Origin of the sequence: Sphingomonas sp. KR3-1, from assembly GCF_040049295.1 — a bacterium.
In the GTDB taxonomy this organism is placed as follows: domain Bacteria; phylum Pseudomonadota; class Alphaproteobacteria; order Sphingomonadales; family Sphingomonadaceae; genus Sphingomonas.
Window position 1 is genome coordinate 2118722 of sequence record NZ_JBDZDQ010000001.1, and the last position, 366102, is coordinate 2484823.

At 68.1% G+C, this 366102-nt stretch carries 366 protein-coding genes, 3 tRNA genes and 1 pseudogene (1 of these 370 running past the window's edge); 199 read left to right on the forward strand and 171 right to left on the reverse strand.

Annotated elements, in window-relative coordinates:
• The 8 genes from ABLE38_RS10395 to ABLE38_RS10430 all read left to right on the forward strand — a co-directional run.
• Positions 1-168, forward strand: the 3' portion of a protein-coding gene (locus ABLE38_RS10395; protein ID WP_348974073.1) for a DUF1272 domain-containing protein. The gene continues 57 nt to the left of window position 1, outside the view; the window shows 168 of its 225 coding nt (coding positions 58-225); its start codon lies off the left edge, out of view; the stop codon is at positions 166-168.
• 5 nt (positions 169-173) lie between these two features.
• Positions 174-1331 (forward strand): bifunctional hydroxymethylpyrimidine kinase/phosphomethylpyrimidine kinase, encoded by a 1158-nt coding sequence (gene thiD / locus ABLE38_RS10400; protein ID WP_348974487.1) that lies wholly within the window; start codon positions 174-176, stop codon positions 1329-1331.
• Complete coding sequence (locus tag ABLE38_RS10405; protein ID WP_348974074.1) at positions 1324-1953, forward strand: ribonuclease HII; 630 nt, start codon at positions 1324-1326, stop codon at positions 1951-1953. Before thiD ends, ABLE38_RS10405 begins: the two co-directional genes overlap by 8 nt.
• Complete coding sequence (locus ABLE38_RS10410; protein ID WP_348974075.1) at positions 1950-2351, forward strand: hypothetical protein; 402 nt, start codon at positions 1950-1952, stop codon at positions 2349-2351. The genes ABLE38_RS10405 and ABLE38_RS10410 overlap by 4 nt, the downstream gene beginning before the upstream one ends.
• 91 nt (positions 2352-2442) lie before the next feature.
• Complete coding sequence (locus ABLE38_RS10415) at positions 2443-4137, forward strand: SPASM domain-containing protein (protein ID WP_348974076.1); 1695 nt, start codon at positions 2443-2445, stop codon at positions 4135-4137.
• 196 nt (positions 4138-4333) lie between these two features.
• Positions 4334-5461, forward strand: coding sequence for a site-specific DNA-methyltransferase (locus ABLE38_RS10420; protein ID WP_348974077.1), 1128 nt, complete (start codon positions 4334-4336; stop codon positions 5459-5461).
• A 267-nt stretch (positions 5462-5728) separates the two neighbouring features.
• Positions 5729-6817: a dihydropteroate synthase gene (folP, locus tag ABLE38_RS10425; RefSeq protein ID WP_348974078.1), complete on the forward strand. Its 1089-nt coding sequence runs from the start codon at positions 5729-5731 to the stop codon at positions 6815-6817.
• Between the two features lie 48 nt (positions 6818-6865).
• Positions 6866-7297, forward strand: a complete 432-nt coding sequence (locus ABLE38_RS10430; protein WP_348974079.1) for a hypothetical protein — start codon at positions 6866-6868, stop codon at positions 7295-7297.
• Positions 7298-7302: 5 nt separating this feature from the next.
• Here ABLE38_RS10430 and ABLE38_RS10435 read toward each other — a convergent pair whose 3' ends face one another.
• Positions 7303-8052 carry a LytTR family DNA-binding domain-containing protein gene (locus ABLE38_RS10435; RefSeq protein WP_348974080.1) on the reverse strand — a complete coding sequence of 250 codons (750 nt, stop codon included), beginning with the start codon at positions 8050-8052 and terminating at the stop codon, positions 7303-7305.
• 147 nt (positions 8053-8199) lie between these two features.
• On the opposite strand from ABLE38_RS10435, the gene ABLE38_RS10440 reads away from it, so the two are divergent.
• A complete protein-coding gene (locus tag ABLE38_RS10440) occupies positions 8200-8718 on the forward strand; it encodes a DUF2306 domain-containing protein (protein ID WP_348974081.1) in 519 nt (172 codons plus the stop codon).
• A gap of 4 nt (positions 8719-8722) precedes the next feature.
• Here ABLE38_RS10440 and ABLE38_RS10445 read toward each other — a convergent pair whose 3' ends face one another.
• Positions 8723-9148: a DUF1772 domain-containing protein gene (locus tag ABLE38_RS10445; RefSeq protein WP_348974082.1), complete on the reverse strand. Its 426-nt coding sequence runs from the start codon at positions 9146-9148 to the stop codon at positions 8723-8725.
• 37 nt (positions 9149-9185) lie between these two features.
• A complete protein-coding gene (locus tag ABLE38_RS10450; RefSeq protein WP_348974083.1) occupies positions 9186-10613 on the reverse strand; it encodes a sigma-54 dependent transcriptional regulator in 1428 nt (475 codons plus the stop codon).
• A 152-nt stretch (positions 10614-10765) separates the two neighbouring features.
• Between ABLE38_RS10450 and ABLE38_RS10455 the strand changes: the two genes are divergently transcribed.
• The 8 genes from ABLE38_RS10455 to ABLE38_RS10490 all read left to right on the forward strand — a co-directional run bounded on the left by ABLE38_RS10455 (position 10766) and on the right by ABLE38_RS10490 (position 16424).
• Positions 10766-10906 carry an aa3-type cytochrome c oxidase subunit IV gene (locus ABLE38_RS10455; RefSeq protein ID WP_348974084.1) on the forward strand — a complete coding sequence of 47 codons (141 nt, stop codon included), beginning with the start codon at positions 10766-10768 and terminating at the stop codon, positions 10904-10906.
• Positions 10903-12021 carry an NAD(P) transhydrogenase subunit alpha gene (locus ABLE38_RS10460; RefSeq protein ID WP_348974085.1) on the forward strand — a complete coding sequence of 373 codons (1119 nt, stop codon included), beginning with the start codon at positions 10903-10905 and terminating at the stop codon, positions 12019-12021. The genes ABLE38_RS10455 and ABLE38_RS10460 overlap by 4 nt, the downstream gene beginning before the upstream one ends.
• Positions 12022-12077: 56 nt before the next feature.
• Positions 12078-12473 (forward strand): DUF559 domain-containing protein, encoded by a 396-nt coding sequence (locus tag ABLE38_RS10465; RefSeq protein ID WP_348974086.1) that lies wholly within the window; start codon positions 12078-12080, stop codon positions 12471-12473.
• A gap of 3 nt (positions 12474-12476) precedes the next feature.
• On the forward strand, positions 12477-12755 hold the full coding sequence (locus ABLE38_RS10470) for an NAD(P) transhydrogenase subunit alpha (protein ID WP_086127554.1): 279 nt from the start codon (positions 12477-12479) through the stop codon (positions 12753-12755).
• Positions 12756-12759: 4 nt separating this feature from the next.
• Positions 12760-14235, forward strand: a complete 1476-nt coding sequence (locus ABLE38_RS10475; protein ID WP_348974087.1) for an NAD(P)(+) transhydrogenase (Re/Si-specific) subunit beta — start codon at positions 12760-12762, stop codon at positions 14233-14235.
• A 33-nt stretch (positions 14236-14268) separates the two neighbouring features.
• On the forward strand, positions 14269-15204 hold the full coding sequence (locus tag ABLE38_RS10480) for a hypothetical protein (protein WP_348974088.1): 936 nt from the start codon (positions 14269-14271) through the stop codon (positions 15202-15204).
• Between the two features lie 128 nt (positions 15205-15332).
• The gene (locus ABLE38_RS10485; RefSeq protein WP_348974089.1) at positions 15333-16295 is read left to right on the forward strand and encodes a hypothetical protein; all 963 of its coding nucleotides are present in this window, start codon (positions 15333-15335) and stop codon (positions 16293-16295) included.
• A gap of 53 nt (positions 16296-16348) precedes the next feature.
• Positions 16349-16424, forward strand: a tRNA-Val gene (locus ABLE38_RS10490).
• A gap of 9 nt (positions 16425-16433) precedes the next feature.
• Here ABLE38_RS10490 and ABLE38_RS10495 read toward each other — a convergent pair.
• From ABLE38_RS10495 to ABLE38_RS10510, 4 genes are all read right to left on the reverse strand, one after another.
• On the reverse strand, positions 16434-17741 hold the full coding sequence (locus ABLE38_RS10495; protein WP_348974090.1) for a hemolysin family protein: 1308 nt from the start codon (positions 17739-17741) through the stop codon (positions 16434-16436).
• 72 nt (positions 17742-17813) lie between these two features.
• Positions 17814-18245 (reverse strand): nucleoside deaminase, encoded by a 432-nt coding sequence (locus tag ABLE38_RS10500; RefSeq protein ID WP_348974488.1) that lies wholly within the window; start codon positions 18243-18245, stop codon positions 17814-17816.
• Between the two features lie 66 nt (positions 18246-18311).
• Positions 18312-18509 (reverse strand): YqaE/Pmp3 family membrane protein, encoded by a 198-nt coding sequence (locus ABLE38_RS10505; RefSeq protein ID WP_348974091.1) that lies wholly within the window; start codon positions 18507-18509, stop codon positions 18312-18314.
• The gene (locus ABLE38_RS10510) at positions 18509-18805 is read right to left on the reverse strand and encodes a hypothetical protein (RefSeq protein ID WP_348974092.1); all 297 of its coding nucleotides are present in this window, start codon (positions 18803-18805) and stop codon (positions 18509-18511) included. Before ABLE38_RS10510 ends, ABLE38_RS10505 begins: the two co-directional genes overlap by 1 nt.
• A gap of 174 nt (positions 18806-18979) precedes the next feature.
• On the opposite strand from ABLE38_RS10510, the gene rpmB reads away from it, so the two are divergent.
• Together rpmB and ABLE38_RS10520 are read left to right on the forward strand one after the other, a co-directional pair.
• Positions 18980-19276: a 50S ribosomal protein L28 gene (rpmB, locus tag ABLE38_RS10515; RefSeq protein ID WP_348974093.1), complete on the forward strand. Its 297-nt coding sequence runs from the start codon at positions 18980-18982 to the stop codon at positions 19274-19276.
• A 241-nt stretch (positions 19277-19517) separates the two neighbouring features.
• Positions 19518-19874 (forward strand): hypothetical protein, encoded by a 357-nt coding sequence (locus ABLE38_RS10520; protein ID WP_348974094.1) that lies wholly within the window; start codon positions 19518-19520, stop codon positions 19872-19874.
• A 3-nt stretch (positions 19875-19877) separates the two neighbouring features.
• Here ABLE38_RS10520 and ABLE38_RS10525 read toward each other — a convergent pair whose 3' ends face one another.
• The 4 genes from ABLE38_RS10525 to ABLE38_RS10540 all read right to left on the reverse strand — a co-directional run bounded on the left by ABLE38_RS10525 (position 19878) and on the right by ABLE38_RS10540 (position 25078).
• Positions 19878-20876, reverse strand: coding sequence for an esterase-like activity of phytase family protein (locus ABLE38_RS10525; RefSeq protein ID WP_348974095.1), 999 nt, complete (start codon positions 20874-20876; stop codon positions 19878-19880).
• 185 nt (positions 20877-21061) lie between these two features.
• Entirely contained in the window at positions 21062-21784 is a 723-nt protein-coding gene (phbB, locus tag ABLE38_RS10530) for an acetoacetyl-CoA reductase (protein ID WP_348974096.1), read from the reverse strand.
• Positions 21785-21818: 34 nt separating this feature from the next.
• Complete coding sequence (gene hemH, locus ABLE38_RS10535) at positions 21819-22841, reverse strand: ferrochelatase (protein ID WP_348974097.1); 1023 nt, start codon at positions 22839-22841, stop codon at positions 21819-21821.
• Entirely contained in the window at positions 22838-25078 is a 2241-nt protein-coding gene (locus tag ABLE38_RS10540; protein WP_348974098.1) for a molybdopterin cofactor-binding domain-containing protein, read from the reverse strand. Before ABLE38_RS10540 ends, hemH begins: the two co-directional genes overlap by 4 nt.
• A gap of 243 nt (positions 25079-25321) precedes the next feature.
• Here ABLE38_RS10540 and lgt point away from each other — a divergent pair, with 243 nt between their 5' ends.
• From lgt to ABLE38_RS10565, 5 genes are all read left to right on the forward strand, one after another.
• On the forward strand, positions 25322-26191 hold the full coding sequence (lgt, locus tag ABLE38_RS10545) for a prolipoprotein diacylglyceryl transferase (protein WP_348974099.1): 870 nt from the start codon (positions 25322-25324) through the stop codon (positions 26189-26191).
• Between the two features lie 104 nt (positions 26192-26295).
• Positions 26296-27285: an SAM-dependent methyltransferase gene (locus ABLE38_RS10550; protein ID WP_348974100.1), complete on the forward strand. Its 990-nt coding sequence runs from the start codon at positions 26296-26298 to the stop codon at positions 27283-27285.
• Positions 27285-27788, forward strand: a complete 504-nt coding sequence (locus ABLE38_RS10555; protein ID WP_348974101.1) for a GNAT family N-acetyltransferase — start codon at positions 27285-27287, stop codon at positions 27786-27788. Before ABLE38_RS10550 ends, ABLE38_RS10555 begins: the two co-directional genes overlap by 1 nt.
• Positions 27785-28552 carry a peptidoglycan editing factor PgeF gene (gene pgeF / locus ABLE38_RS10560; protein WP_348974102.1) on the forward strand — a complete coding sequence of 256 codons (768 nt, stop codon included), beginning with the start codon at positions 27785-27787 and terminating at the stop codon, positions 28550-28552. The genes ABLE38_RS10555 and pgeF overlap by 4 nt, the downstream gene beginning before the upstream one ends.
• A gap of 301 nt (positions 28553-28853) precedes the next feature.
• Positions 28854-30164, forward strand: coding sequence for a cystathionine gamma-synthase family protein (locus ABLE38_RS10565; RefSeq protein WP_348974103.1), 1311 nt, complete (start codon positions 28854-28856; stop codon positions 30162-30164).
• Here ABLE38_RS10565 and ABLE38_RS10570 read toward each other — a convergent pair.
• From ABLE38_RS10570 to ABLE38_RS10580, 3 genes are all read right to left on the reverse strand, one after another.
• Positions 30161-31171 (reverse strand): SGNH/GDSL hydrolase family protein, encoded by a 1011-nt coding sequence (locus ABLE38_RS10570; RefSeq protein ID WP_348974104.1) that lies wholly within the window; start codon positions 31169-31171, stop codon positions 30161-30163. The genes ABLE38_RS10565 and ABLE38_RS10570 overlap by 4 nt on opposite strands.
• Before the next feature lie 32 nt (positions 31172-31203).
• Positions 31204-32100, reverse strand: coding sequence for an iron-containing redox enzyme family protein (locus ABLE38_RS10575; RefSeq protein ID WP_348974105.1), 897 nt, complete (start codon positions 32098-32100; stop codon positions 31204-31206).
• An 83-nt stretch (positions 32101-32183) separates the two neighbouring features.
• Positions 32184-33749, reverse strand: coding sequence for an MFS transporter (locus tag ABLE38_RS10580; protein ID WP_348974106.1), 1566 nt, complete (start codon positions 33747-33749; stop codon positions 32184-32186).
• Between the two features lie 94 nt (positions 33750-33843).
• Between ABLE38_RS10580 and ABLE38_RS10585 the strand changes: the two genes are divergently transcribed.
• Positions 33844-36240 carry a GH92 family glycosyl hydrolase gene (locus ABLE38_RS10585; RefSeq protein ID WP_348974107.1) on the forward strand — a complete coding sequence of 799 codons (2397 nt, stop codon included), beginning with the start codon at positions 33844-33846 and terminating at the stop codon, positions 36238-36240.
• Here the strand turns inward: ABLE38_RS10585 and ABLE38_RS10590 are convergent.
• A complete protein-coding gene (locus tag ABLE38_RS10590) occupies positions 36237-37139 on the reverse strand; it encodes a LysR family transcriptional regulator (protein WP_348974108.1) in 903 nt (300 codons plus the stop codon). The two genes, ABLE38_RS10585 and ABLE38_RS10590, sit on opposite strands and share 4 nt — an antisense overlap.
• Before the next feature lie 97 nt (positions 37140-37236).
• Here ABLE38_RS10590 and ABLE38_RS10595 point away from each other — a divergent pair, with 97 nt between their 5' ends.
• Positions 37237-38058, forward strand: coding sequence for an oxidoreductase (locus tag ABLE38_RS10595; RefSeq protein WP_348974109.1), 822 nt, complete (start codon positions 37237-37239; stop codon positions 38056-38058).
• A 4-nt stretch (positions 38059-38062) separates the two neighbouring features.
• Here ABLE38_RS10595 and murA read toward each other — a convergent pair whose 3' ends face one another.
• Positions 38063-39346 carry a UDP-N-acetylglucosamine 1-carboxyvinyltransferase gene (gene murA, locus ABLE38_RS10600; protein WP_348974110.1) on the reverse strand — a complete coding sequence of 428 codons (1284 nt, stop codon included), beginning with the start codon at positions 39344-39346 and terminating at the stop codon, positions 38063-38065.
• 150 nt (positions 39347-39496) lie between these two features.
• Here murA and ABLE38_RS10605 point away from each other — a divergent pair, with 150 nt between their 5' ends.
• Entirely contained in the window at positions 39497-40204 is a 708-nt protein-coding gene (locus tag ABLE38_RS10605; RefSeq protein ID WP_348974111.1) for a Crp/Fnr family transcriptional regulator, read from the forward strand.
• A 292-nt stretch (positions 40205-40496) separates the two neighbouring features.
• Here ABLE38_RS10605 and clpS read toward each other — a convergent pair whose 3' ends face one another.
• From clpS to phaC, 3 genes are all read right to left on the reverse strand, one after another.
• On the reverse strand, positions 40497-40829 hold the full coding sequence (clpS, locus tag ABLE38_RS10610) for an ATP-dependent Clp protease adapter ClpS (RefSeq protein WP_348974489.1): 333 nt from the start codon (positions 40827-40829) through the stop codon (positions 40497-40499).
• A gap of 178 nt (positions 40830-41007) precedes the next feature.
• Positions 41008-41754, reverse strand: a complete 747-nt coding sequence (phaP, locus tag ABLE38_RS10615) for a TIGR01841 family phasin (RefSeq protein WP_348974112.1) — start codon at positions 41752-41754, stop codon at positions 41008-41010.
• Between the two features lie 119 nt (positions 41755-41873).
• Positions 41874-43631: a class I poly(R)-hydroxyalkanoic acid synthase gene (gene phaC, locus ABLE38_RS10620; RefSeq protein WP_348974113.1), complete on the reverse strand. Its 1758-nt coding sequence runs from the start codon at positions 43629-43631 to the stop codon at positions 41874-41876.
• 128 nt (positions 43632-43759) lie between these two features.
• Between phaC and ABLE38_RS10625 the strand changes: the two genes are divergently transcribed.
• The 3 genes from ABLE38_RS10625 to ABLE38_RS10635 are packed head-to-tail and all read left to right on the forward strand — an operon-like array spanning position 43760 to position 46209.
• The gene (locus ABLE38_RS10625) at positions 43760-44965 is read left to right on the forward strand and encodes an LL-diaminopimelate aminotransferase (RefSeq protein ID WP_348974114.1); all 1206 of its coding nucleotides are present in this window, start codon (positions 43760-43762) and stop codon (positions 44963-44965) included.
• A gap of 9 nt (positions 44966-44974) precedes the next feature.
• A complete protein-coding gene (locus ABLE38_RS10630; RefSeq protein ID WP_348974115.1) occupies positions 44975-45754 on the forward strand; it encodes a sulfite exporter TauE/SafE family protein in 780 nt (259 codons plus the stop codon).
• 35 nt (positions 45755-45789) lie between these two features.
• Positions 45790-46209 carry a thioesterase family protein gene (locus ABLE38_RS10635; RefSeq protein WP_348974116.1) on the forward strand — a complete coding sequence of 140 codons (420 nt, stop codon included), beginning with the start codon at positions 45790-45792 and terminating at the stop codon, positions 46207-46209.
• Positions 46210-46273: 64 nt separating this feature from the next.
• On the opposite strand, the gene ABLE38_RS10640 is transcribed toward ABLE38_RS10635, so the two are convergent.
• Together ABLE38_RS10640 and ABLE38_RS10645 are read right to left on the reverse strand one after the other, a co-directional pair.
• Positions 46274-46654 carry an endonuclease domain-containing protein gene (locus ABLE38_RS10640; RefSeq protein ID WP_348974117.1) on the reverse strand — a complete coding sequence of 127 codons (381 nt, stop codon included), beginning with the start codon at positions 46652-46654 and terminating at the stop codon, positions 46274-46276.
• A 57-nt stretch (positions 46655-46711) separates the two neighbouring features.
• The gene (locus ABLE38_RS10645) at positions 46712-47209 is read right to left on the reverse strand and encodes a helix-turn-helix domain-containing protein (protein ID WP_348974118.1); all 498 of its coding nucleotides are present in this window, start codon (positions 47207-47209) and stop codon (positions 46712-46714) included.
• 152 nt (positions 47210-47361) lie between these two features.
• Here ABLE38_RS10645 and ABLE38_RS10650 point away from each other — a divergent pair, with 152 nt between their 5' ends.
• The 3 genes from ABLE38_RS10650 to ABLE38_RS10660 all read left to right on the forward strand — a co-directional run bounded on the left by ABLE38_RS10650 (position 47362) and on the right by ABLE38_RS10660 (position 51610).
• Positions 47362-47673, forward strand: coding sequence for a hypothetical protein (locus ABLE38_RS10650; protein ID WP_348974119.1), 312 nt, complete (start codon positions 47362-47364; stop codon positions 47671-47673).
• 115 nt (positions 47674-47788) lie between these two features.
• On the forward strand, positions 47789-49879 hold the full coding sequence (locus ABLE38_RS10655) for a bifunctional (p)ppGpp synthetase/guanosine-3',5'-bis(diphosphate) 3'-pyrophosphohydrolase (RefSeq protein WP_348974120.1): 2091 nt from the start codon (positions 47789-47791) through the stop codon (positions 49877-49879).
• Positions 49880-50197: 318 nt separating this feature from the next.
• Positions 50198-51610, forward strand: a complete 1413-nt coding sequence (locus ABLE38_RS10660) for a hypothetical protein (protein WP_348974121.1) — start codon at positions 50198-50200, stop codon at positions 51608-51610.
• A 105-nt stretch (positions 51611-51715) separates the two neighbouring features.
• Here the strand turns inward: ABLE38_RS10660 and ABLE38_RS10665 are convergent, their stop codons facing one another.
• Together ABLE38_RS10665 and ABLE38_RS10670 are read right to left on the reverse strand one after the other, a co-directional pair.
• Complete coding sequence (locus tag ABLE38_RS10665; RefSeq protein ID WP_348974122.1) at positions 51716-52669, reverse strand: DUF6607 family protein; 954 nt, start codon at positions 52667-52669, stop codon at positions 51716-51718.
• Between the two features lie 21 nt (positions 52670-52690).
• The gene (locus ABLE38_RS10670) at positions 52691-54865 is read right to left on the reverse strand and encodes a TonB-dependent hemoglobin/transferrin/lactoferrin family receptor (protein WP_348974123.1); all 2175 of its coding nucleotides are present in this window, start codon (positions 54863-54865) and stop codon (positions 52691-52693) included.
• 304 nt (positions 54866-55169) lie between these two features.
• Between ABLE38_RS10670 and ABLE38_RS10675 the strand changes: the two genes are divergently transcribed.
• The 4 genes from ABLE38_RS10675 to ABLE38_RS10690 are packed head-to-tail and all read left to right on the forward strand — an operon-like array spanning position 55170 to position 58041.
• Positions 55170-56135: an acyl-CoA thioester hydrolase/BAAT C-terminal domain-containing protein gene (locus tag ABLE38_RS10675; protein WP_348974124.1), complete on the forward strand. Its 966-nt coding sequence runs from the start codon at positions 55170-55172 to the stop codon at positions 56133-56135.
• On the forward strand, positions 56132-56680 hold the full coding sequence (locus ABLE38_RS10680; RefSeq protein ID WP_348974125.1) for a hypothetical protein: 549 nt from the start codon (positions 56132-56134) through the stop codon (positions 56678-56680). Before ABLE38_RS10675 ends, ABLE38_RS10680 begins: the two co-directional genes overlap by 4 nt.
• Positions 56677-56976 (forward strand): transcriptional regulator, encoded by a 300-nt coding sequence (locus tag ABLE38_RS10685; protein WP_348974126.1) that lies wholly within the window; start codon positions 56677-56679, stop codon positions 56974-56976. Before ABLE38_RS10680 ends, ABLE38_RS10685 begins: the two co-directional genes overlap by 4 nt.
• 45 nt (positions 56977-57021) lie before the next feature.
• Entirely contained in the window at positions 57022-58041 is a 1020-nt protein-coding gene (locus tag ABLE38_RS10690; protein WP_348974127.1) for a glycosyltransferase family 2 protein, read from the forward strand.
• 4 nt (positions 58042-58045) lie between these two features.
• On the opposite strand, the gene ABLE38_RS10695 is transcribed toward ABLE38_RS10690, so the two are convergent.
• Together ABLE38_RS10695 and ABLE38_RS10700 are read right to left on the reverse strand one after the other, a co-directional pair.
• Positions 58046-58777 (reverse strand): class I SAM-dependent methyltransferase, encoded by a 732-nt coding sequence (locus ABLE38_RS10695; protein WP_348974128.1) that lies wholly within the window; start codon positions 58775-58777, stop codon positions 58046-58048.
• 1 nt (position 58778) lies between these two features.
• Positions 58779-59165 (reverse strand): GtrA family protein, encoded by a 387-nt coding sequence (locus tag ABLE38_RS10700; protein WP_348974129.1) that lies wholly within the window; start codon positions 59163-59165, stop codon positions 58779-58781.
• 157 nt (positions 59166-59322) lie between these two features.
• Between ABLE38_RS10700 and ABLE38_RS10705 the strand changes: the two genes are divergently transcribed.
• On the forward strand, positions 59323-61185 hold the full coding sequence (locus ABLE38_RS10705; protein WP_348974490.1) for an AcrB/AcrD/AcrF family protein: 1863 nt from the start codon (positions 59323-59325) through the stop codon (positions 61183-61185).
• Positions 61186-61308: 123 nt separating this feature from the next.
• On the opposite strand, the gene ABLE38_RS10710 is transcribed toward ABLE38_RS10705, so the two are convergent.
• From ABLE38_RS10710 to ABLE38_RS10745, 8 genes are all read right to left on the reverse strand, one after another.
• Positions 61309-61950: a MarC family protein gene (locus tag ABLE38_RS10710; RefSeq protein WP_348974130.1), complete on the reverse strand. Its 642-nt coding sequence runs from the start codon at positions 61948-61950 to the stop codon at positions 61309-61311.
• The gene (locus ABLE38_RS10715) at positions 61947-62561 is read right to left on the reverse strand and encodes a hypothetical protein (protein WP_348974131.1); all 615 of its coding nucleotides are present in this window, start codon (positions 62559-62561) and stop codon (positions 61947-61949) included. The genes ABLE38_RS10710 and ABLE38_RS10715 overlap by 4 nt, the downstream gene beginning before the upstream one ends.
• Positions 62558-63433, reverse strand: coding sequence for a bifunctional methylenetetrahydrofolate dehydrogenase/methenyltetrahydrofolate cyclohydrolase FolD (folD, locus tag ABLE38_RS10720; RefSeq protein ID WP_348974132.1), 876 nt, complete (start codon positions 63431-63433; stop codon positions 62558-62560). Before folD ends, ABLE38_RS10715 begins: the two co-directional genes overlap by 4 nt.
• A complete protein-coding gene (locus ABLE38_RS10725) occupies positions 63423-63731 on the reverse strand; it encodes a DUF167 family protein (RefSeq protein ID WP_348974133.1) in 309 nt (102 codons plus the stop codon). The genes folD and ABLE38_RS10725 overlap by 11 nt, the downstream gene beginning before the upstream one ends.
• A gap of 2 nt (positions 63732-63733) precedes the next feature.
• On the reverse strand, positions 63734-64030 hold the full coding sequence (locus ABLE38_RS10730; protein ID WP_348974491.1) for a YggT family protein: 297 nt from the start codon (positions 64028-64030) through the stop codon (positions 63734-63736).
• 89 nt (positions 64031-64119) lie between these two features.
• Positions 64120-64383 carry a hypothetical protein gene (locus ABLE38_RS10735; protein WP_348974134.1) on the reverse strand — a complete coding sequence of 88 codons (264 nt, stop codon included), beginning with the start codon at positions 64381-64383 and terminating at the stop codon, positions 64120-64122.
• Positions 64384-64634: 251 nt separating this feature from the next.
• Positions 64635-65531, reverse strand: a complete 897-nt coding sequence (gene argB / locus ABLE38_RS10740; RefSeq protein ID WP_348974135.1) for an acetylglutamate kinase — start codon at positions 65529-65531, stop codon at positions 64635-64637.
• A gap of 43 nt (positions 65532-65574) precedes the next feature.
• Positions 65575-66564, reverse strand: a complete 990-nt coding sequence (locus tag ABLE38_RS10745) for a DUF1176 domain-containing protein (RefSeq protein WP_348974136.1) — start codon at positions 66562-66564, stop codon at positions 65575-65577.
• A 60-nt stretch (positions 66565-66624) separates the two neighbouring features.
• Between ABLE38_RS10745 and ABLE38_RS10750 the strand changes: the two genes are divergently transcribed.
• Complete coding sequence (locus tag ABLE38_RS10750) at positions 66625-67494, forward strand: 3-hydroxyacyl-CoA dehydrogenase NAD-binding domain-containing protein (protein ID WP_348974492.1); 870 nt, start codon at positions 66625-66627, stop codon at positions 67492-67494.
• A 4-nt stretch (positions 67495-67498) separates the two neighbouring features.
• Here the strand turns inward: ABLE38_RS10750 and ABLE38_RS10755 are convergent, their stop codons facing one another.
• Positions 67499-68389, reverse strand: coding sequence for a PilZ domain-containing protein (locus ABLE38_RS10755; RefSeq protein ID WP_348974137.1), 891 nt, complete (start codon positions 68387-68389; stop codon positions 67499-67501).
• Between the two features lie 189 nt (positions 68390-68578).
• Complete coding sequence (locus tag ABLE38_RS10760; RefSeq protein WP_348974138.1) at positions 68579-69874, reverse strand: nucleoside transporter C-terminal domain-containing protein; 1296 nt, start codon at positions 69872-69874, stop codon at positions 68579-68581.
• Between the two features lie 332 nt (positions 69875-70206).
• Here ABLE38_RS10760 and ABLE38_RS10765 point away from each other — a divergent pair, with 332 nt between their 5' ends.
• The gene (locus ABLE38_RS10765) at positions 70207-70884 is read left to right on the forward strand and encodes a queuosine precursor transporter (protein ID WP_348974139.1); all 678 of its coding nucleotides are present in this window, start codon (positions 70207-70209) and stop codon (positions 70882-70884) included.
• 149 nt (positions 70885-71033) lie between these two features.
• On the opposite strand, the gene egtD is transcribed toward ABLE38_RS10765, so the two are convergent.
• From egtD to ABLE38_RS10795, 6 genes are all read right to left on the reverse strand, one after another.
• Positions 71034-72011 carry an L-histidine N(alpha)-methyltransferase gene (gene egtD, locus ABLE38_RS10770; protein WP_348974140.1) on the reverse strand — a complete coding sequence of 326 codons (978 nt, stop codon included), beginning with the start codon at positions 72009-72011 and terminating at the stop codon, positions 71034-71036.
• 130 nt (positions 72012-72141) lie between these two features.
• The gene (gene egtB / locus ABLE38_RS10775; RefSeq protein ID WP_348974141.1) at positions 72142-73434 is read right to left on the reverse strand and encodes an ergothioneine biosynthesis protein EgtB; all 1293 of its coding nucleotides are present in this window, start codon (positions 73432-73434) and stop codon (positions 72142-72144) included.
• A 137-nt stretch (positions 73435-73571) separates the two neighbouring features.
• A complete protein-coding gene (locus ABLE38_RS10780) occupies positions 73572-74117 on the reverse strand; it encodes a cob(I)yrinic acid a,c-diamide adenosyltransferase (protein WP_348974142.1) in 546 nt (181 codons plus the stop codon).
• A 189-nt stretch (positions 74118-74306) separates the two neighbouring features.
• Positions 74307-74939 (reverse strand): LysE family translocator, encoded by a 633-nt coding sequence (locus ABLE38_RS10785; RefSeq protein ID WP_348974143.1) that lies wholly within the window; start codon positions 74937-74939, stop codon positions 74307-74309.
• Between the two features lie 31 nt (positions 74940-74970).
• Positions 74971-75204, reverse strand: coding sequence for a twin transmembrane helix small protein (locus tag ABLE38_RS10790; RefSeq protein ID WP_348974144.1), 234 nt, complete (start codon positions 75202-75204; stop codon positions 74971-74973).
• Positions 75205-75213: 9 nt separating this feature from the next.
• On the reverse strand, positions 75214-76191 hold the full coding sequence (locus ABLE38_RS10795; RefSeq protein ID WP_348974145.1) for a glutamyl-Q tRNA(Asp) synthetase: 978 nt from the start codon (positions 76189-76191) through the stop codon (positions 75214-75216).
• Between the two features lie 98 nt (positions 76192-76289).
• Between ABLE38_RS10795 and ABLE38_RS10800 the strand changes: the two genes are divergently transcribed.
• The 5 genes from ABLE38_RS10800 to ABLE38_RS10820 all read left to right on the forward strand — a co-directional run bounded on the left by ABLE38_RS10800 (position 76290) and on the right by ABLE38_RS10820 (position 83271).
• Positions 76290-76856 (forward strand): HNH endonuclease, encoded by a 567-nt coding sequence (locus tag ABLE38_RS10800; RefSeq protein ID WP_348974146.1) that lies wholly within the window; start codon positions 76290-76292, stop codon positions 76854-76856.
• 184 nt (positions 76857-77040) lie between these two features.
• On the forward strand, positions 77041-78627 hold the full coding sequence (locus ABLE38_RS10805) for a serine hydrolase (RefSeq protein WP_348974147.1): 1587 nt from the start codon (positions 77041-77043) through the stop codon (positions 78625-78627).
• Positions 78628-78696: 69 nt separating this feature from the next.
• Positions 78697-80994, forward strand: coding sequence for a transglycosylase domain-containing protein (locus tag ABLE38_RS10810; RefSeq protein WP_348974148.1), 2298 nt, complete (start codon positions 78697-78699; stop codon positions 80992-80994).
• 202 nt (positions 80995-81196) lie between these two features.
• On the forward strand, positions 81197-82198 hold the full coding sequence (locus ABLE38_RS10815) for a beta-eliminating lyase-related protein (RefSeq protein WP_348974149.1): 1002 nt from the start codon (positions 81197-81199) through the stop codon (positions 82196-82198).
• Positions 82199-82356: 158 nt separating this feature from the next.
• Positions 82357-83271, forward strand: coding sequence for an EamA family transporter (locus ABLE38_RS10820; protein WP_348974150.1), 915 nt, complete (start codon positions 82357-82359; stop codon positions 83269-83271).
• Here the strand turns inward: ABLE38_RS10820 and ABLE38_RS10825 are convergent.
• From ABLE38_RS10825 to ABLE38_RS10840, 4 genes are all read right to left on the reverse strand, one after another.
• Entirely contained in the window at positions 83181-83996 is an 816-nt protein-coding gene (locus tag ABLE38_RS10825) for an NAD(P)-dependent oxidoreductase (protein ID WP_348974151.1), read from the reverse strand. The genes ABLE38_RS10820 and ABLE38_RS10825 overlap by 91 nt on opposite strands.
• Positions 83997-84144: 148 nt before the next feature.
• Positions 84145-85761 carry a M28 family metallopeptidase gene (locus tag ABLE38_RS10830; RefSeq protein WP_348974152.1) on the reverse strand — a complete coding sequence of 539 codons (1617 nt, stop codon included), beginning with the start codon at positions 85759-85761 and terminating at the stop codon, positions 84145-84147.
• The gene (locus ABLE38_RS10835; protein ID WP_348974153.1) at positions 85758-87344 is read right to left on the reverse strand and encodes a M20/M25/M40 family metallo-hydrolase; all 1587 of its coding nucleotides are present in this window, start codon (positions 87342-87344) and stop codon (positions 85758-85760) included. The genes ABLE38_RS10830 and ABLE38_RS10835 overlap by 4 nt, the downstream gene beginning before the upstream one ends.
• A gap of 1 nt (position 87345) precedes the next feature.
• The gene (locus ABLE38_RS10840; protein WP_348974154.1) at positions 87346-89028 is read right to left on the reverse strand and encodes a M28 family metallopeptidase; all 1683 of its coding nucleotides are present in this window, start codon (positions 89026-89028) and stop codon (positions 87346-87348) included.
• A 118-nt stretch (positions 89029-89146) separates the two neighbouring features.
• Here ABLE38_RS10840 and pepN point away from each other — a divergent pair, with 118 nt between their 5' ends.
• Positions 89147-91735, forward strand: coding sequence for an aminopeptidase N (gene pepN, locus ABLE38_RS10845; RefSeq protein WP_348974155.1), 2589 nt, complete (start codon positions 89147-89149; stop codon positions 91733-91735).
• A gap of 214 nt (positions 91736-91949) precedes the next feature.
• Entirely contained in the window at positions 91950-92429 is a 480-nt protein-coding gene (locus tag ABLE38_RS10850) for a methylated-DNA--[protein]-cysteine S-methyltransferase (protein WP_348974156.1), read from the forward strand.
• 40 nt (positions 92430-92469) lie between these two features.
• Here the strand turns inward: ABLE38_RS10850 and ABLE38_RS10855 are convergent, their stop codons facing one another.
• Entirely contained in the window at positions 92470-94089 is a 1620-nt protein-coding gene (locus ABLE38_RS10855) for an alkaline phosphatase D family protein (RefSeq protein WP_348974157.1), read from the reverse strand.
• A 163-nt stretch (positions 94090-94252) separates the two neighbouring features.
• Between ABLE38_RS10855 and ABLE38_RS10860 the strand changes: the two genes are divergently transcribed.
• Positions 94253-95803 carry a hypothetical protein gene (locus ABLE38_RS10860; RefSeq protein WP_348974158.1) on the forward strand — a complete coding sequence of 517 codons (1551 nt, stop codon included), beginning with the start codon at positions 94253-94255 and terminating at the stop codon, positions 95801-95803.
• Here the strand turns inward: ABLE38_RS10860 and ABLE38_RS10865 are convergent.
• Genes ABLE38_RS10865 through ABLE38_RS10875 form a run of 3 tightly spaced genes read right to left on the reverse strand, consistent with a single transcriptional unit; the run spans position 95740 to position 98401 of the window.
• Positions 95740-96939 carry a glycosyltransferase gene (locus tag ABLE38_RS10865; RefSeq protein WP_348974159.1) on the reverse strand — a complete coding sequence of 400 codons (1200 nt, stop codon included), beginning with the start codon at positions 96937-96939 and terminating at the stop codon, positions 95740-95742. The two genes, ABLE38_RS10860 and ABLE38_RS10865, sit on opposite strands and share 64 nt — an antisense overlap.
• A gap of 14 nt (positions 96940-96953) precedes the next feature.
• A complete protein-coding gene (locus ABLE38_RS10870; protein ID WP_348974160.1) occupies positions 96954-97472 on the reverse strand; it encodes a DUF2141 domain-containing protein in 519 nt (172 codons plus the stop codon).
• Entirely contained in the window at positions 97469-98401 is a 933-nt protein-coding gene (locus ABLE38_RS10875; RefSeq protein ID WP_348974161.1) for a hypothetical protein, read from the reverse strand. The genes ABLE38_RS10870 and ABLE38_RS10875 overlap by 4 nt, the downstream gene beginning before the upstream one ends.
• A 192-nt stretch (positions 98402-98593) precedes the next feature.
• Between ABLE38_RS10875 and ABLE38_RS10880 the strand changes: the two genes are divergently transcribed.
• Positions 98594-99688: a glycosyltransferase gene (locus ABLE38_RS10880; RefSeq protein ID WP_348974162.1), complete on the forward strand. Its 1095-nt coding sequence runs from the start codon at positions 98594-98596 to the stop codon at positions 99686-99688.
• Positions 99689-99700: 12 nt separating this feature from the next.
• On the opposite strand, the gene ABLE38_RS10885 is transcribed toward ABLE38_RS10880, so the two are convergent.
• From ABLE38_RS10885 to pyrE, 7 genes are all read right to left on the reverse strand, one after another.
• Positions 99701-101737: a TonB-dependent receptor gene (locus tag ABLE38_RS10885; RefSeq protein WP_348974493.1), complete on the reverse strand. Its 2037-nt coding sequence runs from the start codon at positions 101735-101737 to the stop codon at positions 99701-99703.
• A gap of 137 nt (positions 101738-101874) precedes the next feature.
• Positions 101875-102495 (reverse strand): maleylacetoacetate isomerase, encoded by a 621-nt coding sequence (maiA, locus tag ABLE38_RS10890; RefSeq protein ID WP_348974163.1) that lies wholly within the window; start codon positions 102493-102495, stop codon positions 101875-101877.
• Positions 102492-103658 carry an AI-2E family transporter gene (locus ABLE38_RS10895; protein ID WP_348974164.1) on the reverse strand — a complete coding sequence of 389 codons (1167 nt, stop codon included), beginning with the start codon at positions 103656-103658 and terminating at the stop codon, positions 102492-102494. The genes maiA and ABLE38_RS10895 overlap by 4 nt, the downstream gene beginning before the upstream one ends.
• On the reverse strand, positions 103655-104524 hold the full coding sequence (gene lepB, locus ABLE38_RS10900) for a signal peptidase I (RefSeq protein ID WP_348974165.1): 870 nt from the start codon (positions 104522-104524) through the stop codon (positions 103655-103657). Before lepB ends, ABLE38_RS10895 begins: the two co-directional genes overlap by 4 nt.
• Positions 104524-104928: a holo-ACP synthase gene (gene acpS / locus ABLE38_RS10905; RefSeq protein WP_348974166.1), complete on the reverse strand. Its 405-nt coding sequence runs from the start codon at positions 104926-104928 to the stop codon at positions 104524-104526. The genes lepB and acpS overlap by 1 nt, the downstream gene beginning before the upstream one ends.
• Positions 104929-105082: 154 nt before the next feature.
• The gene (locus tag ABLE38_RS10910; RefSeq protein ID WP_348974167.1) at positions 105083-105811 is read right to left on the reverse strand and encodes a pyridoxine 5'-phosphate synthase; all 729 of its coding nucleotides are present in this window, start codon (positions 105809-105811) and stop codon (positions 105083-105085) included.
• Between the two features lie 13 nt (positions 105812-105824).
• A complete protein-coding gene (pyrE, locus tag ABLE38_RS10915) occupies positions 105825-106409 on the reverse strand; it encodes an orotate phosphoribosyltransferase (RefSeq protein WP_348974168.1) in 585 nt (194 codons plus the stop codon).
• A gap of 172 nt (positions 106410-106581) precedes the next feature.
• On the opposite strand from pyrE, the gene coxB reads away from it, so the two are divergent.
• Both coxB and ctaD read left to right on the forward strand, forming a co-directional pair.
• Positions 106582-107655, forward strand: a complete 1074-nt coding sequence (gene coxB / locus ABLE38_RS10920; RefSeq protein ID WP_348974169.1) for a cytochrome c oxidase subunit II — start codon at positions 106582-106584, stop codon at positions 107653-107655.
• 1 nt (position 107656) lies between these two features.
• Positions 107657-109327, forward strand: coding sequence for a cytochrome c oxidase subunit I (ctaD, locus tag ABLE38_RS10925; protein ID WP_348974170.1), 1671 nt, complete (start codon positions 107657-107659; stop codon positions 109325-109327).
• A gap of 79 nt (positions 109328-109406) precedes the next feature.
• Here the strand turns inward: ctaD and ABLE38_RS10930 are convergent, their stop codons facing one another.
• A complete protein-coding gene (locus tag ABLE38_RS10930) occupies positions 109407-109727 on the reverse strand; it encodes a hypothetical protein (protein WP_348974171.1) in 321 nt (106 codons plus the stop codon).
• Between the two features lie 100 nt (positions 109728-109827).
• Here ABLE38_RS10930 and ABLE38_RS10935 point away from each other — a divergent pair, with 100 nt between their 5' ends.
• From ABLE38_RS10935 to ABLE38_RS10970, 8 genes are all read left to right on the forward strand, one after another.
• Complete coding sequence (locus tag ABLE38_RS10935; RefSeq protein WP_348974172.1) at positions 109828-110730, forward strand: heme o synthase; 903 nt, start codon at positions 109828-109830, stop codon at positions 110728-110730.
• On the forward strand, positions 110727-110894 hold the full coding sequence (locus tag ABLE38_RS10940; RefSeq protein ID WP_348974173.1) for a hypothetical protein: 168 nt from the start codon (positions 110727-110729) through the stop codon (positions 110892-110894). Before ABLE38_RS10935 ends, ABLE38_RS10940 begins: the two co-directional genes overlap by 4 nt.
• Positions 110891-111454 carry a cytochrome c oxidase assembly protein gene (locus ABLE38_RS10945; protein WP_348974174.1) on the forward strand — a complete coding sequence of 188 codons (564 nt, stop codon included), beginning with the start codon at positions 110891-110893 and terminating at the stop codon, positions 111452-111454. The genes ABLE38_RS10940 and ABLE38_RS10945 overlap by 4 nt, the downstream gene beginning before the upstream one ends.
• An 86-nt stretch (positions 111455-111540) precedes the next feature.
• The gene (locus ABLE38_RS10950; RefSeq protein ID WP_348974175.1) at positions 111541-112425 is read left to right on the forward strand and encodes a cytochrome c oxidase subunit 3; all 885 of its coding nucleotides are present in this window, start codon (positions 111541-111543) and stop codon (positions 112423-112425) included.
• Between the two features lie 68 nt (positions 112426-112493).
• Positions 112494-113117: an SURF1 family protein gene (locus ABLE38_RS10955; protein ID WP_348974176.1), complete on the forward strand. Its 624-nt coding sequence runs from the start codon at positions 112494-112496 to the stop codon at positions 113115-113117.
• Between the two features lie 49 nt (positions 113118-113166).
• Positions 113167-114558 carry a threonine synthase gene (thrC, locus tag ABLE38_RS10960; protein ID WP_348974177.1) on the forward strand — a complete coding sequence of 464 codons (1392 nt, stop codon included), beginning with the start codon at positions 113167-113169 and terminating at the stop codon, positions 114556-114558.
• 176 nt (positions 114559-114734) lie between these two features.
• The gene (locus tag ABLE38_RS10965; protein ID WP_348974178.1) at positions 114735-115607 is read left to right on the forward strand and encodes a class I SAM-dependent methyltransferase; all 873 of its coding nucleotides are present in this window, start codon (positions 114735-114737) and stop codon (positions 115605-115607) included.
• Entirely contained in the window at positions 115607-115903 is a 297-nt protein-coding gene (locus ABLE38_RS10970; RefSeq protein ID WP_348974179.1) for a hypothetical protein, read from the forward strand. Before ABLE38_RS10965 ends, ABLE38_RS10970 begins: the two co-directional genes overlap by 1 nt.
• A gap of 311 nt (positions 115904-116214) precedes the next feature.
• On the opposite strand, the gene ABLE38_RS10975 is transcribed toward ABLE38_RS10970, so the two are convergent.
• Genes ABLE38_RS10975 through ABLE38_RS10985 form a run of 3 tightly spaced genes read right to left on the reverse strand, consistent with a single transcriptional unit; the run spans position 116215 to position 117805 of the window.
• Complete coding sequence (locus tag ABLE38_RS10975) at positions 116215-116853, reverse strand: heme exporter protein CcmB (RefSeq protein ID WP_348974180.1); 639 nt, start codon at positions 116851-116853, stop codon at positions 116215-116217.
• On the reverse strand, positions 116850-117416 hold the full coding sequence (gene ccmA, locus ABLE38_RS10980) for a heme ABC exporter ATP-binding protein CcmA (RefSeq protein WP_348974181.1): 567 nt from the start codon (positions 117414-117416) through the stop codon (positions 116850-116852). The genes ABLE38_RS10975 and ccmA overlap by 4 nt, the downstream gene beginning before the upstream one ends.
• A complete protein-coding gene (locus ABLE38_RS10985; RefSeq protein WP_348974182.1) occupies positions 117413-117805 on the reverse strand; it encodes a metallopeptidase family protein in 393 nt (130 codons plus the stop codon). The genes ccmA and ABLE38_RS10985 overlap by 4 nt, the downstream gene beginning before the upstream one ends.
• A 41-nt stretch (positions 117806-117846) precedes the next feature.
• Here ABLE38_RS10985 and ABLE38_RS10990 point away from each other — a divergent pair.
• Positions 117847-118140: pseudogene (locus ABLE38_RS10990) on the forward strand (4a-hydroxytetrahydrobiopterin dehydratase); the annotation flags it as partial.
• Here ABLE38_RS10990 and ABLE38_RS10995 read toward each other — a convergent pair.
• The gene (locus ABLE38_RS10995; protein ID WP_348974183.1) at positions 118141-118920 is read right to left on the reverse strand and encodes an SDR family oxidoreductase; all 780 of its coding nucleotides are present in this window, start codon (positions 118918-118920) and stop codon (positions 118141-118143) included.
• 53 nt (positions 118921-118973) lie between these two features.
• On the opposite strand from ABLE38_RS10995, the gene ABLE38_RS11000 reads away from it, so the two are divergent.
• From ABLE38_RS11000 to ABLE38_RS11015, 4 genes are read left to right on the forward strand one after another with little or no spacing between them, the layout of a single operon-like run.
• A complete protein-coding gene (locus ABLE38_RS11000) occupies positions 118974-119741 on the forward strand; it encodes an ATP-binding cassette domain-containing protein (RefSeq protein WP_348974184.1) in 768 nt (255 codons plus the stop codon).
• Positions 119738-121249 carry an ABC transporter permease/substrate-binding protein gene (locus ABLE38_RS11005; protein ID WP_348974185.1) on the forward strand — a complete coding sequence of 504 codons (1512 nt, stop codon included), beginning with the start codon at positions 119738-119740 and terminating at the stop codon, positions 121247-121249. The genes ABLE38_RS11000 and ABLE38_RS11005 overlap by 4 nt, the downstream gene beginning before the upstream one ends.
• Before the next feature lie 43 nt (positions 121250-121292).
• Entirely contained in the window at positions 121293-123752 is a 2460-nt protein-coding gene (locus tag ABLE38_RS11010) for a glycoside hydrolase family 3 N-terminal domain-containing protein (protein WP_348974186.1), read from the forward strand.
• Entirely contained in the window at positions 123749-124798 is a 1050-nt protein-coding gene (locus tag ABLE38_RS11015) for an aldose epimerase family protein (protein ID WP_348974187.1), read from the forward strand. Before ABLE38_RS11010 ends, ABLE38_RS11015 begins: the two co-directional genes overlap by 4 nt.
• 57 nt (positions 124799-124855) lie before the next feature.
• Here the strand turns inward: ABLE38_RS11015 and ABLE38_RS11020 are convergent, their stop codons facing one another.
• The 3 genes from ABLE38_RS11020 to ABLE38_RS11030 form a co-directional block, all read right to left on the reverse strand.
• Positions 124856-126427: an aldehyde dehydrogenase (NADP(+)) gene (locus tag ABLE38_RS11020; RefSeq protein WP_348974188.1), complete on the reverse strand. Its 1572-nt coding sequence runs from the start codon at positions 126425-126427 to the stop codon at positions 124856-124858.
• 133 nt (positions 126428-126560) lie between these two features.
• Entirely contained in the window at positions 126561-127265 is a 705-nt protein-coding gene (locus ABLE38_RS11025; protein ID WP_348974189.1) for a FadR/GntR family transcriptional regulator, read from the reverse strand.
• Between the two features lie 233 nt (positions 127266-127498).
• Positions 127499-127588, reverse strand: a tRNA-Ser gene (locus tag ABLE38_RS11030).
• Positions 127589-127759: 171 nt separating this feature from the next.
• Between ABLE38_RS11030 and ABLE38_RS11035 the strand changes: the two genes are divergently transcribed.
• The 17 genes from ABLE38_RS11035 (at position 127760) to ABLE38_RS11115 (ending at position 138163) form a co-directional block, all read left to right on the forward strand.
• Positions 127760-128512: a DUF1134 domain-containing protein gene (locus ABLE38_RS11035; protein ID WP_348974494.1), complete on the forward strand. Its 753-nt coding sequence runs from the start codon at positions 127760-127762 to the stop codon at positions 128510-128512.
• 13 nt (positions 128513-128525) lie between these two features.
• Complete coding sequence (locus ABLE38_RS11040) at positions 128526-128750, forward strand: hypothetical protein (RefSeq protein WP_348974190.1); 225 nt, start codon at positions 128526-128528, stop codon at positions 128748-128750.
• 133 nt (positions 128751-128883) lie between these two features.
• Complete coding sequence (locus tag ABLE38_RS11045; protein ID WP_348974191.1) at positions 128884-129342, forward strand: hypothetical protein; 459 nt, start codon at positions 128884-128886, stop codon at positions 129340-129342.
• A gap of 19 nt (positions 129343-129361) precedes the next feature.
• A complete protein-coding gene (locus tag ABLE38_RS11050; RefSeq protein WP_348974495.1) occupies positions 129362-130639 on the forward strand; it encodes a terminase family protein in 1278 nt (425 codons plus the stop codon).
• Between the two features lie 249 nt (positions 130640-130888).
• Positions 130889-131197, forward strand: a complete 309-nt coding sequence (locus tag ABLE38_RS11055) for a hypothetical protein (protein ID WP_348974192.1) — start codon at positions 130889-130891, stop codon at positions 131195-131197.
• Between the two features lie 127 nt (positions 131198-131324).
• Positions 131325-132497, forward strand: a complete 1173-nt coding sequence (locus tag ABLE38_RS11060) for a phage portal protein (protein WP_348974193.1) — start codon at positions 131325-131327, stop codon at positions 132495-132497.
• A 52-nt stretch (positions 132498-132549) separates the two neighbouring features.
• On the forward strand, positions 132550-132858 hold the full coding sequence (locus ABLE38_RS11065) for a DUF6127 family protein (RefSeq protein ID WP_348974194.1): 309 nt from the start codon (positions 132550-132552) through the stop codon (positions 132856-132858).
• A complete protein-coding gene (locus ABLE38_RS11070; RefSeq protein WP_348974496.1) occupies positions 132858-133247 on the forward strand; it encodes an HK97 family phage prohead protease in 390 nt (129 codons plus the stop codon). Before ABLE38_RS11065 ends, ABLE38_RS11070 begins: the two co-directional genes overlap by 1 nt.
• Positions 133248-133337: 90 nt before the next feature.
• Positions 133338-134390 (forward strand): phage major capsid protein, encoded by a 1053-nt coding sequence (locus ABLE38_RS11075; RefSeq protein WP_348974195.1) that lies wholly within the window; start codon positions 133338-133340, stop codon positions 134388-134390.
• 58 nt (positions 134391-134448) lie between these two features.
• Positions 134449-134931, forward strand: a complete 483-nt coding sequence (locus ABLE38_RS11080; protein ID WP_348974196.1) for a head-tail connector protein — start codon at positions 134449-134451, stop codon at positions 134929-134931.
• On the forward strand, positions 134928-135071 hold the full coding sequence (locus ABLE38_RS11085; RefSeq protein WP_348974197.1) for a hypothetical protein: 144 nt from the start codon (positions 134928-134930) through the stop codon (positions 135069-135071). Before ABLE38_RS11080 ends, ABLE38_RS11085 begins: the two co-directional genes overlap by 4 nt.
• Positions 135068-135457 carry a DUF3168 domain-containing protein gene (locus ABLE38_RS11090; protein WP_348974198.1) on the forward strand — a complete coding sequence of 130 codons (390 nt, stop codon included), beginning with the start codon at positions 135068-135070 and terminating at the stop codon, positions 135455-135457. Before ABLE38_RS11085 ends, ABLE38_RS11090 begins: the two co-directional genes overlap by 4 nt.
• A gap of 12 nt (positions 135458-135469) precedes the next feature.
• Positions 135470-135877 (forward strand): phage major tail protein, TP901-1 family, encoded by a 408-nt coding sequence (locus ABLE38_RS11095; RefSeq protein WP_348974199.1) that lies wholly within the window; start codon positions 135470-135472, stop codon positions 135875-135877.
• On the forward strand, positions 135874-136185 hold the full coding sequence (locus ABLE38_RS11100) for a gene transfer agent family protein (RefSeq protein WP_348974200.1): 312 nt from the start codon (positions 135874-135876) through the stop codon (positions 136183-136185). The genes ABLE38_RS11095 and ABLE38_RS11100 overlap by 4 nt, the downstream gene beginning before the upstream one ends.
• Positions 136182-136376, forward strand: a complete 195-nt coding sequence (locus tag ABLE38_RS11105; protein ID WP_348974201.1) for a phage tail assembly chaperone — start codon at positions 136182-136184, stop codon at positions 136374-136376. The genes ABLE38_RS11100 and ABLE38_RS11105 overlap by 4 nt, the downstream gene beginning before the upstream one ends.
• The gene (locus ABLE38_RS11110; RefSeq protein WP_348974202.1) at positions 136369-136956 is read left to right on the forward strand and encodes a tail tape measure protein; all 588 of its coding nucleotides are present in this window, start codon (positions 136369-136371) and stop codon (positions 136954-136956) included. The genes ABLE38_RS11105 and ABLE38_RS11110 overlap by 8 nt, the downstream gene beginning before the upstream one ends.
• Positions 136957-137041: 85 nt before the next feature.
• Positions 137042-138163, forward strand: coding sequence for a hypothetical protein (locus tag ABLE38_RS11115; protein WP_348974203.1), 1122 nt, complete (start codon positions 137042-137044; stop codon positions 138161-138163).
• Positions 138164-138543: 380 nt separating this feature from the next.
• Here the strand turns inward: ABLE38_RS11115 and ABLE38_RS11120 are convergent, their stop codons facing one another.
• A complete protein-coding gene (locus ABLE38_RS11120) occupies positions 138544-138852 on the reverse strand; it encodes a hypothetical protein (RefSeq protein ID WP_348974204.1) in 309 nt (102 codons plus the stop codon).
• Positions 138853-138936: 84 nt separating this feature from the next.
• Here ABLE38_RS11120 and ABLE38_RS11125 point away from each other — a divergent pair, with 84 nt between their 5' ends.
• The 8 genes from ABLE38_RS11125 (at position 138937) to ABLE38_RS11160 (ending at position 147310) form a co-directional block, all read left to right on the forward strand.
• Entirely contained in the window at positions 138937-141159 is a 2223-nt protein-coding gene (locus tag ABLE38_RS11125) for a DUF2460 domain-containing protein (protein ID WP_348974205.1), read from the forward strand.
• On the forward strand, positions 141156-141959 hold the full coding sequence (locus ABLE38_RS11130; RefSeq protein WP_348974206.1) for a DUF2163 domain-containing protein: 804 nt from the start codon (positions 141156-141158) through the stop codon (positions 141957-141959). Before ABLE38_RS11125 ends, ABLE38_RS11130 begins: the two co-directional genes overlap by 4 nt.
• Entirely contained in the window at positions 141956-142336 is a 381-nt protein-coding gene (locus ABLE38_RS11135; RefSeq protein WP_348974207.1) for a peptidoglycan endopeptidase, read from the forward strand. The genes ABLE38_RS11130 and ABLE38_RS11135 overlap by 4 nt, the downstream gene beginning before the upstream one ends.
• 2 nt (positions 142337-142338) lie before the next feature.
• Positions 142339-144477, forward strand: a complete 2139-nt coding sequence (locus ABLE38_RS11140; RefSeq protein ID WP_348974208.1) for a phage tail protein — start codon at positions 142339-142341, stop codon at positions 144475-144477.
• A gap of 11 nt (positions 144478-144488) precedes the next feature.
• The gene (locus ABLE38_RS11145; protein WP_348974209.1) at positions 144489-144995 is read left to right on the forward strand and encodes a DUF2793 domain-containing protein; all 507 of its coding nucleotides are present in this window, start codon (positions 144489-144491) and stop codon (positions 144993-144995) included.
• 101 nt (positions 144996-145096) lie between these two features.
• Positions 145097-146233, forward strand: a complete 1137-nt coding sequence (locus ABLE38_RS11150; protein ID WP_348974210.1) for an OmpA family protein — start codon at positions 145097-145099, stop codon at positions 146231-146233.
• 274 nt (positions 146234-146507) lie between these two features.
• The gene (locus ABLE38_RS11155) at positions 146508-146687 is read left to right on the forward strand and encodes a hypothetical protein (RefSeq protein WP_348974211.1); all 180 of its coding nucleotides are present in this window, start codon (positions 146508-146510) and stop codon (positions 146685-146687) included.
• The gene (locus ABLE38_RS11160; RefSeq protein WP_348974212.1) at positions 146684-147310 is read left to right on the forward strand and encodes a hypothetical protein; all 627 of its coding nucleotides are present in this window, start codon (positions 146684-146686) and stop codon (positions 147308-147310) included. Before ABLE38_RS11155 ends, ABLE38_RS11160 begins: the two co-directional genes overlap by 4 nt.
• Before the next feature lie 9 nt (positions 147311-147319).
• Here ABLE38_RS11160 and ABLE38_RS11165 read toward each other — a convergent pair whose 3' ends face one another.
• Positions 147320-148054 (reverse strand): folate-binding protein, encoded by a 735-nt coding sequence (locus ABLE38_RS11165; protein ID WP_348974213.1) that lies wholly within the window; start codon positions 148052-148054, stop codon positions 147320-147322.
• A gap of 46 nt (positions 148055-148100) precedes the next feature.
• On the opposite strand from ABLE38_RS11165, the gene ABLE38_RS11170 reads away from it, so the two are divergent.
• Together ABLE38_RS11170 and ABLE38_RS11175 are read left to right on the forward strand one after the other, a co-directional pair.
• Positions 148101-149423, forward strand: a complete 1323-nt coding sequence (locus ABLE38_RS11170) for a dihydroorotase (protein WP_348974214.1) — start codon at positions 148101-148103, stop codon at positions 149421-149423.
• A complete protein-coding gene (locus tag ABLE38_RS11175; RefSeq protein ID WP_348974215.1) occupies positions 149420-149884 on the forward strand; it encodes an SRPBCC family protein in 465 nt (154 codons plus the stop codon). Before ABLE38_RS11170 ends, ABLE38_RS11175 begins: the two co-directional genes overlap by 4 nt.
• Before the next feature lie 10 nt (positions 149885-149894).
• Here ABLE38_RS11175 and dapF read toward each other — a convergent pair whose 3' ends face one another.
• The 3 genes from dapF to ABLE38_RS11190 all read right to left on the reverse strand — a co-directional run bounded on the left by dapF (position 149895) and on the right by ABLE38_RS11190 (position 152215).
• Positions 149895-150830, reverse strand: a complete 936-nt coding sequence (gene dapF, locus ABLE38_RS11180) for a diaminopimelate epimerase (RefSeq protein WP_348974216.1) — start codon at positions 150828-150830, stop codon at positions 149895-149897.
• Positions 150831-150862: 32 nt separating this feature from the next.
• The gene (locus tag ABLE38_RS11185) at positions 150863-151537 is read right to left on the reverse strand and encodes a glutathione S-transferase family protein (protein ID WP_348974217.1); all 675 of its coding nucleotides are present in this window, start codon (positions 151535-151537) and stop codon (positions 150863-150865) included.
• 231 nt (positions 151538-151768) lie between these two features.
• Positions 151769-152215: a DUF6456 domain-containing protein gene (locus ABLE38_RS11190; RefSeq protein ID WP_348974218.1), complete on the reverse strand. Its 447-nt coding sequence runs from the start codon at positions 152213-152215 to the stop codon at positions 151769-151771.
• Positions 152216-152309: 94 nt separating this feature from the next.
• Here ABLE38_RS11190 and ABLE38_RS11195 point away from each other — a divergent pair, with 94 nt between their 5' ends.
• Both ABLE38_RS11195 and ABLE38_RS11200 read left to right on the forward strand, forming a co-directional pair.
• Positions 152310-152873 (forward strand): helix-turn-helix transcriptional regulator, encoded by a 564-nt coding sequence (locus ABLE38_RS11195; protein ID WP_348974219.1) that lies wholly within the window; start codon positions 152310-152312, stop codon positions 152871-152873.
• Positions 152874-152946: 73 nt separating this feature from the next.
• Entirely contained in the window at positions 152947-153315 is a 369-nt protein-coding gene (locus ABLE38_RS11200; protein ID WP_348974220.1) for a hypothetical protein, read from the forward strand.
• Between the two features lie 40 nt (positions 153316-153355).
• Here ABLE38_RS11200 and ABLE38_RS11205 read toward each other — a convergent pair whose 3' ends face one another.
• Together ABLE38_RS11205 and ABLE38_RS11210 are read right to left on the reverse strand one after the other, a co-directional pair.
• Positions 153356-154129 (reverse strand): helix-hairpin-helix domain-containing protein, encoded by a 774-nt coding sequence (locus ABLE38_RS11205; RefSeq protein ID WP_348974221.1) that lies wholly within the window; start codon positions 154127-154129, stop codon positions 153356-153358.
• Between the two features lie 72 nt (positions 154130-154201).
• Positions 154202-155992, reverse strand: coding sequence for a von Willebrand factor type A domain-containing protein (locus tag ABLE38_RS11210; RefSeq protein ID WP_348974222.1), 1791 nt, complete (start codon positions 155990-155992; stop codon positions 154202-154204).
• 220 nt (positions 155993-156212) lie between these two features.
• Here ABLE38_RS11210 and ABLE38_RS11215 point away from each other — a divergent pair, with 220 nt between their 5' ends.
• On the forward strand, positions 156213-157478 hold the full coding sequence (locus tag ABLE38_RS11215; RefSeq protein WP_348974223.1) for an HD-GYP domain-containing protein: 1266 nt from the start codon (positions 156213-156215) through the stop codon (positions 157476-157478).
• Here the strand turns inward: ABLE38_RS11215 and purD are convergent.
• Positions 157475-158737, reverse strand: a complete 1263-nt coding sequence (gene purD / locus ABLE38_RS11220) for a phosphoribosylamine--glycine ligase (protein ID WP_348974224.1) — start codon at positions 158735-158737, stop codon at positions 157475-157477. The two genes, ABLE38_RS11215 and purD, sit on opposite strands and share 4 nt — an antisense overlap.
• Here purD and xseA point away from each other — a divergent pair.
• The 4 genes from xseA to ABLE38_RS11240 all read left to right on the forward strand — a co-directional run bounded on the left by xseA (position 158736) and on the right by ABLE38_RS11240 (position 164434).
• The gene (gene xseA / locus ABLE38_RS11225; protein WP_348974225.1) at positions 158736-160112 is read left to right on the forward strand and encodes an exodeoxyribonuclease VII large subunit; all 1377 of its coding nucleotides are present in this window, start codon (positions 158736-158738) and stop codon (positions 160110-160112) included. The two genes, purD and xseA, sit on opposite strands and share 2 nt — an antisense overlap.
• Positions 160113-160140: 28 nt before the next feature.
• On the forward strand, positions 160141-160341 hold the full coding sequence (locus tag ABLE38_RS11230) for a DUF2093 domain-containing protein (protein ID WP_348974497.1): 201 nt from the start codon (positions 160141-160143) through the stop codon (positions 160339-160341).
• Positions 160341-161240 (forward strand): M23 family metallopeptidase, encoded by a 900-nt coding sequence (locus ABLE38_RS11235; RefSeq protein ID WP_348974226.1) that lies wholly within the window; start codon positions 160341-160343, stop codon positions 161238-161240. Before ABLE38_RS11230 ends, ABLE38_RS11235 begins: the two co-directional genes overlap by 1 nt.
• 266 nt (positions 161241-161506) lie before the next feature.
• Positions 161507-164434, forward strand: coding sequence for a TonB-dependent receptor (locus ABLE38_RS11240; protein ID WP_348974227.1), 2928 nt, complete (start codon positions 161507-161509; stop codon positions 164432-164434).
• An 80-nt stretch (positions 164435-164514) separates the two neighbouring features.
• On the opposite strand, the gene clpB is transcribed toward ABLE38_RS11240, so the two are convergent.
• The gene (gene clpB / locus ABLE38_RS11245; protein WP_348974228.1) at positions 164515-167094 is read right to left on the reverse strand and encodes an ATP-dependent chaperone ClpB; all 2580 of its coding nucleotides are present in this window, start codon (positions 167092-167094) and stop codon (positions 164515-164517) included.
• Between the two features lie 264 nt (positions 167095-167358).
• Between clpB and ABLE38_RS11250 the strand changes: the two genes are divergently transcribed.
• A complete protein-coding gene (locus ABLE38_RS11250; protein ID WP_348974229.1) occupies positions 167359-169710 on the forward strand; it encodes a TonB-dependent receptor in 2352 nt (783 codons plus the stop codon).
• A gap of 195 nt (positions 169711-169905) precedes the next feature.
• Here the strand turns inward: ABLE38_RS11250 and ABLE38_RS11255 are convergent, their stop codons facing one another.
• A complete protein-coding gene (locus ABLE38_RS11255) occupies positions 169906-171588 on the reverse strand; it encodes a M20/M25/M40 family metallo-hydrolase (protein ID WP_348974230.1) in 1683 nt (560 codons plus the stop codon).
• 123 nt (positions 171589-171711) lie between these two features.
• On the opposite strand from ABLE38_RS11255, the gene ABLE38_RS11260 reads away from it, so the two are divergent.
• The 3 genes from ABLE38_RS11260 (at position 171712) to ABLE38_RS11270 (ending at position 176222) form a co-directional block, all read left to right on the forward strand.
• Entirely contained in the window at positions 171712-174579 is a 2868-nt protein-coding gene (locus ABLE38_RS11260) for a pitrilysin family protein (RefSeq protein ID WP_348974231.1), read from the forward strand.
• Between the two features lie 14 nt (positions 174580-174593).
• Positions 174594-174893, forward strand: coding sequence for a hypothetical protein (locus ABLE38_RS11265; RefSeq protein WP_348974232.1), 300 nt, complete (start codon positions 174594-174596; stop codon positions 174891-174893).
• 396 nt (positions 174894-175289) lie between these two features.
• On the forward strand, positions 175290-176222 hold the full coding sequence (locus ABLE38_RS11270; RefSeq protein ID WP_348974233.1) for a DUF808 domain-containing protein: 933 nt from the start codon (positions 175290-175292) through the stop codon (positions 176220-176222).
• Positions 176223-176226: 4 nt separating this feature from the next.
• Here ABLE38_RS11270 and ABLE38_RS11275 read toward each other — a convergent pair whose 3' ends face one another.
• From ABLE38_RS11275 to gpmA, 4 genes are all read right to left on the reverse strand, one after another.
• Positions 176227-176682 (reverse strand): hypothetical protein, encoded by a 456-nt coding sequence (locus tag ABLE38_RS11275; protein ID WP_348974234.1) that lies wholly within the window; start codon positions 176680-176682, stop codon positions 176227-176229.
• A gap of 39 nt (positions 176683-176721) precedes the next feature.
• Entirely contained in the window at positions 176722-177798 is a 1077-nt protein-coding gene (locus ABLE38_RS11280; RefSeq protein ID WP_348974235.1) for a 5-(carboxyamino)imidazole ribonucleotide synthase, read from the reverse strand.
• Positions 177795-178250 carry a 5-(carboxyamino)imidazole ribonucleotide mutase gene (purE, locus tag ABLE38_RS11285; RefSeq protein WP_348974498.1) on the reverse strand — a complete coding sequence of 152 codons (456 nt, stop codon included), beginning with the start codon at positions 178248-178250 and terminating at the stop codon, positions 177795-177797. Before purE ends, ABLE38_RS11280 begins: the two co-directional genes overlap by 4 nt.
• 243 nt (positions 178251-178493) lie before the next feature.
• Positions 178494-179180, reverse strand: a complete 687-nt coding sequence (gene gpmA / locus ABLE38_RS11290) for a 2,3-diphosphoglycerate-dependent phosphoglycerate mutase (RefSeq protein ID WP_348974236.1) — start codon at positions 179178-179180, stop codon at positions 178494-178496.
• A gap of 68 nt (positions 179181-179248) precedes the next feature.
• Here gpmA and ABLE38_RS11295 point away from each other — a divergent pair, with 68 nt between their 5' ends.
• Both ABLE38_RS11295 and ABLE38_RS11300 read left to right on the forward strand, forming a co-directional pair.
• On the forward strand, positions 179249-179971 hold the full coding sequence (locus ABLE38_RS11295; protein ID WP_348974237.1) for a dienelactone hydrolase family protein: 723 nt from the start codon (positions 179249-179251) through the stop codon (positions 179969-179971).
• 177 nt (positions 179972-180148) lie between these two features.
• Positions 180149-181147 (forward strand): sigma-70 family RNA polymerase sigma factor, encoded by a 999-nt coding sequence (locus ABLE38_RS11300; protein WP_348974238.1) that lies wholly within the window; start codon positions 180149-180151, stop codon positions 181145-181147.
• A 19-nt stretch (positions 181148-181166) separates the two neighbouring features.
• Here the strand turns inward: ABLE38_RS11300 and ABLE38_RS11305 are convergent, their stop codons facing one another.
• From ABLE38_RS11305 to ABLE38_RS11315, 3 genes are read right to left on the reverse strand one after another with little or no spacing between them, the layout of a single operon-like run.
• Positions 181167-181622: a GNAT family N-acetyltransferase gene (locus ABLE38_RS11305; protein WP_348974239.1), complete on the reverse strand. Its 456-nt coding sequence runs from the start codon at positions 181620-181622 to the stop codon at positions 181167-181169.
• Between the two features lie 29 nt (positions 181623-181651).
• On the reverse strand, positions 181652-182770 hold the full coding sequence (locus tag ABLE38_RS11310) for a M14-type cytosolic carboxypeptidase (RefSeq protein ID WP_348974240.1): 1119 nt from the start codon (positions 182768-182770) through the stop codon (positions 181652-181654).
• Entirely contained in the window at positions 182767-183366 is a 600-nt protein-coding gene (locus tag ABLE38_RS11315; RefSeq protein WP_348974241.1) for a DUF4136 domain-containing protein, read from the reverse strand. Before ABLE38_RS11315 ends, ABLE38_RS11310 begins: the two co-directional genes overlap by 4 nt.
• 174 nt (positions 183367-183540) lie before the next feature.
• Between ABLE38_RS11315 and ykgO the strand changes: the two genes are divergently transcribed.
• Positions 183541-183666, forward strand: a complete 126-nt coding sequence (ykgO, locus tag ABLE38_RS11320; RefSeq protein ID WP_086130464.1) for a type B 50S ribosomal protein L36 — start codon at positions 183541-183543, stop codon at positions 183664-183666.
• An 8-nt stretch (positions 183667-183674) separates the two neighbouring features.
• The gene (locus ABLE38_RS11325) at positions 183675-184286 is read left to right on the forward strand and encodes an HAD family phosphatase (protein WP_348974242.1); all 612 of its coding nucleotides are present in this window, start codon (positions 183675-183677) and stop codon (positions 184284-184286) included.
• 139 nt (positions 184287-184425) lie between these two features.
• Here ABLE38_RS11325 and pyk read toward each other — a convergent pair whose 3' ends face one another.
• Positions 184426-185904: a pyruvate kinase gene (pyk, locus tag ABLE38_RS11330; RefSeq protein WP_348974243.1), complete on the reverse strand. Its 1479-nt coding sequence runs from the start codon at positions 185902-185904 to the stop codon at positions 184426-184428.
• A 74-nt stretch (positions 185905-185978) separates the two neighbouring features.
• Here pyk and ABLE38_RS11335 point away from each other — a divergent pair, with 74 nt between their 5' ends.
• Positions 185979-186353: a DUF1244 domain-containing protein gene (locus ABLE38_RS11335; RefSeq protein ID WP_348974244.1), complete on the forward strand. Its 375-nt coding sequence runs from the start codon at positions 185979-185981 to the stop codon at positions 186351-186353.
• Here ABLE38_RS11335 and ABLE38_RS11340 read toward each other — a convergent pair.
• Positions 186334-187089, reverse strand: a complete 756-nt coding sequence (locus tag ABLE38_RS11340) for an SGNH/GDSL hydrolase family protein (protein WP_348974245.1) — start codon at positions 187087-187089, stop codon at positions 186334-186336. The genes ABLE38_RS11335 and ABLE38_RS11340 overlap by 20 nt on opposite strands.
• Before the next feature lie 100 nt (positions 187090-187189).
• Here ABLE38_RS11340 and ABLE38_RS11345 point away from each other — a divergent pair, with 100 nt between their 5' ends.
• The 4 genes from ABLE38_RS11345 to ruvC all read left to right on the forward strand — a co-directional run bounded on the left by ABLE38_RS11345 (position 187190) and on the right by ruvC (position 189327).
• Positions 187190-187429, forward strand: a complete 240-nt coding sequence (locus tag ABLE38_RS11345) for a DUF2312 domain-containing protein (RefSeq protein WP_348974246.1) — start codon at positions 187190-187192, stop codon at positions 187427-187429.
• 86 nt (positions 187430-187515) lie between these two features.
• Complete coding sequence (locus tag ABLE38_RS11350; RefSeq protein WP_348974247.1) at positions 187516-188259, forward strand: YebC/PmpR family DNA-binding transcriptional regulator; 744 nt, start codon at positions 187516-187518, stop codon at positions 188257-188259.
• 145 nt (positions 188260-188404) lie between these two features.
• The gene (locus ABLE38_RS11355; RefSeq protein ID WP_348974248.1) at positions 188405-188842 is read left to right on the forward strand and encodes an endonuclease domain-containing protein; all 438 of its coding nucleotides are present in this window, start codon (positions 188405-188407) and stop codon (positions 188840-188842) included.
• On the forward strand, positions 188839-189327 hold the full coding sequence (gene ruvC, locus ABLE38_RS11360) for a crossover junction endodeoxyribonuclease RuvC (RefSeq protein WP_348974249.1): 489 nt from the start codon (positions 188839-188841) through the stop codon (positions 189325-189327). The genes ABLE38_RS11355 and ruvC overlap by 4 nt, the downstream gene beginning before the upstream one ends.
• Here ruvC and ABLE38_RS11365 read toward each other — a convergent pair.
• Together ABLE38_RS11365 and ABLE38_RS11370 are read right to left on the reverse strand one after the other, a co-directional pair.
• The gene (locus ABLE38_RS11365) at positions 189324-189770 is read right to left on the reverse strand and encodes a hypothetical protein (protein WP_348974250.1); all 447 of its coding nucleotides are present in this window, start codon (positions 189768-189770) and stop codon (positions 189324-189326) included. The two genes, ruvC and ABLE38_RS11365, sit on opposite strands and share 4 nt — an antisense overlap.
• Before the next feature lie 58 nt (positions 189771-189828).
• Positions 189829-190248, reverse strand: coding sequence for a hypothetical protein (locus ABLE38_RS11370; protein WP_348974251.1), 420 nt, complete (start codon positions 190246-190248; stop codon positions 189829-189831).
• 236 nt (positions 190249-190484) lie between these two features.
• Between ABLE38_RS11370 and ruvA the strand changes: the two genes are divergently transcribed.
• Together ruvA and ABLE38_RS11380 are read left to right on the forward strand one after the other, a co-directional pair.
• Complete coding sequence (gene ruvA / locus ABLE38_RS11375) at positions 190485-191081, forward strand: Holliday junction branch migration protein RuvA (protein ID WP_348974252.1); 597 nt, start codon at positions 190485-190487, stop codon at positions 191079-191081.
• Positions 191078-191473 (forward strand): GFA family protein, encoded by a 396-nt coding sequence (locus ABLE38_RS11380; RefSeq protein WP_348974253.1) that lies wholly within the window; start codon positions 191078-191080, stop codon positions 191471-191473. Before ruvA ends, ABLE38_RS11380 begins: the two co-directional genes overlap by 4 nt.
• A 7-nt stretch (positions 191474-191480) precedes the next feature.
• On the opposite strand, the gene ABLE38_RS11385 is transcribed toward ABLE38_RS11380, so the two are convergent.
• Positions 191481-192386 (reverse strand): 2-hydroxyacid dehydrogenase, encoded by a 906-nt coding sequence (locus tag ABLE38_RS11385; RefSeq protein ID WP_348974254.1) that lies wholly within the window; start codon positions 192384-192386, stop codon positions 191481-191483.
• A gap of 45 nt (positions 192387-192431) precedes the next feature.
• Here ABLE38_RS11385 and ABLE38_RS11390 point away from each other — a divergent pair, with 45 nt between their 5' ends.
• The 3 genes from ABLE38_RS11390 to ruvB are packed head-to-tail and all read left to right on the forward strand — an operon-like array spanning position 192432 to position 194439.
• Positions 192432-192986 carry a DUF4337 domain-containing protein gene (locus ABLE38_RS11390; protein WP_348974255.1) on the forward strand — a complete coding sequence of 185 codons (555 nt, stop codon included), beginning with the start codon at positions 192432-192434 and terminating at the stop codon, positions 192984-192986.
• 35 nt (positions 192987-193021) lie between these two features.
• The gene (locus tag ABLE38_RS11395; RefSeq protein WP_348974256.1) at positions 193022-193420 is read left to right on the forward strand and encodes a hypothetical protein; all 399 of its coding nucleotides are present in this window, start codon (positions 193022-193024) and stop codon (positions 193418-193420) included.
• On the forward strand, positions 193417-194439 hold the full coding sequence (gene ruvB, locus ABLE38_RS11400) for a Holliday junction branch migration DNA helicase RuvB (protein WP_348974257.1): 1023 nt from the start codon (positions 193417-193419) through the stop codon (positions 194437-194439). Before ABLE38_RS11395 ends, ruvB begins: the two co-directional genes overlap by 4 nt.
• A 9-nt stretch (positions 194440-194448) precedes the next feature.
• Here ruvB and ABLE38_RS11405 read toward each other — a convergent pair whose 3' ends face one another.
• The 5 genes from ABLE38_RS11405 to ABLE38_RS11425 are packed head-to-tail and all read right to left on the reverse strand — an operon-like array spanning position 194449 to position 197712.
• On the reverse strand, positions 194449-195897 hold the full coding sequence (locus tag ABLE38_RS11405; RefSeq protein ID WP_348974258.1) for a hypothetical protein: 1449 nt from the start codon (positions 195895-195897) through the stop codon (positions 194449-194451).
• A complete protein-coding gene (locus tag ABLE38_RS11410; protein WP_348974259.1) occupies positions 195894-196628 on the reverse strand; it encodes an ABC transporter ATP-binding protein in 735 nt (244 codons plus the stop codon). Before ABLE38_RS11410 ends, ABLE38_RS11405 begins: the two co-directional genes overlap by 4 nt.
• A 22-nt stretch (positions 196629-196650) precedes the next feature.
• On the reverse strand, positions 196651-197064 hold the full coding sequence (locus ABLE38_RS11415) for a hypothetical protein (RefSeq protein WP_348974260.1): 414 nt from the start codon (positions 197062-197064) through the stop codon (positions 196651-196653).
• Entirely contained in the window at positions 197064-197276 is a 213-nt protein-coding gene (locus ABLE38_RS11420) for a helix-turn-helix transcriptional regulator (RefSeq protein ID WP_348974261.1), read from the reverse strand. Before ABLE38_RS11420 ends, ABLE38_RS11415 begins: the two co-directional genes overlap by 1 nt.
• A complete protein-coding gene (locus tag ABLE38_RS11425) occupies positions 197269-197712 on the reverse strand; it encodes a hypothetical protein (RefSeq protein WP_348974262.1) in 444 nt (147 codons plus the stop codon). Before ABLE38_RS11425 ends, ABLE38_RS11420 begins: the two co-directional genes overlap by 8 nt.
• Positions 197713-197822: 110 nt before the next feature.
• Between ABLE38_RS11425 and ABLE38_RS11430 the strand changes: the two genes are divergently transcribed.
• The 11 genes from ABLE38_RS11430 to ABLE38_RS11480 all read left to right on the forward strand — a co-directional run bounded on the left by ABLE38_RS11430 (position 197823) and on the right by ABLE38_RS11480 (position 205130).
• A complete protein-coding gene (locus ABLE38_RS11430; RefSeq protein ID WP_348974263.1) occupies positions 197823-198269 on the forward strand; it encodes a YbgC/FadM family acyl-CoA thioesterase in 447 nt (148 codons plus the stop codon).
• 7 nt (positions 198270-198276) lie between these two features.
• A complete protein-coding gene (gene tolQ / locus ABLE38_RS11435) occupies positions 198277-198966 on the forward strand; it encodes a protein TolQ (protein ID WP_348974264.1) in 690 nt (229 codons plus the stop codon).
• Positions 198967-198970: 4 nt separating this feature from the next.
• Positions 198971-199414, forward strand: a complete 444-nt coding sequence (gene tolR / locus ABLE38_RS11440; protein ID WP_348974265.1) for a protein TolR — start codon at positions 198971-198973, stop codon at positions 199412-199414.
• Positions 199411-200205, forward strand: a complete 795-nt coding sequence (locus tag ABLE38_RS11445) for a TonB C-terminal domain-containing protein (RefSeq protein WP_348974266.1) — start codon at positions 199411-199413, stop codon at positions 200203-200205. The genes tolR and ABLE38_RS11445 overlap by 4 nt, the downstream gene beginning before the upstream one ends.
• Positions 200206-200207: 2 nt before the next feature.
• Entirely contained in the window at positions 200208-201575 is a 1368-nt protein-coding gene (gene tolB, locus ABLE38_RS11450; protein WP_348974267.1) for a Tol-Pal system beta propeller repeat protein TolB, read from the forward strand.
• A gap of 70 nt (positions 201576-201645) precedes the next feature.
• Complete coding sequence (pal, locus tag ABLE38_RS11455; RefSeq protein ID WP_348974268.1) at positions 201646-202158, forward strand: peptidoglycan-associated lipoprotein Pal; 513 nt, start codon at positions 201646-201648, stop codon at positions 202156-202158.
• 254 nt (positions 202159-202412) lie between these two features.
• Positions 202413-203318 carry an SPFH domain-containing protein gene (locus ABLE38_RS11460; protein ID WP_348974269.1) on the forward strand — a complete coding sequence of 302 codons (906 nt, stop codon included), beginning with the start codon at positions 202413-202415 and terminating at the stop codon, positions 203316-203318.
• Positions 203319-203328: 10 nt separating this feature from the next.
• Positions 203329-203544 (forward strand): toxin-antitoxin system HicB family antitoxin, encoded by a 216-nt coding sequence (locus tag ABLE38_RS11465; RefSeq protein WP_348974270.1) that lies wholly within the window; start codon positions 203329-203331, stop codon positions 203542-203544.
• Positions 203541-203810, forward strand: coding sequence for a hypothetical protein (locus ABLE38_RS11470; protein ID WP_348974271.1), 270 nt, complete (start codon positions 203541-203543; stop codon positions 203808-203810). The genes ABLE38_RS11465 and ABLE38_RS11470 overlap by 4 nt, the downstream gene beginning before the upstream one ends.
• A 97-nt stretch (positions 203811-203907) precedes the next feature.
• Positions 203908-204168 carry a hypothetical protein gene (locus tag ABLE38_RS11475; RefSeq protein WP_348974272.1) on the forward strand — a complete coding sequence of 87 codons (261 nt, stop codon included), beginning with the start codon at positions 203908-203910 and terminating at the stop codon, positions 204166-204168.
• A complete protein-coding gene (locus ABLE38_RS11480; protein ID WP_348974273.1) occupies positions 204168-205130 on the forward strand; it encodes an alpha/beta fold hydrolase in 963 nt (320 codons plus the stop codon). The genes ABLE38_RS11475 and ABLE38_RS11480 overlap by 1 nt, the downstream gene beginning before the upstream one ends.
• A gap of 10 nt (positions 205131-205140) precedes the next feature.
• On the opposite strand, the gene ABLE38_RS11485 is transcribed toward ABLE38_RS11480, so the two are convergent.
• Together ABLE38_RS11485 and ABLE38_RS11490 are read right to left on the reverse strand one after the other, a co-directional pair.
• Entirely contained in the window at positions 205141-205977 is an 837-nt protein-coding gene (locus ABLE38_RS11485; protein WP_348974274.1) for a S1/P1 nuclease, read from the reverse strand.
• Complete coding sequence (locus ABLE38_RS11490) at positions 205977-207188, reverse strand: acyltransferase family protein (protein ID WP_348974275.1); 1212 nt, start codon at positions 207186-207188, stop codon at positions 205977-205979. Before ABLE38_RS11490 ends, ABLE38_RS11485 begins: the two co-directional genes overlap by 1 nt.
• A gap of 141 nt (positions 207189-207329) precedes the next feature.
• Between ABLE38_RS11490 and ispG the strand changes: the two genes are divergently transcribed.
• Genes ispG through ABLE38_RS11520 form a run of 6 tightly spaced genes read left to right on the forward strand, consistent with a single transcriptional unit; the run spans position 207330 to position 210786 of the window.
• Positions 207330-208454, forward strand: a complete 1125-nt coding sequence (gene ispG / locus ABLE38_RS11495; protein WP_348974276.1) for a flavodoxin-dependent (E)-4-hydroxy-3-methylbut-2-enyl-diphosphate synthase — start codon at positions 207330-207332, stop codon at positions 208452-208454.
• A 1-nt stretch (position 208455) separates the two neighbouring features.
• The gene (locus ABLE38_RS11500; RefSeq protein ID WP_348974277.1) at positions 208456-208707 is read left to right on the forward strand and encodes a hypothetical protein; all 252 of its coding nucleotides are present in this window, start codon (positions 208456-208458) and stop codon (positions 208705-208707) included.
• A 31-nt stretch (positions 208708-208738) separates the two neighbouring features.
• Entirely contained in the window at positions 208739-209629 is an 891-nt protein-coding gene (locus tag ABLE38_RS11505) for a DMT family transporter (protein ID WP_348974278.1), read from the forward strand.
• Positions 209626-210105, forward strand: a complete 480-nt coding sequence (locus ABLE38_RS11510; RefSeq protein ID WP_348974279.1) for a GNAT family N-acetyltransferase — start codon at positions 209626-209628, stop codon at positions 210103-210105. Before ABLE38_RS11505 ends, ABLE38_RS11510 begins: the two co-directional genes overlap by 4 nt.
• The gene (locus tag ABLE38_RS11515) at positions 210105-210422 is read left to right on the forward strand and encodes a multidrug efflux SMR transporter (protein ID WP_348974280.1); all 318 of its coding nucleotides are present in this window, start codon (positions 210105-210107) and stop codon (positions 210420-210422) included. The genes ABLE38_RS11510 and ABLE38_RS11515 overlap by 1 nt, the downstream gene beginning before the upstream one ends.
• Before the next feature lies 1 nt (position 210423).
• Positions 210424-210786: a TfoX/Sxy family protein gene (locus ABLE38_RS11520; RefSeq protein WP_348974281.1), complete on the forward strand. Its 363-nt coding sequence runs from the start codon at positions 210424-210426 to the stop codon at positions 210784-210786.
• Positions 210787-210936: 150 nt separating this feature from the next.
• Here the strand turns inward: ABLE38_RS11520 and ABLE38_RS11525 are convergent, their stop codons facing one another.
• The 3 genes from ABLE38_RS11525 to ABLE38_RS11535 form a co-directional block, all read right to left on the reverse strand.
• Positions 210937-211590, reverse strand: a complete 654-nt coding sequence (locus ABLE38_RS11525) for a DUF1345 domain-containing protein (RefSeq protein WP_348974282.1) — start codon at positions 211588-211590, stop codon at positions 210937-210939.
• A 146-nt stretch (positions 211591-211736) separates the two neighbouring features.
• On the reverse strand, positions 211737-212279 hold the full coding sequence (gene ppa, locus ABLE38_RS11530; protein WP_348974283.1) for an inorganic diphosphatase: 543 nt from the start codon (positions 212277-212279) through the stop codon (positions 211737-211739).
• A gap of 40 nt (positions 212280-212319) precedes the next feature.
• Positions 212320-214230: a collagenase gene (locus tag ABLE38_RS11535; protein WP_348974284.1), complete on the reverse strand. Its 1911-nt coding sequence runs from the start codon at positions 214228-214230 to the stop codon at positions 212320-212322.
• A 128-nt stretch (positions 214231-214358) separates the two neighbouring features.
• Here ABLE38_RS11535 and ABLE38_RS11540 point away from each other — a divergent pair, with 128 nt between their 5' ends.
• Complete coding sequence (locus ABLE38_RS11540; RefSeq protein WP_348974285.1) at positions 214359-215660, forward strand: DUF1295 domain-containing protein; 1302 nt, start codon at positions 214359-214361, stop codon at positions 215658-215660.
• Positions 215661-215806: 146 nt separating this feature from the next.
• Here ABLE38_RS11540 and ABLE38_RS11545 read toward each other — a convergent pair whose 3' ends face one another.
• From ABLE38_RS11545 to ABLE38_RS11555, 3 genes are all read right to left on the reverse strand, one after another.
• Positions 215807-216547, reverse strand: coding sequence for a 16S rRNA (uracil(1498)-N(3))-methyltransferase (locus tag ABLE38_RS11545; RefSeq protein WP_348974286.1), 741 nt, complete (start codon positions 216545-216547; stop codon positions 215807-215809).
• Positions 216548-216589: 42 nt separating this feature from the next.
• Positions 216590-217315: a hypothetical protein gene (locus ABLE38_RS11550; RefSeq protein WP_348974287.1), complete on the reverse strand. Its 726-nt coding sequence runs from the start codon at positions 217313-217315 to the stop codon at positions 216590-216592.
• A gap of 106 nt (positions 217316-217421) precedes the next feature.
• Positions 217422-218021, reverse strand: coding sequence for a hypothetical protein (locus ABLE38_RS11555; protein ID WP_348974288.1), 600 nt, complete (start codon positions 218019-218021; stop codon positions 217422-217424).
• A gap of 134 nt (positions 218022-218155) precedes the next feature.
• Between ABLE38_RS11555 and ubiA the strand changes: the two genes are divergently transcribed.
• The 4 genes from ubiA (at position 218156) to ABLE38_RS11575 (ending at position 222015) form a co-directional block, all read left to right on the forward strand.
• Positions 218156-219070, forward strand: a complete 915-nt coding sequence (gene ubiA, locus ABLE38_RS11560) for a 4-hydroxybenzoate octaprenyltransferase (protein WP_348974289.1) — start codon at positions 218156-218158, stop codon at positions 219068-219070.
• Between the two features lie 31 nt (positions 219071-219101).
• Positions 219102-220448, forward strand: a complete 1347-nt coding sequence (locus tag ABLE38_RS11565) for a metallopeptidase TldD-related protein (RefSeq protein ID WP_348974290.1) — start codon at positions 219102-219104, stop codon at positions 220446-220448.
• Positions 220441-221223 carry a 3'(2'),5'-bisphosphate nucleotidase CysQ gene (locus tag ABLE38_RS11570; RefSeq protein ID WP_348974291.1) on the forward strand — a complete coding sequence of 261 codons (783 nt, stop codon included), beginning with the start codon at positions 220441-220443 and terminating at the stop codon, positions 221221-221223. The genes ABLE38_RS11565 and ABLE38_RS11570 overlap by 8 nt, the downstream gene beginning before the upstream one ends.
• Before the next feature lie 114 nt (positions 221224-221337).
• Positions 221338-222015: a PAS domain-containing protein gene (locus ABLE38_RS11575; protein WP_348974499.1), complete on the forward strand. Its 678-nt coding sequence runs from the start codon at positions 221338-221340 to the stop codon at positions 222013-222015.
• Positions 222016-222018: 3 nt separating this feature from the next.
• Here ABLE38_RS11575 and ABLE38_RS11580 read toward each other — a convergent pair whose 3' ends face one another.
• Positions 222019-222822, reverse strand: coding sequence for a methyltransferase domain-containing protein (locus ABLE38_RS11580; protein WP_348974292.1), 804 nt, complete (start codon positions 222820-222822; stop codon positions 222019-222021).
• Between the two features lie 83 nt (positions 222823-222905).
• Between ABLE38_RS11580 and ABLE38_RS11585 the strand changes: the two genes are divergently transcribed.
• The gene (locus tag ABLE38_RS11585) at positions 222906-223328 is read left to right on the forward strand and encodes an Rrf2 family transcriptional regulator (protein ID WP_348974293.1); all 423 of its coding nucleotides are present in this window, start codon (positions 222906-222908) and stop codon (positions 223326-223328) included.
• Here the strand turns inward: ABLE38_RS11585 and ABLE38_RS11590 are convergent.
• The 4 genes from ABLE38_RS11590 to ABLE38_RS11605 all read right to left on the reverse strand — a co-directional run bounded on the left by ABLE38_RS11590 (position 223325) and on the right by ABLE38_RS11605 (position 226300).
• On the reverse strand, positions 223325-224035 hold the full coding sequence (locus ABLE38_RS11590) for a hypothetical protein (protein ID WP_348974294.1): 711 nt from the start codon (positions 224033-224035) through the stop codon (positions 223325-223327). The genes ABLE38_RS11585 and ABLE38_RS11590 overlap by 4 nt on opposite strands.
• Positions 224036-224039: 4 nt before the next feature.
• Positions 224040-225239: a toxic anion resistance protein gene (locus ABLE38_RS11595; protein WP_348974295.1), complete on the reverse strand. Its 1200-nt coding sequence runs from the start codon at positions 225237-225239 to the stop codon at positions 224040-224042.
• A 108-nt stretch (positions 225240-225347) separates the two neighbouring features.
• Positions 225348-225692: a hypothetical protein gene (locus ABLE38_RS11600; protein WP_348974296.1), complete on the reverse strand. Its 345-nt coding sequence runs from the start codon at positions 225690-225692 to the stop codon at positions 225348-225350.
• Positions 225693-225727: 35 nt separating this feature from the next.
• On the reverse strand, positions 225728-226300 hold the full coding sequence (locus ABLE38_RS11605) for an NAD(P)H-dependent oxidoreductase (RefSeq protein WP_348974297.1): 573 nt from the start codon (positions 226298-226300) through the stop codon (positions 225728-225730).
• Positions 226301-226612: 312 nt separating this feature from the next.
• On the opposite strand from ABLE38_RS11605, the gene typA reads away from it, so the two are divergent.
• The 3 genes from typA (at position 226613) to ABLE38_RS11620 (ending at position 230142) form a co-directional block, all read left to right on the forward strand.
• Positions 226613-228454 (forward strand): translational GTPase TypA, encoded by a 1842-nt coding sequence (gene typA, locus ABLE38_RS11610; protein ID WP_348974298.1) that lies wholly within the window; start codon positions 226613-226615, stop codon positions 228452-228454.
• 195 nt (positions 228455-228649) lie between these two features.
• Positions 228650-229213: a hypothetical protein gene (locus ABLE38_RS11615; protein ID WP_348974299.1), complete on the forward strand. Its 564-nt coding sequence runs from the start codon at positions 228650-228652 to the stop codon at positions 229211-229213.
• A gap of 56 nt (positions 229214-229269) precedes the next feature.
• Complete coding sequence (locus tag ABLE38_RS11620) at positions 229270-230142, forward strand: rhamnogalacturonan acetylesterase (RefSeq protein ID WP_348974300.1); 873 nt, start codon at positions 229270-229272, stop codon at positions 230140-230142.
• Between the two features lie 225 nt (positions 230143-230367).
• Here ABLE38_RS11620 and ABLE38_RS11625 read toward each other — a convergent pair whose 3' ends face one another.
• Positions 230368-230766, reverse strand: a complete 399-nt coding sequence (locus ABLE38_RS11625) for an EVE domain-containing protein (RefSeq protein WP_348974301.1) — start codon at positions 230764-230766, stop codon at positions 230368-230370.
• 142 nt (positions 230767-230908) lie between these two features.
• On the opposite strand from ABLE38_RS11625, the gene ABLE38_RS11630 reads away from it, so the two are divergent.
• The 3 genes from ABLE38_RS11630 to ABLE38_RS11640 are packed head-to-tail and all read left to right on the forward strand — an operon-like array spanning position 230909 to position 233269.
• Entirely contained in the window at positions 230909-231277 is a 369-nt protein-coding gene (locus ABLE38_RS11630) for a hypothetical protein (protein ID WP_348974302.1), read from the forward strand.
• 52 nt (positions 231278-231329) lie between these two features.
• Positions 231330-232979 (forward strand): FAD-dependent oxidoreductase, encoded by a 1650-nt coding sequence (locus tag ABLE38_RS11635; protein WP_348974303.1) that lies wholly within the window; start codon positions 231330-231332, stop codon positions 232977-232979.
• Positions 232980-232996: 17 nt separating this feature from the next.
• A complete protein-coding gene (locus ABLE38_RS11640; RefSeq protein ID WP_348974304.1) occupies positions 232997-233269 on the forward strand; it encodes a DUF3297 family protein in 273 nt (90 codons plus the stop codon).
• A gap of 241 nt (positions 233270-233510) precedes the next feature.
• Here the strand turns inward: ABLE38_RS11640 and ABLE38_RS11645 are convergent, their stop codons facing one another.
• The 5 genes from ABLE38_RS11645 to ABLE38_RS11665 form a co-directional block, all read right to left on the reverse strand.
• Positions 233511-234275: an isocitrate lyase/phosphoenolpyruvate mutase family protein gene (locus ABLE38_RS11645; RefSeq protein WP_348974305.1), complete on the reverse strand. Its 765-nt coding sequence runs from the start codon at positions 234273-234275 to the stop codon at positions 233511-233513.
• Positions 234276-234468: 193 nt separating this feature from the next.
• Entirely contained in the window at positions 234469-236025 is a 1557-nt protein-coding gene (locus ABLE38_RS11650) for a methyl-accepting chemotaxis protein (protein WP_348974306.1), read from the reverse strand.
• A 2-nt stretch (positions 236026-236027) separates the two neighbouring features.
• The gene (locus tag ABLE38_RS11655; protein WP_348974307.1) at positions 236028-236363 is read right to left on the reverse strand and encodes a hypothetical protein; all 336 of its coding nucleotides are present in this window, start codon (positions 236361-236363) and stop codon (positions 236028-236030) included.
• A gap of 138 nt (positions 236364-236501) precedes the next feature.
• Entirely contained in the window at positions 236502-237308 is an 807-nt protein-coding gene (locus ABLE38_RS11660; RefSeq protein WP_348974308.1) for a LytTR family DNA-binding domain-containing protein, read from the reverse strand.
• Positions 237305-238345 (reverse strand): sensor histidine kinase, encoded by a 1041-nt coding sequence (locus tag ABLE38_RS11665; protein WP_348974500.1) that lies wholly within the window; start codon positions 238343-238345, stop codon positions 237305-237307. The genes ABLE38_RS11660 and ABLE38_RS11665 overlap by 4 nt, the downstream gene beginning before the upstream one ends.
• 194 nt (positions 238346-238539) lie before the next feature.
• On the opposite strand from ABLE38_RS11665, the gene ABLE38_RS11670 reads away from it, so the two are divergent.
• Positions 238540-239130 carry an HD domain-containing protein gene (locus ABLE38_RS11670; RefSeq protein WP_348974309.1) on the forward strand — a complete coding sequence of 197 codons (591 nt, stop codon included), beginning with the start codon at positions 238540-238542 and terminating at the stop codon, positions 239128-239130.
• Between the two features lie 74 nt (positions 239131-239204).
• Here ABLE38_RS11670 and ABLE38_RS11675 read toward each other — a convergent pair whose 3' ends face one another.
• Together ABLE38_RS11675 and ligA are read right to left on the reverse strand one after the other, a co-directional pair.
• Positions 239205-241910 carry a TonB-dependent receptor gene (locus tag ABLE38_RS11675; protein WP_348974310.1) on the reverse strand — a complete coding sequence of 902 codons (2706 nt, stop codon included), beginning with the start codon at positions 241908-241910 and terminating at the stop codon, positions 239205-239207.
• A 170-nt stretch (positions 241911-242080) separates the two neighbouring features.
• A complete protein-coding gene (ligA, locus tag ABLE38_RS11680) occupies positions 242081-244210 on the reverse strand; it encodes an NAD-dependent DNA ligase LigA (protein WP_348974311.1) in 2130 nt (709 codons plus the stop codon).
• 57 nt (positions 244211-244267) lie between these two features.
• On the opposite strand from ligA, the gene ABLE38_RS11685 reads away from it, so the two are divergent.
• The 4 genes from ABLE38_RS11685 to ABLE38_RS11700 all read left to right on the forward strand — a co-directional run bounded on the left by ABLE38_RS11685 (position 244268) and on the right by ABLE38_RS11700 (position 246957).
• On the forward strand, positions 244268-244729 hold the full coding sequence (locus ABLE38_RS11685) for an SAM-dependent methyltransferase (RefSeq protein WP_348974312.1): 462 nt from the start codon (positions 244268-244270) through the stop codon (positions 244727-244729).
• Positions 244726-245886, forward strand: a complete 1161-nt coding sequence (locus ABLE38_RS11690; protein WP_348974313.1) for an MBL fold metallo-hydrolase — start codon at positions 244726-244728, stop codon at positions 245884-245886. Before ABLE38_RS11685 ends, ABLE38_RS11690 begins: the two co-directional genes overlap by 4 nt.
• Positions 245887-245943: 57 nt before the next feature.
• Positions 245944-246375, forward strand: a complete 432-nt coding sequence (locus ABLE38_RS11695; RefSeq protein WP_348974314.1) for a hypothetical protein — start codon at positions 245944-245946, stop codon at positions 246373-246375.
• Positions 246376-246495: 120 nt separating this feature from the next.
• Positions 246496-246957: a hypothetical protein gene (locus ABLE38_RS11700; protein ID WP_348974315.1), complete on the forward strand. Its 462-nt coding sequence runs from the start codon at positions 246496-246498 to the stop codon at positions 246955-246957.
• On the opposite strand, the gene ABLE38_RS11705 is transcribed toward ABLE38_RS11700, so the two are convergent.
• Positions 246958-247518: a DUF3617 family protein gene (locus ABLE38_RS11705; RefSeq protein WP_348974316.1), complete on the reverse strand. Its 561-nt coding sequence runs from the start codon at positions 247516-247518 to the stop codon at positions 246958-246960.
• Positions 247518-248093 (reverse strand): DUF3617 family protein, encoded by a 576-nt coding sequence (locus tag ABLE38_RS11710; RefSeq protein WP_348974317.1) that lies wholly within the window; start codon positions 248091-248093, stop codon positions 247518-247520. The genes ABLE38_RS11705 and ABLE38_RS11710 overlap by 1 nt, the downstream gene beginning before the upstream one ends.
• Before the next feature lie 185 nt (positions 248094-248278).
• Here ABLE38_RS11710 and ABLE38_RS11715 point away from each other — a divergent pair, with 185 nt between their 5' ends.
• The 6 genes from ABLE38_RS11715 (at position 248279) to ABLE38_RS11740 (ending at position 253552) form a co-directional block, all read left to right on the forward strand.
• Positions 248279-249307 carry a DNA/RNA non-specific endonuclease gene (locus ABLE38_RS11715; protein ID WP_348974318.1) on the forward strand — a complete coding sequence of 343 codons (1029 nt, stop codon included), beginning with the start codon at positions 248279-248281 and terminating at the stop codon, positions 249305-249307.
• Positions 249304-249708 carry a hypothetical protein gene (locus ABLE38_RS11720; RefSeq protein WP_348974319.1) on the forward strand — a complete coding sequence of 135 codons (405 nt, stop codon included), beginning with the start codon at positions 249304-249306 and terminating at the stop codon, positions 249706-249708. Before ABLE38_RS11715 ends, ABLE38_RS11720 begins: the two co-directional genes overlap by 4 nt.
• 47 nt (positions 249709-249755) lie before the next feature.
• On the forward strand, positions 249756-251942 hold the full coding sequence (gene uvrB / locus ABLE38_RS11725; RefSeq protein ID WP_348974320.1) for an excinuclease ABC subunit UvrB: 2187 nt from the start codon (positions 249756-249758) through the stop codon (positions 251940-251942).
• A 72-nt stretch (positions 251943-252014) separates the two neighbouring features.
• Positions 252015-252740 carry a hypothetical protein gene (locus ABLE38_RS11730; protein ID WP_348974321.1) on the forward strand — a complete coding sequence of 242 codons (726 nt, stop codon included), beginning with the start codon at positions 252015-252017 and terminating at the stop codon, positions 252738-252740.
• A gap of 80 nt (positions 252741-252820) precedes the next feature.
• On the forward strand, positions 252821-253360 hold the full coding sequence (locus ABLE38_RS11735; protein ID WP_348974322.1) for a hypothetical protein: 540 nt from the start codon (positions 252821-252823) through the stop codon (positions 253358-253360).
• 42 nt (positions 253361-253402) lie between these two features.
• Positions 253403-253552 (forward strand): hypothetical protein, encoded by a 150-nt coding sequence (locus ABLE38_RS11740; RefSeq protein ID WP_348974323.1) that lies wholly within the window; start codon positions 253403-253405, stop codon positions 253550-253552.
• A 516-nt stretch (positions 253553-254068) separates the two neighbouring features.
• On the opposite strand, the gene ABLE38_RS11745 is transcribed toward ABLE38_RS11740, so the two are convergent.
• The 4 genes from ABLE38_RS11745 to mutS all read right to left on the reverse strand — a co-directional run bounded on the left by ABLE38_RS11745 (position 254069) and on the right by mutS (position 259701).
• The gene (locus ABLE38_RS11745) at positions 254069-255655 is read right to left on the reverse strand and encodes an FAD-binding protein (protein WP_348974324.1); all 1587 of its coding nucleotides are present in this window, start codon (positions 255653-255655) and stop codon (positions 254069-254071) included.
• A gap of 91 nt (positions 255656-255746) precedes the next feature.
• Entirely contained in the window at positions 255747-256721 is a 975-nt protein-coding gene (locus ABLE38_RS11750; protein WP_348974325.1) for a hypothetical protein, read from the reverse strand.
• 179 nt (positions 256722-256900) lie between these two features.
• On the reverse strand, positions 256901-257125 hold the full coding sequence (locus tag ABLE38_RS11755; protein WP_348974326.1) for a hypothetical protein: 225 nt from the start codon (positions 257123-257125) through the stop codon (positions 256901-256903).
• Complete coding sequence (gene mutS, locus ABLE38_RS11760) at positions 257122-259701, reverse strand: DNA mismatch repair protein MutS (RefSeq protein ID WP_348974501.1); 2580 nt, start codon at positions 259699-259701, stop codon at positions 257122-257124. Before mutS ends, ABLE38_RS11755 begins: the two co-directional genes overlap by 4 nt.
• Before the next feature lie 124 nt (positions 259702-259825).
• Between mutS and ABLE38_RS11765 the strand changes: the two genes are divergently transcribed.
• From ABLE38_RS11765 to ABLE38_RS11780, 4 genes are all read left to right on the forward strand, one after another.
• Positions 259826-262081 carry an NADP-dependent malic enzyme gene (locus tag ABLE38_RS11765; protein ID WP_348974327.1) on the forward strand — a complete coding sequence of 752 codons (2256 nt, stop codon included), beginning with the start codon at positions 259826-259828 and terminating at the stop codon, positions 262079-262081.
• 77 nt (positions 262082-262158) lie between these two features.
• The gene (locus tag ABLE38_RS11770) at positions 262159-262533 is read left to right on the forward strand and encodes a BlaI/MecI/CopY family transcriptional regulator (RefSeq protein WP_348974328.1); all 375 of its coding nucleotides are present in this window, start codon (positions 262159-262161) and stop codon (positions 262531-262533) included.
• Positions 262530-264041 (forward strand): M56 family metallopeptidase, encoded by a 1512-nt coding sequence (locus ABLE38_RS11775; RefSeq protein ID WP_348974329.1) that lies wholly within the window; start codon positions 262530-262532, stop codon positions 264039-264041. Before ABLE38_RS11770 ends, ABLE38_RS11775 begins: the two co-directional genes overlap by 4 nt.
• An 86-nt stretch (positions 264042-264127) precedes the next feature.
• The gene (locus tag ABLE38_RS11780; RefSeq protein WP_348974330.1) at positions 264128-264421 is read left to right on the forward strand and encodes a UrcA family protein; all 294 of its coding nucleotides are present in this window, start codon (positions 264128-264130) and stop codon (positions 264419-264421) included.
• Here ABLE38_RS11780 and ABLE38_RS11785 read toward each other — a convergent pair.
• A complete protein-coding gene (locus tag ABLE38_RS11785; protein ID WP_348974331.1) occupies positions 264418-265206 on the reverse strand; it encodes an SDR family oxidoreductase in 789 nt (262 codons plus the stop codon). The genes ABLE38_RS11780 and ABLE38_RS11785 overlap by 4 nt on opposite strands.
• 112 nt (positions 265207-265318) lie before the next feature.
• Entirely contained in the window at positions 265319-266464 is a 1146-nt protein-coding gene (locus tag ABLE38_RS11790) for an acyl-CoA dehydrogenase family protein (RefSeq protein WP_348974332.1), read from the reverse strand.
• Between the two features lie 141 nt (positions 266465-266605).
• Here ABLE38_RS11790 and ABLE38_RS11795 point away from each other — a divergent pair, with 141 nt between their 5' ends.
• Positions 266606-268072, forward strand: coding sequence for an MFS transporter (locus tag ABLE38_RS11795; protein WP_348974333.1), 1467 nt, complete (start codon positions 266606-266608; stop codon positions 268070-268072).
• A 41-nt stretch (positions 268073-268113) separates the two neighbouring features.
• Here ABLE38_RS11795 and ABLE38_RS11800 read toward each other — a convergent pair whose 3' ends face one another.
• Both ABLE38_RS11800 and aceA read right to left on the reverse strand, forming a co-directional pair.
• On the reverse strand, positions 268114-268266 hold the full coding sequence (locus tag ABLE38_RS11800; RefSeq protein WP_180147184.1) for a hypothetical protein: 153 nt from the start codon (positions 268264-268266) through the stop codon (positions 268114-268116).
• Between the two features lie 15 nt (positions 268267-268281).
• Positions 268282-269565: an isocitrate lyase gene (gene aceA / locus ABLE38_RS11805; protein WP_348974334.1), complete on the reverse strand. Its 1284-nt coding sequence runs from the start codon at positions 269563-269565 to the stop codon at positions 268282-268284.
• A 371-nt stretch (positions 269566-269936) separates the two neighbouring features.
• On the opposite strand from aceA, the gene ABLE38_RS11810 reads away from it, so the two are divergent.
• The 3 genes from ABLE38_RS11810 to ABLE38_RS11820 all read left to right on the forward strand — a co-directional run bounded on the left by ABLE38_RS11810 (position 269937) and on the right by ABLE38_RS11820 (position 274448).
• Complete coding sequence (locus ABLE38_RS11810) at positions 269937-271310, forward strand: short-chain fatty acyl-CoA regulator family protein (RefSeq protein ID WP_348974335.1); 1374 nt, start codon at positions 269937-269939, stop codon at positions 271308-271310.
• 218 nt (positions 271311-271528) lie between these two features.
• Complete coding sequence (locus ABLE38_RS11815; protein ID WP_348974336.1) at positions 271529-272800, forward strand: aerolysin family beta-barrel pore-forming toxin; 1272 nt, start codon at positions 271529-271531, stop codon at positions 272798-272800.
• Between the two features lie 94 nt (positions 272801-272894).
• The gene (locus ABLE38_RS11820) at positions 272895-274448 is read left to right on the forward strand and encodes a hypothetical protein (RefSeq protein WP_348974337.1); all 1554 of its coding nucleotides are present in this window, start codon (positions 272895-272897) and stop codon (positions 274446-274448) included.
• A gap of 69 nt (positions 274449-274517) precedes the next feature.
• On the opposite strand, the gene ABLE38_RS11825 is transcribed toward ABLE38_RS11820, so the two are convergent.
• The 3 genes from ABLE38_RS11825 to ABLE38_RS11835 form a co-directional block, all read right to left on the reverse strand.
• Positions 274518-277499, reverse strand: a complete 2982-nt coding sequence (locus ABLE38_RS11825) for a TonB-dependent receptor (protein ID WP_348974338.1) — start codon at positions 277497-277499, stop codon at positions 274518-274520.
• Between the two features lie 368 nt (positions 277500-277867).
• A complete protein-coding gene (locus ABLE38_RS11830; RefSeq protein ID WP_348974339.1) occupies positions 277868-280270 on the reverse strand; it encodes a TonB-dependent receptor in 2403 nt (800 codons plus the stop codon).
• A gap of 112 nt (positions 280271-280382) precedes the next feature.
• Positions 280383-281069, reverse strand: coding sequence for a YafY family protein (locus tag ABLE38_RS11835; RefSeq protein WP_348974340.1), 687 nt, complete (start codon positions 281067-281069; stop codon positions 280383-280385).
• A 179-nt stretch (positions 281070-281248) separates the two neighbouring features.
• Here ABLE38_RS11835 and ABLE38_RS11840 point away from each other — a divergent pair, with 179 nt between their 5' ends.
• From ABLE38_RS11840 to ABLE38_RS11850, 3 genes are all read left to right on the forward strand, one after another.
• On the forward strand, positions 281249-281656 hold the full coding sequence (locus ABLE38_RS11840; RefSeq protein ID WP_348974341.1) for a GFA family protein: 408 nt from the start codon (positions 281249-281251) through the stop codon (positions 281654-281656).
• 90 nt (positions 281657-281746) lie between these two features.
• On the forward strand, positions 281747-282886 hold the full coding sequence (locus tag ABLE38_RS11845; RefSeq protein WP_348974342.1) for a serine hydrolase domain-containing protein: 1140 nt from the start codon (positions 281747-281749) through the stop codon (positions 282884-282886).
• Positions 282887-283012: 126 nt separating this feature from the next.
• Complete coding sequence (locus tag ABLE38_RS11850) at positions 283013-283840, forward strand: hypothetical protein (protein WP_348974343.1); 828 nt, start codon at positions 283013-283015, stop codon at positions 283838-283840.
• A gap of 10 nt (positions 283841-283850) precedes the next feature.
• Here the strand turns inward: ABLE38_RS11850 and ABLE38_RS11855 are convergent, their stop codons facing one another.
• Genes ABLE38_RS11855 through ABLE38_RS11865 form a run of 3 tightly spaced genes read right to left on the reverse strand, consistent with a single transcriptional unit; the run spans position 283851 to position 285207 of the window.
• Complete coding sequence (locus ABLE38_RS11855) at positions 283851-284798, reverse strand: aldo/keto reductase (RefSeq protein WP_348974344.1); 948 nt, start codon at positions 284796-284798, stop codon at positions 283851-283853.
• Positions 284795-284953, reverse strand: coding sequence for a hypothetical protein (locus ABLE38_RS11860; RefSeq protein ID WP_348974345.1), 159 nt, complete (start codon positions 284951-284953; stop codon positions 284795-284797). The genes ABLE38_RS11855 and ABLE38_RS11860 overlap by 4 nt, the downstream gene beginning before the upstream one ends.
• Positions 284953-285207, reverse strand: coding sequence for a hypothetical protein (locus ABLE38_RS11865; RefSeq protein WP_180147228.1), 255 nt, complete (start codon positions 285205-285207; stop codon positions 284953-284955). Before ABLE38_RS11865 ends, ABLE38_RS11860 begins: the two co-directional genes overlap by 1 nt.
• 119 nt (positions 285208-285326) lie before the next feature.
• On the opposite strand from ABLE38_RS11865, the gene ABLE38_RS11870 reads away from it, so the two are divergent.
• The 4 genes from ABLE38_RS11870 to metH all read left to right on the forward strand — a co-directional run bounded on the left by ABLE38_RS11870 (position 285327) and on the right by metH (position 291114).
• Entirely contained in the window at positions 285327-286280 is a 954-nt protein-coding gene (locus tag ABLE38_RS11870) for a metalloregulator ArsR/SmtB family transcription factor (protein ID WP_348974346.1), read from the forward strand.
• The gene (gene metF, locus ABLE38_RS11875; protein WP_348974347.1) at positions 286277-287179 is read left to right on the forward strand and encodes a methylenetetrahydrofolate reductase; all 903 of its coding nucleotides are present in this window, start codon (positions 286277-286279) and stop codon (positions 287177-287179) included. Before ABLE38_RS11870 ends, metF begins: the two co-directional genes overlap by 4 nt.
• Before the next feature lie 151 nt (positions 287180-287330).
• Positions 287331-288377, forward strand: coding sequence for a homocysteine S-methyltransferase family protein (locus ABLE38_RS11880; RefSeq protein WP_348974348.1), 1047 nt, complete (start codon positions 287331-287333; stop codon positions 288375-288377).
• Between the two features lie 136 nt (positions 288378-288513).
• The gene (gene metH / locus ABLE38_RS11885; RefSeq protein WP_348974349.1) at positions 288514-291114 is read left to right on the forward strand and encodes a methionine synthase; all 2601 of its coding nucleotides are present in this window, start codon (positions 288514-288516) and stop codon (positions 291112-291114) included.
• Positions 291115-291135: 21 nt separating this feature from the next.
• Here the strand turns inward: metH and ABLE38_RS11890 are convergent, their stop codons facing one another.
• Positions 291136-291435, reverse strand: a complete 300-nt coding sequence (locus ABLE38_RS11890; RefSeq protein WP_348974350.1) for a hypothetical protein — start codon at positions 291433-291435, stop codon at positions 291136-291138.
• A 188-nt stretch (positions 291436-291623) separates the two neighbouring features.
• On the opposite strand from ABLE38_RS11890, the gene ABLE38_RS11895 reads away from it, so the two are divergent.
• Together ABLE38_RS11895 and ABLE38_RS11900 are read left to right on the forward strand one after the other, a co-directional pair.
• Entirely contained in the window at positions 291624-292886 is a 1263-nt protein-coding gene (locus ABLE38_RS11895; protein ID WP_348974351.1) for a divalent metal cation transporter, read from the forward strand.
• Positions 292887-292930: 44 nt separating this feature from the next.
• Positions 292931-293383 carry a hypothetical protein gene (locus ABLE38_RS11900; RefSeq protein WP_348974352.1) on the forward strand — a complete coding sequence of 151 codons (453 nt, stop codon included), beginning with the start codon at positions 292931-292933 and terminating at the stop codon, positions 293381-293383.
• On the opposite strand, the gene ABLE38_RS11905 is transcribed toward ABLE38_RS11900, so the two are convergent.
• Complete coding sequence (locus ABLE38_RS11905) at positions 293361-294770, reverse strand: transglutaminase-like domain-containing protein (RefSeq protein WP_348974353.1); 1410 nt, start codon at positions 294768-294770, stop codon at positions 293361-293363. The two genes, ABLE38_RS11900 and ABLE38_RS11905, sit on opposite strands and share 23 nt — an antisense overlap.
• A 66-nt stretch (positions 294771-294836) precedes the next feature.
• Here ABLE38_RS11905 and ABLE38_RS11910 point away from each other — a divergent pair, with 66 nt between their 5' ends.
• Together ABLE38_RS11910 and ABLE38_RS11915 are read left to right on the forward strand one after the other, a co-directional pair.
• A complete protein-coding gene (locus ABLE38_RS11910; protein WP_348974354.1) occupies positions 294837-296432 on the forward strand; it encodes an MFS transporter in 1596 nt (531 codons plus the stop codon).
• A gap of 63 nt (positions 296433-296495) precedes the next feature.
• Positions 296496-297512: an alanine racemase gene (locus tag ABLE38_RS11915; protein WP_348974355.1), complete on the forward strand. Its 1017-nt coding sequence runs from the start codon at positions 296496-296498 to the stop codon at positions 297510-297512.
• A gap of 3 nt (positions 297513-297515) precedes the next feature.
• Here the strand turns inward: ABLE38_RS11915 and ABLE38_RS11920 are convergent, their stop codons facing one another.
• From ABLE38_RS11920 to ABLE38_RS11935, 4 genes are all read right to left on the reverse strand, one after another.
• Positions 297516-298493: a 2OG-Fe(II) oxygenase gene (locus ABLE38_RS11920; protein WP_348974356.1), complete on the reverse strand. Its 978-nt coding sequence runs from the start codon at positions 298491-298493 to the stop codon at positions 297516-297518.
• An 84-nt stretch (positions 298494-298577) separates the two neighbouring features.
• The gene (locus tag ABLE38_RS11925) at positions 298578-301784 is read right to left on the reverse strand and encodes a TonB-dependent receptor (RefSeq protein ID WP_348974357.1); all 3207 of its coding nucleotides are present in this window, start codon (positions 301782-301784) and stop codon (positions 298578-298580) included.
• Positions 301785-302026: 242 nt separating this feature from the next.
• Positions 302027-303208 (reverse strand): acetyl-CoA C-acetyltransferase, encoded by a 1182-nt coding sequence (locus ABLE38_RS11930; RefSeq protein WP_348974358.1) that lies wholly within the window; start codon positions 303206-303208, stop codon positions 302027-302029.
• Positions 303209-303247: 39 nt separating this feature from the next.
• Positions 303248-304261: an alpha/beta fold hydrolase gene (locus ABLE38_RS11935; protein WP_348974502.1), complete on the reverse strand. Its 1014-nt coding sequence runs from the start codon at positions 304259-304261 to the stop codon at positions 303248-303250.
• Positions 304262-304331: 70 nt separating this feature from the next.
• Here ABLE38_RS11935 and phaR point away from each other — a divergent pair, with 70 nt between their 5' ends.
• Positions 304332-304901, forward strand: coding sequence for a polyhydroxyalkanoate synthesis repressor PhaR (phaR, locus tag ABLE38_RS11940; RefSeq protein WP_348974359.1), 570 nt, complete (start codon positions 304332-304334; stop codon positions 304899-304901).
• A gap of 12 nt (positions 304902-304913) precedes the next feature.
• Positions 304914-305699 carry an SLATT domain-containing protein gene (locus ABLE38_RS11945; protein WP_348974360.1) on the forward strand — a complete coding sequence of 262 codons (786 nt, stop codon included), beginning with the start codon at positions 304914-304916 and terminating at the stop codon, positions 305697-305699.
• Here ABLE38_RS11945 and ABLE38_RS11950 read toward each other — a convergent pair.
• Together ABLE38_RS11950 and ABLE38_RS11955 are read right to left on the reverse strand one after the other, a co-directional pair.
• On the reverse strand, positions 305683-306738 hold the full coding sequence (locus tag ABLE38_RS11950; protein ID WP_348974361.1) for a methyl-accepting chemotaxis protein: 1056 nt from the start codon (positions 306736-306738) through the stop codon (positions 305683-305685). The two genes, ABLE38_RS11945 and ABLE38_RS11950, sit on opposite strands and share 17 nt — an antisense overlap.
• A 65-nt stretch (positions 306739-306803) precedes the next feature.
• Positions 306804-307625 (reverse strand): methyltransferase, encoded by an 822-nt coding sequence (locus ABLE38_RS11955; RefSeq protein WP_348974362.1) that lies wholly within the window; start codon positions 307623-307625, stop codon positions 306804-306806.
• A 51-nt stretch (positions 307626-307676) separates the two neighbouring features.
• On the opposite strand from ABLE38_RS11955, the gene ABLE38_RS11960 reads away from it, so the two are divergent.
• Both ABLE38_RS11960 and ABLE38_RS11965 read left to right on the forward strand, forming a co-directional pair.
• Positions 307677-307865 carry a hypothetical protein gene (locus ABLE38_RS11960; RefSeq protein WP_348974363.1) on the forward strand — a complete coding sequence of 63 codons (189 nt, stop codon included), beginning with the start codon at positions 307677-307679 and terminating at the stop codon, positions 307863-307865.
• A gap of 33 nt (positions 307866-307898) precedes the next feature.
• Positions 307899-308462 (forward strand): Imm42 family immunity protein, encoded by a 564-nt coding sequence (locus tag ABLE38_RS11965; RefSeq protein ID WP_348974364.1) that lies wholly within the window; start codon positions 307899-307901, stop codon positions 308460-308462.
• Here the strand turns inward: ABLE38_RS11965 and ABLE38_RS11970 are convergent.
• Both ABLE38_RS11970 and ABLE38_RS11975 read right to left on the reverse strand, forming a co-directional pair.
• Complete coding sequence (locus ABLE38_RS11970) at positions 308459-309607, reverse strand: aspartyl protease family protein (protein WP_348974365.1); 1149 nt, start codon at positions 309605-309607, stop codon at positions 308459-308461. The genes ABLE38_RS11965 and ABLE38_RS11970 overlap by 4 nt on opposite strands.
• A gap of 25 nt (positions 309608-309632) precedes the next feature.
• Positions 309633-311192: an ATPase, T2SS/T4P/T4SS family gene (locus ABLE38_RS11975; RefSeq protein WP_348974366.1), complete on the reverse strand. Its 1560-nt coding sequence runs from the start codon at positions 311190-311192 to the stop codon at positions 309633-309635.
• 172 nt (positions 311193-311364) lie between these two features.
• Between ABLE38_RS11975 and ABLE38_RS11980 the strand changes: the two genes are divergently transcribed.
• A complete protein-coding gene (locus ABLE38_RS11980) occupies positions 311365-311829 on the forward strand; it encodes a DUF6265 family protein (RefSeq protein ID WP_348974367.1) in 465 nt (154 codons plus the stop codon).
• Between the two features lie 24 nt (positions 311830-311853).
• On the opposite strand, the gene ABLE38_RS11985 is transcribed toward ABLE38_RS11980, so the two are convergent.
• The 8 genes from ABLE38_RS11985 to ABLE38_RS12020 form a co-directional block, all read right to left on the reverse strand.
• Positions 311854-312477 carry a hypothetical protein gene (locus tag ABLE38_RS11985; RefSeq protein WP_348974368.1) on the reverse strand — a complete coding sequence of 208 codons (624 nt, stop codon included), beginning with the start codon at positions 312475-312477 and terminating at the stop codon, positions 311854-311856.
• A gap of 4 nt (positions 312478-312481) precedes the next feature.
• Positions 312482-312736 carry an ATP synthase F1 subunit epsilon gene (locus tag ABLE38_RS11990; protein ID WP_348974369.1) on the reverse strand — a complete coding sequence of 85 codons (255 nt, stop codon included), beginning with the start codon at positions 312734-312736 and terminating at the stop codon, positions 312482-312484.
• Between the two features lie 9 nt (positions 312737-312745).
• Positions 312746-313405 carry a hypothetical protein gene (locus ABLE38_RS11995; RefSeq protein WP_348974370.1) on the reverse strand — a complete coding sequence of 220 codons (660 nt, stop codon included), beginning with the start codon at positions 313403-313405 and terminating at the stop codon, positions 312746-312748.
• Positions 313402-314931, reverse strand: a complete 1530-nt coding sequence (gene atpD, locus ABLE38_RS12000) for a F0F1 ATP synthase subunit beta (RefSeq protein WP_348974371.1) — start codon at positions 314929-314931, stop codon at positions 313402-313404. The genes ABLE38_RS11995 and atpD overlap by 4 nt, the downstream gene beginning before the upstream one ends.
• 1 nt (position 314932) lies before the next feature.
• Positions 314933-315574, reverse strand: coding sequence for a hypothetical protein (locus ABLE38_RS12005; protein WP_348974372.1), 642 nt, complete (start codon positions 315572-315574; stop codon positions 314933-314935).
• Positions 315574-316509 carry a F0F1 ATP synthase subunit gamma gene (locus tag ABLE38_RS12010; RefSeq protein WP_348974373.1) on the reverse strand — a complete coding sequence of 312 codons (936 nt, stop codon included), beginning with the start codon at positions 316507-316509 and terminating at the stop codon, positions 315574-315576. The genes ABLE38_RS12005 and ABLE38_RS12010 overlap by 1 nt, the downstream gene beginning before the upstream one ends.
• A 107-nt stretch (positions 316510-316616) precedes the next feature.
• The gene (gene atpA / locus ABLE38_RS12015; RefSeq protein ID WP_348974374.1) at positions 316617-318146 is read right to left on the reverse strand and encodes a F0F1 ATP synthase subunit alpha; all 1530 of its coding nucleotides are present in this window, start codon (positions 318144-318146) and stop codon (positions 316617-316619) included.
• Positions 318147-318156: 10 nt separating this feature from the next.
• Positions 318157-318711: a F0F1 ATP synthase subunit delta gene (locus ABLE38_RS12020; RefSeq protein ID WP_348974375.1), complete on the reverse strand. Its 555-nt coding sequence runs from the start codon at positions 318709-318711 to the stop codon at positions 318157-318159.
• 234 nt (positions 318712-318945) lie between these two features.
• Between ABLE38_RS12020 and ABLE38_RS12025 the strand changes: the two genes are divergently transcribed.
• Positions 318946-319848 (forward strand): hypothetical protein, encoded by a 903-nt coding sequence (locus ABLE38_RS12025; RefSeq protein ID WP_348974376.1) that lies wholly within the window; start codon positions 318946-318948, stop codon positions 319846-319848.
• 59 nt (positions 319849-319907) lie between these two features.
• Here ABLE38_RS12025 and ABLE38_RS12030 read toward each other — a convergent pair whose 3' ends face one another.
• Both ABLE38_RS12030 and ABLE38_RS12035 read right to left on the reverse strand, forming a co-directional pair.
• Positions 319908-321443: a DEAD/DEAH box helicase gene (locus ABLE38_RS12030; protein WP_348974377.1), complete on the reverse strand. Its 1536-nt coding sequence runs from the start codon at positions 321441-321443 to the stop codon at positions 319908-319910.
• Between the two features lie 206 nt (positions 321444-321649).
• Positions 321650-322228: a hypothetical protein gene (locus tag ABLE38_RS12035; RefSeq protein ID WP_348974378.1), complete on the reverse strand. Its 579-nt coding sequence runs from the start codon at positions 322226-322228 to the stop codon at positions 321650-321652.
• A gap of 213 nt (positions 322229-322441) precedes the next feature.
• On the opposite strand from ABLE38_RS12035, the gene ABLE38_RS12040 reads away from it, so the two are divergent.
• Entirely contained in the window at positions 322442-322873 is a 432-nt protein-coding gene (locus ABLE38_RS12040; RefSeq protein WP_348974379.1) for a PilZ domain-containing protein, read from the forward strand.
• On the opposite strand, the gene ABLE38_RS12045 is transcribed toward ABLE38_RS12040, so the two are convergent.
• Both ABLE38_RS12045 and ABLE38_RS12050 read right to left on the reverse strand, forming a co-directional pair.
• On the reverse strand, positions 322848-324467 hold the full coding sequence (locus ABLE38_RS12045) for a glycoside hydrolase family 43 protein (RefSeq protein WP_348974380.1): 1620 nt from the start codon (positions 324465-324467) through the stop codon (positions 322848-322850). The two genes, ABLE38_RS12040 and ABLE38_RS12045, sit on opposite strands and share 26 nt — an antisense overlap.
• Positions 324464-325714, reverse strand: coding sequence for an MFS transporter (locus tag ABLE38_RS12050; protein WP_348974381.1), 1251 nt, complete (start codon positions 325712-325714; stop codon positions 324464-324466). The genes ABLE38_RS12045 and ABLE38_RS12050 overlap by 4 nt, the downstream gene beginning before the upstream one ends.
• A gap of 247 nt (positions 325715-325961) precedes the next feature.
• Here ABLE38_RS12050 and ada point away from each other — a divergent pair, with 247 nt between their 5' ends.
• Complete coding sequence (gene ada / locus ABLE38_RS12055; RefSeq protein WP_348974382.1) at positions 325962-326999, forward strand: bifunctional DNA-binding transcriptional regulator/O6-methylguanine-DNA methyltransferase Ada; 1038 nt, start codon at positions 325962-325964, stop codon at positions 326997-326999.
• Positions 326996-327463, forward strand: a complete 468-nt coding sequence (locus ABLE38_RS12060) for a DUF1203 domain-containing protein (RefSeq protein WP_348974383.1) — start codon at positions 326996-326998, stop codon at positions 327461-327463. Before ada ends, ABLE38_RS12060 begins: the two co-directional genes overlap by 4 nt.
• A 134-nt stretch (positions 327464-327597) precedes the next feature.
• Here the strand turns inward: ABLE38_RS12060 and ABLE38_RS12065 are convergent, their stop codons facing one another.
• The 3 genes from ABLE38_RS12065 to ABLE38_RS12075 form a co-directional block, all read right to left on the reverse strand.
• Positions 327598-329121: a trypsin-like peptidase domain-containing protein gene (locus ABLE38_RS12065; RefSeq protein WP_348974384.1), complete on the reverse strand. Its 1524-nt coding sequence runs from the start codon at positions 329119-329121 to the stop codon at positions 327598-327600.
• Between the two features lie 119 nt (positions 329122-329240).
• Positions 329241-330767, reverse strand: a complete 1527-nt coding sequence (locus ABLE38_RS12070) for a hypothetical protein (RefSeq protein ID WP_348974385.1) — start codon at positions 330765-330767, stop codon at positions 329241-329243.
• Between the two features lie 73 nt (positions 330768-330840).
• On the reverse strand, positions 330841-333009 hold the full coding sequence (locus tag ABLE38_RS12075; protein ID WP_348974386.1) for a primosomal protein N': 2169 nt from the start codon (positions 333007-333009) through the stop codon (positions 330841-330843).
• Between the two features lie 94 nt (positions 333010-333103).
• Here ABLE38_RS12075 and ABLE38_RS12080 point away from each other — a divergent pair, with 94 nt between their 5' ends.
• From ABLE38_RS12080 to ABLE38_RS12090, 3 genes are read left to right on the forward strand one after another with little or no spacing between them, the layout of a single operon-like run.
• A complete protein-coding gene (locus ABLE38_RS12080) occupies positions 333104-333652 on the forward strand; it encodes a hypothetical protein (RefSeq protein ID WP_348974387.1) in 549 nt (182 codons plus the stop codon).
• Positions 333653-333654: 2 nt separating this feature from the next.
• Entirely contained in the window at positions 333655-333948 is a 294-nt protein-coding gene (locus ABLE38_RS12085; protein ID WP_348974388.1) for a hypothetical protein, read from the forward strand.
• 28 nt (positions 333949-333976) lie between these two features.
• Positions 333977-334411, forward strand: a complete 435-nt coding sequence (locus tag ABLE38_RS12090; RefSeq protein ID WP_348974389.1) for a hypothetical protein — start codon at positions 333977-333979, stop codon at positions 334409-334411.
• A 217-nt stretch (positions 334412-334628) separates the two neighbouring features.
• Here the strand turns inward: ABLE38_RS12090 and ABLE38_RS12095 are convergent, their stop codons facing one another.
• The gene (locus tag ABLE38_RS12095; RefSeq protein ID WP_348974390.1) at positions 334629-334886 is read right to left on the reverse strand and encodes a hypothetical protein; all 258 of its coding nucleotides are present in this window, start codon (positions 334884-334886) and stop codon (positions 334629-334631) included.
• A gap of 210 nt (positions 334887-335096) precedes the next feature.
• On the opposite strand from ABLE38_RS12095, the gene ABLE38_RS12100 reads away from it, so the two are divergent.
• The 4 genes from ABLE38_RS12100 (at position 335097) to ABLE38_RS12115 (ending at position 337753) form a co-directional block, all read left to right on the forward strand.
• A complete protein-coding gene (locus ABLE38_RS12100) occupies positions 335097-335498 on the forward strand; it encodes a hypothetical protein (protein ID WP_348974391.1) in 402 nt (133 codons plus the stop codon).
• 10 nt (positions 335499-335508) lie between these two features.
• The gene (fsa, locus tag ABLE38_RS12105) at positions 335509-336165 is read left to right on the forward strand and encodes a fructose-6-phosphate aldolase (RefSeq protein WP_348974392.1); all 657 of its coding nucleotides are present in this window, start codon (positions 335509-335511) and stop codon (positions 336163-336165) included.
• Between the two features lie 170 nt (positions 336166-336335).
• Entirely contained in the window at positions 336336-337229 is an 894-nt protein-coding gene (locus ABLE38_RS12110) for a tyrosine recombinase XerC (protein ID WP_348974393.1), read from the forward strand.
• Between the two features lie 44 nt (positions 337230-337273).
• Positions 337274-337753, forward strand: coding sequence for a GAF domain-containing protein (locus tag ABLE38_RS12115; RefSeq protein ID WP_348974394.1), 480 nt, complete (start codon positions 337274-337276; stop codon positions 337751-337753).
• Here ABLE38_RS12115 and ABLE38_RS12120 read toward each other — a convergent pair.
• The 3 genes from ABLE38_RS12120 to ABLE38_RS12130 all read right to left on the reverse strand — a co-directional run bounded on the left by ABLE38_RS12120 (position 337731) and on the right by ABLE38_RS12130 (position 339856).
• Positions 337731-338315, reverse strand: a complete 585-nt coding sequence (locus ABLE38_RS12120; protein ID WP_348974395.1) for a DedA family protein — start codon at positions 338313-338315, stop codon at positions 337731-337733. The two genes, ABLE38_RS12115 and ABLE38_RS12120, sit on opposite strands and share 23 nt — an antisense overlap.
• A 162-nt stretch (positions 338316-338477) precedes the next feature.
• The gene (gene gshB / locus ABLE38_RS12125; protein WP_348974396.1) at positions 338478-339434 is read right to left on the reverse strand and encodes a glutathione synthase; all 957 of its coding nucleotides are present in this window, start codon (positions 339432-339434) and stop codon (positions 338478-338480) included.
• 44 nt (positions 339435-339478) lie between these two features.
• The gene (locus tag ABLE38_RS12130; RefSeq protein ID WP_348974397.1) at positions 339479-339856 is read right to left on the reverse strand and encodes a YraN family protein; all 378 of its coding nucleotides are present in this window, start codon (positions 339854-339856) and stop codon (positions 339479-339481) included.
• A gap of 78 nt (positions 339857-339934) precedes the next feature.
• Between ABLE38_RS12130 and ABLE38_RS12135 the strand changes: the two genes are divergently transcribed.
• Positions 339935-340114 carry a hypothetical protein gene (locus tag ABLE38_RS12135; RefSeq protein WP_348974398.1) on the forward strand — a complete coding sequence of 60 codons (180 nt, stop codon included), beginning with the start codon at positions 339935-339937 and terminating at the stop codon, positions 340112-340114.
• Positions 340115-340454: 340 nt separating this feature from the next.
• Here ABLE38_RS12135 and rsmI read toward each other — a convergent pair whose 3' ends face one another.
• Entirely contained in the window at positions 340455-341288 is an 834-nt protein-coding gene (gene rsmI / locus ABLE38_RS12140; RefSeq protein WP_348974399.1) for a 16S rRNA (cytidine(1402)-2'-O)-methyltransferase, read from the reverse strand.
• A 12-nt stretch (positions 341289-341300) separates the two neighbouring features.
• Here rsmI and ABLE38_RS12145 point away from each other — a divergent pair, with 12 nt between their 5' ends.
• Entirely contained in the window at positions 341301-342497 is a 1197-nt protein-coding gene (locus ABLE38_RS12145; protein ID WP_348974400.1) for a penicillin-binding protein activator, read from the forward strand.
• 135 nt (positions 342498-342632) lie between these two features.
• Here ABLE38_RS12145 and hemW read toward each other — a convergent pair whose 3' ends face one another.
• The 5 genes from hemW to ABLE38_RS12170 all read right to left on the reverse strand — a co-directional run bounded on the left by hemW (position 342633) and on the right by ABLE38_RS12170 (position 349365).
• Positions 342633-343763, reverse strand: a complete 1131-nt coding sequence (gene hemW, locus ABLE38_RS12150; protein ID WP_348974401.1) for a radical SAM family heme chaperone HemW — start codon at positions 343761-343763, stop codon at positions 342633-342635.
• A gap of 93 nt (positions 343764-343856) precedes the next feature.
• On the reverse strand, positions 343857-345242 hold the full coding sequence (locus ABLE38_RS12155; RefSeq protein WP_348974402.1) for a TIGR02594 family protein: 1386 nt from the start codon (positions 345240-345242) through the stop codon (positions 343857-343859).
• Positions 345243-345345: 103 nt separating this feature from the next.
• Positions 345346-347106 (reverse strand): pYEATS domain-containing protein, encoded by a 1761-nt coding sequence (locus tag ABLE38_RS12160; protein ID WP_348974403.1) that lies wholly within the window; start codon positions 347104-347106, stop codon positions 345346-345348.
• A complete protein-coding gene (locus tag ABLE38_RS12165; RefSeq protein ID WP_348974404.1) occupies positions 347103-348281 on the reverse strand; it encodes a hypothetical protein in 1179 nt (392 codons plus the stop codon). The genes ABLE38_RS12160 and ABLE38_RS12165 overlap by 4 nt, the downstream gene beginning before the upstream one ends.
• A 4-nt stretch (positions 348282-348285) precedes the next feature.
• On the reverse strand, positions 348286-349365 hold the full coding sequence (locus tag ABLE38_RS12170) for a hypothetical protein (protein WP_348974405.1): 1080 nt from the start codon (positions 349363-349365) through the stop codon (positions 348286-348288).
• Between the two features lie 241 nt (positions 349366-349606).
• On the opposite strand from ABLE38_RS12170, the gene ABLE38_RS12175 reads away from it, so the two are divergent.
• Entirely contained in the window at positions 349607-350731 is a 1125-nt protein-coding gene (locus tag ABLE38_RS12175) for a hypothetical protein (RefSeq protein ID WP_348974406.1), read from the forward strand.
• 37 nt (positions 350732-350768) lie between these two features.
• On the opposite strand, the gene ABLE38_RS12180 is transcribed toward ABLE38_RS12175, so the two are convergent.
• From ABLE38_RS12180 to ABLE38_RS12205, 6 genes are all read right to left on the reverse strand, one after another.
• Positions 350769-350842: transfer RNA gene (locus ABLE38_RS12180), tRNA-Gly, on the reverse strand.
• Positions 350843-350879: 37 nt separating this feature from the next.
• Complete coding sequence (locus ABLE38_RS12185) at positions 350880-351296, reverse strand: RidA family protein (protein ID WP_348974407.1); 417 nt, start codon at positions 351294-351296, stop codon at positions 350880-350882.
• The gene (locus ABLE38_RS12190) at positions 351293-352075 is read right to left on the reverse strand and encodes an enoyl-CoA hydratase-related protein (protein ID WP_348974408.1); all 783 of its coding nucleotides are present in this window, start codon (positions 352073-352075) and stop codon (positions 351293-351295) included. The genes ABLE38_RS12185 and ABLE38_RS12190 overlap by 4 nt, the downstream gene beginning before the upstream one ends.
• A gap of 321 nt (positions 352076-352396) precedes the next feature.
• Positions 352397-353818 carry an efflux transporter outer membrane subunit gene (locus tag ABLE38_RS12195; RefSeq protein ID WP_348974409.1) on the reverse strand — a complete coding sequence of 474 codons (1422 nt, stop codon included), beginning with the start codon at positions 353816-353818 and terminating at the stop codon, positions 352397-352399.
• Positions 353815-357012, reverse strand: a complete 3198-nt coding sequence (locus ABLE38_RS12200; protein ID WP_348974410.1) for an efflux RND transporter permease subunit — start codon at positions 357010-357012, stop codon at positions 353815-353817. Before ABLE38_RS12200 ends, ABLE38_RS12195 begins: the two co-directional genes overlap by 4 nt.
• 5 nt (positions 357013-357017) lie before the next feature.
• Positions 357018-358169, reverse strand: a complete 1152-nt coding sequence (locus ABLE38_RS12205) for an efflux RND transporter periplasmic adaptor subunit (protein WP_348974503.1) — start codon at positions 358167-358169, stop codon at positions 357018-357020.
• A 300-nt stretch (positions 358170-358469) separates the two neighbouring features.
• On the opposite strand from ABLE38_RS12205, the gene hisS reads away from it, so the two are divergent.
• From hisS to ABLE38_RS12225, 4 genes are all read left to right on the forward strand, one after another.
• Positions 358470-359759 (forward strand): histidine--tRNA ligase, encoded by a 1290-nt coding sequence (gene hisS / locus ABLE38_RS12210; RefSeq protein ID WP_348974411.1) that lies wholly within the window; start codon positions 358470-358472, stop codon positions 359757-359759.
• On the forward strand, positions 359756-360826 hold the full coding sequence (gene prfA / locus ABLE38_RS12215) for a peptide chain release factor 1 (protein ID WP_348974412.1): 1071 nt from the start codon (positions 359756-359758) through the stop codon (positions 360824-360826). Before hisS ends, prfA begins: the two co-directional genes overlap by 4 nt.
• 406 nt (positions 360827-361232) lie before the next feature.
• Positions 361233-362096: a peptide chain release factor N(5)-glutamine methyltransferase gene (gene prmC / locus ABLE38_RS12220; RefSeq protein ID WP_348974413.1), complete on the forward strand. Its 864-nt coding sequence runs from the start codon at positions 361233-361235 to the stop codon at positions 362094-362096.
• Positions 362097-362367: 271 nt separating this feature from the next.
• Positions 362368-363159 (forward strand): DUF4167 domain-containing protein, encoded by a 792-nt coding sequence (locus tag ABLE38_RS12225; protein WP_348974414.1) that lies wholly within the window; start codon positions 362368-362370, stop codon positions 363157-363159.
• 54 nt (positions 363160-363213) lie between these two features.
• Here ABLE38_RS12225 and ABLE38_RS12230 read toward each other — a convergent pair whose 3' ends face one another.
• Positions 363214-363528, reverse strand: a complete 315-nt coding sequence (locus tag ABLE38_RS12230; RefSeq protein WP_348974415.1) for a hypothetical protein — start codon at positions 363526-363528, stop codon at positions 363214-363216.
• A gap of 64 nt (positions 363529-363592) precedes the next feature.
• On the opposite strand from ABLE38_RS12230, the gene ABLE38_RS12235 reads away from it, so the two are divergent.
• A complete protein-coding gene (locus tag ABLE38_RS12235) occupies positions 363593-364021 on the forward strand; it encodes a CBS domain-containing protein (RefSeq protein WP_348974416.1) in 429 nt (142 codons plus the stop codon).
• A gap of 6 nt (positions 364022-364027) precedes the next feature.
• On the opposite strand, the gene ABLE38_RS12240 is transcribed toward ABLE38_RS12235, so the two are convergent.
• Positions 364028-365506, reverse strand: coding sequence for a lipopolysaccharide biosynthesis protein (locus tag ABLE38_RS12240; RefSeq protein WP_348974417.1), 1479 nt, complete (start codon positions 365504-365506; stop codon positions 364028-364030).
• Between the last annotated feature and the right edge of the window lie 596 nt (positions 365507-366102).

A 366102-nucleotide genomic window follows, 5' to 3' on the forward strand; every position in this document is an offset into this window, starting at 1 on the left:
GGCGGCGCGTTCATCTGCTCGTTCGAATGCACCTACTGCGCCGACTGCGCCGATGCCCTCGACGAACGCTGCCCCAATTGCGGCGGCGAGCTGCTCGATCGCCCGGCACGCGTCGGCAAGGCGCTGGCGAACAACCCGGCGAGCACGGAGCGCCGGTTCAAGGGATGACCGACATGACCGCGCGCATCCTCATCATCGCGGGTTCGGACTCCGGCGGCGGCGCCGGCATCCAGGCGGACATCAAGACCGTCACCATGCTCGGCGGCCATGCGATGACCGCGATCACGGCGATCACTGCGCAGAACACGCTCGGCGTCAGCGGCGTCCACCCGGTGCCGACCGAGATGGTGCTCGCGCAGATCGATGCGTGCGTCACCGATATCGGCGTCGATGCGGTCAAGATCGGCATGATCGGTTCGGCGCGCACGGCGGTCGCGGTGGCGGAGAAGCTGGCCGAGCTGCCCGGCATCCCGGTGGTGTTCGATCCGGTGATGGTCGCCTCGAGCGGCGCGACGCTCGCCGATGACGCGACGATCGGCGCCTTCCGCCAATTGATGGACCGCGCCACCGTGGTCACGCCCAATTTGCCCGAGCTGGCGGCGCTCGGCGGCGATGCGGCGGCCCTGGTCGCGGCGCACCGCTGCGCGGTGCTGGTCAAGGGCGGGCATGCCGAAGGCGCAGTGGTCACCGATCGGCTGTGGTCCGCCGATCCCGAGGATCCGCCCGAGATCGAGTGGAGCAGCCCGCGCATCGACACCGATTCGACGCACGGCACCGGCTGCACGCTCGCCACCGCGATCGCCTGCGGGCTCGCGGTCGAGTGGGATCTGCCCGAGGCGGTGCGCCGCGCCCGCCGCTTCGTCCGGCTGGCGATGCGCGAGGCGCCGGGGCTGGGGCGCGGGCACGGCCCGATGGGGCACCAGGCGGTGCGGCTCGACCTCAACATGAGCTTCTTCGAGCCGATGCTGAACCAGGTGACCGTCCCCGCCACCGACCTTGCCGCGAGCGAGCGCTTCTACCGGCTGCTCGGCATGCGCCAGGTCGTCCGCGCGTCCCCGCGCTATGCCCGGTTCGAGACCGAGGGCGGCGCCACCTTCTCGATCGCCACCGATCCCGGCTACACCGCGCCGGTCGTCTATCTCGAATGCGGCGATCTCGACGTCACCGTCGCCTATCTCCAGCAGCAGGGCGTGCTGTTCGAGCAGGAGCCCAGGGACGAGACCTGGGGCTGGCGCGAGGCGCGGCTGCGCGATCCGGCGGGCAATGCGGTTCGTCTCTATCAGGCTGGCGAGATGCGCCGCTATCCGCCATGGCGGGTCGGTGATGCCTGATCTCAAGTTCGAGCGGAAATACGGGAAGCTGCACGGCGGGCCGGTGGCGGGGGTGGACGAGGCCGGGCGCGGCCCGCTCGCCGGGCCGGTGGTCGCGGCCGCGGTGATACTCGATCCCAAGTGCATCCCCGAGGGCATCGACGATTCCAAGGCGCTCACCGCGCCCAAGCGCGAGCGGCTCTCCGCCGCGATCCTCGGCTGCGCCAAGGTCGGCATCGGCATCGCCTCGGTTGAGGAGATCGACCAGCTCAACATCTTCTGGGCGACGATGCTGGCGATGACGCGCGCGGTCGCCGCGCTCGAGTTCGCCCCCGCCTTCGTGCTGGTCGACGGCAATCGCTGCCCGGACTGGGCGCACCGGAGCCACGCCGTGGTCGGCGGCGACGCGCTCTGCCTGTCGATCGCCGCCGCCTCGATCGTCGCCAAGCATCACCGCGACGCGATGATGATCGCGCTCGATGCGCTCCACCCCGGCTATGGCTGGGCGAGCAACAAGGGCTATGGCGCCAGGATCCACCAGGAGGCGCTGCGCACGCTCGGCCCGACGCCGCACCACCGCAAGAGCTTCGCCCCCGTCGCGCAGGCGCATTTCGATTTCGGCCCGCAGATCGCCGCCGAATGAAGGCTGCCCTCGCGGTGTCGCTCCTCGCGGCGCTTACGGCCTGCACCGATAGCGCGACCGGCGAAGGCGGAGGGTGTGGCGGGCCGCCGACAGGCTGGCACAGCCCGAGCGACGGGATTGGCGACCTCAGACCCTTCGATACCGTGCGCGTGCGTGGAGATGGGGTCATGGCCTGGAACGGCGAGCCAGTTCCCGCCGCGATGCTAGAGGACAATCTGCGTCGTACCGCCACGGAGGCTCCCACCCCGATGGTCCTGTTTTCATTCGAGGCTGGGGCCCAGTGCCCGGCGGTCCGCAGTGCGCGCCGCATTCTGCGCGCCTCCGCGGTGTGCAGGGCTGGATTATGTGGCGAGGGTACCGGCTGGCGCCACTATGCCGGCGGCAAGATCGTCTTCTGACGCCGTCACCCGGCAAAAATTGCCGCCTTCGCCGCCGCGGCGGTCGCGCGCCTCCTAAAATGGTGAACAAAGCCATTTCCGGAGCGCGCCCATGTCCTATCTGCCCAATGCCGACGAGCAGGGGTTCGTCCCCGATGCCGGGCCGGCCGTCGCGGATCCGATGGCGAGCCGCTTCTTCCCGGTGCTCTCCAGCCTGGTCGACCGGCTGGGCGACGGGCTCGATCATCCCGACGTCTGGCCGCTGCTCGCCGATGCGGCCGGCAACGACGATGTCGTCGAGCTGCGCGACCTGATCGAGATCCTCGAGCCCGGCCAGGCCGCGCCGGTCTCCAAGATCCTCAACCTGCTCGGCGGCATGCTCCATGCGCTGTCGGTCAACCGCGAGCGCGGGCTCGCCTTCCTTGCCGCCATGGCGGCGCAGCACGCGCATTGCCCGCAGATCGCCGGCGCGATCTTCTTCGTCGAGCGCCACGGCACCGCGAAGTCGGCCGACCTCTCGAGCCGCTTCTGCGACGCGCCCTTCGTCAAGTTCGAGACGCTGATGGACGGCACCGTCGCGCCGTGCTGCTCGATCTGGACGCAGCAGCGGCTCGGCCAGCTCGACGGCAGCACCGCCGACCAGATCTGGAACAGCGACGCCGCCCAGGCGATGCGCGCCAGCATCCTCGACGGCTCCTATCGCTTCTGCAACAAGCAGCGCTGCACCTTCATCAACGAGGATGCGCTGCCGCTGCGCGACGACGTCACCGATCCGGCGATGCGCGCGGTGATCGATGGCGGCATCACCGAGATGGCGCAGGGCCCGCGCTGGCTGTTCCTCGCGCACGACGTGACCTGCAACCTCGCCTGTCCGTCGTGCCGCGACGGCATCCTGGCGGCGGACGAGGCGCAGGAGCTGCGCTTCGACAAGATCGAGCAGCAGGTGTTCCGCCCGATGCTCGAGGGAGAGGGCAAGGGCGTGCTGATCTCGCTCTCGGGCCAAGGCGATCCCTGGTCGAGCCCGCATTACCGCTCGATCCTGCGCTACATGGCCGATCACGAACTCGACGTGGAGCTCGAGCTGCACACCAACGCGCTGCTGATGGGCGAGGGGCGCTGGGCGCAATATGCCGGGCTCGATCGCTACCGCGCGATGGTCAACGTCTCGATCGATGCCTGCACGCCCTGGGTCTATGAGCATGTCCGCCGCCCGGGAAAATGGGACAAGCTCCACGCCAACCTGCAGTTCATCGCCGCCAAGCGCGCGCGCGGCGAGTTCCGCGAGTTCCATCTCAACGCCACCGTCCAGCTCGACAATTTCCACGAGATGCCGGCGCTGATGCGCCTGGCGCAGGACCTCGGCGCCGACACGATGCGGCTCTACATGATCCAGAACACCGGCGGGCATCTCGCGCCGCAATTCGCGCGCTGCAATGTCGGCGATCCGGCGCATCCGCTGCACCAGGCCTTTCTCGAGACGCTGCGTGACCCGATCCTCGGCAGCGGAATCGCGCATCTCTACGACGTCGCGAGCTGGCGCACCCGCGCGCTCGAGGCCGAGCTGCCGTCCGATTCGCTCCGCGCCGATTTCTCCCGCGAGGCGCTCGGCGACGCGATTCGCGCGGCGGGCAGCGACGCCCAGCGCCGCGCCGCGCTGTGCGTCGCCGGCCGAATCAGGTTTCCCGAGGATCACAGCCTGCTCCAGATGGAGGCGCAGGCGCTCTACGAGCTCGGCTTCAACCGCCAGGCGCGCTACCGGCTGAACGAAAGCGTTGCGCTGGGCGGGGAGGCGATCGCGCTCGGCTGAGCCGGGCGACTATGAGTCTTTTTCGCCACACCCCATATCTTGTGCCTGTGGATAAGTCTCCGACTCAGCATGTGGATAAGTTTCCGACCCGTTCCACAAGTTAACGGAATCGCAGGCTTTTTCGTTAACCAATCTCTGCTTGACGGAAGGTCGTTCCACGACAGAAACCGCCTCTCCAACAAGGGGAAAGAGGTTAATGGGGGTTCTCGAGAAGGGCAGGCTGAAGCCGGCAACGGTACGCAGCTGGGTAGACGTGCTGCCGTACGATACGATCCTGCAGCAGGATTGCATCGAGGCGATGCGCGCGCTGCCGGCCAAGTCGATCGACTGCATCTTCGCCGATCCACCTTACAATCTCCAGCTCGGCGGCGACCTCAATCGTCCGGACGGCAGCGCCGTCGACGCGGTCACCGATGACTGGGACAAGTTCGACAGCCTGGCCGCCTATGACGCGTTCACGCGCGAATGGCTGGCCGAGGCGCGCCGCATCCTCAAGGACGACGGCACGATCTGGGTGATCGGCAGCTATCACAACATCTTCAAGGTCGGCTCGGCGATCCAGGACCTCGGCTTCTGGATCCTCAACGACATCATCTGGCGCAAGGCCAACCCGATGCCCAATTTCAAGGGCACGCGCTTCACCAACGCGCATGAGACGCTGATCTGGGCGAGCACCGGCGAGAAGGCGAAATACACCTTCAACTATCGCTCGATGAAGACGCTCAACGACGAGATCCAGATGCGCTCGGATTGGGAATTCCCGATCTGCGGCGGCCAGGAGCGGCTCAAGAAGGGCGGCACCAAGGTCCACCCGACGCAGAAGCCAGAGGCGCTGCTCTACCGTATCATGCTCGCCTGCACCAAGCCGGGCGACGTCGTGCTCGACCCGTTCTTCGGCACCGGCACCACCGGCGCGGTCGCCAAGCGGCTCGGCCGGCGCTGGATCGGCATCGAGCGCGAGAGCGCCTATGTCGAGGCGGCGCAGGAGCGCATCGAGGCGGCGCTGCCGCTCGACGAATCGGCGCTGAAGACGATGCAGGCGCCCAAGAGCCAGCCGCGCGTCGCCTTCGGCCAGCTGGTCGAGAATGGTTATCTCAAGCCCGGTACCGTGCTGACCGACGGCAAGCGCCGCTGGAAGGCGACGGTCGGCGCCGACGGCTCGCTGAGCTGCGAGGGCCAGGCCGGCTCGATCCACAAGCTCGGCGCGACGCTGCAGAACGCGCCGTCGTGCAATGGCTGGACCTTCTGGAACTACGAAGCCGCCGACGGCCTCAAGCCGATCGACGCGCTGCGGCAGAATTACCTGCTGGCGACGCAGCCGTAATGGAACCTGAGCCCTCCCCCTCGGGGGGAGGGGTTTGGGGTGGGGCAGTGTCTCACCGAGACCTTCGCCCGCGGACAGCCCCCACCCCAACCCCTCCCCTGAAGGGGAGGGGTTATGCACTTTCCGCTTCCAATGTAGGATTTCGTCTGAGACGGTTTCCCGCATGGCCAGCCGCTCTCTCCGTACCCCGTCGCCGCGCACCCGCCTTGCCGCGGCAGGAAGTCTCGTGCGCGTGAATGTCGCGGCTTTTGTGACTTTCCGCGCCATATGACCCTCGATCTTCCCCGCACCGCGCGGCTCTATCTCCGCCCCGTCCAGCTCGCCGATTCGCCGGTGAACCGCGACGGCGAACTCGTCCGCCTTGCCGGCGGGCTCAGCTGGTGCTCGGCGTTCGAGCTGATCGCCCGCGACGGCGGCAAGCGCGTCTTCCTGCGCACCATTCCCGTCGCCGACCTACCCGACGATCCGCGCATCGCCGCGCTGCTCCAGCGCATCACCGGCCCCCGTGCGCCGCTCCGCCTCGGCGCGCGGGTGGTGCGGCTCGACCAGCCCCAGGTGATGGCGATCCTCAACCGCACGCCGGACAGCTTCTCCGATGCCGGCACGCATATGGACGATGTCGATGCGGCGGCGAGCGCGGGCGTCGACATGGCGGTGGCGGGCGCGGCGATCCTCGATATCGGCGGCGAGTCGACGCGGCCGGGCGCGGCCGAGGTCTGGGAAGGCGAGGAGATCGAGCGCACCGTGCCCGTGATCCGCAAGCTCGCGGCCGGGGGTGCGGCGATCTCGATCGACACGCGCCGCGCTTCGGTGATGAGCGCCGCGCTCGCCGCGGGCGCGCACATCGTCAACGATGTCGCGGCGCTGCTCTACGATCCGCGCGCGCTCGAAGTGGTGGTGCAGGCGGGCTGCCCGGTGGTGCTGATGCATTCGCCCGAGCCGCAAAAGGGCCCGCATGGCGGCGAGGGTTACGCCGACGTGCTGCTCGACGTCTATGACTGGCTCGAGGCGCGCGTCGACGCGGTCGCCGCCGCGGGGGTCGATCGCGGCAAGATCCTGGTCGATCCGGGCATCGGCTTCGGCAAGACGCTGCAGGACAATCTCGCGCTGATCAACGGGCTCGCGCTGTTCCACGGGATCGGCTGCGGGTTGCTGCTCGGCGCCAGCCGCAAGCGGATGATCGGCGCGCTCTCCAACGAGGCGCCGGCAGACCAGCGGCTCGGCGGCAGCCTCGCGCTTGCGCTCAAGGGCGCCGATGCCGGGGCCCAGCTGATCCGGGTGCACGACGTCGCCGAGACGGTGCAGGCGCTTCGCGTGTGGCGCGGCCTGCGCGATGCGGCGCTCATCGCAGGCTAAGGAACCGCCCTGCAAACCGGGCCGTTCGCAGGTTTGAAGGAGATTTCGATGCGTGCTCTCGTCCTCACTGCCCTGCTGGCCCTGTCGGCGCCTGCCCTTGCCCAGGAGCCGGGCCCGCAGGATGCGCGCGACACGGTGAGTGCCTATTATGCCGCGATCGAGCGCGGCGACTTCCGCACTGCCTATGGCCTGTGGGATCGCGGCGGCCAGGCGAGCGGCAAGAGCTATGCGAGCTTCCGCCAGGGCTTCGCCGCCACGGCGCACAGCCGGGTCGAGACGCGCACGCCGCGCAACGGCGATGCCGGGATGAGCCAGCGCTGGATCGAGGTGCCGGTCGATGTCTACGCCACGCTCAAGAACGGCAAGCGCCAGCATTTCCGCGGCGCGTACACGCTCCACCGCGTCGTTGCCGGGGTGAGCAGCAACCCGGCCGACAGCAACTGGCATTTGTCCAAGGCGAAGCTGGTGGCGGTCCGCTAGGAACCCTAGAGCCAGCCGGCGGCTTCCAGCGGCGCGATCTGGGCGCGCGCGACCGGCGCTTCGATCCCGCCGGCCAGCTGGAGCCGGACATTGCGGCCGTCGCGCCGCGCGCCCTGCACCGCCGCGCGCGCCACCCACCAGCTGCGGTGGACCAGCGCGCCGGGCATGCCGTCGAGCTCGGCGACGGCGTCGCGCATGCGCATCAGCAGGAGGGTCGAGCCCTGGGGGGTGTGGACGCGGACATAATGGTCCTCCATCTCGAGCGCGATCGGCGCGGCGCGCAGATGCGCCGGCAGTCGCTCGACCAGCCGCGGCAGACCGGGTTCGCCGGGCTCGGCCGCCGGTGTTGGCGGGGCGACGCGGCGCTGCTGGACGAACCAGAACAGGGCGCAGACCAGCGCGCCGAGGATGAGGACGTTGAAATACTGCGCCAGCGCCTGGTCCAGCGTCGGCCAGCTCGGCCGGTGCCAGGCGAAATTGGCGATCCAGGTCACTGCCGTCATCGGCACGGTGACGATCAGGCAGGCCACGGCCCAGAGCGCCGGCTCGGGGAATTCAAGCCTCGGGGCAAGCGCGCGGGCGGCGACCATGGCGGGGAAATAGAGGAAATAGCCGGCATAGCTCATCGCCAGCCAGTAGATCAGCCGGAGCCCGAAACTGGCCTCGAAGCTGCCGAACGGCCCGACCAGCGCCAGCACGATCCCCACGCCGAAGATGATCGCGCAGCCGATCAGGATTCGCCGTGCACTGCCCAAAAGTCCCTCCCGTTCGCGCTTCGCCAAATGGCAGCGCCTCGGGCGCCGCGCCCGCCGGCGAAGCGAAATGCCTGCCCACGTAGCCGCGATTGCGGGCGTTTCGCCAGCCGGCAATCTGCCCCTGCCAATAAAGGTGGGAGGCAGGAAATGGCCGTTATCGCTCAGCAAGAAGTCGCAATCGATCTGCCGCGGATGGCGAAGGGCGCGCTGCTCTTCGGCGCCACCCTGCTTGCCGGCGCCACGACGATCGCGGTCGCCCGGGCGCTGACCGGCATGACGCCGTCGACCTATGAGGCCAGGCAGGCCGCGATCCTGATCCACCTCGCCAGCGTGTTGCCGGCGATCCCGCTCGGGCTGTGGGTGCTGCTGGCCCGCAAGGGCGATGCGCGGCACAAGCGGCTCGGCCGGATCTGGGCGGTGCTGATGCTGACCGCGGCAACCTTGGCGATCTTCATCCGCACGATCAACCACGGCCAGTTCAGCTGGATCCACCTGTTCGTGCCGGTGGTGTTCCTGGCGCTGTTCCGCGCCATCCGCGCCGCGCGCCGGGGCAACATCGCCCAGCACAAGCGGCTGCTCTGGACGCTCTATTCGGCCGGGCTGCTGCTGCCGGGGATGTTCGCCTTCCTCCCCGGCCGGCTGCTCTGGCACTGGCTGATGCTGTGAAGGCTCAGGGCAGGATGCCGCGGGCGATCAGCCCGGTGGCGATCAGCCCGAGCGCGACGCGGACGAGGTGGAGCTTGCCCCACCGGCTCAGCAGCGCCCGCGTCTCGGCGCTGCCCTGGGCGGCGGCCTTGAGCTTGGTGTTGACGCCCCAGACGGCGGCAAAGGTGTAGGGGATGTTGAGCAGCAGGACCACGCCGCCGGCGAGCCAGAACCAGTTGCTCTGGTAGCGCCACCAGGCCAGCGCGCCGAGCACGCCGCCGAGGATCGCCAGCGCGACCTGCATGATCGTGCCGCGGGCATAGGCCGGCTTCCACTCGGCCAGCGCCGCGCCGTCGTCGAGCGTCATCCGGGCGGGGTGCTCGGCAAAGGCGACGTAGAAGGCCGCGCCAGCGAACAGCGCGGCGCAGATCAGTGCAGTGAGTGCCAGCATGTCGTCGCGCCTCCCCCTTGGTCGGCGCGACTATAGCTCAGGCGGCGCTCTGGTCGATCCCCAGCTCGCCGAGCTTGCGGTAGAGCGTCGAGCGGCCGATCCCGAGCCGGCGGGCGACCTCGGTCATCCGGCCGCGATAATGGCCGATGGCGAGGCGGATGACATCGGCCTCGATCTCGTCGAGCGCCCGCAGGTTGCCGTCGGGGCGGAACAGCGTGACGCCGCCATTGTTCGCGCCGGCCACCGCCGCGCCGTTGCCGGCCGGGCGGCCGGCGGCGAGCTGGGCGATCTGCGGGAAGTCGGCCCGGGTCAGCCCGTCGCCGTCGCAGAGCACCGCGGCGCGGAACAGCGCGTTCTGGAGCTGGCGGACATTGCCCGGCCAGTCATAGGAGCCGAGCAGCGCCAGCGCATCGTCGGTGATGCCCAGCTCGCGCAGCCCCGGCTGCTCGGCGACGCGGGCCAGCAGGTGGCGGGCGAGCGCCGGGATGTCGCCGGTGCGCTCGCGCAAGGGGGGGATCGTCACCTGGACGACGTTGAGGCGGTAATAGAGGTCCTCGCGGAAGCGCCCGGCCTCCACTTCGGCCTGGAGCGTCTTGTTGGTCGCGGCGATGACGCGGACGTCGACTTCGCGGGCATGGCGCGCGCCGAGCGGCTGGATCTCGCCCGATTGCAGCACGCGCAGCAGCTTGACCTGCGCGTCGAGCGGCATCTCGCCGACTTCGTCGAGGAAGATCGTGCCGCCATCGGCATCGGCGAAGCGGCCGATCTTGCGCTCGAACGCGCCAGTGAAGGCGCCCTTCTCGTGCCCGAACAGCTCGCTCTCGACCAAGTTGGCGGGGATCGCCCCGCAATTGATCGAGACCATGTCCTTCTTGTTGCGTGGGCTAGCGGCGTGCACCGCCTCGGCGACGACTTCCTTGCCGACGCCGCTCTCTCCTTCGATCAGCACGGGCACGCGGGCGCGTGCGGCCTTGGCGGCGATCGCCAGCGCGGCGCGGAACTGCGGGGCGGAGCCGATGATCTCGTCGAACGCCAGCGGCGCGGAAAGCTTCTCGGTGAGCGGGCGCAGCTCGCCCGCAGTCTTGCCGCCTACTGCGGCCTCGAGCGCGGCGAGCAGGCGCTCGGAGGCGAGCGGCTTGACCAGGAAATCGGTCGCGCCGGCGCGCATCGCGGCGACGGCATTGGCGACCGAGCCGTTGGCGGTGAGCATCAGGATCGGCAGCTGCGGGCGGCGGGCGCGCAGCTCGCCGATCAGCGCCGCCGCATCGGCATCGGGCGAGGCGTGGTCGAGGATGACCGCGTCGAGCGCCATCCCGTCGGGCGTGCCGAGCGTGGCGATGCCGGTCTCGGCCTCGCCCGCGAAGATGGTCCGCCAGCCGCGGCGTGCGGCGATGGCCGCGACGAGGCGGCGCTGTGCCGGCTCGTCGTCGATCAGCATCAGGAGGCGCTGGCCGTTGCGCGTCATCGCTTCCGTGTCCCTATTGTCCCGTTTCAGGGCGTCACTCATAGAACGGATGGGTAAAGGCGGGCTTAAGCGTGCCGTAGCGGCACGAGGGTTGAGCGGGTGGAGGCCCGGGGCTAAGGTCCGCGCAAATACCGGCTCAAGGGGAGAGACGAATGGCCGACAGCGCCGATAGCGCCGAACAGATCAAGGCGCACGAGCAGACCTGGATCGGGTTCAAGGCGATGATGATGTGGGGCACCGTGGGTGCCGCGCTGGTTGCGGCCCTCGTCGTCTTCCTGATCTCCGCCAAGTGAAGATCGCGGTACTGAAGGAGACCGCCGCCGGCGAGCGGCGCGTTTCGGCGACTCCGGAAACGGTGAAGAAGTTCGTCGGCCTCGGCGCCACGGTGGCGGTCGAGAGCGGGGCGGGCGAGACCGCGTCGATCGCCGACCAGGCCTATGCCGATGCCGGCGCGACCGTTGGCACCGCCGCCGCGACGCTGCAGGATGCGGACATCGTGCTCGGCGTGCAGGGCCCCGATCCGGCGGCGCTGACGGGGGCCAGGCCCGGCGCCTGGATCGTCGCGGGGCTCAATCCGTTCGGGGAGCGCGCCCGAGTCGATGCCTATGCAAGCGCCGGCTTCGAGGCGCTGGCGATGGAGTTCATGCCGCGCATCACCCGGGCGCAGTCGATGGACATCCTGTCCTCGCAGTCGAACCTCGCCGGCTACAAGGCGGTGCTCGACGCGGCGGCCGAATATGGCCGCGCCTTCCCGATGATGATGACCGCGGCAGGCACCGTCAGCGCCGCCAAGGCCTTCGTGATGGGCGTCGGCGTCGCCGGGCTGCAGGCGATCGCGACCGCGCGCCGCCTCGGCGCCCAGGTCTCGGCGACCGACGTGCGCGCCGCGACCAAGGAGCAGATCCTCTCGCTCGGCGCCAAGCCGATCTTCGTCGAGGCGGTGAAGGGCATCGAGGGCGAAGGCACCGGCGGCTACGCCACCGAGATGAGCGACGAGTACAAGGCGGCGCAGGCCGAGCTCGTCTCTTCGCACATCGCCAAGCAGGATATCGTGATCACCACCGCGCTGATCCCGGGCCGGCCCGCACCGCGCCTGATCAGCGACGCGCAGATCGCCAGCATGAAGCCGGGCAGCGTGATCGTCGATCTCGCGGTCGAGGCGGGCGGCAATGTCGAGGGCGCGGTTGCCGGCGAGGTCGTGACGATCCACGGCGTGAAGATCGTCGGGCACCGGAACGTGCCCTCGCGCCTCGCCGCGGACAGCTCGGCGCTGTTCGCCCGCAACCTGTTCAACTTCCTCTCCGCCTTCTGGGACAAGGAGCAGGGCAAGCCGGTGCTCGACGAGGAGATCGGCAACGCGATCCGCCTGACCCAGGGCGGCAAGGTGGTGCACGAGAGGCTGCTATGATCCTCCCCGGAACGGGGAGGGGGACCGCCGAAGGCGGTGGAGGGGGCTTTCCGCATATGCTGCGCCCGGAAACTGCCCGCGCTCGCCAGCAGCGGCGCGAGATGAGCTATCCCGAAGTGCTGTTGTGGCAGCGGCTGCGCAGCAGGAACTCCGGGCTGCACTTCCGCAACAAGCACGCCATCGGGCCCTATGTCGTCGATTTCTACTATGCACCGCTCCGGCTGGTGATCGAGGTCGATGGCCAGATTCACGCGACTGCTGCGGCGATCGCGCAGGATCGGGAGCGCGACGCGTTCCTCGCGTTGAACCGCTACCGGGTCGTGCGCATCCCGGCCGCCGATATTCTGCGGGACGCGGATGCTGCCGCGGCCTCGATCGTCTCGCTTGTGGCGAGCCCCCTCCACCATCCTTCGGATGGTCCCCCTCCCCGTGCCGGGGAGGATCAGGAGTAAATCATGGACTTCATCTCGATCCTGTCGATCTTCGTGCTGGCGTGCTTCGTCGGCTATTACGTGGTCTGGTCGGTCACGCCGGCGCTGCACACGCCGCTGATGGCGGTGACCAACGCCATTTCCTCGGTGATCATCGTCGGCGCGCTGATCGCCTCGGCTGCATCGGGCGCGGAGATCGCCAAGTGGCTCGGCCTCGTCGCCGTGGCGCTGGCCAGCGTGAACATCTTCGGCGGCTTCGCCGTCACCGAGCGCATGCTCGCCATGTACAAGAAGAAGGGTTGATCCGATGCACGAGGGGGCACCAATCAATCCCTGGGTGGCGCTGGCCTATCTGGTCGCCGGCATCTGCTTCATCCTCGCGCTGCGCGGGCTCTCGAGCCCGGCGAGCAGCCGGCGCGGCAACCGGCTCGGCATGTTCGGCATGGCGATCGCGGTGGTCACCACGCTGCTGACGCACGTTCCGAAGGCGATGGTTCACGTCATGTGCGTCGATTGCACGGTGCGTGCGCGCCTGGGTATCGACTACATCGCCATCGCCGAGATTGCTGGCGCGATCCTGATAGGCGCAGCCATCGGTCTCACCACTGCACGGCGCATTCCGATGACCGCGATGCCGCAGCTCGTCGCCGCCTTCCACTCGCTGGTCGGCCTGGCGGCGGTGCTCGTCGCGGCGGCGGCGTTCCTCAATCCGGCCGCCTTCGGCATCCTGGGTGCCGACGGCGAGATCCTCAGCGTCAGCCGGATCGAGATGGGCCTCGGCATCGCGATCGGCGCGATCACCTTCTCGGGATCGGTGATCGCCTTCCTCAAATTGAACGGCAACATGAGCGGCAAGCCGATCCTGCTGCCCGGCCGCCACGTCATCAACCTGGGCGTGCTCGCCGGCATCCTCGGCCTGATCGCCTATTTCGTCACCGACCAGAGCCCCTGGGTGTTCTGGACCGTCACCGCGCTCAGCTTCGCCATCGGCTTCCTGCTGATCGTGCCGATCGGCGGCGCCGACATGCCGGTGGTCGTCTCGATGCTCAACAGCTATTCGGGTTGGGCCGCGGCGGCGATGGGCTTCACGCTGCACAATTCGGCGATGATCATCACCGGCGCGCTGGTCGGCTCGTCGGGCGCGATCCTCAGCTACATCATGTGCCGCGCGATGAACCGCAGCTTCATCAGCGTGATCGCCGGCGGCTTCGGCGCGGTGGCGGATGCGGGCGGCGGCGGTGCCGCGATCGACCGGCCGTGGAAGCGCGGCTCGGCCGAGGACGCGGCCTTCCTGATGCAGCAGGCCGAGCAGGTCATCATCGTGCCGGGATACGGCATGGCGGTCGCCCAGGCGCAGCACGCGCTGCGCGAAATGGGCGACAAGCTCAAGGAGCACGGCGTCCGCGTGAAATATGCGATCCACCCGGTCGCCGGGCGCATGCCGGGCCATATGAACGTGCTGCTCGCCGAGGCGAACGTGCCCTATGACGAGGTCTTCGAGCTCGAGGACATCAACAGCGAGTTCGCCCAGACCGACGTCGCCTTCGTGATCGGCGCCAACGACGTCACCAACCCCGCCGCCAAGACCGACAAGTCGTCGCCGATCTACGGCATGCCCGTGCTCGATGTCGAAAAGGCCAAAACGGTGCTGTTCATCAAGCGCTCGATGGGCGGCGTGGGCTATGCGGGCGTGGACAACGAGCTATTCTACCGCGACAACACGATGATGCTGCTGGCCGATGCGAAGAAGATGGTCGAGGAGATCGTCAAGAATCTCGACTGAAGCTTCGAGGGGCCGGCGAACTGGGGGGAACATATGGCAAGCGTGGGATCGATCTTGGGTGGTGCGTTCGGGCTGCTGCGTGAGCGGCCCGTGTCGGTGGTGATCTGGGCGGTGACCTACACCGTGGGCTCGATCGTGCTGTCGCTCGGCCTGACGCTGGCGATGTTCGGCGCGATGACACCCGATCCCCAGACCGCGATGCAGCCCGGCGCGATGTTCGGCTCGATGTTCGGCCTGGTCCTGCTCGTCTACCTCGCCATCATGTTCCTCTGGGTCGTGGTGACGACCGCGGCGTTCCGCGCGATGCTGCGGCCCGAGGACGGCGGCTTCGCCTTCATGCGGCTGGGCATGGACGAGCTGCGCATGTTCGGGCTCCTGCTCCTCATCGTGATCGTCGGCGCGCTGGCGATGCTGGTCTGCGAGCTGCTGCTGATGCTCGTGGTGATGATCATCGGGCTGGTGCTCGGGCAGAGCCTCTTCACCGGCATCCTCACCTTCCTGCTCTTCCTCGGCTTCATCGGTGCGGTGATCTGGGTCTATGTGCGCATCTCGCTGCTCATGCCGCTCAGCTTCTATCGCGGCCGGATCTCGGTGGACGGCGCCTGGGCGCTCACCCGCGGCCGGTTCTGGACGCTGTTCGGCGCCTATTTCCTGGTCGCGCTGATCTTCTTCATCGTCGGCGGCGTGTTCCTGTGGAGCATGATGGGCGGCTATGTCGTCGCGATGATGCAGGCGCATGGCGATCCGGCGCAGGTGCAGGCGCTGAGCGAATCGTTCGCCGCCCAGCAATTCGCCACGCCGATCGTCACCCGCATCCTCTACTGGGTGGTCGGCGGCCTGTTCGCCGCCGCCTGGCTGGCGCTTGGGCCGGGCACGATCGCCAGCGCCACGCGCGAGCTTCTCGATGTCGGCGGGGACGACGAAGCTTCGGTATTTGCAGCCGAATCCGACGAATCCTTCGTGGACTGATCCGGAACGGATGGGCAATGAATCCATTGCCCATCCGGGTCGCGCCATAAGCTCCATAATGGAGCGGATCGAGCAATCCGTTTCGGAGGCCGGGCCTCTCCGAAGCATCGAGCGACCTCGCAAAGGTGATGGCGAACCTGTCAGTGGCCCCCTTATCCGGCGATCCCTTCGCGCAGGCGGTCAATGCGCTGTTGATCGCCGGCGCGGCGAGCACCGATGTGATCGATGCGCTCACCGCCGCGGGGATCCGCACGCGGGCGATGGTCGATTGCGCGGGCGCCGCGGCCGAGCTCGATGAACCGCGGCTCGACCTGATCCTGCTCGACGCGCGCAGCGTCGCCGAGGCGGCATGCGTGCCGCTGATCGACCGGCTGGCGGCGCGGGACGGCGCCGACGGCACGGCGCTGGTCGCGATCCTCGCGGCCGGCCAGATCGATCTCGCCGCGCCGCTGCTCGGCCTGCCGGGCACCCAGCTGCTCTGCGATCCCGCGCCGGCGGAGCTGCTCGCCGCGCTGGTGCTCGTCCGTGCCGAGAGCGAGGCGCCGTCGCGGCTGCGGGTGCACGACGTCACCCGTGATTCGGAGGCCACGCGCCTGCGCCGCCTCAACGAGGAAGTCGCGCGCATCGCCGACGCGCTTACCCGCCTCACCCGCGGCGAGCTGGCCGAGGATGAGGCGTTCGAGCGCTATACGGGCCTGCGCGAGCCCGAGATGGGCTATCGCGGGCCGGAGGGGCCGCCGCCGGACATCGACGCGTCGGAAATCCGCGCGGTGATTCGCGCGCGCCGGCTGCGCAGCCAGTATTTCGCGCCGGAGCTGTTCGCCGATCCCGCCTGGGACATGCTGCTCGACTTGTTCGCCGCCAGCCTCGAGCGGCGCCGCGTCTCGGTCTCCAGCCTGTGCATCGCCGCTGCGGTGCCGCCGACCACGGCGCTGCGCTGGATCGGCACGATGCACGACGCCGGGCTGTTCGGCCGCGAGGCGGACCCGGGCGACCGCCGCCGCGCCTATATCGTGCTCAGCGAAAAGGCGCTGCAGGGCATGCGGGGCTATATCGCCGCGCTGCGCCGCGTCGGGCTCAGCCTGGTATAGGGCTTGCCCCGGCGCCCCGGCTTTGGCATCGGGCGCAGACCGGCATCGCGCCCGGGCGCTTAGCTCAGTTGGTAGAGCATCTCGTTTACACCGAGAGGGTCGGCGGTTCGAGCCCGTCAGCGCCCACCATATCCGGCCTCAGCCCTTGGCGCGATCGACCAGCAGCTTGTCGATCTTGCGCCCGTCCATGTCGACGATCTCGAAGCGCCAGCCCTGCTCGACAAAGCTGTCGCCTTCATTGGGCAGGCGCTTGAGCACCGCCAGCGCCAGCCCGGCGACGGTGGCATAGTCGCGGTCCTCGTCGAGATCGAGGCCGAGCCGGTCGGCGAGCAGGTCCGCCGGCATCTGGCCCGAGACGAGCAGCGAGCCGTCCTCGCGCGTCACGATATTGGGATTGTCGCCCGGATCGACGTCCGATGCCAGCTCGCCGGCGATCGCAGCGAGCAGATTGGCGGGCGTGACGATACCTTCGAAATGGCCGTACTCGTCGTGCACCAGCCCCATCGGCACTTCCGCGCGGCGCAGCGCCCCGAGCGCGTCCATCGCATCGACCGTGTCGGGGAGGATCGGCGCCTCGCGCATCAGCTTGCGGAGGTCGAGCGCCTCGCCGCGGAACAGCGCCGCGGCGATATCGCGGGCCTGGACCACGCCGATCACCGTGTCGACCGAGCCCTCGGCCACCGGCAGGCGCGTGTGCGGCGTCAGCAGCAGCGCCTCGCGGATGCCGTCGGCGTCGAGATTGACATCGACCCAGTCGACATCGGTGCGCGGCGTCATCACTTCGCGCACCGGCCGGTCGGCCAGGCGCACCACGCTCGAGATGATCGAGCGCTCATGCTCCTCGATCACGCCTGACTTGCTGGCCTCGGCCACGATCAGGTGGAGCTCCTCCGCCGTGACCCGGTTCTCCGATTCGCGGTTGAGCCCGACCAGGCGGAAGACGAGCGCGCTGGTCGAATCGAGCAGCCAGACGATCGGGGCGGTGGCGCGGCTCAGCCACAGCATCGGCACCGCCATCGCCACGGCGATCGGCTCGGGCGAGCGCAACGCGAACTGCTTGGGCACCAACTCGCCGATGACCAGCGAGAAGAAGGTGGTGACGCCGATCACGATCGCGATCCCCAGCGTGTGCGCCAGCTCTGCGTGCACGCCGAGCAGCTGGATGCGCTGCGCGGTCGGCTCGCCGAGGCTCGCGCCCGAATAGGCGCCCGCGACGATGCCGATCAGCGTGATGCCGATCTGCACGGTGGAGAGGAACTTGCCGGGATCGGCGGCGAGCTGGATCGCGGTGCGCGCGCCGGCACCGCGCTTGCCGAGGCGGGCGATGGCCTCCAGCCGCGCAGTGCGCGACGAGACGATCGCCAGTTCGGACATCGAAAAGAGGGCGTTGAGAACGATCAGCGCGAAGATGATCGCCACGTCTATCCAGGGGAAAGGCGCTAACATGATGTTCGGCCCTCATATCCGCAGGAAGGCCCGCCCGGCAACCGGAGTTGCGTTTGTGCAACGAAAGCGGGGCTAAACGCGCCGTTCGCGGAAGAAATCGCGCAGGATCTCGCCGGCTTCCGCCTCGCCGATGCCGGGATAGAGCTCGGGGCGGTGGTGACAGGTCGGCTGGCTGAAGAATCGCGGCCCATGCTCCACCGCGCCGCCCTTGGGATCGCCTGCGCCATAATAGACGCGGGCGATTCGGGCGTGGCTGATCGCGCCGGCGCACATCGCGCAGGGCTCCAGCGTCACCCACAGGTCGCAATCCTCGAGCCGCTCGCGGCCAAGTGCCTGGGCGGCGGCGCGAATCACCCGCATCTCGGCATGGGCGGTGGGATCGTGGAGCGCGCGCGGGGCATTGGCCGCGCTCGCGATCACTTCTCCCTTGCGGATCAGCACTGCCCCTACCGGCACTTCGCCTGCCGCCGCCGCGGCGCGAGCAGCTTCCAGCGCCAGGCGCATCGGTTCGGGGAGCGGGAACATGAAAGGGAGGTAGCCTGCGCCACCCGCTGCGTCGATGGGGATGGGCTAGGCGGCAGCCGGCTCATGGGGCGTGCCACGCGAATCGCGCAGCACGCTCCACAGCGCGAACGCCGCGCCGGGGAGGAACCCCAGCACGGTCAGTCCGCAGGCAATCCAGAAATCGCGCCCCGGCCCGCGTGCCAGGTATACGCCGAGCGGCGGCAGCAGCACTGCCGCGATCACGGGGCCGGGGGGCGCAGCCATTATTTTGCGGCAGGCGTCGGCGTCGGAGTCGCGCCGGCCTGCTTCACTTCGATCGTGGGCAAGGTCACTGTCGTGTTCTTCATCTCTACCGTCGGGACAGCAACGGTCGTGTTGGTCGATCCGATCCCTACGGTTCCCGTTTCGGCCTTGAATTTGGGCATCTGGCCGCCCTTCGCGTCGAAGGTAATGGTAGGCATGGTAGCGCCCTGCTGCTGTTCGATGCGCAGCATGCCGACCGACATGAGCACCACGACGGCCAGCGCGACAAGACCTATGAGCACGAGAATTCCACGCATCGCTTCATCTCCCCAATTTGAATCGGTTGCGTAATCAACGCCGCATCAACCATGGTGGTTGCGTGGGCACAAGGCGTTTCTTGGGGCGAATCGGTTGACGCCCCGTCCCATTACGGCTATCCGCGCCACCTTTCCGGCCCCAGTTTGCTGAGGCTCAAACCAGGATACCAAGCGATGTCGCGCATTTGCGAGCTGACCGGCAAGGGCCGGCAGGTGGGTAACAACGTTTCCCACGCCAACAACAAGACCAAGCGCACGTTTCTGCCGAACCTGCAGAACGTCACGCTGATCTCGGACGTGCTGGGCCGTAGCGTGCGCCTGCGCGTCTCGACCCACGGCCTGCGTTCGGTCGAGCACAATGGCGGCCTGGACAACTGGCTGCTCAAGACCAGCGAGGACGACCTGTCGCTCCGCGCCCGTCGCCTGAAGCGCGAAGTGCGCAAGGCGTCGACCGAGAAGACCGCGGCCTAACAGCCACGCCGTCGACGGCTCAATGCGAGCCCGTCTTCCCAAGCGGAGGGCGGGCTTTTCGCATGTGTGCCGTCCGGCCAGGGCTGGTGGCTTGCGCGGGATTTCAGATATCGGCTAGCTTAGGTGCATTGATCATGTCCGAAAGGAAGTATCGATGCGTCGTGTCCTGTTGTCCTTGACGTTGCTCGCGGCCGGTCTTGTGTCGGCGCCTGCCTTTGCCCAGATCAATTCAGGCACGCAAATGCGCGACCTCGATCGGCGGATCGAGCCGCGTGACGGCGAGATCTATGCACGCGACTGGCGCACCTATCACAACTATGATTTCGACCGGCTCGAGCGCGGGCAATCGACCTATTTCGCCAACCGCTATTATCGCGACAGCCGCTACTATCAGCCGCGCACGCTGACGGCGGACGACCGCGTCTATCGCGGCAGCGACCGCCGCTATTATTGCCGCCGGGAAGACGGCACCACCGGGCTGATCGCGATTCGCGGCAGCACGCTGGACACGGGGCTGCGCAAGGGCGGCTCGGGCCTGCTCGGAGAGCTTGGCGGGATGGGCGACGCCATCGCCCGGGGCCGGGTGACCTGCCGCTAGGGTTCAGCGCTTCGCGAACTCGATCCGGAACTTGAGCAGCAGCGACCATTCCCAGAATTGCTGGTTGTCGTCCGATGCGATCCACAGGATCGTGTCCTTGCCCTCGCGGGTCACTGCCAGCGCTTCGTAATTGTCGTGGAGCAGCGGCGGGGCGAGCGCCGCGATCTCGATGCCGCGCACCACGGCGCCGGGGCGGATCGCGCGCGGATCGACCAGCGTCAGCCTGGCGGTGAACAGGCCGGACACCGAGAAGCGCCGGTTGAGCACGATCAGCCGTCCGTCGGGCAGCTGCACCGCGTCGCTCGGGTCATAGCGCTCGTCGGGGGGCATGTAGACGAAGCGGATCGGCGTGCTGCCGGGCGCGGTCGGGTCGCCGGGGAACAGCAGCGCCTCGCGCCCGATCCGGCTTCCCTTGGGCCGCGACGTCTCGCTGAGCACGATGAACTGGCCATCGGCCAGGCGCACCATCGATTCGGGCCCGCCATTTTCTGACCAGCCCTGCATTGCCGGCGGGCGCGCGCTGCGTTCGGCGCGCGTCAGGTCCGCGTCATAGCGCCAAATGGCATTGTAGCGCTCGAATCCGACCCATGTCTGCCCCGTCGCGGCATCGGTGGTCAGTGATTCCGAATCGCGGTCCGACTTGAGCCAGCCGGTGCCCGGACCATCGGGCAGGTCGCCAAAGGCAAGCGCGCGCGGCGTCCAGTCGGCGCCCATGCGAAAACGGATGAAATTGCCGCCGTCGCTCAGCAAGGTGAAGCGGTCGCCTTCGACCTGCATCGACGAGAAGCCGCCAAAGGCCAGGTCGGGGCCCTTCAGCCGGATCCCGCCGAGATAAGTGAGCGCGCCGACCCGCGTTCGCGTCGGGTCGTGCCAGTCGATCGGCACGCGCTCGACGGTCATCCGCGGCACCTTGCCCAGCAGGTCGCGCCCGACATGCCCCGAGGAGGGCAGCATCAGGATCAGGAGAAGCGAGAAAAGGGCGGTCGCGACGCGGAACAACATCGCTCTGCTCATAGCGGCTCGGCGGCGAAGGACCAGCGCCGGGAAGATGAACGCCAGATGACCAGCCCGTTCAGAAGAAAATAAAGGGAACTTGGTAGAGTCGGGCGTGTTGTTAGCAGCACAAGTTTACCCTCGCGTAGCGTATCGAGGGCTGAGGGCCGCCCGGTTGGGCGGCCCTCATCGCATCAGTACATGTGCTGGCCGCCGTTGATCGACAGCGTCGATCCGGTGACGAAGCCGGCCTCGTCCGAGCAGAGGAAGGCCACGCCGCGCGCGATCTCGTGCGCCTGGCCCAGCCGGCCGACGGGGATCTTGGCGACGATCTTCTCGAGCACTTCGGGCGGCACCGCGGCGACCATGTCGGTATCGATATAGCCGGGCGCGATCGCATTGACCGTCACGCCGAAGCGCGCGCCTTCCTGCGACAGCGCCTTGGTGAAGCCGTGGATGCCCGACTTGGCGGCGGCATAGTTGACCTGGCCATATTGGCCGGCCTGGCCGTTGATCGAGCCGATATTGACGATCCGGCCCCATTTGCGGTCGCGCATGCCGGGAAACACCGCATGCGCCATGTTGAAGCAGCCGCCCAGGTTGATGCGGATCACGTCTTCCCACATCTCGCGGCTCATCTTGAGGATGGTGCCGTCGCGGGTGATGCCGGCATTGTTGATCACCACGTCGACTGGGCCCAGCTCGGCCTCGACCTTGGCGACGCCTTCGTGGCAGGCGTCGTAATCGCCCACGTCCCATTTGTACGACGCGATGCCGGTGCGATCGGTGAAGGCCTTGGCCTTCTCGTCATTGCCGGCATAATTGGCCGCGACGACCATCCCGGCATCCTGGAGCGCAAGGCTGATCGCCTCGCCGATACCGCGGGTTCCTCCCGTCACGATCGCTACGCGTGCCATCCTCTCTCTCCTCTTTTGTACCGTCGCGAAAACGCTAGGCAGGCTGGGTCCAGCCCGCAAGCTCCTCGCGCAAAATTGTCCGCAGCATCGCGATGCCGCCCTCGCTGTCATTCAGGCAAGGCAGATAGGCGAAATCGGTTCCGCCCGCGGCGTGAAAGCTTTCGCGCCCGCGGATCGCCAGCTCCTCCAGCGTCTCCAGGCAATCGGCCGAGAAGCCGGGCGCGACGATCGCTATCTTCTTGATGCCCCTGGCCGGCAGCGCGGCGAGCGTCGCGTCGGTGGCGGGCTCGAGCCATTTGGCGCGGCCGAAGCGCGACTGGAAGGTGGTGATCAGCTCGCGGTCGCCCAGGGTATCCTTGAGCGCCTCGCCCAGCAGCCGCGCGGTCTTCTGGCAGTGGCAGTGATAGGGGTCGCCGAGCGTCAGCGTCCGCTCGGGCATGCCGTGGAAGCTCGCCAGGATCGCGTCGGGCGCGAAGTCGAGGGCGGCCAGGCTCGCCTCCACCGATGCCTTGAGCGCGGCGATATAGGCGGGATGGTCGTGATAGGGCGGCAGCGTGCGGATCGCCGGCTGCCAGCGCATCTTCGCCAGCGCGGCGAAGGCGGCATCGTTGGCGGTCGCGGTCGTCGCCGCGCAATATTGCGGATAGAGCGGCGCGATCAGGATGCGCTGGCAGCCGCGCGCCTTGAGCACTTCGATGCGCTCGGCGATCGCCGGCTGGCCGTAGCGCATCGCATGATCGACGATCACTTCCGGCCCGAATGCATCCTCGAGCACGGTCGCCTGCGCCCGGGTGATCGCGGCGAGCGGCGATCCGTCCTCGCGCCAGACCTGGCGATAGGCATGCGCCGATTTCTTGGGCCGGGTGCGCAGGATCACCCCGCGCAGGATCGGCTGCCAGATCAGCGGCGGGATCTCCACCACGCGGCGATCGGATAGGAACTCGCCCAGATAGCGCCGCACCGAGGCGGCATCGGGTGCGCTCGGCGTCCCGAGGTTGACCAGCAGCACGCCGATCTTCGCGGGCGGGATCGGCGGGTGCCGCTCGGGCCAGATCATTCGGCGTCCGAGAGCAAGGGCAGCACGCGGAAGCGCACGCCGCTCGCCGATTGCAGCGCATTGGCGATGGCCGGCGCCACCGGCGGCACGGCGAGCTCGCTCACTCCGCCCGGATCGGCGCCGTTGCGCAGGATCTCCACCGTGATGTCGGGCGCGTCGGCCAGGGTCGGCAGGCCGAGCTCGGAAAGCTCGCGCACGTCGGCCACATTCTCAGTGAAGCCGGTCGATCCCGCGATCGCCGCCGCCATGCCGAAGATCAGCCCGCCCTCGATCTGCTGCTTCACCAGGTCCGGATTGACCACCCGCCCGCAATCGACCGCGGCGACCAGCCGCTCGACCACGACCTTGCGCCCGTCGAGCCGCGCCTCGGCCATCACGGCGATATAGGAGCCGCGGAACGCGTGGCAGGCGATGCCCTGGCCGCCGCCCGGCTGCCCGCCCTGCCAGCCGCCCAGCTGCGCCGCGGTCTGCAGGCATCGTGCGAGGCGCGTCTCGCCGCCCAGCATCGCCATGCGGAAGGAGACCGCGTCCTGTTCGGCGACATGCGCCAGCTCGTCGAGGAAGCTCTCGACGAAGAAGCAGGTGTAGCTGTGCGCGCCCGAGCGCCAATAGCCGGTCGGCACCCCGATCGACGCGGGGTGATGGTCCACCGCGTAATTGGGAATGCCATAGACGGGCTGCGCGCCCTCCACTGCGGAAGGATCGCCCTTGCCCGGCAGCGCGAGCGAGGCCTGCACCACCGGATCGCTGCCGAGCAGCCGCGTCGCCAGCTCGCGCCCGGTCTCGGGTGCGGCGATCTTGGCGAGCAGGCCGGTGACCTGGCCGCCCTGGTTGAGCTTGCCGGTCAGGCGTCCGATCGCGGGCGGGCGGTAGCGGTCGTGGCGGAAATCCTCGCCGCGCGGCCAGGTGAGCTGCACCGGCCGGCCGATCTTCTGGGTGAGCAGCGCGGCCTGCGCCGCCACCTCGTGCTCGAGCTTGGCGCCGAACGAGCCGCCGGCCATCGTCGCGTGCACCGTCACCGCGCTCTCGCCGATGCCCGTCGCCCGCGCCGCCGCCGCCCGCGCCAGCCCCGGCGCCTGGGTCGGCAGCCATAGCGAGAGATGGCCGTCGGCGTAATTGGCGGTGCAGGTCATCGGCTCGAGCGCGGCGTGGAGCGCGACGTCGACGCGATATTCGGCGTTGACCACCTTGGCGCCGCGGAAGTCCGCCGCCAGGTCGCCCGCCGCGTGGAGCCGCGCGCCGTCCGCATCGAACGCGGCGTTCAGCGCGTCGGCGATCGAATCATTGTTGATCACGTCCTCGGGCGTCTTGAAGCGCGGGCGCATCGCGTCGATCGCCTTTTCCGCCGCCCAGCCATTGTTGGCGACGGTCGCGACCCACTGGTCGGTCGTCACCACCGCGAGCATGCCCGGCACCTTGTTGGCCGCCGCCCGGTCGAGCTTGACCAGCGCGGTCTCGCCGATCGGGCCCATCCGGATCGAGGCGAACACCATGTTCGGCAGCCGCACGTCGGCGGCGAAGTCGAGGCTGCCGTCGACCTTGGCCGGCGCATCGAGCCGGGGCAAAGGCTGGCCGTAGAGCCGGTTGGTCTCGCCAGTGCGCAGCGGCACGTCGCCCGGCACGCTCTCGTCGGCCGCTTCCGCCGCCAGCGCGCCGAAGCCGAGCTTGGAATTGCCGTGGAACACCTGGCCGCCGGCGGTGTCGCAGCTCTGCCACTCGGTGTTCCAGCGCCGCGCCGCCGCCTTGCACAGCAGCACGCGCGCGGTGGCGCCGGCGTGGCGCAGCTGGTCCTCGAAGCTGCGGATCGAGGTCGAGCAGCCGGTCAGCATCAGCCCGGTGCGCGCGGCATGGGTGCGGCGCAGCTGCTCGGGCAGGCCGCCCAGCGCGAGCTCGAACAATTCCTCGGCGGCGAGCGGATTGGCATAGAGCGGGTTGAGCGGCGCCGGCTCGACTCCGACCAGCTTCCAGTCGGCGCCCAGCTCGTCGGCGATGATCTGGGGCAGCGCGGTGAACACGCCCTGGCCCTCCTCGCATTGCGGCACCGCGACCGAGACATGCCCATCCGCGCCGATCTTCATCCAGGCGCCGAAGATGCTCTCGCCCGGCGCCGCAGTGAGGTTGGGCAGATAGGTGCGCGGCCACACGCCCCAGGCGACCACCAGCCCGACGCCGACGCCGCCGCCAATCAGCAGCGTGCGCCGATCGAGCTTGCGGAGCGTGCCGAAATCGACCTTCATCCCGCTGGCTCTATCCTGCGCGCCCGGGGCTGTCACCCCGCCGGCCAATCCCGACGCCGTCGCTCCGGCCTCGTGCCGGTGTCCGCTGCGCCGCACCGGCTATCCTAGAACCTCTGGCCCGGCGCCTGCCTCCCGGTGGACCCCGGCACACGTCCGGGGTGACGAAATGGGTCATTCGCCGCGAGCCTCTTGGGTTTGCAACGAGCGTGTTCTATCGGGGCCTTACACCCTGGAGGGACATACGTGCTGCTTGCCACCCTAGCCGCCGCCGCGGCCGATCATATCCATTTCGCCGATCTCGGCCTCAACAAGGTCGCGCTCGACCTCGGCTTCTTCCAGGTCAAATGGTATTCGCTGGCCTATATCGCCGGCATCCTGATCGGCTGGTGGTACCTGATCAAGCTGCTGCGCCAGCCCGGCGCGCCGATGGGCCGCCAGCATGCCGACGACCTCGTCTTCTACGCCACGCTCGGGATCATCCTCGGCGGCCGGCTCGGCTACGTCATCTTCTATGCGCCGGAGATGTTCCTCAGTCCGGTGCGCATCCTCATGCTGTGGGACGGCGGCATGTCGTTCCATGGCGGCGTCCTCGGCACCACGCTGGCGATCATCCTGATGTGCCGCCGCCACGGGCTCAACTGGCTGCGCGTCCATGATTATGTCGCCTGCTGCGCGCCCTTCGGCCTGTTCTTCGGCCGCCTCGCCAATTTCGTGAACGGCGAGCTCTGGGGCAAGCCGGCGGACCTGCCCTGGGCGATCGTGTTCCCGCATGCCGGCGACGTGGCGCGCCATCCGAGCCAGCTCTACGAGGCGGGGCTCGAGGGCCTGGTCCTCTTCGCCATCCTGTGGTTCGCCTTCTGGCGCACCAAGGCGCGCTACGCGCCCGGCAAGCTCACCGGCATCTTCCTGCTCGGCTATGGCTGCTTCCGCTTCTTCGTCGAATATTTCCGCGAGCCCGATGCCCAGTTCGGCGGCACCTTCTTCGCCAACGTCATCCATATGGGCCAGGTGCTGTGCCTGCCGATGATCCTGGGCGGCATCTATCTGATCGCGACCGCCAACAAACGCCGCGAGCGCGTCGAGCCGATCGCCGGCGCGGAGAGTGTCGCCTGAGCAGCGACAATCCCCTCGACGCGCCCGCTTCGGAGCGCAGCGCCAACGCCGCCGAACCGCTGCTCGCCGAACGGCTCGCCCGCGCCATCACCCTGGCCGGGCCGATGCCGCTCTCGCAGTTCATGGGCGCCGCCAACGCGCATTATTACGCGACGCGCGACCCGCTCGGCGCGCGCGGCGATTTCACCACCGCGCCCGAAGTCAGCCAGATGTTCGGCGAGCTGATCGGGCTGTGGGTGGCGGACCTGTGGCAGCGCGCCGGCCAGCCGCCCGCGCGCTATGTCGAGCTCGGGCCGGGCCGCGGAACGCTTGCCGCGGACGCGCTGCGGGCGATGGCGAAGGTCGGGCTCGTGCCGCCGGTCGACCTGGTCGAGACCAGCCCGATCCTGCGCGCCGCCCAGGCGAGCCAGGTGCCGAACGCCGAATTCCACCTCGATCTCGTCGGCCTGCCCGAGGATGCGCCGCTGATCTTCGTCGCCAACGAGTTCTTCGATGCGCTGCCGATCCGCCAGCTGATCGCCACGCAGGAAGGCTGGCGCGAGCGGCTGGTCGCCTGCCAGGACACGCTGTTCCTGCCGATCGCCGGCGATCGCAGCTTCGACATGATCATCCCGCGCGCCTTCAAGGATGCCGAGCCCGGTGCGATCCTCGAGACCTCACCCGCCAGCGTCGCGGTGCTGCGCCAGCTCGCCAAGCGGCTCGAGGAGCAGGGCGGTGCCGCGCTGATCCTCGATTATGGCTATTCGGGCCCGGCGATCGGCGACACGCTTCAGGCCGTGAAGGGCCACGAATATGCCAACCCCTTCGATACGCCGGGCGAGGCGGACCTCACCGCGCATGTCGACTTCGCGACGCTGCGCGAGGCGGCGGAAGCCGAGGGGCTGGTCGCCCATGGACCGGTGACGCAGGGTGAGTTCCTCACGCGGCTCGGCATCACCGAGCGCACCGCCAGTCTTTCCCTGGCGTCGCCCGAGCGCGCCGGCCAGCTCGCCACCGATCGCGACCGGCTCGTCGATCCCGAGCAGATGGGCGAGCTGTTCAAGGTGATCGCGTTCACGGCGCCCGGCTGGCCGGTGCCCGCGGGGTTCGAGTGATGCGCTATCGTGACGCCACCCCGGCCGACATCCCGGCGATCGACGCGCTGTTTCGTGCCAGCTTCGTCGCGACTTTCGGCCATCTCTACACGCCGGAGAACCTCGCCGCCTTCCTCGACAAGTTCACGCCTGCGGCCTGGGCCGGGGAATTCGCCGAGCCGGACCTGAAGTTCCGCCTCGCCGAGGACGAAGCGGGCCTGGCCGGCTTCGCCAAGGTGAGCGACCTCACGCTCCCCGCCGAGACGGCTGCGCGCACCTATGAGCTGCGCCAGCTCTATCTCGACGAGCGCGCCAAGGGCAGCGGCGCCGCGCAGATGCTGATCGACTGGGCGCTCGACCAGGGTCGCGCCCGCGGTGCCGAGGAGATGTGGCTCTCGGTCTATATCGACAACCACCGGGCGAAGCGCTTCTACGAAAGGAACGGCTTCGAGGATCAGGGCCCCTATATCTTCATGGTCGGCGACCATGCGGACGAGGACCGGCTGATGCGGTGCAGGCTGTGAACGAAGTCGAGGCCTTCCAGGCCCGCGCGCTGGGCGGTGTCGCGCACGGCTTTCTCGGGCGCCGCGGCGGGGTGTCGATTGGCGACATGGCCAGCCTCAACGTCGGCATGGGCTCCACCGACGATCCCGCGCTGATCGCCGAGAATCGCCGCCGCGCGGTCGGGGCGGTGCTGCCCGGCGCCCAGCTGGTCACGCTCTATCAGGTCCATTCGGCCGATTGCGTCGCAGTGATCGAGCCGTTCGAGCACCGGTTGCGGCCACATGCCGATGCGCTGGTCACCGATCGCCCGGGCCTCGCGCTCGGTATCCTCACCGCCGATTGCGCGCCGGTGCTGTTCGCCGACCGCGAGGCCGGCGTCGTCGGCGCCGCGCATGCCGGCTGGAAGGGCGCGATCGGCGGCGTCACCGATTCGACGCTTGCCGCGATGGAATCGCTCGGTGCCCGGCGCGAGCGGATCGTTGCCGCGGTCGGCCCGTGCATCGCCCGCGCCTCCTACGAAGTCGATGCCGGCTTCCTCGCGCGCTTCGCCGAGGCCGATCCGGAGAATGAGCGCTTCTTCACCGAAGGCCGCCGCGACGATCACTGGCAGTTCGATCTCGAAGCCTATGTCGCGCACCGGCTCGCTTCGGCGGGCCTGCGCACCGTCGAGATGCTCGGGCAGGATACCTATGCCCAGGCCGAGCACTTCTACTCCTATCGGCGCAGCACGCACCGCAAGGAGCCCGATTACGGCCGGCAGATCAGCATTATCGGGCTGACGTAAGGGCGATCCCCGATCGTCACCGCGGCACAAGGCCGGGGTGAAGGGCGGGCGCGCCGAACCGTCGGCACGTCCCTTCCAATGTTGGATTTTCCATGTTTTCCTCGAAAGCATGGGCCATCGACTCGCCGCCATCCCGCCCGCGCCGTTCCGGCGCCACCCCGCGCCGCACCCACAAGGGCGCACTTCCGGCCTCGCGCGCGTGAATGTCGCGGCTTTTGTGACTTTCCGCGGGTTTGGGGCTCCCCAACCCCCACCGAATCGTTACAGTTGATACGAAATAGACCCGTCCCGGAGAGCCAAGATGACCGACGAAACCGAAGCCGAGCTGACCGGCGCCACCCCGCGCCGCCGCCCCAAGGCGAATGTCGACACGGTGGGGACGCGCAAGCTCAAGCCCAGCACGATGATGATGGGGCATGGCTATGACCCGGTGCTCTCCGAAGGCTCGCTGAAGCCGCCGATCTTCCTCACCTCGACCTTCGTCTTTCCCAATGCCGCGGCCGGCAAGCGCCATTTCGAGGGCGTCACCGGCAAGCGTCCGGGTGGCGCCGACGGGCTGGTCTATTCGCGCTTCAACGGCCCGAACCAGGAGATCCTCGAGGATCGCCTGGGCATCTGGGAAGGCGCCGAGGACGCGCTGGCCTTCTCCTCGGGCATGTCGGCGATCGCCACCTTGTTCCTGTCGATGGTCAAGCCGGGCGACACGATCGTCCATTCGGGCCCGCTCTATGCGGCGACCGAGACGCTGATCGCCCGCATCCTCGGCCGCTTCGGCGTCCACTGGCTCGACTTCCCGGCGGGTGCCACGCGCGAGGAGATCGACGCGGTGCTGAGCAAGGCCGCCAGCGGCAATGTCGCGCTGATCTATCTGGAAAGCCCGGCCAACCCGACCAACGCGCTGGTCGATGTCGAGGCCGTCGCCGCCAGCCGCGACGCGATCTTCAAGGGCGCCAACAAGCCGCCGATCGCGATCGACAACACATTCCTCGGGCCGCTCTGGGCCCAGCCGCTCAAGCAGGGCGCGGACATCGTCGTCTATTCGCTGACCAAATATGCCGGCGGCCATTCTGACCTGGTCGCGGGCGGCGTGCTCGGCTCGAAGGAGCACATCAACACGATCCGGCTGATGCGCAACACGATCGGCACGATCTGCGATCCCAACACCGCCTGGATGCTGCTGCGCAGCCTCGAGACGCTCGAGCTGCGCATGAGCCGCGCCGGCGAGAATGCCGTCAAGGTCTGCGAGTTCCTGCGCACGCATCCCAAGGTCGAGCATGTCGGCTATCTCGGCTTCCTCGAGGAAGGCTCGCGCCAGGCCGACATCTACAACCGCCACTGCACCGGCGCCGGCTCGACCTTCTCGCTCTACCTCAAGGGCGGCGAGAAGGAGGCGTTTGCGTTCCTGGATAGCCTCAAGATCGCCAAGCTCGCGGTGTCGCTCGGCGGCACCGAGACGCTCGCCAGCCACCCGGCCGGCATGACGCACCTGTCGGTGCCCGACGCCCGCAAGCAGGCGCTCGGCATCACCGACAATCTCGTCCGCATCTCGATCGGCGTCGAGGATGCCGACGACCTGATCGCCGATTTCGAGGAGGCGCTGAAGGCGGTCTAGCGCCGCGCGATCGCCGCCTGGAGCAGATCGGCCATGGTCCGGTGGTCCTTGAGCGACGGGTGCCAGTTGCAGCCCGTCATCTCGAGCGCCGGCACCTTCACTGCAGTCACCCCGGTTGCCGCGGCGACCGCGGCGACATCGGCGTGGAAATTCTCCGCCCCCATCAGCAGGATGCGGGCTCCCGGATTGCTGCGCTGGCGCGCTTTGACAAAGTCGATGTAGCGGGCCCGATAGTCCGCCCGCAGCGCCGCTTCGTCCGCCCAGGCCTCACCGGGATGGACCGGCGTCGAGAAGTCGTTGGTGCCCAGGTTGATGACGATCACCCCCGGCTTCCAGCCGTCCGCCCTGGCCGGTGCCGGTTCGCCGGGAATGGCGCGGGGGTAGAGCAAGGGCAGGTTCTCGGCCGGGAACTTGCCGGCATAGTTGCGGACCACGCCATAGCCCGAATAGGCGATGACCCGGTAATCGGCGTCCAGCCGCCGCGCCAGCACCGGCCCGAAGGCCAGGCTGGTATCGGTGGTGTCGTGCACCTGCTGCGCCTTGCAGTCGCGGGTCGGCGAGGTGTCGCCATAGCCGACGGTATGCGAGTCGCCGATGAACTCGATTTGCAGCTTCCGGGCCGGGGCCGGCAGCGGCCTGCCATGGGTGGTGAAGCCCAGGAAGCTGCTGCTCCCCGCCTGGCTCTCGGTGATCTTGTCGAGGCGGACGGCGTGCACGCCCGGCTTGAGCCCCGCCACCTTCACCACCGACTCGCCCGGCGTGACGATCGTCTGGAACGGCTTGCCGTCGACGCTGATCCGCAGGAAATCGCTGCCGTTCCTGAGGTGGACGGTGACATCGGTCCCGCGGAACCGCCCCTCGACATAGGCGCCCGGCCAGCCGAAGCGCAGCGCACCCCCCTCGCTCACGAAGCGGCCGCCGGTGTGCACGGCAAGCAGCTTGCCTTCGGGAGCCGGCGCTGCGGACAGGGCGAAGGGCGCGAGCAGCGCGAGGGCAGCGAGTCTCATCGCCGCGAGCCTATCCCCGGCTTGGCGCCGCGTCAGCCCCAGAGATGGTCGCGATAGGCGTCGAAGCAGCGCGCGCCGCAGCGCAGCCGGATCAGCGCGCCCTCGGCCATCGCGGTGGCGCGGCGCGGATCCTCCTCGACCGCCGGGCGGATAGCCTCGCGGTTCCAGTCCTCGCTGTGCTTCACGTCGAGCACCGCGTGCAGTGTGAAATAGCGCGCCTCCTTCGGTGTCAGCCCGACGCGCTTGAGACCCTCGGCGACCAGGCCGGCGCGCCACGGCGCGGTCAGCTCGATCACGCCGAGGGCACCCACCGAGTGCCAGGCATAGCGTCGATTGCTCGCCATCGCGGTCATCGCATTGGCGAGCGCCAGGCTTTCCCACACCGTGTTCTCGATCACCGGCTCGACTTCGAGCGTCTCGACCAGCGCATCGAGCATCGGCCCGTGCATGCCCTTGGCGGTGCCATGGCCCATCTCGTCCCAATAGTTGCGGGCGAGCTCGAGCTTGGGCCGCACCGGCAGCTTGACCTGGGTCATCGCGACGAGGTCGTCGAACCCCGCCTCGCCGGCGGCTTCCTGCTCGAAGAACCATCGAAGCTGGTCCCGGTCGGCTTCTTCGGCCAGCCAGGGAAAGAGCGGGTCGCCTTCGCCGGGGCCGGTGCCCTTCAGCCCTTCGAACCAGGCGATGAAGCCCTCGACATCGGTCGGTGCCTGCGCCGCCTCGTCCGCAACCTCGGCGCGCAATTCCTCCAGGAAATCGCCCTCGAGCCGCTGCATCCTGACGTCGCGCTCATAGGTCTTCTGCCAGTCGGCGCTGGGGAATCCGGGCGCCAGCCGTTCGCGGTTCCAGTGCGCCAATCCGCGCTGGAAGCTGTCCTTCAGAAATTGCGAGCCGAGGTCGTTCGCGAAATCGCGCGGGCGGGTTGCCATGTCTTTGAATCTCTCCTGGGATGCCGTGAAAAACCGGCAGACGGGGACTCAAGTTCCGGCAACTAACTTGGATCAGGCAATTTTCATCGCACCAGCGGCGCGTCCATGGCTTCGTCGAGCTGGCGCAGATCGCCGCCGCGCGTCTCCCGGCCGAACCAGGCGACGAGCGCCAGCGCGGCCACCATCGGCACCATGATCGCGCCCGCGAGCACGCCGATCGAGGGCACCAGCTTGGCGATGAACAGCGCCTGCGCGATCACCCCGCCCGCCTTGGTGCACGCCGCCACCCAGCCCGTCGCCCGGCCGCGCACCCGCAGCGGAAAGCTCTCGGCCGTGTAAGGCAGGAGGATCGCGATGATCCCATTGATCCCGATGATCAGCAGCGCCACCGGCAGCACCGGGCTGCCCCCGCCGAACAGCTCCATCCGCAGCACCCCGCCCAGGCCCAGCAGGGTCACCGCGATCGAGGCGCCGAGCGCCCATTTGGTGCTCCACAGGCTGTAGAGCAGCGCGCCGACGAAGATGGTGGGGAAGGCGATCAGCGCGCTTTCGGCGAGCAGCCGGCTCGCCACTTCCATCGAATAGCCTTCGCTGACGAAATGGTTGGGCAGCCACAGCAGCAGTCCGAAATTGATCAGCCCCCAGGTGATGCCGGTGAGCGAAAGCGCCGCCAGCTTGCCATAGAGGTGAATGCCCTTGAGCGCGCCCTTGCCCGGGCTCGCCGTCGCAGGCGCGGGGGCCTTGCGCGCCACCGCGCCGAACCGCGCCATCACGGCCTGCGCCTCGACCAGGCGGCCGCGGGCGAGCAGGAACTTGGCGCTCTCCGGGATCAGCGCGCCGAGCAGCACCAGCGTCAGCCCGGTCGGCAGGTTGAGCAGCCAGAGGATGCGCCAGCTATAGTCGGGCACCAGCAGCGTCGAGGCGCCGCTCGCCACGAAATAGCCGCCGCCCGCGCCCAGCCCGCCGACCAGCACCAGGCTCCAGCCGCGGTGCCGGTTGGGCATCATCTCGGCGAGCAGCGCATAGGTGACCGGCAGCATGCCGCCGGCGGCGGCGCCCATCATGAAGCACATGCCGATGTTCCAGGCGAGGCTGGGCATCGCGCCGCAGATCGAAGTGCCGACGAACATCACTGCCGAGAGCAGGATCGTCGCCTTGCGCCCATAGATGTCGGCGAGCACGCCCCACACCACCGATCCGGTGACCGTGCCGATCAGCGCGAAGAAGGGGACGAGGCTCACCGTCTCCTTGGGCACCATATATTCGCCGACCATGCCGGGCACGGTGAAGCCCAGCGAGGCCGGCTTCATCGTGTCGATGACCAGTGCGACGACGAGCACTGCCATCAGCCGCCAATGCGCCGGCCCGAGCGGCGCATCCTCGGGCGCGGCGACTTCGATGCCCGCTCCGGCGGCGCGCTGCGCGGCGATCCCGCGCGGGAGCAGGCCGTACGCCGCGATCAGGCAGCCGCCGATGATCAGCCCCATTCCGCCGACCATGTCCCAGCCCATCGGCATGCCGGCGAGCATGAAATGCATGCTGCGCCCCATCAGGAACATCGGGATGTGGAGCAGCACGCCCGCGGTCACCATCGCGCAGCCGAGCGCAAAGGCCCAGACTGCCTGCCGATCGGATAGACTGTTCTGCATCGCCGCTCCCCTTGGCCGCACAGCGTCGCACGAAGCGGCCGGGGAGGAAAGCGGCGCTGGCGCGGGCCGGCGCGCCATGCTCTAACCTCGCCTCATGCTCGCCCCGTTCCGCACCGGCCTTGCCGCGCTCGCCGCCCTGTCGCTCACCACCGCGCCGATCGCCGCGGCGCAAACCGGCAACCCGCCGATCGCGGCGCAAGCGGGCAGGCCGCCGGTCGCCGCCCGGCAGGGCGAGGCGGTGCCGCCGCCCTGGTTCGACGCGCCGCGGATCGGCACCGGCGGCGAGGGCCATACCTTTCCGGGCGCCGTGGCGCCGTTCGGCATGATCCAGCTCAGCCCGGATACCGATACCGGCTGCAAGATCCGCGAATGCTACAGCCACGCCGCCGGCTACCGCTATGAGGACCCGACCATCCAGGGCTTCTCGATGACCCATTTCTCGGGCGCGGGGCATTCGGATCTGGGCGATTTCCTTATGATGCCGGTGGCGGGCGACGCGGTGCCGCTCGAGCCCGGCGACCCGAAGCAGCCGGGCTCGGGCTATCGCTCGCGCTTCAGCCATGATCGCGAGCTGGCGACCCCTGGCTATTATCGGGTGATGCTCGACGATCCCGGCATCCTGGCCGAGATGACCGCGGGCACCCGCGTCGGCGTCCAGCGCTACAGCTATCCCGCGGGCAAGGCCGCGCATCTCGTGCTCGACCTGCGCAGCTCGCTCTACAATTATCCGGGCAAGACGCTCTGGTCCTCGGTGCGCCTGCGCGCCGACGGCACGATCACCGGCGCACGCGAGACGCGCGGCTGGGCGCCGGCGCGCAAGCTGTTCTTCGCGATCCGTCCGTCCGCGCCGCTTACCGGCCATGCCTTCCTCAACAAGGAAGAGAAGGTGGAGTACAGGGGCTTCCAGGGCCCCAGCCGCGGCGCCGACGATACCGCGCAGCTCGCCGGCCGCGCGCTGGTGGCGCAGCTCGATTTCGGCGCGCTCGACAAGCCGCTGGAAGTGAAGGTCGCGATCTCCTCGGTCGACGAGGATGGCGCGATCGCCAATCTCGACAGCGAGCCCGGCGGCTTCAAGGAAGTCCATGCCAGATCGACCACGGCCTGGTCCGATGCCCTGGGCGCGATCCGGGCCGAGGGCAGCCCGGCGATGGTCAAGACGTTCTACGGCGCGCTCTACCACAGCATGATCGCGCCCAGCGTCTTCTCCGACGCCGACGGCCGCTGGCGGGGTCCGGACGATCAGGTCCACGCCGCCAAGGGCTTCACCTTCCACTCGACCTTTTCGCTATGGGACACGTTCCGCGCCGAGCATCCCCTGCTCCTGCTCACCCAGAGCGAGAAGAAGAACGCGGACTTCGTCAATTCGCTGATCGCCAGCCAGCAGGTCAGCCCGTTCGGCATCCTGCCAGTCTGGCAGTTCCAGGGGCGCGAGACCTGGACGATGATCGGCTATCACGCCGTGCCGGTGATCGCCGACGCGTACCTCAAGGGCATTCGCGGCTTCGATCCGGATGCGGCGCTCGACGCCGCGGTGAAGAGCGCGACCTATGGCCCCTATGGCGGCCTCGATCACTATATGAAGCTCGGCTACGTCCCGATCGACAAGGAGCCGGAAGCCGCCTCCAAGACGGTCGAATATGCCTATGACGACTGGACCATCGCGCGCATGGCACGGGCGATGGGCAAGCCGGACGTCGCCGCCGCCTTCGACAAGCGTGCCGGCAACTGGCGCAACAGCTTCGACGCGAAGACCGGCTTCCTGCGCGCCCGCAAGTCCGATGGCAGCTACCGCATGCCGTTCGATCCCACCGCGATCAACTATGGCTCGGACTATACCGAGGGCAATGCCTGGCAATATTCCTGGTTCGTGCCGCAGGACCAGGCCGGCATGTTCGCGCTGCTCGGCGGCGACGCCGCGGCGGTCAGGAAGCTCGACGCGATGTTCGACTTCGACAATTCCAAGCTCGACTACAGCCATGCCGAGGACATTGCCGGGCTGATCGGCCAGTACATCCATGGCAACGAGCCGAGCCACCACGTCGCCTATCTCTACAGCTATGCCGGCCAGCCCTGGCGTACCCAGGAGCGCCTGAAGCAGATCGTCGAGAGCCAGTACAAGCCGACCCCGGACGGCCTCTCGGGCAATGACGATCTCGGCCAGATGTCGGCTTGGCTCGTCTTCACCTCGCTGGGCTTCTACCCAGTCGCGCCGGGCTCCAACCAATATGTCATCGGCCGGCCGTTCCTCGACCGCGCGACGCTGGCCCTGCCAAACGGCAAGCGCTTCACGATCGTCGCGGATGGGCTGTCGGACGCGAACAAATATATCGGCAAGGTCATGCTGAACGGCAAGCCGCTGGCGCGCGGCTATCTGGAGCATCGCGAGATCGTCGCCGGCGGCGAGCTCCGCTTCACGATGCAGGCGACGCCCAACAAGAGCTGGGCGGCGGACAAGGCGGCGCGGCCCTATTCGATGAGCACCGCGCGCTAGGCCCCGCGCCGCACCGCGTCGATGAAGGCGCGCACCGCCGGCGCCATGTGGCGCTGTTGCGGGTAGCAGAGATAGTGGCCCGGGAACGGCGCTGACCATTGCTCGAGCAGCGGCACCAGCCGCCCGGCCTCGATATGACCGCGCACCTTGGGCTCGATCGCGAAGGCGATGCCGACGCCCTGCAGCGCGGCGTCGATGCATGCCTGCTTGTCGTCGAGGATCAGCGGTCCGTCGACGGCGACCTGGAACCAGCCATTTTCCCAGAACTCCCAATGATAGGGCGTCGCCTCGCCCGGCCAGCGCCAGCGGATGCAGCGATGGCGCAGCAGCGCGCGCGGATGCTCGGGTGCGCCATGCGCCGCGACATAGTCGGGCGTCGCCACGGCGAGCTGGCGCATCTCCTTGCCGAGCGCCAGCGCGACCATGTCGCGCTCGACCAGCTCGCCGATGCGGATCGCCACGTCATAGCCGCCCGCCACCATGTCGATCACGGTATCGTCGAGCGAGATGTCGAGCACGACTTCGGGATAGTCCCGCGCAAAGCGGGCGAGGATCGGCTGCACGTGCAGCTCGCCCGCGAAGCGCGAGGCGTGGATGCGGACGCGCCCGGCGACCCCTTCCCGACCGGCGCGTGCCTGCTGCATCGCCTCGCCGAGCTCGGCCAGCGCAGGTTCGATGCGCGCGAGCAGCGCGGCACCTGCCTCGGTGAGCGAGACGCTGCGTGTCGTGCGGTTGAGCAGCCGCGCGCCGAGCCGCTCCTCGAGCCCGCGGACCAACTGGCTCAGCGCCGAGGGCGAGACGCCCAGCGCGGTGGCGGCGCGGCTGAAGCTCAGCAGCTGCGCGACCGCAACGAAGCCGCGAAGCTGCTGATAGTCGGCGGACAATAGAGTCGATTCCATCGGCACTGTTTAGCAGCGCTAACAAGTGCATGGCAAAATGCGGTTATTATCCTCGCCGCAGCAAGTGCCCATCTCCTGCCGCGAAGGAGATCACAGTATGAAGACCTGGTTCATCACCGGCATCTCGCGCGGGCTCGGCCTGGCGCTGGCACAGGCGGCGCTGGCGCGCGGCGACACCGTCATCGGCACCGCGCGCGGGGAGGCGCCCGCGTTCGCGCCCGGTACCGGCACGCTCCACGTGCTGCCGCTCGACATGACCGATGCCGAAGCGATCGGATCGACGGTCGCGCAGGCGTTCGCGCTGGCGGGGCGGATCGATGTGATCGTCAACAATGCCGGCTATGGCCTGCTCGGCGCGATCGAGCAGGCGAGCGATGCCGATGTCGCCCGGCTGTTCGACGTCGATCTGTTCGGGCCCTTCCGCCTGATCCGCGCGGCGCTGCCGCATCTGCGCGCGCAGGGGAGCGGGCATATCGTCAACATCACCTCGATCGCCGGCCGGGCGCCGGGCGCCGGCTCGGGCCTCTATGCCGCCGCCAAATATGCGCTCGAAGGCCTGTCGGCAGCGCTCGCCCAGGAAGTCGCGCCGCTCGGCGTGCATGTCACCGCCGTGGCGCCCGGCGCATTCCGCACCGATTTCCTGTCGGACCATTCGATCCGCAAGAGCGGCGCGGACGATGCCTATGCCGCGTCGGTCGGGCGCTCCTCGGCGGCATTCGGGTCGATGGCGGGCAGGCAGCTCGGCGATCCCCGCCACGCCGCCGCAGCGATCCTCGCGCTCGCCGATTCGTCCAACCCGCCGCTCCACCTGCTGCTCGGCAGCGACGCGCTGCGCCGCGCCCGCGAGAAGCTCGATGCGGTGATCGACGAGATCGATCGCTGGGAGAATGTCACCCGCAGCACCGATTTCGCCGCGTGACGGCTCAGCCGTCGCCGACGCGCTCGATATCGGCGCCTACGGCCTGCAGCTTCTCCTCGAGCCGCTCATAGCCGCGGTCGAGGTGATAGACGCGCTGCACCTGGGTCTCGCCCTCGGCGACCAGGCCGGCGAGGATCAGGCTCATCGAGGCGCGCAGGTCGGTCGCCATCACCGGCGCGCCGACGAGCTTGGAAGGACCGTGCACCACCGCGGTGCGTCCGCGCACGTCGATATGCGCGCCCATGCGAGCCAGCTCGGGCACGTGCATGTAGCGGTTCTCGAAGATCGTCTCGGTGAACACGCTGGCGCCCTCGGCGACCAGCTGCATCGCCATGAACTGCGCCTGCATGTCGGTGGCGAAGCCCGGGAAGGGTGCGGTCGACAGCGTCAGCGGCTTGAGCGGGCCATTGGCGGCGACGCGGATGCCGGCCTTGGTCTCCTCGACGGTCACGCCGGCCTGGATCAGCGCGTCGAGCGTCGCGCGCATGTCGTCCGCCACCGCGCCGACCAGCTCGACATCGCCGCCGGTGATCGCCGCGGCGCAGGCATAGCTGCCCGCCTCGATCCGGTCGGGCATCACGGCATAGGTCGCGCCGTGCAGGCGGTCGACGCCCTCGATCTCCAGCCGTTCGGTGCCGATGCCGTGGATGTGCGCGCCCATCGCGACGAGCAGGTTGCACAGGTCGACGATCTCGGGCTCGCGTGCGGCATTGTCGAGCACGGTCGTGCCTCGGGCCGTGGCCGCCGCCATCAGCGCATTCTCGGTCGCGCCGACCGAGACGACCGGGAAGCTGTAGCGCCCGCCCGCGATGCGTCCGCCGGGCGCGGTCGCCTTCACATAGCCTGCGGCCAGTTCAATCTCGGCGCCCATCGCCTCGAGCGCCTTCAGGTGCAGGTCGATCGGGCGGTTGCCGATCGCGCAGCCGCCGGGCAGCGACACGGTCGCCTCGCCGGCGCGGCCGAGCAGCGGCCCGAGCACCAGGATCGAGGCGCGCATCTTGCGGACGATGTCATAGGGGGCGACCGTCGAGCTCAGCTTGCCTGCGCGCACCGTCATCACCCGGCCGAAATCGGTCGGCCGCGTGCCTTCGATCGCAGTGGAGGCGCCGAGCTCGTTGAGAAGGTGCCCGAAGCTGTCAACATCGGCCAGGCGGGGCAGGTTGCGCAGCGTCAGCGGCTCGTCGGTGAGCAGCGCGCAGGGCATCAGCGTGAGGGCGGCGTTCTTGGCCCCCGAAACGGGGATCTTGCCGGAAAGGCGGTTGCCGCCGCGAATGAGAATACGGTCCATGCCGGGCTTCTAATGCCTCTCCCGCCACGCGCAAGACCGGTGCGAAAGTGTCTGGCTTGATCGACTTTAATGCATTGATTCAATTGCACTGCTTTGCATCGACAAGTGGGGGGAAGCCATCGCGTGTCCGGCAGTTGCTTTGCGGAAAGGTTGAGCGAACTGATCGACCTGACTTCGGTCGAACAGAATGCGCTCGAAAAATTGGAGGAACGCCAGCGGCACGTGCGCCGCGGGGCGGTGTTGCAGCGCGAGAATGAGGGCTGCAACGAGCTCTACATCCTGCGCAAGGGCATGATGATGAGCTATGTGCTGCTCGATGACGGCAGCCGGCAGATCCTGCGCTTCCTCTTCCCGGGCGACATGCTCGGCGTCTCCAGCGCGGTCTATCAGGAAGCGACCGAGACGTTGGCGGCGCTGTCCGACTGCGTGGTCTGCCCGTTCGATCGCGCCGCGCTCTCCGATCTGATGCTCGCGCATCCGCGGCTCGCGGCGATGGTGCTGGTCCATTCGCAGATCGAGCGGGTGGCGCTCACCGATCGCCTCGCCGCGCTCGGCCGTACCAGCGCCAAGGCGCGCGTCGCCGCGTTGCTGATCGAGCTGCGCAATCGCCTGCGCGCCACTGACAAGGGCCTCACCAATGCGTTCACGCTGGGGCTGACGCAGGAGGAAGTGGGCGACGCGACCGGACTGACCGCGGTGCACGTCAACCGCATGCTGCGCCAGCTCGAGGAAGAGGGGCTGATCGCGCGCGAGGCGGGCCGCGTGACGCTGCGCGACGAGCGCGCGCTCGCCCGCGCGGCGAACTACGTCAACCGCTATGAAGGGCTCGATCTCAGCTGGCTTCCCAAGGCGAGCTGAGCGGCGCTTCGTTCCGACGATTTTCGAAGAGAGGCGGGCCGGACGTCTGCGGTGACAAGTCGCGCCGTCCGGCCCAGTGTTCCTACCCAAACCCCCCGGTTCCAGGAACTGCGGGCGTTTTACCGGCTCGGCGGGAGGCTGTGGCGCCCGGAAAAGCGCCTACTCGGGATCGTACGGAGGCAGGAGCGTAACGAAAATGCGTCATCCCGGCGCAGGCCGGGATCTCAGGCGATGGCGCGGGACAGGAGCCTCACGCGATCCCGGCTTGCGCCGGGATGACGGGCTTGGGCGCTCACGCCTTCTCCAGCGTGCACTGCAGCGGGTGCTGGTTCTGCTGCGCGAACTCGATCACCTGCGCCACCTTGGTCTCGGCGACCTCGTAGCTGAACACGCCGCACACGCCCACGCCGCGCTGGTGAACGTGGAGCATCACGCGCGTCGCCTCTTCCATGTTCATCCGGAAGAAGCGCTGCAGGCAGAGCACGACGAACTCCATCGGCGTATAGTCGTCGTTGAGCATCAGCACGCGGTAGGGCGTGGGCTTCTTGGTGCGCGTGCGGGTGCGCGTGGCAAGGCCGATGTTCGGGCCATTGCCGCGATCGTCGTCATTGCCGTCCTCGGCCATGCGGATATCGAATTTCACGGGATCAATCACGCTGCGGAAAATATGGGTTCGCATCGCCAAGGGCAAGGCCGGGGTTGTTGCGTAAACCCCGATTGCGACCCGACAAAAGGAAAGGGCGGCGCTCCGCGAGGAGGCGCCGCCCTGATCTTGTGCTTCCGAAAGGCCGGAAGCGACGCGCTTACGCGGCGGTCTTCACCTTCTCGGCGGCGACGGCAACGCGGTTCGAGATCGGCTGCGCAGCGTCGCTGGCGAGCTTGATCAGCGCCTCGGTGTTCTTCGAAGCCTCGGCAACGTACGAGTCGAACGAGGTGCGGAAGAAATCGCTCTGCAGCTTGAAGAAGTCCGCCGGCGACTTGACCGACGAGAAGCTCTTCAGCGCGGCAGTCGCGGTCTCGAAGCTCTTGCGGCTATATTCGGCGGCATCCTGGCCCAGGCCTTCGAAGCCCTTGGCGGCGATGCGGCCGGACTCGACCAGCGCCTCGACATTGCCCTTGGCGAAGTCATTGGCTTCTTCGACCAGCTTGGTCGACTTCTCGACGGCGGCCTTGGTGCGGTCGTTCCACTCGGCGAACAGAGCCTGGGCCTTGCCGGTGGCGTTCTCGATCGTGCTCATCTTGACACTTTCCTTCACTGCCGGCGCGGCGACGATCTCTTCGACGGCTTCCGCGGCGGTGGTTGCGGTTTCCGCGACGGCCTCGACAATCGGCGCGCTCACGGTCTGGACGGTTTCGGTCACTTCCTGCGTTGCTGCCGCAAGGACAGGTGCCGGCTCGGCAACGGGCGCTTCGACGATCGTCTCGGCGGCCTTTACCGGCGCGGGCTTCTCAGCCTTGGGCGCAGCAAGTTTCGGCGCGGGCTTGGCGCGCGCCGCAGGCTTCGGAGCGGCGGGCTTGCCCGTGCCGGTCTTCGGTCCCTTGGTGGCCATTGATATGCCTTCCCTAAAGCTATTGCTGCGATGCAGCATGTAGGCTTTCCTGCACTGCGATGCAAGTGGATTTTGTGCACTGCACAAAACCCGATTACCCTAGGGAATAAGCTGATTTATCAACGCATCCGGACATAGCTGCCGGGTGCATCCTCGAGGGGCTTGAGCTTGCCCTTGCCGGGGATGCGGGCGCCCTTGGCCGGCACTTTTGCTGCATCGATTCCGTCGATCCAGCCGATCCAGTCCGGCCACCAGCTGCCCTTGGTTTCCCTGGCGCCGGCGACGAATTCGGCGAGCGATCCCGCCTTCTTCTCGTTGGTCCAATATTGGTATTTCTGCGCCGAGGGCGGGTTGACCACACCGGCGATATGCCCCGATCCGGCGAGCACGAACCGGAGCGGGCCCGTGAAATAGTCGGTGATCTTCCAGACGCTCTCGGCCGGCGCGATATGGTCCTCGCGCCCAGCCTGGACATAGGTGGGCGTCGTCACGCTGGAGAGGTCCAGCGGGGTGCCGTTGATCGCCAGCGCGCCGGCCTGCACCAGCTTGTTGTCGCGGTAGAGGTCGGTCAGGTAGCTCATGTGCCAGCGCGCCGGCAGGTTGGTCACGTCCGAGTTCCAGTGGAGCAGGTCGAACGGAGCATAGTCCTTGCCCATCAGGTAATTGTTGGTGACGTAGCTCCAGATCAGGTCGCGTCCGCGCAGCAGGTTGAACGTCGCTGCCATGTAGCGCCCGTCGAGGAAGCCCTCGGTGCCCAGGCTCCGGATCATCGCCAGCTGCTCGTCGTCGACGAACATGCTGAGCTCGCCGGCCTCGGAGAAATCGACCTGCGCGGTGAAGAAGGTCGCGCTCTTCACCTTCTCGGGTGTCCCGCGCGCGTGCAGCACCGCCAGCGTCGCGGCGAGCGTGGTGCCGGCCACACAATAGCCGATCGCGTGCACGCCCTCGACGCCGAGCAGCGCGCGCACCGTGTCGATCGCATCGATCTGGCCGTCCTCGACGAAATCGTCCCACACCACGTCCTTCATCGTCGCATCGGCGGATTTCCACGAGACGACGAACACGGTCAGCCCTTGCTCCACCGCCCAGCGGATGAAGCTCTTCTCGGGGTTGAGGTCGAGGATGTAGAAGCGGTTGATCCAGGGCGGGAAGATGAGCAGCGGCGTCGCGTACACTTCCGTCGCGCCCTCGGCCGGGGCGTACTGGATCAGCTCGTACAGCGGCGTCCGCTTGACGACCTTGCCCGGCGTCATCGCCAGGTTGCGGCCGAGCTCGTACACGCCTTCGGCGGTCTGGGTCATCTGGCCCTTGGCCAGGTCGCCCATCATGTTCTGCAGGCCCTTGAGCAGGCTCTCGCCCTTGGTCTCGACGATCTTCTCGAGCACTTCGGGGTTGGTCGCGGGGAAGTTGGTCGGGCTCACGGCGTCGAGGAAGCCCTTGGTCGCGAAGCGGACCTGCTCCTTCTGCTTGGGATCGATGCCCTCCATCGCGTCGACGCCGCGCAGCATGTGATCGGCGATCACCAGATAGCTTTGCCGCAGGAAGTCGAACACCGGCTCCTCGCGCCATTGCGGCGCCTTGAAGCGCTTGTCGCGTGCCTGCTCGGCGCTTTCCTCGAAAGGCTCGGCATGCTGGGGATCGAGGAAGCGCTGCCACAGCTTCATCGTGTCGGCCCAGAAATCGGTGCTCGCCTTCACGGCCGCGCCGGGATCGAACATCGCCGGAAAGGAGGGGGCGCCGAAGGGCGTGGCGGCGGGCAGCTGCTCCATCAGGTCGAAGCCCTGCTCGAGCATCATCTGCTGCGCACGGCCGAGCACCCAGGTCCAATGCTGCAGGTCCTGCAGGTCGGGAATTGATGGGTTGGTCGTTTCGGCCATGCTCATCCTCTTCAAGCGCCGCTTTAGCGCACCACAGGCAAGACGTCATTCCCGCAAGCGCGAACATGGCGTAGGAGCATGGCACGGCACAAGATCGTGTCGCGCTCCAACCCCTGAGAGATGAGGAAATGTCCGAAGAATTCTACCGCATGAAGCGTCTGCCCCCGTACGTCATCGCCGAAGTGAATGCGATGCGGGCAGCGGCGCGTGCGGCAGGAGAGGACATCATCGACCTCGGCATGGGCAATCCGGACCTGCCGCCGCCGCCCCACGTGATCGAAAAGCTGGTCGAGGTCGCGCAGAAGCCCGATGCGCATGGCTATTCCCAGTCCAAGGGCATTCCCGGCCTGCGCCGCGCCCAGGCGAATTATTATGCCCGCCGCTTCGGCGTCGACATCGATCCCGAGACCGAAGTCGTGGTGACGATGGGCTCGAAGGAAGGCCTTGCCAGCCTCGCCACCGCGATCACCGCGCCGGGCGACGTCGTGCTGGCGCCCAACCCGAGCTACCCGATCCATACCTTCGGCTTCATCCTCGCCGGCGCGACGATCCGCGCGGTGCCGACCACGCCGGACGAGCATTATTTCGAGAGCCTCGAGCGCGCGATCGACTTCACCGTGCCGCGCCCGTCGATCCTGGTGGTCAACTATCCGTCGAACCCGACGGCCGAGACGGTCGACCTCGCTTTCTACGAGCGTCTCGTCGCTTGGGCGAAGGAGAACAAGGTCTGGATCATCTCCGACCTCGCCTATTCGGAGCTCTATTTCGACGGCAAGCCGACCGTCTCGATCCTGCAGGTCAAGGGCGCCAAGGACGTCGCGATCGAGTTCACTTCGCTCTCCAAGACCTATTCGATGGCCGGCTGGCGGATGGGCTTCGCAGTCGGCAACAAGACGCTGATCGCGGCGATGACGCGGGTGAAGTCGTATCTCGACTACGGCGCCTTCACCCCGATCCAGGCCGCCGCCTGCGCCGCATTGAACGGCCCGCAGGACATCGTCGAGGCCAACCGCCAGCTCTATCACAAGCGCCGCGACGTGCTGGTCGAGAGCTTTGCCCGCGCCGGCTGGGAGATCCCGTCGCCGCCCGCCAGCATGTTTGCCTGGGCGCCGCTGCCGCCCGCGCTCGCGCACCTCGGCAGCCTTGAGTTTTCCAAGCAGCTGCTCACCCATGCCAAGGTCGCAGTCGCGCCCGGCGTCGGCTACGGCGAGAATGGCGAGGGCTTTGTCCGCATCGCGATGGTCGAGAACGAGCAGCGCCTGCGCCAGGCCGCGCGCAACGTGAAGCAATATCTCAAGTCGATGGGCGTCAACACTGCGGCAAAGGCGGGCTGAGCCGCGCCCGTGCCGCATATCGATCCGCTCTATTCGCTGGCCGGCGTGCTGGTCGGCCTGCTCGTCGGGCTGACCGGCGTCGGCGGCGGCTCGCTGATGACGCCGCTGTTGGTGCTTGCCTTCGGCTTCCATCCGGCGACCGCGGTCGGCACCGACCTGCTCTACGCCTCCGCCACCAAGACCGCGGGCACCGCGGTGCATGGCTGGCGCGGGTCGGTCGACTGGCGCGTGGTGCGGCGGCTGGCGACCGGCAGCGTGCCGGCGACGATCGCGACGCTCGGCTGGCTCGCCTGGACGCATGGCAAGCCCGGGGCCTCGGCCCAGCTGATCTCGCTGATCCTCGGCGTCACGCTGATCCTCACCGCGATCGCCATCCTGTTCCGCGCTCGCATCGTCGCGGCGCTCGGCCCGCGCTTCGCCGATGTCGAGCCGGGGCGGATCGGCTGGGCCACGGTGCTGCTCGGCGCGGTGCTCGGCACGCTCGTCTCGCTCACCTCGGTAGGAGCCGGCGCGCTCGGCATGACCGCGCTGCTCGTCCTCTATCCCAAGGCGCCGGTCGCCCGGCTGGTCGGGTCGGACATCGCCCATGCCGTGCCGCTCACCTTCATCGCCGGCCTCGGCCATTGGGTGCTGGGCTCGGTCGACCTGAACCTGTTGCTCGCCCTGCTGCTGGGCTCGGTCCCCGGCATCGTGATCGGCAGCCTGATCGCCACGCGCGTGTCGGACAAGGTGCTGGTCCCGATCCTCGCGACCGTGCTGGCGATCGTCGGCGCGCGGCTGCTGTTCTAGTTGACGCGCGCGGACCGCCGCGCCAACCGGACGCCATGCGCCCCGGCTTCCCCTTCTCCACTCGCTTCCGCGTCCGCTATTCCGAGATCGACGGGCAGAAGATCGTCTTCAACTCGCGCTATCTCGAATATGCCGACGTCACGCTCAGCGAGTTCTGGCGCTGGGCCGCGCTGGACGATATCGGCCCGGACTGGCTCGACGCCGAGTTCAACGTCGTCCGCGCGGGCGTGGACTATAAGAAGCCGTTCGTGTTCGACGACATGGTCGAGGGGTTCGCCCGGGTCGAGCGCGTCGGCAATTCGAGCATGACGATGCGCATCGACCTCTGCCACGCGGAGACCGGCGAACTGCACACCGAGATCGAGATGGTCAGCGTCCATGTCGACCTGGCGACGCGCAAGTCGAAGCCGATCCCGGAGAATGTGCGGGAGCGGTTGGAGGGGCTGGGCGGCTGACCTTCAATCCTCCCCCGCCAGGGGGAGGTGGCATGCGCAGCATGACGGAGGGGGCGGTAAGCAATCAGCTCGCGATCGATTCCCGCCGCGCCGTCGCAATCGCCATGATCTGCCGCACCACGCCTTCCAGATCGGTCAGGACCGCCTCCGCCGGATAGCGCAACACCCGTACGCCTTGATCGGAAAGCCAGGTATCCCGAACCGCATCGCGCTCCGGCCGATCCCCGCGCGCATGGGCTTCCCCGTCAACCTCAATCGCCAGCCGGGCGCGTGCACAGTAGAAATCGAGAACATATCTTCCGGCCGGATGCTGCCTGCGGAAGTGCAGTCCGCGCTCGTTGCGACGCAGCGCAAGCCAAAGGCCGATTTCAGGAGGCGTCATTTGCTGGCGAAGGCGTTTCGCATTTCGCCGGCTATCGGCCGCACCATCTAGGCGCATCGCCATCCTCCCCCTCCGTCGCCTTCGGCGCCACCTCCCCCTGGCGGGGGAGGATAAAGAGGATCACTCCGCCGCCTTCACCTCGACCGCATCCTCGCCCGCCACATCCTCCGGCAGCGCCCAGAGCAGGTCGCCCTTGCCCAGCACGCGCCCATCATGGCTCAGCACCTGCACCGCCTGGATCGGTCGCCCGTCGCGCGCGTCGACCAGTACCGGATAGGCCGGTACGCCGGTCTCCCAGCGCTCGCCCCATTGGCGCAGCGAGATCATCACCGGCAGCAGCGCATAGCCCTTGTCGGTCAGGCGATATTCGATCTTGCGGCGATCGTCGGCGCAGGGCTGGCGGGCGAGGATGCCCTTGTCGACCAGCCGGGCGAGCCGGTTCGCCAGGATGTTGCGCGCGATTCCCAGCTCGGACTGGAACTCCTCGAAGTGATGCAAGCCGTTGAACGAGCCGCGCAGAATCAGGAACGACCAGCGCTCGCCCATCGCTTCCAGCGCCGCCGGCAGGCTGCAATCGTTCGCCAGTTGGCGCAGCGTTTCTCGAATGGCACCACCCATGACTTGTCACCTTATCCCAAAAGCCGACGCTACGGAATGGCGTAACTTCTTGCATTGCAGCAATAGTTTCTGGTTGCAACTTACCTTGATGTCAATTAAACAATGAGTCGCAGCGCGAGTTGCACGTTTTCAGATCCCCAGGAGGATTTCCCATGACCCGCTTTTTCGCCGCAGCGGCTGCGGCCACGCTGGCCTTCGTCCCCGCCGCCGGCATCGCGCAGGGTACCCCGAATGGCTATGCCGCCACCCCGGTGACTGCGCCTGCCAAGGCCAGCTTCGTCACCCGTTCGACGCTGTGGAAGTGCAATGCCGGCACCTGCATCGCCCCGGCGAACGGCAGCACCCGTGACGCCATCGCCTGCGAGCTGGTTGCTCGCGAAGTCGGCAAGCTCTCGGCCTTCCGCGCCAACGGCGCCGATTTCGACGCCGCCGCGCTCGAGAAGTGCAACACCAAGGCCCACTGAGCCGTATGGCGCCAGCGCCACACCAGCCAGTAAAGCAATTGGAGCGCGGTCCGGAAAACCCGGATCGCGCTCTATTTTATTGCAAAGCAACAGCGCCGGGGCCCATCTAGGTCCCGTGCTGCGCCAATATGAACTTGTTGACCGGGTCCTGAGCTACGACCCCGATGCCGATGAAGCGATGCTCAACCGCGCCTATGTCTTCTCGGTCAACGCGCATGGCAGCCAGAAGCGCGCGAGCGGCGATCCCTATTTCAGCCACCCGATCGAAGTGGCCGGCATCCTCACCGACCTCCACCTCGATGACGAGACGATCGTCACCGCGATCCTCCACGACACGGTGGAAGACACGGTCGCAACGCCCGAGGACATCCAGCGCCTGTTCGGCGACAATGTCGCGCGCATGGTCGACGGCGTCACCAAGCTCTCCAAGATCGAGGCGCAGACCGAGAGCGAGCGCGCCGCCGAGAATCTCCGCAAGTTCCTGCTCGCCATGTCGGACGATGTCCGCGTGCTGCTCGTCAAGCTGGCCGACCGGCTGCACAACATGCGCACGCTGGTCCACATCAAGAACCCGGACAAGCGCAAGCGCATCGCCCGCGAGACGATGGAGATCTACGCGCCGCTCGCCGAGCGGATCGGCATGTACGAGTTCATGAAGGAGATGCAGAGCCTCGCCTTCAAGGAACTCGAGCCCGAAGCCTATGAATCGATCAACCGCCGGCTCGACAGCCTCAAGGTCGAGGGCGAGGACCGCATCGCCAAGATCGCCTCGGGCCTGAAGCTGCTATTGTCGCGCGGCGGCATCGATGCCGAGATCACCGGCCGCGAGAAGCATCCCTATTCGATCTGGAAGAAGATGTCGGAGCGGCACGTGTCGCTCGAGCAGCTTTCGGACATCATGGCCTTCCGCGCGATCGTCGACACCGAGGAGGAGTGCTACCGCGCGCTCGGCGTGATCCACCGCCGCTGGCCGATGGTGCCGGGCCGGTTCAAGGACTACATCTCGACGCCGAAGCGCAACGGCTATCGCTCGCTCCACACCAGCATCATCCATGCCGGCGACACGCGTATCGAGATCCAGATCCGCACGCGCGACATGCACGCCCAGGCCGAGTTCGGCCTTGCCGCGCACTGGGCGTACAAGCAGAGCAACGTCCGCCCCGATACCCAGGTCAGCTGGATCAAGGACCTCATCGAGATCCTGGAGCATGCCGAGAGCCCCGAGGAGCTGCTCGAGCATACCCGCATGGCGATGTACCAGGACCGGATCTTCGCCTTCACGCCCAAGGGCGAGCTGATCCAGCTGCCCAAGGGCGCAACGCCGATCGATTTCGCCTATGCGGTCCATTCGAACCTGGGCGACCAGGCGGTGGGCGCCAAGGTCAATGGCCGCGTCGTGCCGCTGCGCACCGAGATCGAGCAGGGCGATCAGGTCCAGATCCTCCGTTCCAAGGCGCAGGAGCCCCAGGCCAACTGGCTGAACTTCGCGATCACCGGCAAGGCGCGCGCCGCGATCCGCCGCCATATCCGCCACAAGGAGCGCGAGGAGACGATCGCGCTCGGCCGCAAGCTCTATGACGAGATCGTGCTGCGCCTGCCGACGCCGCCGGGCGAAAGCGCGCTCAAGGATGCGCTCAAGCGCCTCAAGCTCCAGGACGATGCCGCGCTGATGGAGGCGATCGCCCGCCGCCAGTTCACCGATGGCCAGGTGATGGAAGCGCTGATGCCCGGCTCGACCGAGGGGGAGGACGCGCATGACCTGCCGCCGCAGCAGCACGCGATCGAGATCAAGGGGCTCACCCCGGGCATGGCGTTCCATTTCTCGCCCGATTGCCGTCCGGTGCCGGGGGACCGCATCGTCGGCATCCGCCGGCCCGGCGAGCCGATCGAAGTCCACCGCATCGATTGCCCGAGCCTGGCCGACACCACCGAGGAGGACTGGGTCGATCTCAGCTGGGGCGACAAGGCGGAGGGCGGCATCGCCCAGATCGAGATCACGCTGAAGAACGAGCCCGGCGCGCTCGGCGCGATCGCCACGCTGATCGGCCAGCACAAGGCCAACATCCTCGGCCTGCGGATGGATAATCGCGACACGACCTTCCACACCAACACGATGGACCTGGAAGTGCGCAATGCGGCGCATCTGGTGCGGTTGCTCGCGGCGTTGCGGGCGGCGGATGCAGTGAGTTCGGCGGAGCGGCTCTAGGCGCGCCGGTAGCTCGCCGCGCACTATCTAAGTACTCGGAAACGGCAGGTCTCCTGTCGCGCGAGCACTAGGCGCCGCGCGCTGCGCAAAGCCGCGCTGTGGTCATTAAATAAAACAACTTCATTATTAAGATTGATCTATATGATAAATTAGATCAGTCATTGCGCGGGCGGCATGAGCGCGCGCGGCCGGCAAGAGCCGGCGCATCCGCAGTGGTGCCCGCCAACAAGCGAAGAAGGCGATGAGGGCAGTGGCCTGTGCCGCACCGGGTTTCATCGACCGCAGTTGGAGCATGCAAAACAAGACGAGGAGAGAGATGTGAAAAGCCAGTATATCTATGGCCTTGCGCTGCTGTCGGCGGCTGCGGCCGGCGCGACCGCGTGGCAGGCCGGCAGCCAGCAGGCGCAGGAAGGTGGGGCGGTGCGGGTCCCGCTCGCCATGCAGGCCGGATCGGCGCCTGCCGCCGGCCCGTCGGTCCAGACCCTCGACGTCGTCGCGACCGATTACCAGGCGGTCGCCAAGACCTTCCTTACCAAGGTCCACAACGCTTTCATCAAGACCAGCGCCACGCCCAATTCGGACGTGATGATGTACGCCAACGTCCTCAACTACCAGGCGGGGTCGGACAGCTACGCCAAGGGCAGCGATGTCGCCTATCTGTGGACCGAGGACAATATGGTCCGCGCGCTCTATTGGGGCGCCCGCCTCGATTCGGCGACCTACAAGCCGTTGCTGCTCACCGCCGTCGACCAGCTCGACTGGTACTGGAACCCGAACTGCGCCGGCAGCGCCCCGGGCGCCACCCCCGGCGGCTATGGCGTGCGCCACGGCCAGCCCTGTTATTATGACGACAATGCGCTGCTCGGCGGCAACATGCTCAACGTCTATCTTGACGTGTCGCTCACCCAGTCAGTGTCGGACAACGCCTTCCAGGCGCTGAACTATGTCGACAACAACCAGAACAGCCATAACGGCGTGTCGCAGAAGCCGGGCGATCCCGACTGGTCCTCGGCCTTCTACATGAGCCCGGTCACCCGCGTCGGCGCGGCTTATGCCCGCTGGTCGGCGCGCTTCCCGAACAAGCCGATCGCGCCCACGCGCCTCACCTGGGCGACCGACATGTTCAACCAGGTCAACCTCACCAGCATGGACCTGCTCGCGCCCTCGGGCCTGTTCCGCGGCGGCGCCACCTGCACCACGGCGGGCCAGCCCTTTGTCTGCGATTCGGGCAATTCGGGCGTGCTCGCCGGCAATTCCACCGGTGTCGCCGCGCTGGCGCTGGCAATCCACAAGAACAACCCGAGCGAGACCGCCAAGCTCGCCTATGCCCAGACGCTGATGAACACCGTGCTGGCCCATAGCGCCTGGTTCCCCAGCGGCGGCGGCATCAAGCAGAACGCGCCGACCGGCGGCTATGCGACGATCGACCTGCTCTGCCAGATCTACCTGCAGGACGGCAATGTCGCCTGGTACAATGCCGCCAAGGGGCTGGTCGACTTCCTGATCACCTCGAACAAGGATCGCTATGGCTGGTATGCCAATGGCGTGCCGGGCGACGGCGATACCGGCGAGACCGATGACGACCCCAGTGCCGTCGCTGGCACCTGGGCGGAGGTCCGCACCGGCGCCACGCGCCCGGCGGACGACAAGACGCGGCTGATCACCCAGGCCGCAGCGGCCGCGGCGCTCGCCGAATTCGCCTATATCGACCGGGTGAAGAACGGCGGCTGAGCCCCGCTCGGCATAAAAAGGGGGCGAACCGGACGGGCTTGGGATCCGTCCGGCTCGCCCCCAGCCCGCTCCGACCAAGGAAAGCGGGCCTTCCCGAGGGGGAAACTAGTTCGCCGCCCTGGTCGCCTGGTCCATCAGCGCCTTGGCCGCCTTGATCCCGTCGGCCTCGCTGGTCTTGCCCTGCTGGATCTCGTCGGCGATCTCGAGCACGCGCCCGGCGATCACCGTGCCGTGATCGGCTTCCTCGGTGATGCGGATGCCGCCCTTTGCCGCTGCGATCCGATCCCATTCGGCGCGGATCGCGGCCCAATATCCCTTGGTCGCGGCCCAATAGTCGTCCGCCGCCTTCACGTCGAAGCCGCTGAACCGGGTGTAGCTGTTGAGCACATATTCCTGGACGACCGGCGTGTCGGTGCCGTCCATCTTCAGATTGTCCTGCCAGTGGATCCAGCCCGCCGGCGAGAGCGCGTGGCGGTTGACCCCCAGATAGCGGTCGTAGACGGGCCCGCGCACCGCGTCGCGCCGGGCGAGCGGCCGCCAGCTGCGGTTCGATTCCCAGCGGCGGATGCCGCCGACCTCGCTCCACTTGCCCCAGCCGCCATAGCGTGGGCTGTCATCGACCTGGTAGACCGTCTGCGACCACACGCCCTTGCGCTCGGCGGCGGGCACCTCGGCCCAGGTCCAGGCATCGCGGTCCGCATAGACCAGCACCCGGGCCGGCTCATATTGCCAGTCCTGGCGCCAGTGCTTGATCACCATCTTCTTGCCGTCGCCCATGTCGACCACCAGGAGATGCTGCAGCCGGATCGTCCGGCCAGTGTCCTCGATCACCCGCACGACTTCGTCGCCGCCGGAGATCTTGGCCGGGATCGGGGTATAGTCGGCGCGCCAGGCGGTGCTCTCCTGCATGTCGAACCTGACCTTGAAGGTGCCGGCCATGCCGAGGATGTCGGCGCGGTCGGCCTCGAAGCCGGATTTCACCGCGGCCGCCGGTGCCGCCTGGGCGAGTGCGGGCATGGGGGCCAGCAGCGCCAGCGCGATCGGGAATAGAAGCTTCATGATCCTGTTCCTCGGAAGCGGTCAGAAACGATAGCTGATCGAGGCCGAGGCGTTGCGGCCCGGCTGGGTATAGGCATCCTTGACGGTCGAGGTGTCGGCCAGGCCGCGCACGTCGTTCCACCAGGCGTATTTCGCGTCGAACAGGTTGAACACGCCGGCGCGCAGCGTCAGCCCTTCGGTCACCCGGAAGAAGGCAGTGGCGTCTAGGATGGTGAAGGCGCCCGGGCGGAAGCAGGCGCCGCTGCACACGCCGGTGGTCGCCTCCAGCGCCTTCTGCGCGCTGTGCGTCGCGGTGACGTCGCCGCCGAAGCGCCCGTCCTTGTCGCGATAGCCCAGGCCGATCACCACCTTGAGCGGATCGACGGTCGAGAGCGGCAGCCGCGAGCCGTCGGGCTCGATCTGGTCGCCCTGGGCATAGGCGATCGCCAGCGTGCCGGTCAGGCCGTTGGCTGCCTGCGCCACGAAGCGCGCTTCGGCACCCTTCACCTTCACCTTGTCGATGTTGATGAACTGGTAGATCGCCGGATCGGCGGGGGTGAAGCCGCCGCTGGTCACTTCCTGCGAGATGAAGTCGTCGTAATTGGCGATGAAGCCGGTCACGTCGAGGCTCACCGGCCCGCTGTTCAGGCGGAAGCCGCCTTCCCAGCTCTCGCTGGTCTCGGGGCGCAGGTTCGGGTTGGGTTGCGAGGTATAGCCGAAGGCGAGGTTGGAGAAGAACTGGTTCACCTGGCTCGGCTCGGGCGCCTTGAAGCCCTGGGCATAATTGGCGAACAGCCGCACCGCGTCGCCCAGCCGCACCACCGCGCCGAGCTTGGGCGAGACGCGCGATCCGGACTGCGCCGCGCCGGCAAAGGCCGGGAGCAGCGGGTCCTTTTCGGGCGACAGGTCATAGGCGTCGAAGCGCAGCGCCGGGTAGAGCGTCACCGGCCCGAGCGTGATCTCGTCGGCCACGAAAGCGCCGGCCAGCGTGTAGTTGGTCTCGGGGAAGGCACGAGTCGGGAAGGTCTCGCCCGCCGGCGGCACCACGCCGTCGCGCAGCCCTTCCTGGTGCGTCTTGCTGATGTCGCCGCCGAACACCACGCGGTGCGCCGCCGCCCCCGTCTCGAAGCGCATGCCGACTTCGGCCGACGCGCCGAGCACGCGGTTCTCGAAGGTGTTGAGCCGCTCGCGATCGGCGGCGGGCGTGCGGTCCTCATCGGTGAACTGGCGGTTCTCGCCGTCCTGCCAATAGGCGCTCAGCCGCGCATGATCGAACAGCCCGGTGCCGGTCCAGAACCAGTCGCCGGCGATGCGCCCGCGCCTGGTGGTGTCGCGCGCCTGGAGCAGGTCCACGGTCGAGCTCAGCCCGGTCAGCACGTTGGTGAAGACCCGACTATCCTGATATTCGCCGGTGATGCGGAAGCGGTTCGAGGCGTCGGGCTCGTAGACCAGCCGGCCCAACACCGCGTTGCTGTGGCCGTCCTGCGGATTGGGCTCGGTGCGCGCCGCGCCGCTGCCGCCCACGATGCCCTGGTTGTCGAGCTCGTGGAAGTCGCGGCGCGTATAGGAGAGCATCGCGGAGAGGTCGCCGAAGCGCGCCGCGGCGATGCCGGTCTCGGCGAACTCGTTGTCGGCCGAGCTGTAGGAGGCGCGGGCCAGCCCCGCATAGTCCTTGCCGCGCAGGATGTCCGAAGGGTCGCTGGTGGTGAAGCTGATCGCGCCGGCGAGCCCGTCGCTGCCGTACAGCGCCGAGGCCGGGCCGCGCAGGATCTCGACCGACTTGACCAGACCGACATCGACATAGTCGCGCCCGGCGGACTGCGCGCCGAAGGTGAAGCCGTCGGGCACGCGCACGCCGTCCACCTGGATCAGCACGCGGTTGCCGCCGATGCCGCGGACGATGAAGCCTTCATTGCCCGCACGCCCGGTGACGCCGAGCGCCGCGCCGAAGCGCGTCGGGCCACGCGGCACGCTGATGCCGGGCTCGTAGCGCACCAGGTCCTTGATGTCGGTGACCAGTTGGTCGGCCATCTTCCTGTCGTCGATGACGCTGACCGTAGCGGGCACGTCCTTGACGTCGGTCGGGATGCGGGTCGCGGTGACGGTGATCGTCGAGCCCGGCTCGCCGGGCTTCTGGTCCTGCTTGTCCTGCGCCAGCGCCGGCATTCCCGCTGCCAGCGCCCAAAGGCTGATCCCCACCCCAATCATCCGACGCATGCCCTGAAGTCCTTTATGCTAATGCAAGTGATTCGCAATCGCGGATTAGGCCTCGGACCCGAGCAGCGTCAACCCCGTAACGAAGGGAAGGGCTGGCTTGCTGGCGGCGAACGACATGCTCTCTTGCCCGTCATCCCCGCGAAGGCGGGGATCCGGGGTTAGTCGAGCATCGCCTTGTGACTCTGGATTCCCGCCTCCGCGGGGATGACGAATTTGATGTGGTTGACGGGTCTACCGAGCCAGCTTGACTTACTCTGCACTGCAGAGTTAATACTCTGCCACACAGAGTAAAGGACTCGCTCCGATGAAGACCCTTGCCGCCTTCGCCGCCCTCAGTCTGCTCCCCCTCGCCGCGCCGGCCGTTGCGCAACAGGCGCCTGCCGCGCCGCAGGCCACGCCCGGGCTCCAGGGCGTGCCCGTCCATGACGACGGCCTGGTCGCCACCTGGTATCCGCCGGCGAGCGGCAAGCGCGGACCCGCGATCCTGGTGCTCGGCGGCTCCGAAGGCGGGGAGGGGGTCAGCAAGGCGCTCGGTCGCAAGTTCGCCGAGGCCGGCTATGGCGTGCTCGCGCTCGCCTATTTCCGCACGCCCGGCCTGCCCGAGCAGCTCCAGGAGATCCGCCTCGAATATTTCCGCGCCGCCACCGACTGGCTGGCGCGCCAGCCGCTCGTCGATGCGAAGAAGATCGGAATCTGGGGCGCCTCCAAGGGCGGCGAGGCAGTGCTGCTGATCGCGTCGCACGATCCGCGCTTCCATGCCGTCGTCGCCGCGGTGCCCAGCTCGGTGGTGTGGCAGGGCATCAACTACACGAATTTCATGGACAACAAGTCGAGCTTCAGCCTGGATGGCAAGCCGATGGCCTATGTTCCCTATGACAACAGCACCGGCTTCAAGAGCGTGCTCGATCTCTATCAGCGCAGCCTGGCCAAGGCCGCGGCCTATCCCGATGCGGTGATCCCGGTCGAGCGGATCGCCGGCCCGGTGCTGCTGATCTCGGGAGCGGACGATGCAATGTGGCCCTCGGGTCCGATGTCGAAGCAGGTGATCGAGCGGCTCGATGCGAAGCACTTCCGTTTCGCGCACCGCCAGCTCGATTATCCGAACGCCGGCCATTCGATTGCCTTCCCCGATGCGCCGACCAAGCCGACCGGCGACACGCCGATGATGCAAATGGGCGGCACCGACGCAGGCAACGCCGCCGCACGCATTGACGCCTGGAAGCAGACGCTCGCCTTCTTCGCCGACACGCTGGGAGCCCCCGCCAAGTGACCGAGATCCGCCCCGAGGACGCCGCAGCGGCGCTGCGCTCGATCGACAGTGCCCGGCAGCACGGGGCGGCGCTGCGCCGCTATGCCGGCACCGCCAGCACGGTGATGGTCTGGGGCGTGATCTGGCTGGTGTGCAACCTGCTCAGCCAGTTCTTCCCCTGGGGGCCGAAGAGCTGGCTGATCGGCACCCCGCTCGGCGTGCTATGGTCGATCCTCCATCCGCTGCCGCGCCGCGAAGGCGCGGGGATCGACCTGCGCGCATCGCTGTCGATCTTCGCCGGCTTCGGCATCCTGTGGCTGATGATGCTGATCGCCCGCCCGCAGCTCGACGCCCGTAGCGTCAACGCGCTGATCTCGCTGCTCGTCGCGCTCGCCTATCTGATCACCGGCATCTGGGCGGGGATGCGGCTGGCGCTGGTCGGGACGGCGCTGGTGCTGGCGGTCTGCCTCGGTTGGTTCGTCTTCCCGGCCTGGCTGTTCCTCTGGGTCGGGATCGGCGGTGGCGGCGCACTGATCCTCGGCGGCATGTGGCTGCGCCGCGCATGACGCTGCCCAACGAGATCATCCACCAGACCACAAGGCTGCGCATCCTCGCCGCGCTCGACGCCGAGCCCAAGGGCACACAGCTCGAATTCGCGCGGCTCAAGGCAATCTCCCAGGCGACCGACGGCAATCTCGGCGCGCATCTCGCGACGCTGGAGAAGGCCGGATATATCGCGATCGAGAAGCAGCCGGTGGGCAAGCGCACCCGCACGCTCGTCTCGATCACCGCGGAGGGCCGCCGCGCCTTTGCCGAGCATCTGATCTTCCTGCGGGACATCGTCGATCGCGCGGGGGGATAACGCCCGTCTCGACGGCGGCGCGTCACCTCGCTAGAGCGTCCGGTCATGCAAAAGCGTCCGCAACTTTCCGTCGTCATCCCCTGCTACAATGAAGAGGCATGCCTCGAGGCGCTGCACGGCCGCGTCTCCGGCGCCGCACGCGCCGCGGTGGGCGACGATTACGAGATCGTGCTGATCAACGACGGCTCGCGCGACAGGAGCTGGGAAGTGATGCAGCGCATCTCGGCCAGCGATCCCAAGCTGATCGCGATCAACCTGTCGCGCAACCACGGCCACCAGCTCGCGCTCACCGCCGGGCTGGACCTGTGCGCGGGCGAGGAGATCCTGATCATCGACGCCGATCTGCAGGATCCGCCCGAGCTGCTGACCGACATGCGCGCCGCGATGCGCTCGCAGGGCGCCGACGTCGTCTATGCGGTGCGCCGCAAGCGCGATGGCGAGACGATTTTCAAGAAGATCACCGCTGCCTTCTTCTACCGCATGCTCGATCGGATCACCGACACGCCGATCCCGCTCGACACCGGCGACTTCCGCCTGATGACGAGGCGGGCGCTCGACGCGTTCCTGTCGCTGCCCGAGCAGGCACGCTTCATCCGCGGCATGGTCGCCTGGGTCGGCTTCAAGCAGGTGCCCTTCCCCTATGACCGCCACGAGCGGCTGGCCGGCGAGAGCAAATATCCGCTCGGCAAGATGATTCGCTTCGCGCTCGACGCGATCACCGGCTTCTCGACCGCGCCCTTGCGCTTCGCCAGCCATGTCGGCCTGTTGCTCACCGCCGCCTCGGCGCTGCTGGTGCTCTACATCGTCGCCGGCTTCCTGATGGGCGCCGCGATCCCGGGCTGGACCTCGCTGATGCTCGTCGTGGTCGTGCTCGGCGCGGTGCAGATGTTCGTGCTCGGCATGATCGGCGAATATCTCGGCCGGCTCTATGTCGAATCGAAGCGCCGCCCGCTTTACATCGTGGCGGACGTCGCCGGCCCGGTGCAGGGCCACGCGTCGCTCGGCTATCGCTATGCCGATTCGGGCGAAGTCAGCGTCTCGCCGGTGACGCCGCGCGAGAGCTGACCGCTCAGCCCTTCGGCTGCGCCAGCACGATGATCGACAGGCCCGGCGGCATCGGCAGCCGGCCGAGCAAATGCCGCTCCACCCCGAACACCGCTTCGAAGGCGGTGTTGAGCGCCTTGGGCGGGGGCGAATCGTCGCTGTCGTCCTTGCCGGTCAGCTTGCCGAGCAGCCGCGCCGCCACGGCGACCGGAAACAGCAGCGAGTTGAACCAGCGCAGCTTCTGCCAGCCGAGCCCCGCCTTTTGCAGCGCGGCGATCAGCGTGCCCTTGGAATAGCGGCGCTTGTGGTGGTTCACCACGTCGTGCGCGCTCCACATCCATTGGTGCGCCGGCACGGTGATCAGGATCTTGCCGCCGGGCTTGAGCACGCGCGCGATCGCCTTCAGCGCCGCGACATCGTCCTCGACATGCTCGATCACGTCGAGCACCGCGACCATGTCGTAGCTGGCGTCCGCCACGCCGGCGAGCTCGGGCAGCGGCGAAGAGCCGACCTGCTTGCCCAGCCGCTCGCTGGCCTTGGCGGCGGCGGTCTCGTCGATCTCGATCGCGTCGATCTCGCCGAACTGGGCGAGCATGGGCAGGTTGTGGCCGGTGCCGCAGCCGATCTCGAGGATGCGCGCGCCCTCGGGCACCGCGCCATAGCGCTTGAGATAGTCCGAAAGGATCTCGCGGCGCGCGCGATACCACCAGTGGGTGGTGTCATGCGCGGCCATGCGCTCGTAGACGATGCGGTCCATCTTATTTGAATACCAGAAAGCGGTTGAGCGCGAAGGTGACGATCGGCGTGACGAAGATCACCGGGATCAGCGGCACCCAGGTCGGCTCGTGGAGCGGCCCGGTGCACAGCCAGGTGAAGAAGGCATTCATCGCCAGGCCGACCGACTGGACCGCGACGAACTTCGACTGGGTGCCCATGCCGCCATCGGCGTCATGCCCCTTGAAGCTCCAGCGGCTGTGGAAGACATAGCCGAACACGACCGCGACCAGGAACCCGGCCACCGAGGCGAGCACCGGCGGAATCGCATAAGTGGCGAGCGGCCAGTAGACGACCGAATAGACGAAGGTCGACGCCAGGCCGACGATGCCGAAGCGCACCAGCTGCCCGAGCATCCCGTTCGTCCACATCGCTTCAAATCGCTTGAGTACAGCCGTCACTATCGCTTGCCCAGGAACCGAAGGCGGCCCTAATGCCTGCATTGATGCGAGGGAAGCGATTTTGAAGCTGGATGCACCGGGCGGGTTCCGCCTCGACCAGGAGCTGGACCGTCACTGGCTGCGCTGGATGGCCCTGTTCTGGCTGATCGTCACTGCCTGGTTCCTCTTTGACCGCCAGGGCAACATCTACTGGCTGATGCTCGGCGATACCGACGACAATATGCGCCTGATGCAGGTGCGCGCCTGGATGGCGGGGCAGGGCTGGTACGATCTCCGGCAATATCGCCTCGATCCCGCGCTCGGCGGCTTCGACATCCACTGGTCGCGCCTGGTCGACTTGCCGATCGCCGGGCTGATCCTCGCCTTCAAGCCGTTCGTCGGCCCGGTGATCGCGGAGAAGTGGGCATGCGGCCTGGCGCCGCTGCTGCCGCTGGCGCTCGCCATGGCCGGGCTGTCGCTCGCCGTGCGCCGGCTGGTCGCGCCCTGGGCCTGGCCGGTCGCGCTGGTCGTGCTGATGGGCTGCACCTCGACCATGTCGATGTACGCGCCCGAGCGCATCGACCATCATGGCTGGCAGCTCGCCTTCCTCGCGCTCACCGTCGCCGGCCTTGCCGACCCGAGGCGCGCGCGGGGCGGCGCCACCGTCGGGATCTCCAGCGCGCTCTCGCTCACCATCGGGCTCGAGATGCTGCCCTATTGCGCGATGGCCGGCGCGATCATCGCGCTGCGCTGGATCTGGGACCGCGAGGACGTCCACCGCATGCAGGTCTATGGCCTGACGCTCGGCGGCGGCTCGGCGCTCGGCTTCGCGCTGTTCGCCTCGAACGCGAATCAAGTATTGCGCTGCGACGCGCTGACGCCGGTCTGGCTGAGCGTGATGATCGCGGCGGGCGCGCTGCTGTTCGGCCTGTCGCTGCTCAACCCCGCCAATCGCTGGGTCCGCCTCGGCCTCGCCGCGCTGGCGGGCGCGCTGATCGTCGTCGGCTTCGCGGCACTCTTCCCGCAATGCCTCGGCCGCCCCGAGCAAGTCTCGGACGAGCTCGCCAACACCTGGCTCAACAATGTCCGCGAGGCTCGGCCGATCTACAAGCACGCCTTCAAGACCGCCTTCCCGATGGCGGTGCTGCCGGTGATCGGCGTGCTCGGCGCGCTGTTCGCCACCTGGCGCGCGCGGCGCAGCGACAAGCTGGTCGGCTGGGCGGCGGTTGCGCTGTTCACGCTCTTCGCCAGCGCGATGCTGCTCTGGCAGGTCCGCGCGGCCCCGGCGGCGCAGCTGCTCGCGGTGCCCGGCTCGGTCGCGCTGCTGGTCGTCGCGGTGCCCTGGTTCCTGGGCATCCGCGAGCCCTTCGCGCGCTGGATCGGCGCGGTGCCCGCGCGCATCCTCGGCATCTTCCTGCGCATCTTCGGCACGGTCGGCGCCTTCCTGCTGCTCTCCGGGCTCTGGGCCGGGCTCGCCATCCCCTTCCTGCCGGCGGGCAGCAACAGCGCGCCCGCCAAGCCGGGCAAGCCCGCCCCGCCGGACAAGGTCACCGCCGCCAACAATGCCTGCGCGCGGATGAGCAACCTGCGCGTGCTCAACGACTTGCCCGCCGCCACGCTGTTCACCCATGTCGACCTTGGGCCGCGGCTGATCACCGTGACGCACCACAGCGCGATCGCCGGCCCCTATCACCGCAACGGCCGCGCGATTCTCGACGTGCACCACGCCTTCACCTGGGCGACGCCGAACTTCCGCCCGATCGCGGCCGCGCATCATGCGCAATATCTGCTGATCTGCCCGGACATGTCCGAGACGACGCTCTACCGCGCCCGCGGGCCGAACGGCTTCTACGCGCAGTTGATCAAGGGCCAGGTGCCGGCCTGGCTCGAGCCGGTGACCCTGCGTGAGGTCCAGCCGGGCAAGCCGCTGCCGTTCAAGCTGTGGCGCATCCGCTATGACCTGCCGGATGTGCCGGTGAAGGTCGAGGCGGCGGCGAAGCCTGCGAAATAGCTTTCCCCGGCGAAGGCCGGGCCCCAGACCAATCAGTGCGCGGCGAAGACGCGCCAGGGCGCGTGACTTTCGAGGACGGGCCCCGGCCTTCGCCGGGGTAAGAAGTATTGCCCGTGGCGGACGTCAGTGTCCCGCCACCGCCCGCCCGGCGACCAGCGCCGCGCTGATCCCGTCGATCACGAACTGCACCGCGAGCGCGCCGAGCAGCACGCCGAGCAGCCGCGACACCACCGCCTCGATCTTGGCGCCGACCACGCGCATCAGCGGCCCCGCCGCGAGCAGCGCCAGCAGCGTCAGCAGCAGGATCGCGGCCATTGCCCCGAGCACCACGACGGTGCGCTCGATCCCGTTGTTCTGCGACATCAGCAGCATCGTCGAGGCGATCGAACCGGGGCCTGCGATCATCGGCATCGCCATCGGGAAGATCGAGATGTCGGCCGGCTCGCTCGCCTTCACCTTCTCGGCCCGGTCCTCGCGCCGTTCGGTGCGCTTCTCGAACACCATCTCGAGCGCGATCAGGAACAGCATGATGCCGCCGGCGATCTTGAACGCGTTGAGGCTGATGCCGAGCGCGCGCAGCAGCGCCTCGCCGAACAGCGCGAAGCCGAACAGGATGCACGCTGCGACCAGCACCGCGCGCACCGCCATCGCCCGGCGATGCGTCGCGCTGGTGCCGGCGGTCAGCCCGGCGAAGATCGGCGCGCAGCCCGGCGGATCGATCACCACGAAGAAGGTGATGAAAGTGGAGACGAACAGCTCTATCATTGGGCGGGCGCCGCGATCTTGTCGTTCAGCACCGGCGCGGCTTGCTTGCCGTTCCAGACCATGACCTCGAAGGTGCGTGCGCCGTCAGGTGTCACTTGCCAGTGCCAGGCGATCGTTCCGTCAGGCGATTCACCGTCGCCGACCTTCGCGTCGGCCGGTGCGGAAGTCGAGGAGACGATCGCCTCCATCGGCGCGCAGGACGCACGCTTGGTCACGGGCTCGGCCGGCTGCGGCCGTGCCGCCGTCAGCGCGTCGCCGCCATCGACGATCCACTTCCAGCTGCCATCCGCTTCCTTGCGCCACACGGTGCTGAAATAGCCAACCGTCCCGTCGGGCAGCTTCCACCCGCCGGTATTCACCGCCAGCTTGCCGTCGCACGAGACATAGCTCTTGGTCGGCCACCACCCCACCGACCTGGGCGGATCCTTGCGATCCTTGAGCCAGTCCTGCGCCTTCACCGGCTGCGGCACGAACATCGTCGCATCGCTCGCGGCGAACGCGCGGAACGCCGTCCACTGCCCCTTGGCCTGCGCCGCCGCGTTGAACGCGCGCTCGGCATCCACCGCGCTCTGCGGCGCTGCCGCCTGCAGGACCAGGGCAGCCAGGATCATATCGTTCCCTTCTCCAGCGGAATGCCGGCATTGCGGTGCGCGGCGACCAGCGTGTTGCGCAGCAGGCAGGCGATCGTCATCGGGCCGACGCCGCCCGGCACCGGGGTGATCGCGCCGGCCACGCTCGCCGCGCTGTCGAAATCGACGTCGCCGACCAGCCCGTCATCGGTGCGGTTGATGCCGACGTCGATCACCGTCGCGCCCTGCTTCAGCCACTCGCCCTTGACGAAATGCGCGCGGCCCACCGCCGCGACGACGATATCGGCATGCTTCAGATAATGCGGCAGGTTGCGCGTGCGCGAATGCACCAGCGTCACCGTCGCGCTGGCGCGGGTGAGCAGCGCCGCCATCGGCTTGCCGACGATGTTCGAGCGGCCGATCACCACCGCGTCGAGCCCCGAGAGATCGCCGAGTCGGTCCTCGAGCAGCATCAGGCAGCCGAGCGGAGTGCAGGGCACGAAGCCGTCGAGCCCGGTGGCGAGGCGCCCGGCATTGACCGGGTGGAAGCCGTCGACGTCCTTGTCCGGGTCGATCCGGGTGAGCACTGCCTGCTCGTCGATATGCCGGGGGAGCGGCAGCTGGACGAGGATGCCGTCCACTTCCGGATCATTATTGAGCTTGTCGACCAGCGCGATCAGCGTCGCCTGCGTGGTGTCGGCGCCGAGCTTGTGCTCGAAGCTCTCCATGCCCGCCTCGCGCGTCATCTTGCCCTTGGAGCGGACATAGACCGCGGACGCCGGATCCTCGCCGACCAGCACCACCGCGAGCCCGGGCGCGCGGCCCGTGGCCTGCTGGAAAGCGGGAACCAGTTCGCCCACGCGGGCACGCAGCCCTGCGGCGAAAGCCTTGCCATCGATGATCTCAGCCGTCATGCGCCCCGCCATAGAGCCTGTGCGCGATCTCTGCCAGCGCTGCGGAATCGCCTTCGATACGAAGCCGTTTCAACCGGGCGGTATCGCCCGCGATCAGCGCCACCGAACGCCTGGGCACGCCGAAGGCGGCGGCGACCAGCGGCACCAATGCCGCATTGGCGGCGCCTTCCACCGGCGGTGCGGCGAGCCGGGCGGCGAAATGGTCCGCGGTGCCGGCGGCAAAGGCCTCGCGCGACGCGCGCGGCGTCACGCGGACGGCGATCTCGATCCCGTCCGCGCGTTCCCGCCAGGCCGGCACGCTCAGTAGGTCGCGGCGGCGAGCTGGGCGCTGATCGTCGGCAGCACGAAATGGGTGATCACGTAGATGATCAGCAGCGCGACCAGCGGGCTCAGGTCGAGCGCGCCGAAATCGGGCATGATCTTGCGGATCGGGCGATAGATCGGCCGGGTGATCGCCTCGAGCGCGTTCCACACCGCGCGCACATATTCGTTGAACAGGTTGATCACGTTGAAGCCGATCAGCCAGGTCATGATCGCATGGATCAGGATGATCATGCTCAGCACCCAGAGCAGGAAGCCGATGATGTCGACGATCATGAGGAGGAAGGGGATCAATGCGCTCTCCGAGGGTTCTTGGACCCGAGATTAGGGAATGCAGTGCCCGGCAACAAGCCCGGCGCCTGAAGCTACACCAATCCTTGCGGCGGATCGCCGGGCAGATGGCCCGAACGCATCACCGCCATCGCCTCGACGATCCGCCGCGCCAGGCCGGTCGCCTCGTCCTGGTGGCGATATTCCAGCGCGACCAGCGCCTGCTCGAGGATCGAATCGACCTCGCCAATCCCCAGCGTACCCTTCTTCTCGAGCGCGTCGATCAGTGTCTTCACCAGCGTGAGCGCGCTGAGTGCCAGCGCCCTGCTCTCCGCTTCATAATGTCCGGGCTCGTGCATTTCGTCCTCCTCACTCGTGCCTTGGCGCGCCGGGCGGCTTGCAATGTAGGATTTCGCCTGCTGGGCTCGTGCGGCTCGGTCCTGGCCGCGCCGCTCCTTGAGAATGTTGGAAATATAGGATCCCGCGCCCGCAAGGAAGTTGCGAGATGCGGCGCGTTCGCGGGAATAGAGTCAACCCAAGCGCCGCGGAAACCGGCTCTTGGCGTGTGCTTCGTGGACTTTGCCGAGTCGCGAAGCCCGGCGCTGTTGGATCAGGCGTGGACGAGCGTGCCTGCGCCGCGCCGCGTGAAGATCTCGAGCAGCATCGCATGCGGGATGCGCCCGTCGAGGATCACTGCCGCGTCGACACCCTGCTCGACGGCGTGAACGCAGGTATCGACCTTGGGGATCATCCCGCCCTTGATCGTGCCGTCGGCCTTGAGCTCGGCGATCTTGGCCGGGTTGAGGTCGGTCACCAGCGCGCCCGACTTGTCGAGCACCCCGGCGACGTCGGTCAGCAGGAAGAAGCGCGAGGCGCCGCTCGCCGCCGCGATCGCGCCGGCCATGGTATCGGCGTTGATGTTGTAGGTGTGGCCGTCCGCGCCCAGCGCGATCGGCGCGACCACGGGAATGAAGTCCTGCGCCGCCAGCGAATGCAGGATCGCCGGGTTCACGCCCACCGGCTCGCCGACAAAGCCCAGGTCGACATGGCGCTCGATGCCCTGGAGCGGATCGGCCGCGCGCCCGGTCACCTTCTCGGCGGTGACCAGCCCGGCGTCCTTGCCGGAGATGCCCACGGCCCGGCCGCCCGCCGCGCCGATCCAGCTGACGATCTCCTTGTTGATCGATCCGGCCAGGACCATCTCGGCGATTTTCGCGGTCTCGGCGTCGGTGACGCGCAGGCCGCCGACGAAGCTCGATTCGACGCCCAGCCGCTTGAGCATCGCGCCGATCTGCGGACCCCCGCCATGGACGACGATCGGATTGATGCCCACCGCCTTGAGCAGCACCACGTCCTCGGCGAAGTCGCGCTGCAGCTCGGGATCGCCCATCGCGTGGCCGCCATATTTCACCACGAAGGTCGCGCCGGCGTAGCGCTGCAGATAGGGCAGCGCCTCGGTGAGCGTTTCGGCCTTGGCAAGCAGCGCGGGATCGGGGGCGTTGGTCATGTCGGCCCCATAGGGCCGGTGGCCCGCTCCCGCAACTTTCGCCTCAGCGAAACACTGCGGTGGCGCGGAAGGTGGTCAGCCAGTTGGTCGAGCCGCGGCATTCGCTCATCGCGCGCGCTTCGGTCAGGCGGAAGCGGGTGCCGTCCCAGACATAGGTCTGCGCCTCGCCGCAATCGCCGATGCCGCGCCCCTTGTCGTAGGTCGCCAGCTCGCCCTTGTCGAAGCTCGCATTGACCAGCATTCCGTCATTGCCGTCGTCGAACCGGGCGCGGACCGCCTTGCCACCCGCGAGCACGAAGGCGACGGTGCTGAAATTATAGGCGCCGGCGCCGCACGGGATCAGCGCCAGCGTCTTGCCGCCGCCCAGCGCATGGGTCTCGACATCGGGCACGGTCTCGGCGCCGTCATAGAGCCCGTCGCAGTCGCTCTGCTTCTCGAGGGCAGCGCGCATCGCCTTGGGGACGCTGGCGGCGGTGCCCGAGGGGCGGATCGCAGCGATCTTCTCGGGCGCGGCTGCCGCGGGCACCGTTCCGGCGGGCCTGGTACCCTTGGCCACCGCCGCCGTCACCGTGCCGGCGCGGCCCTGATTGGCGTCGATATGGCGCAGCGATGCAGAGGAGCCGGCGAGCGAGATGCGCGCGGCGACACCGCTGCCGTCGAGGAGCGCGAGTTGCTTGCCGTTGGGCATGGCGGCGGCGATCTTCGCGGCGTCCGCACCCTTGAAGGTCACGTTTTCCGCGTCCGCGGCGCCGGTGGCGATCACGGCATCGTCGATCTTGAGCACAGCCTTGCCGCTCAGCTTGCGCGGTGCCCAGACTTCGACGGTGAAGCCGCCCGCCGGGCCGGCATCGCGGCTGAGCGACATGCCGGCGTCCCAGGCCGAATCGTCCTCGGGCACTGGCTGGTCGCCCGGCTGGAGCGAGGTCATCTCGCAGCCGTGCAGATTGTCGCAGGCGACCACCCAGTCGCCATAGAGTTTCTCGGGGCCGTCTTGTGCGGCCTGGGCGACGAGAAGGAAGGCGAGCAGCAGCATGCGGCAAGCCTAGCCGATCCGAATCCGAATCGATAGGAGCGGCGCAAAGGAGATGGCGTGATGAAGACGGCTGGCGTGATCGGTGCGGGGCAGATGGGTGCGGGGATTGCGCAGGTTTCGGCCCAGGCGGGCTACGCCGTGCTGCTTTCGGACGTCGACCAGGCGCGTGCCGAGGCGGGCAAGGCGGGCATCGCCAAGCAGCTGGCCCGCGCGGTCGAGAAGGAGAAGATCGCCGCCGCCGACGCCGAAGCGGCGCTCGGCCGCATCACCTGCGTCGGCGGCACCGATGCGTTTGCGCCCTGCGACCTGGTGATCGAGGCGGCGACCGAGCGGGAAGCGATCAAGCGCCAGATCTTCGAGAGCGTCGGCAAGGTGCTCGGCGCCGACGCGATCCTGGCGAGCAACACCTCGTCGATCCCGATCACTCGCCTGGCCCAGGCCGCGCCGGATCCCGCTCGCTTCGTCGGGGTGCACTTCTTCAATCCGGTGCCGGTGATGGGCCTGATCGAGCTGATCCGCGGCCTTGCCACGTCGGACGCCACGGTGGCTACGGTCGAGAAATTCGGCCAGTCGCTCGGCAAGCGCATCGTCCACGCCAATGATGCGCCCGGCTTCATCGTCAACCGGGTGCTGATGCCGATGCTCAACGAGGCCTGCTTCGCGCTGGGCGAGGGCGTGGCGACGATCCCGGACATCGACGCCGCTTGCCAGCTCGGCCTCAACCATCCGATGGGGCCGTTCACGCTGGCCGACTTCATCGGGCTCGATACCTGCCTCGAGATCACCCGCGTGCTGTTCGAGGGCACCGGCGATCCCAAGTTCCGCCCCGCGCCGTTGCTGGTGAAATATGTCGAGGCCGGCTGGTATGGCCGCAAGACCAAGCGCGGCTTCTACGACTATACCGGCGCCGAGCCCGTGCCGACGCGCTGAGGGGTCAGACCTTGGCCGCCAGCTCCGCCTGGCGGTCGAGCGCCCATTTGGCGAGCGTGTCGAACGGAATGGCGGTGAGGAAGGCGATGCCCGCCCGGCCGTCGCGCACCCAGCGCACCACGCCGCGATGCGGATCGAGCCCGCGGACGCTGACGGTGACGTCGTCGCCTTCGCGAAGGAAGTCTGCCTCGATCTTCACCCCGCCCTGCGACACGTCGACGAGCGGGACGTTCACCCGCATGCCCTCGGCGACCAGGCCTACCGGGCAGGCGACGCGCAGCCGCGGCATCCGCTGGGTGAGGCCCGGGTCGCCATGGATGGGCGCGTGGAGCACTTCGAGCACGTCGATCTTCTCGTCGAACTGGACGCCGACCATGCCGTCCGCCGCCCAGGCGATGCGGCCCGCGATGTGGTTGCCCGAGCGGATCTCCACCGTCACCGGCTCGTCGGGCGGCAAGCTGGTATGGAGCTTGCCCATCAGCCCGCCCGGCGAGATGTTGCGGATCAGGCACAGCGCCTCATAGTCGCTCCAGCGCAGCATCGCGGAGCGGTAGACCGAGATCTTCGAACGATCGTCGCTGCGGCGTTCCATAGTCGGCACTTCGGGCTGGAAGGAGATTTCGGTGCGGATGTCGTCCTCCGACGGTTCGTTTTTGGTGACCCGCCGCAGATATGCGTCCGTCTCGTTTCCCGGGCGTTTCGAAGGAGCGACCAGGCGCGGCAAATGTGCGGCGCGCCGGGTGGCGGGCGACCGGTCGGCGGCACCGACCGGCTGGAAGGCGAGGGCGAGGCACTCCTGCACGCGGCAGAGCGCTTCCTCGCCGGGGGTCGGCGGCGGTCGTCGCAGGATGCGAAGCGGACGAGCGTCCGGTCCGGTGGCGATGAAATTGGTCACGCGTCACTCCGGTTGCTGAACCTGGAGAACGCACATCTGCCCCGCTGGTACGAAGCTGGATGGCGCGCGACCCGCTCTCCATCTGATGGTGATTGTTATAGCAGGTCCGGCGCGCCCCCCGGCGCAGCGTCGGTCCAGCCGATTTGAACCGATTCTATCCGCGCCGCGTATCCAAAAAGTTAACGCGGCTCAGGGCAGCAACAATCCCGCCAGCGCCGCGCTCATCAGGTTCGCCAGGCTGCCGGCGAGCAGCGCGCGCAGGCCGAGCCTGGCGATCATCGGCCGCTGGTTGGGCGCGAGGCTGCCGGTCGCCGCCATCTGGATCGCGATCGAGCTGAAATTGGCAAAGCCACACAGCGCGAAGGTGATGATCGCGCGGGTGCGCGGCGCGAGGTCCGCCATGCCGCCCAGCTGGATGAACGCGACGAACTCGTTGAGCACGACCTTGGTGCCGAACAGTCCGCCGGCCGCCGTCGCCTCGTGCCAGGAGATGCCGAGCAGGTACATCACCGGCGCGAAGATCGTGCCGATGATCTTCTGGAAGCTGAGATCCTGGAGGAACCCGGCCCAGGCGGCATGACCGCTCAGCTCGTAAACCCAGTTGCCGGCACCGGCGAGCAGCCCGTTGGCGAGCGCGACCAGCGCGACAAAGGCGAGGACCATCGCGCCGACGGCGACGGCGATCTTCACGCCGGTCGACGCGCCCGACGCGGCGGCCATGATCAGATTGGCGGCGCGCTCTTCCTCGACATCATGCTCGGCGATCTTGATCGCCTCGTCCTCGGCATCGTCGCCGAGCGGCAGCTCGCCCTGCTTCGCCGGTGTGTCGGGCATGATGATCTTGGCCATCAGCAGGCCGCCCGGCGCGGCCATGAACGAGGCGGCGAGCAGGTGCGGCAGCGCGCTCGGGCCGAGCAGGCTGGCATAGGCGGCGAGGATCGTGCCGGCGACGCCCGACATGCCGACGGTCATCACCGCGAACAGCTGCGGCGGGGTGAGCCGCGCGAGATAGGGACGGATGACGAGCGGCGATTCGCTCTGGCCGACGAAGATGTTCGCGGCCGCGCAGAGCGATTCGACCTTGGTGGTGCCGACGACCTTCTCGATCGTGCCGCCGATCCAGCGGATCACGAACTGCATGATGCCGAGGTGATAGAGGATCGAGACGAGCGCGGCGAAGAAGATGATCACCGGCAGCGCCGCGATCGCGAAGCTGTTGCCGCCGAGCTCGGGCTTGGCGAGCGGGCCGAACAGGAAGCTGGTGCCCGCGCCGGCATAGCCGAGCAGCGCCGAGACGCCGTTCGACAGGCCGTGCAGCGCCGCCTGGCCCCAGCTCGTGCGCAGCACCAGCGCAGCGATTCCCGCCTGGAGGACGAAGGCCGCGCCGACGACGCGCAGATTGATCGCACGCTTGTTCGACGAGAACAGGAAGGCGATCGCCAGGATCGCAACCACGCCGAAGATGCCGATCGGAAACTGATTCAACTGCCCATACCCCCAAGGCAAACGCCCAAGCCTCTCAGCATACACGCTCGAAACCGCAAGGCCAGAGGCAGCCGACTCCGTTCCCCGCAGAAGCCCCGCGCGGCGGAAAGTCACAAAGGCCCCGACGTCTCGCGCACGATCGCCCGCCCACGCACGCGCGGGCGAACGCTTCGCGGGCCCGACCGGCAGGGACAGCCGGGCAGGGGATGGCAGGACAGGGTTTCGCGAAGCTTCAAGGGCGCTATAGAACAAATGAAGAACAATGTCAAGCCGGAATTGCCCTGGCCGGGCGCAGGGCTTGCAGCACGGGCATTTCTCGCTAGCGTCCGCGGATGGACACCATTCGCATCCCGCGTTCGCTCTTTTTCCTGTCGATCTTCTATGGCGGCATGGTCTGCATTGCCGGCGTGCTCGGCAACAAGCAGGTCGCGCTCGGGCCGATCTCCGAGATCGGCACCTGGGTGGGCGTCGGCCCGCTCGCCGTCGAAGCCGGCATCTTCGCCTTCCTGCTGCTCGTCTCGGTCTCGAGCGCCGTCGCCGAGCTGCACGGGCCCGACACGGCGCGCCGGCTGGTGCTGTTCGGCTTCGTGCCGCTGGTTACCTCGGTGCTGCTCTCCTTCCTCGTGCTGCAGCTGCCGGCCTCGCCGAGCATGGCGCCGGACCGGCTCCAGGCCTTCGACCTGATGATGAGCGGCACGCCGCGCATCTGGCTGGGCGGCATCATCGCCTATGGCATCTCGCAGATCCTCAATGTCACCATCTTCTCGGCGCTGAAGAGCGGCGGCGGGCGACTGCTGTGGCTGCGCGCCGCGATCTCCTCGGTGCTCAGCCAGATCGCCGACACGCTGATCTTCGTCACCGTCGCCTTTTACGGCGTGTTCCCGATCGGCGAGCTGCTGGTCGGCCAGATGCTGAGCAAGGTGGTGCTGAGCATCGTGCTGGTGCCGGCGGCGATCTACCTGTTCGTCGCGCTGGGCCGGGCACTGGACGGGCGGCGCGGACTGAATTGAACTGTCTCTTAATCCTCTCCCGGAGGGAGAGGGGGACCGCCGCCGAAGGCGGTGGGGGAGAGGGAACGCCACGGGCTGTGTCGCTTGCGGCAAGCCCCCTCCACCAGCTTGCTGGTCCCCCTCCCCCTCCGGGGGAGGATTTTTTTGGGTTAGGGCGCCACTCTTAGCGGCTGGGCTTCGCAGAGGATCAGGGCGAACCAGTCATTCTCGTCGGTCCATTCGCGGATCGGGGTCCAGCCGCCGGCGCGCAGCAGCATGCGGGCGCCGTTGCGGCCATACTTGTGGCTGTTCTCGGTGTGGATCGTCTCGCCGGCCGCCATCTCGAAGCTGCGCCCGTCGACGATGAACTCCATGTCGCGCACCGCCTCGAGATGCATCTCGATCCGCGCGGCATCGTCGTTCCAGACCGCGACGTGGCGGAACGCCTCGACCGGGATCGAGCCGTCGAGCTCGCGGTTGATCCGCTCGAGCAGGTTGAGGTTGAACGCCGCGGTGATGCCCTGGGCATCGTCATAGGCGGGCACGAGTATGTCGGGTGACTTGACCCGGTCCATCCCGATCAGCAGCCGCGCGCCCTCGCCCAGCCAGTCGCGCATCGCCCGCAGCAGGTTGACCGCGTGGAAGGCCTGCATGTTGCCGATCGTCGAGCCGGGGAAGAAGCCGAGCTTGGGCATGCCGGCCACCTGCTCGGGCAGCGGCACCGGGCGGAGGAAATTGGCCTCGACCGGATAGACCGGCAGCCCCGGAAAGGCCTGGCCGAGCTCGGCGGCGGACTGGCGGAGGAAATCGCCGGAGATGTCGATCGGCACATAGGCGGCGGGATCGATGGCGCCGAGCAGCAGCGGCGTCTTGACCGAGGAGCCCGAGCCGAACTCGACCACCGCCGCGCCGCGGGCGGCCAGCGCGCCGAGCTCGGGGCCGGTCCGGCGGAGCAGTTCGGTCTCGGTGCGGGTGGGGTAATATTCGGGGAGCTGGGTGATCTCCTCGAACAGCTCGGAGCCGCGGCGATCGTAGAACCAGCGGGCGGGGATGGCGCGGGGCCGCGCGGCGAGGCCGCTCAGCACATCGGCGCGGAAATGCGGATCGGCAAGGCTGGCCTGGCCGTCTTCGAGTTCCTGTTTCAGCATGCTTGGCCGGCCTTTCTGAGAGCTTCGTCATCCCGGCGAAAGCCGGGAGCCAGAGCCCCAAACGACATCGCCTGTGGCTCCTGGGCCCCGGCTTTCGCCGGGGTGAGGGAAAAGGGGGTGACGAAGGGGGTCATAGATCCTTCGCCAGGCGCACGCCGGTGAATTGCCAGCGCTGGTGCGGATAGAAGAAGTTGCGGTAGCTGGCCCGGCTGTGGCCCCGCGGCGTGGCGCAGGAGCTGCCGCGCAGCACGAACTGCCCGCTCATGAACTTGCCGTTATATTCGCCGACCGCGCCCTCGGCCGCCTTGAAGCCGGGATAGGGGCGGAAGGCGCTGCCGGTCCATTCCCAGACATCGCCGAAGAAGGCCGGGCCCTCCGCCGAGGGCCGCGGCTCGACCGGGCCGGCGGCGTCGAGCTGGTTGCCGCCATTCGCGTCGAAGGCTGCAGCGGCGGCTTCCCATTCGAACTCGGTGGGCAGGCGCGCGCCGGCCCAGCTGGCATAGGCATCGGCTTCGAACAGGCTGACATGGGTGACCGCCGCGGCGGGATCGACCGGGCGGCGGCCGTCGAGCCCGAAGCGCGTCCAGGCGCCGCGCTCCTGGCGCCAGTAGAGCGGCGCCTCGATCCCCTCGGACCGCACCCAGGCCCAGCCGTCCGACAGCCAGTGGCGCGGCTCCCGGTAGCCGCCATCGGCAATGAAGGCCGCCCATTCGCCATTGGTGACGGTGCGGTCGGCGATGGCATGCGGGGTGAGCAGCGCCTGGTGGCGGGGGCCTTCGCAGTCGAAGAAGAAGCCGTCGTTCAACCGATTGGTTGAGCGATTCGTTGAATCGGTTGACTCGCCAACGTGCACGAGCCCCGTCGCTCCCGTGATCCAGCCGATCGGGCCGGGCATCGCGACGGGGACCTTGGGCGCGCCCTGCCATACCGCCGGCTCGAGCGGGTTGACCGAGAAATGGTGGAGGATGTCGGTGAGGAGGAGCTCCTGGTGCTGCTCCTCATGGTTGCAGCCGAGCAGGACGAGGCTGCGGGCGGCGTCGGGCAGGTCGGGCAGCGCATCGACCAGCGCGGCGGTGACATGCGCGCGATAGGCGAGGATCTCGGCCAGGCTGGGGCGCGCGAGCATGCCGCGGCGCGCGCGCGCATGGCGCTGGCCCTCGGCCTCGTAATAGCTGTTGAACAGGAACGGCCAGCGCTCGTCGAACCGCGCATAGTCCGGGACATGGTCGCGCAGTACGAAGGTCTCGAAGAACCAGGTGGTGTGGGCGAGGTGCCATTTCGCCGGCGAGGCGTCGTCCATCGACTGGATCGTGGCATCGGCATCGGAGAGCGGGCGGACCAGCGCTTCGCTGAGCGCGCGGGTGCGCGCGAAGGTCGCGGCAAGCGCGCTGGAAGCCGGAGCGGATCCCGTTTCCGTTCGCATTATGTTCTCCTAGCCCCGCGCGCGATCGCCGTCAACCGAGGAGATATAGGTGTCCGAAATGCCCCCGGTAGACGTGAAACGCCAAGGCGGCCGCATTGTTCAGCGCATGCGCGAACAAGCGAGCGAAAACAGCGGGTTCAGCGCGAGGCGCCGGGGACCCAGAGCACGTCGCCTGCTTCGTTCTGGTTCACCGCGCGGGCGGCGACGAACAGCAGGTCGGACAGGCGGTTGAGATAGGCGAGCGGTTGCGGGCCGGCCCCGGCGGCGACCGCCATGCGCTCGGCCCGGCGGGTGACGGCGCGGGCGAGATGGAGCTGCGGCGCGCCGGGGGCGCCGGCCGGGAGCACGAAGCTGGTCAGCGGCTCGAGCGCCGAGTTGATATGGTCGATCCGCTCCTCGAGCCAGGCGACCTGGGGCGCGGTGATGCGCAGCGCGCCCTCGATCCCCTCGGGCGTGGCGAGATCGGCGCCGAGGTCGAACAGGTCGTTCTGGATATGCGCGAGCATGCCGCCGAAGGCGTGCGGCCCGAGCGTCGCGCGCGCGACGCCGATCGCGCAGTTCGCCTCGTCGACATCGCCGATCGCGGCCATCAGGGGGCTCGCCTTGGAGACGCGCGAGCCGTCGACCAGGCCGGTGGTGCCGTTGTCGCCGGTGCGGGTGTAGATCTTGTTGAGCTTGACCATGGTGCGGGGACTCTACGCTTGCGAGGCTGGCTACTCAAATCCTCCCCGAGCTTGTCTCGGGGAGGGGGACCATTCGCGCAGCGAATGGTGGAGGGGCCGGCGCGGGTGCGCCGGTGCCCGGCGCGCCCCTCCACCACCGGCTGCGCCGGCGGTCCCCCTCCCCCAGCAAGCTGGGGGAGGAATTGGCGATCAGGCGTGGCGCGAGCGCAGGAGGAGCAGGCCGAAGCCGATGAAGATCGTGCCGGTCAGCCGGTTGAACCCCTTCTTGAGCGCGGGCTTGGCCAGGTGCCGGGCGAGGCCGCGGCCGCCCAGCGCATAGACCATGTACCAGAAGCATTCGATCACCGCGAAGGTGAGCACGAGGATCGCGAATTGCGGCGGCTTGGGCGCGGCGGCGCTGACGAATTGCGGGAAGAAGGCGGCGGCGAAGAGCAGGGCCTTGGGATTGGAGATGCTGATCGCATAGCCGGCGCGGAACAGCTGGGCGGGGGTGAGGCGCCGGTCGAGCGCCTGGTCGTCGCCCGGGTCGAGCGGGGTGGGGTCGGCGCGCCAGGCCTTGATGCCGAGCCAGACGAGATAGGCGGTGCCGAGCCAGCGCAGCACTTCGAACGCGCCGGGGATGGCAAGCAGCAGCGCGGTGAGCCCGGCGGCGGAGGCCGCGAGGATCGTCACCAGCCCGGCCAGGCAGCCCGCCATTGCCAGCACCGTGCGCCGCACGCCGAAATCGACGCTGCGCGACAGGATGTGGAGCATGTTGGGGCCGGGGGTTCCCGAGAGCAGGAACACGGCGGCGACGAACAGCCACCAGGTCTGGAGCGTCATTGCGGGTGCCTTGGCGGGAGCGCGGGAGGGCTCAGCCCTTGGCCGAGACCATCACCAGGATGAGCGCGATGATGCCGATCGCGATCGCCTGGAACAGGATGCGCTGCTGCATCAGCTTTTGCGACTTGAGCGCGCGCGGGCTGGGCCCGTCGCCCTGGCTCTCCAGCTCCTGGCTGGTGGTGCCCGCCATGTTTACCAGCCCTTTGATCAGGATGAACAGCGTGGCGCCCATGGCAGCGAGCAGGAGGAAGGCGAGGAAGATCATGCGCCGACCCTAAACCTGCGCGGGCGCGATGCCAACCGGCAGTTGTCCTGCGCGCAACTGGGCGGCGAGCGCGGGTCCGTCGGCACCGGCGAGGCGCATCGCCTCGAGGCTGGGCGCGCCGTGGCGCTTGGCGAGGCGCTGGCCGTCGGGGCCGAGGAGGAGCGGGTGGTGGCGATAGTCGGGCGTCGGCAGGCCGAGCAGCGCCTGGAGCAGCCGGTGGACATGGGTGGCGGCGAACAGGTCGACGCCGCGGACGACATGGCTGATGCCCTGCGCGGCGTCGTCGATAGTGACGGCGAGGTGGTAGCTGGCGGGTGCGTCCTTGCGGGCGAGGACGACGTCGCCGGCGGAGGCGGGATCGGCGCGGACGCGGCCGGCGAAGGCGTCGTGCCAGGACAATAATTCCTCCCCGAGCTTGCCTCGGGGAGGGGGACCGCCGGCGAAGCCGGTGGTGCAGGGGCGCGGCGGTTCACCGCCGCGTGCCGCGGCGGCCCCTCCACCATCGCTTCGCGATGGTCCCCCTCCCCCAGCGAGCTGGGGGAGGAATTGGATGGCCCGCGCCACATCCAGCCGCCAGCAATGCGGCTTGCTCGGGTCCGGCGCGGCGAGCCCGCGGCAGGTGCCCGGATAGAGCGCGCCCTCGGGGCCGTGCGGGGCCGAGGCGCTGGCGGCAATGTCGGCGCGGGTGCAGAAACAGGGGTAGAGCAGGCCCATCGCACGCAGGCGGGCGAGCGCATCCTCGTACAGGCCGAGGCGCTGCGACTGGAAGGTCACCGGCCCGTCCCAGGCGAGGCCCAGCCATTCGAGATCGCGCAGGATCGCCGCGACATGCTCGGGGCGCGAGCGGGTGCCGTCGATATCCTCGATGCGCAAAGTGAAGGTGCCCCCGGCCGCCCGGGCGAAGTCGTGCGCCTGGATCGCGGACCAGGCATGGCCGAGGTGGAGGCGCCCCGTCGGGCTCGGCGCAAATCTCGTGTGGACAACCATCAGAACGGCCCTTGACCGCGAGTCGCGGGATATGGTGTCATCACTGCGTCACTCTTCTCGGCGAGATGCGTGCCACCACGATTTGGGCGAGGGAGCGCATGTATCATCCCGATCTGATCCGACATCCGGACGGCTGCCCTGCCCTTGTGCTCAACGCCGATTACACCCCGCTCAGTTACTATCCGCTGAGCGTGTGGCCCTGGCAGACGGCGGTCAAGGCGCTGTTCCTCGACCGGGTGGACGTCGTCTCCTATTACGAACGCGAAGTGCGAAGTCCCAGCGCGAGGCTGAAGCTTCCTTCGGTCATCGCGCTCAAACAATATGTCAAACCTTCGCAATTCCCCGCCTTCACGCGCTTCAACCTGTTCCTTCGCGACAAATTCTCCTGCCAATATTGCGGGACGCATCGCGACCTCACCTTCGACCATGTCATTCCCCGTGCCCAGGGCGGACGCACCACCTGGGAGAATGTCGCCACTGCCTGCGCGCCGTGCAACCTCAAGAAGGGCGGGCGCACCCCCCAGCAAGCCGCGATGCCGCTCCACATCCAGCCGATCCGGCCGACGAGCTGGCACCTGCAGGAGCATGGCAAGCGCTTCCCGCCCAATTATCTCCACGAAACCTGGCGCGACTGGCTCTACTGGGACGTCGAGCTGCTGGCGTAGGCGGCCGGGTACCCTCTTCCCCGTCACCCCGGACTTGTTCCGGGGGCCACCAAGCCGCGCGCGATGCCGGTAGAACCGCTTGCCCTTGACTTGCCTCCCGGTGAGCCCCGGCACAAGGCCGGGGTGACGATCGGGATTGGCGGCGCTAGCTTCCCCGTAACGACCTGATTCTCGGGGAACAAGCATGAGCGGTTTCACCATCGACCGGCGCACGGCGCTGGCTCTCTCGCTGGGCGGCGCCTCCGCGCTGGCCTTTCCGCGGCTCGCCTTCGCCGCCGAGCTCGACGAAGCCGCGATCGATGCGATCGTGACGCCGTTCCTGACCGCGTTCGAGACGCCGGGGCTGGCGGTGGCGATCGTGCGGCCGGGGGCGCCGGCGTTCGTCAAGGGCTATGGCGTGCGCACGCTCGGCAAGCCCGCGCCGGTCGACGTCCACACCCGCTTCGGCATCGCCTCGCATTCCAAGGCCTTCACCGCCGCCGCGCTGGCGCTGCTCGTCGACGGCGGCAAGCTCGGCTGGGAAGACCCGGTGGTGAAGCACCTGCCCGAATTCCGCATGTCCGATCCCGCGATCACCCAGATGATGACGGTGCGCGACCTGCTGGTGCATCGCTCGGGGCTGCCCCTGGGCGCCGGCGACCTGATGTTCTTCCCGGCCGGCAGCCATGTCGCCGCCGATGCGCTCAAGGCGCTGCCCTATCTCAAGCCCGCGCGCGGCTTCCGGGCGGGCTATGACTATGACAACATCCTCTACATCGTCGCCGGGCTGCTGATCGAGCGCGTCTCGGGCATGCCCTGGACGCAGTTCATCGCGACGCGGCTGTTCGCGCCGCTCGGGATGGACGATGCGGTGGCGTCGCGCAGCCTGCTCAAGACCGACAATGTCGCCGGTCGGCACGCGCGGCTGGGGCCGCCGGTGCGCGGCATCGGCAAGCTCGAGGTCGTGCAGCCCGACGAAGGCCCGATGGTCGACGCCGCGGGCGGGATCAATGCGAGCATCAGCGACATGGCCAAGTGGCTGCAGGCGCAGCTGGCGCAGGGCGCGCTGCCGGGCGGCAAGCAGCTCTGGTCGAAGGACCAGGCGCGCGAGATGTGGAAGCCGCAGACGATCACCGCATCGAGCGACGGGCCGAGCGCGGACAATCCGGCGCGGCCGATCCTCCAGGCCTATGCGCTCGGCTGGTTCGTGCAGGATTATCGCGGGCTCAGGATGATCCAGCACAGCGGCGGGCTTTCGGGGCAGGTGACCTACACCGGATTGCTGCCGGGGCGCGGGATCGGCGTGTCGGTGCTGAGCAATGTCGAGGAGCCGGTCTCCTCGGCGATCCGCAACGCGATCCTCGACCGGCTGATCGACGCGCCGGCGTTCGACTGGGTCGGCAGCTATCGCACGCGGATGAAGGCGGGCGCCGACGACGCGCTGGCCAGCGTAGAGGGCGGGGTCGACAAGGCGCCGGCGGGCACGCCGTCGCTGCCGCTCGCCGCCTATGCCGGGCGCTACCGCGATCCCTGGTACGGCGATGTCGTGGTCAGCGAGAAGGGCGGCAAGCTGTGGATCGACTTCACCCCGACGCCGGTGTTCAAGAGCGTGCTCGATCCCTGGGGGCCGGACGCGTTCCGCACGCGCTTCGCCAAGGATGCCGGCGAGGACGCGGTGGTGCGCTTCGAGGTGAAGGGCGGCAAGGTGGCGGGGATGACGATGAAGCCGCTCTCGCCGCTCGCCGACTTCAGCTACGACTATCAGCACCTCGCCTTCGTGCCGGTGCCGTAATCAACTGTATTATTGTAGTAATACAGATGCTGCGCTAGAAGGACGCCATGCGAGCGGCAGAATCGACTCATGGCTGACGGCGGCGATCCAAAGAACGTCCGCTTTCCGCTGCGCCGGTCGAGCGACGATTTCGAAACGACACCAGCGCCGGCGCCGAAGCCCGAGCCGCGCGCGTGGCGGCCGCCCTCGATCGATGCGCTGGGCGAGGCGCTGCGCAAGGTAAGGCCGCAAAAGCAGGAGCCGCTCGAGCTTTCGGGAGGGATGCCGCCGCCCGAGTTCGCGCCGCGCCGGGCCGCACCCCCGCCGCCCGCGCCGCCGCCACCGCCGATCCAGCCGGGCCATGGCGAGCCGCTGCCCGCCGGCGGCTACACCAGCAACGTGCCGGTGGTGCTCAGGAAGCGGAACTGGCTGCGCTATTTCAGCTGGGCGATTGCCGGCTTCATCCTGCTGTTCATCCTCGCGGTCGGCTGGCTGGCGCTGACCGCGCCGCTCTCCAAGTCGCTGCAGCCGCCGGCGCCGCCCTCGATCACGTTGCTGTCGGCCGAGGGCAAGCCGATCGCGCGGCGCGGCGCGGTGATCGCCGAGCCGGTCGACGCGACCAAATTGCCCAAGCATGTCCGCGACGCGTTCGTCGGGATCGAGGACCGGCGCTTCTACAGCCATTGGGGCGTCGATCCGCGCGGCATCATGCGCGCCTTCGTCCACAATGTCAGCTCGAGCGGCGGGTCGCAGGGCGGCAGCACGATCACCCAGCAGCTCGCCAAGAACGCCTTTCTCAACTCGCAGCGCACCTTCGGGCGCAAGGCGCAGGAAGTGCTGATCGCCTTCTGGCTGGAAGCCTGGCTGAGCAAGGAGGAGATCCTCTCGCGCTATCTCTCCAACGTCTATTTCGGCGACAATGTGTACGGCCTGCGCGCAGCGGCGCGGCACTATTTCAGCACCGAGCCCGAGGATCTGTCGCTGAGCCAGGCGACGCTGCTGGCGGGGCTGGTGCAGGCGCCGAGCCGGCTGGCGCCGACGGGCAATTTGAAGGGCGCGCGCGAGCGGCAGAAGCTGGTGATCGGCGCGATGGTCGATGCCGGGCTGATCAGCAAGGCGCGCGGCGACGCGATCCGCCCGGCGGTGCTCCATGTCAGCAAGTCGAGCGAGGACCTGCCCAACGGCACCTATTTCGCCGACTGGGTGCTGCCCCAGGCGCGCGACCGCGCGGGCGGCGTCGGCACCGAGCAGACGGTGGAGACGACGCTCGAGCTGAGCGCGCAGCAGGCCGCCGAGCGCGCGGTGCGCAGCGCCGGGCTCAAGAAGTCGCAGATCGCGATCGTCGCGATGCATCCCGACGGCCGGGTGGTCGCGATGGTCGGCGGCAAGAGCTATGGCGAGAGCCCGTTCAACCGCGCCACCCAGGCGCGGCGCCAGCCGGGATCGACCTTCAAGCTGTTCGTCTATCTCGCGGCGCTGCGCGCGGGGATGACGCCGGACACGATGGTCGACGACACGCCGGTGCAGATCGGCGACTGGAAGCCCGAGAATTCGCATGGCAGCTATGCCGGGCGGATCACGCTGCGCCAGGCCTTTGCCAAATCGTCCAATGTCGTAGCGGCCCGGCTGACCCAGAAGGTCGGCGTGCGCGCAGTGACCCAGGCGGCGCGCGACCTCGGCATCTCGACGCCGATCGGCGACGACGCCTCGATCGCGCTCGGCACCTCGACCGTGTCGCTGCTCGAGCTGACCGCGGCCTATGCGGCGGTGGCGAACGGCTCCTATCCGGTGCGGCCGCAGGGGCTTTCCGACGACGAGGCGGCGAGCGACTGGCTGGCGAAGCGGCTGGGCGCGCCCGAGCGGTTCAACGGGCGCCAGCTCGACGATCTGCGCAGCCTGCTCGGCACCGTGGTGGAGGACGGCACCGGGCGCGGCGCGGCGCTGCCGATCCCGACCTATGGCAAGACCGGCACGACGCAGGACAATCGCGACGCGCTGTTCATCGGCTATGCGGGCGGGATCGTCTGCGGCGTGTGGCTGGGCAATGACGACAATTCGCCCAATCCGGGCCTGTCGGGCAGCGGATTGCCGGCACGGGTGTGGCGCGACTTCATGACCCGCGCGCTCGACCTGCACATCCCGCCGCCCGAGCCGACGGTGGAGCCCGACGGCAATGACGTGACGCTCGACGACGTGATCAACGGCGTCGGCGACTTCATCCAGGGCAGCGGCATCGAGACGCAGGTCGTGCCGCAGGGCGTCGATCCCGACGAGCAGGGCGAAGCGCCGGTCGACCGGCCGGGCGACCGCCGCCAGCGCCGCGAGCAGGCGCCCGACGGGCCGGTCGATCGCTTCCGGCCGGATGACCGGCGCGGCGAGGAGCGGTGAACATTTAAATCCTCCCCCAGCTTGTCTGGGGGAGGGGGACCGCCGCCGAAGGCGGTGGTGGAGGGGCGCGCCGGGCTACCGGCGCGATGCGCCGGCCCCTCCACCATTGCTTCGCAATGGTCCCCCTCCCCGAGGCAAGCTCGGGGAGGATTTTAAGGTGACATGTTGACGCCGCCAGCGCCCCCCAGCATGGACCTTCCCCATGCGCTTCTTCTCCGACAACGCCGCCGCCGTCTGCCCCGAAGTGCTCGCTGCGCTGGGCAAGGTGAACCAGCTCGACACTGCCTATGACGGCGACCGATGGTCGAAGTCGCTCGACGGCGCCTTCTCGGACCTGTTCGGCACCGAGGTGCGCGCGTTGTGGGTGCCGACCGGCACTGCGGCGAACAGCCTGGCGCTGGCCGCGCTCTGCCCGCCCTATGGCGGCGTGGTCTGCCACCGCGACGCGCACATCAATGTCGACGAATGCGGCGCGCCCGAATTCTACACGCACGGCGCCAAGCTGCTGGCCGGCGAGGGCGCAGGCTCGAAGCTGACGCCGGACGCGATCCGCGCGGTGATCGATCCGATCCGCCCCGACGTCCACCAGGTCCAGCCGCACGCGATCTCGATCACCAATGCCACCGAATATGGGCTGGCCTATACGCCCGACGAAGTCGCGGCGATCGGGGCGCTGGCGAAGGAGCGCAAGCTCGGTCTGCATATGGACGGCGCGCGCTTCGCCAACGCTGTCGCGCATCTTGGCTGCCATCCGGGCGAGGTGACCTGGCGCGCGGGCGTCGATGCGCTGAGCTTCGGCTTCGTCAAGAATGGCGGGATGAGCGCCGAGATGCTGGTGTTCTTCAAGCCCGAGCTCGCCGAGGCGACGCTGTATCGCCGCAAGCGCGCCGGGCTGCTCTTCTCCAAGGGGCGCTATCTCGCCGCGCAGGTGCTGGCGATGCTCGAGGGCGATCTGTGGCTCCGCAACGGCCGCGCGGCCAATGCCGGCGCGGCGCTGCTCGCCCGGGCGGCGGGGGACCGGCTGGTGCATGCCGTGGAGGCCAATGAAGTGTTCCTCAAGGTGAGCGCCGCGGAAGCCGCGTCGCTGCGCGCGCTCGGCTTCGACTTCTACGACTGGGGCGTCGGCGAGGCGCGGCTGGTGATCAGCTGGGACCAGGCCGAGGACGCGATCCGGCCGCTGGCGGAGGCGATCGCGGGGTTGTGAGGGGGATGCCATCCATGATCCTCCCCGGGACGGGGAGGGGGACCGCCGCCGAAGGCGGTGGTGGAGGGGGCTCTCCTCATCGGATTCGCGTGCGGCACTCCCCCTCCACCACGCCGCTTCGCGCCGTGGTCCCCCTCCCCGTCCCGGGGAGGATCTAGATGGCCGAACCCGCCCCCCAGTCCACCCGCCTGACCGTCCTCGTCCCCTTCGCGATCGTCACGTTGATCTGGGGATCGACCTGGATCGTGATCCGCGACCAGCTCTCGGTGGTGCCGCCGAGCTGGTCGGTCACCTATCGCTTCACCGTCGCCGGGGCGACGATGCTGGCCTGGGCGATGCTGCGCGGCGACGGGCTCCGGCTCGACCTGCGCGGGCTGCGCTTCGCGGTGCTGCTCGGGCTGGCGCAGTTCGTGCTCAACTTCAACTTCGTCTACCGCGCCGAGCAGCACATCACCTCGGGCGTGGTCGCGGTGGTCTATGCGCTGCTGCTGGTGCCCAATGCCGTGCTGGCGCGCGCCTTTCTCGGCCAGAAGATGGGGCGGCAGCTGGTCCTGGGATCGGCGATCGCGATGGCCGGCGTGGCGCTGCTGTTCGTCCATGAGGCGCGGCTGAGCCCGGTCGGGCCGCACGCGGCGCTGCTCGGGATCGGCATCGCGCTGGCCGGGGTGATGAGCGCCTCGGTCGCCAACGTCATGCAGGCGACGCAGACGGCCAAGGCCTATCCGATGGCGACGACGCTCGGCTGGGCGATGCTGTGCGGGGCGGCGATCGATGCGGCATTCGCCTTCGCCACGGTCGGCGCGCCGGTGTTCGATCCGCGGCCGAGCTATGGGCTGGGCATCCTCTATCTCGGGGTGCTGGGATCGGCGGTGACGTTCAGCATCTATTTCCAGCTGATCCGCACGATCGGGCCGGCCAAGGCCGCCTATACCAGCGTGCTGATCCCGGTGATCGCGATGCTCTTCTCGACGCTGTTCGAAGGCTATCGCTGGTCGGTGCTGGCGGGTGCCGGCGCGGTGCTGGTGGTCGCCGGGCTGGTGGTGGCGCTCAAGGCGCGCAGGCCGAACCGGTAATCGGGGTAGCGCGGGCGCCAGCCGAGCACCCGCTTCGCCTTGCCGTTCGCGACGCGGCGGTTCTCGGCATAGAAGGCGCGGGCCTGGGGGCTGAGATCGGCCTGGTCGAGCGCGACCAGCGGCGGGACCGGCAGGCCCAATAGCGCGCAGCCATGGGCGATGACGTCGCGCTGCGCGGCGGGCAGGTCGTCGGCGAGGTTGTAGGCGCCGGGCGGACCGTCGAACCCGGCGACAATCCCTTCGACAATGTCGTCGACATGGACGCGGCTGAACACCTGGCCGGGCAGCTCGATGCGCGTCGCGGCGCCGACGCGGATGCGGTCGAGCGGCGAGCGGCCGGGGCCGTAGATGCCGGGCAGGCGGAAGACGCGCGCGCTCGGCAGCGCCAGCCAGGCGGCGTCGGCCTGCGCGCGGGCGGTGCGGCGGCCGGTGCCCGTGGCGGCGGTCTCGTCGACCCAGGCGCCGCCGGTGTCGCCATAGACCCCGGTCGAGGAGAGATAGCCGAGCCACGCGCCCGAGGCGGCGAGCTCGGGGGCGTAGGCCGCGAGCACGGGGTCGCCGGTTTCGCCGGGCGGGACGGTGGAGAGGATGTGGGTGGCGTTGGCGATGTCGGACTTGCGGCCGGCGAAGGTGTCGCGGGTGACGGTGGCGATGTCGGCCCGGCCCGCGAGCCGCGCGATCAGGCGAGCGGCGGTGTAGCCGGGGCCGAAGATCAGGAGGCGCATGACTCAATTCCTCTCCCGGAGGGAGAGGGGGACCGCGACGCGCAGCGTCGTGGTGGAGAGGGAAAGCCGCAGGCGGTGTCGTGTGGGGCAGGCCCCCTCCACCATGCTGCGCATGGTCCCCCTCCCCCTCCGGGGGAGGATTGATGCGCTACTCCGCCCCATGGCCTCCGAACTGCACCCCGAAGAAATCGCCCTTGTTCCAGCGCGGGCGCTCGGGGCCGTCGGTGAGCGCGCGGGCGACGGCGTAGTTCACGCGCATGTATTTCGCGGCCGAATCCCAGTCGAAGGGCAGGTCGATCTGGTCCGAGGGCTTGTGGTAATTGTCGGCGAGGAACTTCTTCTGCGCCTCGGCGCCGGCGCCGCCCGGGCCGGTATCGAGCGAGACCGCGGGGATGCCGGCCTTGACGAAGCTGTAATGGTCCGAGCGGACGAAGAACATCTCCTCGGGCGCGGGATCGGGGACGACCTTCAGCCCCTCGCCCGCCGCCGCCTGCGCGATCACCGGGCCGAGGCTGGAGCGCTCGCCGCCCAATGCGACGAGGTCCTCGAGCCGGTAGGTGAGGATCGGCATGTCCATGTTGACGTCGGCGACGAGCTTGTTCTTCGCCACCGGCGGATAATGCGCGAAATAGTCGGAGCCGATCAGCCCCTTCTCCTCCGCCGCAAGCGCGACGAACAACATCGAGCGCTTCGGCTTCTCGCCCGAGGCGACGAACTTGCGCGCGACCTCGAGCATCGTCGAGACGCCGATCGCATTGTCCATCGCGCCGTTATAGATGCGGTCGCCGTTCACCGCGTCGCCCACGCCGACATGATCGAGATGCGCGGAAAGCACGACATACTCGCCCTTGAGCAACGGATCGGTGCCGGGGATCATGCCGACGACGTTGCGGGTGGCGAGCGTCACCAGCCGCGTCTTGCTGGCGACCTTGAGCGTGCCGGGCAGCGCGCCGGTGGGCACGCGGCTGCCCTTGCGCTGGGCGATCAGCACGTCCGACCATTTGACCTTGGCGCCCTGGAACAGCTTGTCGGCGCCGGCCGAGCCGACATAGCCGACCGGCGGCGCGCCCGCCGCGGTGGCGAAGACGGTGCCGTCGGGCTGCGCCCAGCCGTCGCGCGGATAGTCGTAATAGGCGGCGATCGCCTCGAACGGGATCTGCTCGCGCTGCGCCAGCGATTCGAGCATGATCACCGCGACCGCGCCCTTCTTCTGCGCGATCAGCGCCTTCTGCTCGTCGTCGCCGAAATGCGCCTCGACCGCGTTGGGCAGCCCCTTGGGCACGCCGGGGAGGATCGCGACGATCTTCCCCTTCACGTCGAGCCCCTTGTAGTCGTCGCGCTTGCCCTCGGGATAGACGATCCCGTAGCCGGCGAAGACCATGCCGCCCTCGGCATGGAAATCGGGCGTGGCGGGGGCGGGGGTGTTGATGAAATCGATGCCGAACTGGAGCGGGATCTCGGTGCTGCCGCGCACCAGCGTCCACTTGGCCTTCTCCGCCGGCTTGTAGTTGACCAGCCGGAAGGGCTGGAACCAGCTGCCGTTCGCGCCGGGCTCGAGCCCGAGGCGGAGCATCTCCGCCGCTACATATTCCGCCGCCACGTCATAGTCGCGCGTCCCCGCCTCGCGCCCGCGCAGGGCATCGGAGGCGAGGAACTGGACATGCGCCTTGAGCGCCGCCTGCTCGGGCGGGAGCGGCGCCGTCTGGGCTTGGGCCAGCGGCGCGGCGAGCAGCGCGGCCGCGGCGAGAAGGCGGCGAAGGGTCACTTGGCTGCAGGACCCTGGGCCATCGGCCCCTTGTACAGCGTGCCGAAGAAGTCGCCCTTGTTCCACACCGGCTTGTCCTCGGCATCGGCGATGGCGCGCGCGATCGCATAGTTGAGGGTGACGAAGCGCAGGCCCTGCTTCCAGTCGATCAGCTCGACCTGGTCGGAGGGCTGATGGTAATGCTTGTCGAGGAATTCCTTGGTCGCCGCCGCACCCGGGCCGCCTGGCCCGAGATCGAGCGAGACCGCGGGGATGCCCGCCTTGACGAAGCTGTAATGGTCCGAGCGGACGAACGAGGCTTCCTCGGGCGTGGGATCGGGGACGAGCTTGACGCCCTGCTCCGCCGCCGCCGCCTCGACCAGCGTGCCGACCGTGCTGCGATCGGCGCCGTACGCGACGAGATCGACGAAGTCATAGGTCAGGATCGGCATGTCGAGATTGACGTCGGCGACGATCGAGCCCTTGGGCACGGTGGGGTTGGCGGCGAAATATTCGGAGCCGACCAGGCCCTTTTCCTCCGCCGTCACCGCGACGAACAGGATCGAGCGGCGCGGCGCCTTGCCCGATGCCTGGAAGCGCCGGGCGACCTCGAGCATCGAGGCGGTGCCGACGGCATTGTCCATCGCGCCGTTGTAGATGGTGTCGCCCTTCGCATCGGGCCGGCCGACGCCGACATGATCGAGATGCGCGGAGATCACGACATATTCGCCCGCCTTGTCGGTGCCCGGCAGCATGCCGGCGACATTGTTGCTGGTGAGCGTGCGGATCGCGGTGTTGGCGGTGCCGGTGGCGACCACACCCAGGGCTCCGGTCGGCAGCTTCCTGTCCGCCTTGTCGGCAGCGAGCACCGCGTCCCACTGGATCTTCGCGCCGGCGAACAGCTTGGCGGCGCCGTCGAACCCGAGATAGGTGAAGGGCGGGGCGCCGGCGCCGGCATCGGAGCCCTGCCAGGTCATCGCCTCGCTCTGCGCGAAGCCGACGCTGGCTGCGAACGGGAAGATCGCGTGGCGGGCATTGCCCTCGATCAGGATCACGCCGACCGCGCCGTGCAGCGCCGCGGTGCGCGCCTGGATATCGGGCTGGCTGAGATGCGCGCGCACGTCGCTGGGCGCCGAATGCGGCGAATCGCGCAGCACCGCGACGATCGCGCCCTTGGTCTTGAGCCCCTTATACTCCTCCTCGCTGCCATAGCCGGCGAAGACCACCGGGCCCGAGACCGCGACCTTGGGGTTCGACGGCACCGCGCGCGCGACATAGTCCTTGCCCCAGACCAGCGGTGTCTCGACGCCGTTCCGGGTGAGCGAGAGCGTGCCGTGATCGGCCGACTTGTAGGCGACCAGCGGCACCGGCTGGAGCCAGCTGCCGTTGACGCCGGCGGGCTTCAACCCGGCGGCGAGCATCTGCGCGGCGACATATTGCTCGGCGATGGTCAGCTCGGGGCTGCCGGTGTCACGGCCCTTCATCGCATCGGAGGCGAGGAACTGGACATGCGCCTTGAGCGCGGCTGCGTCCTGGCTGAGGTCCTGGGCGAAGGCGGGCGTGGCGGCGAGCAGGGTCGCCGCGAGGAGGAGTGCGCGCTTCATCTTACTTGGCTCCCGGGCCGTTATAGGTGAGGCCGAAGAAATCGCCCTTGTTCCAGACCGGCTTCTGGTCGCCATCGGCGATCTCGCGGGCGATCCGGTAGTTCACATCGACGAAGCGCACGCCCGATTCCCAGTCGATCGCCGGCAGCTGGCCGACCTCGTCCGAGGGCTGGTGATAATGGTTCTTCATGAAGTCATCGATCGCCGCGCGGCCCGGGCCGCCGGCACCCGGCCACAGGAAGACCGAGGGCACGCCCTTGCGGACGAAATTATAGTGGTCCGAGCGGACGAAGATGTTCTCGCCGGGCAGCGGATCGTCCGACAGCGGCACGCCGATCGCCTTGCCGGCGCGCTCGACGATCGGGCCGAGCGTCGAGTGGCTGGCGCCGTACACGACGATGTCCTGGAACTTGTAGGTGATGATCGGCATGTCGAGATTGACGTCCGCCACGATCGCCTCGGCGGGCACGGTCGGGTGGTTGGCGAAATAGTCCGATCCGATCAGGCCCTTCTCCTCGGCGGTGACCGCGAGGAACAGGATGGTGCGGCGCGGCTTGGTGCCGGCGGTCTTGAAGCGCTTGGCCTCCTCGATCAGCGAGGCGATGCCGACCGCATCGTCGAGCGCGCCATTGTTGATCGTGTCGCCGGTCTTGTCCGGACGGCCGACGCCGATGTGATCGAGATGCGCCGAGAGGACGACGATTTCCTTGGCGAGCACCGGGTCGCTGCCCGGGATGATGCCGGCGACATTGTAGCTCTGCACCGGAGTGAGCGCGGTCTTGGCGGCGACGGTGACGGTGACCGGCAGCGCCTCGGCCTTGAACACCGCGTCGGGCGCCTCGGCGGCCTTGGCGATATCGGCCCATTTCTGCTTCGCGCCGGCGAACAGCTTCTCGGCGCCGGCGAGGCTGACCGTGCCGGCAGCCGGGGTGCCCGGCGCGGCGATATGGCCGGTGCCGTCCGGATTGCCCCAGGTGAAGCGCGGGCGCGTCACGGCATTGGCGTAGAAGCTGAACGGGCGCTGCTTCGAGGTGCGCGGCGATTCGAGCGTGATCGTGGCGACCGCGCCGTGCCTGGCGGCGATCTCCGACTTGGCGGCGGGATTGGAGAAGTGCGCGCTCACCTCGCCCGGGAAGCTCTCGGGCGCGCCGCCGAAATAGGCGACGATCTTCCCCTTCACATTGACGCCCTTATAGTCGTCGCGCCCCTGGCCGACGATGCCGTAGCCGACGAACACCACCGGCGCGGTGACGGTGTAATTGGGCGTCTCGGGATTGGCCGAGGAGACGAAGTCCTTGCCGAATTCGAGCGCGACCGGGGCAGCGCCCTTGCGGGTGATCGCCATCGTGCCGGGGCCGTCGAGCTTGGCGCTGACCAGCGGCACGCTCTGCAGATAGCCGCCGTCGTCGCCGGCAGGCTTGAGGCCCGCGGCATAGAATTGCGACGCGACATATTGCGCGGCGATGTTGAACTCCGGGCTGCCGGCCTCGCGACCGCGCATCGCGTCCGAGGCGAGGAACATCACATGGCTCTTGAGCGCGGCCTGGTCGGCGGGGAGCGGCGCGGTGACGACGGCGTTGCGCTCGGCGGCGGTCGGCGTGGGGGCGGGCGCGGGGGCCGTCTGGGCGTGCGCGGGCAGCGCCAGCATCAGCGCGAGGGCGAGCGGCGTGGTGGTGCGGAGCATGGGGGAAACCTCTTGGGGGAATTCGGGTTATCGCTTCGGTAGCACGGCTTGGCGCAGGCGCAAGCCGGCAGATTTTCAAGGTGGCGGGCCGCGCGCTTGCCCCTATATCCGAGGCATCATGGCAGACGCTCTCAACGCACCGCAGACTCCGCACATCACACGCCGCGAGGACTATCGCGCGCCCGACTGGATGATCCCCGAGATCGCGCTCGATTTCGCGCTCGACCCGGCGGCGACGAAGGTGCGCGCGACGCTGAAAGTGGAGCGCAACGGCGCGCATGACCGCCCGCTCGTGCTGAACGGCGACGGGCTCGCGGCCGAGAGCGTGACGGTGGACGGTGCCGAGGCGCAGGGCTGGCGGATGGACGGGCCGGACCTGGTCATCCCGCTCACCGGCGATGCGCACGAGATCGAGACGGTGGTGACGATCGCGCCGGAGCGCAACACGCAGCTCCAGGGGCTCTATGCCAGCTCGGGCATGCTCTGCACCCAGTGCGAGGCCGAGGGCTTTCGCCGCATCACCTTCTTCCCCGACCGGCCCGACGTGCTCTCCAAGTACAAGGTGCGGATGAGCGGCGACAAGGCGCGCTTCCCGGTGTTGCTGGCGAACGGCGATCCGATCGCGCAGGGCGAGGGCGAGGACGGCACGCACTGGGCCGAGTGGCACGATCCGTTCCTCAAGCCGAGCTACCTGTTCGCGCTGGTCGCGGGCGATCTGGTCGCCAACCGCGGCACCTTCACCACGATGAGCGGGCGCGGCGTCGATCTCGGCATCTGGGTGCGCGCGGGCGATCTGCCCAAGACCGATCATGCGCTGCACGCGCTCAAGCTGTCGATGGCGTGGGACGAGACCGTCTATGGCCGCGAGTACGACCTCGACGTGTTCAACATCGTCGCGGTGGACGACTTCAACTTCGGCGCGATGGAGAACAAGGGGCTGAACGTCTTCAACAGCCGCTACATCCTTGCCGACCCCGATACCGCCACCGATTATGATTACGACGCGATCGCCGCGGTGGTCGCGCACGAATATTTCCACAACTGGTCGGGCAACCGCGTGACCTGCCGCGACTGGTTCCAGCTGAGCCTGAAGGAAGGCTTCACCGTCTTCCGCGACCAGAGCTTCTCGGGCGACCAGGGCAGCAAGGCGGTCAAGCGGATCGAGGATGTGCGCGGCCTGCGCGCGAGCCAGTTCCCCGAGGATGCCGGCCCGCTCGCCCATCCGGTGCGCCCCGACGAATATATCGAGATCTCGAACTTCTACACGGCGACGATCTACAACAAGGGCGCCGAAGTGATCCGGATGATGTCGACCATCCTCGGCCCGCAGAAATTCCGCGCCGCGACCGACCTCTATTTCGACCGGTTCGACGGCACCGCCGCGACCTGCGAGGATTTCGTCCAGTGCATGGAGGAAGCCGGCGGGGTGGACCTGACGCAGTTCCGCCGCTGGTACAGCCAGGCGGGCACGCCGCGCGTCACGGCCAACCTCAGCCAGGAGGGCGGCCGCGCCCGCCTCAAGCTCGCGCAGACCGTGCCGCCGACGCCGGGCCAGCCGGTCAAGGAGCCGATGGTGCTGCCGCTCAAGCTCAAGCTGTTCGGCAGCTATACCGGGCGGCCGATGTGCGAGGAGCAGCTGGTGCTGCTCAAGGACGCCGCGCAGGAAATGCTGTTCGAGAACCTGTCCGAGCCGCCGGTGCTCTCGATCAACCGCGGCTTCTCGTCGCCGGTGATCGTCGAGACCAACCGCACCGCGAAGGACCTCGCCTTCCTCTCGGCGCATGACGACGATCCCTTCGCCCGCTACGAGGCGATGCAGCAGCTGATGCTCGACACGCTCGTCGCCGCGGTGGCGAGCGGCAAGGGCGACCACGCCGCGGTGATCGAGGCGGTGCGCGGCACGCTGGGCGACGCGGCGCTCGACAAGGCGTTCGTCGCCGAGGCGGTGCTGCTCCCGTCGGACAGCTTTGTCGGCGACCAGATGGGCGTGGTCGATCCCGACGCGATCTTCGCCGCACGCGAAGCCCTGCGCGCGGAGCTGGGCAAGGCGCTCGAGACCGAATGGCGCGCGGCCTATGACGGCGCGCAGGCCAATCGCTTCGAATATTCGCCGGCGGCCAAGGGCGCGCGGCGGCTCAAGAACGTTGCGCTCGGCTATATCGCGGCGAGCGGGGCCGGCGATGCCGCTGCGCTCGCCTTCGACCAGTTCGAGGCGGCGGACAACATGACCGATCGCCAGGGCGCGCTGAGCACGCTGGTCAACGGCGCCTCGGACAAGCGCGAGGCGGCGCTGGCGGCCTTTTACGCGCGCTACCAGGGCAATGCGCTGGTGCTCGACAAATGGTTCCAGACCCAGGCGCTGTCGTCGCGCGACGATGCGGCGCAGGCGGTGGAGAAGCTGGCGGCGCACAAGGACTTCACGCTCGCCAATCCGAACCGCGCGCGTGCGCTGATCGGCGCGTTCAGCGTCAACCAGCGCGCGTTCCACGATGCGTCGGGCCGCGGCTATCGCTTCGTCGCCGACCAGTTGATCGCGCTGGACCGCCTCAATCCGCAGACCGCCGCCAAGCTGGTGCCGCCGCTCGGCCGGTGGAAGCGCTTCGACGCGGGCCGCGCGGCCAAGATGCGCGCCGAGCTCGAGCGGATCGTCGCGACGCCGGGGCTGAGCAAGGACATGTTCGAGCAGGCCAGCAAGTCGCTGGATTAATTCCTTAATCCTCTCCCGGAGGGAGAGGGGGACCGCCGCCGAAGGCGGTGGTGGAGAGGGAATGCGGCAGGCGGCGCCGCTCGTGGCAGGCCCCCTCCACCGCTTCGCGGTCCCCCTCCCCCTCCGGGGGAGGATTTGGTTTGGCTTTGATCGCAAGGCGCAGGAAGTAGCAGGGGGGCGATCGGCCCATATCGGCAGGGTAAGGAGAACCACCATGACCCTGTCGACCAAGACTTGTCCCTCGCCCGTCGGCGCCCTCACGCTCGTGGCCAGTGAGAAAGGCCTTGTCGCGATCCTGTGGGAGAAGGATTCGCCCGACCGCGTGAAGCTCGGCGACGTCGCCGAGGACGCGGATCATCCGATCCTGGCGCAGGCCGAGGCGCAGCTCGGCGAGTATTTTGCCGGCACGCGAACCCGCTTCGACCTGCCGCTCGATTTCCGCGGCACCGATTTCCAGAAGTCGGTCTGGGCCGAGCTGCTCGCCATCCCGTTCGGCGAGACGCGGTCCTATGGCGAGATCGCGATGAAGCTCGGCCGCCCCAAGGCCTCGCGCGCGGTGGGCGCCGCCAATGGCCGCAACCCGATCTCGATCGTCGCGCCGTGCCACCGGGTGATCGGATCGACAGGCAAGCTCACCGGCTTTGCCGGCGGGCTCGAGGCCAAGGCGTATCTGCTGGGGCTGGAGCGGGGCTGACTTACAAGCCCCTCCCCCTTGGGGGAGGGGCTTTACAGAGTTATGCCATCACGTTCCGGCCGCGCGTCACCACCGCGGTGTGGCCCACGCTGGCCCTGGTGGTGCGCTGGGTGATCGTGTCCATCATCACCCAGTCGTTGCTCGCCTTTTCGGGAGTGAGCGTCAGCGCCATATAGCCGCGGCGGCTGGTGTCGCACCATTTCAGCTCGGGGTTGGTCGCGACCAGCGCGGCGGCGATCACCTTGGGATCGGTGCCGGTGCTGCCCTCATAGCCCGGCGAGGTGACGCTGTGCCCGGCGAACTCGACGCCGGCGGGCTTGCCGTCCTGGCCCAGGTCGAACGCCCAAGCATTGTGGCTGTCGCCGCAGAGCACGAGCAGGTTGGCGCCCGCCGCCTGGGCGGACTTGAGGAAGCGCGCACGCGCCGCCGGGAAGCCGCCCCAATTGTCGAGGTCCGCCGGGATGCCGAGCTTGCTCGCCATCACCCCGGCGCGGACATAGGCCTGGGCGTTGGGCAGCGCATCGGGCTTGATCCAGTCGAGCGCCTGCTCGGGCATGCGCTGCTTGCCCATGATCGTGCCGAAGCCGACCACCTGCCACTTCTGGCCTGCGCGCACCGACTTCCTGAGCGCATGGCCGAGCCACGCCTCCTGCTCGGTGCCTAGCATCGTGCGCGCCGGATCCTGGAGCTCGCCGTCGCGGAACGCGATCAGCGCCTTTTGCGCATCGGCTGACTTGAGCAGCGGGCCGAGCTCGGGCTCGTCGCTGCGATAGAGGAGGCGGCTCTCGGTGCGGAACAGCGTGGCGAGGCCGCCGATGTCGTAGCTGCCCCACGGTGTTTCGGAGACCGGCATCCATTCCTTGAAGGCCTGGAGCGCGGCCGCCTTGCGGTCGTTCCAGTCGGCCTCGCCCGGCTGGTTGTTCTGCGCGCTCATCTCGCGGCTGTTGTTGGCCGATTCGTGATCGTCCATCTGGATGAGCATTGGCTTCAATCGGTGCAGCTCCTGCAGGTCCGGGTCGCTGCGATAGCTGCCATAGCGCAGGCGGTAGTCCGCCAGGTGGATCATCTCGGTCGCCGGCTCGGGCCAGCGACCATCGACCGCGCCGCCGGCGGGCGCATAGCCGCCCTTGGCATATTCGTAGAGATAGTCGCCGAGATGGACCCACAGGTCGATGTCCGGGCGCGTCGCGGCATGGCCATAGGCGTTGAAATAGCCATAGGGCATGTTCGAGCAGGAGAAGATCGCGATGCCGAACCGGGCGGTGTTGCCGCTCGGCAGCGTCCTGGTCTGGCCGGTGGGCGAGAAGCTGCCGTCGGGCGCCACGAAGCGATAGAAATAGCGCGTGCCCGGCTCGAGATTCTCGACGGTGATCTTGACGGTGTGATCGCGCCATGGCCCGGTGATCTGCTCGCCGCCCGAGACGATCTTCGCGAAATCCGCCGTCCTCGAGATCTCGGCCTTCACCTTCACCGGGCCGCCGCTGGCCGGGACGTAGCGCGTCCACAGCAGCATCGTGTCCGGCCCCGGCTCGCCGCTGGCGACCGAATGGGTGAAGCCGCGGGCCAGCGCCTGGGCTAAGGCGAAACCCGGAATGGCGAGCGCGCCAAGGCCCAGCGTACCGGTGAGCAGGAGCGAGCGGCGATCGAGGCGCAGTGTCATTTTGAAGCGTTCCCAAGCTATTTCACCGCAAGGCTTGCCGCCCGCTCGTGTCGAGTTCGTGACAGCATGCGCGGCGGACGCTAAGCACGCGTCCAGTCGCACGCAACAAGGCCGTAACCAACCAGATGCCGCATCACCTTCCGCCCGGGGCTTCGCGCTCCTGATGGCAAGCAAGTCCGAAGTGCTGGGGAGCCGGACGACTCGCCTGACCGACCTTACCGCGACGATCGCCGCGCTGCCGCGCTGGTCGATCCTGCTGTTCGCCGCGATTGCGGTGCGTGCGCTGACCTTTGGCAATCCCGTCGTCCATGTCGATGAGGAGTTCTACTTCGTCACCGCGCAGCAGATGCTGCACGGCGCGGTGCCGTTCGTCGACGTGTGGGACCGCAAGCCCGTGGGGCTGTTCCTGATCTACCTGCTGCCCGCAGCATTCGGCGTGCCGGCGGGGATCTGGGTGTACCAGGCGATGGCGCTCGCCGCGGTGGTCGGCACCGCGCTGCTGATCGCGCGGCTCGCCGAAAAGGCGGGCTGGGGAAGCGGCTCCCTGGTCTCGGCGCTGCTCTATCTCTTCATGATCAACTTCGCCGATGGCCAGGGCGGCCAGGCGCCGGTGTTCTACAACCTGCTGATGGCCTGGGCCTTCCTGCTCGTCGTGCCCAGGCCCGGGGACGAGAGCGGCGACCGCCGCCGGATCCATCGCGGCACGCTCGCGATGCTGATCGTCGGCGTGGCGATGCAGGTGAAATATTCGGTGGTGTTCGAGGCGATGTTCCTCGGCCTGTGGCTGATGTGGCGCGAGATCAAGCTCGGCACCAGCATGGCGCATGTGATCCGACGCGGCTGCCTGTGGGCTTCGGCGGTGTGGCTGCCGACCTTCATCGCCTGGGCGACCTTCATCCTGATCGGGCACGGCGATGCCTGGTTCTATGCCAATTTCGGCTCGATCGTCGATCGGCTGAGCGATCCGCCCGCGGTGCTGCTGCGCGCCTTCCTGAAGATCGCGCTCATCCTCGGCGTGCTGCTGATCGTCTCCGGCCTGTCGCGCCACGTGCCGGTGAAGGACGAGAGCGAGCATCCGGTGCGCGCGCTGCTGTTCGGCTGGCTGATCGCCGCGGTGATCGGGCTGCTCGTTTTCGGCAGCTGGTTCAACCACTATGCGCTGCCGGTGCTGGTGCCCGCCAGCCTGTGCTGCGCCGGCTATCTCGGCGGCACTGCGTTCGGCCGGAAATGGCTGGCCCCGGCGATGCTGCTCGCGGCCTGTTTCGGCGGCGAATATACCGCGTGGAGCGCCAAGTGGCACCGCGGCAATGCCGACCAGCTCGAGGCGCTGGCCGACGGCATCGGCCATGGCAGCGGCTGCATGTACATCTATTCGGGTAATGCGATCCTCTACAGCTACACCCAGCGCTGCGCGCTGACGCCGTGGATCTTCCCCAGCCACTTGTCGCGCGAGCGCGAGAATGGGGCGCTGGGGGTCGACCAGCTCGAGGAGATCAACCGCATCTTCGCGCAGCGGCCGGAGATCGTGGTGATGCGCCCGACCTATTTCGGCGAGCGCATGGCCGCGCACCGACTGGCGGTGCAGCGGATGGCAGCGATGGGCTATCGCCTGCGCGGGCGCTGGCCGCTCGGCGACCTGCTCATCTCGGTCTACGAGCTGCCGGCGGCCCGCAATGCCGCGCCGCCGCGCTTGGCTTCCAGCAAGCCCTCATAATAGGCCATCAGCTCGGCGGCGTGATCGGCGTCGCTGCGGACCTTGCCCGCGGCGACGCGGGCGGCGTTGCGCAGCAGGGTCGGCTCGCGGGTGAACATGCGGCGGATCGCGTCGGCCGCCGAATAGGCGTCGCGCGCGCGATAGGTCTCGGCGAACAGCGGATCGGCGATCTCGGCGAACCCGCCCTCGTCGGGCCCGATCAGCGGCAGGCCCGAGGCGAGCGCTTCGGAGGCGACCAGTCCGAACGGCTCGGCATCGGAGCCGTGGATCAGCGCATCGCAGCTCGCCATGATCCGCGAGAAGCGGACCCGGTCATAGACGGGCCGGAAGATCTTGATGTGCGGGCTGCCGGCGATGCGCTGCTCGAGCTGGCGGCGCTGCGGCCCGTCGCCGATCAGCATCAGGCCGACGGGCAGGTCGTTCGCCGCCGCCTCGACCGCGTCGATCACCAGCGGCCAGCGCTTTTCCTTGTGATGCCGCCCCAGGCCGAGCAGCAGATGCCCCTCGGGCGGCAGGCCGAGCTGCGCCAGCAGCGCCACGCGCAGCTTCTCGTCGCGCAGTTCGGGCGAGAACCATTGCCGCTCGATGCCCAGCGGCATCGACGCATCGACATGCATGCCGCGGCGGCGGAAGCGCTTGGCGAGCGCCGGCCCGTTGGTGACGAAAGCGTCGTAATGCCGCAGGAAGCGGTTCATGTAGCGCGTGTACCAGTCGAACGCCTGCTCGACCTGGATCGGCGTCGCGACGCTGTCGAGCCAGCGCTGCGGATAGGCGCCGATCTGGTCGCCATGCGCGAAGAACACCTTCACGGCGTCTCCCTGCCACTGCGCCACTGTCCAGGCCGGGCGCCAGGGCGAGCTGGTCTCGACGATGTCGGGCTTGAGCTCGTCGAGCAGCGCCCAGATCGGCTCGTCGAGCACGAAGATGCCGTAGTTGCGATCGAGGATCAGCGGCGGCGCCTTGAGCCAGATGATCCGGCCGCCACCCGGCCGCTCCTCCACGCTCGTCTCGAGCGCGGGGGCGATCACGGTCAGCTCATGGCCCATATCGGCCATGATCCCCATCTTGCGATCGAGATAGGTGCGCACCCCGCCGCCGGTGGGCGAGTAGAACTCGTTGACGTCGACGATGCGCATGGCGCGCGCTCCCCTCAGTCCTCGAGCGGCCCGAAGCCGCCCAGGCCGCGCAGATATTGGGCCTTGATCGTGATCTGTCCACCACCCGGGCCGACATTGACCAGCGCCTGGCGCACCTTGGGCCGGCTGCGGCCGAGCTTCTGGTTGCTCGGGAAGCCGGCGCCGTCCTCCCAGAAGTTGAACTTGTTCTTGCCGTCGCGGTCATGCGTGAACAGCACCGCCCAGGTGCCGGGGCTGGGTGCGCGGATGCACAGGCGCACCGGGCCGGAGGCGGGCACGGTCGCCCAGATCCGGCGGAACGGCTTGTTCTCGCGCTTGAGCGAGGTGTCGTCGCGCAGGAAGTCCTGCTCGTTGGGCGGATAGAGTTCGAGCTTCAGCCGGCCGATCCGGTCCTTGAGCCCGGTGACGTTGACATAGAGCGACACGCCGGCGCGGGTGGCGCAATTGCCGTCGACGGGATCCTGCTGGGCGGCGGCGGGGTTCGCCACGAAGGCGAGCGCGGCGGCGGTGCCGATGATGAGCGGACGGATCATGGCTGCTTGTTCCTCGTGAGCAGGGCCTGGACGCTGAAGACCCCAATCAGCGCGACGTGGGTGAGAAGAGTGAGGCCGGCGATCAGCGCCATCAGCTCGGACATCGCCGAGCCCTGGCCGATCACCACCCCGGTGATCGCGGCGAAGGCGGCTTCCTTGCTCGGCACCAGCGGCAGGCGCCAGACAAGCAGGCGGCCCGCGGCCATCATCAGCCACACGCCGATCGAGACGCCCGGCATCGCCAGGTGCCAGGCGATCGAGACGAGCAGCGAGCCGGTGACGATGCGGACGCAGTGGACCAGGAACACCCACCACAGCTCGCGCCGCGGCAGCGAGAAGACGCGCTTCGAGAAGATCAGGAACGGCACCGACATCAGCACCAGCACGCCGACCGAGCCGATCACCGCCAGCTTGTAGTGCGGCGGCACCAGCCCGAGATAGAGCGGCAGGCCGACGAGCATCATGATCAGCGTGATCGCGTTGCCGGCGATCGCCGAGAGGATCATCACGTCCTTCACCGCGCCGAACGGAGCGGCGACCATCTGGGTGCGCTGGCGCGCCCAGGCATAGAAATAGGCCTCGCCCGAATAGCCGAACAGCACTTCGTTCGAGATGCGCTTCTTGTGGAGCGCGGCCAGCCCGGCGAGCGGGATGTGCCACAGGCGCTTGAAGATGACATAGTCGAAGGTCGGCGGGCCGACATAATAGAGCGCGAAGACGATGTAGAAGAGCGGGTTGGTCGGCACGTTGCGGTACAGGCCGGCAAGCCCCGAGCCGAACAGCTCGCGGCCGAGCGCCACGATCATCAGCAGGGTCAGCGCACCGCCGACGATCGCCGGCCAGCGGCGCTTGATCTTCTCGACGGGTTCGAGACCCGCAAGGTCGGGCGCGCCCGGCAGGGGGACGGCTTCGACAACGCTCGTGTTCACCGAAGCCTCCAGACTTGGTTCGTTCACTGATTCAGTTTCCGCGGCCCGGAGATTCGGGCAGATTCAGCACTTTACCTGCGTCTTGCGGCGGTCAGCCCCCCAGATCACGCCAACGCGAAAATGGCTGGTGGCAGCAGAATGCGGTTTATTGCGGGGGCGATTTGGGCTTAAGAGTGGCAATCCGCAAGGCCTATGTTGCACCGCACCCATATCAAAACCGCACAACACATCCTCACCTATGCCCAGCGTCTGCAGGGCGGTGGGGTGGAGCGCGCGATGCTGCGCATGGCCGCCGGATGGCTGGGCGGAGGGCGGCGCGTGACGCTGGTGCTGGGCAGCCGCGAGGGGCCGCTGGCTGCCGAGATCCCAGAGGGGATCGAACTGATCGAGCTCGGCGATGCGCGTTATTCGGCGCTGCTCGGCCTCGCGACGCAGATGCGCGAGGTGCGCCCTGATCTGATCTTCTGCGCGGGCAATCATTATAGCGGCGTGGCGGCGGTGACGCGGTTGCGGCTGGGGAGGAACTGCCCGCCGATCGTTGCCAAGGTCTCCAACGCGCTGGTCCGCCCCGAGCTCTCGCCGGGCGCGGCCTGGCGCTACCGGCGCTGGCTGCGGCTGCATCCGTGGTTCCTCGACCAGGTCGTCGCGATGACGCCGGCGATGGCGGCCGAGGCAGTGGCCGAGATGGGCATGCCGGCCGAGCGGGTCAGCGTGATCGCCAATCCGCCCGCCGCGGCGATCGCCGGCGCGGCGCCGGTGGCGGTGCCCGACGGGCGCTACCTGATCGGCGTCGGCCGGCTCGAGCCGCAGAAGCGCTGGGACCGGCTGCTGGCGGCGCTGCCGCGGCTGGCCGACCCGGAGATCAAGCTGCTGCTGCTCGGCGAGGGCAGCGCGCGCGGCGCGCTCGAGGCGCAGGTCGCGGCGCTCGGACTCGGCGCGCGCGTGACGATGCCCGGCCATGCCGGCGATCCGCTGCCGGCATTGCGCGCCGCCGCGGTGGCGGTGCTGACCTCGGACTATGAAGGCGTGCCCGGCGTGCTGCGCGAGGCGCTGTCGGTAGGGACGCCGGTGGTCTCGACCGAATCGAGCGTGGCGGTGCGCGAGATCGTCCACGCCCCCGAACTGGGGACGGTGATCGGCCGCGAGGATGCCGACGGGCTGGTCGCCGCGCTCGACCAGTGGCTGGCACCGGACGCGGTGCGGCCCGCGCCGGTGGCGGCGGCGGGCGATCCGATCGCGGAATATCTCGCGCTGTTCGACCGGGTGGTCAGTACCCATCGCCAATAGCCGGATGACGATCTAGAGCCGCAACCTCGCCCCCAGCCACAGCGTCCGCGGCATCGCGCGCTCGATCACGCCGGGGCCGCTGACTCCTGCCTGCACTTCGGCATCGAAGATATTCTCCGCCCGGGCCTGCAGCGCCAGGCCGCGGGTGATCGGCAGCGCAGCGGTGGCGTCGAGCGTGAAGGCGCCCTTCAAGGTCCGCATATTCTGGTCGTCCTCGAATTGCGGCCCGGCATAGCGCGCGGTGAGCGAGGCGCCGGCATCGGCGTGCGCCCAGCCGAGCGTCGCGCTGGCCTGGTGCCTGGCGGTCTGGGCCGGGCGCAGGCCGTCGAGCGACGCGGCCGCGCCCGACGCGGAGACGCGCGAATCGGTAAAGGCGTAGGACGCAGCGAGGCTGAGGTCGCCCGCGGTCCAACGGCTGTCGAACTCGACACCCTTGGCGGTCACCGCGTCGATATTCTGGCGCTGGCGATAGAATCCCGCCGCCGAGACCACGCCGACGCCGGGGAAGGTGCCCGGCCCCTGTGCGATCGTGACGTTGACGATCGCATCGGTCAGCCGGTTCCAATAGCCGGTGGCGCGAAAGGTGAGGCTCGGGGTTGGGCGCCAGTCCGCGCCGATCTCGGCGCCGCTCAATCGCTCGGGATCGAGCGCGGCGTTGGCGGCGGTGGCGTCGGCGCCGACGCGGAAGGGACGGTAGAGCTCGTTGAGCGTCGGCAGGCGCCAGCCGCGATAGGCCGCGGTGCGCAGCGTCACCGTGCCAAGCCGGTAGGCGGCGCCGGCGCGGCCGGTGGCTTCCCAGCCGTGGCGGTCGGGGAAGCGGCTGTCGGTCAGCGTCGCGCCACCGGCGAGCGGGGCCTCGAGCAGCGCGCCGTTGGTGATGTCCCAATGGTCGAGCCGGCCGCCGGCACTGAGCGTCAGCGGGCCGCTCTCGTAGCTGGCATCGGCGAACCCGCCGAGCGTCAGGCTCTCGCCGCCGGCGACGCGGCGGCGGGTCGGGGCGCCGGCGACATAGGTGAACAGCTCCTCGGTGCGGCCTGAGACGCGGCGCAGGTCGCTGCCCAGGCGCAGCGTAACGCCGCCGCCGATGGGCGGCGCGATCTCGAGCCGCGCGCCGATGCCGGTGGCGGGCACGGCGTACTGGTTGAGCGTCGGGGTGACGGTGGTGCGCGTATCGTTGATGCTGGCGAAGCCCGAGGCGAAGCCGCGCGTCTGCAGATAGGCGAGCGCCGACCAGCCCCAGGCGCTGCGGCCGACCAGGCGCAGGCTCGCATCGGCGCCTTCGCTCTTCACCCGGGTGAAGTCGACGCCGCGGTCGCGGTGATCGGTGAAGGCGGAGAGATTGGCCTGGAGCTCGGTGTTGCCGCCGAGATCGGTGACGGCGCGCAGCGCGACGGCGGCCTGTTCGTAGGGCGCGGGGCGATCGACGGGGCCGCGGTCGCCCGCGACGATCGGGGTGAAGCCGTCTCCGCGCGCATATTGGCCGGCCAGGGTGACGAAGCCGCGGCCGAGAGTGGCGGCGCCGACGCCGGACAGGTCGACGCTGTCGCGGCTGCCATAGAGCGCGTCGAGGGCGAGGCTGCCGAGCTGCGCCGGGCTGCCGCTCTCCAGCTCGATCGTGCCGGCGAGCGCGCCCGGCCCGGCATAGCCGCTGCCGCCGCCGCGAGTGATCCGGGCTCCGGCGAGGCGGGCGGGGAGATAGGCGGGGAAGGCGACCCAGCCGCCGAACGGATCGGCCTGGGGCACGCCGTCGAGCAGCAGCAGCGCGCGGCTCGAGGCATTGCCGCCGAGCCCGCGCAGCGTGATCCCCTGCGAGGTGGGATGGGCCGAGCGCGAATCGGAGCGGCGGAACTGGGCGAGCCCGGCTGCATCGCGCAGCGCGTCTTCCAGCCGGCCGCTGGCGGTGCCGGCAATGCGGTCGCGGTCGATCGTCACCACGTCATAGGCCGCATCTCCGGGCGGTGCCTCGAGCCCGCGGCCGGTGACGACGATCTCGTTGGGGTCGCGCTGGCCGTCCTGATCCTGCGCGAAGGCGGGAAGAGGAAGCAGGATGGCGGCCGCCCAAATAAGGCCCCTCCCCTTCAGCGGAGGGGTTTGGGGTGGGGCGAGAGTCTCACCAAGACCGAAGCTCGCGGACAGCCCCCACCCCAACCCCTCCCCTGAAGGGGAGGGGCTTAGAAGGGGCAGCCTCACTTGGGCGCCACGGCGTCTGGATGGGCGGCGGCGAAGGCGGGCAGCGCGGTGCAGGCGGCGTCGATCGCGACCAGCCGCGGATAGGCGTCGAGCGGGGTGTCGAAACGGCGGGCGTTGTACATCTGGGGCACCAGGAAGAGGTCTGCGATGCCGGGGGCATCGCCGCCGAGGAAGGGAGCATCCCCGGCCATCGCCTCCAACGCGGCAAAGCCTTCCGCGATCCAGTGGTGCGTCCAGTCGTTCCGCCCGGCCTCGTCGACGCCCATGTCCTTGAGGCGGCGCATCACGCGCAGGTTGTTGAGCGGATGGATGTCCGCTGCGACGACCAGCGCGCGGGCGATCGCGGCGGCGCGGGCGTGCGCGTCGGTCGGGATCAGCCGCGGCTCGGGATAGCGCGAATCGAGCCATTCGACGATCGCGAGGCTCTGGGTAAGCACTCCCTCGCCGGTGTCGAGCGCGGGCACCAGGCCCTGCGGGTTGCGGGCGAGATGCTCTGGCGAGCGCTGCTGGTTCTCGAGCAGCATCACGTCGCGCCGTTCATAGGCGAGGCCCTTCAGGTTGAGCGCGATGCGCACCCGATAGGCGGCCGAGGAGCGGAAATAGTCGTAGAGGATCATGGCTGGGCGCCGGGCGGCATCTCGACGGGGACGATGTCGACATCCTCGTGGGTCTTGCGGTGGCGGATGCGCCAGCTCAGCCGCGGGCTCGGCTCGGTGGAGGCACGGGCGGCGCGCTCGGCCTCGCTCTCCAGCGCGACCTTGATCATCGCCACGATCGGATCGGCAAGCGCCAGCCCGAGCACGCCGAACAGCGTGGAGGCGAGGATCTGCGAGGAGAGCGTGAGCGCTGGCGGCATGTCCACCGTCCGCCTCGCGACCATCGGGATCACGACATAGCCGTCGAAATTCTGCACGGCGAAATAGATGATGATCGCCCAGATGCCGGTGTCGTTGCCCGCGCTGAAGCCGACGGTGACCATCATCACGCCCGAGATGAAGGCGCCGATATTGGGGATGAAGGCGAGCACGCCGGTGATGATGCCCAGTAGCAGCGCCATCGGCACGCCGACCAGCCACAGGAAGAAGGCGGTGACCACGCCTTCGAAGAGCATGCCGAACAGGCGGCCGGCGAGCAGGCGGCGCATCGTCGTCGCCATCCGGCCGATGGTGACGGCGAACTGGTCGCGCGCATCGCGCGGGATCATCCATTGCAGCCCGCGCTCGTAGATGCGCGGCTCGAGCGCCACGAACAGCCCGATGATGACGATCATCAGCAGCGACGAGACCGCGCCGAACACCGATCCCACCGCAGAGGTGAGCTTGCCGACGCTGCCCACTGCCTGCTGGACGAGCCCGGCCAGGTCCGATCGGCCGGGCATCAGCCCGAGATCGGAGACCCATTGCGCGACCTTGTTGGCCTGGACCTCGAGCGTGGTGCGCAGCTGCTCGGCCTGGGCGGAGATCTGCACGCCGGTCAGGTAGAAGATGCCGCCGAAGAAGGCGATCACCAGCAGAATGACTATGACGATCCGGATCGTCCGCGGGATCGGCAGGATCCGCCCGAGCAGGCGCGCGCCGCCATCGAGCATCGAGGCGAAGACGAGCCCGCCGAAGATGATCAGCAGCGGCTGGATCAGCAGGACGACGAGCGCCACCGCGATCGCCATGCCGAACCAGACGCTCGCCTTTTTCAGCTCGGCGCGCACCACGGGATCGCGCAGCTCGTTGGGGCCGGGCTCCTGGACGACATGGACATTGTCGGAGGCGAGCGGATCGCTCATTGGCTGTCCCGTGCTGGATGGAGCGAGGTGCCGGCGCGGCCGGGGCGGAAGGAGCGCGGCCAGGTCAGCGGGTTCCAGCTCGCGCTGCCGTCGAGGCTGAAGGTGATGAACTCGGCGCGCCCGCCGATATTCTCCCAGGGCACCGGGCCGCCGAGCCCGTTCTGGCTGAGCGGGAAGCGGCTGTCGGCCGAATTGTCGCGATTGTCGCCCATCAGGAACACGCGGTCCCTGGGCACGCGGATCTCGGGATAATTGTCGCCGCGCCCGGGGCGGAAGCCGAGGTCGATCGTATCGTAGGAGCGGCCGTTGGGCAGCGTCTCGCGGAAGATCGGCAGGCGGCAATATTGCTTGCCGTCGCGGGTGACGAGCGCATCGGGATAATGGTCGGCGTCGCAGCGGGTATTGGCGTCGACCGGGATGTAGCGGTCCTCCATCGCGCGGCGCGGGATCGCCTTGCCGTTCAGATAGACGATGCCGCCGCGCACGCCGATCGTATCGCCGGGCAGGCCGATCACGCGCTTGATATAGTCGGTGTTGGTGCCCGGCGGGGTGACGATTACCACGTCGCCGCGCTCGGGCAGGCGGCCAAGGATGCGGCCCTGCAGATGCGGCAGCACGTGGAAGGTGGGCGTGACCCAGCTATAGCCATAGGGATATTTGGTGACGACCAGCCGATCGCCGACCTGCAGCCCGGGCAGCATCGATTCGCTGGGGATGAAGAAGGGCTTGGCGATCAGGCTGTGGAAGCCGAGCACCGCGACCACGAGCCACAGGATGCCGCGCGCCTCCGCCCACCAGTCGGTGCGCGGGCGGTCCGTCGACTCCTCGTAGGTTTCGTGTCCGAGTGCCAACTCGTCCGCCGCCATCAATCTTCCTTCACCGCCTCGATCATCACCATGGCGAACGCCCAGGGAAGATCGTCCGTCAGCGTCAGATGCACCTTCGCGACGTGACCCGCGGGGGTGATGGCGTCAAGCCTCGCCTTCGCGCCGCCGGTGAGTGCCAGAGTAGGTGCCCCGGACGGCGCATTGACGACGCCGATGTCCTTCATGAACACGCCGCGCCTGAACCCGGTTCCCACCGCCTTGGAGAAGGCTTCCTTGGCGGCGAAGCGCTTGGCGAGCGTGGCGGCATAATTGTGCGGGCGGCGCCGGGCCTTGGCGAGCTCGAGATCGGTGAACACGCGCTGCTCGAAGCGTGTCCCGAAACGGTCCAGCGAGTTCTGGATCCGATCGATATTGCAGAGGTCGGAGCCGAGGCCGAGGATCATGACAAAGATCCTCCCCGGCACGGGGAGGGGGACCATTCGCGCGGCGAATGGTGGAGGGGGGGCGCCGCGTGCGAAGCCGAGGTGAAGAGCCCCCTCCACCACCAGCTACGCTGGCGGTCCCCCTCCCCGTGCCGGGGAGGATCGAACGCGCCCATCACCGTGCCGCGTCCATCAGCGCGCGCATGCGCTGGATCACTGGGGCGAGGCCGTCGAAGATCGCCTCGCCGATCAGGAAATGGCCGATGTTCAACTCCATGATCTGCGGGATCGCCGCGATCGGAATGACATTGTCGAAGGTCAGGCCATGCCCGGCATGCGGCTCGAGCCCGGCCTTCACCGCCAGCGCGGCGGCGTCGGCGATGCGGCGCAGCTCGGCCTCGCGTTCGCCCTCGGCCAGCTCGCAATAGCGCCCGGTGTGGAGCTCGACGACGGGCGCGCCGAGGCGCAGCGCCGCGTCGATCTGGCGCGCGTCGGGCTCGATGAACAGCGACACGCGGCTGCCATTGGCGCGCAGCTGCTCGACCATCGGCGCGAGGTGGTTATGCAGCCCGGCGGCGTCGAGCCCGCCCTCGGTGGTGCGCTCCTCGCGCTTCTCGGGGACGATGCACACCGCGTGCGGGCGGTGCCGGAGCGCGATCGCCAGCATTTCCTGCGTCGCCGCCATCTCGAGGTTGAGCGGGACGGTCAATTGGTCGACCAGCCGGGCGATGTCGTCGTCGGTGATGTGGCGGCGATCCTCGCGCAGATGCGCGGTGATGCCGTCGGCACCCGCCTCGACTGCGCGCAGCGCGGCGCGCACCGGATCGGGATAGCCCGAGCCGCGCGCGTTGCGCACGGTGGCGACGTGATCGATGTTGACCCCGAGGCGGAGCTTGCCGGTCACCTTTGGCGCCTCCTTATGCCGTGATCGCCCGGCTGCCCGGCTTGATCGCGGGGATCGCGGCGAGCTCGGGGGGCAGCTGGTCGGCCGGATAGGCGGGCACGTCCATCTTGAGCAGCGAGACGAGCGGCACGCCGACGTCCGCCGTGCCGTTCGAGCGATCGACGATGCAGGCCGCGCCGAGCAGGTTGCCCGGATGCTTGCGGATCGCGGCGATGCATTCGCGCGACGAAAGCCCGGTGGTGACGATGTCCTCGACCATCACGATGCGGGCGCCTTCGGGGATCTCGAAGCCGCGGCGCAGCTGGAATTCGCCCTCCTCGCGCTCGACGAACACGGCCTTGCAGCCGAGCGCGCGCGCCGTTTCATAACCCGGAATGATCCCGCCGATTGCCGGCGACACCACCATGTCGACCTCCCCGAACGACTCGCGGATCAGCTTTCCTAGTGCACTGCACACACGCTCGGTGCGGGCAGGGTCCTCAAAGATTCGCATCTTTTGCAGGAAGATAGGAGAGCGCAGGCCCGAAGAGAGAATAAAATGGCCTTCGAGCAACGCACCTGCAGCACGAAACTCATCCAGAACTGCGTTGCCTTCCAATGCTCGCTCCAATCATCGCCGGGACTTGGATTTCCCTTAGGACCAGCTCCCAGCCGCCGCAACGGGCGATCAAAAAGGGTTGAGAATGGATGCACGGCTCGTATACGCCAGTTGCACTGGGGGTAATCCTTTCCCAGCCCGGGGCTCTTGCGGAACAGGGTGAAGATAGACGATGCGCATGCTTGGGTTGACTTCGATCCTCCTGGCGGCGGGGATGGCGTTCGCCACGCCCGCTTCGGCCCAGGAGCCAGCGAACATTGCGGCGCCTGCCGCCACTAGCGCCGCTCCGGCGCCGGCCGCGACGCCGGCAGTCGCCGATCCCACGCTCGATGCCACGGGCAAGCCGTTGACCAAGGCGGCGCCCGGCATCGGCCAGCCGACCGCCGATGCGTGGTGGCTGCAGCCGCAGGTGACGCCGAATGGGCGCGAGGCGCACAAGTTCCACAACATGATCCTGGTGCCGCTGATCACCGCGATCTCGGTGTTCGTGCTGATCCTGCTGCTCTGGGTGATCTTCCGCTATCGCCGCGCCGCCAATCCGGTGCCGTCCAAGACCAGCCACAACACCGCGATCGAAGTGGTGTGGACGCTGGTGCCGGTGCTGATCCTGGTCGCGATCGCGGTCCCCTCGATCCAGCTGCTCGCCGCGCAGTTCAAGCCGGCGCCCAAGGATGCCATCACGCTGAAGGCGATCGGCAACCAGTGGTTCTGGAGCTACGAATATCCGGACAATGGCGGCATCCAGCTGACCGCCAACATGCTCAAGGAGCAGAGCCAGGTCCCGGCCGGCCAGCGCTACCGCACCGATGCCGACGGCCCGCGCCTGCTCGCGACCGACACGCGCGTCGTGCTGCCGGTCGGCGTGCCGATCCGCCTGATCACCACCGCGCAGGACGTGATCCACAGCTGGGCGGTCCCCGCCTTCTGGATCAAGCTCGACGCGGTGCCGGGCAAGCTCAACGAGACCAGCTTCGTCATCGAGAAGCCGGGCCTCTATTTCGGCCAGTGCTCCGAACTGTGCGGCGCGCGCCACGCCTATATGCCGATCGCGGTGGAAGCCGTGTCGCCGGCCGAGTTCGCCGTGTGGGTGAAGTCGAAGGGCGGCACGATGCCGAGCGCGGCAGCCGCCGCTCCGGCCGCCGCCGAGGGCAACAGCGCTGCGCCGGCCGCCACCAACGACTCCGCGCCGGCCGACGAGGTCGCCGCGATCAACAATGCCGCTGCCGGCAAGAGCACGGGCCACTGAAATGACCGATATCGCCCTCCAAGCGCATGATCACGATCATGCCCATGATCATCACGATGCCGATCACAAGCCGGGCTTCTTCGCCCGCTGGTTCATGTCGACGAACCACAAGGACATCGGCACCCTCTACCTGATCTTCGCGATCGTCGCCGGCATCATCGGCGGCGGCATCTCGGGCCTGATGCGCGCCGAGCTGATGCATCCGGGGATCCAGTATCTGCCGACCTGGCTGGGCATGCTGCACGGCGGCGAGCATAGCTTCGACGACGCGATGCACTTCTGGAACGTGCTGATCACCGCGCACGGCCTGATCATGGTGTTCTTCATGGTCATGCCGGCGATGATCGGCGGCTTCGGCAACTGGTTCGTGCCGATCATGATCGGTGCGCCGGACATGGCGTTCCCGCGGATGAACAACATCTCGTTCTGGCTGCTGATCCCGGCCTTCCTGCTGCTCCTCGCCTCGCCGTTCGTCGGCATCGGCGCGGGCACGGGCTGGACGGTCTATGCCCCGCTCTCCACCTATGGCGAGCCCGGACCGTCGGTCGACATGGCGATCCTGTCGCTCCACTTGGCCGGCGCCAGCTCGATCCTGGGCGCGATCAACTTCATCACCACCATCTTCAACATGCGCGCCCCGGGCATGACCCTGCACAAGATGCCGCTGTTCGTGTGGTCGGTGCTGATCACTGCCTTCCTGCTGCTGCTGGCGCTGCCGGTGCTCGCCGCGGCGATCACCATGCTGCTGACCGACCGCAACTTCGGCACCGCCTTCTACGATCCGCAGTACGGCGGCGATCCGATCCTCTACCAGCACCTGTTCTGGTTCTTCGGTCACCCCGAAGTGTACATCATGATCCTGCCGGGCTTCGGCATCGTCAGCCAGATCATCGCCACGTTCAGCCGCAAGCCGGTGTTCGGCTATCTCGGCATGGCGTACGCGATGGTCGCGATCGGCCTGGTCGGCTTCGTCGTGTGGGCGCACCACATGTTCACCACCGGCATGTCGGTGACGATCAAGATGTACTTCACCGCGGCGACCATGGTGATCGCGGTGCCGACCGGCGTGAAGATCTTCTCGTGGATCGCCACGATGTGGGGCGGCTCGATCAGCTTCAAGACTCCGATGGTCTGGGCGATCGGCTTCATCTTCATGTTCACCGTCGGCGGCGTGACCGGCGTCGTCCTCGCGAACGGTGGCGTCGACGACTATATGCAGGACACCTATTACGTCGTCGCGCACTTCCACTATGTGCTGTCGCTCGGCGCGGTGTTCTCGCTGTTCGCCGGCTTCTACTACTGGTTCCCGAAGATGTCGGGCCGGATGTACAACGAGCTGCTCGGCCAGCTGCACTTCTGGGTGTTCTTCATCGGCGTGAACGTGATGTTCTTCCCGATGCACTTCCTCGGCCTGCAGGGCATGCCGCGCCGCTATCCCGATTATCCCGATGCCTATGCGCATTGGAACATGGTCGCGACCGTGGGCTACATGATCATGGCCTCGTCGATGGCGATCTTCTTCGTCAACGTCATCATGTCGCTGCTCGCCGGCAAGAAGGCTGAGGGCAACCCGTGGGGCGAAGGCGCGACGACGCTGGAATGGACGCTGTCCAGCCCGCCGCCTTTCCACCAGTTCGAGACGCTGCCGGTCATCGAGGACGGGCATCACTGAGCTGGGCCTGACAGGCTGAATAACGAAGCGCCCCGGGAGGAAACTTCCGGGGCGTTTTCGTTTGGGCGGCATGCGGTCCTCAGGCGTTGCGAAAGAGCAGCGCGATCAGCACGGCGGCGGCTGCGAGCATGCCGCCGCCGGTAGCCGCCATCTCCCAGCGCTGCTGATCAAGGCCGACGAAGAGATTGGCCGTGCCCCAGATCAGCAGCGGCAAGGCGAGCGCGCCGATTGCGGCGAGCATGCCGGCGCGCAGCTCCGACAGCATCTGCCAGATCTGGGCGATATCCCTGCGCATCGAATAGCTGGCGAAGCCGCTTCGCCAAATCACCAGGCCAACGATGGAGGCGAAGCCAAACACCGCCGAGACGGCAAGCAGGGTGTAGAAAAACAATTCGCGCATGGGCTGCCTCCCCGAGGACAGAAGCTATCTCGCCCCTGAGCCTGTGGCAAAGCGTCCACTTCCCCCGGCGCGCCCGCGCGACTATAGCCCCTGCACGATCATGAGCACCACCGCAGCCGCCGTAACCCTGCCCGCCGAATGGCGCGATTTCCTGGCGCTGACCAAGCCGCGGGTGATGACGCTCGTCGTCTTCACCGGGCTGTGCGGTATGCTGGCTGCGCCGGTGCCGATCCACCCGGTGCTCGGCTTCACCGCGATCCTGTGCATCGCGCTCGGCGCGGGCGCGGCGGGGGCGCTCAACCAATGGTACGAGGCCGATCTCGACGCCAAGATGAAGCGCACGCAGAAGCGGCCGCTGCCGGCCGGGCGGATGGACAAGCAGTCGGCGCTGCATTTCGGCGTCGGGCTGGCCTGTTTCAGCCTCGCCCTGATGTATTTCGCGATCAACCTGGTCGCGACGCTGATCCTCGCCGCGTCGATCCTGTTCTACGTCTTCGTCTACACGATCTGGCTCAAGCGCCGGACGCCGCAGAACATCGTGATCGGCGGCGCGGCGGGCGCCTTCCCGCCGATGATCGGCTGGGCGGCGGCGACGGGCGACGTGACCACGCTGCCGATCCTGCTGTTCGGGCTGATCTTCCTGTGGACGCCGCCGCATTTCTGGGCGCTCGCGCTGTTCGTGAAGACCGATTACGCCAATGCCGGGGTGCCGATGCTGCCGGTGGTGGCGGGCGAGCGCTCCACCCGCATCCAGATCGGGCTCTACACGCTGCCGATGATCGTCTGCGCCGCCGCGCCCTGGCCGCTCGGGCTGGCGGGGCCGATCTACGGGATTGTCGCCGCAGTGCTCTCCGGCCTGTTCCTCGCCATGGCGGTGCAGGTGGCGATCCGCCGCTCGGAGCCCGACGACAACATGGCGCCCGAGAAGCGGCTGTTCAAATTCTCGATCCTCTATCTCTTCATTGTGTTCGGCGCGCTTGTCGTCGACAGGTGGTTCGCATGACCGATGACTTGATCCAGGCGCCGCCGCCGGCCGCCGACGAAACCGAAGTGATCCGCGCCCGCCAGCGCAGCCGCGCCACCGTGATGGCGGTGCTGCTCGGGCTGTTCGTCGTGCTCGTCTTCGCCATCTCGATCGTGAAGATCCAGCTGGGCCACGGGGGATGATCCGCATCGATCGCAACCTCAGGGTGGCGATCCTCGCCGGCATCGGCGTGTGCTCGATGACCGGGCTCGGCTTCGCCGCCGTGCCGCTCTACCGGATGTTCTGCGAATCGACCGGCCTCAACGGCACCACCGGCCGCGGCACCGGTGCGCCCGGCGCGGTCGGCGAGCGCAAGGTGACGGTGGCGTTCGACACCAATGTCGGCAAGGGCATCCCCTGGAAGTTCCAGCCCGAGCGCCGCGCCGACACGATCGACATCGGCGGGCGCGACATGGCGTTCTTCACCGCCACCAACACTGCCGACCACGAGACCAGCGGCACCGCGACCTTCAACGTCACGCCGGTGTTCGTCGGCAAGTATTTCAAGAAGATCCAGTGCTTCTGCTTCACCGAGCAGACGCTGAAGCCGGGCGAGACGGTGCGCATGCCGGTGATCTTCTATGTCGATCCCGAGATCCTGAAGGATCCCGATGCGCGCGACGTGCAGGAGATCACACTGTCCTACACCTTCTACCCGGCCGAATCGCCGGCGGTGAAGGAGGCGGCGGCCAAGGCGCATTGAAGCCGGAACCACGCGCGCGCGAGGATTGTTGCGGGATGCGATTTCGCACCGTAAAGCTTGCTGCAAAATAGGAGCAGGGAAGTTCGATGGCCGGGGCAAAGAATCACCAGTACCACATCCTTCCACCCAGCATCTGGCCGCTGTTCGGCGCCTTTTCGGCGCTGGTGCTCGCTTCGGGCGGCATCATGGTGATGCACAAATATCCGAGCGCCTATCTGGTCTTCTTCGCCGGCGTCGCGCTGGTGGCGATCACGATGTTCGGCTGGTGGAGCAAGGTGATCCAGGAAGCGCATGCCGGCGATCACACGCCGATCGTGCAGCTCCACCTGCGCTACGGCATGATCCTGTTCATCGCCTCGGAGGTGATGTTCTTCGTCGGCTGGTTCTGGGCCTGGTTCGATTTCTCGCTCTTCCCCTCGCACGTCGAGGCGGTTGGCGGGCAGTGGCCGCCCAAGGGCATGGAAGTGCTCGACGCGTGGAAGTTCCCGCTGCTCAACACGCTGATCCTGCTCTGCTCGGGCTGCACCGTGACCTGGGCGCACCACGCGCTGATCCACAATGAGCGCGGCGGCGCGCTGAAGGGGCTGTGGGGCCTCATCGGCGTCGGCGAGAATGACAGCCTGAAGAAGGGCCTGTGGTGCACGATCATCCTGGGCCTGACCTTCAGCTGCTTCCAGGCCTATGAGTATAGCGAGGCGCCGTTCCCGTTCGCGGCGGCGTCGACCGGCGGCTCGAGCTATGGCGGCGCCTTCTTCATGGCGACCGGTTTCCACGGCTTCCACGTGATCATCGGCACGATCTTCCTGATCGTGAACCTGGTCCGCGCCTACAAGGGCGACTTCACTCCGAAGCAGCATTTCGGCTTCGAGGCGGCCGCCTGGTACTGGCACTTCGTCGACGTGGTGTGGCTGTTCCTCTTCGCCTCCATCTATGTCTGGGGCGGCTGGGGCGCGCCGGTCCACGCCGGCTGAGCGCGGACGGACGACATTTTTCGGGGGAGGCGGGCCGGGCTCGCCTCCCCCTTTGCTTTTGAGGGCCCATGCCGCGCTTTCCCCTGATCCCCACGCTCGTCGTCGGCCTCGCCATCGCGGCGATGATCGGGCTCGGCATCTGGCAGCTCCAGCGCCGCGGCGAGAAGCTGGCGGCGCTCCAGCTCTATGCGGCGAACCTCGGCAAGCCGGAAATGGCCTTTCCGCGCCTGCCGGTGGGGGATGACAATCTCTTCCGCCGCGCCGATGCCTATTGCCTCCGCGTGATCGGCTGGCAGAGCCAGGGCGGGCGCTCGGTCAAGGGCACCAACGGCTATCGCCACCTTGCCCAGTGCAGCACCGGCGCGGAAGGCCCGGTGCTGCTGGTCGACATGGGCGTCGCGCCCGATCCCAAGGTCCAGCCCGCCTGGAAGGGCGGAAAGGTGACCGGCACGATCACCCACGCCCCCGATCATCGCCCGCTGCTCGCCGGCCTGTTCGACAGCGCGCCCAAGCATCTGATGCTGATCTCGGAAGCCGCGGCGCCCGGGCTGGAGCCGACCGCCAGGCCCGACCTGTCGAGCGTGCCCAACAATCATCTCTCCTATGCGGTGCAGTGGTTCCTGTTCGCGCTCGTCGCGGCGGTGATCTACGTGCTGGCGCTCAAGCTGCGCCAGAAGCCGAAGGCCGCCTAAAGTTCGGCTTTCTTGCCCCGCGGGTCCGCGCCCGCTAGGCCCCGCCCTCATGCGATACCAGAGCACCCGAGGCAGTGCGCCACTGCTTGGCTTCCGTGACGTGACGCTTGCCGGGCTGGCGAGCGACGGCGGATTGTACGTCCCGACCAGCTGGCCCAGCTTCAGTCGCGAGGACATCGAAGCGCTGAAGGGCCTCTCCTATGTCGAGACCGCGGTGCGCGTGATGGCGCCGTTCACCGGCGAGGACCTGAGCGAAGCGGAGCTGCGCGACCTGTGCACCCAGGCCTATGGCCGCTTCTCGCAGGCCGCGGTGACGCCGCTGGTCCAGCTCGACCATCGCCACTTCCTGCTCGAGCTGTTCCACGGCCCGACGCTGGCCTTCAAGGACGTCGCGCTCCAGCTGCTCGGCCTGCTGTTCGAGAAGTTCCTGACCGGCAGCAGCGAGCCGCTGACCATCGTCGGCGCGACCTCGGGCGACACCGGCAGCGCCGCGATCGACGCAGTCGCCGGGCGGCACGGCGTCGACATCTTCATGCTCCACCCCAAGGGCCGCGTGTCCGACGTGCAGCGCCGCCAGATGACCACGGTGCTGGCGCCCAACGTCCACAACATCGCGATCGAAGGCAGCTTCGACGATGCCCAGGCGATGGTGAAGGCGCTGTTCAACGACGCGGCCTTCTCCGGCCGTTTCCGCCTCAGCGCGGTCAACTCGATCAACTGGGCGCGGCTGATGGCGCAGGTGGTCTATTATTTCTACGCTGCGGTCCGCCTCGGCGCGCCGGCGCAGAAGGTTGCCTTCGCAGTGCCGACGGGCAATTTCGGCGATGTCTTCGCCGGCTATGTCGCAGCGAAGATGGGGCTGCCGATCGAGCGGCTGGTGGTGGCCACCAACGTCAACGATATCCTCCACCGCGCGCTGTCGAACGGCGATTATTCGGCGGGCACCGTGACGCCAACCGCGGCGCCGAGCATGGACATCCAGGTCAGCTCGAATTTCGAGCGGCTGCTCGCCGATCTCGCCGGCGGCAGCGTCGCCGAGCAGATGGCGGGGTTCGAATCGACCAAGGCGATGCGCCTCACCAATGCCCAGCAGCAGGGCGCCGCGCAGATCTTCGCCAGCGACCGGATCACTCCCGACGAGATGAACGAGACGATGCGCTGGGCCTCGGCCGAGGCCGCGCAGGTGATCGATCCGCACACCGCGATCGGCCTCGCCGCCGCGCGCCGCGCCGACCTCCCCGCCGATGTGCCGGTGGTGACGCTGGCGACCGCGCACCCGGCCAAGTTCGCCGACGCCGTCGAGCGCGCCACCGGCATGCGCCCGGCGCTGCCCGCGCGGGTGGGCGACCTGTTCGACCGGCAGGAGCGCTACGACGTGCTGCCGGGCACGCTCGATGCGGTGCGCGACTACATCGCCGGTATCGCCAAGCCGCGCTCCTAAATCCTCCCCCAGAGGGGGAGGGGGACCAGCCGCAGGCTGGTGGAGGGGGCTTGCCACAAGCGACACCGCCTGCCGCATTCCCTCTCCACCACCGGCTGCGCCGGCGGTCCCCCTCTCCCTCCGGGAGAGGAATTGGGAGGGATGACGGCGGTGGGGCGGAGCTCTAAGAGACCTCGATGGACCTCATCACTCTCACCGGCGAGCCCTGGGCCGATTACGGGCTGGTCGACAGCGGCCATGGCCGCAAGCTCGAGCGCTACGGCAAATATCGCTTCATTCGCCCCGAGCCCCAGGCGATGTGGGCGCCCGCGTCCGAGACCTGGGACGCGCATGGCGAGTTCGTGCCCGGCGCGGACGAGGATGGCGGCGGGCGCTGGAACTTCACCAAGCCGGTGCCGAAGGAAGGCTGGCCGCTCGCTTGGGAGGAAGTGCGCTTCACCGCGCAGAACACGCCCTTTCGCCATCTCGCCTTCTTCCCCGACATGTCGCCGGTCTGGCACTGGATGCGGTCGCAGATCGCCGGGATGGACGCGCCCGAATGCATGAACCTGTTCGGGTACACGGGCGTCGGCTCGCTCGCGCTGGCCGCCAAGGGCGCCAAGGTCACGCATGTCGATGCCTCGAAGAAATCGGTCGCCGAGGGCAAGGCCAATGCCGCGCTGTCGGGCATGGAAGACCTGCCGATCCGCTGGATGATCGACGATGCTGCGAAGTTCACCGCGCGCGAGGTGCGGCGCGGGCGGCGCTATGACGGGATCATCCTCGATCCGCCGAAATGGGGCCGCGGGCCGAACGGCGAAGTGTGGAAGCTCGAGGAAGGGCTGCCCGGGCTGATCGCCGAGGCCACCCAGCTGCTCGACCAGGATTCGCGCTTCCTGTTCCTCACCGTCTATGCCGTGCGCATGTCGGCGCTGGCGATCGGCGAGTTGCTGCGCCAGCATGTCGGGCACCTCGGCGGCAAGGTGGAATGCGGCGAGCTGGCGGTGCGCGAGGAAGCGCGCGGGCTCGAGCTGCCGACCGCGATCTTCGCGCGGTGGAGCCGCGGCTGATGGGTCTCTCGGTATTCCTGGCGACCGCGGTTGCGGACACGGTCGAAGGGCGCCGCCCGGGCGGGCGCCATGCGATGCTGATCTATGTCTCCGCCGAGAGCTTCGAGGAGGCCCAGGCCAAGGCCGCCGGCGTCGCGCTCGGCACCGGCTGGATGCTGGTGCGGCTGGAGAAGGGCATGGAAGTCGCCGATCCGGTGGCGAACGACGATCCCGTGCTGCGCGCCGCCGCCGCGGATGCGCTGGCGGAAGGCTCGGCGATGGTCATCTATGGCGACGAGCTGCCGCCCGAGGCGTGACCCTCCTGTTTCCCGGCGAAAGCCGAGGCCCAGGGCTTCTCTATCGTCTCGCTTGTGATCCTGGACCCCGGCTTTCGCCGGGGAACGGCAGGGCTTGCAATGTAGGATTTCGCCTGCTGCACTCACGGAGCCGGCCTCACCGCCCGGCCGCTCTTTGGCTTGTTGGAAAGATAGGATCACGCGCCCGCAAGAATGTTGCGAGATAGCGCGCGTTTGCGGGAACTGTGTCAACATAAGCGCCGCGAAAACGCGTCCTTGGCGTGAACTTCGCGGACTTTGCCGAGTCGTCGCGCGCTGCGTTGTAGGAGCCGCTAGTTCCGCCCCATCCGCATCGCCGCGCCCGCCACGAACGGACAACCGGCGACCAGCAACAGGCTCACCGCGCCGAGCAGCTTGAGCGCGCCGGGCTCGCCCGCGGTGGCACCGAAGATCAGCAGCGGCACCGCGAAGGGCAGCATCACAAGCCCGGCCAGCGCCCCGGCGCCGCGCAGCCCCGCGACCAGCGCGGCGGTGGCGACACCCAGCGCCGCCAGGCCGGGCGTGCCGATCAGCAGCGCGAGCAGCAGCGGCGCCAGCGCCTCGCCGGGCAGCTGGAGCAGGCCCGCGGCGATCATCGTCGCCGCGAGCAGGGCGGGCGCGAAGCCGAGCCAGTGGCCGGCGATCTTGGCGGCGGCGATGCCGGCGTCGGGTAGCCGACGCACTGCGAGCTGGTCGAGTATCCCGCGCTCGAGATCAGGCGTCACCAGCCGCTCGACCGGGAGCAGCGCCGCAAGCAGCGCCGCTGCCCAGATCACCCCCGGCGCGATGCGGGCGAGCAGCCTGCCGTCCGGCCCGACCGCGAAGGGGAAGAGGATCGCGACGAGCAGGAAGAACACGACAGGCAGCGCCACGCCACCGGTGCTCCAGGCGCGGCGCAACTCGCGCCAGACGATCGCGGCATAGGCGCTCACAGCGCCACCGTGCGCGCATCGGGGAGGGCAATCGGTTGATGCGTCGCCACCAGCGCGATGCCGCCGCCGGAGCGGTGCCCGGCGATCAGCACTTCGAGCCGCGCGACCGAGGCGGCGTCGAGGCCGTTTGCCGGTTCGTCGAGCAGCCAGATCGCGGCGCCGCTTGCCACCACTCGCGCCAGCGCGGCGCGGCGGCGCTGGCCGGTCGAGAGCATGCGGACCGGCACCTGCGCCAGCGGGGCGAGGTCGAGCGCGGCGAGCGCGTCGGGCACGCGCTCGCCCCGTCCGTCCAGCTGCGCCCAGAAGCGCAGGGCGGCGGCGAGCGGCAGCTCGGGATCGAGCGCGGGCGCCTCGGCCATCAGCGCGCGGGCGCCGTCGCAGGCCACGCTGCCGGCAGCCGGCGCGAGCAGCCCGGCGGCGATGCGGATCAGGCTCGACTTGCCGACGCCGTTCGGGCCGGTGACCAGCGCCGCCTCGCCGGCCGCGAGCGCCAGGTCGAGCCCCTCGAACAGCAGCCGTCCGCCGCGCAGGCACGCGACGCCGCGCAGGGCCAGGCTGGTCACTCCGCGCTGTCCTCCAGCGCGTGCATGTCGTCGTCGGAGAGCCCGAAATGATGCCCGACCTCGTGCACCACGACATGGGTGATCAGCGCCTCGAGCTTGACGCCGGTGTGCACCCATTCGTCGAGCAGCGGCCGGCGATAGAGGTGGATCTCGTCGGGCATCGAGACGCCGTCCCAGGCCGATTTCTCGCCCACCGGCCGGCCGCGATAGAGGCCGGTCAGGTCGAACGGATCCTCGATGCCCATCGCGTCCAGCGTCTCGTCATCGGCGAAATCCTCGACCACCAGCACGATGTCGGCGAGGTAGTTCTGGAACGGCGCGGGGATGCGCGCCAGTGCGGCGCGGGCGAGGCGTTCGATCGCTGCGGCGTCTGGGGCTTGCCCGGTCATGCCCACCGGCATAGTCCGGGTGGCAGAGCTACGGCAAGGAGGCAGGGATGGTGGCGCGGTTGACGGACGGACTTCGCGAGGAATCGCTCGCGGCCTTGCCCGCCTGGACCTGGGAGCCGAACCGCGATGCGATCACGCGCCGCTTCGAGTTCAAGGACTTCAACCAAGCCTTCGGCTTCATGACCCGCGTCGCGCTGATCGCCGAGAAGGCCGATCATCACCCCGAATGGTCGAACGTGTGGAACAAGGTCGATATTCTGCTGACCACGCACGATGCCGGCGGCCTCTCCACCCGCGACATCCAGATGGCGCAGGCGATCGAGGGCTTGCTCTGACTATTTGAACGCCCGGCCCTGGAGCTTGCGCAGCGTGCCGGGCAGCCAGCGCTGCATGAACCACAGCCGGTGCGCGGTCTTGCCGACGCGGGTGTGCACGTCGCGGCGGATGTCGAGCATGTGGCGGACGGTCTTCACCACTTCCTCGACCGGGGTGATCTCCAGCCCCGCGGCGCGCACCGATTCGCGCACGTTGCGGTTCGAATCCTGGGTGACATGGTCGAGCAGGGGCGTGTCGATGAAGCTCGGCATCAGCGAGCCGACATAGATGCCCTCGCGCTTCCATTCGGCGTTCAGCGATTCGGCAAAGCCGCGCATCGCGAACTTGCCGGCGCTGTAGACCGACATGCCGGCATTGCCCGAGATGCCCGCCGCCGAGCTGGTGATGATCATCGCCGAACCCGGAGTCGCCTTGAGCAGGTCGTGCGCGGCGCGCGCGCCATAGACGGCGCCGTTGATGTTGATCGACAGCCCGCGCTCGACATCCTCGTCGGACATGGTCTCGAGCTGGCCGCCCACGGCGACGCCGGCATTGTTGAACAGGAAATCGAGCCGGCCGCCGCTCTTGCCCGCAAAGGCGGCAAGCGCCTCCCTCCAGGCATCGCGGTCGCGCACGTCCATCTGATAGGTCTCGGCTGCGGGAATGGCGGCCTTCGCCTCGGCGAGCGCCTTGGCGTTGATATCGGCGAGCCCGACCAGCCAGCCGTCCGCGGCCAGGCTCCTGGCGACTGCGAGCCCGATGCCCGATCCGCCGCCGGTGATGAATGCCGCCTTGGCCATTCGGCCTCTCCCTGTTTTGACCTTTGCGACTTCATCCCGCACAAACGCATGCGATGCCAGAGCAAAGCCGCTCCGTTACCTTCAAAAATGTCAGCAAGGTCTGGCCGGGGGGCATCAAGGCCGTCGACGGGGTGTCGCTGGAAGTCGCCGCGGGCAGCTTTGTCGCGCTGGTTGGCGCCTCGGGATCGGGCAAGTCGACGCTGCTCAAGATGGTCAACCGGCTGATCGATCCGAGCGAAGGCGAAGTGCTGGTCGGCGGCGCGCCGGTGGGCGCCGGGCCTGCGCCCGAACTGCGGCGCCGGATCGGCTATGTCTTCCAGAATGTCGGACTGTTCCCGCACATGCGCGTCGGCGAGAATGTCGCGATCGGGCTGAAGCTGGCAGGCGAGAAGGATAGCGCCAGGCGGGTCGCTGAGTTGCTCGAGCTCGTCGAGCTTTCGCCCGAGATGGCGGCGCGGATGCCCGATGCGCTGTCCGGCGGGCAGCGCCAGCGGGTGGGCGTGGCGCGGGCGCTCGCGACGGGGCCGGGGATCCTGCTGATGGACGAGCCGTTCGGCGCGCTCGATCCGGTGACGCGCGACGGCCTGGGCAGGGCGATCCGCGCGCTGCACGACCGGATGGGGCTGACCACCATCCTGGTGACGCACGACATGGCCGAGGCGCTGCTGCTCGCGGACCGAGTGCTGGTGATGGAGCAGGGCCGGATCGTCGCCGATGCGACGCCGCGCGACCTGCTCGCCGGAAAGGGCGGCGCGGCGGCGGACGCGCTGGTCGCGGTGCCGCGTGACCAGGCGCACCGGCTGGCGGCGCTCGAGAAATGAGCGCGCTCGACCGAGTGCCCGAGCTGCTTGCCCAGCATCTGCTGCTCGCCTTCGCCGCGCTGCTGCTCGGCCTGGTGATCGCGCTGCCGCTCGCGGTATTCTCGGCGCGCAACCGGGTGGTGGGTCGGATAGCGCTGGGCTTTGCCAGCCTGGTGCAGACGATCCCGAGCCTGGCGCTGCTCGCGCTTTTCTACCCGATCCTGCTCTCGCTTTCCGGGCTCGGCGTGCCCGCGCTCGGCTTCCTGCCGTCGCTGCTGGCGCTGTCGCTCTACGCGCTGCTGCCGATCCTCAGGAACGGAGTGACCGGGCTCGCGACGATCGATCCCGCGGTGATCGAGGCGGCGGACGGGGTGGGGATGACTGCATGGCAGAAGCTGCACCTGGTCGAGGCGCCGCTGGTGCTGCCGGTGCTGATGGCCGGCATCCGCACCGCCGCGGTGTGGACGATCGGCGCGGCGACGCTCTCCACCACCGTCGGCCAGCCGAGCCTGGGCGACCTGATCTTTGCGGGGCTGCAGACGCAGAACTGGTCTCTGGTGCTGACCGGTTGCGTCGCTGCGGCCGCGTTGGCGCTGGCGGTGGACGGGCTGCTCGGGCTGGCCGAGCACGGCATCGCCAGGCGGAAGCCGGTGCTGGTCTGGACAAGCCTCGGCGCCTTGCTGGTCGCGCTCGCCGTCGCCTTGGTCCCGGCGCTGCCCTCGGCGCGCGGCACGGTCACCATCGGCGCGAAGGGCTTTTCCGAGCAATATATCCTCGCCCGGCTGATCGGGCATCGGCTGGAAGCTGCGGGCTACACGGTCCGCTACCGCGAGGGACTCGGCTCGGCGGTGGCGTTCAGCGCACTCTCGGGCGGTGATATCGATGTCTATGTCGATTATTCGGGCACGATCTGGACCAACCAGATGCAGCGCCGCGACGTGCCGCCGCGCGACGCGATCGTCGCCGGCGTGGCGCAATGGGCCCGCGACCGGCACAAGGTGACGCTGCTCGGTTCGCTCGGCTTCGAGAATGCCTATGCCTTCGCGATGCGCGGTGACGACGCGAAGAAGCGCGGCATCACCAGCATCGCCGACCTGGCGCCGATCGCGGGCAGCCTCAACCTCGCCACCGATGTCGAGTTTCTCGAGCGCCCCGAATGGGCGGCGGTGAAGAAGGCGTACGGCCTGAGCTTCAGGTCCGCGCATCCCTACCAGCCGACTTTCATGTACCGCGCGCTCGCCAGCGGCGCGGCGGACGTGATCCCGGCCTTCTCCTCGGACGGGCGGATCGCGGCGGACCGGCTGACGGTGCTCGCCGACCCCAAGGGCGCGATCCCTGGCTATGACGCGATCCTGCTGCTCGCCCCGCGCCGCGCCAATGACCTGCGCTTCCAGGCGGCGCTCAAGCCGCTGATCGGTGCGATCGACGTTGGCCGGATGCGCGAGGCCAACTACCTGGTGGACCGGGACAGTAACAAGGCAAGTCCCGAACAGGCCGCACGCTGGCTGGAGCGTGGACTCGCGCGATGAACTTCTGTTATCGCTACCAACAGATATAAAAGAGGAGAGTGAAATGCGGGCTGGCCTGAAGCTGTTGCTGTCGACCACCATGTTCTGCGTCGCATCGCCGGCTCTTGCGCAGCATGCGCCGACAGCGCTGTCGGATTCGGCCGTAGCGCATCCGGAAAAATGGCCGACCGCCGGCTCGCAGGGCCTGATCGATCCGGCGACCGAGAAGTTCGTCACCGATCTGATGGCGCAGATGACGCTGGAGGAGAAGGTCGGCCAGATGATCCAGGCCGATATCGGCGCGATCAAGCCCCAGGAACTGCGCCAATATCCGCTCGGCTCGATCCTCGCGGGAGGCAGCTCACCGCCGCTGGGCGCGCCCGATCGCTCGCCGCAAATGCCCTGGGTCGAGACTGCCCGCGCCTTCCGCACGGTGGCGATGGAGCCGCGCGGCAAGCACGCGCCGATCCCGCTGCTCTTCGGCATCGACGCAGTGCACGGCAACAGCAATGTCATCGGCGCGACGATCTTCCCGCACAATATTGGCCTGGGCGCGATGCACGATCCGGCGCTGATGCGCCGCATCGGCAAGGCGACCGCCGAGGAAACCGCCGCGACAGGGCCCGAATGGGCGTTCGGCCCGACGCTAACCGTGCCGCAGGACGAGCGCTGGGGTCGCGCCTATGAGGGTTATTCGGAGGATCCCGCGTTGGTCCGCTCCTATGCCGGCGAGATGGTGCGCGGGCTCCAAGGCGAGCCGGGCACCACGGACCGGATCCAGAAGGGCTATGTCGCGGCATCGGCCAAGCATTTCCTCGGCGATGGCGGGACGTTCGAAGGCGTCGACCAGGGCGATGCGCGGATTGGCGAGGACGAACTGATCCGGATCCACGCCCAGGGCTATGTTCCCGCGATCGAAGCGGGCACGCTCACCGTGATGGCGAGCTTCTCGAGCTGGAACGGCGTGAAGATGCACGGCAACAAGTCGCTGCTCACCGATGTGCTCAAGGGCCGGATGGGCTTCCAGGGCTTTGTCGTCGGCGACTGGAACGGGCATGGCCAGGTGCCCGGCTGCACCACCACCGATTGCGCGGCGACCTTCAATGCCGGGCTCGACATGGCGATGGCACCCGATGGCTGGAAGGGCCTGTTCGAGAGCACCGTAGCGCATGTGAAGGACGGCACGCTGCCGATGGCCCGCGTCGACGACGCCGTGCGCCGCATCCTGCGGGTGAAGGCGAAGCTCGGCCTGTTCGATCCGGCGCGCCCGCTCGAGGGCAAGGCTGGCGTGCTGGGCAGCCCCGAGCACCGCGCGATCGCGCGCGAGGCGGTGGCGAAATCGCTGGTGCTGCTCAAGAATCAGGGCGTGCTGCCGATCAAGGCCTCTGCAAACGTGCTTGTCGCGGGGCCGGGGGCGGACTCGATGGGGCAGCAGACCGGCGGCTGGACGCTGAGTTGGCAGGGCGACGGCAATGCCAATAGCGACTTCCCGAACGGCCAGACGATCTATTCGGGCATCGCCGAGGCCGTGAAGGCCGGCGGCGGCATTGCGACGCTCTCTGCGGACGGCAGCTTCTCGGCCAGGCCCGATGTCGCGATCGTCGTGTTCGGCGAGCAGCCCTATGCCGAGATGCGCGGCGATATCCACACGCTCGAGTTCCAGCCGGGCGACAAGCAGGCGCTGGCGCTGCTCAAAAAGCTGAAGGCCGCTGGCGTGCCCACCGTCTCGGTTTTCCTCTCGGGCCGTCCGCTCTGGGTAAACCCCGAGATCAACGCATCCGATGCATTCGTCGCTGCCTGGCTGCCGGGCAGCGAGGGCGCGGGCGTGGCCGATGTGCTGATCGGGGACAAGGCCGGCAAGCCGCGCAAGGACTTCACCGGCGCGCTTTCGTTCAGCTGGCCCAAGACGGCGGGCCAGTTCACCCTCAACAAGGGCGAGGCGGGCTATGATCCGCTGTTCGCACTCGGCTACGGCCTAAGCTACGCCAGGCCCGGCAAGGTCGGCGCGCTCAGCGAAGTTGCGGGATTCGATGCCTCGGCGATGAACACCAGCGTCTATTTCGCAAAGGGCGTTGCCGCCGCGCCGTTCAGCTTTGCGACCGACAGCAAGGTGGCGCGCGCGCCGATCGACGGGCCGCAGACGCAGGAAGGCGCGCAGCAGCTCAGCTGGCCTGCCGGACCGGCGACGGTGCGGATCGGTGGCAAGCCGATCGACCTCAGCCGCGAATCGAATGGCGACCTGTCGCTGGCGATCACCTATCGCCTCGATCGTGCGGCGACGGGACCGGTGACGCTCGGCATGGGCGAGGGCCATGGGCTCGACGCGACCAGCCTGTTCACCGGCGAGACCGGAAAATGGCGCACGGTGAACATCCTGCTCAAATGCTATCAGGACAAGGGCGCGGCGATGACCGCAATCTCTGCGCCGCTGGTGATTAGCGCTTCCGGGCCGCTGGTGTTCAGCCTGTCCGACGCGCGGATCGTCTCCGATCCGGCCAACTCGATCTGCCCCGGCGCCAAGTGACGGACGGCGGCGGCGGGCCGATCGAGACGGTCGCGATCGCCCGCGGCCCCTATCGCGCCGAGCTGATCACGCTCGGCGCGGCGCTGCGCGTGCTGCAGGTGCCGGATCACCGGGGCCATATCGCGAATGTGGTGCTCGGCTTCGCCGATCTCGAAGACTATCGCGGGCCGCCGCGCTTCTATGGCGCGGTGACCGGGCGCTATGCCAACCGGATCGGCGGCGCGCGTTTCACGCTCGATGGGGTCGAGCACATGCTCGCGGCGAATGACGGGGCGAACAGCCTGCATTCCGGGCCGCTCGGGCTCGACCAGCAGCCCTGGGATGTGGTGGCGCTGAGCGACGCATCGGTCACCTTCCGCCATGTCAGCCCGGCCGGGCATAACGGCTTTCCGGGCACGCTGACGGTGGAGGCGCGCTATACGATTGACGAGGACGGCCTCGCCATCCGGCTGACCGCGACCACCGACGCGCCGACGGTGGTGAACCTCACCAGCCACGCCTATTTCAACCTGGCCGGGGAGGCGAGCGGGGCGACGATCCTCGAGCATGTGCTGCGTATTCCGGCGAGCCGCATTACCCCCGTCGATGGTCAGCTGATCCCGACGGGAGTCTTTGCAGATCTCGCGGATACGCCCTTTGACCTTCGCAGCGCGCGGCGGATCGGCGCGGCGATCGACTCGGAGGACGCGCAGCTCCGCATCGGTCAGGGCTATGACCATAATTTCGTGATCGACGGCGCGGACGGTACGTTGCGCGCTGTGGCGACGCTGTTCGATCCGGCATCGGGCCGCGTGCTCGATCTCCATTCGAGCGAGCCGGGGCTGCAGCTCTATTCGGGCAATCATCTTGCCGGCGGCGCGCCGGGCACGAGCGGGCGGGTGTACAATGCACGTGACGGGCTGTGCCTCGAGCCGCAGAAATTCCCGGACAGCCCGAACCAGCCGGGCTTCCCTTCGGCGCGGCTCGATCCGGGTCAGGTCTATCGCCACGACATCGCTTTCCGGTTTCGGACGGCGGAAGGGGTGGACGAGGCTTTCGCGAGCTGAAAAGGAAAGACCGGGCACTACGCCCGGCCTTTCCTCAGTTTCGTCTGGCTTCGCGCGTTACAGCACAACCTTGCCATCGACGCGGCGCGGGATGCCGGCATCGCCGTCGCGCAGATCTGCCGGGAGCAGCGCTGCCGGCAGGTCCTGATAGGCGACCGGGCGCAGGAACCGGTCGATCGCGAGCGTGCCGACCGAGGTGCTGCGGCCATCCGCGGTCGACGGATAGGGCCCGCCATGGACCTGCGCGTCGGTCACTTCGACGCCGGTCGGCCAGCCATTGGCCAGGATGCGGCCGGCGAGGCGCTCGAGGATCGGCAGCAGCTTCTCTGCGACGTCGGTATCGGCATCGTCGAGGTGCAGCGTCGCGGTGAGCTGGCCCTCGAGCAGCGACACGACCTTGAGCAGCTCCTCGACGTTCGCGCAGCGCACCAGCAGCGACGCGGCGCCGAACACTTCCTCGGCATGGCTCGGATCGGCGATGAAGTCTGCGCCGGTCATCTCGAACAGCGCCGCGCGGCCGCAGCTGGCCGAACCTTCCTGGCCCTGCGCGACCTGTTTCAGGCCAGGTGCCGAGGCCCAGCGGGCGACGCCGCTCTCATAGGCCTTGAGAATACCGGGGGTGAGCATGGTCTGCGCGGCCGCGCCAGAAACCGCCTCGGTGGCGGCGGCGAGGAAGCGGTCGAGCGCCGGGCTTTCCAGCGCGAGGACCAAGCCGGGATTGGTGCAGAACTGGCCGGCGCCCATGGTCAGCGAGCCGATATAGGCCTTGCCCAGCGCCTCTGCGCGCGCTTCGAGCGCGGCGGGGAGCAGAAACACCGGGTTGATGCTGCTCATCTCGGCATAGACGGGGATCGGCACCGGGCGGCTCGCGGCGAGCTTCATCAGTGCCGTGCCGCCGCCGCGCGAGCCGGTGAAGCCGACTGCCTTGACGATGGGGTGGCTGACCAGCGCCGAGCCGACTTCGTTGCCCGCGCCGTTGATCAACGAGAACACGCCTTCGGGCATGCCGGTCTTGGCGACCGCGCGCTGGATCGCGCCGGCGACGAGCTCCGACGTGCCGGGATGCGCCGAATGGCCCTTCACGATCACCGGGCAGCCCGCGGCCAGCGCCGAGGCGGTGTCGCCGCCTGCCACCGAGAAGGCGAGCGGGAAGTTCGAGGCGCCGAAGACGACGACCGGGCCCAGCGGAATCATGCGCAGGCGCAGGTCCGGCTTGGGGGCGGGCTGGCGATCGGGGATCGCGTGGTCGATGCGCGCACGCAGATATTCGCCGAGGCGCAGCTCCTTGGCGAACAGGCGCAGCTGGCCCGAGGTGCGGCCGCGTTCGCCGGTGAGGCGGGCATGCGGCAGGCCGCTTTCCTGCATCGCGCGCTCGGTGAGCGTCTCGCCCAGCGCGTCGATCTCGTCCGCGATCGCTTCGAGGAAGGCGGCCCGCTGTTCGCGCGGCAGGCCGGAATAGATCGGGAAGGCGGCTTCGGCGGCAGCGGTTGCAGCCTCGACATCATCCTTGGTCGCCATGCTGAAGCTCGGTTCCAGCGGCGTGCCGGTCGAGGCAGCGACGGCCTGGAAGCCGGGACCGTCGCGGCGGACGCGCTTCGATGCAATGAACAATTCGCCGGTCAGCGCCATGCCTGCTCTCCTGTGTCGCGGTGTAAAGTTAGCGGTAACATTGCCCGAGGGGCACTTAGGCAGCGCCATAGCAAATTGCAATCGGGCGCGCCCTTGAAGTTGCGGTTCGCAGTGATCGAAACCGCGTTGCGGTTCAGCAGGAGATCCGGCGGCGCTGGGTCTCGCCCGAGGCGGGCCTGCGCGCTTCCATCGTATCCTGGTAACCGCGCTCGACGAGTCGGGCCATCGCATCATGGGCGCGTTCGGCATCCTGCGCCTCGATCGCCTCGAGCACCGCGAGGTGGACCGGCAGCGCGTCATGCGGCGCGGGGAGATGCTGCTGCTTGAACGCGGTGGTCAGCTCGATCGCCGCAGCCACGCCGCTGGTCAGCGAGATGATGAAATCGTTGCCCGAAGCCTCGAGCAGCGCCGAGTGGAACGATTCGTCGCAGCAGCGGCCCTCTTCCGAATCGAAGCCGTGCTTGCCGACGCCAGCCAGGCCCTGCTGCATGCGGGCAAGCTGCTCGGGCGAGCGGCGTTGCGCGGCGAGGCGGGCAGCGTCGGGCTCGACGATGCGGCGTAGCTCGAACAGGCTCTCGATCAATGCGTCATCGGGTTCGCCGGCAAAAATCCAGCTCAGCACGTCGGGATCGAGCAGATGCCATTCGCGGCGCGGACTGACCTGCGTGCCGATCTTGGGGCGCGAATGGACCAGGCCCTTGGCGGCGAGGATCCGGATCGCTTCGCGATAGGCGGTGCGGGAAACCTTGAACTGCTCGCTCGCGGCGATTTCGCCCTCGAGTATCTCGCCGGGGCCGACTTCGCCCGAGACTATGCGGATGCCGAGCGTACGCGCCACCGTGCCATGGAGGCGCAGCGAGCGGGGCCGCGGTTTGCGCGTGCGGGGCTTTTTCTCTGTGCGCGGGATCGACGCTTGGGGCTGCCTGCTGGGCATGGCCCTGCCTAAGCGCTTTGGCTGCCACTGCCAAGCCTGCGCGAATCGCAGGAGGGACAGGAATTTTTAGGCGTGCAAAACCGCCGATTGGCGAGGCGGCTCGCTGAAATAGCAGTTATATAAGCGAGTTAGCGAGGTGGCGGAGACGGAGGGATTCGAACCCTCGATACGGTTTCCCGTATGACGCTTTAGCAAAGCGTTGGTTTCAGCCACTCACCCACGTCTCCGGATCACGGCTAGAGGGAAGGCCCTATAGCAGGGGTTTCGGAGCAATCAACGCCCAGCTTGACGCGAAATCGACTCAATTTGCCGCTCGTTCATTGCCGGGACAGTCGCGGCGCCTATAGACGGGCTATCTGCTGGGCTGGGGTATTTCGACGATGCGCGTGCGTGATCTGATGCTGGTAGCGGCCGCGGCCGCGCTCGGAATGGGTGCGCTGCCCGCCGCGGCGCAGCAGCAGATGACCACCGTCGACCCCAACACGGCGATCGATTCGGACCTCAACACGCCCCCGCCGGCGCAGGACCCCTATGCCGCCCCCGCACGGCCGCAGGACCAGCCCCAGGACCAGCCGCAGAACGTCCCGCCCGCGCAGCCCTACCCCGCGCAACAGGCCCCCGCCGGCCAGCCGCCCTACAACCCCAATCTCAGCCCGCGCCAGCAGGCCACCACCTACCAGCGCGACGAGCTGGTCGGCGCCGCCGAGGGCGTGTTCGGCAAGGGCGCCTCGGGCCTCGCCAAGCTCATCGAGGACATCCTCAAGGACCAGGGCCAGCCCAACGGCTATATCGCCGGCAGCGAAGCCTCGGGCGCGATCGGCGTCGGACTGCGCTACGGCTCCGGCATGCTGTTCCACAAGGTCGAGGGCGAGCGGAAGGTCTACTGGACCGGCCCGTCGATCGGCTTCGACCTGGGCGGCGACGCCAACAAGGTGTTCGTGCTGGTCTACAACCTCTACGACAGCCAGGAGCTCTACAAGCGCTTCCCGCAGGGCGAGGGCCATGCCTATTTCGTCGGCGGCCTCTCGGCATCGTACCTGCGCCGCGGCGACGTCGTGCTGATCCCGGTGCGCCTCGGCGTCGGCTGGCGGCTCGGCGTCAACGCCGGCTACATGAAGTTCAGCGAAAAGAAGAAGTGGATGCCATTCTGAGCGGCGTGACCGGATGACGACGACGGAGTTCGTCGGGCTGGCGCTGATCGGCGTGGCGGCATTCCATCTGGTCCCGGCGATCGCGACCGGCACGATCCCGAGCAACTGGCCCGTCCGGCCGCTCACCGGCGAAGCCAAGCCGACGCAATATCGGATCACCTTCGGCGTGTTCGCCGTGGCGGGCCTGCTGGGCATCGCACTGCTGCTGGCAAGCCTCGCGCATCGGCTGCTTGACTAGACAACGAACCATATAGGCACTTTCTGCTTGACATCGTCACGCTGATGTGGCACAAGTAGAGCACGCTGAAGAATTGCGAGTCGGGCCGGGGCGGCAACGCCTTCCGGCCCTTTTTCTTGTCGGGAGAGGAGCCGTGAAGAGGGAACAGCAGCGCCGGGTGCGCTGGAACAAGGTGCGGCGTGCCGCCTTTCTCGATCACCTGGCGGGCACCTGCAACGTGACCGAGGCGGCGGCGCTGGCGGGGATGTCCTCGCCGCACGTCTATCATCTGCGGCGAACCGACGAGCGCTTTGCCGAGGAATGGCACAAGGCGCTGCTCGTCGGGTACCAGATGCTCGAGACCGAGCTGCTCGGCCATGTGCTGGCAGGCGGCGGCGACACGATCGAGCGCGTGGACGGCCGCAAGGTCGACGTCGACAAGGCGATGCGGCTGCTCGCCCTGCACCGCAACAGCATGAACGGCAAATGGAAGGGCGCCCCGGCGACGCTCAAGCGCGCGCGGCCCGAGGATACCGATGCGGCGATCCTCAAGAAGCTGGCGATGATGGACCGGGCCCGGGCGCGCGCGGCGGAGGAGAAGGGTGCCCAGTAACGCGGCGCTCGAGGCGCTGATGGCCTGCCCGCCCGCGGAGCGCGCCAAGGCGCTCCGCAGTTTGAGCGAGCCGCAGAAGCGCGAGTTCGGCGAGCGCTGGTGGCAATGGGCGCATGCGGGCCAGTTCGAGCCGGAGGGCGACTGGCAGATCTGGCTGATCCGCGCGGGGCGCGGCTTCGGCAAGACCCGCGCCGGCGCCGAATGGGTGCATGCGCGGGCGCGCGCGCACCCCGATGCGCGGATCGCGCTGGTCGGCGCCACCGTCGACGATGTCCGCCGCGTGATGATCGAGGGGACGAGCGGGCTGCTGGCGGCGGCGCGGCGCGACGAGGCCCTGACCTGGCTGCGCAGCGCCGGCGAGCTGGTGTTCCCGAGCGGCGCGCGGGCGCAGATCTTCTCGGCCGCGGTGCCCGACGGGCTGCGCGGCCCCGAGCACCAGTTCGCCTGGTGCGACGAGCTGGCGAAATGGGGCGGCGGCGGCGAGGCGGCATGGGACAATCTGATGCTCGGCATGCGGCTGGGCGACGCGCCGCAGATCCTGGTGACGACGACGCCGCGCCCGGTGAAGCTGATGCGCAAGATCATGGCGCTGCCCGGCGTCCGCGAGACCTGCGGGCAGACCGCCGGCAATCCGTGGCTGCCCGCGAGCTTCGTCGAGGCGATGACCGCGAATTATGGCGGCACCCGGCTGGGCCGCCAGGAGCTGGGCGGCGAGATGATCGACGAGGTGCAGGGGGCATTGTGGACGCGTGCGCTGATCGAGGCGTGCCGGATCGGTGAGGTGCCCGAGCTGGGCCGCATCGTGATCGGGGTCGATCCGCCGGCGGGCGTCGGCGGTGATGCCTGCGGGATCGTCGCGGCGGCGCTGGGGCGCGACGGCAAGGGCTATGTGCTCGAGGATGCCAGCGTGCAGGGCGCGACTCCCGAGGGCTGGGCCCGCGCGGTCGCCGCATGCGCCGCGCGCCACGGCGCCGACCGGGTGGTGGCGGAGAAGAACCAGGGCGGCGCGATGGTGAAGAGCGTGCTGCTCGGCGCCGACACCGGCCTGCCGGTGCGGCTGGTCCATGCCAGCCACGGCAAGGCGGCGCGCGCCGAGCCGGTGAGCCTGCTCTACGAGGCGGGCAAGGTCCGCCACGCCGGCACCTTCCCCGCGCTCGAGGACGAGCTGTGCGGGCTGGTGCTCGGCGGCGGCTATGAGGGGCCGGGCCGCTCGCCGGACCGCGCGGACGCGCTGGTCTGGGCGCTGACCGAGCTGATGCTGCGGCCGCGGGGGAAGGCGGCGGTGCGGGGATTGTGAGGGAGTGTATCGAGGGGATAGCCCGTTCTTCGTCATCCGCGCCTTCGCGGGGATGACGGGAGGTCGGCGATAGGCATCCTGATGCCCCTCCCTAGAAGGAAGGGGCCAGGGGCGGGTTAGTGCCGGGCGAGGCTCGATGCCTCGGCCGGCACTTCTGCCGAGACTGCATTGCAGACGCGCTGACGCGCGCACCCACCCCCCGACCCCTCCCTTCCAGGGAGGGGAGTTTTAGAGGACGGGAGAACTGAAATGACGGGACCGATCTGGGCCCGGCAGGCGATCGCGCTTGCCGGGGTGCTGGGCTTGGGCGGCTGCGCGATCGGCGGGGCGGCGCTGGTCGAGGCGGGGAGCGTGGCGCTGGTGGCGCGCTTCGATGCCGATGGCGACGGGGCGCTCGATGCCGGGGAAGTGGCGGCGCTGGTTGCCGCTGCCGTGCCGGGCAAGGGCGCCGAGCTGGAGGCGCTGCGGGCCGGCGTCGCGGCGGGATATTGGACGCGCGATTGCAACCGCGACGGGCGGCTGACGCGCGCGGAGCTGGCCCAAGCAAAGTGCGGGTGATGCACGCCTTTTCCCCGGCGAAGGCCGGGGCCCAGCCTTGAGGTTTCTACGCTGAGTCCGGGCCCCGGCCTTCGCCGGGGAAAAGCTCTGTCGAACGGCGAACGTCCGAAAAAATCGGGAGAAGGGCATGAAATGGTTCGGGCGGAAGTCCGCGCGCGAAGGCGCGCGGCCGGCCTTGTCGCGGGCGGGAAGCCTGGCCGGCAGCGCGGGCGAATGGCCGCGCAGCTATGAGGCGCAGGTGCGCGAGGCCTATTGCCACAATCCGGTGGCGCAGCGCGCGGTGAAGCTGGTCGCCGAGGGCGCGGGCAGCGCCGGGCTGAAGGCGAGCGATCCGGCGCTGCTCGCGCTGGTGACCGCGCGCAGCGGCGGGCAGCCGCTGCTCGAGACGCTGGCGGCGCAATTGCTGCTGCACGGCAATTGCTATGCGCAGATCCTGAGCGACGATGCCGGCACGGTGCGCGCGCTCTATGCGCTCAGGCCCGAGCGGGTGACCGTCGAGCCCGATGCACGGGGCTGGCCGGTCGCGTACCGCTACAAGGTCGGCGAGACGGTCGCGCGGCTGGCGGCGGAGGATGCGGCGGGGCGCCCGGCGGTGGTGCATGTCCGCGCCTTCTCGCCGATCGACGACCATTATGGGCTGGGCTGCCTGGGCGCGGCGGCGGGGCCGGTGGCGATCCACAATGCCGCGGCGCGCTGGAACAAGGCGCTGCTCGACAACGCCGCCAGGCCCTCGGGCGCGCTGGTCCATGACCCGGGCGACGGCAGCGTGCTGGCGCCCGACCAGTTCGCGCGGCTCAAGGCGGAAATGGAGGCAGGGTTCGCCGGCGCGGCCAATGCCGGGCGGCCGATGCTGCTCGAGGGCGGGCTCAAATGGCAGGCGATGAGCCTGACGCCGGCGGACATGGACTTCGTCGGGCTCAAGGCCGCGGCGGCGCGCGAGATCGCGCTGGCCTTCGGCGTGCCGGCGATGCTGCTCGGGCTGCCGGGGGATGCGGCCTATGCCAATTACCGCGAGGCCAATCGCGCGCTGTGGCGGCTGGCGATCCTGCCGCTCGCCGACAAGATATTGAGCGCGCTGGCCGAAGGGCTGGCGGGCTGGTTTCCGGACGCGTCGCTCGCGGTCGATCTCGACCGGGTGACGGCGCTGGCCGAGGACCGCGAGCGGCTGTGGGCGCAGGTCAATGCGGCCGGCTTCCTGAGCGATGACGAGAAACGCGAAATGCTGGGTGTGCGCCTTGATGGTCCGCCTTCGGCGGATGGCGGCACCAGTCCGCTCCCCGACCCCGCCTCCCCGACATGATGCCGATGGGAGGCGGGGTGGGGGAGCGGGCCGGCACCGAAAGGAATCGAGAATGAGTAACAGTGACATGCTCGCGCAGCTTATCGCGCAGGCGGAAACCAAGGGCGCCGAGCTGGTGACGCTGCGCGCGATCGCCGAGGAGGCGGGGCAGCTGAGCGCGCAGCGCGCGCTGGCGCGGCTCGGGCTCGAGGATGCCGGCGCGGCCAAGGACATGGCCGAGCTGCGCGAGCTGCTGGGGGCGTGGCGCGACGCCAAGCGCTCGGCGCTCAAGGCGGCGTTCCAATGGGTGGGGCGGATGACGGCGGCGCTGGTGCTGGTCGGGCTGGCGGTGAAGCTGGGCTTTCCCGGGTGGCTCAAGTGATCCTTCGACAAGCCCAGGACGGGGCGGTCCGCTTCGCAGGCTATGCCGCGGTGTTCGACGCAGTCGATCGCGGCGGCGATGTCGTGCGGCGCGGGGCCTTTGTCGGCGCCGGCAAGGTGCCGCTGCTCTGGCAGCACCAGGGCAAGCCGGTCGGCGAGATCGAGACGATCGGCGAGGATGCGCGCGGGCTGCGCGTGATCGGGCGGGTGGATGCGCCGGGGCTGGCCGAACGGCTGCGCGCGGGCGCGGTGACCGGGCTGAGCTTCGGCTACCGCGTGAAGGCGGCGCGGCGCGGCAGCGTGCGCGAGATCACCGCGCTCGACCTGGTCGAGGTCAGCCTGGTGGCGAGCCCGATGCAGCCGCTGGCGCGGGTGCACGCGCTGGACTGACGGCTTTTGGCTTTGGCGATTCTGGACCCGGCGGGCTTCCCGTCCGGGCTTTTTGACGTGCCCATTTTTTGACAGGGACGGGAGACGAGGATGATCGAAGTGAAGGCAGATGCGCTCGAGGCGAGCTTCGAGGCAGTGGAACGCAGCGGCCTGCCGCCCGAGCGGCCGATGCTGGAGGGCGCGCGTCCGGTATCCGGGGCGGCGTTCGAGAATTTCCTGCGTTCGGGCGGCGGGATCGAGGCCAAGGCGATCAGCGGGACGAGCGACGCCGCGGGCGGCTATGCGGTGCCCGACGAGCTCGACGCGCGGATCGACGCGACGCTGAAGAGCGTGTCGCCGATCCGCGGCATCGCCAGCGTGGTGACGGTGGGGTCGAGCGGCTATCGCAAGCTGGTGGCGAGCGGCGGCTTCGAGAGCGGCTGGGCGGCGGAGACCGCGGCGCGCGACGAGACCGACACGCCGGTGTTCAACGAAGTCGCGCCGCCGATGGGCGACCTCTATGCCAATCCGGCGGCGAGCCAGGCGATGCTCGACGATGCCGGCTTCGACGTCGAGACCTGGCTGAGCGACGAGATCGCGCGCGAGTTCGCGGCGGCGGAGGGGGCGGCGTTCGTCGGGGGCAACGGAGTCAACAAGCCCAAGGGGTTCCTGTCGGCGCCCAATGCGGCGACGGGCGACGGGGCGCGGCCGTTCGGCACGCTGCAGTACATCGTCAGCGGCGCGGTGGGGGCGTTCGCGGCGAACCCCGAGGAGAAGCTGATCGACCTGGTCCAGGCGCTGCGCGCGCCCTATCGCCAGGGGGCGAGCTGGGTGATGAACTCGGCGACGCTCGCCAGGGTGCGCAAGTTCAAGACGAGCGACGGCGCGCTGCTGTGGCAGCCGGGGCTGGCGGCGGGGCAGCCGGCGACGCTGCTGGGCTATCCGGTGGTCGAGGCCGAGGACATGCCCGACATCGCGGCGAACAGCCTGTCGATCGCGTTCGGCAACTTCCAGGCGGGCTATCTGATCGCCGAGCGCGGGGAGACGCAGATCCTGCGCGATCCCTACAGCAACAAGCCGTTCGTCCATTTCTACGCGACCAAGCGCGTCGGCGGGATGGTGAGCAATTCGGAGGCGATCAAGCTGCTCAAGTTCGCGGCCTGATCGACTTCGGGGGCCGTTCGGGGAGGGCGGCCCCAACTCTTTTCATGCGGAGGGCGACATGGAGTTTCCGCCTTTTCCGGGCGCGGCGATCGAGGCCGCGCGCGAGGCCGTGAAGGCGCATCTGCGCATCGCGGGGGACGGCGAGGATGCGCTGATCGAGGGGCTGGCGGCGAGCGCGCTGGCGCTGGCCGAGCGGTTCACCGGGAGCGCGCTGATCGCGCGGGATTTCGTCGAGACGGTCGAGAGCAAGGGTCGCTGGACGGCGCTGACCGCGGCGCCGGTGCAGTCGATCGACGCGGGGATCGACGTGGTGATCGACATCGACGCCCAGGGCATGGGCTGGGTGCGCGCGCGGGGGCGGGTGACCGTCGACTATCGCGCGGGGGCGGCGGCGGGCTGGGGCGAGCTGCCGCCGCCGATCGCGACGGGCGTGGTGCTGCTCGTCGCGCATCTGTTCGACCACCGCGAGGCCGGCGCGGCGCCGCCGGCGGCGGTGAGCGCGCTGTGGCGGCCGTGGCGCCGCACGCGGCTCGCGGCATGAGGGACGTGATACGGCGCGTCGCCGATGCGGTGCGCGCGGTGGTGCCCGATGCGCGGGTCGAGGAGCGCGCCGACGGCGTGGTGATCGAGGGGCGGGGTCTGCGCGAACGGCTGCGCTGGATCGGAGGGCTGCTCAGATGAGCGTGCAGGAAGTGCTGCAGGCGGCGCTGGTCGAGGCGCTGGCCGGGCTCGCGGTGACCGCGGTGTTCGACGCGCCGCCGGTGCGCGCCGCGCGCCCATATGCGCTGGTCGAGGAGGCGTGGCTGGCGGACTGGGGCACCAAGGACATGGCCGGGCGCGAGGGGCGGTTCGCCGTCACCCTGTTCGACGCAGGCGAGCGGCCGGCGCGGCTGCGTGCGCTCTGCGGCGAGGTCGAGGCGGCGATCGAGGCGATGCCGCGGGCGATCGGCGAGGGCTGGGCGATCGCCAGCCTGGTGCTGCTGCGCAGCCGCATCGCCCGCGAGGGCGAGGGCCGCTGGACGGCGACGAGCGAATTTCGCGTGCGGATGCTCCGCAGCGAGCTTTGAGGAGAGAGCGAGATGGCAGCGGAAAAGGGCAGCGCGTTCCTGCTCAAGGTGGGGAACGGCGCGGCGCCGGTGGTGTACGCCACCGTGGCGGGGCTGCGAACGACGCAGATGAGCGTCAATGGCGAGATGGTGGCGATCACCACCAAGGACTCCGGCGGCTGGCGCGAGCTGCTGTCGGGGGCGGGGGTGCGCTCGGTGAGCGTCTCCGGCGCCGGCGTGTTCACCGGATCGGCGGCGGAGGCGCGGCTGAAGAGCAACGCGCTCGCCGGCGTGCTCGACGACTACCGGCTGAGCTTCGAGAGCGGCGAGACGGTGACCGGGCGCTTCCTGGTCACGCGGCTCGACTATGCCGGCGATTTCAACGGCGAGCGCAGCTACACGCTGAGCCTGGAGAGCTCCGGCCCGGTGGTGTCGGCATGAGCGGCGCGGCGAACCCGGAACGGGGCGAGGCGGCGCTGGTGCTGGACGGCATCCCGCATGTGCTGCGGCCGAGCTTCGAGGCGCTGGTGGCGGCGGAGGCCGAGCTGGGCCCGCTGTTCGCGCTGGTCGAGCGCGCCGCATCCGGCAAGCTCGGCATCGCGGAGATCGCCGCGCTGTTCTGGCATTGCCTGAAGGAGGCGCCGGCGCTCGACCGGGCGGCGTTCGGCGAGGCGCTGGTCGCGGCCGGGCTCAAGGCGATCACCCCGGCGCTGCGCGTGCTGATCGGGCAGATCCTGGCCGGGCGATGATCCTGTTCGCCGACAATGCGCGGCGGCTGGCCGGCGCGGCGGGCGTGATGTTCGGCTGGGCGCCCGGCGCCTTCTGGGCGGCGACCCCGGCCGAGCTCGGCGCGCTGCTCGACGCGATCCGCGGCGAGGCGGAACTGCCGCCCGACGCGGACACCTTCGCAAGGCTCAAGGAGCAATTTCCCGATGGATGAGGAAGAGATCGAGCGGCTGGTGGTGAGCGTGCGCGCCGATACGCGCGCCTTTGCCCGCGATGTCGAGGAGATGCGCCAGGGGCTGGAAGGGCCGCTGGGCGCCGGTGCCGAGCGCGCCGGACGGGCGATCGAGAATGCACTGCTGCGCGCGGTGCGCACCGGCAAGTTCGGCTTCGACGACCTGAAGCGCGTCGCATTGAGCGCGCTGGACGAGATCGCGCGATCGGCGCTGCGCGACGGAATCGCTTCGTTCGGCGGCGGCGGTGGTGGGGGCGGATCGGGCAGCGGCGGCCTGCTCGCCTCGCTGAGCAGCCTGGCGCTGTCGCTGTTCGGATCGCCCGGCCGCGCGACCGGCGGCCCGGTGAGCCCCGGGCGCCCCTATATGGTGGGCGAGCGCGGGCCCGAGCTGTTCGTGCCGACGAGCGCGGGCAGCGTGGCGGCACCGGTTGCCGGCGGCGCGCGCGAGGTACGCGTGGCGATCACGGTGAACGCCGCGGCGGACACCGCGCCGCGGGCGCTGGCGCAATCGAGCCGGCAGGTGGCGCGGGCAGTGAAAGCGGCGCTGGTGGCGGTGGAGTGAGGCCATCTGCGGCGATTGCGCCAGAGTGGTTCAGAAAGTCGGACCCAGCCGTTGTGCAGCCGGAACAACTATGCACGGTGTCGGCATGAGCAAGGAAAAGAAAGACAGCGATACCGAAAGCGCACGCGACTGGTTTCGGCGGTCTCGTGCGCCGATTACCCGCGCGCATGTCTTGTGGTTGCTGATGGGCATCGGCGGCTTCCTTCTCGGCACCGTCGTGCAACTGATGCCGGCGCGATACCCGGAGCTGACGCACCTGCTGGAACAATGTGACAAGCTGCCCGATGCTTGTCGCGCGGCGGTGCTTGCCTTCGACGTTCAAGGGCATAGGGAAAGCGCGCTTACGTATCCGACGATTTTCGGTGACCTGCTTCGCTCGCTAAGTGCGGCGGTAGTCATCTCGATCCTGATCACCCTGACGGTTGAATCGCGCAGCCGGAGGGAATTCGACGAGCTGCTGACGGCAAAGACCCGCGAACTCGGGATGAGCGTGTTCCACGGGATGTTCAACCGCGATCATCCCGTGGCGCTGCTGGATGCAGTCAAGCAGCAGATCCTCGAACGCTCCCTGATCCGCGACCATCTGGATGTGAGCTACACGTTCAGCGAAGTCGAAGCGGAGCCGGCGCCGGGTTACCCGAAAGAGAAGTTCATAAAGGTGGACGTGTTGCTTTCGTCCGAGACGACCAACGTCTCGACATTGCATGGCGATGCCGGGCGGGCGGATGCGCCGCTGGCTATGCTGCTCCCCAATCCGCAGATTCCGGATCTGAAGCAGCTGGTCCGCGTCCACCGCTTCGTCGTGAACGGTACGGACGTGCCCAAAGAGGCGTTGGAGACGGCGAACGACCAGCTGCAGGCCGCCCTGGCCGACGATGGCAACATCCAGGGCCGCGCGAGCTTCGGCGACCGTTCCATCGAGCCCGGGGAGTCCGTTGCCATCAGCGCGAGCTACACGATGGTCAAGGAGCTGGAGGACACCGAGGTGTTCCGCTCGCTCCAGATATGCCGATCCCTGTCGCTCACGGTGGTTGATAACACTGCCTTGAACCTCCACATACAGGCTCGAGGTATCCATCCGGGTACGTTGACCCAGATCAGCACAGGCAACTCGACGAAGCAGTGGCGAATTTCGAATATCGTGTTGCCGCAGCAGGGCATTATGCTCTTCTGGAAGCGCCAGCGCACGGCTAACGGGAAGAAGTAACCACTTTTTTTCGCGTTTTTGCTTTGTGGAACGGGTCAATCCCGCTAAGGGTTGATTAATGGGCCGGCGGTATCATCGGCCCAGTAAAGGAGACGATCATGACCGTGTTTTCCATCTGCCGTGGTGACGGCGGGTCTGCGTTCTAGACCGTCTCCCATCGGAAAAGCAGAGCGGCGTCGAACCTTAGCGGTTCGGCGCCGCTCTGCTTTTCCGGCCTGGTCATCTTGGCGGGGCGTAGCGCCGGCTGCCTGATCCAGGGACCAATACGGCTCGATTTGTCGGCTGATTTCGGCAGCCTCGGTACCGCCCTGCCTCAACCTCGAAGATCAACATCGCCCGTTGGCGCTTCGATGCACGCCGCAGGCAGATCGAGCGCGCGATCATCGGCCCGGCACGAACGCGGCGACGATGAAGGACAGCACGGCGATGAAGGCCAGCATCCTGACCAGATCCATCCTTCGAACGAGCGGGCCGATTTCCGGATCCTGCCGCAGAGGATGGAACGCCCTGGCGCCGGAGCCCCGGCCAGGGCGGGTGCGCGTGATTTTTTCGACCGCGGGAAAGGACAGCGGATGCCGTGCCGTCGCCAGCGCACGGATACGCTCGCTCAGCCGGACGACCACCAACCAGCAGATCATGAACCCTATCAGGGAGATGATTCCCCCGATCGACAGCGTGCCGGAGTGCATGCCGGCGGTGTGTCGGCACCCGCGCCAATTGTAAAATGCCGGCACCGCCGGTGCCGCCGGGATCACGAATTCAGGAGGATCAACATGGGCTGGTGGCTTGCCGATGCGCGCCGCGGGCAGGCCGAAGGCGTGCTCTCGCGCTTCGATCCCGCGTTCTGGACGGTCAATTTCCCGCGGCCGATGATGGCGGCGGTGACCACGACGGCGCCCGATGCGCTGCGGGTGGATGCGGTCTTCTATCGCCAGGACGATCTGGCCGGGCTGATCTGGGACGCCGAGGACCGGCACGATCATGCGCTGCTGCACTACGAGACCGCGCGCGATTTCCGCACCTGCCGGCTCGACTTTCGCTGGCGCTCGGCGGGGGTGAAGCCGCTCGATGCAGTCAACGGCCCGGTGCTGACGATCGAGGGACGCGATGCCGCGGGCATGCCGCGCGCCTGGTATGTGCGGCTGTGGAACTATGCCGAGGGGACGGCCGAGGACGCGCGGGTGTCGATCGACTTCGCGACGGTGCAGGGCGGCTTCCTGCTGCCGGACGAGGCGGATCCGGTGTGGGCGGGCGATGTCGACCGGATGTTCGTGTCGCTGGTCGCGCCGGACTATAGCGGCGCCGATGCCGATCTCGCGGCGCCGGCCGAGGGCTGGGTCGCGCTCAGCGAGATCGCCTGCACGGGATCGGGCTCGGTGCTGGCGGTGGGCGACGTGATCGTCCCCGAGCACGGGCTGCGCATCGCCAACGGCTATGACGACAACTACCACCTGACGCCCGAGCGGCTGCTGCGCAACATCGTCCAGCTCGGCTGGCGCGGGCCGCTGCTCCATTATGTCGGGATGAGCCATTATTTCCGGCTCGAGGCGCATTCGGGTGGCCACTATGTCGGCCTGGGCGCGACCGCGCTGAACGTCGCGTGCCGGGCCTGGCACGCCGATCTCGCGCGGCGCGCCAAGGCGCTGGACTATGACCTGATCCTGTCGCTTTCCTATGAGCTGCTCGACCAGCATGTCTGGGGCGACTGGAAGCAGCGCGCGGCAGACGGATCGCCGGCGCTGACCGGCTGGGATCCGCCCTCGACGCTGCTCTCGCCCGCGCAGGACGGGGCGATGGCCTATCTGCGCGCGGTGGCGCGCGAATTCGCCGGGATCGCCCGCGATGCCGGGCACCGCGTGCGCTTCCAGATCGGCGAGCCCTGGTGGTGGACCCTGCCCGACGGCGGCCTGTGCATCCACGATGCCGCGGCCGAGGCGGCGCTGGCGGGGGCGGGCGATGTGCCGGCGGCGGCGGGGGCGCTGCTCGCGGGGTCGACGCTGGCGCTGCGCGATGCGGTGCGGGCGGTGGATGCGGAGGCGCAGGTGCTGCTGCTCGTCTATGCGCCGACCGCGCTGGCGAGCCCGGCGGCGAACCTGCCGGTCGGCTGGGCGGCGCCGGCCTTCGATGTGCTCCAGCTCGAGGATTATGCCTGGGCGGCGGCGGGCCAGGATGCGGCGAGCGCGCGCGGGATCGCGGCGATCGAGGCGCGGCTCGGCTATCCGGCGGCGGACCAGCAGTATCTCGCCGGCTTCGTGCTGAGGCCCGAGGATCGTCGGCAATGGGCCCATGTCGAGGCGGCGGCGATGCGGGCACGGCGGCGCGGGGTGGCGCAGGTCTTCGTCTGGGCGCTGCCCCAGATACTGCGCGACGGCTTCGTGCATTTCGAGGTTCGAAATTCGGGGGAGGAAGCGATGGACGCGTTCGATGACGTGCTGTTCCCGATCGCGCTGGGGCGCGAGGCGGAAGTGGCGCCGGAGGTCTCGACATCGATCGTGACCAGTGCGGGCGGGCAGGAGAAGCGCAACGCCGAATGGGCCGAGGCGCGGACCAGCTATGATGTCGGCCCCGGCATCCGCTCCGAGGCGGACATTGCCGAGCTGCTCGGCTTCTTTCGGGCGCGGATGGGGCCGGCGCGGGGCTTCCGGCTGTGCGACCCGTTCGACTGCGTCGCGATCGACGAATGGATCGGGGTGGGCGACGGCAGCACGGCAAGCTTCCAGCTGGTGCGGCGCTATGGCGAGGTGGTGCGGCGGATCACCCGGCCGGTCGCCGCGACGGTGCAGGTCACGATCGACGGGGCGGGGACCGAGGATTTCACGCTGGGCGAAGGCGGGGTGGTGACGCTCGGGCTGGCGCCGGCGGCGGACGCGATCGTCTGTGCGAGCTTCGGGTTCGACGTGCCGGTGCGCTTCGCCGAGGACCGGCTGCGGGTGAGCCGCGCGACCTTCCTGGCCGGGGCGCTCGCCTCGGTGCCGCTGGTCGAGATCCGCGAATGAGCTGGCTGGAGGGGGAGCTCACGACGCTGGCGCTGTGCTGGCGGATCGAGCGGCGCGACGGCGTGACGATCGGGCTGACCGCGCATGACCGGGATATCGTCTGGGACGGGCTGGTCCACCACGCGGCGCCGGGGATGCTGCCGAGCGCGATCACGCGCGGGGCGGGGCTCGATCCGGCGAGCATGGACGTGACCGGCGCGCTGACCAGCGCGGCGATCGGCGAGGCGGACCTGCTTGCCGGCCGCTGGGACGGCGCGCGGGTGGCGATCTTCGCGTGCGACTGGACCGATCCGGGGTCGCAGGTGGCGCTGGGCGAGGGGACGATCGGCGCGGTCGAGACCAGGAGCGGCATGCTCACCGCCGAGCTGCGCGGGGCGATGGCGGCACTCGAGCGGCCGGTGGTCGAGGCGACCTCGCCCGAATGCCGTGCCGATCTGGGCGACAAGCGCTGCCGGGTGGCGATGGCGGGGCGGCGGCGGTTCGCGGTGGTGACGGCGATCGCCGATACGCTGCTGACGCTCGATGCCGCCGAGCCCGCGGCCAATTGCTACGGCCAGGGGCGGCTGCGCTGGATCGGCGGGGCGAATTCGGGGCTGGAGGGGGCGATCCTCAGCTCCGACGGCGCGACCGTGACGCTGCGCCGGCCGCCGCCGGTCGATGCGCCGGGACGGGTGCTGCTGATCGAGGGCTGCGACCGGACGCTGGCGACCTGTGCGGGCCGCTTCGGCAACGCGCTCAATTTTCGCGGGGAGCCCTATCTGCCGGGGATCGACCTGCTGACCCGCTATCCGGGCGGATGAGCGCGGCGGTGGTCGCCCGGGCGCGGGCGGCGATCGGGGTGCGCTTCCGGGCGCGGGGGCGCACGCTGGAGGGCGGGCTCGACTGTGTCGGGCTGGCGGGATGGGCGCACGGCGTGGCGGTGCCTGGCGGCTATGCGATGCGCAGCCTCGATATCGCGCGGGTGCGCGTCGCGGCGGAAGCCGCGGGGCTGGCCGCGGGCGAGGGGCGGCGCGCGGGCGACCTGGTGCTGCTCGCGAGCGGGCCCGGGCAGCTGCATCTCGGCATCGATAGCGGCAGCGGGCTGATCCATGCGGACGCGATGCTGCGCCGCGTGGTCGAGCGGCCCGATCCGCTGCCCTGGCCGGTGATCGGCCGCTGGCGACGAAGGGAGGAGTAAAAATGGCAACCGTGGTGCTCACCGTGGCCGGCGGGATCGTGGGCGGCCCGGTGGGCGCGGCGATCGGCTCGATGGTCGGCAACTATATCGACCATAATATCCTGTTCAAACCCAAGGGGCGCGAAGGGCCGCGGCTCAGCGACCTCAAGCTGCAGACCTCGTCCTACGGCACGCAGATCCCCAAGCTGTTCGGCACGATGCGCGTCGCGGGATCGGTGATCTGGGCGACCGACCTGGCCGAGCACCGCACGCGCGAATCGGGCGGCAAGGGCCAGGCGAGCACGACGACCTACAGCTACAGCGCGAGCCTGGCGGTGGCGCTTTCGGCGCGGCCGATCCTGGGCGTCGGGCGGATCTGGGCGGACGGGCAGCTGCTGCGCGGCGCGGCGGGGGATTTCAAGGCGCGCACCGGCTTCCGGCTGTACCTCGGCAGCGAGGACCAGCCGGCCGACCCGCTGATCGTGGCGGCGGAGGGAGCAGGGCAGGCGCCGGCGCATCGCGGCATCGCCTATGCGGTGTTCGAGGACCTCGAACTGGGCCCCTGGGGCAATAGAATCCCATCGCTGACCTTCGAAGTGGAGGCCGATGCCGCGCCGGTGGCGGCGGGCGATATCGCCCTGGCGCTGGGGGCGGTGGCGCAGAGCGATGCCAGCGTCGCGCTGGCGGGGTTCGCGGCGCAGGGATCGAGCCTGGCGGCCGTCGCCGGCGCGCTGGCCGATGCGGCGGGCGGCTGGTTCGGCGAGGGGCCGGCACTGCGCTGCGGCGCGGGCGAGGCGGTTGTAGTCGCCGACGCAGGCACCGGCGGGCAAGGCCGCGCCAACCGGGCGATCGCGGCGGCGACCGGCGTGCCGCAGACGCTGACGCTCAGCCACTACGACCCGGCGCGCGACTATCAGATCGGCGTGCAGCGCGCCGGGCGCCAGGGCGTCGGGCTGCGCGAGGCACAGATCGAGCTGCCCGCGGCAATCGACGCCGGCGCGGCGCGAACGCTGGCGGAGGCGGCGCTGCTGCGCGCCGATACCGAGCGGATGCGGCAGACGGTGGCGCTGGGCTGGGACGCGCTTGCGATCCAGCCGGGCGCGCGCGTCCGGATCGCGGGAACGCCGGGCGTCTGGCGCGTCGATGCCTGGAAGCTCGAAAACATGACGGTGACGTTCGATTGCGTGGCGCTGGCGCGCGAAGTCGCGCCGATCGCGGCCAGCAGCGGCCGCGCGCGCGCCGCCGACGACACTGCGATCGGGCGCACGCTGGTGCACGCCTTCGAGCTGCCGCCGATCGACGACAGCGCCTCGACGCTGCCGCGGCTCGCGGTGGCGGCGGCGGGCACCGCGCCGGGCTGGCGCCGCGCGGCATTGCTGCTCAGCACCGACAATGGCGCCGCCTGGCAGGGTATCGGCGGCACCCGTGGCGTCGCGGTGCTCGGCACGGTGACTGTGCCGCCCGGCTCGGCTTCACCCTGGATCGAGGATCGCAGGAACAGCGTGGAGATCGTGCTCGCGCACGCTGCAATGCAGCTCGACCCTGCCGATATCGCCGCGCGCGACCGCGGGGCCAACCTGGCAATGCTTGGCGACGAGCTGATCCAGTTCGCGGATGCACAATCGCTCGGCGGGGCGCGCTGGCGGCTGTCCGGACTATGGCGCGGGCGGCGCGGAACCGAGCGCTTCATCGGCAGCCAGCAGCCCGGCGATCGTTTCGTGCTGGTCGACGCCGACGCATTGCTGCTGGTGGATCTGCCCGCCGCTTCGATCGGAGGCGTCGCGCAGGTGCTGGCCGAAGGAGCCGGCGATGCCGGGGCAGCCGCCGAGGCGCAGGCGGCGCTCAGCGGGATATCGCTGCTCCCGCTCGCGCCGGTGCACGTCAATGCGAGACCGCTTCCCGATGGCGGCGTGCAAGTGCGATGGATTCGCCGCAGCCGCTCCGACTGGGATTGGCGCGATGCCGTCGATGTCGCGCCCGAGCCGGGCGGGGAGCGCTATCGAATCGCGGTCTTGCCGGAAGCCGGCTCCGGCTGGACGGCGGATACGGCAGCGGCGGAGGCCACGCTGAGTGCCGCGATCCGCTCGGGCCCGCTCGGGATCGCGGTGCGCCAGCTCGGCGCCGCCGGCCTGTCACCCGCCGCAACGCTGATGCTGGAGTGAAGGGAAGACGCATGATCGAGACGACCGACCGATTCGCCCTGCCGCTGCTTGCCGCCGGGCAGGCGCAGAAGGAAATGCACCATAACGAAGCGATCCTTCGGCTCGACCTGCTGACCCAGGCCGCGGCCGAGGCAGCCGGCATCGACGTGCCGCCCGAGGATCCCGAGCTCGGCCAATGCTGGATCATCGGCGATGCGCCCGAAGGCGAGTGGACCGGCCACGCCCGGGAAGTCGCCGGCTGGACCGAAGGGGGATGGCGGTTCCTTGTGCCGCGCGAAGGCATGCGCCTGTGGCTCGGCGAGGCGACCGGATTCGCACTTTTCGCAAGCGGCGGCTGGCGCAGTGGCGAACTGCATGGACGGGTGCTGGTGGACGGCGATCAGATTATCGGTCCGCGCGGTGCCGCGATTGCGGAACCTGTTGGCGGCACGGTGGTTGATGCGGAAGCGAGAGCCGCAATTTCTGCGGTGCTCGTTGCCATGCGCGTGCATGGTCTGATCGAACACGGCGGACTGTGACGTTCATGCAACAGTGCCCGGATTTGTGCGCTTGCGCAGAAACTTTCGTTTCGGTACTGAGTTTTTTGCTGTCCGTAGTGACAACTTGAAAGGGGATTATGATGCGGAAGCTTGCCGTTACTCTGGCACTTGCGACCACCGCGCTGAGCACGCCCGCCCTCGCCCGCGATGACGCGTGGTATGTGGGTGTCGAAGGCGGCGCCATGCTGGTCGAAGACATCAAGTTCGACGTTGGTACCGCCACGCAGGCGGTGAACGTTGATCACAACAAGGGCGGTTGGGATGCTGACGCCGTGGTCGGTTACGACTTCGGTCCGTTCCGTGCGGAAGCCGAGGTTGGCTATCGCCAGTCGTCGGTGACCAGCCTGACCACTGCAGTCTCGCTGCCGTACCGCAATGCGGCCGGCCTGGCGCTGAATGCTCCGGCTCGCCCGTATGACTATGCCGGTGGCCGTTCGTCGGCGCTGAGCTTCATGGTCAACGGCCTGCTCGACTTCGGTGACGACAATGGCGTTCAGGGCTTTGTCGGCGGCGGCGTCGGCGTTGCGCGCGTCAAGGAAAAGATCGCGCTGAACACCTTCTCGGACACCGTGGACGATTCGGACACGGTCTTCGCATGGCAGGCGATTGCGGGCATTCGTGCGCCGCTGTCGGACTCGGTCGACGTCTCGCTGAAGTATCGCTTCTTCAACGCCGACAATGTGAAGCTGACCGACATCTCGGGTCGTCAGTGGGAAGGTCGTTACCGCTCGCACTCGATCATGGGCGGCCTGATCTTCAACTTCGGTGCACCGGCGCCGGCTCCCACGCCGACCCCGACCCCCGAGGTCACCCCGACCCCGACCTGGACGCCGACTCCGGAGCCGACTCCGACGCCGACCGTCGTCTGCACCCCGGGACCGTACATCGTGTTCTTCGACTGGGATAAGTCGGACATCACGCCGGAAGCCGCGAGCATCCTCGACAACGCCATCAGCAACTATCAGAACTGCGGTAACGCGCAGGTGATGCTTGCCGGCCACGCCGACCGCTCGGGCTCGGCCAGCTACAACGTTGGCCTCTCGCAGCGTCGTGCCGACTCGGTGAAGGCTTACCTGACCTCGCGTGGCATCGGTGCCGGTGCGATCTCGACCGAAGCCTTCGGTGAGAGCAAGCCGCGCGTCGAAACCGCCGACGGTGTTCGCGAGCTGCAGAACCGCCGCGTGGAAGTCACCTACGGTCCGGGTTCGGGCTACTAAGCCAGACCCGTCCGGAAGGACTGAGAATTGGGGAGGTCGGGAAACCGGCCTCCCTTTTTCTTTGCGGGCGCAGTCTGGTTTGCGTCGCCAAAGCTACCGGGTTGCATTTCGGCTCACCGGATCGCCGGCTGAGATTGATGCCGTACGCGCGCGGCGATGCATTGCATCGCTTGGGATTCTGCTGCATCCAGGCAACGTACTCGTTAAAGCGTATTGTTTTGCAGCCGTTGGATGTTGCGTGCGTTATAATAGTATGTCGGCAAGGATGGCATCGATGACCCATGCGCAGCGAAATGCGGAGATTCTCAGGCTTCTTGAGGAGCAGACGAATCGCGGGCTTAAGTCCAAGGCTGCAGCACGTGCGACTCTGATCCGCGAAGGCATCTACACCGAGAAGGGCAAGCTCAGCGCCGAATTCGGCGGCAAGCGCAAAAAGGCTGCCGTCGCCGCTTGAGCCGGCTCGCTACGTCATTTGTATTGGGATATCATGGGTGCGACCATGAAACCGCTATTGAGGCGGTCAGCGGCGATATTTCGCTGCTTCAGAGCAAACGCGACTATGATTGGCTCGGGCCAGGCGCTTATTTCTGGGAATCAGACCCAACACGCGCTTTCGAGTGGGCGCAGTGGAAAGTCGAACGCGGCGAATATGCACGCCCTGCTGTTGTCGGGGCAGTTATCGACCTTCGGCACTGCCTGGACCTTGTGTCACGCGAGGATCTTCGCCTCGTAGAGGCCGCCTATACATCGTTTCAGCGACTGCAAGAGCGCGCTGGACTGCCGATGCCGGAAAACAAGAGCGTGAAAGGCCAGCCCGACGCGGATCGCGTGTTACGATACCTGGATTGCGCAGTCTTGCGCCACCTGCACAGCATCCTCGACGACCAGCCGCCGGAGGCGCGACTTATTGAACCGTTCGACACGGTGCGGGGCATGTTCACCGAGGGCGGGCATCTCTATCCTGGGAGCGGGATCAGCAAGAAAAGCCACGTACAGATTGCGGTGCGCAATGACGATTGCATCAAGGGGCTCTTTCATCCGCGTCAGCCCTCGGGCCCACATGTGGCGGTGCGCTGACCGGCCATCTCATTCGACTGCCGACCCCAGCCACTCCGGAATCAGCGCATCGCCCAGCGCCTCGACGCGGCGGAGCTCCACCATCAGGCCGAGTTCCGGATAGCTCGCACGGGTGCGCTCGCCCGCTTCGCCGAGCGGCGCGACCACCAGCCGGCGGTTGACCTTGGCGCGATAATGCATGCGCGCCGTGTTCTCCTGGCCGACATAACAGCCCTTGGCGAAACTGACTCCATTCAGTTCGGCAGCGTTGCATTCAAGCCACAGCGTCTTGTCCTGGCCCAGCTCCTCGACGCCTTCGGTGACGCCCAGACGCAGGCGATGCTCCCGCCATCCGGTTGCCGCTTCGCCTGACGCGAGGCCGAGCCAGCGATGGCCGAGCGCGGCGAGGCGCGGGTCGGGCACGCCCTGCGCGGACTCGCGCGCCCAGTGCACGCCGCCTTCCGCCGGCTCGATCGTGATTGCGCGCCGCAGCCGGTAGATGCCCAGCCGCCGCGCCAGCGCCTCCCGCTGCGCCGCCTCGCACTCGACCAGGATTGCGTCGCCTTCCGCCCAGAGCAGAAAATCGAACAGCGCCTTGCCCTGCGGGGTGAGCAGCGCGGCCCATTGCGGCGTATCGGGCGCGACGGTCGCCATGTCCTGCGTCACCAGCCCCTGCAGGAAGCCGCGGACATCGTCGCCGGCGATGCGGATCAGGGCGCGGTCGTCCAGCCAGGTGCCGGAAACGCCAATACTGGTATCGGTCATTCCGAACAGGTAGGGGGTGGGCGGGGGCGACGGAAGAGGCGCGAACATGAATGTCGATCTGAAGCTCAAGGGCGGGCGCGTGCATCTGCCCTCCGGTCCGGTGGAAGCCGATATCGGCGTGTCGAACGGCCGCATCGTCGCGATCGGCGGGGTGCTGGATGCGGGCGAGACGATCGACTGCACCGGGCTCGACGTGCTGCCCGGGGTGATCGACAGCCAGGTGCATTTCCGCGAGCCGGGGCTCGAGGCCAAGGAAGACCTGGAGAGCGGCGCGCGCGCGGCGGTGCTCGGCGGTGTCACCGCGGTGTTCGAGATGCCCAACACCAAGCCCAATACCGATTCGGCCGAGGCGGTGCAGGACAAGCTCGCGCGCGCCAAGGACCGGATGTGGTGCGACCACGCCTTTTATGTCGGCGCGACCAACAACAATGCCGAGCATCTCGCCGAGCTCGAGCGGCTGCCGGGCACCGCGGGCATCAAGATCTTCATGGGCGCCTCGACCGGCGACCTGCTCGTCTCCGACGATGCCAATCTTGCACGCGTGCTCGCCTCGGGCCATCGCCGCGTCGCGATCCATGCCGAGGACGAGTTCCGCATGCAGGATCGCCTCGGCGAGCGCGTGCCCGGCGACCCCTCGAGCCATCCGGTGTGGCGCGACGACGAGAGCGCGATGCTGGCGACGCGACGCATCCTTGGCCTGGCGCGCGCGGCGCGGCGGCGCATCCATGTCCTCCATGTGACGACGCCGGCGGAACTCGAGCTGCTCGGCCAGAACAAGGACATCGCTACCTGCGAAGTCACCCCGCAACACCTGACGCTGGCGGGCGAAGAGGCCTATCCGACGATCGGCACCTTCGCGCAGATGAACCCGCCGATCCGCTCGGGCGCGCACCGCGCCGGGCTGTGGCACTGGCTCAACCAGGGCGTGCCCGATGTGCTCGGCTCGGATCACGCGCCGCATACGCGCGAGGAAAAGGCAAAGCCCTATCCCGACAGCCCCAGCGGCATGCCCGGCGTGCAGACGCTGCTGCCGCTGATGCTCAACCATGTCGCCGAGGGGCGGACGACGCTGCAGCGCGTGATCGACCTGACCAGCGCGGGGCCGCAGCGGATCTTCGGCATCGTCGGCAAGGGCCGCATCGCCGTCGGCTATGACGCGGATTTCACCGTGGTCGACCTGAAGGCGCGCTGGACGGTGGAGGAGAGCTGGCTCGCCTCGCGCTGCGGCTGGTCGCCGTTCACCGACATGCAGCTCACCGGCAAGCCCGTCGGCACGATCGTACGCGGCAACCGGGTGATGTGGGAGGCCGAGCTCGCCAACCGGGCGGTCGGCCAGCCGATCCGCTTCGAGGCGGTCGAGTTCGGGTGAGGACGGTCTCGCGTACCGATCGTGCTTCGCGGCTGATCAAGGCGCCGGCCAGCCGTGTCTATCGCGCCTTCATCGATCCCGAGGCGCTGATACGCTGGTTGCCCCCCGAGGGGATGACCGGCGAGATGCTGGCGTTCGATGCGCGGCCGGGCGGCGGCTACCGGATGGCGCTCCATTATGCCGACGACACCCCGGGCAAGACCGGCGAGCATAGCGATGTCGTCGAGACGCGCTTCGTCGCGCTCAACCCGGGCAGGGGCATCGTCCAGACGGCGGTGTTCGAGTCGGAGGATCCGGCCTTTGCCGGCACGATGCGGATGAGCTGGAGCCTGGAGCCGGCCGAGGGCGGCACCCGCGTCGCGATCACCTGCGAGGACGTGCCCCAGGGCATCCGCAAGCAGGATCATCTGGCCGGGCTGAAGTCGTCGCTCGCCAATCTCGCGGCGTTCGTCGGCGGGTAGGGCGGGACAGTCAGGCCGGTATCGCGGCGGCCCAGGCGGCGGCTTCGTCCTCGCGCCGGGCATGGACCAGCGGCGGCTCGGCGGTCGCCGCGGCCGGATCGACCTCGATCGTCGCGTCGTAGAGGAAGGTCGCGTTGCCGTGGAGGGTGACCATCCCTGCGGCATCGGCCTCGCCGATCACCAGCCCGCCCCTGTTGAATACCTTCATCGCGGTGCCGAAGGGGATGCGCCCGGTGCGGCCGGCGGCATAGACCGAGGAGGCCATCGCGCTGCCGCAACTGTCGGTCAGGCCGACGCCGCGCTCATAGGTGCGCACGAACAGGTCCTTGCCGCGCAGCTCGACGAAGGAGACGTTCGCGCGCGCCGGGATCAGCGCCGGTCCCGCTTCGCACCAGTCGCCGAGCGCGACCAGCTCGGCTTCGTCGACCTTGTCCACGAACGTCACCAGATGCGGGTTGGGGATCGCGACCGCGGTGAAGCTGCGCGTGCTCGGCAGGCCCGGGATCGGTTCGTCGATCACCTTCTCGGCGGCAACGCGCAGCCCGACATCGCCGGTGCGCGTCGAGGCCGGGCCGGCGGTCTCGCGGATCGTCACCACGCCGGGCGCCAGCGGCGCGGCGCGCGCCACCTCGGCGCCGCTCGTCTTCAGCCGCACCCGCGCCGTATCGATCCCGAGCAGCTCGAACCCCAGCCGTGCGACGCAGCGCAGCCCGTTGAGGCAGGTCTCGGCTTCCGAACCGTCCGAATTGAACATGCGCATGCCGAATGCGTGCGTCTCGTTGCCGGCGGTGAGCAGCAACAGCCCGTCGCCGCCCACCGGCCCGTCGCGGTCGGCGAGTGCGCGCGCAACGCCCGCCCAGTCCGCATCGGACAGGTCGAGCGCACGCGCATCGATCAGCGGGAAGTCGTTCCCCGAGCCATGGCACTTGATGAAGGCGAGCCGCATGCCGCCCCTCTAGGGCTCCCGCGGCCCGCTGGCTAGCCGGCGACTGCCTCGCGCGGCACCGGGCCGCCCATCGCATCGACCATCGCCTTGTCGCGGGTGATGATCGCCGCGAAGCTCGGTCGCGCATGCATTTTCGCCACCCAGTCGGCGAGCCGCGGATAGGTGGCGGGATCCACCGTCACGCCGATGCAGCCGAGCGTCGCGAGCGGGCTCGCCACGGCGATGTCGGCCAGCGTCAGCCGGTCATCGACCAGGAAACCGCTCTCCGGGATGGCGCCTTCCAGATAGGCCAGGATCGGCGGCATCAGGTCCCGCTCGGCGGCGTCGGCGGCGGCATGGTCGCACTCCATCTTGAGCACGCGCGGGCGCACGAAGCGCTGCCCGAAGATCGCGCCGCCCGCAGCCATCATCAGCGTGTCCGCGAGCTCGTCGAACCAGATCGTCCGTGCCCGGGCGCGCGGCTCGGCGGGGATCAGGCTCGGCTCGGGATATTTGGCATCGAGATAGGCGACGATCGCCGAGCTGTCCGAGATCAGGAAGTCGCCATCCTTGAACCCGGGCATCTTGCCGAACGGGCTGGCAGCCATGAATTCCGGCCCGCCGCGGCCCATGCCGGCAGCCTGCAATTCCAGCTCCAGCCCTTTTTCGGCGCCGAACACCATGACCTTGCGCACATAGGGCGAAAGCGTCGAACCAAACACGATCATGCCAACCTCTCCTCGGCTTTGGCATAGGCTATCCGATCGGTTGCAATGAGCAACCGGCTTCTGCGCGGCAGGTGCGTTCCCTGGCGTGGAGGTTTCCCGCGCCGGACGCTGCTGCGGCCTTTTATCGTGCTGCGGCGCACCTCCATTCTGGATCAAGACGCACCCGGTGTCGAATCGCGGATGACCCGTTTTGGCGGAGACAGGGTGAAGGCGGGCTTTACCAGCGCTGCTTCATTTCAACCCGTAAAAGTCCGCGACCCGGTCGAGCGCGAAGCACAGCACCAGCTTGCCTGCCCGGCTCGGCCAGCCCAGCGCCTTTTCCGCCGGGCCCAGCCCCTCGCCGGCGCAGACCACGCGCCACAATATGTCGGTCAGGCCCGGCCCGGCCGCCGCCGTCGCCCCGTCGAAGCGGCGCCGCGCCGCGAGCTGCGCGAGCGTCGGGTCGAGCCGCTCGGGCGCAGTGCCGCGCGCCACCGGCATCGCATCCCAGCGCATCGTCACTCGCGGCCCGAGCGCCGCCATCTCATAGTCGGCGCGCAGCCGCTCGCCCGCCTCGAGCTGGCGCAGGCTGACATGGCCCCGCGCCGCCAGCCAGGCCATCGGCGATTCGGCCTGGTTCACCGTGACGCGGCGCCGCGCGCCGCGCTCTTCAATCGTCCGTTCGATCAGCTCACGCATCATCGATCTCCTTTTGTTCCGATTCGCAAGCCTTGCCATGAGGGCACGATTGTAGGAAAGGAGGAAACCGATTTGGTTATTGAAGGTGCGATCGATGATCACTGCCATCCGCGAGGTGCGCCGCGCCAAGGGGCTGACGCTCGAGGAAGTGGCCGCGCGCTGCGAGCCGCCCACCACCGCGCAGACGATCGGCCGGCTCGAGATGGGCACGCGCACGGTTTCGGTCGGCTGGCTCAACCGGATCGCCGCCGCGCTCGGCGTCGACTCGGCCGATCTGGTGAAGCTGCCCGAGCGGCCGGAGATTCCCGTGGCGGCGCTGCTCGACGGCAGCGGAGCGCAGGCCCCACGCAGGACTGCCACGGTGGTGCCGCCGCACGCCGAGCCCGGGCTGGTCGCACTCGCCGTAACGGCCGGGATCGGCGACTATCGCGCCGGGGACGAGATCTGGTGCCGCACCCTCGCGTCCGAAGGCTATGCGGGGGCGCTCAACCGCGACGTGCTGGTGCCGCGCCCGGCTGGGCGCTTCCTGTTCGGACGGCTGATCGGGCGCGAGGGCGACCGGCTGCACCTGCTTCCGCTCGGTGCCGGCGCGCGCCAGCAGGTCGTGGCCGATCCGCCCTGGATCGCGGTGGCGATCCGCCTCGTCCGCGCGCTCTGAAACCCCTTCTGAATCACCTTGCGGAGCGCCGCGGACAGGCGCACTCTCCGGTCAAAAGCAGGAGGGGTACAGCATGCTGAAACTGGGGCTGGCGGCGGCTGCCGCACTCGTGATCGCGGCACCCGCGATGGCGGACGATTGGGATTTCGTGCTGATCAACAGCAGCGGCAAGGCGATCAAGACGGTCGAGATCGCGCCGACGGGCACCACCACCTGGCAGCCCAACAAGGTCGATCCCGAATTCAAGAAGGAAGACACGGTGGTGAAGCCCGGCGGGCGGATGACCGTGCATTTCGACAAGGGCAGCGGCTGCAAGTACGACGTGAAGCTCAACTTCGCCGACAACAGCAACGCGGTTTGGACGGCGATCAACGTCTGCGACAATTCGTTCGTCACGGTGAAGTACAGCGCGGCCGGCGCACCGGTCTTCACGGCGAACTGACCGCGTGCGGGCCGGGCGCCCGGCGCCCGGCCTCACCGCGCTAGAGCTTCCCGAACACCGCCTCGAATCCGGCGATGTCATGCTTCGCCAGGAAGCCTGCCTGCTCGATCCAGCGGTCGCGGTGGATGCGGCCCTGGAAATCGCCGAGCTTGGCGTCGAGCGCATCGGCCTCTTCGGGGGTCAGTGCCGCCAGCTGGGCGAAGCTGGTGATCCCCACGCTGTTGAGCTTCTCGGCAAGGCGCGGGCCGACGCCCTTCATCCGGGTGAGCTCGTCCGTTGCGGGCGCTGCCGGTGCGGGCGCTACGGGCGCTGGTTCGACGTGCGCCGGCTCGGCGAGGTCCGAAGCCAGCGAAGCGGGCGACGCATCTAGCGGCGCGGCAGCGGCGATCGGCTCATCGGCAAGCGGTTCGGGCGCCGGGGCTTCCTCCACGGTCGGTGCGGGCGGCATCGGTGCGATCTCGGCGATGGGTGCCGCAACCGGCTGCGGCGCGGGTTCGGCAACCGGCACAGGAGCCGGCGCTTCGGCCACGGGCTCGGGAGCGGGGGCCTCGACCGGCGCCGGCGGTGCGATCACCGGCTCGGCAAGCGGTGGAGGCGCGGGCGCGACGGGCGGGGTGATCGAGCGCGCGGGCGGCTCGGCGAACTGCTCCTCGTTATACTCCTCGATTTCCTCGCGCGCATCGCGGCGGCGGGCGGCAAGGCGGGCGCCCCACCACAGGATCAGCAGCGCGAAGACGATTCCCGCCGCGATCAGCGCGAACGGGAGCGTCAGCCAGATTGGCGCACCGTGAAAGAGCGGTCCGGTGGTATTCATCTGCGCCTGTCCCCGTCATGCAGTTGGCGATTCCCGGCAACTGCATAACGTGGTGCGGCGCAGCGCGACAAGCTAATCGCTCGACCCCTTGGCCGAGTGTCCCGAATCGGCAAGCTTCACCAGGCGCCCGAACTCGCTGCGCCAGTAATTGTCGGAGGCAGGCGCCAGCGCGCCGATCTGCCGGTAGCTGTAGCTGCCCAGGTACTTGTCGCCGCGCAGATGCTGGCCGAACGCGGCGACCGAGGTGACGAAGGCCATGTCCCCGCGCGGCGCAGTGGCGCTCTGCATCAGGCTCGCCGGCACCGCGCGCTCGATCAGCTTCGAGGTCTCGCTGCCCGGCGTCTTGTAGCGCAGCTTGACGAAAGCCATCTCGCCGCCCGCGTTCGCCGGAGCCGCGGGCCTGTTGGCAACGTAGCGCCGGTCGGGTGTCCAGCCCGCCGCATTGGCCGGCACGACCTCGTAGAGCGCGGTCACCTGATGCCCGGCGCCGATATCGCCGGCGTCGACCGTGTCGTTGTTGAAATCCTCCTCGGCCAGCGCGCGGTTCTCATAGCCGATCAGGCGGTACTGCTTGACCTGCGCCGGGTTGAACTCGACCTGGACCTTCACGTCCTTGGCGATCGTGAACAGCGTGGCGGAGAGCTCGTCGTCGAGCACCTTGGTCGCCTCCATCGCACTGTCGATATAGGCATAGTTGCCGTTGCCGACATCGGCGATGCGCTCCATCATCGCGTCGTTGTAATTGCCCTCGCCGAAACCGAGCGTGGTCAGCGTGATGCCGTCGTCGCGGTTCTTCCTGACCAGCGCCTCCAGCGCCTTGTTGTCGCTGATCCCGACGTTGAAGTCGCCGTCGGTGGCGAGGAAGATGCGGTTGATCCCGCCCTGCAGATAGTTGGCGCGCGCCACCGAATAGGCGAGCTTGATGCCGTCGCCGCCCGCGGTCGAACCGCCGGCCGAGAGGCAGTCGAGCGCCGCCTTCACATATTCCTTGCTGCTGGTCGGCTCGAGCACCACGCCGGCCGCGCCGGCATAGACGACGATCGACACGCGGTCGCGGGGCGTCAGCCGGTCGGCGAGCTGGGTCAGCGCCTTCTTGACCAGCGGCAGCTTGTCCTCGTCCTCCATCGATCCCGAGACGTCGACCAGGAACACCAGGTTCGCCGGCGGCCGGCCCTTGGCGTCGACGTCATAGCCGCGCAGCCCGATGCGCAGCAGCCGCGTCTCGGCGTTCCACGGCGTCGTCGCCACGTCGGTGGTCACGCTGAACGGCACGTCGCGCGAGGTCGGGCGCGGATAGTCGTAGCGGAAATAGTTGATCATCTCCTCGGTGCGCACCGCGCTCGCCGGCACGTCCTGGCCGCGGGTCAGGAAGCGGCGGACATTGGCATAGGCGCCGGTGTCGACATCGACCGAGAAGGTGGAGACGGGCTGCTGCGCGACCGACTGGATCGACGCGACTTCCTTGCCGTCATAGCGCTCGGTGTTGCCCGGCGCGCCATAGGGTGCAGTGCGGCTGCCGGTGACCTGCACGCCGGCGACGCGGCTGAGCGCCTGCGCGCTCGGTTGGCTGGGAAGCGCACCGATATCCTGCGCGGCGATCCCGTCGACGACGACCGGGGCGGGGGGCGCCGGCGGTGCCGGCATCGGCATCGGCTCGGGCGTCGGCATCATGATCGGCGAGGGCGTCGTCGCATAGACCGGCGCGGGGTGGCGGCGATGGCGGTCCTGCCCCGGCTGCACGCAGCGCACCGGCGAGCGCCGGTCCTGCGGTGCGGCGACCGGCCCGGCCTTGGGCAGGGGCGGCGGCGCGGCGGAGGTGGTGAGCAGGGCGGAACAACCGATCAGCAAGGCGGCACGCGACATGGCAACTCTCCCCTTCAGAGTGCGGCGCGCGAGTCGCTGCGCGCCTCTTCTCCCGTTGTTGCGCTCCCGAGATGAGCGCCAGATGAATGAATGATATATTATATCGAAACATAAAAAAGCGGAAAATACGTAGGTCGATCGTCACGAAGCGTTCGGAGCTTCCTAAGCAGCATGAAACGGTGCCGAATCTAGACCTTTGGCGGGGAGCTGCGAGAACGAGTTGCTGAAGCGAATTCCGCCAGGACAAGTGAAGCTTGGGATGTTCATCCATGGGTTCGAGGGCTCGTGGCTGACGCATCCCTTCTGGCGTTCGCGGTTCCTGCTCGAGCGCGCTTCCGATCTGGCGCTGCTCCATGCGAGCGAAGTGCCCGCGGTGATCATCGATGTCTCGCGCGGCCTCGCGCCCGATGCGCCCGCCGAGACCGCGCCGCACCCCGTTGCCATCCGCGCGCCCGTCTCCGCGGAGCACCCCACGCCCGATGCGGCGCCGTCGCCCTGGACGGCCGAGGGCTCGCCCGATGCCCAGAAGGCGGATCGCGAGGCCGCCCGCCGCACGATCGCCGAGGCGCGGCTCGTCGTTCAGGGAATCTACGAGAATGCCGGCAAGGGCCTGCCGATCGACGCAGACGAGGCCGGTCCGGTCGTCGCCGAGATCGCCGACTGCGTCGCGCGCAACCCGGCGATGTTCATCGACATGGCGCGGCTCAAGTCGAAGGACGAATATACCTATCTCCACTCGGTGTCGGTCTGCGGACTGATGGTCAACCTGGCGCGCGAGATCGGGCTCGACGAAGCGAAGGTGCGCGCGATGGGGCTGGCCGGCCTGCTCCACGATGTCGGCAAGATGAGCGTGCCCGCCGAGGTGCTCAACAAGCCCGGCCGGCTGAACGAGGACGAGTTCGCGCTGATCCGGCAGCATCCCGAGAACGGGCATGTGATGCTCTATGGCGGCAAGGGCGTGAACCAGGAGGCGCTCGATGTCTGCCTGATGCATCACGAGAAGATGGACGGCACCGGCTATCCCTTCGGGCTGGAGGGCAGGGCGATCAGCCTGGCGGCACGGATGGGCGCGATCTGCGACGTCTATGACGCGCTCACCTCGGACCGGATCTACAAGGAGCGCTGGACGCCGCTGCGCGCGGTGACCGAGATGCACAGCTGGACCGGCCATTTCGATCCCGCGCTGCTCTTCGCCTTCTGCCACAGCATCGGCGTCGCGCCGACGGGGATGCTGGTGCGGTTGCGCTCGGGCCGGCTCGGCGTGGTCCTGCCCGACGGCACGCACGGCACGCGCAGCAAGATCCGCGCCTTCCACTCGATCCAGACGCACCGCTCGGTTCCGCTCGAGGACCTGTTCAAGGGCGTGAGCGACGTGGTGACCGGCTTCGAGAACCCCGCCGATTGGGGCTTCACCCAATGGGACGCGGCGGTGCGCAAGCTGATCGAGGGGCATCCGGTGGCGCCGGACGCGCCGGCCCGCCACTAGCCCTCGCGGGCGACCTCGCGCCAGCCGATGTCGCGGCGGCAAAAGCCGGTCGGGAAGTCGATCGCATCCACCGCCTCGTACGCGGCGGCCTGCGCCGCGCGCACCGTATCGCCCAGCGCCGTCACGTTGAGCACGCGCCCGCCGCTCGACACCAGCGTGTCGCCGTCCATCCGCGTGCCTGCATGGAACACCTTGGCGCCGGTCGCCTCGGCCGCATCGATGCCGCGGATCGCGCCGCCGGTCTCGGGCGTGCCGGGATAGCCGTTGGCGGCCATCACCACGGTGAGCGCGGTCTTGTCCGCGAACACCGGCGCCGGCTGGCTCGCCAGCTCGCCCTTCGCCACGGCGAGCATCAGCGCGAGCAGGTCGCCCTCGAAGCGCAGCATCAGCACCTGGCATTCGGGATCGCCGAAGCGCGCGTTGTACTCGATCAGCTTGGGGCCGGCCGGCGTCAGCATCAGCCCGGCATAGAGCACGCCCGAATAGGGGGCGCCCATCCGCGCCAGCGCCTCGATCGTCGGGCGGACGATCTCGTCGATCGCCTGGGCCTCGAGTTCGGGGGTGAGCACCGGCGCGGGGCTATAGGCGCCCATGCCGCCGGTATTGGGCCCGGTATCGCCGTCGCCGACGCGCTTGTGGTCCTGCGCCGATCCGAACGCGACGAACGCCTCGCCATCGGTCAGCACGAACAGGCTGGCTTCCTCGCCCTCGAGGAATTCCTCGATCACCACGCTCGCGCCGGGCTCGGCGAAGATCGCGCGCACCGCGCCCTCGGCCTCCTCATGGGTGAAGGCGACGGTGACGCCCTTGCCTGCGGCCAGGCCATCGGCCTTGATCACCACCGGCAGCCCGAAATCCTCGAGGCTGGCGAGCGCGCCGTCGCGGCTCTCGCAGCGCACATAGCCCGCGGTCGGGATCTTCTCGCGCGCGCACAGGTCCTTGGTGAAGCCCTTCGATCCTTCGAGCTGGGCCGGCAGCTTGTTCGGCCCGAACACGGCGATACCCATGGTGCGGAGGTTGTCGCCCAGCCCGGCGACCAGCGGCGCTTCGGGCCCGATCACGACGAAGCCGATCGAGTGGCGCAGGCAGAAATCGATGATCGCGCGGTGGTCGCCCACGGCGATGTCCACGATTTCGGCATGCTCGGCTATTCCCGGATTGCCCGGCGCGGCGTAGAGCCGTTCGAGCAGCGGCGATTGTGCGAGCTTCCATGCCAGAGCATGTTCGCGGCCGCCCGAGCCAAGCAATAGGACATTCATGAGCGACCCCTTCTCCGATACGCCAGCGCGGCTCGTAGCCGAGCCGGTGCCGGGCGACAACGCACCGGCGCTGTCGGTCAGCGAATTATCGCTGGCGCTCAAGCGCATGGTCGAGGGCGAGTTCGGCCATGTCCGCCTGCGCGGCGAGATCTCGGGTTGGAAGCGCGCGGCATCGGGCCATGCCTATCTGGCGCTTAAGGACGCCGACGCGGTGATCGACGGGGTGATCTGGCGCGGTGCCGCCAGTGCGATCCCGTTCGCGCCGCAGGACGGGCTGGAGGTGATCGTCACCGGCAAGCTGACCATCTATCCGGGCCGCAGCAAATATCAGATCGTCATCGAGCGGATGGAACTCGCCGGCGAAGGCGCGCTGATGGCGCTGTTCGAGAAATTGAAGGCCAAGCTGGCCGGCGAAGGCCTGTTCGATCGCGAGCGCAAGCAACCCTTGCCCTATATGCCGCGCACGATCGGCGTGATCACCTCGCCCACCGGCGCGGTGATCCGCGACATTCTCCACCGCCTCGCCGATCGCTTCCCGAGCCATGTGCTGGTCTGGCCGGTCAAGGTGCAGGGCGACGGAGCGGCGCAGGAAGTGGCGAACGCGATCCGCGGCTTCGACGCACTGGGGGAGGGCAGCGCGGTGCCGCGCCCCGACCTGCTGATCGTCGCGCGCGGCGGCGGCTCGATCGAGGATCTCTGGGCGTTCAACGAGGAAGCCGTGGTCCGCGCCGTTGCCGCCTGCCGCATCCCGGTGATCTCCGCCGTCGGCCACGAGACCGATACGAGTCTCTGCGACTATGCCGCCGACCTGCGCGCGCCGACCCCCACTGCCGCCGCCGAGATCGCGGTGCCCGTGCTGGCGGACGTGCGCCACACCGTCGCGACGCTCGCGCACCGCACCGAGCGCTGCGTGCGCCGCTATCATGAGCGCGCCGGCGAGCGGCTGGCGGCGCTGGTCCGCGTGCTGCCCAGGCGCGACGCGCTGCTCGGCCCCCAGCGCCAGAAGATGGACGATCTCGGCGGCCGGCTCGATCGCGCGCTCGAACGCCGCGTCACGCTCGCGCGCGGCGTGCTCGATCGCTCTGCCGGTGCGCTGCGCCCGGCGATGCTCGACCAGCGCCTCGCTTCCGCGCGCCAGAAGCTCGACGGGATCGGCCGCCACCTCGATCTCGTCCACCCCAACCGTCCGCTCGAAAAGGGCTATGCCTGGGTCGAGGCGCGCGGGACGAAGAAGGTGATCGGCACCGCCGAGGCGGCGCGCGCCGCGGGTGCCGTGACGCTCCACTTCATCGACGGCGCGGTCGATGCCCGCCTTGAGCGCCCGGCCGGCAAATCCTATGATGCGCCCAAGCCCGAACAGCCCAGCCTGTTATGAGGAAGTCCATGTCGAGGATGCCGCGCCCATGCTGATGTCGAACCCCGTCGCCCGCGCCGCGCGCCTGCATTTCATGGCGAACGGCTTCCGCGTGCTGACGCCCGGCGATCATGTCGTCTGCGCGGTCACCGGCGAGAAGGTGCCGCTCGAGCGGCTGCGCTACTGGAGCGTCGCGCGGCAGGAGCCCTATGCCTCCGCCGAGGTCGCCATGCAGGCGATGCGCGGCTGATGGGACTCGCTGCCCGGCTGCCCGCCTCGATCCTCGGCTTCCTCCTGCTCGCCAGCCCGTTGCTGCCCGCTGCCGCGCCCACGCTGGCGCCGGCGCAGGCGGCGCCGATCCCCACCGCCCCCAACGTCGCCGGCCCCTTCCTCTTCCAGGGCCAGTTCATCCAGGGCGGCGCGGTGATCGGCACCGCGCCCAAGGGCACGAGCATGCTCGTGCTCGACGGCGAGTCCGTGCCGCTCACCTCCGATCGGCGCTTCCTGATCGCCTTCGATCGCGATCACGGCCCCGCGGCGACGCTGGTCGCCACGCTCGACAACGGCACCCAGGCCCGCCAGCAACTGGTGATCGCCCCGCGTGCCTGGGACATCTCCCGGCTCGACACGCTGCCCAAATATCCGGTGCCGCGCCCCGAGTTCGATCGCCTGCGCCCCGCCGAGCTCGCCCAGATCAATGCTGCGCGGAAATTGCAGACTGATGCGGCAGGTTGGCGGCAGATGCCGTTTTTCTGGCCGGTTGTCGGGCGGATTTCCACGCTTTTCGGCTCGCAGCGCATCTATCGCGGCGAGCCCGGATCCTATCATTCGGGGATCGACATCGCCCGGCCCAGCGGCACGGTGGTGCTGGCGCCGGCGGACGGGGTGGTGATCCTCGCCGCGGCCCGGCCCTTCACGCTCGAGGGCAATCTGCTGATGATCGATCACGGCATGGGATTGAACAGCGCTTTCATGCACTTGTCGCGGATCGACGTGAAGCTCGGAGAGCATGTGCGGCGCGGCCAGCCGATCGGCGCGGTGGGCATGACCGGGCGCGCGACCGGGCCGCATCTGCACTGGAGTCTCAAGTGGCGCGACGCGCGGATCGATCCGTTGCTCGTCGCGGGGTCGATGCCGGTTGCCGATTGAGGCGCAAATGTGTCGCGCTGCAACATAAAGAAACAGGAATAGTCGCTGCCACGCAATAAAATGCGTGCCGATGTGGCATTTTCGCTACAGTGAGTTTGAAAGCGCGCGCAGCATCCGGATCGCAGTTTACAGCGCAAATGCTGCGGCCCACGATCCCCCCAAGCTTTGCTGCCATGATACGTGAGTTGCACACGAATGGGCAGGGAAGCGGGGAGACAACCCGGTAGCGTGCGAAAGTAACGCTTCCGGAACAATGAGGGATCACCATGAAGAACACGCAGATCAACCTGCGCGGAGGCACTGCGGTGTCCGCGCTGGTTTTGGCGGGTATGCTTTTCGCCACTCCGGCTATGGCGCAGGATACCACGTCCGGCACTGCCGCAACGCCGTCCACCCCGGCTACCACCGATCAGCAGACCTCCGACGATTCGAACTCGATCGTCGTCACCGGCTCGCTGTTCCGCCGCACCGACACCGAGACCACCTCGCCGGTCACCGTGCTGAGCAGCGAAGACCTGCAGAGCAAGGGCATCACCAACACCGCCGATGCGATCCGCTCGATCTCGGCGGACAATTCGGGCTCGATCCCGACCGCGTTCGCCGCGGGCTTCGGCTCGGGCTCGGCCGCCGTCTCGCTGCGCGGCCTGACGGTCAACTCGACGCTGGTGCTGATCGACGGCATCCGCACCACCAACTATCCCTATGCCGATGACGGCCAGCGCGCGTTCGTCGACCTCAACTCGATCCAGCGCTCGACGATCGACCGCATCGAAGTCCTGAAGGACGGCGCCTCGTCGACCTATGGCGCGGACGCGATCGGCGGCGTGGTCAACATCATCACGCGCAAGGAAATCAAGGGCATCGAAGGCACCGCCGAAGGCGGCGTCTCGCGCTACGGCGATGGCGGCGAGCAGCGCCTCAGCCTCACCGCCGGCTTCGGCGACCTCGCCGAGAAGGGCTTCAACTTCTACGTCAGCGGCGAGTACGAGCATGACTCGCTGATCTCGGTCGCCGACCGCGGCTTCCCCTACAACACCGAGGACCTGTCCTCGATCGGCGGCGACAACCTGAACTTCGGCTCGCCGCTGTTCGGTGCGTTCGGCGGCCGCAACGCGGGCATCACCGCAGTCGTCCGTCCGGCGCGCGAGACCACCGCGGGCAACATCTTCTCGGGCCAGTACATCCCCGATCCGGCGACCGGCGCCGATCAGCTGCCCTTCGCCACGCGCATCCTGAGCCCGAACGGCCAGTGCACGGGCACGCAGATCACGCACACCGACGGCACCGGCAGCTATTGCGAGTGGAACTACGCGCCGTACAACACGATCCAGCCCGAGCAGACCCGCTACGGCGGCACCGCGAAGCTGACCGCGAACATCGGCAGCAACGCGCAGGCCTACCTGACCGGCACCTATTACTACAGCAAGGTCTTCTCGACCGCGAACTCGTTCACCGCGCGCCAGCGCAACCCGATCAACACGACCAACATCGTGCTGCCGGCGCTGCTCTCCAACGGCTCGGTCAACCCGTACAACCCCTATGCCGTCGCCGGCTGCGTCGAAGCGGTGACCTGCGTCGATGCGCAGCTTGCCTATAATTTCGGCGACATCCCGAACACCGCGACGACGATCAACAAGCTCTATCGCATCGCGGGCGGCATCAACGGCTCGTTCGGTGACGGCTGGACCTATTCGTTCGACGCGACCTACGCGAAGAGCGACCTGGACGGCATCAACCAGGGCTATATCAACATCGCGGGCCTCGAGAACGCGATCAACAACGGCACCTACAACTTCCTCAACCCCTCGCTGAACACCCAGGCGGTGCGCGATCAGGTTTCGCCGATGGCGGAGACCAAGGCCAATTCGAGCCTGTTGATGGCGCAGGGCGTGGTCACCAAGGATCTGTTCCAGCTTCCGGGCGGCGCGCTGCAGCTCGGCGTCGGCGGGTCGATCCGTCGCGAGACGCTCGACAATCCGAATGCCAATGCCAACCAGGCGTTCCTCGGCCTCAACGCGGTCACCGCGTCGGGCAAGCGGACGATCACGGCGGCCTTCTTCGAGTTCAATGCACCGATCCTGAAGAGCCTCGAGATCAACGGTTCGGGCCGCTACGATCACTATTCGGAAGGGTTCAACAACTTCTCGCCGAAGGTCGGCATCAAGTTCAAGCCGATCCCGCAGCTGGCAGTCCGCGGTACCTATTCGCGCGGCTTCCGTGCGCCGAGCTTCGCCGAGTCGTTCAACGGCGCGGTGATCGGCTACACCAGCGCGACCCCGCCGGCGGATGTCGTCGCCGAGCATGGCAACAACGCCTATGTCCAGTCCTACTCGCTGGGCTTCAACAGCGCGTCGAACCCGAACCTGAAGCCTGAAAAGTCGCGCAGCTTCACCGCCGGTGCGATCTTCGAGCCGGTCCGCTGGCTGAGCTTCACGGTCGACTATTACAACATCAAGAAGACCGACGTGATCGCCGGCGGCCCGCTCGCGGGCGAAGCCATCGACGATTACTACAGCGGCACCCCGCTGCCGGCGGGCTATTCGGTCGTCCTCGACGATCCGGATCCGCAGCACCCGACGGCGCGCCGCAAGGTGCTGATCGTGAACTCGCCTTATGCCAACGCGTCGGCGCTGCTCACCTCGGGCCTCGATGTCTCGGCCACCGCGAAGTTCAACATCTCGCCGGGCTTCAAGTGGACGAGCTCGGTCGAGGCGACCGAGATCTTCGAGTACAACTTCAAGCCGTCCGACACCTCGCCCTATGATCACTATGTCGGCACCCAGGCGCCGTACGTGACCTCATCGGGTGCGGGCACGCCGCGCTGGCGCGGTAACTGGTCGAACAGCTTCGAGATCGGCGATCTCACGCTCACCGGCACGGCCTATTACACCAGCGGCTACAAGTCGGTGGCGGAAGACCAGGTCGGCCACGGCGCGACGACCTGCGCCGACAACCTCTATGGCGGCAGCGATCCGAACTTCGGCTGCTACGCCAAGCACTTCATCACGTTCGACCTGGTCGGCCAGTACAAGGTCAACAGCCAGTTCACTTTCTACGCGAACGTGATCAACCTGTTCGATGCCAGCGCGCCGCTCAACCCGGCCAACTATGCCGGCATCAACTACAACCCGACCTACACCCAGCCGGGCATCGTCGGTCGCTTCTTCCGCGCGGGCGCGAACTTCAAGTTCTAAGCCCTGCGGAGACGCAAACGAAAAGGGGCGGCCTTCCTCCGGGAAGGCCGCCCTTCTTCTTGTCCGCGCCCTGAAGCGGGTCAGGCCACCGTGAGCGCCAGCGCGCCGTCGCCTTCGTCGATCTTCACCGTCGACCCGTCCTTCACCGCACCGCGCAGGATCAGGTCCGCCAGCGGATCCTGGAGGTAACGCTGCACCGCGCGTTTCAGCGGCCGCGCGCCATAGACCGGGTCATAGCCCACCCGGCCCAGCCAGGCGCGCGCGGCGTCGGTCAGGTCGAGCTGGATCTTGCGGTCCTTCAGCAGCTTGGACACGCGGCCGACCTGGATGTCGACGATCGGCGCCATGTGCTCCGCGGCCAGCCGGTGGAACAGGATGATCTCGTCGAGCCGGTTGAGGAATTCCGGGCGGAAATGCGCGCGGACGATTTCCATCACCTGCGGCTCGACGCTGTCGACGCTCTGCCCCTCGCCGAGATTGGTGAGGAACTGGCTGCCCAGGTTCGAGGTCAGGATCACGATCGTGTTCGAGAAGTCGACCGTGCGCCCCTGGCCATCGGTAAGACGGCCATCGTCGAGCACCTGGAGCAGCACGTTGAACACGTCGCCATGCGCCTTCTCGACTTCGTCGAACAGCACGACCTGATAGGGCCGCCGCCGCACCGCCTCGGTCAGCACGCCGCCTTCCTCATAGCCGACATAACCGGGAGGGGCGCCGAGCAGCCGCGCGACCGAGTGCTTCTCCATGAACTCGCTCATGTCGATGCGCACCATCGCGTTGGAATCGTCGAACAGGAACTCGGCCAGCGCCTTGGTCAGCTCGGTCTTGCCGACGCCGGTCGGTCCCAGGAACAGGAACGAGCCCAGCGGCCGGTTCGGATCCTGCAGGCCCGCGCGCGAACGCCGCACCGCGGTCGACACGGCCTTCACTGCATCGGCCTGGCCGATCACCCGCTTGCCGAGCACTTCTTCCATGGCGAGCAGCTTCTCGCGCTCGCCCTCGAGCATCTTGTCGACCGGAATGCCCGTCCAGCGCGCGACCACCGCGGCGATGTCCTCGCTGGTCACTTCCTCGCGCAGCATCGCGCCCTTGGTGGTCGACTGCGCTTCTTCCAGCTGCTTGGTCAGCGCCGGGATCGTGCCGTAGCTGAGCTCGCTCATCTTCGCGAGGTCGCCGCCGCGCTGCGCCTGTTCGAGCTCGATCTTGGCCGCTTCCAGCTGCTCCTTGAGCCTGGATTCGCCCGCGATCTTGTCCTTCTCCGCCTGCCAGCGGCCGGTCAGTTCGGCGGACTGCTGCTCGAGATTGGCGAGGTCCTCTTCTAGGTTCGCCAGCCGGTCGCGCGAAGCTTCGTCGGTTTCTTTCTTCAGCGCCTCGCGCTCGATCTTGAGCTGGATGATGCGGCGATCGAGATTCTCGATCTCCTCGGGCTTGGACTCGACCTCCATGCGGATGCGCGAGGCCGCCTCGTCCATCAGGTCGATCGCCTTGTCGGGCAGGAAGCGGTCGGTGATGTAGCGGTTGGAGAGCGTCGCCGCCGAAACCAGCGCGGCATCGGTGATGCGCACGCCGTGGTGCAGCTCGTACTTCTCCTTCAGCCCGCGCAGGATCGAGATCGTGTCCTCGACCGTCGGCTCGCCGACGAACACCGGCTGGAACCGCCGCTGCAGCGCCGGGTCCTTCTCGACGTATTTGCGATACTCGTCGAGCGTCGTCGCGCCGATGCAGTGGAGCTCGCCGCGCGCCAGCGCGGGCTTGAGCAGGTTGCCGGCGTCCATCGCGCCCTCGGTCTTCCCGGCGCCGATCAGCTGGTGCATCTCGTCGATGAACAGGATGATGTCGCCTTCGCCGGCCTTCACTTCGTCGAGCACGCCCTTGAGCCGCTCCTCGAACTCGCCGCGATATTTCGCGCCGGCGATCAGCGAGCCCATGTCGAGCGACATCAAGGTACGGTTCTTGAGATTGTCGGGCACGTCGCCATTGGCGATGCGCAGCGCCAGCCCTTCCGCGATCGCGGTCTTGCCGACGCCGGGCTCGCCGATCAGCACCGGATTGTTCTTGGTGCGCCGCGCCAGGATCTGGATCGTGCGGCGGATCTCTTCGTCGCGGCCGATCACCGGATCGAGCTTGCCGGCCCGCGCCGCCTCGGTCAGGTCGCGCGCGAACTTCTTGAGCGCGTCATACCGGTCCTCGGCGCCGGCGGTGTCGGCGGTGCGCCCGCCGCGCAGCTGGTTGATCGCCGCGTTGAGCGCCTCGGGCTTGGCGCCCGCCGCCTGCAGCGCCTTGCCCGCCGCGGTGTTGAGGCTGAGTGCCAGCGCGACGAGCAGCCGCTCGACAGCGACGAAGCTGTCGCCCGCCTTGCCCGCGATCTGCTCGGCCTGGTCGAGCACGCGCACCGTGTCGTTGTCGAGCCCCGGCGTCTGCTGCGCGCCGCCGCCCGAGACGGCGGGAATCTTCGACAGCGCCAGGTCGGTCTCGCTCAGCGCGCGCTTGGCATCGCCGCCCGCCTTCTGGATCAGGCCGCTTGCCATGCCCTGCTCGTCTTCGAGCAGCGCCTTCAGGATATGCTCGGGCGAAATCCGCTGATGGCTCATCCGGATCGCGACGGTCTGCGCCGACTGGAGGAAACCCTTGGCGCGGTCGGTGAATTTCTCGAGGTTCATGCTCGTCCCTGTTGCTTCTTGTCCGCGAGATAGTGTTGCAATAAAGCAACACAAGGGGCGGGTGTCACGCTTTCCCGCCAAATGTAGTGCCGCGCGCGGCCGCGCCAAGCGGCACATTCCCCGCCAATCGTTGCGTGTCCGCAACCTGTAACGTCAGGGTCGCGCAACTGCCATCGCCGCTACGCGATGCTGCAACGCACAAATCCTAGCGCCTGCCGGGTCCGGGCATGATGCCCGTGCGAAATCCCTGGGGGAACAGGCCCAATGCGCACGCTTTCCATTCTGCTCGCCGGCACCTCGCTGCTGGCCTCCGGCACCGCCTTTGCGCAGGACGCGCAGTCGGTCGCCCCGGTTCCTGCCGCCGACGAAGGTTCGGACCAGACGCAGATCGTCGTGATCGGCCGCGGCGAGACCCGCCAGGTCCAGCAGCTTTCCGCCAACGACATCGCCGAGCTCGCCGCCGGCACCAGCCCCTTGAAGGCGATCGAGAAGCTGCCCAGCGTCAACTTCACTGCCGCCGATCCCTTCGGCGCCTATGAATGGGCCGAGCGCATCTCGATCCGCGGCTTCAACCAGAACCAGCTCGGCTTCACGCTCGACGGCATCCCGCTCGGCGACGCGTCGTACGGCAACGTCAACGGCCTCCACATCAGCCGCGCGATCACCAGCGAGAATGTCGGCGAAGTCCGCGTCTCGCAGGGCGCCGGCGCGATCGGCACCCAGGCGACCAACAATCTCGGCGGCACGCTGGAATTCTTCTCGCGCGATCCCTCGGACAAGTTCGGCGTCCATGCCGAGGGCACCTATGGCAGCGAGAACACCAAGCGCATCTTCGGCCGCATCGAGACCGGCGACATCGGCGGCGGCGTCAAGGCCTATGCGTCCTACGTCTATTCGGATCTCGACAAGTGGAAGGGCTGGGGCTCGCAGCGCACCAACCAGGCCAATGCCAAGCTGGTGGCGCCGGTCGCCAACGGCGTCCGCCTCGTCGGCACGCTCAGCTACTCGGATCGCCGCGAGAACGACTATCAGGACCTGTCGCTCGGCATGATCGCCCGGCTGGGCTACAAGTGGGACAACATCTCGAACGACTATGCGCTGGCGGTGCGCGTCGCCGATGTCGCCAACAATATCGACAATGTGAACAACACCACCGGCGCGCCGGGTGCCGACGGCCTGTCGGACATCACCGGCCTGCCGCCGAGCAATGCCGCCGCGGGCAAGGTCTTCCCGGCGCCGATCGCGAGCGTGGACGATGCCTATTACGACGCCGCGGGCCTGCGCCGCGACTGGCTGGGTTCGTTCGGGGTCGAGGGCGATACCGGCGCGATCCGCTTCGCGCTCAAGGGCTATTACCACAACAACCACGGCCAGGGCCTGTGGTACACGCCGTACGTCCCAAGCCCGGGCGCCGGCGCCTCGCCGATCTCGATCCGCACCACCGAGTATGACATCGATCGCAAGGGCGTGTTCGGCCACGCGACCGGCAAGCTCGGCGAGCATAACGAGCTGACCGTCGGCGGCTGGTACGAGAAGAACGACTTCCAGCAGGCCCGCCGCTTCTACGCGCTGTCGAGCCGCACCACGGTGACGCGCGACAGCCTCGATTTCCAGGCCGATCCCTTCGCCACCCAGTGGGACTATGACTACACCACCGACACCTTCCAGTATTACGTCCAGGACAAGCTGAGCTTCGGCGGCCTCACGCTGAACCTTGGCTGGAAGGGCTTCAGCGTGAAGAACGCGGCCGATCCCAACGTCGCCGGCAGCCTTGCCTCGGGTGAGATCAAGGTGACCGACTGGTTCCAGCCGACCGCGGGCTTCAACTATCGCCTGGGCGGCGGTGCCGAGCTGTTCGGCGGCTTCAGCCAGGTGACCCGCGCCTTTGTCGCCTCGGCGACCACCGGCCCGTTCGCCACCACCCAGGCCGGCTTCAACGCGCTGCTCTCGGGCGCGACCAAGCTCAAGCCGGAGCAGTCGGACACCTATGAGCTCGGCGGCCGCCTGCACTCGGGCCCGTTCACCGGCTCGCTGGCGGGCTATTACGTCAACTTCCGCAACCGCCTGCTCGGCGTGACGACCGGCGCCGGCATCGTCGGCAATCCGGTCACGCTGCAGAATGTCGGCGACGTCCGCTCGCTCGGCTTCGAAGCGACCGGCGATCTGCGCCTGGGCAGCGGCTTCGGCGCCTTCGTGTCGTACAGCTACAATGACTCGACCTATCGCGACGACGTCCGCAACGCCGCCGGCACGCTGCTCGCCGCGACCAAGGGCAAGACCGCGGTCGATGCCCCCAAGCACCTGCTCAAGGGCGAGCTGACCTATGACATGGGCGGCTTCAACGCGCGGCTCGGCGCCAACTACATGAGCCGTCGCTACTTCACCTACACCAACGACCAGTCGGTCGACGGCCGGGTGCTGGTCGATGCCACGCTCGGCTACAAGTTCGATCTCGGTGACCACGCGCTTGAGATCCAGGCCAATGCGACCAACCTGTTCGACAAGAAGTACATCTCGACGATCGGCACCAACGGCTTCGGCAATTCTGGCGATAACCAGACGCTGATGGTCGGCGCGCCGCAGCAGTTCTTCGTGACGCTGAAGGCCGGGTTCTAAGGCTTCCCTCTCCCGGACAGCACAGGGAGGGAAGGGAAAGGCCGGGGCGCGAGCTCCGGCCTTTTCCGTTGGCGGCGCGGTTGCTAGCTGGCGGCCAAGGAGAAAGGCATGCTGCTGGCGTTGGTGCTGTTGGCGCAAGCCATCGGCTTTGTCGGCAACGAAGCAATATCGCGCCGACACGTCCTGAACGGGTCGCTATTGCTTCGGTGCCGGCGCAGGCGCGACCTTGATCGTCAGTGCCGGGGCAGGGGCCGGTGCCGGCGCGCCGGCCGGGCGCGGCGCCTTGGGCGCATCCTTGGCGAAGCGCAGGCCGAAGCTGTTGCCTTCGTACCAGCGCGGTTCCTGGTCGGCATCGGCGATCTCGCGCGCGATCAGATAGTTGATCTTGGCGAACTTGGCCCCCGCCTGCCAGTCGAAGGGCTGCTTCAGATCGTCCGAGACCTTGTGGTAGTTGGTCGCCAGGAAGTCGCGGAACGCCTTCTCGCCGCCATTCTTGAAGCCGGTGACGAGGAACACCGAGGGCACGCCCGCCTTGACGAAGCTGTAATGGTCCGAGCGCAGGAACAGCTGCTCCTCGGGCATCGGGTCGGGCGACAGCGTCACGCCCATCTTCGCCGCCGCGCGCGCGACGATCGGCCCCAGCGTCGAATGCTCGGCGCCGAACGCGACGACGTCCTGGAAGTCGTAGAGCAGGATCGGCATGTCGAGATTGACGTCCGCCACCACCTTGCCGCTGCCCGTGACCGGATAGCGCGCCAGGAATTCGGAGCCGATCAGCCCGTCCTCCTCGGCGGTCAGCGCGACGAACAGGATCGATCGCCGCGGCCGCTTGCCGCTCTGGGTGAAGGCGCGTGCCGCCTCGAGCATGCTCGCCACGCCCGCGGCATTGTCCATCGCGCCGTTGAAGATCTTGTCCTCGCCGTCCGCGCCCGGATCGGTGCCGAGATGGTCGAGATGCGCGGAGAGCACGACATATTCATTGGCGAGCTTGGGGTCCGATCCCGGCAGCACGCCGATCACATTCTCGCTCTTCTTCAGCGTGACGATGCTGGTCCGCTCCAGCGTCACCTTCTGCTTGAGCGCGAAGCTGCCCGGCATCGATCCCGGCGTGGTCGTTGCGGTGTAGAGTTGCGCCGCGCTCATCGGCGCGCCCTTGAACAGCGCGTCGGCGGCGCCGCCCTTCACATAGGCGCCGATCTTGAGCCCGGGATTCTCACCCTTGGGAAAGCCGTCCGGGCTCAGCCAGTTGGTCTGCGGCATCTGGAAGTAATTGACCGCCTGTGCCCAGGGGAAGGCGCCCTTCAGATCGGCCGGGGTGATCAGGTAGAGCATGCCCAGCGCGCCGTGCTTGCCGGCCACCGCAGCCCTGTCTAGCTTGCCGGGCAGCGTGTTCGGCGGCGTGGCGAGCAGCGTGACGACGAACTTGCCGGTCACGTCGAGCCCGGCATAGTCCTCGTCGCGGCCATAGCCGACGAACACCGCGTCGGCGCTGAGCGTCTGGGTGGTGTCGCCATAGACCGGGCTCGGCCCGAGCAGCACATCGGCGCCGGCCGGGTATTTCCGGGTGCCGATGGTGACCGAGGGCGGCTTGGCGGCGTCGAGCAGATATTCGGCGATGTTCACCGGCTGGTACCAGCCCTGGCTGCCGCCTGGCTTGAAGCCCATCGCATCGAAGCGGCTGGAGACGTAGCGCGCTGCGATCTCGAAGCCCTCGGTGCCGTTGTCGCGCCCGCCGAGCAAGTCGTCGGCGAGGAACTCGACCGTCGCGCGCACTTCGTTCGGGCTGAATACGGGTTCGCCCGGTGCCGCACTCTGCGCCAGGGCCGCCACCGGCGCGAGACAAAGCGAAAGTGCGAGCAGAAGCGGCGTGCGGCGCATGGAATGTCCCCGAAATGGCCCAGTTTTCCGCAGGCTAGAGCAATTGGTATCGCGCGCAACTGACTTGCGGAGGTCATACACCGCGTTATGCTCCGGCCATCACGCCATTCGGGGAATCACGAGATGAAATCGTTCATGATGCTTTGCGGCGCGGCCAGCTGCGCGCTTGCCATCGGTGCTGCGGCGCCCGCGCTGGCGCAGCAGGCGCCCGCCACTGCCGCCGCACCCGTGCCGACCGCCAAGCCGGTGCCCGTCGCCGAGCTCGTGAAGCGCGTCGACATCCCGTACGAGGCGTTCACGCTCAAGAACGGCCTGCGCGTGCTGGTCCATACCGATCGCAAGGCGCCGATCGTCGCGGTCTCGACCTGGTACGATGTCGGCTCGAAGCACGAGCCCGCCGGCAAGACCGGCTTCGCGCACCTGTTCGAGCATCTGATGTTCAACGGCTCGGAAAACGCGCCCGGCGATTTCTTCGAGCCGCTCAAGCAGGTCGGCGCCACCGATTTCAACGGCACCACCAGCTTCGACCGCACCAATTATTTCGAGACCGTGCCCCGCCCGGCGCTGGAGCGCGCGCTGTTCCTCGAGAGCGACCGCATGGGCTATCTCACCGGTGCGATCACGCAGGACGTGCTCGACGAGCAGCGCGGCGTCGTCCAGAACGAGAAGCGCCAGGGCGACAACCAGCCCTATGGCCTGGTCTATTACACGATCCTCGAGCAGCTGCTCGGCAGCACGCCCTATGGCCATAACGTCATCGGCTCGATGGCCGATCTCGACAAGGCGAGCCTCGACGACGTCAAGAACTGGTTCCGCTCGCACTACGGCCCGAACAACGCGATCCTCGTCCTCGCCGGCGATATCGACGCGGCGACGGCCAAGCCGCTCGTCGAGAAGTATTTCGGTGGCATCCCGGCCGGCCCGAAGAGCGTGCTGCCCAAGGTGACGATCCCCACGCTGCCGGCCGCCAAGACGGTGACGATCAAGGACAGCGTCGCCGCCACGCTGATCGTGCGCAGCTGGGCAGTGCCGGGCCTCAACGACAAGGACGCGACTCCGCTCGACGTCTTCGCCTCGGTGCTCGGCGGCCTCGCCAGCTCGCGGCTCGACAATGCGCTGATCCGCAAGGAAAAGACCGCCGTGCAGGTCTCGGCCGGCATCCAGTCGATGGCGCAGATCGGCATCTTCTCGATCCAGGCGGTGGTCAAGCCGGGCACCGATCCGGCGATCGTCTCCAAGCAGCTCGACGACGTGCTCGCCGATCTGCTCAAGAACGGCCCGACCGCGGACGAAGTGACGCGCGTCGCCACCACCAAGGTCTCGGGCCGCATCTCGGGTCTCGAATCGGTCGGCGGCTTCGGCGGCAAGGCCGTCGCACTTGCCTCGGGCGAGCTCTACTCGGGCGATCCGCTGTTCTTCAAGAAGGAGCTGGAAGCGACCGCCAAGGTCACGCCGGCGCAGGTGACGGCAGCCGCCAACAAGTGGCTCAACCGCCCGGCGCTCACCGTGATGGTCGTCCCGGGCCAGCGCGACGCCTATCAGGAAGCGACTCCGGTCGCCAAGGCGCCGGCGGAAGGTCCCAAGGCCGAGCCGGTCAAGGGCACCCGCGGCGCGCTGCCGGCGGTCGCCCCCATCGGCGACCTCGTCTTCCCGAAGGTCGAGCGCACGCGGCTCTCGAACGGGATCGAGCTGGTCTATGCCAATCGCACCGCCGTGCCGGTCACCCAGGTGTCGATGAGCTTCGATGCCGGTGTCGCCGCCGATCCCTCGGCCAAACTCGGCACCCAGCGGCTGACGCTGGGCATGATGGACGAAGGCACCACCAGCCTCGATTCGACGGCCTTTGCCGAAGCGCGCGAGCGTCTCGGCGCGAACATCGATTCGGGCAGCTCGGCCGATCGCACCTATCTCAGCGTCGATGCGCCGAGCCCGAACCTCGCCGGCGCGCTCGATCTGTTCGCCGATGTCGTCGAGCACCCGGCCTTCGCCCCGGCCGAGCTGGAGCGCGTCCGCGGCCAGACGCTCGCCGGCATCGCGCAGGAGCTGACCAGCCCGCAGGCGCTGTCCAGTCGCATGGTCCCGCGCGTGCTTTACGGCGCCGGCAGCCCCTATGCGAAGCTCGGCGCCGGCTCGGGCGATCCGGCCGTGGTCAAGACGATCACCCGCGACGATCTCGTCGCCTGGCACAAGGCATGGATCCGGCCGGACAAGGCCAAGATCTTCGTGGTCAGCGATCGTCCGCTCGCCGAGATCAAGGCCGCGCTCGAGGCGCGCTTCGGCGGCTGGAAGGGCGAGGGTGCCGCCGGCACCAAGAGCTTCGCCGTCGCCGCCCAGTCGGCCACGCCGAAGATCTACCTGATCGATCGCCCCAATTCGCCCCAGTCGCTGATCGTCGCGGCGCAGATCACCCCGGTCGATCCCTTCTCGGACACGCTGGCGGTGGCCACCGCCAACCAGGCGCTCGGCTCGGGCTTCCTCTCGCGGATCAACATGGATCTGCGCGAGGCGAAGCACTGGTCCTATGGCGCGGGCGGCGGCTATAATTTCATGGAGCACACCGTGCCCTACACGATCAGCGCCCCGGTCCAGGCCGACAAGACCGGCGACTCGATCAAGGCGATCCAGCAGCAGGTGAAGGACTTCCTCACCACCCGCGGCGTCACCAACGAGGAGCTGACTCGCGAGGTCAACGGCTCGACTCGCGAGCTGCCCGGCAAGTACGAAACTTCCGACGCCGTGCTGAATGCGATGCAGCAGAACGACATCCGGCGCCGGCCGGACGATTATTACAGCACCATCGCGCAAAAATATCGCGCGCTCACCGTACCCCAGCTTGACGCTGCGGCACGCGCGGCTCTCGACCCGAACAAGTTCGTTTTCGTGGTCGTCGGCGACGCCGCGAAGGTCCGGCCGCAGCTTGACAGCATCGGCCTGCCCGTCGAGGTGGTCCCCGCAGCGTCGCTGGCGAGCACCTCGCCCGCGGCCAACTAATCAGGAGAGTTCTCATGGCGAATGTGGACGGCAGCTGGAACACGGTCGTGAAGTCGCCGCTGGGTGACCAGGAAGCGGTGTTCACCGTGGCGAGCAACGGCGACACCTTCACCGGCACCTTTGCCGGCGCGATGGGCAATGCCGAAGCCAAGGACGGCAAGGTCAGCGGCGACACGCTGACCTGGTCGATGGACGTCTCGGTCCCCATGCCGATGACGCTGACCGGCGAAGCGACGGTGGACGGCGACACGCTCACCGGCACCGTGACGGCAGGTGCCTTCGGCGCCTTCCCGCTCACCGGCACGCGCGCCTAAGCACGCAGCCGACAGGCTAACGAAGCGCCCGTCCCGCACTGCGCGGGGCGGGCGCTTTGCGTTTGGGCAAAGCCTTTAGCCCCTCCCCCGAGGGGGAGGGGCTAAACGTTAGAAAAGCGCGGAAGCGAGGCGGGTCTGGGGTGAGTCCCGCCCCGCTTCCGCAAGGCACGGCGCCGGCGGGAAACGGCGCCGCACCTTCCGAGACCGGCCCGCCGCGAGAGCAGCCAGAGCAGTCGGTGAACCGGTCGCAGCACGGCGTCACCGGAGCCGACGTCCAGCGTCTCGCATGCCGCGCAGCAGCGGTGATGGGGCGGGCGAGGAGAAACCGTGCAGATGGGGCTGTTGCCGCGCCGTTGCTCCGCTATGGCGTGAACCACAGTTCATAAAGGGGATTACATGGCGGGCGGTCTGGTTGCGTTGCTGGATGATGTCGCCGCGCTCGCCAAGCTGGCGGCGGCCTCGCTCGACGATGTCGCGGGTGCCGCGGGCCGCGCCGGCGCCAAGGCCGCGGGCGTGGTGATCGACGATACCGCGGTCACGCCGCGCTACGTCGTCGGGCTCACGCCCGATCGCGAACTGCCGATCATCTGGAAGATCACGCTCGGCTCGCTGCGCAACAAGCTGCTCTTCATCCTGCCGATCGCGCTGTTGCTCAGCGCCTTCGCGCCCTGGGCGGTCACTCCGATCCTGATGCTCGGCGGCTCCTATCTCTGCTTCGAGGCGGTCGAGAAGATCGTCGAGGCGCTCACCGGCCATCATGCCGAGGAGGAGATCGCCGAGATCGACACCCCGGTCGAGCTCGAGAAGCGCCAGGTCACCGGCGCGATTCGCACCGATTTCATCCTCTCGGCCGAGATCATGGCGATAGCACTGGCCGAGCTGCCCGGCGTCTCGCTGGCGATGCGCGCCGCGGCGCTGGCGGCCGTGGCGGTAGCGATCACCATCGGCGTCTACGGCGTCGTCGCGCTGATCGTGAAGATGGACGATATCGGCCTGCACCTGAGCAAGAAGCCTTCCGCCGGCACGCGGCGGCTCGGGCTCGGGCTGGTCCATGCGATGCCGGTACTGCTCCAGGCGCTGTCGCATATCGGCGTGGCGGCGATGGTCTGGGTCGGCGGCGGCATCCTGCTGCACGGGCTCGAGGCGTTCGGCCTCGGCGCGATCCCGCACTTCGTCCACCATCTCGGCGAGCAGGCGGCGCACGCCGTGCCGGTGGCGGGCGGCTTGGTCGAATGGCTGGTCGGCGCGATCGGCTCGGCGATCCTGGGGTTCATCGTCGGCGGCGTTATCGTCGGCGCGTTCCACCTGGTGCCGAAGAAGACGCACTGAGCCGCTAGGGGCAGCGCGCCGCGCGCCTGAGCTGGATGTTGTCGGCGCCGATCTTCGCTTCGCGTTGGTCGTCCCGCGTCTCGACCACGGCCTTGCCGGCAAAGGTTGCGGGGATGCTGCCGTTTGCGTCGTGTATCTCTTTGCGATGTACGGGTGCCACCAGCTCGATCAGCACGAGCGCCTGCAGGTCGCGCATATGCGCGCGCCCGATCCAGGTCACGCCCTGGCTGGCCTCGCCTTCGAAACTGCCATTGGGCGTGAGGCTCGAGCCGGCCTTGATCCGCCAGCCCTCGGGGATGCGGCATACTGCCTTAAACCGCACGCCCCAGGTCTCGATCGCAAAGGCGCTGATCCGTTCGTCCGGCCCCAGTGGGATCGAGACCGAAGCGAGATAGGTGACCGGATGATCGCGCTCGATCGGCGCGGTGAGCAGCAATGCAGGCAGGAGCAGCGGGAGCATCGCCCGACTATCCGCCGGGGCTATGCATTTCGCAACGGCTCAGCCGCGCTTCACTCGCGTCACATGCCCCATTTTGCGCCCCGGCCGGGCATCGCCCTTGCCGTAGAGGTGAAGGTGCACGCCCGGCTCGGCGAGCAGCTCGGCCCAGCGGTCCGCCTGGTCGCCGATCAAATTCTCCATCTCGACCTGCGTGCCGGTCAGCGAAGTCGAGCCGAGCGGCAGGCCGCAGATCGCGCGGATATGGTTCTCGAACTGCGAGCACTCGGCGCCTTCGATCGTCCAGTGCCCCGAATTGTGCACGCGCGGCGCCATCTCGTTGAACACCGGGCCGTCCTCGGTCGCGAAGAACTCGAGCGTCAGCACGCCGACATGGCCGAGCGCTTCGGCGACGCGGCCGGCCAGCGCCGCCGCCTCGGTCCAGTGGCGCGCGATCTCGGCGGGGGCGGGCAGGCTCGACTTGTCGAGGATGCCGTCCTTGTGCTCGTTCCAGGGCGGCGGATAGCTCGCCAGGCCGCCATCGACCCCGCGCACCGTGATGATCGAGAATTCGTGGCTGAACGTCACGAAGCCTTCGAGGATCGCCGGCCGCTCGCCGATCTCTTCCCAGGCGCTCGCCGCTTCCGCCGCGTCGCGGATCCGCACCTGGCCCTTGCCGTCATAGCCCAGCCGCAGCGTCTTCAGGATCGACGGCGCGCCGATCTCGGCGATCGCGGCATCGAGCTGCTCGCGCGTCTCGACCAGCGCCCAGGGCGCGGTCTTGCCGCCCAGCGCCGCGACGAACGCCTTCTCGCGCGCCCGGTCCTGCGCGATCGACAGGCTCTGCGCGCCGGGGCGCACCGGCACCTTGCCGGCGAGGAACTCGACCGGCCCGATCGCGATATTCTCGAACTCATAGGTCACGACGTCGCACTGCGATGCCATCTCATCGAGGACGATGCGGCTGTGATAGTCGGCGCGGGTGTAGCTGGAGGCGGTCTGCGCGGCGACGCTCTCTTCGTCGGGCGCCAGCACGTGCGTGCGGTAGCCGAGCTGGGCCGCGGCCACCGCGAGCATACGGCCGAGCTGGCCGCCGCCCAAAATGCCGATCGTCGATCCGGGAGGAAGCGCGCCGCTCATTCGGGGTCGGTCGCCACGCCGTCGGTCTGCGCCGCGCGCCACGCCTGGAGGCGCTCGCTCAAGGCTTCGTCCGAAATTGCCAGGATCGCGGCGGCGAGCAGCCCGGCATTGATCGCGCCCGCCTTGCCGATCGCCAGCGTGCCGACGGGAATGCCGCCGGGCATCTGGGCAATCGAGAGCAGGCTGTCCATGCCCTTCAGCGCCTTGGACTCCACCGGCACGCCGAGCACCGGCAGATGCGTCATCGAAGCGGCCATGCCCGGCAGGTGCGCCGCGCCGCCGGCCCCGGCGATCACCACCTTGAGCCCGCGCTTCGCTGCGCCGGTTGCGTAATCATAGAGCCGCTGCGGAGTGCGATGCGCGCTGACCACCTTGGTCTCGTGCGCCACGCCAAGCTGGTCCAGGACCTTGGCGGCATGGTGCATCGTCTCCCAATCGGAGGTGCTGCCCATGATGATGCCGACCAGAGGTGCCACGTATCGCCCCGCGCTGTTGGAAGCGCGGTTCCTAGAGAGGCAGGGCGGGGAGGGCAACGGTCTTGTAAAATCCTCCCCCAGCTTGCTGGGGGAGGGGGACCGCCGCCGAAGGCGGTGGGGGAGGGGCGCGCCGGGCACCGGCGCACCCGCGCCTGCCCCTCCACCATTCGCTATGCGAATGGTCCCCCTCCCCGAGGCAAGCTCGGGGAGGAATTGGCGTTACCGCTCGCTCAGATAATAGCGATCCAGCGCGTTCAGCTGGTCGTCCAGCTCATAGACGATCGGCTGGCCGGTCGGGATCTCCAGGCTGACGATCTCGTCATCGGGAATCCCCGAGAGGTGCTTGACCAGCGCGCGCAGCGAATTGCCGTGCGCCGCGATCAGCACGCGCTTGCCGGCCTTGAGCTCCGGCGCGATCGTCGCTTCCCAATAGGGCAGCACGCGCGCGATCGTGTCCTTGAGCGATTCGGTCTGCGGGATCGCCACGCCGTGATAGCGCTCGTCCTTGGCGAGGTCCCAGGGCGAGCCTTCCTCGGGGAGCGGCGGCGGCACGTCGAAGCTGCGGCGCCAGATCTTCACCTGCTCGTCACCGTGCAGCGCCGCGGTCTCGGCCTTGTTGAGCCCGGTCAGCCCGCCATAATGCCGCTCGTTCAATTTCCAGCTCTTCTCCTCGGGCAGCCACAGCCGGCCCATCGATTCGAGCGCCAGGTGCAGCGTCTTGATCGCGCGGCTCTGGAAGCTGGTGAAGCACAGGTCGAAGTCGAGCCCCTTGTCCTTCATCAGCGTGCCCGCGTCGCGCGCTTCCTGCACGCCCTGCTCGGTGAGGTCGACGTCCCACCAGCCGGTGAAGCGGTTCTCGAGGTTCCAGGCCGACTGGCCGTGGCGGATCAGGACGAGCGTGGGCATGTGAACTCCTTGCAACCGGGCGGTGCCGTCCTTAGCGGGATGAGCGGCGGGGACAAGGAGAAGCGCGCATGGCGATCGTTCGGCAGACTCTGGTGTATCAAGGCCCCGGCGGCCCGTTCGAAGGCGTGATCGCCTATGAGGACGAAGTGACGACGCTGCGCCCCGGCGTGCTCGTCCTGCCCAATGTGCTGGGGCAGAAGGAAGCCGACAACGTCCATGCCGAGAACCTCGCCAAGCTCGGCTATGTCGCGCTCGCCGCAGACATCTATGGCCAGGGTAAGCGCACCCAGCACGGCCCCGATGCCGGCGTCTACATGACCGAGCTCAACGCCGACCGTCCGCTGCTGCGCGATCGGCTGGCGGCGTCGCTCGACGCGCTCAAGGGCTTCGACCGAGTCGACCCCGCCAGGGTCGCTGCGATCGGCTTCTGCTTCGGCGGCAAATGCGTGCTCGACATGGCGCGCGCCGGGCTGCCGATCCTCGGCGGCGTCTCGTTCCACGGCGTCTATGACCGCCCCGACTATGCCAATGCCGATCCGATCGCGGCCAAGCTGCTTGTCTGCCATGGCTGGGAAGATCCGATCGCCCCGCCCGAAAAGACCGTCGCGCTCGCGCAGGAGCTGACCGAATCGGGCGCCGACTGGCAGATCCACGCCTATGGCCATGCCGGCCACGCCTTCACCGACCAGGACCGCAAGACTTCCACCATTCCGGGGGTAGTCTACGAGCCCAAGGCGGACCGCCGCAGCTGGCAGGCGATGACCAATTTCCTCGAGGAGGTCTTCGCCTGAGGGGGACGGGCGATTCGTCCGAACAAGGTTAACGAATCGTCACCCCACCAGCCCCGGATTCATCCGTAAGGTGCGACTACCATAAGGGTCAGCGCCGAATATTCGTGGTCCTCGGCCCGGTTCATAAACCCCTCACGACAGCAGCCGGGTGGCTGCAGAAGCAGGGGATTGCAGACCATGTCGAAGACCACGATCGCGCTCGAAGCCGCCGTTGCCATCGTTATCGAGAACACGCCGAAGGATGCGCCGCAGACCAACCGCCAGCGCGTCAACGTCGATCGTGCCTTCGCTCAGATCCTCAAGCTCATCGCCCCGCGCATCCGCCACTTCGCCCGCCAGTACGGCCTCACGGCGCACTGGGAAGATGCCGAGCAGGTCTGCGCCATCGCCGTGCACCGCGCGATCGAGGGCTACGACCCGACCAAGGCGCAGTTCACCACTTTCGTGAACTGGCAGATCCGCGGCGAGCTGCAGAGCCTGCGCTTCCGCCTGATGACCGACCAGCGCTCGTCGGCGAAGAAGGTCGCCGCCACCACGGTCTCGCTCTCCGCCCTGGTCACCTCGCCGGACGGCGACGAGATGTCGCCGGAAGCGATGATCGAGGACGAATATGCCCTGGGCCGCACCGAGGCCGGCGCGTCCGACTATCTCGCCGAGGGTGCTGTCTCGCAGCTCATCGACGCCTATGTCGACCAGCTCCGCAAGGTCGGCATCGAGGCGCTTCGCCGCCGCCCGCGCAACAAGGACGCCGCGCCGCGCCAGGCCGGCCCGCGCTTCAAGACGATCGACCCGGTCGAGCTCGAGAAGCTCGAGGCCAAGCTGGAGCGTGATCGCGAGATCGTCGAGCGCCGCATCTTCGAGACCGCCACGCTCGACGAGATCTCGCACGACACCGGCGTCACCAAGGAGCGCATCCGCCAGATCACCAAGCAGGCGACCAAGCTGCTGACCGAAATCGCCGGCGAACAGCCGCGCTTCGAAGTGATGGCCGACGATGCCCGCCGCGCGATGCCGCCGGCGCGCCCGCGTCGCCCCGCCGCCGCCAAGCCGGCCGTGTCGCTGCTCCCGGATCCCAACGCCCTGCACAACCGCCTCTCGCACATCGAGGCGATCGAAGCCGAGACCCGCGCCTATATCGTGCCGGCCCAGCCGGTGCTGCACGCGACGATGCACTGATCGTCGGACGCGGGAAGGCTCAGAGCACCCGCGACATGAACCGGCTGAACGGGTCTGCGCGATAGTCGCCGAACGGCCCGCAATCCGTGAAACCGAACTGGCGGTACAGCGCATGGGCGGGTTCGAAGCTCGGACCCGATCCCGTCTCCAGGCTCACCCGCTTGTAGCCGCGCGACCGCGCCGTCGATAGCACGTGCCCGACCAGCGCCGCCCCGGTGCCCCGGCGCAGATGCTCCGAAGCGGTGCGCATCGACTTGATCTCGCCATGCTCCGGATCGAGCTGGCGCAGCGCTCCGCAGCCGAGCAGGTCCTCGCCGTCCCACACGGTCCAGAAGGTCACATCATCTGCGGCAAGGCCGGAGAGGTCGAGGAAATGGGTGCTGTCCTTCGGCGAATTGGCCAGCATACCGGCAAAATGCTGCTCGAGCAGCGACCGGACCCGACCATCGTCGAGCCCGCCCTCGCGGATTTCCATCTTCGACCCCCCTTTGTTGTTTTCTTCTCTCAGATCTCGTCGATAAATCCTGCCAAAGTCTCGAGGCACGAATGGGCGAGCGTCTTGCAGCGCGCCGGCGACCAGGCGAACTCGGCGTCCGCATTGGCCTCGTGATCCTTGAACGGCATCTCCAGCGTCATCGAGACCGCGCCGAAGCGCTCGGCGAGTTGGTTGGTCGACATCGACAGGTTCGCCTGGCCCGGCGCCGACTTCTCATAGCCCAGGTCGAGCTGGAAGTCGGGCGTCGCCTTGGCGAGGCGGCGGACATATTCGTAGAATTTCTCGCCATGTTCGTCGGTCCACGACGCGATGCCCTCATATCCCGCGAGGAAATTGGCCGGGATCGCCTCGTCGCCGTGAATGTCCATCGCGAAGTCGCAGCCGGTCTCGTCCATCGCCGCCTTGACGAGGAACACCTCGGGGCTCTTCTCCATCGTCGGCGCATGCCATTCGCGGTTGAGGTTGATCCCCGCCGCATTGGTGCGCAGATGGCCGCGGCGCGAGCCGTCCGGGTTCATGTTCGGCACGATGTGGAACACGGCCTTCTCGCGCAGCGCGAGCGCGGTCTGGTTGGTCGGATCGGTGAGGAACTCGAGCGCGCCTTCCATCCACCATTCGGCCATCGTCTCGCCGGGATGCTGGCGGGCATAGAGCCACACGGTCTTGGGGCCGGTGCCGAGCGTCAGCAGGTCCATCGGCTGGCCGTCGAGCGTCTTGCCGAGCTCGCGGTGGGTCACGCCCGGCATCAGCGCCATGGTGCTGACCAGGTCGTGGTGCCGCTCCATCGAATAGGGCGCGAAATAGGCGAACCAGGCAAGATCGGTGTCGAACGTCTTGCTGAAGGTCAGCACGCCGTCGGCATAGCTGGTCTCGGCGGTGCGCCACGCCTCGCGGTCGGTCGACCAGCGCGCCTTGTAGCCCGGCCAGCCGAACGCATAGGCGGCCCCGCCCGCATTGGTGATGCGGAAGGTCAGCGTGCGCCCCTTCGCGCCGGCGACGCGGAAGTGGAACCATTGGTAGAAGTCGGACAGGTGATCGGTGACGATCTCGAGGTCGACGCGGTCGCCCTCGATGCCGAGGACGCGGATGTTGCCGGAATCGAAGCCGGAGTTGATCTGGATGCTCATTTCACCGTGATAGTGATGCCGGACTCGCCGGGGAAGTCCTTGAACAGCGCCTTTGCCATGCGCGGCGCGGCGATGCTCGGCTGATCGGGGTCGGTGCCGCCCACGCTGTCGCTCTGCGCGCGGCCTTCCCACACCGTGGTATTGTCGCTGCGGCGGCGCAGCTGGACCCACAGCTCGCTGGTGTAGAGCGTGCGCACCTTGCCGCCGATGCCGAAGCTGACATCGCCGCCCACGCCGACGCCGCCCCTGCGGCCGCCGCTATAGCTGCCGCCGCCGACGCCGATGGAGACGGGCGGCGGCTCCTTGAAGGCGCCCTTGCTCGTCCGGCGGAACGCGACCGCGGCGATATAGCCCGACGGCGTGTTGCTCACCGACTGGACATAGCCCAGCCGCTCCAGCTCGGCGCGCACCGCATCCGAATAGGCCTGGTATTCGGGCCCGAACGAATCGGTGTTCGCCATCGGCTCGATCGCTACCGTTGTGCGCTCCAGCGGCGCGCCCAGGTGATAGCGCGTGACGTCGATCGGCTGGGGGCGATAGGTGGGCGCGCACGCCCCCAGGGCGACGAGCAGGGCGATGCTGAGCGGCTTCTTCACGCGAGGAACTCCTGTTTCGCGAACGGAACGTCTCTGTCTGCCTTCCAACACGGAGTCCGTCGAGTGGTTCCGCAGGATTGGCTCCGGGGACAGACTCTGGGTTGACTTGGGAGGCATCGGCCACTAGGCGAGCCCCTCTTTTCCGGCATTCCCTATTTGAGAAGCGAATCGGTCATGAAGATCGTGAATTCATTGAAGTCGCTCAAGGATCGGCATCGCGACAACCGCGTGATCCGTCGTCGTGGGCGCATCTACGTCATCAACAAGACCCAGAAGCGGTTCAAGGCCCGCCAGGGCTGATCCTGCGCGTGCAGGCGCCGTCGGCCGTCATTTTCGACGTCGGCAACGTCCTCTACGACTGGAATCCGCGGTACTTGTACGAGCGCCTGATCGGTGACGATCGGGCGCTCGACGCGTTTCTGGGCGAAGTCGCCACCAAGGCGTGGCATTTCCAGCACGATGCCGGCCGGCCCTTTGCCGAGACCTCGGCCGAGCTCGCTGCCGCACACCCCGAGTTCGCCGACATGATCGCGCTCTGGGGCCCGCGCTTCGACGAGCAGATCCCGCATGCGCTGCCGGGCATGCCCCAGCTGGTCGCCGATCTCGACGAATCCGGCGTGCCGCTGTTCGCTATCACCAATTTCTCGGGCGAGTTCTGGCCGCCCTTCCGCAACCGCGAATCGGCGCTGTTCGATCGCTTCCGCGATGTCGTCGTCTCGGGCGACGAGAAGCTGGTGAAGCCCGATCCCGCGATCTACGCGCTGGCGCTTGCCCGATTCGGGCTGGAAGGCCCCGACGCAGTGTTCGTCGACGATCGCGAGGACAATGTCGCCGCCGCGAAGGATGCGGGGCTGCGCGGGCTGCTTTTCACCGATGCGGACAAGCTGCGCACGGATTTGCAGGCGCTCGGGCTGCTCTGATTACTTCGTCACCCCGGCCTTGTGCCGGGGGCCACCGCGCGGCGAATGCAGCGGTAAGAGGCTCGAAATACCGGACGCGCGATACCGTGGACCCCGGCACAAGGCCGGGGTGACGGTTAGAATTGCACCCGCAGCTGCATCAAATCGCGTCCGGGCCTTCCTTGCCCGGGTGGTTCTTCAGCTCGTCGCCCACCAGCGTCACCACGTGCAGCACGTTGGTCGAGCCCGGCGTCTTGAACGGCACGCCGGCGCACAGCACCACGCGGTCGCCCGAAGCGGCGATGTTGTGGCGCAGCGCCATCCGCTTCGACTTGGCGACCATCTCCTCGAACGAATCGACGTCGCGGGTGTGCACCGCGTGCACGCCCCACAGCAGGCCGAGCCGGCGCGCGGTCTCGATATGCGGGGTCAGCACCAGGATCGGCACTGCCGGCCGCTCGCGCGCGATGCGGCGCGCGGTCGAGCCCGAGCTGGTGAAGCAGGCGATGCCCGAGGCCGAAACCGTCTTGGCGATGTTCTTAGCCGCCTCGGCCAGCGCGTCGGCGGTGGTCGGATCGGGGCGCGTCACGGTGAAGTGGACGCGGTCGCCATGCGCGGGGTCGCGCTCCACGGCATCCGCGATCGAGTTCATCATCGCCACCGATTCGATCGGCCACTTGCCCGCGGCGCTCTCGGCCGAAAGCATGATCGCATCGGCACCGTCATAGACCGCGGTGGCGACGTCCGAGACTTCGGCGCGCGTCGGCGACGGCGTCTCGATCATCGATTCGAGCATCTGGGTGGCGACGATCACCGGGCGGCCCATGCGGCGCGCCGTCTCGACGATGCGCTTCTGCAGCGGCGGCACCGTCTGTGGCGGCAGCTCGACGCCCAGATCGCCGCGCGCGACCATCACGCCGTCGCACTGCTCGACGATTTCGTCGAGCCGGGCGATTGCCGAGGGCTTCTCGATCTTGGCGAGTAGCGCCGCCTTGCCGCCGATCAGCCGGCGCGCCTCCATCAGGTCCTCGGGGCGCTGCACGAAGCTCAGCGCGATCCAGTCCGCGCCCTGCTCGACCGCGAAGGCCAGGTCGCTGCGGTCCTTCTCGGTCAGCGCGGCCATCGGCAGCACCATGTCGGGCACGTTCAGGCCCTTGTTGTTCGACAGCGTGCCGCCGACCTCGACGATCGTCGTCATCCGGTCGGGCGCGACCGAAACGAGACGCAGCACCAGCTTGCCGTCGTCGAGCAGCAGCCGCGCGCCTTCGTGCGCCGCCTCGAAGATCTCGCGGTGGGGCAGTTCGACGCGGGTCGAATCGCCCGGGGTCTTGTCGCGGTCGAGGATGAACTCATGGCCGGTGACCAGCTGCACCTTGCCGTCGGCGAACTTGCCGACGCGCAGCTTCGGCCCTTGCAGGTCGGCCAGGATCGTGGTCGGCCGGCCGTATTTCTTCTCCATGCCGCGAATCGCTTCGAACAGCGGCACCTTCGATGCCTGGTCGCCATGGCTCATGTTGATGCGGAACGCGTCGGCGCCCGCTTCATAGAGCTTGGCGATCATCTCGGGCGTGGCGCTCGCCGGGCCGAGCGTGGCGAGGATGCGCACCTTGCGCGTGCGGGGGCTGATGGCCTTCGTCATTTGTCTTATCCTCGGCTTGTGCCCCGGTGCCTCTAGCCTCATATCCCAGAGGATCAACCGTGGAGGTGTGATAAATGGACGATCTCGATAAGCTGGATGACGCTGCAGCAGCCAAGGCGTTCCGCAGCCTCGTCCGCCATCTCCGCAAACGCACCGACGCGCAGAACATCGACCTGATGGGCCTTGCGGGCTTTTGCCGCAACTGCCTGGCCGACTGGATCGTCGAGGCCGACCCCACGCTCGACCGCGAAGAAGCGCGGCGGATCATCTACGACATGCCCTTCTCGCAGTGGAAGGAGAAGCACCAGGCCGAGGCGACGCCCGAGCAGATCACCCGCATGGAGCAGAGCCTCGCGCGCAACCACACGATCAACGACGAGCTGGACGACGAGCTCGACGACAGCTTCCCGGCGAGCGACCCGCCGTCGATCACCCAGCCGGGGGGGTGAGGATCGCGGGCGCGGGCTTTGCCTTCAGCGCCTTCGCCACTGCCTTGCGCCAGATGTCATAGCCCGCCCGCGTCATGTGCAGTCCGTCCTCGCGGAACAGCTCGGGGCGCGGCTTGCCGTCCGGCCCCAGCATCGCCGGCACGATATCGACATAGGTCAGCGCCGGATCGGTCGCGACATAGCCCAGCACCAGCGCATTGGTCGCGCGGATCTGCTCGATCAGCTTCCAGCGCGACAGGCTCGGCTTGATCGAGATGAACAGGATGCGCGTCCGGGGCAGCTTGGCGTGCACCTTGCTCACCAGCATCTGGAAATCGCCGGCCACCTGCTCGGGGCTGTGCCCGGCCTCCAGGTCATTGTCGCCGGCGTAGAAGACGATCGTCTTCGGCGCGTAGGGGATCACGATCCGGTCGAGATAGCGCACGCTGTCCGGGATGGTCGAGCCACCGAAGCCGCGGTTGAGCACCTTCATCCCCGGAAAGTCGTGCGCGACATCGGTCCACATCCGGATGCTCGAGCTGCCGAGGAACAGCACGCCGCCCTTGGCCGGGTGCGCCAGCGCGTCGCGCGCCTCGAACGCGGCGATCTCGGCGGCGAAGGGCTGCTTCTCGATCGGGGCCGGGGTGCGGGCCGGCACCCGCATCGTCGGCGGCAGCTGCACCGGCGGACGATTCTGGGCCTGGGCGGCGAGCGGAAGGGTCAGGGCGGCGAGGAGCAGCGGGAATCGGCGAAACATCGCGCCGAAATAGTCGCAGCGCCCGCGCGTCGCAATTGAGTCTTGAGCGCAGGCCTCGGCTTCTCTAATCGCCCCGCTTCAATCTTCAGGAGCCATTTGCATGTCCGACTCGATTTCCGCCGAACAGCTGCGCCTCTTCATCGAGCGCATCGAGCGGCTCGAGGAAGAGAAGAAGGGCATCGCCGACGACATCAAGGATGTCTACGCCGAGGCCAAGTCGACCGGCTTCGACGTGAAGACGATGCGCTCGATCGTGCGCCTGCGGAAGATGGAGAAGCACCACCGCGACGAGGCGGAAATGCTGCTCGAGACCTACAAGCAGGCACTCGGCCTGGGCTGATCCGGGGCTGATCCGAATGCCGGGGGGCATTGCGCCCCCCGCAATGGCTGGCCTACAGACGCGCACCAGTTTCAGACGAGAGCGCAATGGCAGGCCATTCCAAATTCAAGAACATCATGCACCGCAAGGGCGCGCAGGATAAGAAGCGCTCGGGCATGTTCTCCAAGCTCAGCCGCGAAATCACCGTCGCGGCGAAGATGGGCTTGCCCGATCCCGACATGAACCCGCGCCTGCGCGCCGCGATCAACGCGGCCAAGGCGCAGTCGATGCCCAAGGACAATATCCAGCGCGCCGTCGACAAGGCGAGCAAGGGCGACACCGAGAATTACGAAGAGATCCGCTACGAGGGCTTCGGCCCGGCCGGCGTGTCGCTGATCATCGAGGCGCTGACCGACAACCGCAACCGCACCGCGACGAACGTGCGCACCGCGGTCTCCAAGAACGGCGGCAATCTCGGCGCGAGCGGCTCGGTCAGCCACGGCTTCGACCGGATGGGCCTGATCAACTATCCCGCCAAGGCCGGCGACGCCGAGAAGGTGTTCGAAGCCGCGCTCGAAGCCGGCGCCGAGGACGTGACCAGCACCGAGGAAGGCCACGAGATCTGGACCGCGCAGGGCGACCTCCACGAAGTCGCCAAGGCATTGGAGCCGGTGCTCGGCGAGGCCGAAGGCGCCAAGCTCGCCTGGCGCCCGCAGACCATGGTCGAAGTCGGCGAGGAAGATGCCGCCAAGCTGTTCAAGCTGATCGACGCGCTCGACGACGACGACGACGTCCAGACCGTCTGGGGCAATTACGAAGTCTCGGACGAGGTCATGGAGAAGCTGGGCTGAGCCAGTAAAGAACCCTCCCCCTCGGGAGTTGCAGGTCGATCATGCCCCCGGCATGATCTGAGCGATGCGGGGCATCGGTCACCTGCAACTGGGTTGGGGTGGGGCAGTGCCGACAGAGAAAGAGCTTCTCGAAAGAGCCCATCAAATGCGCCGCACCCCGACCGAATTTGAGGTGCGAGTCTGGCGCCACCTCTCCAATTCGCAGCTCGGACACAAATTCCGCCGCCGGCATGTGATCTTCCCGTACATCTGCGACTTCTTCTGCCCGTCGAAAGGGTTGGTCGTGGAGATCGACGGCGACACCCACGACGCACCATATGACGAACGCCGTGACGCACGGCTCGTCGCCAAGGGATTCGAGACGCTGCGTTTCACCAATCACGAGGTTTGGGGCAATCTGGGTGGAATCGTCTTGACGATCGCAAGCGCACTCCGGGCTCGGCCGGATCGCTGGTCCGGCATGCCCCACCCCAACCCCTCCCCCGAGGGGGAGGGGCTAAGCGCGCCTCAATCCAAGCCCCTCCCCTTCAGGGGAGGGGTTGGGGTGGGGCCTATCCCGAATCCCGAAGGCCCGACGAAATGATCATCCTCGGCCTCGATCCCGGCCTCGGCACCACCGGCTGGGGGCTGATCCGTGCCGAGGGCAACCGCCTGTCGCACCTCGCCAACGGCAAGCTGAAGACCGACACCAAGGCACCGCTGCCGCGCCGGCTCGCGCACCTGGATAGCATGCTCGCCGCGCTGATCGCCGATCATGCGCCACAGGCCGCCGCGGTCGAGGAGGTGTTCGTCAATTCCAACGCCCAGTCGACGCTCAAGCTGGGCCAGGCACGCGGCGTGGTGCTGTGCGCCGCAGCGCGCACCGGCATCGATGTCGGCGAATACAAGCCGAGCACGGTCAAGAAATCGGTCGTCGGCGTCGGCAATGCCGAGAAGGAGCAGGTCCATGCGATGGTCTCGCGGCTGCTCCCCGGCGTGAAGATCGACGGGCCCGACGCTGCCGACGCGCTCGCGGTGGCGATCTGCCACGCGCACCATCTCGCCAGCGCGCGGCTGGGGCTGCGCTAGGCGGCGAGCGCGAACGCCCTTCCGTCCTCGTCGTCGTTGGCAGCCGCGCGTTCCACCGGCCGCGTCCGCCGGGCCCGCTTCGCGCGCTGCCCCAGCGGCAGCCGCGCCGCGATCCAGTGCCGCACCGCGCCGAGCCTGAGCGTCGATGCCGCCATCAGCCCCACCGCGATCGCATCGACCAGCGCACTGACCTCGAACATCGAGATCCAGCCGGCGAGCTCGGGCATCGCCATGGTGAACAGCCTGAGGCCGTCCTCCTCGAGGAACCAGAAGCACAGCAGCCCGAGCACGCCGAGCAGCGTCCAGGTGATCACCGCGCCGCGATGGATCCGCGCCAGCCGCGCCGCCGGCCACTCGACCAGCATGCGGCGCAGCAGCCGCCCTGTCGGCGTGCCCCCGGCGAGCAGCAGCGCGAACCACAATCCCAGAAGTGCCACGAGCATCGATCGTCCCCCATTCCCTTGCAGGGCAGATGGGAAGGCCGCGCGGCTTGCGCCAGAGCTATTCGAAGATCGCCGCCGCCTCGCCGGTGTCGAACTGCCCGCGACGCAGCGCCAGCGCGCCCCGCAGGCCGGTGATCAGGCCGATGAGCAGCACAGTGTCGATGATGATCACGGGAATGCTGAACGTGGCGATCTTCGGCAGCAGATCGATCAGGAGCAGCAGCGCGGCGACCGATCCCCACACCAGCCCGCGCCCCGCGCGCAGGCGGAAGCCCGCCGCCAGGAAAACCACCAGCTCGACGACCACCGGGCCCAGGACGAGCGCCGTCGCCGCCGGGCTCGACGTCCCGAACGCGACCAGCAGCATCGCCAGGCCAAAGGCCGTCAGCGCCGCCGCCACGAAGCCGGCATAGCCGCCCAGCTGCGCCGCACCCATCGCACCGTCCTCGGTGGTCAGGTCCACATTCCAGAACGCCATATCGATTTCCCCCTTCTTGCCGCCCCCAGGCCAGCCCCGGCGAGGCTAGCACAGGATCGCGCGCTGTCGATGGCCCGGCGTTTTCGCTTTCCTACATCGGCATGTTCCGCTTATGTACCAGGCGTGACTCTGCGCTCTTCCCGCCCGCCGATCCTGCGTCTCCCGCGCACGTGGGGAGATTCAAGCGATTCAACATTTTCGTTCAACCGCACGGTTGAATGTCGGGAGCAACGGGCATGATCGCGCACCTGAAGGGCCGGCTCGCGGCGACCGGCATCGATCATGTCGTGATCGACGTGAACGGCGTCGGCTATCTCGCCGGCGCCTCGGCGCGGACGATCACTGCGCTCGGCGCGCTCGGCGAGGCCGTCACGCTGCATACGGAGATGCTGGTCAGCGAGGATTCGATCCGGCTGATGGGCTTCGCCACGGCGAGCGAGCGGGACTGGTTCAAGCTCCTCACCAGCGTGCAGGGCGTCGGCGCCAAGGTGGCGCTGGCGATCCTTTCGATCCTCTCGCCCGACGAAGTGCAGACCGCGGTCGCCCGCGCCGATTCGGCGATGATTGCCCGCGCCAATGGCGTCGGCCCCAAGCTCGCCCAGCGCATCGTCAACGAGTTGAAGGACAAGGCCGGCGGCGTGGCGCTCGGCGCTCCCGGCTCCGGTGCGGCGCCCGTCGGCGGCGCGGCGCAGGACGCGGTCTCGGCGATGCTCAACCTCGGCTTCAAGCCGGCCGAGGCATCGAGCGCCGTGGGCGCCGCCGCCGACGAGCTGGGCAGCGGCGCGACGCTCGACGCGCTGGTGCGCCTCGCACTGCGCAAGGCGGCGAAGTGACGCGCACCGCCAGCTGCCGCTGCGGCCAGCTCCAGGCCGCCTGCGCGGGCGAGCCCGTCCGCGTCTCGGTCTGCCACTGCCTCGAGTGCAAGCGGCGCAGCGGCTCGGCCTTTGCCGCGCAGGCGCGCTTCCCGGTGGAGCGCGTGACCTTTACCGGCAATTCGACGCGCTGGGACTATACCGGAGAGAGCGGCGACTCGGCCGAATTCCATTTCTGCCCGGTCTGCGGGAGCCAGGTCTGGTATCGCAGCGCCGGGCTGCCCGATCTGATCGCCATCCCCATCGGCGCCTTTGCCGATCCCGCGTTCCCGCCGCCCGTCTATTCGGTGTACGAGGAGCGCAAGCATGGCTGGGTGGAGATCACCAGCGACGGGACCGAGCATTTTGCCTGAGCGCGGCTCAGCGCAGCGGCGTCACCAGCGGCCGGCCGGCGAAATGCGCGTCGAGATTGGCGAGCACCAGCTCGCGCATCGCGGTGCGCCCCTCCTCGGTGGCGCTGCCCTGGTGCGGCGCGAGCACCACCTGGTCCATCGCCTTGAGCGCCTCGGGCACCTGCGGCTCCTCGGCGAACACGTCGAGCCCGGCGCCGGCGACGCGGCCCTCGGCCAGCGCGGCGATCAGCGCGTCCTGGTCTACCAGGCTGCCGCGGGCGATGTTGATCAGCACGCCGTCGGTGCCGAGCCGCTCCAGGACCGCGGCATCGACGATGCGGTCGGTCTCCGCCCCGCCCGGCGCCGCCAGGATCAGCACGTCGCTCGCATCGGCCAGCGCGGCGATCTCGGGCACGAAGGTCCAGGGCACCGGCTTCTCGGTGCGGGCGCTGTAGAGCAGTTCGCTGGCAAAGGGCGCGGCCCGCAGCGCGATGGCGTGGCCGATCTGGCCGAGCCCGAAAATGCCGATCCGGCGCCCGCTGGCCCGCCGGCCGAGCGGCGCGGCCCAGCCGCCGCGGCGCACGAGCGCATCGTTGGCGGCGATGCGGCGCTGCACCGCCAGCATCAGCGCGATCGCCTGGTCGGCGACGTCCTCGGTCAGCACGCCGGGCGTCGTGGTCACGCGCACGCCGCGTGCCTCGAGCGCCGCCAGGTCGAGCCGGTCATGCCCGACGCCGTGGATCGCCACGATCTCGAGCGCCGGCAGCTGGTCGAGCAGCGCGCGGCCCACCTTCGCCATCCCGCCGCCGACCACGGCGCGGATGCCGGGCATCGGCGCCTCGTGCAGCGTGAAGCGCTCGGCCAGCGCCATGCGCAGCGGGGCGGGGATATTGGTTACGATCAGCAGGTCGGGGCGCAGGTCGGGGCTTGGCATGATGTCGCCCTAGCTCCGCCGCCACGGGCAGGATAGGGCAGGGCCATGGAAATCGAAGTCAGCGCCGAAGCAAAGGACAAGTCGCTCAACCGCAAGGTGGCGATCACCGTGGTCGTGCTTTCGGTGTTCATGGGGCTGTGCGGGATCAAGGACGGCAACATCGTCCAGAACATGCAGGCGGCCCAGTCGGCCTCGGTCGACAAGTGGAACGAATATCAGGCGACCAAGACCAAGCAGCATGTCGCCGAGGCGAGCCGCCTCCAGATCGCCGCGCTCGCCGATCCCAAGCGCGCCGCCCCGGTGCTCGCCACGCTCGACGCCGACATCGCCAAGTACAAGGCCGAGGCGCCTCGCCTCGCCGCCGATGCCAGGGCGCAGAGCGACCAATATGATGCGCTCAACGTCCATGACGACCAGTTCGACGCGAGCGACGCGGCGGTCTCCACCGCCATCTCGATCGCAGCGGTGGCGGCGCTGGCGGAAAGCGCCTGGCTGCTCTGGGCCGCCTGGGGCTTCGGCGCCTTCGGGCTGTTCATGGGGCTGTGCGGGTTCCTGGGCTGGGGCTTCCATCCGGCATTGCTGAGCGGGTTGCTGGGGTGACGGCGCCCCTTCGATTGGCTCTGAAAGGAATTGGGATGCGGAAGCTCCTGTCGTTCGCGATGGTTTCCGCGGCGCCATTATTCTGTCTCTGGGTGCAGCCGGCCTTTGCCTGCCGCACCGCGATCCAGACCGCTTATGTCTTCTTGAACGAGGCGCCCGCCTTCGTTCCGGAGGGACAGGTGTTGCTCCGCGTGAAGGTCGACATTGGCGATGGAGCATGGAAGCCGGTCACGGCACAAGTTCTTGAACCGGGCCGGCGGCGATGGAAGTTTGATACGGTGATCATCGATCCAGGCATGCGGTCGTCGTGCAGCCAGTGGGGCGAGTCAAAAAGGGTGGTGTATGTCGTCGGCGCGCTGCAGCTCGACGAGAAGGGCGTCTACACGCTTCGCGCGACGCAGATGGTGAAGAGAGGCATGTGGGTCGACCAATGACCGATTCCGATCGCCTCCTTTCCTCGGCCCGCCGGATCGACGATGTCGACGCCGCGCTGCGCCCCAAGTCGCTCGACGAGTTCGTCGGCCAGCGGGCAGCGCGGGAGAATCTGCGCGTGTTCATCGATGCCGCCAAGCAGCGCGGCGACGCGCTTGACCATGTCCTGTTCTTCGGCCCTCCCGGGCTCGGCAAGACCACGCTTGCCCAGATCATCGCCCGTGAGATGGGCGTCGGCTTCCGCAGCACCTCAGGCCCGGTGATCGCCAAGTCGGGCGACCTCGCGGCGCTGCTCACCAATCTCGAGGACGGCGACGTGCTGTTCATCGACGAGATCCATCGGCTGAATCCCGCGGTCGAGGAAGTGCTCTACCCGGCGATGGAGGATCGCGCGCTCGACCTGATGATCGGCGAAGGGCCCTCGGCGCGCAGCGTCCGGATCGACCTGCCGCGCTTCACCCTGGTCGGCGCCACCACGCGCCAGGGCCTGCTCACCCAGCCGCTGCGGGACCGTTTCGGCATCCCCGTCCGCCTCAATTTCTACGCGGTCGACGAGCTTGAGCGCGTCGTCACCCGCGCCGCCGCGCTGCTCGACCTGCACGTCGCACCGGACGGTGCGCACGAGATCGCCAAGCGCTCGCGCGGCACCCCGCGCATCGCCGGCCGCCTGCTGCGCCGGGTGCGCGACTTTGCCAATGTGCTCGGCGAGGAGACGGTGCATGCCCGGGTAGCCGACCAGTCGCTGACGCGGCTCGAGGTGGATGCGCTCGGCCTCGATGCGATGGACCGGCGCTACCTCACGATGATCGCCGATATCTACAAGGGCGGCCCGGTCGGCGTCGAGACGCTCGCCGCCGGGCTCAGCGAGCCGCGCGACACGATAGAGGAAGTGATCGAGCCCTATCTCATCCAGATCGGCATGATCGCCCGCACGGCCCGGGGCCGCTGCCTCAACGCTGCGGGCTGGAAGCATCTCGGCCTCAATCCGCCCGCCGGCGGGCAGGACGGGCTGTTCGACTAGCGAATTCGATTAGAGGAAATAGACGATCACGCCGGTAACCAGGCCCAGCGCCACGGTGATGATGAATTCGAACAGGCCGAGCAGGAACGAGCCCTGGTTGCGCCGGCGCTGGAAGGAAGCGCGCGGCGCCGGCTTGGCATAGGCGACCACCAGGTGCCCGGTCAGCGCCCCGGCCACGCCGGTCATCACCAGCGTGACGATGGCGCCGGGGATGGTCTCCAGCGCGATGCCGATGGGGAGCAGGATGGCGACCGGCGTGGCGAGGAGCAGGGCGGCGAACAGCTTGGCGTTGTTCACGTCGTCCTTCTCGACCGGGGCGATGGCGATCAGGTCGGGCGTGTCTTCGGCCGAGACCGCGAGCCAGGCGAGGCTCGGCACGAGCTGGCCGGCCACCGCGACGCTGAAAAAGGCGAGCGAGGCGGCGAGCGGGACATCGTCGGTATGGCGCAGTGCCATGATCAGGACCGGCGCCAGGTAGATCAGGCGGGTGAGGATATGGAAGACGAGCGCGGGGTCCCGGGCGAGCAGCCGCCATTCCTTGGCGAGGATCGCGGCGAACAGGCTGCGGTGGAAATGCCCGCCGATGCTGCTGCTCCGCGCCTTGCGGGTGCGCGACAGCCGCATGCCCCCGGCCTGGTAGCTGCGCAGGAACAGGGTGCGCATCAGCAGCCCGGTGAGCGCGAAGACGAGGATGCCGGTGCCGAGCAGCAGCGCCACCGCCAGCGGCTCGCCGAACGCGGCGCGACCGGGCAGCGACAGCGGGCCGTGCGTGCCCAGTTGCTGCTCGACGAAGCGCTCGAACAGCCGGGCAATCCCGCTGCGGCGGTTGCCCTCGGCGTCGTGGTTGAGCTGCGAGACGAGAAAGATCGCGCCGCCGCTCACCGCGCCGAGGATCTGGCCCAGCGTGCGCGCCGCCCGCGGGCCGGCGATGCGGGCAAGGAACAGCGTCAGCGCCAGTCCGAGGCAGGAGGCGAACAGGCCCAGCGCGATCACCAGCGCCGGCAGGCCGAGCAGCTCGGGATGGCCATAAAGCGCCATCGGCAGGATCGGCGGCACCACGAGCAGCAGGAAGGTCAGCACCACCCCGCCGGCGATCCCGGCGAGCTTGGCCGAGACCACGGCGCGCGGGTCGAGCGGTGCGGAGAAGAGCAGGTCGAGGTCGCCGGTCTCGTAGATCGTTGCCTGGCTGGCGAGCAGCGCCTGGGTGAGCATCAGCGTGAACGCCACCAGGGAGCCGAACAGCACGACGACATAGGCCATGGGATCGGCGACGATCGGCTCGTCGTGCAGCAGGATCGCCGCCGTCACGCCGATGCCGACATAGATGAGGAGCAACAGCCAGCGGAGGATGCGCAGCGCCAGCGTGCGCTCGCGCATCGCCAGGCGGATGCGCAACTCGTGGAGCGTCAGCCAGGCGGTGCCGCCGGGCCGCAGCCGTCGCATCGCCCAGCCGATCATGCCGGGCTGGTCAGCCGGATAAAGGCGTCCTCGAGCGTCATGTCGTCCGATCCGGCCTGGTCGCGCAGCTCGTCGAGCGTGCCTTCGACGAGCAGCTTGCCGCCGGCGATGATGCCGATCCGGTCGGCCAGCCGCTCGGCGACCTCGAGGATGTGCGTGGTGACGATCACCGTCTTGCCCTGGTCGACCGCGGCGCGCAGCGCGTCCTTCACGGCGCGGGCCATGGCGGCGTCGAGCCCGGTCAGCGGCTCATCGAGGATCAGCAGGCGCGGATCGTGGATCAGCGCGCCGGCCAGCGCGACCTTCTGCTTCATGCCCCGCGAGAATCCCTCGCAGCGCGTGTCGCGCACCTCCCACAGTTCGAGCCATTTGAGCAGCCGCTCGGCCTCGGGCGCCGCCTGGTCGGGCGGAATGCGCCACAGCCCGGCGACGAAGCCGAGATATTCGGCCGGAGTCAGCTTGTCGTAGAGCATCGGATCGTCGGGCAGCCAGGCAGTGACTGCCTTTGCCCCGATCGGGTCGCGCCGCGTGTCGATCCCGTAGATCGCGATGTCGCCGCGATCGGGCTCGGTCAGCCCGGCGACCATGCGCAGCGTCGTCGTCTTGCCCGCGCCGTTGGGGCCGAGCAGCGCATAGAGCTGGCCGGCACCCACGGTGAGGTCGAGCCCGGTGATCACGGGCTTGTCGAACGATTTGTGAAGATCGGCGATGCGGAGCGCGGGCGGGTTCATCCGGCCCAGCCTAGCGGCGGCTTCACTGCCATTCCAGCACTGCGTAGCGTGCCATCGCCACCGAAAGCGCCGATGCGGTGACAATGCGGACCGCGCCGGCCGGATCGAGGGCGGAATGGGGTGCGACGAGCAGCACCACGGCACCCGCCAGCAGCGCGGCGAAGAATCCCCAGCCCAGCGCCTTGCTCCGGTTCGCGGTGGCGAGCTCGTCGTTGAGCAGCGCGCGCATCCGGCGGTTGAGCGCCAGTCCGCCGCCGGTCGCCAGCACCAGCGACCAGCCGGCCATCAGCAGGATCCAGCCCAGCCCCTCGGACGTGGCCGAGGTGTCGGTGGTGCGCAGGAACGCGGCGACGGCGACCACCACCGCGCCGATCGCGAGCAATAGCGCGCGGCTGCGCGCGGCACGTTCGGCCCTATGGATGAGATCGGCCTGCATCAGTCACTCCCTTCGAGCGAGAATATCTCCTCCACCCCGCAGCCCAGCGCACGCGCCAGCTTGAGGGCGAGAATGGTCGACGGCACGAACACGCCATTCTCGACCGTGTTGATCGTCTTGCGGCTGACGCCCACGGCCTCGGCGAGCGCGGCCTGGGTCAGGTCGCGTTCGCCGCGCAGGTCGCGCAGCCGGTTGGCCAGGCCTTCAGCCATCCTTGAGCGCCCGCCGCTCGAGCGTGCCGAAGCGGAGCAAGGCGAGGGCGATGGCGAAGGTGATCACCAGTCGCACGCCTTCGCGCACCGTGATCGTGTCGAAGAAGCTGAGCACATAGACGGCAAAGGCGGTGCCGAGCGCACCCCAGAAGCCCAGCGCCATCGCGCGGCGGCGGTGATCGATCGTCGTCTCGTCGTTGAGCACCGCGCGCATCCGGGCGCCGCGCAGCAGCCCGCCGCCCCAGGCGAGGAAGAACAGCAGCGCGATCGCCCAGACGATCCAGGCCGAGAGGTGAAGCGTCTCCGGCCGGTTGAGCGGCAGCTCGTCGCGGAAACTGCCCGCCTGGGCGGCAACGAAAACCAGCGCCATCACGGTCGCCGCGCGTGCCCGTCCCCAGGCGGCGCGCTCTGCAATATCGGCATTTCCCTTCGTCATCCGAGTCCCTTTCGTGTAACTCATGGGTTACATGTAACCTTTGGGTTACACGAGTCAAGAGGGCTTGTGAGGGGTTTCCCCGGGGGGCTTGGCAGGTTAGGTGCCCCGGCATGGACGTGACCTTTGCCCCTGGCCGCTTCGAGGGCCTCGAGCATCATTTCGTCCTGCGTGTCTATTTCGAGGACACCGACCTGAGCGGCGTGGTCTATCACGCCAATTATCTGCGGTTCATGGAGCGGGCCCGCTCGGATATGTTGGCGCTTGCCGGCATCGACCAGCGCGCCGCGCACGAAGCCGGCGAGGGCGCCTATGCGCTCCGCGAGGCGAACCTTCGCTACCGGGCGCCCGCGCGCCTGGGCGACCAACTGGTGGTGGTCAGCCGGCTGGTCCGGCTGCGCCCCGCCGCGGTGGATATTCATCAACGAGTCATGCGCGACGTTACCATAGTGGCCGAAGCGGAGATCGAGGCGGTATTCGTCGCCCCCTCCGGTCGTCCGCGCCGCCAGCCGGCGGAATGGATGGAGCGGTTCGCGCCGCTGGTCTTCAAGGGGAACTGAACCGATCATGGAATTCATCAGCACCGACGCCGCAACCATGTCGCCGATCGGCCTGTTCCTGCAGGCGGACTGGGTGGTGCGCGCCGTGATGATCGGCCTGCTGCTCGCCTCGCTATGGACCTGGGCGATCATCCTCTCCTTCGGCTTCAAGGTAAGCTCGGTGAGGAAGGCGATCGACAAGTTCGAGGCGGACTATCGCGAGGCGGACGATATCGACGAGTTCCATCGCCGCGTCGCCGGCCGCGACCAGCCGATCGCGCGCGTGTTCGCTGCCGGCGTCACCGAATGGCGCCGCTCGACCAGCGGCAAGGCGATCGACCGCGAAGGCACGCGCGAGCGCCTCGCCACCGCGATGGGCGCCACCGTCGCGCAGGAAGTCGATCGGCTAGCCGATCGGCTCAACTTCCTCGCCACCGTCGGCGCGGTCGCGCCGTTCGTTGGCCTGTTCGGCACGGTGTGGGGCATCATGCGCAGCTTCACCGGCATCGCCAAGGAGCAGAGCGCCTCGCTCGCCGTGGTCGCGCCGGGCATGGCAGAGGCGCTGTTCGCCACCGCGATCGGCCTGTTCGCCGCCATCCCCGCGGTGATCGCGTACAATCGCTATTCGCACCAGGTGAACCGCGTCGAGGCCCGGCTCAACCGCTTCGCCGACGGGTTCCACGCGACGCTGAGCCGCCGCCTGGAGATGGAGGCCTAAGCCGGTGGCGATGCATCTCCCCTCCAGCAAGGGCCGCGGCCGCCGCGCGCCGATGGCCGAGATCAACGTCACGCCGCTGGTCGACGTGATGCTCGTGCTGCTGATCATCTTCATGGTCACCGCGCCGCTGCTCACCGCAGGGGTTCCGGTGAACCTGCCCGAGAGCCGCGCCAAGCCGGTCGACCAGGACCAGAAGCCCGTCCAGATCTCGATCGACGACAAGGGCCAGATCTTCATCGACGACGTGCAGACCTCCGATGCCGAGCTGTCGACCAAGCTCGAGGAGATCGCCGGCCGCGCGCCGGGTCCGGATGGCAAGCCCGCGCCCGTGTTCCTGCGCGCCGACCAGGGCCTGGGCTATGGCAAGGTCATGAAGGTGATGGGCGAACTCAACCATGCCGGGCTCAACCGCGTCTCGCTGATCACCGACGCGAGCAGCAAGCCGTGATCGACAAGGGCGAGGGAACTGGACTGACGGTGGCGGTGCTGGGGCATGTCGCCCTGTTCGGCCTGCTGTCGGTCGGCTTCCTCGCCACGCCCAATCCGTTGAAGCTCAAGCCCACGCCTATCGAGGTCGCGCTGGTCGATCAGGTCGCGCTGGAAAGCACGTCGCCGGCGCCGACGAGCGAGATGCCCGCCGCCAAGCTGTCGCCGGTCGAGGCGCCGGTAGAGCCCGAGCCCGCGCCGCCCGAGCCGGCGCCCAATCCCCAGCCGATCGCCAAGCCGCAGCCGGCCCAGCCCAAGCCGGCGCCGGCCCCCGATGCGGCGAAGCCTGCACCCAGGACGCCGCCCAAGGCTGCACCCGCCCAGGCGCCCGCGCGCGCCTCCGCCCGCCCGGTCGCGCCTACCGGCCGGCTCGACGGCCTGCTCGCCGGCATCAACGACAAGCCGAGCCCGAGCAAGTCGGTCGCGCCGCCGGCCGCCAATGTCGGCCCGCAGGTTCAGGCGGCGCTCAAGGCCGAGATCCTTCGTCAGATTCGCCCGCACTGGGCCCCGCCCAGCGGAGCGGACTCGGACAAGCTGCGCACCACGGTGACGGTGCGTCTCAACGAGGATGGCTCGCTCGCCAGCGACCCTCGGGTCACGCAAACGGGCCTCACCGACAGCAACCGCGCCCAGGCCGATCTCGCCCGCGAGCGCGCCATCCGCGCGGTAAAGCTCGCCGCCCCCTTCAAGCTTCCGCCGCAATTCTACAGCGCGTGGAAAGTCATAGCCCCGGTTTTGTACGAGGACCTGTGAAGATGAAATTTGCCCATCTGACCATCGCGGCCCTGCTGGCGAGCACCGCCGCCACCGCGGCGCAGGCGCAGGAGGTGCCGCCGCCCGCCCAGCAGCCGGCGCAGGACCAGGACACGCCGCTCAGCGTCGACGTGACCAACACCGCCGCGAAGGACCTCGTCATCGCCATCCCGGCGATGCCCACCTCGCAGTCGGTCGATACCCCGGCCGGCCCGACCGACCAGCTCGGCGCCAAGCTCGCCCAGGTGGTCGAGGACGATCTGCGCGGCACCGGCCTGTTCAAGACCACCGGCCCCAGCGCCAATCGCGCAGTCGCCTACAGCGAAGTCACTGCGCCCAACTATTCCAGCTGGAACGGCAATCAGGCGATCATCCAGGGCTATGTTCGCGCGAACGGCAATGGCTCGCTGACCGTCGGCTGCTATCTCTACGACGTGCTGCTGCAGAGCGAGCTGGTCCGCCAGGGCTTCGTCGTCTCGCCGGCCGACTGGCGCCGCGCCGCGCACAAATGCGCCGACGCGGTCTATTCCAAGCTCACCGGCGAGGGACCCTATTTCGACAGCCAGGTCGTCTATGTCGCGGAGACCGGCCCCAAGAACAAGCGCCGCAAGCAGCTGGCGATCATGGACCAGGACGGCGCCAACCACCGCTTCCTGACCAACGGCCAGTCGATCGTGCTTACCCCGCGGATGAGCCCCAAGCAGAACGCGATCGTGTACATGAGCTACACGAACCGCAAGCCGGCCATCTACGTCTACGACATGGCCGCTCGCTCGAACCGGCTGCTCGTCTCGAACGTCAGCCTCAGCTTCGCGCCGCGCTTCTCGCCCGATGGCCGCACCGTGCTGTTCTCGATGGCGCAGGGCGGCAACACCGATGTCTACCGCGTCGCCACCGCGGGCGGCGATCCGCAGCGGCTGACCAGCTCGCCGGGCATCGATACCGGCGGCAGCTATTCGCCCGATGGCTCGAAGATCGTCTTCGAAAGCGATCGCAGCGGCACCCAGCAGATCTATGTGATGAACGCCGATGGCTCGAACCAGCACCGGATCAGCTTCGGCGGCGGCCGCTATGCCACGCCGGTGTGGAGCCCGCGCGGCGACCTGATCGCCTTCACCCGCACCGGCGGCGGCGCCTTCCGGATCGGCGTGATGAACCCCGGCGGCAGCGGCGAGAAGCTGCTGACCAACAGCTGGGGCGACGAGGCGCCGAGCTGGTCGCCCAATGGCCGCGTGCTGATGTTCTTCCGTTCGGCCCAGGGTTCGGGCCGGCCGGACCTGTGGTCGGTGGATCTCACCGGCACCAATGCGCGGCGCATTCCCACGCCGCTTGACGGGTCGGATCCCAGCTGGGGACCGATTCGCCCCTGAAACGTTACCGCATTTGTGATAGGGCCCGGGCAAGCGGGTTCGATGCGCTGAGAATGGAGGAGAAAAGACCATGTCCAAGATCACGACTGGCCTGGTGCTCGGCATCGCGCTGATCGCCACCGCGGGGTGCACCAAGAAGCGCGACGCCAACACGATTCCGCCCGCGCCGTCGGAGACCGGCCCCAGCAATGCCGGCGAGGGCGACAGCGACACGGTCGCGGCGCCGCTCAACGAGCAGTTCCGCCGCGAAGTCGCCAGCGACACGGTCCATTTCTCGTTCGACCAGTATGACATCGACCCTGAGGCGCGCGCGATCCTGGACAGCCAGGCGCAGTGGCTGACCAGCCACCCCAACACGCGCATCACGATCGAGGGGCATTGCGACGAGCGAGGCACTCGCGAATACAACCTCGCGCTCGGCGATCGCCGCGCCAATGCCGCGAAGAACTATCTCGCCTCGCGCGGCATCTCGCCGGCGCGGATCACCACGATCAGCTACGGCAAGGAGCGCCCGATCGCGCTCGGCTCGGACGACGCCAGCTGGGCGCAGAACCGCCGCGCGGTGACCATCGTCATCAGCTGAACGGAATCTCCCTCTCCCCTTGTGGAGAAGGAAGGGGCCCGCTCGCGAAGCGAGTGGAAAGGGTGAGGGAGACTTGGCTCCGTTCACCCGATTCCCCTTCACCCTTCCGCCGACTTCGTCGGCTCCCTCCCTCTCCCACAAGGGGAGAGGGAGATCAGAAAGGCCGCCGGGGCAACTCCGGCGGCCTTTTCGATTCCACTTGCCGGCACTCCCGAATCGATATAAATACGATATCATAATTTCGGGAGGTAATGATGACTGACGTCCGTACCGCCGCTCCGGCGCTGCGCCAGAGCAGCGAGAAGTCCGCGAGCACTGCGAGCGGCTATGGCATGCTCCTCGTGTTGCTGGTCGCGTTCGCCGCGACGGGCGCTGCGCTCACCCAGATCGACCGCATGGCCGACTGGATCGTGATTTCCTGGCTGCTGCTTTCGATCCTGGTCGAGCTGTTCGTGCTGTGCGGTTTCTATCTGCTCCAGCCCAACCAGGCCGTGGTGGTCACGCTGTTCGGCGATTACCAGGGCACCGATCGCACCAGCGGCCTGCGCTGGGCCTGGCCGTGGCTGATCAAGAAGAAGGTTTCGGTGCGCGCCAACAACATCATCTCCGACAAGATCAAGGTCAACGATTTGCGCGGCAACCCGATCGAGATGGCGGCGCAGGTGGTGTGGCGCGTGACCGACAGCGCCCAGGCGCTGTTCGACGTCGACGATTACAAGGCGTTCGTCATGGTCCAGATCGAAGCCGCCGTCCGCACGATCGGCTCGCGCTATCCCTATGACGATTTCGAGCATCAGGAAGTCACGTTGCGCGGCAACCACGACCAGGTCGGCGCCGAGCTGCGCGACGAGCTGATCGCCCGGCTGCGCGTCGCCGGCATCACCGTCGACGAGTGCGGCTTCACCCATCTCGCCTATGCACAGGAGATCGCCGGCGCGATGCTCCGCCGCCAGCAGGCCCAGGCGGTGGTCGCCGCGCGCCAGACGCTGGTCGAGGGTGCGGTCGGCATGGTCGAGATGGCGCTCGACCAGCTCTCGGCCAAGAATGTCGTCGAGCTCGACGACGAGCGGCGCGCTGCGATGGTGTCGAACCTGATGGTGGTGCTGTGCGGCGAGCGCGATACCCAGCCGGTCGTCAATGCAGGCTCGCTGTACCAGTAAGGCGAAGTCCGTGTCCCAGCCGCCCCAGAAGAAAGCCTTCCCGCTCCGCCTCGATCCCGCGCTCTATGCGGCGATCGAGCGGGCGGCGGCGAGCGACCTGCGCAGCGTCAACGCCCAGGTCGAGTGCCTGTTGCGCGAGGCGCTGGGACGGCGCGGGGTCAAGCTGGCCGATCCGGTCAAGCCCAAGCGGGGCCGCCCGCCCAAGGTGAAAGAGGAGGAAGCATGATCCGCCCGCAACGTGCCGATGCCTGGTTCGTCCGCATCCGCCGCGGCGCCAAGTACAATATCACGCCCTGCACGCGGGAAGGCTGGGCCGTGACGGTTGCCTATGTGCTGGCCACGCTAGCGCTCACGCCGGTCATCCTCACGCCCACCCCGATCCATGTCGCGGTCTGGCTGATCCTCTTCCTGGCCGCGACCGCCCTGTTCCTCGTCATAGCCTGGCGCACCTCGTCGCCCGCGGCGGACGACAGCGAGAAAGGAAACCGCTGATGTTCCTTCCCATGAAAGTCAGCCGCGAACGGCTTCCCATCGTCCTCGGCGTGGGCCTGGTCGCGCTGCTCGCCGGCATCGCAGTGGCGCTGTTCCAATGATCGGCAACGCCTTCCGCGTCCGCCCCGGCTACTGGTTCCGCCCCAAGCGCTTCGGCTTCGGCGCAGTGCCGGTCACCTGGCAGGGCTGGCTGGTCACCCTGGCCTTTGCCGGCCTTGCCGCGATCCTCGCCAATTTCGCCACGCATCGCGGCCCGGCCTGGCTGGTGTTGCTCGTGCCGCTGACGATCGCCTTCCTCTGGCTCGTCGTCGTCAAGACCGATGGCGACTGGCAGTTCCGCTGGGGCGGGGACGATTGATGCGCCGCATGCTGCTCGCGCTGGCGCTGCTCGGCACGCCCCCTGCCGCGCTCGCCCGGGACGCCGGGGCGGGCACCGAGATCACCGCGCCCGGGCCGCAGGGCAACCTGGCCGGCACGCTGCTCGATCCCGATCCCAGGGCGCCGCTGGTCCTGATCGTGCCCGGGTCCGGGCCCACCGACCGCGACGGCAATAATCGCTTCGGCGTCGCCGGCGGCCCCTATCGCCAGCTGGCCGAAGGCCTGGCCAGGCACGGCGTCGCCACGCTCCGCATCGACAAGCGCGGCATGTTCGACAGCCGCAGCGCGGTCGCCGACGGCAATCGCGTGACGATCGCCGACTATGCGGCGGACGTCCGCACCTGGATCGATGCTGCGCGCAAGCGGACCGGCCGCGCCTGTGTCTGGCTGCTCGGGCACAGCGAGGGCGGGCTGGTCGTGCTCGCCGGCGCGCAGCAGCCCGCGGGCGTGTGCGGCGTGGTGCTGGTCAGCGCCGCTGGCCGGCCACTCGCCGTGATCATGCGCGAGCAGGTCCGCGCCAATCCGGCCAATGCGCCGCTGCTCGATCCCCTGCTGTCGCTCATCGCCACGCTGGAAAGCGGCAAGCATGCCGATACCGCGTCGATGCCGGCGCCGCTGCCGCTGCTCTTCCCGGACAGCGTGCAGGACTTCATGATCGATCAGTTCCGCTACGATCCGCCCCGGCTGGCCGCCAGCCTGACGGTGCCGCTGCTTGTCACCCAGGGCGACCGGGACGTGCAGATCAATCCGGGCGACGCGCGCGCGCTTGCCGGCGCGAGGCCGGGCGCGACGCTGGTGGTGGTGCCGGGCATGACGCATGTGCTGCGCATCGCCGCCGCCGATGGCCGCCAAGCGAGCATCGCGACCTATTCGGATGCGTCGCTGCCCGTCGCGCCGGCGCTGGTCGATGCCATTGCCGGGTTCGTCACCGCCAGGCGTTAGGCCAGCGCCCTCAGGCCAGCGCCTCGTCGAGCAGGCGGGCGAGGCGCAGCCCGCCCTTGATCACCTGGGTGCGGGCCTCGGGCACCCACTTGACGATCATCTCCTCGGTGATCGCGACGCGCCCCGTGATCGGCTTGCACGGATCGCCGCCGTTCAGGTCGGCATAGATGCCGCGGGCCAGGTCCCAGCTGTCCTTGCCCCAGTCGGTGACGGTGCCGCCGCCCAGGCTGGCGCGATCGGCGCGGCTATAGGCGCGCACGATGTTCGGCCCGGTGGTGATCGCGCGCTCGGCGAGCAGTCCGTCCCACACCGAGTGGAGGTTCAGCCGGTCGGTAGTGTAGATGCCATAGCTCACCAGCGCCTTGTTGCCGCCGGCATCGCCGTCATGCTCGGCGCCGTGCAGCGGCTGGCCGATATCGCCGACGAAATGGACGAGGAAGAGCAGCGCCTTCACCCGCTCGACCTGCGGCGCCTTGCGGTCCTTCAGCGTCTTCACGTCGCGCTCGATCTGGGCGGAGACGCAATTGCCATCCTTGCAGTCGGCGGTAACGTCGAACGGCTTGCAGATATCGGCGTCCTGGTAGTGCCAGACCGAGGCATAGCGCCAGTCGGCACCCAGCTTCTTGATGCAATCGGCCCAGACCGCAGCCTCCTCGATCGTCGCCGCCGGGCAGCCTTCGGTCTTGAGCAGGTCCGTGTGGTGGAGCAGCTGGGTGATCTTGGCACGCGTGGCGGGGGTGATGTTGCGCCAGGCGATCGCCGCCACGGTCTGATGGCCATATTCCCAATAGGCATTGGCGGGCGCGGCGAACCCGAACAGGGCCGCGAGGATCACGAGAAAGCGCATCAGACTACTCCAGAAGCAGGCTCGGCCTCCCTAGCAGGTGTTTTGCGCTTCGCCAGCGGGTTCAGGCCGATCAGCGGCCGCAGCCAGCCGATCCGCCGTCCGACCAGATAGGTCGCTGCGCACACCGCAGCGGTGCCGCCCAGCAACAGCGCGAACTCGGCGGGCGCGTTCAGCCCGAGCGGCAGCGAATACCAGGCGATCAGCACGATCGCGGGATGGTGGACGATGTAGAAGGGGAACACCGCCTCGGCGAGCGGCGTGCGCCAGGGGTGGTCGCGATTCCACTGCGTCTCGGCGAGCTGGAACAGCGCCAGGATCATCCCCCAGGCCATGGCGGTGCGCGCGGCGCGGTCGAGCGCCATAACGGCGTGCGGGGGCACCTGCGTTCCCGGCCACCGGATCTCGACGATCACGATCACCGCGCCGGCCAGCATCGTCATCGCCGCCGCGGGCTTCCAGCACCGCGCGACTGCCGTCCAGAGCTGCGGCGCACCGGCGAGTGCGAAACCGAACAGGAAGATCGGCGCATATTGCGAGTGCCCGCCCCAGTCGCGCAGCAGCCCCTGCCGCTCGGGCGCGACGAACAGCATCGCCAGCCGCAGCGCCGCCAGCAGCGCCACTGGCGCCCAGAGCAGCCGATGGCCCTGCGCGAGCCAGGCCGCAGCGCGGCCGATCGCGCGCACCGCCTTGCCGCGGTCCAGCGCCAGCACCCCGGCGAGCAGCAGCGTATAGGCGGCGAGATAGGCGACGAACCACAGATGCTCCCAGCTCGGGAACTCGCGCCCGTAGAATTCGCCCACCCGCCAGTAATCGCGCGCCCAGAAGTGGAGATAGCCATGAGGATAGCCCGTCTCCATCACCCGCACCCACATCTCGAGCGGCACCAGCACCGCCATGCCGAAGGCGAGCGGCACCAGCAGCCGCAGCGCCCGGCGCTTCGCAAAGCCGGTGGGCGCGCGGTCGTAGAGCTTGCGCGAGGCATAGCCCGAGACGGCGAACAGCAGCGGCAGGCGCCAGGGCGTGAGCAGCGCCATCGGCGGGATCAGCCACGCAAAGGCATAGCCGGTCTTGATCACCCAGTCCCAGGGCGAGAAGGCCATGGCGATGTGATAGAGGATCAGCAGCGCGAAGGCGGCGATGCGCAGCCAGTCCATGCCATAGTGGCGCTGGCTGGTCCGGTGGGCGGCAGCGAGGATCGGATCGTGCCGCAAGCAGGGCCTCGGGTTCGGGAACGGCCCGCCAACCTAGTCCGGCTTGCTTAGCATCGCGTAAAGCCGGCCCGGGCATTTCTGCATCAAATCTCGATATCGTCGCGGCTGGCCCCGGCCACGCAAAGCGCCTATATGGCCGCCATGTCCGTACGTCCCTGGCGCGATATCGTCCGGCGGCCCAGCCGTCAGATCATGGTGGGCAATGTCCCCGTTGGCGGCGATGCGCCGGTGACGGTGCAGACCATGACCAACACTGCCACGTCCGATCCCCGCGCGACGATCGACCAGATCCGCCGCTGCGAGGATGCCGGCGTCGACATCATCCGCGTGAGCTGCCCGGACGTCGAATCGACCGCGGCGCTCAAGCAGATCGTCCGCGCCAGCCGCGTGCCGATCGTCGCCGACATCCATTTCCACTACAAGCGCGCGCTCGAAGCCGCCGATGCCGGCGCCGCGTGCCTGCGCATCAACCCGGGCAATATCGGCTCGGCGGAGCGCGTGAACGAGGTCGTCAACGCCGCCAAGGCCAATGGCTGCGCGATCCGCATCGGCGTCAATGCCGGGTCCCTCGAAAAGGACCTGCTCGAGAAATACGGCGAACCCTGCCCCGAGGCGCTGGTCGAATCCGCGCTCGACCATATCAAGCTGCTCCAGGACCGCGACTTCCACGAGTTCAAGGTCGCAGTGAAGGCGTCGGACGTGTTCCTCGCCGTCGCCGCATACCAGCAGCTCGCCGACGCGGTCGATTGCCCGCTGCACCTCGGCATCACCGAGGCGGGCGGTTTCGTCGGCGGCACGGTCAAGTCGGCGATCGGCATCGGCTCGCTGCTCTGGTTCGGCATCGGCGACACGATTCGTGTCTCGCTTTCGGCCGAGCCCGAGGAGGAAGTCCGCGTCGGCTTCGAGATCCTCAAGGCGCTCGGTATCCGCAATCGCGGCGTCCGCGTCGTCAGCTGCCCGAGCTGCGCGCGCCAGGGCTTCGACGTGATCCGCACCGTCCAGGCGCTCGAGGACCGCCTCCAGCATATCCGCACGCCGCTGTCGCTCTCGGTGCTCGGCTGCGTCGTCAACGGCCCCGGCGAGGCGCGCGAGACCGATATCGGGCTCACCGGCGGCGGCAATGGCAAGCACATGGTCTATCTCTCTGGCGTCACCGATCACACCGTGAACGACGCCGACATGCTCGATCACATCGTCAAGCTGGTCGAGGCCAAGGCGGCCGAGATCGAATCGGCCGAAGCCGCCACCGCCGCGGCGGCCGAATAGCGTGCCCAGGCCGCCGATCGTCTCGAAGCGCAAGGCAGAGGCGACCGGCGCCTCCGCGGTCGGCGCCTCGGCCGTCGGCGCGCTCGCGCTCGCGTCGGTGGCGCTTGCCGGCTTCGCGCTCGGCGCCGTCGCGGTGGGAGCGGTGGCGATCGGGCGGTTGCGGATTGGCAAGGCGCGGATCGGCAAGCTGCGCATCGACGAGCTCGAGATCGGCAGGCTGGTCCAGCACGACGAGACCGACACCGACGCGTGACGGCGCCGCCGCGCGCGGCTATGCGCCGTGCATGCGCACCGTCACGCTCGCCCTGCTCGCCGCCTGCGCCGGCATCGCGCTCTATTCGATCATGGACGCCGTGATGAAGGGGCTGAGCCTTGGCATCGGCGCCTATGCCGCGATCTTCTGGCGGCTGGTCGCGGGCGTCATGATCATGACGCCGCTGTTCGTCGCCACCCGCCAGCGCATGCCGAGCGCGCAGGTGCTCGGGATCCACGCGATCCGCAGCGCCGTGATCGCGGTGATGGCGATCGGCTTCTTCTGGGGCATCGCCCGCGTGCCGCTGGCCGAGGCGATCGCGCTCACCTTCATCGCCCCGCTGATCGCGCTCGGCCTCGCCGCCTTGGTCCTGCACGAGAAGATCGGCCCGCGCTCGATCCTCGGCTCGCTGCTCGGGCTGGCGGGCGTGGCGATCATCCTCGCCGGCCAGCTTGGCGCGCCGCACCGGCCCGATTCGGCGCTCGGCATGCTCGCGATCCTCACCTCGGCGGTGTTCTATGCGGTCAACCTCGTCATCGCGCGCCACCAGGCGCAGCATGCCGGGCCGATCGAGATCGCGTTCTTCCAGAACTGGATCATCCTGGCGCTGTTCGCGCTGCCCGCGCCCTGGCTGCTCCAGCTGCCCGCGCCGGGGCAATGGCCGCTGGTCGGCCTTTCCGCGGCGCTCGCGATCGTCTCGCTGATGCTGCTCTCCTGGGCCTATGCCCGGGCCGAGGCGCAGATCCTGCTCACCGTCGAATATACCGCCTTCATCTGGGCGGCGATCATGGGCTGGCTGTTCTTCCGCGAGCCGCTGACCGCGGTGACCGTCGCCGGCACCTTGCTGATCGTCGCCGGATGCTGGATGGCGGCGCGGGGCCAGCCTGCGCCGGCCGAGCATGTGGAGCCTGCCCTGTCATGATCACGATCCGCCCCGCCACCCCCGATGACGTCGCGCTGATCCTCGATCTCGTCCGCGCGCTCGCTTTGTACGAGCGCGAGCCCGATGCAGTGACTGCGACCGAGCCGATGCTGACCAGGGCGCTGTTCGGCGACCGGCCGTTCGCCGAGGCAGTGATCGCGGAGGCCGATGGCGAACCCGTCGGCTTCGCGTTGTTCTTCTTCAACTTCTCGACCTGGACCGGCAAGCCGAGCCTCTATCTTGAAGACCTGTTCGTGCGTCCCGAGGCGCGCGGCAGGGGCGCGGGCAAGGCGTTGCTCCAGCATCTCGCCGGTATCGCGCTCGACCGGGACTGTGGCCGCTTCGAGTGGTCGGTGCTCGACTGGAACACTCCGGCAATCGATTTCTACCGGGCGATGGGCGCCGAGCCGATGGATGAATGGACGATTCAGCGCGTCTCAGGCGATGCCCTGGTCGCGCTGGCGGGGCGCAACTGATGGCCTGGGTGCTCCTCATCCTCGGCGGCCTGTTCGAGGTCGGCTTCACCACCTGTCTTCGCTATGCAGACGGCTTCCGCAACATCCCCTGGACGCTCGGCTTCCTCGTCTCGGTGACGCTGTCGATGGTGCTGCTCGAGCTCGCCGCGCGCACCATCCCGATGGGCACCGCCTATGCGATCTGGACCGGCATCGGCGCGCTCGGCACGGTGATCATCGGCATGCTCTGGTTCGGCGAGCCCTTCACCCTGGTCCGCAGCCTGCTGATCCTCGGGGTCGTCGCCTGCATCGCCGGCCTCAAGCTGACGGCGCACTGAGATGGCGGTGGACGAGGGCCTTGTCGCCTGGGTCACCGAAGCGCTCGAGCCGCTCGGCAGCGTGACGATGCGCAAGATGATGGGCGGCGCGATCCTCTACATGGAGGGCAGGGCCTTCGCGCTGGTCCATGACGGCGAGCTGTGGATCAAGGCCGATGCCGAGAGCAACGCGACCTGGGATGCGGCCGGCCACACCGATCGCTTCACCGTCACCTTCAAGGACGGCAGTGTCGACCAGATGAATTATCGCCGCGCGCCAAGCGACACCTATGACGATGCCGATGCGCTGCGCGAATGGGCAGGGCTGGGGATCGCGGCAGGGCTGAGGGCGCCGAAGAAGAAGCCCAAGGCGAAGAAGAAATAAATTCCTCCCCCAGCTTGTCTGGGGGAGGGGGACCGCGCCCGAAGGGCGTGGTGGAGGGGCGCGGCGGGCACCGCCGCGTTGCGGCGGCCCTCCACCATTCGCTGGCGCGAATGGTCCCCTCCCCGGGCAAGCTCGAGGAGGAATTAAACCCTATCCCCCCAGCACGTTGATCGTGAACGCCAATATCCCCAGGTTGAACACGAACGCCGCCAGGCAATGCCCGGTCACCACGCGGCGCATGCGGCGCTCGTTGATCGTCACGTCGCTGGTCTGGAAGGTCATGCCCAGGCAGATCGCGAAATAGAGGAAGTCCCAGTAGTCGGGCTCGCGCGTGTCCGGGAATTGCAGCCCGCCGGTATCGCCGCCGCCGCGCTTCTCGATGTAGAAGAGATGGGCATAGTGCAGCGCGTAGATCACGTTGCTGAACACCCAGCTCAGGATCAGTGTGGCGACGATCACCGGCGGCGCCCAGGGGTGGTTCTTGGCGTTGCTCATCAGCTCGCTGGCGATCGAGGCGAAAACCGCGATGCCCACCATCACCGTGATCAGCAGCAGCATCGCGCGGTTGCCGTCGTTGCGGCAGGCGCTCTCGCGCATGTTGCTTGCGCGGTGATGGAGCAGCGGGCTCAGCGCGAGCAGGAAGATGATCGCGCCGGCGTCGAACGCGGCCATGATCCCGATGCGCAGGCCGAATGCGGGGATCGCGAACCACGCCGCGATGGCCGTGACCGCGAGGAACAGCAGGAAGCGCGGCGGCGCGATGATGTTGCCGACGCTGCGGATGCGCTGGTGCCTGTGGTTCATCGGCGGACCAGCCAGCAGCGGGCGATCGATCCGGGGAGTGCGAGGGCCAGGAGCATCATCCGCGCATCATGGGCCGATCGCGCGGCGCCGTGAAGAGGGCGATGCGCCGGCCGACGACTGCGCGCAGCCGCCGGCCGGCGGAATGCTCAGGCGGCCTCCTTGGCCTTCTTCGCGGCTTCGATCGCTTCGAGCACGATCCGGCGGGCTTCCTCGGCATCGCCCCACTGGCCGATGCGCACCCACTTCTCGGACTCGAGGTCCTTGTAGTGCTTGAAGAAGTGCTCGATCTGCTGGAGCACGATCGAGGGCAGGTCCTGCCGCTCGCCGATGTCCGAATAGTAAGGGAAGGTGCTGTCGACGGGGACGCAGATCAGCTTCTCGTCGCCGCCGGCCTCGTCCTCGAGCTTGAGCACGCCGATCGGGCGCGCGCGCACGACGCAGCCCGGCACGAAGGGCGAGCGCGCGATGACGAGCGCGTCAAGCGGATCGCCGTCGGGCGACAGCGTGTGCGGCACGAAGCCGTAATTCGCCGGGTAGCGCATCGGCGTGTGCAGGATGCGGTCGACGAACAGCGCGCCGCTCGCCTTGTCGAACTCGTACTTCACCGGCTCACCGCCGACGGGAACCTCGATGATCACATTGAGGCTGTTCGGCGGATCGTCGCCCACCGGAATCAAATCGATACGCACGCTATGCTTTCCTTAAGCTGGGCGGTTGCGCCCCCCAGTTTCACTTCGGCTGGAGGAGCTTATCCAGGCCAGCCTCTCCTTGGCTTATCTTTTCGAGGTGCGGATAGCGCAGGCCATCGTGATAGTCGATGGCAACATCGCGGTAGCGCGAGCCGCGCTTCAGGGTCAGCTTGATCGGCGCCTTGCCGCCCTTGGCGGCCTTCACTGCGTCCTTCAGCTTGTCGCTCGAATAGGCCTCGCCGTTCACCGCGACGATCTCGTCGGCGAGCGTGATGCCCGCGTCGAAGGCCGGGCTGCCCCACATCACGCCAGAGATGCCCTTCATGCCGATCGACAGGCCGAGCGAATAGGAAAGGTCGGTGCCGCCGCCGCGCATCGTGCTCTTGTTGGGGGTGTCGTTGTAGACCAGCTTGTAGCCGCCCCGCTCGAAGCCCTTGAGCGGCGCGCGCTCGGAAACCTGGTTGACCCGCTCGTCGAGGAACTTGTGCCAGTCATAGGGTACGACCTGGTTGAGCGTCGCGACGACGTCGTCGAAATTGTAGGTGACCTCGCCATAATCGCCGTCGCGGCCGCCGAAGAAGATGCGCGCGAAGTCGTCGATCGACTTGGTGCCGCCGGACTTCTCGCGGATCACCGAATCGACGTCCATCCAGATCAGCAGGCCCTCGTTGTAATAGTCCTCGCTGCGCTGCCAACTGGTCCAGCCCTTGGGCGCACGCGCCGTGATCACCGGATCGTTGGTGGTATCGACCATCGGGCGCCATTCGCGGCCCTTGCGCTGGTCCAGGCTGGCGGCGATGCCGGCATAGGCCTCGAGCGTGTCGGCCTTGCTCACCAGGCCCGAACGCGCCTGGAGCACATAGCCCCAGAACTGGGTCTGGCCCTCATAGACCCAGAGCAGGCTGCCGCGCATCGGCGTGCGGAAATCGGGCGTCCACAGGTCGGCGCCGCGGCGATACTTGCCGTCCCAGCTATGCGTATATTCGTGCGGCAGCAGGTTTCGGCTCGTCGTCTTCTCGTCCCACTTGGTGAAGAAGCCCAGGCCCGTGCCGTCCTCGGAGCTGCGATGATGCTCCACGCCGATCCCGCCCAGCTCGTCGCTGATCGAGAACAGGAAGCGGTAATGGTCGTAATGCTCGACGCCGAAGGTCTTCTTGGCCTGGTCGACCAGGTTCTTGAGCGTATCGACCTGCGCCGGCGTCGCCGTCAGCTCCTCGGCCGTGTCGGCATAGGTCTCGACCGAGACGCGGTCGCTCAGCTTGATCTGGCGGTAGTAGCGGCCGGCGAGCACCGGCGAATCCATCAGCACGTCGTAGTTGGTCTTGTCGTAGCTGTAGACATTGCCGTCCACCTTGGCGTCCACCGCCGAGGAAGCGGTCCAGCCGGCGGGATAGGTCACCTTGGCCTGGATCGGGATGCGGCGGGTGAAATAGCCGGCCGGATAGAGGCTCAGCGAGAAGAACTGCACGCTCGCCAGGTTCGGCGTCATCACGATGCGGCCCTGGTCGCCCACCGTCGCCGAGACGAAGTTGAAGCTGACGTCGAGCTTCTTGGCGCCTGCCGGCACGTCGATGTGGAAGGCGAAGACGTCCACGGGATCGCGCTTCCACGGGATCACCTTGCCGTTCGCCTTGATGACGAGGCCGCCCAGCTTCTCGATCTCGCCGCGCGGCCCGTGCTTGCCGGGGATCCACTTCGGATAGAGCAGCACCATGTGCCCGCTCTTCGCGACGGGGATCGTCTCCTTGACGGTGAAGATGCCGCGCAGAGTGTCGGTCGCGTCGATGTCGAGCGTCAGCGTGCCAGGATAGGCGATGTCGCGCGCGTCGGGGATCGTGTTGGGATAGGGCGCGGTCTGCACCGGTGCGGAGTTCTGGGCCCCCGAATTCTGGGCCAGCGCGGGGCCGGAGACGGAAGCGAGCAGGGCAACTGCGGCGAGCGCACGGATCATGGGGGGAAGCGACCTCATCTTTGTCTGAGTTGGCGGGTCATAGGACCCTCCGGGCAGAGGCGTAAAGGCCTGCGCGTATCGGCAATCCTTCACGGGACGCTAACCATTGCGCGCTAGCTGTTTCCGCCATGTATCACGATCCCCAGCTGGCTTCCGGAGCCAAGGCAGATCCGCGCCCGCGCTCGGCGGTGAGCACGGGTGTCGGCATGGCGGGCCTTGCCGGCATGACCCTGTGGACCGTGATCGCCAGCATCTACCGGATCGACGGCCCCTATTCGGCGATGGTCAACGTCTTCGCCTGCGCCATTCCCATGGTCCTCTGGTCGCTGCTCGTCGACAAGGTACATCTGAGCCCGACGACGGGCATCGACTGGTCCTCGCAGCGCAGGCTCAAGGACACGCTCGACATCTCGGTGACCAAGCTCACCGGGCTGTGGCTCACCTGGGGCGGCATCGCGGTGATCTACGCCACCTTCCGCTTCTGGTGGACCGGCCGCTACGCCAATTTCTCCTTCTCGATCTGGTGCATCGAGATGGCCGCGCCGGCGCTGTTCTTGCTCTCCGTCCCCTATGTCCTCTGGCTCGACCGCAAGCTGGTCGAGCCGCGCGACGGCGCCTGGCATCTCGGCGCTTGGCTGATGGGCCTCAAGGAGCCGATCGACCGCAAGGCGATCCAGAACCATCTGCGCAGCTGGGCGGTGAAGGGCTTCTTCCTCGCCTTCATGATCTCGATCGTCCCGCCCAATTTCGGCGAGTTCGTCGGCTGGGACTTCAGCCGCATGCTCGACAGTCCGGCGGTGATCGCCAACTACTGCATCGCCTTCATGTTCGTGATCGACGTGGCCTTCGCCACCGCAGGTTACGTCCTGACGATGCGCCCGCTCGATTCGCACATCCGCACCGCCACGCCCTATGCGGCGGGCTGGACCGCGGCGCTGATCTGCTACCCGCCCTTCGTGCTGATGAACGAAGGCGGCGTGCTCGATTATCACCCCGGCAGCGCCGACTGGACCTATTGGTTCGCCGGCCATTCCTGGATCCTCGGCGCGCTCGGCGCGGTGCTGGTGATCCTCACCGGCATCTATGCCTGGGCGACGATCGCCTTCGGCCTGCGCTTCTCGAACCTCACCCATCGCGGCATCCTCACCCACGGGCCCTATGCCTGGAGCCGTCACCCGGCCTATCTCGCAAAGAACACCTTCTGGTGGCTCTCAGGCCTGCCCTTCCTCGCCACCACGACCTGGCTGGAAGGATTGCGCAACGCCGCGATCATGGCCGTGGTCAGCGGCATCTATTACTGGCGCGCCCGCACCGAGGAACTGCACCTCGGCAGCGATCCGGCCTATCAGGAATACAGCGCCTGGATGGCGCGCAACGCGCCGGTGCCTCGCTTCTTCGCCTGGCTCGGCAGCAAGCTGCGCCCGGCCTGATCGATTAAATCCTCCCCCGGAGGGGGAGGGGGACCAGCGAAGCTGGTGGAGGGGGCTTGCCGCAGGCGGTGCCCCTCGTGGCGTTCCCTCTCCACCACCGCCTTCGGCGGTGGTCCCCCTCTCCCTCCGGGAGAGGATTTAGGGAATCACCAATCCCCCGCGGCCCCCATCCACAAGGTCACCGCCGCCGCGGCCGCCGTCTCCGCCCGCAGGATCCGCGGCCCCAGCGCGATGCCGATCGCCTGGGGATGCGCCTTGATCGCCGCGCGCTCGCTGTCGTCGAATCCGCCCTCGGGCCCGATCAGGATCGCCGCCGGGCCCGGGTGCGCGCGCATCGCCTCCACCGCGGGCACGCCGCCGGTCTCGTCGGCGAAGAACAGCACGCGCTCCGCCGGCCAGTCGCGCAGCAGCGCCGGCAGCTTCACCATCTCGTCGAGCTTCGGCAGCGCGGTCCGCCCGCATTGCTCGGCCGCCTCGATCATGTGCGCGCGCAGCCGGTCGAGGTTGAGCTTGTCGACCACCGCGCGCCGGGTCAGCACCGGCACCAGCCGGTCGACCCCGAGCTCGCACGCCTTCTCGACGACCCAGTCGATCCGCCCCTTCTTGATCGGCGCGGCGCACAGCCACAGGTCGGGCACCGCCTCGCGCTCGCGCAGCCGGTCGGTCACTTCCAGGATCAGGTCGCGCTTGCCGATGGAGCGCGCGACGCCCGCCCATTCGCCGGTGCGGTCGTCGAACAGCTTGACCGCCTCGCCCAGCTTTATCCGCATCACCGCGATCAGGTAATGCGCCTGCGGGCCGTCGATCTTGATCTCGCCGGGCGAGAGTTCGGTCTCGACGAACAGGCGCGGGGCGGATTGGGGCGGCCAGGCGGGCGTAGCGGGCATGGAGCCCGTCTAGCCGCGCCGGCGGGCCCGCGTCACGCGCCTTTACTCGCCCATGCCGCCATCCATGCCGCCGCCGCCCTGGCCCATACCGCCCATGCCGCCACCGCCGCCGCCAAAGCCGCCACCGCCATGCCGGCCGCCGCCTCCACCGCCGCGATGACCGCCACTGCCGCCGCGACCACCCTTGCCGCCGCCCGACCGGAACGACGGCTTCTCCAGCTTGGGCAGCTCGCTCTTCTCGATCTTGCCGTCGCCATTCTTGTCGAGCAGCGCGAAGCGCTTGTCGGCGGCGATGCGGAATTCCTTGGCGTCCACGCCGCGATTGAAGTTGGTGTCGGCTACCGCCACCGGCTCGGGATAGTCGAAATAGCCGAAGCGTGCCGCGCCCTGCGGCACATAGACGGCCTTGCGCGCCGGCGCGTCGCCGCCCTCGCCATCGCCCTCGGTCGATTCGGGCTCCGAGCCCATATAGCTGCCGACCCGGATCATCGGCGCGATCACCGTCTCGTAATATTCCAGGTCGTCGGGATCGATCTCGCCGTCCTTGCCGCGGTCGAGCACCGCGAAGAAGCGTGCCGCATCGGCTTCCATCTCGTCCTGGGTCAGCACCCCGTCATGGTTCTTGTCGGCCTGGTCGAACCAGATATTGGGCGCATCGGGCCCGCGGAACGGCTCGCCCATCGGGCTGATGAAGAAATTGACCGTGTCGTCGGCGAGCGCCGGCGTGGCGAAGGCGGCAAGCGTCAGGCTGGCGAGAAGAAGGCGCATCGTTCGATTCCAGGGTGCAGGGGTGCCCATGCTGCCCGTGCACCCCGATTGTCGCAGAATTATGCCCGATTGTTGCGGGCTTGATCTTTGCGCGCCGGCGAGCGTGTCAGCCGCTCGCGTGGGGATCGGCGAACGTGACCGCGAATGCGTTCGAGCGCTCGACCAGCACATTATGATAGGCGGAAAGCACAGATTTGATCTTCGTCTTGCTGAGCGGCGTCGTGCTGAGGACGCAGGCCCCCGCACAGGGATCGCCTTCGACGGTTATCGTCGCGTAGGTGCCCAGCAGGTGGCCAGACGAAAAGGAAGTGGCAGGCACGCGGAACACCAGTGACATGTCCGCATGGGGATCCGTGCTGATGATGCGGACGCAGAGATGTTCGCCGGAGATACGTACCGATCCCTGCGGATATGCGCGGAGCTTCAGGATGCCTTCCTGCGTCAGCGCCTTGGTTCGGGCGCGAAGCGCGAAGGGAAAGAGCCCGTAAATCTCCAGCTTGCCGCCCTTTGGGAGATTGCCCGGTTCCCAGACGGAAAGATAATAACAATACCACTCGCGCTTCACGCTGAACCAGGTTCGATGCGCGCCCTGTCGGAGCAGGTTTTTTGCAGCAAATGGCAAGATCCGTCCGGCGAAAACGCCGATGACGACAGTTATCACCCAGACGAATATGTCGGTCGGAATGTTATTCCACTGTATCGGCATGTGTCCCCCACCGATTCCCCACCCTAGCAACTACGCCCTGCATGACAACCCGGCGCCTTGGCAAATCGGCCCGGGCTATTTTCCGATTCGTCGCGGGCGCTTGATTTCCGCTCCCATCGCGGGGAGGACGGGGCATGGCCGAAGCGCAGCAGATCGTACCCGATACCGAGCATCGCGGGCTGGTGGGCCTGCTTCCCGCCGCCGCACGACCCTATGCGCTGCTCGCGCGCTTCGATCGCCCGATCGGCTGGTGGCTGCTGTTCTGGCCCGGCGCCTGGGCCGTCGCGCTGTCGGGGGGTGCGGTGGCGCGCTGGGATCTGGTCCTGTGGCTGCTGCTCGGTGCCATCGCGATGCGCGGCGCGGGCTGCGTCTATAACGACGTCGTCGATCGCGACCTCGACCGGCAGGTGGCGCGTACCCGTAGCCGCCCGGTGGCGAGCGGCGCGGTCTCGGTGAAGAGCGCCGCGCTCTGGCTCGCCGCGCTCTGCCTCATCGGGCTGCTGGTCTGGTTCCAGCTCCACTGGCCGGCGCGGCTGGTCGCGCTCGCCAGCATCGCGCCGGTCGCCGCCTATCCCTTCATGAAGCGGATCACCTGGTGGCCCCAGGCCTGGCTCGGGCTGGTCTTCTCCTGGGCGGCGTTGGTTGGTTGGATCGAGATCGGCAGCCAGCCGCTGCTCCCGCTCGCCTTGCTCTATGCCGGCTGCATCGCCTGGGTGATCGGCTATGACACGATCTACGCCGTCCAGGATATCGAGGACGATGCGCTGGTCGGCGTCCGCTCCTCGGCCCGGGCGATGGGCGGCCATGTCCGCGGCGGCGTCGCGCTCTTCTACCTTGCCGCGCTCGGCTGCTGGGCGGCGGCGATCTGGCAGCTCCGCCCCGATCCGCTCGCGCTGGCCGCGCTCGTGCCGATGGCGCTCCACCTGCTCTGGCAGGTCGCCACGCTCGATCCGCGCGACGGCGCCAGCGCGCTTGCCCGCTTCCGCTCGAACCGCAATGCCGGGCTGCTGATGTTCGCCGCGTGCTTCGTTGTCGGCCAGACGCTTTGACGTGGCGCGTCCGCATACCTAAGTCGGCGCGATGCTGACCATTTCCGAAGCCTGTGACCGCGCCGCCGATATCGTCTCGCGCGCCCGCGCCGCCGGCGCCGACGCCGCCGATGCCGTGTTCGCCGCCGACAGCTCGCAATCGGTCTCGGTCCGCATGGGCGCGCTCGAGGATGTCGAGCGTTCGGAGAGCGAGGAGCTCGGCCTGCGCGTGTTCGTCGGCAGCCGCTCGGCCAGCGTCTCCACCTCGGACCTGAGCAGCGCCGCGCTCGACATGCTCGTCGAGCGTGCCGTCGCGATGGCGCGCGAGGCGCCCGAGGACAAATGGGCCGGCCTCGCGCCGCAGGAGCGCCTGCTCCACGGCCAGCCGCCGATGCTCGACCTCGACGACGGCGCCCATGTCGATCCCGCCAGCCTCAAGGCGCTGGCGCTGGTCGCCGAGGAAGCGGCGCGCGGCGTCGCCGGCGTCACCAACAGCGAGGGCGCCAGCGCCGGCGCCTCGCGCTCGGTGATGACGCTCGCCACCTCGCACGGCTTCACCGGCGGCTATGCGCAGACCAGCCACGGCATCTCGGCCAGCGTCCTCGCCGGCAGCGGCGGCGGCATGGAGCGCGACTACGCGCACCACTCCGCTCGCCACGCCTCCGCGCTCGAAGCGCCGGACGCGATCGGCCGCCTCGCCGGCGAGCGTGCGGTGGCGCGGCTCGATCCGGCGAAGATCCCCAGCGGCGCGATGCCGGTGGTGTTCGATCGCCGCGTCTCGGCCGGGCTGATCGGCCATTTCCTCGGCGCGATCGGCGGCGCCGCGATCACCCGCAAGACCAGCTTCCTGCTCGATTCGCTCGGCAAGCAGGTGTTCGCCCGGGGCGTGAGCATCTGCGACGATCCGCACCGCCCGCGCGGCCTGCGCTCGCGTCCGTTCGATGGCGAGGGGCTGCCGGTCCAGCCGGTCACCCTGGTCGATGCCGGCATGCTCGAGACCTGGCTGCTCGACAGTGCCTCGGCCCGCCAATTGGGGCTCGAGCCGACCGGCCATGCCGCGCGCGGCATCGGCGGCGCGCCCGGCGTCGCGCCGTCCAACCTGTTCATGGAAGCGGGGCACATCCCTGCCGAGACGCTGGTCGGCGAGATCGAATACGGCATCCTCGTCACCGAGCTGATCGGCCAGGGCGTCAACGGCGTGACCGGCGATTACAGCCGCGGCGCCGCCGGCTTCCTGATCGAGAAGGGCGAGATCACCCGCCCGGTCTCGGAGATCACCATCGCCTCGAACCTCAAGGACATGTTCCTCAACCTGACCCCGGCGAGCGACCTCGAGTTCCGCTACGGGATCAACGCGCCGACGATCCGTATCGACGGGATGACGATCGCCGGTGCCTGAAGCGGGCCTCGCCTCCCGGGTCGCGGCGATCGCCGCCGAGGCGGGCCGCCTCGCCATGGCGCGGTGGGAAACCGAGTTCAGGCGCTGGGAGAAGGTCCCGGGCAGCCCGGTCTGCGATGTCGATCTCGAGCTCGACGCGCTGCTCCGCCAGCGGCTCGAGGCGCTGCTCCCCGATGCCGGCTGGCTGTCCGAGGAGACCGCCGACAATCGCGATCGCCTGTCCGCGCGGCGGATCTGGGTGGTCGATCCGATCGACGGCACCCGCGACTATCTCCGCCACCGTCCCGGCTGGGCAGTCTCGGTCGCGCTGGTCGAGGATGGCCGGCCGGTGATCGGCGTGCTCGATTCGCCGGCCCGCGGCGAGGCCTGGATCGCCGAGGCGGGCAAGGGCGCCTATCGCAACGGCGTGCGGCTCGCGGTCACGCCGCGCGACCGGCTCGCCGGCGCGCGCGTGCCCGCCGACCAGCTGCCCAAGGTCGATCAGGACCTGACCATGGTCGACAGGCCCAATTCGATCGCGTTGCGCATCGCGATGGTCGCGGCGGGCGAGGCCGATCTGGTCGCCACGATCCGCTGGGGCAATGAATGGGATGTCGCCGCCGCGGTGCTGCTCGGGCGCGAGGCCGGGGCGGCGATCACCGACGCGCTCGGCCATCCGCTCGCCTTCAACACGCCGAGCGGCCAGGCCTTCGGCGTCCTCGCCAGCGCACCGGGCATCCACGCCGCCGCCGTCGAGCGGCTCCGCGACCGTGCCGAAACGGGCGTCAAAACCTAACATACATCAGTTGCAATCTGCGCCAAACGGCGCATCCTGACTATTGGATCAAGATCCTCAAGAAGATCGATCCAACCCGCTAAAGGCGGCAAGGGGGGTGTGGAGTTGGCGAGCGTGACGGGCGCGTTCATCGCGCAGTGCATTACCAATCTCGAGCTTCAGATATTGGAAGCCGATGCGCGCTTCACTGACGCTGTTCAGCGCGACGAGGAAGAACTTCGCGCCTTCAACATTCTGCAGTTAACCCACGAAGAAGATCGCGTCACGAACGCGCGCCACATCGAGAATCTGCAGCTATATCGCGAGCCTTTCGTCATCGTGAAGCGCTATGTCCGCGCCGATGGCTCGGTCTGCTGGGTGCGCAACCATGTCTCGTGCACCAGCAACGGGGCCGGCGGCACCGTGTATCTGGCGACGGTCGAGCTGATCGAGCCGCCGGAGGAGGGCGAGCGCGCGCTGGTCGGCGTCGCCAAACGGATGCTCAAGCGCCGCGAGCTGCGCTGCATCCGCTTCGGAGAGGACATCTTCAGTGAAGTCGCCGCCGATATCCTGATCGACCTGTTCGTCAGCGAGCATATGAGCCGCGACGTCTATGTGTCGAGCGCTTGCCTGGCGAGCCATGTGCCGCCGTCCACCGCGCTTCGCCACCTCGCGCTGCTCGAGGAGCGGGGCCTGGTCGCGCGGGTCGCCGATCCGTTCGACAAGCGGCGCTTCATGCTCGGGCTCACCCCGTGCGGCCGCGACAAGGTGATTGCGCTGCTCGAGGCCGTAAAGCGCACCGAAGCCATCTGAGCGCTACCGCGCCTGGCGCTCGGCCACCGCTATCAGTGCAGTCGACGGGATCGGCAGGATTGCCCGATCCCCGGCCATCCGCCGCACCTCTTCCACCACCGCCGCCTGCTGCGCCGCGGAAAGCGCCACCCAGTCCTGGCTCATCCCGAACAGGGTCTCGGGTCGGTCGAGCGCCTCGACCCGCAGCTCGAAGTCATGCGTCACCGCGTCGATGGCCGGATCGCGAAAGCCCGCATCGACCAGCGCCGCCGCCAGCCATTCGGGATCGCCCAGCGCCACCGCGCCTTCGGGCAGCTTGTTCTTGCCGTCGAGCTTGGGAAACAGCCGCCGCCGGATCTGCGAGAGCAGCAGGAAGGTCGCCGCGCCTTCGCTCTGCCAGGTGGCGAGCACGCCCAGCCCGCCGGGCCGGGTCACCCGCGCCATCTCCACCAGGCCCTTGCGCCAGTCGGGGAACAGGATGACGCCGAACACCGAGAAGACGGCATCGAAGGAGGCATCGGGCAGGTCGAGCGCCTGCCCGTCCATCACCCTGGCCTCGACATTCGCCAGCCCCGCCGCCGCGATCCTCGCGACCATGCCGGCCGAGAAGTCGGTCGCCAGCACCTGCGCGCCGCTGCGGGCCGCGGCCAGCGCCAGCGCACCGGTCCCGGCGGCGACGTCGAGCACGCGCATTGCCGGGGTCAGCGTCACGCGGGCCAGCGCATCCTCGGCGAAGCGCGACGTGAAGGGATGGGCGGTCGCCTCGTAGGTGGCGGCGGCGTCATCCCAATGGCCGGGGATCTCGTGCTTGTTCTCGGTCACTGGCATGCCTTTCACGAATCATGTAACATCATAAGTATCGTGAAATGCGCCGCTTGCCAATCGCGCTTGTCTGCCCGAGGAGTTCCAGCATGCGCAAGGACAGCCGCCTCTCCCGCATGCTCCACGTGCTGCTCCACATGGCACGGCACGACGGGCCGATGACCTCCGAGCATATCGGGGCGATGCTCCAGACCAACCCGGTCGTCGTCCGCCGGACGATGGCCGGGCTGCGCGACGCCGGCTATGTCCGCTCGGAAAAGGGCCATGGCGGGGGCTGGGCGATCGCCGCCGATCTGGAGCAGGTGTCGCTGCTGGATATCCACCGCGCGGTGGGCGGCCCGAGCCTGTTCGCGATCGGCAATGAGCACGCCAGCCCGGCCTGCGCGGTCGAGGCGGCGGTCAATGAAGCGCTGGAGGATGCCCTGCGCGAAGCGGAGGCGCTATTGCTCGCCCGGCTCGGCACGGTCAGCCTGGCCGAGCTCGCCCGCCGCTTCGACGCGCGCTGCGCCTAGCCCTCGTCGCCCTGGTAGCGGATCTGCAGATAGCGCCCGCGCGTCGCCAGCGCGTCGAGGTCGCCCTGCGCCAGCTGCGCGGTCATCTCGGCGATCTCGTCGTCGATCAGCTGCAGCCCCTGCGCCAGCTGCTGGTCCGGGGTCAGCCCGTTGCGCTCCACCCGCCGCAGCGGCTCGGGGACGCGGGCATAGCCCTTGACCAGCTCGGGCAGCTGCTCGCCGACCAGCTTGCGCACTTCCACCGCCGCCGGGCTGTTCTCGTCGAGCGCCGCCAGCTGCGGGCTCAGCGTCTCGAGCTTCACTCCGATCGAATCGACCAGCCCGCGCACCGGCGCGGGCAGGGCGGGGCGCTGCGTCTCGAGCCAGCGCTCGGTGCTGCGCGGCAGTGCCTTGAGCGGGATCTCGGCGAGCTTCTCGACATTCACCGGCGCGCTCGCCGGCATCACCGCGAACACCAGGGTCGCGGCGACCAGCAGCAGCGCGACCAGCATCGCGCCCATCATCCCGAGCGGCGCCACCGCCAGCGCGAAGACGATCGCGCCGATGAGGATCACCCCGTCCGCCGCGGCGATCCGCCCGATCCGGCGGACCACTTCGGCTTCCTTGTGCTGGCGGCTGCGGCCCGACACGGCGAGGTCGGTGCGCGCGCGCGACCGCTCGAGCACGTCGGCCGCGCGCTGGCTTACCCGATCGACATCGGTGGGCATCGGCCTACATCGCCTCCAGCTTGAACGTCTCCGCCCCGCCCGAGACCTGGTTCTGCGCCGCGCCCTCGGCCCGCGCGATATAGCCCTTCGACTTCTCGACTTCGTTCGACAGCGTGTTGACCGTGGTCTTCATGCTGTCGAGCGCCTTCATCTTGAACGTGTCGATCGCATCCATCGTGTCATAGATGTTCTGGAATGCGCGCTGCAGCGTCTCCACCGGGATCGTCGAGTTCGCCGCCTGCTCGTGGATCGCCGCCGACTGGCTCTTGAGCAGCGCGCCGGTCGAATCGATCAGCCCGGCGGTGGTCGAGTTGAGCGCGGTGATCTGGTCGAGCACCAGCTTCTGGTTGGTCAGCGCCTGCGCCACGGTCACCGCGGTGCGCAGCGCCGAAACGGTCGTCGTGGACGCGCGGTCGACGCCCTTCACCAGCTCGACATTGTTCTTCTTGACCAGGTCGAGCGCCAGATAGCCCTGCACCGTCACCGCCATCTGGGTGAGCAAATCCTGGGTGCGCTGGCGGACATAGAAGAGCGCGGTCTCGCGCAGCGCCTTGGCCTTGGCCGGGTCGCTATGGTCGAGCTCGTTGGCCTTGTCCTCGATCTTCGCGTCCATCGCCTTGGACAGATAGATCATCTGCTCGAGCCGCCCCATCGCGGCCCACAAATTGGTCCGCTCGGTATCGATCGCGGCATTGTCCATCAGCAGCTCGTCCTTGCCGTTGCTCAAGGATTTGAGGATGCCGTTGATGTGCGTCTGCGATGATTGGTACTTGCGGAAATACTGCGTCATCCCGCCGCCGAACAGCTTCGAGAGGAAGCCCTGGTTCCCGCCGATCAGCTTGCCGTTCTGGCTGGGATCGAGCTCCTCCACCTTCTTGCGCAGCGCGAGCAGGTCGGCGCCGACGCCGTCATTGCCCATCGCCTTGACCGGCCGGTCGAGGAAGCGGTTGGACTGGCCCGCGGCGTCGCGGATCTCCTTCTGCCCCATCGCCGCGATCGCATCGACGCGCTTGCCGAACTCAGGGCTGTTGACGTCCTGCGCGACGAGGTCGTCGATGAAGCTGTCGACCCGCGCTTCCAGCTCGGTCTTCTTCGTGTCGTCCACCGGCACCAGCCCGGCCGCCTTTTCGGGCGCCACGACCTTCACCGGTTCGGGCGGGGTCAGCACCAGATCCTGTTCGGCAACCACGGGTTCGCTCGCCATTCTCACGTCTCCAAAGCCGTTCGCGCCCAGCATAGGGGCATCGGGACGGCAAACCAACTGTGTCGTTTATGTAATACACCTACGCCGCCCCGCCAAGGGGGCGCCTGGTCAGCGGCTTTGGGTCTTCACTTCGCTCGCGCGGAAGATCTGCTCGCCCTGCTTCAGCGGATGGAGCTGGCAGCCGCTTTCCGGCGCGCTCGATCCCACGCAATATTGCGCGCCGTCCGCCGCGCCCGTCGCTTCGCCGGTACCGCCCTTGGGCGCCGAGATCCGCACCGGCTGGCCGCTGCCGGCGACCAGCACATGGCAGGTGCCGCTGCTCGAATCGCGGCAGGTGAGTATCAGCTTGCCGCTGGCGAAATCGGCATCGAGCACCAGGCTCACCTGCTGCTTCTCGGTCTTGGCCGAGCAGCCGGCGAGCAGTACCAATGCCAGCACCCCAAACTTGTTCATCTGCATCTCCTTTGCAGGCAGCATAGCGCGGCGGTTCAGCCCGCGTCGCGCGCGTTCTTCAGCGCGTTCCCCCACCAGGTCAGCTCGTCATAGAGATGCCCGATCCAGCGCGTGTCCTTGGCGTCGGGCTCGAAGCTGCCGCTCTTCGCCTTTTCCCACACCCCCATGATGTGCACCGAGGCCTCGAGCGGCGCCATCTGCAGCTCGCGCGCCACCATCGTCAGCTGTTCGATCGATCGTGCCCCGCCATTGCCGCCATAGCCGACAAAGGCCACCGGCTTGCGGTTCCATTCGGCATAGACGAAGTCGAGCGCGTTCTTGAGCACTGCCGGGATGCCGTGATTATATTCGGGGCAGATCAGGATGTAGCCGTCCGCGCTCTTCACCCTCTCGGCCCAGCGCAGCTGAAGCGGATCGGTATAGCCGCCCGCCGCCGGCGGCTTGGGAAAGGGGTAGAAGGGCAGGTCCCACTCCTTCAGGTCGACCAGCTCGCACGCGAGCCCGTCGCGCGCCGCTGCCCCCTCGATCACCCAATTGCCGACCGGCTCCGCCATCCGCCCCTCGCGCACGCTGCCCAGGATGACGAGGATCTTCAGCGGTTCGGCCATGTTCTTCCCTTCATGTCGTTTGCGCTGTCCTACACGGCGCATTTGTGGTTCAGAATGGCCGATGCGCGAACTTGCTCCAATCGCCCATTTGGCTGGTCTTGCCGGCGCCGCGCCGCATGCCCATCTTCCGGGGAACGGCCTCGCGCGTGAATGTCGCGGCTTTTGTGACTTTCCGGCTCCTGCGGGCGATGGAGAGTCAAGAGATTCAACATTTTCGCGGTGGGCCGCCTCGCGGCGCGCGGCGAATCACCGGGCTTCCCGCAACGCACAAATTGCTGTACGGGCCCGCCAACTTACTTCCAGGATAGCATCATGAACCTCCGCAACGTGGCGATCATCGCGCACGTCGACCACGGCAAGACCACGCTCGTCGACCAGCTCTTCCGTCAGTCCGGCACCTTCCGCGACAACCAGCGCGTCGAAGAGCGTGCGATGGATTCGAACGACCTCGAAAAGGAGCGCGGCATCACCATCCTGGCGAAGCCGACCTCGGTCGACTGGACCCCGGACGGCGCCAGCGAGTCGATCCGCATCAACATCGTCGATACCCCCGGCCACGCCGATTTCGGCGGCGAGGTGGAGCGCATCCTCTCGATGGTCGACGGCGTGATCCTGCTCGTCGATTCGTCGGAAGGCGCGATGCCGCAGACCAAGTTCGTCACCGGCAAGGCGCTCAAGCTCGGCCTGCGCCCGATCGTGGTCGTCAACAAGGTCGACCGTCCGGACGAGCGCATCCAGGAAGTGCTCGACGAGGTGTTCGACCTGTTCGTGTCGCTCGACGCGACCGATGAGCAGCTCGATTTCCCGGTGCTCTACGCCTCGGGCCGCAACGGCTATGCCAATGAGGATCCGTCGCTGCGCGAAGGCACGCTCAAGCCGCTGTTCCAGAAGATCGTCGATCACGTGCCGCCGCCGGCGCTCGAAGTCGATGCGCCCTTCACCTTCCTGGTGACGCTGCTCGACCGCGACAACTTCCTCGGCCGCATCCTCACCGGCCGCGTCACCTCGGGCTCGGTCAAGGTCAACCAGCCGATCCACGCGCTCGACATGTCGGGCAAGGTCATCGAGACCGGCCGCGCCTCCAAGATCCTGTCGTTCCGCGGCCTCGATCGCGTGCCGGTCGATCAGGCGCAGGCAGGCGACATCATCAGCCTCGCCGGCCTCGCCGTCGCCACCGTGTCGAACACGATCGCCGATACCTCGGTGACCGAGGCGATCCAGGCGCAGCCGATCGATCCGCCGACGCTGTCGATGCGCTTCGCCGTCAACGATTCGCCGATGGCGGGCCGCGAGGGCAGCAAGGTCACCAGCCGCATGATCCGCGACCGTCTCGAGCGCGAAGCCGAGTCGAACGTCGCGATCAAGGTCACCGAGAGCGAGGACAAGGACTCGTTCGAAGTCGCCGGGCGCGGCGAGCTCCAGCTCGGCGTGCTGATCGAGACGATGCGCCGCGAGGGCTTCGAGCTCGGCATCAGCCGTCCGCGCGTGCTGTTCCGTGAGGACGAGAACGGCAAGAAGACCGAGCCGTACGAGACCGTCGTGATCGACGTGGACGAGGAATTCTCGGGCACGGTCGTCGACAAGATGAACCAGCGCAAGGGCGAGATGACGGACATGCGTCCCTCGGGTGGCGGCAAGACCCGTATCACCTTCTCGGCGCCGTCGCGTGGCCTGATCGGCTATCATGGCGAGTTCCTGTCGGACACCCGCGGCACCGGCATCATGAACCGGCTGTTCGAGAAGTACGGCCCCCACAAGGGCAATATCGAAGGCCGCAAGAACGGCGTGCTGATCTCGAACGGCAATGGCGAGGCCCAGAGCTACGCCCTTGGCCCGCTCGAGGAGCGCGGCATCCTGTTCGTCGGGCACGGCGAGGCGCTCTACGAGGGCATGATCGTCGGCGAGAACGCGAAGACGGATGACCTCGAGGTCAATCCGATGAAGGCGAAGCAGCTCACCAACTTCCGCGCCTCGGGCGGCAAGGACGACGCCGTCCGCCTCACCCCGCCGAAGAAGATGACGCTCGAGCAGGCGATCGCCTATATCGACGACGACGAGATGGTCGAAGTCACGCCGACCAAGATCCGCCTGCGCAAGCGCCACCTCGATCCGCACGAGCGCAAGAAGGCCTCGCGCGCCAAGGCCGCGGCATAAGGCCTTCGGACCGATATAATTCCCCGTCATCCCGGCCTTGCGCCGGGATCCCGCTTCTTCTTCGGAAGGGCAGGATGGCGGACCCCGGCGCAAGGCCGGGGTGACGAAGGGAAGATTCTCGGTCTGGGCCTTTCCTACAGGCTGCGATCTGTGATTAGCTCCGCCCGGTCCCCAGGGGATCGGGCGGAGTTTTTTATGCTGTTGATGGTGCTGGCCCTGATCGCCGCGCAGGATGCGCCGGGCACGCAGAACGCGCCCCGGCAGGCCGCGGACGGCAAGCAGAGCTGGTCGATCCTCAACGATCCCTGCGCCAGCGGCCCGCCGCGCAAGCCCGAGGATATCGTGGTGTGCGGCCAGGGCGCCGAGTCGGTCCCCCGCCTGCCGCTGCCGGACGAGCGCGGGCCGCCCGACCGGCCGATGCCGAGCAACCCGGATGTCAGCGGCATCGGCGCGCTCAATGCCTCGGTCGCGCCGTGCGCGACCCGTTCCGAAGGCTGCACCACCGGCATCAACATCCTCGGCATGGGCACCGCGCTGATCCGCGGCGTCGGCATGCTGGCCGATCCGAACAGCTGCTGCGAGGAGCCGGGCGAGGCGACCAATCCGGTCAAGCTGGTCGGCGATGCGATCCACGGCGTCGGGCGCGCGTTCAAGAAGAAGCCCGACAAGAGCGGCCGCGTCGCCATCGCGCTGGACGACCTGCCGCCGCCGGAGCCGGTGCGGCTGCGCGACCTGGAGGTCCGCGTCCCGCTCCCCTGATTGTCATTGGCACCGGTGTCATCTAGCATCCGTTCAAACAATATCGGGAGGGTCGGATGCGCAAGGCGATGATTGGAGGGCTGGCGATGGTGCTGTCGCTCGGGGCAGCCCAGGCACAGACCGCGCCGCAGGCCAATCCGCAGGATCGCCCGCCGGCGGTGCCGATCAAGGCGTCGAAGATCATCCTGGTCGGCGATTCGACCACCCAGGTGCTGTCGGGCTGGGGTGGCAGCTTCTGCGCCACTCATGTGACCTCGTTTGCCGCCTGCGTGAACCTCGCCCGCGGCGGCCGCAGCACCTATAGCTACCGGGCCGAGGGCAGCTGGGACCTGGCGCTGGCCGAGATGAAGACGCCGGGCTTCGTGAAGACCTACGTCCTCATCCAGTTCGGCCACAACGACCAGCCGGGCAAGCCGGGCCGCTCGACCGACCTCGCCACCGAGTTTCCTGCAAACCTGCGGCGCTATGTCCAGGAAGCCCGTGCCGCGGGTGCCGAGCCGGTCTTGCTCACCCCGCTCACCCGCCGCCAGTTCAAGGCGGGCAAGCTCGACCGCGACCTCGATGCCTGGGCCGAGGCGATCCGCAAGGTCGCGGCGGAGCTGCAGGTGCCGCTGGTCGACCTCAACAAGCGCAGCGCCGATGCAGTCGAGGCGCTCGGCCCGTCGATCGCCAACCGCTTTGCCCAGGTGCCGCCGGCCCGCGAAGTCTCCGCGGCGGCGCTCACCGGCACGACGATCGCCAACCCGACCGCCGCTGCCCCGGCGGCAACCGCCCCGCAGAACAACGCCGCGGTCGAGCCGCTCGGCGATGCCAAGCTCGCGTTCGACTATACCCATCTTGGCCCCGTCGGCGCCGATTTCTTCTCGAAGATGGTGGCCGACGAACTGGCGATCGCGGTGCCGAAGATGCGGCCGCTGCTGGTGCCGTGAGCGGCCTTGCAATGTAGGATTTTGCCTGCTTGGCTCGGGCGGCGGGGCGTCTCGTCCGGCCGCTCTTTGCGATGTAGGAAAGATAGGATCAACCGCCCGCAAGGATGTTGCGGAATGCGGCGCCTTGCCGGGAATTGTGTCAACCTAAGGCGCGCGAAAACCCGTCCTTGGCGTGAACTTTGAAGACTTTGGCGAGTCGCCGCGCGACGCGTTGTTGGAGCCGGCCTAGCTGCCCAGCTCGAGGATCACCGCCCATTCGTCGTCGCGCACCGGCGTGACCGAGAGCCGAGACTGGCGCAGCACTTCAAGCTTGGCGAGGCGCGGCTCGGTCTTGAGCGTCTCGAGCGTCACCGGCTTGGCGAGCTTGCGCACCGGCTTGACCGCGACGCTGGCCCATTTGCCGTCGTCGCCGTCGGGCTGCCAGGCGCGGGTGATCTCCATGATCCCGACCGCGGCCTTTTCGGTGTTCGAATGATAGAACAGTGCCTGGTCGCCCGGCTGCATCTCCTTGAGGAAATTGCGCGCGGTGTAGTTGCGCACGCCGTTCCACTCGGTGGCGCCCTCCTTGATCAGGTCGTCCCAGCCATAGACATCGGGTTCGGAGCGGAGGAGCCAGTAGCGCATGGCGGGTCATTAACCGTCTAAACCCCCGCTTAACAACCGATTCCGAACCAGTTCAGCCGCCGCGCGTTATCCCCCCAACCTCAGCGTCACGACACGTCCTCCTCGGACGGCCGCCGGGCGCCAGCAAGTGAGGAGGAAAGTGATGACCAATTTTGCGAAGAAAGCCCTGCTCGGCGCCGTGATGGGTGCCACCGTGCTCACCGCCGCCGCTCCGGCTGCCGAGGCACAGCGCTATCGTGGCGGCTATGGCCATTATGACCATTATCGTGGCCGCGACAACACCGGCACCGCCGTGGTGGCGGGCATCGCCGGCCTCGCCATCGGTGCCGCGATCGCCGGCAACGATCGCCGCTACGACTATGACCGCGGCTATTACCGTCAGCATGGCTACTACCCGACCGACGGCTATTACTACCGCAACGACTATCGTGCCTATCGCGGTTATTGCGAGACCCGCCGGGTGTACGACCCCTATGTCGGCCACCGCGTGCTCGTCCGCTACTGCCGCTAACTAACTCCTTCGAGGGGGTGGCCTCAGGCCGCCCCCTTGATAGGCTGGGCGCATGGGACATGATTCGCGCCTCCAGCCTTCCGATCCTTCCGACCCCTATCGTCGGGAGGCGCAGACCTTCCCCGAGCTTTCGGACGACATGGCCGAGCGCGTCTCGGCGTTCGGCAGCATCGAGGATCTGCCCGAGGGCGGCGCGCTGTTCGAGCGGGGCGACCGCAGCGTCGACTTCTTTCTGATCCTCGACGGTGCCGTCGAAGTGCTCGACATCGACGCCAAGGGCCAGGAATGCATGGTCCACCTCCACGGGCCGCGCCAGTTCACCGGCGAGCTCGACCTGTTCAACGACCGCAAGATCCTGGTCACCGCCCGCGCCCGTCCCGGCACGCGCGTCGTCCGGGTGGGCCGCACCGAGTTCCGCCGGCTGATCGCCGCCGAGCCCGACATCGGCGAAGTGGTGATGCGCGCCTTCATCCTGCGCCGGGTGGGGATGATGCTCCACGGCGAGGCGGGGATCGCCCTGATCGGCCCGGGCCACGGCGCCGACACCGCCCGCATCGAGACCTTCCTGCGCCGCAACGGCGTACCGCATCGCCGCATCGACACCGAGGCGGAGGTGGATGCCGGCGGCTTCCTCGAATGCTTCCACCTGACCCCGGCCGACCTGCCGGTGGTGGTGGTACGCGGCCAGGCGCTGCGCAGCCCGAGCAACGGCCAGGTCGCCGATGCGCTCGGCCTCACCGTCGAATTGGACCAGAGCCATGTCCATGATGTCGCGGTGGTCGGCGGCGGGCCGGCGGGACTGGCTTCGGCGGTCTATGCGGCGTCCGAGGGGCTCGACACCATCGTCATCGAATCGATCGCGCCGGGCGGGCAGGCGGGGACCAGCTCCAAGATCGAGAATTACCTGGGCTTCCCCACCGGCATCTCGGGCCAGGCGCTGGCCGGGCGGGCGCAGGTGCAGGCGCAGAAATTCGGGGCGCGGCTGCTGATCTCGCGCTCGGCGGCGGGGCTCGACTGCAGCCAGGTGCCGTTCACCGTCGAGCTCGACGACGGGACCAAGGTCCAGGCGCGCTCGGTGGTGGTCGCCACCGGTGCGCGCTACCGCAAGCTCGACTTGCCGCGCTATGCCGAGCTGGAGGGCAACGGCATCTATTACGCCGCCACCGCCATGGAAGCGGGACTGTGCGCCAACCAGGAAGTGGTGGTGGTCGGCGGCGGCAATTCGGCGGGGCAGGCGGCGATGTTCCTCTCGAAGAGCGCCGGGCACGTCCATATGCTGGTGCGTGGACCCGGCCTGGCCGAGACGATGTCGCGCTACCTGATCGAGCGGATCGAGGCGTCCGACCGGATCACGCTCCATCCCTTCACCGAAGTGACCGAGCTGGCAGGGGACCGGCACCTGACCGGGCTCAGCTGGACGCATCGCAAGACCGGCGAGGCGCAGGACCGTGAGGTGGGCGCGCTGTTCGTCATGATCGGCGCGGTGCCCTCGACCGACTGGCTCAACGACTGCCTCGAGCTCGATCCTGCCGGCTTCGTGAAGACCGGCAGCGGCGAGACCTTCTTCTGCTCGTCCAAGCCGGGGATCTTCGCGGTCGGCGACGTCCGCTCGGGCTCGGTCAAGCGCGTCGCCTCCGGGGTGGGCGAGGGATCGGTGGTGGTCTCCTCGATCCATCGTTATCTTGAAAGCCAGCGCCAATAGCGGCAAAGGGCTGGCCCATGAGTGATACGCCTCCCGACCGCCTGTCGGTCAACCAGAACAGCCCCTTTTTCCAGCGCGAGCTGCTGGAGCGCGGCATCGGCATCCGCTTCAAGGGCGTCGAGCGCCGCGACGTCGAGGAATATTGCATTTCCGAAGGCTGGATCCGCGCCGCGCTCGGCAACAAGGTCGACCGCAAGGGCAACCCGCTGACCATCAAGCTCACCGGCCCGGTCGAGGCCTGGTTCGAGCGGCCCGCCGAAGGGGCTGCGGACGAGGGCGGCGAGGGCTGATCTTCAACCGGCCGGTTGAACGATTCGTTGAATCCGTTGACTCGCTTTCATGCGTGAGCCGACGCTCAACCAGATGGTTGAACGTTTCGTTGACTAGGGCGCGGCAAGTTCGCGCCTGAGGTCTCGACGGTGAGAAAGAGCCTGCCGCAAGTGGCGGACGGAATCCTACATTTCAAGGGCAGAGCCCTACCTCCAGCCTCGTCATCCCCGCGAAGGCGGGGATGACGGCTGAGAAGAGGGGCTATGCGAACGCCGCGCGTGCCGCATCCTCGAAAGCCTGGAGGGCAGCCATATGGGGGAAGGGGCCGTGGCTGATCCGGGCGACGCCGGTTTCCGCCACTGCTCTTGCCTCGGGGGCGCCGGGGAAGGCCATGAAGTTCACCGGCAGCGGCACTGCCCTCGCCACGCGCTCGAGCAGCGCGAGATCGGCCAGGCCGGGGACGAAGAAGCCGCTGGCGCCGGCATCGGCATAGGCCTTGCCGCGCTCGATCGCCGCATCGGCCATCGCCGCGTCATGCGTGTCGCCCGGGGCGATCAGGAAGATGTCGGTGCGGGCGTTGAGGAAGAAGTCCGGGCCGACGGTCCAGCGGATCGCGGCGATGCGGGCGGACTGGTCCTCGACACTGTGCATCACCCGCGTCGCGGTGCCGTGGCTGGCGACGACCTGGTCTTCGAAATTGCAGCCGATCGCGCCGGTGGCGGCAAGCTTCTCGACATTGGCGGCGACGGCGTCGGGATCGACGGCATAGCCGCCTTCGAAATCGACGCTCACCGGCAGTGCCACCGCAGCGCAGGTCCGCCGGGCATTGGCGAGCGCGAGATCAAGCGGCAGGCCCTCGGCATCGTCGCAGCCATGCGCGGTGGAGACCGAGGCGCTGCCGGTGGCGATCGCCTTCGCCCCGGCACGCTCGGCGACGCGCGCGCTGCCTGCATCCCACACGTTGAACAGGATCAGCGGATCGCCGGGCACGTGGAGCGCGGCAAAGCTCTGGAACTTGGCGGACATCAAACAAAACCCCTCTTGTTCACTTATTGTTCTATAAGGGTAATGACGCTACGGCAAGGGGGCGTGGGCTTCCGCTATTAGCTTCGCCATTCCGCGAAGGCGGGGAATCCAGAGCCAAGCGGAGCCCGCCGGGCAGAGTAACCCGGGATCCCCGCCTTCGCGGGGATGATGGTTTTGTATTTGGGCGCGGCGCCTAGTGCAGCCGGGCACCGGCCGGGGCGTGGCGCGGGGCGTGCGCAGCCACCGTGTCGGCAACCTGGAAGCGCGCGGCGCTGTCGGCCAGCGCCTCGACTTCGTCGCTTAGCTTGCGCGCGGTGGCGGAGGTTTGCTCGACCATCGCGGCGTTCTGGGTGGTGCTCGCTTCCATCGTGCTGACCGCCGAGCTGATCTTGCCGATCGCGGCGGCCTGGGTCTGGTTGTCCTCGGCCATCGCGCCGAGCAGGACATGGACCTGCTCGACATGCTCGGAGATGTTGCCGAGCGCGCCGCCGACCTTCTCGACCGCGCCGACGGCATGGGCGATGTCGCCCTGAGTGACGGTGAGCTGCTCGCGGGCGCGCTTGGCTTCCTCCTCGGCGCGCATCGCAAGCGCGGAGACGAGATCGGCGACCACCGCGAAGCCGCGGCCCGCCTCGCCGGCGCGGCCAGCCTCGACCGCGGCGTTCATCGCCAGCACGCGCGTCTGGAACGCGATCTTGTCGAGCCCCTCGATGACGTCGTCGATGCCGCGGGCGCTGTCGGACACGCGGCCCATCGCGCTGACGACCTCGTCGGCGACGCCCTTGCTGTCACGCACCGTCTCGATCGCCTGGTCGGCGCGGGCGACGATGCCGTCGGCGCTCATCGCGATCGCCTTGAGGCGGTGGTCCATCTGGCCGATCGCCTCGCTGGTCTGCTCGAGCGTGTGCGCGGCATTCTCGGTGCGGCGGGCGAGATCCTCGGACGCGGCAGCGATCTCTGTCGAGGCGGACTGGATCGCCTCGGCGCCCTGGCCGACCGAGCCGATCAGCGTGCTGAGGCTGTCGACGGCGAGCGTGAAATCGGCCTCGAGCGCGGCATAGGCGGCGGGAAGCCGGCCGGCCAGGCCGGTGCGCAGATCGCCCTTGGCGAGCGCGGCGAGGCTTACGCTGACCGTCTCCAGCGTCGCGGTGAGCTCGCGCTCGTGGCGGGCGCGCTCGCTGGCGGTGCGCGTCTCGATCTCGGCGCGCTGGCGGGTGCCGGCGTTGAGCGCATCGATCAGCCCGGTCAGGCGCGAGGTGAGGAAGACGAGCGCACCGGTCTCGGCGATCAGGATCACGGCGTGGAGCAGGATGCGGCCGATGCCGCCGCCATTGAGGAACACCCAGCGCGGCACGAGCATGCCGAGGCCGAGATGGTGGAGCGCGACCACGGTGGCGCCCGCCACGACGGCGCGCCAGTCACACAGCATCGCCGTGGTCGAAAGCGCCGCGAAGAACAGCATGTGGAGATCGACCTGCCAGGGCTGGCCCTGGAAGACGAACAGCATCACCGCCGGCTGCGCGACCATCGTCATCGTGACGGCCATGCGCGCGGTCGCGTCGATGCGGCCGCTGAGCGCCTGCCAGATCGGCCAGGCAGGGAGCGCGAGCGCCAGGAAGGCGGCGAACCCCTCGTTGTTCGTCTCGACGAAGAAGGTACCCGCGACCGTGGCCAGCGCCATCGCGCCCATCAGCGCGGCGAGCAGCTTCATGCCGGCGCGGCGCATCGCATCGAGGGAAAGCTCGGTCATGTTCAGGATTCCGATTGGGGCAGGCCGCAGATGCGCGGGTTGCCGGTGACGAGGATCATGCCGTGGCGAAGCGCGGCGGGGAGCAGGCGGGCGCGGTCACCCGAGACGAAGCGCGATCCGGGGATCGGGCCGAAGCCGGCCAGCGTGGCGCCGGCGCCGAGCGCGGCATCCTCGACGGCGGCGGCGTTGGCGGGGGCGATCGGCACGAGCAGCATCATGCCCTGGGCCGGCGGCGCGATCGCGAGCAGGCCGGGGGCGAGCAGCAGCATCGCCTGCGCGGCGATCGCCAGCGGCAGGCCGCGGCGCCCGGCGCACGGAAGGGCGGAGCTTTGGTCCACCCCTATTTATAGAGGGAATGGGGCGGATTGGGGGAGGTGAGAACGCATGCGAACGCTGTCTCGTCCTCCCACCAACCCCGGGGTGCGTCCAAACTCCCCTCCCTTGCAGGGAGGGGAGAAGGCAGCTTTGGAAGCGCCCTAGTGCACGAAGCGGGCGACCACGTCGCGGTAGGAGCGGCTGACCTTCACCTGGGCGCCCGAATCGAGCACCAGGAAGCATTCGCCATTGGTGTGCGGCTTGACCTGCTTGACCAGGTCGAGATTGACGATGGTCGAGCGGTGGACGCGCTGGAAGCGCCGCGGGTCGAGGCGCTTCTCGAGGTCCTTCATCGTCTCGCGCAGGATCAGCGTGTTGTCGCCGGTGTAGATGCACATGTAATCGCCGGCGGCGTCGATCCGCTCGATCGTATCGACGTCGACGCGGAAGATCTGGCCGCGGTCCTTGATGTTGATCAGCTTCTCGAAGCGGTTCGAAGCGACTTCGCCGTCGCCGGCGGAAGCGGCCATCTCGTCGGCAGTGTCGGGCGCGACTTCGGCGAGCACTTCCTTGAGCTTCTCGACCTCTTCGGCGCCGCGCTTCTCGGTGAGGCGCTGGCGGACGCGGTCGAGCGTGTCGGCGAGGCGCGAGGGCTCGACCGGCTTCATCAGATAATCCATCGCCTGCGCCTCGAAGGCACGGATCGCGTGGTCGCTATAGGCGGTCACGAAGACGAAGAGCGGCGGCTCGATCTCCATCAGCCCCTGGACGACGGAGAAGCCGTCGAAACCGGGCATCTGGATGTCGAGGAAGACGAGATCGGGCTTGTGGGTCTTGATGGCGCGGATCGCTTCGCGCCCGTTGGAGCATTTGTCGATGATCTCGACATCGTCATATTCCTGGAGGCGGAGCTCAAGCCCCTGAATTGCCAGGGGTTCGTCGTCTACCAGGATGGTGCGGATTGTCATGCGGCCTCTCGGTTCGGTTCCTCGATCTGGAACGGTATCTCGATCTCAACGCTGAACCCCTTCCCTGGGTCCGAACGCGTCTCGAATCGATGGTCAGGCCCATAAGCCTGGGCCAACCGCTCCTTGATATTGGCGAGCCCCACGCCAGTTGAAAGGGTCGGCCGCGGCCTGGCTTCGATCAATCCCGGACCCGTATCGGATACGGCGATCTGCACTCGTTCTCCGGCGAGCCGAGCCGAGACGGTGATATCGGCGCCCTCTTCCTGCGGCGTGACGGCATATTTGATCGCATTCTCGACCAGCGGCTGGAGCAGCAGCGAGGGCAGCCGGGCCATGGCGACGCGCTCGTCGATCTCGAAATGGGTGCGCAGCCGCTCGTCGAAGCGCATCTTCTCGATCTCGAGATAGAGCTTGAGCGTCTCTGCCTCCTGCTGGAGCGTGACGTGCGCGGTCGGCTCGTTGGCGAGCGTGTAGCGCAGGAAGGACGACAGGCGGCTCAGCATGATGTTGGCGCGCTCGGTCTGCTTCAGGAGCACCAGCGTCGAGATCGAGTTGAGCGTGTTGAACAGGAAATGCGGGTTGAGCTGGTAGCGCAGCATCGCCAGCTGGGCCTGGCTGGCCTGCATCTCGAGCGCCTGCATCTGGTCGATCTGTTGCTCGACGACGAGATAGAAGTTCACCGCGAAATAGAGCGCGGACCAGCCGGCGAGCACGGTGAAGTTGATGAACACCGTGCCCATCACCAGCGACAGGGTGATGCCGGGCGCGGGACGGTCGCCGACGAAGGAGAAGGTGAAGGCGTCGAGCAGCGCATAGGCCGCGGTGGCGAGGCCGAGCGTCGCCAGCGTCAGCAGGATCGAAGGGACGCGCGGCATCTTGCGATAGGTGCGGTAGAGCGCCGAGAGCAGCAGCGTCAGGCAATAGCCGATGATCGTCTCGGTCAGCCCGGCGATCGCACGCGCGACCGGGTCGGCGCCCGAGACGGAGGAGACGGTGCGCAGCAGGAGGTAGCCGGTCCAGCCGCCGGCCTGGAGCATCCAGAAGGCGCGGTTCTTGTCCTCGAAGAACGGACGCGACAGCGCGGCCGGCGGCTTGGGCTGCTGCACGAGGAAGGGAGAGCTGGGATCGAGGGTAGCCACGCCTTGCCTCTAACACCGCTGACAGGCGGGGGCAAAGAGGGGTAGGCTGAGGATCTGCCGGCGACAGACCGGGACAGGACAGGAGAGCGAGGATGGAGCAGGGCGACGAACGCGCGCAATTCCATGCGATGGCCGAGGGCACGGCCGAGGACTGGGCGATCATCGGCGGGGCGTTCCGCGGCTTCGCCGGCGGGCTGCCCGACCGGGTCCTGACGCATCTCAAGCTGCTCGACGGCGATTTCGGCGGCTTCGCGATCGACCGGCTGCAGCATTCGCTGCAGACCGCGACCCGGGCGCACCGCGACGGGCAGGGCGAGGACTATGTAGTGATGGCGCTGCTCCACGACATCGGCGACACGCTGGGCAGCTACAACCATCCCGAGATCGCGGCCGCGATCCTGCGCCCCTTCGTCAGCGAGGAGCTGCACTGGATCGCCGACAAGCACGGCGCCTTCCAGGGCTATTATTTCTTCCACTATCTCGGGATGGACCGCGACATCCGCGAGAATTTCCGCGGGCATCCGCATTTCGAGGCGTGCGCGGAATTCTGCGAGAAATACGACCAGGCCGCGTTCGACCCGGCTTATGACAGCGCGCCGCTCGCTTTCTTCGAGCCGATGGTCCGGCGGGTGTTCGCGCGGCCGGTCAACAGCATCTACGCGCGCGCCGCCGCGCCGGCCTGAGCGTTCCCCAAATGAAAACCGCCGCCCCGTTTCCGGAGCGGCGGTGTTCCTTGCCGAAGCGGCTGGGGGCTGGCTTAGAAGCCGACCACCAGGGTGCCGCTGACGGTGCGCGGCGAGCCGATATAGGCGTTGCGCACGCTGAAGTTCGACACGTTGCCGCTGAAGCCGGCGACGTAGAGCGTGTCGAACAGGTTGGTGACGTTGACCTGCAGGAAGGTCGAGTCGTTGAGGCCAGCCCAGGTCAGCGGGATACGAGCGTCGAGATCGACGATCGTGTAGGCCGGGGTCCGCGCGCCATAGACCTGGTAGTTGGTGGTCACGCCGTTGAGCGTGTAGCTCTGCAGGACCGGCAGGTTCTGGTCGTTGATGTAACGCGGACCGGTACGCTTGGCCTGCGCACCGAGCTGGACGACGTCGAGGTTGAGCTCGGCGCGGGCACCCACCGTGAAGGTCGGCGCACCGGCTTCGCGCTTGCCGTCGGTCGCGGCATAGATGTTGAGCGCGGTCGGGCTGCAGAAACCGCCAATACCGTTCGAGGTGGTGCCGGCATTGGCCTGCGCGACGGTGCACTCGCCGGTGACGACGTTGTCGCGGATCTTCGACTTCAGGTACGAACCGAAGACGTAGAAGGTCGCCTGACGGACCGGCTGGAAGGCCACGCTGCCATCGAAGCCATACTTATCGACCGTGCCCAGGTTGCGGTAGATCGTCACGTCCAGATCGGGATCATAGGCCGATGCGAGACGGTTGTTGAACCGCGTGTACCAGCCCGAGATCTGCGCCTGGATCTTGCCCGAGCGGTACCGCAGGCCGACGTCGAAGTTGTCCGAAGTCTCGGCCTTCGGCTTGGCGCGCGCATCGCCCGCCGGGAAGGCGAACGAGTTGTACAGGTTGTCGGTGCCCGGAACCTGCAGGCCCTTCGAGTAGCTGCTGTACGCCGACAGCGCCGGGGCGATGTCGAACGTCACGCCTGCGCTGGGCAGGAGCTTGCTGTAGTTGAACTCACGGCTCTGCGGTGCCGCATAGGTCGGGTTCGCGGTGAGGAACGCGGCCTGCATGGCGGGATCGTTGAAGCAGTCGACGAAGCCGATGTTGCTGCCCGATTCCGAGACGCAGAAGTTGTTCAGCTTGCGCTTGAAGAACGGTGCGCGGAGGCCGACGTTGAAGGTCAGCGCGTCGTCGAAGAACTTGCCACGATATTCGCCCGAAACCTGGTCGAGGATCGCGAACGACTTGCGGTTACGCTTCTGGATCGGGTTGCCCGACTTGTCGAGTAGCGGCTCGAGCTTCGGGAACACGTGCAGCGCGTAGCCGTCCTGCTTCAGGATGCCGACTTCACCGGTCTGGCGGTGACGGCCGTAATCGTGCGTGTAGGCGAGACGCAGCGTGTTGTTCTCGTCGAAGTCATAGCGCAGCGACGAGACCAGGATGTAGCGGTTGGTCTCGGTGTGGCTCGGTGCGTAGAGTTCGACGCCGTTCGTGGTCGCGCTGAGCGCGCCGGTCGTGGCGTTGCGGACCGGAGTGTCGAGGATGTCACCGTCGCCGTTCAGATCGATGCCGCCGAAATAGGGCTGGCCACCGATATAGCCGTAGAGCGGGGTGGTGATGGCAGCGTTCGAGCCCGAAGCGGCGCGACCGTAGAAGCCTTCGTTACCCTTGACTGCGCTCGAGCCGCCATTGGCGCGGGTGTACTGGTAGCTCGGGTCGACCGTGAGGACGAGGCCGTCAGCCAGCGTGAAGCGCGAGCTGGCGCGGATGTTCGCCGTGTTCGACGGGTTGTAGCTGTAGTCGTACGCCGTGCCGCAGGTGGTCGGCACGTCGGCGACGCCGGTCTGGGCCACGTCGATGTTGCAGGTGCCCTGGTTGTAGAAGCGCTCGTCGCGGGTCAGCGGGAAGCGGTTCGACGAGGCAGTGCCGACAACGCGCGGAGCCGAGTTCAGCACCTGGTTCGGCGCAGTGCCCGAGACCGTGCGAACGGTCGTGTCGGTGCGCAGGAAGCCCGACGTGAAGTTGCCGTTGCGGTTGATGTTCAGGTGGCCCGAGAGCGAGACGAAGTCGCCGTTGCTGCCGATCGGCTGGTACAGCTTGGCGTTATACTGGCTCTTATCGGTGCCGCTGCCCGGGTTGTACGGGTTCTTGTTCTCGGCATGGCTCGCGGCGATCCACATGCGGGTGCCGAACGAGGTCAGGTTGCCGGTATCGACAACGCCGAAGATGCGCATGAAGTCCCACTCGCCGATCGAGCCCTGGACGCGGACGTGGAAGTCCTCGGTGGGGTTGCGCGAGCGATAGTTGACGGTCGAGCCGGTGGCCGCCGCGGTCGGGCTGTCGACGTCGGTCGAGCCGAGGCTGACGTTGACCTGCTCGATCAGCTCGGGATCGAGCTGCTGGTTCGAATAGATCGCATAGTTGCCCGTGTCGTTCAGCGGAATGCCGTCGAAGGTCTGCGAGATGCGGCTCGAGTCGAAGCCGCGGATGGTCAGCGTGCCGCCCGACGAACCATAGGGATCGTTGTTCTGGAAGCTGACGCCCGGCATCAGGTTGATCGTCTCGTTGATCGACTGGCCGGGAACCTGGCGCTGGATGATCTCGGAGGTCAGGACCTGGCGGGTCTTCGACGTGTCAGGAACTTCCACGCCGCCAACGCCATGCACCTTGGTGCCGGTCACGACGATCGTGGTGTTCTCTTCGGCGTCGATCGTGCCGGTCGACTGCGCGTACGCGGCCCCCGGGATCAGCAGCGCGGCAAAAGCCACGCCCGCAAAAAGCTTGGTGCGCATTAGAGGTGTTTCCCTTTCGGTGTGTGCTTATCGTGTGCACTGAAACGCGGTGCGGTTCACCGTCGTCGCCGCCCATGCGAGTAATTTATGTCGGACCTGTGACAGTCAATCCGAGTCCTGTGGAGTGCAGTGGTTAATCTGCGATTCAGGATTGTTGCGTTGCAAAAAAGTCACGCCGATTTGCCAACGATCTCAAGCCAATCGCCCTCCGAAATCACGCGAATCCCGAGCTCCGCGGCCTTTTTGAGCTTCGAGCCGGCGCCGGGCCCGGCGATCACGATATCGGTCTTCGCGGACACCGATCCCGCGACTCGGGCGCCCAGCGATTCGGCCTGGGCCTTGGCCTCGTCGCGGCTCACCGCCTCCAGCGTGCCGGTGAAAACCAGTGTCTTGCCCGAGACTTCCGATTCGCGGGTTTCGACGATGAACGGCGGCGGCGCGACCTCGCCGAGCAGGTCTTCCCAGACCGCGCGATTGTGCGGCTCGTGGAAGAAATCGGCGAGCGCCTGGCCGACCGCGCCGCCGACATTCTCGACTCCGATCAGCTCGGCGACGGCCTTGTCGAGCCGTGCGCGATGCTTGGTCTCGGTCTCCCCGATCACTGCGGGAGTCGCGTCCCGCAGTGCGATGATCGCGTCGGCGAGCGCCTGGAGCGCCGGCAATGTTGCATAGCGTTTCAACAGGTCTCGCGCGGTGATCGCGCCGATATGGCGGATGCCGAGCCCGAACAGCAGCCGGGCTGCATCGGGCGCGCGCTTGGCCTCGATCGCGGCGAGCAGCGCATCGACCGACCTTTCCTGCCAGCCCTCGCGGCCGAGCAGTTCCTCGCGGTGGGCGGCGAGGCGGAAGATGTCCGCCGGCTCCTTGATCCAGCCGAGATCGAGGAACTCGACCAAAGTCTTCTCGCCCAGCCCCTCGATATCCAGCGCGCCGCGGCTGACGAAATGCTTGAGCCGCTCGAGCCGCTGCGCGCCGCAGATCAGCCCGCCGGTGCAGCGGATATCGACCTCGCCCTCCTCGGCCACCGCTTCGGAATCGCAGATCGGGCAATGGGTCGGGAAGGACCAGGCGGGCCGATCCTCGTCGCGGGTGAGGTTTTCGACGATCTGCGGGATCACGTCGCCGGCGCGCTGGAGGACGACGCGGTCGCCGGGGCGCACGCCGAGCCGGGCGATCTCGTCGGCATTGTGCAGCGTCGCGTTGCGCACGACGACGCCACCGACCGTGACCGGCTCGAGCTTGGCGACGGGCGTGAGCTTGCCGGTGCGGCCGACCTGGATCTCGATGTCGTTGAGCGTCGTCTGGGCGCGCTCGGCGGGGAATTTGTGCGCCAGCCCCCAGCGCGGAAAGCGGCCGACAAAGCCGAGCCGGGTCTGCCAATCAAGCCGGTCGACCTTGTAGACGACGCCGTCGATGTCGAAGGGCAGGTCGGCGCGCACTGCCTCGATCGTCTTGTACTGCGCCAGCGCGGTTTCGAGATCGACGGGGCCGACGAACAGGTCGGAGACCGGGAAGCCCATTGCGCCGATTGCCCGGATCACTTGCGCCTGGGTCTCGCCGGGGAGCGCGGTGGTTTCGCCCCAGCCCCAGGCGAGGAAGCGCAAGGGGCGCGCGGCGGTGACGGCGGCGTCCTTCTGGCGGAGCGAGCCGGCCGCGGCGTTGCGCGGATTGGCGAACTGACGCGCTTCCTTGCCGTTCTCCTCGGCCTCGGCGAGCAGGCGGGCATTCAGGGCCGCGAAATCCGCCTTCGCCATGTACACTTCGCCGCGGACCTCGAAGATCTCGGGCGCACCGGCGATCGTCTGCGGAATGTCGGTGATCGTGCGGGCGTTGGGCGTGACGTCCTCGCCGATCTGGCCGTCGCCGCGGGTGAGCGCCTGGACGAGCGTGCCCTTCTCGTAGCGCAGCGAGCAGGAGAGCCCGTCGATCTTGGGCTCGGCGGTGAGTGCGATCGCCTCGGCGTCGCCCAGGTTGAGGAAGCGGCCGACGCGGCCGAGGAAATCGCGCACGTCCTCGTCGTTGAAGCCATTGTCGAGGCTGAACATCGGCCGGGCATGCGCGACCTTGGCGAGCGCGCCGGCGGGCGCCGCGCCGACCAGCTTCGAAGGCGAATCGGCGCGGACCAGATCGGGGAATGCCGCCTCGATCGCGGTGTTGCGCCGCATCAGCGCGTCATAGTCGGCGTCGCTGATCTCGGGCGCGTCCTCGGCGTGATAGAGCCGATTGTGGTGCGCGATCTCGGCGGCGAGCGTCTCGAGCTCGGCGGCGGCTGCTTCCGGAGTCTGGGGGATCGGATCCATGAAATGGGGCTAGGAGATCGGACCCAGTTCGATCAAGAGGCGAGCGCGGAGGTGATCATGGAATTCACGCTCGAACCGGTTGGCTTTGTACGCGGCGGACGCGCAGAAGTGCGTGACGACGATTGGGACCGCGAGCGGGCGGTGATCGAACTCGATGCGCGCTTCGGGCCGGAGGCTCTGGCCGGGCTCGGCGACTTCAGCCATGCCGAGATCGTCTTCCTGTTCGACAAGGTATCCGAGGCCGGCGTGCAGACCGGTGCGCGCCACCCGCGCGACCGCGCCGACTGGCCGCTGGTCGGCATCTTCGCCCAGCGCGGCAAGAACCGGCCCAATCGGCTGGGCGTGACCGTCTGTGGGGTCGAGCGGGTCGAGGGGACGCGGCTGCACGTGCGCGGGCTCGATGCGATCGACGGCACCCCGGTGCTCGACATCAAGCCGGTGCTGCAGGGCTTCCTGCCGCGCGGCGAGATGCGCGAGCCGGCATGGGCGGGCGAGCTGATGGCGGGCTATTGGGCGTGAGGCGCTGGCTTCGCCGGGCAGGCGCGGCGCTGCTCTGGATCGTGGTGGTCCTGTGCCTGGCCGCGACGATCGCACCCTTCTTCCTCGACCGCGTTTATTATCGCGGGCCGGCGAGCGGCCATTTCGACGGGCGGCGCTTCTTCAATCCGGATGGCGAGGCGCTCGACGTGTCGCCGGCGCGGCGCAACCGGCTGCTGTGGCAGCAGGTGTTCGGCGATCCGACGCGGCCGGCCTGGCCCGACAAGGTGGCGGTGATGCCGGACAAGCCGCCGGCGCGGGTGGACGGCGGGGCGATGCGCGTCACCTGGATCGGGCACGCCACGGTGCTGGTGCAGGCCGACGGCGTCAACATCCTCACCGATCCGGTGTGGAGCGACCGCGCCGGGCCGTTCGGCATCGGGCCGCAGCGCGTCGCCGAGCCGGGGGTGCGCTTCGCCGACCTGCCGAAGATCGACCTCGTCCTCGTCAGCCACAATCACTACGACCATATGGACCTGGCGACGCTGCGCCGGCTGTGGGATCGCGACCGGCCGGCGATCGTCACCTCGCTCGGCAACGACACGGTGATCGGTGGGGCGGGCGTGCCGGCACAGGCGCGCGATTGGGGACAGCGTGTTGTGCTGCGCCCCGGCGTGGCGGTGACGGTCACCCGCAGCCATCATTGGGACAGCCGCTGGTTCACCGATCGCGACCGCGCCTTGTGGTCGAGCTTCGTGGTGACGCTGCCGCACGGCAATTTCTTCTTCGCCGGCGACACGGGGCTGGGCGATGGCAAATGGCCGGCCGAGGCCGCGGCGCTCGGGCCGATCCGCTTCGCTGCGATCCCGATCGGCGCCTTCCGTTTCGACGAGGGGCAGCTCGCCGGCGCCAGCCATATCGGGCCGCAGGGCGCGATCCGGGTGTGGGACGGGCTCGGCCGCCCGTTCGCGCTGCCGGTGCATTGGGGCACCTTCCGCCTGTCGCGCGAGGGCTATGCCACGCCGCCGCAGATGCTGCGCGGCATGCTGCGCTGCGCGGGCGAGGATCCCGCGCGGTTTGCGGCACGGCGGATCGGCGCGGGGTTCGACGTGCCGGCGCTCGGCGCGGTGCCGCCGGCGCCCGACTATGCGGGCCTGGACATTTGCATCCGAAAGGGTCGCTTCGACGCGCTGCGATGACTTTCGCTTTGCCTTGGGCGCGCTAGGCTGCCGGTTCTCAAAAGGGGGAGAATCAGGATGCGCAAGTTCATCATGCTCGCCGTGATCGCGGGAATGGCAACCGCCGCCGCGCCGGTCCAGGATCACAAGGAAGGCAGCGTGCCCAACGAAGCACGCGACATGATGCGCTCGATGGGCGCCGGCCTGAAGGGCAAGAAGCTCAAGGAGGCGATCGTGGAGGCCGAGAAATCGCCGCTCGGGAGCAAGGCGAACCCGGTGCGCGAGAACATGCCCCAGGGGCAGGTCGCCTATCTGCGCAAGCTGCGCTGCGCGGACGGGGCCGCGCCAGGCTTCCATCGGGCGGGCAATGTCGGGTCGGGGCCCTATGGCTTCATCGTCGATCTCTACAAGGTGACCTGCCCGGGCCAGGCGCCGGTCGACGTCTTCATCGACATGTATCATGACGGCGGCGAGAAGCGGCCGGTGCCGGGCTTCGCCATCGCCAACTGAATCGGGCGCCAGCTGAATCGCGCGGCCTCGTTTCAGTTCGGCGCACACCGCTTTCCCAAATGCTTGAAGGGACTCGGGCGCCGGGTTTATCGTTCACCCGGAATCGGGAGGGGTGCCCAAGTGAACGACCGCGCGGCCAGCGCTTCGCGCCGCTATGACACGACGATCGACCGTGCCGGGCTCGCGCTCGGCGCGGGCAGCGCGCTTGCCGGGCTGATCGTGATCGGGCTGCTGCTGCTCGGCGGCAAGCGCGACGCATTGAGCCTGGTCGGCGGCTGGATGATCGGCAGCCTGATTGCCGGGATCGCGATCACCGCGGTGGGCGGCCCGCTCTGGCTGGTGATGCACGTCGCCGGGCTGCGCCGCGCCCGCCATGCCGCGCTGGTCGGCGCGGTCACGGCGCTCGCCATCTTCGTCGGCGCGCAGACCTATGGCTTCGGGCTGTTCGAGATGCCGCCGATGGACAATCGCGCGCTGCTGTTCCGCTGGATCAGCGCGCTCGCCTCGAGCGGCATCCTGGCGCTGTTCGCCGGGGCCACGGCGGTGCTGATGTGGCGCATCGCCTATCGCCGCGAGTCCTAGTTACTGCGCGCATTCCCCGGTGCGGTGGCCGTTGAGCAGCATCGTCATCACCACGCGCTGCGCCGGATCGGCGGGCTTGCGATCGACATCGAGGCGGATGGCGAAGCGCTCCGCCGCATAGCTGCCCGATACCGCGACATCGACGGTGTCGCCCGGCGCATCGCCCTTGCAGTCGAGCGTGCCCTCGAACTTGCCGCCGCCCATGGTCAGGCGCTTGTAGTGGCAGTCGCTGCCCATGATCTCGAAGATCTGCGCGGGCTCGGGCGCGGCGAGGACGGTGCCGCTGTGGCAGACGCTGTCGACCTTCTTCTCTCCCTTGGCCGCGGCGATCTTCGCATCGCGCTCCGGACCGGCGGGCACGCCCGGCAAGTCGAGCGCGGTCAGCTCGATCGAGCGCTCCCATTGCCCCATGCGCATCGGCCCGCCCGGCTTCGCCTTGGCATAGGCGTCCGCGACCTGCGCCGCGCTCACATCGGTCACCGTGAAGCCGTCGCTCGCCTGGCCGGCGCCGGTGAGCAGCACCAGCGCGGCGGCGGCCAGGGGCATGGCACTCGCGCGCATCAGATCTTGCACTCGCCCAGGCGCTTGCCGGTGACGCGCAACGTGACCGAGGATTCCTTCGGCTGGCCGGTCATCGTCTGGCTCTGCTTCATCGTCAGGTCATAGGCATTGGCGTTCTGCGTGCCGGCGATCGACACGCTCGATTTGCCGCCGGGGACGTCGCAGTTCATCACCGCCTCGACCTTGCCGCCGACCGAATAGTATTTGGTGAAGCGGCAGGTCTGCGACATCGCCGGGAATTTGGAGACGTCGAACGGCTTGCTGTCCGCAGCGGTGCGGCAGCCGGTGCGCTTCTGCGGCGGCTTGCCGACCTGGGCCTTGAGCGGGGCGACCTGCGCCTCGGTCGCGCCGCCGGCCTCGAGCCCGATCATCTGCATCGTCTCTTCCCACTGGCCTGCCTTCTGGACGGGCGCCTTGGCCTCGGCGGCGGTCGCCTGCTTGGCGACTTCCTCCATGCTCGCATTGTCGAGCCGGATCTCGCCGGTCTGGCGCGCGCTCTCCTCGGTCGAGGGCCCCTTGTTGCAGGCGGCGAGGGGGAGCAGCAGCGCTCCGGCGGCGAGGATGGTCAGGCGCATGCGGTTTCCCCTGGGGTGTGGCGGTTGCGCCAGCCACACCCGATGTTGCGGGGGAATACAAGCCTCGATCCGCGGCGGCGACGAGGAGCAGGGTGCGGGCGAGCTGACTTTTGAACCAAATGGGTTCTTATTGTTCTTGATATGTTCTAATGGGCTTCCCACTTCTGCGGCAGGGAGATGGGCAGATGGCTTTGAGTCGATCGAATTCTCGAAAAGTCGAAACCGCATTCGCGATCTATCTGCGGACGGGATATCGCGCGGCGCCGGGCGTCGAGCTCAAATTCAATCCCTGGCACGATACTGGGAACGGGCGTTTCACCTTCGTCGGCCAGGGGCGCTATTATCAGAACGGCAGCTATCAGGACCGCGACGCGGAGCGAGGCATCCAGCAGCGCGACCGCGACGCCGGCGCGAAGGACATACACGACGCTTATGGCGGGCGTCGGGTACCGTCGGCGCGGGATCCCTATGTTCCCGACTACGGCGATGCGAGTCCGTGGCATCCGGCGAACTGGAAGGTCTATACAGTCGGACCTGGCGACAGCCTGACCAGCATCGCGCGGATGCGGAAGGGTTTGACCGTCAAGTATCTCGCCGATTTCAATCGCATTCCAATAGGCAAACTACGAATTGGGCAGACGCTCATGCTGCCTACGCAGCGTGCACTCGATGAGGGACGGGATGCACGCAGCAAGTTCATGGCGCTTGCGCTGTACATGGGGACGCACGGCGGACAGATGCCGCCCAATCGCGCGCTGCCATCGGTGGCGGAGCAGATCAGCGCGACATATCGAAAGATTTCAGCGAACGGCTATCTTTATGAGCTGGATTTGGCTGATCGATTTAAGCGTGTGACGGGCACGCTAACTCGGAATAGGGCGCAGGGCCGTTCTCGGAAAGCGCAAGAGCTGGCGGGAGGATCTGATCGGCTACCTAAGGACCATGGCGGCCATGTCATTGCGCGTAGGTTCAACGGCCCCAAAGACTGGTTCAATCATTTTGCCCAAGATGGTTCTTTCAACCAAACGGAATATGCCGCGCTTGAGAGGAGTTGGGATAAGGCGATGGACGCGGGTCACACGGTGCGGATCGATATTCGAGCTAGCTACGAAGGCATATCGCGCAGGCCAAGCTGGATCACCGCCTATTATTGGTTTGATGGGGAACGCCGAGTTCGCAGGTTCCCAAATGTGCGACAGAGGAAAACGCCATGACCAGAAAATCACTAGAGGACTGTCTTCAGGCGATTGGCCAAGCGATATCGGATGAGGTTGATGGCGATCCCGATGGCGCGTTTCTGTACGCAGAAGTAGGGCCGGGTATGGTCTATGATCTTCTGTTTCTAGAGAGAGAGGACTATGTCGAATGCATCGACACCAGTAACGCGCTTTCAGAAGCGCTGCTTGACGCTTGGTATGCGTCTGATCCCCGCAAGGTATGGGCGACTATATCATACGCCGTCGTCGGAAACGCGTTCGACGCTAGTTTCCAATATTCCGATGAACTTGCCCAAGAGGAGGATCCCGAAGACCGAAGCCGCCGGGTATTGAAGGCGAGATACGGCGACAAGCCGATCAAATATCCGCCGCCGCCGTCGGATGCGATGGAGTTGTAGAGCCGGCGCGATTGCTACCGCGCACCCTACTTCCCATATTCCCCGCAATGGCAATTCAGATTCGCACCAGCCTCGAAGAGCCCGAGACCGGGCAGGCCTTCGTTCCGCATCGCCCTCAGCGCCCCGACAAGCTCGAGGGCGGGCGGCCGTTCAAGCTCGTCAGCGAGTATGAGCCTTCGGGCGACCAGCGGTTCGCGATCCCCGAGCTGGTCGAGCAGGCGCGCCAGGGCGAACGCGACCAGGTGCTCCTGGGTGTAACGGGCTCGGGCAAGACCTATACGATGGCCAAGGTGATCGAGACGCTGCAGCGCCCCGCGCTGGTGCTCGCGCCGAACAAGATCCTGGCGGCGCAGCTCTATGGCGAGATGAAGTCGTTCTTCCCGGAGAACGCGGTCGAGTATTTCGTCAGCTACTACGATTATTACCAGCCCGAGGCCTATGTCGCCCGCTCGGACACGTACATCGAGAAGGAAAGCTCGGTGAACGAGGCGATCGACCGGATGCGGCACTCCGCCACGCGCTCGCTGCTCGAGCGCGACGACGTGATCATCGTGGCCTCGGTCTCGTGCCTGTACGGCATCGGCTCGGTCGAAACTTATTCGGCGATGATCTTCGACCTCAAGAAGGGCCAGGTGGTCGACCAGCGCGAGATCATCCGCAAGCTGGTCGCGCTGCAGTACAAGCGCAACGACGCCGCCTTCGGGCGCGGCGCGTTCCGGGTGCGCGGCGACAGCCTGGAGATATTCCCGTCGCACTATGAGGACAGCGCCTGGCGGGTGAGCTTCTTCGGCGACGAGATCGAGGAGATCACCGAGTTCGACCCGCTGACCGGATCGAAGGTGGCGAGCCTCGACTATGTCCGCGTCTTCGCCAACTCGCACTATGTCACGCCCGGGCCCACGATGAAGCAGGCGATGGAAGGCATCCGCCACGAGCTGACCGAGCGGCTGAAGGAACTGGAAGCCGAGGGCAAGCTGCTCGAGCACCAGCGGCTGGAACAGCGGACGAACTTCGACCTGGAGATGATCGCGGCGACCGGCAGCTGCGCGGGCATCGAGAATTACTCGCGCTTCCTGACCGGCAGGCTGCCGGGCGAGCCGCCGCCCACGCTGTTCGAATATCTGCCCGAGAACGCGCTGCTCTTCGTCGACGAGAGCCACCAGACGATCGGCCAGATCAACGGCATGTCGCGCGGGGACCATCGCCGCAAGGTTACGCTGGCCGAATATGGCTTCCGCCTGCCGAGCGCGATCGACAACCGGCCGCTCAGGTTCAACGAGTGGGAGGCGATGCGCCCGCAGACGGTCTATGTCTCGGCGACGCCGGGCGGCTGGGAGATGGAGCAGACCGGCGGCGTGTTCGTCGAGCAGGTGATCCGCCCGACCGGCCTCATCGATCCGCCGGTGGAGATCAAGCCGGTCGAGGAGCAGGTCCAGGACCTGATCGTCGAGTGCAAGAAGACCACGGCGCTGGGCTATCGCACGCTGGTGACGACGCTCACCAAGCGCATGGCCGAGGACCTGACCGAATATATGCACGAGGCGGGCGTGAAGGTCCGCTACATGCACTCGGATACCGAGACGCTGGAGCGCATCGAGCTGATCCGCGATCTCCGCCTGGGGGTCTATGACGTGCTGGTCGGCATCAACCTGCTGCGTGAGGGCCTCGACATCCCCGAGTGCGGGCTGGTCGCGATCCTCGATGCCGACAAGGAAGGCTTTCTGCGCAGCGAGACCTCGCTGATCCAGACGATCGGCCGCGCGGCGCGCAACGTCGAGGGGCGGGTGATCCTCTATGCCGACCGGATGACGGGATCGATGGAGCGCGCGCTCGCCGAGACCGGGCGCCGCCGCGAGAAGCAGGAGGAATATAACCGCGAGCACGGCATCACGCCGGCGACGATCAAGCGCAACATCGGCGATATCATCGCGCATGTGGCGTCGAAGGATCAGGTCACCGTCGAGATCGACGAGGACCGGCCGCACATGGTCGGCCACAATCTGCGCGCCTATATCGAGGAACTCGAGAAGAAGATGCGCGACGCCGCGGCCAACCTCGAGTTCGAGGAAGCCGGGCGGCTGCGCGACGAGATCCGCGCGCTCGAGCAGGAAGAGCTCGGCCTGCCGGCGGGTGAGCACAAGGCGCCGATCATGGGGCGGAGCAATGAAGGCAAGCCGGGCACGCGCAAGACGCGGTACGGGAAGACGCAGAAGAAATGGGGTAGCCGGCGTTAGCCACGAACCCGTTACTGCCCCGGCGATTGCTGTGATACACCGGTCGTCCTGTGGCAATTCCGCGGGGGCAAGATGGCGACATTGGCAGCGCGCAGCGGGTTTCGATTGAACGACGAGCGCCGGTTCTTCGGCGGCATGGCGCTGTTGATGGTGGTGCTCACCTTTATCGGCTTCGCGCCCAGCTACTATCTCTCCGAGGTGTTCGGCGGGCGTCCGCTCTCGCCGGTGCTGCACATCCACGGCGTGGTCTTCACGGCGTGGATGCTGCTGTTCGTCGTGCAGACGGGGCTGGTTTCCGCCGGGCGCAGCGATCTCCACCGCCTGATCGGTCCGGTCGTCGCGGTGCTGGCGGTGGCGATGGTGCCGCTGGGCGTGGCGACGGCGATCCTCGTCAAGCAGGCGATCGCGGCGCATCACCTGCCGCCGTCCGGGCCGCCGTTGATCTTCCCGCTCGGCGCGATCTTCACCTTCGCGGTGCTGACCGCCGCGGGGATCGCGATGCGGGCGAGGTCGGCCTGGCACAAGCGCCTGATGCTGCTCGGCACGATCGCGATCCTGACCACCCCGCTCGCGCGGATCACGAAATTCTCGCACCTGCCGCTGATGCCCGCCTATGGCGGCATCCTGCTTACCGATATCCTGCTGGCGATGCTCGTGGCGTACGACCTGCGCACGCGCGGCAAGCTGCACCCGGCGACGCTGTGGGGCGGCGGATTCTTCCTGCTGACGCAGGTGGCGCGGGTTGTGCTCAACCTGACGCCGGCCTGGCAATCGCTCTCGCACAGCGTGACGGGATAGCGTTCCCTTCGGCGCCGGGAAGCGTCGATCCGCCGTCGCGGCGGTTGAGCCTGCCGGACACTTCCCCCATAAGGCCGGCCATGCGCCGTACCCTGCTCGTCTTCGCCTCCGCGCTTGCCATTGCGGGCTGTTCGGAAACGCCGCACGTCGTGCCGCCGCCGGCACCGCCGCGGCCTGTCCCCACGCCCACGCCGACCCCCGCGCCGGTGGCGACGCCGACGCTGGCCGCCGACTGGCGCGACTGGCCGCTGACTCCTGGCAGCTGGGCATACAGGCAGGACGGGCGCGGATCGGTCGCGCTGTTCGGCGTGGCTGGCGGCGAGGCCGAGCTCATCCTGCGCTGCGATGCCGCGCGCGGGCGCGTGGTGCTGTCGCGCAAGGGCGCGGGCGTGGCGAGCCTGACGCTGCGCACCACCAGCACGCTGCGCCAGCTGCCGGTCCAGCCGCTGCCGAGCGGGACTACTGCCTGGCTCGCCGCGGATCTGGGGCCGCGCGATTCCGCGCTCGACGCGATGGGCTATAGCCGCGGGCGGTTCCTCGTGGAGGGCAATGGGCTGCCGACGCTGGTGGTGCCCGCCTATGCCGAGATCCTGCGCGTCGCCGAGGATTGCCGCGGATAAATCGGGCCCGCTCGCGCATTGATGCGGCGAGAGGAGAAGGCCATGATCCGCAAGCTCAAATCGGGCGAATTCCGGCTCTATTCGCGCAAAGTCGACCCCGATACGCACAAGCGCCGCAACCTGGGCACGTTCGACACGCGCGCGGCAGCCGAGAAGCATGAGCGCGAAGTGCAGTATTTCAAGCGCCACTGAGCCGGCACGGACGGCCTAGCCGGCGGGAATGGTTGCGCTACCGAAAGGGCGCGGCGCCCGGTTTCAGGCCCAGAATTCCAGAATCGCTCATAAAAAGATTTTATACAAGACTTGTTCTGCGACTCGCGGTGATTCAAATAGTTGGCGTGCCCACAACGGCACGTGCTCTTCAACTGGCGAAAGGAGGTGATCCGATGTCTCATGGTTCAGCAATGGGGTCGGTTCAGTTCGTTCGGGAGACGCACCGCTAAGCTTCTGACGCGATCGGAAGCCCTCCGATCGTAAGGCGCCGGGAGGTATTCTCCTCCAATCAACGGCGCCAGTCCGAAGCAAAGCGGTCCGCATGGTCTCCCGGGCTGGAGCTTCCGGCCGCTGACCATGTCGGAGGTCGCCGGGTCGTCGGGAGACGCCCCGGCGACCTCTTTCATTTTGGGCATCTTTCCTTTCCGGCGTCGTGAAACGACGCGCAGTCCCCGCGCAGGCAGGGATCCCACGCACCCAGCAGCAGCACCACCCTCAAGTCACCGGCAGCGATTGCTGGTGGTGGAAGAAGTCCTGCGGGTCCCATTGCTGCTTGATCGCGACCAGGTTGCGCGGGTTGGCGCGGAAATTGTCGAGGAAATACAGCCGCAGCGCCTGGTCGACATTGCCGGTGGCATAGGAGCCCAGCGACAGGTCCGGATAGTTGAAATAGCAGCCATCGACCACGCCATCCGGGTCCAGCGCCGGGTCCGGCACGCCGCCGGTCGCCGCATAGACGAAGGCGTAGAACTCGTCGATCCAGGCGAGATGCGCCTGCGCCTGGGCTTCGTCCGCCGGGGACAGCGGGCCGCCGGGGGGCGAGGCGTTGTTCCAATAGGTCTGGTATTGCAGCTTCATGATCGAGCTGCGCTGCGGCACCGCGGTCGCCGTCGGATCGACGGTGTTGATCGCCCCGCCATAGCTGTCGACCTGGAGCAGGCTCTGCGCCATGTCGCTCGCGTCCAGGCCCGGCGGCACGGTGTTCAGCCATTGATAGATCGTGCTCGCCTGCGCGGGCGGGAAGGCCGCCTTCATATAGGCGGACTTGTACTTGCCGAACTGGTTGGGCCCCGAGCCATTGAGCGTCTGCAGCGCCTCGAGATAGGTGAGATGCTGGATGTCCTCGCTGGCCAGCATCGAGGTCATCAGGCCGGGATGGCCGCCGAGCGGACGGATCAGCGGGCTGGACGGCGCGACCTCGCGCAGGCGGCGCTTGAGCTGCTCGGCCTGGGCGGCGGCGCGGGCGCGGTGCGCGGCCTTGCTGGTGCCCGGCGGCGAGACGCTCTGATAGATCAGCCCGATCTGCCCCGCCGCGACATGGTTGAGCTTGAGCAGGCTGAAGTCGGTCTCCGGCATGTCGCTGACGACCTTCGCGTAGAGCGCGAGCAGCGCCGTGAAGGCGCTTTCGGGCACGTCGCTCCAGTTCCAGGCCAGCGTCCATAGCGAGGCATGGTCGGGCGCGTCGGGCAGGGTGGCGAAATAATAGCGCACGATCACGCCGAAATTGCCGCAGCCCGCGCCGCACAGCGCCCAGAACAGGTCCTGCTCGGCCGGGTCGCTGCTGGCGGCGGAGACGTGGCGCAGCGTCGCGGTGCCACTGCCGGCATCCCAGGTGACGATGTCCACCCCGGTCAGCCAGTCCACCGTCAGCCCGTGCAGCCGCGAGAGCAGGCCATAGCCGCCGCCGGTGATGTGCCCGCCGGCGCCGACCGAATAGCAGGAACCCGCCGGCAGCGTCTTGCCGAAGCCGTTGAGCAGGGTGCGGTAGACGGTCCAGTTCTCGGACCCGGCATCGACGAAATAGCCAAGCTGCGGATCGAGGCCGACCTGGTTGAGCGCCGACATGTCGATCACCGCGCGGGTGGTGTCGTTATAGGCGAAGTCCTCATAGCAATGCCGGCCCGAGACGATCTTGACGTCGGCGCCATAGGCAGCGAGCGCGGCCTGGACGCAGGGGGCGACGTCGTCGAGGCTGGCCGGCACATAGACCGCCGCGAGGTTGGGCGCATACCAGCGCCGATCGAAGCCCTGGCGGTCGCTGGTCATCACCGCGTCGCCGCTACGCGTGGGGAAATCGCTCATCTGGCACCCTCCCGGCGCATCGGCGCGCCCGGGCGGACTATGCCGCGAAATCCGGCGCCAGTCCGAAGGGATGGCGCCGGATCGGGCGTAACTAGGCGCTGCCGGTCAGCAGATTGTAGCAGTCGGTGGCGAAGTCGTCATAGACGCCCGAATAATCGAGCAGCAGGACGTTCGGCTTCTGCACCGCCTGGGTGACGCCCTGGATCGCCGATTGCCCCTTCCACCAGTCCTTGTACGCGGCGGTGAACACCGAATTGAGATGCGACGCGCCGTCCTTGTTCTGGCTTTCGCCATTGGGCGTGGTCACGTTTGAATAGCCGAGGATCGCCTGGCTCACCCAGAACAAGTCCAGGTCGCGGCCGTCCGATCCGGTATCGACCAGATAGTTCTGCTGATCGGCGAGCGTGTCGTCGATCAGCGTGCTCCAGCTGTGGAGCCAGTATTTATAATCCGAGAAGCGATCGCGCAGATATTGGCTCCAGTCGAAATACCAGCCGTCGTTGGTACCCGGGAACGCCTTGTCGTTGATGATCGCGAGCGCGCGCTGGTTCGTTTCGATGCACTTGCCGTAGGTCGGCATGCCGCCAGGAATGTAGAGCAGGTCGTCGTTCGCCGGCACCCCGCCGAAATCGCGCTTGAGGCAGGAAAGGAAATCGGCCGCGTCCTGTTCCGTGAAGCTCTGGTTCCACACCGAGGTGAAGTCCTGGAAGCAGATCAGCACCACTTCTTCCTGGTTCGCGCGCAGGAAGGTGACGATCTCGTCGAACAGATAGGTCGTATTCGGGTCCTTGGTCATCGCGGTATAGGGATTGTCGCGGGATTCGTCGGAGCCGTGATGCGAGAAGAACACGCCATTGTCGACGCGCACGCGGAAATCGAAATAGCGCACGCCGATCGCAAGCTGCTCGGCGATCGAATAATGCTGCGTCTTGCTCTTGACGTTGATGCCGCCATAGGAGCCGGCATCGTGACTTCCCGGGAGCGGGAACTGGCACATCGGAATATCGGCTATCGCCATGTTGCTACCGTAGGCGAGGCTCATCCATCGGGACTTGTCGATGCTCATCCGTTCGATTCCTTGCTGGGGATGGTGCGTTACGGGCGCGCAACGAGCCAATAGCATAGCGGTGTTCGCCGCGGGGGCGGTGCCACCGATCCGGACGGAAAAAACCGGGCGCCAGGGGTGCAGACAGCGTCTGCCCGGCCTTCGCCGCGATGGCGCTTGTGGACGAGACGTCGGAGGGATCAGCCGATGATCGGGTATTTGTCCCGAAGCCGATCGGCGACGCGTTCGACCGCGCTGTTCTCGCCGGCATCGCCGCCGGGAGTGATCGACCAGTTGCAATGCGGGTGGGTCTCGGCGCTGTAGAGCTTCACCGGGCCGATGACGTTGCGCCAGCGCCGGCGGGTGCCGCCGACTTCGCGCAGCAGGATGGCGAGGAACTGGTCGGTGATGTCGTGGACGGTCATGCGCCTTCCGCCGCCAGGCCCTTGAGCCGGTAGAGCATTTCCAGCGCCTCACGCGGGGACAGACTGTCGATGTCGAGCGTGCCGAGCTCGCTGCGCAGCGCATCGACCTGTTCCGCTTCCTCGACCGCCATGGCAGCGAAGAGCGGCAGATCATCGAGCCCGGCGGCGAGCCCGCCGGTGGCGGCGCGGCCCGCCTCGAGCTTGTCGAGCACGGACTTGGCGCGCTTGATCGTGACGGGCGGCAGGCCGGCGAGGCGAGCGACGGCGAGGCCGTAGCTGCGGTCGGCCGGGCCCTGCGCGACTTCATGGAGCAGGACGAGGTCGCCCTTCCATTCGCGGGCGCGGACATGGTGGAGGGTGAGCGCGTCGCAGCGCTCGGCCAGCCGGGTCAGCTCGTGATAGTGGGTGGCGAACAGGCAGCGGCAGCGGTTGTCCTCATGGATCGCCTCGACCACCGCCCAGGCGATGGCGAGGCCGTCATAGGTCGAGGTGCCGCGGCCGACCTCGTCGAGGATCACGAAGCTGCGCGGGGTCGCCTGCGCGAGGATCGCGGCGGTCTCGACCATCTCGACCATGAAGGTCGAGCGGCCGCGCGCGAGATTGTCCGAGGCGCCGACGCGGCTGAACAGGCGATCGACCATGCCGAGCGTGGCACGGGTGGCGGGGACGTAGGAGCCGGCCTGGGCGAGGACGGCGATCAGCGCGTTCTGGCGCAGGAAGGTCGACTTGCCGCCCATGTTGGGGCCGGTGACCAGCCAGAGGCGGCTGGCTTCGGAGAGGTTGCAGTCATTGGCGACGAAGCGGCCGCCGCTCTTCGCCACCGCTTCCTCGACCACCGGATGGCGGCCGCCCTCGATCTCGAAACAGGCATGCTCGACGAGATGCGGGCGGGCCCAGCCACCCTCGGCGGCGCGTTCTGCCAAGCCCGCCGCGACGTCGATCCGGGCGAGCGCATCGGCGGTGCGGGCGATCGGCTCGCGGGCGGAAAGCGCGCGGGCGGTGAGCTCCTCGAGATGCGCGGCCTCGGCGGCGAGCGCGTGGGCACCGGCCTGGGTCACCTTGACCGCGACGTCGTGCAGCTCGGGCGCGTTGAAGCGGACCACGCCGGCGAGCGTCTGGCGGTGGGTGAAGCCGCTATCCTGCGCCATCAGCGGATCGGCGTTCTTCGCCGGCACTTCGATATGATAGCCGAGCACGCCGTTGTGGCGGATCTTGAGCGCGTTGATGCCGGTGCGCGCCTTGTACTCGGCCTCGAGCGCGGCGATGGCGCGGCGGCCGCCGGCGCCGGCATCGCGCAGGTCGTCGAGCGCGGCGTCATAGCCCTCGGCGATATAGCCGCCCTTGTCGGCGTCGACCGGCGGCTCGGGGACGAGCGCGCGGGCAAGCAGGTCGATCAGCGCGCCGTGCCCGCGCATCTGCGGGACGAGGTCGGCGAGCAGCGGCGGAATGCCGGTCGCGTCGAGCCGTTCGGCGAGGCGCCAGGCGCCGTCGAGCCCGTCGCGCAGCTGGCCCATGTCACGCGGGCTGCCGCGCCCGGCGGCGAGGCGGCCGAGCGCGCGGCCGATATCGGGCATCGCCCGCAGCGCGCCGCGCACCATGTCGCGTAGCAGCGCGTCGTCATGGAAATGGGTGACGAGATCGAGCCGCGCCTCGACGCTCGGCCGGTCCATCAAAGGGGCGGCGATGTCGCTGCCGAGCAGGCGCGCGCCGGCGCCGGTGACGGTGCGGTCGACGCTGTCGAGCAGGCTGCCGCGGCGGGTGCCGGCGCTGCTGAGCGTGAGTTCCAGGCTCTCGCGCGTCGCCGCATCGATCGCCATCGCCGCTTCGGTGCGCGAGAGGCGGGGCGGGCGCAGGAAGGGGAGCGCCCCCTTGGCGGTATGCTCGAGATAGGCGGCAAGACCTCCGGCTGCGGCGAGCGCGGCGCGGGAGAACTGGCCGAAGCCGTCGAGCGTGGCGACGCCGAACAGGCGCTTGAGCCGGGCCTCGCCGCTCGCGCTGTCGAAGTCGAGCTTCGGGCGGGTGATCGTGGCGAGCTCGGCGAAGGCCGATCCGTCCGCCACTGCCGTCTCGGCGGGGTTGAGCCGGGCGATCTCGGCGCCGGCGCGGTCGGCGGTGGTCTCGATGATCTCGAAGCGGCCGGTCGAGATGTCGGCGCAGGCGATGGCGACGCTGCCGCCCGCCTCGCCGATCGCGGCGCACCAGTTCGCCGTGCGGCTGTCGAGCAGCGCCTCCTCGGTGAGCGTGCCGGCGGTGACGACGCGGACGATCGCGCGGTTGACCAGCGCCTTGGAGCCCATGCGCTTGCGCGCTTCCTCGGGCGTCTCGGTCTGGTTGGCGATCGCGACGCGGTGGCCGGCCTTGATCAGCCGGGCGAGATAGCCCTCCATCGCGTGGACCGGCACGCCGCACATCGGGATGCGCTCGCCGTCATGCTCGCCGCGCGCGGTCAGCGCGATGTCGAGCACCGCGCTGGCGATCCTGGCGTCGTCGAAGAACAGCTCGAAGAAATCGCCCATGCGATAAAAAAGCAGGCAATCTTCCGCTTCCGCCTTCAGCGCGAGATATTGCGCCATCATCGGAGTGGGGGCAGCGGAGGACATGATCGGGGACGTAGCGGAACCCGATCTGCGATCAACTCCCCGCACCGGGTTTTCTTGGGGACAAGTCGCCTCTAAGGGGTGAGGCGATCAGGAGAGAGAAATGTCCGAGGAATCGAACGTCCAGTTTTCGGAGCGCGAGGCGCTGCTGTACCACTCCGAGGGGCGGCCGGGGAAAATCGAAGTCATCGCCTCCAAGCCGATGGCGACGCAGCGCGACCTGGCGCTGGCCTATTCGCCGGGCGTGGCCGTGCCCGTGCTCGCGATCGCCAAGGATCCGGCGGCGGCCTATGACTATACCGCCAAGGGCAACCTGGTCGCGGTGATCTCCAACGGCACGGCGATCCTGGGCCTGGGCAATCTCGGCGCGCTCGCCTCCAAGCCGGTGATGGAAGGCAAGGCGGTGCTGTTCAAGCGCTTCGCCGATGTCGATTCGATCGATATCGAGCTGAAGACCGAGGACGTCGACCGCTTCATCGACGCGGTCGAGCTGATGGAGCCGAGCTTCGGCGGCATCAACCTGGAGGACATCAAGTCCCCCGAATGCTTCGTGATCGAGCAGACGCTCCGGGAAAAGATGAACATCCCGGTGTTCCATGACGACCAGCACGGCACGGCGATCATCGCCGCCGCGGGCCTGATCAACGCGCTCCACCTGACCGGGCGCGACATCAAGGACACCCGCGTGGTGATGAACGGCGCCGGCGCCGCCGCGATCGCCTGCGCCGAGCTGATCAAGGCGATGGGCCTGCCCAGCCAGAACCTGCTGATGCTCGATCGCACCGGGGTGATCTACCAGGGCCGCGAGGGGATCAACCAGTGGCAGTCGGCGCACGCCGTCGCCACCGAACGCCGCACGCTCGCCGATGCGCTGGAGGGCGCCGACGTGTTCATGGGCCTGTCGGCCGCCGGCGCGCTGCCGGCCGAGCTGCTCAACCACATGGCGCTCAAGCCGATCATCTTCGCGATGGCCAATCCCGATCCCGAGATCACCCCGCCCGAGGCGCGGGCCGCACGGCCGGACGCGATCATCGCCACCGGGCGTTCGGACTATCCGAACCAGGTCAACAACGTGCTCGGCTTCCCGTTCATCTTCCGCGGCGCGCTCGACGTGCGCGCGACGACGATCAACGATGCGATGAAGATCGCCGCGGCGACCGCGCTCGCCGAGCTGGCGCGCCAGCAGGTGCCCGAGGAAGTCGCGGCCGCGTACGGCGTGCAGCACAGCTTCGGCCCCGATTATATCATCCCGGCGCCGTTCGACCCGCGGCTGATGGAGCTGGTGCCCGCCGCCGTCGCCCAGGCGGCGATGGATTCGGGCGTGGCGACCAAGCCGATCACCGACATGGCCGCCTATCGCCAGTCGCTGCGTGCGCGCCTGAACCCGACCACGTCGGTGCTCAGCCTGGCCTATGAGGGCGCGCGCGCCAATCCGAAGCGCGTGATCTTCGCCGAAGCCGAGGAAGAAGTCGTGCTGCGCGCCGCGATCGCGTTCAAGGACGGCGGCTATGGCACGCCGGTGCTGGTCGGGCGCGAATCGGTGCACGAACGGCTGAAGGCGCTCGGCGCCAACCCGGACGAGTTCGAGCTGCACAACAGCGTCAATTCGCCGCTGGTCGATCAGATGGTCGAGTTCCTCTATTGCCGGCTGCAGCGCCGCGGCTATCTGCGCCGCGATTGCGAGCGGATGGTCAACCGCGACCGCAACATCTTCGGCGGCCTGCTGCTCCAGCTCGGCCATGCCGATGCGATGATCACCGGCGTGACGCGCACCTGGGCCGAATCGATGCGCCAGGTGAAGCGCGTGATCGACCACCGCCCGGGCCAGACGCCGTTCGGGATGCACGTGCTGGTCGGCCAGTCGCACACCGTGTTCATCGCCGACACCACGGTGAACGAGCGGCCCAATGCGGAGGAGCTGGCCGACATCGCCGAGGGCGCGGCCACCGTTGCGCGTCGCATGGGGCATGAGCCGCGCGTCGCCTTCCTCAGCTATTCCAACTTCGGCAACCCCGAAGGCCAGTGGCTCGACAATGTCCGGGGCGCGATCAAGGTGCTCGACGGGCGCGCGGTCGAGTTCGAATATGAAGGCGAGATGTCGCCCGACGTCGCGCTCAACCCGCGCCAGCTGGCGAACTATCCGTTCGCGCGGCTCTCGGGCCCGGCGAACGTGCTGATCATGCCGGGGCTCCAGTCGGCCAACATCTCGGCCAAGCTGCTGCGCGAGCTGGGCGGCGACTCGACGATCGGCCCGATGCTGATCGGCATGGAGAAGCCGGTGCAGATCGCGCCGATGACCGCGACGGCGAGCGAGCTGGTGACGCTGGCGGTGCTGGCGGCGGGCGGGATCGCGCGCTGAGTTAGTCACGCAAAACACCTCTTGCCTGCTACATTTGTAGCATGTTACAGATGTAGCAGGTTGGAGGAGATCGAGTCGTGATCGAATCGCTGCCGCGCCGCGAGCGCGATGTATTCGAGGCCTTGTGCAGCCTAGGCGAGGCGACCGCAGCTGCGGTGCGCGGCGCGCTGGCCGATCCGCCGAGCGACTCCGCGGTGCGTACGCTGCTCGGGCGGCTCGAGGCCAAGGGGCTGATCGGGCATCATTCGGTCAACCAGGCCTATGTCTATGCGCCGGTGCCGCAGGCCGATGCAGTGGCCGAGACCGCGCTGCAGCGACTGGTGCAGACCTTCTTCCAGGGATCGGCGGCGCGCGCTGCCACCGCGCTGCTCGGCATGGAACAGGGGCTCAACCCGCAAGAGATCGACGAACTCCAGCGCGCGATCGACAAGGCGCGGGGAGAGGCGAAATGATCGCGCCGCTGCTGATCGAGCTGGGCTGGAAATCGGCGCTGGCCTGTGCGGTGGCGCTGCTCGCCAGCCAGGCCCTGCGGGGCCGGCCCGCCGCCCAGCGCGTGGCGATGCTGCGCGCCGGCATTGCAGCATTGCTGCTGCTTCCCCTGCTGATCCTGACCGTGCCTGCGCTCGAGATCGCGGTGCTGCCTGCCGTGGCGCCGCTGCCGGACCTGCCGCTTGCGGAGATCGCGCCGGCGCCTGCCGTGCCCGAGGCGCCGGAAATCGACTGGCTTGCCCTGGCCTATGCGGCCGGCGCCGGAATCGTGCTGCTGCGCCTCGCCATCGGGCTCGCCATGCTGCATCGCTGGACCCGCCATGCGGTGCCCGCCTCCAACCGCGTGTGGCTGGAGGCGATCGCGCGGGCCGCCGAACCCTTGAAGCGGCCCGTGCGACTACTCGTATCGCCCCGCATTGCCTCGCCGCTGAGCCTCGGGATCGCGCCGGCGACCATATTGATCGGCCCGGAGACCGAGCGCTGCGCCGATCGCGCAGCGGCGGTGATCGCGCATGAGATCGCGCATGTCCGGCGTTTCGACTGGCCGGCGATGCTGGCCGCACGGCTGGCGCTCGCGCTGTTCTGGTTCAACCCGCTCGCCTGGCTGCTCGCCGCCGAGCTGGGGCGCCAGACCGAGCTGGCGGCTGACGAGGATGCGGTTCGCCACGTCGCCCGCGCCGATTATGCGCAGGCGCTGCTTGCGGTGGCCGGCGGCGGTGGCGCGCATGGCGCGTGCGGCATGGCGGTGACGCGGAGCGCCCTGGCGCGGCGGATCCGGCGCGTACTCGACGCCACCCCTGCCAGGCCAGCGAGCGGGCTGCTCTGCACGGCGCTGATCGGCTGCATCCCGCTCGGGATCGCGCCGCTCGCCGCGATGCAGCTGGTGCCGGCGCCTGCGGCACCCATGCCCGCACCGATGCTCAAGACACGCCAGCAAGCGCCGTCGCCTGCGCGCATGCCGGCGCCGGAAGCGCAGGCGGCGCAGGAAGCCGTCGCGGCGCCCAGGCCACGCCGCCTGCCGCTGAAGCGGATGCCCGCTGTCGCCGCCAGGCTCAAGACTCTGCCGGCAACTGCGCCCGAGACTGAGGCATCAGCCGGGTTCGCGCCCCGCTTCGAGGCCAGGATGGCGCGCTGGCGGAAGTCCTTGCGGGTGCCCGATGGCCCGCCAGCGCCGGGCGTCGAAGCGACCGGGCTCCGCCGCGCCAAGGCCAGCCTGGCAGCGCAACCCGCGACAAAGCCGCTGCCAGTGAAGACCGTGTGGAGTGCGGGTCCCGATGCGCGGGCGCAAGAGGCGCAGCGGATGGCGGCGGCGAGCCAGCTGCGCGCCCAGGCGCAGAGCTATCGCAACCAGGCACGGGACGAGAGCCTCTCGCCCGATATCCGCCAGAGCTACGGCAAGGTCGCGGAGTCGCTGCGCGACAATGCCGACCGGCTCGAGCAGCAAGCGAAACAGATGAAGACCGGCTTCTAGGCCGGCCCCAACCCCGATCACCGAACCAAAGCGCGGCTTTCGCGCCACGGGGCCGGCTTGCCCGGCGACCAGAAGGGAGAATGACGATGCGTTCGATCCTGTTCCTGCCCCTGATCCTCGTCGGCGCCTGCGCGGCGCGGGTCCCCGCCTCCGAACCCGCGGTGCGGCTGGCCTATGCCGATCTCGCGATCGACACCGAAGCGGGCCGCGATGCCCTGCGCGATCGCGTCGATGCTGCCGCACGGGACTTTTGCCGCGCGCATGGCAAGGAAGTCACGCCGCAGCTGATCCGCACCGAGACGGGCTATTGCATCGACGCGGTGCGCCAGTCGCTGCTCGACGAGATGCCGGACGCTGTGCGCAGGGCCTGGCGGCGCTAGCCCTCGATACTGCCGCCCAGGCTGGCATTGACCAGGCCGCCGTCGACGGTGAGCGTTTCGCCCACCACATAGTCGCCGGCGCGGCTGGCGAGGTAGATGGCGGCGCCCGCCATGTCCTCGTCCACGCCGATCCGCCCCGAGGGGATGCGCTTGGCGACGCCGTCGCCATGGTCGCGCGCGGCCTTGTTCATGTCGCTGGGGAAGGCGCCGGGGGCGAGCGACGAGACGACGATGCGGTCCTGGATCAGCCGCGCGGCCATGCGGCGGGTGAGGTGGATCAGCGCGGCCTTCGACGCCTGGTAGCTGTACGTCTCCCAGGGATTGACGCGCTGGCCGTCGATCGAGGTGATGTTGATCACCTTGGCCGGGCGCGCTTCGGAGGCTGCGGCCTTGAGCATCGGGTGCAGCGCCTGGGTGAGGAAGAAGGGCGACTTGACGTTGAGGTCCATCACCTTGTCCCAGCCGCTCTCGGGAAATTCGTCGAACGGCACGCCCCAGGCGGCGCCGGCATTGTTGACGAGGATGTCGAGCCTGGGCTCGAGCGCGGCGAGCTTTTCGGCCAGCGCCTTGCAGCCATCGACCGTGGAGATGTCGGCGGGCAGCGCGATGCAATTGGGGCCGAGCGCGGCGGCGGTCTCCTCGCATGCGGCGGCCTTGCGCGACGAGACATAGACCTTGGCGCCCTGGGCGACATAGCCCGCCGCGATCATCCGGCCGATGCCCCGCGAGCCGCCGGTGACCAGGGCGACGCGGCCGTCGAGGCGGAATAGGGTAGTGGTGTCCATTCTAAGCTCCCTCTCTCCGTTTGCGGGGAGAGCGCAGGGGAGAAGGCTCGTTGCGCCCGCTCCTCCATGCCCCTGTCCCCGGCCCTCTCCCCTGAAGGGGAGAGGGAGATTTCTACCCGCCGCGCTTGAGCGTCTCGCGGGCGATGATCAGCTGCTGGATCTGGCTGGTGCCTTCATAGATCCGGAACAGCCGCACGTCGCGGTACAGCCGCTCGATGCCGTAATCGGCGATATAGCCGGCGCCGCCGAAGATCTGCACGGCGCGGTCGGCGACGCGGCCGACCATCTCGCTGGCGAAATACTTCGCTGCGGCGGCTTCCATCGTGGTGTTCTGGCCGGAATCCTTGGCGGCGGCGGTCTCGAGGACGAGCGCGCGGGCGGCGAGCGCCTCGGTCTTGGAATCGGCGAGCATCGCCTGGATCAGCTGGTGCTCGGCGATCGGCTTGCCGAATTGCTTGCGCTCGCTTGCATAGGCGACGCAGTCGGCGATCAGCCGCTCCGCCACGCCGACGCAGACCGCCGAGATGTGCAGCCGGCCCCGGTCGAGCACCTGCATGGCGATCTTGAAGCCCTCGCCCTCGGCGCCGAGGCGGTTGGCGGCGGGGACGGGGGTGTCGTCGAAGATCACGTCGGCGACGCGCGCGCCCTTCTGGCCCATCTTCTTCTCGGGCTCGCCGATGCTGATGCCGGGCAGGTCGCGCGGCACCAAGAAGGCCGAGACGCCGCGGCCGCCGGGCTCGTCGCCGGTGCGGGCCATCACGGTGAACAGCGCGGCCTTGTCGGCATTGGTGATGAAGCGCTTGGTGCCGGTGAGGCGGTAGACCTCGCCATCCCGCACTGCCCGGGTCTGCACCGCGCCGCTGTCGGAGCCGACATCGGGCTCGGTAAGGGCGAAGCTGGTGACGATCTCGCCGCTGGCGATGCGGGGCAGCCACTGCGCCTTCTGCTCGGCGGTGCCGGCCATCACCAGGCCCTGGGAGCCGATGCCGACATTGGTGCCGAAGCTCGAACGGAAGGCCGGCGTGGTGCGGCCGAGCTCGATGGCGACCGTGCACTCCTCGAGCATGGTCAGCCCCAGGCCGCCATAGTCCTCGGCGATCGACAGGCCGAACAGGCCGAGCGCTTTCATCTCCTCGGTCACCACCGAGGGAATCGCATCCTCGGCCTCGACCTCGGCTTCCAGGGGGCGCAGCCGCTCGGCGACGAAGCGGCGGATCGTCTCGATCAGCGTGTCGAAGACTTCGGGGTCGAGTGCCATGTCCTACGTTCCTCAGGTTCGAACCGGGACGCTATACCGCCCGCACGGTGTTGGGCAAGCCATACCCGATGTTCCAATCGGTGGCGGTTGACCCTCGACCCGCGCCACCTATGCTGCACGCCACAAGGGTCGGAGAAGATGATGCAGGGCACGGCAACCAACCACGCGGCAGTGCCCCCGATGCGGCGGATCCGCACGCCGATCATGCTCGCTTACGGCTTCGGCACGGTGGCGTACGGCGTGAAGGACTTCTGCTTCTCGACCTTCCTGCTCTTCTACTTCAACCAGGTGCTCGGGCTGCCCGCCACCGAGGTCGGCTTCGCGATCATGTGCGCGCTGCTGCTCGATGCGGTGGCCGACCCGGCGATCGGCTTCCTGTCGGACCGGACGCGCAGCCGCTGGGGGCGGCGGCATCCCTGGATGTACGCCTCGGCCATCCCGATCGCGCTCGGCTGGGTGCTGCTGTGGAACCCGCCGGCGCTCTCGAATGCGCACCTGCTGCTCTGGGTGTTCGCCCTGTCGGTGGTCGTCCGCACCGCCGTCTCCGCCTATGAAGTGCCGAGCCAGGCACTGACTCCGGAGCTTTCCGCCGACTATGAGGAGCGGACGCGGATCATGGCCTATCGCTTCCTGTTCGGCTGGGCCGGCGGGCTGGCGATGATGATCCTCGCTTATGCCTGGCTGCTCGGCCCCTCGCCGGGCCACCCCAACGGCCAGCTGGTGCGCAGCAACTACCCGGCCTTCGCCGCCGTCAGCGCCGGGATCATGGCGTTCGCCATCCTGACCTCGGCGCTCGGCACGCATGGCGAGATCAACCGGCTGCCCCGTGCCGAGACGCGCCGCCAGTCGCTGGGCGCGCATTTCGGCGAGCTGATCGCCACGGTGAAGAACCGCGCCTTCCTGGTCCTGATGGCGGCGGGGCTCTGCTATTACTGCGCCCAGGGCGTCAGCTTCGCGCTGTCCTCCTACATCTATGCCCATGTCTGGCGCTTCCAGAACCAGGACTTCACGATCATCGCCTTCTCGCTCCTCGTCGGGGCGTTCTTCGCCTTCCTGATCGCGCCGCGGATCTCGCGCCGGCTGGGCAAGCCCCGGGCGGCGATGTGGCTGATGGCGGCGGCGGCCTTCTGGGTGGCGCTCCCCTATGTCCTGCGGCTTGCCGGGCTGTTCCCGGCACCGGGCAACCCGTGGATGCTGCCGTCGCTGTTCGCCATCTACGCCGCCAACGTCACCTGCAGCATCGGGGCGACGATCCTCGGCTCGTCGATGATGGCCGATGTCGTCGAGCAATCGGAGCTGGAGACCGGGCGCCGCAACGAGGGCGTGTTCTTCGCCGGCGCCTTTTTTGTGCAGAAATGCTGCAGCGGCCTGGGCATCTGGGCGACCGGCATGCTGCTCGACCTGGTCGACTTTCCGGCCGCGGCCAAGGTGGGCCAGGTTGCCCCCGCGGCGGTCGACCGGCTGACCATCCTGTTCTCGCTCCTCTACGCCGTGCTCGCCTTCGCCGCGGCGGCGCTCTACCGGGCCTTCCCCTTCGGCAAGGCCGAGCATGAGGCGCGGGTCGCCAGGCTCGCTGCCCGCAACGGCGAAATGCCCGCCGAGGGCTGACCCCTCGGCGGACATCCTTTCCTCCCCAGGAAAGTCGGACCTCAGGCCACGCGGCCGAGGCGGTGATAGAGGTTGGCGTATTTCACGCTCTCGGGCGCGTCCTTCACCTTCTCGAGATGGGTCGCCACCGCGTCGCGGATCAGGCGGAAATCCTCGGTCGAGAAGACGGCGCGGCTACGTTGCGGTTCGGTCATGACGATGGCTCCTTTCTACGCGGCTTCGGTGGTGAACTGGGCGGTTTCGGTGCTCTCGGCGAGCGCGGTGGTGCTGCTCGATCCGCCCGCCAGCGTGGTGGCGATCGCATCGAAATAGCCGGTGCCGACTTCGCGCTGGTGGCGCGTCGCGGTGTAGCCATTGGCCTCGGCGGCGAACTCGGCCTGCTGCAGCTCGGAATAGGCCGCCATGCCGCGATCCTTGTAGCCGCGGGCCAGCTCGAACATGCCGTAGTTGAGCTGGTGGAAGCCGGCGAGCGTGACGAACTGGAACTTATAGCCCATCGCGCCGATCTCGCGCTGGAACTTGGCGATGTCGTCCTTGTCGAGGTTCTTCTCCCAGTTGAAGCTGGGCGAGCAATTGTACGCCAGCATCTTGTTGGGGAACTCGCGCTTGATCGCCTCGGCGAAGCGGCGGGCATCGTCCATGTTGGGCTTCGAGGTTTCCCACCACAGCAGGTCGGCATGCTCGGCGAACGCCAGGCCGCGCTTGATGCAGTGATCGACGCCGGTGCCGTCCTTGAGGCGGAAGAACCCTTCGGGGGTGCGCTCGCCGGTGAGGAACTCGCGGTCGCGCTCGTCGACGTCCGAAGTGATCAGGCGGGCGCTCTCGGCGTCGGTGCGGGCGCAGATCACCGTCGGCACGCCGGCGACGTCGGCGGCAAGGCGCGCAGCATCGAGGTTGCGGATATGCGCCTGGGTGGGGATCAGCACCTTGCCGCCGAGATGGCCGCACTTCTTCTCCGAGGCGAGCTGGTCCTCATAATGCACGCCCGCAGCGCCGGCGGCGATATAGGCCTTCATGATCTCGAAGCAGTTGAGCGGCCCGCCAAAGCCGGCCTCGGCATCGGCGACGATCGGCATGAACCAGTCGCGCTGGGCGCCGCCTTCCATATGCTCGATCTGGTCGGCGCGCTGGAGCGTGGCGTTGATCCGCTTGGCGAGCTCGGGGCCGGCATTGGCGGGGTAGAGCGATTGGTCGGGGTACATCTGGCCGGCGGTGTTGGCGTCCGCCGCGACCTGCCAGCCGGAGAGGTAGATCGCCTTCAATCCGGCGCGGACCATCTGCATCGCCTGGTTGCCGCTGAGGGCGCCGAGCGCGTTGATGTAATCCTCGGTGTTGAGCAGCTCCCAGAGCTTGAGCGCGCCGCGGCGGGCCAGCGTGTGCTCGACGGCGAGCGACCCGCGCAGCCGCTCGACATCCGCCGGCGTGTACGGACGGACAATGCCGTCGAACCGGCCGGTGGGGGCGGGGATCAGGTCTTCGAAGCGGGTCGGCATTGTCATTTCCTTGACTGGATTGCCCGGCTTGTATGGATATTCCTTGACTCGCTTGACGAGGGTCTTTGCAGCTTTGGCAGGGTCACGGTGTAGGCAAGGGTTTTGCTCCGATTGAAAATATGTAAATAATTTACAATGTGGTTCGACTCGACTGAATCGAACATAAGTGGAACATTGCGTGTAGGACAGCCGCACTTTCCCTCTCCCGCTTTTGCGGGAGAGGGACGCCGAGCGTGGCGAGGCAGGGTGAGGGTCAGTGAGGGAGGCAGGCGCGTCGCTCGCTGCCCGCATAGACCCTCACCCTTCCGCCGACTTCGTCGGCTCCCTCCCTCTCCCGCGAAAGCGGGAGAGGGAATGAAGAAGGAAGACAGGTGGCCGAACAGAAGCTTTTCGCGGGGCATGCCGTCCGCCGGCTGCGGCGGACGCTGGCGCTGACCCAGGCGGCGATGGCCGAGGCGCTGGCCGTGTCGGCGAGCTATCTCAACCTGGTCGAGCGCAACCAGCGGCCGGTGTCGGCGACGCTGATGCTGCGGCTCGCCGAGGTGTACGACTTCGATCCGCGCAAGCTTGCCGCGGCCGAGCCCGGCGGCGGCGTCGAGGCGCTGCGGCGGCGGCTGGCCGATCCGCTGTTCGCCGATCTCGAGATCGACCGGCAGCAGATGGAGGAATGGCTGGCGGGGGCGCCGGGCGGGGCGGAGGCGTTCGCGCGCGCCTATGACCGGATCGGCGGCGGACCGGTGGCGGAAGAGGGCGCGGGCGATCCGGCGCGGCAGGTGCGCCGCGAAGTCGAGCGCTGGCGCAACCATTTCGCCGATCTCGACGCGGTGGCCGAAGCGCTGGCCGACGAACTGCGCCAGGCGGCGGGCGATCCCTATGGCGCGATGGCCGAGCGGCTGCGCGTGAAGCATCAATTGTCCGTGCGCATCCTGCCGGCGGACGTGATGCCGGGGCTATTGAAGCGGCTCGATTACCATGCCCGGCAGGTGCAGCTTTCCGAGCTGCTCGACGGCGCGGGACGGACCTTCGCGCTGGCCGAATGGCTGGCGAGCGAGGCGCGCGGCGAGATCGAGGCGCTGGTGCGCGGCGCCGGGCTCGATCGTGCCGGCGAGCGGCTCTATCGCCGGCATCTGGTGAGCTATTTCGCCGCGGCGCTGGTGATGCCCTATGGCCGCTTCCTGCGCGCCTGCGAGCAGAGCGGCTATGAGCTGGAGCTGCTCCAGCGCCGCTTCGGAGCGAGCTTCGAGCAGGTCGCGCATCGGCTGACCACCTTGCAGCGCGTCGGCGCGCGCGGGCTGCCCTTCTTCCTGATCCGCATCGACCGGGCCGGCCAGGTCTCCAAGCGCTTCGCCGGGGCGAGCGGATCGCCGCTGGTCGAGGGGCCGGGGCTGTGCCCGCTGTGGAACCTGACCGAGGCGTTCGGCCGGGCCGACGAAACGCTGGTGCAGCTGGTCGAGACCGAGGATGCGGCGCGCTGGTTCACGCTGTCGCGGGCGCGGACGCCGCAGGGCGCGCGCGGGGTGAAGGCGCGGTTCGCGCTTGGCATCGGGCTGGCGGCGGGCGAGGCCCGGGCGCTGAGCGCGGCGCGCGGAGTCGATCTGGGCGGCGAGGCGGTGCCGGTCGGGCTTGGCTGCCGCGCCTGCACCCGGCCCGATTGCCCGCAGCGAAGCGCGCCGCCGGCCGGCCGCGCGGCGCTGGCCAACGAGCGCGAGAGCGGGGTCACGCCGTTCGGCTTTGCGAGGGATTGAGCGGGGATTTCCTGGCGACCGGCTAGCCTTGGCTCCGGGAATTTGTCTTGCGATCCACGCGCATTGCACGCCGGCCGCTCTCTATTCGCAAGGTTAACGAGAGATTGCACCAATTGCGACCCAGTTCGTAACCCGCGCTTGTTGCGCTGTTCGGAGCGTGTCATCTCATCGCCGTAAGGCAATATTTTTTCGGCGATTTTTATATCCGGGGGGATTACATGGCTACCACTGCGCCTGCCGTAAAGAGCTTCAAGGAACCGTCGCTGGCGATCGATGACGATACGATCAGGCAGGCCGCATCCGATCATGCGCCGCCGGGCAATCCGTTGTTCGCAGATATCACAGCGGGCACGACGATCACCCTGACCGAGATCCAGTTCCGCATTTTCAGAGACGTGTTCCAGAACGTCGCGCTTCTCGCCAACGATCTGGGCTATGGCTGGGTCGGCGGCATCAACGGCGCGAATGTCGGCGACGACTATACCTATGTCCCGCCCGGCACCACCGTCACGGGCAGCGGCGGCTATACCATTACCGGCCCGGCCTATATGCCCAATCTTCATGCGGAGGGCAACAATCCGGCAGGCGATGGCTATGACGGCGACATGCGCACGTCGATCGAGTTCATCGACGTCACCGTGATCAGCAAGGATAGCAGCGCGGGCGAGCCAGTCATCACCACCGATACCGCGCCTTCGCAGATCACGACCTATGAGGTCGACAATCTCGCCGGCGGCACCCCGGTGGAAACCATCTTCACCAACACCGTCTTCTCGCAGAGCCAGATCGGCGCCGCGCTGAGCCAGGACTGGTCGGAATCCTTCCACCTCGATTTCAGCTCGACCCAGACGTTCAGTGCCGGCGGCGGGATGTTCCCCAAGGCATCGCTGTCCATCACCGAGAGCGTCGGCGGCTCCAAGACCGATGGCGGCTCGCGCCAGAGCACAAACAGCGCGACGAGCGGCGTCACCGACGAGCACAGCTTCTCCCACGCCACGCCGGCGGGCACGGCGGGGAAATATGAGATCGTCGCCACCAAGGGCATGGTGGTGCTGCCGTTCAGCGCCAACTCGCAGCTTGCCTTCGGGATCAAGATCCACGGATTCCTTCGCTGGGGCGGCGGTCAGCGCTTCGTCGGCGGCACCAATTACCACAATGATTTCAGCGGCAGTGGCGATCGGCCGATCGTCGACGCCATCTTCGGCGGCAAGGATAGCGCCGGCAACTTCGCCCACTTTTCCGAGGTATTGAAGGAGCAGATCGAAGAGGACGCGGCGCCCTGGGCGTGGAACGAGCTTTTCGCGCAGGATCGTGGAGGCGCGCAAGCTTCGCCTCCGCACGGGGTCGCCGGATCGCTGGGCCGCACCAACGAGCTGATCCGCAAGGGCGATACCGACACCGTGTTCCCGGCCTGTGGCGCTATGACCCAAATCACGCGCAACGATGTGAAGTTCCGGGTGATCAGCGAGGACGCGCCGATCCCCTCCTGAGGCCGGCTACCGCGGCGCTGCCCGGCGGGCGGCGCCGCGCGCTTCCCACGTCCCTGCCCTTTCATGCCCGCCCCAGGCGCTGGAGCTCCATTCCATGGCAACAAAACCCGCGTTCTTGCTGCGGCAAGGCACCCAGGCGATCGTCAACCATGTCCTCCAGACCGGATCGATCCAGGGGGTGTTCAGCACGAAGACGGCGATCATCCGCCCGGTTTTCCTGAAACCGACGCTGCGGCCCGAAACGGTGGACGCCGGGCGCGCGATCGTGCGCGACTATTTTAGCGCGGTGCAGGCCGTCGCGAAAAATTTCGGATATACCCAGGCATCGAACGAAACGATCATCTCGTGCGTGGGTGAGTTCGGGAACAACGGCTACAATGACGGCGATACGTTCAAGGCCGATTCGTCCCATCCGCTCGACGTGGAAGTACACGCCGCGATGGCGGACGAACTGATCAACCAGCAGCAGGCGTGGCGACTTAAGGACCTGCCCACGCACATCATGTTCACTGCGCCCAATGCCGTGAAGCTCACCCTGCCTGATGGTGATGGGAAGGACGTGATCCAGATCACGGCATTCGCATCGTGCAGTGCCGACAAGGGCAAGATCTTTGCTTATGGGAAGCGCAGGTTTTCCGACAAGGATGGGTTCGACACGCTGGACGCGGACGGAAACAAGACCATCGCCGACGGTACGGCATTCGCGCCCGATACCGGGCCGATGCGGTTGCTCTTCCCCACGGGCCAGGGCGTGCAGATCAGTATCGATACGGTCATCTGCCTCGACTATAGCGCCTATGCCAAGAAGCCCGGTGTCGAGCCCGGGCAGATCGGGGCCGATCTGATCGTCATGCAAAGCCGTGGCGCGCTCGTCGGCGAGATCGATACGGCGTCTCCCGAGCTGCGCGATCGTTGCATCATTTCGAATGACAGCGGCCACACGGCCGACAATTTACCCGAGGAAGGCGGCTCCGTTGTGGATCCGGATGCCCCGATAGCGACCCCGGCCCCGACTGGGGTCTGGGAGGTGATGAAGGATGGGGGCCGCCCCGCCCGATTCGCCGATATGGTCATCACACGTGCATCGGGCCTGCTCGACATGCTCGACGGCCTGTTGGGCGCGGTGTGCGCGACCTCGCTGACGGACATGGCAAAGGCGCTGGCCGACAAGACGATCGTTGAGAGGAAGCTCTTGACCTCCATACGCTACGAAAAAGCGGATGGATCTTCGGAGCGCCTGCTCATTGGCGGGCCGATCAATGTGGGCCTGCTGACCGACGCGCGGATCACCGAGGTGGCGCAGAACTGTCGAGACGGCAAGGCGTTCATCGCCGGTGTCACCCCGGAGGCGATCGATGCCGCGAGCGATGCCGATGCCGCGCTCGGCCTGGGCATGCTCGCGCCGGGTGCCTCGATGTCGGGGCTCGACGGGAGTTCCGGGTCGGGCACCGGTTCCGATCCGCACCCGATCTCGCCGTCCGACCGGCCTGGGGGTGTGCCCGATCCCAACCACGACCATCCCGGCACGGTCGATCCGGTGCCGGTGGAACCGGTGCCGCATGGCGGCGGCGTGCCCGACGTGCCGCACGATATTCCCCACGGCCCCGACGTTCCGGGGCGCGATCCCATCCACGGCGGCCCCGACTGAGGGCGTGCCAAGAAAAAGGGGCGGGAGACCTGCGCCTCCCGCCCCCGATTTTCAGGCCTGAACCCGCGATCAGAAGCGCGCGGTGACGTTCAGGTAGAAGGTGCGGCCGGTATAGTCGTAGCCCGAATAGAGCGGCGAGTTGCCGGTCAGGCTGTAGACGCCCGAGGTGATCGTCGGCGGGGCCGTGTCGAACAGGTTCCGCACGCCGGCGGTGAGCTCATACTTGCCGATGTCGTACTGGATCGAGGCATTGTGCAGGAAATAGTCCGGCGTGCCGAGATAGTAGTTGTCGAGCAAGGTGGTGAGCGTCGCCTGGTCGACCACGCCGTCGCTGCCGGTCGCCTGATAGGTGGCGACGCGCTTGTTCGACGAGCCGGCGATCCAGTCGAGGCCATAGTGCAGGGTGACGGCGTGGATCCGGTAGCTCGCGTTGAACGACCCGCTCCAGTCGGGCGACAGGATCGTGCCGTTCGAATCGATCAGCGCCTCGTCGGCGAACAGGCGCGAGGACTGCTCGGTGTACTTGGTCACCATGCCGTCGAGCGTCAGCCCGCCGCCGAACAGCTCGTGCTGGTAGCGCAGGTTGAACTCCCAGCCCTTCCGCTTGTCGGTCGAGATGTTGATGTAGTTGTCGAGCACCGTAACGGCGTTGTTCGAATCGCGATCGACGAAGCGGCAATAGCCGCCATTGGGATCGTAGTTCGCCGCATTGTAGCACAGGCCGAGCAGCGCGGCGGCGCCGAGGCGCGAGACTTCGTTGTCGACCTCGATGTTGAAGTAATCGACCGAGGCCGAGAGCTTGCCGAGCCCGAACGGCAGCGTCGGGTTCACCACCACGCCGGCCGAGAAGTTCTTCGACGTCTCGGCCTTGAGCCCGGTCGAGGCGCCGCCCGCGGTGAGCACGGTCACGCCGTTGGTCTGGGTGAAGTTCGCCGGCAGGCCCGCCGCGGCGCAATTGGCCTTGAGGATCGCGCTCGAGCTCGCGGCGTAATTGTCGCACGGATCATAGGAGCTCGAATAGAAGCCGCTGGTCGCGCCGAGATACTGCTCGAACAGCGCCGGGGCGCGGTACGACGTGCCATAGCTGGCGCGGAAGCCGACATTCTTGATCGGCTCGTAGTTGACCGAGCCCTTGTAGGTCCACTGGCCGCCATAGGAGCGGTAATGGGTGTAGCGGCCCGACCCGTCAAAGCTCAGCGACTTGATGAACGGCAGGTCGGCGAGGACCGGCAGATAGAGCTCGCCATAGGCTTCCCAGACCTCGTCGGTGCCGACCGTGGGGGTGGCGGCGGTGAGGTTGTACATGTCGCCCGCGGCGCTTGCTGCGCCCGGCTGGTCGTTCAGGCTGTCATGGCGATATTCGAGGCCGAGCGCCGCCTTGGCGCTGCCGCCGGGCAGCTTGAACAGCGAGCCGTTGACGTTGAACGAGCCGGTGATCTCGTCGAAATGCGTGCGGCCGATCACGTCGTCGGTGATGAAGTCGCGATACGCCTGCGAGAGGTTGCCGCCGATCGAGGCGGCGTTGATCGCCGGGGCGGCGACGCAGCCGTTCGACGGATCGACGCAGCTGAAGCTGCCATCGGCGTTCTGGACGACGTTGAGCGACTGGGCGAGCTTGCTGGTGCGGAAGGTCTCGGTGTCGTAGCGCGCGCGCATCCACGAATAGGAGCCGTATGCGTCGTAGCGCCAGTCGCCGACGCCGAGATTGCCGCGCAGGCCGCCGGCGGCGCGATAGGTGTAGACGTCCTGGCTGTTGTCGGTGAGGCCATAGCCGATGAACGAGCGCGCCGCGACGGTCTGGCCGTTCGAGATGTCGGTCGCGGCGGAGTAGACGCCGTTGCGGAAGATCGTCGGCACCAGCGGGCTGCCGGTGGCGTAATCGAGCGTCAGCTGGCGATAGAGGCGGTTCGACGACTGGCGACGGTTGCCGAGCGCCTCGACATAGATCTGCGCGTCGCCGAGCGCGTGCAGGTCGTAGCTGCCGGTGAGGAAGCCGGTGAGCGTGCTGAGCGGGGTGACCACTTCCTCGCCGAGCATCGCCGGATCGAAGGTGGTGCGGGTATAATAGCCGACGCCTTCATAGCCGGGCGTGCCGCCGGTCGCGGCCGCGTTGGGACGCAGGCGGTTGAAGGTCGCGGCGGTCTCGCCGGGCGCTGCCTGGGCCGCGCGGGTGGGGACGCCGAGCGTGTTGATCGTCAGGCCGCCATTGTCGAGCGTCCAGCAGCCGGGCTGGCCGGTGGCGGGATCGATATAGTCGCCCGAGCCCATCGCGGTGCCTTCGCCGCTCAGATAGCCGCCGATCGGGCACTTGCCGAGCTTGCTGTCGCCCAGCGTGATGCGGCTGCGGTTGTAATAGTCGACCGAGCCGATCAGCCGCCAGCGATCGCCATGCGCGCCGAACGAGGCGGAGAGGCGGTTGGCGGTGCCGTCGCCGATGCCGGGCACGTTGGTCTGCGCCTCGAGCACGATGCCCTTGAGGTCTTCGTCGGTGAGGATGTTGATCACGCCCGCGACTGCGTCCGAGCCGTAGATCGACGAGGCGCCGGCCTTGAGCACTTCGATGCGCTTCACGATCGCATCGGGAATCGAGTTCAGGTCGACCGAGCCGACCGAGCCGCGCGTGCCGGCGGGCGACAGGCGGCGGCCGTTGAGCAGGACGAGCGTGCGCGTCGCGCCGAGGCCGCGCAGGCCGACCGTGTTCACGCCGGTGCCGCCGTCGACGACATAGCCGCCATAGTAGTTGTTGATCTGCGACGAGCCCTGGGTGACCGAGGCGCTCTGCAGCGCATCCGAGACCGAGCTGAAGCCGGCGGCGGTCATCTCGTCACGGGTGATGACGGTGAGCGGCTCGGCCGAGGAGAAATTGTCGCGGCGGATCAGCGAGCCGGTGACGACGATCGTCTCGCCGGCGCCCTCGTCGCTGGCGGTGGGGGCAGGCGTGGCCTGATCCGAATTGGTCGTCTGCGCGTGCGCCAGCGGCGCGGTCGCGAAGGCCAGTGCCAGCGCCGACAAAGCGGTGCTGGCACGCAAAGTAAGTTGCGTCCCGTTCATTGTTTTTCCTCGCTCTTCCGGCCGACAGGTCGGTCGGCCGGGGGTCTGCGAACGCTGCCTGCTGCATGTGCTAAGTCACGCTGGGCGGCGCCCTGTCGCAAGGCGTGCGGCGAGGTTGGGCGGCTGTAAATCCGGCGAAACGCAATCGAAACAAGAATTTACGGGCGCTGTATTATTAATGCAACGTTTGTTGCGCCGTGTCGCGGCGCATTACGATTTGTGCGGATGCTGCGCAAAATTGTTGCGGCGCGTGAACGATCGGAAACGTTTCGGACCGATCCGGCGCGGGCCCGATTCCGGGTGATTCGTGCGCCAATGCAAAAGGCCGGAGCTTGCGCCCCGGCCCTTCACGTTGGCGGTGCCGATCCTCAGAAACCGACGCTGAGCGTGCCGAACACCTGGCGCGGGGCCGAGGCGTGGAACACCAGCACGTCGCCGGCGACTGCGTTCGAATCGCCATTGGCGACCACGCCGGAGTCGCTCGGCGCGAACACGCTGTTGTCGAAGTTCGCGGCGTAGCGCTTGTTGGTGAGGTTGGTGACGTTGAGCGACAGCTTGGCGTTCTTGACGAAGCCGAGCGTGCCGAAATCATAGCCCATGCCGAAGTCGAAGGTGGTGACCGGGGCGAAGCTCTGATCGTTGGTGTAGGTATAGTAGCGGCGGCCGGTATACTTGCCCTGGAGCGAGGCCGAGAAACCGGCCTGCTTCACGCTGAGCACGCTGGCGAGCATCGTCTTGGGCGTATCGACCTGCTGCTTGCCCGCGGTAGGCAGCACCGCGGTGGTGGTGCCCAGGCTCCACACCAGGTTCTGGTCATAGGTGGTCTTGTTGAGCGAGGCCGAATTGTACCAGTTCAGCCACGAGGTCGGCTTCCAGAGGATGCCGAGCTCGGCGCCGTCGCTGGTGACGCTGCCGGCATTGTGGAAGCTGTTGCCGCAGCCGGGGTTCTGCTGCTGGTTGGTCGGGCACGGGTTGTACTGCAGCAGGCGGTGGTCGAACTTGACGTGATAGCCGCTCAGCGAGACCTGGAGCGGGCCGCTGACATAGCGATAGCCGCCCTCGAGGCTCTTCGAGGTCTCGGGCTTCAATGTCGCGCCCTGCTGGTTCCAGACCGTCTGGGTGACCGACTGCGGCCCGAGCTTGAAGCCACCCTGATACATGGCCATGTTCTCGGCATAGCTCGCATAGAGCTCATGGCCCTGCGCGACCTGCCAGTGGATGCCGACTTCCGGCAGGAAATTGTCCTTGGCGGTGAGCGCGCCGGTGGCGAACTGGGTGGTCGCCGGCGGCGCTGCCTTGGCGATGCCGCGCAGCGCATAGGCGTTCGACTTGGAATAGGTGCTCTTGAAGCCGAAATCGATGCTCAGCGCGTCGTCGAACAGCTTCACCGTGTCCTGCACGTAGAATTGCTGCGTCTTCCACTTGGTCTGCTGGACCCACTGGGCGGTATCCGGCTGGCCCTCGAGGAACTGGCCGAGATCGAACGGGCCGGTGACGTGCGTCCAGATGTAGCGCGCGGCGCTGCTGGTGTTCTGCTCGACCCACAGGCCCGCTTCGAAGCGGTTGAAGCCGACATCCCAGCGCACGCTGCCGACCACGCCGGTGCGGTCGATCGTGTAGCGCGTGTCGCGGATCTGGACGGGAAGGTCGTCCGCGGTCGAGGTCGTGCCCTGGTTGGACAGGCCGGCGATCCAGTTGTTGCCGGCGCCCTTGTCATTGTGGTGATAGACCTGGGTGTGGACGCTGAGCGACTTGGTCAGGTCGAAATCGCCCGACAGGTAGAACAGATTGTCGTTGCGCAGGATCTGGCCGTTGGTGAAGGTCACGTCGGCATTCTTCTGCGGCGCAGGCGCCGCGGCGCAGGCGATCGGCGTGGTCGTCACCGTGCAGGCGGCGACGCCGAGATAGCGCTGCCAGTTCGGCGCATAGCCGCCCCAATCCCAGCCGAGGCGGTTCAGCATGTCCTTCGACAGATAGGCGTCGTCGGCCTGGTTGGTGCGCGAGAGGTCGGCAAAGGCGGTGATCTTGATGCCGTCCGCCTTGTACTGGACCTTGGCATTGAGCTGCTTGCCGGTCGACTTGTTCCAGGCCGGCTGGTTCACGAACAGGTCCTGCTGGCTGTACTGGCCCGAGACATAGGCCGAGAAGCCGCCATGCTCGCCGGTGTCGAGGCGGACGAAGGTGCGCAGGCTGTCTTCGCTGCCGACAGTCTGGCTGACCGACAGGCCGAGATCCTTCTTCGGATCGCTCGACACATAGGTGAGCGCGCCGCCCAGGTTGCTGGTCGAGGGGATGCCGAGGCCGGCGATGCCGGTGGCGAGATCGGCGCGGCCGAGATTCTCGGAGATCAGCGCGCGGCTGATCGTGAGGCCGTTGTAATTGTTGTAGGCGCCATCGCCGAGCGGCATGCCGTCGAGCGTGTAGCCGAGGTGCGTGGTGCTGAAGCCGCGGACCTGGAGCGAGAGCGACTGCTCGTTGACGCCGAGCGCGTCGATCGACTGCGCCATCACGCCAGGCAGGAAGTTGAGCGCCTTCTGCACGCTGGTGCCCGGCGGCAGCGTCTCGAGATTGGCGGGGACCAGAGTCGAGACCGAGCGGGTCTGGCCGCTGCCGATGACGACGATGTTGCTGCTGGCGTCGCTGTTGTCGCTGTCGTCGGCGGCGACGGCGGTGCTGTCCTGCGCATAGGCGGCGACAGGCGTCAGCGCGGCCGAGGCGAGCAGAACGGCGAATGCATGGCGGCGCAGCCCGCGGCGCGAAAGATCGGTCATTGGTTTTCCCTTCCCCAACGGCCGGCTGGCCGCTCCCAGTGGCGCGGCTAGGGTGGGATCGCGACAGGACCGTTACGGCAAGGCTACGGTTTGATGACGTTGCCCTAAAGCCTCACTCGCGGGTGAGGATCGTGCTGAGCCAGCGCGTGCGCAGCTGCGCGGGGCTGCCGGGGATAGCGGCATCGAGGAACGCGGCTGCGGTGATGCGGTCGAGCCGGAAGGTGCGGAAATCGCCGCGCAGCTCGCACCAGGCGAGCAGGACGCGCGTGGCATCGGCATAGCCGATCATCAGCGGCCAGACGGTGCGCTGCGTGGCGCGGCCCTGTTCGTCGGCATAGTCGAGGTGCAGCTTGCGGCCCGCGCGGATCCAGGCGCGCAGCTCGGCCGCGTCGATGCCGTCCTTCGGGCGATCCCAGACCGGCACCGCGCGCATCGCCGGGTTGCCGAGGAACGGGCGCATCTCCTCGGGCAGCACCGCGGCGATCTTGGCGAGTAGGTCCTGCGCAGCGCGGGCAAGGCTCTCATCGGCATGGCCCGCCACCCAGGTGGCGCCGAGCGCAACCGCATCGATCTCGTCGGCGGTGAGCATCAGCGGCGGCAGGTCGAACCCGCTTTCGAGGACATAGCCGATCCCCGCCTCGCCGCGGATCGGCACGCGCTGGCCGATCAGCGCGGCGATGTCGCGATAGACCGAGCGCTTCGAGGTCTCGAGCTCGGCGGCGATCGCGTCGGCGGTGACCGGGCGGTTCGCGCGGCGAAGGATCTGGACGATCTGGAAGAGGCGGTCGGCCTTGCGCATTTTTCGTTCCTTGGCGGCACCAGCCCGCTCCCCCACCCGGCCTCCCATAAGATACTGCCGCTGGGAGGCCGGGTGGGGGAGCGGGCCGGCACCGCAATCATAGTGCCACGCTGCTGACACCATGCTGGCAGCAGCGTGGCAGTAGGTCGAGCCCCGCAACCGACAAGGGGAAACGGGACATGACGACGAAGACCTACAAGGGCAGCTGCCATTGCGGCGCGGTGACGTTCGAGGCGGACGTGGATCTCGCGGCGGGCACGAGCAAGTGCAACTGCTCCTATTGCCGCAAGCACCGCAACTGGGGGGCGCTGCTCAAGCCCGACCAGTTCCGCCTGCTCTCGGGCCGGGACGCGCTGGGCGACTATCAGTTCGGCACCAGGCAGGGCCATCACCGCTTCTGCGTCTATTGCGGGATCGCGCCGTTTGGCGACGGCCATGTCGAGCAGATCGGCGGCGCCTTCGTCTCGGTGCAGCTGATGTGCCTGGACGACGTGCCGCTCGCCGAGCTCGAGGCGGCGCCGGTCCGCTATGCCGACGGGCTGCACGATGCCTGGTGGCAGGAGCCGGCGGAGAAGGCGATCCTGTAGGAGCCGCCCTATACTCGCCTGTTCGGGGCCGGTTTTCATTGCCCTGTCAAAGCGATCGTGCAGGATGCTCGCAAAGCGGGGAGATGGCGCATGCGGCGGGCGGTTCGATTCGGGTTGGCAGGGTTGCTGGCGCTGGGCATGGCGGCGCCGGCGGTGGCGCAGGAGCGCGACATCGATGCCGCGGTCAAGGCGGCGATGGCCGAGACCGGCGCGAAGGGCGTCGCGGTTGCGCTGATCGACAAGGGGCAGGTCGTCTCGGTACGCACCTATGGCGCGCGCAACGAGAAGGGCGACCCGCTCACCGCCGACACGATCATGTATGGCGCGTCGCTGACCAAGGCCGTGTTCGGCTATCTGGTCACGCAGCTAGCCTCCGAGAAGAAGCTCGACCTCGACAAGCCGATCGCGGGGATGCTCGCCAAGCCGTTGCCCGACTATGGCAATATCGATGCCTATGGGAATTGGGGCGACCTTGCCGGCGATGCGCGCTGGCAGAAGATCACGCCGCGCCACGTGCTCAACCACGCGACCGGCTTTGCCAATTTCTCCTTCCTCGAGCCCGACAAGAAGCTGCGCTTCCACTTCGATCCGGGCAGCGACTTCGCCTATTCGGGCGAGGGCATCTCGCTGCTCCAGTTCGGGGTGGAGCAGGGGCTGGGCCTGAGCGTGGAGAAGGAGCTGCAGCGCCGCTTCTTCCAGCCGCTCGGCATGACGCGGACCAGCCTGATCTGGCAGGACAGCTTCGGCACCAACCTGGCGGACGGCTGGGACGAGGCCGGCAAGCCCGAGCCGCATGACGATCGCAGCCGGGTGCGCGCGGCGGGATCGATGGACACGACGATCCACGACCTCGCGGCGATGACTGCGGCGATGGTGCGCGGCTATGGCCTGCCGCCGAAATGGCGCGGCGAATATGTGCGCGGCACCCAGGCGATCCGCAGCAAGACGCAGTTCCCGACCTTCGGCAATCCGGCCGGGCCGGGCGAGGGGACCACGGCCAAGGCGGCGCTGGGCGTGATCGCCTTTACCGGGCCGCAGGGGCCGGGCTGGTTCAAGGGCGGGCACAACGACGTGACGGGCAACACGCTGGTGTGCCTCGAGCGCGGGCAGCGCTGCGTGCTGATCCTGGGCAATGACGTGCGGATCGAGAAGGCATTTCCCCGCCTGGTGAAGGCGGCGCTGGGGGAAACGGGCGTGCCGTACCGCTGGGAATATGGCTTCAAGGACTAGGCGCGCCGGCACGAAAGTGCTGGCAAGATCATTTCGGTGGAAACTCCGATAGCCAGCGGCCGATGCCATGAAGTATTCGAGTCCCGAATCCGGGGGTTCCAGCTTCATTGCAGGTGGAGGGACGTTATGTCTGGCTATGACGACGATTCATACTTCCAGCCGCCGAACACCAACAATCCGAACGCGACGCCTTATTGTCCCAATGGCGATCCGTTCATCACCTTTGCCGGCCGGCAATGGTGGATCAACTATCACTGGACGCAGGCGCAGGGCACCTATGTCTGGGAGCCGTTCAAGTCGATCTTCGACCCGACGCTAGTCGAGCATGGCCCTGACGGGATCCGGCTGCAGATCCAGCCCAACCAGGACCCGAGCCAGGCGTGGCGGACCTCTGAAGTCGTGCTGATGGACAAGCTCGGCTACGGCAAATACCTCGTCACCGCGCGCGCCGATGGCGGATCCTTCTCGGACCTCGATCCCCATGCGATCTTCGGGGCGTTCCTCTACCAATATTCCGAGGCGCCGCCGAGCAACGGGCCGAACATCCACCGCGAGATCGACTTCCTGGAAGTGCTGCGCAGCGGCGGGGGCAACGCGCAATTCACGCTGCAGCCCTATGACTCGGTCGTCCCACCGCCGGTGCATTTCTTCCAGATGCCGCCCGGGACTGAGGTCATCACGATCATCAACAACTGGTATGTCGATCCGGGCTTCAAGATCATCGCGGACTATTCGTGTTACGCCGGCGACTGGTCGCTCGAAAATCCGCCGCCCGAAGAAAAGCTGATCGCGAAATGGTATCCGGCGCTGGACCCGAGCTTCGCGCCGCTGATCCCCGATCACACCGACAGCAGCTGCGAGCGCCTGCACCTCAACCTGTGGCTGATGCACGGTGAGGCGCCCGGCGGGCCGCAATCGGTGACCGTGACGCGGTTCGAGTTCCAGCCGGCCTAGCTGCCGGAGGTCAGGCCCCGGCGTTGGTGAGCGTCTCGAGCTGGGCGGGGCTGAGCGCCACGTTCCAGCTGCCGACCAGCTCCTCGACTTGCACGACGCTGGTCGCGCTGGCGATCGGTGCGGTCACGCCCGGCTGCGCCGCCAGCCATGCAAGCGCGATCTGGGCGAGCGTAGCGCCGGTCTCCTCGGCGACCTGGTCCATTGCGACGAGCATCGCCGGGCCCTTGCCCTCCATGAACGCCGTCATCCGGCCGCCGCGAACGCTCTTTCCGAGGTCCGCTTCCGAGCGGTACTTGCCCGTCAGATAGCCCGAGGCGAGTCCGTAGAAGGGCACGCAGCCGATATTATACTCGACGCAGAGGTCCTGGAGCTCGCCTTCATATTTGTGGCGGCTGAGCAGGTGATATTCGTTCTGGAGCGCGCGGAAATGGGGCAGGCCCTCGCGCGTGGCGATGTCGAGCGCGGACTTGAGCCGCAGCGCGTGGAAGTTGGAGGCGCCGATCGCCTGGACCTTGCCGGCCTTGATCAGCGCATCGAACGCCGCGAGGACGTCTTCCTGCGGCACGTCCTCATCGTCCTGGTGGGCGAAATAGAGATCGATCGTCTCGACGCCGAGGCGCTTGAGGCTGGCATCGCAGGCGGCGGCGATGCGCGCGGGGGCGAGCTTGGTGCCGCCCTCGCCATCGAGCATGCCGACCTTGGTGGCGATCTTGACCTGGCCGCGCTTGCCCGACTGCTGGAGCCATTCGCCGATGATCGCCTCGGACTCGCCGCCCTGGTGGCCGGGGACCCAGGCCGAATAGACATCGGCAGTGTCGATCAGCGTGCCGCCGGCCGCGGCGAACGCGTCGAGCACGGCGAAGCTGGTCGCCTTGTCCGCGGTCCAGCCGAAGACGTTGCCGCCGAGGATCAGGGGCGGCGTCTGGATGCCGCTGGTGCCGAGGTCGCGAAGAGTCATTGGTCGGTCCCGTTGCTGGCATTGACGTCGATCGCGGCAGCGGCCGCATCGAGCTGGCGGGATTCGCTGGCGCTCAGCCCGCCCTTGGTGTCATCGGTGCCGCCCCGCCCGCAGGCGGCGAGCGCGAGCAGCAGGAGGAGCGGCGCGGCGCGCATCAATCGGTGTCCCCGTCGCCCGAGCCCTGATCGGCGGCGGCATTGCCCACCGGCACGGCCTGGTCGTAATTGCTTTCGGCGGCACCGAAGGCGGCATTCTCGGCGGCATTCACGTCGCTGACTGCCTCGCCCATCGTGTTGCTGTCGCCCGCGACCGATTCATTGGCTTCGGCCGCTTCGTTCTTCGCCTTGTTGCCGCAGGCCGAGAGGCCGAGCAGCGCGACCGCCGCGAGCGGGAGGAAGATCTTGCGCATGGCTGCGTCCCTTTTGCCTTGGAGTGCTCGCGGGCAGGGCTAACCGGGCACCGACTCGCGCGCAAGGCGCATGCGCTCCGTTGACCTCATATAAAGATATCTTTATATCTATATTCCGTATGCAGCAGGCCCTCGCCATCTTTCGTGCCCTTGCCGATTCGACGCGGCTACGCATCCTTGCGCTCGTCCGCTCGATGGAGCTGAGCGTGGGCGAGCTGGCGCAGGTGCTCGGGCAGAGCCAGCCGCGCGTCAGCCGCCATGTGAAGATCCTGTGCGACGCCGGGCTGCTCGAGCGGCGCAAGGAAGGCAGCTGGGTGTTCGTCGGGCTTGGCGCGCCGGCGACGGTGGACCCGATGCTCGGCGCGCTCGATGCCTGGGACGAGGCGGATCACTGGATGATCGCCGACCAGGCGCGGCTGGCGGCGGTGCGCGCCGACCGGGCGAGCGCGGCGGCGGACTGGTTCGAGAGCAATGCCGGCGAATGGGATGCGATCCGGTCGCTCCATGTTGCGGAGAGCGAAGTCGAGGCGGCGATGTCGCGGGTGCTGGGCGATGCGCGCGTGGGCTGCCTGGTCGATATCGGCACCGGCACCGGGCGGATGCTCGAGCTGTTCGCGCCGCATGCCGAGCGGGCGCTGGGCATCGACCGGTCGAGCGAGATGCTGCGGCTTGCCCGCGCCAAGCTTTCGGAGCAGGGGCTGGCCAATGCCGAGCTGCGCCAGGCGGACCTCTATGCGCTGCCGCTGCAGGATGGCGGGGCGGACCTGGCGATCCTGCACCATGTGCTCCACTTCGCGCAGCAGCCCGGCGCGGCGATCGGCGAGGCGACGCGGGTGCTCGGCGATGGCGGGCGGCTGCTGATCGCCGACTTCGCGCCGCACGAGCGCGAGGAGCTTCGGCAGAAGGACGCGCATACGCGCCTCGGCTTCTCCGACGAGCAGGTGCTCGGCTGGTTCGAGGCGCATGGGCTCGCGCCCGTCCAGGTGGAGACGCTGGAGGGCGGCGAGTTGACGGTGAAATTATGGCTCGGCCGCAAGACCGGCCAGGGGATACAGAAGGTGAAGGCCGCATGACTATTCTTGACCCGCTGGCGGCGCCGCTCTTCGCGGACGTGGCGGGCGATATCGACGTGAGCTTCGAGTTCTTCCCGCCCAAGACGGAGAAGATGGAGGAGACGCTGTGGGAGTCGATCGAGACGCTCAGCCCGCTCGATCCGCGCTTCGTCTCGGTCACCTATGGCGCCGGTGGCACCACCCGCGAGCGCACCCACAACACGGTGGCGCGGATCGCGCGCGAGACGCGCATCCCGGCGGCGGCGCACCTCACCTGCGTCGAGGCGACCAAGGACGAGATCGACCAGGTCGCGCGCGACTATTGGGACGCGGGCGTGCGCCACATCGTGGCGCTGCGCGGCGATCCGCCGCGCGCGGGCGAGAAGTACAGCACGCATCCGGGCGGCTATGAGAATGCCGCGGACCTGGTGGCGGGGCTGAGGAAGCTCCACCCCTTCGAGATCTCGGTCGCGGCCTATCCCGAATGCCATCCGGATTCGCCGGACCAGATGGCCGATCTCGACAATCTCAAGCGCAAGATCGATGCCGGCGCGACGCGCGCGATCACCCAGTTCTTCTTCGAGGCGGAGACCTTCTTCCGCTTTCGCGACGATGCCGCCAAGGCCGGGATCACCGCCGAGATCGTGCCCGGGATCATGCCGGTGATGAGCTTCGCCAGCGTGGTGAAGATGTCTAAGATGTGCGGGACGGACGTGCCCGGCTGGATGGAGCGGCTGTTCGAGGGGCTCGACGAGCGCCCGGCCGCGCGCCAGCTGGTCGCGGCGACGCTGGCGGCGGAGCTTTCGCGCAAGCTCTATGCCGGCGGCGTGCGGCAGTTCCACTTCTACACGCTCAACCGCGCCGAGCTGAGCTACGCGATCTGCCATCTGCTGGGCGTTCGGCCGAAGGTGACGGCCTGATTTCGATCCTCCCCGGAACGGGGAGGGGGACCGCGACGCGAAGCGGCGTGGTGGAGGGGGCCCTCCACCAGCGGAAAGCCAAGAGGAGGGCCCCCTCCACCATGCTTCGCATGGTCCCCCTCCCCGTTCCGGGGAGGATCAAGGAAGTACGATGACACCACGCGAGAAACTGCTGGCCGAGGCTGCCAAGCGCATCCTGATCACCGACGGCGCGTTCGGCACCGAGATCCAGAACTGGAAGCTCGACGAGGCTGCCTATGCCGGCGACCTCGGCCTTTCGCACGACCAGAAGGGCAACAACGACATCCTCGCGCTGACCAAGCCCGAGGTGCCGGCGAGCATCCACCGTGCCTATTTCGAGGCGGGGGCGGACATTGCCGAGACCAACACCTTCTCGGCCAACCGCATCAGCCAGGCCGATTACGGCGCCGAGCATCTGGTGCGCGAGATCAATGTCGAGAGCGCCAAGCTGGCGCGGTCGATCGCCGACGAGTTCGAGGCCAGGGATGGCCGGCCGCGCTTCGTCGCCGGCGCGCTGGGGCCGACCAACAAGACGCTGTCGCTGAGCCCCGACGTCAACGATCCCGGCTATCGCGAGATCGACTTCGACTATCTCAAGGACGTGTACCGCGAGCAGATCGACGCGCTGGTCGAGGGCGGGATCGATTTCGTGCTGATCGAGACGGTGTTCGACACGCTCAACGCCAAGGCGGGGATCATGGCGGCGATCGAGGCGGGCAACGACCTCGGCCGCGACCTGCCGATCATGCTGTCGATGACGCTGACCGACTTGTCCGGCCGCAATCTTTCGGGGCATACCGTCGAGGCCTTCTGGCACGCGGTGCGCCATGCCCGGCCGGTGACGATCGGGCTCAACTGCTCGTTCGGCGCCGAGCAGCTGCGCCCGCATGTGAAGACGCTGAGCGGCATCTGCGACACGCTGATCATGGTCTATCCCAATGCCGGCCTGCCCAACGAGCTCGGCGCCTATGACGAGCTGCCGGCGACGACCGCCGGGCTGGTCAAGGAATGGGCCGATGCCGGCCAGGTCAATGTGCTCGGCGGCTGCTGCGGCTCGACCCCGGCGCACATCAAGGCGATCGCGGACGCGGTGGCGGGCTTGCCGGCGCGGCCGATCCCGGTGCCGGAAGTGCGCACGCGGCTGGCCGGGCTCGAGCCGTTCACGATGGCGGCGTAAAGCCCTCTCCCCTCCGGGGAGAGGGTTGGGTGAGGGGCCAGAACTGTGCCGCTCTCCCGACGTAGCGACTGAGACACACTGCCCCTCTCCCCGACCCTCTCCCCGGAGGGGAGAGGGAGTTTAGAGAAGAAGACAAATGACTACCGCCTCCTCCACCGGCTTCGTCAATATCGGCGAGCGCACCAACGTCACCGGATCGGCGCGCTTCAAGAAGCTGATCATGAACGGCGACTATGCCGCCGCGGTCGAAGTGGCGCTGCAGCAGGTCGAGGCCGGCGCGCAGGTGCTCGACGTCAACATGGACGAGGGCCTGCTCGACGCGCACGAGGCGATGACCACCTTCCTCAAGCTGATCCAGGCCGAGCCCGACATCGCGCGGATCCCGGTGATGGTCGACAGCTCGAAATGGGACGTGATCGAGGCGGGGCTGAAGTGCGTCTCGGGCAAGCCGATCGTCAATTCGATCAGCATGAAGGAAGGCGTCGACCAGTTCCTCGAGCATGCGCGCAAGTGCATGGCGTACGGCGCCGCCGTGGTGGTGATGGCGTTCGACGAGGTCGGCCAGGCCGACACCAAGGAGCGCAAGGTCGAGATTTGCGCGCGCGCCTATGACCTGCTCGTCGGCATCGGCTTCCCGCCCGAGGACATCATCTTCGATCCCAACGTGTTCGCGGTGGCGACGGGCATCGAGGAGCACAACAATTACGGCGTCGACTTCATCGAGGCGTGCAAGGAGATCAAGGCGCGCTGCCCGCATTGCCACATCTCGGGCGGCCTCTCGAACCTGAGCTTCTCGTTCCGCGGCAACGAGCCGGTGCGCAAGGCGATGCACTCGGTGTTCCTCTACCACGCGATCCCCGCGGGCATGGACATGGCGATCGTCAATGCCGGCCAGCTCGACGTCTACGACCAGATCGAGCCCGAGCTGCGCACCGCCTGCGAGGATGTGATCCTCAACACCGATCCCGAGGCGGGCGAGCGGCTGGTCGCACTTGCCGAGAAGTTCCGTGGCACCGATGCGGTGGCCGAGAAGCAGGCCGCCGAATGGCGCGGCTGGCCGGTCGCCAAGCGGCTCGAGCATGCGCTGGTCAAGGGCATCGACCAGTTCGTCGTCGAGGATACCGAGGAGTGCCGCCAGGCGTTCGCGCGGCCGATCGAAGTGATCGAGGGCCCGCTGATGGACGGCATGAACGTGGTCGGCGACCTGTTCGGTTCGGGCAAGATGTTCCTGCCGCAGGTGGTGAAGTCGGCGCGCGTGATGAAGAAGGCGGTGGCGCACCTGCTGCCCTTCATCGAGGCGGCGAAGGAGCCGGGTGCCAAGGGCAAGGGCAAGGTGGTGATGGCCACCGTGAAGGGCGACGTCCACGATATCGGCAAGAACATCGTCGGCGTGGTCCTGCAGTGCAACGGCTTCGACGTGGTCGATCTGGGCGTGATGGTGCCCTGGTCGAAAATCCTCGAGGCCGCGAACGAGAATGATGCGGACATGATCGGGCTTTCGGGGCTGATCACGCCGAGCCTCGACGAGATGGTGACGGTTGCCGAGGAGATGCAGCGCTCGCAGATGACGATGCCGCTGCTGATCGGCGGCGCGACCACCAGCCGGGTCCATACCGCGCTCAAGATCGAGCCGATGTACAAGGGGCCGGTGGTGCACGTGCTCGACGCATCGCGTGCGGTAGGCGTGGCGACGGCCTTGGTCTCGGACACGCAGCGCGACGATTATGTCGCCAAGGTCGCCGAGGAATATGAGCAGGTCCGCCAGGCGCGCGCCGGGCGCGGGCAGAGCGAATTGCTGCCGCTCGACAAGGCGCGCGACAATGCGTTCGAGGCGGACATGCGCCTCAAGCCGGGCAAGCCGCGCATGCCGGGCGTCCACGAGTTCCTCGACTGGGATCTGAAGGACCTGCGCCAGTATATCGACTGGACGCCGTTCTTCCGCGCCTGGGAGCTGGCGGGCAATTATCCGGCGATCCTGACCGACGACGTGGTCGGCGAGAGCGCCTCGTCGCTGTTCGCCGATGCGCAGGCGATGCTCGACAAGCTCATCGACGAGAAGTGGCTGACCGCGCGCGGCGTGGCCGGGCTATGGCCGTGCCGCCGCCAGGGCGACGACATCATCGTCCATGTCGAGGACGAGGCGCATGTCACGCTGCCGATGCTGCGCCAGCAGATCGCGAAGCGGGAAGGCCGGGCGAACATGTGCCTGGCCGACTTCATCGATACGCAGGGCGACTGGATCGGCGGCTTCGCCGTCGGCATCCACGGCATCGAGCCGCACCTGGCGCGCTTCAAGAATGCGATCGACGACTATAGCGACATCCTCCTGAAGGCGCTGGCCGATCGCCTCGCCGAGGCCTTTGCCGAGCGGCTGCATTTGTTCGTCCGCACCTCGCTCTGGGGCTATGCCGAGGGCGAGCAGCTCGACAATGACGCGCTGATCCGCGAGCAATATCGCGGCATCCGTCCGGCGCCGGGCTATCCGGCCTGCCCCGAGCACAGCCTCAAGCCGATCCTGTTCAAGATGCTCGACGCGCATCACCGCACCGGCATCTCGCTGACCGAGAGCTTCGCGATGCTGCCGACGGCGGCGGTGAGCGGCTTCTATTTCGGGCACCCGCAGGCCGAGTATTTCGGCGTGGCGCGGATCGGGCAGGACCAGCTCGCGGATTATGCGGGGCGGCGCGGGATCCCGATCGACCTCGCGACGCGCTACCTGCGGCCGAACCTCGATTGAGGGCCGGCCGCAGCCTGCGGTTCAGGGCTGGACGTACTGGCCCTTGGTCCAGCCGGAGGTGCCCGGATCGTAGCAATATTCCGTCGTGAGGTTGCTCCCGGTCACATAGAGGCGGATGTGCTGGCCGGCGGAATCCGCCCAGGTGGTGACCGAGGCCTGCGCGCCCGAGAAGGTCGCGCCGGTGGTCCAGCCATTGCCGTCGTCGCATTGCTCGGTGATGGTATAGCCATCGCTCGAATAGACGCGGATGTGCAGCGCGTGGGAGCTGTCGAACCAGCTCGTGGTGCAGGTGCCGATCGGATAGCTCGGATTGTCAGCCATGTGCATTCCCCCCTGTGCGACTCGCCTCTCCTGAGGCGAGTCGGGGGAAGCTCCGGCTTTGTCCGCACGGTTTCAATCGCGATTGGGACCATATCGGGGCTGGAACGACCAAACTACTGATCTGGGTAGGTCACGGATCGTCCGCGATCGAGTAACGTTGAGCGTTCGTCACGATCGCCGGAGCCTGCATGACCGATAGCCGCACGGAAAAAACCTCGGTCGCAAAGCAGCTTGGGCCAGGGCTGATCACCGGCGCGGCGGACGACGATCCCAGCGGCATCGCGACCTACTCGCAGGCCGGCGCGCAGTTCGGCTATGGGCTGATGTGGACGATGCTGCTCTGCTACCCGCTGATGTCGGCGGTGCAGCTGGTCAGCGCGCATATCGGCCGGGTGACCGGGCAGGGGCTCGCCCACAACATGCGCCAGATCATGCCGAGCTGGCTGCTGACCGCGCTGGTCGCGATCCTGTTCATCGCCAACACGATCAACATCGGCGCGGACATCGCCGCGATGGGCGACGCCGCGCAGATGGTTGTCGGCGGCGGCGGCCATGTGTTCACGATCTTCTTCGCGCTGTTCAGCCTGATCCTGCAGGTGTTCGTCTCCTATCACCGCTATGCGCGCGTGCTGAAATGGCTGACGCTCTCGCTGCTCGCCTATGCCGCGGTAGTGCTGGTGGTGAAGGTCGACTGGGCCGCGGCTGGGGTGGGGCTGGTAGTCCCGCACATCGCCGGCGCCAGCGCGGTCGCGACGATCGTGGCGCTCTTCGGCACGACGATCAGCCCCTATCTCTTCTTCTGGCAGACCGCGCAGGAAGTGGAGGAGATCGAGGACAATGACGAGGCCGAGCCGCTGAACGACGCCCCCGAACAGGCGCCCGTCGAGATGAAGCGGATGCGGATCGACACCTTTGTCGGCATGGCCTTTTCCAATATCATCGCGCTGGCCATCATGATCGCCGCCGCCGCGACGCTGCACCAGCAGGGCGTGACCGAGATCGACACCGCCGCCGATGCCGCCAAGGCCTTGCAGCCGGTGGCGGGCAATTTCGCCTTCGCGCTGTTCGCGATCGGGATCATCGGCACCGGGCTGCTCGCCGTGCCGGTGCTGGCGGGTTCGGCGGCCTATGCCGTGAGCAACGCGCGCGGCTGGACCTGCGGGCTGGAGAACCGGCTGCGCGACGCGCCGGGCTTCTACGGCGTGATCGCGCTGGCGACGTTGCTTGGCATCGCGCTCGACTGGTCGGGCATCCCGCCGATCCAGGCGCTGTTCTGGAGCGCGGTGGTCAACGGCTTTGCCGCGGTGCCGATCATGGCGGCGATGATGATCATCGCCACGCGCAAGGCGATCATGGGCGAGTTCCAGGTGAAGGGTGCCCTGCTCCTGTTCGGCTGGGCGGCAACCTTGGTGATGGGCGCGGCGGCCGTGGCGATGCTGGTTTGGCAGTAGTGGCGATGCCGTGATAGGCTGCGCAAGTCTGAGGAGAGGCTGCGATGTTTCCCAAGATCCAGAGCCCGTGCCCGTACAGGAACCAGCTCGCCGCGGTGATGGACGGCGATTTCTGCCGGCACTGCCAACGCACCGTGTTCGACCTGACCGCGATGGACGGCGCGGAGCGCAAGGCGTTCCTGAGCGCGTGCGAGACCGAGGTATGCGTCTCCTATCGGATCCCGGTGAAGCCGATGCTCGCCGCGGCGGCGCTGGCCGCGGCCGCCTATGCGCCCGCCGCGGCGGCGCAGGACGTGCCGGCGGTGCAGCCAGCCGAAGTGGCGGCGGCGAACACGATCCCGGTCGACGAAGGCGATATCGACTATATCGTCGTCGGCGGGATCAAGGATCCGAAGCAGGTGACCTTCGTCGAGAATGCCGAGGACGCGAAGCTTCCCGAGCTGCCGGTGGTTTATGAGACGGCCGCCAAGCCGGTCAGCCGCCCGGCCGGGTCCTGATCTCGGCCATTTCCTGCCAGGCGACCAGGCTGGCGAGCTGACTCGCCGCGGCGACGGCGCGGGCATCGCCATCGCCCAGCGTGAGCGCAATATGCGTGGCATCGAACGCGCCCAGCGCTGAATCGAAGCTGCGCCAATGCCCGTCGACATAGGCGAGCACCCAGCTGTGCGGCATGAAGACGTTGCTGACGCCGTGATAGGCCTCGCGCGAATAGGCCAGGCCATTGGCGACGCGGGTGGGGATGCCGGCGGCGCGGCCATAGGCGGCGAGCAGCGCGGCGGCTTCGGTGCAGTCGCCGCGGCGGCTTTGCAGCGTTTCGAGCGCGGAGTGGTGGCCGGCGAAATCGGCGGTGGTGATCACCGCCATCGCGCGCTGGGTGAGCAGCTCCATCTTGCGCGTGTCGCTCACCTTCATCCGCGCGATCGAGGCGACTTCGGCGCGGATGCGGCGGTCGTCGCTCTGCAGCCAGCGCGTCGGCCTGAGCGCGTCGGCGAGCGTGGCGGGATCGCTGGCCAGGTCGCTGCCGCAGCCGAGGCAGATGTCGAGCGTCGCGCCGTCGCCGGTGCGAGTGACGCGCTGTTCGGGGGTGGCGGGCGGATCGAAGGCGATGCCGTCGCGGAAGCCGAAGCGATAGCGGATATGCCCCTGCATCGCCGCGGCCGGGATGCGGAACGGCGCCTTGACCATCGCGCTGCTGAGCGGGCGATAGGCGATGAGCGGGGCGAGCGCCTCGTCACGCGGCGCCGGGCGGATGGTGATCGCGGTGCCGAACATCGGCTGGACCAGCGCGTCGATGCCGCCGGCGGGATCGAGCGTCAGCCGGGCGACCGCGCGGAGCTGGCCCTTCTCATAGCGGCGGCGCAGCGCCTGGCCGGGCGCACCGGGCACCGCATCGATGACGACATGCTCGATCTCGCCCGCATCGAAGTTCAGATTGTCGAACTCGAGCCGCGGTGTGACGCCGGGCTTCCAGCCGGGGAGCAGCCCGGTGCCGCTGTCGAAGCGGATGCCGGCGGGAAGCGGTATCGTGCGCTGCTCGACATGGCCGGCGCTGGTCCGGGCGATGTCCGCGCCGGCGGGGCCGATGCGCAGCGTGAAGCGCACGGGTGCGCTGTTGCCGCTGCGCGATTCGCCCTCGGCCGAGACCAGGCGGCCGGCGGGATCGTACCGGGTCGAGCTGGTCTCGACGATCTTGCGCAGCGGCGCGCCGTCCTGGCGCAGCCAGATTTCCTGCGATGCGCGCGTCTCGCGGCCCTGCGCGGTCATGATGCTGGTCTGCTCGGCATGGCCGATCCGATCGCCATTGCCGGCGAGGATGACGAACCAGCGCGTCTCCGGCGCGGGCGCGGCGCCGAGGAGCAGCAGCAAGGGCAGCAGGCGGTGCATGGGACCAGCGTAGCGGCCTTGCCGCCCATCCCCAAGCCGCTAAGCTCCGCGGCAAAAGGGGATGGGATGATGACGGGCGTTGCGAGCGAGCCGACGGGCAAGGATATCCGGCTGGTGATCGGCGCGTCGGCGCTGGGCACGATCTTCGAATGGTATGACTTCTTCATCTGGGGCACGCTGACCGCCACCGGCATCCTGCAGCACACCTTCTTTCCCGCGGGCAACGAGATGCTGGCGACCTTGCTCGCCTGGGCAGCCTTCGCGGTCGGTTTCGGCTTCCGGCCGCTGGGCGCGGTGCTGTTCGGCTTCCTCGGCGACAGGATGGGGCGGAAATATACCTTCCTCGTCACCATCACCGTGATGGGCCTCGCCACCGCCGGCATCGGGCTGGTGCCGAGCTATGGCGCGATCGGCGTGGCCGCGCCGCTGCTCATCCTGTTGATGCGGGTGGCGCAGGGGCTGGCGCTGGGCGGCGAATATGGCGGCGCGGCGATTTATGTCGCCGAGCATTCGCCGGGCGGGCGGGCCGGCTTCCACACCAGCTTCATCCAGGCGAGCGTGGTCGGCGGCTTCATCCTGAGCCTGGCGGTGGTGCTCGCGTTCAAGGCGCCGATGCCGGCGGCGACCTGGGAGGCATGGGGCTGGCGGCTGCCCTTCCTCTTCTCGATCCTGCTGCTCGCGGTGTCGCTCTACATGCGGCTCAAGCTTTCCGAGAGCCCGGTGTTCCAGGCGATCAAGGAGGCGGGCGAGACCGCGGCCAATCCGTTCGTCGAGAGCTTCACCTATCCGGGCAATTTGCCGCGCCTGTTCGTCGCGCTGTTCGGCATCGCGGCTGGGCTGACGGTGATCTGGTACACCTCGATGTTCTCGGTGCTCTCCTTCCTCACCGGGCCGATGCGGATGGAGCCGACCACCGCGCAGCTGATCTGCGGCGGATCGGCGCTGGTCGGTTGCGGCTTCTTCGTGCTGTTCGGCCATCTCTCCGATCGGATCGGGCGCAAGAAGCCGATCGTGATCGGCTATGCGCTGACGCTGGTGCTGCTGTTCCCGCTGTTCTGGACGATCGGCGGCGCGGCCAATCCGGGGCTGGCGGAATCGGCGAAGCACGCGCCGGTGGCGGTGCGCGGCCCCAATTGCAAATATGATCCCTTCGCGACCAGGCAGGCCGATGCCTGCGGCCAGATCCTCGACCAGCTTTCCAAGAAGGGCGTCGCGTTCAAGACGCTGAAGGCGGACGCGGTGGTGGTGACGATCGGCGGCGTGCCGGTGGCCGACAACAGCGTCGAGGGGCTCGACCAGGCGCTGGCCGCGGCGGGCTACAAGCTCGACCGGGTGGTGCCGGGCCCGCGCAACATCGTGGTGATCGTGCTGGCGCTGCTCGGGCTGATGGCGCTGGCCGGCGCGACCTATGGCCCGGTGGCGGCGCTGCTCAGCGAGATGTTCCCCAGCCGCATCCGCTATTCGTCGATGTCGATCCCCTATCATTTGGGCACCGGCTATTTCGGCGGCTTCCTGCCGTTCATCAGCCAATACATCGTCGCGCGGACCGGCGATCCCTATTCGGGCCTGTGGTACACGATCGCCGTGGTCGCGATGGCGCTGCTGGTGACGGCGCTGGGGCTGAAGGAGACGGTGCCGCCGCGCAAGAAGGCCAGGCACTGAGGGCATGGCTCTGCGCCGCAACGGGCATTGCGGCGGCGGGGCGCACCCCCTAACCCGCAGGGCATGACTGCTCCCCTGCGCCTGCGGCTGGATAGCGCCGCGCTCGTCTCCAACTGGCGGCACCTGGCGAAGCTCAGCGGCACCGCGGCATGCGGCGCGGCGATCAAGGCCAATGGCTATGGGCTGGGATCGCGCGGGGTGGCGACGCGACTGGCCGAGGCGGGGTGCCGCGATTTCTTCGTCGCGACCTGGGCCGAGGCGGAAGCGCTGGCCGATCTGGGACTGGCCGTATCGGTGCTGCACGGGCTGCGCGCCGAGGATCCGATCGATGCGGACTATGCCCGGCCGGTGCTGAGCAGCGCGGAGCAGGTAGCGCGCTGGAAGCCGAGCGGGCGGCCGTGCGACGTGATGGTCGATACCGGCATGAACCGGCTGGGCGTTTCGGCCGAGGAGGTTGGAGCGGGGCTGCTCGACGGGCTGGCAATCGAGACGCTGATGAGCCACCTCGTCTCCGCCGACGAGGATGTGCCGCTGAACGCGCGCCAGCTCGCGGCATTCGGCGCGCTGAAGGGGAAGGCCGGGGCGAAGCGGATGAGCCTTGCCAATTCGGCTGGCATCGCGCTCGGCACCGATTATGCCTTCGACCTCACCCGTCCGGGCATCGCGCTCTATGGCGGCCGGCAGCGCGCCGCGCATGACGCGATCCGCCAGGTGGTGACGCCCGAGGCGCAGATCCTCCAGCGCCGGCTGGTCCGCGCCGGCGACAGCGTGGGGTATAACGCGACCTGGACGGCGCCGGCCGACACCGAAGTGGCGATCCTCAACCTCGGCTATGCGGACGGCTATCTGCGCTGCTTCTCGGGCAAGGGATCGGCGCACGCCGAGGGAGTCACGCTGCCGCTGATCGGCCGCGTCTCGATGGACCTGACCGCGGTCGACGTAACGGCGCTGCCTGGCTTGCGCGAAGGCGATTGGCTGGCGATGGCATACGCCCTGCCCGAGACCGCGGCGCTGAGCGGGCTCTCGCAATATGAGCTGCTGACCGGGCTCGGCCCGCGCTACGATCGGCGCTGGGGCTAGCGCTCAGCCGGTCGCGCCCATCGTCCAGGGATCGATCGGCGCCTGGCGGATCCAGCGCGTCGCGATCCACTTGGCGCCGGCCTGGACCGGGAGACCGGCATGGCGGCTGCGCGGTTCGGGGCTGCCGTCCGCCATTACATTGTCGAACACCAGCAAGTCGCCGCCTTGTGCCGCCACGGTGATGCCGAGCAGCGGGAATTGCGTCTCGCCGCCGCGATAGCCCTGGCTGAGATAGAGGATCGCGGTGCGGATCCGCTGGTTGGCCGGCGTGCCCGGTAGCGTATCGAGATGCGGGCGGTATTGCTGGCCGGGCGCATAGCGCAGCACGGTGAGCGGCTCGCCCTGGCTGACCTGGCTGCCGGTCGCCGCCGCGATCCGGCGATTGATCGCCTGGACGACGAGCGACTCCACCGTCGGTCCGATCGGGGCATTGTCCGAGGCGCGGATCGGGTGCGCGATCATCTTGCCGCTAGCCGGATCGAACACGGTTGCGGGCTCGAGCGTATTGGCGACGAGCGAGGCGATATGGGCGGCCTCGGCGGGCGTGCAGAAGCCGGGGAAGCGTCGGATCGCCGGGTGATCGTGAAGCTGCTCGGATTGGGGGAGACGCGTAGGCGCGCCATCGGGCCCGAGCGCCATCGCGTTCAACAAGGCGAGGTGTTCGGCGGCGAGCGGATCGCCCGGTGCGGCCTGGCGCAGCAGTGCGAGCGCGGCGGGCCAGTCCGGTGCGCCGCCGCTGCCATTGGCGGTGAGCGCGATCTCCATCAGCGCGGCATCGACATGGCCGATCGCGACCGCGCGCTTCAGCAGCGCCCGCGCGGCGGGAAGATCGCGCGGGACGATGCTGCCGGCCAGGTGCCATACGGCGAGCTCGGCCAGCGCACTGGCGTCGCCGGCCCGGCCCGCCGCCTCGAGCATCGCCTGACCCTCGGCGGGCTGGCCTGCGGACACCTTGCGATATGCAGTTTCGATTGCCGTCATCGGCTGCGTTCCGATCCCATGCCCAAGAAAAAGGGGACGAAGGCAGTGCCTTCGTCCCCCCGGAGTAGCAAGGTTATCCGACGATCAGAACGTCGCGCGGACACCCGTGTAGAAGGTACGACCCATGATGTCATAGATCGCGCTGCCCGAGCCGACCGCGGTCGAGCCGAGCGGCGGGTGCTTGTCGGCGACGTTGTCGATACCACCGAACCACTCGAAGCCCTTGCGGTTGTCCGAGGTCGCGCCGAGCTGAACGCCAAAGCGCAGGTTGTGGTAAAGAACCGACGGATACTGACGGATGTCGATCACGTCCTCGTTCGCCGGCGGATTGCCGTTGATCGAGTAGATGTTCGAATAGGCCGTGGTCAGCATCGGGCCGATATAGTGCGCGCCATAGCCGAACTTGAACTTGTTAACGGTCAGGTCGGTGCGGAACACAACTTCATCCTGCGGATCGCCCAGCTGGCCGAGAACACGGCTCTCGAATGCCGGACGCGTCGGGTCGGTGTAGTTGCTGTTCTTCAGCTGGTGCGTGTAATACAGGCTTGCCGTCAACCGCGCGTTCGAGCTGATCGCGTGGTTGTAGTTCATCTGGAAGTCGATGCCGCGACGCTTGAGCGACGCGAAGTTCAGACCGGCCTGGATCAGCGAACCCTGCAGGATCTGACCCGGACGCTCGCCGGCCGGACCCGTGGTTGCAGTGTTGTTGCGCTGGAACAGGTTACAGAACTGACCTTCATCGTAGCAGAGGTTGACGATCGTCTGCGCGCTGGCAGTCGAGATCACGTTCTCCACGTTGATGTCGTAATAGTCGACGGTCAGGTCGAAGCCCGGGATGAAGCGCGGGGTCAGCACCGCACCGACGGTCAGCGACTTCGAGGTCTCAGCCTTGAGCAGCGGGTTGCTGCCGGTGAGGATCTCGAGCGAGTAGCCGAGGTTGGTGAGGCTCTGGAAGTCCGCGTTGTTGATGTTCGCGCCCAGCGCTGCCTGGCAGTTCGTCACGCGCTGCGCGGTACCCGCACCGATGCGGCCCGAGTTGCACGGATCGAGGAAGCCCGGAGCGAAGTTCTGGCCGAACGGCGCCTGGGTCTCGGTGTAGTTCGGTGCGCGCACCGCCTTACCGTAGTTCGCACGGAAACGGATATCCGGGATCGGAGCCCATTCACCGCCGAAGTTCCACGCCCAGGTCGTGCCGGTGTCGCCATATGCCGAGTTGTACTTCGACACGCGGGCTGCACCGCTGAGGCTCAGGCTCTTGAAGAACGGCATGTCCTTCAGGAGCGGGATGTTGAGCTCGCCGAAGCCTTCGGTGACCTGCGCCGTCGGCGGGTTGAAGGTCTGCAGGGCGTTGAGGAAGGTCAGGCCCGCCTCGATGTCCGGATCAGCCTTGAAGTTCGCGTCTTCACGGCGCCATTCGCCGCCGAGAACCAGCGAGACCGCACCACCCGGGAGCTTGAAGAAGCCGCCGGTGTCGAGCGAGACGAAGCCGGTGACGTCGATCTGGCTCATGTGGCCGTGATCGCCCGAGTTGTTGACGATGTAGTTACGCGCTGCATCGTTGTTCAGGCCGCCGAACGGGTTGTACGGAACGCAGGCCGCGATGTCGGCTGCGAGGTACGAGTTCGCCACGCCGTCGACGTCCGCAACGACGCCGCGCGCCGCCGGATCGAACTTCGAACGGCACTGGATGCCTGCACCCGGGTTGGCCGGATCGATGCCAGCGTCCTGCGCCAGGATCAGGCGCTGCACGTTGACGTTGCCGAGGATCTTCACGTCCTCGTTGGTGCGGCCATAGTTCGCCGAGATTTCGTAGTTCACGTGCGGGGTGAGGTCACCGCGCAGGCCAACCACGACACGGTAGGTCTCGCGCACCGTATCTTCGTCACGAATGCCGAGATCGGTGAAGTTGCGGGCCAGCGTGAAGCGATAGGTGCCGTTGGCGATCGCCGCGATGTCCGCCGCGCTCAGCGCCGCGCCGCCGGTCAGGCCGGTGTTGCTGCCCGAAGCGAGGATCGCATTGGCGATGGTGGTGCGTGCCGACGCGCTCAGGAACGGATTGTCCAGGCGGTAGTTGGCGCGATAGTCGGCGTAGGTCTGGTTGAAGCCCTGGTTGAACGCCGGGCCCGAGTTCGAACCCTGGGTATGCGCGCGCGCATACTTGGCTTCGACGAACAGCGTTGCCGCGTCGCTGAACTCGTAGTGGCCGATCAGGTTCGCCGTGTAGCGATTGTTCATCGGCATGATCGAGAGCAGGCGATCTTCGCGGTTGTTGTCGCCGTTGCCGCCGATGAACGTGCCGGTCGGGCCGCTGCCGACGCGGTTGCCGGTCTGCTGCACCAGGTTGCCGAGCGAGTCGAACAGGTAGTTGCAGTTGTAGTTGGTGCGAACGCCGGTGCCGCTGGCGATGCCGGTGCCGCAGGGCGCCGCAGCGTTGCGGGTCTCGACGATCGGGATCAGGCCGTAGCGCGAGATCGTGGTCGTGCGGATGTTGCGCGCGAACACGGTGTCCGGAATGCCGTCGCTGCCGTTGGTCAGGCCAGCGCCGTCGACGTCATTGGTGATGAAGCCGTTCGAGTTGCGCAGCCAGGGGATCTGCGAGCCGAACAGACGGTCCTGCACGGTGTATTCGCCGGCGATCGCGACGTTGCCGCGGCCATCGGCGAAGTTCTTGCCGAAGATGCCGTTGACATAGTGGCTGCCGCCCGAACCGAACTCGGGGAGTGCGGCGCCGGCGCGGATCTGCGCACCGTCGAAATTGTCCTTCAGCACGAAGTTCACGACGCCCGCGATGGCGTCCGAACCGTACACGGCCGAGTTACCGCCCGTCACGATTTCGACGCGCTCGACCAGGTCGGTCGGGATCGAGTTGATGTCGACTGCCGAGGCGGTGTTCTGGATGTCGCCCGGAACGTGGCGGCGGCCGTTGACCAGCACCAGGGTGCGCTGCACGCCGAGGCCGCGAAGATCGAGCAGGTTGAGGCCGGCGATGCCGATGCCCAGGCCTGGGTTCTGCTGCGCGAACGTGCTGCGGAGCTGCGGCAGGTTGTTCAGCGTCTCACCCAGGTTGGTGTTCGCCTGCTTGTAGATGTCCTCACCCTTGAGGGTGGCGACCGGCACCGTCGACTCCAGGTCGGGGCGGCGGATGCGCGAGCCGGTGACGAGGATGGTGTCCTGCGTCGGGGTTTCTGCGCTCTGGTCCGTCTGCGGCGCGGCGTCCTGCGCCCACGCGCTCGGAATGGCGATCAGAGATCCTGCGAGCGCCGTAGCACTCAGCAGATGCTTCATCTTCATGTCTTAGCCCCTACGAGCGGAATGCCCGAAGAGGACATCACGCCGTCACGAAGGCGTGCTGACAAGCCGATATATTGCGAAATATGTTGCAACGCGGTGTTTCTGCGCGATGTGTTGCAAAAATGCGACGCGAGCGAAGGGATATTACAATGCGAGGTCGGGTTAATGTAACATTCATAATGCGCCTTAGTGCAATAATACACTAAGGCGCATTTGATTTTAGAAACAATCGGGAAACGGTTTCACCGCTCCACGCACATCGCGATTCCCATGCCGCCGCCGATGCACAGCGTGGCGAGGCCCTTCTTCACGTCGCGCTTGGCCATCTCGTAGAGCAACGTCGTGAGCACGCGCGCGCCGCTGGCGCCGATCGGGTGGCCGATGGCGATCGCGCCGCCATTGACGTTGACCTTGCTCGCGTCCCAGCCGAGCTCCTTGCCGACCGACAGCGCCTGGGCGGCAAAGGCCTCATTGGCTTCGATCAGGTCGAGATCGGCGATCGTCCAGCCGGCCTTTTCGAGTGCCTTCTTCGACGCCGGGACGGGGCCGATGCCCATGACCGAGGGATCGACGCCGGCGGTCGCCCAGCTCTTGATCGTCGCCAGGATCGGCGAGCCGCGCTTCTCGGCCTCGGCGCGGCTCATCACCACCAGCGCGGCGGCGCCGTCGTTGAGGCCCGAGGCGTTGGCGGCGGTGACGGTGCCGTCCTTCTTGAACGCGGGACGCAGGCCCGCGACGCTATCCACAGTGGCGCCGGCGCGGATATATTCATCATCGGAAACGACCGTGTCGCCCTTGCGGCCCTTGATCGTGACCGGCGCGATCTCGTCCTTGAAGCGGCCGGCGGCGCGGGCAGCCTCGGCCTTGTTCTGGCTGGCGACGGCGAACTCGTCCTGCTCGGCGCGGGTGACCTGGTATTGCTCGGCCAGGTTCTCCGCCGTGATCCCCATGTGATAGCCGTTGAACACGTCGGTCAGGCCGTCCTTGATCATCGTGTCGACCAGGGTGACGTCGCCCATCTTGGCGCCGGCACGCAGCGCCTGGGCATGGTTGGCGAGCGACATGCTCTCCTGGCCGCCGGCGACGACGATCGTGGAGTCGCCGGTCTGGATCGCCTGCGCGGCAAGCGCGACGGCGCGCAGGCCCGAGCCGCAGACCTGCTGCACGCTCCACGCCGGCACTTCCTTGGGCACGCCGGCGGCCATCGAGGCCTGGCGGGCGGGGTTCTGGCCCTGCGCCGCAGTGAGCACCTGGCCGAGGATGACTTCACTCACTTCCTCGCCCTTCACCCCGGCCTGCTCGAGCGCGGCCTCGATCGCGATGCGGCCCAGCTCGTGCGCGGGCGTGCCGGCAAAGGCGCCGAGGAAGCTGCCGACGGGGGTGCGCTTGGCGGCGGTGATGACGACGTCGGTCGGGTTGGCCATGGGATCGGACTCCTGCGGGTGGTCGGTTTTGTTTGGGCGCTATCTAGTGTGCGCTGCGGCAAGAAACCAGTCGCGCAGTGGCTCCCAGACCATTGTCCGGGCGCGGCCCCCGACGATCATCCCGACATGGCCGAGCGCGAGGCTGCGCCGCTCGGCCAGCCCCGCGGCGGTGGCGGCGGGGACGATGCGATCGGTGGTCGAGAGCAGCTCGAGCGCTGGGCAGGCGAGGCGGGCGGGGACCACGCGCGTGCCGTTCACCCACCAGCGGCCCATGCCCGGGCGATCGTCGCGGAAGAAGCGCTCGAACATCTGCGCGCCGGCGGCATAGGTGAGCGGCGCGCCGGCATTGGCCCAATCCTCGAGCGCGAGGAAGGCGCGGGCCTGGTCGCTGCCGGGCGCGAGGCGGCCGAACCGCTCGAACTTGGCGATCGTGCGCGCGGGGTCGAGCTGCCAGAAGCCGGCCTGGAGCACTTCCATCGGCACGAGCCCGAGCCGGGCGCAGGCGGGCTGGGCGGCTTCCCATTGCGCCGCAATGGCTGCACGCGCGAAATCGCCATAGCGGCGGAAGCGCCACGGCGCGGCGATCGTCACCAGCCCGCGGACCGGGCGGAGCGCCGCCGCGGCCATCGCCAGCGTGCCGCCCAGGCAGTAGCCGGCGAGCAGCGCGGGCGCGCCGAGCGAGTCGAGGAGCGGCAGCAGCAACTCGCCGACATGGTGGTCGATGCCCTGGTCGCGATCCTCCGGCTCCGGCGTGCCCCAATCGACCAGCAACGGACGAATCCCTTGAGTCGCCAGCCATTCGAGCAGCGAATTGCCCGGGGCGAGGTCGAGGATGAAGGGCGGATTGATCAGCGAAGGAACGAACACGACCGGCGGCCCGCTGCCGCCGTAATCGCGCAGGCAGGCGCGCCCGGCGGTCGCGATCACGGGCTTCGGCGCGCGTTCCGGCGGCCTTTCGGCTTCCTGATAGGCCTTCAATCCGGCGAGTGCGGCGGCCCTGCGCTCGGGCGATGCTGCAGTCTCGCTGCGCAACAGCGAAAGGAACAGCGGCAGGGGGCGCGGTCCGTGTTGCGCCGCAGAATGAAACGATGATAGATATGTTTCACTCACTCGGGGGCCTTAGATGAAAAAGAGCGCTGCAGGCACTGGTCCGGTCATCATCAAGAAGTACGCGAACCGGCGACTCTACAACACCGAAACTTCGTCCTACATCACGCTCGACCATCTGGCGGCGATGACGCGGGAGGGCCGCGACTTCAAGGTCGTCGATGCCAAGACCGAGGAGGACATCACCCACAATGTCCTCACCCAGATCATCATGGAAGAGGAGCAGCGCGGCCAGACCATGCTGCCGGTCAACTTCCTGCGCCAGCTGATCGCGCTCTATGGCGACAGCATGCAGGCGATGGTGCCGGGCTATCTGGAGGCCTCGATGGAGAGCTTCCGCCGCAACCAGCAGCAGTTCAAGTCGGCGGTCGAGGGCGCGTTCGCCAACTCGCCCTTCGCCGAGATGGCCAAGCGCAACCTGGAAATCTTCGAAGCGGCGACCCAGGCGTTCAAGCCCGGCGCGACCCCGGGCACTCCCGGCGCCCCTGCTGCGCCGACTCCAGCCACGGGCGGCGACGACGATGTCTCGGCGCTGAAGGCCGAGCTCGCCCGGCTGCAGGACAAGATCGAGAAGCTGGCGAAATAAGGGGCCGGGGAGATGTCCGTGGTCTCCCTGGACCTGCTTCCCGCCGTCGGGATCGGCGCGAGCCTGATGGGGAGCGGCGGCGTGCTGACATGGGCCGCACAGCGTGCCCGCAAGTCGAGCGACACCCCGATAGAGCATCCCAAGCGAGTCACGAATTTCATTGCCAGCCTGGAGGCCCGTACCTGGGCACCGGGCGATATTCCAGCGTCGATGGAGGCGGTTGCCAAGGCGGCGACGACGTTGTTCCAGGCCGAGATCGACTATTATTACGGGCTTCGGATCGGTCGGCGTAGCGCCGCCGGCGCTTTTCGCACGGCCGCTTACATATCCGGCAGTCTTGGCCTGCTTTGCCCGTTGGTCGAAGCTGCGTGGCCTGCATCGATGGGGTTGGCGAAATGGGGCTATGTGCTGCTTGCCGTGGCGGCTTCCATGTTTGCGGGAAATCAACTCTTCGGCGGCACCGACGGTCATGTTCGCGCGGTGAAGGCGCAATATGAAATCGAGCGCTTGGTCAATGGCTTCTTCCTCGATTGGCAGGAATGGCGCGTCCGCTATCTCACCGCGCCCGACGGGACATTGGTTACGCAGGGATTCACGCTTGTCCGGTCGCTGATGATCGCAGTCTACACCGTCATTCAGGAAGAAACCGGCGAATGGGGCGAAGCGCTTGCAGACGCGGAGGCTTCAGCCGCGCGGAGCATGCGGCTGCATGCCGCGGGGCAGGACAAGGTGAGTTCCAAGGCTAAACCAAAGCCCGACCCAAGTCGAAAGTCATCGAAGGCTAGCGCCGCGCCCTGAGCCCGCCCAGCGCCGCGCGGATTTCCTCGAGCGTCGGCATCTTCTGCTCGATCACGCAGCGCAGGCCGAGCCCGGTAAAGCCGTGATATTCGCTGGCGCTGGCGAAGGCGATCGTGTTGTCGCCGCGCACTTCGGCGCCGCGCACTGCATTGGGCGGCAGCGCGATATGCTCGCCGTGCCGCTTGCCCGCCGAGCTGGCGATGATCTTGTCGGCCTGGTCGACGATCGAGATGGTGGTGCGCGACCAGTCGCGCTCGCCGAACAGCGAGCGGTCCGAGATGATAGCGGGGATATGCCCTTCCCAGTCGAACTCGAGATAGAAGGCGCCGATCGGCCGGCCGTCGCGCCCGCGCGGGCGCACGCCGGTGACGAAGACGAGCACGGCGCGGTGGTCCGAATAGGGGTTCAGCCACACTTCGTCGGTGAACCATTCGTCGCGGCGGTGGCTGCGGATCGCGTTGAGATATTGCGGCGCTTCCGACAGATCGACGCCGCGCACGCGCGCATGCGGATCGGAAGCGGCGATCACCTTGCCGCGGTCATTGGCGAGGAAGGCGTTGACGTAATAGGGCGAGATCGCGGTGAGCATCGCCAGCCGGGCATCGGCCGCGGCGATCGTCTCGGGCGAGGGATCCTCGAGCGCGGCGATCACTTCGGCATCGGACGCGAGCACGCGCAGATCGATGCTGCGGCCATAGAGATGGCGGGTGACGTTCTGGATCAGCGCCTGGGCGAGCTCGACCAGCCGGGTGCCCTCGATCTCGCTGACCATCTCGTCGGCGATGCTGGCGCCCATCGACAGGCGCTCGCGCACTTCGGAGCGGAATTCGATCGAGGCGCCGCGCGCCTGCTGCGCCAGCGCCTTCACTTCCTGCGCCACCACCGAAAAGCCGCGCCCTGCCTCGCCCGAGCGGGCGGCCTCGATCGCGGCGTTCAGCGCAAGCAGATTGGTGCGCGCAGCGATCTCCTCGCTGGTCGCGGCGTAGCTGTCTACTTCCTCGCGGAGGACCGACAGAAGGGTTCGAATACGGCGTGGCACGTTTCAGGCGTAACCCGAATTGGTTAACGCTGCGTTGAGTCGCCGCCGCTTTGGTGGAAATTGGCTCAGGGTTTCCGGAACTTGAGCGTCATCCGGTCGCTCTCGCCGATCGCGGCGTACTTCGCGCGGTCGACGTCCTTGAGCGTGTAGGTCGGCGGCAGCGTCCACACCCCCTGCGGCCAATCGGCGGTGTCGCGCGGATTGGCGTTGACCTCGGACGCGCCGGCGAAGCGGAAGCCGGCCTGCTCGGCCAGGCGGCGCACGGTCGACACCTTGATATAGCCGCTCGATTTCTCGCGCTCGGCGCTGGCGCCCTCGGGCAGGCGGTGGTCCTCGATGCCCAGCACGCCGCCATGCTTGAGCATCGCGAACATCTGGCGGAAGGCCTCGGGCGAATAGTCGACGTCGCCGCGCTTGTAGCCCATCCGCCAGTTATGGACGTTGCGGAAGGTCAGGACGATGTCCGCGCTGCCGTCGGGCACCCTGGGCTGGCCGGCCTGTGCTGGAAAGGCGACGAGCTTGGCATGGCCGTAGAGGGCTGGGTCCTTGGCCTTGAGCGTCTCGACTGCCCTGCCGCCGTTCGGGAAATCGGGGCCGATCGCGGCGTAATACGTGCCTTTTGCGCGGGTAAGCGGCGCCAGAATCTCGGTATACCAGCCACCGCCGGGCCAGATCTCGACCACGGTGCTGGCCGGCTTCACCCCGAAGAAGGTGAGCGTGTCGACCGGATGGCGATATTGGTCGCGCACGACATTCGCCGGCGTGCGAGTGGGCGAGGCGACCGCGTCGGCGATCGTCTGGCGCGGCATCCGGGGCGCGCCGGTGGCGACGCTGGCCACGGCGACCGCGGTGGTGAGCACGGCGAGGAGGGTCAGGGTCTGGCGCATGCGAATTCGCTCCCTAGATGTCGTGCGCGCATTTGGGGGTTTATCGAGGCGATGCAACAACAATTATGGCTGGGCGCGGCAGGCGCGGCAGTGGTCGCGGTGGTCAGCGGGCTGGGCGAGCACCGCCGGCGCAAGCGCAAGCGGATCGACGATGTCGGCTATGTGCCCTGGTCGCTGATCCAGGTGATGGCGATGCTGTTCGCGGTGATCCTGGTAAGCGTGGCGCTGAACCTGCGGTGAGGGCATGACCGGGAAGGGTGCGGGAGGTTGAAGATGCTTGTCGGGGACCAGGGTTCGTTCGCGATCGAGAGCGGGATCACGCAGCTGCTGCCGGGCCAGCCCCGCGGGCTCGGCTGGTTCGTGGTCCATGTCGGCGGCAAGCGCTACGGCGTGCGGAAACCGTCCGCCACGCTGCTCGATTGCTCGTTCGACGAAGTGAACAATCGGGTCTGGCGGCGCGGAACGCACCAGGTGCCGTTCCTCTCGGACGTGCGCGCGCCAGCGATCGTCGACGCGTTCCTCGATGCGCTCTACCGCGACACGAAACGAGACCGTTATTTCGACCTGACGGCATCGGAATTCGGCGACTGCATCCACAACAGCAAGATCCAGTGGGCGCCCGATGGCGACCAGGCCTTCGACGACGGCAGCTACATCCTGCAGTTCGACATCGGGTCGAAGGTCCGCCTGATCGCATTCCAGAACCTGGAATCGCCCGAGGACACCGCCAATTCTATCGCGGAGCAGTGGCTGGAGGGTGACGCGTTCTACGGCCTGCTCTCCGAATGGAGCGAACGGTTCGCCGCAGAGGCAGCGCGCGGGGTGCTTCCCGCCTAGTAGAATTTGCGCAGCGTGAGGCTGCGTTCGCGGCCGTCGCACAGGCCGAGCTTCACCACCCGCCCCGGCGCGCCCGCGCTCCATTCGATCGGGCGGCCGGCGACGGAGGCGCCATCGGCCTGGCAGATCGTCTCCCCCTCATGCCAGCCGGCGTCGGCGGCGGGGGAGCCGCGCATGACGTGGAGGACGCGCAGATGCGTGCCCTCGGCGCCGAGCAGCAGCCCGCTGGTCGAGCGCAGCACCGGCGCGCCCGCGAGCGTGCCGGGCTGCAGGACCATGCGGCCGGCCCTGGGATCGAGCAGCACGCGGTAGCGCAGCAGCAGCCCGGTGCCGATCCGCCCGGCCGCGCCCGCCTCCGCCGAATAGCCGCCCTCGCCCTCGATGCGCAGCTCGGTCTCGGGCAGCGGCGCGCCGGCAAGCGCGAAGCCCGGGATCACCGCGGCCTCGCTCACCAATGCGCCGCCGATCCCCCAGCCGAGCGTGGTGGTGAGCGTGGCGCCGCGATACTGGGCCGAGGTCCAGGCGGCACGGCTCAGCGTCACCGAGGCACCGTCGCCGGTATCGACGATCATCGGGCGCAGCCGCGCGCCGCCCAGCCTGATCTCGGTGACCGGCACGCCCGAATCGCGCTGGAGCGCAAGCGGGGCGGTGTGGCCGGTGAAGGGCATGCGGCCGCTCGGCAGGATGCGGAAGCGGCGCACGGCATAGTCGATGTCGAGCGCACAGCAGCTCAGCACGTCGCTGCCGATCAGCAGGTCGGCGCCGAACCGGTCCTGCCCGGGCGCGTTGGGGATGGCGATGCGCCCGCCGCGCCGGGTGAGTCCGCCGATCACCAGCGTGCCGCCGGGCGCCCAGGCAACCTCGACGCCGCCGCCGATAGCCAGCGCGCGCTGGCTGCGGCCGATGGCGAGGCGGGCACGGGTGGCGAAATCCTGCGTGGCGATCGTGTTGGTCAGTCCGGTGTCGAGCACCGCGCGCACCGGGCGGCCATTGAGCACCGCCTCGAAGCGGATCTGGTTGGACGGCGTCAGGTCGAAGGCGATCCAGCGCGCCTCGCTGTCAGGCGAGAGCGCGATGCCGTCGGCGGGCGGATCGCCGGCGGGCGCAGCGGCGGCAAGCGCCAGGGGCAGGAGAAACGGCAGCACGGGCGAACCCTAGCCGGTCAGGCGATCAGAGGCACGCCTCGAGCAGCGCCTGGTCGAAGCCGTACTGGCGCGCCTTGTCGAGTGTATAGGGGCGCAGGCCCATCGAGCGGTACTCGCCGATGATCTTGCCGTCGGCGCTCTCGTCGAGATACTCGAACTTGAACAGCTCCTGGGTGACGATCACCGGGCCTTCCATGCCGATCACTTCGGTGACGTTGGTGACCCTACGAGAGCCGTCGCGCAGGCGCTTCACCTGGACGATCAGGTCGACCGAGTCGGCGATCTGACGCGAGATCGCTTCCTTGGGCATCTTGATGTCGCCCATCATCACCATGTTCTCCATACGCGCCAGGCATTCGCGCGGGGAGTTGGAGTGGAGCGTGCACATCGAGCCGTCATGGCCGGTGTTCATTGCCGAGAGCAGGTCGAAGCACTCGGAGCCACGGATTTCGCCCAGGATGATGCGATCCGGGCGCATACGCAGCGAGTTCTTCACGAGATCGCGGATGGTGATCTCGCCCTGGCCCTCGAGGTTCGGCGGGCGGGTTTCGAGCGGCAGCCAGTGCGGCTGCTGCAGCCGGAGCTCGGCCGCGTCCTCGATCGTCAGCACGCGCTCGCCCGGGTCGATCATCTTCGACAGGGCGTTGAGCATCGTCGTCTTGCCCGAGCCGGTGCCGCCCGAGATGACGATGTTGAAGCGGCTGGCGCCGGCGATCTTGAGCGCGGTCGCCATCTTCTGCGACATCGACCCGCCCTGGGCCATCATGTCGAGCGTGATCGGCTTGGCCGAGAATTTACGAATCGAGATCGCCGTGCCGCGCAGGGAGAGCGGCGGCACGATCACGTTGACGCGGCTGCCGTCCTTGAGGCGGGCGTCGGCCAGCGGCGTGGTCTGGTCGACGCGGCGACCGACCGAGTTGCAGATGCGCTGCGCGATCTGGAACAGATGCTCCTCGTCGCGGAACTGGATGTTGGCGAGCTCGAGCCGGCCCTTGCGCTCGATGAAGGTCTGCTCGGGGCCGTTGACCATGATGTCCGAGATGGCCGGGTCGCTGAGCAGCTCTTCGAGCGGCCCGAGGCCGAGCAGCTCGTCGACCAGCACCTTCTCGAGCGCGAACTGCTCGCGGCGATTCAGGGTCAGCTTCAGCTCGGCGAGCACTTCGCCGATGATCGGGCGGAATTCCTCGGCCAGCTCGTCCTTGCTCAGCGTCGCGGCGGCCTCGGGGTCGACGCGCTCGAGCAGGCGGGGGAGGACCTGTTCCTTGATGCGGTGGATCGAGGCCTCGAAGCCCTCCATCCGCGAATTGCCGGCATCGCCCGACGCGGCCTGGCGATCGGCGAGGCGCTGCAGCGCATCGGCATTGGCGGCGCTGGGGCCGCTGGGATCGCGCTCGGCCATCGGATCGGCGGCGCCCTGGCCGGGCAGCGGCACCGAATTGACCGGCGGGAATTGCTCGCCGCCGAGCGGCGCGGGATCGGTCGGGCGGGGAAGCGGTCCGCCGCCCTGCATCGGGCGCGCGACGCCGAAGGCCGGCCTGTTGCCCGGCGCCCCACCCATTCCGCTGCGTCGTCCGAAAGCGCTCATCAGAATCCAATGTCCCCTCGGTTGCAGAGCGTTAGCGGCCAAGGCTTGATATTTACCTAACCCGGTAACCCCCGTGCAGTTACGGATTGGACTGGAAGAGGTGCAGGTTCGGTAAACATCGCCTATAGCAATGCTCCGCGCAGGGCGGCGGATCCGCAGGGAGGATCGACGGATGATCGCGATCGTCATGGCATTGGCGCTGGGGCCGGCCCCGATCCCGCCCCCGGCGCAGCAGCAGCAGGAACCGCCCTTCGCCTGGCTGGCCGGCAGCTGGTGCACATTGCCGCATCCGCCGGTGCCCGGCACCATTTGCGAGACCTGGGTGCCGACGGCGGACGGGATGCGCGGCACCAGCGTGACGCGCCGCGAGCGGACGATCACGCCCGAGGAGAAGATGGAGATTCGCCGCGACGGCGCCGGCTGGGTGTTCCATGCCGAGCCGCGCGGCCAGGCACCCGCCGATTTCCGCGCGCGGCCGGACGATGTCGCCGCGCTGGCGGTCAGCTTCGAGAACCGCACGCACGATTATCCGCAGCGCGTGCGCTATTGGCGCGACGGCGACACGCTGATGGCCGAAATCGCGCTGGCCGACGGCAGCAAGTCGATCATCTGGGAATATCACCGCGTGACGGAGTAGCTCCCGGACCGCGGCGCTGCGCCGTCAAAAGCCCTGCGGCAGCGTGACATTGGGCGGAATCGCGGCGACCGAGACGATCATCGCGATCTCCCCCGGGGCCATCGGCGCGATCAGGGTGGCGAGATAGGGCGATCCGCCGGGGCGCCGCTTCGCCGCCATCAGCCGAAGCATGGCGGGCGGCTGGGGCGGGGGCGGCAATGCCTTCCACGCAAAGGCCGGGCTGGCCATCTTCTCCCAGCTGCTGCGCACGACGAGCCGGCTTGTCGGCGCCTTGTAGACGATGATGCGGCAGCTCGGGCCGGCGGCGCCGCCCAGCGCGATCGCGAAGGCGCCGTCGGTAGCGGTGCCGGATGCAAGCGTCGCGTTCGAGATAAGGCTGGTGCCCTGCCGGCCGAGCGCGGTCAGCGCCGCGTCGGGCATGCCGGGCTGGATCCCGTAGCGCGCGAAGAGCGCCGTCTCGGCATCGCCGGGCTCGGGCAGCGTCACGCTTCTCGACAAGACATCGATGCAGAAGCCGGATGCAAGCTCGGCAACGCGCTGATCGAGCGCGGCGGGCGCAGTCGACTGGGCGTCGGCGAAAACCGGCGGGAGCGCCGCAGCCGACGGGAGCGCGAGCGCGGCTGCGAACAGGGGCAGCCGCGCCGGCATGGGCTCAGCCCGCCTTTTCGGCGAGGACGGTGAGGCCCTTCTCGTTCACTTCGGCGAAGCCGCCCTCGATGCGGATCGTCTCGGGCGTCGTGGCGCCGTCGCGGTAGATCTCGAGATTGCCGTCGCGGATCGTCGACATCAGCGGGGCATGCCCCTCGAGCACGCCGAAATCGCCCTCGCTGCCGGGGACGACGACCATGTGCACTTCCTCCGAGCGGAGGAGCTTTTCGGGCGTGACGAGTTCGAAGTGGAGCGACATGCTTGTTTCCTAGGGCTTCTGCGCGGGGGCCGGCTGTTGCGCGGCAATGTCCCCCGACATGTAGTTGATCTCGAGCTGCACCCCATCGCTCTGGGCGACGGCCGGGGCCAGCCATTGCAGCATCGCGCGCGTGCCGTGCGCGGCTGCGCCGGGCTTCGGCGCCGTCTGCAGCATCACCCGCTGCGACAGCGGCATCGCCGTGGTCGCGGCGGTGTATCGGAGCGTGCGCCAGCCCTGGCCTTCCAGCCCGGTCGCCAGCGCCTGGACCAGCGGGTCGAGCGGCTGGGCCGATCCGGTGACGAACAGGTCGCAGGCCGCGCCGCTGTACAGGATCACCCAGGCTTCGCCCGAGGCGGCCGGGAAGCGGAATGCGCTATCGACCCGGTAGGGGCGGCTCGCCTGGCCCGTCGCGATGAAGCGCTGGACCAAAGCGGGCGCGGTGGAGAGCGGCTTGATCGACCGGTTCCTGCTCGCCACGCCGGGCGACATGACCGGCAGCGCATTGTCGGGCGCATAGAGTTCCGCGCCGTTCGGCGTGGTGATCTTCTCGGCTTCCGTCATGCTTCCGCAAAACGCGGCGGCACGCGGCAGGACCTCCGCCAGCGGCGGCGAGGCAGGCGCGGCTTGCGCCGCGAACCCGCCGATCATCGCCGCCAGCGTGAGCATCACGCGTCTTCGGCCAGCTTCTTGCCCTTGGCGACGGCGTCGTCGATGCCGCCGACCATGTAGAAGGCCGCCTCGGGAAGGTGGTCATACTCGCCGTTCACCACCGCCTTGAACGAGCGGATCGTGTCCTCGATCTGCACGAACGCGCCCGGAATGCCGGTGAACACTTCGGCGACGTGGAACGGCTGCGACAGGAAGCGCTGGATCTTGCGTGCGCGCGAGACGGTCAGCTTGTCCTCTTCCGAGAGCTCGTCCATGCCGAGGATGGCGATGATGTCCTGCAGCGACTTGTACTTCTGCAGGATCGACTGGACGGCGCGGGCCGTCTCGTAATGCTCCTGGCCGACGACGCGCGGCTCGAGCACGCGGCTGGTCGAATCGAGCGGATCCACCGCCGGATAGATGCCGAGCTCCGAGATCGCGCGGTTGAGCACGGTCGTCGCGTCGAGGTGGGCGAACGACGTGGCCGGCGCCGGATCGGTAAGATCGTCGGCGGGGACGTACACGGCCTGCACCGAGGTGATCGAGCCCTTGTTGGTCGAGGTGATGCGCTCCTGCAGCGCGCCCATGTCGGTCGACAGGGTCGGCTGGTAGCCCACGGCCGACGGAATGCGGCCGAGCAGTGCCGACACTTCGGCGCCCGCCTGGGTGAAGCGGAAGATGTTGTCGACGAAGAACAGCACGTCCTGGCCTTCGACGTCGCGGAAATATTCGGCGATCGTCAGGCCCGACAGCGCGACGCGGGCACGGGCGCCCGGCGGCTCGTTCATCTGGCCATAGACCAGCGCGACCTTCGAGCCCTCCGACTGCGCGTTGCCGTCGGCGTCCTTGGCGATGACGCCCGCGTCGAGGAACTCGTGATAGAGATCGTTGCCCTCGCGGGTACGCTCGCCGACGCCGGCGAACACCGAGGTGCCGCCATGGCCCTTGGCGATGTTGTTGATCAGCTCCTGGATGAGCACGGTCTTGCCCACGCCGGCGCCGCCGAACAGGCCGATCTTGCCGCCCTTCGCGTACGGGGCGAGCAGGTCGATGACCTTGATGCCGGTGACCAGGATCGCGCTGTCGGTCGACTGGTCGACGAAGAGCGGTGCCTCGGCGTGGATCGGCGCGGTCTGCTCGGCGTTCACCGGGCCGCGCTCGTCGATCGGCTCGCCGATGACGTTGAGGATGCGGCCGAGCGTCTTCGGGCCGACGGGCACGCGGATCTGCGAGCCGGTGTCGGTCACGGTCTGGCCGCGGGTCAGGCCCTCGGTCGCGTCCATCGCGATCGTGCGCACGGTGTTCTCGCCGAGATGCTGGGCAACCTCGAGGACGAGCTTGTTGCCGTTGTTGTCGGTCTCGAGCGCCGAGAGGATGGCCGGCAGCGTGCCGCCATCGAACGACACGTCGACGACGGCGCCGATCACCTGGCTGATGCGGCCCACATTGTTGGTGGTAGCCGGAACGGCGCCCGGCGCGTCGGCCTTGGGCTTCGCGGCGCGCGGCTTGCGCGCGGGCTTCTCTGCGGTCGGAGCTGCGGTAGCCATCTTACTTTCCTTGGGTCTGATTGGCGGGGGCACTAGCCCCGATGCGGGTGAAAGTCACGGTGATGTGGCGGTCCTTGGCATCGCCGCCGGCGATGGGCTGGGCGTCGACCTTCACCGGTACGCCGTGAAGCGTGGCCGAAGCCGATTCGCGGCGGCGGAGCGCGCCCAGGATGGTGTCGCCCGGGCCGACCTGGAAGCGGCCGAGGAAGCCGAGCACGATGCGGACCGGATAGCGATAGGCCTCGGCGCTCTCGCGATCGACCTTGCCCTTGTGGCGCACGTCGAACGTGAAGACGAGCGTATCGAGCTTGTCGGCGGCCGCGCCGCTGGCGGTGAAGCCGCTGTCGACGGTGATCGCCTTCGGCTTTTCGGGCAGCGTCACCGCGCCCTTGGCCTCGAAGTCCTTGCCCGCCGGCAGATAGCCCGGAACCTTGTAGCCGAAGTCGTTCGCCGCGGCGACGGCCGCCTTGGGATCGGCGAAGATCTGGGCCCAGCGCTCGGCCATCACCTTTTCGGGATCGGGCGCGCGCTGCTCGGCAGCGGCGGCCTGCTCCTCGTTGCGCGTGGCCGAATCATGCGCGCCGCCGCAGCCCGCGAGCGGGGCCGCGGCCACGATCAGCAGGAGGGGAAGCGCGGCACGCATCAGAGCGCCTCGGCGCCCGAGATGATCTCGACCAGCTCGGTGGTGATCGCCGCCTGGCGCTGGCGGTTGTAGATCGTGTTGAGCTTCTTGATCAGGTCGCCGGCGTTGCGCGTGGCGTTGTCCATCGCGGTCATCTTCGAGCCCTGCTCCGACGCCGCATTCTCGCGGATCGCGCGGAACAGCTGGATCGCGACGTTGCGCGGCAGCAGGTCGGCGAGGATCGATTCCTCGTCGGGCTCATAGGTGACGGCGGCGGGCGCGGCGGTCGGCGTGGGAGCTGGGACAGCCCCCGAACCCGAGGTCAATTCGCCCAACGTGATGTTGGCGTTGGCAACGATCGGCGGCTTGACGGGCACGATCTGCTGCGCGGTCGGCTCCTGCGTCAGGACCGACTTGAAGTGCGCGTAGAACAGGGTCGCGACGTCGAACTCGCCGGCTTCGTAGCGGGCGATGATGTCGTCGGCATAGCCGCGGGCATCGGCAAAGCTCAGTTTGCCGAGATCGCCCGGCTCGACCGAGTGGATGATGTCCTTGGGGAACAGCCGGTTGAGCGGCGCGCGCCCCTTGCGGCCGATCGTGTAGATCTTCACCGTCTTGCCCTGCGCGATCAGGCTCTCGGCGTGACGGCGGGCGAGGCGGGCGATGTTGGTGTTGAACGCGCCGGCCAGGCCCTTATCCGAGGTGGCAACGACGAGCAGGTGGACCTGGCCCTTGCCGGTGCCCGCGAGCAGCTTGGGCGAGCTCTCGCTCACCGTCACCTTGCTGGCGAGGCTGGCGACGACCGCCTCCAGGCGCTGGGCATAGGGGCGCCCGGCCTCGGCCGCCTCCTGCGCGCGGCGCAGCTTGGCGGCGGCGACCATCTTCATCGCCTTGGTGATCTTCTGCGTCGACTTCACCGAGCCGATGCGGATCTTGAGTGCCTTGAGGCTAGCCATTCTGTTCCTCTTGTCGTCACCCCGGGCTCGGCCCGGGGTCCCGCTACTTCGATCCGTCGTCTTGAGCGGGACCCCGGCTCAAGGCCGGGGTGACGACGGTATGTCGGTTACGCGAAGGTCTTCGCGAACGCGGTGAGCGCAGCCTTGAGCTGGTCGCGCACATCGTCCTTCAGATCCTTCGAGTCGCGGATCGCGGTCAGGATGCCGGCGTGGTTCGCACGCAGGTCGGCGAGCATCGCCGCCTCGTAGCGCACGACGTCCTGCACTGCGACGGTGTCCAGGAAGCCCTGGGTGCCGGCGAAGATCGACGCGGTCTGCTCCTCGAACGGCAGCGGCGAGAACTGCGGCTGCTTGAGCAGCTCGGTCAGGCGCGCGCCGCGGTTGAGCAGCTTCTGGGTCGAGGCGTCGAGGTCCGAACCGAACTGCGCGAACGCGGCCATCTCGCGATACTGGGCGAGCTCGAGCTTGATCGAGCCCGACACCTTCTTCATCGCCTTGGTCTGCGCGGCCGAGCCGACGCGGCTGACCGACAGGCCGACGTTGATCGCCGGGCGGATGCCCGCGAAGAACAGGTCGGTCTCGAGGAAGATCTGGCCGTCGGTGATCGAGATCACGTTGGTCGGGATGTAGGCCGACACGTCGCCCGCCTGCGTCTCGATGATCGGCAGCGCGGTGAGCGAACCGCCCCCGTTCGCGTCCGACATCTTGGCGGCGCGCTCGAGCAGGCGGCTGTGCAGGTAGAAGACGTCGCCCGGATAGGCTTCGCGGCCCGGCGGGCGGCGCAGCAGCAGCGACATCTGGCGATAGGCGACCGCCTGCTTCGAGAGATCGTCGAACACGATCAGCGCGTGCATGCCGTTGTCACGGAAATACTCGCCCATCGCGGTGCCGGTGTACGGCGCGAGGAACTGCAGCGGGGCCGGCTCCGAAGCGGTCGCGGCGATGACGATGGAATATTCCATCGCGCCATTCTCTTCGAGCGTCTTGACGAGCTGCGCCACGGTCGAGCGCTTCTGGCCGACGGCGACGTAGACGCAGTAGAGCTTCTTCTTCTCGTCGGTGCCGGCGTTGACCGTCTTCTGGTTGATGAAGGTGTCGATCGCGACCGCCGACTTGCCGGTCTGGCGATCGCCGATGATCAGCTCGCGCTGGCCACGGCCGACGGGAACAAGCGCGTCGATCGCCTTGAGGCCCGACTGCATCGGCTCGCTGACCGACTGGCGCGGGATGATGCCCGGTGCCTTCACTTCGACGCGGCTGCGCTTCTCGGCGACGATCGGGCCCTTGCCGTCGATCGGGTTGCCGAGGCCATCGACGACGCGGCCGAGCAGGCCCTTGCCGACCGGCACGTCGACGATCGTGCCGGTGCGCTTGACGGTGTCACCTTCCTTGATCTCGGCGTCCGAGCCGAAGATCACGACGCCGACATTGTCGGCCTCGAGGTTGAGTGCCATGCCCTGGATGCCGTTGGCGAACTCGACCATCTCGCCGGCCTGGACATTGTCCAGCCCGTGGATGCGCGCGATGCCGTCACCGACGCTGAGCACCTGGCCGGTCTCCGAGACCTGGGCCTCGGTGCCGAAATTGGCGATCTGGTCCTTGATGACCTTCGAGATTTCTGCGGCGCGGATGTCCATTGTCTAGCCTTCAGCCTTTCATCGCTTGCGCGAGGGAATTGAGACGGGTCTTGATCGAGCTGTCGATCATCTGGCTGCCGATCTTCACGACCAGGCCGCCCAGGAGCGAGGGGTCCACCGACAGGTCGATGGAAACGTCACGGCCGATGCGGGTGCGCAGCTGCTGCTTGAGCGCATCGACCTGGGCCGTGGAAAGCGGATGTGCCGAGGTGACTTCCGCGGTCGTCTCGCCGCGGTGCGCGGCGGCGAGCTGGCGGAAGGCGCGGATCACGGCGGGCAGCTGGCCCAGCCGGCGGTTCTGGGCCAGCACGCCGAGGAAGTTCGCGGTGGTGCCGTCGAGCTTGAGGCTCTTGGCAACGCCGGCGACGGCGTTGGCGGCGGCGCCGCGAGCGACCAGCGGGCTGGTCGTCAGCGCCTTGAAGTCGGCCGATTCGGCGAGCGCCTGCGCAACCGCGGCGAGGCTCGCCTCGACCTGGGCCAGGCTCTTCGAATCACGTGCGAGCTCGAACAGGGCGGTAGCGTAGCGTCCGCTTAGGCTTGCCTGGATACCGGCGGAATTCTCCACGCGTTTCGGTTCCTCTCGGAGGTTCGGGTTTCGGACCCATATGAATTGGGGGCCGAACTCGCGGCCCCCTATGGGTTGGCGCGCGACTAGCATCGGTGTCACGGGGATGCAACCCGACTCCTAAGTCGCTCTCCTGCGGCGACCAGTATTGGGAGGGCTAACGGGGGGTCTGTACCGAATCGTTTCCTATGGTAAACGAATGTCCCGAAACCTTTGGGGGAAGGATCGGGAATCATGAAGAAGCGAATTCTTGGCGCCATCGGCGTCGCCGCGCTCGTCGCGGGTATTGCGCGTGCCGAAGTGGTGGAGATCACCGGCGAGTTCGCCGCGCCCAGCCGCGAGGCAAGCCTGCTGCGCTCGATCTCGATCGACCGGATCGGCGGGCAGGACGGCTCCGCGCTTGCGCGTGCGATCGAGCAGAGCCTGTCGGGCACGCATTTCGACCTGATGGGCGGCGGCCGCGGCAATGCCGAGGGCTCGCTGAGCGGCGGCATCACCACCGGCGTCGATGAATCGCCCTTCAAGAAGCGCGAGAAGAAGTGCGTCGAGAAGAACGACAAGGGCAAATGCGTGAAGGAAGAAGATGTCGAGCTGCGCTGCCGCCGCCGCATCGTCACGCTGAAGGCGGACCTGCGCATCCTGCGCAACCGCGACGGCCGGATCGTCTATTCGGCGACCAAGCCCTTCTCGCAGGATACGAGCTGGTGCGAGGGGCAGGGCGGCCGCCCGGCGCCGGTGGAGGATGTGATCGCCGACGGCGTCCGCACGCTCGGCGCCCAGGTGCGCAGCGACATCGCGCCGACCGTCTCTACCTATCGCGTGCGCGTGCGCGAGAGCGACAAGGGGATGAGCAAGGACCAGGCGAAGCGCTTCAAGGACGCGATCAAGCTGACCAAGCGCGACGTGCGCGGTGCGTGCGCGGGCTGGGATGCGCTGGCGCACGAGCTGCCCGGCAACCCCTCGATCAGCTTCGACCTGGGCCTCTGCGCCGAGCAGCGCGGCGACTATGCCAAGGCGCTCGACTTCTACCACGCCGCCCAGCGTGCCGGCGCGCAGGAAGGTGGCGAGGGGGCCGACCGCGCGATCCGTCTGATCGCCGGCCGCGAGGATGCCGCGATCCGCGCCCGGCGGCGCTAGCGCACCGATGCACGCCACATAGCGAAAAGGCCGGGCATCACACCCGGCCTTTTCCATGTTCAGCGGCTGCGATTGCCGCCCTGGCCACCCTGGCGGCCGCCGCCACCCGGGCTGCCCTGGCGCTGGCCACCGCCGCTGCCGGTCGGCCGCGGCTGCCACTTGCGCTTGGGGCGGGCATAGTTGCGGGGCTGGTCGCCCTGCGGCTGCGCATCGAAGCGGCGCGGACGCGGCTCGCCGGCGGCGGCACCGGCAGCTTCCGGACGCGGCGCCTGCCCGTCGCGGCGCGGCTGGTCGCTGCGCGGACGCCCCTCATTGGCATCACGCTGGCCACCCGGGCGGCCAGTGCGCTGCGGCTGGCCGGGACGGCGGCCGTCGCGCTGCATCGAGCGGCCGTTGCGGCCATTCTGCTCGTCGCGGGTCTCCGGCACGTTGACGCGGCTGGTCTTGATCTTGGCGGCCGCGGCGAGGAAGCCCTCGGGCAGCGGCACCACGGTGAGCTTCTGGCGGATCAGCCGCTCGATGTCGCGCAGGTACGGACGCTCGTCCTCGGCGCACAGGCTGATCGCGATGCCGGTCGCGCCGGCGCGTGCGGTGCGGCCGATGCGGTGGACATACTGGTCCGCCACGTTGGGCAGCTCGAAGTTGAAGACGTGGCTGACGCCCGACACGTCGATGCCGCGCGCGGCGATGTCGGTCGCGACGAGGATCTTCACCTTGCCGGCGCGGAACTCGCCGAGCGCGCGCTCGCGCTGCGGCTGGCTCTTGTTGCCGTGGATCGCGTTGGACGCGATGCCGTTGCCCGCGAGCAGGCGGACGATGCGGTCGGCGCCGTGCTTGGTGCGGCTGAACACCAGCGCGCGGTCGATCTCGGTATTGCCCAGCATCATCGTCAGCAGCGACTGCTTCTCGGCCTGCTGGACGAAGGTGACGCTCTGCTCGACGCGCTCCGCGGTCGTCGCCTCGGGCGTGACCTTCACTTCCACCGGCTCCTTGATGAACTGGCCGGCCAGCTCGCGGATCGTCTTCGGCATCGTCGCCGAGAAGAACAGCGACTGGCGCTTCGAGGGCAGCTCGCGGACGATGCGCTTGAGCGCGTGGATGAAGCCCAGGTCCATCATCTGGTCGGCCTCGTCGAGGACGAGGATCTCGATCCCGAGCAGGATCGCGTAGCACTGGTCGATCAGGTCGACGAGGCGGCCCGGCGTGGCGACGACGATGTCGACGCCCTTGGCGAGGTCGGTCTTGTTCTTGTGGATCGAGGTGCCGCCGAACACGGTGGCGACGCTCAGGCGGGTGCCCTTGCTGTAGTGGCGCGCCTGGTCGGCGATCTGGCTGGCCAGCTCGCGGGTCGGGGCGAGCACGAGCATGCGGCAGCCGCGCGGCTGGGCGCGCTTGCCCGAGGCGACCAGCCGGTCGATCGAGGGAAGCATGAACGCGGCGGTCTTGCCGGTGCCGGTCTGGGCGATGCCGAGCAGGTCGCGCCCTTCGAGCAGCGGCGGGATCGCCTTGGCCTGGATCGGGGTAGCCTCGCTATAGCCCTTGGCGGCAAGCGCGGCGAGAACGGTCTCCGAGAGACCGAGTTCGTTGAATTGCATTGAATGTCCTGTACGTACGGCCGGCGCACTCCGGACAGAATCCAGGCGCGAAGGCGGGGTCAAAAATGACGACCCGCGTGACTAGGGAAGCCGGGAAAACAAAGAGGCGGAGCCTGGGCCCTTGGGGATAAACCCGCATGCCCGATCACGCTGCATTACGCCTCGATGGCGGGCATATGGCAGTCAGGCTGCCGTAAGTCAAGGAATCAGCCGCTGCAGCCCGCGGGGCCCCTGACCCCCGCCAGTGATTCACCGTGCAGGATACGTCGATAGACCCGGTCCATCGCGGCACCCGCGCGGTCGAAGGCCCGCTGGACTTCGGCGTCCGTTTCGCCATGCGGCCTGGCCATCTCGACATTCCACGCAGCTTCCATCGCGCGACGCTCCTCCGCCGCGCACAGCAGTTGCCCGGCATGATCGCGATCGATTTCGACCATCTTGTCTTCGCCGAAATTGTCGAAGACATGCGAGACTGGCATGCACATCGTCGCGGCGTCGCTCTTCGCATAGGCCGCGGTCTCGCGATCATACTCGGCCCAGCATTCATCGCTCTTCCCGCCACGACGCGCACATTTGCAGGAAGAATCGGCGAGCTTCTGCCATCCCCTGATCTGCGCGGCAGTGGGCTTTGCGGCGATCTTGCCGGGACGATACGCCTCGCCCAGGTCACGTTTGACCAAGGGCGAGGGGCGTGGTGCCTCGTAAGTGAGGACGGTCCATGCAGGTAGCGCGATCGCGGCAATGGCGAGGGGCACGAGAGCGGCCAGGAGCAGGGATCGTTTCATGCCCATACCCTAACTCGCCGCTGCCGTCAGGCAAGGTCGTGCAGCGCGGGTTTTCCCCGATCGGCCGTTCCCGGCTGACGTGCGATACGCCACGTGTCGGGCCATGCGGCCAGTTCTGTTTCGTGCATGAAATTAATGCCAGCAGACTCATCCGCAAAGCACTCGTTAACGCATCCCCCGCTAGGCTCAGGGCGCCTTTACAGGAGCCCCAAATTGCTCGTCGCCAAGCTTGAGATTCTCGGAGATATCGACCGCCGCGGCGCGATCCGTTTCGATGCGGATTCGCCTTCGACGCTGCGCACGCCGGATGGCGGGCCGATCGACGTCCAGGTCGAGGATTTCTCGCGCACGGGGTTCCGCTTCGCCTCGGAGCTCGACCTGCCGGTGGGCACGCTCGTCTCGCTCGGCCTGGCCGGCGCGGGATCGCGTGCCGCCAAGGTGGTGCGCCGCAACGGCAAGACCTATGGCTGCGCCTTCATGAAGGCGCTGACCGAGGAAGAGATCGCGCATGCGTTTCGCGGGCAGGAGCATGTGCTCGCCGATCTCTCCGCCGCGCTCGCCGCGCGCTTCGGCACCAAGGCGCCGGCCCGGCCGGCGATCCCGCCGCTCCGCCGCCTGATCAGGCGCCCGGTGCGCGAGGACTGAACGCCCGCTCCTGATAGTCGAACCAGTCGAAGTCCGCGTGCAGCCCTGCGCCGGACAGGTCCTGGCATGCCATGCCGATGAACGCCCCGGTGAAGTTGGGCAGGCCCGGCGCGCTGGCCTCATCGGACAGGATCGAGGCGTCGAACTGCTCGGCCAGCCATTGCCAATCGCCGCCGGGCACCCGCCAGGCGAAGCGCAGCCGCTCGTAATCGACCTCGGCGCGCAGCTCGATCGGTCCCTCGGGGATCGCGATCGGCGCAGTGAAGCTGTCGGCCTGGGGCGAATCGGGCAGCGCCGACATCACCCGGACATGGCGGCCGGTTTCCTCGTCATGGCTGATATGGAGGTAGTGGAACTTGGACGCGTTGTAATAGGCGACCAATCCCGCCGCCTGCTGGAAATGCTGCGGGGCGAAGTCCAGCGCACAGCTTGCCGAGTAGCAGAACGCCTGTTGCCGCCGCGCGACCAGCGCCTGGGTGAACAGGCTGCCGATCGTCTCGCGGCCATGGAGCCGCAGATGGCCGGGGCGGGCGGCCAGGCTGAAGATGGCGTCCGGCTCGGGGGTGCGCAGCCATTGGAAGTCGATCGGGAGATCGGCGTCGTCGAAATCGTCGCGAATGTGGACCGGTGCACGACCCTCCGGCCCGGGCAGGTCGAGCATCGGCATGCCGGGCTCGCCGGTCGTATACAGCCAGCCATCCTCGCCCCAGCGCATCGGCTGGATCGCGGTCTCGCGCCCCAGCACGCAGCGCCCACGTCCCGGTAGCGGGCGGCCGCAGAGATAGACCAGCCAGGGCTCGCCCGCCGGCGTCTCGACCAGGTCGGCATGGCCGGCGCGCGCAAGCGGCGCGTCGGGGCGGGTGCGGCTGCTCAGGATATAGATGTCGGGGTGCAGCTCGTATGGCCCCGTCAGTTCGCGCGAGCGCGCCATCGTCACCGCGTGGTTCCAGCCGGTGCCGCCTTCCGCCGCGAGCAGATGATACCACCCGTCGCGCTTGTAGAGGTGCGGCGCCTCGGTCAGCCCCAGCGCGGTGCCGGGGAAGATGTTGACCCGCTCGCCGATCAGCCGCCGCTCGGCCGGCGAATATTCCTGGAGCACGATACCCGCGAAGCGGTTGCGGCCCGGGCGGTGGTCCCACAGCATGTTGAGCAGGTATTTGCGCCCGTCCTCGTCGTGGAACAGCGAGGGATCGAAGCCGCTGCTGTTCAGGTGGATCGGGTCCGACCAGGCGCCATCGATCGTGTCGCAGGTGACGAGGTAGTTGTGGAAATCGCGCAGGCTCGCGCCCGATGCGCCGCCGGTGGTGGTGCGGCCATAGCGTTTCACATCGGTGTAGATCAGGTGGAAGCGTTCGCCGTCATGGCTGAGGCACGGCGCCCATATCCCGCAGCTGTCCGGGTCGCCGCGCATGTCGAGCTGGGCCGCGCGGTTGAGCGGGCGGGCGACCAGCCTCCAGTTCGCCAGGTCGCGGCTGTGGTGGATCTGCACGCCGGGGAACCATTCGAAGGTCGAGGTGGCGATATAATAGTCGTCGCCCACCCGGACGATCGACGGGTCGGGATTGAAGCCGGGCAGGATGGGATTGCGGGTCATGCAGGTTTGCGCACCAGGGTCCAGAGCACGGCCGCGGCGATCAGGTCGAGCAGGCCGAGCGCGATGAAGAAGGGAGTATAGCCGATTGAGGCGACCAGACCTCCGATCAGCAGCGAGAAGATCAGGATCGAGGCATTGGCGCAGGTCCCCGCCAGCCCGGCGACGGTGCCGAGCTCGTCGCTGCGGAACAGGTCGCTCGCCATGGTGATCACGGTGACCGACAGCGTCTGGTGCGCGAAGCCGCCCAGGCAGAGCAGCGCCACCGCCGCCCAGGCGTTCTCGACGAAGCCGACGAACAGCATGCCGGTCATCAGCACCGCGCCGAAGGTGAACACCCAGCGCCGCGCATCGATCAGGTTGACGCCGCGGCGCTGGAGCCAGAGCACCAGGCTCGGCCCGAACAGGCAGCCCAGGTCGGCCGCGACGAAGGGCAGGAAGGCGGAGAGCGCGATCTCGCCCAGGTCGAAATGGCGGACCTTCACCAGGTAGAGCGGCAGCCAGAAGGTGAGCGTGCCCCAGGTCGGGTCCGCCAGGAACCGCGGGATCGCGATGCCCCAGAAATTGCGCTGCCGCAGGATCGAGGCGACCGAGGGCCGCGCGCCTGCGGCCTGGATATGCCCCTCCTGGCCGGCGAGGATATGCGCGCGCTCCTCCTCGCTGATATCGGCATGTGCGGCGGGCGGCTGGTAGAAGCGCAGCCACAGCAGCACCCAGAGCAGCGCGAGCGCGCCGGCGACGAAGAAGGCCGCGCGCCAGTTCCACATCCAGATCGACCAGGCGACCAGGGGCGCGGCAAGCGCCGATCCTGCCGAGGCACCGAGATTGTAGACCCCGCCGGCCAGGCCGCGCTCCTTGGCGGGAAACCATTCCGAGACGACCTTCAGGCCGCCGGTGTGCGAGGTCCCCTCGGCAAAGCCCAGTGCGCCGCGAAACACGAACAGCCACTGCCAGTTGATCGCCAGGCCGTGCGCCATGGTCAGCAGCCCCCAGCCGGTCGCGAAGATCGCCAGGCCGGTGCGCAGCCCGATCGTGTCGAGGATGTACCCGACGATCGGCTGGAGCATCACGCCGCCCTGGAACGCTGCGGTGATCCACGAATATTGATGCTCGTCGATATGGAGATCGGCCATGAAGGTCGGCGCGGCGACGGCGAGGGTGGAGCGCGTGAGATAGTTGACGATCGTGCCCAGCATCACGATCGCGATGATCCACCAGCGCAGGGCGCGCGTGCGTCGCCAGAAGGACATGGCCTCTCCCGGGGGCGTCGGGATGCGCCCGTTAGCGGTAACATTGGCGGGTTTGCGCGGGTGGGGCAAGCACTACCACTACGTCACCCCCGCGAAAGCGGGAGCCCATCTCCTAGACTATCATCCTCAACGCCGGTGGGCTTGTGGCACGGGCACGAGATGGGTGCCCGCTTTCGCGGGGATGACGGCTCGGTTTGACCGCAATCGCCGGGATGTGGCGCGACCGCCATGCGCCTATATCACCCGCATGACGCACCCTCTCTCCCTTCCCGAGGACGCGGCCTGGGCCGCCTTCGAAGCGCGCGACCGTGCCTTTGACGGGCGGCTGATCGTCGCGGTCACCACCACCGGCATCTATTGCAAGCCGACCTGCCCGGCGCGGCGGCCCCGGCGCGAGCATGTCGAGTTCTTCGACGATGCCGAGGGCGCCCGCGCCGCCGGCTACCGTTCGTGCCTGCGCTGCAAGCCCGACGAAGTGGGGCGCGACCGGATCGCCGTGGCGAAGGCCGTCGCGCTGATCGAGGCGGCGGAGGAGAGTGTCTCCCTCGACGAAGTCGCCGCTGCGGTCGGCTATGCGCCGCATCATTTCCACCGGCTGTTCAAGCGCGCCACCGGCGTGACGCCGGCCGCCTATGCGCGCAGCCTCAAGGCGAAGCGCGCGGCAGCGGCGCTCGACGAAGGCAGCGTCACCGAGGCGATCTACGAGGCGGGCTATTCCGCCCCCAGCCGCTTCTACGAGACCGCCAATGCGCGATTGGGGATGAGCCCCAGCGTGTGGAAGCGCGGCGGCGCGGGCGTGACGATCCGCTGGACGCTCGCCGAGACCAGCCTCGGCCCGCTGCTGATCGCGGCGACCGACAAGGGGCTGTGCCGCGTGGCGTTCGACGAGAACGCGCTCGGCCTCGCCGCCCGCTTCCCCGCGGCGGAGATCGTCCAGGGCGGCGCGGCCCTGTCGGCGCTCGCGGCGCGCGTCGTCGCCGAAGTCGAGAGCCCCGGGCGCGACACCGATCTGCCGCTCGACGTGCAGGGCACTGCCTTCCAGGAAGCGGTGTGGCAGGCGCTGCGCGCGATCCCGCCGGGCGAGACGCGCAGCTACGCGCAGCTCGCGGCGGCGGTGGGCAGCCCCGGCGCGGTGCGCGCGGCGGGCACGGCCTGCGGCGCCAACCACGTCCCGGTGATCATCCCCTGCCACCGCGCCCTGCGCAGCGACGGCAGCATGGGTGGCTATGCGTACGGCGTCGATCGCAAGAAGGCGCTGCTCAAGCGCGAGGGAGCCGACCAATGAGCTATGTCATCCAGGGGATCGATCCCGCGCCGTTCCGCCATCTCTACGGCGCGTCGGACGCGGCGCTGGCGGCCGAGCAGGTGGTGCGCTTCACCGTCGAGAAGAAGCCCGATGCGCCGTGCCGGGTCGAGCTGGTCGACGTCGATCCGGGCGAGACCGTGCTGCTGGTCAACTACGCGCACCTCCCCGTCGCCTCGCCCTATCGCAGTGCCCATGCGATCTTCGTGCGCGAAGGCGCCGAGGCGCCGGCGCGCTTCGAGAACCGGGTGCCCGAGCCGCTGGCGATCCGCCTGCTCTCGGTCCGCGCGTTCGACGGTGCGGGGATGATGACCGATGCCGAGGTGGTCGAGGGCGCCGAGCTGGAGCCGCTGATCGCGCGGATGTTCGCCGATCCGGCGGTGGCCTATCTCCACGTCCACAATGCGAAGCGGGGATGCTTCGCGGCGCGGGTGGATCGAGCCTGATTTCTCCCTCTCCCCTCTGGGGAGAGGGCCGGGGAGAGGGGGCAGTGCGGCAGACCATGCGCCCGCCGCTCTTTCTGCCCCTCTCCCGGCTTCGCCTTCGGCTCGCCACCCTCTCCCCGGAGGGGAGAGGGTGTTTACTTCGCCGCCCCCTCCGCCGCGTCGCATTTGTAGACCAGCTTCTCGTTGTACACCGGCGGCAGCGCGGCGCGGATCGATTGCTGCTGGGTCGCCAGCTCGGCGCGCTTGGCCTGGTCGGACGAGCATTCCTTCAGCGGCACGCCCTTCCGCAGCGCCCGCGCCTGCTTCATCTGCTCGGAGGAGAGCAGGTAGCGGGTGTTGGTATAGGTGCCCGTCGCCGGGTCGAAATCGAGCACCGAGACATTGGCTTCCTGGTCGGGCACCAGGATGCGCTGCCAGTGCGTGCCCGCCTCGGCATATTGGGTGCGGCTGTTGATGCAGCCGTCCTGGCCGACATCGAGGTCGACCGTGTCGGTCGCCGAGACGGTGACGCGGCTGCGCTCGGGCACCAGCTTGCACAGCAGCTTGCCCTGGGCGCTCGCCGCCGCTGCCTCGCTCGCCGATGCCTTGGGCACCGCCACGACCGAGGATTCGTCGAAGCCCGGCCGGGTGAGGAACATCACCACCGCGCCCAGCATCACCACGCCGCCGCCCGCCGCGACCCAGGCGCCCTCGCGCTTGCGGTCGCGCGCCAGCAGCAGCCCGCCGCCGCCGACGATCAGCGCGCCGAGCACGAGCAGCAGCGCCGCGCCGGCCATGTAGTTCTCGCGCGCGCTCTGGGCGCGGCTGCGCGCCTGGGCGATCGCGTCCTGCCGCTCGGCCTCGGCCTTGGCGGCGCCGGCGCGGGACTGTTCCTCGGCATCCTGGCGCGCCTTCTCGTCGGCACTGCGCTCCTGCGCGATCTGCTCCTCGACCGAGGTGCACGGCACGCTGATCGTCGCGATCGGCTGCTTCGCCTCGGCCAGGAACGCGGCCAGCTCGCTGCCGGCGATCGCGAAGGCGAAGGTCGAATCGCCTTCGTCATTGTGGGTGATCGCCGAGTTCACGCCGAGCACGCGGCCGCAGCGATCGAGCAGCGGCCCGCCCGAATTGCCCCGCGCGATGCTCGCGGTGTGGACCAGCATGCTGACGCTGCCGAACTTGCGGAATCCCGAGAAGCCGCCCTGCGAGCGCACCGGCGACTGCGGGGTGATGAAATCCGCCGCGGAGCGCGCGGTGGCGACGTCGACATTGCCCGGATAGCCGAGCGCGATCAGCGAATCGCCGTCGCCGATCTTGCCGCCGAACAGCGTGAGCGGCGGCAGCCGCACGCCGCTGAACTCGATCAGCGCCAGGTCGCGCGCGGTATCGATCTTGATGACCTTGCCCTGGTACGACTTGTCGCCTTCGGACGGGACGACGCCGATCGTGACATTGCCCGGATAGCGCGTGGCGAGCTCGACGACATGGGCGTTGGTGACCACCCGGTTCGGGCCCACCGCGAAGCCGCTGCCATGGCTGAAGTCGATCACCTCGTCATCGACCACCACGATCGCGACGATGCGCACCACGCCGCGCGCGGAGGCGGAGATGTCGTCGGCACGGGCCGGTCCCGCCCAGGCAAGGAGCAGCGCCACCACCAGCAACAACCGACGCATCATCGAACCCGAACCCTTTGTTTCTGCCGCCCGCTTTCGGGCAAAAGCCGCGTGGGTTCAAGCGGCCGCTGGCCGCGTGGGTTCAAGCCGCCGCTGGCCGCGCGGTTCAAGCGGCCGCTGTCTCAGTCCTCCGGCTTCTTCTCCACCGCCCTGCCGTTGAGCGTGGCGATCGCGCCGTCGATGTCGCCCGCGTCGATCTTGGCGAGCAGCGCCGTCGCGAGCGTGACCAGCGCGCCGGCATGCGGCTGATAGGCGAGCGGCGCGAGCAGCGTGCGCGCGGTCGCGGGCTCGCGCCTGCGCAGGAACATGGTGGCGGTCAGCATCCGCAGCGACGGGTCCTGCGGCGCATAGCTGAAGGCGCTGTACAGCCCGTCCATCGCATTCTCGCTCGGCTTGAGCCGCTGCGCCCGGTAGCTCTGGTAATAGAGGATCAGCGGCTCGGGGTCCTGCGGGTCGAGCCGGTTGCCGGTGGCGATGGTCGTGCGGATCGCGTCCCAGGTCGCGGCGCTCACGTCCTTGGCCGCCCGGGCGCGGGCCATCTGGCACTTCGCCTTGTAGACATAGCCGTCGATGGCCTTGGGATCGGCCGCGATCGCGCGGTCGGCAGCGGCTTCCGCCCCGGCCAGGTCGCGCGCGGCAAAGGCGGCCTCGGCCAGCACCACCTGCGCGGCGGCATCCTTTGGGTAGGGCGCCGCGGCCTTTTGCGCGGCGGCATAGATTTCGGGCGCGGCCGCCGGGTCGACGCCGGCCTTCGCGCGGATGCGCACGTCCATCGTCGCGGCCTCGCCGGGGGTGAGCGCGCGAATCGCGATGTCGCCGATCGTGATCTGGCTGCCGCCCAGCCGGACGATCCTGAACCGGCCCATCTTGTAGCGTTCCAGCTCGCGGTCGAGCGTCGCCAGGTCGCCGAATATCCTGGCGGCTTCCATCGGCTTCTTGCCGGCGTTGATCGCGGCGACATAGGCGCCGAGCTGGGTGCTGCGCTGGTCTGCGCCGATCATCAGATAATGGGTGAGCAGCCAGCCCCGGCCATAGAGCCCCGCGCGCTCGTTCTCGCTGAGCTTGAGCGTGTCGGCCATCAGCATCTTCTCGACCGGCAGCGCATTGCCCTGCATCAGCCCCGCCCCGCGATAGAGCGGCGGCGCGCCGAAGGTGATCGAGCCGTCCCTGCCGAAGCCGGCGGTGGCGTAGAACTCGGCAAAGCCCTCGATCAGCCAGGTCGGATAGGCCGCGTTGGGCGACATCGAATGCATGATGTGGTGGGCATATTCGTGGAGCAGGATCGATTGGGGATCGAGCGAGAGCGCATCGCCCTGGCCCGCCCGGCGCGGCACCACCGCGAAGGATCCGCCGGCGAGCGGCTTGTAGAAGCCGGCGACGAACTTGTCCTTGGCGAGCCTGGCGACATCGCCGCGATCGTCGACGACATAGACGGTCACTCGGTTGGCGCGGTCGATCGGCGGGTCGGGCAGCTTGAGCAGCGTGCGCACGCCCTTGTCGAACTGCTCGAGTTCGCGGGCGAACGCCTTCAGCGCCTCGGGCTTCTGCTCCGAATAGACGATGAAATGACCGGTGCTCGCCTCATGCCAATCGGCCTGGGCGGCCATCGGCAAGGCAAGCAGAAGCACCGCGAGCAAGCTGCGCAACATGATCGAGAATCCCCCCTCTTTGCAGCGATGCTATCGGTGCACCGAGGGGCCGGATAGGAGGAATGCGACCAAATCAGACGAAACTATAGGGGTCCACGTCCACCGCCACGCGTACCTTCTGGCTCCAGGTGAGGCTGCCCAGCCAGTCGCGCAGCACCTGCTGCACGTCGAAGCTGCGCCGGGCATGGACGAGCAGCCGGTAGCGGTGCCGCCCGCGCAGCATCGCCAGCGGCGCGGGAGCGGGGCCATAGACGTGCATGTCCTCGCCCAGCTGCGGCGCGGTGCGGCCGATCATCCGCGCGGTCTCCTCGGCGGCGGCGCGGTCCTCCGAGCTGACGATGATCGCGGCGAAGCGGCCGAAGGGTGGCGCCTCGGCATCGCGCCGCGCCTCGGTCTCGGCGGCGTAGAAGCTCTCGGCATCGCCCGAGACCAGCGCCTGCATCACCGGCGCGTCGGGCGCATGCGTCTGGATATAGACCGTCCCCGGCTTCTCGCCGCGCCCGGCGCGCCCCGACACCTGCATGATCTGCTGGAAGGTCCGCTCGGATGCGCGCAGGTCGCCGCCGTCCAGTCCGAGGTCCGCATCGATCACGCCGACCAGGGTCAGGTTGGGGAAGTGATAGCCCTTGGTCACCAGCTGGGTGCCGACGACGATGTCGATCGCGCCATGCTCCATCCGCGCGACGAACTCGGCGGCCTTGGCCGGCGACCACAGCGTGTCCGACGTGACGATCGCGGTGCGCGCCTCGGGCCACAGCGCCGCGACTTCGTCGGCGATGCGCTCCACGCCGGGGCCGCAGGCAACCAGCGTGTCCTCGCTCTTGCACTCGGGGCAGATCTCGGGTGCCGGGATCGTATGCCCGCAATGATGGCAGGAGAGGCGCTTGAGCAGCCGGTGCTCGACCATCCACGCCGTACAGTTCGGGCATTGGAAGCGGTGGCCGCAATGCCGGCACAGCGTCAGCGGCGCATAGCCGCGCCGATTGAGGAACAGCAGCGATTGCTCGCCCTTCGCCAGCGTCTCCTCGATCGCCTTGACCAGCGGCGGCGCCAGCCAACGGCCGCGCTCGGGCGGCGCCTGGATCAGGTCGATCGGAATGATCTCGGGCATCTCGGCGGCGCCGTAGCGGCCGGGCAGCTTCAGTTCCTCGTAGCGGCCGAGCTCGACCTGGTGGCGCGTCTCGATCGCCGGGGTGGCGCTGGCGAGGATCACCGGGCATTCCTCGAAATGCCCGCGCATCACCGCCACGTCGCGCGCATGATAATGGACGCCGTCTTCCTGCTTGAAGCTGGTCTCGTGCGCTTCGTCGACCACGATCAGGCCGAGGTTCGGATAGGGCAGGAACAGCGCCGAGCGCGCGCCCACCGTCACCATCGCCTCGCCGCTGGCGATCGCGCGCCAGGCGCGGCGGCGCTGCGAGGTGCGCAGCCCCGAATGCCAGGCGATCGGCTCGCAGCCGAAGCGCTTCTCGAAGCGCTTGAGGAACGGCTCGGTCAGCGCGATCTCGGGGAGCAGCACGATCGTCTGCTTGCCCGCCGCGATCGCCGCGGCGACCGCCTCGAAATAGACCTCGGTCTTGCCTGAACCCGTCACCCCGTCGAGCAGGAAGGGCTGGAAGCGCTCGGCGCCCACCGCCTGGCGCAGGATCGAGGCGGCATCGGCCTGTTCGGGGTTGAGGCGCGGCGGCCCGAAATTGGGGTCGGGCATCGGATAGGGCGTGTCGGTATCGACGATCACCGGCTCGATCGCGCCGACCTTGACCAGCCCGCGGATCACCGCGTCCGAAACGTCGGCGACCAGCGCCAGCTCCTTGACCAGCCCCTGGCGCTCGCCGATCCGCTCGAGCGCCTGGGCGCGCTGCGGGGTGAGGCGCTCGGGCACCGTGCCGGTCGCGCGATATTCGGTGATCGTCGGCGCGCTCTCGAACGCCGCCGAGGTGCGCAGCGCCATCGCCAGCACGGCCGAGGGCGGGCTCAGATAATAGTCCGCCGTCCATTCGACGAGCCGGCGCACCGATGCCGGGATCGGCGGCACGTCGGGCGCGGCGAGGATGTTGCGGAGGCGATTGTCGCCGATCTCCTCGGTCGGCAGCCGCTCGGCCTCCCAGACCACCCCGGCATATTGCCGCGGTCCGATCGGCACGACGACGATCGACCCCGGCGCGACCTGCATGCCGGCGGGCACGCGATAGTCGAGGGGGCCGAGCGCGGGATGCAGGACGAGAATGCGGGCGCGGGACATGCGTTACCGCCGAGACTTATCGCCACCGCGGAGCCAAATCGGCTTGGCGCAGTGTGAGGCGTGCCATAGGCAAGCGGGGGGAACGGGGAACGGCATGTCTAAGAGCTATATGGCGCTGACGTTGGTAATCGTCATCTCCGTAGGGATGATCCTTGTCCTGCATTTCCTGCAGCCGCATGTCGAGCCTACGACCCTTGGCTTCCTGCTCGCTTTCGCCGGCGTCGCGACATTCGCCGGCAAGTTTGCCATCGCAGATCTGCTCTCCAATGACGGGTTCGATGACGAGAAGGCGGCGGTGGATCTGGCGTTCACTCTCGCAACGGCACTTTTTGGGTTGGCAGCCGTGCAAAGCTATGACCGCGAGCACGTTCTTTTTCCAAGCGTCGTTGCGATGGTAGATGGCGATATGGCGAGGGCAACGGCGGGCCGCGCGATTGCCCTGATGTGGGGAGCTTTTGCGCTTTCCGCGATCCTTTTCGTCGGCAGCCTCTCGATTGCCCGTCGACTGCGTCGCTTGCGGTTCCAAGCCAAGGGGGTGGGTGGGGAACCGAATGCCGGCCATTGGCTTTCCAGATTGGCAATCCAGCTAGCCTTCACGGTCAGCTATGGTTTGTATTTTATTACCGTCCTATATAAGGCCTAGCTATGCTCGCGGCTTTCCTCTTCGTCGTCTTTGCGACACTGGGCGCGGTCCTGCTGAGCGACTGGTTGCGGCATCGCGACAACAGCATCGTGAGCGGATTTTCCGAAGCGCTTATGTCTTTTGGCACTGGACGGTCAGAAGCGCCCGCTTACGGGTTTAAGGCACGACACATGTTGCTGGCCAGATTTCTGGTTGAGCAGCCAGCGCGTATTGCCCTCAGGGCCAGTGCCGCTGCATTAGGTCTAGGCGCGGTCGTGAGTGGAGTGGTCATGATCATCAAGCGCATTGCGCTGTGAGGCGGCTTTGCTGATATTCGCGCTTCTATTGCTCCAGACTGCCCCTGCCGCCCAGACCACCGCGTGCAAGGCGACCGATGCCAGCCTGCCCACCGGTCTGCTCGGCTGGGTGAAGCCCGGTGACGAATTCGTGCCCGGCAAGGCGGTCGAGCTCGACACGATCGACGGCGCCGCGCTCAAGGGCCTGCCCGCCGGCGCCAAGCCCGGCAAGGCGGCGACGATCGGCTTCAAGGTCGAGACCGCGGGCATCTACGGCGTCGCGCTCGACCAGGGCGGCTGGATCGACCTGCTGCCCGGCACCGAGGGCGGCACCGCGCTCGAATCGGTCAAGCACGGCCACGGCCCCGATTGCTCGACGATCCGCAAGATCGTGCGCTTCGATCTGAAGCCGGGCGTCTACCGCCTCTATGTCTCGGGGCTCTCGACGCCCAAGGTGAAGGCGATGCTCGTCGCGGGAGAATGAAGCTTGGTTTACGAGCGCAAGAAGACCAACGCCCAGATTGCGAGTAGACCGAAGCCAATAATTGCCGCCTGACTCAGCCAGAACGCGACTGTTCCTATCGGCCTGTAGCTGAACATCTGGCTCTTTATGCCGGCTTCCAGATACGCCTCCGAATGTTCGTCTGGATTGTAATATACCTCAACAATACGCCCTTTTGGATATTCACCCCACTTACCGCTCAACGACGTACGGTATCCAGCAGCGAAACATTCCTACCGAGATATTTAATGACGCCGATATTGTAGGAATATCGTATTTTGGAAGAGTCGGATCGTCCCGTATGGGCGAATCCGTCCGACTTTTCGCTGACGGTTATTATGCCTTGCGCTCTTGGCCATTTCTCCGTCTCGACCGCCATTCTGCGGGCCTTCCAGCGTTGCATTACGTAAAGCACACAGCCAGAAGCTGATACGATACCTACCAATTCTTTCAGCATCGACACATTCCTAAAACGATAATCCCAATGTCTGCCATTGGGACTGATGATCGACAATCAATGTAGTTCGAGAGGCCGCTAAAATCGGTCCAATCCCGAGCGCAGGCAAGAATAGGTGTCAGTCGCCGGTGCTTTGGAAGCATAAGGATGGCAACTACTTGCGACGATTGTGGAACACAAGTAGAACGATCTCGTGACACTCCAAGGGGGATGGCGATGATTCTCGCGGCATTGGCACTCGGGATGGCGGCGCAGGACCGCTGCACCGCGCTCGACACGAAGCTGCCGCGCCCGCTCGCCGGTTGGACGCGCGACGGCAAGGGGCTCGATACCGGCCATGCCGTCACGCTGCCGGCGCAGAAGGGCAGCGTCGAGACGCGGGTGACGATCCGCAAGGCGGGCACCTTTGGAATCGCGGTCGACCAGGATGGCTGGATCGATGCGTTCCCCGCGAACGGCCGCAGCGCGCTGCGCATGGCCTCGGAAAGCAAGGGGCCGCGCTGCTCGACGATCCACAAGATCCTCTACTACCGGATGCGCCCGGGCACCTATCGCGTCACGGTGAATCGGCTTAAGGGCGGTCGCGCAAAGCTCATGCTCACGCACGACTAAAGGGATTCCGATGAAGTTCTTCGCCGACACCGCCGACACTGCCGACATCCGCGATCTCGCCGCCACCGGCCTGCTCGACGGCGTCACCACCAACCCGTCGCTGATCCACAAGGCAGGCCGCGACTTCCTCGAGGTGGTCAAGGAGATCTGCGAGATCGTCCCCGGCATGCCGGTCTCGGCCGAAGTCGTCGCGCTCGATTTCGAGGGCATGATGCGCGAGGCGGAGATCGTCCGGAAGGTGGCGGAGAATGTCGCGGTCAAGGTGCCGCTGACGATCGACGGCCTCAAGGCGTGCAAGGCGCTGACCAGCGACGGCACGATGGTCAATGTCACTTTGTGCTTCTCGGCCAACCAGGCGCTGCTCGCCGCCAAGGCCGGCGCGACCTTCATCTCGCCGTTCGTCGGCCGGCATGACGATATCGGCTATCCGGGCATGGAGCTGATCGCCGACATCCGCCTGATCTACGACAATTACGACTTCGCCACCGAGATCCTGGTCGCCAGCGTCCGCAACCCGATCCACGTGCTCGAGGCCGCCAAGATCGGCGCCGACGTGATGACCGCTCCGCCGGCGGTGATCCGCCAGTTGGTCCAGCACCCGCTGACCGATTCGGGCATCGCGTCGTTCATGGCCGACTGGGCCAAGACCGGGCAGAAGATCGGCTGATCTCCAAATTCCTCCCCCCAGCTGCTGGGGGGAGGGGGACCGCTCGCGTAGCGAGTGGTGGAGGGGCTGCCGCGGTAACGCGGCAGCGTCCCGCCGCGCCCCTCCACCACCGGCTTCGCCGGCGGCCCCCTCCCCGAGACAAGCTCGGGGAGGAATTGTATGCTTCCCCCATGACCACCCCCGCCCTCCCGCTCCTCTACGCGCAGCATCTCGCGCGCGACCGGCGGCGCTCGGCGCATACCGTCCGCGCCTATGGCGCCACCGCCGAGCGGCTGGTTGCCTTCCTCCAGGGCCATTGGGGCGGCGCGGTCACTAGCGACACGCTCGCCGCCATCTCCGCCGCCGACCTGCGCGCCTATCTCGCGCATCGCCGCAGCGAAGGCCTGTCCAACGCCTCCGCCGCGCGCGAGCTCTCCGCGGTGCGCGGCTTCCTCAAGTTCGCGGTCGGCGACGAGGCCGAGCTCCCGCGCCTCAAGGGCCCGCGCGTCAAGAAGGGCGTGCCGCGCCCGATCGCGCCGCACGAAGTGGTAGCGTTGGCCGAGACCGTTTCCGAAGATGCGCGCGAGCCCTGGATCGCCGCGCGCGACTGGGCGGTGCTCCTCCTTCTCTACGGCGCCGGCCTGCGCATCGGCGAGGCGGTCGGCCTTACCGGCGCGGCCCTCCCGCTCGGCGAGGCGATGCGCGTCACCGGCAAGCGCGACAAGACGCGGATCGTACCGCTGCTCCCCCAGGTCCGCGCCGCGATCGAGGCCTATGCCGCGGCCTGCCCCTATGGCGTGTCGCGCGATGCGCCGCTGTTCCGCGGTGCCAAGGGTGGGCCGCTGCCGCCCGGGGTGATCCGCAAGTCGGTCCAGGCCGCGCGCACCACGCTCGGCCTGTCCGATCGCACCACCCCGCATGCGCTGCGCCACAGCTTCGCCACGCATCTGCTCGGCCGCGGCGCCGATCTGCGCGCGCTGCAGGAGCTGCTCGGCCATGCCAGCCTGAGCTCGACCCAGATCTACACCGCGGTCGACGCCGCGCATCTGCTCGACGTGTACCGCAACGCGCACCCGCGCGCCTGATTTGAACCGGATACAGCGGCGCGACGATCCGCTAGGGTCGCGCGATGCACTATGATTTCGCCGCCGACATCGCCGCCGTGCAACGCATCCCCGAGGTCGAGGCGATCCTTGCCGATGTCTGCCGGCTGACCGGCATGGGCTTCTCCGCGGTCGCGCGGGTCACCGCCGATCGCTGGATCGCCTGCCAGGTGCTCGACCAGATCGAGTTTGGGCTGCATCCGGGCGACGAGCTCAAGGTCCAGACGACGATCTGCGACGAGATCCGCGCGAGCCGGCAGGGCGTCTATATCGATCACGTCGCCGCCGATCAGGCCTGGTGCACGCACCACACGCCGGCGCTCTATGGGTTCGAGAGCTACATCTCCTGGCCGATCCTGCGCGCCGAGGGCTTTTTCGGCACGCTCTGCGCGATCGATCCGGCGCCGAGCCGCGTGCCGCTCGCGACGCTGGTCCCGCAGATCGAGGACTATGCCCAGCAGATCGCTGCCGAGCTCGACCGGCTCAGTCTCGCGGCTTCCAGGTAAGGATCCGCCACAGCCACACCAGGACGACCAGCCCGACCAGCGCGAACACCATCGGCGCCACCCAATGGTCGATATCGGCGATCGTCGCGCCCAGCGCATAGCCCAGCCCGACCAGGATCAGGTTCCAGATCGCGCTGCCCGCCGTCGTATAGCCGACGAAGCGCCAGAACGGCATGTGCATCAGCCCGGCGGGGATCGAGATCACCGTGCGGCCCACCGGCATGAAGCGGAAGATCAGCACGGTCGGCCCGCCCCAGCGGTCGAAATAGGTCTTGAGCTTCTCGATCTCGTGCCAGTCGATCGTCAGCCAGCGGCCCCAGCGATCGACCATCGGCTTGAGGCGCTTGTAGCCGAGCCGCCGGCCCACCTCCCACCAGAACAGGTTGCCGACCACGGTGCCCGCGGTGCCGGCGAGCACCAGCAGGGTGAAGTCCATCTGCCCGCGCGCCACGGCGATGCCGGCCACGCTCATGATCGCTTCGGAAGGGATCGGGGGGATCACATTCTCGAGCACCATCAACAGGAAGATGCCCCAATAGCCCCAGGCGATGATGTCCCACATCAGGTCGAACTATCGTGCCTCAGGCCGCGACCTGGCAGTTCCCCGGCGAAAGCCGGGGCCCAGCATCGAGCCGATTGGTGAGGCGCGGAAGCCTCTCGAAAGACGGTGCGACCGGGCCCCGGCTTTCGCCGGGGAACGGCGAGCGCGATTTCTCCATCCCCGTCAGCCCCGTTCGGCGACGCGGCGTTCGATCGCCTGCCAGATCAGCGCGCCGGTGTCGGTGCCGTTGAACCGGTCGATCGCGACGATGCCGGTGGGCGAGGTCACGTTGATCTCGGTCAGCCACTCGCCGCCGATCACGTCGATGCCGACGAACAGCAGCCCGCGCTTCTTGAGCTCGGGCCCCAGCACGTCGCAGATCTCCTGCTCGCGCGCCGTCAGCTCGGTCTTGGCCGCGCTGCCGCCCACCGCCAGGTTCGAGCGGATCTCGCCTTCGCCGGGGATGCGGTTGATCGCGCCCGCCACTTCGCCGTCGACCAGCACGATGCGCTTGTCGCCCGCCGCGACGCTGGGCAGGAACGCCTGCACCATGTGCGGTTCGCGCCAGGCGGTGTTGAACACTTCGATCAGCGCCGACAGGTTGGCGCCGTCGCTGCCCACCTTGAAGATCGCCTTGCCGCCATTGCCGTGCAGCGGCTTGATGACGACCTCGCCGTGCACCGCCAGGAAGGCGCGCGCCTCCTCCAGGCTGCGCGTCACCAGCGTCGGCGGCATGAACTGCGGATAATCGAGGACGAACACCTTCTCCGGCGCGTTGCGCACGCTGGCGGGATCGTTGACCACCAGCGTCCGGTCCGCGATCCGCTCGAGCAGGTGCGTCGCGGTGATATAGCCCAGGTCGAACGGCGGATCCTGGCGCATCAGCACCACATCGGCTTCCTCGCCCAGGTCGAGCTGCACCGGCGCCTCGAAGCGGAAATGGTCGCCGACCACGCGCTGCACCGTCACCGGATGTGCCCTGGCCCAGACGCGCCCGGCCGAATAGTTCAAATCCTCGGCGGCATAGTGGTACAGCTTGTGCCCGCGCGCCTGGGCCGAGAGCATCAGCGCGAAGGTCGAATCGCCGGCGATATTGATCGCGTCGAGCGGGTCCATCTGCACGGCAACGGTCAGCGACATCGCAACTCCTTCGGGAAACGCTTTAGGTGACTTATCTGACTAAGTCACCCCATCCAGGCGTTCTCGATATGGCGAGGGAGCGTCTTCGGGGCAATGAGGATCACGTCGACGCGGATATCGTCGCCCGGCCCGGCATAGCGCGGCATCAGATATTCCGCCGCGGCCGCCACGCGGGCCAGGCGATGTTCGTCGATCGCCCAGTCGAGATCGGCGGCGGTGGCGCGGGTCTTCACTTCGACGAACGCCACCAGATTGCCGCGGCGCACCACGATGTCGACTTCGCCGGCGGGCGTGCGCACGCGGGAATCGAGGATCTTCCAGCCCTTGAGCCACAGCCACCACGCCGCCCGGCGCTCGCCTTCGCGGCCACGCGTTTCCGCAGCGCGGCGATCCGTTGGTCTCCTGCCTCTCACGACTCGCACCTGTGGATAACTTTGGTTACCATGGCCACACCGAGTCGCACCAAAGCGGATCATGCGTGCTTCCGGGGGGTCGCATAAATGGAATCCAACGAACGCTATTATCGGCGTCGCGCCGCACAGGAACTGGCAGCCGCAAAGCGCGCCATGACCGAAGCCGCGGTCGTGCGCCGTCGCCAGCTCGCCGAGACCTATCTCAAGCGCCTCGCCGAGCTGACCGGCGCGGACGAGATGCGCGTGCTCGAGCAGGAATACGCCTGATCCTTTCCTGGCGACGCAGGTAGCTGTTCCCCGGCGAAAGCCGGGGCCCGGGGTTTCTTTCCGCGTCGCTTGTGCCCCTGGACCCCGGCGTTCGCCGGGGAACGGGAGCGCCATCCTGCTTGCAATGTAGGATTTCACCTGCTGCCGTCGGCAGGTCATGCGCCACACCCAGCTCTGTAGGAAAAATCGAGCCCTGCTTCCGCAGGCGGGTCGCGCGGTGCGGCGCGCCTCCGGGAACGCAGGGGAAATCGGCATGCGCGGCACCCGGCCTCGCGCGCACGCGCGTGAATGTCGCGGCCTTTGTGACTTTCCGCGCCGCGACTCGGGCGCCGCTGTTGGATCAGCCCTTCATTTCCATCGCCCGCGCATAGAGCGCCTTGCGGTCGAGCCCGAGCTTCTTCGCCACTTCGCCCGCCGCCTTGCTCGCCGGCAGCCGGGTCAGCGCTTCGGCGAGCGCGGCATCGGCATCGTCGGCGCTGGCCGGCTCGGGCGCGCCCGGCGGCGCCACCACCACCACGATCTCGCCCTTGGGCGGCGCATCGGCGTAGCGCTCGGCGAGTTGGCTGAGCGATCCCGTCACGCATTCCTCGAACTTCTTGCTGATCTCGCGCGCCACCGCCGCCTCGCGGTCGCCCAGCCCCTCGGCCAGCGCGGCGAGGCAGGCGGCGAGCCGCGGCCCCGATTCGTAGAGCACCAGCGTGGCGCGCACGCCGGCGATCTCGGCGATCGATTCGGCGCGGGCATGGAGCTTGGAAGGCAGGAAGCCGAGGAACAGGAAGCGGTCGGTCGGCAATCCGGCCAGCGTCAGCGCAGCGATCGCCGCGCAGGGGCCGGGGATCGTCGTCACCGTATGGCCGGCGGCGCGGGCGTCGCGCACCAGCTTGAAGCCGGGGTCGGAGATCAGCGGCGTGCCCGCGTCGGAGACGAGCGCGATCACTTCGCTGCCCATCCGCGCGACCAATCCGGGGCGCACCGCATCGGCATTGTGATCGTGATAGGGCGTCATCCTGCCCTTGGCGCCGAGGTGGCGGAACAGGCCGGCTGTCACACGGCTGTCCTCAACCGCAACCACATCGGCGCCCAGGAGTATCTCACTGGCGCGCGGCGACAGGTCACCGAGATTGCCGATCGGGGTGGCGACGATATAGAGGCCGGGCGTAAGAACGATGTCCATCGGGGAGAGTAAATGGCAGACGCGACCGTGAATCCGCAACGGGGCATCCTGCGCTGGGCCGCTTTAGGCCTTGCCGCACTCCTCGCCGCCTGCGCCAGCGGGCCCCGGGTCATCCCCGAAACCCGGCCCGCGCCGACGGTGGAGGTGCCGCGCGAGCGGCCGGTGACGCGCCCGATCGCGCCGGGCCTGCCCCAGGATGTCGAGCGCCACCGCGTCGCGCTGCTCGTGCCGCTCACCGGGCCGAACGCCGGCGTCGGCAAGTCGCTCGCCAATGCGACGCAGCTCGCCGTGCTCGACACCAAGTCGGACGTGCTGCGGATCACCACCTATGACACTGCCGGCGGCGCCGCCAATGCCGCGCGCCAGGCGATCGCGGACGGCAACCGGCTGATCCTCGGCCCGCTGCTGGCCGAGGAAGTGCGCGAAGTGGTGCCGATCGCCCGCGCCGCGCGCGTGCCGGTGCTCAGCTTCTCCAACGATACCAGCGTCGCCGGCAACGGCGCCTATCTGCTCGGCTATTCGCCGGCCCAGTCGATCGAGCGCGTGGTCGATTATGCCAAGGCGCAGGGCGTCACCGATTTCGCCGGGCTGATGGTCTCGGGCGTCTATGGCGAGCGCGCCTCCACCGCGTTCCTGCGCGCGGTCGAGGATCATGGCGGCAAGGTGCTGGCGATGGAAACCTATGACGGCCGCCCGGGCTCGATGACCAGCGCGATCACCAAGCTGTCGCGCACGCCCTATCAGGCGATCCTGATCGCCGGCTCGGGGTCGAGCGGCGTCGCCGCGGCGCCGGTCATCCGCAAGTCCGCCGGCGGCAAGAGCGCGCGCATCCTCGGCACCGAGCTGTGGAACGCTGATTCGGCGATCGGCGCCAATGCGGTGCTGAACGGTGCCTGGTTCGCCAGCGTGCCCGACAATTACTACCGCACCTATGCCACAAAATACCGTGCCCGCTTCGGCGCGGCGCCGTACCGGCTGTCGACGCTCGGCTATGATGCGGTGCTGCTCACCGTGCGCATCGCCCGCGACTGGCGCCCGGGGGACCTGTTCCCGGCAGCGCGGCTGACCGCGCCCGACGGGTTCGGCGGCCTCGACGGCGCCTTCCGCTTCGGCCGCGACGGCATCGCCGAGCGCGCGCTCGAGGTGCAGGAAGTCAAGGCGGGCACGACGGTGACGGTCTCGCCGGCGCCGACCGGGTTCGGGAACTGAGATCATTCCTCCCCCGGAGGGGAGGGGGACCAGCAAAGCTGGTGGAGGGGGCTTTCCACGAGCGATATCGCCTGTGGTAGTCCCTCTCCACCACCGGCTTCGCCGGCGGTCCCCCTCTCCCTCCGGAAGAGGATTTTAGGTAACGACCAGTTCCCGCAGGATAGCTTCGAGTACGGGCATTCCCGTGTCGGTAACGACAAGACGAGACCCGGCCCGCTGCACCAGCCCCTGCGCCGCCATCGTCGCCAGCGTCTGCAGGTTCAGCGGCGCGTCGGGGATGCGGGCCAGGTCGACGCCCTCGGCCAGGCGCAGCCCCATCAGCAGCGCCTCGACGCCACGGTCCTGCGGGGCAAGGCCGTCCTCGCGCTCGATGCCGTGGCCGTTGCGCTCGATCGCGGCCAGCCAGTTCTCGGGCTTCTTGCGGCGCAGCGTGGCGACGCCGCCGCGCCGGCCGTGCGCGCCGGGCCCGACGCCGGCATAGTCGCCATAGCGCCAATAGGTCAGGTTGTGCCGGCTCTCGGCGCCCGGCCGGGCATGGTTGGAGATCTCATAGGCCGGCAGCCCGGCCGCGGCGGTGATCGCCCGCGTCGCCTCGAACAGGTCGGCGGCCTCGTCGGGATCGAAGGCGGCAAGCTCGCCCTTCTCGAACAGGGTGGCGAAGCGGGTGCCGGGCTCGATGGTCAGCTGGTAGAGCGACAGATGCTCGGTGCCGAAGGAGAGCGCGCGGCGCAGCTCGGCTTCCCAGGCCGCCAAGGTCTGCTCGGGCCGGGCATAGATCAGGTCGAAGCTCACCCGTTCGAACGCCCGCTGCGCCGTCGCCAGCGCCGCCAGCCCTTCGTCGACGCCGTGCGCCCGGCCGAGGAAGCGCAGCGCTTCGTCGTCGAGCGCCTGCAGCCCCAGCGAGACTCGGTTCACTCCGGCCGCGGCGATATCGGCGAAGCGCGCGGCCTCTACCGAGCTGGGATTGGCCTCGAGCGTGATCTCGATGCCGGGCTCGAAGCCCCAATGCCGCTCTGCCGCGGCGATCACCGCCGCCACCGTCTCGGGCGGCATCAGCGAGGGCGTGCCGCCGCCGAAGAAGATCGAGCCGAGCTTGCGCCCCGGCAGCGCCGCGGCCTCATGGGCCAGGTCCGCCAGCATCGCCGAGCGCCACGCCGCCTGGTCGACGCTTTCGCGGACATGGCTGTTGAAGTCGCAATAGGGGCATTTCGACACGCAGAACGGCCAGTGCACATACAGTGCGAGCGGGGAGGTTTCGGTGGTCATGCGCTTCGAAAGGGGAGGGGCGGCGAAATCGCGCCCGTCTGCGGCCCGCCTCTAGGCCGGGCCGCAGGATTTTACCAGCGCCGCCTCGGGTCGCTAGCGCCGGATCGAGAGCAGGTCATAGGTCATGCTGCCCAGCACCCCGTGCTTGGGATAGGTGGCGATGCACACGCGGTTGCTCTGGTTGCCGCCGAGCACGCGGATCGCATTGTCGCCGACCATCTCGACGAAGAAGGCGACATGGCCGCCCTCGTCCCCGCCGGTGCGCCGGCGCCAGACGACGATGTCGCCCGGCCGGGGATCGCTGGTCACGTCATGCCCCCAGCCGCTGTCGTGCCAGCTGCGCGCCCATTTGCTGTCGGTGCCGCGCATGCCCGCCTGCTCGACGCAGTAGTTGACGAAGGACGAGCACCAGGCGGTCTCGTCGGGTGCGGCACCGTCGCTGGTCGTGCTGTGGTAGAGCACGATCCGCGGATTGTTCTGCGGCCCGGCAACCTCGCGGACGTCGCGGGCCAGCTCGGCCTGGGCGATCGCATAGGGCGTCACCGGCTGCGGCTGCGCCGGGGTTGGCGCCGGGGCCGGCAGCGGCAGCCCGCCCGATACGGGCTTCAGGAATTCGCGCGCCATGAAGCCGTCGGCGATCCCGTCGCCATTGACGTCGACCTGGAGCCAGCCGCCCTCCACCCCAAGTCCATGAACGAGCGTGCCGAGCGGCAGCGCGCGCTGCGCCGTGAAATTCTCGCCGGCGCCGTCGCGCAGGTTGAGGCCGCGCCGGGCGATGATCTCGAACACGGCCACGGGCGCGCTCGCCACCCGGGCCGGGGGCGCTTCCTCGGCGACGGGCGCGCCGCCGAACTCGCCGAAATCGGCGAAGCTCGGGTTGAACAAATTGCCGTCATAGTCGAACCGGCCGAAGGTCGATTGCTGCTCCTGGAACTTCTGGAACAGCGTCCATTGCTGCGAGGCGAGGAATGCCTTGGAGCCGGTCCAGCCCATCGACGCCGGCAGCCAGAACAGCTCGGCCAGCCCCTTGGCCTTCAGCCGCGCGCAGACCGCGCCCGAGCCATAGACGCCGATCCGGTAGCGCCCGCCGATCGTGGCGCGCACTTCGCCGAAATAGCGCTCGATCTGGTCGAGCTCGGCGGTCTTGGCGAAGTCGTTGTCGACGCCGAAATAGATGCCCGATCCCTCCGGCTGGTCGATCGAGGCGGCGAGCGCCAGCGCGCGGGTGGCGTCGCGGGTGCCCTTGGTGGCGGCGAAATCGTCGATGAAGCCGCCCGCGCCGCCGCGCTGCTGGAACACCACCGCGAGCTTGAGGCCGGCGGCGATCAGCTTGCCATGTTCCTTCGGCGTCAGGCATTTTGACGGGAAGGTCGTCGAGTTCTTGTTGTTGTAATAGCGCATCACGGTGCGCACGCCCTCCTGGAAGAGCCGCTCCGCAAAGTCGCCGACGTCGTACGGCGTATCGATGATTTCGTTCATGGGATGCTCCTCCGGCGATGGTCGTCAAATCGAGCGTTCCAGCCGATAGTCCGGGGGCCGGCCCGCAAATCCAATCGGTGTTTTCCCTGTGCGGTCGATCTCTTCAGAGCTCGCGGATGATCCTTGGGGCGTCGGGAAGCAGCGCCAGGTCGCATTCGAGCTGCAGGTCATGCTCGGGCAGCACCGCGCCCACGGTGAAGCCGCCCCAGACCGTCAGCGAGATCGCGGCGCGCCGGCCGGCGAATACCGCGGAGATGATCTGGCGGTCGAAAGTGGGGTGGAGGTGGAAATCAACCCGGTCCGAATAGCTGGGCGGCACGCTGTCGTCGGCCACCACCGCCAGCGTCACGCGGACCCAATTGGGGCTGCGCGTCTCCTCGAACCGCGCCTCGAGGCTGTAGCCGCCGCGGCTGGCCTGCCCGCCGAACTGTCCCTTGTTCGGGTCGCTGGTCGCCACGGCCTGCAACATGAGGGAGGGCTCTGCCGATTTGCCGACCGGCCGCGGCTCCGGGCCGATGCTCAGCCGCCCGAGCGAAAGCTGGCCTTCGAAGGCGATCAGGTTGTGGCGGCGCTCGAGCCGCCCGCCGGTTTTCGCATAGGGTTCGATGACCTTGTGCTTGGCGAGGTCGCGGTCGCGGCTGGCCCAGGAGAAGGTCGCGCCGAAGCCGCGCTGCAGCGGAATGTCGCGCCGCCAGCGCGCGAGCAGCGTGGTCGCTTCCTTGGTGAGATGCTCGCCAAGCGCCGCATAGGCGGCGAGGCCCTGGAGCAGTTCGCCGGCGAGCTGATTGGTGTAGCTGTAATAGGGCGCGCCGAGTGCCAGCGCCTGGCTCAGCGCCTCCAGCGCATCGCGCGCCGCCGCGGCGCGTTCGGCGTCGTTTGCGCCTGCGCGGGTCATGATTGCCCGCGCCCGGATCACATTCGCATCATAGGTCCAGCTGAACCGGTCATAGACCGCCGTCGCGACGTCGCCGATCGATCCGAAATTGTCGGGGAAGCGGATCGCCAGCAGCGCGATGAGGATCGCGGCCCAGGGATCCGCGCTGTCGGCGACCACATAGCGATCGAGGCCGCCCTGGGCACGGATCTGGTCGGCCACCGCCTGCGCGATCTCGGGGGTGCCGGCATCCAGCGCGCGGTAGAGGCCGCGCAGCTCGGGATCGGTCGGGGTGATCTGGAGCGCCACGTCGCTGGTCGTCAGCGCCGAGACGGTGACCGCGATCGTGGTGCCGCCGCGATAGAGCGGCAGGAACAGCCGCTCGAGCCGCACCTTCTCCAGCGCGAGCGACAGGCGGGTGCGGCACGGCAGGTCGCGCGCCGGTGCGTTGTCGTCGGTCACGCTCAGATTGACCGTCGTCCCGGAGATTTCCATCGCCACCTGGCCCGCAAAGGGGCGCCAGGATTCGCTGCCGGGCGTCCGCTCGCGCGCCAGGCCGACGGTGAGCCGCTTGCGCAGCGCCGCCGCGGGTGCGGCGGGGTTGAGCGGCTCGATCGAGATGCGCTCGGCATTGGCCTCGGCCCAGGGCTGGTGGCCCTTCAGGCTGTCCTGCGTCAGTGCCTCTACCGCGGCGCCGACATCGACGACGCCGGAAAAGGCGACTTCGCTGCCGCCCGCGGCGAGCGTCGAGAAATTGGGCGACGAGACCGTGTTCGCCACGCCCGGCTGCACTTCGAAGACGAAGGTGCGCGGGCGCGGGCCGGCGGGGGCGATCTGCACCGTGTAGATGCCGGGCTTGGCATTTGCCTGCTCGAAGACTCGGTCCTGCGCGGTTGCCACCCACTGGGTGACGACTTCGCCGTCATGCTCGATCCGGACGGTGCCGACCGAAAGGTCCTCGGGCGCGCGGAAGGTGAGGCTGGTGCTCATGCGACGGTTATCCGCTCGTCGAAACAGGGCATGTTGGGCACGAAGATCGCCTGATATTGGCCGACGCCGTCCTGGGCGACCGCATAGTGCGGCACCAGGCTGGCGGGCACCCAGGCGAGCCAGTCATTGCCGTCGCCCTTGTCGCGCTGGTCAACGCAGGGCGGAGTGAAGGTGGCATTGTTGAAGATGCGCAGGTCGTAATTCGCCATCGTCGTCTGCGGGGCGGTGCGCACCACGACCGGCAGCGTCGGATTGGGCGAATAGACGATCGGGAACACTTCGTTGGGCGAGATCGCATGCGCCGGCTCGAACGGCTCGCCGCGCCAATCTGGGCGCAGGCCGCGCTGGAGCAGCTTGATGTCGTCGAACAGCGCGCTCGGATAGACCACCCAGCGCTGGTCGCGCCACCGGGCGAGCGCGCCGTCCAGCCCCCGGGCGAGCATCTGGGTGAAGCGGCCGAGCTTGATCAGCCGGTTGTCGCTGAGCGAGCCTTCATAGGCGAGCATCGTGTCGGTCGCGGCGCACATCAGCGACACCTTCTCGCGGCCGGTGTCGTCGAACGGATCATAGGGCGCGTTGAACCGCGAGAGGTCCTGATTGTCGCTGAGCGTGAAGGTCGGGCGGAACTCGCGGCAGGTATCGGAGAAGAAGAAGGCCGCGCGGATATCGCCCAATTGCTTGAACGAGGCGGCGGTGCTGCCGATATTGTGGTGCGCCCAGGGGTTCACCGCGCTGAGATTGAGGTCCTCGAGGAAGATCACCGGCTGGGTGGAGAGCCCGGCGCCGTGCCCGCAGGCGTAGAAGAGCGCGACATCGCCCGGCCGCGCCTTCAGCCGCGCCAGCCAGGCTGCTCCGGCCGCCTGCACGTTCACCGATGTCGCGCCGTCGACCACCTGGGGATTGCGCCAGACATAGCGCAATGGGGCGACCGGCTGGGCCGGATCGGACAGCAGCATCTCGATCGAGGCGAGCGGTGCGGCGAGCTTGTCCTGGTTGTCGATCAGCCAGTCGCACATGAACTTCGCGCTGTCCGCGGCGCTCGGCAGGTCCTTGGTCGTCCGCAGCTCGGCCTTGGCGCCCTGGCCCGGCTTGGCGTGCGGATAATTGCCCACGCCGATGATGAAGGCATGGGTCATCGGCCCCTGGATCGGCGGACGGGAGAAGATCTGCGTCATCGCCTCAGATCAGTCCGAGCGCATGCAGCCGCGCCCGCGTTCGCGCATAGAATTGCGGCCGCTTGAAATAGGTGGTGTGCGCCGAGGCGAGCCCGGTGACCGAATCGAACACCAGGTCCTGCGCGTCGAGGAACCGCGGGTCGGCGCGAAAGGCGAGCGGGTCGATCGGATCGAACACGTTGAACCAGGTGCCGACACAGGCCGGGCCGGGCGCGGGGCCGGCGGCGGGATGCGGGAAGTCGAACAGGCCCAGCGCATCGAACAGTCCGGGCTGCGACCCCACGGTGATCAGCGCGTCGATCCTGAAGTCCGATGGCAGGCCGGCCGCGGCGGGATCGAACAGCATGTCGGTGAGGATCACGCCGCCCAGGCTGTGCCCGATCACGACCAGCGGGCCGCCGGCAGCCTTCGCATCGAGCAGCGCCTGGCGGATCGTCGCCTGGATCCGGCTGCGGCTTTCATCCTGCTTCAGGTAGACGAAGACGTCGCCGAGGAACTTGGCGATCGCCGGGCTCAGCTCGTCGCGCACCGCGTTGAACACCAGGCCCGAGACGCCGTTGCGCAGCCGATCGGCGATCGCGCCCACCGCAGCCTTCATCCGCCCGCCCAGGCTGTAGCTCGCCGGCGCATCCTGCTCGAGGTGCATCACCAGCGCATCGTCCAGATCGGTGGCGGGCAGTGCCGCGCTGCCCCAGCTGTCCGCCGCCGCCTTGAACAGCGCCACGTCATTGTCGTCCAGCGGGCGCTCTGCCGCGTCCGCCTGCTCGATCATCGCGGCATAGATGCCGTCGGTGACGGCGGCGCCATTCTCCTGGGCGAAGGCGGACACCATGCTGCCGGCGGTGAGGGCGGCGAGCGCCTGGGGCGACCGCGCGTTCGAGCCAAAGGTGCCGACCCCGTTGGCGCCGGCGAACACGCGCTCGTCGCCGGGCGGGACGATGTCGCCCCAGAGCGGCGAGCGGATCTCGACCTGGCTGCCCGCGAACAGCACGTCGCGGAAGAGCCGGTCGCGATTGGCGGTTTCAACGGCATAGGCGGGCCCCGAGCGAGTCGCGACGCCGTGCACGAACACCAGCTGCACCATCCGTTCCCCCTGTTGCCGGATGCCTGACGCGGTTCAGTAACAATCGCTGGATAGGCTTTAAACCAGGGTGGCGCAATTGCCGGGCTATGGCCGGGCAAAGAATAGAACCAATATAGACCAAATAGACCTGCGCGGCGCTGTTGTGGCATTGCGCAGAACATAGGACGCTGTCTTGCTCGGAGACTCGCGCTGCGATGGGCTTCGCTTGTTGCGTCTGCTTCAGATCGGTGGGGAGGAAAAAATGGCGCAGTTTCATGTGCTCGGCGGCGAATTGATTGCCAAGGGCCGCCTGCTCGAACAGGCTTCGGAGATCGATGCGCTGGGGTCGGGCGGCGCCGTGACGCTGCCCTCGGGCCGCACGGTGACGCTGCAGGACGTCGCCGAGGTGGCGCCCGACCGGGCTTATGGCGGCGAGGAAGCGGAAGCGACGGCGCTCACCACCCAGTTCACCCCGATCGGCCCGAACAAGCCGCTCACCGTGCTGATCACCTATGTCTATCCTGGCAAATATCCCAAGGGCGGGCTGTTCGGCGGGCCCAAGGACATGGCGGTCGTCTCCGGCGTGAAGGATTATTCGGTGTTCGCCGCCTCGGCGCGCGCGCTCAACATGCTCAAGCAGGGCGTGACGAAGCGCGAGGGGTTCAGTGGCCCGGCGGCATTCGAGCAGGGCACTGCGCTCGTCGCCTACCAGCCGGCGGTGGTCACCGATTCGCAGACGATCACGATCGAGGGCGCGTTCGACAATTTCCCCGACGAGCTCGTCAACAAGGTCGGCGATGCGATCAACAGCGCCGCCGGTATCCCGCTGTTCCTGCCCTGGGCCGGCTATATGCTGGCGGCCGGCGCACTCACCAAGCTCGCCGGCGGGCTCGCCGATGCGCTGTTCGACGGCAAGCCGGCCTTCTCGTTCGACGAGACGCTGGACTTCAACATCCCCGGCACCGCGCTGCCGACCGCGGATTTCCGCGTGCTGGCGAACAACAGCTTCAATCCCACCGGCTATCATTTCGATCGCAAGCGCGGGCTGCTCGATGCCAATGGCAATGCCTATGCCGGGGACGAGCCCTATGTTGTGGTGAGCCTGGACGGCGCCGAGCGCCCCAAGCTCGCCGATTTCGCGCCGACGGTGGCGAGCGCGGCGGTGCTCAAGCGCTTCTTCAACATGCGCGACGGGGCGAACGCTTCGATCGACGCGATCGTCGACGGGCTCAAGCTGCTGTCGGATTCCAAATACCGGTTCGAGGCGGACGACCTGCAGCGCAAGATCGCCGCGATGGCGGACGGCGCGGACAAGACCGCGCTGGCCGCGCGCCGCGCCGCGATCCTCAAGAACATCGGCAACGATCTGCTGAAGCCCCAGGGCTGAGCGGGCTGGGGCTGGCCGGGCGGCGCGGGCGGGAGGCTGGAGCGGGTAGCGGGAATCGAACCCGCGTATTCAGCTTGGAAGGCTGCTGCACTACCATTGTGCTATACCCGCGAGCCGCCGGCCAAGTGCCACAGGGAACGCCCGACGGTCAACCTGCTGTCGTCGTGCCCGCGCAAGCTTCGTCGCTGAAGCAGTCGACCTCGATCTCGACCAGCCATTCGGGGTCGATGAAGCGAGTCACCGCCATGGTCGTGCAGGCCGGGCGGATGTCGCCGAAGAACTCGCCATGCGCGCGGGCGGCTTCTTCCCAGCGCGCAATGTCGGTGAGGATCAGGCGGGTGCGCACCGCGTCCTCGATCCGGCCGCCCGCCGCCTCGATCGCCCGGGCGGCAATCGTCAGGCAGGTCCGGGTCTGTTCGTAGACATTGCCGGGATGCGCGGTCTTGCCGTCCGGGCCGATCGGCGCGGTCCCGGCCACGGCGAGGAACGGGCCGACGCGGACGGCGCGCGAGAAGCCGATGATCGGCTCCATCGGCGAACCCGAGGATGCGTGCTGGCGGCTCATTTGCCGGTGAAGCTCGGCTTGCGCTTCTGGAGGAAGGCCATGCCGCCCTCCATCGAATCCGCGGTGCCGCGGGCGGCGCGCTGGTGGTCGGCCTCCATCGCCAGCGTCTCCTCGAGCGTCGATTCGAGCGCCTGGGCCAGCCCCTGGCGGATCATGCCGAGCGCCTGGGTCGGCCCGGCGGCGAGCCGCGTGGCGAGCGCCAGCGCCTCATGCTCCAGCTGCTCGTCGGAGACGACGCTGTGCACCAGCCCCCAGTCGCGTGCCTTCACCGCGGGCAGCTTCTCGCCGAGCATCATCATCTCGAGCGCGCGCGAGCGGCCGACCAGCCGCGGCAGCAGCCAGGTCGCGCCGCCGTCGGGCACCAGCCCGATATTGACGAAGGCCTGGAGGAAATAGCCATTGTCGCTCGCCACGCAGAAATCGGCGGCGAGCGCCAGGCTGCAGCCGATGCCGGCCGCCGGGCCGCGCACCGCGCTCACCACCGGCACGCCAAGGCGCGCGACGGCGAGGATGCCGGGGTTGTAGTGATCGCTGAGCGCAGCGTGGGTGGCCTCGCCCGGATTGGCCGAGGCCAGCGCGCCGCTCGCCACGTCGGCGCCCGAGCAGAAGGCGCGGCCGGCGCCCTGGAGCAGCACCGCGCGAGCACCGTCGAGGTTGCCCAGCGCATCGCGAATCTCGTCGAACATCGCCGGCGGCGCGGCATTGAGGCGATCGGGCCGGTTGAGCGTGATCACCAGCACGTCGCCGGCCCGCTCGGTCAGGATCGTCTCGTACGCCATGCATCCAGCTCCCGTTTCGCTTCGCAACCGATAGCGAGGCGGGGGGAGGGGGGGAAGGGTGGGTGAGATTCCGCTAGGGCAGAGGCGGTTATGATGAGCTCGCTCCCCAGCAAAAGCCGGGGGCCAGGGTTTCTCCGCCGAATCGCGGGCGCTTCCGGGCGACAATCAATCCTCTCCCGGAGGGAGAGGGGGACCGCCGCCGAAGGCGGTGGTGGAGAGGGAACGCCACGGGCGATATCGCTCGCGGCAAGCCCCCTCCACCAGCTTCGCTGGTCCCCCTCCCCCTCCGGGGGAGGATTGGATACGATATATAGCCTTGTCCTAAGGCGCAGGCGTAACCGCCTGCGGCCCCGACGGCGTCTCCGTCAGCAGCGAATCGCCGCCCAGCGTGCGATAGAGCGTCACCAGGTTGGTCGCCTCGATCAGCCGCGTGTTCACCAGCCCGCGCTGGGCCGAATAATAGGAACGCTGCGCGACCAGGCTCGCCAGGAAATTGTCGATGCCGCCGCGGTACCGCGCCTCGGCCAGCCGGTAATTGTCCTGCGCGGCGGCCAGGTTGGTCGTATCGGCCTTCAGCTGGTCCTCGATCGTGCCGCGGCGCGCCAGCGCATCGGCGACTTCGCGAAAGGCGGTCTGGATCGACTTCTCATAGCCGGCGAGCGCGGCATCGCGCTGCGCCTCGCTCAGCTGCACGCCGGCGCGGCCGGCACCGGCGTTGAAGATCGAATAGCTGCCGCTGGCGCCGCCCGACCAGTGGAAGCCGTTGCCCGAGAACAGCCCGGTCAGCGCGTTGCTGGCAAAGCCGAGCAGCCCGGTGAGCGAGATGCGCGGGAACAGGGCGGCGCGCGCCGCGCCGATCTCGGCATTGGCGGCGCGCAGCTGATATTCGGCCTGCACCACGTCCGGACGGCGCAGCAGCACGCCCGAATCGACGCCGGCGGGCAGCTCGGTGACGGTGGGTGCGGCTTCCTCGATCGCCGGGGAGAGCAGGGCGGGGTCGATCTCGGCGCCGACGAGCAGGCGCAGCGCGTTGATGTCCTGCGCCACCGCGGTCTTCTGCGCGGCGACGTCGGACTGGGCGCTGGCGAGCACCTGTTGTGCCTGGGCGAGATCGGTGCGCGGGGCGATGCCGCCCTGCAGCCGCCGGTCGGTCAGCGCCACCGCGCGCTCGGCATTGCCGGCGGTGTCCTGCGCGATCTTGAGCAGGCTCGTGTCGGCGGCGTGGTTGAGCCAGGCCTCGGCGATGTCGCCGATCAGCGCCAGGCGCGTCGCGCGCGCGGCGGCCTCGGTCGCGAACCAGTTGTTCTGCTCGGCGCGGGTGAGCGAGGCGACGCGGCCGAACAGGTCGAGCTCGAACGCCGGAATGCTCAGATTGCCGGAGAAGCTGGTCTGCCGGTTGTCGCCTTCCGCCTTGCTGACGGTGGCGCCGACGCCGGCATCGAGGCCGGGCAGGCGGTCGGCGCGCTGGATGCGATATTGCGCGCGCGCCGCGGCGATGTTGGCGGCGGCGATGCGCAGGTCGCGATTGTTGGCGAGCGCCTGTTCGATCAGCTTCTGGAGCCGCGGATCCTTGAAGATGTCCTGATAGGTGACCGTGGGCAGCGCCGCCTCATTGGCCTTGAGGTACGCGTCGCCCACCGGCCAGCTCGGCGGCACCGGCGCCGCCGGCATCGCCAGCTTGGGATCCATCGAGCAGCCGGCGAGCGCCGTGCCGAGGAGCAGGGTCAGAACGATGCGCTTCATGCCTGCGCCTCCCGCTTGCGCGCCCGATGCTCGCGATAGGCCTTGATCGAATCGCGCACGCCGCGGCGGACGAGCACGAAGAACAGCGGGATGTAGAACACCGCCAGGATCAGCGCGGTCAGCATGCCGCCGATCACCGCGGTGCCGATCGCGATGCGGCTGTTCGCGCCGGCGCCGGTCGAGATCGCCAGCGGCATCACGCCGAAGATGAAGGCCAGGCTGGTCATCACGATTGGGCGGAAGCGGATGCGGGCGGCTTCCATCGCGGCGTCGATCACGCGCTTGCCTTCCTTCTCGGCCCGCTCGGCGAACTCGATCATCAGGATCGCGTTCTTCACCGCCAGGCCCATCGTGGTGAGCAGGCCGATCTGCAGGTAGACGTCGTTCTGCAGGCCGCGCAGCGTCACCGCGAAGATCGCGCCGATCAGGCCGAGCGGGATGACGAGCATCGCCGCTACCGGGATCGACCAGCTCTCATAGAGCGCCGCGAGGCAGAGGAACACGACGATCAGCGAGATGCCGTAGAGCAAGGGCGCCTGGCCGCCGGCGAGCCGCTCCTGATAGGAGAGGCCGGCCCAGGCGACGCTGGTGCCCGGGATCTCGGCGGCGAGCGCCTCGATCCGCTTCATCGCATCGCCCGAGCTCTTGCCCGGCGCCGGCTGGCCCTGGAACTCGAAGCTGGGGATGCCCTGGAAGCGCGACATGGTGGTCGGCGCGGTCGACCAGCTCGTCGAGGCGAAGGAGGAGAAGGGCGTCATCGTGCCGGTGCTCGAGCGGACGAACCAGGCATTGATGCTGTCCGGCGAATCGCGGAACTGCGAATCGCCCTGGACATAGACGCGCTTCACGCGGCCGCGGTCGATGAAGTCGTTGACATAGGTGCCGCCCCAGGCGGTCGACAGCGTCGAGTTGACGTTCGACTGGGTGAGGCCGAGCGCGGCGAGCTTCTCCTGGTCCATGTTGACCTTGAGCGTCGACACGTCGGGCAGGTCGGACAGGCGGACGTTCGCGAGATCCGGATCGGCATTGGCGGCGGCGAGCAGCTTGTCGCGCGCGGCGACGAAGTCCTCGCGGCTCATGCTGCTGCTGTTGAGCAGCTCCATCGTGAAGCCGTTCGACTGGCCGAGGCCGCGGATCGCGGCGGGGACGAGCGCGAAGACCTGCGCGTCGCGGAAGTTGCGGAAGGCGCCCGATGCGCGCTGGACGATCGCGTCGGCGGCATTCTTGCTGCCCGGGCGATCCTTCCACGGCGCGAAGTTCATGAAGCCCTGGCCGGTGTTCTGGCCGCTGGCGCCACCACCGCCGCCGCCGCCGGTGACGCTGAACATCGTCGAGACGTTCTTGCCTTCCTGGCCCTGGAAATACTTCTCCACCGCGAGCTGCACTTCCTGGGTGCGCGCCTGGGTCGCGCCGGCGGGCAGGCGCCACTGGACCTGTGCGGCGCCCTGGTCCTCGGTCGGCAGGAAGCCGGTGGGCAGGCGGTAGAACATCAGCACCAGCAGGCCGCAGACGAGCAGGTAGATCAGCAGGAAGATGAACTTGCGGTCGACGACATAGGTGATCGTGCCGGTGTATTTCTCGATCGTCCAGTTGAAGCCCTTGTTGAACTTCTCCGAGCCGGTGTGGAAGGCGCGGCCGAGCCACGGCAGGCGGCGGCCCATCCAGCTGTCCTCCAGCGCGCCCTCGTCCTTCTTGCGCTTGAGCACCGTGGCGGTCAGCGCCGGGCTCAGGATCAGCGCGACGAGCACCGACAGGATCATCGCCGAGACGATCGTCACCGAGAACTGGCGGTAGATCACGCCGGTCGATCCGCCGAAGAACGCCATCGGCAGGAACACCGCCGAGAGCACGAGCGCGATCGCGACCAGCGCGATCTGGATCTGGTCCATCGACTTGATCGTCGCCTCGCGCGGTGTGATGTCGGGATCCTCCTCCATCAGCCGCTCGACATTCTCGACGACGACGATCGCGTCGTCGACGAGCAGGCCGATCACCAGCACCAGGCCGAACAGGGTGAGCGTGTTGATCGAATAGCCGAGCGCCGCGAACACCGCGAAGGTGCCGAGCAGCACCACCGGCACCGCGATCATCGGGACCAACGTCGCGCGCCAGCTCTGCAGGAACACGAACATCACGATGACGACGAGGATGATCGCCTCGACCAGCGTCTTCACCACTTCCTCGATCGAAAGCTTGATGAACTCGGTGGTGTCGTTGGCGTAGGCGTATTTGTAGCCCGGCGGGAAGGTCTTCGACAGGTCGGCGACCTTGGTCTTGATCAGGTCCGCGGTCTTGAGTGCGTCGGCGCCCGGCGCGGTGCTGATCGAGATGCCCGAGCCGGGATGGCCGTTGACGCGGGTGACGGCGTTGTAGCTCTCAGAGCCAAGCTCGACGCGCGCCACGTCCTTCAGCAGCACATGCGCGCCGCTGGTCTGCGTCTTGAGGATGATCTTGGCGAACTGGTCCGGCGTCTGCAGGCGCGACTGCGCCGTCACCGTCGCGTTGAGCATCTGGGTGTTCGGCATCGGCTGGCCGCCGATCTCGCCGGCCGCGATCTCGGTATTCTGGTTCTGGATCGCGGTGATCACGTCGCTCGGCATCAGCGAGTAGCTCGCCAGCCGCTCGGGGTTCAGCCAGATGCGCATCGCATAGGAGGCGCCGAACACGTTGATGTCGCCCACGCCCGGCAGGCGGGCGAGCGGATCCTGCAGGTTCGAGGTCAGCCAGTCGGAGACGTCGCGGTTGGTCGCCTTGTCGGTCTCGTCATAGACGCCGACGAGGAGCAGCGAATCCGGGTTCGACTTGGTGACGCGCACGCCCTGCTGCTGGACCTGCTGCGGCAGCCGCGACAGGCCCTGCTGGACCTGGTTCTGCACCTGGACCTGGGCGATGTCCGGATCGGTGCCCTTGTCGAAGGTCGCCGAGATCGTCACCTGCCCGCGCGAGCTCGACGAGGTGCTGAAATAGAGCAGCCCGTCGATGCCGGTCAGCTGCTGCTCGATCACCTGCGCGACCGAGTTCTGCACCGTCTCCGCCGAGGCACCGGGATAGGTGGCGCGGATGTTGACCTGGGGCGGCGCGATATCGGGATATTGCGCGATCGGCAGCGTGAAGATCGCGCCCAGGCCGAGCAGCATGGTGATGATCGCGATCACCCAGGCGAAGATCGGGCGATCGATGAAGATACGGGACATCTAGTTCAGCCGCCCTTCGACTTTGCAGCGCTGGTGCCTTCGCCCTTGCGCGGCGCCACGATCTTCTGCGGCGTGTCCGCCGGGACCGGCTTGATCACGGCGTTCGGCTTCAGATTGGCGATGCCCTGCGTGATCACCTTGTCGCCGGGGTTGAGCCCGGCGGTGACGACCCAGTTGGCGCCCATCGCGCGGTCCGCGGTGATGTCGCGGCGCACCGCCTTGTTGTCGGCGCCGACCACCCAGAGCTGGGCGTTGCCCTTGGCATCGCGCGACACCGCCTGTTGCGGCACCAGATAGGCGCGGGTGTCGATCGCCTGGGTGAATACCGAGCGGACGAACATGCCCGGCAGCAGGATGCCCTCGGGGTTGGGGAAGCTCGCCCTCAGCGTGACGGTGCCCGTGCTCTGGTCGACCATCACTTCGGAGAATTGCACCGTGCCGGTGGCGCCATAGTCGCTGCCGTCCTCGAGCTTGAGGCGCACGCTGGCGCTGCCCGGCGAGACGCCCTGCTGGGCGAGCGAGCGGCGCAGCGCGAGCAGCTCGGTGCTCGATTGCTGGATGTCGACATAGATCGGGTCGAGCCGCTGGATCACCGCGAGCGGATCGGCCTGGTTGGTCGTCACCAGCGCGCCTTCAGTGAACAGCGAGCGCCCGATGCGGCCGGTGATCGGCGCGGGGACGCGGGTGAAGTTCAGGTTGATCCGCGCGGTGCGCAGCTGGGCGTTGGTCTGCGCGACCTGCGCGCGCGCCTGGCGGGCGGCGGCGGCGGCATCGGTATAGTCCTGCTTCGACACCGCCTCGGCCTCGGCGAGCGGCTTGTAGCGATCGGCCTTGATCCGCGCCGCCTCGGCATTGGCCTGGGCGTTCTGCAGGTTCGCCGACGCTTCGGACACGCTCGCCGAATAGAGGCTGGGGTCGATCTGGTAGAGCGTCTGCCCCTGGCGGACGATCGCGCCCTCGGTGAAGAAGCGCTTGCGGACGATCCCGGCCACCTGCGGGCGGACCTCGGAGGTCTGGTAGGCGTTCACGCGGCCGGTCAGCTCGGCGACCTCGGGCACTTCACCCGGCTGGACGACGACGAAGCCGACGGTGGGCGGGCCGCCTGCGCCCTTTTTCTGGGCGGTCTGACTGCCGCTCCCGCACGAGGCGAGGAGCAGGGTGGCGGAAAGCAAGGCAAAGGCAGGAAGGCGGGGGCCGCCAGCAGTGATTCGGTGCAATTGTTCAACCCGGATCAAGGCGCCGACTCGGGGCGCGGTTCTATGGGAAACGCTCTTGGGCAGCGGCCTTGGCGGGCGCAACACAAGAAACATGCCGGAAACGCGAAACTGGCCGCGGCAAGGGGCACGTTTCCACGATTGGATACTGGGTGCAACAATCGCCGCGGGATCCATCCGTTCCCCGGGGCTATCGGCTTTCGCGTTGCGGCGCGCCCGGAAGGGTCCTATTGGCGCGCGCCAATGGCACGCATCGAAACGCCCAACCGCATCCGCGGCACCCAGGACATCTTCGGCGAGGAGCAGCGGCGGTTCGCCCATGTGCTCGACGCTTTCGATCGGGTGCGCCGCCTCTATTGCTTCCAGCGCGTCGACATCCCCGTCTTCGAGGCGACGGGCGTGTTCGCGCGCTCGATGGGCGAGACCAGCGACGTCGTCTCCAAGGAGATGTACACCTTCCCGGACCGTGGCGGCGACCTGATCACGCTGCGCCCGGAATTCACCGCGGGCATCTGCCGCGCCTACATCACCGAGGGCTGGCAGCAATTCGCGCCGATCAAGCTCGTCACTTCGGGCCCGGTGTTCCGCTACGAGCGCCCGCAAAAGGGCCGCTTCCGCCAGTTCCACCAGCTCGACGCCGAGATCATCGGCGCCGCCGAGCCGGCAGCCGATGTCGAGCTGCTCGTCCTCGCCGACCAGCTGCTGCGAGATCTGGGCATCGAGGGCGTGACGCTCCAGCTCAATACGCTGGGTGACGCCGAGACGCGCGATGCGTGGCGCACCGCCCTGGTCGCGCATTTCGAGGCGCACAAGGATCAGCTGAGCGAGGACAGCCTGGTCCGGCTCGAGAAGAACCCGATGCGCATCCTCGATTCGAAGGATCCCAAGGATCGCCCGGTCGCCGATTCGGCGCCGGACATCGATGCCTATCTGACCGAGGAGGCTCGCGCGTTCTTTGACGCCGTTCAGGAGGGGCTTCGCGCAGCCGGGGTGAAGTTTGAGCGCAACCCGCGCTTGGTACGCGGGCTCGATTATTATCGCCACACCGCGTTCGAGTTCGTCACCGATCGTCTCGGCGCGCAGGGAACCGTGCTCGCCGGCGGCCGCTATGACGGGCTGGTAGGCAATCTCGGCGGCCCCGAGACGCCGGGCGTGGGCTGGGCGGCGGGTGTCGAGCGGCTGGCGATGCTGATCCCGGAGCCGAATACATCGTTGCGGATAAGCGTGATCGCGGATCAGCCTGATTTGGAAACTAAGGCCGACGAGATTGCTGGGCTTCTGCGTCGCTCTTTGATCGCTTTGGAGATGGGTTGGGGAATCAATCGCGCATTTCGCGGGAAGCCCAATAAGCAGGCTGATGCGGCAAAGAAGGCTGGGCGAGGTTTAATTTTGTTTGTCCGGAACGAAAGTGACGAGAGAGGACAGCTCCACACGTTCCCCATCGGACTAAGCACGGAAGAGCATTTGGCGCTCGCGAGTGATCTGATGAACACGATTCACGCTGATCATATTTCCGCGAGTAATGTCGCGTGAAAATCCCCGCCGACCGCATTGCCGCGATCGAGGCGCGGCGCGACGAGCTGCAGGCGATGATGGCGACCGGCGATCTGTCGGGCGACCGTTTCGTCGCGGTGTCCAAGGAATATGCCGAGATCGAGCCGGTGGCGCTGGCCGCGGGCGAGGTGCGGCGGCTGCGCACCGAGGGCGAATCGCTGCAGGCGATGACGCAGGAGTCCGACGACGAGCTCCGCGCCATGGCGGTCGAGGAGCTGCGCGCCAATGAGGCGACGCTGGCCGATGCCGAGCGCAACCTGGCGCTTTCGCTGCTGCCCAAGGACGCGGCCGATGCGCGCCCGGCGATGCTCGAGATCCGCGCCGGCGTGGGCGGCGACGAGGCGGCATTGTTCGCCGGCGACCTGCTGCGCATGTACCAGCGTTATGCCGATCGCATGGGCTGGAAGATCGAGCTGATCTCCGCCTCCGATTCGGAATTCGGCGGCTACAAGGAAGTCGTGCTCAGCGTCACCGGCACCGGCGTGTTCGCCAAGTTGAAGTTCGAGAGCGGTGTCCACCGCGTCCAGCGCGTGCCCGCGACCGAGGCGGGCGGGCGCATCCACACCTCGGCGGCGACGGTGGCGGTGCTGCCCGAGGCCGAGGACGCCGACATCAAGATCGACGACAAGGACCTGCGCATCGACATCTTCCGCGCCTCGGGTCCGGGCGGGCAGGGCGTCAACACCACCGATTCGGCGGTGCGCATCACCCATCTGCCCACCGGCACGATCGTCATCCAGCAGGACGAGCGCTCGCAGATCAAGAACAAGGCCAAGGCGATGAAGGTGCTGCGCACCCGCCTGTACGAGCGCGAGCGCGACCGGCTGGCGCAGGAGCGCTCGGGCGCGCGCGCCTCGCAGGTCGGCTCGGGCGATCGCTCGGAGCGCATCCGGACCTATAATTTCCCGCAGGGCCGGGTGACCGACCACCGCATCAACCTGACGCTCCACCGCCTGCCCGAAGTGATGATGGGCGAGCTCGACGAACTGATCGACGCGCTGATCGCCCAGGACGAGGCCGACCGGCTCGCCCAGCTGGACGGGTAGGGTGTACCGCTGACCCATTCCTACTCCCCTCCCTGCAAGGGAGGGGTCGGGGGTGGGTTGCAACCCCGGCGAAGGCCGGGGGCGCCCGGCGAGACGGTAGCCTTGAAAAGAAAAGCTCGGGCATCGAGTCCGAGCTTGTTCTAACCCACCCCTTGCCCCTCCCTTGCAGGGAGGGGAATGTTGATGCGGAATGCGCGCCGACAAGGCTGGTAATGTTGGAAATGTTCTGCTTCGGTTCCGGCATGACCCGCACCGCCCTTCTCGTGCTTCATCCCCTGGCCAGGCGCCGCCCCCGCGCACGTGTGGACTATCAAGGGAGTCAACATTTTTCGGGCGGTGCATTGGGTGTGCCTGAGGGATATCAGCCACTTAGCCATTCAACCATCTGGTTGAACTAGAGGTCGGCATGGCACTTCCCGATTCCTCGCCTGAAGCAGCGCCCTCCGCAAACGGCGAGCGCGTCCGCGCGGCGCTCAACGAAGCTGCCCGTGCGCTCGAGCGGGTCTCCGATTCGCCGCGCCTCGATGCCGAACTGCTGATGGCGCATGCGCTCGGCGTGCCGCGTGACATGCTGCTGCTGCGCCGGCTCGACGATCCCGCGCCCGAAGGCTTCGCGCCGCTGCTCGCCCGCCGGCTGACGCACGAGCCGGTCGCCTATATCACCGGCAGCCGCGCCTTCTGGACGATCGAGCTGCGCGTCGGCCCCGGCGTGCTGATCCCGCGGCCCGACAGCGAAACGCTGCTCGAGGCGGCGCTCGAATATTTCGGGGCGAAAGCGCCGGCCCGCATCCTCGATCTCGGCACCGGGCCGGGCACGCTGCTGTTCGCAGCGCTCGCCGAATGGCCCGAGGCGCATGGACTCGGCGTCGACGAATCCGAGCAGGCCTGGGACTATTTCGAAGCGAATTGTGCCGCGCTCGGCATGGACGAGCGGGCGCGCTTCAAGTTCGGCGACTGGACGGATGGCCTGGACGGCCAGTTCGACCTGATCCTTGCCAACCCGCCCTATATCGGCACCGAAGAATCGCTCCCCGAACAGGTCCGCGATCACGAGCCGGCGGGGGCGCTGTTCGCCGGGCCGGACGGGCTCGACGACTATCGCCGGATCATTCCGGATCTGCGTCGCCTGCTCGCGCCCGGCGGCGCGGCGGTGCTCGAGATCGGCTGGACTCAGGCAGATGCCGTATCCGCGATTGCCCGGAATAGCGGCTTTGCGGTGACGCTGTACAAGGACCTTGGAGCGAGGCCGCGTGCGCTGCTTCTCTCTTGAAAAGTCTCAAAAACGACACATATTTCTGCTTGGACATTGGTGCCGCACCGGCTAAGACAGCCACGGGGTAGGGTACTTTCAACCAAGCCGTTGAAACGATGGGCCGTGAAAAGCACTGCCCCAAATTCAGGTCATGACAGCCACTGCAGTCCGGTGGCCATGGCGGGCGAGCAGCGCCTCCCGAGGCGTTGGCGCGCATTTGTAAACTGCATCCGGGACCCAGGAATTGGACCGACGGACAGCGTAAACAAGACAGGACAAACAGACCTTGATGAACAATCGTCAGGCCGGCCGCCGTCGTGGTCGTGGCGGGCAGCAGCAGCGCCAGGGGGGTAACCCCGGCCAGCAGGGTAACGGGAATCGCATCGACAATCGTGCCCGCGGCAATGCCGCCCAGCTGCTCGAGAAATACAAGAATCTGGCGCGGGATGCCCAGATGCAGGGCGACCGGGTCAATACCGAATATTACCTGCAGTTCGCCGATCACTATTTCCGCGTGCTGAGCGAGACGCGTTCGCGCTTCGAGGAGCAGAACCAGCAGCGCCGCCAGCGTGACGATTTCGACGGCGACGAAGACGATTTCGACATGGAAGCCGATGGCAACCGTGCCGAGGACGGCGACTATCAGCAGGAGCCGCGTGCGCAGCAGCCGCGCCGCGACCGCGAGGATCGCCAGGAGCGTTCGGACCGCCAGGGTCAGGATCGCCAGGAGCGTCAGGGCCAGGATCGCCAAGGCCAGGATCGCCAGGAGCGTCAGCCCCGCCGCGATCGCGAGGACCGGGCTCCCCGTGCCAATGGCCGCAGCAACGGCCATGCCGTCGAGGCCGAGAGCTTCGAGCAGCCCGCCGCGCAGGACAGCGCGCCCCGTGAAGAGGCCGCGCCGCGCCGCGCGCGCCGTCCTCGCCGCGAGGAGGTCCAGGCCGATGACAACCATGCCATCGACGCCGCCGTGCTGCCGCCCGCCTTCGGGATCGACACCGCCGCACCGGTTGCGGATGCGGAAGAGCCGGCCAAGAAGCCGCGTCGCCCGCGCGCCCGCAAGGACGCCGAAGCGACCGCCTGATCGGCGTCGCGCACCCTATACTATAGGCAACGCTATCGGCGGCTGGGCTCGGGCTCAGTCGCCGATATCTATTTCGGGGCTGACTCGGTCTTCCACCTGCTCGTCATGGCCGGTGCCCGAGCTCAGGAACATCAGCCCCATCAGCGCCGCCCCCAGCACCATGGTGAAGAACACGCCGAGCGCGGTGGCGAGGGCGAGCGTGAAGTTCAGCCAGCCGAGCCAGTGCCACAGGATCAGCACGCACAGGATAGCGGTCGCCAGTGCGGCCAGCGTCATGCGGCCCAGGATGCGGCGATAGCGCCCCCAGGCAAAGGCGGCATAGTCGGGATCGTCCAGCCCGCGCGGCTGGCCATCGTCGGCAATCGGCATCTTTTGCAATTGGGGGCGATGTGTGGAAGACTCAACCGCCTGAACCCGAATGAGGAGTCGAGCGATGACCATCGCGGCAATCCTGGGGGGAAAAGGGCGCGACGTGGTATCGATCGACGGCGATCGAACCGTGGCGGATGCCGTCTCGCTGCTCTCGAGCAGGCGGATCGGCGCGGTGCCCGTGATGTCCGGCGGTACGGTTGCCGGCATCTTTTCCGAACGTGACGTAGTCTATGGCCTCGAGCGCGAAGGCGCCGCGGCGCTTGCCCGCAAGGTGAGTGAGGTGATGACCGCCCCGGCGATCACCGTTGGCCCGGGCGAAACCGTGCTTGGCGCGCTCGCGCTGATGACGCGCCGGCGCATCCGCCACTTGCCGGTGGTCGACGGCGGCACCTGCATCGGCTTCGTGTCGATTGGCGACCTGGTGAAGTACCGAATCGAGCGCATCGAATCGGAAGCGGAGGCAATGCGCGCCTATATCCAGGCCGTCTGAGCGCGGTCAGGCGCCGCGGTTGCGGATCAGGTCGATCGATTCGAGCAGCATCGGCCGTGCGAAGGCGAAGAGCACCCCGCCATAGGCGAGCCCGCCCGCGGCGGCGAGCAGCGCCAGGCGGGGCAGTGCCGGAAGCGGCGGCAGCAGCGCGTCGAGCCCGGTGACGAGCAGCGCCATCGCGGCAGCAGCGAGCACCGGTGGCGCGATGGCAGCGGCGAGTTGCCGAGGCGTCACGCCGATCACCGGCAAGGTCCGCCAGGTCGTGATCGCGAGATAGATCGGATAGGCGGCGAACCAGGCGGCGACGAGCCCCATCAGTCCCCAATGCACGCCGACCAGGAACGCGATCGGCAGGCAGAGCGCGCCGGTTGCGGAGTTCTGCGCACTGATCCCCGGGCGCCCGCAGGCATCGCTCGCCGGCGCGTATAGCACCTGCAGCGTCATCATCGGCATCGCGAGTGCCAGCCAGTGCACCACCGGCGCGGCCTCGGGCCATTTGGGGCCGAGCGCCACCGCGACCAGTGGGTCAGCGGTCGCGGCCATGCCGAGATAGAAGGGCATCGCGACCAGCATGACGAGCCGCACCGAGCGCGTGAAGGCATCGGCGACCGCGGCCTTGTCCTCCTTCAGGCGCGCATAGGCAGAGAAGGCGACCTCGTTGAGCGGCGGCACGAACTTGGAGACGAAGATCTGGGTGAGGAACAGGCTGGTCGTATAGATGCCCAGCATGTGCGGCTCGAACAGCCGGCCGGCGATGAACACGTCCGCCTGGCTCTGCGCGAACCAGAAGATCTGGCCGGTCGCCATCACGCCGCCATAGCGCGCAATGTCGCCGGCGCCGCGAAAGTCGAAGCTCGGCCACATCAGCGAGCGCGCGGCGATCGTCATGCCGATCGCCCGGGTGGCGAACAGGGCGATAGGGGCGGCGACCAGCGTCCAAACGCCGAGCCCCGCCATTGCACCCGTGAGCGCGGTGATCGCGCCGGCCAGTGCCGAGACGAAATTGACCAGCGCCTGTTTGCGAAAATCCATCTCGCGAGCGAGCAGGGCATAAGGCAGGGCGATGAACGGCGTCGCTATATAGAGCAGCGCCTGCACGCGCAGCAGGTCGGCGACCATCGGCTGGCGGTAATAGGCGGCGGCGAGCGGGGCAGCGAGGAACTGCGCGGCGCCCAGGCCGAAGTTCAGCAGGATCAGCATGCCGAACAGCTGGCGCTGCGCGGGGCGGCCGGCATCACCGCGCTGGATGAGCGCGCTGGCGAGTCCGTAGCCGTTGAGCATGTTCAACAGGACCAGGATCACCTGGGTCATCGCGAACAGGCCGTAGGCCGAGGGGCCAAGCAGCCGGATGACGATGAACGTCGATGCCCAGGTGAGCAGCTGGCCGAAGATCTGGGTGCCCGAACGCCAGATCACGGCGCTGCGTACCTGCTGGCGCAAGCTGGTGCCGTGGATGTCGGGGTCGGCCAATGCGGGTTCGCTCATATATGCGCGCTATGCGCCACTTCCCGTTTATGCGCCGTAAACCGCCCTATCGACGGATTTGCGGGGAAAACCGTGTGTCGGACTGCCGATTCGACGGGTGATTCGAGCGATTCGCAGCCGAAAGGGTCATCGAAACGTCATCCTGGCGATTGGCGGGCATCGGAAAAACCGCGGTTTTCTGGGGTTTTCTGGCTCTGTTTCGGAAAAAAGACAGAAAAGTACAAAACGCTGTTGACGGGTCGGAGGACCGGGCATAGAAGCCACTCCACCGACGCGGTGCTCCTCACCGGAACGCTTCGACGGTCACCAAAAGCAAGGCGCACAGGTCGCCCCTCAAAAAAGGGGTTAGACAGTGCGTCGGTTTTTGTCGCTCTTTGACATAGTGATTTAGATGAAGGGACATGTGGGCGGCGGCCCTGGGTCTCACGGCTTCTAGGCGTGAGTAACTCAGACAAACCAAGCCGTTCCATGGGCTTAGCTGATTGGGCTTCGGTCTTTTCGGTTGGGTTCAAGCATGTCCTACACGTTTCCATACGTGAAGAATTTGTGCAGGAACGGCTCCTAGAAATGAGCTGCTGCATCACGGCACATTCCGG

Coding starts and splice junctions, on each gene's coding strand:
- ABLE38_RS11735 (WP_348974322.1), top strand. CDS start 252,821: ATGCGCCGTACCCTGCTCGTCTTCGCCTCCGCGCTTGCCATTGCGGGC.
- ABLE38_RS10405 (WP_348974074.1), top strand. CDS start 1,324: ATGCCTGATCTCAAGTTCGAGCGGAAATACGGGAAGCTGCACGGCGGG.
- ABLE38_RS10495 (WP_348974090.1), bottom strand. CDS start 17,741: ATGTTAGCGCCTTTCCCCTGGATAGACGTGGCGATCATCTTCGCGCTG.
- purD (WP_348974224.1), bottom strand. CDS start 158,737: ATGAATGTCCTATTGCTTGGCTCGGGCGGCCGCGAACATGCTCTGGCA.
- thiD (WP_348974487.1), top strand. CDS start 174: ATGACCGCGCGCATCCTCATCATCGCGGGTTCGGACTCCGGCGGCGGC.
- ABLE38_RS11345 (WP_348974246.1), top strand. CDS start 187,190: ATGTCCGACTCGATTTCCGCCGAACAGCTGCGCCTCTTCATCGAGCGC.
- ABLE38_RS11055 (WP_348974192.1), top strand. CDS start 130,889: ATGACGGGACCGATCTGGGCCCGGCAGGCGATCGCGCTTGCCGGGGTG.
- ABLE38_RS12110 (WP_348974393.1), top strand. CDS start 336,336: ATGACCACCCCCGCCCTCCCGCTCCTCTACGCGCAGCATCTCGCGCGC.
- ABLE38_RS11040 (WP_348974190.1), top strand. CDS start 128,526: ATGACGACGACGGAGTTCGTCGGGCTGGCGCTGATCGGCGTGGCGGCA.
- ABLE38_RS11965 (WP_348974364.1), top strand. CDS start 307,899: ATGCTTGTCGGGGACCAGGGTTCGTTCGCGATCGAGAGCGGGATCACG.
- mutS (WP_348974501.1), bottom strand. CDS start 259,701: ATGATGGCGCAATATCTCGCGCTGAAGGCGGAAGCGGAAGATTGCCTG.
- fsa (WP_348974392.1), top strand. CDS start 335,509: ATGAAGTTCTTCGCCGACACCGCCGACACTGCCGACATCCGCGATCTC.
- hemW (WP_348974401.1), bottom strand. CDS start 343,763: ATGACCACCGAAACCTCCCCGCTCGCACTGTATGTGCACTGGCCGTTC.
- ABLE38_RS11195 (WP_348974219.1), top strand. CDS start 152,310: ATGATCACTGCCATCCGCGAGGTGCGCCGCGCCAAGGGGCTGACGCTC.
- ABLE38_RS11990 (WP_348974369.1), bottom strand. CDS start 312,736: ATGTCGCTCCACTTCGAACTCGTCACGCCCGAAAAGCTCCTCCGCTCG.
- purE (WP_348974498.1), bottom strand. CDS start 178,250: ATGGGCAGCACCTCCGATTGGGAGACGATGCACCATGCCGCCAAGGTC.
- ABLE38_RS10790 (WP_348974144.1), bottom strand. CDS start 75,204: ATGATCTTCCTCGCCTTCCTCCTGCTCGCTGCCATGGGCGCCACGCTG.
- ABLE38_RS12155 (WP_348974402.1), bottom strand. CDS start 345,242: ATGAACGAAATCATCGATACGCCGTACGACGTCGGCGACTTTGCGGAG.
- ABLE38_RS12065 (WP_348974384.1), bottom strand. CDS start 329,121: ATGATGCGTCGGTTGTTGCTGGTGGTGGCGCTGCTCCTTGCCTGGGCG.
- ABLE38_RS11410 (WP_348974259.1), bottom strand. CDS start 196,628: ATGAACCCGCCCGCGCTCCGCATCGCCGATCTTCACAAATCGTTCGAC.
- ABLE38_RS11050 (WP_348974495.1), top strand. CDS start 129,362: ATGGCCTGCCCGCCCGCGGAGCGCGCCAAGGCGCTCCGCAGTTTGAGC.
- folD (WP_348974132.1), bottom strand. CDS start 63,433: ATGACGGCTGAGATCATCGATGGCAAGGCTTTCGCCGCAGGGCTGCGT.
- ABLE38_RS11535 (WP_348974284.1), bottom strand. CDS start 214,230: ATGATCCGTGCGCTCGCCGCAGTTGCCCTGCTCGCTTCCGTCTCCGGC.
- ABLE38_RS11645 (WP_348974305.1), bottom strand. CDS start 234,275: ATGTCCGCCAAGTTCCAGAGCTTTGCCGCGCTCCACGTGCCCGGCGAT.
- ABLE38_RS11420 (WP_348974261.1), bottom strand. CDS start 197,276: ATGGCTGAAGGCCTGGCCAACCGGCTGCGCGACCTGCGCGGCGAACGC.
- ABLE38_RS10500 (WP_348974488.1), bottom strand. CDS start 18,245: ATGCGCCTGGCGCTGGAAGCTGCTCGCGCCGCGGCGGCGGCAGGCGAA.
- ABLE38_RS11200 (WP_348974220.1), top strand. CDS start 152,947: ATGCTGAAACTGGGGCTGGCGGCGGCTGCCGCACTCGTGATCGCGGCA.
- ABLE38_RS11150 (WP_348974210.1), top strand. CDS start 145,097: ATGCGGAAGCTTGCCGTTACTCTGGCACTTGCGACCACCGCGCTGAGC.
- ABLE38_RS11305 (WP_348974239.1), bottom strand. CDS start 181,622: ATGGAAATCCGCGAGGGCGGGCTCGACGATGGTCGGGTCCGGTCGCTG.
- ABLE38_RS11370 (WP_348974251.1), bottom strand. CDS start 190,248: ATGGCGTTCTGGAATGTGGACCTGACCACCGAGGACGGTGCGATGGGT.
- ABLE38_RS12165 (WP_348974404.1), bottom strand. CDS start 348,281: ATGACGCAGATCTTCTCCCGTCCGCCGATCCAGGGGCCGATGACCCAT.
- pal (WP_348974268.1), top strand. CDS start 201,646: ATGTCCAAGATCACGACTGGCCTGGTGCTCGGCATCGCGCTGATCGCC.
- ABLE38_RS11780 (WP_348974330.1), top strand. CDS start 264,128: ATGCGTTCGATCCTGTTCCTGCCCCTGATCCTCGTCGGCGCCTGCGCG.
- ABLE38_RS11105 (WP_348974201.1), top strand. CDS start 136,182: ATGATCCTGTTCGCCGACAATGCGCGGCGGCTGGCCGGCGCGGCGGGC.
- ABLE38_RS11090 (WP_348974198.1), top strand. CDS start 135,068: ATGAGCGTGCAGGAAGTGCTGCAGGCGGCGCTGGTCGAGGCGCTGGCC.
- ABLE38_RS11460 (WP_348974269.1), top strand. CDS start 202,413: ATGACTGACGTCCGTACCGCCGCTCCGGCGCTGCGCCAGAGCAGCGAG.
- ABLE38_RS11065 (WP_348974194.1), top strand. CDS start 132,550: ATGAGTAACAGTGACATGCTCGCGCAGCTTATCGCGCAGGCGGAAACC.
- ABLE38_RS12085 (WP_348974388.1), top strand. CDS start 333,655: ATGCTCGCGGCTTTCCTCTTCGTCGTCTTTGCGACACTGGGCGCGGTC.
- ispG (WP_348974276.1), top strand. CDS start 207,330: ATGTCCGTACGTCCCTGGCGCGATATCGTCCGGCGGCCCAGCCGTCAG.
- ABLE38_RS11555 (WP_348974288.1), bottom strand. CDS start 218,021: ATGCCGATACAGTGGAATAACATTCCGACCGACATATTCGTCTGGGTG.
- ABLE38_RS11595 (WP_348974295.1), bottom strand. CDS start 225,239: ATGGCGAGCGAACCCGTGGTTGCCGAACAGGATCTGGTGCTGACCCCG.
- xseA (WP_348974225.1), top strand. CDS start 158,736: ATGAGCGACCCCTTCTCCGATACGCCAGCGCGGCTCGTAGCCGAGCCG.
- ABLE38_RS10480 (WP_348974088.1), top strand. CDS start 14,269: ATGGCAAGCGTGGGATCGATCTTGGGTGGTGCGTTCGGGCTGCTGCGT.
- ABLE38_RS11710 (WP_348974317.1), bottom strand. CDS start 248,093: ATGCGCCTGACCATCCTCGCCGCCGGAGCGCTGCTGCTCCCCCTCGCC.
- ABLE38_RS11020 (WP_348974188.1), bottom strand. CDS start 126,427: ATGGCGCTGACCGGCGAATTGTTCATTGCATCGAAGCGCGTCCGCCGC.
- ABLE38_RS10945 (WP_348974174.1), top strand. CDS start 110,891: ATGATCCGCATCGATCGCAACCTCAGGGTGGCGATCCTCGCCGGCATC.
- ABLE38_RS11280 (WP_348974235.1), bottom strand. CDS start 177,798: ATGAGCGGCGCGCTTCCTCCCGGATCGACGATCGGCATTTTGGGCGGC.
- tolQ (WP_348974264.1), top strand. CDS start 198,277: ATGGAATTCATCAGCACCGACGCCGCAACCATGTCGCCGATCGGCCTG.
- ABLE38_RS11620 (WP_348974300.1), top strand. CDS start 229,270: ATGCGCAAGGCGATGATTGGAGGGCTGGCGATGGTGCTGTCGCTCGGG.
- ABLE38_RS11135 (WP_348974207.1), top strand. CDS start 141,956: ATGAGCGCGGCGGTGGTCGCCCGGGCGCGGGCGGCGATCGGGGTGCGC.
- ABLE38_RS12120 (WP_348974395.1), bottom strand. CDS start 338,315: ATGTGGGACATCATCGCCTGGGGCTATTGGGGCATCTTCCTGTTGATG.
- ABLE38_RS10870 (WP_348974160.1), bottom strand. CDS start 97,472: ATGATCCGTCCGCTCATCATCGGCACCGCCGCCGCGCTCGCCTTCGTG.
- ABLE38_RS10765 (WP_348974139.1), top strand. CDS start 70,207: ATGGACACCATTCGCATCCCGCGTTCGCTCTTTTTCCTGTCGATCTTC.
- ABLE38_RS11755 (WP_348974326.1), bottom strand. CDS start 257,125: ATGACCGTCCACGACATCACCGACCAGTTCCTCGCCATCCTGCTGCGC.
- ABLE38_RS11840 (WP_348974341.1), top strand. CDS start 281,249: ATGACGACGAAGACCTACAAGGGCAGCTGCCATTGCGGCGCGGTGACG.
- ABLE38_RS10440 (WP_348974081.1), top strand. CDS start 8,200: ATGGCCGTTATCGCTCAGCAAGAAGTCGCAATCGATCTGCCGCGGATG.
- ABLE38_RS10570 (WP_348974104.1), bottom strand. CDS start 31,171: ATGAGACTCGCTGCCCTCGCGCTGCTCGCGCCCTTCGCCCTGTCCGCA.
- ABLE38_RS11825 (WP_348974338.1), bottom strand. CDS start 277,499: ATGAACGGGACGCAACTTACTTTGCGTGCCAGCACCGCTTTGTCGGCG.
- ABLE38_RS11640 (WP_348974304.1), top strand. CDS start 232,997: ATGAGTGATACGCCTCCCGACCGCCTGTCGGTCAACCAGAACAGCCCC.
- ABLE38_RS12010 (WP_348974373.1), bottom strand. CDS start 316,509: ATGGCTAGCCTCAAGGCACTCAAGATCCGCATCGGCTCGGTGAAGTCG.
- ABLE38_RS11550 (WP_348974287.1), bottom strand. CDS start 217,315: ATGCGCCTTCTTCTCGCCAGCCTGACGCTTGCCGCCTTCGCCACGCCG.
- ABLE38_RS10700 (WP_348974129.1), bottom strand. CDS start 59,165: ATGTGGACGAACGGGATGCTCGGGCAGCTGGTGCGCTTCGGCATCGTC.
- ABLE38_RS11910 (WP_348974354.1), top strand. CDS start 294,837: ATGATGACGGGCGTTGCGAGCGAGCCGACGGGCAAGGATATCCGGCTG.
- ABLE38_RS11525 (WP_348974282.1), bottom strand. CDS start 211,590: ATGAACCACAGGCACCAGCGCATCCGCAGCGTCGGCAACATCATCGCG.
- ABLE38_RS11355 (WP_348974248.1), top strand. CDS start 188,405: ATGCGCCGCACCCCGACCGAATTTGAGGTGCGAGTCTGGCGCCACCTC.
- ABLE38_RS10510 (WP_348974092.1), bottom strand. CDS start 18,805: ATGCGTGGAATTCTCGTGCTCATAGGTCTTGTCGCGCTGGCCGTCGTG.
- ABLE38_RS10670 (WP_348974123.1), bottom strand. CDS start 54,865: ATGCGTCGGATGATTGGGGTGGGGATCAGCCTTTGGGCGCTGGCAGCG.
- ABLE38_RS11675 (WP_348974310.1), bottom strand. CDS start 241,910: ATGCGCACCAAGCTTTTTGCGGGCGTGGCTTTTGCCGCGCTGCTGATC.
- ABLE38_RS11765 (WP_348974327.1), top strand. CDS start 259,826: ATGTCCGAGGAATCGAACGTCCAGTTTTCGGAGCGCGAGGCGCTGCTG.
- ABLE38_RS12175 (WP_348974406.1), top strand. CDS start 349,607: ATGGCGCAGTTTCATGTGCTCGGCGGCGAATTGATTGCCAAGGGCCGC.
- lepB (WP_348974165.1), bottom strand. CDS start 104,524: ATGGCGGCGGACGAGTTGGCACTCGGACACGAAACCTACGAGGAGTCG.
- ABLE38_RS11845 (WP_348974342.1), top strand. CDS start 281,747: ATGCGGCGGGCGGTTCGATTCGGGTTGGCAGGGTTGCTGGCGCTGGGC.
- ubiA (WP_348974289.1), top strand. CDS start 218,156: ATGGCCGAAGCGCAGCAGATCGTACCCGATACCGAGCATCGCGGGCTG.
- ABLE38_RS11310 (WP_348974240.1), bottom strand. CDS start 182,770: ATGAGCATCCAGATCAACTCCGGCTTCGATTCCGGCAACATCCGCGTC.
- ABLE38_RS11140 (WP_348974208.1), top strand. CDS start 142,339: ATGGCAACCGTGGTGCTCACCGTGGCCGGCGGGATCGTGGGCGGCCCG.
- ABLE38_RS11035 (WP_348974494.1), top strand. CDS start 127,760: ATGCTGGTAGCGGCCGCGGCCGCGCTCGGAATGGGTGCGCTGCCCGCC.
- ABLE38_RS12100 (WP_348974391.1), top strand. CDS start 335,097: ATGGCGATGATTCTCGCGGCATTGGCACTCGGGATGGCGGCGCAGGAC.
- ligA (WP_348974311.1), bottom strand. CDS start 244,210: ATGGATCCGATCCCCCAGACTCCGGAAGCAGCCGCCGCCGAGCTCGAG.
- ABLE38_RS11850 (WP_348974343.1), top strand. CDS start 283,013: ATGTCTGGCTATGACGACGATTCATACTTCCAGCCGCCGAACACCAAC.
- ABLE38_RS12045 (WP_348974380.1), bottom strand. CDS start 324,467: ATGACCCGCAATCCCATCCTGCCCGGCTTCAATCCCGACCCGTCGATC.
- ABLE38_RS11905 (WP_348974353.1), bottom strand. CDS start 294,770: ATGCACCGCCTGCTGCCCTTGCTGCTGCTCCTCGGCGCCGCGCCCGCG.
- ABLE38_RS11470 (WP_348974271.1), top strand. CDS start 203,541: ATGATCCGCCCGCAACGTGCCGATGCCTGGTTCGTCCGCATCCGCCGC.
- ABLE38_RS11385 (WP_348974254.1), bottom strand. CDS start 192,386: ATGCCAAGCCCCGACCTGCGCCCCGACCTGCTGATCGTAACCAATATC.
- ABLE38_RS11190 (WP_348974218.1), bottom strand. CDS start 152,215: ATGCGTGAGCTGATCGAACGGACGATTGAAGAGCGCGGCGCGCGGCGC.
- ABLE38_RS10430 (WP_348974079.1), top strand. CDS start 6,866: ATGCGTGCTCTCGTCCTCACTGCCCTGCTGGCCCTGTCGGCGCCTGCC.
- ABLE38_RS12075 (WP_348974386.1), bottom strand. CDS start 333,009: ATGTCCCGCGCCCGCATTCTCGTCCTGCATCCCGCGCTCGGCCCCCTC.
- ABLE38_RS12240 (WP_348974417.1), bottom strand. CDS start 365,506: ATGAGCGAACCCGCATTGGCCGACCCCGACATCCACGGCACCAGCTTG.
- ada (WP_348974382.1), top strand. CDS start 325,962: ATGACGCACCCTCTCTCCCTTCCCGAGGACGCGGCCTGGGCCGCCTTC.
- ctaD (WP_348974170.1), top strand. CDS start 107,657: ATGACCGATATCGCCCTCCAAGCGCATGATCACGATCATGCCCATGAT.
- ykgO (WP_086130464.1), top strand. CDS start 183,541: ATGAAGATCGTGAATTCATTGAAGTCGCTCAAGGATCGGCATCGCGAC.
- maiA (WP_348974163.1), bottom strand. CDS start 102,495: ATGATCCTCTACGACTATTTCCGCTCCTCGGCCGCCTATCGGGTGCGC.
- ABLE38_RS11785 (WP_348974331.1), bottom strand. CDS start 265,206: ATGGACACCACTACCCTATTCCGCCTCGACGGCCGCGTCGCCCTGGTC.
- phaR (WP_348974359.1), top strand. CDS start 304,332: ATGAAAAAGAGCGCTGCAGGCACTGGTCCGGTCATCATCAAGAAGTAC.
- ABLE38_RS11980 (WP_348974367.1), top strand. CDS start 311,365: ATGATCGCGATCGTCATGGCATTGGCGCTGGGGCCGGCCCCGATCCCG.
- folP (WP_348974078.1), top strand. CDS start 5,729: ATGACCCTCGATCTTCCCCGCACCGCGCGGCTCTATCTCCGCCCCGTC.
- ABLE38_RS10695 (WP_348974128.1), bottom strand. CDS start 58,777: ATGGACCGCATCGTCTACGAGCGCATGGCCGCGCATGACACCACCCAC.
- clpB (WP_348974228.1), bottom strand. CDS start 167,094: ATGAACCTCGAGAAATTCACCGACCGCGCCAAGGGTTTCCTCCAGTCG.
- ABLE38_RS10580 (WP_348974106.1), bottom strand. CDS start 33,749: ATGCAGAACAGTCTATCCGATCGGCAGGCAGTCTGGGCCTTTGCGCTC.
- ABLE38_RS12035 (WP_348974378.1), bottom strand. CDS start 322,228: ATGAAACGATCCCTGCTCCTGGCCGCTCTCGTGCCCCTCGCCATTGCC.
- ABLE38_RS11615 (WP_348974299.1), top strand. CDS start 228,650: ATGCTGTTGATGGTGCTGGCCCTGATCGCCGCGCAGGATGCGCCGGGC.
- ABLE38_RS10565 (WP_348974103.1), top strand. CDS start 28,854: ATGACCGACGAAACCGAAGCCGAGCTGACCGGCGCCACCCCGCGCCGC.
- ABLE38_RS12160 (WP_348974403.1), bottom strand. CDS start 347,106: ATGAGCACCAGCCTCACCTTCCGCGCGCCCGAGGACCTTTCGGTCGGC.
- hemH (WP_348974097.1), bottom strand. CDS start 22,841: ATGATCTGGCCCGAGCGGCACCCGCCGATCCCGCCCGCGAAGATCGGC.
- ABLE38_RS12095 (WP_348974390.1), bottom strand. CDS start 334,886: ATGCTGAAAGAATTGGTAGGTATCGTATCAGCTTCTGGCTGTGTGCTT.
- ABLE38_RS12200 (WP_348974410.1), bottom strand. CDS start 357,012: ATGTCCCGTATCTTCATCGATCGCCCGATCTTCGCCTGGGTGATCGCG.
- ABLE38_RS11665 (WP_348974500.1), bottom strand. CDS start 238,345: ATGCTCCAGGCCGGCGGCTGGACCGGCTACCTCCTGCTGCGCACCGTC.
- ABLE38_RS11275 (WP_348974234.1), bottom strand. CDS start 176,682: ATGCTCCCGCTGCTCCTGCCTGCATTGCTGCTCACCGCGCCGATCGAG.
- rpmB (WP_348974093.1), top strand. CDS start 18,980: ATGTCGCGCATTTGCGAGCTGACCGGCAAGGGCCGGCAGGTGGGTAAC.
- ABLE38_RS10415 (WP_348974076.1), top strand. CDS start 2,443: ATGTCCTATCTGCCCAATGCCGACGAGCAGGGGTTCGTCCCCGATGCC.
- ABLE38_RS10710 (WP_348974130.1), bottom strand. CDS start 61,950: ATGATAGAGCTGTTCGTCTCCACTTTCATCACCTTCTTCGTGGTGATC.
- ABLE38_RS11590 (WP_348974294.1), bottom strand. CDS start 224,035: ATGCCCACCGATGTCGATCGGGTAAGCCAGCGCGCGGCCGACGTGCTC.
- gpmA (WP_348974236.1), bottom strand. CDS start 179,180: ATGCCCACGCTCGTCCTGATCCGCCACGGCCAGTCGGCCTGGAACCTC.
- ABLE38_RS11815 (WP_348974336.1), top strand. CDS start 271,529: ATGGCTACCACTGCGCCTGCCGTAAAGAGCTTCAAGGAACCGTCGCTG.
- ABLE38_RS10730 (WP_348974491.1), bottom strand. CDS start 64,030: ATGATCGTCGACATCATCGGCTTCCTGCTCTGGGTGCTGAGCATGATC.
- ABLE38_RS11540 (WP_348974285.1), top strand. CDS start 214,359: ATGTATCACGATCCCCAGCTGGCTTCCGGAGCCAAGGCAGATCCGCGC.
- coxB (WP_348974169.1), top strand. CDS start 106,582: ATGCGCATGCTTGGGTTGACTTCGATCCTCCTGGCGGCGGGGATGGCG.
- ABLE38_RS11115 (WP_348974203.1), top strand. CDS start 137,042: ATGAGCAAGGAAAAGAAAGACAGCGATACCGAAAGCGCACGCGACTGG.
- phbB (WP_348974096.1), bottom strand. CDS start 21,784: ATGGCACGCGTAGCGATCGTGACGGGAGGAACCCGCGGTATCGGCGAG.
- ABLE38_RS11260 (WP_348974231.1), top strand. CDS start 171,712: ATGAAATCGTTCATGATGCTTTGCGGCGCGGCCAGCTGCGCGCTTGCC.
- ABLE38_RS11900 (WP_348974352.1), top strand. CDS start 292,931: ATGTTTCCCAAGATCCAGAGCCCGTGCCCGTACAGGAACCAGCTCGCC.
- ABLE38_RS11600 (WP_348974296.1), bottom strand. CDS start 225,692: ATGAACAAGTTTGGGGTGCTGGCATTGGTACTGCTCGCCGGCTGCTCG.
- ABLE38_RS10550 (WP_348974100.1), top strand. CDS start 26,296: ATGCCGCTCTCGCAGTTCATGGGCGCCGCCAACGCGCATTATTACGCG.
- ABLE38_RS11170 (WP_348974214.1), top strand. CDS start 148,101: ATGAATGTCGATCTGAAGCTCAAGGGCGGGCGCGTGCATCTGCCCTCC.
- ABLE38_RS11230 (WP_348974497.1), top strand. CDS start 160,141: ATGCTGATGTCGAACCCCGTCGCCCGCGCCGCGCGCCTGCATTTCATG.
- ABLE38_RS10475 (WP_348974087.1), top strand. CDS start 12,760: ATGCACGAGGGGGCACCAATCAATCCCTGGGTGGCGCTGGCCTATCTG.
- ABLE38_RS10525 (WP_348974095.1), bottom strand. CDS start 20,876: ATGTTGTTCCGCGTCGCGACCGCCCTTTTCTCGCTTCTCCTGATCCTG.
- ABLE38_RS11415 (WP_348974260.1), bottom strand. CDS start 197,064: ATGCAGGCCGATCTCATCCATAGGGCCGAACGTGCCGCGCGCAGCCGC.
- ABLE38_RS11080 (WP_348974196.1), top strand. CDS start 134,449: ATGGAGTTTCCGCCTTTTCCGGGCGCGGCGATCGAGGCCGCGCGCGAG.
- ABLE38_RS11335 (WP_348974244.1), top strand. CDS start 185,979: ATGGACGATCTCGATAAGCTGGATGACGCTGCAGCAGCCAAGGCGTTC.
- ABLE38_RS11650 (WP_348974306.1), bottom strand. CDS start 236,025: ATGACCGAGCTTTCCCTCGATGCGATGCGCCGCGCCGGCATGAAGCTG.
- ABLE38_RS11240 (WP_348974227.1), top strand. CDS start 161,507: ATGAAGAACACGCAGATCAACCTGCGCGGAGGCACTGCGGTGTCCGCG.
- ABLE38_RS10690 (WP_348974127.1), top strand. CDS start 57,022: ATGCAAAAGCGTCCGCAACTTTCCGTCGTCATCCCCTGCTACAATGAA.
- ABLE38_RS11100 (WP_348974200.1), top strand. CDS start 135,874: ATGAGCGGCGCGGCGAACCCGGAACGGGGCGAGGCGGCGCTGGTGCTG.
- ABLE38_RS12115 (WP_348974394.1), top strand. CDS start 337,274: ATGCACTATGATTTCGCCGCCGACATCGCCGCCGTGCAACGCATCCCC.
- ABLE38_RS11775 (WP_348974329.1), top strand. CDS start 262,530: ATGATCGCGCCGCTGCTGATCGAGCTGGGCTGGAAATCGGCGCTGGCC.
- ABLE38_RS11830 (WP_348974339.1), bottom strand. CDS start 280,270: ATGACCGATCTTTCGCGCCGCGGGCTGCGCCGCCATGCATTCGCCGTT.
- ABLE38_RS11925 (WP_348974357.1), bottom strand. CDS start 301,784: ATGAAGATGAAGCATCTGCTGAGTGCTACGGCGCTCGCAGGATCTCTG.
- ABLE38_RS10880 (WP_348974162.1), top strand. CDS start 98,594: ATGTTGCACCGCACCCATATCAAAACCGCACAACACATCCTCACCTAT.
- ruvC (WP_348974249.1), top strand. CDS start 188,839: ATGATCATCCTCGGCCTCGATCCCGGCCTCGGCACCACCGGCTGGGGG.
- ABLE38_RS10420 (WP_348974077.1), top strand. CDS start 4,334: ATGGGGGTTCTCGAGAAGGGCAGGCTGAAGCCGGCAACGGTACGCAGC.
- ABLE38_RS11740 (WP_348974323.1), top strand. CDS start 253,403: ATGATCCGCAAGCTCAAATCGGGCGAATTCCGGCTCTATTCGCGCAAA.
- ABLE38_RS10935 (WP_348974172.1), top strand. CDS start 109,828: ATGAGCACCACCGCAGCCGCCGTAACCCTGCCCGCCGAATGGCGCGAT.
- ABLE38_RS10635 (WP_348974116.1), top strand. CDS start 45,790: ATGCGCCCCGGCTTCCCCTTCTCCACTCGCTTCCGCGTCCGCTATTCC.
- ABLE38_RS11515 (WP_348974280.1), top strand. CDS start 210,105: ATGGCCTGGGTGCTCCTCATCCTCGGCGGCCTGTTCGAGGTCGGCTTC.
- uvrB (WP_348974320.1), top strand. CDS start 249,756: ATGGCAATTCAGATTCGCACCAGCCTCGAAGAGCCCGAGACCGGGCAG.
- ABLE38_RS11505 (WP_348974278.1), top strand. CDS start 208,739: ATGCGCACCGTCACGCTCGCCCTGCTCGCCGCCTGCGCCGGCATCGCG.
- ABLE38_RS10865 (WP_348974159.1), bottom strand. CDS start 96,939: ATGCGCATCGTCGACGTCAACGAGTTCTACTCGCCCACCGGCGGCGGG.
- ABLE38_RS12235 (WP_348974416.1), top strand. CDS start 363,593: ATGACCATCGCGGCAATCCTGGGGGGAAAAGGGCGCGACGTGGTATCG.
- clpS (WP_348974489.1), bottom strand. CDS start 40,829: ATGGCCGAGGACGGCAATGACGACGATCGCGGCAATGGCCCGAACATC.
- ABLE38_RS11075 (WP_348974195.1), top strand. CDS start 133,338: ATGATCGAAGTGAAGGCAGATGCGCTCGAGGCGAGCTTCGAGGCAGTG.
- ABLE38_RS10940 (WP_348974173.1), top strand. CDS start 110,727: ATGACCGATGACTTGATCCAGGCGCCGCCGCCGGCCGCCGACGAAACC.
- aceA (WP_348974334.1), bottom strand. CDS start 269,565: ATGCCGACCCGCTTCGAAGACCTGATCCCCGCCCCCACCGGCCGGTTC.
- ABLE38_RS11795 (WP_348974333.1), top strand. CDS start 266,606: ATGCAGGGCACGGCAACCAACCACGCGGCAGTGCCCCCGATGCGGCGG.
- ABLE38_RS10950 (WP_348974175.1), top strand. CDS start 111,541: ATGGCCGGGGCAAAGAATCACCAGTACCACATCCTTCCACCCAGCATC.
- ABLE38_RS10625 (WP_348974114.1), top strand. CDS start 43,760: ATGTCCGAAGAATTCTACCGCATGAAGCGTCTGCCCCCGTACGTCATC.
- ABLE38_RS11715 (WP_348974318.1), top strand. CDS start 248,279: ATGGCTTTGAGTCGATCGAATTCTCGAAAAGTCGAAACCGCATTCGCG.
- ABLE38_RS11685 (WP_348974312.1), top strand. CDS start 244,268: ATGGAATTCACGCTCGAACCGGTTGGCTTTGTACGCGGCGGACGCGCA.
- ABLE38_RS12170 (WP_348974405.1), bottom strand. CDS start 349,365: ATGGTGCAGCTGGTGTTCGTGCACGGCGTCGCGACTCGCTCGGGGCCC.
- ABLE38_RS11005 (WP_348974185.1), top strand. CDS start 119,738: ATGAGCGCGCTCGACCGAGTGCCCGAGCTGCTTGCCCAGCATCTGCTG.
- ABLE38_RS10555 (WP_348974101.1), top strand. CDS start 27,285: ATGCGCTATCGTGACGCCACCCCGGCCGACATCCCGGCGATCGACGCG.
- ABLE38_RS10735 (WP_348974134.1), bottom strand. CDS start 64,383: ATGCACGAGCCCGGACATTATGAAGCGGAGAGCAGGGCGCTGGCACTC.
- ABLE38_RS11430 (WP_348974263.1), top strand. CDS start 197,823: ATGGACGTGACCTTTGCCCCTGGCCGCTTCGAGGGCCTCGAGCATCAT.
- ABLE38_RS12005 (WP_348974372.1), bottom strand. CDS start 315,574: ATGCGTGCCGCGCTTCCCCTCCTGCTGATCGTGGCCGCGGCCCCGCTC.
- ABLE38_RS11820 (WP_348974337.1), top strand. CDS start 272,895: ATGGCAACAAAACCCGCGTTCTTGCTGCGGCAAGGCACCCAGGCGATC.
- gshB (WP_348974396.1), bottom strand. CDS start 339,434: ATGTCGCTGACCGTTGCCGTGCAGATGGACCCGCTCGACGCGATCAAT.
- ABLE38_RS11695 (WP_348974314.1), top strand. CDS start 245,944: ATGCGCAAGTTCATCATGCTCGCCGTGATCGCGGGAATGGCAACCGCC.
- ABLE38_RS11205 (WP_348974221.1), bottom strand. CDS start 154,129: ATGAATACCACCGGACCGCTCTTTCACGGTGCGCCAATCTGGCTGACG.
- ABLE38_RS12195 (WP_348974409.1), bottom strand. CDS start 353,818: ATGAAGCGCATCGTTCTGACCCTGCTCCTCGGCACGGCGCTCGCCGGC.
- ABLE38_RS11130 (WP_348974206.1), top strand. CDS start 141,156: ATGAGCTGGCTGGAGGGGGAGCTCACGACGCTGGCGCTGTGCTGGCGG.
- ABLE38_RS12135 (WP_348974398.1), top strand. CDS start 339,935: ATGGAATCCAACGAACGCTATTATCGGCGTCGCGCCGCACAGGAACTG.
- ABLE38_RS10540 (WP_348974098.1), bottom strand. CDS start 25,078: ATGAAGGTCGATTTCGGCACGCTCCGCAAGCTCGATCGGCGCACGCTG.
- ABLE38_RS10840 (WP_348974154.1), bottom strand. CDS start 89,028: ATGCTCCGCACCACCACGCCGCTCGCCCTCGCGCTGATGCTGGCGCTG.
- ABLE38_RS12185 (WP_348974407.1), bottom strand. CDS start 351,296: ATGAGCCGCCAGCACGCATCCTCGGGTTCGCCGATGGAGCCGATCATC.
- ABLE38_RS11565 (WP_348974290.1), top strand. CDS start 219,102: ATGCTGACCATTTCCGAAGCCTGTGACCGCGCCGCCGATATCGTCTCG.
- ABLE38_RS10955 (WP_348974176.1), top strand. CDS start 112,494: ATGCCGCGCTTTCCCCTGATCCCCACGCTCGTCGTCGGCCTCGCCATC.
- metF (WP_348974347.1), top strand. CDS start 286,277: ATGACTATTCTTGACCCGCTGGCGGCGCCGCTCTTCGCGGACGTGGCG.
- phaP (WP_348974112.1), bottom strand. CDS start 41,754: ATGGCCACCAAGGGACCGAAGACCGGCACGGGCAAGCCCGCCGCTCCG.
- ABLE38_RS10985 (WP_348974182.1), bottom strand. CDS start 117,805: ATGACCGGGCAAGCCCCAGACGCCGCAGCGATCGAACGCCTCGCCCGC.
- ABLE38_RS12225 (WP_348974414.1), top strand. CDS start 362,368: ATGAACAATCGTCAGGCCGGCCGCCGTCGTGGTCGTGGCGGGCAGCAG.
- ABLE38_RS11745 (WP_348974324.1), bottom strand. CDS start 255,655: ATGAGCGATTTCCCCACGCGTAGCGGCGACGCGGTGATGACCAGCGAC.
- ABLE38_RS10450 (WP_348974083.1), bottom strand. CDS start 10,613: ATGACGCGCAACGGCCAGCGCCTCCTGATGCTGATCGACGACGAGCCG.
- argB (WP_348974135.1), bottom strand. CDS start 65,531: ATGACCAACGCCCCCGATCCCGCGCTGCTTGCCAAGGCCGAAACGCTC.
- ABLE38_RS10780 (WP_348974142.1), bottom strand. CDS start 74,117: ATGGTCAAGCTCAACAAGATCTACACCCGCACCGGCGACAACGGCACC.
- ABLE38_RS11580 (WP_348974292.1), bottom strand. CDS start 222,822: ATGCCAGTGACCGAGAACAAGCACGAGATCCCCGGCCATTGGGATGAC.
- ABLE38_RS12080 (WP_348974387.1), top strand. CDS start 333,104: ATGTCTAAGAGCTATATGGCGCTGACGTTGGTAATCGTCATCTCCGTA.
- ABLE38_RS11520 (WP_348974281.1), top strand. CDS start 210,424: ATGGCGGTGGACGAGGGCCTTGTCGCCTGGGTCACCGAAGCGCTCGAG.
- ABLE38_RS10485 (WP_348974089.1), top strand. CDS start 15,333: ATGGCGAACCTGTCAGTGGCCCCCTTATCCGGCGATCCCTTCGCGCAG.
- ABLE38_RS12060 (WP_348974383.1), top strand. CDS start 326,996: ATGAGCTATGTCATCCAGGGGATCGATCCCGCGCCGTTCCGCCATCTC.
- ABLE38_RS11145 (WP_348974209.1), top strand. CDS start 144,489: ATGATCGAGACGACCGACCGATTCGCCCTGCCGCTGCTTGCCGCCGGG.
- pyk (WP_348974243.1), bottom strand. CDS start 185,904: ATGACGAAGGCCATCAGCCCCCGCACGCGCAAGGTGCGCATCCTCGCC.
- ABLE38_RS10995 (WP_348974183.1), bottom strand. CDS start 118,920: ATGGCCAAGGCGGCATTCATCACCGGCGGCGGATCGGGCATCGGGCTC.
- ABLE38_RS10650 (WP_348974119.1), top strand. CDS start 47,362: ATGACCCGCTTTTTCGCCGCAGCGGCTGCGGCCACGCTGGCCTTCGTC.
- ABLE38_RS12050 (WP_348974381.1), bottom strand. CDS start 325,714: ATGTCCTTCTGGCGACGCACGCGCGCCCTGCGCTGGTGGATCATCGCG.
- ABLE38_RS10825 (WP_348974151.1), bottom strand. CDS start 83,996: ATGCGCCTCCTGATCTTCGGCCCCGGCTACACCGCCGCTCGCCTGATC.
- ABLE38_RS10835 (WP_348974153.1), bottom strand. CDS start 87,344: ATGAAGCGCGCACTCCTCCTCGCGGCGACCCTGCTCGCCGCCACGCCC.
- ABLE38_RS10850 (WP_348974156.1), top strand. CDS start 91,950: ATGACCCTGTCGACCAAGACTTGTCCCTCGCCCGTCGGCGCCCTCACG.
- ABLE38_RS10965 (WP_348974178.1), top strand. CDS start 114,735: ATGGACCTCATCACTCTCACCGGCGAGCCCTGGGCCGATTACGGGCTG.
- ABLE38_RS11365 (WP_348974250.1), bottom strand. CDS start 189,770: ATGCTCGTGGCACTTCTGGGATTGTGGTTCGCGCTGCTGCTCGCCGGG.
- ABLE38_RS11985 (WP_348974368.1), bottom strand. CDS start 312,477: ATGCCGGCGCGGCTGCCCCTGTTCGCAGCCGCGCTCGCGCTCCCGTCG.
- ABLE38_RS11835 (WP_348974340.1), bottom strand. CDS start 281,069: ATGCGCAAGGCCGACCGCCTCTTCCAGATCGTCCAGATCCTTCGCCGC.
- ruvB (WP_348974257.1), top strand. CDS start 193,417: ATGACCGATTCCGATCGCCTCCTTTCCTCGGCCCGCCGGATCGACGAT.
- ABLE38_RS12190 (WP_348974408.1), bottom strand. CDS start 352,075: ATGGCGTACGAGACGATCCTGACCGAGCGGGCCGGCGACGTGCTGGTG.
- ABLE38_RS11670 (WP_348974309.1), top strand. CDS start 238,540: ATGGAGCAGGGCGACGAACGCGCGCAATTCCATGCGATGGCCGAGGGC.
- ABLE38_RS10595 (WP_348974109.1), top strand. CDS start 37,237: ATGAAGACCTGGTTCATCACCGGCATCTCGCGCGGGCTCGGCCTGGCG.
- ABLE38_RS11955 (WP_348974362.1), bottom strand. CDS start 307,625: ATGCGCCAGACCCTGACCCTCCTCGCCGTGCTCACCACCGCGGTCGCC.
- ABLE38_RS10810 (WP_348974148.1), top strand. CDS start 78,697: ATGGCTGACGGCGGCGATCCAAAGAACGTCCGCTTTCCGCTGCGCCGG.
- ABLE38_RS11265 (WP_348974232.1), top strand. CDS start 174,594: ATGGCGAATGTGGACGGCAGCTGGAACACGGTCGTGAAGTCGCCGCTG.
- ABLE38_RS11110 (WP_348974202.1), top strand. CDS start 136,369: ATGGATGAGGAAGAGATCGAGCGGCTGGTGGTGAGCGTGCGCGCCGAT.
- ABLE38_RS10970 (WP_348974179.1), top strand. CDS start 115,607: ATGGGTCTCTCGGTATTCCTGGCGACCGCGGTTGCGGACACGGTCGAA.
- ABLE38_RS10675 (WP_348974124.1), top strand. CDS start 55,170: ATGAAGACCCTTGCCGCCTTCGCCGCCCTCAGTCTGCTCCCCCTCGCC.
- ABLE38_RS12025 (WP_348974376.1), top strand. CDS start 318,946: ATGAAGAAGCGAATTCTTGGCGCCATCGGCGTCGCCGCGCTCGTCGCG.
- ABLE38_RS10715 (WP_348974131.1), bottom strand. CDS start 62,561: ATGATCCTGGCTGCCCTGGTCCTGCAGGCGGCAGCGCCGCAGAGCGCG.
- ABLE38_RS11395 (WP_348974256.1), top strand. CDS start 193,022: ATGCGGAAGCTCCTGTCGTTCGCGATGGTTTCCGCGGCGCCATTATTC.
- ABLE38_RS11300 (WP_348974238.1), top strand. CDS start 180,149: ATGTCGAAGACCACGATCGCGCTCGAAGCCGCCGTTGCCATCGTTATC.
- ABLE38_RS11605 (WP_348974297.1), bottom strand. CDS start 226,300: ATGGCCGAACCGCTGAAGATCCTCGTCATCCTGGGCAGCGTGCGCGAG.
- ABLE38_RS11730 (WP_348974321.1), top strand. CDS start 252,015: ATGGCGACATTGGCAGCGCGCAGCGGGTTTCGATTGAACGACGAGCGC.
- ABLE38_RS11960 (WP_348974363.1), top strand. CDS start 307,677: ATGCAACAACAATTATGGCTGGGCGCGGCAGGCGCGGCAGTGGTCGCG.
- ABLE38_RS11870 (WP_348974346.1), top strand. CDS start 285,327: ATGCAGCAGGCCCTCGCCATCTTTCGTGCCCTTGCCGATTCGACGCGG.
- ABLE38_RS11270 (WP_348974233.1), top strand. CDS start 175,290: ATGGCGGGCGGTCTGGTTGCGTTGCTGGATGATGTCGCCGCGCTCGCC.
- ABLE38_RS11860 (WP_348974345.1), bottom strand. CDS start 284,953: ATGCGCGCCGCGCCGCTCCTCCTGCTGCTCGCGCTCGCCGCCTGCGGG.
- ABLE38_RS11975 (WP_348974366.1), bottom strand. CDS start 311,192: ATGAGCGCTTTCGGACGACGCAGCGGAATGGGTGGGGCGCCGGGCAAC.
- ABLE38_RS11855 (WP_348974344.1), bottom strand. CDS start 284,798: ATGACTCTTCGCGACCTCGGCACCAGCGGCATCCAGACGCCGCCCCTG.
- ABLE38_RS11425 (WP_348974262.1), bottom strand. CDS start 197,712: ATGACGAAGGGAAATGCCGATATTGCAGAGCGCGCCGCCTGGGGACGG.
- thrC (WP_348974177.1), top strand. CDS start 113,167: ATGCGATACCAGAGCACCCGAGGCAGTGCGCCACTGCTTGGCTTCCGT.
- ABLE38_RS11480 (WP_348974273.1), top strand. CDS start 204,168: ATGCGCCGCATGCTGCTCGCGCTGGCGCTGCTCGGCACGCCCCCTGCC.
- ABLE38_RS11185 (WP_348974217.1), bottom strand. CDS start 151,537: ATGATCGTGTTTGGTTCGACGCTTTCGCCCTATGTGCGCAAGGTCATG.
- typA (WP_348974298.1), top strand. CDS start 226,613: ATGAACCTCCGCAACGTGGCGATCATCGCGCACGTCGACCACGGCAAG.
- acpS (WP_348974166.1), bottom strand. CDS start 104,928: ATGATCCTCGGCCTCGGCTCCGACCTCTGCAATATCGATCGGATCCAG.
- ABLE38_RS10745 (WP_348974136.1), bottom strand. CDS start 66,564: ATGCTGCTGCTCGCCTTCCTTCTCGTCGCCCAGGCCGCACAAGACGGC.
- ABLE38_RS10585 (WP_348974107.1), top strand. CDS start 33,844: ATGCTCGCCCCGTTCCGCACCGGCCTTGCCGCGCTCGCCGCCCTGTCG.
- pepN (WP_348974155.1), top strand. CDS start 89,147: ATGGCAGACGCTCTCAACGCACCGCAGACTCCGCACATCACACGCCGC.
- ABLE38_RS10855 (WP_348974157.1), bottom strand. CDS start 94,089: ATGACACTGCGCCTCGATCGCCGCTCGCTCCTGCTCACCGGTACGCTG.
- ABLE38_RS11485 (WP_348974274.1), bottom strand. CDS start 205,977: ATGCGCTTTCTCGTGATCCTCGCGGCCCTGTTCGGGTTCGCCGCGCCC.
- ABLE38_RS11475 (WP_348974272.1), top strand. CDS start 203,908: ATGATCGGCAACGCCTTCCGCGTCCGCCCCGGCTACTGGTTCCGCCCC.
- ABLE38_RS11255 (WP_348974230.1), bottom strand. CDS start 171,588: ATGCGCCGCACGCCGCTTCTGCTCGCACTTTCGCTTTGTCTCGCGCCG.
- ABLE38_RS11120 (WP_348974204.1), bottom strand. CDS start 138,852: ATGCACTCCGGCACGCTGTCGATCGGGGGAATCATCTCCCTGATAGGG.
- ABLE38_RS11165 (WP_348974213.1), bottom strand. CDS start 148,054: ATGACCGATACCAGTATTGGCGTTTCCGGCACCTGGCTGGACGACCGC.
- metH (WP_348974349.1), top strand. CDS start 288,514: ATGACTACCGCCTCCTCCACCGGCTTCGTCAATATCGGCGAGCGCACC.
- ABLE38_RS12030 (WP_348974377.1), bottom strand. CDS start 321,443: ATGCAATTCAACGAACTCGGTCTCTCGGAGACCGTTCTCGCCGCGCTT.
- ABLE38_RS11750 (WP_348974325.1), bottom strand. CDS start 256,721: ATGAGCATCGACAAGTCCCGATGGATGAGCCTCGCCTACGGTAGCAAC.
- ABLE38_RS10750 (WP_348974492.1), top strand. CDS start 66,625: ATGAAGACGGCTGGCGTGATCGGTGCGGGGCAGATGGGTGCGGGGATT.
- phaC (WP_348974113.1), bottom strand. CDS start 43,631: ATGGCCGAAACGACCAACCCATCAATTCCCGACCTGCAGGACCTGCAG.
- ABLE38_RS11625 (WP_348974301.1), bottom strand. CDS start 230,766: ATGCGCTACTGGCTCCTCCGCTCCGAACCCGATGTCTATGGCTGGGAC.
- ABLE38_RS11915 (WP_348974355.1), top strand. CDS start 296,496: ATGACTGCTCCCCTGCGCCTGCGGCTGGATAGCGCCGCGCTCGTCTCC.
- ABLE38_RS11095 (WP_348974199.1), top strand. CDS start 135,470: ATGGCAGCGGAAAAGGGCAGCGCGTTCCTGCTCAAGGTGGGGAACGGC.
- ABLE38_RS11250 (WP_348974229.1), top strand. CDS start 167,359: ATGCGCACGCTTTCCATTCTGCTCGCCGGCACCTCGCTGCTGGCCTCC.
- ABLE38_RS11000 (WP_348974184.1), top strand. CDS start 118,974: ATGCCAGAGCAAAGCCGCTCCGTTACCTTCAAAAATGTCAGCAAGGTC.
- egtB (WP_348974141.1), bottom strand. CDS start 73,434: ATGCGAACGGAAACGGGATCCGCTCCGGCTTCCAGCGCGCTTGCCGCG.
- ABLE38_RS11630 (WP_348974302.1), top strand. CDS start 230,909: ATGACCAATTTTGCGAAGAAAGCCCTGCTCGGCGCCGTGATGGGTGCC.
- ABLE38_RS10815 (WP_348974149.1), top strand. CDS start 81,197: ATGCGCTTCTTCTCCGACAACGCCGCCGCCGTCTGCCCCGAAGTGCTC.
- ABLE38_RS10685 (WP_348974126.1), top strand. CDS start 56,677: ATGACGCTGCCCAACGAGATCATCCACCAGACCACAAGGCTGCGCATC.
- ABLE38_RS11880 (WP_348974348.1), top strand. CDS start 287,331: ATGACACCACGCGAGAAACTGCTGGCCGAGGCTGCCAAGCGCATCCTG.
- ABLE38_RS10705 (WP_348974490.1), top strand. CDS start 59,323: ATGGCCCTGTTCTGGCTGATCGTCACTGCCTGGTTCCTCTTTGACCGC.
- ABLE38_RS11510 (WP_348974279.1), top strand. CDS start 209,626: ATGATCACGATCCGCCCCGCCACCCCCGATGACGTCGCGCTGATCCTC.
- ABLE38_RS11865 (WP_180147228.1), bottom strand. CDS start 285,207: ATGCGCAAGATCTTCCTCCCGCTCGCGGCGGTCGCGCTGCTCGGCCTC.
- ABLE38_RS11060 (WP_348974193.1), top strand. CDS start 131,325: ATGAAATGGTTCGGGCGGAAGTCCGCGCGCGAAGGCGCGCGGCCGGCC.
- ABLE38_RS10785 (WP_348974143.1), bottom strand. CDS start 74,939: ATGACGCTCCAGACCTGGTGGCTGTTCGTCGCCGCCGTGTTCCTGCTC.
- ABLE38_RS11660 (WP_348974308.1), bottom strand. CDS start 237,308: ATGACAATCCGCACCATCCTGGTAGACGACGAACCCCTGGCAATTCAG.
- ABLE38_RS11635 (WP_348974303.1), top strand. CDS start 231,330: ATGGGACATGATTCGCGCCTCCAGCCTTCCGATCCTTCCGACCCCTAT.
- ABLE38_RS10805 (WP_348974147.1), top strand. CDS start 77,041: ATGAGCGGTTTCACCATCGACCGGCGCACGGCGCTGGCTCTCTCGCTG.
- ABLE38_RS10895 (WP_348974164.1), bottom strand. CDS start 103,658: ATGAGCGATCCGCTCGCCTCCGACAATGTCCATGTCGTCCAGGAGCCC.
- ABLE38_RS11790 (WP_348974332.1), bottom strand. CDS start 266,464: ATGGCACTCGACCCCGAAGTCTTCGACACGCTGATCGAGACGATCCGC.
- ABLE38_RS11800 (WP_180147184.1), bottom strand. CDS start 268,266: ATGACCGAACCGCAACGTAGCCGCGCCGTCTTCTCGACCGAGGATTTC.
- ABLE38_RS10795 (WP_348974145.1), bottom strand. CDS start 76,191: ATGGTTGTCCACACGAGATTTGCGCCGAGCCCGACGGGGCGCCTCCAC.
- ABLE38_RS11705 (WP_348974316.1), bottom strand. CDS start 247,518: ATGCGCGCGAGTGCCATGCCCCTGGCCGCCGCCGCGCTGGTGCTGCTC.
- ABLE38_RS10820 (WP_348974150.1), top strand. CDS start 82,357: ATGGCCGAACCCGCCCCCCAGTCCACCCGCCTGACCGTCCTCGTCCCC.
- ABLE38_RS11890 (WP_348974350.1), bottom strand. CDS start 291,435: ATGGCTGACAATCCGAGCTATCCGATCGGCACCTGCACCACGAGCTGG.
- ABLE38_RS12230 (WP_348974415.1), bottom strand. CDS start 363,528: ATGCCGATTGCCGACGATGGCCAGCCGCGCGGGCTGGACGATCCCGAC.
- ABLE38_RS11405 (WP_348974258.1), bottom strand. CDS start 195,897: ATGATCGGCTGGGCGATGCGACGGCTGCGGCCCGGCGGCACCGCCTGG.
- ABLE38_RS11010 (WP_348974186.1), top strand. CDS start 121,293: ATGCGGGCTGGCCTGAAGCTGTTGCTGTCGACCACCATGTTCTGCGTC.
- ABLE38_RS11895 (WP_348974351.1), top strand. CDS start 291,624: ATGACCGATAGCCGCACGGAAAAAACCTCGGTCGCAAAGCAGCTTGGG.
- rsmI (WP_348974399.1), bottom strand. CDS start 341,288: ATGGACATCGTTCTTACGCCCGGCCTCTATATCGTCGCCACCCCGATC.
- egtD (WP_348974140.1), bottom strand. CDS start 72,011: ATGCTGAAACAGGAACTCGAAGACGGCCAGGCCAGCCTTGCCGATCCG.
- ABLE38_RS10470 (WP_086127554.1), top strand. CDS start 12,477: ATGGACTTCATCTCGATCCTGTCGATCTTCGTGCTGGCGTGCTTCGTC.
- ABLE38_RS11390 (WP_348974255.1), top strand. CDS start 192,432: ATGGAAATCGAAGTCAGCGCCGAAGCAAAGGACAAGTCGCTCAACCGC.
- ABLE38_RS11930 (WP_348974358.1), bottom strand. CDS start 303,208: ATGGCCAACCCGACCGACGTCGTCATCACCGCCGCCAAGCGCACCCCC.
- ABLE38_RS10665 (WP_348974122.1), bottom strand. CDS start 52,669: ATGAAGCTTCTATTCCCGATCGCGCTGGCGCTGCTGGCCCCCATGCCC.
- dapF (WP_348974216.1), bottom strand. CDS start 150,830: ATGCGGCTCGCCTTCATCAAGTGCCATGGCTCGGGGAACGACTTCCCG.
- ABLE38_RS10520 (WP_348974094.1), top strand. CDS start 19,518: ATGCGCGACCTCGATCGGCGGATCGAGCCGCGTGACGGCGAGATCTAT.
- ABLE38_RS10465 (WP_348974086.1), top strand. CDS start 12,078: ATGCTGCGCCCGGAAACTGCCCGCGCTCGCCAGCAGCGGCGCGAGATG.
- atpD (WP_348974371.1), bottom strand. CDS start 314,931: ATGGCTACCGCAGCTCCGACCGCAGAGAAGCCCGCGCGCAAGCCGCGC.
- ABLE38_RS10575 (WP_348974105.1), bottom strand. CDS start 32,100: ATGGCAACCCGCCCGCGCGATTTCGCGAACGACCTCGGCTCGCAATTT.
- ABLE38_RS10590 (WP_348974108.1), bottom strand. CDS start 37,139: ATGGAATCGACTCTATTGTCCGCCGACTATCAGCAGCTTCGCGGCTTC.
- ABLE38_RS11545 (WP_348974286.1), bottom strand. CDS start 216,547: ATGCCCGCTACGCCCGCCTGGCCGCCCCAATCCGCCCCGCGCCTGTTC.
- ABLE38_RS11340 (WP_348974245.1), bottom strand. CDS start 187,089: ATGTTTCGCCGATTCCCGCTGCTCCTCGCCGCCCTGACCCTTCCGCTC.
- ABLE38_RS11235 (WP_348974226.1), top strand. CDS start 160,341: ATGGGACTCGCTGCCCGGCTGCCCGCCTCGATCCTCGGCTTCCTCCTG.
- ABLE38_RS10640 (WP_348974117.1), bottom strand. CDS start 46,654: ATGGCGATGCGCCTAGATGGTGCGGCCGATAGCCGGCGAAATGCGAAA.
- ABLE38_RS11125 (WP_348974205.1), top strand. CDS start 138,937: ATGGGCTGGTGGCTTGCCGATGCGCGCCGCGGGCAGGCCGAAGGCGTG.
- prmC (WP_348974413.1), top strand. CDS start 361,233: ATGGCACTTCCCGATTCCTCGCCTGAAGCAGCGCCCTCCGCAAACGGC.
- tolB (WP_348974267.1), top strand. CDS start 200,208: ATGAAATTTGCCCATCTGACCATCGCGGCCCTGCTGGCGAGCACCGCC.
- ABLE38_RS11210 (WP_348974222.1), bottom strand. CDS start 155,992: ATGTCGCGTGCCGCCTTGCTGATCGGTTGTTCCGCCCTGCTCACCACC.
- ABLE38_RS10860 (WP_348974158.1), top strand. CDS start 94,253: ATGGCAAGCAAGTCCGAAGTGCTGGGGAGCCGGACGACTCGCCTGACC.
- ABLE38_RS11295 (WP_348974237.1), top strand. CDS start 179,249: ATGGCGATCGTTCGGCAGACTCTGGTGTATCAAGGCCCCGGCGGCCCG.
- ABLE38_RS12070 (WP_348974385.1), bottom strand. CDS start 330,767: ATGTTGCGCAGCTTGCTCGCGGTGCTTCTGCTTGCCTTGCCGATGGCC.
- murA (WP_348974110.1), bottom strand. CDS start 39,346: ATGGACCGTATTCTCATTCGCGGCGGCAACCGCCTTTCCGGCAAGATC.
- ABLE38_RS10505 (WP_348974091.1), bottom strand. CDS start 18,509: ATGGCTGCGCCCCCCGGCCCCGTGATCGCGGCAGTGCTGCTGCCGCCG.
- atpA (WP_348974374.1), bottom strand. CDS start 318,146: ATGGACATCCGCGCCGCAGAAATCTCGAAGGTCATCAAGGACCAGATC.
- ABLE38_RS10800 (WP_348974146.1), top strand. CDS start 76,290: ATGTATCATCCCGATCTGATCCGACATCCGGACGGCTGCCCTGCCCTT.
- ABLE38_RS12145 (WP_348974400.1), top strand. CDS start 341,301: ATGGCAGACGCGACCGTGAATCCGCAACGGGGCATCCTGCGCTGGGCC.
- ABLE38_RS11350 (WP_348974247.1), top strand. CDS start 187,516: ATGGCAGGCCATTCCAAATTCAAGAACATCATGCACCGCAAGGGCGCG.
- ABLE38_RS11945 (WP_348974360.1), top strand. CDS start 304,914: ATGTCCGTGGTCTCCCTGGACCTGCTTCCCGCCGTCGGGATCGGCGCG.
- hisS (WP_348974411.1), top strand. CDS start 358,470: ATGGCACGCATCGAAACGCCCAACCGCATCCGCGGCACCCAGGACATC.
- ABLE38_RS11720 (WP_348974319.1), top strand. CDS start 249,304: ATGACCAGAAAATCACTAGAGGACTGTCTTCAGGCGATTGGCCAAGCG.
- ABLE38_RS11085 (WP_348974197.1), top strand. CDS start 134,928: ATGAGGGACGTGATACGGCGCGTCGCCGATGCGGTGCGCGCGGTGGTG.
- ABLE38_RS10410 (WP_348974075.1), top strand. CDS start 1,950: ATGAAGGCTGCCCTCGCGGTGTCGCTCCTCGCGGCGCTTACGGCCTGC.
- ruvA (WP_348974252.1), top strand. CDS start 190,485: ATGATCGCGCACCTGAAGGGCCGGCTCGCGGCGACCGGCATCGATCAT.
- ABLE38_RS10455 (WP_348974084.1), top strand. CDS start 10,766: ATGGCCGACAGCGCCGATAGCGCCGAACAGATCAAGGCGCACGAGCAG.
- ABLE38_RS11155 (WP_348974211.1), top strand. CDS start 146,508: ATGACCCATGCGCAGCGAAATGCGGAGATTCTCAGGCTTCTTGAGGAG.
- ABLE38_RS10445 (WP_348974082.1), bottom strand. CDS start 9,148: ATGCTGGCACTCACTGCACTGATCTGCGCCGCGCTGTTCGCTGGCGCG.
- ABLE38_RS10645 (WP_348974118.1), bottom strand. CDS start 47,209: ATGGGTGGTGCCATTCGAGAAACGCTGCGCCAACTGGCGAACGATTGC.
- ABLE38_RS10930 (WP_348974171.1), bottom strand. CDS start 109,727: ATGCGCGAATTGTTTTTCTACACCCTGCTTGCCGTCTCGGCGGTGTTT.
- ABLE38_RS11920 (WP_348974356.1), bottom strand. CDS start 298,493: ATGACGGCAATCGAAACTGCATATCGCAAGGTGTCCGCAGGCCAGCCC.
- ABLE38_RS11585 (WP_348974293.1), top strand. CDS start 222,906: ATGCGCAAGGACAGCCGCCTCTCCCGCATGCTCCACGTGCTGCTCCAC.